This is a genomic window from Culturomica massiliensis (assembly GCF_900091655.1).
Taxonomy (GTDB): domain Bacteria; phylum Bacteroidota; class Bacteroidia; order Bacteroidales; family Marinifilaceae; genus Culturomica; species Culturomica massiliensis.
In genome coordinates this window covers 2,615,874-3,077,246 of the sequence record NZ_LT594621.1, presented here as the reverse complement: position 1 = coordinate 3,077,246, position 461,373 = coordinate 2,615,874, and the positions used below count along the sequence as shown (strand labels likewise).

The following is a 461,373-nucleotide window of genomic DNA, read 5'->3' as shown; positions in this document are numbered from 1 at the left end:
AGTTTGGCTGCTGCTGAAACTTCGGCTTTCAGAACTCCGGCACTTCCGCTTAAGTCTACTTTGGAGGCTCCGGCAAGCTCGAGTTTCAGTGAAGTCACGTCGATTCGGAGGGTTAATTTGGAAGCAGCAGAGATATCCAGTTCCATCTCCTGGCTTTTCCATAACGACTCGCTGCTGATGGAAGAAGCTCCGCTGGCTTCGATTTCACGAAGAGCCGGGATTGTGATGTCGATTTTCATCGGACATTTTGAATCGAATCCCCGGTTACCGGACATTTTGATGTATAATTTTTTGTCTTTTACTTCCGTTACGATATAGGGGAGTATGTTGTCATCGGCTTCGATACTCACGCGCTGTGATTTGCCTTGTGTCAAAGTTACCTGGAAAGCAAGCCCGACATCAATGCTTTCGAAGGAGGCTATTTTACGGATTTCCGATTTGGGATTTCCGGAACCGACAATGTCTTGCCCCGATGCTGAAAAGGCGAATAATGCGCAAATCAGGAGTGTGAAAAAAGATAAAGTTTTCATGATATCTATTACTATTTATTAATTAAGACGTTGATAGGTAGTAAAATGTTACAGTAAAATTTGATTTTATTTAAATAAGGTATGTTTTATATCTTTTGTTCCGCTTTCCCGGATATCAATTTTCCGGGTAGTTTTTATTTTAATATCAGTCGTTCGTTGTCTCCGTACATTTCATAACCCGATGTAATTACTTTTTCTCCCGCTTCTACACCTTCAATTACCTGATAATACTGCGGGTTTTGTTTGCCGATCTTGATTGTGCGGCGGTAAGCTTCGCTGCCATCCGGCGAGAGTACGAATATCCATTGACCGCCGGTGCTTTGATAGAAGGCACCTCTCGGGATGAGTACCGATTCGTCGGCTTGTCCCAATTGCAGGTTGATGTGATAGGTTTGTCCGGTACGAACATTTTCAGGCATTTCTCCGACGAAACAAAGGTCTGTCTTGAATTGTCCGCCTTTTACATCCGGATATACTTTCAGCACTTTCATGTTGAAGTTTGTGCCCTGGCGTTCCAGAGAAGCTTCCAGGTCTTTACGTACACGGTCGATATAGTGCTCGTCGATTTGCGCTACGACTTTGTAGTTGTCGAGAACATTGATTTTCCCGATCTCCATGCCGCTGGATACACTTTGTCCGATTTCAACCGATAAGGTTCCCAATTGTCCGCTGATCGGTGCTTTTACATTCAGGTTATCGTTTCTTTCCCGTACCAGTTTCAGGTTTCTCCGCATGTTGTTCAAACTCTCCTGCATATTTTCGACCTGGATTTCGCGGTAGATGGAGTCCTGCTTTTGACGTTCAATCAGCATTTTGTTGTTTTCAACGGATGTTTCATAATCTTCTTTGGCTGTCAGGTAATCTTCTTTGGCGATCAGGTCCTCTTCATACAGTTTTTTATTCTGATCGTATTTACGTTTGTTACGGGTGACCGTCAATTCGCTTTGCAGACGTTCCTGACGAATACTCAGTTTTTCTTTTTCCATGGAGAGCAATGTATTTCTCAATTCGTTTTCCTGATAGGCCAGGTCGGCTTCACTTTTCAGGATTTCCATCGACAGGTTGGGGTTTTCCAATTTAACGATAATGTCTCCCTTTTTTACCATAGCTCCTTCTTCCACGATTTTTTCAACAACCCGTCCTCCTTCCAGAGCACTCAACTGGAAAAACATGATCGGTTCCACATTTCCCATGATCCGGATATAATCATTAAATGTACCTTTCCGTACCTCTTCGATGGTGATTTTATCTTTTTCTACCCGTAAGGTCGAACTGTGATTTCCGAATATCAGCCAGCCGATGAAGAGTAGTGCCAATGCACCTCCGATAAGATAAGGGATATGTTTTTTCTTTAATCCTCTCTTTTGTTCGATAACCTTGTCCATGATATATAGTATTTTAATTATTATTCAAATGTTTGTATTTTTAATGTTGAATCTTTGTTTGCAAAGGACTGCCCTGGTAAAAGTCGATCATTCTTTTCTTGATCCCATAGGTTAATTTGGCTTTCAGCACGTCGTGTTTTGCCTGACGCAAATTATTGTCACTGGTATTGAGATCGATGATTGTTACCAGACCTTGTTCGTATTTCTTTTTGTTCGCTTCGTAAGATAATTCACTGAAATTTTCCTTTTTGATGGCCATGTCGAATTCCTGGGAAGCAGCTTTCAGGTCCAATACGGCCAGTTCGATTTCTTTGTAAACGTCCTGGAGTGTTTCCCGGTAAGCGAACTCAGCGTCTTTCATTTGATATTTGGCACGGGCAACATTCGAATGCCTGTATAATCCGCCGAATATCGGAATGTTCACCTGGAAACCGAAACTCTTACCCATGTTGTTTCTAAACTGATAGGTATAAGAAGCGTCTTGGGTGTGGTAATAATAAGTCGAAATATCGCCGTATGCACTGAAGGACGGGAAAAGGTTACCTTTGCTAATGTACCAGTTGAGCTGGGCGGCCCGGAAAGCACGTTCCGCAGAGTTGGCTTGTGGAAGGTCAGTCTGGGCTTTTTCGTAAAGTGCTTTTATATCGAGTTCCTGATTTTGGGGAAGCGCACTGCTCAGTGAACTGACATTAATGTCCAGTAAGCCTTCTTTTTCTTCCTCGTAATTCATGGCTTGTTTTAAGGTCACCAAGGCCGTGGCTTTGCGGTTTTGGTTGGCAATCAGGTTGTATTCGCTTTCTGCAACCTGTGCCTGTATATCGAATAAATCGCTTTTCGGTTTCATCCCGAGCTCGTGCTGCCGTTCCATCCGTTTTAGTTGCAGACGGGCATTTTCCAGTTGTTCGGTTGAAATTTCGATTAATCCTTCTGCATAGGCCAGATCGTAAAATGCCTGCATGATACTGATAGCAATGTCGTTGGCCTTTTTTTCAGAGTCTTCCAAGCCTTTCATTTGGGAAACCTTCCGGTAACGAAGAGTATTGATGGCTCTGAAACCGGAAAATAGGTTAAGAGAAGCCCCCACTCTGTAATAATTCGTAATATTACGTGTGTTGATGTAGGTATTGTCGGCACCGATGGAACGTCCGAAGTTATAGTTCCAACTGGAAGAACCGTCGACGCTGGGAAGCAGATCCAAACGGGCATCCCTTAAATTTTTATTATCCGTTTTGTTGTTTAGTAACTGACGTTCCATGCTCAGATTGCGATCTACTCCATAGTCGATACATTCCTGCAATGTCCATTTTTTGTCCTGCCCCTGACTTTGAAATAGAAAAGAGAGCAAAATCATTAAAGTAAAACTGAATTTTATCATTTTATCTATTTTTTTCGTGATATTACTTTTGCACTTTGCCTTAGCATTTGCCAAAAGCGTGCCAAAATTATTAATATATTGATTTACAAATTTTTATAATTGACACTTCAAATGTGTACTGTCTAAAAAATAGACAATGTTGTGTGATATTTTTACAAGTGTTTCTCGGCATGAAGCAGGGATAGAAAAAAAACTTCAAAAATGTCTATTTTTTAGACACATGTATAGGGAGATAACAGAACGATTTGTAGTTTTGGAATATTAAATCGAATGTTATGGCTAAAAAAGGAGTAATACTGGTTGTAGATGACAATAAATCCGTATTGACGGCGGTAGAGTTGTTGTTGGGAACATATTTTGAGAAAGTGATTACCTTGACGCTTCCGGACCGGATTCCTACGGTGTTGTCCGCAGAGCGGGTAGATGTTGTTTTGCTGGACATGAATTTTTCGGCTGCGATTAATACGGGAAATGAGGGAATTTATTGGCTGTCGCGGATAAAAGAATTGGCTCCGGAAATCCCGGTGGTGTTGTTTACAGCCTATGCCGATATTGAGTTAGCGGTAAAAGCGGTGAAAGAAGGGGCTGCTGATTTTGTTGTGAAGCCCTGGGATAATGCCAAACTGGTGGCAACTTTATTGTCGGCTTACCGTTTGCGGGAATCCCAAAGTGAAGTAAAGCAACTCAAAGAAGAGAAAAATGTATTGAAGAATCAACTCAATAGCGAACCTTCCATGTTATGGGGAACGTCTCCTGCTATTATGCAGGTTTATAATCTGGTATGCAAAGTGGCTAAAACGGATGCCAATATATTGCTTACGGGAGAAAACGGGACGGGTAAAGAGATGATTGCCAGAGAAATTCATCGTTTGTCAAACCGTTCCAATGAAGTGATGATTTCTGTCGATATGGGAGCTGTGACGGAGACGCTTTTCGAGAGCGAATTGTTCGGGCATGTGAAAGGGGCTTTTACAGATGCGCGTGAAGATCGTGCCGGTAAGTTCGAAGCTGCCAATAAAGGTACTTTGTTTTTGGATGAGATCGGAAACCTGTCGTATGCTTTACAGGCAAAATTGCTGGTTACCCTGCAAAGCCGGAAGATTGTGCGGGTGGGTTCGAATAAACAGATCGATACGGATATACGTTTGATTTGTGCTACCAACCGTAATATACAGGAGATGGTGGAGAAAAATCATTTCCGGGAAGATTTGCTCTATCGCATCAATACCATTCATATCGAGATACCGCCTTTACGTGAAAGGCAGGAAGATATCATTCCGTTGGCTGAATATTTCTTAAAAAAATATGTTTCAAAATACGGTAAAGAGATGATCCGGCTCCAGCCGGCGACGAAAGACAAGCTGCTGGAATACAAATGGCCGGGGAATATCCGGGAGTTGCAGCATGCTATAGAAAAGGCTGTGATTATGTGTGAAGGGAATACGATCAAACCTTCGGACTTTTTCTTTAAAACGGTGACCACGACCTTTATCGACCGGAATGAGACGCTGGAAGATATGGAGAAACAAATGATCAAGCTGGCTCTGGATCGTAGTAACGGAAATTTGTCGGCTGTTGCAACTCAGTTGGGGATAACCCGGCAGACCTTGTATAATAAAATGAAGAAATACGGTTTGTAATACCGGCTGTCCGGAACTTAATCAGATAACTATGTTTAGAAGAATATCCTTGCATCTGTTGTTTTTCCTGCTGATTATTATTTCCTGTTCCGTAGCGACATGTATTCTTTTTATCGGAGGATACAACGCTTGGGGAGTTATAGCGGCATTGGTCGTGGTATATTATGTTTCTAAAACACTGACGTTTTATAATGCAGTGAACCGTAAACTGGCATATTTTTTCGAGTCGATGGAAAATGACGACTATTCTGTGAATTTTCGGGAGAAGAAAGGAACCAGTGCGGAAATGTTTCTGAATTATATTCTGAACAAGATGAAGCATATCATTCAGAAAACCCGGATAGAGGCTCAACAGAAAGAAAAATTTTATGAGGTGATTCTGAGCAGTATACATTCGGGTATTGTAATTCTGAATCCGAAGGGGTTTGTTCTGCAAACCAATGTTGCGGCATTGAAATTGCTGGGATTGAATGTGTTTACCCACACGCGTCAGTTGGACCGGGTTGACCCGGCAATGACCTCGCTTTTCGATTCCTTGAAACCGGGGGATAACAAGACTTTTTCTCTGACGATGGAGAGAGGAACGGTACAATTGAGTATTAAGGTAACTGGAATTACGATCGATAATGAGGCACAGAGATTGGTCGTCGTACACGATATTAATAATGAAATGGATGAAAAAGAAATCGAGTCCTGGATCAAGTTGATTCGTGTGCTTTCCCATGAAATTATGAACTCCATAGCACCGATTACTTCTTTGAGCGATACCTTGTTGAATTTGTACGAAGATCAGAGCGTAGATGCCAACGCTATCCGTCCGACAGCGATGAACGGGTTGCATGTCATCAGCGAAACCAGTAAAGGTTTGGTTTCTTTTGTCGAGTCGTACCGGAAATTTACGCGAATACCGACACCCAGCCGGGAGTTGTTCAATGTCAGTGAATTCGTACAGCGGATTGTGATTCTGTGTAGTGCCGAAGATAATTTCAATTCGGTGAAGATCGATATGTCCGGAGTTCCGGAAGATTTGAAGTTGTATGCCGATGCCAATCTGCTGGGACAGGTGTTGATCAATATTGTAAAAAATGCAATTCAGGCTTTGCGGGGAAGGAAAGATGCAGCGATTGAAGTCAAGGTATGGAAAACAGAAGATAACAGGACAATATTTACAATAAAGGATAATGGCCCCGGTATTCCGGAAGAACTGATGAAGCAGATTTTCGTACCTTTCTTTACGACGAAAGAGCAAGGATCCGGTATCGGTTTGAGTATTGCCCGTCAGATTATGCGGGCTCACGGCGGTAGCATACGGGTTCATTCCGTTCCGGATAAGGAAACCCGTTTTACGATAGAGCTGTAATTCGATTTACGTTTTTTGTTATGCCGGCAGATTTAGTTTGAATTTGAAGACAAGTCGGCGTAAAAATTACACACTGGGACGGACTCATTGTGTAATTTGGGGATTACGATTTACGATTTTTGCCGCATTATATAAGTAAAGTTCTGAAAAGAATTCAGGTTGTAAATTCAGATTTTAAATTGGACATACAGATTTCCCCATCGTAAATTTGAGCGATAAACAAGGGATATGCACCAGGAAGAGACGGAGTTTGTAGTCCTGAATCTGCAATTGCTCATCTGATCACTGATTTGATGTTTTCGATTAACAGAGAGATGGCAACGGAGTTGAAGCCGCCTTCCGGGATGATGACATCTGCATATTTTTTAGACGGTTCGACAAATTCCTCGTGCATGGGTTTTACAGTGCCGATGTATTGGTTGATAACCGATTCCATGGTGCGTCCTCTTTCGGCCACGTCTCTCAAAATCCGGCGGGCCAGACGTAAGTCGGCATCGGTATCGACAAAAACCTTGATGTCCATCAGGTCGCGTAGAGCTTTACTGTCGAAAATCAGAATACCTTCTACGATGAGCACTTTGGCCGGGACAACAGGGATCGTCTGTTGCAAACGGGTATGATCGACGAATGAATAGACCGGACGTTCTACCGGTATGCCGTTTTTCAGCATTTCGACATGCATTACCATCATGTCGGTATCGAAGGACTGGGGATGGTCGTAATTCAGCTTACGCCGTTCTTCCAGAAGGATATCGTTGTGAGGTTTGTAATAAAAATCGTGACTGAGTGTAACTACATCTTTTTCTGCAAATGCTTCCTGTAGTTTACGGACTAGAGTACTTTTCCCGGATCCTGTACCGCCGGCAACACCGATAACTGTCGTATTCATGTTAATGGATTTGTTTCTGCAAATATATTTTAAAAAGTCAAAAGTCGAAAATCAGGAAAGACTTTCGACTTTTGGTTTATAAGAGATCGTTGAAATAGCAAAAGCTTTCGGCAACCGATCTTATTCTGCGTTCATATACATCTTTACCAATTCAGTAAGGCGGGCTTTGTCGTCTCCGATATCCTGGCGTAATGTACGGTCGTTGAAAGCTTTCAGTTGTTTGATGATACCATCGACCATATTTTTGCTGAAAACACCGTGAGCTTCGTAAATACTCCGTTGTTTTTCGAGACATTCTGCCGACTCTGCGCAGGATGCCGGTAAGTGGCTCAGGCGGTCGGCTGTTGCTTTGTGAGCATCGTCGAAGATGTTTACGCTGACATAGCGGTCTTTAGCATACTGAATACCGTCTTGCATTTCGAAGCCATGGCGGGCGGCAACAGCCAGGCCGGCCAATAGCAGGTACAGGTCTGCGGAACCATCCGGACAACGGAATTCTACGGTTTGCTTGATACCGGCATCGAATGAAGCATCGGCTTTTTCTAACGGATTGGCATCGGAAACCATTTTTTCAGCTCCTTCGGTCCAGCCGAGCGGAACTCTTACCAATACGGAACGGTTGCGATCACCCCAGCAAATGTTGGTGGGTGCTTCCTGATGCGGAACCAACCGGAAATAAGAAGTTGGATTGGTATTACCGAAGGCCGTCAGCGAGCCGGCGATGTCCAATATTCCGGCAATGGCTTTCAGGGCATTGTCTGTCAGTTTGCCGTCGGCGATGTACATGTTCTTGCCGTCTTTCACCAGACGGGTATGGATGTGTAAGCCGCTGCCTGCTTTCCCGGCTGTGATTTTCGGTGCGAAAGTGAGATCAATGCCGTATTGGGAAGCCAGTGTCCGCATGATCCATTTGGCAATAACCAATTGATCGGCAGCTTCTTCAATGTTTACCGGTAAAAATTCAATTTCGTTTTGTTCATATTGGGTGTTACCAATGGTGAAATTGCCCACTTCGGAATGTCCGTATTTGATTTTGCCTCCTGCCTGAGCGATGGCCCGCATACATTCGCAACGGAAATCACCCCATTTGCAGAACGGAGAAGATTCGTGGTATCCCCGTTGATCGGCGGTTTCGAATAATTCTTCTTTTTCACTGATTACATAGTATTCCAATTCACCCATGGCCTGGAACTCCATGCCCGTTACTTTTTTGAATTCTTCGTGTGCTTTGCGTAAGGTGTATTCCGGGGCACTTTCCAGCGGTTTACCTTCTTTTGTATAATAACTGCATAAGATATCGATGGCCGGGATTTGGCTGAACGGATTCAGAAAGGCTGTGCGATAACGTGGAATAACGTATAAATCACTCGATCCGGCTTCAATATACGGAAAAAGACTCGAACCGTCCACTCTTTCCCCATAAGTCAATATACTGTCGAGATGTTCGAGGCTGCTGATAATGAAATTCAATGTCTTCAAACGACCGTCACCGCCTACATAGCGGAAATTGATCATTTCGATTTCATTTTCTGTTACATAACGAATGATGTCGGCTTTGGTAAAGTCTTTTTGCTCTTTTTGTAAAAACTGTACTAAAGGATTAGGATTCAAAATATAATTGTTTTCCATGTCTTTGGTGTTAACGTTTGCGGAGACAAAACTAGGAAAAATATCCTGAATTAAAAATGAATTGTAATGAATTATTAATAAATGTCGGCTTTCAATATAAAATTATAAGGAAAAGAATGGGAATGATTAGAATTTTTAATTGATTTTCCTGTATTTGAGTTATGAATTTCATACTGATGAATATTTATGCATACGTTTGAGATGGTGGTTTTCCTGTGTTTACAGAGAAAAAGCAAAATGTATTCTAAAAAATAATGCATAAATATTTGTTTTAAATAGATATTTATGCATATATTTGCCCCACAAAATTGAAAAGAAAAAATTCTATCTGAAAAATTGAAAAGTTTTTAAACGAAGAAAGAGATGAAAATAGATGTCGTGGTTGCTTCAGAGAAGCATTTGCAGTATGTGTCTGTTATTAATAATACGATTGATGAAGCGGCTAAAGCGAGAGGTACGGGTATTGCCCGGAGAACCGACGAGTACATCGCCGATAAAATCAAGCAGGGAAAAGCGATTATTGCTTTTAACCGGGAAGAGTTTGTGGGTTTTTGTTACATCGAATCCTGGGGGCATGAAAAATTTGTCGCTAATTCAGGATTGATTGTAAAACCGGCTTATCGGGGAATGGGGGTTGCCAAGAAAATCAAGCGGGCGGCATTCGATTTGTCCCGCAAAAAGTTTCCGCATGCCAAATTGTTCGGTTTGACGACGGGAGAGCAGGTGATGCGTATCAATACGGAGCTGGGATATGTTCCTGTAACTTTTGCCAAACTGACAGATGACGAACAATTTTGGGCCGGTTGTAAATCCTGTGTTAATTATGATATTTTGCAACGTACCAATATGACGAAATGTTTGTGTACGGGTATGGTGTACGATCCGGAAGCTGTGGCCCGGAAGGAAGCTGAGATGAGGAATCTCGGACGCAATCGTTCCGGTATTGTACGTTTATTGAAAAAATTAGCTTGATTTATTGCAAGGGTCTTGAAATACCCGGAAGTGATAATAATGGGTGTGTATTAAAATTGAAGAGATGAAAGAAAAAGTAGTATTGGCATATAGCGGAGGTTTGGACACGTCTTATTGTGTCAGGTATTTAAGTGAAGAGATGGGTTTGGAGGTGTATACGGCTTTGGCAAATACAGGTGGTTTTAGCGAAGAGGAATTGAAGGAGGTAGAAGAGAAAGCCTATGCATTGGGAGCTAAGAAACATGTAAATTTGGATGTGACAGAAGCCTATTACGAAAAATGTATTAAATATATGGTATTCGGAAATGTGTTGCGTAACCGGACCTATCCGATTTCTGTCAGTTCAGAGCGTACTTTTCAAGCTTTGGCGATTGTGGAATATGCCAATGAAATCGGGGCTCATTACATTGCACATGGTAGTACGGGGGCAGGTAACGACCAGGTTCGTTTCGATCTTTGCTTTACGGTTTTTGCTCCGGACAAGAAAATTATTACCCCAACCCGGGATCTGAAACTTTCACGGGAAACAGAAATTGAATATCTGAAGGAGCACGGAGTAAGCTATGACTGGAAGAAAATGGAGTATTCCGTAAATAAAGGGATTTGGGGAACATCGGTCGGAGGGAAAGAGACGTTGCATGCCGATACGAACCTGCCGGAAGAGGCTTATCCGTCACAGTTGCAAAAAGAGGGTAAAGAGGAGGTAGAGATCGAATTTTACAAAGGAGAAGTGGTCGCTGTGAATGGGGAAAAAATAGCCGGAATAAAAGCGATCCGGGCATTGGAAGGAATTGCAGCACCTTGGGCTATCGGGCGGGATACTCATGTCGGTGATACAATCGTGGGGATCAAGGGCCGTGTCGGATTTGAGGCTGCAGCTCCCCTTTTAATGATCAAAGCGCATGAATTGCTGGAAAAACACACCTTGACGAAATGGCAGCAATATTGGAAAGAGCAGTTGGGAAACTGGTACGGTATGTTTGTGCATGAGGCGATGTATTCCGAACCTGTAATGCGTGATATTGAAAAATTTCTGGAAAACAGTCAGCGTCATGTCAGCGGCAAGGTGAAAATCCAACTTCGTCCTTATCATTTTGACCTGATCGGTATAGAATCGGAGCACGATCTGATGAATTCCGGCTTTGCCGAATACGGGGAAATGAATAATGCCTGGACAGCGGAAGATGTAAAAGGCTTTACGAAGATGATGGCAATGCCTTTAAAAGTTTACAATTTTGTAAACAAGGACCTGTAAGTCGGTCGGATTTACAGGTTTACGTTTCGCTTTATACGTCGCTTACTTAAAAATAATCAATGAAGTAGGCGCTCATAATTAATTATACATTTCAAAAATGTAATCATCTGTAATCAGGATGATTACGTAAATATCAAATAAGTCTATGGACTTACGAATTAAAATGAGAATTGCCATTGCAGGAGGTGCGGGATATACGGCAGGAGAGTTGATCCGGATACTGGTAAATCATCCTCAGGTTGAAATCAAATATGTTCAGAGTGAATCACATGCGGGAGAAGCGGTATATGCCGTCCACCGGGATTTGCTTTATTTGCCTCTGACTTTCGGAGATATCGATTTTTCGGATATTGATGTTCTTTTCCTGTGTATGGGACATGGGGTATCAGAGAAATTCCTGTCAGCACATCAGATTCCTGCTACGGTAAAGATTATCGATCTGGGGAATGATTTTCGTTTGGCTGAGAATGCTCACGGGTTTGTATACGGTTTACCTGAATTATCCCGGGAAACCATTGCGAAGAGCAGTTATATTGCAAATCCGGGATGCTTCGCTACGGCGATTGAGTTGGGATTATTGCCTTTGGCGGCCTTGAATGGGCTTCCCGATGAGATTTCTGTGTTCGGCGTAACCGGTTCGACGGGAGCGGGTCAGAAACCCGTAGCCGATACACATTTTAGTAACCGATGCAATAATCTTTCAAATTATAAAGTATTTATCCACCAGCATTTGAGTGAGATTAACGAGACATTGAAAAGAGCCGGAGCTGAAAATAGTTACGATCTGGCTTTTGTTCCGGTAAGGGGATGCCATACGCGGGGTATTATTATCGATACCGTATTTCGTACTTCGGCAAGTGTACGGGAATTGACGGATTTATACAAGGCTTATTATGCCGTTCATCCATTTGTGTGTGTAAGCGACGAACCTCTTTATTTGAAGCAAGTCGTGAATACGAATTATTGTTTTATACATATTACCCAGCAAGGAAAGCAGACGTTGGTGACGTCGGTGATCGATAATTTGCTGAAAGGGGCTTCGGGGCAGGCCGTGCAGAATATGAATCTGATGTCGGGACTGGAAGAGACAATGGGATTGAATCTGAAGGCCAATTATTTTTAAGTGTCTGATGATGTTTTGCGGTATTCTTTACTGTATGGAAGATCGCGGAAATTATAAATAAGTTGAGGGATTTTATTTGTTGTTATTATGGGATTATTTGAAGTATATAGTTTATCCGATCTTGTGCCCGTAGAGGCGAAAGGGTCTTATATCTGGGATGACAAAGGGGTGAAATACCTTGACTTTTACGGAGGACACGCTGTTATTTCTATCGGTCACAGCCATCCGGTGTACGTGGATAAAATCGCCGGGCAGCTTCATAAAATCGGTTTTTATTCCAATGCGGTAAAAAATCCGTTACAGGAAAAATTGGCGGAAGAGTTGTGCCGTACTTCCGGATATGAGCATTACAATCTTTTTTTATGCAATAGCGGAGCCGAAGCGAATGAGAATGCTTTAAAACTGGCTTCTTTTATGACCGGACGGGATAAAATTCTGGCTTTTAAAGCTGCTTTTCACGGACGTACCAGTGCTGCCGTTGCGATTACGGACAATCCGAATATACAGGCGCCTGTCAATCGGTGTCATAAGGTGGATTTTATTCCGCTGAATGATGTTTCAGCTTTGGAAAAAGCGTTGGCCGGAGGGGAATATGCTGCTGTTATTGTAGAAGGTATTCAGGGTGTCGGGGGAATTCGTCCTGTGGATGACGCTTTTCTGTTACGGATGCGGGAATGTTGCGATGCTGCGGGAACGGTGATGATTGTGGACGAAATTCAGAGTGGGTATGGGCGTTCCGGAAAGTTTTTTGCCCATCAGTATGCCGGGGTATATCCGGACATTGTGACAATGGCGAAAGGTATGGGGAATGGTTTTCCGATAGCCGGTTTATTGATTACCGAACGTATTGAAGCCCGGAACGGCATGTTGGGAACTACTTTCGGCGGAAGTCATCTGGCTTGTAGTGCGGCATTGGCTGTACTGGAAGTGTTGAACTCGGAATATCTGGTCAATAATGCGGCAGCTTTGGGACATTATCTGGTACAGGAACTGAAAAAAATCAAAGGAGTGACGGAAGTTCGCGGAAAAGGACTGATGATCGGCGTAGATACCGAATGTCCCCAGGCAGAAGTGCGGGGACGTTTGTTAAAGGATTTTCATACGTTGACCGGATATAGCGGTAAGAATACGTTGCGTTTGTTGCCGGCCCTGACGATAACCCGGAAAGAAGCCGATGAGTTTTTGGATGCTTTCCGGAAAGTGATGATGTTTTGATTAGGCAGGGACGACCTGTTTCTGCCGTATTATTTAAGTCGATATAGTTTTATAAAAATGATAAAAGTAATCAAGATCGGTGGTAAGCTGATTGAAGATGATAAAGTTTTAGGCTGTTTGTGTGATAAGTTGTCTGCGTATTATCCCCATTGTGTTTTGGTACACGGAGGGGGTAGTATGGCAGGTCAACTTTCATCGCGTCTCGGTATGGAGACAAAGATGCATGAAGGAAGGCGGATCACCGATGAGGCGACATTGGAAATAACGGTGATGACTTATGCCGGTTTGGCGAATAAGAAAATCGTGTCTTGCCTGCAATCGAAAAAAATGGTAGCCTGCGGTTTATCGGGATGTGATATGGGGGTCGTCGTTTCGCACAAACGTAGTAATTCCGGTATGGATTGGGGCTTTGTCGGGGATATCGATACGGTGAATGAAAAAATGCTGGCCTTATTGCTTGAAAATGGGATCATGCCGGTGATTTCTCCGATAACCTGTTCGCCGGCCGGACAATTGTTGAATACCAATGCGGACAGTGTTGCTTCAGCGGTAGCGATAGCTTTGAGCCGGCGTTATGAAACCGAATTGGTGTATTGCTTCGATAAACCCGGAGTTTTGAAGGATGCAGAAGATAATTCTTCCGTGATACCGCAAATGGACAGAGAGACATACGATGTATTGAGAAAAGAAGGATACATTCATTCCGGAATGTTGCCTAAATTAGAAAATGCCTTTAAGACATTGGAATCCGGAGTAAAAAAAGTGAGGTTGACGAGTCCGGAAAATCCGGACGGGGGAACGGTGATCGGATTTTAGATTGACGATTTTAGAGGATATCCACAATTCTTCTTTACGAGAGGGAAGAATCGTAAATTTATTAAGACGACCGGTTTTATGGAATTCCGGTTGTAAACCAAAAATCGTAAATTGTAATGAATGTAACGGAAGCGATAGAATTGTTGGAAAAAATAATTGCTCTGCCTTCTTTCAGTAAGGAGGAACGGCAAGTGGCGGATTTGATGGTGTCTGTTTTATCCGGTTATGGATACCGGGTGGAACGCAAAGGCAATAATATCTGGGTACGTTCACTTCATTTTGATGCCCGGAAGCCTACTTTGGTGTTGGAGGCACATATCGATACGGTACGGCCGAACGGGAATTGGAAAACCGATCCTTTTACGCCCGTTATAGAAGGCGGAAAGTTATTCGGTTTGGGAAGCAATGATACGGGGGGAAGCATTGTTTCAATGCTGGCAGCTTTTCTCCGGCTGGATAAAGAGGAGCAGCCTTATAATTTGATTTACCTCAACTCGGCGGAGGAAGAGAATACCGGAGAGGGTGGCGTACGTAGCGTTGTGGAAGAGATCGGCAAGGTCGATTTGGCTTTGATCGGGGAGCCTACCGGGATGCAGGCTGCGATTGCAGAAAAAGGACTGCTGGTGTTGGATGTTACGGCTCGGGGAAAGGCAGGGCATGCGGCACGTAACGAAGGGCAGAATGCCATTTATGAGGCTTTGTCCGATATCGAATGGTTTCGTACCTATCGTTTTGAGAGAGTATCGGATTTGTTGGGAGAAGTGAAAATGACGGTTACGGGTATTCAGGCCGGGACATTACACAACGTTGTGCCTGCTGAGTGTACGTTTATGGTGGATGTCCGTGTTAACGAGCATTATTCGAATGCCGAAATTTTTGAAACGATAAAAGCCCATGTGAAAAGCGAGGTAAAGCCGCGTTCTTTTTCACTTAATTCGTCGTCGATATCACCGGAGCATCCGATTGTAAAGCGTTGCCGCGAATTAGGGTTGTCTGCTTACGGTTCTCCGACAACTTCCGATCAGGCGGTACTTCCCTGGACTTCTCTGAAAATCGGACCGGGAGACAGTGCCCGTAGCCATACGGCGAATGAGTATATCAGATTGGATGAAATCGAACAGGGTATCGGGCTTTTTGAGAAATTGTTGAAAGGGTTCAGGATTTATGATCGTTGATTGAGGAGGAATTTTGGGACAGGTGGTGTGGTTGCCAGAATAAACAAGAGACACTGTAAATATTTAAAATATAGCGAATGAAACTTTGGGACAAAGGATATGATACAGATCGGTTTACCGAAGAGTTTACGATCGGGAAAGATAAGGAATTGGATGTTATGCTTGCGAAGGCTGATGTATTGGGAAATATGGCTCACCTGAAGATGTTGCATAAGATCGGATTGATGGACGAAACCGATTTACGGAAACTGGAGCAAGCCTTGCGGGAGATTTATGCGGATGTAGAGAAAGGAAATTTTAAGATTGAAGATGGCATTGAGGATGTACATTCCCAAATAGAATATTTGTTGACGGAAAAATGTGGCGAGGCCGGGAAAAAAATTCATACAGGTCGTTCCCGCAATGATCAGGTTTTAACGGATATCAAATTGTTTACCCGGGCAGAGATGCTGAAAGTATTGGATTATACCGGGACATTGTTCCGCGTTTTATTAAAGAAAGCGGAAGAGAATAAGGCAGTGTTGTTGCCCGGGTATACGCATTTGCAAATTGCCATGCCTTCTTCTTTCGGTTTGTGGTTTAGTGCGTATGCAGAATCTTTGGCCGACGATTTACTGATGTTGAAGGCAGCTTACGATATGGTAAATACCAATCCGCTCGGTTCGGGAGCCGGTTACGGTTCTTCGGTGGCGCTCGACCGGCAGATGACAACTGATCTGCTGGGCTTTGACGATTTGGCTTATAATTCGGTATATGCCCAGATGCAACGGGGAAAGATGGAGAAAAACGTTTTGTTTGCTTTGGCGGCGATTGCGACGACATTGGGGAAAATGGCTGCTGATGTTTGTCTTTTTTCCTGCGGTAATTTCGGGTTTATAAAATTACCGGATCAATATACGACCGGATCGAGTATTATGCCTCATAAGAAGAATCCGGATATTTTCGAATTGGTCCGGGCTAAATGCAACCGCTTACAGACACTGCCCGGACAGATGGCAATGCTTTGTGCCAATCTGACTTCCGGTTATTTCCGGGACATGCAACTGACCAAGGAAATTTTCTTTCCGGCATTTAAAGAGTTGACGGATTGTTTGCTTATCAGTACGGCCGTATTGCAGGAGATGGAACTGAATACCGGAGTATTGAAAGATGAACGCTATAAGTATCTGTTTACGGTTGAAGATGTAAACGATTTGGTAACAGCAGGAGTGCCTTTTCGGGAAGCTTACCGGGAAATCGGAATGAAAGTACAAAAGGGGGCGTATGCGGCAGATACGCAACGCACTCTGAACCATACCCACGAAGGGAGTATCGGGAATCTTTGCCTCGACCGGATTGAAGTTAAATTCAAACGACATACCTGGAATTATACCAAGGTGCTGGATGCTGAAAAAGCACTGATGGATTGAAAAAGCGGGGAATATTTCCCCGCTTTTTCAGTTGAAATTACACACATTCCCCATTCTTTTCTCAAATAGTATTTTTCGTAAATCACTGATTTTATTGTATTTAAAACGAGAATTATCTCTTTTTTTTGATTTGGCATGATTTTTATACATATTAAATAGAATGCCTTGATTTTTGATCTATGGTGGGGATTGTCCGTTGCGGATTTGAAAGGTGAAAATTCAGGGATGGATACAGGGTCGTAAAAACAGAGAATCTATTGTTGCTAAAATGATCTGATTCCATAGATTTATTTGATGTTTTCGCAGACTCTTTGTATACAAACACTTAAAGTATAGAGATGTATAATTAATTTTGAACAATTACTTATATGAGAAGTGGAATAATAGTATGGATGATCGCTGCCGTTTTCGGTTTGTTTGTTTTTTTAGGTTCGGTAACGGCAACATGTGATAGCCGGTTGGGAAATATTGTGAAAAAAAATATCGAAGTACCTGTACTTTTGGCCGGTAATGCGGTAAATTATGTTAAAATTGAAGTATCCGAAGTTCCGAATGTAGTACGTACGGCTATAGCAGCAAAATATTCTGCCTATGTTATCGATGAGGCTTTTAAGGGAGATGATGATTGTTACAAGCTGATATTGAAGAGAAATGATAAAAAAATAACTGTTTATTATAATAAAACCGGTGAATTTCAAAAAGAAGAGACAGATGTGTCCGCACAGCTTGTTTAGTGATTATTATTATTTCATGCCGAAGGAGCCTCAAGGGGCTCCTTTTTGCTTTTAGCGGATTTTTTGGTACTTTTGTTTTCAACGGGAGAACGGAAATGGGAGGATAAAAGAATACCGGTTTTATAAAGGAAAGAACGACGTATGGTAAGAATTTTATTGGTAGACGACGATACTACGTTTTGTTTGATGTTAAAAACCTGGTTGGTAAAACGAGGTTTTGACGTAACGGAAGCTTTTTCCGTTGATGCTGCTTTGAAAGCTTTGTCTGCCGGGCAATATGATGTGGCACTTACCGATCTGAGATTACCTGATAAGGACGGTATTTTCCTTTTGGAAAAGATTAAAGCGACTTATCCCAAAACACAGGTGATTCTGATGACGGGTTATGCCGATATACAGACGGCAGTGCATGCGATGAAATCGGGAGCATTCGATTATGTCGCCAAACCGATTATTCCGGATGAAATATTGAAGAAGATACAGGAGGCTCTGGAGCAAAAGAGTATGCCGGAGGGGAAGAAGAGGAGGCCTGAAAGTCAGGATGTGCCCTATATCAAAGGTAATAGTCCGGAATCTCAGAAATTATTTGAATATATACGTTTGGTGGCTCCGACGATGATGACGGTGCTGATTACCGGTGAGAGCGGTTCGGGAAAAGAGTATATTGCCCGTCTGATCCATGCCCAAAGTAGCCGGAAAAATGCTCCTTTTGTAGCTGTCGATTGCGGAGCTATCCCCAAAGATTTGGCTGCCAGTGAGTTTTTCGGACATGTCAAAGGCGCTTTTACAGGGGCGGTAAACGACAAGACAGGTTATTTTGTCGCCGCTTCCGGCGGTACGATATTTCTGGATGAGATCGGAAATCTGAGTTACGATGTACAGGTGCAGTTGTTGCGGGCTTTGGAGGAGCGGAAAGTGAAACCGGTGGGTAGTGATAAGGAAGTCTCTTTTGACGTACGGATTATTTCCGCTACGAATGAAAATTTGAAAAAAGCGGTAGCAGAAGGAAGTTTTCGGGAAGATCTTTATCACCGGTTGAACGAGTTTTCTCTGACAGCCTTGAGTTTGCGTGACCGTCCGGAGGATATCCCAATTTTTGCCAATCATTTTTTAACGACATCCAATGAGGAACTGGGGAAAGCGGTAGTCGGCTTTGATGATGCCGTGATGAATATATTTAAGAATTACAGTTGGCCCGGCAATTTGCGGGAAATGCGGAATGTCGTGAAACGGGCTACTTTGTTGTGTCAGCATGAATTTATTTCTCCGGAGGATATACCGGCAGAGTTGGCGGCGGCTCCTGTTGTACAAACGATTCAGGATCTGGCGTTGAGACGGGAAAAAAATGAGGTAGATTTGATACGGGAAGCTTTGGCTAAATGTAATAATAATAAAAGTGAGGCTGCCCGAATGTTGAAAATCGACCGAAAAACCCTTTACAATAAGATGAAACTTTACTCGATAGATTGAGTCGTTGTATCAGTCCGTGGCAATTTTTAAATCCATTTCTAAAGTCTGTAGTAGAAGTTGTGTTTTTTCGATAATCTGCCGGGTTAATTTTTCAGATTCCTCCGAGGTAAGAGAGTCGCGTTCCAGTGTTTGTAAGGTACGGATGATTTCTGCCGTTTCTAGTTGCCTGAACATCGGAAGCATTTTGTGGGCGAGCCCGGCAATTTTTTTCATTTGTTTTTCATCTGCATATTCTTTTAATTTCTGAAGGTGTTTCCGGGTTTCGGAAACAAAAGAATGTAGAATCTTTCGGGTGGCCTCCGGGTCGTTGTCCGTAAATTGTTGTATTTGTCTCAGGCTATAGCCGTTTTGATCCGCCGGTAATACCGGAGAAGCAGCCAGTTGCTGCTGGAGGTTGCCGGAAAAGGAGCCGGGATAGATCTGGCAAATAACGTCTAAAAGTTGTGCCGACGTAAAAGGTTTTCCCAGATACGCCGTAAATCCTGCATTCAGATAATCTGTTTTTGTTTTTCCCGAATCGGCAGATAAAGCGACGACCGGAACGGTAAAATGTTGTTCCCGTATTTGCTTTACCAGTTCAAAGCCTGTCATTCCCGGCATTTGTATATCGGAAAAGACAATGTCATAATTCTCTTTTTCCAGTTTCCCGGTCACTTTTTGAGGATTGTCCGTACATTCGGTCTGTATGCCGTAATTTTGCAATAGCCCGCTTGTCATTTCCAGTTGTAATGGATCGTCGTCGACTAACAGTACTTTTATTTGTTTATCATTCGGGCTGTGGACGGACGTAATCTGTACATCTGTTTTTGCTTTCGGGATTTCCGTGCCGGTTGCCGTGCAATCGAGGGGGAGTGATACGGTAAAGCAGCTTCCTTTTCCCGGTTCGCTTTCCAGCGTCATTTCTCCCTTTAAGAGATGGATTAATTTAAGTGTGATGGTCAGGCCTAATCCTGTTCCTTCTATTGAAGCATGGGATTTTAACCGGGTAAATTCCTGGAAAATCAGTTTTTGTTCTCCGGGAGTCATACCCGGACCCGTATCTTTGATCCGGAAAATCATCCGCTTATCTTCCGACGTTGTTGCCGTAAAGGTAATTGTTCCCGATTCAGTGTATTTAACAGCATTCGATAAGATATTCGTAATGATCTGGCGTATGCGAAGAGCATCTCCTTTGCATGTCGTATTCAGATCTTCGTGAATAGTGCAGTTTAATGTTAAATTTTTAGCGGTAGCCAGCGGCAGAAAAGTGTCTACAATTTCATGAAAAAGTTGTGCCGGATTAAAAATAATTTCCTCAACCATCAACCGGTTGTTTTCCAGTTTCGATAAGTCGAGCAGGTTTGTAATCAGCTTTTGGATATGATCGGCGGAGCTTTTCATATTTTTCAGGAAATAACGCTGTCTGTTATCGATTGGGCCGGAATTGAGCAGTTCGATATATCCCATAACGGAACTTAAGGGAGATTTGATGTCGTGGGTCACTGTCAGCATCAGTTGTTCCCGGCTTTTAAGTAACCGGGCTGTGTATGCGTTGGCTTCTTCCAACTGTTTCCGGTAACGCTGACTGCGGGAGATATCTTTTAAAATGAGTGTACAGAAGAATGCAATAAACAATACGGCAACAATTGCGATAATGGCGATCAGCCGGGCAGCCGAATCCATAACCTGCTCGCGTTCCTCTATTCGTTTCAGGGAATAGGCGATTTCTTCTTTTTCGTAGGCATAAAGTACCTTTTTCAATTGTTCTGTAATCTGGACGCTTTGGTTGACGATGTTATATTCCCGTCGGCTGATTTGGCGATTGAGGTTTGCCGCTTCTGCCTGAAAACTTTCCCAGGCATATTTTAAGATATGTACGATACTGTCGGGATTGTTTTGGGCAGAAACAGGCGGAAGGGTATCCCAGATGATATGTTCGGATTCCCGGATTTGCAAAGTCGTGTCCGGTTCCTTTGTAGAAAATAGGCCCAGGAACCATTTTTTCTTTTTTACGGTGGCGATATACGAGCTGTCCCGGGTGGTAATTACTCTCTTCCGGATGTTCGGGGCAGGCGGTACAGAGTCTTTGGCCGATTCGATCAAAGCAATGGCTTTGTTATAATAGTCAGTTGATTCTTTTGATTTTTTTACCTTGAGCAGTTCTTTCAGGTTTTTGATTTTGTCGTTTAACAGGAGATGGATTGTATCGATACGGGCTTCCTGTCCCGGTTCGGCCGTCATTTTTTTCAGGGAATCGATGTTCGACTCAACTTGCCGGATAATGTCGATGTATTTATGAAAAGCACGCTCCGAGCCGGTTTGCAGAAATGAATTGCTCAGTGTTTCGGCTTCATACAGACTGGCGATGGTATTGCCGATGAGGTATAGTTTTTGGTTGGTGGCACTGACGAAATTTTCTTTGTCTGTGAACCGGGATATTTGTTTGTATATGAATGTAATGGTCGCTATCGTCAAAATGAAAAGCAATACATAACCGCTGATGACTTTAAATTTTGTATAACGTGACGGTGAATTCATATGTCCCGGAGTTTTGATTTTGCTGTTGTAGCAAAATTAGCATAAAAAAGTGATTTCTTTTTCTTTTCCGATAGGAGACTTTTAAAATTATACTGATTGAAAGTTGCTGAAAACAAAGAATACAGGCGGAGTTATCTTAATTAAAAGTTAATAAATATTGCTTAAAGAAAAAAATGTTTACTTTTGTTGCCTATTGTAAATCAGACCTAATTTGATCAGGTCTGTTCAGGTGCATGTAGTATTAAGATTTGAAGGTTTATTTATAGTGCAGAAAAAGCATTGTAAAAGAGTAGTGTGATGCGAAATTGTCTGCGGACATATAGTTTGGGAATATGCATATGCTTGTTCTGTATCTCTTCCTTGAGAGCCCAGATAAACCCGGAAACGGCTTTTTATTGGGAAAATCCGTATTCGGTCAACCCTGCATCCGTAAATTTGGATTACAGTGCATTCTTTTCTTTGGCAGCCCGTAAGCAATGGGCTTCTTTTCCCGGAAGTCCGGTTACTTTTGGAGCTACCGGGGCCTTTTATCTGGAAGATTACCGGACACAGGTGGGGATGAAGGTTTTGAAAGATAAAATCGGATATCTCAATACTTTTGATGTTTCTCTTTCCTATGCTTACACCCTTCGGTTGAGCTGGAACAGCTTTTTGAACATGGGAGTTGCAGGTTCCTGGCAATCGCAGGACATAGACCGGAAGGAGGTGGAACTTGAAAATCCGGACGATCCTGTTTTAGGAAGCGAGCGTATGCGTGGATTGAAGGAATGGAATGCGAATATCGGCGCGGAATATGTTTTCGATAAGAAATTGGTAGTCGGGATGGCCAGCCAGAATCTTTTCTCTTTTTTTAAGCGAGAACCTCATATCTGGGGTGGGACGAATTATGCCTATGTCCGTTATCGCACCCGTTCGGTGGAACGTAGTATCGACATGGAGTATGGACTTTGTGCCAAGCAGTACGAGGAGGATTTTCAGGTGGACGGCATGGTGTCCTTGTATTTGAACCGGGATCGGCGGGAAGAAATGATGCAATTTTCGATTTACGGCCGGTCGGTTGGGGAAGTCGGTTTTTTAGTGGGGATGAAGTTGATTTCCGAATTGAAATTTCTTTGTGCCTATGATTATAATTTCAAGGCTGTAAGCGGGGAAACGAGTGGGAGTTTCGAGGTGATGATTACTTATCCGATTCATCGCAATTCGATGTGCAGGAGTGAATGGGACCGTTGAGGAATTTTAGATTATAAATTGTAAACTTTAAATTAACGATACGAACCAATCCCGAATCAATTGTAGATTGATGATTTCAGATTTATGATTGGGCGCACGAACGGGCCGTAAGGGATTGTTGATTTTGAATGGTAATCAGGCCGGAGGCCATTAATCGATAAAAGATAAAATGTTTGAAACTAGCAGGTGGTATTTATGGACAGTTGTAACAGTACTTCTGTTTTTGGGGAGGGCAGGGTATGCCCAGGGGTATGTCGTTTCTCCGACAGTACCTGACTTTACAGATATTACTGCTGCTTGTGTGGAGGCTACTTATGGAACAACCGGAAATCCTTTTACAACAAAGGGAATTGTATCAAACCGGCACAGCCTGATAACCCGTCAGGGTACGGACCCCAATACGGGGAATCAACTGAAATTTTTACCTTCAGGTGAAACGAAAGTGGTTCGTTTAGGGAATGATTCGATAGGCGGACAAGCCGAGAGTATTACTTATCATTTTAAAGTTGATCCGGAAAAATCGGTATTGTTTTTAAAATTTGCCGTTGTGTTTCAGGACCCCGGACATCCCGGTAAAGATCAGCCCCGTTTTGTGGTGAGGATAATGAGCCGTGAGGGTGCATTGATAGAGTCTTGTGCAGAGTATGATGTGTCGGCAAGAGCTGAAATTGAAGGATTCAAATCTTTTGAGATGTTCGGTGTTCCGGTGCGTTGGCGTGATTGGACAAATGTCGGTCTGGATATGTCTTCGTATGCGGGACAGGAAGTGCAGGTGCAATTTGTTACCTACGATTGTGCCTTGATGGGACATTTCGGATATGCTTATTTTACAGCCAGTTGTATTTCCAGTCAGTTGATGCTATCTGCCTGTGCGGGTGACGGTTTTACTCTTTCGGCTCCGGAAGGTTTTTCTTCTTATTTATGGCAGGACGGGCGGACGACGTCGTCTACCCAATGGACACGGACAGAGGGAACGATGCATGTTTCCTGTGAAATAACCTCTGCCACCGGTTGTCGCTTTACGTTGAGTGCTTTGGTGGCCGATGATCCGCATTTGCCCCCGACTCCGGTGTTTTACGATACGATATGCCAGGGCGATCCTTATACGAAGCATAATTACGATTTGCCGCCCCAGCAGGATACAGGGACTTCTCCTTATTACAATACGTATTTTGATTTGTCGGATTGCAGAAAGAGTGGGGAGACGACTCTCTTTTTGACGGTTTTGCAGCGTTATTATCCCGTCGGGGCCCGGATATGTGAGGGTGATGACTATACCGGCAACGGTTTTTCTTATTTGAATGCCCGGGCGGGGAAGTATTACGACACCCTGACTTATTCGCGGACGGACAGGTGCGATAGTATTGTCGTATTGCAACTCGACGTTTATCCTTTGGTCGTGATGACTGAAGACATTGTGGGAGAGCAACATCCTTGTGTGGGGTCGGTACAACATTACAATATGCGGGAAAACTGGCCGGAGGGCAGTTACACCTGGGAGTTTCCGGAGGGGTATACCATTTTGAGCGGACAGGGGCAACCGGAAGTTGTCGTACAGGTAACGGATATTGCTGTGACGGGACAAGTGATTTTGCTGTACGGTACGGGAGGCTGCGCTTTGGGGACGAATCCCCTGATTATCGAGCCGGGCCGTACCTATTGGCAAACTGTGCCGGATACCGTATGTACCGGTGTGGAATACCATAAACAAGGATTTCATGTACCCGCACAGGATAGTGCAGGCGTGTATTCCTATGTTCAGCACAATACGACTGCCGGAGGTTGTGATAGTATTATTACATTGAGCCTGCATGTATATCCTACGCCCGAAGTGAGTATTGTCGCTTCCGATTATTTGGTTTGTGCCGGAGATTCTGTGCGATTGGAGGCTTTGGCCGGTCAGGCGCAATTGACACCCCCGGATCCGCCTGCAATTGCTATCGGCGATGTACTTTGTGAAGACGGTAGTATCCTGAAAATCGGCGAATATAATCCGGGAATACACAGGGCAGCCGGTATCGTTTATTGGCTGAATAAAACCGGGAAACACGGTTGGGCGGTCAGTTTGGAAGATGCGGTGAGTGGTGGCAATGATTTGTTTTTTTGGTTGCGTTCGGGATATATGATAGATATTGCCGGTATTCAAAATTATTATCTGTCGATAGAGGCTTCTGCCGATACTTCCGGATATAATAATACACGTGCGATGCGTAATGTAACTGACAGCAGGTATTATATTCCGGCTGCATGGGCAGTGGATTTCGAACACGGTTGGTATATTCCGGCAGCCGGACAGTTGACTATGCTTTTTTCGGCAATTGAAGATATAAATGAATCTTTCCGGAAGGTGACCGGTGCACCGTTTTTGACAGCTTTGTCGGGTTATAAACGTTACTGGAGCAGTTCGGAGGCCAGTGCCAGACAAGCGTGGAATCTGGCTTTGTGGTTAGGCTATATAAGTGTCAATGACAGAGATTCGTATTACAATATACGGGCTGTAAAAAGTTTCTGATACGAAAGAAATGAGGTATATAGGTTTGATAATAGGCTGGTTGTGTCTGGGATTGTCCGTATATGCACAGACATATAAGGTGGGAGACGTCATTGTTAATAAGGACGGTTCCCAGGGGGTTGTGTTTTGGGTAAATGCAGAAGGGAGTGAAGGGTGGATGGTGGCTTTACACGATTTACCCCGGCCGTTGAAATGGGGAAGATTGAGGGATGATGTGCCGGAATTGGAAAATGTCGGTTCGGGATCCGGAGTGAATGAATTATCAAAGATATTCAAAGGCTTGGCCGATACTTCGGGTTATCAGAATACATTGAAGTTACGTAAATATCAGGGGAGCGGTACTCAATATCCGGCTCAACTGGTGGATTTCGGAAACGGTTGGTATGTACCTGCCGCCGGACAAATGCGTAAGCTTTTCACGTCGATGAACAGCATCCGGACCGTTATACAAAACCGGGGAGGTGATGCTCTGAAAGTGGGCAGATATTGGTCGAGTACGGAATACGATGCCCGGGCTGCCTGGTTTGTGTATTGTCATCCCGGGGAACTGAATTTCGATACGAAAGACAGTGTTTTGTATGTCCGTCCGGTCCGGTCTTTTTCTGTTCGGGATGTAAAATACGACAGGACTTTGGCTTATAAGTGGAATTCGGGGCAAAGAGATCCCGGTATTACGGTTTATCCCGGCAGGAATACGGAGTATGAGGTTGAAGTTACGACGGCTGCCGGTTGTTCGAATAAGGCTTCCCGGCAGATTCTGGTCGCTTCCGGAAACGATACGACGATTGTCGGCTATGTCTGTCCGGGACAGGCTTATACGGAAAACGGCTTTAACCTTACAAAGGCCGATACGACATATATTTTCGGGTTACAAAATGCAGGCGGGTGCCGGAAAACCGTCACTTTACATTTGTATCAGAAAGATACTGTGATGACGGTAATCAATGAGGATATTTGTCAGGGAGAGATGTATCATCAGAATAATTTCACAGCCTGGGAGTCGGGCAAGTATGTACAAACCTGGACGGGGAGCAACGGTTGTGATTCTACGGTTGTATTGAATCTTAAGGTGCATCCGCTCGGCAGAGATACGATAGAAGCGGCCGTTTGTGAAGGTAAGTCGTATACAGAGAACGGTTTTAATGTTTCCAGCCCCGGTTTTTATAGTCAGAATTTTCAGAATATCTTCGGTTGTGACAGTTTGGTGACTTTGCATCTGACACTGAATCCTGTATATCAGGATACTGTTTTTGCTGTGATTTGTCAGGGAGAAAATTATACACAACACGGTTTTAATGCTACATCGCCAGGCTGTTATGATCTTCGTTTGCAGACTTTTCAAGGGTGTGACAGCCTGGTTACGTTACACCTGGATGTGCTGCCGGTTTACCGGGATACGTTAGAGGTGTCGGTTTGTGCCGGAGATGTATATACGGGACACGGCCTGCATGCCGGTGCCGCTGGTTTTTATGAAGATTCATTGAAGAGCATTACGGGCTGTGACAGCCTGATTATCGTACATTTGGTTTTAGATCCGGTGTACCGGGACACAATCCCCGCTGTGATTTGTCAGGGGGAGACTTATGCGGAGAATGGTTTTATCGTTTCATCTGCGGGATATTATCGACAATATTTGCAGAGTGTTGCCGGTTGTGACAGTCTGGTCACATTGGACTTGAAGGTACTTCCGGTGTATCAGGATACGGTAACGGTGATGATTTGTGATGGAGAAACGTATACAGAACACGGATTGAATACAGGTATTCCCGGGTATTATGACGTTCCGTTGAGGACTGTAGCCGGTTGCGATAGTTTGGTAACGGTACATCTGATATTGAATTCGGTTTACCGGGATACGATTCCGGCTGTAATCTGCCAGGGAGAAATTTATTCCGGTTTCGGTTTTTCGGTTTCCGATCCGGGTTTTCATGACCGCTTACTGCAAAGTGAGTTTGGTTGTGATAGTTTAGTAACTTTGTTTCTGACGGTAAATCCGGTGTACCGGGATACGATTCAGGCAGAAATTTGTACCGGGGAAATATATACGGGTTATGGGTTTACGGTTCATACGCCCGGATACCATGACCGGTTATTGCAGAGTGTGACCGGTTGTGATAGCCTGGTGACCTTGTTCCTGACGGTTCATCCGGTTTATCAGGATACGATAGCCGCATCTGTTTGTGAAGGACATACTTATTCGGGCAATGGTTTTGTTGAATCTGTTGCCGGATATTATGATAGGGAATTACACAGTATATTGGGTTGCGATAGTTTGGTGACCTTGCATCTGACGGTTCATCCGGTATATCGGGATACTATTCCGGCTGCTATATGTGAAGAGGAAGTTTATACAGGCAATGGCTTCCGGGTTTCTGATGCCGGTTTTCACAATCGGTTGTTGCAAAGTGAGTATGGCTGTGATAGTTTGGTGACTTTGTTTTTGACTGTTCATCCGGTTTACCGGGACACGATCCGGGAGGCTATTTGTGAAGGGGACACTTATCGGAAACATGGTTTTGACGTATCGGAGGCGGGGATATACAATCGTCGGTTGCAAACGGGAAATATCTGTGATTCTGTCGTCACTTTGGACCTCAGGGTGAACCGGACTTATCTTTTTGCTTCTTCTACTTCGATTTGTGAAGGAGAAAGGTATTATTTCCGGGGGCATGAATTGACGGAATCCGGTCGCTATGAGGATGTTTTTGTGACGGAAAAAGGTTGTGATAGCCTTTATCGGATGGATCTGGTGGTAACTCCGCTTTATCATCACGTGATAGAAGCCTCTATCTGTAAAGGTGAGCGTTATGCTCAAAATGGATTTTATACCGGAGAGGCTGGAGAATATACGCGGCATTATTATTCGGTATACGCTTGCGATAGTATCGTTACGTTACGTCTTCAGGTGATCGATTATTTTAAGGGGAAAATCGCTTCCGCATTAATGGATTGTCATACACACGAGTATTTGTTTTCCATAGAGGGGGGAGAGCAGCCCGAAGCGGTAACGGAGACTTATGTATGGGATTTCGGGGATGGAGTAACGGCAACGGACCGGGAAGTATCGCATGTGTATCCGGATTCCGGAAGGTATCAGATCGGTTTGGCCGTAGATCGTGGTGGAAGGTGTGAAAAATCGGTCCAATATCAATTGGAGGTTCCTTATTACAGAGATCATTTTCCGATAGAATCTTATCCGGATGCACTGGATGAGGACTGGGCGAAAGTACTTTTGCAAACGGAGTGTTATGCCGATATGGATTATACGTGGACATTGGGGGACGGATATACGGCAAAAAATTGTGAGGTAACACATAAATATGAGATCGATGACCGGGATTATTATGAAATAACCCTGACCGTTCGGAATGCCGACGATTGCCTGACAGAAAGCAGGTTACGCTTACCGGTTTATCATCGGATTACGCCTCCCAATACCTTTTCTCCGAATGGAGACGGAATAAACGATTATTTTATGCCCGGCTATCAGGTTCGGATCGTCAACCGTAACGGAGTTGAGATATATAAGGGGAGTGACGGTTGGGACGGTACTTATAATGGGAAGCAGGTGGCTGAAGACACTTATTTTTACGAAATATTTTATCAGGCTGCACGAGGGATTATAACTAAAAAAGGCTTTATTACTGTAGCCCGGTAAGGTTGTTTATAACGGCTTGTTTTCTGATATCTTTCTTTCAATATTGTATGAAGATCACTTGATGAGTTGCAACATTTGATTATTTTTGTGCAACCTCATTCTTTGGGTTATTCTCAAAATATTGGAGCGTGGACAGTCTTTTCCGGGAATTTTATCCGATAGTCGGTATATCATTCACCCGCCAGCCGGACGAGAATTGATCCGCGCTTCTTTTTTCAGGTCCGGTAACCGGGAATCTCCCGGTTATTCAGTTTATCGTGTAATTTTTCCCGGGTAAAGCTAAGATATAGCCTTCGAATTCCAGTTTCAGGAGGATTACATTTAGTTCGCTCGTCGGGATGGACAGAAATTTACTGATTTCTTCTATGTTCAGACATCCTTTGGTTTGCAGCAGTTTTTTGACGAACGCTTCCCGGTCGTTTACTCCGAAAATATCCAGACTTGTCTGAACAGGACCGGGAGGAATGCATTTCAGACCGAGGGCATTCGCTATGTCTTCCCCGTTTTCGGTCAATGCGGCCATGTTTTCTTTGATCAGTAGGTTACATCCCCGGGAAAACGGATCTGTGGGTTTTCCCGGAATGGCCAGAACGTCCCGGTTGTATGAAACAGCCATGCGGGCAGTTGCCATGGCTCCTCCTTTCAATGCCGATTCTGCGACTAATGTCGCATGGCATAAACCGGCAATGATCCGGTTTCTTTGTAAAAAATTGGCCGGAACGAAAGGGGTTGTCGTCGGGAATTCACTGATCAGTGCTCCTTGGGCTGCGATGATTTTTTCCGACGTTTTTCTGTGAGCAGCCGGATAGATGGTATGTAGTCCATGTCCCAATACGGCATAGGTGCGAAATTGTTGTTGTAAACTTGCTGAATGGGCGGTTATGTCGATGCCATAGGCCAAACCGCTTACAATGACCAACCGGTGTTTCATATCAGCCAATTCCCGGAGTATATCTTGTACCCTGTTTTTGTAATATTCCGAGGCATTCCGGGTGCCGACAATTGCCAAATGCGGGATATGCTCAGTTTCTAAAGTTCCTTTATAATATAGTATTAAAGGAGTGTCCTCGCATTGTTTTAAAAGGCAGGGATAGTTGTAGTCTTCGACGGAACAAATGCGGATATCGTGTTTGTCGATGGCGTTTATTTCTGTTTTTGCCTTATTTAGGGCCGATTGACGGTCGAACATTTCAGGCAGGCAATTGAATTCCCGGCAAATGGCGGTTATTCCTTTTTTACTTTCCCGGAAAAAACCTTCAATTCCGCCACAGCGCCCGAGCAAAGGCAGGCGGGCCATTGTGTTTAGTTTGGGCAGGAAACTCACTGCTACCTTTGTATATAAAGAACTGTCTGTTGCCATCATTACCGGGAATAGGAAGTTATGAACAAGGATCGTATGGGCCGGATGTCAAACCGCGTTTGTACAGGCATGCTCAAGGTATAGTTTACTTTTTGTAAAGATACGAAATAAAGAAAAATGAGAAAAGAGAAAAGCCAGGCAATACTAGCAGGAAGTTTTAAATCTAAAACCAATTTTTTATTTTTAATAACAGATTATACTTACATTTTAGCTTATTGTAATAAATTGTAATAGAAAACGTTTTCTAAATTCTAAAAAATAAGAGAAAAAAGTTTTGGAATAATAAATAAATAGATAATTTTGACTCTTGAAAACGTTTGAATTTTTTCAGGCGATCAAATATTGTTTTATAACCTTAAATTAAAATCGGTAACGATTTTAAAGACCTAAAAATTATACACATGAAAGCAGAAATTAAAGAATTCATGGAAGCCTTAAAGGCTAAAACAGTAGGTGAATCAGAATTCCACCAGGCTGTAGAAGAAGTTATTGAAACCGTATGGGATACCTATCAGGCAAATCCGAAATACAAAGCCAATAAGATTCTTGAAAAAATGGTGGAGCCTGAAAGAGTAATTATGTTCCGGGTGCCCTGGGTTGACGATAAAGGTGAAGTACAAATCAACCGCGGTTATCGTGTACAGTTTAACAGTGCGATCGGACCGTACAAAGGAGGTTTGCGTTTCCATCCGTCGGTTACCTTAGGTGGATTGAAATTCTTGGGTTTCGAACAGACTTTCAAAAACTCGTTGACAACTCTTCCGATGGGTGGTGGTAAAGGTGGTTCAGACTTCAACCCGAAAGGAAAATCCGATAACGAAGTAATGCGTTTTTGCCAGAGTTTCATGACGGAGCTTTGCAAATATATCGGAGCAGATACTGACGTTCCTGCCGGAGATATCGGTGTAGGCGGTCGTGAAATCGGTTATTTGTTCGGCCAATATAAGAGAATCCGTAATGAGTTTGTAGGCGTATTGACCGGTAAACCGAGAGAATTCGGTGGTTCACGTGTACGTCCGGAAGCTACCGGTTACGGTACGGTTTATTTCGCACAACACATGTTGAAAGAAAAGGGCGAAGATATCAAGGGTAAAGTTGTTTGCCTGTCAGGTTTCGGTAATGTTGCCTGGGGTGCTGCACAGAAATTGGTTCAGTTGGGAGCAAAGGTAGTAACGATCTCCGGACCGGACGGATATATTTACGATGAAAAAGGTTTGACACAGGAAGGTGTTGACTACATGTTGGAATTACGTGCCAGCAACAACGATGTTGTTGAACCGTATGCAGCTAAATTCGGCGCTAAATTCTTTGCCAAGAGAAAACCGTGGGAAGTAAAATGTGATATTGCATTCCCGTGTGCAATCCAGAACGAATTGAATGAGGAAGATGCTAAACAATTGGTGGCTAACGGCTGTAAAATGATTGTTGAAACATCCAATATGGGTTGTACTGCCGGTGCTGTTAAGTATGCCAACGAGCACATCACTTTCGCTCCCGGTAAAGCTGCAAATGCCGGTGGTGTTGCCGTTTCCGGTTTGGAAATGAGTCAGAATTCATTGAGATATAGCTGGACTGCCGAAGAGGTAGATCAGAAATTGTCTCAAATTATGAAAGACATTCATGACACTTGCGTTAAATTCGGTAAGAACGGTGATAAGATCGACTATGTGAAGGGGGCTAATATCGGTGGCTTTATCAAAGTGGCCGAGGCAATGTGCGCTCAGGGTCATGTATAATTGTTGTAGATTTTGTCTATAAACAATAAATAAATTTAAAACGTGCACGGATCAACCGTGCACGTTTTATATTATACCGGTTTTTTATTATTTTCGCCTCATCGGTGGATTAATATGTATATAGATACTCATTCTCATATTTACGAAAGCGAATTTCAGGACGACCGCCAGGAAGTTGTACAACGGGCTGTTGAGGCCGGAGTCGGCCGTATTGTCCTTCCGGATATCGATAGCGGGACCAGGCCACGGATGCTGGGGCTTGCTGAAATGTATCCCGGAATCATGTTGCCGGCTATCGGATTGCATCCGACGTCTGTAAATGAAAATTACAAGCAGGAACTGGCAGAGGTAGTGCATGATTTGGGTACCCGTTCCTTTTGCGGTATCGGAGAGTGCGGTATAGACCTTTATTGGGATAAAACCTGGTACCGGGAACAGGTGAAAGTGTTCGAATACCAGTTGGGAATAGCCGAAGATGCTTCACTTCCGGTGATCATTCATTCCCGGGATGCTCAGGAAGAGATTTTCCGGATTTTGAAGAAACATCCTTATGTCCGGGGAATATTGCATTGTTTTGCAGGAACGGTTGAAGAGGCCCGCTGTGCTATAGATATGGGTTTTTTGCTCGGTATAGGTGGAGTGGTGACGTTTAAGAATTCCGGATTGGCAGCTATTGTGCAGGAAATCGGGGCAGATCATTTGGTGCTGGAAACGGATTCGCCTTATTTGGCTCCGGTTCCTTTCCGGGGGAAAAGAAATGAAAGCGGGTATATACCGCTTATTGCACAAAAAATTGCGGATACCTTGAAGACGGATGTTAAAAAAATAGAAGAAATTACGACTCGAAATGCAATGAATTTATTTACTTTGTAGTTCGAAAACGTATGAAATAAATATGTCATGATGACCAGATCGATCTTAATCATATATACGGGTGGTACTATCGGGATGATCAATGATCCTGAAACCGGCGCTTTGTGTCCGTTTGATTTTGAACAAATCATGAATGCCGTACCCGAAATTAAGGAATTCGGGTTTAAGATTGATAGTTATACGTTGCCTAAGCTGATTGATTCTTCAGATGTAAAGCCTCAATTATGGAAAGAGTTATGTGATATCATTCTGGAGAATTACGAAAAATATTCCGGTTTTGTCATTTTGCACGGTACGGATACAATGGCTTATTCTGCTTCGGCGTTGAGCTTTATGCTCAATAATCTGACGAAACCGGTGGTCTTTACCGGTTCACAATTGCCTATCGGGAAAATCCGGACAGACGGACGGGAGAATCTGATCGCTGCTTTGGAAATTGCAGCGGCAGAAATTGAAGGCAAGGCCGTTGTTCCGGAAGTTTGTATTTTGTTCGGGGCCAAATTGTTCAGGGGTAACCGGACGACAAAAATCAATGCTGAAAGTTTTGATGCTTTTCAGTCGTTTAATTATCCGCCGCTGGCGGAAATAGGTATCCACATTCATTACAATTACGGAGCGATTGATTATGCGCCTCGGATCGGGGAGGTATCTGCTTATACGGATATGGATACCCATATCGCTATTCTGAAGATATTTCCGGGTATCCGGCCTGAATTTATCGATGCCGTTATTGAAATGCCGGGTTTGAAGGGGTTGATTCTGGAGACTTATGGGTCAGGGAATGCGCCGACGGATGAGGTTTTTTTGGGTAAAGTCCGGAAAGCCTGCGAAAAAGGGATATTGATTTACAATGTCACCCAATGCCAGGGAGGAACCGTGGAAATGGGGCGTTATGAAACCAGTCGGGAACTTTTAAGGAGCGGAGTGACAAGCGGATACGATATTACAACGGAAGCTGCCGTGTGTAAAATGATGCATTTATTGGCCCGGGAGAAAGACGCTAATGAAATAAAAAAAAGTTTAAATTCGGCTCTAAAAGGAGAAATAACCGTAAATCATATTGGATTTTAACATTTTTTTTGTACCTTGCCCCGTCTTTCGGAGTGTAGTAGGGAGACTCAAAGGTTTGCGAATTAAAATAGAAATATATAGAGTTAAATTTTAATTATTTATAAACTAAAAATCAGTTAAAGAGATCATGAGAAAATTATTTGCACTAATAGCAGTTTTAGGAATGCTTACTATTGGAGCATCGTCTATGCTAATGGCTCAGGAATCAACAGAACCTGCTGCACAAACGGAAACACAGACAACTACGACCCAGACGCTGGATGAAGATGTTGTTGAAAGTACATCAATGCATGCTGCCATCAAACAGAAATTTATCGAAGGTGGTGCCGGATTTATGGCTGCCGTTGTATTGTGTTTGATTTTCGGTTTGGCTGTAGCTATCGAGAGAGTAATTTATTTGAATCTTTCTGATACCAATACCAAGAAATTGGTTAACGGTGTTGAAGATGCATTGAACAACGGCGGTATCGAAGCTGCAAAAGAATATTGCCGTAACGCACGCGGTCCGGTGGCCAGCATCTTTTATCAGGGACTTTCCCGTTACGATCAGGGTGTTGATATGGTTGAGAAATCAGTTGTATCTTACGGTTCAGTACAGATGGGTCTTTTGGAAAAAGGTCTGACCTGGATTTCATTGTTTATCGCTATCGCTCCGATGTTGGGATTCTTGGGAACGGTAATCGGTATGATCGAAGCTTTCGATAACATTCAGGCTGCTGGTGATATGAGTCCGGCTTTGGTTGCAGGAGGTATCAAGGTGGCTTTGATTACGACCGTTGGTGGTTTGATCGTAGCTATGATTCTGCAGATATTCTTCAACTACTGTAATTCAAAAATCGAAGGCATTGTTAACAATATGGAAGATGCTTCAGTAAGTTTGTTGGATATCTTAGTAAAATACAACCAAAAAAATAAATAATCAACCATGACTGAAAAGATATTGAAAATCGTTACCATAGTAATGTTTGCTGTTACGGCGGTGATCTTGGGTATGTTTATCTGGGGAGGTGATGTGCCCGACCAGCAATATACAACACCGGTTTACACAGCTTCATTATTGAATTGGGCATACGTATTATTTGTTATTGCAGTTATTGCAGCAGTAATATTCCCCATTGTGCGGTTGTTTACGAGACCGAAACAGGCTATGAAGAGTTTTATCGGATTGGCTGCTTTGGCTGTCGTTGTTCTGATCGCGTATGCAATGGCTGACGGTACTCCTATGAATATTATCGGTTACAGCGGAACGGACAATGTTCCTTCACGGCTGATTTTCTCGGATACCATTATTTATACGATGTACATTCTGTTTGGAGCAGCTATTATTGCAATTTTTGCAACAGAACTGCTTAGAAAAGTAAGATAATCATTCCCCGGGAGGGAATAGATAAAAACGAAAAATATGGCAAAAAAGACACCAGAAATTAATGCTACTTCGACAGCCGATATCGCTTTCTTGTTGCTTGTATTCTTCTTGGCGACAACGACAATGAACGTAGATTCCGGTATGTTCCGAAAATTGCCGCCATATCAGCAGGATGATACTGAAGTCCCGAAAGTTGCAAAACGTAATATTTTGCAGGTATTGGTGAATAGAAATAACCAGCTTGCTGTAAACGGTGAATTGATGGATGTATCTAAGCTTAAAGAGAGAACCATCGAATTTCTTCTCAATCCGATGAATGACGAAAATTTACCTGAAAAAAAGGTGGAAAACATCGATTTGTTAGGAAATGTAGAAGTGTCGAAAGGTATTGTTTCTTTGCAGAGCGACAAGGGTACTTCCTATGAAATGTATATCGCCGTACAAGATCAGCTCGCAGCTGCTTATAATGAAGTGAGGGATCGGAAAGCGGTAACCAAATGGGGCAAGAAATTTTCGGCCCTGACCTCGGATCAACAGGAAGCGCTCAGAAAGCAGGTTCCCATGTCGATATCTGAAGCAGAACCTAAAAATATAGGAGGGAAAAAATAATGGCAAAATTTAAAAAAGGAGGGAAAAAAGAAACTCCCGCTATTTCTACAGCGTCATTACCTGATATAGTGTTCATGTTGTTGTTCTTCTTCATGGTTAGTACGACGATGCGCGAAGTGACCCTGATGATTCAGAATAATTTACCTGAAGCGACACAGATTGCCAAATTGGAAAAGAAATCGTTGGTAAGTAATATTTACATAGGAAAGCCGACCATGCAATTCCAAAAGGCATACGGAACCGAACCCCGTATTCAGTTGAACGATAAGTTTGCAACTTTACAGGATTTGGGAGCGTTTGTGGCTGCAGAACGTGAAGCCCGGAAAGAAGAAGAAAGAAATAGTATTACCAATAACCTGAAAATACAATCGGAAACAACGATGGGTATCGTTACGGATGTAAAGCAGGAATTGCGTAAGGCTAATTCTTTGAGAATCAACTACGGAGCCCGTCAGAAAGTGACGAGAAATTAATAAAGAAAAAAAGGGGATTTCAAATCCCCTTTTTCTTTCAAATTTTATTATCTTTGCAATCGCAATTGGTCCCGTAGTTTAATGGATAAAATGAAGGATTCCGGTTCCTTTGATATGGGTTCGATTCCCGTCGGGATCACTGACCAAAAGCCAATCGGCAACAAGTTTAGTAAAAGTCTGCAATATCTTGATATTGCAGGCTTTTTCTTTTCCTGTAATTTATAAAAAATGCAGGATAAAAGCGGGGACGTACCAATTTCCGTTTGTTTTTTATGAGTTCATTTGCGATGGAAGCAACAGCAGGATATAGAACGGTATCATATCCAGTTTGATCAAATGATTGCGGATTTCGTTCAGTGCTTTGGATATATGTTTTTCCACGGCCTTTTCGCTGATATGGAGTTTTTCGGCTATTTCTTTATTTCTTAGATGCTCTTCGCGGCTCAATAGGAACACTTTTCTGCATTGTGGTGGAAGGGTATCGACAAAAGAGTCGATTTCTCCTTTTATTTCTTTAAGCAGCAATGTATCGTACTGGTTGTAATCCAGAATTTCACGGTTCAACAGGATATCTGTGGTTTCCGGTACATCGGTCCGGCGTTGTATCAGTACGGAATTGAGATGATTGATCGATTTGTTGTAAATGGCTTTGTATAAATAGGGCTTAATGGGTTTCTCGAAATCGATACTTTCTTTTTTTATCCAAAGAGCCATAAAAACATTTTGTGCGATATCTTCAGCGGTTTGCCAGTCATTGACATAGCGATAAGCATAAGTGACCATTGATTGGAAATATTCGTCAAATAGCTCTTTGAACAGAGTTATCTCATTGTTTTTATGGTTTGTTTTTAATTTTCTCATCCAGGTGGCCGTACTTGTTATTTTACAAACTTAAACTATTTTTCAATAAAAACAATTTTTTTAGTTATCAGGTAGGGTAATCTCTTTTTAACTTGTGATAGATATAAAGAGGTTTAAGTTTCGGAATTTTAATATATGGATAGGAGATGAACGGTATAATTGTAAAATATCTGCAGGGAGAAGCTACTGATGAAGAAAAACGGCTGTTTTTGGATTGGTTGAGAGAAAGTTCTGAAAATAGAAAACTTTTCTCGCAAATGCGTGATATTTGGCTGGTGTCGGGAAAATCACCTTTGGCCGATTCGGATTATGCCAGGAGAGCATTCCGGCGTTTTGAGGCGGAAGTGAGGGCTATGGATACGAGACGAAAGCGTATCCGTTTGCATGCTTGTATCCGAAAGGCCGCAGCGGTTATTTTCTGTATTCTCTGTCTGGCAGGCGGTTATTTTACCGGGAGCCGGAACTACTTGGGACAGCACGGACAAGCGGAAGCGAGTGTGATGAACCGGGTGATTATAGGCAAAGACAGTAAGGGTGTTGTTACTTTGCCCGACGGAACGCGGGTTTGGCTGAATGCAGACAGTAAATTGATCTATCCGGAGGTATTTGACTCTGATTGCCGGAGGGTGTCTCTGGAAGGTGAAGGTTATTTCGAAGTAATAAAAAACGAAAAAATGCCTTTCTATGTAGAGACAAACGGTATGTCGGTTCATGTGCTCGGTACCCGTTTCGATGTGAAAAACTACGAATCGAAAGCGACGAGCGAAACTACTTTACTAACCGGCAGGGTTGAGGTATTTTTTCCCGGTACGCAAAAAAAAGCCATTCTTGAACCGAATCAGAAAATCACCTGTGACAAACAAACCGGCACTTATCGGTTGACGAAGGTCAATGCGGCTGATTATATTCTTTGGATTAATGAAAGACTGGTTTGTACGAATGAGACATTGGCAGTTGTCCTGTATCGGATGAAACGGTGGTATGGAATAGAAATCGTGTGCGATCAAGGGGTTCCGTTGGAACAGCGTTTATCACTGGTGATCCGGAAAGAATCGCCGGATGAAATATTTGAACTTCTGGAAATGATTGTTCCGGTAAAATATAGAATCGATGGTGACAGAGTCGTGGTAAGCCCGGCAGGCAGATAGAACAGATTATCAATTTAATAAATTTATGGCTTATGGTTTGATAAAAACAAATATTTAAAAACAGGCAGACGCTGTTAGCACCTGCCCGGAATCAAATTAAACAAACTGCTCACAAAGGTAAGAGCGTGTGAGCAATATGTAAAACTTAAACATTGCAAATGTATGAAAAAAAAATCCATGTATGGGTGTATTATGCCCATTCTTAACATTAATTCATTCGGGAAAATGAAACCGGTATTTCTATTCGTTGTCATTTCCCTGTTCCAGGTATTCGTACAGGAAAGTTATGCCCAAAGTACAAAAATCAACTTGAAATTGTCAGACGTTACACTCGGTGAAGCGATTAAAACCATTGAAGCAGAAACACAATTTGTATTCTTTTTTAATAATTCTGTTGTTGATTTGAATAAGAAAGTGAATATAAATATACGCAACGGCAGTATTCGCGAGGTATTGAGCCGGATTCTTGCTTCTTACAAGTATCGAATTGAAAACAATAAGATCGTATTACTCGGTAACGAAAAACAGGAAGATGGTAAAATAACCGGTACGATTGTCGATGCGTCCGGTTTGCCGATTATCGGAGCCAATGTGGTCGTAAAAGGGACTAGTAGCGGAACGAGTACCGATGTAAACGGTCATTTTTCGCTGGAGGTATCCCAGGGTGTTAAATTACAGATTTCCTATATCGGCTATGTTACAAAAGAAATTACGGTAGGTAACAGGACGGACTATTTTATCGAATTGGCTGAGGATTTGCAGACATTGGACGAAATCGTGGTGGTCGGTTATGGAACGGAAAAGAAAGTAAACGTAATCGGTTCTATCGCCTTGATAGGTAGCAATAAGCTGGAAAGTCGTTCGACACCGCAGCTTTCTAACGCATTGACCGGGCAAATGGCCGGTGTTACCGTTATTCAGCGAACGGGAAGGCCGGGAGCCGGAGGTGGAGAAATCCGTGTTCGTGGTGTTGGTTCTTTCGGAGGAGAAAGTGATAAATCGGATGCATTGGTTTTGATCGACGGTATACCGGGTTCATTAAATGACATCAATGTAGAAGATGTGGAGTCTATTTCCGTATTGAAAGATGCTTCGACAGCGGCGATATATGGTTCCCGTGCAGCGAACGGGGTTATTTTGGTGACAACTAAAACAGGACGTGAGGGGAGAATAACGGTAAACTACAGCGGTTATGTCGGATTTAACAAACCGACAGAATTACCGGAGTTTGTCGATACTTGGGAATATGCTACGATTTACAATGAGGCTGTAGGCAGGCAGGCTTATACGCCTGAAGAAATTCAGAAGTTTAAAGATGGAAGTGATCCCGATCGCTATGCCAATGCCCGTTATCTGGACGAACTTTTTTCCCGAAACGGTTTTCAAACCGGTCACAACCTTACCGTTAACGGTGGAAACACACAAAATAAGTATATGATATCGTTCGGTTACCTGCGACAGAACGGAATCATAGAACGTAATGACTACCAGCGTTATAATGCTCGTGTGAACATGATTAATGGTATATTTCCTAATCTGACATTATCCACACGTTTGTCCGGTGTTTATTCCATACGTAACGAACCGTTGGCTCCGGGAGGGGACGATGCTGCAGAAATGATCAATATGATCAGTAAAGCGGTGCGTTTTCCGGGGTTGACGCCTTCTGTACTTTCCGACGGGTCGTTCGGTTTGGGACGTGAGGGCCATGGTACACCTCCGGCATGGATCAAGAGCGGTTCGTTTTTTGAAAATCCCTGGTTTTCCGTAAATGCCAATCTACGTCTGGATTACAAGCCTGTCAAGGACCTCACGTTGTCGGCTATCGGCGCTTATACTTATTCAAATGGTGAAAGACGTACTTACCGAGCTACGATGAAACTGACAGGTGGTCAGCTTTTGGGACCTTCGAGCCTGACTCATTTTATGGGTAAAACTATTTATAAAACCTTTCAGGCGACAGCCGATTACAATAAGCGGATCGGCGGACATCATCTGAATGCCTTATTGGGATATTCCTGGGAGCAGGAGGATAACAGGGGTGTGCAGGGTTCGCGTGATAAATTTCCGGGCAATGATTTGCCTTATCTGAATGCCGGTTCGCCCGATAATCAGAAAGCCTCGGGAGGAGGATATGGTTGGGCGCTTCAATCCTATTTCGGTCGGTTGAAATATAATTTTAACGAGCGTTATTTATTGGAGTCTACCGTGCGTTACGACGGTTCATCCCGCTTTCCTAAAAACAAGAAGTTCGGTTTGTTTCCTTCGGTAGCTGCCGGTTGGAGAATTTCGGAAGAAAGCTTTTTTAAAGAGAGCGAGCTCTTATCGTGGGTATCGGCTTTGAAGCTAAAAGTGTCGTGGGGACGCTTGGGAAACCAGAATATAGGTAATTATCCTTATCAATCCGTATATGTATTGGGGCAAAATTATCCCTTCGGTGAAAATTTTGCACAGGGAGCTGCTGTGACGACTGCCATCGATCCCACTATAAAATGGGAAGAAACAGAGACGATCGACGGCGGGATCGAAGCAACGCTTTGGAATGGGCTTTTGAGTTTCGGTGTTTCTTATTTTACCCGTAAAACATACGATATTTTGTATCGGCCAAGCGGAAGCATATCTTCTGTGTTGGGACAGGGTATTTCCGTTATGAACACCGGAAAACTGAAAAATTACGGGTGGGAATTTGAAATCGGGCATCGTCACCGTGTCGGAGAGTTTGTGTATCACCTGAATGCCAATTTGAGTATTATCAGGAATGAATTACAAACATTAGGAGTTGGTAATGTGGAGCAATTGAACGGTATGGTGGGGAATGGAAGCGATTTATTTGTCGGTTATCCTATACAGATGTATTACGGTTATCTTTCAGACGGGGTTTTCCTGAATGATGCTGATATTCAGGCCTGGCATGATCAAAAAAAGGTAACACCGAATGCAAAACCCGGAGATATCCGTTATAAAGACATCAGTGGACCAGACGGCAAACCGGATGGAATAATCGATCCTAATTACGATCGGGTGTACTTGGGAACACGTATTCCGAAATTTACTTTCGGTTTTAATCTGGAAGCGGAATATAAAGGATTCGATCTGGCTATTTTGATTCAAGGCGTGGCCGGAGTCAAAGGCTCTTTGGGAGATTTTGCCGGTTATGCTTTCAGGGGAGACGGAAATATCCAAAGGTGGCAGGCTGACGGACGTTTCAGGCCGGAAAAACCGGTACGTTATCCTAAATATCCACGGGTAGAGGACTTGAGCAATTCCGTCAGTCCCAATATTGTGACTTCTGATTTTTGGATTTTGAATGCTTCTTATGTCCGTTTAAGAAATATTCGACTGGGCTACTCGTTTCCTAAGAAATGGATGCATTCAGCCAAGTTGGGCGGATTACGCCTCTATGTTCAGGCTGAGAATCCGCTGTCGTGGAATAAATACAGAAAAGGATGGGATCCGGAGCAGAATACCAATGGCAACTATTATCCCATTCTGGCGACTTATACCTTCGGTGTCAACTTAAATTTTTAATGGTTATGGTAAAGATAAAATATACAATTGTTTGTTTGCTGATATATGTGCTTGCATGTATATCTTGTGATCTGGAACGTTTCCCGTTGGATCAGTTTTCGGAAGAGAGTTTCTGGACCAGTGAAGATAACGCGACACTCGCTCTGACTGGTATTTATAAAGCAAATATTCTGTTTAATTCCCCGGAATACGGGCCTACGGACTGGTGGTCGTATGGAGGGTTGTTGTTTATGGAATTTCCTACGGACAATGCCTATGATCGCCGGGGAACCAATTCTAATTTTTATAAAATGACCAATGGGGCTTTGTTGCCTAATAACGGTTATGTTAGCGCATATTGGAGCAATTCATACGCTAAAATTACACGTTGTAACCGTTTCCTCGAAGGGGTTTCGAAATTGACAGATGAGGCCGTCAGAACCCGTTTGACGGCCGAAGCCCGTTTTATAAGGGCTGCTCAGTATTTTTACCTGTCTTCTTTTTTTCATGACGTGCCTTTGGTAATGAAAGTGCTGACGAAAGATGAAGCCAATATGGTGGAAAAGGCGTCCAAAGCCCGAATCACGGATTTTATTATCCAGGAATTTACCGAAGCGGCAGCCGATTTACCCCGTTTTAAAGATTTGCAGACAAATGAAACGGGACGGGCTACTAAACAAGCGGCTCTTGCCTTTTTGGGACGTACCTGTTTAGGGGCTAAAATGTATCCTGAGGCGGCGGCAGCTTACAAACAAATCATTGATTTCGGGGATAATGATATCGATCCGAATTATCAGTCGATTTTTTTACCCAGTAATGAAAACAGCAGCGAGAATATTTTTTCAATGCAATATTTAGAGAATCTGGCCGGAATGGCATTGATGCAGCATGCATTACCCGTAAAAGACGGCGGATGGTGTCTGATCAATGTAGCAGGAGGGTTGTTCGAGGCATACGAATTTACGGACGGAACGCCTTTCAGTTATAACAGCCCACTTTATGATCCTGCAGATCTGGGTAAAAACCGCGATCCTCGTTTGAATTATACGATTTATTATAACGGAGCTGTTTTTAAAGGAAAGGTCTATGATTGCCACCCTGATTCCAATAGTCCGGATAAAGTGGCGGGCGGTCAAACGACCCAAACGGGGCTGATGATGCGTAAATATTTTGATGAGGCATATTCGGGGGATAAGAATAGTTATGGAGGGAATGTTCCCGTTATCCGTTATGCCGAAGTTTTGCTGAGTTATTTGGAGGCTAAGCTGGAAGCCGGAGAGGTGATTACACCGTCTTTGTTGAACGAAACGATCAATAAAGTAAGAGGGCGTGCCAGTGTAATGATGCCGTCCGTAACACAGACAAACCCCGATTTGCTCCGGCCTCTTTTGAGGAATGAACGCCGGGTGGAACTGGCAATGGAGGGTACTCGTTACTGGGATCTGCTTCGCTGGGAAATTGCTCATGAGGTGCTTAACGGATATATTTTTGGTGCGCCTTTTCCCGGATCGGTGCGGACAAGCCCTACTCCGGACGGAACGGTTGATCAATACGGCAGATGGTACGTAAATCAACGCGCTTTCCGTAGAGATATGGATTATAAATGGCCGATCCCCCAAGGGGAACAGGACATTAATCCGAATTTACGTAATTGATTCAGAGAATGGGAATGAAGAAAAAACAAATATGGACTGTGATCTTTTCATTGTTATGGGGTGGATTGACGGCACAGGAAGCCATATCGGTCGTTTTACCGGAAAATCCGTCGAAGGAAGAAGTGATACGATTGGCAACGGAAGTCCGTCCGTCGTATCGGCAACTGGATTATCAGCAGCGGGAAATGTTGGGTTTTATACATATCGGGATGAATACGTTTACCGGTATGGAATGGGGTACAGGGAAGGAAAGTCCTTCCCTGTTCAATCCTTCGCAATTAAATGCCGGCGAGTGGGTGAGAATATTCAAAGAGGCAGGAATTACAGGCATTATTCTGGTCGCGAAACACCACGACGGCTTTTGTGTATGGCCGAGTAAGTACACTTCGCATACCGTAGCGCATTCTCCATGGCGGGAAGGTAAAGGAGATTTGGTCAGAGAGGTTGCTGAGGCTTGCCGGGAGTATGACGTGAAATTATGTTTGTATCTGTCTCCTTGGGATATGCATGAAAAAACATACGGAACAGAAGCATATAATGATTATTATATCCGTCAGTTGGAGGAATTGCTGACGGAGTACGGACCGGTTTATTTACTTTGGTTTGACGGGGCCGGGACCACAAGCGACGTGAGTGGTCGAGAGATGCCTTTCGATTGGGAGCGGATATTCGGCAGAGCCCGGGAATTGCAGCCCGGTGTTATACTTTCAGGCAATGCGCCCGATATACGTTGGGTGGGTAATGAAAAAGGGAAAGGACGTGAAACGGAATGGTGTGTGCAGGGTATAGACAATAACGAAAGGTTGTTCGGATCGCTGCCGGGATATGATCCGACATTATCCGATTTGGGCAGTATAGATGATTTAATGAAGAGAAAGCGTTTGGTTTGGTATCCTTCCCGGGGAGGACTTCCTTTACGTAAAGGATGGTTTTACAATGAGCGGGATGACAATACGATTAAGTCTTTGTCTTATTTGGTGAATAGTTATTTTGAGACGGTCGGACAAAATTCGAATTTGTTGCCCAACTTGTCTCCTGGTCCTACAGGACAAATTCCGGAAAAAGACGGCCGACGTTTGATTCAGTTTGGGGAGATCATTTCCCGTATGAAGCGGACGGATTATGCCAAGGGTGCTGTTGTGACGGCTATTGCGGGGTGGGAAGGAGAAACCCCTTCGGACGTGATTACCGATAATACGCCTTTTACTTCCTGGCATACGGCGGATGGGACGACACTTGCCGTGGCGGAGGTACAGTTGAGAAAGCCTGCTCTGATCAATGTGATAAAATTACAAGAAAATGTCTGTGATTTCGGTCAGCGTGTCGAACGCTTTGCTATCGATGTATGGAACGGTAAAGACTGGAAAGAAGTAATACAAAGTACGACCATCGGATTCAGAAAGATGCTCCGTTTGCCGGAACCTGTTTTGGCTGACCGGTTTCGGATACGTTTTATGGATGCCCGGGTGTCTGTTTCTTGGGGTAATTTATCCATGTACTATTTGGAGCAACTACCCGGTGAAGAAGAAGAGCGGCAAAAACGGAATGCGGTGCCTTCTGCTTGTATTCGAATAAAATTGGACGGAATAACTTCCCTTTCGGGTAATGAAAAAACGTTATCCGACGGAGATGTACATTCCCGTTGGGACGGTGAAATAGAAAAAGGGCTTGCTGCATTTATTTTAAAATTGGACAGTCCGCGTGATTTGTCCGGATTTTCTTATTATCCGGTAGAAAATGGTCTGGGCCATATTGAAAATTATTCTGTCAGAGTGAGTACGGACGGGAAACATTGGGGGAGACCGGTTGTTTCGGGACGGTTCGGAAATATAACCAATAACCCGGTAGAGCAAATTGTTTTGTTCGACGCCGATCATGTACTGTATGTGAAATTTGAAATTCTGAGTACGACTTCGGGGACGAAAAAATTCTCTATAGCCGAATGTGGTTTGCTTGAAAAATGATATATTTAATTTGTAAATAATCAATCGGTAATTTTATGAAACGATATTTATTTCTCACTTGTTTTTCTTCACTGGCCTGTGTAACCGGGAGTGCCACTCAGAAAAGCGAAAAGCTCAACCCTGATTCGGCAGACCGCCGATGCCCCAATGTTTTGATTATCTATGCCGATGATTTGGGGTACGGTGATTTGGAATGTTATGGAGCGAAAAATGTGCAGACTCCCCATATAAATCGATTGGCAGCGGAAGGTATACGTTTCCGTAATGCACATGCCACGGCAGCGACGAGTACGCCTTCGCGCTATTCGATGCTTACGGGGGAATATGCCTGGCGACGTCCCGGAACGGATGTTGCGGCCGGGAATGCCGGAATGATCGTCCGTCCGGAGCAATATACCCTGGCGGATATGTTTAAGAATGCCGGATATGTTACTGCCGCAATCGGGAAATGGCATTTGGGATTGGGGGATAAGGACGGGCAACAGGATTGGAATGCTCCGCTTTCGGCTGCATTGGGCGACCTGGGTTTTGACTATTCATATATAATGGCTGCGACAGCCGATCGTGTCCCCTGTGTTTTCATAGAAAACGGCAAAGTTGCCGACTACGATCCGGAAGCTCCGATAGAAGTGAGCTACCGGAAACCGTTCGAAGGGGAACCGCTGGGGAAAGATCATCCGGAGTTGCTTTATAATCTGAAATCAAGTCACGGACACGATATGGCAATTGTGAACGGTATCGGGCGTATCGGTTATATGAAGGGAGGGGGAAAGGCACTCTGGAAGGATGAGAATATTGCCGATTCCATCACTACCCATGCCATCGGTTTTATCCGGGAGCATAAGGACAGGCCTTTTTTTATGTATTTCGCCACAAACGATATACATGTTCCCCGTTTTCCGCATGAGCGTTTTCGTGGAAAGAGTCCGATGGGGTTGCGGGGAGACGCTATCGTGCAATTCGACTGGAGTGTGGGGCAAATCATCGATGCCTTGGATAAATTGGGGCTGGCAGAAAATACGCTTATCATTCTTTCCAGTGATAACGGGCCTGTCGTAGATGACGGATATCAGGACCGTGCGGAAGAACTTTTGAACGGACATAGTCCCGCAGGACCGCTTCGCGGTAACAAATACAGTGCATTTGAAGGAGGAACCCGTATTCCTGTCATTGTCAGATGGCCCGGTCAGGTTCTTCCTGACCGGATATCCGATGCTCTGGTGTCGCAAATCGACTGGTTCGCTTCACTGGCTTCGCTGGTAGGGGCTGAATTGCCTAAGGGGGCAGCTCCCGACAGTTTCGATTACCTTGGTACGTGGTTGGGTAAGAATCAGACAGATCGCCCCTGGGTGATAGAACAGGCTGCCAACCATACTTTGTCCGTACGTACTAAAGACTGGAAATACATCGAACCGAACGACGGTCCTGCCCTGATTACCTGGGGGCCGAAAATAGAAACGGGTAATCTGAGTACTCCGCAATTGTACCGTATCGCCGACGATGTTGCTGAACGGGACAATACGGCATTACTTTATCCTGATGTCGTTTTCGAATTGCAGAATATACTGAGGCGTGTCAGGATGAAGAATCTCAAGCCCTGACGGGATAAAATGCGATGTATTCCGATTATACAGCTCTGATATCCGTTCGGTATCAGAGCTTTTTACATACCTATGGCAATCAACTGAATGAAAATAATCAGGAATACCATAGCGATGGGATAAACGGTTGCATAAGCGACGCTGGGAGCATCGCTGTCGGTCATGGATCCGGCTGCTGCTAAGCCCGGCGTACTGGTCATACCGCCGGTAATGGTTCCCAGTAAATCGAAAATATTGATTTTAAAAATGAAATAGCCGATAACGGAAGCAATGAGCATGGGTATTAAAGTGATGGCCATACCTACGCCGAAAAGGGTCCAGCCGCTTTCCCGGAAGGTGGCGACCAGGTTTGCGCCGGCAGAGGTACCTACTTCGGCTAAAAAAAGCAAGAGTCCCAATTGACGCAGCAATAGGTTGGCGGCTCCGGACATCGACCAGATAATAGGACCGGTTTTACCGAGCGAGCTCAATACTAAAGCCGTCAGCAATATTCCTCCGGTCAAGCCGGGAGAAAAAGAGAAACTATCGGAGAAAGAGATGTTTATTTTCCCGACCAGTACCCCCAATACGATTCCCATGGCAATGGGGAAAAAGTCCGTATCGGAAAGCCGTTTTTCATCGTTACCGAGGAGCTTGGACAGTTCTTTCAGGCTATCCTGGTGGCCGACGGATAATAGCTTGTCTCCGAATTTCAGTATTAATCCGGGCTCCGGCGAAAGGTCGATGCCGCTTCGTCTTATCCGGGTTATGGTACAACCGAATGTTTCCTGTAAATTGAGGCTACCCAATGTTTTTCCGATGACTTCTTTGCGGGTGAGCAATAGGGATTGAATTTCGTAAGAAGTGGCCAGCGGCAAATCCTCCTGGACGGCTTCTCCGACCAACATCCCCAGTTGTTGCAGGGCAGATGCGCTACCGACGGCTTTAATCAGATCGTTTTGGAATAAAACGGTTTTCGAAGTCGGGATGGAAGTCGAATCTTCGTGTTTTATCCGGGAAATGACGGCACCTGTCATGGTACGTACCTGAAGCTGTATCAGGCTTTTTCCGAAAATATTCTCGTTTGTAACCCGGAAGGTGCCTGTCTGTAATGCCGGGAATTTGTCACGTTGTTGAAGTTCCAGCCGTTTTTCCTCCTGTTTTAAATTTATTTTCAGGATACCGGGCAACAGCTTTACGAATAAAATAACCCCGATAACCCCGAAAGGGTAGGCGATACCGTATCCGATGGATGCGGCTGAAGATTGTGTGCTGTCGATGGCTGCGGCCAAACCGGGCGTACTGGTCAGCGCCCCGGCGATCAGGCCGACGACTTCCGGCGTATTCAAGCCGAAGATATATTTGCAGATAACACCGGTAATACAGGCTGATCCAATAATTAATAAGGTAAGTAGTATCAGCATTTTTCCTTTGGATTTAAAGGAATGAAAAAAGCCGGGACCGGCTTGTATGCCGATGGTAAAAATGAACAATACCAAGCCGAAGTTTCCCAGTTCTTTGGGAATAATCACGCCGAAATGTCCGAAAAGTAAAGCGATGAAGATCACGGCAGAAACGTCCAGTGATATGCCCCGGAAATTTACACGTCCCAATACAAATCCCAATGCTACGATCAGGAATAAGGCAAAATAAGAAGATTGCAATAAGCTTTCTAACATAGGATCAATAAAAAGGTTTATATACTAAATAGTGAATATGCGGTTTCCAATGGCGTGATCCCGTATGGGAACCTTGGGTCTGCCGTTTTATTATTTAAGTGAATTCGAGCCCTAAGGCCGAAAGCTGTTCCCAATAGGTGGGAAAGGATTTCGATACAACCTCCTGATCGACGATTGTTAGGCCGGGATGTTTCAGGGCTGCCGGGGCAAATGCCATGGCCATGCGGTGATCGTTGTATGTCATGATCCGGGGATGTGTTTGCGCTTGCCTGCGCTCCCCGTTCCATATCAGTTGGCTGCCATCCCCGGTTGTCAGGATGTATCCTAGCTTTTTTAATTCGGTAATTAACGCGCTGATCCGGTCGGTTTCTTTAATCCGTAACGTTTCTACACCCGAAAATTCGAAAGGAATATTTCGTATACAGCAGGCTACGGCAAAAGATTGTACCAGATCGGGCATTTCTGTGAAATCGTATTTTAAACCGGTTGGGTCTGAATTTTTTCTCTCAATGACGACTCCCTGTGAGGTGAAACGGGTATGCACTCCCAGTTGTTTCCAAACCTCCGTTTGGTGCGAGTCTCCTTGCAGGCTTTCGGGTAGAAGGCCGGGTAAAATGATTTGTCCGCTTTCAGTCATAGCCAATAGCTCATAGAAATAAGAAGCTCCGCTCCAGTCGGACTCTACCCGGTAGTGTACCGGACGATAATTTCCCGGTTTTACGTGTATACAATGTCCTTTTACGGATATTTCAGCTCCGAATACCCGTTGCAAGGCGATGGTCATATCTATGTATGTACGGGAAACGATTTTACCGGTTAATGTCAGTTGCAATCCGTCTGCCATATAAGGAGCGATCATCAGAATCGCTGAAATATACTGGCTGCTGACAGAGGCCGGTATTTCGATGGCGCCCCCTTTCAGGTATGAACCGTAGATGCGTAAAGGGGGATAACCGTTTTGGCCTGCATATTCGATATGTGCTCCCAGCTTGTTGAGGGCATCTACCAGTACTCCGACAGGACGTTGCTGCATACGTTCAGAGCCTGTGATTTCCCAGCGTCCGACAATACGTGAAAGAAAAGCTGTCAGAAAGCGCATGGCTGTACCCGCATGACCGATATTGAAATGGCAGTCGTCAGAATTCAGCACTTCCAGCATGTGGTTGGTGTCGTCGCAATCCGACAGATTTTCAACCGGCATATCGCTGTCCGATAAAGCGTTCAGTATCAATACCCGGTTGGAAATACTTTTTGAAGCCGGTAGCTTCACTTCTCCGTTTATTGTTTGAGGTATAGAATTCAGGCTTATTTCCATACGTTTTATCTTACTTCTGTTTTAATGCTTGCAATGCTTGCTCTATCTCTTCCCGGGAACAATAATTGTCAATAGAAAATGCTCCCGGTTCTTGTAATAAGGTAAAGTTTACACCTTCCCGGTCGTTCTTTTTATCGTGTAACATGAGTTCGTATAGGGTAGAATCGTCTTCGGATACCATGTATTCCGGATAGATATTCCGGATAAAACGGACGATTTTTTCGTATAAAGCAGAGTTAAACCCCATTTTCCGGACGGATAGGTAAAGTTCTGCAATCATACCGTATGCTACTGCTGCACCGTGTGATAATTCCCGGCCGGAGCTGATAGCTGCGCTTTCTAAAGCATGTCCTGCGGTATGTCCGAAATTTAAAGCTTTCCGGATACCTGCTTCTTTGGGGTCACTTTGTACTACAGCATATTTGATTTCCACGGACTCTTGTATCAGGGAAGAAAAGTTTACCCAATCGATATGAGTCAGGTCCAGTTGCAGGATTTTTTTAAAATGTTTCCCGCCTGCCAGTAAAGCGTGTTTCAGCATTTCCCCGCAACCGGATAAAAGCTGAGTGTACGGCAGGGTTTTCAGGAAGCAGCTATCGATAATGACTTTGGAAGGAAGTGCGAATGTGCCGATTTCATTTTTCAGACCGTTGAAATTGATGCCTGTTTTTCCTCCGACGGAGGCATCTACCTGTGCTAAAAGCGTTGTCGGGATATTGACGCATTTTATGCCCCGCTTGAAGCAGGAAGCTGCAAAACCTCCGATGTCCGTTACGAGGCCTCCTCCGATATTTACCAATACCGAATTTCTCCGGGCTCCCTGATCCGATAATACTTTCCAGATATAAGCGGCACTTTCCAATGACTTATGGGCTTCACCTTCTTGTATCGATATCCGGTGGGTCTCTTTTATCCGGGTCAGATTGAGAAAAGGAAGACAGTACTGAGCCGTATTGTGATCGGTCAGTATAAAAATATCTTCCGGTTTGAAACCCTGCAGACAATCGTTGAGAACAGTCCGTATATCCGAAGTGAAAATTATATTCTCCATATCAATAAGTTTGAGACAAAGATAGGGCGAAAAACAAAAACTAAAAATTAATTCGGTTTGTAATGTTTTCAGACTGGTGATTTAAATCCTGCGAATACCGGACGGAATGATCATTTTTTTGATTTTGATAAAAAGCATTATATTTTGCCGGATAGGAACTTAGCGGCGTTTTTGAAAAAAGCGTTTTACAGGCTCACTGCATTCGGGCTCGAGAATACCGGAAGTAATTTTGGTGCGGGGGTGAAGCACTGCCGGGCTTAACCGGCTGAATCCCCGCTGGGAGTCGGAAGCTCCGTATACCAATTCCCCGAGTTGGGCCCAGGCCATTGCTCCGGCACACATGGTACAGGGTTCCAGGGTGACATAAAGGGTGCATTCGTTCAGGTATTTTCCGCCAAGAGCGGCTGCCGCCATAGTGATGGCGACCATTTCAGCGTGAGCTGTCACATCATTGAGCCGTTCGGTCTGGTTGTGGGCCCGGGCGATGATTTTGCCTTTGCAAACGACGATTGCCCCTACCGGAATTTCGCCTTCCTCTTCCGCCAGAGATGCTTCTTCTAATGCCTTGCGCATGTATAACTCGTGTGTCATATATCTGATTTTGAGCAGGGTTGAAGAGCCCCTTTTATTTGTGTATTTGAGTGCAAAAATAAGGGAAAAATTACAATCGTTTGAGTTTTTTGTCGGTTTTATAAATTGAAAATATTTGGGAGGCATTCGTTTTATTGCTATTTTTAACGGCGGAAAATAGAGGAGAGAGACTTATAAAGTATATTCTAAATCAAATAATTATTTAAAATTTTAACTATGCAGTCAATTGATACTTATGATTTCAGAGGTAAAAAAGCTTTGATACGTGTAGATTTTAATGTGCCTTTGAATGACAAATTTGAGATCACGGATGACACGCGTATGCGGGCAGCCATTCCGACGATTAAAAAAGTATTGGCCGGAGGAGGTGCTGTGATTTTAATGTCACACCTGGGACGTCCGAAGAATGGTCCGGAAGATAAATTTTCACTGAAACATATTCAAAAACATCTGGAAGAATTAACCGGAGTGAAGGTAAAATTTGCAGATGATTGTATCGGAGAAAGTGCAAGAAAAGAAGCAGCTTCATTGAAACCGGGAGAAATCCTGTTGTTGGAAAATCTGCGTTTCTATAAAGAAGAAGAAAAAGGAGACGAAGAGTTTGCCCGTAAATTGGCTGATTTAGGTGATGTTTGGATCAATGATGCTTTTGGAACGGCTCACCGTGCTCACGCTTCTACAGCTGTTATCGCTAAATTCTTCCCGAATGATAAATTGTTCGGCTATGTGATGAAAGGTGAACTGGATGCTGTAGATAACGTGATGAAAAATCCGCAACGTCCGTTTACCGCAATCATGGGAGGATCGAAAGTATCTTCTAAGATCGATATTATTATGAACCTGATGGGTAAGGTGGATAACCTGATCCTGGGTGGAGGTATGACTTATACCTTTAAAAAAGCTTTGGGCGGTCATGTCGGTTCTTCTATTTGTGAGGAAGATAAGTTGGAGTTGGCCCGTGAGATTATGCAAAAAGCAAAAGACGCAGGTGTTAATCTGGTGCTTTCAGATCAGGCTGTCGTTGCCGATGCTTTTAGTAATGATGCTAACACGCAGGTATGTGATCCGATGAATATTCCCGACGGTTGGGAAGGTTTGGATATCGGTCCGGCTACCCGTGAAAAGTTTGCCAGGGTAATTGAAAATTCCAAGACGATTCTTTGGAATGGTCCGGTAGGGGTTTTTGAAATGCCGAAATTTGCAGAAGGTACGAAGGCTGTGGCAGATGCTATTGTAAAAGCGACGGAGAAAGGTGCTTTTTCATTGATCGGCGGCGGCGATTCGGTGGCTGCAATCAATCAGTTTGGATTGGCGGATAAAGTTAGCTATGTATCTACCGGAGGTGGTGCATTGCTTGAATATATCGAAGGCAAGAAATTGCCGGGGATTGAGGCTATTCGAGGGGAGTAATAGTCTTTAACTGATTTAGGTGACAGCCGAAGTTTTTAACTTCGGCTGTTTTATTTCAGTTCAGTAATGTCTGGAAATTTTTAGGTTTTCCGGCTAAAATAAATACGTCGTCCTGACCGACGATAAAACTGTTTTCCGGTTTATCGATTAATTCAAGCCGGTTTTTCCCGTGTTCTTCTCCGTTTACCGGATGCTTGATGGCAATGAGTTTCAGGCCTAAATTTTTTTCGAATTCCACATCTCCCAATTGGCGGCCGATAAAAGGAGCGGGTAATTTCATTTCGTATATAAAGTAGTTTGGGGTTACCATATACGAATAAATGGAAGTTGTCAATTCTATTTTCAAAGCGAAGAAATCCGCATATTCTTTTTCCGGACGCACAATTTCTGTAATTCCCATAGCTTTCAGAATTGTTGAATGCAGGTCGGAAATCGAACAGGCAACAATTCGTTTGGCTCCGTTTTCCTTCAATGTGGCAACAGCCATAACGGAAGCTCCGATGTCTTTCCGAATGGCTACGAAAATAATATCCGCATCTTTTAATGGCAGGGTTCTTATAGCTTCCCGGCTGTTGATGTTCAGACTGATTGTGTTTTTGATGCTGTTCTGGTACTCGTTTATTTTGTCGATATCTTTGTCAATTCCCAAAACTTCGTGTCCCAGGTCGGTGAGCCGTTGTGCCAGTGCTATTCCGAAATTGCTGAGTCCGATGATGATGCAGTTCATATGTATTGGTTTTAGTTATAAGTTAAAGAATGACTCTTTCTTCGGGATAACGGTAGGGCTGTGAAAGTTGTTGCCTTGCGATACCCGTGAGTAAGGTAATGAGTCCGACTCTGCCGACAAACATCGTGAGGCTGATAATAATTTTACCTGCAATGCTTAATTCGGGCGTCAGTCCCAGTGTCAATCCGACCGTACTGATGGCAGAAATGACTTCGAATGTAGCTTCTGTAACGGACACGTGATTTTCTGTGAGTAACAGAAGCAAGGTTGCGATTCCGATCCAAAGTACAGACAATAGGATGATGGCATGTGCCCGTCTTACATTTTCAGACGGAATCTGACGGCGGGCTATTTCAACGTTGTTTTTATTCCGGATAACGCTGAAAATATTTTTAATGGCAATGGTGAATGTTGTTGTTTTAATACCGCCACCGGTTGACATCGGAGAGGCTCCGATCCACATCAGAAGCATAGTGACGAAGATTGTCGGAGGTAAAAGGCTGGCCATGTCTATGCTGCTGAATCCCGCCGTACGGGGCGTTACCGCACTCATAAAAGAAATGGCCAGTTTACCGGAAAAAGGCAGGTCTTTCAGCGTATTGTTGTATTCCAGACCCAGGAAAAGACAGGTGCCCCCAATCACCAGAATCAGGGTCATCGGGATGACAATACGTGTTGTCAGACTGATGATATGTAATTGGCGGTTATAGGTGGAGGGATTTCTTTTTATTCGGTTGACGGCATTCCGGAAATGGTAATTGAAAAGTCTCCCGAAATTGAATAGGATCGGAAAGCCGATACCGCCGAGAATGACCAGGAGAGCTATCCAGCATTGCAATCCATATAGGTGTCGTACGGTCGGATCGTAGAGGTTTCCCGGTAGCGTCGAAAATCCGGCATTGCAAAATCCCGATACCGAATGAAAGACAGCAAAGAACAGCTTATCCGGAATTTCTGTAGCGGGAACGGACCGGATCTGATCGTAAATAAGATAGGCTCCTATGGTTTCAATGATGAAGGTGGTCAGTAAAATGTAGAATAAGGTACGGAAAATGTCACTTAAAGAGTTTTCATTCAGGATGTTTTTCAGGCTAAGCTGATCCCGGAAGGATACCTGACAAAAAAATGACATGGCGAAAAAACTGGTAAATGTCATGACACCGATACCTCCTATTTGAATAAGGGTTGCCAGGATAATCAGTCCGGTGAATGTGAACGTGGAGGACGTTTCCACAACGGTAAGTCCGGTAACGCATACCGCACTGGTAGAGGTGAAAAGAGCATCTATAAATTGCAGATGTCCATGGTGGGCATTGGGTAATAGCAGTAGGAACGTACCTGTCAATATAATAAAAAGGAAACTGTAAGCAAACATCATTTCCGGTTTCAGGTTGCGTTGCAGAGTGGTCACTATTTGTTTCGATAGCTGGATAAGGCTGACGACGGATAAGAGTATGTAAGTCATGATCGTAATCGCATGATGCATGAAAGCACTTAAATGGGCTGCCGGCCTTGAATCCAGAATGACAGTTAATAAAATGAAGGCGAGGATAATAGAATCCAGCCAAAACGCTTTTTCCCGTCTGAAGCCTTTTATGTCGGACAGGATTCTTCCCAATGCTGTATAAAAAAATATCCGTAGAAGTATTTTATAGGTTTCCAGAATGTAATATTTTGTTTCAGGGTCTTCCTGAAAACCGATTTCGTAAATCAGCAGGCACAAGGTACAGAAAGAGGCTATGAATGAAATGACTGTAGCGGATATTCTGACAATTGCTCGGCCGGTACGTAGAAATAATCTCGTTTTGTATTTTAGTTCTGCAAGTCGCATGATGCATTCCCTTTAAGGATCGGAAATTTTGTTTAAAATTCCGTTTATCACAAAGGTAAAAATTTTTGTGTGATTCGGTATTTTTCCGGTATTCTCTTTTGATAAGGAAAAGTTTATGGCACAATGATATAATTTAAGTCTGTCGATTTTATTTTTGAGATTCTTCCTATCTTTGCAGAAGTTTTGAAAAAGTAGGTCATGAGAAAATGTGTAGGCCTGATTATCCTAATCGGATGGTTGGCAGGAGGTTCTGTTTCTGCTACGGATCAAAAGAATCAGGTCATTGTATTTAATTCCATAACGTTTAATGAGAATTGGAGTGATTTGTTTTTGAAAATGATTTATCGTCAAATTTCAGACCGGGATAGTATCGTTTTTGAAACTTATGAATTGGTATTGCCTCGTTTGAAAAAAGAGGCCGATGTGGAGCTGTTGCGGCGGGATATTTTAAAGAAATATCCGGAAAAGCCCGATGCTGTTGTATTTATCGGTGACCCTGCCTGGATGATATGTGCTCCTTTATTCGATTCGGAATGGAAAGATGTGCCGGTGATCCTGTGTTTTGTCAGGGAACGGATGCCTGCATCCATATCGGTTTTACTGGCACAGGAGACCTTAACACCGGAAAATACGATATTGTTGGAGGATTTTAACCGGGACTATAATATTACGGTTTTGTGGCAGCCTTTTTACATCCGGGAAACGATAGAGGTGATGCGTCGTATCATCCCGAATATGAGCAAGGTGGCTTTGATTTCCGATAACCGTTATGTCAGTACCTTGACCCGGTCGGATTTTGAACGGATTATGCGGGAGAATTACCCTGATTTGAAAGTCGAACAGTTGTGTACACAAGATTTGAGTACAGATCGTTTATTGAGTATATTGACTGAATACGATAAAAATGTAGGGGTCATTTATTATAGTTGGTTTTTACGGTCGGTAGAGGAAACTTCGGCTTACCTCGAAAACAATGTCTGGAAATCGATATTCGGATTTACGAATACTCCTGTGTTTACTTTGACGGATATGGATCTGCAAAAGGGGTATTTTGCAGGGGGGCATTTTATTTCGGTACATGATTTCACAACGACCTTTCTCCGGGAGCTTAAAGCGATTTTAGCCGGCAAAAAGGCTTCCGACATACCCTGTCAGGCCGGCGGAGAGGCACAGACATACTTGAATTATCTGGCCTTACAATGGTATGGGATAGATCCGGATTTATATCCGGACGGGGCTGTTTATTACAATGTTCCTCCCTCTTTTTATCACAGGTATTGGTATGTTGTTTGGGCTGTCGTTTTGTTGTTATTGGGAATTGTAGGTGTAAAATTGTATTTTGATAAAAAGAGTAAAAAAGACCGTTTTTTTCTGAATTCTATTTTAAATAATCTGCCGATTCCGGTTAGTATTAAAGATTTGGACAACGGCCGGAAATACGTTTTGTGGAATAAGAGTCTGGAAGATATGTTCGGCGTGTCTGCGGATATTTTGATCGGAAAGAATGAAAATGCGGCTTTGGGCGGTGAAGTTATGAAGCTTTTCAGAGAATTAGACGATATCGTTATTCGTGAAGGTACTTATTCTGCCGTACATCATGCCCAATTTGCGGACGGGAGGGAACATTTCTTCCTGATGAATAAAGTGGTCGTTTCCTATAAGAACAGACGCCGTTGGATTACGAGTTCTACTATTGATTTGACCGAAGTGGAACAGAAGCGTAAGCAATTGGAGCGATTGAACAAGAAATATGAGTTTGTATTGAGAGCGACACACCTGATCCCTTGGGAATGGGATATACAAACTCAGAAAATTTATGTGAATATGGGATATGCGGAGCGGGAAGATTTACAGCAATACAAAGATAGGGTCATCGACGGAAACATTTGTTACAATATGGTTCATCCGGAGGACCGGGAACGGATAAAAAGGATTACCGAACAGTTGCTTGATGGGAAGACGGAGGCTATCCTGTCAGAGTACCGGATTGTATTACCTTGTGCACATGAACCGATATGGGTCGAAACATATGCTATCGTAATGGAATGGGATGAAAGAGGGCTTCCGAAAATCGTAACCGGAGCGATGCATGAGATCGAAGGAAGAAAGCGTATGGAACAGGAGCTTCGGGATGCTAAGGAGAAAGCCGAAGAATCGAACCGGTTGAAATCGGCATTTTTAGCGAATATGAGTCATGAAATCCGTACCCCCTTGAATGCGATTGTCGGTTTTTCCGAAATATTATTACAGTCCTGCAATACACCTGAAAACCGGGAGTATACTCATATCATAGAAACGAACAATAAACTGCTGCTGCAATTGATCGATGATATTCTCGATCTTTCGAAAATAGAAGCCGGTACATTGGATTTTTTTGAACGTAGTGTAGAGGTAAATACCGTTTTGTCCGATTTGCTGGAAGTGGTCCGTTTGCGTTTGAAATCGGATAAGGTTTCCCTCTTGTTTGAGGAATCTATTCCCGGTTGTGTGATCCGGACGGATGAAAAACGGTTGTCACAGGTTTTGATTAATTTTCTGACGAATGCCATCAAGTTTACAGAATCAGGAAGTATCCGCCTGGGATATCGCCTGGATGCAGACCCGCAATACCTTTATTTTTATGTTAAAGATACGGGGATCGGTATAGATCAGGCAAAGCAGCAGGAAATTTTCGGGCGTTTCGTTAAATTGAATTCCTTTGCTCAGGGGACGGGATTAGGACTTTCCATTTGTGAAACGATAATATGTAAGCTGGGAGGAAAAATCGGTGTTATTTCTTCTCCTGGAGCCGGTTCCGAGTTTTGGTTTACGTTGCCTTACTCCAAGGTATGTTGACGCTTAATTCCCCGCACCGCTTATTTTGTCGGTTTATTTCATGAATACGAAATAAACGGCCAGAATCAGACATACGCAGGCGGCAGCATGATTCCATTGGAAGCTGACTCCTTTGAAACAGATCAAGGAGAACAGAATGAATATCACCAGGGTAATGACTTCCTGGATGATTTTTAATTGCATCAGGTTGAAAGGGCCGCCGTTACCTTCGAATCCTAAACGATTGGCAGGAACCTGGGCGCAGTATTCAAAAAAAGCAATCCCCCATGAAAAGAGGATGACGCCGATAAGTGGCCAGTGGGTACTTATTTTAGCTTCTTGTAGTTTCAGATGGCCATACCAGGCAAAGGTCATAAATATGTTGGATAAAATCAGCAGGCCGATTGTTGCAAGTCCTCTCATAATGAAAATTCAAAATAGTAAAACAGTGCAAAATTATATTTTTTGTCATTCATTATTCCTGTTTAGTTTTATATCTTTGTAGAAAGTGTAGATTATGGAAACGAACCTTATTCATGGGATAGAGATTTTTAATCTTTGGAAGAAGATTGATTTCTGCTGGAAGGATCTGAATCCCGACGTAAATATACTTATCGGTATAAATGGTAGTGGTAAAACAACTTTGTTCAATATTATCGACGCCATATTTACAGCGGACGTAAAGCGTCTGAAGGCGTATGATGTTAGTGTGAATGCCTGGATAAACGATTTTACGATTGAATATACTCCCAAAACTCCGTCCGGAGAATTGAAGAAAGCTTTGGAGGGTGTCCGGTATTTGAAAATCAGTACATTCGATGTACCGATGAAGGATAAGCCGAAAGCCGGTAAAGAATACAGCCAGCTTTATAACGAATTGCACGATATTGTTTATAATATCGGGGGAGATTCTCCTTCTTTTTCCGATTATCGGCTGAAAGCGACGAATTTTCCGGAACAGGCCACTTGTATAAACGAGCGGATACGGATGTTTTATGATACGGTGAATCGTTTATTTGCCAAAACGGAAAAAACCATAGAAATAGATCCGCATACCAATCATTTGATATTTATCGATCATGGAGAGACGATTCCTCTTTATAAGCTGTCTTCGGGAGAAAAACAGCTTCTGATTATCTTGTTGCGGGTGTTTTTGATGGAGGAGCAACCTTACATTTTATTGATGGACGAACCGGAAATATCTTTGCATATCGAATGGCAATACCGTTTGTTTGAAGAAATCCGGGGGTTGAATCCCAATTGTCAGATTATAACTTCGACTCATTCGCCCAGTTTATTCGGGGACGGCTGGGGAGATAAGTTGTTTTTTGTCGAAGATTTAGTAAAGAAATAGAAGTTGAGAAATTATTTGTAGGTATAAGTTTGGGGGAATAGATTGTGTATGTGCCTGGATGAATTTTAGCCTAAAAGTTTGTACCTCTGATTTTAATGTTTATATAAATTGTAAATTTTAGATTGTCTGGCAACCTGATTCGTTATCAGATTTTTTTAATCTAAGATCTAAAATCGTCAATCTACAATTTAAACGTTCGAGTATGTTCGGTGTGCGTGCGGATAATGATAGAGATTTGTACTTTGCGAGTGCAGCCAGACGTTTTGCCTTGGATGCCAAAATGTTTCGTTGCAGGGCTGCCGTACATGTCGAAAATAAGGACGATATTGTTTTCTGGAGTACGGTGTTGAAGCATTTCCGGCCCAACGATCGTTTCCATTTTATTGCGGGGTCCAGGAATGAATTTGGGCATGAAACAAGCGGTGTGACACAATGCCTGAAATATTTCAATTATTTGAGTCCGGATTTTTTCATTTGCATCGATAGTGATTATCGTTATTTGATGCAGGAGAAGGAGATGGACGTTGCTCATTTTGTTTTGCAGACTTATACTTATTCTTTCGAGAATCACCATTGTTTTGCGGAGGGACTGGACGAAGTTTGCGGACGGGTTACGCATATCCCGAATTATATCTTTGATTTTCGTAAATTTTTGAAAGACTATTCGCGGATTCTTTATCCTCTTTTTATCTGGCATCTTTATTTTATGGGTGCCGATCCGGCCCGTTTTTCCAAATACGAGTTTAACCGCTATCTCAATCCGAATATATGCAAGCCTGCACAATCTTTGCGTGATAATGCCAGACGGGTATTGGAGGAATTACAGCGAAAGGTGCAAAAACGGGTCAATTATTTTCAGCATACCTACCCGAATGCCGATTTGGAGTTTATCCGGCAGAAATTAGAAAGGTTGGGTTTGCATCCCGATACGGCGTATTTGTTTTTGCGGGGACATAATATGTACGACATGATCAGTTGTTTGTGCAAGGAGGTGTGTAAAGCTTTATTGAAACGGGCGAAGGACGGTCATCGTACCCGGGAGGCGATAGCGGCCTTGTATCGTGACCGGAATCATGTCGACATTGAATTGAAGCGGAATCTGAAATATGGAGCCTATTTGCCGATCCGGAAACTGGAGGCGGATATAGAAGCTTTTTTTAAAATCTAACTTCAAATGTTAATCTTCTTTATAATTTACTACTCTTTTAACACTTTTCGATTTTAACACTTTGAGTTGAGCTATTGTTTTTATATTTTTGATGTCAGATGTAAAGGGTTATGGGTGAATTTAATATAAGAGACAATACTGTAAAAGAGACGGATAGGGAATTTGAGCGTGCGCTGCGTCCGTTGAATTTCGGAGATTTTCAAGGACAACAAAAGATCGTAGAAAACCTGCGGATATTTGTAAGTGCAGCCAAAATGCGGGAAGAGGCTTTGGATCATGTTATCCTGCATGGTCCTCCGGGGTTGGGGAAGACTACCTTATCCGCTATTATTGCCAATGAGTTGGGAGTTGGAATAAAGATTACTTCCGGGCCGGTATTGGATAAACCCGGAGATTTAGCCGGCCTATTGACGAATCTGGAAGAAAATGATGTTCTTTTTATAGATGAAATTCATCGGTTGAGTCCGATTGTGGAGGAGTATCTGTATTCGGCTATGGAAGATTACCGTATTGATATTATGATCGATAAAGGACCGGCTGCCCGTTCCGTGCAGATACAGATCAATCCTTTTACCTTGGTCGGGGCAACGACCAGGAGTGGGTTGCTGACGGCACCTTTGAGGGCCCGTTTCGGTATAAATTTTCATTTGGAGTATTACGATACGGAGGTATTGGCAGGGATCATTACCCGGTCCGCCGCCATTCTCAATATCGGGATTACCAGCCAGGCTGCCATGGAGATCGCTTCCCGGAGCAGAGGTACGCCACGTATTGCCAATGCGTTGTTAAGGCGGGTAAGGGATTTTGCTATGGTAAAAGGTAGCGGGGCGATTGACAGGGATATTACCCGTTACGCATTGGAGGCTTTGAATATCGATAAATACGGTCTCGATGAAATGGACAATAAGATACTATTGACAATTATTGAAAAATTTAAAGGCGGTCCTGTCGGTTTGACGACCATTGCGACAGCCGTGGGAGAGGATCCGGGAACACTGGAGGAAGTCTATGAACCGTTCCTGATCAAAGAGGGTTTTCTGAAACGTACTCCCCGGGGAAGAGAAGTGACCGAGCTGGCCTTTAAACATTTGGGGAAAGACATGCGAAGAACGGATTGGCAACCGACTTTGTTTTGATGGAAAGGGTATGAAAATGACATGTGGATTTGTTCAACAGGTGTGGATTGAAATTAAAAAATTAAGGTGGGTATGAAAAAAAAGCAGATTATTGTTTTAGGGGTGGTGCTCGGATTGGCATTGGTAGGGTTGATTATTATGCAGGCCCGGTATTTTCAAACGGCTTTTAAGTTAAAGAAAGCGCAGTTCGATTATGCCGTGAACCGTTCTTTGGATGAGGTGGTTGCTTGTATTGAAGAAAGAGACAATTTGAATGAGATTAAAAAGGGGACGGAAAAGTTGCAGGAAACAGAGGTTGGGAATAAATCCGTTTATGTGGACGGAGAACACGAAGAGCCATTGAAAGACCAGGTGGATATGGTGGTCAGTCCTGCTTTGAATCTGCTGGACAATGAGAATGAAAACGACAACGAAAATGAATTCCTGAAACAGAAGAATTCAGGATTAATTACTTCTTTGCAAAAATACAGGCAGGTTGTAAAAGATCGTTTGGGTACGGATTACGTATTGGTATTGAAGAAAAAGTGGACGGAGCCCGAGCGTTCGGTAGAAGAGCGGATAAAAGGGCTTAACCTGCAAAGTATGCTTCGGGAACGCTTGAAGAATAACGGCATAAAATCGCAGTTTGAGTTTGCCGTGAAAGAAGGCGATCATTTTATCGTTATGTCGCAGCATTTTTTCAACCGGCATTCGGATTACGTATTTAACAAGCAGATGTTTTTCGGCGGTAATAAGAGCCAGGCAAGTTTATATCTTATTTTTCCGGAACATTTACAGGATGTGATGTCTTCTGTTTTTCTGCTGTTACCGAGTTTGATCATTACCTTGTTGCTGGTGTTGTGTTTTATTTTTTGTATTGCCGTTATCATCCGGCAGAAAAAGTTGTCGGCCATAAAGAATGATTTTATCAATAACATGACTCATGAGTTTAAAACTCCCATCGCAACGATATCTTTAGCTGCGCAAATGATGAAGGACGGGGCGGTGCAACAAACACCGGAGTCTATCGATCATATTGCCGGTATCATCCGGGATGAGAGTAAGCGTCTGACGTATCAGGTTGAAAAAGTGTTACAAACGGCCTTGTTTACGGAAACGCGGATGAAACTGAAGTTGAAAAACGTAAATTTGAATGAAGTTATTGAAAATTTATTAATGAAATTCAGTTTGCGTGTGGAGGATAAGGGAGGACAGTTATTCGGACATCTGGATGCCGATAGGGATGAGGTGGTGGCTGACGATGTGCATATTACCAATGTGTTTTCGAATTTGCTGGACAATGCAATCAAGTATTGTGCCAAGACGCCGGAGATCAGTGTATATACCCGGAATAAGGGCGATGAAATTATTATCAGCGTGATAGATAATGGCATAGGAATTGCAGCGAAGGAACAGAAGCTTATTTTCGAGCGGTTTTATCGGGTATCTACCGGTAATTTGCATGATGTAAAAGGTTTCGGATTAGGATTGTCTTATGTGAAAAAGATTGTGGACGCACACGGAGGACGGATTGAAGTCGAGAGTGCATTGGATAAAGGAAGTCGCTTTGACATTATTTTGCCCTTGACGTCGAAAAAACAAAAAGTAAAGAGAACTTTATTTTTTTAAAAGCGTATATTTTTCAAGAAATTATTTAAAACTACATAGCTATGGATGAGAAAATTAAAATTTTATTAGCCGAAGATGATACAAACCTGGGAATGCTGTTGAAAGAATATTTGAGAGCAAAGGGGTTTGACACAATTTTGTGTGAGGACGGCGATGCCGCTTACGATGCTTTTTTGAATCAGCCTTTTGATTTATGCATATTCGATGTGATGATGCCGAAACGTGACGGTTTCACATTGGCAAAAGATGTCAGACAAATTAACAGCGAAATTCCGATTATTTTCCTGACGGCTAAGAATATGAAGGAAGATGTATTGGAAGGTTTCAAAATCGGTGCCGATGATTATATGAGTAAACCGTTCAGCATGGAAGAATTGCTGCTGAGGATCGAGGCTGTATTGCGTCGTTCTACAGGTTTGAAACCGGAAGATGAGCAAGAAATATTCAAGATCGGTAAATTGACATTCAATTCTAAAAAACAGACTTTGTTTGATGGGGAAGAAGAACAAAAACTGACGACGAAAGAGTCGGAATTGCTGAAACTTTTGTGTCAGAATGTCAATAAAGTACTGGAAAGAAATTATGCATTGAAAAACATCTGGGCTGACGACAACTATTTCAACGCCAGAAGTATGGATGTGTATATCACTAAACTGCGTAAGCATTTGAAAAAAGATCCTTCTGTGGAAATTATCAATGTACACGGTAAGGGGTATAAGTTGATACTTTGATGCAATAAATTTTTTGGACGGGTATTTGTAAGAATACCCGTTTTTTTTGCATTCGTAAAAGATAATCCTTTAACTTTGCAATACCGGGCATGATAAAATGTGAAATTGTCCGGGGATATTAAATATTATAATATTTTATCAGTATGAAAATTGCGATAGCTTCTGATCACGCGGGTTTTGAATATAAAGAGAGACTCGTGGAATATCTTCGGGGAAATGGTTATGAGGTGAAGGATTTCGGTACATATTCTCCGGAAAGTATGGATTATCCGGATACTGTTCATCCTTTGTCCGTAGCTATAGAAAAAGGAGAGTACGATAAAGGCATTGTACTTTGTGGAAGTGGTAACGGAGTTTCGATGACAGCCAATAAGCACCAGGGAATCCGTTGTGCTTTATGCTGGAATGTTGAGATTGCCTGGTTGGCGCGGTTACACAATGATGCAAATGTATGCGGTTTGCCGGCTCGTTTTATCGCTTATGAAGAAGCCCGGGAAGTTGTGGACCGTTTTCTGACGACGGAATTCGAAGGAGGGCGGCATCAACGGAGGGTAGAGAAAATACCTTTGAAAGGTTGTGAATGTAAGTAAATCCAAGGGGAACGCCTTTGAATGATTCATATTCTGAAAACAGAAAAGAGAGGATACGCCTGTTTCCTCTCTTTCTTGTTTGTCTGTAAAATAAAGACCGATCGGATGAACAGAAGGTTTTGTTATATTGTTAAGTGGTGTTGTATTTCTTTATTCGGAGGAATACTGATGGGAGCGTGTGGAGAGACGAGGAATACGGTAATAAATTTTCAATTGGACGGAATTACCGAAGGAATGCATCCTGTTTTGACGGTGGGAGGGGAGTCATTTGAACTGATACCCGATTCGTTGGGTTTTGTTTCTTTTTATCCGGAAGGTCTGGATAAGCCGCAGGACGGAATGCTGGAATGCGGAAAATACCGTTTGTTGTTGTATGTTCAACCGAAAAAAAGTTTTGATGTTTATGTTAATTTGACTCCTTCTGCTTTAGGTGCAGAATTTACAGGAGACGGTGCTTTGGAAAACGAGGTACTGAACGGAGATATTTTTTCTACGGCTATTAAAACCGATTACCGGCAGGATGAAAAAGTTTTTATTGCGGAGCGGGAAGCGGAGTTGAAAGAAGGAATACGTATTCTTGATTCGCTGGCATTGCCTCCGGACTTTGTATCTTTTGCAAAGGAAAAGCTGAAGTATACCGTTTTTGCTTCTCTGGGAACTTATCCCGGGCAACATGCAGAAGGGTATGAGCCTTCCGGTTTTTACAAAGATTATGTGAGAAATCTGATAACGGAAGATGAAAAGTGGTTGGATTTTACGATCTACCGGGAAGCATTGTCGGGGTGGATAGAGGTACAGGGAATTTCAGCCGGAGCGGATACATTTGAGCGTTTGAAGCGGGCATTGCAATTTGTAGATACGGCGTTGCATCATCCGGCCGTTACAGAGTTTGTTGTCGATCGTATGATTACGGGCTACGTTGAAAAAGCCGGTATCGATAGTTTAAACCGGCTTATGCCGTTTTATAATAAGCGTGTAAAAGATGAGGCTTTGCGGTCAGGTTTCAGGCATTTGTGTGCGATGTGGGAAAGAATACAGCCGGGAAAAGCAGCGCCCGCGATGTATGCGGGCAGTCGGGATTCTGTGAGAATACAGCCGGATGCTCTGACGGGGAAATATACTTATCTTTTGTTTTGGGAAACGGATTGTGATTTTTCTGCAAGGGAACTGGCTTACTTGAAAGAATTAAGTGTCCGTTTTAAAACTAAAAATATACAATTTGTCGCTGTATCTTGTGATACAGACCGGGGACAGTGGGAATCCTGGCTGGCGGAAGAACAGCCGGCAGGGATACAATGGTATCTTGAGAATTCTCCTTTTATATTGGATTACTACCGGGCTCAAAGACTGCCGTATGCCGTTCTTCTGGACCCACAGGGTAAAATTGTGCGGGTGGGAATGCCTTTGCCTTCCGGAAGCCGGTTGATGGGAATTTTGCCGCAATTAACAGCGGAATAGATATACGAATTTTGACTGACGACATTTAATTATTCTATATTCAACAGGTAGGGCGGACATTCATCCGTGGGGTGTGAAACTTCGGCCGGATAATGTATTTTCTGACTGTTGTAAAATAACGATAAACAGTTATAATGAACTTATGAAAAAAAGAAATATTATACTTTTTTGGTGTCGCAATGCACGTTGGAATTCTTTGCCGCAGAGTATGCTGCCGGCAATATTGGCGGTATGTATGGCATTGGGCCAGGAGGGATTTGCCTGGACATACGCTATTCTGGCTGTATTCGGGTGTGCTGTCGGGCATTTGGGAATGAATTTGTTCGACGATTATTTCGATTACCGGAAGAAGGGAAGTGAGTTCCGGGATAAACTGGCCGGAGAGGGGATCCGCTCCAGGATTGCCAAATGCTCTTATATCACTTCCGGGGCTGTAACCATGCGGCAGTTGCTGTATGCCTGCCTGGTTTTCGGAGGAGTTGCATTTGTCATCGGAGGGATCATTTTTTTTAAAAGAGGGGAAACGATATTATATATCGCCTTGATTACAGCTTTGTTGGGAGTTTCTTATTCCGGTGATCCTGTCCGGTTGAGTTACCGGGGATTCGGCGAATTGCAAGTCGGTTTTATGTTCGGGCCTTTGTTGATGACCGGGGTTTATTATGCCGCTTGCGGACACCTGGATGCTTCTGTATGGTTTATTTCAATTCCTGTGGGTATGTTGGTCGCTAATATCCTGTATACGCATTCTATTATGGATTTCGAGCCGGATAAAAAGGTGGGAAAGATGACACTGGCGGTATTACTCAATAATAGACAGGCGATGCTTGTGGTTTTGGGACTCATGTTGTTTGTTCCTTTCGGGATCGTTGTATATGGTGTGTGGGCCGGTTATCTTGTTCCGCTGTATTATATCGTATTGTTGACTTTACCGATGGCAGGAGGTTTGTTTTATCTGATGGTTGAGTATATCCGTTATCCGAAAAAGACATTTCAACCGGCATTTTGGATGGGACCGATGACGGGTTGGCAACGTATCGAAGGTGCAGGTATCGGGTGGTTTATGATTCGTTGGTACCTGGCACGTAATTTGCTTTCTTTCTTTTGTTTGATTATTATTGTGATTGGTTTGATTCGGTTGTGATTAAAATTTAGCGGTATGGGGCGATTATTATATCTTTTTTCCTGGTTTTTTAAGGCAAAGTTTTTCGGGAGAAAGCAGCCTTTACAAACGGTTCTTTTTATTTCTGAAAAGTGTAATCTGGCGTGTCGGCATTGTAATATATACCGCAAAGAAAACCCGAAGATCAAAACCTATGAGCAGATTCGTGAAGAATTGGAATATGCCTATGGTTTGGGTTCCCGCTTTGTCGATTTTGAAGGTGGAGAGCCTATGCTTTGGGAAGATGGAGAAAAGAATATCAATGACCTGATACGTCTGGCGAAGCAAATCGGCTTTTTTTCAACGACTGTAACGACGAATGCGCAATTGCCTTTCAAGGGATGTGAAGCGGATTCGATCTGGGTGAGTCTGGACGGGTTGGGGAAGTATCATGATGAAATACGGGGAAAAGGCACGTTTGAGCGTCTGGTAAAAAATATTGCGGAATGCGGACATTCTGCCGTAAGCGTGAATATGGTCGTCAACCGGCTGAATCATCCTTCCGTTGTGGAAACGATCGAATTTGTCAGGGATAATCCGCATATAAAATCGATTTCTTTTAATTTTCATACTCCTTTTCCGGGAACGGAGGAACTTTTTGTCAATTGGGGAGTCCGTGGGGAAGTGGTTAATGAGCTTATCCGGATGAAAAAAGCCGGTTATCCGATTATGAATTCTGTTTCCGGATTGCGCTTGATGGCGCACAATAAATTCAGGAAACAATGTTGGGTGACTAATTTTATTTTGCCCGACGGTACCCGTCTTGCGGAGTGTACCGGAAAAACAGCCGGCGTTTGTGACCGGTGCGGATTCTGTATGGCCGGAGAAATGCGGAGTGTTTTCGATTTTAAAATCGATACGATCAGAGCAGGAATGAATTTACGTGTGAAGTGAGTTGTTTTTTCCGGTTAATTCTTTGAAGACATCTTCCAGGTTGGATTCTTCTCTTAGTTCGATGATCGGACAATGGTGGCCGGCGGCGGCTTCAAATAAAGCAATGCGGGGATCGTGCCCGGGGAGTGAAAGCAAACGAAATGAATCATTTCCGTCCCGTTTTATTTGGGAAATCCCTTTTATTTCTGATAGCCAGTCAGTCGGGTTACCGGGTGCGAAGCTGACTTTTAACACCATACCCCCGGAGCCGGTATGATGAAATACACTTTTCGGCTTATCGGCGATAAGGTTGCCTTTATCGATGACCAGAATGCGGTCGCAAATGGCTTCTACCTCCTGCATAATGTGAGTGGAAAGCAAAACGGTTTTGTTTTTTCCGATCCGGATGATCAAATCCCGTATTTCTTCCAGTTGATTGGGGTCGAGTCCTGTCATCGGCTCGTCGAGAATCAATAAATCCGGCTCGTGGATAAGTGCCTGGGCCAAACCGGTCCGTTGCCGGTAGCCTTTCGAGAGTTGCCCTATTTTTTTGTTTTTCTCCGGAAGCAGTCCTGTCATTTCCATAATTTCGTTTACCCGTTGCATGGCGTTGGGGGTATGATACAGGCGGGTAACGTGCAATAGGTATTCGGTGATATACATATCCGGGTAGAGCGGATTGTGCTCCGGTAAATAACCGGTGGCCGCTTTCACTTCCAGCGGATATTGCCGGAGGTTTTTTCCATTGACGATAATGTCTCCCTCGTACTCGTCCAGATAACCGGTAATGATTTTCATCAGGGTTGATTTCCCGGCTCCGTTAGGTCCCAGAAAGCCGCATATTTCACCGCTATTGAGCGTGAAGCTGATGTTGTTGAGGGCTTTTTGCCTGCCGTAATATTTAGAGACATTGTTTATCGAGACTGCCATGTTGTGTGTTTTGAGTTCTGACGCCTTTTCGTTGCTCTATTTGAACCAGGTATTTACGTCTTCGGAATTGAGGATGTATATGATCGTCTTTCCATCGGGGGTATAATTGTGATGCTGACAGGCGAACAGGTTGTCCAGCATATCGCTCATCTCTTCCCGGCTTAGTGTTGTATTGTATGGGATGGCTGCCGCTTTCGCTAAAGACAGGGCAACGTGCTCTTTCATTTTTTGCTTGATGTCCCCTTCGGTATTTTTATAATGTTCGATCAGTTGCATAAGGATATCCCGGGCATGTGAACAGGATAAATCGGAAGGAGTGGCATATATGGCATAACAGTTTTTCCCGAATTCTCCTAATTCGAAGCCCAAATACTCCAGATCTTCCTTGATGTCCCGGATAAGTTCGAAATCGTCGGCGCAGAGTTCGAGTGTTTCCGGAAAGAGGTTTTTCTGTCCCGCTGTTTTCTGGGATGCCAGAGTATGGGTATATTGTTCGAAAAGGATACGTTCGTGTGCTCTTTTCTGATCGATAAACATCAGGCCGGAATGTACCGGAGTGACAATATAACGTCCTTTCATCTGTACGAATGAGGAAGGAACGGAAGATTTTTTTTCGGGTTCGGACAGGCCGGCAATGGTTGTCTGTTGAGCTTCTTCTTTATGTTGTAGACCTTCGAATAAGGATTCCCAATTCGCCGGAACTTTATCCTTGGGAAATGCAGGTGTGTTGCCGGCACTCTTCTTTTCGAAATCCGATTCCTCGATGCTGATTCCGGATTTGTAATTGAAAGGATTGTATCCCGATTTGTAATTTACCTTGGGTACGTAAGGAGTTGTTGAAGAAACAGGTGCTTGCGGAGTGTAATCAATGGCTCCTTCCGTGTCGAAATCCAAAGGAGGAGTGATGTTGAATTTTCCCAATGCTTCTTTGACTCCGGCCATCAGTATCTGGAAGAAGTCCGTTTCATTCTGAAACTTGATTTCTGTTTTGGTCGGATGTATATTGACATCGATAGATGCCGGGTCGACTGTGAAATAGAGGAAATAGGACGGTATCGTTTCTGCACCGATCAGACCCGAATAAGCTTCCATAACCGCTTTGTGGAAGAAGTTGTGCTTCATAAAACGGTTGTTTACGAAAAAATACTGTTCTCCGTAAGTTTTTTTGGAGTGTTCCGGGCTGCAAATGAACCCCTGAATGGAAACCAGACTGGTTTTACATTCGATGCTCAGTAATTTGCTATTGATGTTTTTCCCGAACACATTGACTATCCGCTGGCGCATACCGGACACCGGCAGGTTGTAGATTTCGTTGCCGTTGTTTTCGAGGGTAAAACTGATACCGGGATTGGTGAGTGCTACCCGTAGGAATTCATTGATGATATTCCGTAGCTCCGTCGTATCCGATTTCAGAAATTTTCTGCGGGCAGGAATGTTGAAAAAGAGATTTTTAACACAAATATTGGTCCCTTTCGGGGTGTTGATGGCTTCCTGTTGTTTCAATTCAGAACCGGATATAGACAGGAAGGTGCCGAGTTCATCTTCTGCCCGTCGGGTTTTTACTTCAACGTCGGCGACGGAAGCAATGGACGGTAATGCTTCTCCCCGAAATCCCAGGGTATGAATGTTGAATAAATCCTGAGCACAGGATATCTTAGAGGTGGCATGTCTTTCAAAAGCCATCCGGGCATCTGTCGGAGACATGCCCTTACCGTTATCGATGATCTGTATGAGAGCCTTACCTACATTTTTCAATACGATCCGGACCTGATCGGCACCGGCATCAATGGCGTTCTCCATCAGTTCCTTTACGACGGAGGCCGGACGTTGTACAACTTCTCCGGCTGCAATCTGGTTGGCAACCGAATCCGGTAAAAGTTGAATAATATCAGGCATATAATAATTTGATACTAACTGTTATAAATTGAATAGCGATGGTTTACATGCCGAGAAATTTCAACACACCTTCGGAGTAACGCATCATAATAAAAAGTGCTGCTAAAAAGATAATGATGAGCACCATAAAGAGGCGGACAGCATATTGGCCGTTGTGACCTTTTCGCTGGGCTTTCCGTTGTTTATACAATTCGGTAAAATGTCCCTTTATGTTCGGGATATAAGCATCTTTGTCGTCTTCCCGGATGCCCAGTTCGGCTTTGATTCGCTTTTCCCGTTCTTCCCGTTCTTCTTTTTCCGGATCCCAATAGCGGGGCTTCAGATCAAATTTCCGGGTATCTTTTCTTTCAAACATGCGTGCCATGGTGTTCTGATTTTAAAGTTTTGGATTTCCCTTGTCCGAAATGTTTTGCAATCCATCGGGGAACAATAAAAGCGCCGATGAACAGATAGGGGTAGTAACTGATCAGCCGCCATAATATGGCCATTGCTACAGCTACTCCGGCACTGGGCAGGAATTCGCCCAGGTATTTGGAAAATACATATTCTGCAAATCCGCTGCCACCGGGAGTAGGGCTTATCAGCATCATAATCCACATGACCAGTTGACGGGCAAAGATCAGAAAATGTTGGGCCCAGTCGTAACGTCCTGCCCAGAAAGCCATCAGGATCGCGTTTACTACCCAATACCGGGCTGTCCACGAGAAAAACGTTGCTCCGAATGTTTTCAGCCAGAACGAGAAGGGCATTTGTTTTAATTCTTTGGAGTTCCGGATAATGTCGTAGCCGGCTTCGTTGGCATTTTGCCTCCATTTTCGCAATATCCGCCATTTGAAACATTTCATGATGAGATATTTCAATCCCCGGGGATTTTTAAATAGTCCGTAGCTGAGAATAATCAGGTAAGCCAGCTTGATGGAATAACCTCCGATGGCGAACCAGAATAAACTGTCGGCAACGGCTTTGCTGGCGTCCGGTATATTCCACAAAAGGGTGTGGTTGACAAACAATAAAATCAGCGGGAACATGATGATGAAATACAATTCGTCGAGAAAGGAAGTGGCCATGACAATGGCAGAACTCCGTCCCACTTTTATCCCTTCTTTATTGACAAACAATATAGCGATGCTGGTGCCTCCGATGGCGGAAGGCGTGACCGCTGAAGTAAATTCCCATAAAAAGACAATCCGTAACGATTGTACCCAGGAAAGCCGTTTGCCGGCGAGAACATGCAGCCGGATGACATAGCCGATGTCCCGGACGGCCATACACAGTATCGCTACCAATAGCCAGGCTGCCGATGTCCACGTAAAATGAATCTGGTCGAACGCTTTAGGATCGAATTCCTTGTAAAGCATGTATGACACCACAGCCAGACCGATGAGTATCGGATAAATAATCTTATACGGACTGATTTTTTTGGTCAGTATCTGCTGTTCCCCTTCCATAGGCTTTAATTTCCGTTGAGATGGCTAAGTTAGCAAAAAAAAGAAAACGGACAAAGCTGAAACCTTGTCCGTTTGGTGGAGAATATCGGAATCGAACCGACGACCTCTTGCATGCCATGCAAGCGCTCTAGCCAACTGAGCTAATTCCCCGATATGAAAACCATATTGCCTTCTTGCGTTTGCAAATGTATATATTTTTCAGGAAAAACCAAAACGAAAAGAGTCGTTCCGATTATTTTTTGGGTGTATGTTTTTTCAGCTTGCAACTGATGGGATAGTGATCGGATAGGGTTACGGCCTCCCGGCTGTAGCTGAGGGCCTGATAATCGGGAGAGTGTAATATATAATCAATCCGGAAGGACGGAAATTCTCCGATGTATGTGTTGCCTAGGCCGCGTCCTTTTTCAAGGAAGCTGTCGGATAGTCCTTTGGAAATCGTCCTGTAGCTGTAGGAGAGCGGGGTGTCATTAAAGTCTCCGCAGACGATGAGTGGGTAGGGGGATTTTTGAATTTCCGATTTGATGAGTAAAGCTTGTGTAGCCCGGTTTTTGTTGGCTTTTGTAATGCGCGATACCAGATTTTTAACACCTCCTGAAATATCGTGTCCCTCTCCCTGTGTGATGTCTTTGACGAATTTTCTTTCTTTTGTGCCCAGTTTATAGGATTCCAGATGAATGTTGTAAATCCGTACGGTATCTTGTTCCTTTATAATATCGCAATATATACAGGAACTGGTATATTCCTGACTGAAAGGTATTTCCCGGCAGTTAATAATGGGGTAACGGGAGAATACGGCCATGTTTTTTTGTATATACCGATAGGGGTAGGAAGATAATTGCCGGACCGGTCCCGAAACTTTGGAGGAACGATTCTGAAACGGAAATTCTTGCAGGCATACGACATCTCCCTTGTAGCCGTTTAGGTATTTGATCAGCTTTTCTTTTGTTTTATCGTCTTTGTTCCAGCCGTAACGGTCGAAATAACGTATGTTGTAGGATAAAACCGCTATGTCGTGAGCCGTTTCGTCCGTGTGATTGTTGTTGGTACCGTAATAGCTGGTGAAAAACGGAATGCCGAGTGCCAATACACAGACGTGGATAAGAGCGGTTTTTTTCCAACGGGCAATCCAATATAGCAACAATAACAGGTTAGACAGTAACAGGTAGGGATAAGCTAGTCCTAACAGGGACGGAATGACAAAAGTGTTGGGATCGATATAGCGGGCCGTATAGGACCCGAGTAGTCCTACGATGGCAATAAGGCTGCCGATAAAAACGATTTTGTCCAAAAGCTTACTCATCCCGATATTTAAAATCTTTTATTTTCCCGAACGGAACAGTATTTCTTTTTCTTCCCGGGTCAGACTTTCATAACCGGACCGGGATATTTTATCTAAAATGTGGTCGATGCGGGCATCTCTGTTTTTTTTGTACTCATTGTATTCCCGGTCGTTCATTTCGGATACGTTTTTTTTGTATTTGAGGTGTACCTTTTTTCTGCGGGTGAATAATTGTATTACTTTTTCCGGTAAAGAACTCAATGCTTTAACCGGGTTGCAATGGTGTTTTACGCCGATGATAAAAAGATAGCCGAAGAGGGCACCTCCGAGGTGGGCGATATGTCCTCCCGGGTTGGAAGAAGGAATGCTTAAGATGTCGATCGCTGCGGTAAAAAGTGCCAGATAAATCAGCTTTACCGGTCCTATCAGAAAGATGTATATCCGGTGTTGCGGCAGATAAAAACAGACTGCAAATACAATAGCCATGACAGAAGCCGAGGCTCCTATTGCCCAGGAATGAGCGCTGTCGAATCCCGGGAAGATGTTATAAGCCAGCATATATAACAGGGCTCCCGATATACCTCCGAACAGGTATACCCCTGTCAGTTCTTTCTGCGAAAAATGATTCAGGAAGAAACTGCCGAACCAATATAGCCATAACATATTGAATAACAGATGCAGAAAGCCGAAATGGGTGAACATGTAAGTAAATAAAGTCCACGGCCGGAAAAGCAGATATTCCGGATCGGCAGAAATCCCTAAGTTTTCCAACAGGAAGTTATCCAGTATATTCCCCTTGCCGCCCAGGATGCTTACCACACCCAATATCTTTATGATTAAAAAGATGCCGATATTGATGTATATCAACCGGGTCAACGAAGAACCCCGTTTGAAAGAAGTCCGTATCCCCTTTCCTAACCCTTCTGAAAAATTTCCGCCGTAAGCTCTGTAAAACATGTAATTTTTATCTTGGATTTGGATTTAAGATTGTAATAGCGATGACCTGCTGATACATCCTGAATCTGAAACCGTCTGCTAATAGAATTTTTTCCGGTTTTTCCCCCAATATTTAATCAGGATAAAGCCGAATAGCATACCGCCCAAATGGGCAAAGTGGGCTACGTTGTCTCCGGCACTGTTTTGTATGCCGAGGAAAAATTCCAATAGACCGTAACCGATCACAAAGTATTTGGCCTTGATCGGAATCGGAATGAACATCAGGAAAAGCTCGGTATTCGGGAAAAGCATGCCGAAAGCCAGTAATATTCCGAATATGGCACCGGAGGCCCCGATGGTCGGGATGTTGACGGTTTCCGTAATTACTCTGCGAAAAAGGTCTTCTCCGGCCTGAATGTATTGAGGAACATTGGGATTGTTCGACCAATTGTCGATAAGCTCCCATACCCAGCCTGCCGGATGGGAGATGTGTGCCCGTATGAATTCGGCCAGTATTTCCGGTTGAGGTGTATTTTGAAAAGCTTGAAATTGCTCATACATTTTATCGTATTCCCACCAGCCGACAGCGCTGTTTAAGGCGGCAGCCCCCAATCCGGTAACAAAATAATACACCAGAAAACGTTGGGTACCCCATATACTTTCCAGTACCCGTCCGAACATGAATAAGGCAAACATATTGAAGAACAGGTGACTGATACTCCCGTGCATAAACATGTGGGTGATGTATTGGTAGGGTGCCCAATATTCGGATTGCGGTAAATGCAAACCGAGTGTGTTGGAAAGATTTGAACCGGTCTTTTTGTCGATTATCTCTGTCATGAAATACATGATGACATTGATGATAATGATGATTTTGACGGCCGGTGTAATGGACGGATATGGACGGTAGTTATTCATAACTCATCTGCTTTATTCGTTTTTCTGTCTTTGATTGGTTTGGTTCGTCGGTTTTTCGCCTCTGTCTTCCGGTCTGCGGTTTCTTCTGGGGTTATTACGCGGATTTTCTCCGGAAGGGTTTGTTTTGTTTTCCGGCCGGCTATTATTTTCCGGCCGATTGTTATTTTGCGGCCGGTTGTTTCCCGGGTTGGCATTGTTGTTCTTGTTCGGATTATTGTTTCTGTTTTTCGGACGACGTCTTTTTTGTTTTTTGTCGTCGAAACGGTTCAGGCTCTCTTCTCCGACACCGTCTGTATATTTGATTGCGGCTTCTTCTTCCTCGGTGGCATCGTTTGCCTTCGGAGGTACGATTCCTTTGCGGTTTAAGGCTATAATTTCTTTGATACGTTTAACCGGCAATTTAATCAAAGCTCCTCTTCCTTCTTTGTCGAAACTGTAATACATAACTTGTCCGAAGATGTCGGTTTTCTGGTGATAAAGAAGGCCCTCTCCGGTATTCAGGGTAATATTGGCCGATGGAAAATCTTTTTGAGCATCGACATAGGCGTCTACTTCGTAGTTGAGGCAGCATTTCAGTTTACCGCACTGTCCTGCCAGTTTTTGAGGATTCAGGGAAATGTCCTGATAGCGTGCTGCCGAAGTAGACACGGATACAAAATTCGTAATGTAAGTTGAACAGCACAGTTGTAAGCCACACGGTCCGATACCTCCGATGCGCCCTGCTTCCTGCCGGGCTCCGATCTGCTTCATTTCAATCCGGATGTGGAAGGTTTCGGCCAGTATTTTGATCAATGTCCGGAAATCGACACGGTCGTCTGCAATGTAATAGAAAATAGCTTTGGTTTTGTCGCCCTGGTATTCGACGTCCCCGATTTTCATATTCAGTTTCAGGTCGGCAGCGATCTTTCTGGAACGAATCATGGTTTCATGCTCCAAAGCAATGGCTTGCTGCCATTTCTCTATGTCGTGAGGTTTAGCTTTACGGTATATTTTTTTCAACGGATTTCTGACCAAATCCACTTTTTTCATGCGGAGTTGTTCTTTGACCAGTTCTCCGGTCAGTGATATGATACCGATATCGTGACCAAGGGCAGCTTCAACGGCGACAATGTCTCCTTCCTGGAGGTTCAATCTGGACGGATTACTGTAAAATCCCTTCCGGGTATTTTTAAATCGTACTTCTACAATTTCTGAAGGGCAACTGTTGTCCGGGACATCGCTGAGCCAGTTGTACACGGATAATTTTCCGGCCAACAGACGGTGGTCGATAACCGGCCGGACTTCCTTGCGTTCCCGGCGTAAAAGTAGTTCGGGCTCCACGGTTGATTCGGCTTCTTCCTGCTTTTCCCATTTTACCTGGGGCATTTCCGTATCTTCCTCGGCAGACAGAGGAGTGGTGTCTGAATTTTCAGTACTATTTACCGTTTCCGGCTGGATTTCTTCAACAGCTATAATCTCTTCTGCTTCCTGTATAATGATTTCCTCCTTTTCCGTGTCGTTTGAAGGTGAGGCATTTTCCGGGAGTTCCAGTTGATCGTCGTATAATATATTGTCTTTGTTCATAAATGTCAATCTTTTAACTTTATTGGTTGTTCCTTAATTAAGGTCTTATATTTTGCATCACCTTAATACATAAATCGGTGAAGATAATTTTGGCATTGCCGTTCCGGCTGATGTCATGATATGCTTTTTCGAATTCCTCCGATAAAGGGATGATATTCCCTTCGTGAACGTAAGGAGAAAATTTTATGGAAAATTGTTTTTCTCTTTCGGTCATGTAATTCAAGACATGTAAACCAAAATTTTTCATAAAATTTTCGCGCAGCATTCGCAAAGAGTGAGTGAGAAAATTTTTTTGGCGTTCCCGTCCGATTCCGGCTATTTCGCTTACCCATTCGTTTACCGGTAACATTTTCCTTTCCCAACAAAGCCGCATCAGGCTGATAAATTTTTCCTGGTTGTAGATTTGCTCTTCCGATTCGTTTAATAGCCGCAAAGCTTTATACCAGTTTCCGGCAGCCACATGAGCATATTCTTCCGCTTTCTCTTCATTTATACCTTTTTCAGTCATTAAGTGTTGCTTTATCACACTTTTTTCTAACGGCGGAATGGTAATTCGTTGGGTACGGGATTGAATTGTAGTGATAATTTGTTCCGGGTGTTCGGATACCATCAGGAACAATGTTTTATCATACGGTTCTTCTATAATTTTTAATAATTTATTGGAACATTCCGGATTCATTTTCTCCGGCAGCCAGATAATCATGATTTTATAATCGGACTCAAAGGCTTTGAGGTTTAATTTACGCAGAATGTTCGCACTTTCCTCGGTATAGATGGCAGATTGGGCATTGTCTTCCACGTGCATGGCAGCCTGCCAATCTTCGAGGTTGAAATACGGACTTTGCAGGAGCAGGCTTCTCCATTCATTGATATATTCGTCGCTTACGGGCAGCTTGGTTTTCCGTACGACCGGAAAAACGAAATGTAAGTCCGGATGGATCAGTTTTTGCATCTGCTTGCATGAGGGACAAACTCCGCAGGCATCTTCTTTTTTATCGCCTGTACAGAACACATATTGGGCGAAGGCGAGTGCCAAAGCAAGCGAGCCGTAGCCGGTTGAACCGGCAAATAATTGGGCATGGCTGATACGTCCCGTTTGCAGGGAGGTAATCAGCCTTTGCTTGATGTCTTCGTGTCCGATAATGTCCTTGAACAAGTTAATTCAATTTTAAATATTTATAACCGGGCGGAGCTTTGTCTGAAAGTTTGTGTCTTTATCAAAGCTTGAGTTCAATACCCAATTCTTTAAATTGCTCGTCACTGATTTCTGACGGAGAATCGATCATGACATCCCGGCCTGAATTGTTTTTCGGGAATGCGATGGTATCCCGGATACTGTCCAAACCGGCAAAAATCGATACCAGCCGGTCGAAGCCGAAAGCGATACCTCCGTGGGGCGGTGCACCGTATTTGAATGCGTTGAGCAAAAATCCGAATTGTTTTTGAGCTTGTTCCGGCGTGAATCCCAGACATTTGAACATGCGGGATTGTAATTCTGTATTGTGGATACGGATGGAGCCGCCTCCAACTTCCACACCGTTGATAACCATGTCATAAGCATTTGCCCGTACCGCTCCGGGGTTGCTTTCCATCATATCCACATCTTCCGGATGGGGAGAAGTGAAAGGATGATGCATGGCATAGAAACGCTGCGTTTCCTCGTCCCATTCCAGCAAGGGGAAATCTACGACCCACAATGGTTTGAATACGTTTTTGTCCCGAAGGCCAAGCCGCTCTCCCATTTCCAGACGTAATTCGGACAGTTGCGGTAACGTTTTATTTTTCGGACCGCAAAGGAGCAGGAGCAAGTCGCCGGGTTTTGCCTGGCAGATTTCCGCCCAGTTTTTCAAATCTTCCGGCGTGTAGAATTTGTCGACGGAGGATTTTAAGCTGCCGTCTTCATTGTAGCGGACATACACCAATCCTTTGGCTCCGATTTGCGGACGTTTTACAAATTCCGTCAGTTCGTCTAATTGTTTCCGGGTATATACAGCGCAACCCGGTACGCAGATTGCTCCTACATATTCAGCATCGTTGAATACCGCGAAATCCCGGTTGCGGGCGTTATCGGTCAGATTGACGAACTTCATGCCGAAACGGATGTCCGGTTTGTCACATCCATAGTATTCCATGGCATCGTGCCAGGTCATACGCGGTAGCTCCGGAATATCGACACCTTTCAATTCTTTGAATAGGTGTCGCATCATACCTTCAAAAATATTCAATACATCGTCTCTTTCTACAAATGACATTTCACAGTCGATTTGAGTAAATTCAGGTTGACGGTCGGCCCGTAAGTCTTCATCCCGGAAACATTTTACAATCTGATAGTAACGGTCGAAACCCGCTACCATAAGTAATTGCTTGAATGTTTGGGGACTTTGCGGCAGGGCGTAGAACTGTCCCTGATTCATGCGGGAAGGAACGACAAAGTCCCGGGCTCCTTCCGGAGTACTCTTGATCAATACCGGAGTTTCCACTTCCATAAAATGTTCGTTGTCCAGGTAATTACGTACCAAATGAGCCATCTGGTGGCGTAACTCCAGATTCTTCCGAACAATCGACCGGCGTAAATCCAGGTAGCGGTATTTCATTCGTAATTCGTCGCCGCCGTCGCTATTGTCCTCGATGGTGAAAGGCGGGATTTCCGAATGGCTCAATATATCGAGTGTATCGATCCATATTTCAATGTCTCCGGTCGGGATCTTGGCATTTTTGCTGGCACGTTCAACGACCTTTCCATTTACCTGAATAACGAATTCACGTCCCAGGCGGGCTGCCTTGTCTTTTATTTCTGCCGTAGCTGATTCTTCCACAACTAATTGCGTAATTCCGTATCTGTCGCGCAGATCGATGAAACTCATTGCACCGAGATTACGGATTTTTTGTACCCAGCCGCTCAGGCATACTTTCTCATTGACATTTTCAAGCCGAAGCTGACCGCAGGTATGTGTTCTATACATGATGATTGCTTAATTTTGTAAATTATTTTTCGGGTAGAGCCTGATCTACCTATTTTAACAACTTGCGAAAATACGAACAATAATGCAAAATAGAAAATCAGGGGTTGAAAATGTTCGGTTGGTAAAGTAAATTGATTCTATTTTTTGAATTTCCGGAAAGAATAAGGAGTCAAAAAGTCAAGGTGTTTGTTTTTTGACTTTTTGACTCCGGAATTTTTTGTCATTTTATGACAAAGGCCTGATTAATAAGTGAATTTCACTTCTGCCTGCTTCCCTTTTTCAAGCGGGAAAATGAGATACCCGTTATCGTCCGTTGTGATTGTTTTGTTTTCGAGGTTGATATGACGGACGCCCGGTGGGGGTAGTAACCGGCAGGTTGTATTCTGCCGGGCGGTAAATGTTGCCGTTTGAGGGGTATGATTATTCCACGTCAGGTCCACAGTGATGCCGCCCCGGGTACATAAACCTTTGAAATAGCCTTCTTTCCAACTGTCGGGCAGGGCCGGTAAGAGATGAATAAAACCGGCGTGGCTTTGCAATAGCATTTCCATGATACCGGCAGCTCCTCCGAAGTTGCCGTCGATCTGGAAAGGAGGATGTGAGCAAAATAAATTGGGGAAGGTGCCTCCCTGATGACGTCCGTCCGGGCGTATTGCCGGTACCAGTAAGCTATGGAATAGTTTATAGGCCCGGTTGCCGTCATGTAAGCGTGCCCAAAAATTGATTTTCCAGGCCCGGCTCCAGCCGGTTCCGGCATCCCCTCTCCGGTTTAAGGTCGCTTTGCAGGCTTCGGCTAATTCGGGGGTTGCAGAGGGGGTAATCAGATTTCCAGGATATAAGCCGTATAAATGGGAAACATGGCGGTGATGGATTTCTGCTTCCCGGTAATCTTCCAGCCACTCCATCAGGTAGCCCTCCGGGCTGATTTGATGGGGAGGTAGTTGTCTGTAGGCTTCAGCCAGTTTTGCACACCAATCTTTATCTGTGTTAAGCTGACGGGCTGCTTCCATTGTGTTCCCCCACAATTCTTTTACCAGCTGGATGTCCATGGTCGGTCCCATGCAAATACTGATAGGCGTCGGATCATTACCGATATAGAACGCATTTTCCGGGGAGGAGGTCGGAGCCGTTACAAGCCAACCGTGAACAGGCTCTTTTACCATTGTCGATAAGAAAAAGTCCGCAGCGCCTTTTATTACGGGATAAATTTCCCGTAAGTAAGCCGTGTCACCGGAATACAGGTAATGTTCCCACAAATGAGCGCATAACCATGCTCCACCGGTGTTGGTTGCACCCCAGGAGGGATGTTCGCCCGGAACGGTGTATTTCCAGGGGTTGGTCATCATGTGAGCAACCCATCCGCGGGCATTGGGGCCGTAAAAAATACGCGCTGTTTTTTCGCCCGAAGCGACAAGACCTTTCGTTAAGGATATCAGCGGTTCGTACAATTCTGTCAGATTTCCCGGTTCTAACGGCCAGTGGTTCATTTGTACGTTGATATTCGTATGATAATCACCGTTCCACGGGGTTTGTAGCGTATTTGCCCACACCCCCTGTAAATTGGGGGGGAGACAACCGGGACGCGCGCTGCTGATCAGCAGATAGCGTCCGAATTGTAAATAAAGGGCGGCTAAAGCGGGATCGTCTTCTTGAGTGAAGCGTGCGATACGTTCCGGGGTTGTAAGTTGTAGTACGGAGTCTTGGGGGGTACCGATAAATACCTCTACCCGGTCGTATAATTCCTTGTGTGCGTCGATATGTCTTTGTTTCAGTTCTTCGTAAGGCGTATGGATGGCATTGGAAAGTAACATTGCAGCCTGTTCTCTGTAGGCGGGATTGTTATAATCGGTCGTTGCGGAGATGAATATAGTCGTATTCCGGACGGCTTGGAAGCGAATACATGAGTCCGTGACTTGTATGCCGGCTCCGGGGGTGTTGTCTTCCAGGCGTCCGCTCATACGGACAATATAGCTGACTCCCTTGATGCCGGTCTGCCCGCTATCCATCGTTCCTTCCATGATTAACGTATCCTTGTCCCGGTAAACCCGGGCGTTTTGCGGACGACTTAAAAACAGCTCGAAATCCGAAGCTTTTTGCTGGTTAAAATGAATGACCGATACATTGTCCGGACGGGAGACGAAATATTCACGTCGGTGTATGTTTTGCCCGAACGATGTCGTTGCCAAGGCTTCGTCCAGTTGCAGAATCCGTTTGTAGCCGCTTGTATCCATCGTTCCTTCATTGTGATACCGGATATCCAGGTTGCCGAGTATTTGGTAAGTGCCGTAGGTATTGCCTTTCGGCATCCGGGGAACAAAGGTACGATACATCAGCTCCTGGGCTTCTTTGTTTTTGCCTTCAAATAGCAATTGTTGTATACGGGATAAGCTGCCGGCAGCTTCCGGGTTGCTGTAATCTGCTTCCGAACCGCTCCAAAGAGATATTTCGTTAAGTACGATGCGTTCTTTTTCGACTCCGCCGTCAGGCATCATTCCGAGGCGTCCGTTGCCCAGGGGTAATGTCTCCTCCCAGATGCGGGCAGGCGCTTTAAAACGGAGTTGTTCGTTTTGGCGTTCGACACTCCGGGAAAAACTGCATCCCAGAATTGCCAATGATAAAATTGAAAGTAAAATAGTGTTGCGCATAATTAAAGAATGTGAGTGGACAAAGATAGTAAAACTCTTTAAAATTCTGAATGTACTTTCATTTCTGCTGCTGTCCTGGCGGGTGAAAAGGATGGATTTTCTGAACTTTTCCTTATCTTTGGCAACAGATAAATTTAAATATTGTGAATTACCTCGATATTTTATTGCTTTTGCCTTTGCTTTATGGCGCTTATAAAGGATTTTCCCGGGGATTTGTCATTGAGGTTGCGACCTTGTTGGGGCTGATTCTGGGTGTATATGTTGCGATTAAATTTTCGGATTATACGGAAAATATTTTGCGGGATTTTCTGGATATATCCTCCAAATATTTATCGTATATCGCTTTGAGTGTGACCTTCCTGCTGGTTGTCGTGGCCATTTATCTTTTGGGGAAAATGCTGACGAAATTAGTGGATATCGTATCGCTGGGATTGGTTAATAAGCTATTGGGGACTGTTTTGGGCATAGCTAAATCCTTTGTTATCCTGTGTATTATTCTTTTGATTGCAGACGCTTTGGACGATAAATTCCAGTTTATGAATAAAGAGGTGAAGGAGAACAGCTTGTTTTATAATCCTTTTCTTAACTTTGCACAACAAATGTACAATATGATCCGGTTTTGACGGGGGGATGGTTGGGAAGGCCGGTATGTATGAATGTTGAAATAATATAATATAATCATGAATTTTGTAGATGAGTTAAAGTGGAGAGGCATGATACACGATATTATGCCGGGTACAGAAGAACAGTTGGCAAAAGGGCAAACGACGGCTTATGTCGGGATAGACCCTACGGCGGATTCTTTGCATGTAGGACATTTGGTATCCGTTATGATGATGAAACATTTTCAGATGGCCGGTCATAAACCGATTTTTATTATCGGTGGTGCCACCGGTATGATCGGGGATCCAAGCGGCAAGTCTCTGGAAAGAAATTTGCTCGATGAAAAAACGATACAGCAAAATATGGCCGGAATTAAGGCTCAGCTTTCCCATTTTATCGATTTTAATTCTTCTGCTTCCAATGCGGCTATTATGCTGAATAATTACGATTGGATGAAGCAGTTTTCGTTTCTGGATTTTATACGGGAAATCGGTAAGCATATTACGGTGAACTATATGATGTCCAAAGATTCGGTAAAACGCCGTTTGAATGGTGAATATGCCGATGGGATGTCGTTTACGGAGTTTACTTACCAATTGGTACAGGGCTACGATTTTCTTTATCTTCGGAAAAATTATGATTGTATGTTGCAAATGGGGGGATCCGATCAGTGGGGCAATATAACGACAGGCGGGGAATTGATCCGTCGTAAGGAGGGACTGGAAGCCTATGGCTTGACGTGGCCTTTGATGACAAAGAGCGACGGTAAGAAATTCGGCAAGACGGAATCCGGAAATATTTGGCTGGATCCGGAACGTACTTCTCCTTACCAGTTTTATCAGTTTTGGTTGAATTCTACGGATGATGACGCTGCCCGTTATATAAAAATTTTCACGCTTTTGCCTCCCGCAGAGATCGATGCTTTGATTGTCGAGCACGGAGAAGCTCCGCATCTTAGAAAATTGCAGAAGACTTTGGCTAAGGAAATTACATGTCTGATTCACGGTGAAGAAGCCTATCATTCGGCTTTGGAGGCTTCCCAGATTTTATTCGGGAATGCAACATCCGAAACCTTGCGAAAAATAGACGAAAAGACGTTTTTGTCTGTTTTTGAAGGTGTACCCCAGTTTGAAATAGCCCTTACAGATTTAAAAAATGGTATTTCTATTATTGATTTTTTGGCAGAAAAGACGCAGATCATGTCGTCGAAAGGTGAAGCGAGAAGAGCTGTAAAGGCAAATTCGATAAGTATTAATAAAGAGAAGGTCGGAGAAGAAACCATCGTTTCAGATAGCTATCTGATCGATGGAAAATATATTTTGGCTCAAAGCGGTAAAAAGAATTATTATTTGGTGATAGTAAAATAATTTCATTGAAAGTATAAAAAATTTCTTTACATTTGCACAAGATTGTGTAGAATGTTATATATTTACGTTCGCATAGACCCTACTCAAAAAACCTGGTTAGTTTAGAATGGGAATCGGGGATGTGTGCAACGCCTGCGCTATAGTCATGTTAGCGTGGGCTTGCTCTTTGTTCCCAAGGCCTGCCAGGTGCCGTTGAGTAGAAGATGCAAGTTCCGCGCTAACTTTTCTTTTGGTCATATGCGAATGTTACCTAAAACCAGAGCTATGACTATTGAAGAAATTCTCCGAATGAGCTTTAGCTTTATTGATGAACATCCGGATGCCCTTTGGGATGAAGTGCCTGAAGATTTGCTTAAATGTTGGCATATTCTTATTCCTTTGGATAAATACCTGGAAGGGAATTATCAAAGCAGATACGAGTATATGATTTTTGAATATGCTTTGAAGAAGTATGCCGAACGGGCCGACGTTAAAATTCCGGAAGAGAAGAAAAATGAGCTTTTTTGTGCTTTTCAGATGCTGTTAATGTTACCTTATATTTGTCGTTATACCACAGAAAAACGCCCTTTGTTTCCTATTTTTGATTTTGGATTTTTATTGGCTCAATAGTGGATGTATATGGTTGGTATGGATAATTTCTTTTGCCACAATTGTGGCAAAAGAAATTACATTGACGGATTTTCCTTGCCCGTAGTTGTTTCGTCCGTATATTCCGTATACAGGAATTCGTTGTATGGAAAACGGGCCGAATGGATATCTTTGACAATTGAATACAATTTGTCTTTTAATTCTTCGATATTTTCTTTTTGGGCAGCAGATATATAGACGGTTTCACGGCCTTGTTTGGACATCCACATCTGTTTTAAATCTTCCAGGCTGTAGTTTGCCCGTTCTACCGGTGTCAGATCGTCCTCGTCTTTTTTAATGTAAGTGAAGGCATCGATTTTATTGAAAACGATGATTGTCGGTTTGGGGTCCGGTATCAATTCCGCCAATGTTTCATTAACGACTTTCAGTTGATCTTCAAATTGCGGGTGGGAAATATCTACGACGTGCAGGATGACGTCGGCTTCACGGACTTCGTCCAGTGTCGATTTGAAGGATTCAATAAGATGAGTAGGCAGTTTCCGGATAAAGCCTACGGTGTCAGCAAGTAATAAAGGCACGTTACGGATTGTAATTTTCCGGACGGTGGTATCCAGGGTGGCAAAAAGCTTGTTTTCAGCAAACACTTCCGATTTGCTGAGTAGGTTCATTAATGTCGACTTTCCGACATTGGTGTAGCCGACCAAAGCCACCCTTACCAGTTTTCCCCGATTCTTGCGCTGAGTGGACATTTGCTTATCGATCCGGCACAGTTGTTCTTTCAGGCGGGTAATCTTATCCCGGATGACCCGGCGGTCGGTCTCAATTTCTGTTTCTCCCGGACCTCTCAGACCGATACCTCCTTTTTGCCTTTCGAGGTGGGTCCACATGCCGGTCAGACGGGGTAATAAGTATTGATATTGTGCCAGTTCTACCTGTGTTTTAGCATGTGCTGTACGGGCCCGATTGGCGAATATATCCAGAATTAAGTTGGTGCGGTCGAGTATTTTGACGCCTTTCAATTCGTTTTCGATGTTCCGGAGTTGGGTCGGAGAGAGTTCGTCATCGAAGATAACCAGCTCGGCTCCGTGTTCTTCTATATATTGACGAATTTCATCCAATTTACCTTTTCCGATAAACGTACTGTTGACCGGTTTATCCAGATTTTGTGTAAATATTTTTACGGTTTGGGCTCCGGCTGTTTCTGCCAAAAACGCCAGTTCATCCAAATATTCGTTCATCCTTTCATAGCTGATCCCTGCATCCTGGAGGGAAACTCCGACTAAAATCGCTCTTTCTGCTTCTTTCTCTGTATAAAAATATTCACTCATATATGTAATGTCTTGCTAAGTGGAATGTTTAATTGTAGGTTTTAGATTAAAAATCTGATAACGCGTCAGGTCACCAAGTAATTTACAAGTTACAACCTGAAATTACAATTTATATGAACGTATATCCTGTCCTAAAGTTTCTGTGCGAAGACAAAAGCATTTCAGACAAGAAGGGGCTGACATTACTGACAGCCCCTTACATATTATGTGAAACTTGTATTAGTTGTTGGTTAACTGGAAATTGATAGGCAACGTGTAAGCCACACGCACAGGTTTACCTCTCTGTTTTCCCGGAGTCCATTTGGGCATACTCTTTACCACACGAACAGCTTCTTTGTCCAATGATGAGTCTACACCTCTCGCTACCTTTACGTCAGTAATACTACCGTCTTTCTCGATAACGAACTGAATGTATACTTTACCGGAAATACCGTTTTCCATGGCCAATACCGGATATTTGATATTTTTGTTCACCCATGCGGTAGGACTTCCCCCCGGGAATGCCGGCATCGTTTCTACCACCTGGAAGATTTCCTGTTCTCCCGTATCTTCAGTCTTAAAGTCATCGAAACTGGTAACATCAACGACCGTATTTTCTGTTTCGTCTTCAGCATCGGTAATTTCCAGATCATCATCCACATCCTGATCGTTTTCTACGATGTTGATCAAGTCCGCCAGTTTGGGCGCTGCAGGAGGAGGAGGAGGAGGAGGAGTATTCTGCTGGGTAATGGGAATAACTTCATCTTCTATTTGCATCTGGGCAGTTGTGTCTAAATCTTTCATTTTGGACGTTTCACTTTTCCATTCGAAAGCATATAACAAAATACCCAAAGCAATTACAAGACCAATCTCAAAGAAAAGTGTTTTTTTCCCTTCAAGATCTGCTTTCGGTGCCTTTTTTACTTCCATGATATAAATTTAATTTGTATTTTTATTACATCTCACTTACAGCGGGTAAAAATATAGAAATTCGGACAACTTTCCAATATTTCAAACGTTTTTTTTAAATGAAACGTTAAAAAACAAACGAAGCTGTTGATAAATGTTAATTATTTGAATAATACCACTTAATTCCTATTTTTATCCTTCCTCTTTTGCAAAGATATGATTTTACTTTTTTATTTTGTATTCGCATTATTATAAATTTTGTGAAATTTTCAAGGCATGTTGAGCATATTTTATCTGGAAATAGATTCTGCCTTAGGGGAGAAACCGGGCTTGTCCTTTTTCGAATCCCGGGTAAAGCGGGCAACTTTTGATGAAGCAATGTCATTTCGGAATGACAAAGTGCGGCTTACCCGTTTGTTGGGAGAGGCGATGGTATGGTCCGGTTTAAGAAAATTGTTCGGAATGGAAAAAGAAGATTGTCGAATACAGAGAAGCGAGCACGGAAAGCCTTATCTGGAAGGAGAGAGACTGGTATATTTTAATATTTCCCATTCAGGGACTTATATTGTTTGTGCTTTTTCAGATGCGGAAGTCGGCATCGATATCGAGAAGATTGCCTCTCCCCGATATGAGGTCGCCCGTCGTTTTTTTCATCCGGAAGAAGTCCGGTTATTGGAAAACGGGAAGTTTAAAAATGAGAGTTTGTTTTATGATATCTGGGTGGTTAAAGAAAGTTTTCTAAAATATAAAGGTACCGGTTTGACTTGTCCATTGTCTTCTTTTCAGGTAAATATCTTTCCGGGTAAAGCATTGATTTACGAAGGAGGACATTTACTGACGTTAAATATCCGGGAATGTCCGGTAGCGGAAGGTTATAAATGCTATGTTTGCAGTCCTTTGAAAGATGTTGCGGCGCCGGTTCGCTGGTGCTTGCAAGATTTGTAGGGTTATTTACAATGCTTTACTTTAACGGAAGTAAAGCATTGTAAAATAAGATTTATTTGTGGAATTGCCCGGGTTGTGTCAATAGGTATTCCGCAATCTGAACGGCATTCAAAGCGGCTCCTTTTTTGATTTGGTCACTGACCACCCAAAAAGCCAAACCGTTTTCATTCGTCAGGTCTTTGCGGATACGCCCTACATATACGGGGTCCTTGCCGGAGATAAAGAGAGGCATCGGATATTCTTTTGTCGCCGGATCATCCTGAAGGATGATGCCGTCCGTGTTTTCAAAAGCCCGGCGTGCTTCAGAGACGGTAACCGGTTGCTCGGTTTCCAGCCAGATGCTTTCGGAATGCGCTCTTAAAGAAGGGACACGAACGCAGGTAGCGCTGACTTGTATATCAGAATGCATAATTTTGCGTGTTTCGTGATACATTTTCATTTCTTCCTTTGTATAACCGTTGTCGGTGAACACGTCAACCTGAGGTATCAGATTGAAGGCAAGCTGGTAAGCAAATTTTTCCACCGTCGGTTTTTCTCCGTTTAATATTTGTCTGCATTGCGTATAAAGTTCCTCCATGGCTGCTGCGCCTGCACCGCTTGCGGCCTGGTAAGTGGATACATGTACCCGCCGGATATGGCTTAATTTTTCAATGGCGTTCAGGGCGACAACCATTTGAATCGTGGTACAATTCGGGTTCGCAATAATTCCTTTCGGCCGGTTTAAAGCATCCTGGGGATTGACTTCCGGTACAACCAGAGGAATGTTTTCTTCCATCCGGAATGCGCTGGAGTTGTCGATCATAATAGCGCCGTAACGTGTGATTGTTTCTGCAAATTCTTTAGAGGTACCTGCTCCTGCGGAGGTAAAAGCAATGTCTGTTCCTTTGAAATCATCATTGTGTTGCAAAAGTTTTACTTCAATGTCTTTCCCCCGAAAATTATATTTTGTACCGGCGCTTCTTGCCGAACCGAATAGTACGAGCTCATCTATCGGAAAATTACGTTCATCCAGCACTCGCAGAAACTCTTGTCCTACAGCTCCGCTGGCCCCAACAATTGCTATTTTCATCTTTTTAAATTGGAATAAAATGTCTTAAAATTTCAGTTATTCATATTTGCAAAAGTAGTAAATAGAGTAAGTATCAGAAATTTAATTGATGTATTTTTCAGAAGATACCGGATATGTTTAAAATGAAACATTTTGTATGGAATAAGGAATACTATTGAATGCGACCGGATTTTTTCGTAAATTTAAAAAATCAGGGATTGTAGATTTTAGATTTTAAATTGAAGATTGAGGATAAGGTAGGGGGAAACGGAAGGTGGTTGCCGGTTTACGATTGAAGATGATGTTTGATTTACAGGTGTGTAGGGAGAGCGTGTTTCTCCGGTTAAAATTTATGCAGAATGTTGGATATTTTAATGGTTGATTCCGGATTTACGGTATTAGGTGAAACAGATCCGGTAATAAATCAGCTTACCAGGTAATTTACAATTTACAATTTGAATAAGGAGGTGGAATTGTAAATGGGTGGAAATTTTGTTCAATTTGCGATACATAGACCGGGAGTTTGAATTAAAAGCCGAAGTAATGATACTGTTTTTTTATCTTTTTATTTTTTCTGTTTCTGGCTATATTCCAGGAGGACAGAAAGTAGGTCTTTGTTTTTGCTTGTTGTTGTCTGTAGTTGTTGTGTTTTCACAGGAAGCCGGAAAAATACCGGGTAAAGGCGATTTGTTGATTAATGAAATTCTCTATGAGGCTGTACCTGCCGATGCGGAGTATCTTGAACTGTATAATTCCGGCAATAAAGATATTGCGTTATGTGAAATTTATATCGGTAAAAGGGATAGAACCGGAAGTCTGATTGCTGTAAAACCGATTGTGAAATCGGAAGAGGTTTTGAAACCCGGAGCATTGGTGTGGATATGTTCTAATCCAGCGGCTATTGCAATGGCTTATTCTTATCATCATATGGAAAACTGTGTTGTGTTGCCTGCAAAACTGGCTTATGCCGATGATGGAGGTGTTGTGGTTGTGCTAAATCGGAACCGGGAGGTCATCGATGAGGTTACATACGGTAAGTTTTTGCATCATCCGATGGTTACCCAAACAAAAGGGATAGCTTTGGAAAAAGGGTGGAGTAATACCGGTATGCCAGGAAAAGGGAAATGGACTTCGGCCGGAGGGGATGCCGGAAACGGATTCGGAAGTCCGGGTATGCCTAACCGGGCCGGAAAGATTTTGTCAGAAAGAAATGACGGGGAATTTATGAAATGTGTTCCGGAAGTATTTACTCCGGATGGGGATGGATTGGAAGATGAATTAGAGATAAAAATCACGGTTCCGGACCGGGAGTTTGTATTGCAGTTGTCGGTGTATGATGTCCGGGGCAGGTGTGTCCGTAAAATAGCCGACCGTGTCCCGGTTTATTCAGGCATCGGATTTTCTTGGGATGGTACATCCGGGGACGGGTGTTTGTTGCCTGCCGGAATCTATGTGATTTACGGATGCATTGTATATTCGGATGGGGGACGGCGGGAAGTGCGTAAAGTATGCGTGCTTTCCAGATAAGTGGGTATAATTGTTCCGGTAAATAAACGGATTTGTGTTTATCCGGAGAGTCAAAATAAAAAGTTTTCCTTTATCTTTACAAGACTAAATCTTTAAAACACGATAGTATGAAGGATTCTGTTTTATTATTAACGGTATGTTGTTTGTTTTCTCTTACCGGGAAAGCTCAGGAAATGAAAGAGATAAAATTGAATGCGCCGGACAAGGACAGGGGGATACCGGTTATGAAAGCATTCGAGCAACGTAAATCGGACCGGGAATTTGCAAATAAAGAGTTGAGCTTACAGGATTTATCCGATTTGTTATGGGCAACAAACGGTATAAACCGACCGGAATCGGGAAAGCGTACGGCGCCGTCTGCCATGAATCGCCAGGATATTGATGTGTATGTTTGCCGGGCCGATGGAGCTTACCTCTACGATGCCGTGAACCGTGTTTTGAAGCCGGTGTCTCCGGATGATTTAAGATCTTTTGTGGCAGGTGGGCAGGAATGGGTAAAAACGGCTCCGGTATGTCTGGTTTTGGTATCTGATCTTTCGAAGTTCGGAGGAAAAGGAGAGCACCAAATGATGACAGGAGCTATAGATGCCGGGATTGTCTCTCAAAATATTGCGATTTTTTGTGCGGGAACCGGTTTGGTAACCGTTCCTCGTATGTCAATGGATCAGGATAAGTTGCGGGCCTCTCTTAAATTGAAAGACAGCCAGCAGCTCTTTTTGAATAATCCGGTAGGATACCCTAAATAGATTTTTGATTTACGATTTTAGATTGTTGTGAGAAAACCGGTTCTTGGGTAAGATCGGAAAATTTTAATTAGCAATGATTTTGTCATAACCAGATTCATTATTATTTACCCAATCTCCAGGTTTGTGATGAGGAAAGGTGTCTGGAATCGTAAATCAAAAATTTTAAAATTTCTTTCCGTGGTATATGTTTCTTCTTTCGATCATGCTTTTGTCCTGGGGTTTTAATCCGGCATTGTAAAAGAATATCGGTTTGTCGTGGTCGGTCAGGTACATTCGGTCTGTGATTTTAAATGCCGTATTGGCAAGTGATAAATCCGGTTGTAGATAGGGTGTCCGGATTGCAGCCATATCCAGTACGGTATGAAATGCTGCGTCCGTTGCGACCGGTTTCGTCAGGTTTTGGCTGATGGCTTCGGCTTTTTCCGGGTAAGCTGTCTGATAGGTTCCCGACATCCAAATAAATATCGGAATGTGTAATTGGTAATAAGTCGGATTCGGAGATGCGTGTAAAAACCGCTTCCGGTTGTCATCCAATAAGTCTTCCCCGTGATCGGCCGTGTAAAATAGGGCTGTGCAGTCTTCGGTTTGCTGGAGCGATTCGATCAATTGGTGTAAGAAATAATCCGTGTATAAAATACTGTTATCGTAGGCATTGATCAGTTCCTGTTTGTTGCTTACGGCCACTTTGGTCGCATTGTCGGGAAGGAATCTGGAGAATGACTGGGGATAACGTTCTTTGTAATTGAAATGAGAACCGTAGGTATGGAGTACGAAAAACAGGTTTCCCGGTAAAGAATCGAGGTAATGCCGGACGATAGGGAGCAGGTCGCCGTCAAAATGATTGTGAGTGATGAGGTTTTCTCCTCCGTCGGTGCGGATATTGTGGCGGTAGTCAGCCTGTGTTGCAAAGAAGTCTGTAAAAGAGCGGTTCGGGATTTGATTGGACAGGAATAGGGTTGTAAATCCGGCTTCTTTGAATGCTTCCAAAATGCTCTTTTGGGTATATATGACATCATAATTTTCTGCAGAGGCTGCGGATAAAATCAAAGGGACACTTTTATGTGTCGTGTTCGATTGGGTAATGGCATCCGGGAAGAAAACAAGACCGGGGGTTTTACTCAAATAGGGATTCGTTTCCCGTTCGTATCCGCAAAGATTCCAATTTCCCGCCCGGCTGGCTTCTCCCACAACCAAAACGTATATTTCCCTTTTTTGCGGATGTATGTCTTTCCGGGCCTGGAATGTAAAATTCCGGGAACTTTCGGGATATTTTTCGCTGCGGGACCATTTTTGAGCAGCAAATCCTAAGTTATATATGACATTGGCGGGATATACATCTTCATGTAGCGTGAAACGTGCTGTATTTTTGTTTATCGCTGTAAATGTCAGGCCATAGGAAATCAATATAAGGAAGGCTCCGCTTATGATCATTTTTTTCCGAAACGGTGACGGAAGGTATACTTTGCGTTTGCAGGCTACGGCGGCAATGGCTGTCGTCGGAAGGTATAACAAACATACGATCACGACCGCCGGCCAGATGTTGTCTAGTAATTCGGAAGCTTCGCTGACATTTGTTGTTACCAGATTGAGAAACATATCTACTGCTATGACGGCCTCTCCGAATAGATAGAACAGTACAAGCTGAAAAGCATGTAAAAACAACAGCGGGAATAGAAAAAGCTGCACTTTTCCCGTATTTTTGGATAAAGAAAGCAGAAAAATGTAAAGTCCGAACGGGAAAGTAATGAGTACGACCTTCCCCATAAAGGAAAACGGTTCGGTAAATATAAGGCATACGCTCGGTATGAGGCTCATACCGACATAAAACCAGAATAACCGATAGGGATTAGAAAAAAATAATTTGAAAAAGCGATACATATTGTTGTTAAAATCTAGAATGCTTCGTTAATACTGAAGTAAAAAGCGGTCTGACCTTTTCCGATACCGTAATCGAGTCGGACATTGACTCTGTTTTTGAATTCCCAGCGATAGCCGAGTCCGTATGTTGGCAAGGTATGACTCCATTTGAATTTTTTCACTTCGGGAAAAATATTTCCGGCTCCGCCCCAAACGGCGATACCGTGACGGTTGTATATTTTTTGGCGTAATTCTACCTGTGCCTGAATCAAATCGTTGTCCCGGTACTGACCTTCGTAATAACCTCTCATCTGATAGGGACCACCCATCAGGGCAACCATGCTCCAGGGGGTATCGCCATAGTTGAATATCCCCTGAAGGTCGGAGGCTAAGATTGCTCCTTTCCACAATTTAGCGTAATGACGGGCAACAATTTCCGTACGTTTGAAAGAGTATTTGTTTCCCAGAAAAGAAGGGAAGAACAATTGCTCCAGTTTGACGAAAGAACCGGAATAGGGATTGGGAATGAAATCCCGGGAATCGTAAGAGATGAGCAGTCCTCCGCCGAAAGTGCTGATGTCGCTTCGTTCTCCGTTTAGGAAACTGATATTATTGAAATCTTTTCCATTGACGTGTCGGTACATACCTGTAATTCCGACGTAGGTGTTGGTTGCGATCTTTCTTAAGAAATCCAATTTGACCTGTACTTCTTTTCTTTTGTATTCTGTGTAGTGGTGCTCCTGCCTGCCGTTTTCATATCCGATTCCCCAATATTTACTGGGAAATGAAAAGAAATATATATTTGCATCCAGCCGATAGTTTGCATGGGGAAAAATTGTATTGCCCCGTACTCCCAACAGGTAAAATCCGGTAGTGGTAATGTCACCGTACAACGATACATTGGAAGGTGATATCGACAGATCGGTTGGGTCTATGCGGTACAATCCCGATGCAACAAGTCCTAAGCCCAATTTTACGTCACTGGCAAAGTGCGGACCTCCGATGATGGAAAAATCGAATTTTTTTTCTTTTGTCGTTTCGTTTGATTCCTGAAAATATTTATATATGCGGTGAAAGATATTTTGTTTTTTTAAGGTATCCTGGTATTGAATGATCAGGCTATCCTGAGTTTGTTCATTGCCCTGACAAATTCCCTGAAAGGAGAACAGATTAAAAATGAATGCAATATAAATGCTACGTGTTGACATTTTTTGTTGACGATTTACTGTGTCTAGCACACATTTTGCTGTAAAAAAAATATTATTGTGTATTCACTCATACGCAATAATGATGCCAATGTTTAATTTTTTGTAATCAATTTTAAAGATGGGGCGTTTTTTCCTTCTTCTATCTTTTATTTGCTGTGTTTGTATCGGAAGAGCACAGGTAGGCCAGAAGGTATGCCCGATTACGATTTATGATGCTTATAATAAACCGCTTCAATTGCCGTTTCTGGGAGAGAAGCATTTGCTGTTGTTTTACGTAGACCCCGATCATCCGAGTCAGAACAGGGTATTGCGGAATTATTTCAGAAAACATCCTTTTACCGATGAAAATATTGAATCGTATGGTATTATTAATTTGAAAGATGCTCCTTTGCTGGCTAATTCTTTGTTGCGTTTTATGATCCGAAAGGAGATCGCAGGAACACAGGCCTATGTATACAATGATCCGGATCACACCGTGAGCCGGGCCTGGAAATTGGGAGATGTCAATAATAAATTTGTCGTGTTGTGGATCAATAAAGAGTGTACGATTGAATTTTTTAAGGCCGGAGAACTAACGGAAGATGAAATTGTACAGTTGAAAGGCCTGATATGTAAATACCGGAAAAAGAACCCTGTTCCTGTAAAGCCGGCCCGGGAAGAGAGCAGGGATACTGCGGCAAATTGAAATAAAACCCGGGAAAGAATTTCAGCTACAGTTATTCTTCTTTCTCCGGGCTTCTTTTTTTCGGGGGAAAAATAGGAAATAACAAGTGCAGGCTTGATATGACCTTGTGCTTTTGTCCCGAAAGCTACAAATCCGTATTTGGCAGGTCTTCTGACTTACTTCCGGAATAAGACGCCTTCCCGTTTGATAACAGTGGCAGAGAATGTCTTTCCTTGAGGAAGCTTACAGCAGCGGGTACTGTCCGGGAATTTCACCCGGTTCCCTTTTCATTCATCTCTAAAGACTTGGAGACAAACACCAAATACTATAGGCAAAGATATGAAGTTAAAATTAAAAAGGAAATATTTTGAAATATTTCCTTTTTAAATTTTATGATCCGGAAGAATAATTACTGTTAGTACGGTAAGATTTCATCCAGTTCCTGAGCTAATTTCTCTGACTTTTGATATAATTCATCGCGATACACCTTTTTAGCTGCTTTAAGAGCGTCGGCTGCATTGGTTTTTACCATTACTTGCACTTCCACGACGCCGTTTCCTTTTTCACGGTATATTTCCAATACAGGAAATACTCCCTTTAAAGAGGCGGATACCAGGTTTTTATTGGTAGAAACAAACTCGTCGATCGTTTCGATATCGTCTTCACCGTAGTTGGTGGTAGAAAGTTTACTTTTTACAAGACCCGAAAGTGTGGTATTGATGTGTTCTGCAATTTCCATCCGGGCGCGGTCGTCAGCGATTTTTTTAGCGGCAGAATAATTACCGCCCGTTGCTTTATGTGTACCGGTAAAGTATAATTTTTCACCTTTGTTATCCTTGTCGAGTTCGGCATAACGGCTGTCCTGGATTTGTCTTTCCATCGGAAGCTTACCGGGCATAACTTTCCAGCCTTCTTTTTCTAATTTCTTAGCTGTTTTACGACAGTCTTTTTCTACTTTACTTTTCAGGTCTTTTTTCAGTTTTTTATTACTGGTTTGTGCTTCAACTGCTGAACAGGCAAATACCAATGCCAATGAGCATACTAATACTTTTACAATAGTTTTCATAGTCGATAATTTGAGTTATTTGTTACCAATTTGCTTTAAAAGGAAGGGAAAAATCAATACGTTTGGAAATTCCTTCCGTATTTTTGATTTCCAGATGGCCTTTTAATAGATTCATCCTGTTGTTTTGTTTCTCTAATAATTCTACCTCACCGTTATAATCGATATTAACCGTTTGTGTACCTTTGGAAACAGTCTGATTTAAATTGTCAATAAATAACGGCATGCTTAATCCCGGAACATTTAAGGTAATGTTGTCGATGGTATAAGCTGCTTTGGATTCGAGGTTTATGCGAATACTAATGTTGGTTAAGGTAGAGTCGGTCTTCGTTTCCGCTGTCAGGTAGACGTCTTTGCTTAAAATTACTTTTACTTTATCCTGTTCGGGATCGATATAAAATGTTTGGGATAAGTTTTTGTTTCCCAATTTGAAAGTTATTGTAGCAAAGTTTTCTTCTGTCGGATCACAGGTTTCGGAATTATAATGGATATTCCAGTGGTCTTCTTCTGCTTCCGGTCTTATTTGTGTCAATGTTGCTGATTTTACGACAGGCCGTTGTGAAACTTTTATGGCTTTTCCTCTCAATTGCAGGTCAAGACAATAACACCCCAGTTTGTTGGAAATTTCGTGAATAGAGATTTCATTGTATAGTTGTCTGTAATTGCGTTGTAAGTTTCTGGCAGCCTCTTTTCTGACATCGTCGAAAAAATACCGGATGAGGCTGTTGAGGTCTGTGACGGCTTTATCGATCTGCGCGACAGAGGTGATGTTCTCATATTGTTCTTCCAGTGTATTGTATTTTTCATTCATTTCGTTGTCTTTGCGCTGGAATTCATGAACGAGTTTTTTCAGTTCGAGACTCGGGAACGGATATTTTACACAATACAGGTAGGATATTTCTTTTGTTTTTTTATCCTCTCTTTTTTCCCAATAAGCTTCTTCTATTTTAGATTCGGAAATTCCTGTCAGATAAGGCAGGTTGGCAGATTGGGTCTGAGCTGTGTAGGTGTATGAGTCCAGGAAATTGACGATGCCGCTGTTGACAGACTCCTGGTTGATCGTACTTTCACTGGAGGATTTTACATTTTGAGCTACAGCATCGATGACGTATTTACGGATGTTATCCATACATTCGTTTTTCGCCCTTTCTATATTGTCTGCAATGGCAGAGGTGACGATGTAGTCTTTTTGGGTTGTATTTACCCATACCGGTGTTTTTTTGGCACTTTTCTGAACAACTTTCAATTGTGCTGTACAAGGAAGTATTCCGATAAAAAGAAGCAGTGATAAAACGCGTATATGTTTCATAGTAGTTCGGTTTTTGAGTTGTTGTTTGTCAACAATCGGGTATTATTTGAATCTTTCCAGAAACCATTTGCTGACCTGTTTTTCCATGTCTGAGGAAGAAGTTCTCGTGTAATTTTCTCCTGCTTTTTTAGCTGCTTCTATACGTAGTTTCTCTAGCATGACCTGGTTCTCCTGCGCTTTTTGCTGAGCTTCTTTTTCAGCTTCCAGTTGTTGCATTTCCCGTTCTAATTCCGCTTTCTCTTTTTCGTCAGCCTTTTGTTTTATTGCATCGATCATCTCGGTTGCTTTTGCAAAACAGTTGCTGGATGGATCTATACGGATGAGTTCGTTCAATGCGCCTTCAAGGTCGTGCTGTGCTAATTTGGCTTTTGCATTTTGAAGAAACGCCGTTCCGTCTTTGTCGATTTTCTTCATGTAAATGGCAACCATCTGATCGGCAATAGCCGGATATTCGTCCACGCTTTCAGGAACGGAGGCCAGTACGGCCAGGGCCTGATCGTATTCTGTACGGTCTGCCAGTGATTTGGCTTTGGCTGTCAAAGCCGGTATCCGGGTCGTATAGTAATCGATGATTTTTTTCCGGCATTGGTTCATAAAATTCCGAATGGCCGGACTACGAGGGTTCAGATTGTTGAAAGCCATTGTGATAGCCCGGTTTTCTGCTTTGTCGATCCCTTTCAGAGGTACGGCAATTTCGTTGATGATTGTCCCTTCCAAAACATTAACCACGATCAGGGATACTTCCAGGCTTACTACATATTGAGCCGGGATAGTGCCTGTCACTTGTTTGTCGGTTGTTATGACATTGGCTGTCAGAGCAATCTCACCGGAGATCGAACCGAAACCGTTTTGTGTGGTGATTTGGATTAATTTATGCTCCAGGGCCTTTTTGGCATAATCCGGCAAATCCAGTCCGTCAGGAACTACAGGAGTTACGGCTACCATTTCTTTGGCACTCAGAACTTCTTGTCCCTGACTGTAGAATGAGCAAAGAAGCAGGATGGCTATACCGTATAAAAATTTCCTCATGACTTTGTAATTTTATTGTTGACTACCTTCGATAATGATGTAAGCCTGACCTAAACCTTTGGTCGATAATTTGGCTTTAATGTTGTACTTGGTCCGCAGTGCTTTCCGAAGCTCGTTGGCCCAATTGCGGGTATCCAGGGCACGTCCGTTGGCATTGACCATCGGTATGCGTACCTGTTCGAATTTCATTCTGTTTTCGGTAACGTCGGAAGTCGAAAAACGGCCGCTTACCGTGTTCTGTGCCATCCAGTCTTCGATCAGGAAACTAAGCTCATCTCCGTCAAATTCCGATTCGAAATTGACGTCCGAATCATTGGTTCGTTTACACTCCAGAGACACTTCCCGTCCGTTTTCGAATAAATCGTCGAAATGTGCCTGTAACTGGCTGTTGAATTGATCGATGTGACCGATGATTGCTTCTTCCAGTAAAACCGGTAGTTCGACACTGAAAGAGGGTTCTCCTGTACCGGAAGCTGCAGCAATTTGTTTGTTTGTATAGGCATCGATACCTTGTAAATTAAATGTCAATGTATGTTGGGGGCCTTTCTTGTTGACAGTCCACATCAGTTGCATCCAGATATCGGCTTTTGCGACTTTGCGTAATTTGTCGATCGGCGATTCGGCTATACCTCCCTGGTCTGTCATGGAAACGCTTTCTTCAGCGGCCTCTGTATCCAATGCTTTTAAACAATCGGCAAGAACTTTCAGGTTGAAACCCCGCTCGCTCATCATTTCACCTATTTTACTGATAGCCAGAGTTAAATCCGGATTTTTCAACAATGCGGCTTTGTAGTCTGAAATGGTGCTTTTGCTGCCCATATCGTCGTATTCTTTTACAAATCCGTTCTGATAGCACCAAACGTCGCTCGGAACAACCATGATTGTCGGTTTCTTTGCCTGACAAAAGCCCGTTAAGGTGAATACACACAAAAAGATGATATTGATAAATGTCTTTTTCATAGTTCTAAGTTTAAAATCCCGCATCTAATCTTTTTACAATTCCTTTTTCTTCCAGATATTTTCTTAAATCGTTGTATTGTACCGTTACGACAACACCGACTTTATATTCTTTTTTCCCGACTTTCATGATATCTCCTGCGGCGATGGCCCCGTTATTCGTCAATGTTACGAAACGCATATAGTCGCCGCCATTGGTTTGGAAAAAGGATTTGAAGAAATCAGCATTTTGTTTTTCGATTTCTGCGTTTTGCACCAACGGCTTTTTGCCCGGAATCCGTTCTTTAGCCGGAACCCCTTTAAAAATAACTCCATGAACGGCATTTTTACGGGCCTGGTTTGTGGCAATCGTCGGATTTTTAGAAAAACTCCACACTTTTACCAAGCAAGTTCCTTGTATCCCTACATTTACAGCTTCTAATTCGTAACGCCAGTTTTCCGTATCCTGGTCTGCTAACCTTTGTTTCTTTTTTTGAGAAAAAGCAATAATGGGTAAAATCGTTAGAATAAGTATGAGTACGCCTTTCATAGTTTTTAAATTTTATTTGTCTGTTGAATATTTTTCGCAAATTAAATTACCGTTGTCCTCTTTTTTTCCTGAAAACAACACTGTTGAATCGATTTCTGTTTTTATAATAAAACAATTATCTAGCTTACACTTTCTACAAATATAGGTATATATTTTCAAAAAAAACAAAAAAAATGAGAATTATATGATGGATAGGCTTGAACGACAGAGGGACAGGATTGTCCTGGAAAAGAAGTCAAACCGATGGTTAAACCGGACCTGTTGAGATTTTTGATGGGTTTTGCAACTTCCTTCGCGGAGCGGTCTGAAATTTACATTTCTCTTTTTGATTTTTATCGTTTAGGTATAAAAAGAAGAGACTGTAGTAAAAACTACAGCCTCTTTGTATCGGAATAACAATGAATTATTCGTTGGTACTGCTTTTCGATTTTTCCTGGCGTTTACGTTCGTTCTCGTCCAGATAAATCTTTCTCAACCGCATGGCATGTGGCGTGACTTCTACGTATTCATCTTCCTGAATGTATTCGAGGGCTTCCTCCAGGCTGAATTTGATAGGGGGAGCGATATTTGTTTTTTCGTCAGAACCGCTTGCACGCATGTTTGTCAGTTTCTTGGATTTACATACATTGATGACAATGTCGTCGGGACGGGTGCTTTCCCCGATTACCTGCCCGGCATAAACTGTTTCTCCCGGTTCGATAAAGAATTTTCCCCGGTCCTGTAATTTATTGATGGCATAGGCGAATGAATCACCGGTTTCCATGGCTATCAGAGAACCGTTTATGCGCATTTCGATGTCTCCCTTGTAAGGCTCGAATCCTTTTAAGCGGTGTGCAATAACGGCTTCTCCTGCGGAAGCAGTCAATAAGTTACTGCGTAAACCGATAATACCCCGGGAAGGGATATCGAAGTCCAGATGTACCCGGTCTTCACGGGTTTGCATATTGTTCAGCGTGCCTTTTCGTTTTGTCACCATTTCGATGGATTTCCCGGAATATTCTTCCGGAATATCGATTGTCAGTTCTTCAACTGGCTCGCATTTTTTGCCGTCAATTTCTTTAATGATTACTTTCGGCTGGCCGACTTGCAGCTCATAGCCTTCCCGGCGCATGGTTTCGATCAATACGCTTAAATGAAGTACGCCCCGTCCGAAAACGACGAAAGAATCGGCACTGGTGCCCGGCTGTACGCGGAGGGCCAGATTTTTTTCCAGTTCTTTATCCAGTCGCTCTTTGAGGTGGCGGGAAGTGACATATTTACCGTCTTTACCGAAGAACGGCGAGTTGTTGATTGTAAACAACATACTCATCGTCGGTTCGTCTATTGCAATCGGAGGGAGTGCTTCCGGGTTTTCATAATCAGCAATCGTATCTCCGATCTCGAAACCTTCAATCCCGACGATAGCGCAAATTTCTCCGGCTTTTACTTCCTCTGCTTTTTGTTTTTCCAAGCCTTCGAACAGCATCAGGTCTTTGATACGGCTTTTTTCCTGAGAGCCGTCACGCTTACAAAGAGTGATAGCTTGTCCGGCTTTTAAAGTTCCCCGCGTTAATTTGCCGACGGCGATCCGGCCGATGTAAGAGGAATACTCCAAAGAAGTGATCAACATCTGAGCTGTTCCTTCTGCAGCCTGAGGGGCGGGTATATTTTCGATAATGGCGTCCAGTAACGGGGTGATATCTGTCGTTTGATGTTTCCAGTCCGTCGACATCCAGCCTTGCTTGGCACTTCCGTATATGGTCACAAAATCCAATTGTTCTTCTGTAGCTCCCAGGGAGAACATGAGGTCGAATACTTCTTCCTGGACTTCCTCCGGGCGGCAATTGGGTTTATCTACTTTATTAACGACGACAATTGCTTTTTTACCCAGGTTCAGGGCTTTTTGCAATACGAAGCGGGTTTGCGGCATGGTGCCTTCAAAAGCATCTACCAATAAAATTACTCCGTCGGCCATGTTCAATACCCGTTCAACTTCTCCGCCAAAATCCGAGTGCCCCGGGGTATCAATAATATTTATTTTATAGTCTTTGTATCGGACTGATACGTTTTTAGAAAGAATTGTGATACCTCTTTCGCGTTCGAGGTCGTTATTGTCGAGGATCAGGTCACCTCCTTGTTTTTCGTTTTCTCTGAATAGTTTGCCTTGCAGGATCATTTTATCCACCAAGGTCGTTTTACCATGGTCGACGTGCGCGATAATGGCAATGTTCCTTAAATTCTGCATTTTGTATTTATAAAATTAGGGTCGCAAAGTTACAATAAAAAGAGAAGAAAACGAAACCCTGAAAGTGAAAAATCGCTTTCAATCAATATTTTCGCGTCATTTACGGATATCCAACGTTTTCGGTTTTTAATTGGGAAAAATTTAGTATACTTGTAGATAATTTGTAATATTTTTGAGAATGAATAGTAAAATTATCGTACCGGTGTGTCTTTTCGGGACAGCTAATTTGGTGTCATTTACAACTATGGCAGCCGAAAAGGAAAAGCCAATTCCGAATATCGTGTTTATCATAGCTGACGATCTGGGTTACGGGGATGTCAGTTGTTACGGGCAGCAAAAATTCGAGACACCCAATATCGATCGTTTGGCACAGGAAGGGATGCGGTTTACTCAGTGTTATTCAGGAACTACGGTCAGTGCTCCTTCCCGGGCTTGTTTGGTTTCCGGTTTGCATTCCGGACATGCTCCGATCCGGGGAAATAAAGAGGTGGAGCCGGAAGGACAGGCTGCTTTACCTGCAAATATGGAATCTATTTTCAGAATATTTAAGAATGCAGGATATGCTACCGGGGCTTTCGGAAAATGGGGATTGGGTTCTCCCGGTTCTGTGGGCGATCCGAACCGCCAGGGTATAGATGAGTTTTTCGGATTTAATTGTCAGTTGCTGGCGCATAATTATTATGCCGATCATTTGTGGCATAACCAGGAAAGGGTGGAGTTGCCGGGAAATAATGACGGTGGGTTCGGAGTGTATACCCAGGATACGATTCATCAGATGGCTTTGAGGTTTATCGATGAGAATCAGGATAAACCGTTTTTTTTATTTCTGCCTTATGTCATACCTCATGCGGAATTGATTGTTCCGGAAGACAGTATTATACAGAAATTCAGAGGCTTGTATCCGGAAACTCCATACAAGGGATGTGATGAGGGATGCGCTGCTTTTCGCAAGGGAGGATATTGTTCTCAGACAGAACCTCATGCAACGTTTGCAGCCATGATATACCGATTGGATGTATATGTAGGACAAGTGGTTGACAAGTTGAAAGAGCTCGGATTGTATGAGCATACGATTATCGTGTTTACCAGCGATAACGGACCCCATAAAGAGGGAGGGGCCGACCCTGATTTTTTCAATAGTAACGGTGGATTCCGCGGATATAAACGGGATGTGTACGAAGGAGGTATCCGGGTGCCGTTTATTACGGTTTGGCCGGGTGTCGTGGAGCAGGGGGAAACGGATTTTATGTGCTCTTTTTGGGATATGATGCCCACTTTTGCCGAGTTGACCGGAGGTAAGGTGAAAGCGACGGACGGGATTAGTCTGATGCCTTTGCTTACCGGAAAAGGGAAACAACAGGAACACGATTATTTTTATTTTGAATTTCAGGAACTGGGAGGACGTCAGGCTGTCCGCCAGGGGGATTGGAAGTTGATACGGCTGAATGCTTCTAAGGGAGAGGCCTCAAAGTATGAATTGTATAATTTGGCTGCAGATCCTTCGGAGAAAACGGATTTATTGACGAAGTATCCCCGGAAGGTAAAGGAATTGAAAAAACGGATGGAAGAGGCTCATGTGTATGACCCGGAATGGCCTTTATTGGAAAATGAAAGAACCACTGACTGAATTTTAAATTTACGATTTACAGTTTTTCTCTTTTTCTTCTTCATCCCCGTGTATCGGAGTAAAGATCAGACGGATGGCCTGATCGTATGTAAAATAGTTCCACATCCAGTTGAGCAGAATTTCGAGACGGTTCCGGACGCCTAAAATGGAGCGTAAATGTACGGCCATCCATAAGAACCAGGCGATGAAGCCTTGTGTTTTCAGATACGGAAGGTCGGCAACGGCTTTATTTCGCCCTACGGTGGCCAGGCTGCCTTTGTCCCGGTAATGGAAAGGTGTAAGAGGTTTGTTTTGTCTTGTTTTTATTATATTGGAAGCGAGTAATTTACCTTGCTGGATAGCAACTTGGGCAACTTGCGGATGTCCGTTGGGATAGTTATCTTCGGTTTGAAGACAGATGTCGCCTATGGCATATATGTCTGTCAGGTCTTTTACCTGATTGAATTCATTACACAGAATACGTCCTCCGCGACCGACAGAGGTTAACGGAATACCTCCGAACCGGTTGGCGGTTACGCCACTGACCCAAATGACAGTTTCGGTTGGGAGTTTTTCGTTGCTTTCGAACAAGATACAGTCGTTTTCATAACCGGTAACCTTTGTGTTCAATCGTATATTTACCCCCATTTTCTGTAAGAAATGACAGGCTTTTTGCGATGCCTGTTCCGACATATTGCCGAGCAGACGGGGAGAGCCTTCTATCAGATAGATATTGAAAACCCCACCTCCCAGATCGGGGTAGTCTTTTTGGAAGATATAGCGTTTCATTTCCGTCAAGGCACCTGCAATTTCAACACCCGAGGCTCCGCCGCCGACTACAACAATGTTCAGGAGTTGTTGTCGTTTGGCCGGATCGTCCGTGATCAACGCTTTTTCCAGATTGCTCAATAGTTTTGTACGCAGGGCCATCGCTTCGACGACACTTTTCATGGGCATGACATGGGCTTTCAGGTTTTGCATCCCGAAATAATTGGTATCTGTGCCGGCGGCGATGATCAGGTAATCGTAGGAGATGACACCGATTGTTGTTTCTACCTGTTTTTTTTCCGGGAGGATTCGCTTTACTTCTGTCATCCGAAAATGAAAATCAGGAATCTGCCGGAAATCTTTGCGGAAAGGGAAAGCAATGGAACCCGGGTTTAATCCGGCCGTCGCTACCTGATATAAAAGGGGTTGAAACTGATGGTAGTTGTTACGGTCGAGTAGAACGAGCTGAAAGCGATGACGGCGTAGTTTTGCTATCAGTTTGAGGCCGCCGAAACCGCCGCCTATAATGACGATTCTGGGATGGGTGTTATCGGGGATATTGGGATTCATTGCATCTTCATTTTGAAAATAAGTATACGTTAAAAGATGCGTTCAGTTACCTAAAAAAATAACACCGGAGAAAACCGGTGTTATCTGGGTGATTTATCCGACTGTATTAGCACTTCCTAATACATTGATCAGTTTGTGCTTGTAGAGTTCTCTTAAAGAGTCGCGGGCCGGTCCGAGGTATTTTCTCGGGTCGAATTCTGCCGGTTTGGTGGCGAAGATTTCGCGGATAGCGGCAGTCATTGCCAAACGACCGTCAGAGTCGATGTTGATTTTACATACGGATGATTTGGCTGCTTCGCGCAGTTGTTCTTCCGGAATACCGATTGCATCTTTCAATGCACCGCCGTATTTGTTGATAATGGCCACTTTGTCCTGCGGAACAGAAGAAGAACCGTGGAGAACGATCGGGAAGCCCGGAATACGTTTTTCAATTTCTTGTAAAATGTCGAAGCGTAATGGAGGAGGAACCAGAATACCGTCAGCATTGCGGGTACATTGTTCCGGTTTGAATTTGTTCGCTCCGTGAGAGGTTCCGATTGAAATAGCCAATGAATCAACACCGGTTTTACTTACGAAATCTTCTACTTCTTCCGGACGGGTATAGGTATGATGTTCTGCCGATACTTCATCTTCAACACCGGCTAACACACCTAACTCACCTTCAACGGTTACATCGTGCTGGTGTGCATAGTCTACTACTTTTCTCGTTAAAGCTACGTTTTCGTCATAGGGGAAATGTGAACCGTCGATCATGACAGATGAAAATCCCATGTCGATACAGCTTTTGCAAAGTTCGAAGCTGTCACCGTGATCCAGGTGAAGAGTGATCGGAATATGCAAGCCTAATTCTTTTGCATATTCTACTGCTCCCTGGGCCATATAACGAAGAAGAGTCTGATTAGCATATTTGCGCGCACCACTGGATACCTGTAAGATCACCGGTGATTTACATTCAACGGCAGCCTGTATAATTGCCTGCATTTGCTCCATATTATTGAAGTTGAAAGCAGCAATTGCATATTTGCCTGCCATTGCTTTTTTAAACATTTCTCTGGTATTAACCAGCCCTAATTCTTTGTAGTTAACCATAGCTTGTGTATTAAATAATTGAATTTTGCATCAAAAATAGGAAATTCCTGATAAAGAATCGTATAAAATAAAGTAAAAAACTACTCACTCGTTTTCGGACAAAGCAGGGGCAAAAGGGTCCGGAATATCTCTTTTACCACTTGATTTCTTCCAGACCGTGTTCCCGGAGATATTGGTTTGTCCGGCTGAATTGATGGTTGCCGAACCAACCCCCACGGTTGGCGGAAAGGGGAGAGGGATGAACACATTTCAGAACCAGGTTGTTTTGGGTGTTGATAAAGGCACCTTTGCGTTGAGCGTATGACCCCCATAACAGGAAAACCAGATTGCTTTTGGTTGCAGCGAGCCGTTGAATAACAGCATCTGTGAATGTTTCCCAGCCTTTATTCTGATGAGAACCGGCGCAATGAGCCCTTACGGTTAAGGTTGCGTTGAGCAGTAAGACCCCCTGGTCAGCCCAGCGTTCCAGGTTGCCGGAAACGGGAACGGTCGTCCCGAGATCGTCCCGGATCTCTTTAAAAATGTTCTGTAAAGAAGGCGGCTGCTCGATGCCTTCCGGAACGGAGAAACAAAGTCCGTGAGCTTGTCCCGGGCCGTGATAAGGGTCCTGTCCCAGAATAACGACTTTGGTTTTATCTACCGGACAATGGTTGAACGCATTGAATATCAGCTTTCCGGGCGGATAGATACGTTGCGTTTTATATTCTTCTTTGACAAAAGCGATCAATTCTGCGAAATACGGTTTTTCAAACTCGTCTTTTAACAATTCTTTCCAGGATTCTTCAATCTTGACGTCCATGATTCGAAATTTACGATGTTGGATTTACGACTTAAATTGAACCTGCAAACCGGTTTTAGGATAAAGAGATGAGTCGTAAATCATAAATGATTGCACACTATTATTTTGCCTGACCTCTGATTTTCAATTCAAACATCTTCGGCCAGCGTTTGCCTGTGACATATACTGTTTTTTTTCCGGGATTCCAGGCGATACCGTTCAATACATTATCACTGTCGCCCAAATTATTCCTTTCATTCGGAGATAATATCCGGCTTAAATCGATCTCCCCCTTTATCTCACCACTTTCCGGGTCTATCAGTACGATGCGGTCCTGCATCCACACGTTTGCCCAGATCAGCCCGTCGATATATTCCAATTCGTTGAGCCGGTCTACCGGTCCGTTGTTGTCATATACTTCTGTTTCTTTTATTACATTGAAAGAAGAAGGGGCGATGTGAAATAATTTGTTACTTCCGTCGCTCATGATCAGTTTTTCTCCCATAGTTGTAATACCCCAGCCTTGTGTGTTATAGTTGAAGGTGGATTCCAGGGAAAAGCTTTTGACGTCGTAGATGAATCCTTTCCGGGAGGTCCAGGTCAATTGATATATCTTGTCTTTGTAGATGGTTATGCCTTCTCCGAAAAACTTACTGTCTATGTTTAATGTGGAAAGGATTTTTCCGGTATTCATGTCTGTCTTCCGGATACCGGATTCGCCGTATTGCCCGGTGCTTTCATATAGAAATCCGTCCTGATAGACTAAGCCTTGGGTATAAGCTTTCGGATCGTGAGTGTATGTTTTTACGACATCATAGGTATATTTACGGGGGGCTTTGTCCGGTTTTACAACAATGGTTTGCGTGCTTATGCTTCTTTTGTTATCCGGATGAAAGACCGTCACTTTAAGGGTAGAAGGACCGACTTTACTTGTCGGAACCGTAAAACTGAACGTTTGTATACCTTTTCCTGTCGTTCCGATCTGTTTCCCGTTCAGAAAGATGTGTGCCGAATCGACTTCAAACCGTTCTTTAGCTGTAAACGAGAGATTTACAGGATCGTGAAACCGGAAATTTTCTTGTTTGGCCGGAGTCTCGATTTTTATGCCGTTGACATATTTGATATTTTCTTTAGGAGTACCGGCTGGCACCGGAGGGGCAGCCGTTTTCTTTTCCGATGGATTGTTACCGCAAGAAAACAGAAGAAGTACAATACAGATAAACAGGTACGGCATACTCATTTATATTAAGTCGTGCATATTGTAATTTCAGATTTACGATTTCAGATTATATTCCCTCCGGCCCGAATTTCTGAAAAAATCCTAAATCGTAAATCTAAAATTAATATTGAATAATTTCAACTGTAAAATTATTCGATGTTCCATTCATAACCGTCTTTCGTGTCTTTTATGTTGACGCCGGCATTTTTCAGATCATCCCGGATTTTGTCGGACGTAGCCCAGTCTTTTTTTTGCTTTGCCTCTGTACGGATAGACATAACCATATCCAGAACTTTACCGAGCGCTTCATGGTCTTTGCCTATTGACTCGGTTTCTGCTTTCAGTCCGAGGATATCGAATACAAAGTCGTGGTACAGTTTTTTCAGGCGATCCAGGTTGGCCCGATTGATCTGCTCTTTTCCGGCTGCAATCGAATTGATGATGCGTACGCCTTCGAACAATTGAGAGATCAATATGGGGGTATTCAGGTCATCGCTCATCGCTTCTGTGCATTTGGTCCACAATTCTTCCACATCGACCGTATTTTGAGTAGACGGAGTCAGTTTGTTCAAAACCTCAACGGCTGCCATCAAACGTTCGTAACCTTTTTCCGCTGCTTTCAATGCTTCGTTGGAGAAATCGAGCGGGCTGCGGTAATGTGCCTGTAAGATAAAAAAGCGAACGGTCATCGGAGAATAAGCCTGCTCCAAAACGTCATTTTCGCCATTGAACAATTGGTCCAGAGTGATGAAATTCCCTAACGATTTTCCCATTTTCTGCCCGTTGATGGTTACCATATTGTTGTGCATCCAGTAACGGACAGCCTCGTGTCCGTAGGCAGCGGTACTCTGGGCGATTTCGCATTCGTGGTGAGGAAATTGCAAATCGAGTCCGCCACCGTGAATGTCGAACGTATCTCCCAGGTATTTTTGGCTCATACACGAACATTCCAGGTGCCATCCAGGGAAACCTTCACTCCATGGAGAAGGCCAGCGCATGATGTGTTCCGGAGTCGCTTTTTTCCACAATGCAAAATCGTAAGGATTGCGCTTTTCGTTTTGTCCGTCGAGTTGACGGGTGTTGGCGAACAACTCTTCTACTTTTCGTCCGGAGAGTTTTCCGTATTGGTATTTTTTATTATAAGCTTCGACATCGAAGTATATGCTGCCTTCGCTCTCGTAGGCAAAGCCATTTTCCAGAATTTTTTTTACCAACGCCTGTTGCTCGATGATATGTCCGGATGCATGTGGTTCGATGCTCGGCGGCAAGGTGTTCAACTGTTCCATATTTTTGTGGTAACGGTTGGTATAGAATTGGACAATCTCCATGGGTTCCAGCCGGTCGAGCCTGGCTTTTTTCTCGATTTTGTCTTCCCCGTCATCGCTGTCATTCGTCAGATGACCGACGTCCGTAATGTTCCGGATGTATCGCACCTTATATCCCAAATATTGCAAATACCGGAATAAGATATCGAAGGTAATGGCTGGCCGGGCATGTCCCAGATGTGCATCACCGTACACTGTCGGACCGCAGACATACAAGCCTACGAAAGGCGGATTTAACGGTTGAAACTCCTCTTTCCGGCGCGACATGGTGTTATATATCGTCAATTTCTGCTCCATGATCTTCTTTTATTTTACGATATTGAATGAGGTATGAAAAATGCATACCTTTATGTTTTTAATCAATTTGTAAAAGTAAAGAAAAAAACAGAAAGTAAAAAATCTTTTGTAATAACGGGGTTATGGAGAAATGAACACTCGTAAATTTTAGATTTACGATTTACGATTTACGATTTTTGATTGATTCATTCTGAAGAGTTGATTTCATAATTCAGCGGGTTGGCTTGTGTGTCTGATCTAAAATTCATTCAGACTTGGTGTTCGTTGATTTTTTTTTGGTATTCGGAAGGGGTTGATCCGATGAGTTTTTTAAATTGACGGATGAAGTTGGATAAATTACTGAATCCGGATTGGTAAGCAATTTCCGTAATGTTCATTTTGCCTTCGACCAAGTGTTTACATGCCATTCCGATTCTCACTTCCGTGAGAAACTGCACAAAGGTTTTTGTTGTCCGCTGTTTGAAAAATTTACAAAAGCTGTAATGAGACATGTTTACCAAAGCAGAAATCTCATTGAGGTGTATCGGGTTGTGATAATTTTTTAATACGTATTCGTAAACGGTGTTGATTTTAGAGCATTCGTCTTTTTGCTTTAGAGTGGGTGTTTGTAATAAGGAAATCATCTCCAGCTCTTTGGAAAGTGATAATTCATTCAATACCTTTAATAAATCCAATATCCGGTCGAAACCTTTCTTTTGTCCGATGTCGTTTAAGATAAGGCGGAGTTCCCCGTGATGACTGCAAGACAATTTGATCCCGTATATCGATTTATGGAGCAGTTCTTTTATACGACCGGCTTCGGGAATTGAGAACAGACCTTCTCCGAACGATTTTTCCGTAAAAAAGATGGATACGGCATCTACTTTGGGAACAGAGTTATCGTGATAGGTATCGTCGTTTTGAAATACATGTGGAATATTGGGGCCGATGATAAATATGTCTCCCGGAGAAAATCTGTACATTTTATCAGCTACAAATAGAAAACCATTGCTTTTCCGGATAATTGTCAATTGATATTCCGGATGAAAATGCAATAAAGAATAAAAATGTGGAAGTTCCCATTCTTCAATCTTCAAAGATTCTTGTTGATGTAATGTAACTTTGAAGTATAGTGAATCCATATAGTGAAATAAATGTTCAAAAACAATATTCGGCTAAATATTGCCGGTATATGTATGGTGTATACGTATACCGGCGTTTGGTGTTACACTGTTTATTGTTCTAAAGTTGTACGATATTTCATGCAATTATAAAAAATATTTTTTCAACATTGCCTTTGCAGCAGGGTTTATTTTCTTGAAGAAGTATTAAAATATTCAATGGCTTTCAGGGCATCCTGCATAAGAAATTCTGTTGAAACAGGGGCACTTACGGCCTTTTCCATCCACAGATCGGTTAGTGTACATCCTTCCCGGCAGGCTTTTTTCAGTTCTTCGGTTAAATCTGACGAAACCGAAGTTTTGTGAAGTTGGTACATGATAACATTTCCTAAAAAGTAATTGTACAGGTATAAATCCCCCGTAATATAGTGATTATAGATCGACAGGATATGCTGATCCCGGATGTGGAATATTTTTGAAAAATACGTGTTCCAAATCGTACTGCTGATATGAAGTACGGCTTCTTTCAGTTCCTGCGCAGTTGCTTCCGGATGGGCGTATAACCATTTCCAGGTTTCTATCTCGGTCAGGGTCTGTCCTCCCATTTCCAGCAGATACCAAATGGTAGCCAGATTGAGCAGGTGTTGTTTTTCATCCGGAGAGGAGGGATGCAAATCCAGTGCTTCTGCATTTTTATAGGCAAATAATTCGGCGAATGCTTCCGTGATAGCATCACAAGGTACGCCTGCCAAACGGAAATAGTCGATATTGTTTGTACAAAACACACCGCATATGCAATGACCTAATTCGTGCATGCTGACACGAAAAGCTTTATAATCCAATCCCTGCTTGCCGAACATTGTGGTCAGGAGAGCAGTATCTCCCGGCAGAGAGGGCTGAGAGGAGTAGCCTCCGGATACGACGGGGCGTACTGAGATATGCGAGCCGATAAAGTGAGCGTCTTGGGGATGGATTCCCATTTTTATAAGCAGATTCGGTAAATCTTTTCGGAAAGTTTGAGGATCCGGATAACGGGAATGCGTCAGAGAATCCAGATAGACGGCAGAAAATGCGGATTGTTCTTGAAAACCGCTGTACCAGATATCGTAAGGCCGGAGTTTTCGTCCCAATCGTTTTTCAATGATTCTACCGATTTCGGACAGAAGAGGATCTGCCAGAAAATTGCGGATCAGTGTTTCTGTTTTTTCAAGAGAGACGGAGCTTTTGTCGAAAGTGCGTTGAATTGTTGTCGTTTGGGGGGTATAACTCTGGTCCGTGAACATTTTTTCCTTCATACAAGCCAGAAGGCCGGCATAACGGTGAAGGTTTTCTGTTTCATAGTTTTTGATTTCCTTTTGTTTCCCGTTTTCCATTTTGTATAGCTTGCCTGCCGAAGGGTTCCAGCGGGTTGTTGTATCTTTAAGGAAAAGTACGGGAATGTTTCCTGTCGTTGCATTTTCAGCGATCGCGTATAACAGTTCCTGGCGGGAGGTTCCGCCGGGAGCAGTATATTCTTGTTTGATCTGATCTCTGAGACCCCGGTGGCAATGTAAAGCTATTTCGTCGGTATACAGGTATTTCCCTTTTTTATCGGTAATGCGATCTATGCTGAAAAAATAATGCTCCATATAGCGCTTGAAATGGTTGGCTTTTTCCGTAAACGGATTTGAAGAAAATCGGTCGTGCCGAAAAGCATAAGAGTCACCGAGGCAAACCATGGCCCATTTTTCCCGGGTCCATTCCCGGCAATGCCGTTGTTTCTCTGCAAAGGTGTAATAGGGAAAATTGAGTTGTACATAATGGGCGAATTTTGCAGAGTAATGGTCAGAACCGGGGAGGATACGTTGCAGGTAGTCGTCGGCCTCGAGTTTAGGGGTATCCGTATAATAATCCGATTCGTGAAAAAGGGTCGAGATTTTATACAACATGCCTTCCATGTAAGTCAGGTTGTCGATGATTCGTCTGAAATTGGAATGCAGGGTATTGCCGCTCATGAAGTACCGGAGGCAAAAATCAGCAAACTCTTGTTCCGTACCGTCGCCGGACCGCCAATTCCGGGCCAGTTGCGATACTCCTTTACGGATACGTTCTGTTTCGCTTTGTCCGTGTTGTTTTTCCAACTCTGTTTGTACTTTTTCGATGATATCGTTATTTATCGGCGATTGTGCCGGAGAAATACAGGGTAACGTCCATAGAAAAGTACATAGGCAGAAGAGATAGAAGAATGTTTTCATAGGTCTTGGCATAGTTAGTCGTTATTCGTCCAAATTTTTTAATTGTTTTTCGATCGCCAGGGAGGTCGGGGTGACGGATAATCCACCCAGTGCTGTACAACGAAGTTTTGCCGGAAGTGAACGTCCGACTTCGTCCATTGCAGCAATGACTTCATCCAGAGGAAGAACGGCATTTACGCCGGCAGTGATGAGATTTGCTGCGGTGAATCCGTTTGTTGCAGCCAGGATATTCTTACCCAGGCAAGGTACTTCTACCCGGTTTGCGACAGGATCGCAAACCATTCCGAAGATATTTTGTAGGGCGAAAGAACTGGCTTGCAGGGCTGTCCGGGCAGAGCCTCCCATTAACTGTACTATCGCGGCGGCGGCCATGCCGGAAGCTGATCCGCATTCTGCCTGACAGCCTGCGACTTCTGCGGAGAAGGTGGATCGTTGAGCGATGAGCACACCTACAATACCTGCGGCAAGTAAGGCTTTGATGCAATCTTCTTCCGTAAAGCCACAGCAGTCGGCGCTTCCTAAAATGGCTCCGGGGATTGCGGCACAGGAGCCGGCGGTTGGGGCAGCAACGATAGTACCGAAAGCGCTTTTTGTCTCCATCACGGCCATCGTATATTGGGAAATTTTATTGATCAGAGGAGCTTGTAATAGGCGGGCAGCAGCATTCTCCATTAGATGGGATTGTTGCTGAAGAATCCGGTTTTTATAAAAAGTGCCTTGTAGTCCGTTTTGGACTGCCTGACGCATTATTTTCAGAATGCCGGCCGCCATTTTCCACACTTCATCTTCTGAAATGTTACCTCTTTGGGACTCGTATTTCAAAGCCATTTCCCACAATTGAGTGTCCGGCTTCGGAAACGCATTTTCCAGTTCGGCCGCCGTATGGAAAAGGATCCGGTTTCGGCATCCGGATGTGACGGGTAATACAGGTGAGGTGTACCTGTATTTGTTGCAGTTGAATTGGCGTGTAATACAGGCAATGGTTTTTTCTTCCAATGCCTGTGAAAATTTCAGGTGGATGAGATGATCCTGATTTCGGCAATGTATGGTATGGTTTTCGAGGGAAATGTCCTGAAATATCCTGCTGTTTTTCACTTGTTCGCTGATATCGCCGGGAGTATCGGGCAGGTAAAGTAACAGTTCCCAATAGTCGCCGTAAATTTCTGCCGGAAAACCGTCAATCTCTGTGATTTGTATCATCCCTCCTCCGGTAGATAGGGCCGTCAGGCTGAAAGACGAGCTATCGCTTGTCGTTAATGAAAGCTTGTAAGTGTTGGGATGTGTCGCTTCATATTTCCGGATGTGAAATTGGATATCCAGGCCGTTTTGTGCAGCCAGGGATAATGACTTCAACAGCTCGGGCGAAGAGAGGGACAACCCCAACAATCCACCTGCCAGGCCGATATCTGAACCTTGGGTATGGTAAGTTGTGGCAAGCGAGCCGTCCGGGGTAAATTCGACCACTGCTTTTTGGATTTTTCCGCCGGCCAATTGCCTTGCCAGCTGTCCGATTCTGGCAGCGGCTGCCGTATGTGAACTCGAAGGCCCCCGCATTACCGGGCCTAAAACGTCATTAAAAATACTTACCGGTAGGTCCATCATGTCTGTGTATTTGATTTTAAACGAAACGCAGAGTTTAACAAGTCAATGGATTTAGACGTTGTTTTATAATTGAATATTGATTCCCATGCCTTGCTGACAAGCTTGGCGGTAGGCATAATTGGCAGCCGCTAAATCTTGTATCGCAATTCCGACGCTCTTGAAAACAGTAATTTCCTCCGGAGAAGTACGTCCCGGAATCCGGGACAGCAAAACTTCTCCGATTTCCCCCTTATAATGTTCCGGAGGCAACAAACCTTCGGATAAAGGTATAATAATGTCGCCGCTTTCCGAAAAACAGGAGTCTTTGTGATCGACAAAGAGTGAAGCCGACGTGAAAATATTTGTCGGTAATTCGTGCATACTCGGATTGTAGGAACCGATGGCATTGATATGTACTCCTTTTTTCAGCAATTCAAGCGGAAATAACGGTTGTTTCGAATTCGTTACGGTGCTGATAATATCGGCTTCCGGAAGGACGGACAAGTCTTCTCCCGGATATAAGCTGACCTGTCCGAGATTTTGGTAATGCCGGATAAATCTGTCGATGGCCTCTTTGTTAATATCGAAGATATAGGCTTTTTTTATATTACGGGCACAACAAACGGCTTCGAACTGGGTATATCCTTGGGCTCCGGCTCCGAAAAGCACGAATGTTTCCGAGTCTTCCCGGGAAAGGGCACGGGTGGCGACACCGCTGGCAGCTCCTGTCCGCAGGGCTGTCAGATAGGTGCCGTCTAGGATGGCTTGGGTCGTGTTGTTCTCGGGATCGATGAGAACGACAATTCCTTGTATAGTCGGATGCCCGTTTTTACCTCCCGTTTTATATTGGCTCAAAAGTTTGATGCCGACAGAGTGCAGGGAAGGCATGAGTGAAGGCTTGTAAAAAAGCGTAAGCTCGTTTTCCCCGAAATCCGTTATTGTCCGTAAAGGCATATTTACATTTTTAGCCGATAAATCGCAGAATGCCGTTGCAATGGTATTTATCGCTTCTTTCATAGATACCAGGTTTTTAATATCTTCGGAAGAAAGAATTTTTATCGTATTCATGAGTTTTATGTAACCTAAAATAATTATTGATACATTTTAAAGTTTCAATCGCCGTTGTTTTATGTGACGGTCAAAATAATGGAATAGATGAATGACTTGCTATTCCGGAAATCATTTTATTCTTTAAAATGGATCGGATTCCATATATATTCCATCAGTTGATAGCCGACAGGGTCGAATGTTTTCAATTGTTCTTTGCGGAACGGATAATAATCATTTTCCCCGAAGTAAGCTTCTGTAATTTCGGAGAAATATTCTTTCTCGTTATCCATAGCGTAAGCTTTTTGCTTGACGATTTCGTTTCCGGTATTGTAATCGACCAGGTCGTAAATGTGAGAATTTTGGGCCTGTTCAAAGGCCGATGTTATCAATATACCGTCTTTATAAGCATTCAATTGATACATGTGGGCCAATTCGTGTAAAATCATCATGGGTTGGTTGGCTTTACACCATTTGATAAAATTTTCCATGTTGGAAATTTCTATACAGTTGTATTTTTCAGGTAATCTGCCGTTATCGATGAGCCAGCCTCTGTCGGGGTGGTATTCGGCAGCCCCTCCGATTGTTGATCCGGAACCGATTTCCATCCATATCTTGCGGCGTTTAAAGAAATCGGTAAATTCCCTGGGGACAAGCCGGTTGATTTCTTCCAATTTTGATTGCAGGAAAGGAAGGGCTTCGGCAGTTAAAGGGTTGTTTTCATGTGTCTTCAAAACCATAACATCATATCCGTTTATTTGATAACGATTGTATTGTTTTATGGCTCTTTCTCCCCAGAAATATTCCATTAAGGCGAATCCCTTGGGATCGAATTGCTGCAAATCATGATAATCGCAGGGGTATCCGTTGTTTTTTCCCCAGTAGGTTTCGGATAACTCGGCAAAATAACCGATAGGGTCGGAGAATGTCAAACCGTTTTCTGGTATATTTGTATAAATACCCGATTCGACGGCTTCCCGATAGGCTTCTTCGATTTTATCCGTATACGCGGACAGGTAACGATGCTGGTATTGCCGCGCCAGGAAATGAAGGAGAAGGGAAGGTTGTTTTTGCAACGATGTCTGATAGTATTGAAGCAAATCGTTGAAAATAATCGTATCTGCTTTTTCCGTATCGTCTGATAAATATTCTATCAGGGGCTTGTCCTTTGCATCCCGGATGACGAAGGTGATTTTTTTCATTTTGAGAAGGGCAGGCTCGGGGATAATGCTGCCCAGTTCATCCAGATTTTTGGATAAATAGCGATATGCATTGTCTGTTTCGCTGTTCCAGGTAAAATCCGTTGCGATTTTCAGTGTAAATCCGAATACTTGGGCGACGGTATTTCCGGAAGGGGGAGTCGAGGGCTCCGGGCCGGATTCAGAATCTTTGTCGCATCCCATCAAATTCCAGCAAACCAGGAAGTTTAAAAGTAGAAATATAGCTCTCATAATTTTTCAAATTTGGTTCGGTTGTTTTATAATTTATTTCCTGAATATCAATAAGTTTAATAGGTGTATACCCCCGTATTGGGATTTTGATCTTCGGGCAGAATACCTTTGTTGACATCCAGTTCGCTTCGTGGAATCTGAAAAATAAATTTCCAGGAATTAGCCGGAAAATTTTTCAGACTTTGATGATCTCCTTCTCTGACAAGAGATTTTTGGTTTCTGAGCAAATCGAACAGACTGAATCCTTCCGCCCACAATTCTTTTCTTCTTTCCAGTAATATCAATTCGATGAGTTCGTTACCTTTTCGGTCGGTTTTTCGGGCATTGGGGTCCCGTTTGGCCTGTAATTCATATAGCAGGTCCTGGGCATGGGTTTCGTCCCCGTCTTTGGCGGAAGCTTCTGCTTCTATCAACAGCATTTCTGAGGAGCGCATCAGGACCATGTGTCCGATATTCAGTGTAGCCGGCTCTCTGAATTTCCGGTTGCCGAGCAGGCTTCCTACCGGTGTAATCAATGTTCCGCGCACATCCGTATCGGAGTATTTTTCCACCAGCTTATCGTTTATCCTGAAACTTTTTTGATCGCCTCTTTCAAAATCCAATATGGAAAAGGTGCTCCCCCATCCGACATTCTCGGTAGACGTTTGATGTATACCCCAAATCCATTCGGGATTGCTCATGTTGTTGAAACCCTCCGTCCATTGTTCGGCGCTCATCAGCGGATAACCTGCCCGGGCCTGTTGGGCCATTGCGGCTGCTTCATGCCACCTTCCCATGGTTAAGTATACCCGGGCCAGTATACCGGCGGCTACATTCGCATTGATATAGTATTTACTTTCTCTTTGAGTCGGTAAGGACAGTACGGCTTTTTCCAGATCGGTCGTGATGACTTTATAGATTTTTTCGACAGAGGCTCTGGGGTTGTTTTCCGCATTCCCTTTGGCCGGAGTGGTATAGAGAGGAACACCAGGCATCTGTTTGGCAATTGTATAAGTCTGCTGGTATAATTGTATCAGGTGAAAGTAAGCAAATGCTCGGAGTGCCCGGGCTTCTCCGGCAATGGCTTCTTTTTCACTGACCGGTCCTTCTGCATCATCGATGTAAAATAAAATGTTGTTGCAGTTATTGATAATAATGTAATAAAAGCGCCAGAAGTGATCGGTTTTGAATTCGGTTTCACTACCGGTATGCCAGTAGTCGTAGTCATACCAGTACCAGGTGCCCGGTTGCATCGTAATGTCAGTGCCCATGACGTCGAATGTGAGGAGGTTGGTATGGAGTCCGCAGCAATCCATCCGGACATGAGGAGTACATCCCCAGGAACGCATGTATTTGTATATACCGTAAAGAACTCCTCTTGTGGAAGCCGTTGTTTTGTAAATCAGCTTGTCGCCCAGATCTGTGCTCGATTTGGTCTCCAGAAAGTCCTGCGAACAGGAAAAGAGACTCATACAGAGAAACAGATACGCTGTAATTCGGATGTTATTCTTTGTTTTCATGATCTTTCATTAAATAAATACGCTACAATAAATTAATGATACATTTCGGATGGGTTTTCTTTATCCGTTTCCGTTGAAAATCCGGATACCGGTTTGTTAAAAAGTCAGATCCAGTCCGAAAGAAATTTTTCTCATGGTCGTCAGCCGGTTGCTGGCGACACCGGAAATATCCGTTTCCGGGTCCATGCCTTTGTGTTTGCTCCAGGTAAACAGGTTGTCTCCTTTGAAATATATGCGTAAAGATTTCAGGTTAAATCTTTCCATCAATTTTGCCGGCAAACGATAACCGAAAGTGATATTTTTTACCCGTACATAGGAAGCATCATACAGGAAGCGGGTGGACGTGCTGTTCCAATTGTTGGAATAGGTTGTAGCCCGTGGTACGTTGGTATGACGGTTGTCGGGGGTCCAGCGGTTCAGCAGGTCTTTGCTCCAGTTGTAACCGATATTGCTTCCCGTATGCATGATGGAGGCGTAGTCGCTGTCATAGACTTGTCCGCCTATGCTGTAATACAGGAAAACGGAAAGGTCGAAATTCCGGTAGTAGAAATTATTGGTAAATCCACCGAAAACTTTCGGAAGGGCTGATTTTTGATAATGGCGGGTAGCATCGCTGTAATTGGTTACTTTTACCTTTCCTGCCACTACTTTTTCACCGTTTGCATTCGTGATGTATTGGTTGTTGGCATCCCGGTCGTATACATCCTGCCAGAAGTAACCGTCTCCGGTGTCCGGGTCTACGCCGGCCCATTCGGGCATAAAGAAATCGTATACAGATTTACCTACCTTCCATTTGTGTAATCCGTTTACCTTTTCTTCCATCGGTAGTTTGAGAATTTTATTCCGGTAATGGGAAAGATTGAAATCGGTTTCCCAACGGAAGTCTTTTGTAAGGATGTTTACAGAGTTGATTTGTAATTCTATACCCCGGTTTCTCACGTCTCCGATATTGTCTTTGATACTTCCGACACCGGTAGAAGGGGGCAGGTCTCTCCAAAAGAGCAGATTTTTGGTTGTTCTGTCATACCACTCGAATGAGAAATCAATGCGATTCCAGAGGCGGGCGTCCAGACCGATGTTAATTTGGTAGTTGCTTTCCCATCGTAGATTGGGAGTAGGTAGTGAACCGACCAGGTAGCCGGGATGGTCGTAATCGTTCCAGCCGGAAGTGTACGTGCCCTGATAACCGTACAGGGAGCCGATATTGTCATTTCCCTGTGAACCGTAACTGGCTTTTAATTTGAGGTTGTTGATCCAGGAAACATTTTTCAGGAATTCTTCGTTCGAGATTCGCCAGGAGGCGCCTACAGACCAGAAGTTACCCCATCTTTGGTCTTTGCTGAAGCGGGAAGAACCGTCGGTGCGGAAACTACCGGAGAGATAGTATTTGTTCATAAAGTCGTACTCGATTTTACTCAGCCAGCTTTCCAGTCTCAGGTTGTCTTCGGAAGAAGAAGCGTTCAATAGCGTAGCTGCTGCATTCAGTTCATAAATGCCGCCCATGGGGAAGCGTTCTTTTTCTCCTGAAAGGAAATTCGAACGGCTGGAATAGGCTTCGTGGCCGGCCAGTATGTTGATGTGATGCTGGTTGAATTGTTTGTCCCAAGTCAAAAGCGTGTTGAATGTGTAGACGAAAAACCGGTTTCTGCTTCTGGAAGATTTGCCTTCTGTCTGGGCGGACCAGCCGTACAGGTTATTGTAGTAATCATAACCGCTGCCGATGGAATAATCGACACCTAAGGTTGTTTTGAATTGTATGTTGTACGGAAGGTTTATACCAGCCTGAAGACGTGCGGTGACGTTGTCGAGTTCGGAATACCTTTGGTCGTATTGGGCTTCTCCCAAAGGGTTGGTATTGGGCCAGGCTGTTGTCGGTCGGTAGGAACCGAAATCGAGTATCCTGTTGCCGTTTTCATCTGTTCTGTATGTTTGTTTTTCCTTGTCCCATTCATAAATCGGATAGATATCCGGTACTTCGCGGACGAATCGGATGACCCGGCTTTGATCCGGAGAGTTATATAAGGAATGTGCAAGGGAGGTGTTTAAACCCACTTCAAACCATTCCCTGATTTTTGTATTGACATTTACACGTCCTGAATAACGCTTGAATTCGGATACTGTCAGAGAGCCTTTATCGTCTAAATATCCCAGAGAGATAAAATAATCGGTTGTCTTGGTAGAGCCGCTGACATCTGCGTTCATCTCCATGCGGAGGCGGTTTTTAAACAGGGCGTCTTTCCAACTGTTACCTTTCCACAGGTATTGACTTCCCGGAACAAGTTTACCGTCAATACCGACAGGTGTGTTGTTGTCATAGGCATTTATACGTAAATAGTTGGTCAGATTTTCTGTGGCGTATGAAGCCGCAGCGTAGGAACTGACACCGTTGCCGTTGTCCAGATATCCGTTGCGGATGGCTTCCCAGGCCATTTCGTGGTATTGCCGCGGAGAAAGAACCTCCGGCAAGTCTACTGCCAATTGAGAAAAACCGAAGCTGGAACGGAAATTGAATTGCGGTTTTTCCGTTTTTCCTTTTTTGGTTGTAATCAGTACCACGCCGCTGGCAGCACGTGAACCGTATAAGGCAGTGGCAGACGCATCCTTTAAAATGGTGATGGTTTCGATGTCGTTGGGGTTGATGGCGTTGACGTATCCTCCGTAGGGAGTTCCGTCGACAACATATAAAGGTGAGCTGACTCCGTTGATTGAACTGATACCCCGTATCCTTATGGTTGCGTCGCTTCCCGGCTGTCCGTCGCTGTCGATAACCTGTACGCCTGATCCTGCTCCTTGCAGGAGTTGGGAAATGTTGGATACCTGTAACTTTTCGATTTTTTTGTTATCAATAACAGAGGCCGATCCGGTAAAGGAAGCCTTTTTCGATGTTCCGTAGGCCGTTACCATGACTTCTTCCAGTTGCAATACGTCTTCTTTCAAACGGATTTTCATATCCGTTTTTGCCGGATGCTCTTGTGTAATCATACCGACAAAACTGAAGACGAGGATAGGAGACGTTCCTTGTGTTTTGATATTGAAATTTCCGTTTACGTCTGTGATGACGGCATTATAGGTCCCTTTCTCCAGAACGGTTACCCCGACTAAGGGTTGATTGTCCTGATCGGATACAACTTCTCCATTGAATATTTTCCCTTGTCCGAAGAGAAAGAATGGATAAAGACATCCTAGAAGTATGATTAATTTTTTCATGAAATTTGGTTTGTAGTTGATAAATGTGATCTTCTATTTATAGGGTGTTCGGATCGGATACCGGGGGCAGCCGTTTAAGGACAGTTGGAAAATCCGAATCCGGCTTTTTGATTACAAAATCCGCTGTCTCGCCAAGCTCCCCAATTCGGATTGTTCAGTATTTCATCCGGAATAATTCCCGAGAATTGGTTGTTGTCGATGTAGAAATTGACCAGATTTGATAATCCGCCGATTTCTGCCGGGATGCTTCCGCTAAAGAGATTGTTTTGTATAGCCAGCATTTCCAGTTTTTGCATTTTCCCCAGGCTGCCCGGAAGTTCTCCGGATATTTGGTTTCCGCCGACATGTATCATGCGGCATTCGGAAAGATCACCGAGTTCTGAAGGAAATTCCCCGCTCAGGTTGTTTTCCCATAACCTTAGTTCGGTTACCCGCAAATGCCCGTCGATTGTTTCTGTCGTGACACCGTACCATTCGGAAACCGGGGCATCGAGATCCCATTTTTGATTCCAGGAATTCCCGTTCGTAGATTCATAAAAAGCGATTAGAATATTCTTCTCTACCGTTTCTATGGAAACACCCTGATCACAATTTGTGAATCCGTACCCCTCCTGTTGTTGACAGAAGTTGCTGGTTTTCCAGTCGCTCCAATGGCTGTTGCCGAGAATATCTTCCGGTATTTCTCCCGTCAAACGGTTGTTGTCCAGATACAGGGCGCTCAATACGGGCAGATTACCTAAACCTGCGGGAAGGTCTCCTTCGAGGTTATTTCCTTGAAGGGCGAGCAATTCCAAACGTTTTAGCTGGGTGAAGCAGAGTGGAACAGGACCGTCGAGGTGGTTATCTCCGACATGGAAGGACGTCAATTCGGAAAGATAACTCAATTCTTCCGGTAGATTGCCTGTCAGGTTATTTTCCCACAGTCCGATAGCGGTTACGCGGATTTGACCGTCGATGACAGCGGTCGTTATTCCATACCAGGTGTTGAAAGGTTGATTTATATCCCAGGAATGTATCCATTGATTTCCTCCGGTCGAAGTGTAGAGTGCTGTCAATGCCAGACTGTCCGTAGCAGAAGAATTGATACAGAAAGTTTGCTGCAATTTTATAGAATCTTTTAGAATCCCGTCTGTTTCTGAAGCGACAACAAATTCTTGCCTGTCAGAAAGAGTGTAGTTGGGAAAAACACGAAGCCGGATCAATGTGTCGGGAATATCCGCTGAAACCATTCTTTCTATCCAGGAAACTTTAGTATCGAGGGTAAAAGCGACATTACTTTCGAAAGGGATGTCGATGATTTCTCCTTCGGCTTTTACGGTTGTTGTCGTTGTTTTAAAATGAAGCACAGAATTTGCCGAAGCCTGGGTTACTTTGATCGTTTCTGTTTTATCTTCGGCAAAAATTTTGATTTCGGTCGAGCGCGGGACTGTCAGTTGATTCTTCTCGCATGTGGCGGCAACGATACCTTTACCTGTACCTCTTTTGGCTGACAAATGAAGCCAGTCTGCGTCGCATTCCAGTTTCCAGTGAAGATTGCAATCGAATTGAAAATAGATTTCTTCTCCTTCAGCTTTAAAATCCAATTGACTGACTTTGGGTTCCAACAGGGGGAGTGTTTCATCGTCCTGGCAGCTGATACAAATTGCCGATACGATGAACAATAGTCCTGTAAATAATCGAATTGTTTTCATACTCGAAAGTTTAGGTTAGTAATCAGAAGTAGGTGACTATAACAAAAATAGAGGACGAGAATGAAAAACAATTTGTATAAATTGGCAGATTTTTATACTTTTTTGCCAACAGGAATAAAAAAATGGAAAAAATGTAAAATCTGTAATGGAATCTTAGTTTTAAATTTTAGATCGACGATTTTAAATTAATCTGACAACAAATCACTTCACGGATCAATTTACAATCTAAAATCTGCAATTTCTTTTTTTGCAGAGATGGGTGTAATCTAAAATCGTCAATCTAAAATCTACAATTTTAGAGGAACAATGATTAATATGTAGGTATCGAGAGTTCAGTTACTTTTGCCTGAATAAATCCGATTAGATTTCGGGGATTGATTTTGATTTGAAGTCCCCGGATGCCGGCACTGATATATATAAAGGAGAAATCATTACAGGTAGGGTGGATAAATGTCGGAAAAAGTTTCTTCATGCCGATCGGCGAGCAACCGCCCCGGATATAGCCGGTAACGGGAAGTAAATCTTTCATGGGGATAAGGTCGGCTTTTTTATTACCGGAAGCTTTGGCGGCCAGTTTCAGGTCGACTTCAAGGTCTCCGGGAATGACACAGACGAAATAACCGGTTTTGTCTCCGTGCAATACCAGTGTTTTGAATACACAATGAATATTCTCACTTAATTGTGTCGCTACATGCGTTGCTGCCAGATCATTTTCATCGACTTCGTAAGGAATCAGTTCATAGGTAATTCCGGCTTTATCGAGTAACCGTGCTGCATTGGTTTTGCTGATTTTCATCTTTATCGTTTTATAGCATGCAAAATTAACTGAAAAAAGACAAACGGGCTCTTTCTTCAGTTGTAAAATTATGCTTTACCCCCAGGATTATTATTCAAATCCGATTGGCAGGGGGTGTTTACGAATTGACAAAACCTGTTGAGGAATTACTTTCTATATTGGGTTTGCGCCATGTGGTCTGAACGGCTTTTTGTACAACGATTCATAATATAATTCGAGGGGAGGTGGCATCGGGATCGGATTATTACTTATGGCTGCCGGAGTCGGATGTGTCTCTGCCGGATCGTCGCGCCTGTAAAATTCATCCATATCGAATGTTTCTCCGATCCATTGGAAAACATGCCGTACGATAGCCTCTCTGGATATGGCGTTAAACCCTTGATCGGTATCCAGTATGTTCATGATACTGTAACGTGACGGGCGCCATACGCCGTCGGAAAAATAGTATCCTCCTTCATAGACATTTTCCGAGGAATACCCCGGGCGTCCGATGAAGTGTTTCCATTTTACTTTTGTCGGATCACCTGTGATATCCAGGTTGGAATAAAGTGCTGCTTCCTTGCGGTCTTTTCCGATAGCTACTAGCCGGTCTTCATACTCGTCTCCCAGGCCGAATCGATGTCCCATTTCGTGTAGAGCGGTTAAATGCGACCAATCGTTAACAGAAGCCGTGATTATATTTCCTCCGGATCCGCCGTGCATCGGATCGTTTACCAAAACGAAAATCATGTGATAGTTGGGAAGCGCTTTGTTGGCGTACGTGATTGCGGTCCACTCATCCCTTATTACCAGTAGACGGTTGATTCCGTTCCAGCCGAAAGTAGCGTCGAATTTAGTGTCGATGATATTTTCCCTTGCGTTTTTATCGGCTCCGCGCTCGTTCGAGTGGGCATAAACCTGATATACTTTAAAATAATCTTTGTATGTTTTAAGAGGCTGTTTGGAAAATATAAAATCCAGGGATTTTTCCACCTCTTTGTCAAAGGCTCCGCCTACAACGTTGTCTTCTTCGATAAAGCCGTCGCCCAGAAATACGATATTGTATGTTTTTTCGCGTTCGCTGTCTAAAACGATACGCCAAGTTCCGTCTTCTCTGACGACGATTTCATTTTCGTCTGCCTCGGCATCGCCTGAAGTGGTGCCGCCGTCAGCCCAGTCTTCGATGCTGGAAGTCACTTCCAGTCCGGGCAGGTTGACGGTGATGTTGAAAATGTATTTTTTACCGCTTTCGAATGTTTTGTTATTTATTTTATAATACAACTCCCTGCCGGATGCAAGGTTTACTTTGATGAACGGGATTTCCCCGGCGTCTCCGATCGTTTGCGGAACGATAACGGCTTCGGCATAATCGGCACCGGAGAAATCATCTCCCGGAATGACCTTTGCGGGGATTAAAATGGGTTCGGGGGTGTTTTCTGTGGCTGCCGGTCTTACCATTGCTGCGCGTGCTGTCCCGTCGCTTATTTCGTTATCTTGTTCCGGTCTGAAGTCGGCTTTCAATTTTGTATTCATGAGGGTAACGGTAGCACCGTTCAGGTCATTTCTCGTCAGGCCTGTACCGGCTTTCAACGCTATTTCTACTTTGGAAAGAAGGTGATAGAAATTTAAGACCAGTCTTTTGGTACCACCGGAAGCTCCTGTCCGGGCGACACTTTTTTCGGCGGCATACAACAGGTCGGACTTGGCATATTCGACCGTTGTCGTTTGGTCGGCTGAAACCGTATGTATCAGGCCCGATGCAGGAAAGTCCGTGATGTCTTCCCTCATGTCTGTTCCGAAATGACCGTGGAGTGCATAGATATTTAAAGCTTCACCGCTTTGCGGAAAGTACCGGGCACTTCCGGTAAAGGTATTGTCTCCTTTGGCTCTCAGGGTCCAGGCTTTGATGTGCGGATCGCCTGTCGTTTTATCTGCCCAGGCATATACGGTCTGTCCTTCGGTAATCGATGTCGATTGGGTATTGCTGCGCGTAGAAGCTTTGATACGACTGCTCAGTTGCAGCGCTACGGGGGCATTAATCTCCTCTTGTATCTCTTTTTCAAGGGTACAAGCTGTTGTTATAAATAAGGAGGTGACAACTGCTGTAAGTACTTGTTTTCTTTTCATGTTATTCTTGTTTTAATCCTTGCAGGTACTGAAAGTCCGGTAAGGATGGCATTATTATGATGAGTTGAATTTGTTTGTATTGATTTCGATTCGCCCCGACGGTTCGTCAAACAGCCAAAATGTAGCGTATATTTCTGCCGGGAGGCATATATTTTGCAATAACTCCTTTGCTGCCGTTGGTGAAATCTATTATGTATGCATAGAGGAATCCGTCTTCCGTGATCGACCAATGCTGACCCTCCAGTGTTTGGAGACCGGTTATTTTAGAGAGTTGTACATTGAGTAAATCTTTTTCTGCATATATAAATTCCAGCTCTTTGTAGGAAGGAACATACCAACCGCTGCTGCCGGCAGGGGACGGATGTAGCGTTTCGTACTCCCGGACTCTCAGACAGGGTCTTACTTTGAGCCTCCAGTCGTCGCCGGTTGCTGTAGAACCGTATAGCCCTTCGTTGTAATCGTGTAAAGCGAGAGTGTTGGAATAGCCGCACATTTTTTTATCCTCTGCTAAATTGACTTCCCCTTTATAGGGATTTCCTTCGGCATTGATCCAGGTTGTATTAATGTCTACAGGGAGGCTGCTGTAAAGCCAATCATCGAAATCCATACCCAAAGAAACGACCAGGCCGTGTGTACAAGTGGGATGTGCTTTTTTTAACAATAGATCATCGACAGAAGCCTGTTCCCCGACGTAAAATACGATACCGACAACGGTAGCTGAAGCCGGGAATGAAAGGGATTCTGCCGGAAGCAGGAATGTCTTGTTTTCGGCATCGGTACAATAGAAATCACCTGCCTTTGCTTTATCCCAGCCGTAATCGGGTATGTCGACGGCCGATCTCAGTGTATACCGGGTATTGGCAACCGGAGTAATAGCAGGTAAGGTTCCTTGATAGACAACATTTCTGTAAGTGTATAACCAACGGGGGACGATTTTTGTGCCCGCTTGAACGATATAGCGCCAACTGCCGTCTGTTACCGGCCGGGCGTACCGGGTTTCTCCTGCAATGGTGAGGCTGACGTTACCGACTGATATGGCATTTTTCGTTACCGTTCCGTCCGGCATACGGAGTTGTACCGAAGGGGAGAGTGATATGAGTGAATAGGCATGTTCCAACCGGATGTTCAGGGATTTTTGTGGAATGCCGGAGCCCGACTCCCACAACATCAGATCGGAATTGCGGTAAGCTGCTTCGTCACGCTGATCCGGTAACGGCGGAAATTGCAATTTGAGGGCAGTGGCCGTAGACAAACCGTTTGCTTCCGGACGATAAGGGAAATAGACCAGATAGGAAACACTCCCTACCGTATTGTCATAATAATAAGGGCTTTTGCCTTCGTTTTCTCCCAGTATGCGGTCGAAAGTCCAGGCGCTACCGTCATATCGATAAGGAAGGTTATCGGCCAGGATATTTCCGGTTTGGCTGATGACGATAATTCCGATACGGTCGTCTTTGTCGAAAGTCGTTTGATTGCCGTTGTCTGTGCTGCGGGTGACGGCTCCGGAGGGAGAAACGAAATTAGCCGGACTGACGGATATGGAAAGAGGAATATTTTCCTCCCCGGTATAATGATTTTTATCGGTGTCGCAGGCTGTAATCAAAATGACGATACCGATAGCCGTTGAGAATTGTCTGAATAGATACTTTATCATTTTCCTTTTGGGTTTAGAATGTTAATATCGCGCGGACATAACAGAGACGACGAAAATTCGGTTGTTCCGGATTTATTGCTTTTGCGTAAAAAGCAGGTGTTCCATTCGTTAGGCGTATGTACCAGGCAGACCATCCGGAATACTCCGTGCTCGACCAATAGCCGCCGGGTTCGGTCTCCCACCCGAAAACAGGCGGATCTCTGAAAAGGTTTGCCGGGGAGATGGCGTTCAATTTGTCATAAAGTATATTGCCTGTTTCGTTTTGACACAGATTGTAAATGTCGGATAATTGCTTGAGAGAGGGCAGATACCAGTCACTGGTGTTTGCCGGGGCTGTTGTTTTTGAGCGGTAATCGAAGATGGTTTTGAAAGCCGCATATTTATTCCAATCTTTTCCTCCCCTGTATGTACCGATAATGTGTTCCGTATTCCGGTAACCGTTATAGGCTGTGTTATACCGGGACTCTGCATTTTCGAGTTCCGTATCTGTATCTAGTTTTCCCCAGGTACAGGCATTGGTGGCAGCATCGGCCAGTGCTACGACGTAACCGAGAATCCGGTTGCCGGACAGTTTACCGTCGTAATTTCGGGGATGATCCGTACTGTCCGCACCTGTTTTGAATACGATGCCGATACACTTTTCTGCATTGTAAGCGATAGACCAGGTTCCGTCCCTGTTGTAATAATTGCCTGTTTCGACGTAGGCGTCGTAGGTCAATTGTAAATCCGAACGGATGTCGGTGAAGGTAAATGTGTAGCTGCTACCGTCCCGGGCAATTGTCCGTTCCGTTTTGCAGATGCCGCGGCTGATAAATCCTTTCATTTCTCCTCCTGCCGGTGCATCATAGGTGATGGAAAACGAATTGCCGGCGATTTCATAGTGATTCCCCTCTTTTAGGGTCGCATTATCTATGTGTAATTCCAGGCCGCTGACAGAAGGGATGGAGACTTGAAACACCGCGTCCGTTGCCGGTTGGTCCCAACCCGGGTTTTCTGTCCATTGAGAACCGTTGTTTTCTACGGTGACCGTTAGGCCGGACTTCTTTACGGTAATAAAATAGGTATATAGGTTTCCGGATACGAAATCGGCTTCGGTTTCGTTTTTCGGCGTATAAAAGTAATTCTTGCCCTCTACCGTTATTCGGATAAACTGCTTATCCTGTATTCGTCCCGGGACAAGCAATGCCCGGACAGATTTCTGATATCCTTCTGTGGCCGCGACCGTTTGCGGCAGAACAACCGCATTCCCGTTTGTTGTCTGAGCGACGGAACCGTCCGGAGCTATGGCCCCGGAGGTCAGTGCTACATTGACGAAACTGACGGTAGCATTCCGGATTTGTTCTGCCGTAATGCCGTCTCCGCTTTTCAGGTTCGTTACGACTTTGACAGGCAGATGGCGGAAGCCGAGGTGAGGCGGGGTCGATTTGTCGAATGTCAGTGTCTTTGAAGCATAGAGGAAATCGCTGTTTTGGTAACCGCTGTTTGAGGTCTGGTTGCTTTGTATGGTAAAACTTCCGGGAAGATCAGGAGAATACGGATACCAGGCCGTGATGTCCATTGTCGGACTGTTCCAATATAAGGGATCATTGCTGTTCAGTTTGCCTTCCGGTGATGTGACGATATATTGTTTTACCGTTTCTTCGGATTGTACCGCAAAGTGACCGTTAATATTTTCCCAGTTATTGTCTGTCGTACCCCGCGTTACAGTCAAACTCTCCACCGAAGCGGTGAACGTTATAGGGTGTTTGCCGTCCGGCAAACGACCGATATCTTCCGGGCCGGTACGACATGCCGTGATGAGTGATGCCGTATAACAGGCGAAAATCGGCCAAAATCCCCGTAATTGTTGTTTCATATTTTTGCGTTTACCGTTATTGCTTTTCAAATCCTCCCGTTAGAGGAGGCTTTGGCTGGATCGAGTAAGGCTCTTGATTTACAGCAATTGCATTTTCCCGGGGATAAAAATAATACCTGTTTTATAAACGCTTATTTACAAAACGTTCGAATCTTTTGTCATTTCGTTTAGTTCGTTGTTTTTTTGTCGGGGAGTAGGAGATTGTCGGAATACAAGCCGTAACATGGGATGTTGAAACGATGCCGGACGATGGTCTGATTCCGGTAAACAGCCTCTCCGGATTCTTAGATAAACCGGAAAGAGGCTGTTACGTCGATGTATAAAATAGTATCTGAGGATACGGATGGCGGAAAGGCGTGCTTTACACTAAAAATTCGAATAAATTGGGATTGTCGTTGAGGTATATGTATTTGATGCCTTGTTCCTCCATACGGGTAAGAAGACCTTTGAAATCTTCCGGATGCTGAAGCTCAATGCCGATGACTGCCGGTCCTTTTTCCCGTTGTGTTTTTTTACGGTATTCGAAATAGGTAATGTCGTCGTGCGGACCGAGGACATTGCTGACGAAATTTTGCAGGGCTCCCGCACGTTGTGGAAAACGGACGATGAAGTAATGTTTTAGTCCTTCGTATAGCAAAGACCTTTCTTTGATCTCTTCCATACGGGTGATGTCGTTGTTACTGCCGCTGACGATACATACGACATTCTTCCCTTTGATTTTGTCTTTATAATCATCGAGAGCACTCATACTCAAGGCTCCTGCCGGTTCGACTACAATAGCGTCGAAATTGTAAAGCTGAAGTATAGTCGAGCATATTTTTCCTTCGGGAACAGTGATGACATCGTCTGCCACCCGGCGGCAAATATCGAAGGTTAGTTCCCCTACCTGTTGAACGGCTGCCCCGTCTACAAAATTGTCAATTTCTAAAAGCTCCGTGACTTTCCCGTTTTCGAGGGATTTTTTCATACCGGCAGCTCCGGCAGGTTCTACGCCGATAATTTTGGTCTTCGGGCTCAATTGTTTGAAGAAGCTGCCGACGCCGGCGAGCAAGCCTCCTCCTCCTACCGGGATAAAGAGGTAGTCGATAAGGTCTTTTACCTCCTGCAAGATTTCCAGTCCGACAGTTGCCTGCCCCTCGATGATGCGTAAATCATTGAAAGGATGGATGAATACCGATTGGTTTTTTTCACATTCTTCCATAGCTGCCGAATGGGCATGATCGAATGTATCGCCTGTCAATATGATTTCAACGAATTTTCCCCCGAACATTTTAACTTGATTGACCTTTTGCTTCGGGGTAGTAACCGGCATAAAGATTTTTCCTGCAATTTTCAATTTGTTGCAGGAGTAAGCAACGCCCTGGGCGTGATTACCGGCACTGGCACACACGATTCCGTGTGTTCTTTCGTCGGAGGTCAAAGATTTGATCTTGTTATAGGCACCCCGGATTTTGTAGGATCGAACCATCTGCAAATCTTCTCTTTTCAACAGGACATTTGCTCCGTAGCGTTCCGAAAGATTGCGGTTTTTCATCAAGGGAGTCGGCACGAGGATTTCGTTCAGCGTGTGTGCAGCCGTCATAATGTCTTTTAAATCCGGGAAATAAGTTTCGCTCATGATATATTGTTGTTAATCGGATATGAAATTGTTGTTTTTAATTGTCGGTTAAAATGAGCCGGGCGATGGCATCGCCGACTTCTTCTGTTCCGTATGCTTTACCGTTTCCGGATATATCTTCGGTTACGATTTCCTGCTGTAATGTGTTTGCAACGGCCTGCCGTATTTTATTTCCTTCTTCCGGGAGCCGTAAAGCATATTCGAACATCATCGCCGCCGATAATATTGTGGCAACGGGATTCGCAATATTTTTTCCGGCAGCCTGCGGATAAGAACCGTGAATGGGTTCGAACAGCGAAGTGTGCAGCCCGACAGATGCCGAAGGGAGCAGTCCGAGGGAGCCGCTTATGACACTGGCTTCGTCGGTCAGAATATCTCCGAACATGTTTTCGGTGACAATGACATCGAAGTGTTTGGGCTGCTGAATTAGTTTCATGGCAGCGTTGTCCACAAACATATATTCGACTTCGATATCCGGCCAGGCCGGTGCTATTTCCTGTACGGTTTCCCGCCAAAGGCGGGATGTGGCCAGGACATTGGCCTTGTCTACCACCGTCAGTTTTTTCCGGCGGTTACGGGCGTAGTTGAAACCGAGATCACAAATACGCCTGATTTCGGCCTTTGTATATACGCAACTGTCGAAAGCGGTCTGTCCGTCTTCGGACCTTCCTTGCGGACGTCCGAAATAAATACCGCCGGTCAGTTCCCGGATACAAACGAAATCTACGCCGTCGATCAATTCCTGTCGTAACGGAGAACGGTGGCGTAATGTCGGAAATATAGAAACAGGCCGGATATTGGCATACAAGCCCAAAGCTTGTCTCATTTTTAAAAGCCCTTGTTCCGGTCTTATCCTGGCTTGGGGATTATTGTCGAAACGGGGATCGCCGATGGCTCCGAACAGTACGGCATCCGCGTCCATACAGATGCGGTGGGTAGCTTCGGGATAGGGGTCGTTACAGGCATCGATGGCCGCTGCTCCGACAATACCGTAAGTGTAATTTACGGTGTGTCCGTATTTATGGCAAACGGCATCGATCGCTTTTACTGCCTGCCCGATAATCTCCGGGCCGATACCGTCTCCGGGAAGAATTGCTATTTTAAAATTCATGGATTTTTAATATTATACATGCTATTTTAAATACTCCGGGAAATGATGAATGATTCGAATGATTTTGCAATCTTTGGTAATGAAGATTACAAAAGCATGAAATAAATCAACGGACCTGGAGCAGCCTGTAATTTACAATTAATTTTTAAATCGTTGTTCTTCAAAAGCGTTGATTTTTTCTTTCAGACTCAACAGATAATCGATATCGTCAAAACCTTTGATCAGACATTCTTTTTTGTAAGGATCGATGTCGAATTTTTCCTCTTCTGCAGCAAACCGGATGGTCTGCCCGGGAAGGTCGATCGTGATATATAGCCGGGGCTCGTGAATTAAGGCAGAGAATAATGTTTTCAGAAATTTTTCGGATACCTGCACCGGTAATAAGGCGTTGTTCAGTGCGTTGTTACGAAAGATGTCCGCAAAATAGCTGGAGACGACGGCTCTGAAGCCGGCTCCCCGAATGGCCCAGGCGGCATGTTCCCGGCTCGAACCGCAACCGAAGTTTTTTCCGGCGATCAGTATTTCTCCTTTGTAGCTGTTTTGGTTCAGTACGAAATCTTTTTTTAGCTGTCCGTTCGGTTCCGATCTCCAGTCGTAAAAAAGTCTGGAGCCAAACCCTGTTTTATCCGTTGCTTTTAAAAAACGGGCCGGAATAATTTGGTCGGTATCGATATTTTCAATGTTTATAGGTACCGCTGTGGCTGTTAATGTCGTGAATTTATCTTGCATATCTTTATTCTGACTTGTTTGTATTTTCCGGATTCCGGCAAATGGTTACCGTTCCGGATCGTATAAGGGATGCGTTAATTTACCGTGGATGGCCGCTGCTGCTGCAACCAGGGGGCCTGCCAGCAGAGTACGCGCTCCCGGTCCTTGTCTGCCTTCGAAGTTACGATTGGATGTGGCTACGCAATATTTGCCTTCCGGGATTTTATCGTCATTCATGGCCAGGCAGGCAGAACATCCGGGTTGGCGTAATTCGAAGCCGGCTTTTTCGAGAATGTCCCGTAATCCTTCTTCGATAGCTTGTTTCTCGACTTGCTTGCTACCCGGGACAATCCACACGGTCACCTGAGGCGCTTTCTTTTTTCCTTTTACATATCCGGCAAAAGCCCTCAGGTCTTCGATACGTCCGTTTGTACAGCTACCGACAAATACATAGTCGATTTTTTTCCCCATCAGGGCTTCACCTGGACGAAACCCCATGTATCCGAGTGATTTCAGGAAAGAAGGCCGGGAGTCTGTGGGGATTTCTTCTAGCCGGGGAATGCTCTCCGAGATAGCTGTTCCCATGCCGGGATTTGTTCCGTAAGTAATCATCGGGCGGATGTCCGTTGCCCGGAAAGTTACTTCTTTGTCAAAAACAGCATCGGGCTCGCTGTATAATTGTCTCCATCTTTCCAATGCTATATTCCATTCAGCTCCTTGCGGTGCATATTGCCGGCCTTTCAGATAGGCGAAAGTGGTTTCGTCCGGAGCGATCATTCCGCCACGGGCACCCATTTCGATGCTCATATTGCAGATCGTCATACGGGCTTCCATCGAAAGAGAACGGATCGTTGATCCGGCAAATTCGATAAAATGTCCGGTACCGCCTCCTGTACCGAGTTTTGAAATAATATACAGGATGATGTCTTTCGAACATACACCCGGAGGTAATTTGCCTTCTATATTGATGCGCATGGTTTTGGGCTTGGATTGCAGTACGCATTGGGAAGCCAGCACCATTTCGACTTCGCTTGTGCCGATTCCGAAAGCAACACATCCCAGGGCACCGTGTGTGGAGGTATGGCTGTCTCCGCATACAATGGTCATTCCCGGTTGGGTTAAGCCGGTTTCCGGTCCTACGACGTGGACGATGCCATTGTGCGGACTACCTACTTTGAAGATGGAAATACCGTATTCTGCACAATTTCTTTCCAGGGTAGCCAATTGTTCCCTGGAGAGCAGGTCGCTTGCCGGTAAATGCTGGTTTTTTGTTGGAATATTGTGGTCCGGACTTGCTGTGATCCGGGCCGGACGGAAAACTCCGATGCCCCTTTGCCGCAGGCCGTCGAAGGCTTGAGGACTGGTGACTTCGTGAATGTATTGCCGGTCGATATACAGAGCGCAGGAACCGCCGGGAAGAACACTGACTGTGTGTGCATCCCAGATTTTGTCGAATAATGTTTTCATGATATTTTTGCTATGGCATCTAAAAATGATTCTACTGAAGCCGAAACAATATCTGTATTGGCAGCGAACCCATGATACATTTTCCCTTTGTGGGAGATTTGTACATGTACTTTTCCCAAGTCGTCGCTACCGCGTGTGATTGCTTGTACCAGATATTCTTCTACATGGACACGGCGTTTGGTTATATTTTTCACGGCATTGAAGGCAGCGTCTACCGGACCGTTGCCACTGGCTGTTTCTGTGAAAACATCGCCGCCGAAACTGACTTGTACTGTGGCGGTCGGAATGGTTGTCGAGCCGCAGACCACTTGTAAGGCTTCCAATTTTAATGCCCGGTTCCGGCGGGATTTTTCGCTGCCGACCAATATTTCCAGGTCACGGGTGGTGATGTCTTTTTTCTTGTCTGCCAATTCCAGAAATTTTTGGTAGAGGGCATCCAGTTCTTCTCCTTCCGGGGTGTAACCGATTTCTTTCAGATGATGTTTGAGGGCTGCACGGCCGCTGCGAGCTGTCAGAATGATACTGGATTGATCGACGCCCACATCTTCAGGAGCGATAATTTCATAAGTTTCCCGGCTTTTCAGTACGCCGTCCTGATGTATACCCGATGAATGGGCGAATGCATTCCGGCCGACGATGGCTTTGTTGGGTTGTACCGGAACGCGCATCAGGCTCGAGACGAGCTGGCTGGTGGCGATGATTTCGCGGGTATGGATTCCCAGTTCGTAATCCAGGTTTTTGTGGCAGGCGATAGCCATAACGATTTCTTCCAGGGCGGTGTTACCTGCTCGTTCCCCTAAACCGTTGATCGTTACTTCGGCTTGCCGGGCGCCGTTTTGGATCGCTGCGATCGTGTTGGCTGTTGCCATTCCCAGGTCGTTGTGGCAATGTGTGGAAATGATGGCTTTGTCAATGTTGGGAACATGGTTCATCAGATAATTGATTTTTGCTCCGTATTCATTGGGAAGACAATAACCGGTCGTATCCGGGATATTGACCACCGTAGCGCCGGCTTGGATCACAGCTTCGACAACACGGGCCAGATATTCCGCTTCCGTTCGCCCTGCATCTTCTGCGTAAAATTCCACATCGTCTACGAATTGCCGGGCGTATTTAACGGCATCGACGGCACGGCGGATGATTTCTTCCGGTGTGGAGTTCAGTTTTTCATGGATGTGGTATATAGAAGTGCCAATGCCGGTATGGATACGTCCTTTTTTGGCATATTGCAATGCTTCGGCTGCCACTTCGATATCTTTTTTTATAGCACGGGTGAGAGCACAGATGGTCGGGTTTGTGACCGCCTTGGAGATTTCCACGACAGAGTTAAAATCACCGGGACTCGAAACAGGAAAGCCGGCTTCGATGATATCGACCCCGAGTTTTTCCAATTGACGTGCCACTTCGATTTTCTCAATGGTGTTTAATTGGCAACCGGGTACTTGTTCGGCATCCCGTAAAGTCGTGTCGAATATATATACTTTTTCACTCATAATGAATTCAATTAGAGGTTAAAGGGCAGGTGATCTGCTTATGTCAGGTTGTATCTTTCAGGTTACAGATTGAGTATCCACGTCCCTTTAATCAATTTAGGGGCGTGGAAAAAGAAAATCAAGTTGTAACAGAATCGTAAATCTACAGTCTGCAATCCATTGTCAGTTATTTTCCGGTCTTAATTTGCGGACAACAGCTCCGGTTTGCCACATTTCGGAATTGCGCATTGTTTTTAGTTCGGTTTCGAGTTTTTCCCGGTAGTCGGGTTGGCTATTCGAGTCGATAGAACGCTGGGCTTCATTTCCACAGGCTACCTGACCATAGAGTTCTTCGAATACGGGTTTGGCCGCATCCCGGAATTTTTTCCACCAATCGAGAGCGCCCCGCTGGGCTGTTGTCGAACAGTTGGCATACATCCAGTCCATCCCGTTCTCCGCTACCAGCGGCATCAGGCTTTGGGTCAGTTCCTCCACGGTTTCATTGAAGGCTTCGGACGGAGTATGTCCGTGTGCGCGGAGTGTATCGTATTGAGCGGCGAATATACCCTGTATCGCACCCATCAATGTACCCCGTTCTCCGGTCAGGTCGGAATAAACTTCTTTCTGGAAAGTCGTTTCGAACAGATAGCCCGATCCGACGCCGATACCCAAAGCGATGACCCGTTCTTTGGCTTTTCCCGTTGCGTCCTGAAAAATGGCATAGCTGGAATTGAGTCCCCGGCCTTGCAGAAACATCCTTCTTAGACTGGTTCCCGATCCTTTCGGTGCAATCAGGATAACATCCACATCTTTAGGAGGTATGATACCGGTGCGTTCCTGATAAGTAATACCGAAGCCGTGGGAAAAATAGAGTGCTTTCCCTTTTGTCAAATGTTTTTTGATGGCCGGCCAGGCACAGATCTGACCGGCATCTGAAAGCAGATATTGAATGATGGTGCCTTTTTCAGCCGCTTCTTCTATTTCAAATAATGTTTCTCCCGCTACCCAGCCGTCGGCAACGGCTTTGTCCCAGGATTTGCTGTTTTTACGTTGACCTACGATAACATTGAATCCGTTGTCTTTCAGATTGAGAGATTGTCCCGGACCTTGTACGCCGTATCCGATAACGGCGATCGTTTCGTTCTTTAATGTTTCCAATGCTTTAGAAAGCGGGAATTCTTCCCGTGTAACTACGTTTTCTTCAACTCCTCCGAAATTAATTTTTGCCATGATAGTAAATTTAATGGTTTAGATATGTTTTAATATTTAGTGTGTTGATTTTTAAAGTATGCCGTCATAATTAACCGATGTATTCAAGTTTAGGTGATAACCTTTATTTTTGATTTATGCTTCCTCTTTTTGCAGGGGAAGATTGTGGGTTTAATTTAAAATTCAGGTTTTAATTGTAGATTTACAATTTAGATTAAATGAATCCGGCGACGGCCCCCTTTGTTAAACAATTTCAATTTCAATCTAAAATCTAAAATTTACAATTTACAAATCCTCTTCCTGTTTCTGTTGCAGGAATTCAGTCATTAATTCTTTCCTGGACTTAATGACGGCAACCAGACCCGAACGTACGAATTGGTATACCCCGTAAGGTTTTAGTAATTCGAAAAGGGTTTGTGTTTCCTCTTTATGACCCGTTTTTTCCAGAATGATATAAGTTTCGTCGATTTCCAGTATTCTTACATGATGCTCCCGGACCAGATTTTCGATGTTTTTGTTCCGGGCAACTTTATACAAGGCGATTTCCTGCTGGACAACTTCATCCGGAGTGAAAACGAAGACTTTCAGCACATCGATTTTTTTCTCGATTTGTTTTGCCAGTTTTTCAACCTTTTCGGGATCGGTATTTACGACGAGGGTATACTTATGAATGCCCGTGATCGAAGATTCCGAAGTGGTCAGGCTTTCGATATTGATGTCCCGGTAAGTAAATACCGTTGTAATCTGGTTGAGTAAGCCGACTTTATTTTCTGAAAATATGGTGATGATGTATTCTTTAGTCATAACTTCAGTGTTTGGGGTTTATTCGAGCCTGATTTCGGATACGGATGCTCCGGCAGGTACCATCGGGAATACATTTTCTTCTTTTTCGACCTTTACTTCCAGCAAAAAAGCATCTTTGCATTGCAACATCCGGTCGATAGCATGGTCCAGTTGTGTGCGCTCTTCGACACAGGTATAGGCGATGCCGTTGGCTTGCGCAATCAGTCCGAAGTCCGGATTGGTCATTTCAGTGAATGAATACCTTTTATCGAAAAACAGTTCTTGCCATTGCCGGACCATACCTAAAAAGCGGTTGTTCATCAGAATAATCTTAACCGGAATCCGGGATTGGAAAATCGTTGCCAGTTCCTGTAAATTCATTTGAAAACCGCCGTCTCCGACAAAAAGACATACATCGCGTTCCGGAGCTCCGATTTTGGCTCCTATGGCTGCCGGTAAACCGAAGCCCATCGTTCCCAATCCTCCGGAAGTGATGATGCTGCGGCTGCGTTTGAAACGGAAGTAGCGCGAAGCCACCATTTGTTGTTGTCCCACATCGGTTACCAGAATAGCATTACCTCCGGTTGCATGCGAAATTTTATGGACCACTTCCCCCATACGAAGATGAGGTGTTTCTGGGAATAGTTCTTTTTCAATTATCTCCTGATACTCGATGTTATAGCAGGCTCGAAATTCTTCCAGCCAGGCTGAATGATCCTTGGGAGCTATCCTGTCTGTCAGTAAAGGCAGGGTTTCTTTAACATTCCCGAGGACGGGTACGTCGGCATAAATGATTTTATTGATTTCGGCCGGATCGATTTCCAGGTGTATGATTTTAGCATTGATACCAAATCGGTTGGGATCTCCGGTAACCCGGTCGTCGAAACGCATTCCGATGGCAATCAGTAAGTCACATTCTTTATTTTTGATATTGGGGGCGTAGTTGCCGTGCATACCGAGCATGCCGACATATTGCGGATGTTCGTTGGGCAAGGCTGACAACCCCAGTAAGGTCGATGCAGCCGGTATACCGCTTTTTTCCAGGAAAGCCTGTAATTCCCGTTCTGCGTGTCCCAGGATTATTCCTTGTCCGAGGAGTGCCATCGGTTTTCGGGCTAAATTGATCAGACGTGCAGCTTCGGCTATCCGGTTTTTATCCGGAGCAGGACAGGGCATATAGCTTCGGATATGCTCTGTCGGATGATACCGGTAGGTCGTAATCTCCTGTTGTGCATCTTTCGTGATGTCGACGACAACCGGGCCGGGTCTTCCGCTACGGGCGATGTAAAAAGCCCTGGATATGGCAGCAGGGATGTCGGCGGCCCGTTTGACCTGACAATTCCATTTGGTGACGGCCTGTGTGATTCCGATAAAGTTGGTTTCCTGGAATGCATCGGTACCGAGTAAGGATGAGCCTACCTGTCCGCTGATGATTACGACCGGAGTGGAATCCATCAGCGCATCGGCAAGACCGGTGACGGTATTGGTCGCTCCCGGTCCGGAGGTTACAATGCAAACGCCTGTCTTACCGCTACTTCGGGCATATCCCTGGGCTGCGTGAACGGCTCCTTGCTCGTGGCGGACCAAAATGTGGTTGATGCGGTTGCGGTAATCATACAGAGCATCGTAAACGGGCATAATCGTCCCTCCCGGATAACCGAAAATGGTTTCGACTCCTTCCCGTAAAAGAGTTTCGATAACAGCTTTAGATCCCGAAAATTGCTCGGTTCCGGCCGTTTGCTTTTCCATTGCTTGGTGTCGTGTTTTCGTTTTCATGGGAGATGGATTTAATCTATGATCCGGACGGCGCCTTTGTCCGCCGAACTGACGAATCTGGCATAGGCCTGTAAAGATTTGGAAACACAACGATCGCGTGCAACCGGTTTAAAAGCTTTTATAGCTTGAAGCCGGTTACTGATTTCATCTATACTCAACAACAGGTTGATGCTGCGTTCGGGAATGTTGATCTCGATAGGATCTCCGTCCTGGATGATGGCTATTTCTCCTCCTGCGGCGGCTTCGGGAGAAATGTGACCGACAGACAATCCGGAAGTGCCTCCGGAAAAGCGTCCGTCCGTAATCAAAGCGCATACTTTATCCAGATTTCTGGATTTCAGATAGGAAGTTGGATATAACATTTCCTGCATACCCGGTCCGCCTTTGGGACCTTCGTAACGGATGACGACAACTTCTCCGGCTTTTACTTCCCCGTTAAGAATACCGTTTATTGCCTGTCCCTGTGACTCGAAAACTTTGGCGATGCCCCGGAACACCAGCAGCGATTCGTCGACTCCGGCTGTTTTTACAATGCAACCGTTGCGGGCGATATTACCGGTTAGTACTGCTAATCCTCCGTCTTTCGAATAGGCATGGGCCGTATCCCGGATACATCCGCGTGTACGGTCGGCGTCGAAGGTTTCGAAATAATGACTCTGGCCTCCCAGTTCCTGACTGAATTTTCCACCCAGTGCGCTTAAATAGAATTTCCGGGCTTTCTGGCTGAGGCGTTCACTCTTTATGTCGTATTTGGTCAGACAGGAAGCTAAACTGTTATAGCCGATCCTTTTTACCGAAGTGTCGATAAGACCGGCTCTGTCCAGTTCTCCGAGAATGCCCATGACACCTCCGGCACGATTGACATCCTGAATGTGGTAGCGTGAATTGGGCGAAACTTTACAAAGTACCGGAATTTTTCGCGACAAACGGTCGATATCCTCCAAGGTAAAGTCTACTTCGGCTTCATGGGCGACAGCCAACAGGTGGAGAACCGTATTGGTAGAGCCTCCCATGGCGATGTCCAGGGCCATGGCATTTTCAAATGCCGCTTTTGTCGCAATAGAACGCGGTAATACGGAGTTATCACCTTCGAAATAATACATGCCGGCTTTTTGTACGATAAGAGAAGCCGCTTTCTCGAATATGCGTTTCCGGTTGCTGTGAGTGGCCGGTATAGTGCCGTTTCCCGGAATGGCTAATCCCAGGGCTTCTACAAGACAGTTCATGGAGTTGGCGGTAAACATACCGGAACAACAGCCGCATCCGGGACAGGCACTTTTTTCTATTTCTTCTATTTCTTCATCGCTGTACTTTTCGTCGGCACCCATGACCATGGCGTCGACCAGGTCGACAGGCTTGCCTTTATAAGTGCCGGCCTCCATCGGTCCTCCCGATACAAATACAGTAGGTATATTCAGGCGCATGGCAGCCATGAGCATGCCGGGCGTGATTTTATCGCAATTGCTGATGCAGACCAAAGCGTCTATTTTATGGGCGTTTGCCATGTATTCGATGCTGTCGGCAATGATGTCACGGGAAGGAAGCGAATATAACATTCCGTCGTGTCCCATGGCAATACCATCGTCAATGGCAATGGTATTGAACTCTGCTGCAAAACAACCGCGTTTTTCTATCCCTTCTTTTACGTATTGGCCAATCTTGTGCAGATGACCGTGGCCGGGAACGAATTGAGTAAACGAATTGGCAATTCCGATTACCGGCATACCGAATTCCATGTCCTTCATTCCATTCGCTCGCCAAAGGCTTCTGGCCCCCGCCATTCTGCGGCCTGTCATTGTCGTTAGACTTCTTAGTTTGTTTCTCATTTTTGTTTGTGTTGTGCAGTAAATTACTAAAAACAAGAAGGCCTTTCCCGTTGTGTGAGAAAGGCCTTTTATATGAATATGTTGTGTGTTGTCATTCCAATAGATATACCTTTCTCACGTCGTAGCAGAGGACCACGATAATCAAAAGGTTCATAATCAGATGTAGGAATAAATTTGCCATACTTTTACATTTTTATGCAGGCAAATATAATAATGAAACTTTGTGAATACCAAATATTTCTTGTAATATTTACACGAAACGATGCTTTTGTATAGAATTATACAAATACAAACGTATGCATAAAAATGAAAAACGTATGGTTTTAAATTTAGAATTGAAATTTCCGGTTTGAATGAAAAAAATGGAAACGGATTTGTAATGGTAAACCGGAGATTGCGTGTCCGGATTCAGTCGTCATAGGGAATTCGTATAGCCTCCTTGAGAAAGGAACAAGGTTGAAGTGCTTCCGGCAACTCATAGAAAAGAGGCTCTGTCATTTGAACGGAGAAATGACAGAATGACTCAGAGGTCGTTTGAGGTGTCTCAATTTTATTTTTTAATACAGACACCATGATAAAAATAATTAGCGTTAATATGCCTGTAATGGTTAATCTCATAGCTTCAATTATTAAACGGTGGAAAGGAGTATACGAGAAAACCGGGGCAAAAGTTGCAGTAAAAAGAAAAAATAGTGTTTTATCGGATTATCCGGTTTTCAGAGATTCATAAATTGATATTTGATACTGAATTGCGGAATTGTTATTAACTTTGTCCTTATTATGGGAAGAAGAAGATGGATACGATTATAGACTTATTCGAGCGGAGTTGTTTAAAATTTCCGGATAACCCTTATTTGTGGGAGAAGAAGGACGGAAAATATGAGGCATTGACCTACAGCCGGGCGAAGAGCCGGGTGATGGAGATTGCTGCAGGATTGCTGGCCGTCGGATTGAAAAAAGGACAGCGGGTTGCGTTGTTAAGTGAAGGGTGTAGTGATTGGGTATGCAGTGAACTGGGAATTTTATACGCCGGAGGTGTCAATGTACCGTTGAGCATTCGCTTGACGGCCAGGGAACTCGTGTTCCGTATCAATCATTCGGGGGCCCGTTTTGTGTTCGTTTCTCCTTTTTATCTCCATATTTTAAACAGTATATTGGGGGAGTTGGAGTCTGTTGAAAAAATAGTTGTGTTCCGTTCTTCGGGAGAAATGACCGGTCTCTGTAGTTCATTTGCCCGTTTGGTACAGGAGGGCAGACGTTGGCTGGGAGTTCATCCCGGGCATTTGGAAGAGATCGCGTGTTCGGTAAAAAGTACCGATATGGCCAATATATCCTATACCTCAGGGACGACGGCAGAACCTAAAGGGATTATACTGACTCATGGGAATTATGTCTGCAATGTGTTGCAAGCCGATTCTTTGATTCGTATCCCTGAATTTTATAAAGTATTATTGTTTCTTCCCTGGGATCATAGTTTTGCACATACGGTCGGTATTTATTCTTTTATGTATAACGGAGCTTCTTTAGCGGCCGTCGATTTTGGAAATTCTCCGATGGATTTTTTGCGTAATATACCGCTCAATATGCGGGAGATCAAACCTCATGTTTTGTTGAGCGTACCGGCAATAGCCAAGAATTTCCGGAAAAATATCGAAGCGGAAATCCAGCGCAAGGGGAGATTTGTCACTTTTTTGTATATGCGGGGGCTGAAATTTGCCTATTGGTATTACGGGGACGGTAATTATAGAAAAAAAGGCTTGAAAGTATTGGTGGCACCGGTAAAGCATTTTTTCGATAGCTTGGTTTTTTCGAGGATCCGGAAATCTTTCGGAGGAAATTTGCGTTTTTTTATCGGAGGCGGTGCTTTGTTGGATGTCGAATTGCAAAAATATTACCGGGCCTTGGGAATTCCCATGTATCAAGGATACGGTTTGTCCGAGGCTTCTCCGGTAATCAGTTCGAATACGCCGGAGTGTCATAAGTTCGGATCTTCAGGGCGACCTGTGACTCCGATGGAACTTCGGATCTGCGATGCCGACGGTGGGATAATGCCGCTGGGAGAACAGGGAGAGATCGTTATCCGGGGAGGGAATGTCATGCGGGGATATTGGTGTAACGAAATTTCTACGGCAGAGACAATACGCGAAGGCTGGCTGTATACGGGTGATTTGGGATTTCTCGACGAACATGGATTTTTAACGGTATTGGGGCGTTTTAAATCGTTGCTGATAGCCAATGACGGGGAGAAATACAGTCCGGAAGGGATTGAGGAGGCGATTGTGGAAAAATCCCGGTTTATCGATTACTGTATGTTGTATAATAACCAGTCGTCGTATACGGTTGGCTTGATTGTGCCGAACAAAAACGCATTGAGAGAGTATATTCAGGGTAAACATATAGAGGCCGGTACAATTGAGGGGTATAAGATGATGTTGGATAAGATTCGCCGGGAATTGATGGAATATCGTTACGGAGGGAAATATGCCGGTCTTTTTCCCGAGCGTTGGCTGCCGGCAGTTGTCGTCGTTTTACCTGCTGCGTTGAATGAAAAAGACGGGACAATTAATTCTACCTCTAAAATGGTCAGGAGACGTATTACGGAGTTGTATAAGTCGGAATTAGCCTTTGCTTATACCCCGGAAGGAAAAGATATATTGAACTGTACAAATACCCGGAATATACGGAAATTGTTTGATAATTAGGAGGTTTTGTGATTGTACGGCAGTCAGAATCAGTTTTTAGGAAAGAATATGCGCAGAAAAACTACAATTGTAAAAATCGGTAACTTGTCTTTGTCTTCGGAAGAGCCGGTAATGATACAATCCATGCTGAATACTTCAACGATGGATACGGAAGCCTGTGTGGAGCAGGCGATACGGATTATCGATGCCGGCGGCCGGTTGGTAAGGATTACGGCTCAGGGAGTGAAAGAAGCGGAAAATCTGAAAAATATACGTGCAGCCCTGTGTGAGCGGGGCTATACGACTCCTTTGTCGGCCGATATTCATTTTAATCCTGCCGCAGCCATTGTGGCAGCACGGTATGTTGAAAAAGTGCGTATTAATCCCGGTAATTTTGCGGATAAACGGGCTACTTTTGAGCAATTGGAGTATACGGATGATCAGTATGCCGCAGAATTGGAGGTATTGAGGCAAAAATTTACGGAATTTCTGGAAGTTTGCCGGGAACACCATACGGCTGTCCGTATCGGTACGAATCACGGTTCTTTGTCGGACCGGATTATGAGCCGGTATGGAAATACGCCGGCCGGTATGGTAGAAGCGACGATGGAATATCTGAGAATCTGCCGGGAGTTTGATTTTCCGGATGTAGTTATTTCGCTCAAATCGAGTGATTGCCGGGTGATGGTGGAGGCGGTCCGTTTGTTGGTGAAACAAATGGAAGAGGAAGGTATGGCTTATCCTTTGCATTTGGGGGTAACGGAGGCTGGCGAAGGAGAGGACGGACGGATTCGTTCGGCGGTAGGGATCGGTTGTTTACTGAATGAAGGCATCGGAGATACGGTACGGGTATCGCTGACAGAGGCTCCTGAATATGAGATACCGGTGGCCAGGTCGCTGGTCGGGTTATGTGATCCGCAGTATCACCGGGAAAGTAAATCCGTTACGGCAGGTGTTGCGCTAAAACCGATAGTGGTTGCCGATCTTTCTGTGGCTGGGAGTATTGAAGCACAACTGATCCGCGATCTGGATTTTCACCCGATAAATACAGGGTGGAAAGCCGGGAATAAGGCTCCGGAAATGATCTATACTGAAACGGTAGGCCCTGAATTGGCTGAATTACCGGAAAATGTGAAGGTCGTTGTGCCTGTTGCCGCATTTGACCGGGCGAAGGTGTTTCGGCGGAATGTATCTCCACTGGTCGGAGCAGAAGAGTTTATCTGGGAGAAACAAAATGCTGAAGACTCCTTTGTGGAAGTAATAAAGGAAATGCAGGTAGACCGGCACCTGGCAGAGAAATTATCTTCTTCTTCGGCAGTTGTCGTGTTGAATCCTGAAAATCCCGGTTACCATGCATTTCGTAGCTTGTTGAAAACGATACGTGAAAACGGTATTTCCAATAAAGTTATTGTCCGGGTGATGACAAATTGCAATGACAAAGAGTGGGTGAAACTTTGGGTGGCGGCACATACCGGTGGTCTGTTTATCGATCGCTTGGCAGATGGGATCTGGATTTCATCTCCGGCAATTTCCGATCCGCTTTTGGGGTTGAATCTGGGAAGGAATATTCTCCAATCGGTAGGCTTACGGCGTTATAAAGCAGAATTCGTCAGTTGTCCCGGATGCGGACGTACATTGTATAATTTGGAAGAAGCCGTTGCAAAAGTAAAGCAGGCATTCGGCCATCTTGATAAATTAAAAATTGCCGTCATGGGATGTGTGGTTAACGGACCGGGAGAAATGGGAGATGCTGATTATGGATATGTCGGAGCCGGGAACGGTAAGGTAAATCTTTATAAAGGCCGTCGTATGATGAGGGTGGCTGTACCGGAACAGGAGGCGATAGCTGCTCTCGGACAATTGATCCGGGAGAATGGGGATTGGTGTGATAAAACGGCTTAATGGGAAATGATACCGACGATGACGATAGACGTTATCAAAAACAGGACGAGTAAACCGACTAAAATGAATAAGGTTTCTTGCCAACTCTTTCTTCGGTAGGTGATGTAGAGCAGATTTATGCTGGGATAGACCCACAATAAAAGCAGGACGGCTTTGAAAACATATCCCGTTCCCGAGCAACTTTGCCCGTATAACCACTTCATAAAAACGGCCGATTCGTATGTCAGTAATGTCGTCATGACAGTTACGAAAGAAGCAATCAGTAAAAGTATTACCGATGTTTTAATTCCGAATATACAGCTTATTTTTTTCATAAAGTAATCTGGTGGATTTACTATCATTTGTCGTCAAATAATGAAACCGGAGAAAGAAACGTTGAAATTTGATGGCAAAAATTTACCTTCAATAGTCCTTTCAGACCCGCAAAGTATAACTTCCCGGGTTTATTATTTCCGACATTTGATAAATCAGAACTTGTGAAAAAAAAGCGTGGAATCTGTTAGCCTATTTATTCTGAAGGATCTGGACTTCCCTTATACAAATAAAACAACAGTCCACGCTTAGCCTTATATACGGTAAGCCCGAACGTAAGTTTTATCCCTGTATAAATGAAATTGTCCAGATTCCAGAATAGAGATAACACGCTCTTTTTTATTCTCAAAATGTTTGTTTCAGTAAATACCACGAAACGATACAAAGTTAAGAATATTTAAAAGCATTCCAACGCTCTGTGGACTGTTGTCTTACAAAAGTAGTATTTATTAACGTTTTATAAAAGAGAAGATAACAAGGATTAGCCTTGAAATAGGTAAAATACAAGTTACAATTGTTAAAATAGGTATATAAATACGAAAAAACATATTTCAAGATCGGGCTTTAAATTTAAAATTTACGATTTTAGATTATGCTCACAATCCTCTCCTGCAAAAAAATGAATCGTAAATCGTAAATCATAAATGAATCTATAGTTTAAAACTTACGATTCTTTTAATCCTTCCACCGGGTTTGTCGTCGCAGCCCGCCAACTTTGCCAGCTTATCGTCAGCAAAGAAATTGAAAATACAATGGCTCCCGATAATACAAATAGCCACCAGTATACCGGAGCTTTGTAGGCAAATCTCGATAACCACGACGAGATAATATAATAAGCCAGTGGACAGGCTATCAGGAAAGAACTCCCCAACAGCAGGAAAAATCCCCGGTTCAGCAGGACCAGAATTTCTTTTTCTGTCGCTCCGTTTACTTTCCGTAATGCAATTTCTTTCCGTTTATATTGTGCATTGTATACAATCATGCCGTATACGCCGATCAGAGAGATGATAATGGCAATCAGTCCGAATAGGGAAATAGCTTGTGTCAGGCGACTTTCTTTTTCGTAACGTTGCTGCATTGTATCATCCAGAAAACGTACATTCAGATTATTGTATTTTGAAAAACGATTGAATACCTGACTTATGTATTTCATGGCATCTCCCGTATTGGGTGATATTTTCAACAATATATAGTCGAAATGATATTGGGGGTCGTTTATACATACAAATTCTAAAGGTGTAATCCCTTGACGTAGCGAAAGATGCTGGACATCCTTTGCGATACCTACAAAGCGGGCTCCACCCGAGATTCCTGCTGTTTCGACCGGTTGACCCATGTACTTTTCCAGGAAGGGCATTTGTTTTAAAGCCGTTTCTGTAAATATGACTTCCGTTTCTTCCCGATTTTGGGAAAATTCATGACCACTGATGAGAGGAATACCCATTAATTGCATAAAACGTCTGTCGACAAACCAGCGGTCGAATTGGAAATTATTTTCATTCCAACTTCCACTAATCGTGGCGGCATTATCACTTTCCGGTATCCAATCGGTATACGCATAATCCGTTATGTCCGGTGATTGCATCAATTCGTTTGTAAAAGCATGTCGCTGATCGAATAACTGTTGGTTAAATTGAAAATAAACGATTTGGTCTTTATGAAATCCTAAAGTATAATTCTGCATGTACCGTTGCTGGTTATTCATAAGTAACATACAAGTAATCAATGCGACGGAGATTACGAATTGAAATGTCATTAGTCCGTTTCTTATCCGTTGTCCCTGGGGAGACAATACAAAATTTCCTTTCAGTACCAATGCCGGTGCAAAAGAGGTAATATAGCGTGCCGGAAAGAAACCGGCTGATAATCCGACTATCAGGATCATCCCTCCGCATCCCAATGTTGTCAGGGGATGTGCTTGGGGAGAAATGGAGGTGGCAAATAGATGTCCGATAAACGAATGGTCTGCTAACTGGAGTAAAAACAGAGATAAAGTGAAGGCTATAGTTGCATAAATCATTGCTTCGCACATCAATTGCAAACGTAATTTTCCGATACCAGCCCCTAAAACTTTATGGGTATTTACACCTTTTATCCGGGCGGGTGCTAAAGACATAGAGAAATTGATAAAATTGATCGTGGCAATCAGTATAATTAAGATAGATACGCCGAAAAGAATTCGTGATGTGGTCAGATTTCCGGTAGGCTTGGTTTCATAAGAGGCCTTCGAATGAAAATAGATATCTGTTAAAGGTGTAACTCTTTTTTCTAATTTTCCGTTTTCGGATACGTCATCGGCGATTTTTAAGTCGTTTAATTGTTTTGTCAGTGCTATTGGGTCTTTCAGGTTACTTTTGATAAAAAACTGGACATTCCAGTTTCCCCAATTCATTTCCTGCTCATTTAATTTAGCATAACAGTTGTTGGAGAAAATCGAATTTCCGGGAAAGTCTTTGTATATTCCTGCGACAGTATAATCTCCCTCAATAGTATTCCATGAACCTCCACTTATTTTCATTCGTCGATTCAGGGCTTCTTCCGCAGAGCCGAACAAACGCGTCGCCTGACTTTCCGGAAGTAGTATCATTCCCGGTTCTGCCAAGGCTTTGCGGGCTTCCCCGTACAATATCTGAAAATCGATAACGTCACACATGGATAGATTGGCGGTAGAAATGGGAATGTTGAATTTATTGATGGCCCCTTGTTCATCTTCGATAGCGACATCCTGGTTTGAGCCGTCCCTTTGAACGAAAGATTGTTCGATAGACGGACATCCTTCTGCCAAAAGTTCACAAACAGGATACGGTACATTCGAACTGAAGCCGTCATTTCCGATTTTCATTTCTACCCGGAATATTCGGTCAGCATTTCGGCGGAATTTATCGTATCCGTTTTCAAAACAGATATGGAATAAGATGGCCATAAATACAGCAGAAGCAACTGTCAATCCCAAAATATTTAATAATCCGGCTGTCCGGAATCGCTTGAAATCTCTTATAAATTCTTTTAAAATTCTCATAATGACGACAATGTGATTAAAACAGTTTTCGTTTTTTTAAAGTTATGGATATTGTTTTTTGGGTTTTATCGGTAATCAATGGGATGCCTGTTAAATCGAATCTGGTTTTTCGGGAATGTGAATTTCCATTGTTTTAAATTATACAATTATCGTGCCTGTTTGTATAAGGTATTGAAATACAATTGTTTATTGGTATTGTTTTAAATGGATTTTGTCAAATAAATAGACATTATCGTATGAAAATTATACAAAATAAAAAGGGAAGATGATTTCTTCCCTTTTTATCCGATTTTAGACCGGTAAATAAACTAATGGCATTCAGAGTATTTAATCAAAAATCATTAATTCTTTCAAGCCGGCTTATCTGATAATTTAAGACTTTGTGTATTCGGCTTATGTACCTGATCAAAATTAACAATCAGCATACGTTACTATTTTAAAGAAAAAGTAGCTAATACGGCTTTGTGGTCGGTTGGCCATGTTGCGAGCGGTTCGATAATCGGGTCGGCCGTATTTTCGTTAATCCGTTCTCCGCGGAGGATATCTCCTTTAGGACCTACCAGGGTTACGTCGGTTAAGGCAAGTCCGTTAAAGGGTGCATATATGATGAAATCAATGCGGTCCCGGTCGTCGGCTTCAGGCGACCAAACCAATTTTTCGAGTGCGATATTCCGGCAATCGGCAGGACAGGTCATGCCCGGATGGGTTACCGGATCGGGATAAAGTTCCCGGTAAGTATCTTTATAGCCTGCTTTCTGCAATAAAGTCGAGACATCCCAGGGTACGACCAATCCCTGATGGTCCCGCATATCTTTTGTCGCCTCTGTCCAATCCAGGTGGGACGGCTCGTTAAAGTCGCCGCCTAAGATAACAATACGTCCGGCTGCTTTGTCTTTTTGGGCTTCCTGAATAAAACAGGCAATGGCATCATCACGTACTGACCGGCGATTCAGAAACAATACGGAATCCAGGTCGGTTACGGGAGTTTGTTTTTCCCAGGTATTGCCGTTGTAGCCGCGTACATCGTAATAGGCACAGTTCCGGTAGTCCAGATGAGCCGTATAAACGGCAAATTCCTGATTGCCGATTTTAGTGATCATTTTATAGATACTGCCCCGGTCGTTTTTTTCCGGATAAACGGTAACACTGTCGGTGATGGGATAACGGCTTAATAAACCGCTGTCGTAAGAATAAAACGAGTAGTAGGTTTGTCCGCGTTTTTTCAGCGCTTCTACAATCCGGTCGCAGAAACGGGTGCTGTGGTAATTACGGACTTCGCTTAATGTGACGAAGTCGGCATCGCTTCGGATAATTTCGTCGGCAATGGCATCGAAACCGCCCGGAACGACCGTCCCTTCCTGCCAGATATTGAATTGCAGAACTTTAAATGTTTTTGTCTGCCTGCAAGAAAAAAGGCAGGTTGCCAATAGTAAGACGAAGCAGAATTGAATGGCATTTTTCATTTCTTTTATTTTATAAAATAATAACTGGGGTTGATTTTTTTCGGATGGTAAAGCTAAAGCCAATAAGTTAAATGTGAAAATATTTTCCTGTATAAAATCATCAGAAAAATAGAAATATGAGGGTATCGTCGATTGAAAATGATGATTTTTCCAAACTATTTTGTGCAGGATAAGTTTAAAGAAATAGTAAGTATAATTTAAAAACAAGGAGTTATGATGTTTATTTGGTATATTATCATTGGGCTTATTGCCGGTTGGGCTGCCGGTAAAATTATGCGGGGCGGTGGATTCGGCTTCTTTATCAATCTGATTGTCGGGATTATCGGAGGTGTATTGGGCGGCTGGTTGTTTAGCTTGGTCGGTCTTCGGTCTACCGGAGGAATTATCGGAAGTTTGATTGTTTCTACATTCGGTGCAATTGTCCTGCTTTGGTTTGTAGCCTTGATGAATCCGCCTTCACGCCGTAAGTAAAAGAAAATGTGTTTTGTCGTTTTTCGAACAAAAACTGAAGATGTAAAAAATCCTGCCGATACAAACCGACAGGATTTTTATATAGACAATCGGCTTCCCGATTATTTTTTCAAAGCTTCTGCAATCGATACGGCAACAGCCACGGTAGCACCTACCATCGGGTTGTTACCCATACCGAGGAAGCCCATCATTTCCACGTGAGCGGGAACGGAAGACGAACCGGCGAACTGGGCGTCGCTGTGCATACGTCCGAGGGTGTCGGTCATACCGTAAGATGCAGGACCGGCAGCCATGTTGTCCGGGTGCAGGGTGCGTCCCGTACCACCGCCGGATGCTACAGAGAAATACGGTTTACCGGCCAATACACGTTCTTTTTTATAAGTACCTGCAACCGGGTGTTGGAAACGGGTAGGATTGGTAGAGTTACCGGTAATGGAAACATCTACGCCTTCTTTCCACATGATAGCAACACCTTCCCGAACGTCGTCGGCACCGTAACAATTTACTTTTGCACGGGGACCGTCGGAGTAAGCTTTGGTTTTTACCACTTTCAAATCTCCGGTATAATAATCGAATTCAGTTTGCACATAGGTAAAGCCGTTGATACGGGAAATGATCATAGCAGCGTCTTTTCCCAAACCGTTCAAAATGACACGTAACGGATTTTTGCGTACTTTGTTGGCCATTTCAGCAATTTTGATGGCACCTTCGGCAGCTGCGAAAGATTCGTGACCCGCCAGGAAAGCGAAACACTGGGTTTCTTCACGCAACAAACGGGCAGCCAGGTTTCCATGACCTAAACCTACTTTACGGTCGTCGGCAACAGAACCGGCAATACAGAAAGCTTGCAGGCCTTCGCCGATAGCTTCGGCAGCATCTGCGGCATTTACACATCCTTTTTTAATAGCGATAGCAGCGCCTACAACGTAAGCCCATTTTGCATTTTCGAAACAGATATTCTGTGTTTGTTCACACTCTAAATAAGGATCGATTCCTTTTGCTTCGCAAATGGCTTCTGCCTCTTCGATAGAAGCGATACCATAGGAGTTCAATACTTTATTGATCTGGTTGATCCGACGATCCTGACTTTCAAATTTTACTTCTCTTTTTGCCATTGTATGTTCCTCCTATTTTATTCGTGACGTGGGTCAATATATTTAGCTGCATTGGCGAAACGTCCGTAGTTTGCAGTGGCTTTCTTCAATGCTTCGTTGGCATCGGTACCTTTTTTGATCAGGTCCATCATAACACCGAGGCGTACGAATTCATATCCGCATACTTCCCCGTCTTCGTCAAGTGCCAGGCGGGAGATATAACCTTCAGCCATTTCCAGATAACGAACACCTTTAGCTTTCGTTGAAAACATCGTACCAACCTGGCTGCGCAGACCTTTACCTAAGTCTTCCAGGCCGGCGCCGATAGGCAGACCGCCTTCAGAAAATGCACTCTGGGTACGTCCGTATACAATCTGCAGGAATAATTCGCGCATAGCGGTATTGATAGCATCACATACCAAGTCGGTATTCAATGCTTCCAATAAAGTTTTACCTGTCAGAATTTCAGCAGCCATAGCAGCCGAGTGCGTCATACCGGAGCAACCGATCGTTTCTATCAATGCTTCTTCAATAATCCCGTCTTTGATATTCAATGTCAGTTTACAAGCCCCTTGTTGAGGTGCACACCAACCGATACCATGGGTTAAACCTGAAATATCTTTGATTTCTTTCGCTTTTACCCATTTCCCTTCTTCGGGGATTGGGGCAGGACCGTGGTTCGGGCCTTTTTTTACAACACACATGTGTTGTACTTCGTGTGAATAAATCATTATTTTAGCTTTTATTGATTAATATATTGTTACACATTGCTTTCACGCGCACAATTAGGACAAAGATACGGGTTTGTTTGGAATAAAAAATAAGTTTATACAGATATTATTGTGCATACGTTTGCAGTGAAATATCTGAAAATCAGGTTGTGTATAAGATTATAGCAAAAACAGGGTATAATGTTAAAATCTATATATTATAGTAAGAAAAACAGGAATAATGTTTGATATTCCAAAAGGTTTATTCTATTTTTGCTTACATCATGAAGTCGAATTGTAACTGCCATAATGCAAGTAGCATGCTTTCTTTACAGCATGAATGCGGAATTCCGTCCGTAGGCACTGTGATTACAATTACGACGGTTACTACCACAACAACGACAACCCCTTTGGGGGTATAGTTTGTCATATTGCCAATTTGTATTATTTCTATTCCGGTCCAGGACCGGGAGTTGGCCTTTCATCGTTTTCGATTTACGATTGAATGGAATCACGGGAAAGTGGGTCTGTTTTTTAATCGGAATTATTTATTTACAATTTGAAAATTTACAATTTAAATATAGAATTATGTTGATATATAAGTTTAAAGGAGCTGTCATGCAGAATCCTGAAATGATTGCCGGAATAAGAAATGAGATACAAAAACAAAGTGAAAATTGTATTGTGGTTGTTTCTGCATTGAAAGGCGTAATGCCTCGTTTGCGTGCATTATATGCACTGAGTTTGAAAAAAGGAAGTGGTTTTGAGGAAGAATTTAAAGAATTTCGTCATGTTCATGCCGATTTGGCGGAACATTTATTGGCTGGGAATAAATTATCCGAATACCTGGAAGACATGCAAAAGCATTTGGATGAGTTATATGAAATATTGCATCAGGTGGCTCCCGTGAAGGAAGCTTCACAGGCAATGAAAGATTATATTCTGGCCAAGGGGGATATCCTTTCGTCTTTGCTTTTCAGCAAATTATTTGAAAATGCTTCCTGGAAGGATTCCCGGGATTTTATAATTACCGATAGTAATTTTGGGGCTCCGGAGATTTTGTGGGAAGAAAGTTGCGAGGCGGTTTCCCGGGAGTTTAGGGATACCGGGGGAATAACTGTCGTTCCGGGATATTGTGGAAAGACAAAAAGCGGATATAGTATTTCTTTAGGGAGGGTCGGCCTGTCACTGACGGCCGCATTACTGGAATCGGCTTTTCAGAAAGTAAAAGTTGCTTAAAACGCTATTGAAATGAGTGCATTACAAAATCTTTGGATGCTTTGTTATCCAAGGATTTTGTGTTGTTATTCTTTTTATTTTAAATTTGACCGGAGAAACGTTCATATAAATTGTAAATTTTAGATTGACGATTTTAGATTATACCTGCAATCTTTTTCTGTAAAAGGAGGAATTGTAGGGTAAAAACGTAAATCTGCAATTAAAACGACCATTAAAATTTGTTGTATAAGATCGGTTGGGACAATAAAACTCCCCGTTTCTTTACTTTTCTTTTTTAAACAATATTCTATTTATTATCAAATGATTAGAATGCGGTATCCCGCATTATATCTGTGTATTTTTTTCCTGCAAAGGACTGTAATTTTTACACTTCAAGCCCCAGATTTAACGGTCGTTTAATCTGGTTAACCAATATGTTTTAGATGGCGGATGCAATAAAAGTGGATATTACTGACGTGAAAGTTTTTCGGCGGTTGTTCGATGACTTTTATGAACCGTTGTGTATTTTCGGTGAGCGTTATGTTGGAGATGCCGAATGCGTGGCGGATTTGGTTCAGGAATGTTTTATCCGTTTGTGGCAAAGGAGGGAGGATTTCGAATATCTGCATCAATTGAAGGGATTTCTGTATACTTCTGTAAAGAACAGGGCACTCAATGAACTGGAGCACCGGAAAATAAAACTGGGCTATGCAGGAAAAATACTGGAGCAGGGAGAAGAGTCCTTTTTCCGGGATCACGTAATAGAGGAAGAAGCTTATCGTATTCTCCGGCAAGCCATTGAGCAGTTGCCTGAGCAAACCCGTAAGGTCATGTTATTGGCGTTGGAGGGAAAAGACAATAGGGAAATTGCAGAAACGTTGTCGATGGCTGTAGGGACCGTACATACACATAAAAAAATCGCTTATAAGCGTCTGCGGGAATTTTTGAAAGGATATTACTATTTGTTTACTTTCCTGTTGTATCTGATTCGTTAAATTATTGCCGTTTTTTTAATCGTAAGCGATTATTTCCAAAAAAAAATTAAAAAAAGTTTGATTTGGTTTACCCCTGATCGGGGTTTAAACTGTTATATGGATAAAAAAGAGGCTATGTTGGAAAAAGAATTTGAGATTGCGTCCTTGATTGCCGGATACCGGACGGGAATATTGACGGAGGAAGAAAAAGCCTGTTTACAGGAATGGATCGATTCTTCTCTGTCGGCAAAGCTGTTATTTGAAAAGTTAGACAATCCGGAAAATTTCCGGGAACTTTGCTCGATGGCGCAGAAATATGATCGTAGCCGTGCCTGGAGTAAAATAGAGAAAAGTATCCGGCGGGAACGTAATCTCAAAATTCAAAAATACATCGGCTATGCGGCTTCGGTTGTTTTGCCTTTGGCCGTATGTTATTTTTTATTGAGAAATTCAGCGGAGGAGTGCTGTTCGTTAAGTAGTCATCAGACGGTTTGTAACGATCGGATTCAACCCGGAACAACAAAGGCAATTTTAACTTTAGGGGATGGGACTGTTGTGGATATTGAAAAAGAAAACTCATTTGAGGTATTGGAAGAAGGCGGTGCGAAAATCCGCAAAGATTCCGCCTGTCTGAATTATCAGAATGAGACGAAAATCATTCCGGAGCAGAAGGTTATATACAACCGGATTGATATACCGAGAGGAGGTGAATATACGCTGAAACTGAGTGATGGAAGCCGGGTACATTTGAATGCCATGAGTTCCTTACGGTATCCGGTAAATTTTACAGAAGATAAAAGGATGGTGGAATTGCAGGGAGAAGCTTATTTCGAGGTAGTAAAGGCCGGAAAACCTTTTATTGTAAAGGCCGGAGATGTGGAGGTGAAAGTTTTGGGAACGGAGTTCAATGTATGCTGCTATGCCGATGAGGATATTATCGGAACGACATTGGTAAAAGGATGTGTCAATATCACAACTCCTCGAGTCGGTCCGCTTGTGCTGACACCTTCACAACAGGCCAATTTCAGCCGGGAGACAAAGGACGTACAGGTGAAAACCGTCGATGTTTCGGAATATACAGCCTGGAAAGAAGGATATTTCCGTTTTAAAGACTGGCGTTTGGAGGACATTATGAATTACCTGTCCCGTTGGTATGATATGCATGTATTTTATGCTAACCCGAAAGTGAAAGATTTGCGCTTCGGTTGTAGCATCAGCCGGTATGGAAGTGTAGAGCCGATATTGCAGTTGTTGGAAGATACCAGAAAGGTAAGAGTGGAAATAAAAGGAAATACAATTGTTTTCCGGTAAAATGAAATCAAAATGATGAGATAAAAATAAAAGCAGGAAATGCGCTAACATTTCCTGCCGGTAGCGATTTCTGCGCAAACAGAAATCATAAGTTTAACTAAACATCCAAAGTTATGAACAAAAATCGAATTTCCTTCTGTGAGGGGGGATTAAAAAAAGTCTTTTTTATGATGAGGCTATCGTTTTATCTGGTATTATTGGGATGTCTGCATGTGAGTGCTGCGATAGACGCTCAGACACGTGTGGCTCTTAATGTCAAGAATGTAACTCTCCATGATGTCATTTGGGAGTTGCAGAAACAGACCGGTTTCGTATTCCTGTACAGTACACAGGATATAGAATCAGTCCGTTTGTCGGAGGTTTCGGCAGCCGATAAAAGCGTAAAGGAAGTATTGGACGACTGCCTGAAAAATACCGGGTTGACATATAATATTCAGGATGATGTGATTGTCATTCGCAAAGCGGAAGCACTTCCGGCACTTCCACAGCAAACGATTGCGGTCAGGGGAATTGTCCGGGATGATTCCGGGGAAACCTTACCGGGTGTGTCTGTCCGGATAAAGGGAACATCTACCGGTACTGCAACCGATGTTCAGGGACGTTTTGAAATTAAAGTTCCTTCTTTAAAAAATACGATTCTGGTGTTTTCTTTTGTCGGGATGATTCCTCAGGAAGTGTCTGCTTCCGATAAAGAAATGCAGATTGTCATGCAACGGGAAGATACCCAATTGGATGAAGTTGTCGTAACCGGTTACAGTACCGTTAGCCGTGAAGCTTATACAGGATCGGCAACGGTCGTAGGGGCTGATAAGATTGCCGAACGCCCGGTAGCTTCTTTTCAGGATGTGCTTCGGGGGAATTCCCCGGGTACGTTGGTTACCTCCACCGGGCAACCGGGTGTCGGAGCAACTATCCGTTTGAGAGGTATCAGTTCGATGAATGCCTCGAATGCGCCGCTTTATGTCGTGGACGGTGTCGTTTGGGATGCTGCTAATATGTCAGGGGATGCCGAATATCCGACCAACCCGTTGAATACACTTAACCCTTCGGATATTGCCAGTATGACGATATTGAAAGATGCCGCTTCTTCTTCTCTTTACGGTTCGAGGGGTGCGAACGGGGTGATTGTAATTACGACCAAACAGGGAAAACAAGGGCAAAAGGTCAATTATACGGTAGATGTACAGTTCGGTGTATCCAGGATATTCAAGGCATCGAAGCCTGACTTGGTAAACCGGGAGGAATTTATCGACCTGTGGCTGGAAGGAGAGATGCATTATCAGATTCAGAGGAAAGCAGGTAAAAAATTTTTCGACGAAGTGAAGAAGATATATGCGGATAAAGAAGGATATAAATTCTCGGGTAAGAATTATAATGAGTGGATGAATCTGGCTAAAAGTGAATTCAATAAACAATTTAAGATTTACAATCCCGTCAAGGATGATTATTACAATGCATTTTTTGATAAAGACGGTGCAAAAGGGGAAGATTACAGCCGTTTGCCTGATGTCGACTGGTATGATGAAGTTACCCGTGTGGCTCCGTTCCAAAAAATCAATGCGTCGGCCAGAGGAGGAAACGATGTCGTAAAATTCTATACCTCACTGGAATATTTCAATCAGCAGGGGATACTCCGGAGCAGCGAGTTGAAACGGTATTCGTTCCGGGCAAATTTGTCGTCGGACAACGCCAACCGCTTTCTTAACTGGGGAATCAGCAATATGATGAGTTATTCCGACCAAAGCGGGCCACGCCGTGATGCTTTAGGGTATGCTATGCCTCAGTATACGGCATTGTCCCTGGCTCCTATTGTTCCTGTAAAATTGGAAGACGGATCGTATAATTTTAAATTTCCGAGTAATGTCAACAGTAATATGAATCCGGTGGCTATCGGAAAATATTACACTTATGCCCGGCCTCAATTGAAAGCCCTGCTTTCCGGCTGGTTGAAATTTAATTTTACGAAATGGCTGAATTTTAAAAGTGTGGCTGCCGTCGATTATCTCCATACAAGGAAACGGCATTACTACGACAAGGATTTCGGCGATGGTAAAAAGGATAACGGTTATTTGTCAGAGAGAGATGCCCGCCGGACCATGATTACCAATTCGAACCTGTTGTATTTTAATAAGACGTTCGGGGGTGTACACGATGTGTCAGCTTACGGAGGTATAGAGCTTGAAACGATGACCAGTGCTTATATCGCGGCCAGTGGTAAAAACTTTCTATCCGATGATTATCCGTACTTATCGGCTTCTTCCGTCCCGGGCGGTGTAAGCGGCAGCGGCGATGAATATGCGATGTTTTCCTGGCTGATGAAACTGGATTACGCTTACGACAATAAATATTATATCGGCGGTTCCTTCCGTAGCGACCGTTCTTCCCGTTTTCATCCGGATCACCGGGTCGGTAATTTCTGGTCGGTTTCAGGAGCCTGGCGGATTTCTCAGGAAAAATTCCTGCAGGATAATCCTGTGATCAATAACCTGAAACTGAAAGTCAGTTACGGTATAAACGGAACTTTACCCAGTAGTTATTATTCCTGGCGTTCCAGATACGGATTCGGGTATGATTATGCCGGAGATTTGGGAATCGCTCCGGTAAGTATTTCGAATAAAAAGCTGACCTGGGAAGAAAATAAAGTATTCAATGTCGGATTGGATATCCGTATGTGGGACCGCCTGAATATCGGTTTGGAATATTACAGTCGTAAATCGAGCAATCTGTTACTGGATGAGCCTATTTCTATGGTTACCGGTCACGAAGACCGTTTGGTGAATTCCAGTGCAGGCTTGAAAAATCAGGGAATAGAGTTGGAAATGTCCGTTGATATTATCAGAGACAGAAGAGTAAACTGGGAATTCAGTATGAACCTGGCTACATTGAAAAATAAGTTTTTCGGCTTGAAGAGTGACGATATCGGTACTCAGATTAAGCGCAACGGGGAAAGCTATTATTCCTGGTATTTGAGGAAATGGGCCGGTACCGATCCGGAAACGGGAGAACAACGTTGGTATTATACGGATACGGACGGTAAAAAAGCCATCACTAAAAATTACGATGAAGCGGAACGGAAAATCGTCGGTTGTGCACTGCCGAAAGTGAACGGAGGTTTTTCAACGGTGATCAGTTTCGAAGGCCTGGAGTTGAGCTGTCTGTTTACCTACGGGTTGAGACATAAGGTGTTGGATTATACGGGGCGGGTAGCGACGAAGAACGACGGAAAGAGAGATTACCGGACCATGGAACGGGATCAGCTCGACCGTTGGACACCGGATAATCCCGGAGGAAAAAATCCTTTGCGGATCAATACGAAATGGGATCGATGGTTATCAACCCGTTATCTTTATAAAGGCGATTATCTGAAATTCAAAAATCTGAAATTGCAGTATACTTTCCCTACACACGTAGTGAGTAAAATTCGTCTGGGAGGTGTAAAAATTTTTGCACAGGCAGAAAATCTGATCGCTTTTACTGCATTGAAAGGATACGATCCGGAAATGACATTGAACGGGTACCGGAATCCCGACGATTATCCGTCGGCTACGACTTACACGGCAGGATTACAGATTAACTTTTAAATTCAGGAATCATGAAAAAATATTATATATTCTTTGTATTGTTCCTTCTGGTAAACGCAGGTTGTGACGATTTTCTGGACAGGATGAATTATACCCAGATCGATGAAGGTGAGGTATTTAAAACGGTAGAGAATGCTCAGGGTGCTCTGACCGGAGTGTACGATAAATTGTCCGATGCAGACTTTTACGGCCGGCATATACAGGCTTATGAAGCTGCCAAAGGACCCGATTTCTTTGTGCTGTCTTCCAGCGGTAACCGGTATGAAAAAGAGAATGCTTACGATGAAACTTCTTCTTCTGCCGGTTATGCCAAGGATACCTGGAAGAAATTATATAGCACGGTTAAAGCGTCGGTTCTGATTATTAACGGGATCGATCAGGCAGAAGGAACGGATGCCGAAAAAGGACGGATTAAAGGAGAAGCATTGGCACTGAGAGGGCTGACCTACTTTGAATTGATGCGTAACTTTGCTTATCCGCCGATTTTCTCTTTCCCGGGGAAACCCGGATATGCCGATCAATACAAATTCGGTGTACCTGTAGCATTGACAGTTGAAGATCTGAAACGGATGGAAGAAAAACCGGAAGGACGGAAAGATGCGAAATATTGCTACGAAGAAGTGATTGTCAAAGATTTGTCGGCTGCCCGGGATTTATTGAAGCAATACGGGGGTGGGGAAGGAAAGAGCATTTCTTATCCGGCAGTATGTGCTTTGTTGTCCCGCGTATATCTTTATATGGGAGAATGGGAAGCTGCGAGAGATGCGGCCTTGGACGGACTTTCGGCGACGAAGACAAAAATGATCGATCCTAAAGATTATGCAGGCACATACTGGAAACCCTTTAACAGTGAAAGTGTCTGGGAATTACAATATACGGAAACGGATAATCTCAGTACGAATTCCCTGAATTATTTATTGAGATATCAAACTATAGATAAACCGGGAGATCCGAAAGACGGGCAGGTTGAGAGTGAGATCGGATACGGAGCTTACGGATTACAGGATGCCTGGGTAGATTTGGTAAAAGAAGTGGAAGGAGATGTCAGGACCTATCTGGTTTGTAAAACCCGGAACAAATACAACGCTTGTCGTAAATATATAGGCAATCCCCATTATCTGCACAATATTTGCCTGGTGCGCTTGCCCGAACTTTATCTGAATCTGGCTGAGGCTTATGCCGAATTGGGCTCACCAGATGCCGTAGAGACGCTGAACAATGTATATGAAAAAAGAACGAATAAAAAGTTCGATGCTACGGGTTTGGATAAAGCAGAATTAATCGGAGCGATTCTGAAAGAAAGGAGAAAAGAACTGGCGCTCGAAGGACATACATTTTGGGATTATTTCCGCAGGGCCATTCCTTTTGACCGGGAACCGGAGGAGTGTATCGACAATTCGACGAGTCATATCGATTATACACGGCCTCAGGTGGTTTATCCTATTCCGGAACAGGAAATGGATGCCAATCCCGCTATCCGGAAAGAACAGAACCCCGGTTATTCGGAATATTTGACAAATTAACGGATGTTTGGTAAAATAAAAAATATCTTTGAAATGCAGAACAGAAGCAGAGAGTTTATTTTGTCAGATATAACGGAATATTTTTTGACCGAAAATCCGGTTCATAAATAAATCCGTGGTAATAAAAAGTCAGGTTTATGACAGGTAAAAATCTTATCAGATATTTTTTGATCGTTTGCTTTATGGCAGCCTGTTTTCAGGCTGCTGTAGCAAAAGATCATCAGGAAAAGCAAAGTTCGTTGTCGGCCGATGGGCCTTATATCTTGTATGATAGTACCGGTGGTTTCCGCATGGTATGGGTCGGAGAGGATGCCGTGATCCGGGATACGTCGTATGCTGCTGTACCTGCCGGTTTTTCTTTTCCGGTGGTTTCCGGTAACGGAAAACATCGTTTCCGGGTAAAGTTGCATACTTTCGAACGTCAACCCTGGAAGATGCCGCAACCGGAAAAAATGCTCGTTATCTCGGACCCTCACGGTAATTTGGATTGTTTTGTATCCGTACTGAAAAATAACGGGGTAATCGATGAAAATTACAACTGGAATTTCGGAGACAATCGCTTGGTGATAATAGGAGATGTGTTCGACCGCGGGAAAGACGTATTGCCGGTTTTCTGGCTGATCTATAAATTAGAACAGGAAGCTGCGGAAGCCGGAGGCGGAGTCTCTTTTACGTTAGGTAACCATGAAGAAATGGTATTGCGGGGAGATTGCCGTTATACAAAACGTAAATACAAAGAACTGGCTGATAGCTTGCGGATTGCTTATCAGGATTTGTGGCAGGAAAACAGCGAATTGGGAAGGTGGTTGAGAACCCGGAATCTGGTACAAATTATCGGAAATAATCTGATTGTACACGCCGGATTAAGTGCCGAATTTCTGAAACGTAAAGAGACGGTTTTACAGATGAATGAAACGGTCGGCAAAGGTCTTTCCCTTAATAAAGAAGGCCGAAAGGCTGTATCGGCTACTTCTGCTTTTGTCTTTGATACGAAAGCAGGCCCTTTCTGGTATAGAGGAATGGTAAAATCAGCCGATAAATATCAGCCGGTTTATCTTCCGGACGTCATTCGTTTATTGAAAAAATATAAAGTTGACCGTATTTTGGTCGGTCATACGATTTTTGACGATATGACTACATTTTATCAGGGCAGAGTGATTGCTGTCAATGTCGACAACGAAGAAAATTATGAGAAAGGAAGAGGACGGGGAATTCTGATCGAGGGAAATAAGATTTCAGTGATATATGATAAGAAATCTCCGGAACCGATGTTTTAATTTTAGATTTACGATTTTAGATTGAACCCGCAAAGCAACTCTCAGAAAAAGATTAGATTTATGATTTTAGATTAAATAAATCCGACAACGAATCAACAATTTTTTGCTTGTATTCCAATCTAAAATCGTAAATCTAAACCTTATTTTGGTCGGTGGACTTTTTAATTATTTTGTTACTTTTTCATTAAATTGAAGGAGAAGACGACTGTATTTGAATTTTTGTTTTTATTTTTGAACTTAAATAACGGACAGTATGTTTTTGAATTAATTTAAAAATAAAATGAGAAGAGCGATTTATTTATTATCTGTTTTGGCAGTTGTGCTGTTTTTGTTGCCGCAATGCCAATGTGGGCCTAAAGAAAAGAAGGCAAAGTACGTATTCTATTTTATCGGTGACGGGATGGGGGTAAATCAGGTAAACGGTACAGAAATGTATTTGGCGGAAAAAGAAGGCCGGATTGGTATTAAGCCTTTACATTTCACACAATTTCCTGTTGTGAATTTTGCAACCACTTATTCTAAATACAATTCTGTTACCTGTTCTGCTGCTGCCGGAACGGCATTGGCTTCGGGAATGAAGACGAAAAACGGAACGATAGGTATGGACAGTTTGCATCAGGCTCCGTTATACAGTGTTGCTACAAAAGCGAAAGAAGCGGGTAAAAAAGTCGGAATAACGACATCTGTGAGTGTCGATCATGCTACTCCGGCAGTGTTTTATGCTCATCGTCCGGATCGTGGGATGAGTTACGAAATCGGTACGGATTTGCCGAAAGCCGGTTTTGATTTCTATGCCGGAGCCGGTTTTGTACAACCCAATAATAAAAAAGATTCGACGGCTATCAATTTGTATGAACTGTTTGACAAGGAAGGTTACACTGTAATCCGGGGAATGGAAGAGTATAAAGCCAAAGCCGGGGATGCCGGGAAACTAATTTTTATACAGCAGGAAGGAAGCGATAATTTTTCTCTGCCTTATGCGATAGATCGCTCCGGGAATGATCTGACATTGGCACAGATTACAGAGAATGCGATTGAATTTTTGACCCGGAATAACGATAACGGTTTTTTTCTGATGGTTGAAGGAGGTAAGATCGACTGGGCTTGTCATGGAAATGATGCGGCGACGGCTTTCCGGGAAGTGGTTGATATGGATGAGGCTGTACAGAAAGCGTTGGATTTTTACAATCAGCATCCGGACGAGACGTTGATTGTCATTACAGCCGATCATGAAACCGGAGGTATTGTTTTGGGAACCGGAAAATATGCTTTGAATTTACAGGCTTTGCAATATCAGAAAGTATCGAAGGATAAACTGACGGCAAAACTTCATCAGTTACGGGAAGAAAAAGGAAACAAAGTCAGTTGGGAAGATGTGAAAAGCGTGTTGACAGAAAATCTCGGATTCTGGAATCAGGTGCCGTTGAGTGAAGCTCAGGAGGCTAGATTAAAGGAGGTATACAAAAATACTTTTGGTTCGAAAAACGCGAAACCGGAGAAGAATCTTTATTCTGAAAACGAACAACTGGCTGGAGAGGCCATCCGGATACTCGATGGCATTGCAATGGTCGGTTGGACGAGCGGCAGTCATTCAGCCGGGGTTGTTCCGGTATATGCCATAGGTGCCGGAGCTCAATTGTTCAGTGGTAAACTGGACAATACCGATATTCCGAAGAGAATAGCGCAAGCTGCAGGATATTGACCGGGAAAATGATCACGAAATAGCGCCGGGCCGGAATTCGGTCCGGCGTTTTTTGTTCCCTGAAAAGCTTATTCTGCCTGTTCCGTAATAACAGAGGTAGGCATTTCTTCGTCTTCTTCGATTAATGTAGCTGCAAACAGCCACCACAATAGCAGAATGCAAAGAATAATAGCTCCGATAAGTGTCAGGATTTTTTGATGTTTCTTTTTCATATATTTTTTATTTAAGTATGCTGTGGATAATTCATTGTACGTATTGATCGTTGATTTTTTATCAAGAAATGGAATTTGTTTATATAATCTACAATTTAAAATCCACAATTAAACGGTCGTAAGGTCATTGTATTTCGTGTCCGGTCAGGGCTTTTACAAAGTCGGACTTCGGAGATCGGCGGATTTCATCGGGAGAACCTTCCTGCTCGATACATCCGTTGTTCATGACCAGAACCCGGCTGCCTAATAAAAGGGATTCCCGGATGTCGTGGGTAATGAATACGATCGTCACATGCAATTCCTGATGAATCCGGATAATTTCGGACTGAAGCATTTTCCGGGTAATTTCGTCCACGGCTCCGAAGGGCTCGTCCATCAGAAGAATATCCGGATCGGCGGCAAGTGCCCGGGCTATGCCGACACGCTGCCGTTGTCCTCCGGAAAGTTCGGAAGGATAACGTTCCAACATATCCGGGTCGAGTCCGACCGTTTGAATCAACCGCCCGACGGCTGCCGTTGTCCGTTTTTTGTCTTTTTTGTTGAGCAAACCGGGTACATAGGCTATGTTTTTTCGTATGGTCATGTGCGGAAATAATCCGATGCCTTGAATTACATATCCGATATTACGCCTTAAAAGGGTTTGATTTTCCAGAGAAATGTCTTTCCCGTTGATATATATTTTTCCGGATGTCGGTTGTATTAAGCCGTTAATTAGCTTTAACAAGGTCGTTTTTCCGCTGCCGGAGCTGCCGATGACAGTCAGAAACTCACCTTTCCGGATATCCAGACTGATATCTTTTAAAATGGTATGTTCGTCATAATCTTTCGAGACGTGATCGAATCGTATAGCGGGAAAATCATTCATAAGTCCAGGTTAATTTTGAGTCAGGATTCCCTTGCGTTTCAGAAAATTTAAAGCGACATCGTGTTCCGGTTGGCCTGCTACTTCTACAAGATAGTTGAGTTCGGACATTTCGCTATCCGTTAAAATATGATTCATTTTAGCCAGCACCTGTTTCAGTTCCGGATGTTTTTGCAACGTTTCTTCGCGGACAACGGTTGCACAGTAATAAGTCGGAAAAAAGTGTTTGTCGTCTTCCAGGACGGTCAGGCGGGCACCGTTAAGCTGCCCGTCCGTAGTAAAAATGTTCATAACATCGATTTTATCCGATTTAATGGCTTCGTATTTCAAACCGATATCCATATCCATTGTCTTTTTAAATTTGAGGTTGTAAAATTTACACAGGGCATCGTACCCTTCGTGTATTTCAAAAAAATCATACTCGGCCCCGAATCTGAATTGGTCCGGATAACGGGCCAGATCTGAAAATTTCTGTAGCCCGAATTTACGGGCATTTTCTTCTTTTACGGCGAGGCTATAGGTATTGTTAAAGCCGTAAGGACCGATCCAGACCAGATGGAACTGTTGGCGATAGGCTTCTGCCAGTTGGTCGTAAAGTTGCTGTGGTGGTAGTAAATTATTTTTTTTCAAAACGACCAGCCAGCCGGTTCCCGTATATTCGGGGTATAAGTCGAAATCGCCTTTTACAATTGCCGGGTGGATATTGCTTGTTCCGCCTCCTATTCCTTTGGTGATAACGGGATGGAGCGAGGTGTTGTTTGCAATCAGTATGGCCAGCATTTCTCCCAGGATGAATTGTTCGGTCATCGGTTTGGTGGCAATCCGGATCGTGGTATCCGAATCTTGGCAGCCCACGAATAAAAACAGGCTCGTAAGCAGATAGAGTAGTGTTGTTTTCATACCCGGCTCATTTTGCGTTTCTTTTTGATGTAACTTTCATAGCGACCGACACAACCGTCAGTGAACAAAGCCAATACGGCAATCAGTAAACTGCCGGCGACAGTCATGGCCGGATTGTTAGTGGTAATTCCCCGGTAGATGGCAACGCCTAATCCTCCGGCACCGATGAAGGCGGCGATACCTGCCAAAGCAATCGTCATGACGACCATGTTGCGTAAGCCGGTTAAAATCACCGGGAATGCCAATGGCAATTCGATCCGGTAAAGGAGTTGGAAGGGAGTGCTTCCCATACCGCGGGCGGCTTCTGTGATTTCCGGGTCGATGTTCCGGATGCCGGTATATGTATTCCTTACCATCGGAAGCAAAGCATAGATCGTGAGGGCAATAATAGCGGTGGTATTGCCGATACCTGAAAAAGGTATCAAAAAGCCGAATAAAGCGATCGAAGGAATGGTATAAATGAAATTCGTCAATCCCAGAATCGTACTCCTGCTTCTCCGGTAGCGGCTGATAAAAATACCGAGACATAGTCCGACGACTCCTGCACAGACGATGGCTATAAGGGATATCGTGATGTGTTGTAACATCAGTTGCAGGAAAAAATCCCAACGGTCCCGGTAGAGTGTAAAAATTTCTGTCAGCATAAATTTGATTTTAGAAATAATAACCGATGTTAATGTTAAAGCGGGCATGCCAGGAATCACTGCCTCCTCCCGGTCCGAAACCGTTCCAGTCCGGCCCCAGCCAGGCCTGATTTTTTCCCAGGGCGTAATCGATGTAGGTTTGTACCGGGCCTGCGGTCAACAGGCAGCCGGACACATTTTGAAAACTGTTTTTGTAATTGTCATTCCATTTTTGCAGCCACCCGAAGTCGTTGTATATTTGAAGGCTTTTGAACGGTCCCCAATGAATCGGGAATTTATATCCCAGACTCAATGAATAGATATTGGCTTTGGCGGCAACGAGATAAGGAGCTCCGTAAGCCGTCATTGTGATGAGGGTCCGGTCTTCTCCGGGAGCATTTTTAGGATACAGGGCGTAAGTCGTTGCCTGTGCTTTTAAACTGAGACCTTTCCAGTAGAGTTCGTGGTGAAGGGCAAAAGCAAAATGAGTACCGTTATTCCGGGTATCCAGGTTATATAACAGCCCGAATTCGGCCGATACACCGCTTTTTTGTATGACGTTTTCTCCCCATTTGTAAAATACCTGTCCGTTTAATTGGTTGATTTCCTTGTTTCGTCCGGCAACGTCATATCCGTAGCGATCATCAGATACTTCGGCATCGGCACTGAACAACAGTTCTTCTGCATTTTTGAAAAAAGCCAGTGCATATTCCCAATGCTCTCCCGTATGTACGAATTTGACTCCCATATCCGAATCGTCTTCCAATCCCACATAGTAGGCAATTTGAAAGAAGAAGTTGTGGGCTCCTGAAGGCTGGATGCCGAAAGGCACCCGGGTGAGTCCGACTTCGATACGGTTTTGCGGATTGAATTGGTAGCCGATCCAGCCGTATTTCAGCATAAATCCTCCGAAAGCTGTGCTGTAAAAACGAAAATCGGCATCCAACAGTAATTTTTTGTAAGAAGCTGTCGGGTGAAGGAGAAATACATCGTATCCGAAGTCCCCGCCTCTGTCCCTGTGTCCCCGGTTCCAGTCCGAAAAATTGTAATTGAAACGTAAGGCTCCGCCGAAATGGAATTGCGGAAGTGTTTTCCGTTCGTTACCGGAAACCGGAAAAACAAATAGTAGATAGAAAATGAAAATCAGAGTATAGCTCTTCATAAATCATATTTGTAAAAATTACCCCGCTTTTCCGATATCCTCCGGAAAGATATAACGGAGAGGGGAACAATTTTGTTTGAAAAAAATAGGCTCTAAATAAAGTTAAAAGGAAGAACTATTTTAAGGGAAGGTAAGTTTAAGAAGTAGATTGTCGAACAGTTATACAATAAAAGGATGGAAGATATATATTTGGATTATCCTGAATGGCAGGATACGGCCGATACGGTACATCTGTTTTTGCAGATGGCGGGGAAAGTGAAAGTGGAGCGTAGCCCGAAGCGGTCCCAATGGGCACATGTAAGGCTCTATCTTGTCCCGGACGGATTGACAACCGGACTGATACCCGGAGATTCGTCCCCTTTTTCCATTTTATTCAACTTCAGAGAACATCAGGTAGAGTTTATGAACGGTGACGGGAAAAAAGTAAATATACCTTTGGAAGATGGCGTGAGTGTTGCCGCTTTTTACGGACAGTTTGTCTCGGCTTTGGAACAAATCGGTTCACCGACCCTGATCAATGTTCATCCGCAGGAATTTTATGATCCCCTGGAATTCGATAAGGACGACAAGCATCACAGCTACGATAAGGTTGCTATCCGCAAATGGTTAGAGAATATGTTGTTTGCTTATGGTGCTATGGCCCGTTATCTGACGGCATTTCGCTGTAAAGTGCATTATCCGGCTTATTATTTTGGTACGATGGATCTGACTTGTATCGTGTTTAGCGGAGAGCCGGCACCTTTCGGTAAAAAGGACCCCGTTATGGAGAAGGCTTTTGACGAACGGTTATACGAATGTGGGTTTTGGCCGGGTGATATCAGTTTCCCGCAGGCTGCCTTTTTTGCCATGCCCTATCCTTTTATCGAAACGATAAGGGGAAATGAATCCTTGCTGCAACCGGATAAAGCTTTGTTTAAACCGGAAAAGAAGGAGTTCTTTCTGACGTTGAAAGATGCCCTTTCCTATCCTGATCCGGAACAAAAAGTCGCAGAATTTTTCAAATCCGGATTCGATATTTTTCAAAAGATAAAACGTTGGGAAAATATAGATAATATCTTGTAATTAATTGGTATACGATATGTTATATGTATTGATGAAATTAAATTTCTGATTTTATTTGTAAATGTCATTCTGAAAAAATACTTTTGCTGCGCAATGGTTTCCGATTCGTTTTCGCGAATGGAATTAAAAGGGAATGCCGTGCAAATCGGCAACAGTTCCCGCTGCTGTAAGTTCCAAAGATGTTTTGACATACTTTGCCACTGACCTAAAGGTTGGGAAGGCGTCAAAACGGAATAAGTCAGAAGACCTGCCTTGCGTATTTAGATTTTGCTCCTGCGGCGAATGGGAGAAAGTGTAACGGTATTCTGACTTTATTAAAACACTCTCAGTGTAACGTTTTTACTTGTTCGGTTATTCCCCGTGTGATGTGAAATCTGTATGAATTTTGTGGTTTTACAGATTTTATTACATGAAAAAGTGTGTGTGCATATTTTGCCTGTTGGCAATGATAGCTGTTTTACAGGCACAAAGCAGGTTGGATAGTGTGCAGCTTCTGGATGAGGCCGTTGTCGTGGCCCGGCAGTACAAAGAGATTATCCCGGCCCAGCGTTTGGAAGGTGAGCAGTTGCAGCGTCTCAATTCTCATTCTCTGGCGGATGCTCTTCGTTATTTTGCCGGTGTTCAAATTAAGGATTACGGTGGCATGGGCGGTTTGAAGACCATCAACGTGCGTAACATGGGTTCTCATCATGTAGGCGTTTTTTACGATGGCTTGCAAATCGGGAATGCCCAGAATGGAGTTGTCGATCTCAGTCGTTTTTCTTTGGACGACTTGGAAGAGGTGGCTTTGTACAACGGGCAAAAAAGTGAAATATGTCAGGCTGCCAAGGATTTTGCATCGGCTTCGGCTGTTTATTTAAAAACAAAACGTCCGGTTTTTGAAAAGGGAAAGCATACGCATGCTCTTTTGCGTTATAAGGCAGGTTCCATACAACTGTGTAATCCCTCTTTTCGTTTCGAGCATCAATTTTCCGATCGTCTGTCGATAACTGCCGGAGGTGAATACCTGCATTCCAACGGGCGGTATAAATTCCGTTACAGAAGGTTGACACCCGGAGGGGCGGTCGCTTATGACACAACTGCTATACGGAGAAACAGCGATATAGATGCATTCCGGATAGAAAGCGGTTTATATGGAACATTGTCTGACGGGGTGTGGCAGGCGAAGATTTACTACTACCAGTCCGACAGGGGACTGCCGGGAGCGATCGTACGGAATGTGTTTTCGGGCGGAGAACGGCAGGGAGATAAAAATTTTATGTTTCAGGCTTTTTTGAAAAAAGAATTGTCTCCCCGCTACAAAATGCAATTCAGTGCAAAATTTGCCTGGGATTATACTCATTATCTGTCCCGTGATACGGTGCTTTTTATGGAAGACTATGTTACCAAAAAAATGCAATACGATAACCGGTATTATCAGCAGGACTGGTATTTTTCTACGGCTCATTCCTATGCCATCCGGCCGAACTGGGAGGTATCGCTTGCCGTCGATTGGCAATACAATAAACTGAATGCGGATATGCGGGGGGTAGGTACTCTTTTTACTTTCCCCGAACGTTATTCGGCCTGGGGAGCTTTGGCGACGGCTGTGGATTTCGGACGATTGAAAATGCAAGCCAGTTTGTTGGGGACATTGGTTTTTGAAAAAGTAAGATACAATACAAAATCCCCTGATAAACACGAGTTGGCGCCGGCCCTATTTGTCGGATATACACCTTTCAGACAAACGGATCTGACCTTACGTTTCTTCTATAAACGGATTTTTCGTATGCCTACCTTTAATGATTTGTATTATACCCAGATCGGTTATAGTAAATTAAAACCGGAGTATGCCAGTCAGTATAACTTCGGTGTCAGTTATAAAAAGGAGTTTAAGGCCTCTTTTATCACGCTTTTGACGGCTCAGGCAGATGCTTATTATGCCGCGATTACCGATAAAATTATTGCAACGCCTACCGGAAGCAGTTTCCGGTGGATGATGACGAACATGGGAAGGGTGGAGAGCAAAGGGATAGATGCGACGGTTGCTGTTCAGGCGGCGATCGGGAAAGTAAAACTGAATACAAACCTGACTTATTCCTGGTCGAAAGCCCGGGATTTTACCAAAATCAACGGTTTCAAGCTTAGTTCGTATGGGGATCAGATTCCTTATACTCCCTGGCATAGCGGATCGGTTATCGGTGGGTTGACCTATAAAACGTGGGCAGTGAATTACAGTTTTATCTATGTCGGGGAACGTTATAACGGAGCGGTGAATAATATTGAACGCAACCGTATCGAACCGTGGTATACACACGATGCTTCATTGCAAAAAACTTTCCGTTACCGGGACTATACTCTGAAATTATCAGCTGAAGCCAATAATTTACTGAATCAATATTATGATGTCGTACTGAACTATCCGATGCCCGGACGAAATTTCCGTTTTATTTTAACTCTTAGCTTCTGATGAAAAAGATTATATACTTGTCCCTGCTGTTAGTGTCTTTTTGGGCTTGCCGGAAAGATGAGATTATTTTTCTTTCGGACTCCGAAACGGTTTCTTACCCCTTGGCAAATACCCGGATTAAGGGTTTTTATTTACTCAATGAAGGGAATATGGGGATGAACCGGGCTTCTCTGGATTATTTCGATTATACGACCGGCATATATACCCGTGATTTGTATTCGGAACGCAATCCGCAGATCGTTAAAGAATTAGGGGATGTCGGCAACGATATTAAAATATACGGGTCGAAAGCTTATGCCGTTATCAACTGTTCTAATTTTATCGAGGTGTTCGATGTGGAAACGACCCGGCATATCGATACCATACAGGTGCCTAATTGCCGGTATATGGCTTTTCATGAGGGGAAGGCTTATGTCAGTTCGTATGCGGGGAAGGTAGCAATCGATCCCAATGCAGAAATCGGTTTTGTGGCAGAAATAGATACGGCGACATTAAAACTGACGCGTAAAGTGACGGTTGGCTATCAGCCGGAAGAAATAGTTATTCATAACGGGAAATTGTATGTGGCGAATTCCGGGGGATATCGGGTTCCCGATTATGACCGCCGGGTGTCGGTGGTGGATTTAAAAACCTTCCGGAAAATCAAGGATATAGATGTAGCGATAAACCTGCACCGGATGCAATTGGATAAACGGGGGTATATTTATGTATCCTCCCGGGGGGATTATTACGATGTCGCTCCGGATTTATTTGTCATCAATACGATTACGGATCAGGTGGTGGCCGATTTGAATATACCGGTTAGCGAGATGTGTATGGTCGGTGATTCTCTCTATTTCTACAGTGTCGCATACAGTCATCATACGGGACAGAATACGGTGACGTATGGCATACTGGATACCCGGACGCAACAAGTCGTATCCGACAAAATAATTACCGACGGTACGGATAAGAAAATATTGATTCCTTACGGAATTGCTGTCAATCCGGAAACAAAGGAAATTTTTATTACAGATGCCCAGAATTATGTTGTAACGGGATATATCTATTGTTTTACGCCGGAAGGTAAATTGAAATGGAAGACGACAGCCGGGAATATTCCGGGGCATTTTGCTTTTGTGTATAAATGAGCTTATGTGTAATTGCATTATATCCCGTTTTTTGTGGGTTTTGAAATATGTGGTTAATAACAAAGTAACTTAAATAAACAGATTATGAAAAAAAAGACAATTGAATTTTTAATGTTGATTTCGTTGTGTTGTGCATTGTTTTTGGCATGCAGCGACGATAATAACGGTCCGGGCACTCCGGGAGGCGGTGATGATGATGAACAATTGGGAGAAATTAAAGATACGGTCTTTACCTCCTTTTCCAATGTTTTGACACGTCTTGTTTTAACGAATGCTCCGGAAGGAGAAGATGTTGTTTGGCAATGGAGTATGGAAAGTGCGCCTTCGGAGATTTATTCACTGACGGCGGCGACATCCAGAGAGGCCGTTTTTTTAGCAGGACTGCCGGGCACTTATAAATTGAAAGTTACGGCGACAAAAGGAGAGGAAAGTCAGACGGGAAACATTTCGGTGACGGTAAAGAAAAGTATTGCCGAGGCATCGCCGTATATTGCTAAAATCTATGATTTCCTCCCGGCAGTAGGACAGTTTACCAATGATTTACCTGCTTATACCGAAGGAGATACCCGGGAAGATATAATTACCAAGGTTGAAGGGTATTTGGTTGGAAAAGAGAACGGAGGGATGGTCAGTTTGGGCGGATTCGGGGGGTATATTGTTTTCGGTTTTGACCATACGGTTGTGAACGTAAAGGGAAAACGGGATATCCGGATTTTAGGAAATGCCTTCGGTTCTAATGCCAATCCCCGTCCCGATGCTCCGTTCGGCGGAAGTTGTGAACCGGGAATTATCGTCGTTTCCTACGATAAAAACGGTAACGGACTCCCGGATGACGAATGGTATGAAATTGCCGGAAGTGCATATCAGACAGCAGAGAACGAAGCTTGGTATCCTTTTTTCCTTGAGGCGGGTAAAGATGTCCGGACAATTCGTAATTATGAAATCACCTACCACCGCCCTGTGTCGGAAGAGGTTGCCGACGAATATATTTATTGGGAAGACAATCAGGGGAATTCAGGATATAAGGCTAAGAATATGTTTCACCGGCAATCTTATTTCCCTGCTTGGGTGAACGAAGACAGATTAACTTTCAGCGGAACCCGTTTACCTGAAAACGGATTGGATGAAAGTGGAGCGGGTAATTATTTTGTCCTGTATGCTTTTCGTTATGGCTATGCTGATAATTATCCCAATACAGATGACGAATCGGCTATCGATCTGGCTTGGGCTGTGGATGCCGACGGAAATCCGGTGGAATTACCGGGAATCGACTTTGTAAAAGTGTATTGCGGTGTCAATCAGGAAAACGGCTGGCTGGGAGAATGTTCTACAGAAGTAGCCGGAGCCGTTGATTTACATGTCAAAGGAATCAGTATCGATACACGGAAATAATTCATGTTTAATTATAAAATCAGAGACTATGGAAAAAATTGAAAATTATCAATCCCCGGTGATCGAAATTATTGAAATCGAAGTGGAAAAAGGATTTGCTTCTTCATCCTATCCCTGGGATAACGGAGGCAACTGGTAACGGTAAATAGAAGATAAAAACAGAAATAATGAAAAAATGGTTGTTATTATCGGTGTTATTCTCCTGTCTGCTTTGGGGGTGTCAGGAGGAGGAACACGCCCTTTCATTCAGGCCGGATGAGGGTTTGAAAGTGACAGGGAGTAATGCTTCTCCGGTTCGGACTTCGATAGGAGATCACTATAGCATTTTATGGAGTGCCGGCGATGCTATCGCTCTTTTTTCCGATAAGGCTCAGGCAGAATGGGGAATATCGGCCGACGGTCCGTTTTTTAAAAACCAAAGTGTAACCAACATTAAATATGTGTTGACGGAGGGGGCGGACAGAACTTCCGGAACCTTCGGAGTTGCCTCGGACAATCGTCTGACCTTTACCGGAAAATACGTCTGGGGAGATCCCGGGACACACTATTTTTATGCCTGTTACCCGTATCGGGATGCTGCAGGTGCTAATACCAAACTTCAGTATATACCGGTTAATTTACCCAATGCCCAGATTCAGGCAGGCGCAAATAATTCGGATCATATCGGCAAGTTGGATTTTATGTATGCCTCTTTAGCGTTGGAATCCGGAACGAAAGGAGAATACATCGGGAAAACTCTGAATTTTGTTTTCAGACATGTTTTCTCATTATTGGAATTCCACATTACCAATTCTACTACCGGAACGTTGGTACTGGAAGGGTTGACTTTGGACGGAGGAACCGTAGCGGTTGCCGGAGATTATACTTTCGACCTGAAAACCTCGGTCCTTACTTCGGGGAAAACGGCGGATGCATCCGGAACTCAGATCGAAGGAGGTAAGAGCCATGTCGTCGGACTTACTGTTGCGGGGGGAGTCGAGCTGGCAGCCGGAGCTTCCACCAAAGTCTACCTGTTGATTGCCCCTGTTGATTTTTCATCCGCGGCAGCCCGTATCACGGTAAAAACTTCTGCCGGAGACCAGGAATTTACCGGAAATGCGAATTTTCAGGCTGGGAAACGTTATACGAAGAATTTGGACGTTAATGCGTTGACTCCTGCAATGACGTATGATGTAATTGATTTCGAGGATATTGTATTGGAAGACAATGGCGTTTCTTACGGAACATCCACCGGAACGACGGATGCTTACGGTATTTGTGATATTTATACCCATACCCGTTACGGTGCGACGTTTACAGCTTATCCTTATACGGCAGCGATGGGAGGTCCTTCTGCTTTCTGGTGCGGAGTGGCTTATTCCGGAAATTGTGATATGACGGTTGCCGGAGTGTCGAATCAGTACAGTGTTTATTATAAGGACCCTTTGACATCACTGGGCGGACGGAACGGATCAGAAAGGTTTGCCATTGTCTATTGTGCTGAAAATATTATGGGACCCGATTATACTTCGGCAATTACTTTTCCGACAGCGACGGAAAAGACCGTTGACCATTTGTATGTAACCAACTCTACCTATGCCGTGCTTTCCATGCTGAACGGAGATAGCTTTGCGAAAAAATTTGCAGATGGAGATTGGTTTAAGCTGACCGTAACCGGATATAACAAAGACGGAGGACAAATCGGTACAGTCGATTTTTATTTGGCAGATTACCGGAACGGGAAGTCCGATATTATACAGCAATGGACGAAACTCGATTTAACATCGCTCGGAGCTGTAAATAAATTGACATTTACTTTATCGAGCTCCGATACCGGGACCTATGGAATGAATACTCCGGCATATTTCTGTATGGACGACATTGCAATCCGGAAATAAACAATTTAATAATTTGAAATGAAAAACGTCTGTAAAGTCGAATAGAAAGATGGAACACAAACTTTTAAATACATAATGATGGAAAAACAAAAAATTAGAAGTTATCAGCCGCCTGTGGTTGAAATCATTGAAATTGAAGTGGAAAAAGGATTCGCTTCTTCATCCTATCCCTGGGATAACGGAGGCAACTGGTAATAAACGAAGTTGATTATTAATAAAAATACAAGATAAAAAATGAAAAAAGGAATGTTATTATTCGTGTTCTTTGCCTGCTTGTTCGGAGCTTGTCAGGAGGATGAACACGGAATTTCGGTGCAGCCGAATGAAGGACTTAAAGTAACGGGAAAGAGCGGAGAGTCTACCCGCACATCGATCGGCGACGATTACAGTATTTTATGGAACAGCAGCGATGCGATCGCACTTTTTTCCGATAAGGCTCTGGCTGAGACGAACGATGCCGACCGTAATGTAACGAATATCAAATATACACTGGCATCGGGTGAAAATAATGTTTCTGCAACTTTTACCGTAGCCGATAACGTTACTTATACGGGAAAATACAAATGGGGAGCTTCGGGTGTACATCGTTTTTATGCTTACTATCCCTATCGAGAAGGTGCCGATGCAACGGCAGTCCTGACCCGTCTCCCGGCAACCCTTTCCAATAATCAGGTACAGGAGGCTGCCAATAGCTCGGCTCATATCGGGGTGACCGATTTTATGTATGCTTCTTTGAGCTTGGACGGAGGAACTGTCGGTACCTATATCGATCAGACACTGGATTTTTCTTTTCGCCATGCTTTTGTATTATTGGAATTTACAGTCACCAATTCGACGGCAGCTCCGATAGCGTTGGAAACGGTAAAATTGGACGGAAACGGACAGACGATTGCCGGTGACTATACATTTGACATTATCACTTCCACCCTGACGGCAGGGAAGACGATAGATGCTTCCGGTAATATGATCGACGGGGTGAAGCGGACTGTCGTACAACTGTCGGTGAAAGAACCTGTAACGTTGGCTGTCGGAGCTTCAACAACCGTATATATGATGATCGCTCCAACGAATTTCACGGCTTCGCCGGCGACGATTACTGTCGGAACGACAGGAGGTGTGCAGACGTTTAGCGGTAACGCCGATTTACTTGCCGGAAAACGTTATACGAAAACGCTTGACCTGACGACCTTGACTCCGGCTGTAGTCGATTATACCAAAGGTGCTTTAGTGTTGATGGAAGGCAATATGTCGAATGAAACCGGAACCCTTTGTCATATTTCTCCGGATGGAGTAATGACCCCTGATATTTATTACCGGGCTAACGGTGAACATATGGGAAATGTAGCACAGGACCTGTTTATCAATGACGGCAAAATTTATATCATTACGCAAAACGGCAGCAGAAACGGTGGAGTCGGAATGTTTGTCGTTGCCGATGCGAAAACGATGGAAAAAGTGGTGGCTTACGAAGCAGACGAGTTTACTCCGGCTTTAAGTTGGCCGACCCATATCGCAGTGACGGGAGGATATGCTTTTATCCGGGATAATAATGGGGTGTACTCTTTTAATCTTGCCACAAAAACGATTCAGTTTATCGAAGGTACAAAAGGAGTTATTAAAAACCGGATGGCCGTTGCCGGAAATAAGGTATTTGCCGCTGCCGGTAAATCCTTGCATGTATTGGAACCGGGACGGACGGATATCGTACATACCCTTACTATGGATGCCAATATATCGGGTCTCCGGAAATCGGCGGACGGGAAATTATGGGTCTCTGTAGTATCCAATCCGGCCGTTATGATGAAGATTGATCCGGCCGATTATTCTATTCTGAAAAGCAATGAATTGGGAAGTTATAAAATCGGAGCAGGCTGGGGTGCCGTGCCGGCTTTTGCTGCTTTTGGAGATAACGTGTATTTTACAAACGGGTCGACAACGATATACAGGCATGATTTTACTTCCGGAACAACAGAGCAGTTATTGAATATAACGGGTAAAATTGCAGATGCTGCAATGAATTACAACAGCTTGGGCGTTGATCCGGAAACCGGAGAAGTGTATATGGCGACAATCAAGGGATATGGTCAGGACTACAAGATCAATCACGTCAGCGTGTGGAATTTCAATGCTGCAGAACCTCTGAAAGCGACCTATGCCGGTTACTTCCGTTTCCCGGCAGGGGTTTATTTCCCGGCGGAATTTAAATAATGTAATAAAGGTTTGAAAGTAACGGACTGTGACTTTCAAACCTTTTATTAAATCAATATTAGTATGAAAATTAATCCAGATTACCGGTTGCGGGTGATTGCCGGTGAAAATATCGTAATTATGCACGGCACGCAGGGTGCCGATATGACCAAAGTAATTTCTCTGAACGATACAGCCAAAGAATTATGGGTAAAATTCAGGCATAAGGAATTTACGGAGGAAAATGTGGTGGAACTATTGATGAAAACCTATTCGATCCCCGAAGAAATAGCGAAGCGCGATGCTTTGGTATGGATAGATTCTCTGAAGCAATGTAAAGCTATACTTTGATATGGAGCATGAAAAAATAGTGGTCGGACTTTTACGTACTGCTATAGGTAGATGCCCTGCGGAGATAAAAGAACTTGAAATGCTTTCCGGGCAGGATTGGAAAGAAGTATATAAAATCGCTTCCGGGCAGGGAGTTCTGGCTTTGATATGGGACGGATTGAAAAAATTATCTGCGGAGTATTTACTACCGAGGGAGTTACGCTTGCAATGGGTGTTGAATGTGGAAAAAATAGAAAACCGTTTTGCCCGGTATACCCGTACAGCCGGAGAACTGGCCGGAGAATTAGCCCGACAGGAAATTCGTATAATGATACTGAAAGGATTGGGACTGGCTTCTTTATATCCGGTACCCGCTCACCGCGAAGGAGGTGACATTGACGTGTGGTTGTTCGGTAAATACGAAGAAGGGAATAAATGGGCAGAAGATAACGGAATAGATGTGAATGTGGATTATTATAAGCATTCTAAATTTTATTACCGTGCCATTCCGGTTGAAAATCATCAATATTTCCTGAATGTAAAAATGGATACCGTTGACAAATGCCTGGAGAAAAAGTTATACGATATACTGGCTGACTGTCCTTGTGCGGAATTGCCGGTGCAGGCAAATAAATTATGGACACCTCCGGCAGATTTCAATGCATTATTCCTATTGCGGCACGCAGCGGTTCATTTCGCTTCCGAAGGCATCGTTCTGCGGCATTTTTGCGATTGGGCTCTTTTTTGGCAAAAATGTGGACAGAAAGTAGATGTTGGTGCATTTATGAACACCTTGGAAGGAACGGGTTTGTTGGAATTTGCCCGGGTATTTACGGCTTTGGCTTTCGATGTAACCGGAATAGATCCTTGTTGTTGTCCTGTCCCTCCGGGTGAGAACAAGCAGTTGTACCGTCGTATGCAGAATGAGGTACTGAGTGTTGTTGTGCAGAATAAACCTATCGGAAAATCGGCGTTTACCGTCTTTCTATTCAAGGCCCGGCGGTTCTTTTCGTCTCGCTGGAAACACAAACTTGTTTACCGTAGTGCATTTGTAAGCCGTATTGGTTATTCTGTTGCCGAGCACCTGAAACATCCTCATTTGTTATTGAAGTTACGGTAAAGAAACGATTTATGGAAGGAAACAGGAAAAAAGTTTATCGTATCGCCGGACATATGTTGGTGATCGGTGGCTCCGGGACATCGGAATTATTGGAACGGATGGGATGTTTTGTCCCGTTTTTAAGTGAAGAGTCGTCTGCTTGTCCTGATTTAACAATCGAGACGGACCGGATTTTACCTTCGGTGCCGGGTATCTTATTTTATGAAAGCTTTTTGGAGATCGGACATTTGCGGATATATAAGGGAGAGGCTTGTTTTCTATGCAGTCTTCAGTCGTCCGACGGATATAGTTCGTTTCATTTGCTTTGTTTCCCCGGGCGGCGTAAAGTGCTGACAGATTCGACATCCCACCCGGATTTGTTGCGTTTCGGATTCTGGGTGGCTTACAATATATCTTTTGCCATGCAGCGGACGATAGCAATCCATGCTTCTGTCATTACGTGCAATGGGAAAGCCGTTCTTTTTTTAGGGGAATCCGGGACCGGTAAAAGTACGCACACCCGTATATGGTGCGAACATATTTCCGGTGCCGTTTTATTAAATGATGACAGTCCGGTTGTACGTATTACCGAAGGATATCCGCTTGTCTCCGGTTCTCCCTGGAGTGGCAAAACTCCATGTTACAAGAACGAAGCTTATCCTTTAATTGCTTTGGTACGCCTGAAACAAGCTCCGTATAATCGAATTTCGGAGTTATCCGTATTGAGGGCATTAGGGGCTGTGTATCCTTCCTGTCCTCCGGAGTTAATGGGAGACGTAGAACTCTCTGATGCAATTTGCATGACGATTTCCGATGTTTTACAGCGGGTCCCTGTGTATATCCTGGAATGTTTGCCTGATCCGGATGCTGCCGGATTGGTTTACCAAACCATTTTCCGTTCATGAAAACCGTTTCGAATTTATTGTTGGAAGAAGCGATAGCTGTATTACAGGAAGGTAAAAACGTCAGTCTTTACATACGGGGAAACAGCATGTTTCCTTTTCTCCGCGACGGCAAGGATATTTTGGAACTTTGTCCTCCCGGAGACAGGGCATTGGGGCGGGGAGATGTGGTTTTATTCCGCTATGGAGGAAAACTATTGTTGCATCGTATTATCGCCCTTCGGGGAGAGTATTTTATTATGCAGGGAGACGGTTGTTGGCAAAATAAGGAAAAAGCCGTTCGGTCCGATATTTTTGCGATCCTTTTTGCCGTTCGCTATCCGGATGGCAGAATACGTCATTGTCAGTCTTTTACCTGGCGCTTTTATTCTGCTCTTTGGTTTCATCTCCGGTTTATCCGGCGTTATGTATTGGCCGTCTTGCGGCGTATATGATTGACGGTTAAAAGCCTGCTTGAAATCATGAATTTCAGATTGCACTCACAATCTACCTTGGAAATCTATGATTTTGGATAAGAACCGTCTTTGGAGTTTGATTAATGCTTGTCTTGTGTCTTCGCAGATCAACGAATCTACGGTTCTGATCCGTTTAAATCGTAGATTAAAAATAAATCAATACCTGTCGGAGGGGGGATTGATTTTGTTTTCTTTCCAGTGTTTATAAAATGTACTGCGGGAAAAACCATATCGTAAACAAATGGTTTTAACAGGCACCCCTTGTTTTAATAAATCTGCGATACGTTCCCGCTTTTCGTTTAACAATTGGTGTTTGGGCCTGTAATTTGCGGGTCTGCCCAGTCGGATACCTGCCTGACGGCGGGTGGCCAATGCTTCCCGGGTACGTAACGAAATCAGATTCCGTTCGATTTCGGCTACCAGCCCGAAAGCAAAAGCCAGTACTTTGCTATTGATACTGTCGTCGAAAGCATAACCGTCTTTTGTACTGTAGACCGTTATTTTACGTTCCAGGCAATTGTTCAATACACTCATAATATCATAAAGCGTCCGGCTCAAACGGGAAAGTTCCGTGACGATCAGGCTATCTCCGGATTTTAATGATTTTAACAGATGTCCCAAATTGCGGTCTTCTTTACGGCAACGTCCGCTGACTACCTCTTTTTCCCAACGATCGATCGTCATTCCTCTTGCCTGTGCGAATTTTGTAATTTCATTCCGTTGGTTGATCAGATGTTGTCGTTCCGTACTGACTCTTAAATAAGCTACAATCATAGTATTACAGATTTAATGAATCTGTGTAAGTAACGAAAAGAAAAAAGAAAGGCTACGGTTTTTATGGTAAGAATGTCTAAAAAAGCGTAATTAAACGTTCGATAAAATAGACAACAACCCAATGACCGGATTGTTAAAAAAAGAAATTGAAAACAGACACCGTAAAAAATTATTAATCAACAAGTGATATGAATTTTGGATATCAACAAAAAATATCATACATTTGTATTTACATTTGTTCATTTAAATGAACGTTAAAACGGACACATTTATTGTGTTGTTATCATTCAGAGTCAGACGTTGTTTTGACAGTTTTGGACGTAAAAGAGTCTCCCGGTGGCGTCGCCGTGGGTTGCTACACGCGTAGGGTAACAGACCGGGCGTGAATCGGATTTGGTTCCGGTGGGGAAACCCCCGAAGGCAACGCCGTCGCTGTGGTCAGGGAGCGGGAGTTCGATTCTCCCGGCGACGACCAAATAAAAACAGACTATTTATATTTTGTGAATTATGAACCTATCTCTTCAGAATCTTTCTCTTTTGGCTCGAAGCTATTTGTTGGAGTCCCTTTGTGAAACCGGCAGAAGACATCAGATTCAATCCGGAGATAAATTATGGAGTGAAGAACAGCAAACGATAAAACGTATGATAACCGAGTTGTCTGCCGATATACTGGAATATTATTCTGAAGAGCAGGATATTACAATAAAGGCAGAAGCCCTTATCGCCCTTATGGATGCCCGGGAAATCGGTAATACGGAGAAGGAATTGCAACAGGCATTGGCGTTTGCAGAGCGCTTGTTGCCGCAAATGGCAGGGTCGCCTTTAAAATGTAAGCTTTTATCTTATTGTTATTATTATATAGAAGAACCGGAATGTGCAAAAGAAGCTTCCCGCATTATCGAAAGTTGGGATAAAACCCAATATACGCCGGAAATGAGGGAGGCTATTGAATGCTACAATATGTTGATTTGACATTGCTTTGTTTGCATTCAACGGGAGAGGTCTTTATGGGATGAGGAAAACTGATTTATCTATTGATAGATAGTGTTTTAAGTATTAACTAAAAATCCAAAGCCATGAAAGTAAATGAAATTTTTACTGTTGAACGGGAAGTAAGCCCGAGTATCGGTACCAATTATTTTTTGGTCCGTTTAGAAGGAGGATTAGCTCTCCTGGAAGAAGGTACACGTTCGGAACCCGGAGAATATCGCATAGGTGCTCCGTTGAAAAAATACTTTGTATTTAAATGTCTCGAGCCGGGGGAAGCGGCCATTCAATTTGCATTTTTCAGGGCCTCTTCTCCCGATGATCTGCTTTATGAAGAAGTGCTTCCGATTCAAATCGAAAAAAATGCCGATTTCGATTCTACGCTTCCCGGAGGCTGGAGTCCCAGGCGTCCTTTGACAGAAGAAGATCGGAAACTGTTCGAAACAGTAATGAAGGGGTGGTGCGGAGCTACATACGATCCGATTTGCGTTTCGAGTCAAATCGTAGCAGGCACAAATTACCGTTTTACCTGCAAAGTGACTACTGCAACGGAAATTTCTAAAACATACCATGCTATCGTTGCTGTATTTGAGCCCCTCCCGAATGAAGGGAAACCTTATATCACAGATATTATCCGTTTGTTAGGTGTATAATGTTTAAATTTTATTATTATGGAAGAAAAGGGTTTTGATATTATTTTTTCACAGCTTCAGAAGCATGTGGAAAATCAATTGGCAGGAAATGATGAGTTTCCCCAAGCAACCACACAGTCTTGTAATGGAGGCGGTACGATTCCATTTGAAATCGACCTGGACCGTAATGGTAATGCACATTATCAGATTTCTAAAAAAGGCTGGGGCGTTACGATTTCTGCTACAGCTACCATACAGGAGCCTGGCGGTGCTGTTTTTAGTATAAATGTACGTTCCAGTGACGGAGGTGGAGGGGACTGGAGTAATATACCGACCGGTGGCTCTGTTTCCTGTAAGTTGAAGACCAGTTTTTGGCACAGTACGACAATTACGATCGATATACACAGTTCCAAGCCGAATTGCAGGCTGAAGGCTGAATTGAGATATAGTTATTGATCGCTTTACCTTATCCCAAGTGCCCTGTAAAAAGGGCACTTTTAAGTTTTACTTTTCGGTCGGCCTCTTTCCGTATTTATTTCCCGGTTATTTTCCAATTGATGTGTTGACGAAACATTGAAATCCGATCCTCCTTCAAATCATATAGTATTGTCCGGAAAAGCAGACAGCCTTTCCGTATGTTTTTTATTGTGTCATTTCATCTGTCCTATGACTCAGAAAATACTCGCTACATTGTTTTGTTATAGTGTAAATAAATACTTCATCTTTATTCACTGATTATGGCTGTAAACCAATTGAAAGCCGGAGCTTTCCTTTCCTATGTGTCCATAGGATTGAATAATCTGGTCGGATTACTCTATATCCCTTTTATGTTGCGGATGATGGGGCAGAATGAGTACGGTTTGTATGCATTGGTGGCTTCCGTTATTGCCTATCTGACGGTGTTGGATCTGGGGTTCGGGAATGCCATCGTGCGTTATACCGCTAAATTCAGAGCAGAGGGAAAAATGACCGAGCAGTATGATATGTTCGGTATGTTTCTGTTGTTGTATAGTCTGATCGGTTTGATAGCGTTTCTGATCGGTTTGGGTTTGTATTTCAATGTCAATGCCTTGTTTGACCGTTCAATGACAGCGGAGGATTTGGACAAAATACGGATTATGATGCTCCTGATGACGCTGAATCTGGCTTTTACCTTTCCCCTGAGCATCTTTGGTTCTATAATAACCGCCTATGAAGATTTTGTTTTTCAGAAACTGGTAAATATTGTACGCATTATATTGAACCCTCTGGTTATGATCATACTGCTGCTGATGGGATACCGGGCCATAGGTATGGTTGTCGTAACGACCTTGTTCAATATAGCAACACTCCTCGTCAATTGCTGGTATTGTTTTCATAGAATTCATATCCGGATTTGTCTGGGACGTTTTCAATGGGGATTCCTAAAGGAAGTGAGTATCTATTCTTTCTGGATTTTTCTGAATGCCATCATGGACCGGATTTATTGGAGTACCGGTCAGTTTATACTGGGTATTTACAAGGGGGCTGCAACCGTGGCTGTTTATGCTGTGGCGATTCAGTTGCAGGGAATATATATGAGTTTTTCAACTGCCATTTCAGGCGTTTTTTTACCCAGGGTGACAGCCATGGTAACGAAAGAGAACAATGAGAAAGCCATATCGGATTTGTTTATCCGTACGGGGCGGATTCAATATATCGTAATGGCTTTTATGCTGACGGGGTTTATTTTATTCGGACGTCCTTTTATTCATTTATGGGCCGGGACAGATTACGATGAGGCTTATTACATAGCCCTGCTTTTTTTTGTTCCGTTGACGGTTCCGTTGATTCAGAATCTGGGAATTACCATTCTTCAGGCCCGGAATCAGATGCGTTTCCGTTCTTTGCTTTATGTGGTGATCGCTTTGGTCAGTTTAGGTATTTCTATTCCTATGGCAAGGCTTTATGGAGGGATTGGTTGTGCTTTGGGAATAGCTTTTGCTCTTGTATGTGGCCAGATTATAGCTATGAATATCTATTATCACAAAAGGATTCATATTGAAATTATCCGGTTTTGGATAGAGATTGCGAAGATGTCTCCTATACCTTTGGGATTAGGGATTATATTTTATTTTTTTTTAAGATGCATACCTCTGGATACTGTCTGGCAGCTGGGGTTAGGTATAGTTGTATTTACCGTAATTTATATACCTCTTTTTTGGTTTATGGGTATGAATCAATATGAGCGTGATTTGTTTTCAGCTCCTGTAAAAAAAATACTGGGAAAATGCTTCAGATAAAAGAAAAAAAGGATTGTTGCGGCTGTGAAGCTTGTATTCAGCGTTGCCCGCAGCAGTGTATTGCTGTGCGTGAGGATTCAGAAGGATTTCTTTATCCGGTGGTGGACGAAGGAAGGTGTACGGATTGCGGCTTATGTGAGAGGGTGTGTCCCGGGCTTCAGCCGGGAGAGCCCCGTGAGCCGTTGAAAGTATATGCTGCCAAAAATCCGGATGAGAAGGTGCGTATACAGAGCTCTTCCGGAGGAATTTTTAGTTTGCTGGCGGAGCAGGTGATCCGTGCCGGAGGAGTGGTGTTCGGAGCCCGTTTTGACGGGCGGTGGGAAGTGGTTCTCGATTATACGGAGGCGATGGAAGGGTTGGAGGCTTTCCGTGGTTCGAAATATGTGCAGAGCAGGACAGGTGAAACGTACAGGCAGGCTGAGACGTTTTTGAGGGCGGGCAGGAAGGTTTTGTTTTGCGGAACACCCTGTCAGATTGCCGGATTGAAGCTTTTTTTGCGAAAGGAATATGAGAATTTACTGACAGTTGATTTTATTTGCCACGGTGTGCCTTCTCCGGGAGTTTGGCGGAAGTATCTCCAGGAAATAGCCGCCCGCAGGGCCGCTGGAAAAAATACAGTTTTGTCTGCATCTTTAAATACAAGTGATGATATATCACAGAATATTTCTTCCATTTCATTCAGGGATAAGGCATTAGGCTGGAAAAAATTCAGTTTTGTTGTCCGTCTCTCCGCGACGGACGGAGCGGAGAAAAATTCAGTTTTGTTGTCCGAATGTTTCTCTAAAAATCTTTTTATGCGGGGATTTTTGACAAATCTCTATCTGCGGCCTTCGTGTTATGCCTGCCCTGCAAAATCGTTCCGGTCGGGTAGTGATATGACTATCGGCGATTTTTGGGGTGTAGAGTGTGTTTTGCCGGATTTCGATGACGACAAAGGAATCAGCGGGGTTATGCTCAATACCCGGAAAGCGGAAGTATTGTGGAAAAGTATTCCGGTGGATTGTAAAAGCGTTTTATACCCGCAATTATACCGGGCCAATCCTGCCTTGGAAATGTCTGCGAAAGAATCCGGGAACCGGAAATTGTTTGTGTGGAAAGAAGGGCAGCTGCTCCTTCCTTTGATAGAACGTTTGACTCGTGAAAGTCGGTGGAAAAAGCTGAAGGCTGGCAGCCGGTTTTGTTTGCGTGTTTTTTTGCAAAAAACGGGCTTGTTTCATACGGTTATCTCAATTATAAGAAAGTGTAAAATATGAAAATAGGTATCCTTACTTTTCATTTTGGTAATAATTATGGCGGATTGTTGCAGTGTTATGCTTTGCAGGAAGTTTTGAAACGGGCAGGGTATGAGGTGGAAATTATCAATTATCGTCCGGGTTCTTTTTCATTTTGCCGGAGAGTATGTAATAAAATAAAGAGCATAAACTCATGGAAAGTATTAGCCGGATTATTCCGGGAGTATTTCCTGTCATGTTTACGGTCCGGTCATAGTCAAAAAAATAAGGACGTGGAGGATATCCTGACGGAGTTCGATCTTTTCAGGGAAAAATATCTCCATTTATCTTCGCCTGTTACTGAACAAAACATAGGAGAGTGGTGTGCTCAAAGATATGACGCTATTGTCGTCGGAAGTGATCAGGTCTGGACTTCTTTGTATGAAAAAAAATATATTTATTTTTTGGACTGGAAACCTGAATTTCCGGGAAAACGCATTAGCTATGCGGCTTGTTCGGCCCATGAATATGTCCGTAAAAAACAAGCGGACCTATTGTCTGTTTTGTTGGGTAAATTTGATTATTTGTCTGTCCGGGATATGACCACGGCCCGGTTGATAAAACAGATTACCGGCAAAGAGCCTGATATTGTTCCTGATCCTACCCTGATATATGATTTTAAAGAGTTTGTAACGGATATACCGGTACAGCCCTATATACTGACCTATATATTGGGAAGTGAGATTACCGGAGGTCATGAGGAAGCTCTGAAAAGGATAAAAGGAAAATACGGTTGTTTAAAGGTGATCTCCGTTCATCTTCCTCAGGGAAAAAATGATATCCGTTTTTATGCGGATGAAAATCATTATACAATCAGTCCTGAAAAATGGGTGGATCTCTTTGCCCATGCTTCATTTGTTTATACGGATTCTTTTCATGGTATCATGTTTGCGGTCAAATTTCATATTCCTTTTGTTGCTTATTATGCAAATCTTATCCGGGCTTCACGTTTGCTTGATTTGAAGGAGCGTTGTTCTGTTTCCAATATTATAAACCGTACGGCCGATATAACGGAGGCGAATATGAAAGCAGTTGAATTTGATGATCTGAAAGTGGATTTTGATAAGCTGTTAAAAGTTGACTGAACGTTTTTTTAGGCACAATACAAAATTTACTTAGTCGATGATTCCCTATATTTTGATTTTGTTGCTGTTGTGTTTGGGGCTTTTTTATGAATTATATCTGCCTTCTGCCCGGCAAGGTATGGTCAGCTTCCAGCATAGAGCGGTTTATTTCTTTCTGGTTTCGGCTGTGGCTCTGATGACCGGGTTCAGGGACATGATAGGCGGGTATGACGTTTATATCTATGCCTGGTTTTTTGACGAAATTCCGGCGATAGATAACTTGTTCCCCTGGTCGGCAGGAGATCCCTCTGTTTATTTTCGTTTTGAACCCGGATATTTGCTTTTAAATTCGGTGATTAAGTTTTTTTGTGCGGATGCGTATTTTTATTTTTTTACGGTTGCCTTGCTGACTTACTTTTTGATAGGGAAAGCTTTCCGGAGGTATCCTTTTTTTGTGTTCGCTTTTTTCCTGTTTTTTGCCAAATTCTTTATTGTGGGTTTTGTTTATACCCGGCAGTTTATAGCCATGGGGATCGTATGGTGGAGTCTTCGTTTTCTGGAAGAAAACCGGAAAAATGTGTTTTTGGTTTTTCTGTTACTGGCAACGACTATTCATTACAGTGCTTTCGTCGTGTTTCCGATGTATTTTCTGGCAAACCGGCGATTTTCCGGCAAATTCCTGGGCATTGTATTTGTTGTTGCATTGGTCTTGGGTGTTTCGCCCTTTATCAAATGGGCGATGGCTTCGGTGAATCATTTTTTGATGCTGGATAAGCTTGACGGATATGCAGAAGCAGCCCAGGATCCGTTTCATATCCCCTATTTTATAGAAACGTCTTTGGTGGTGGCCGGGGTGCTTTACTATCGTAAAAGGATATATGCCGATAAAAAATATATCGTGTTACTGAATATGTTGGTATTGTATTCGGTATTCTCTTATCTGACGTTGCGGGATGCAGGCGTGATACGCTTTATCTGGTATTACTTTATCGGTTATGCGGTTTTGGTGCCTGTTATGTTGTTCCGTTTTGTCCGCTATAAAGAATTGATTTTGCTGTTTGTACTGATCTATTTTTCTTTTGTGTATTTCAGGAATGTCATCGTCCGGGATGACGGAAATTTTATTCCCTATAAGGCGGTATTTATGGATACTCACCGGGAAGATAAATTCAGATGATAAGTCCATTGGCTTATTCAATGTTTTTTAATTGCCTTATTTTCAGATTGTTAAATTTCTGGGAATGTATGGCTGATTTTGAACAGGTACTTATATGGTTACAATTTTTACCCCCACTTATAACCGGGCATATATTATCGGTAAGCTGTACGGGAGTTTGCTGGAGCAAACCGACCGGAATTTTGAATGGCTGATCGTCGATGACGGGAGTACGGATAATACCCGGGAGCTGGTCGGTTCTTTTATCCGGGAAGACAGGATTTCTATCCGTTATTTCCGGCAGGAAAACGGAGGCAAACACCGGGCGATAAATCGCGGCGTACGGGAAGCCGCCGGGGAGTTGTTTTTTATTGTGGACAGTGACGACCAGTTGACGCCGGAAACTGTGGCACGGATTGTTTACCATTACGAAACGGTCCGGGAGGATAAAACCTTTGCCGGAGTATGCGGTTTGAGGGCCTACTTTTCCGGTGAAAAGATTGGAGGAGAGTCGGATTTTGGCATTCTGGACTGTAATGCATTGGATTATCGGTTTAAGTATGCGATCAAAGGGGATATGGCAGAAGTTTTCCGGACGGGAATATTACGGGAATATCCTTTTCCGGAAATGGAAGGAGAGAAATTTTGTCCGGAAGGCTTGATATGGAACCGAATCGCCCGGAAATACAGACTCAGGTATTTTTATGAAAAGATTTATTTGTGTGATTATCTGCCCGATGGTCTGACGGCCGGTATTGTAAAATTACGGATGAAAAGTCCGTTGACATCGATGACTTATTATAGTGAGTTATATCATAGTCCTATCCCTTTTCTGCAAAGGATGAAAGCAGCTGCGAATTATTGGAGGTTTGCATTTTGCTCGGATCGTTATTTTTCTGCTAAGATCAGACAAATCGGTTTTTGTTCTTTGCCCTTCTTTCCCATTGGTTTTTTGTTACACTTGAAAGATAAGCGTTCATGAAAATATTGCAGGTCATCACTTCTCTCCGGATGGGTGGGGCAGAGAAACTGATTGCGGATATGGTGCCTTTGTACCGGGAGCATGGTTATGAAGCGGATATTTTGCTTTTTGACGGAAGCGACACTCCTTTAAAAAAGGAGTTGGAGGAAAAAGGAATCCGGGTGTTCCAGGTGGGACGCAGTACAAAAGTTTATAATCCGTTGTTTATATTGAAATTAGTTCCTTATTTGAGGCAATATGATATCGTTCATACCCATAATACGGCGTGCCAATATTTTGTAGCACTTGCGAAGCTGATTTCCGGCAGTCGTGTACGATTGGTCACGACAGAGCATAGTACGACTAACAGGAGACGGGAAACCCGGTGGTTTCGTCTGGTGGATAGATGGATGTACGGTTGTTATAATGCTATAATTACTATTTCCGGTAAAGCGACAGACATGCTGTCGTCTTATCTGGCGAAGGCCGGGAAAATATATACCGTATATAATGGCATTCACCTGCCTGTGTTTTTTAATGCCGGACCGTTCGCTAAAAATGAAATAATGGCGGGAGAGTTTTTTTTAGTGTCTATGGTTGCCGGTTTTCGGGAAGAAAAGGATCAGGATACGCTTATCCGGGCAATGGCTTTACTTCCTGACAATTATTCCCTGTGCCTGGTCGGAGATGGAGTCCGTCGTCCTGTTTGTGAAAAATTGGTGAAAAAACTGGGGCTGGAGAGGCGGGTTGTTTTCCTGGGAGTAAGGAATGATGTGCCCCGTTTATTGAAAACTTCCGATGTCGTAGTTATGTCCTCGCATTGGGAAGGATTCGGGTTGGCAGCGGTAGAAGGTATGGCTGCCGGTAAGCCGGTTGTTGCTTCGGATGTTCCGGGGCTGGCTCAGGTCGTCGACGGAGCCGGAATTTTATTCCCTGTTGAGGATGCCCGGGCACTGGCCTTTCATATTGAGCATTTGATGAATGATCAGTCCTGGTATCAGCAGATTGCCGGGTTGTGCCTGCAACGGGCTTCTGAATATGATATCCGGAAAACCGTGGATGCTTATGAAAAGATTTACGAGGATTTATATAAAGGCCGGATTTAAAAAAAGAGGGGATAGGGTTGGTTGTATGGTAAATTTGCTTTGGATTTTCGGGACATTACTTCTGTTTTCGGCTTGGATTTTCGGGATTTAATTCGGTTTGGCGTGCGATAAATGATTTTGAATCAGATATTTTAATAATTAATTGATTCTAAAGTTCCCGATAAAAGTTTATATTTGTCCTATAAAATCTGATGGTTATGGAAACGGTGAATTTAGATGGTATACGAATGAATATTTTCCGGGAGATTATGAAACTGGATGAGGTGAGTTTACTGGAAGTTTATAAATATATGGTTTCCAGACACATGTGTGATAAGGCAGCAGAGAAAGAAGTTGTAAAGGAAGTGTTGTCTTCTTCTGTTAATGAAGCCTTGAAAGCGCAAAAGGAGGGAAGATTGTGTTCTACTGAAATTGCAATGGGCAAACTTGATCAGGAAATGCAATGGAAATAAACTGGACTCCGCAGGCTATTGACAGTTTGATAGAAACGATACATTTTATTCACGATCATTTGGGAAATAACGTTGCCCGTAAAATTCGTTTGATGATAGAAAAAAAGGTGGGGTTACTTGCAGAAAATTCATTGTTAGGGAAAGTGGCAGAGGAATATGCATTCAATCAAACGGAATTCCGTTTTCTGATAATTAATAAAAAATGTAAGGTGTTTTATTTTATAAATGATGGTTGTGTACATATTGTTTTGGTATGGGATAATCGTCAGGATATTATCGGTTTAAAGAAGTTGTTGAATGAAAAAGATTAAATATTCTGATAATTATAAATAAAATGATTGCGGATATCATGGAATAAGTCAACTGACTTGTTATCCTGTTGAGAAATCAGCAGGATATTTTTTTGTAAAATATTTATAGTTCTGCTTCCCTTGTCTGAAAAGACAGGGGATTTTTATTTCTAACCTGTTAAAAAAATATAATCTTATGTGTGCAATTGCCGGAATATTCAGTAAAAGTGAGGGAGTGGATAAGCAGGAACTGGAACGGATGTGCGAGCGGATGAAGTTGCGGGGGCCGGACCGGGGAGGGCTTTACGCGGGAAAGCAGGTCGGGCTGGGGCATCGCCGTTTATCGATTATTGATTTAAGCACGGGCGATCAGCCTATGTTTTCGCCCGACCGGAGCGTGGTGATCGTTTTTAACGGGGAGATTTATAACTTCCGGGAGTTGCGGCAAAAATTGGAAGCGCAAGGGCAGGTGTTTGTGACACAGAGTGATACGGAAGTAATTCTGAACGGTTACAGGCTTTATGGCATGGAGGGGATTCTCCGGCAACTGGAAGGTATGTTTGCTTTTGCTTTGTATGATACGGTTAGCGGAGATTTCTATCTGGCCCGGGATAAATTCGGGGAAAAGCCTTTGTTTGTGCGGGAGGAAGAAGGGAAGGTGAGTTTTGCTTCGGAACTGAAAGCCTTTGCTCCCGGTTTGGAGCGTTTTCATCTGGATACGGAAGCTTTGAATTATTTTCTGACACTGAGTTATATTCCTGCTCCTTATACGATTTACCGGGAAATCCGGAAACTGATGCCGGGCGTGTACTGGAAGATTACGCACGACGGAGACCGGAAGATTTATCGCTATTATCATCTTGCGGAGCAGTTTTCCGGGGAAAAAGAGCAGCTTTCTTTCGAAGAAGCGAAACAGGAGCTGAGGGAACGGCTGACAGAATCGGTCAGGCGGAGAATGATTGCTGATGTACCGATGGGGGCTTTTCTGAGCGGGGGAATAGATTCGAGCATTGTTTGTGCGATTATGAGCCGGATTTCGGAGGAACCCGTCCGCACTTTTTCCATCGGATTTCAGGAAAAGGATTATGATGAGAGTGACAGGGCCAGATTGGTGGCGGAACACATCAAATCCTGTCACCGGCAGTATACCCTGGATTACAGGGATGTGGTAAAGGAACTGGACGACCTGATTCTGTATTATGATGAGCCGTTCGGGGATTCGTCGGCCATCCCTTCTTTTTACGTGGCCCGTCTGGCCCGGAAAGAGGTAAAAGTGGTATTGACGGGGGATTGTGCGGATGAGGTGTTTGCCGGATATGAAAAGTATCTGGGACATTACTATGCGGAACGTTTCCGCCGCTTGCCCCGCTGGATTCAGGCTGTGATCCGCCGGGCCGTAGAATGGTTGCCTTACAACCGGTTTACGAACAATATATTGCGCAAGGCTGGTAAGGTCATAGAGAATGCGGGTCTGGAAGATTTTGATTTGTATTACAACCTGATGTCTCTGGGTTTCCGGGACGATGAACGTACAAGGCTGCTTTGTCCGGGCGTTTTCCACGACATTAAGCCGGAAATCAGGGCAAGATATGATGTTTTGCAGGGAGGTCCCGTATTGACCCGTGAGCAATTGACCGATGTGCAGGTCGTGCTGGAAGGGGATATGTTTGTGAAAGTCGACCGCGCCTGTATGAAGAGTTCCCTTGAAAACCGGGCTCCGTTTATCGATTCCGGAATTGTGGAACTGGCTTTCCGTCTGCCGCCGGATTACAAACTGAAAGGAAGGAATAAAAAATACATTCTGAAGGAAGCCTTTAAAGATCTGCTTCCCCGGAAGACTTTTTCTTTTTCAAAACGGGGATTCGGTGTGCCGGTCGATTACTGGTTCAGAAATGAGTTAAAGGATGAACTGAAAGCTTTACTGGACAAAGAACTTATTGAACGGCAGGGCATATTCCGGTATGGGGAAGTGCAGCGGTTGTTGACCGAGCACCTTTGCGGCCGGAAAAACCATAAAATAAAACTCTGGAATCTTTATGTGTTCCAGAAATGGTATTTAAATCAGAGTAAAGCATAAAAGAAGGTTTCAGTTGAAAATTAATAATTGATAATATGCGAAAGGTATTGGTTACTGGTGGGGCCGGTTTTATCGGTTCCAATCTTTGTGAGGCTTTGCTCGGGCAAGGCGATGAGGTTTGTTGTCTGGATAATTTTGCTACCGGGAAGATCGGGAATTTACTTCCGTTATTGCAGCGGTATCCGGAACGTTTCCGGCTGATTGTCGGAGATATCCGGAAACCGGAAGATTGCCGGAAAGCGGTGGAGGGAATGGAATATGTACTGCACGAGGCAGCTTTGGGTTCCGTCCCCCGGAGTATCGACGATCCGGTGACGACCAATGAAGTGAACGTCACTGGTTTTCTGAATATGCTGGTGGCGTCGCGTGATGCAGGCATAAAAAGGTTTGTTTTTGCGGCAAGTTCGTCCACTTACGGCGATTCGAAGGAATTGCCTAAAACGGAGGACGTGATAGGCCGTCCTTTGTCTCCTTATGCCGTGACCAAGTATGTAAACGAACTGTATGCCGGTGTATTTGCGGGAACCTATGGGTTGGAATATGTCGGTTTGCGTTATTTCAATGTGTTCGGCCGCCGTCAGGACCCTTTCGGAGCCTATGCAGCCGTAATTCCTTTGTTCGTAAAAAAATTGATGGCACATGAAAGCCCGGTTATCAACGGGAACGGAGAGTATAGCCGTGATTTCACCTATATCGACAATGTTGTCCAAATGAATATACTGGCCATGACGGCTGAAAATCCGGAGGCTGTGAATCAAATCTATAATACAGCTTTCGGAGAACGTACAACATTGAATCAATTGACCGGTTATTTAAAAGAATTTCTGAGCGAATTCGATCCTGAGATCGCAAATATAGAAATTCAACATGGCCCCAACCGGGTCGGGGATATTCCGCATTCGCTTGCTTGTATTGATAAGGCCAAAGATCTGCTTGGCTATAATCCGCAATATTCAATGCGGGATGGTTTGAAAGAGGCCGTGAAATGGTACTGGGAGAATATTTGATAATTGTAGATTTTAGATTTACGATTTTAGATTGCTTTATCCTGAAAAATGAATAGCGTGATTCAGTGAAAAAGTTCCGTTAAAAATCGGAAGCAATCTTCTCTTAATTAATCAGAATGAATTTATGAAAAATGTAAAAATTGCCGTAATCGGTCTCGGTTACGTAGGGCTGCCTTTGGCCCGTCTGTTTTCGACCAAATATACGACAATCGGTTTTGACATGAACCGTTCGCGGGTGCAGGCATTGATGGACGGACACGATTCGACCCTGGAAGTTCCGGACGAATTGTTGCAGGCCGCTTTGAAAAACGGATTCAGATGTACTTCCGATCCGGAGGAAATCCGCGGTTGTAATTTTTATGTGGTGGCTGTTCCGACTCCGGTAGACAAAAACCATAATCCCGACCTGACACCCCTTTATAGGGCGAGTGAAACGGTGGGGAAAGTGATTTCTGAAGGAGATATCGTAGTGTACGAGTCGACGGTGTATCCCGGAGTAACCGAGGATGAATGTATTCCGGTGGTGGAAAGGGTGTCGGGATTGAAGTTCAATGCCGGTTTTTTTGCCGGTTACTCTCCGGAACGCATCAATCCGGGAGACAAATTGCACACGGTGGAAAAAATCAGAAAGGTAACTTCCGGGTCGACTCCGGAAATAGGGAAAAAAATCGATGCGGTCTATGCTTCGGTAATTACTGCCGGGACCCATCTGGCTCCTTCGATCAAAGTGGCCGAGGCTGCCAAGGTGATCGAGAATTCGCAGCGGGATATCAATATCGCTTTTGTTAACGAATTGTCCAAAATTTTTGCCTGCATGGGCATCGATACCCAGGAAGTGCTGGAAGCGGCTTCTACTAAATGGAATTTCCTGCCTTTTAAACCGGGACTTGTCGGGGGACATTGTATCGGTGTCGATCCTTACTATCTGGCACAATGTGCTCAGGGATATGGCTACAACCCGGAAATTATACTGGCCGGACGGAGGATGAACGATGGCATGGGGGAATATGTGGCCAATCAGGTCGTAAAGCTGATGTTGAAAAAGGGAATACAGGTGCTGGAGGCCAAAGTTCTGATACTGGGCTTTACGTTTAAAGAAAACTGTCCGGATGTAAGGAATACCAAAGTCGTGGATATTGTCAGGGCTTTACAGAGCTATAATGTGTGTGTGACGATTTACGATCCCTGGGTGAATCCCGGGATTGCCCGGAAAGAATACGGGCTTCAGGTGGAAAATGTATTGCCGGAGGAACAATTTGACGCTGTTGTGCTGGCCGTTGCCCACCGGCAGTTTACCGGATTGGATACTGGAAAACTCACCTGTGAAAAGCGTGTCGTATTTGATGTCAAAGGTTTTCTGGCCAAAGAAAATGTAGACGGCAGATTGTAAATTGTCCCGGGAGATTCCATCGGCTTATTTGAGGCTTGGGGATTTACTTTGAACTCGGGCAATCATTGTATAAGGTTTTCATTTATATTGGAAACTACTTTCCAATGTAAATGGAAACTATTATCTTTGTTGTATTAAAGCTTTGTTTTATATGATACAACAGGATTTTTTAGAAATAATCATACAACATCAACAAAATTCACTTGCATTGAAGGATGTTGGAATGAGGCGGGAACGATTGGCGGCTTTGCCTGATGTGGAAAATTATGTTTTAATTGTATCAGGAATTCGCAGGTGTGGGAAAAGTACATTATTAAATCAGTTATTGAGGGAAAAGCATTCCAATGCTTTTTATGTTAATTTTGATGATCCCCGGCTTTATGATTTTGAGATTTCTGATTTTCAGAAACTGGATGTTGTGATCGCTGAAGCGGGATGTAGGGTACTGGTTTTTGATGAAATTCAGGTTATAAAAGGGTGGGAAAGATACGTGCGTCAGAAATTGGATGAAAATTTCCGGGTTTTTGTAACGGGTTCCAATGCATCATTATTGAGCAGAGAGTTGGGAACCAGTTTGACAGGGCGGCATCTTACAACGGAATTGTTCCCATTTTCTTTTTCTGAATTTTGCTGCTTTAAAGATTATAAAGCGGATGAGGAAGCAGTGAAAGAATACATGAGAATGGGAGGATTCCCCGAATTCCTGAAAACCGGATTAGAGGAAATTCTGGTGGCTCTTCTGGAAGATATTCTGGTGAGAGACATTGCGATCAGGTTTGGAATAAAAGATGTCAGAAGCTTGAAACGTTTGACATTGTATTTATTAGCTAATATAGGGAATCTTACTTCTGCCAATAAATTACGAGAGCCCTCAGGCATAGGTTCTGTAACTACCGTATTAGAATATTTGTCTCATTTGGAACAAAGTTATTTGTTCAGTTTTGTGCCTATGTTTGATTATTCTTTGAAGAGGCAGGCTGTGAATCCCAAAAAAATATATGCAGCGGATTTAGGACTTGTGATGGCTAACGTACGTAAGATTAAAGGAGACGAAGGACACAAGTTGGAGAATATGGTATATAATTTTTTACGCATGAAGTATAAAGATATATATTACCATAGAGGGATAGGAGAATGCGATTTTATCGTACTGGATAGAGGGGAGGTTATAAAAGCTGTTCAGGTGTGTTTGAACTTGAATACCGATAACCGGGAACGTGAATTTGCAGGTTTGACGGATGCTTTGAGAACTTACCGGCTTTCGGAAGGAATGGTTGTTACTTTGTCGCAGGAAGATTGGTTTGAGATAGATAACTTTAAAATCGAGGTTGTTCCGGCTTTTCGTTTTTTGATGTAACGATTGTTATATTATAGGTTAAGAGTTGCCCTGTCGGTTTCCCGGCAGGGATTTTTATTTTCTGAATTTCGAATTTATGAAACTTTTTTTTGTGGTCAATGTAGACTGGTTTTTTATATCCCACAGGCTTCCGTTGGCTTTACAGGCCTTAAAGGATGGGTATGAGGTGTATTTGCTTACGGCGGATACCGGAAGGAGGAAAGAACTGGAAGCTGCCGGAATCCGTTTTATCGCTATTCCTTTTGAAAGATCCGGCCGGAATCCTTTTCACGAACTGAAATGCCTGTGGCTGCTTTGTAAATATTACCGGATTTACCGTCCGGACGTTATACACCATATCACTTTGAAGGCCGCATTGCTGGGTTCTTTGGCCGCAAAACTGACTTTTTCCCGGAAGGTGGTGAATGCCATCAGCGGTTTGGGCTATAATTTTACGGACGGACGTAACGGTGTTGTGCAGAAAATGATTCGTTTTTTAATCCGTATAGCGTTTAAAAGCCGTCATTTTTCTTTTATCCTGCAAAATCCCGACGATGTGAAAATGATCTCCGGGCTTCACCTTGTGCCTGCTTCCCATATACATCTGATCAAAGGTTCGGGTGTCGATTTGGACCTGTTCAGGGAGACGCCGCCGGAGGAGAAAAAGAAATTGCATATTTTATTTCCGGCCCGGATATTACGGGACAAAGGGGTCATGGAATTTATCGGCGCGGCCCGGATGATACGGGAGGAGAGCGCCGGGAAAGCCGTGTTCCTTTTGGCTGGGGACTGCGATAAGGGGAATCTGGCTGTTTTGAAAGAGGCAGATTTACTCCCTTTGCTGGACCCCGGATATGTGGAATGGATCGGATTCCGGAAGGATATGTATGCGGTTTACCGGGAAAGTGACATCGTTGTTTTGCCTTCTTACCGGGAAGGATTGCCCAAGTCATTGATAGAAGCTTGTGCAGTGGGGCGGCCCGTTATCACGACGGATGTACCCGGCTGTAGGGAATGTGTCCGGGAGGGATGGAACGGCTTTTTAGTGCCGGCCAAAGACTTCCGGATGCTGGCAAAGGCCATATTGGAACTGGTGAGGAACGGCGGGTTGAGAAAAGAGTTCGGGCGGCATTCCCGTTTGTTGGCCGAACAGCAGTTTTCCCTGAAAATAGTGGTGGAAAAACACATGAAAATCTATTCGGGACTTGTCGCTTCAAATGAATAAGTCCGTTGACTTATTTCATATTTCCCTATGCATCTTGTTTACACACTGTTAAAACATTGAAATGCATGGTTAATTTAAAACGGTTACTTAATTGATAGGCTTTATGAATGTTTTACTTACCGGAGTCCACGGTTTTGTGGGCTCTAATCTTGTCGCGTCCTTAGGTCGGGAACATCGGTTATTCGGGTTGGATATCGTCAGCCCTGAAAAAGAGGGGATTGTAAAGACTTATTCCTGGAACGACCTGGAAACCGGACAATTGCCGTCCGTCGATGCAATTATCCATTTGGCAGGAAAGGCGCACGATACAAAAAAACGGACCAGGGCGCAGGAGTATTTCGATATCAATACGGGCTTGACTCAAAAAGTCTTCGATTATTTTTTAGCTTCTGAGGCCCGGAAATTTATCTTTTTCAGTTCCGTAAAAGCGGCGGCCGACTTTGTGGTGGGAGAGGTACTGACGGAAGATATTATTCCGGTTCCTAAAGGTCCCTACGGGGAAAGTAAGATCGCTGCCGAAAAGTATATTCAGGAAAAACTGGCGGTATCTTCCCCGGCACACTGCGGAAAAAAAGTATATATCCTGCGTCCCTGTATGATACACGGCCCGGGCAATAAAGGGAACCTGAATCTTTTGTATCAGGTGGTGAAAAAAGGACTGCCCTGGCCTTTGGGAGATTTTGATAACAGACGGTCGTTTACTTCCATCGACAACCTCAGTTACGTGATTGAAGAATTGCTCGCCCGTAACGTGGTTTCCGGCATTTATCACATGGCGGACGACGAAGCCGTTTCAACGAATGAATTGATTGAACTGATGTGTGAAGAACTCACAAAATTGCCTCATATCTGGAAAATCAATAAAAATCTGATGAAAGGCTGTGCCCGGGTGGGTGGATTCCTGCATCTTCCCCTGAACATGGAGAGGCTGGCCAAGCTGACGGAAAATTATGTCGTTTCCAATACAAAGTTAAAGCAGGTACTAAATATCCGGTATATGCCCGTCAGTGCCAAAGAGGGATTAAGAAAAACCATTCGTAGTTTCCGGTAAATCCAATGATATGTACTACTTTATTTTACTTATTACTTTATTATCGGCAGAACTTTTATATTTTCGTCTAGCCGACAATTTTAATATCATCGATAAGCCGAACGAAAGAAGTTCTCATACCCGGATCACTTTACGGGGAGGCGGCATTGTATTCTCTGTGGGAATTTTAATCTATTTTTTCAGTAACGGATTTGAATATCTCTGGTTTGTTTCCGGGCTTCTGCTGATTGCCGGAGTGAGCTTCGTCGACGATATCCGGGGAGTATCTCAAAAAAAACGGTTGTTATTTCACATGACCGCCATGCTCTTATTATTTTACCAATGGGAACTGTTTTCCTTATCCTGGTATTATTTATTCCTTGTTTTAATCTTTTGCATCGGGATTATCAATGCTTATAATTTTATGGACGGGATCAACGGCATAACAGGTGGTTACAGCCTTGCCGTTATCGGAATGTTTTGGTATATCGACCGGTACGTCGTATCATTTATCGATCCCGGTTTACTTTACGTGACAGGTTTGTCGTTGCTGGTCTTTAATTTTTTCAATTTCAGAAAAAAAGCGAAATGCTTTGCCGGTGATGTCGGTTCCGTAAGTATGGCCTTTGTGATCTTGTTTATATTGGGGAAACTGATTCTCCGGACCCAGGATTTGAGCTATATGATTCTGTTAGTTGTATATGGAATAGACAGTTTGCTGACGATCGTTCACCGCATTATTCTGCGTGAAAACATATTCGAGGCACACCGGAAACATGCCTATCAGTTGCTGGCAAACGAATTGAAATGGCCTCACACATATGTCGCAACGATCTATATGGTATTGCAAATATTGATATTTGTGGGTTACGAGTGGCTTCACGAATGGAGATTTTATTATCTTATGGGCGTTGTCCTGACTTTAAGTTTTATTTACTGCGGCCTGATTGGTAAATACGGTAAATTGCACTGTAATCATTGAGTGTATTTTCTCCGGATATCTGCTTCGTTTTAATTCGGCGCTGCACTTACAGGCAGAACGGAGTCTCATGGCCTGAAAATGATGTGATGTACATTCGGTAATTATTTCCGGCTTAAAAATTGCCTGATACCGACTCGTTTGCTTTTTTGATCCGGCAAGGTAATGTTACTTTAAATGTACTGCCGGCTCCGACTTTTGAGTCAACAGTGATATTCCCTTTCATCATATCGACGATGGATTTGATGATAGGTAGCCCTAACCCGACACCTTGTGCGAAGGGATCCAGTTTCTCAAATCTTTCGAAAATGATTTTTAATTTGTCTTTCGGAATACCGTGTCCTGTGTCCGTAACATTTATTTGGACATTTTGCTTATTCGTTTTATATGAGATTTCTATATGGCCTTGAATTGTATTCTTTTGGGCATTAGAGATGAGCTTATTCAGGATTTGTTTGGTTTGAAGCCTGTCAAGTTCGACGATATAGTCCTGCTTTGGAATTTTAGACAAAAGTTTTACATTGGGAGGAGTATGGGGCGTGTTTTCAACGATCGTTTCAGCAATCAAATCCGATAAATTGAACCAATCCGGGTGAAGTTCCGTGTGACCGGCTTCTATTTTAGAAAAATCCAGAATATCATTGAGTAATTTGAGTAATAAATTATTATTCTGGTCTATCAATGTATAATAGAGTTCGAGTTCTTCCGTATCGGTCAGGTTCGGGAGCAGACTTGAAAAACCGACGATGGCATTCAACGGGGTACGGATTTCGTGACTGATATTAGCGAGAAAGGCAGATTTCAACCTGTCGGATTGTTCTGCTTTATTTTTGGCCTTGATAAGTTGTTCTTCTGTTTTCTTTAACTCGGTAATATCATAATTGATAGAGATAATTTCGATGATATGATCTTGTGGAGCATATTTGTTCAGTAGCAGATTGACGTGTGTCCATGTATAACTTCCGTCTTCTCTGATAACTCTTACCTCACGACTCAGCTTGTTGCCTTGCCCTTTTTTTACATCGCTGATGAATTGATTGATCACAGCCCGGTCTTCGGAATGAAAATGCTCGTAAATGCCGATGATTTCCGATAGCGGGCGTCCTTCTTGTTCCCCGATATTTTTATACCAGCTCTTTAAAGCATAGCCTTCATTCGTCAAAATATTGCAATTGGCGTATCCCACCTTGGCATAATCCCCTACGAGTTCAAAATAACTTTCGAATTCCTGTATTTTATTGTAGGCAATGGTTGTTTCCGTTTTATCTGCATTAATCAGTAAATAGTTGATCGGATTTCCTTTATTGTCATACAGAACCGTCACTTTCGTAACAAGATCGATTGTACCTGTCTTTTTCCTCGTTTTATAATATCCGTTGATTTTTGAGAAATCGTAACGGAAAGTAAAATCTGCATCCTCTTTCTTCTTCAGCTTCTCTTTCATTTCTTCCGGAAAAATCGGGTTGTCAAAAATATTGATTCCCAATAAATCTTCTTTCCGCTCCAGATAAAACAAATCCAGTTCTTTATTGTTTAAGTCGACCAGAATTCCGTCCTTGTCATATAATTCGATCCCGACAGGTAAATTCTTGTATATGTTGTATAAAATTTGCTCACTGCGTTGCAAAGCTTGATATGCCGATGCCATATCAGGACCGTCCTGGGCTTCTGCTATACCGTAAATTTTATTTTTCCCGTTTTCATCGGTTCTTTGAAAACAGATTTTACTGCGTATCCAAATTGCCCCCTTACAGGTATCCAGCAAATAAACAACTTCAGGTATTTGTTGGTTGTTGTCAAAAGAATGTACCGTTGTATGGTGTTGTTCTTCCTTGATTATGCGTTTATTAAAGTCGTCGAAACTGATAACCCCGTCTTCTTTTAATCCCAGCAATGTCGAGATATATCCGGAGCAAATATAGTTTTGGCTTTCTAAATCAGCTTCCCACCACCCCATATTGGCCTTTGTCATCAGTTCTGATAAAAAGTTGTTATCTGCTTTTTTCATATAAGGAAGATTTGTGATATGGAATATTTCACTAATAAAATGACATATTTCAGCTAGAGTCTTTCTTTAATATTGATACTCGCACTCAAAAGTTTTGACAAATATACGTAAATCTGAGTTATTTCGTTGAAATTTCGGGAATTGAAGTTCCGGCAAACAGCAATCTTCGAAACATATGTCAAATGTGTGATAACTGACCATTCTTTATCCCATTCCCTTGTTTTATATCGAGATTCAATAACTTTTGCAAGTTTAGTTTGATTTTTAATTCGCATATTTTTCAATCCTTTTGTAAATAAAAATCTATGGATAATCGTTGGAAATAAAATTCAGGGAGTGTATACAATATAGATTATCATATTATCTGGTGTTCTAAATATAGAAGGAAAGTACTTACTGGTGAAATTGAGTGTAGACTGAAAGAATTATTAATGCAGAAAGCAGATGAAAATGGATGGAATATAGAAAATTTAGAAATCCTGTCAAACCACCTGCATCTGTTTATCAAAGCCACTCCTTCCGATTCAGTTTCTCATATAGTATCACAACTTAATGGTTTTTCTTCTTTTGTGTTGGGAAATGAGTTTGCAACGCTTCGTTCGCGAATATCTACACTCTGGACACGTTCATTCTACGTAGAAACCATTGGCCATATTTCTGAAAACATTATCAAAAAAAATATTGATGAACAAAAAATGAAATAAAAATCGCTCTCATCCCATTCTTAAAAGAATAGGCTTTCCCGCTTTATTGCGTAAGTAAATTTTTAGATAGTGGGATAATGACTGAACAATGGGAAAAGAGATTTGAAGAAGAAAAAACCTTGTTTTAAAAAAATATGGATATAGTTCGGTGGCATATAGTATAAAAGAAAAACCAAAAGATAAGGATTTAGAAGAACAAAAAGTCGGGAAACGGAAACAAAAAGCTGACATATTTGTGCCTGCACAAATAGTTACAAAAGGGGAAAAGGTTGGCAAAAAAGCCGGAAGAAAAATATAAAACAGATATAATACTTTAATTATAAATTATTATATATATAAAATATGCATATTATTTTATATTTAAAGTATTATTTTTATCTTTGAAGAAAAGATTATATAATGGAATGGACTTTTCTTAGTGAACAGGAAATATTAGAAAAGATGGGAGGGAGGGTACAGGCAATCCGTCTTGAACGTAACATAACTCAGAAAGATATTGCAGAGTGGAGTGGAGCAAGCCTGACGACTGTACAGCGTTTGGAAAAAGGGAAGCCTGTAAGTACAGAACATTTTGTCAGGATATTACGGGCTTTGGATATGTTGGAAAAACTGGAATTAATGTTTCCGGAAGCATTGCCAAGTCCAGTGCTTTTAAAAAAAATGAGGGGGAAAAAAAAATACCGGGCACGGAAAAAAATGAACAAAAATGACTAATAATATTGTTGATGTAAAAATTTGGGACAGTAATGTGGGTGTTCTTGTATGGGATAAGGACAAAGATATTGCAATATTTGAGTACGAACCATCATTTATAAAAAGTTCTCTCGAAATTGCACCTTTGGTTATGCCTTTAAGGACTGCAGAAGGGCAGAGGTATATATTTCCGGAAAATAGAAACAAATGCTTTAAAGGTTTACCTGGTTTAATTGCAGATTCACTACCCGATGCGTATGGTAACCAAATCATAGAGGATTGGTTTATTAGCAAAGGTATTCCGGGACTAGAAATTACTCCTTTAGACAGGCTTTGTTACGTAGGTAAGAGAGCCATGGGTGCTTTGGAATATTCCCCGGCAGCGTTTGATGCTGAATTGGAGGCTTCTTCAGTTATTGAAATCAATATATTGACAGAACTTGCGAAGAAGATCTTAAATGAGAGGGAAGCATTTCAGGTTTCTTTAAAGAATGCTGATAAAAAGATTATCGATATATTGAAAGTGGGGACTTCGGCTGGTGGGGCAAAGCCCAAGGCTATCATAGCCTATAATCCGAAAACTAAAGAGGTACGATCCGGGCAGGTAAAAGCGCCAGAAGGTTTCGGCTATTATTTACTTAAATTTGATGGCGTAGAAAACACGAAATTGAGTGATAATCCTATGGGCATAGGCAATGTTGAATATGCTTATTATAAAATGGCATTAGACTGTGGCATAAATATGTCGGAAAGTTCTCTTTTGTCAGAAGGCGATTATTCCCATTTTATGACAAAGAGATTTGACAGAACCGATGGCGGGGATAAAATACATATGCAAACACTAAGTGCTATTGCACATATGGACCGGGATATACCTCAATCTTATGAACGGGCTTTTCAGATTTTACGAATGCTTCGGTTACCTGCTGCAGACATTTCCGAATTATTCAGAAGGATGGTATTTAATGTCGTTGCCCGTAACCATGATGACCATGCTAAGAACCATTCGTTTCTCATGGATAAGAATGGGAAATGGTCTCTTGCCCCTGCGTATGATTTGTCTTTTGCCTATTCAGAGGGGGGGAGATGGATTGGACAACATCAGATGTCTGTTAATGGGAAACGCGATAAATTTGATTATAACGATCTGTTAATAGTTGGGAAACGTCAAAACATTCCACATCCTGAAACGATTATTGATAAAACGATCGAGGTTGTTTCACAGTGGAGGAAATATGCGAAAAATGCCGGAGTACGTCCGGAACATATGAATTCGATAGAAAAAACGCATTTATTACTTTCTAAACCAATTGTTTCACAATCTAAAAGGGAAGGTTTGAAAATGTAGTTTTTAATAATTTAAATATAATGTATTATATATATAATTTATATTTTATACTTTATATTTAAAGTATAATTATAAGTTTAATTGATAGCAAAAATTAAAACCGGCAAATTTATCAGTGCAGGCTGGTAAGGCCAGATCAACAAGGCTGAAACCGGAATCATCCTCGTTTTTGGTTTTTTTCTGCGTGATTTTGCTGTCAGAACAAATACATATGGGGTTGATCGGTTGTTTGGCCTCTGCCGTCCATTCGTTTAGTGTCTGTCCTGATAAGGATATGGAAGGAACCAGGAATAGGATTAGTCCTTTGCCTTCGGTTTCGTGTTCTGCAATCTTTAATGAGGTAAATGTTTTACCCGTTCCGCAGGCCATGATAAGTTTGCCTCTGTCATGTCCCGAACTTTTGAAGTGTTCATGTGCTTTATTAAGGGCTTCTTCTTGATGCGGACGTAATGTTTTACGCTGGGAACGGGAGGCTTCCCCGTGGATGCTTGCTCCAGCTTTTCCCAATCGACAGGAACTTCTGCCAAATCGATGAAATTTGGTTATGGGATTGAAATATCAACTTGATTAAAAGTATTCTTTCATCATACTGAAAGATTTCCTGTCTTTGTAGTGAAAGATAAATGATTTTGAATTTACGGATATGATAAGACAGGACGAAATTGCTTTGGTTATAGATTCGCAAAGAGCTACTTTTTTGAAACAGGATTCTGGTTTCCATCACGATGGAAAAGGATGTTTTGAAAGAAGCCGTACAGGTGTGTCTGACGATAAATGATGAAAATTTCGACAGGGAGTATAACGGCCTGTTGAAAGCTATGCAGAATCTTGGACTACAAAAAGGGTTGATCATCACGCTTAATCAAAGTGATACTTTTGAAAAAAATGGTATGACAATTAAAATGATTCCGGCAAGCGAGTTTCTTATGGATGGTATTTGATAATATTCAAATGACACTCTTTTGATGTACGATTGATCTTTTTAAGGTCGATTTATATCGTTGTTTACAGACTGCATAATCTGAAAAAACTATCTTTTTCCTGTCATTTTCTGCAGATGGTGGTATGAATTTTAGTCAGAAATGAGTAGGGATACGGCTTTTTTTATTGAATTATTCTTTGGTGGTGCAAATGTCGTGCAAAAATGACAAATCACAGTAAAACAAAAACAGCAATTACTTGATTACCAAATAATTGCTGTTTGTTTATCGAGGTCGGTAGCAGAATCGAACTGCTTTAGACGGTTTTGCAGACCGTTGCCTAACCTTTCGGCCAACCGACCTTGTTGCGATTTGCGTTGCAAAGATATGACGTTTTTATTAATTACCAAAAAAAGGTACGGGAAAATTATTTTTCCAGTGTTACGCTGGTACTGCCGATTTTACCGCCTAACGGTGGGTTCATCTTCGAAATTTTGATTTTGGCATACGTCAATTGAGGAAATGTTTCGTACAGGGCATTTAACATACGCTGCCCCACATGTTCCAGTAAATGGGAGCGTTTCATCATCTCCCGGGCAATGATTTCATAAGCCGTTTGATAGCTCAGGGCATCGGTGATCTGGTCGCTTTCGGCCGGCCGGCTGCAATCATAGTGTAAACATGCATATACCGTGAATTTGTTGCCGACAATTTGTTCTGCCTCAAAACAACCGTGATATGCAAAAAATTCCATGCCTTCTATTTCGATGATTCCGTTCATATGTGCTGAATTTAACAAATGATAAATGTACCGAAATCCGGTGTATTTTTGATTTCTGTTTGAATCCGGTGCAAAAATAGGGTATTAAACGATAGATTCCAATTTGTTTTTACGGGAGAAATAAGCTTGTATATAAAAAAATGATAAGGGCCGGAAAACCGACCCTTAAACATTTACTAACTACTAACCTAAACCATACAAACTTATGAAAAACAATCTTTTTCTAAAGACGGTGCAAAGGTAGAGGTTATTCTCAAATATAAAAGGGTTGAATTGTTAAATAAAATTAATATTTACCTGTGGCAATGTTAAAAATTTATCTTTTCATTTCCGGGAAATGTGTTTTTTTATTTTTCAAATGACAAACCGGGAGTAAATGCTACTTCTTTTCCGGATCGACTAACTCAAATATGACAGGTATTTCATAAGTAACTGCAATGGGTTTACCCTGATATATGACCGGTTTCCATTGAGGCATTTCTTTGAAAAGGCGTAATGCTTCCGCATCGAGAAGAGGATGGACCGGTTGGGTGATCCGGAGACTGTCGACTATCCCGCTGGGCATAATCGTAAATTTAAGCACGACCGTACCTTGAATTGTCGAGTCGATGGCGGCTTGCGGATAGCTGAGTTGATTGAAAATATAGTCGCGTACATTTTTATAACTGAATGTAATGGGAGCAGGAATGGTTTTGGCAATTGTATCGGAAAACGTCAGCGTCGTATCCGAAGAAATAGTTATTCCGGGAGAGTAGGGTGTTTCTCCGGAGCCAGAGAGGCTGAGTAAGTATAATAAAAAGAAACAGACGGATCTCCCACAGATATTCATACGCTTATGTTTTAAAGGCAGTAAAGGTATAAAAGAATTCGAAAAGATATAAATGTAATATTTTTGGTAAACTTTTTACCGGATGTTTTGGAGAAAAAGAAAAAAGCACTACATTTGTCCCGCAATAAAATGAATTGCACGGGTTCTTAGCTCAGTTGGTTCAGAGCATCTGGTTTACACCCAGAGGGTCGGGGGTTCGAATCCCTCAGGACCCACCTCAGAGAGAAGCTTTAAGGCTTCTCTTTTTTTATTGCCCAAAGAAGGGGGATTCCGGGCGAAAGACCGGGAGGATTGTAAGCATAGGAATAGTATCAATTTAAGATGGGCAAAAGGAACGGTTCCGCTGACCCGTTTTGTCTGACAACACAAGGACGGGCGGAAGTATTGATTCTCCCAATGGGAGTACGGAACCGTTGTACATAAAGCGTGAAATATTTCAGATGCTCCGATCGACAGATGCTCGCAACACCTTCCACCCGCGGAACAGAATCCACATTCCACACCCTGTAATTTTTGTAAATATACTGAATTTCAGTTAAATTTGTCATATACAATCTGAATATACCTGAAAATTATGGATCAGTTACAGACGATACAAAGCAAAATATATGAGATCAGAGGACAAAGGGTGATGCTGGACCGCGATCTGGCAGAAATGTATCAGGTTACAACAGGTAATCTGAATAAGGCAGTCCAAAGAAATATCAAGCGTTTCCCGCTTGACTTTATGTTTCAGTTAACTAAGGAAGAATTTGAAGAATTGAAGGCAAACTTGATATTCCAAAATGGAAGATCAAACTGGGGAGGAACCCGTAAGTTTCCCTATGCTTTTACCGAGCAAGGGTTGGCAATGCTTTCAGGAATATTGAATTCTGATATAGCTATACAGGTAAATATAAATATCATGCGTGCTTTCGTTGCGATGAGGCAACTTATTTCCAATCCTCCGACGGATAAAAGCTCGCTGCTTCAAAGGGAAGTAAAGGAGTTGAAAGAATATATTGAAGAAATGTTTGCTGATCAGAACGATATTAACGAGGATACCCGGACGCAACTTGAATTGATTAACCGGACACTTGCAGAATTGCAGGTGCAAAAGAAACTGTCCTCAACTCCCCGCAGGCCCATTGGGTTTATCAGGCCAGAAGAAAATGATTGATCTGCTTTGGTTTTAATACACAGAAAAAATTAGCTATAAATAATTCAGAATATCATGCAGTCAGGGAAAGGCAGGAACCGGCGAAGCCAGGGAAGCAGAACTTGAAAAAGTAATCTGATATAACGCCATTCATAAACTGATTTATTCTATTGGGAAAATATGAAGTCTGAATTTTGAAATATTTTTTGCTTGTACATAAGAAATGTTCCAGGATCATGTATACCCCTGAAATAAATCATGTAGAATCTGAAGACAGGATTATTTCTGTTTGCCCTCGAAAATTAACAAGCGTTCAGCATTTCTTTATTACCGGTAATCGGCCGACTTTTTGGACTGTTCACGGATCATGCAGTGGGAGGGGGATGAGGAAAAGAAAAAGTTTTGAGGGGAAAAATAATTCATGAAATAGAAGCGATTGAAAAATTGAAATGTTTGACGCATGATGAGACAGTTTTGCATACATTAGATCCGGTGATTAAAAGAGCGGTGTAATTTGTTGCGGATGAAAGTCATTCCGTGGTAATTTATCAATTTTTTGTAACAGATTTAATGTATAATTAAATAAACAAATATACACATGCTTATTGATGTGTATTGTTTAATCTTATACGAGTAAAAAGCGGGTGTCTGTATGATATTTTGTCGATATATTATTTGAAGTCAAATATTTATGCTTTGAATTGATTTGGCAAATGTATTTGTATTTAATGCTGTTGCGTTTTATGTAAGATATAACTGTGAATATGAAAAAGCCCGTTAAAAATACGGGAAAGAAAAACCTTATAATGTTCAAAGAACCTGAATTATTTTGATACTGTTTCCTAAGTGTGTATGAACCTTTTTTTCTATTTCTTGTGAAAGTCCGGCTCTAACTTTTTCCATTTCTCTGCGTACTATTTTTACGATAATGCTTTGTTTTAATGATGAATACTATGAGCACGAAGAAAAAAACACAAAAGGTAAAGCCGGAGATGACAGATGCCGAGAGAATCCGGGAAGACGAGAGGTTGCGCGAAGCGTATGAAGATACTTTGGGGGAGATATTGGAAAACGACGACGAAGATGCTAGGGATAACCTGGCCGATTATATGGATGAACTGAAAGAGGAATCGGAAAATGTCGGACGCCCTCCACAAACAGATTGATGTTACGATAAAAAACAGTAAACAAACGGTTTCGTTGGGCTATTTTCTTACAGGAAAATAGCCTGTTTTTACTTTCAGCTATCCTGTCGCCTGGAATTGGAACTTATTAAAAGAAAATTTAATTTTGAACGCTTGATGCGGAGGGTACAATATTATATAGTGGTGTGACAAATTTATGGGAAATCAGATAACGATATATACGGATGGTGCTGCCAGCGGAAATCCGGGGCCGGGAGGATTCGGCGTGGTATTGATGGCCGGACCTTACCGGAAAGAATTGATGGGTGGGTTTCGGCTGACGACAAACAACCGGATGGAATTGCTGGCTGTCATCGTCGGGTTGGAGGCTTTGAAAAACGAGGGTGAGGAGGTAACGATTTATTCCGATTCCCGTTATGTGGTAGATGCCGTTGAAAAAGGATGGGTATTCGGTTGGGAAAAAAAAGCATTCAACGGAAAGAAAAATCCCGATTTGTGGAAACGCTTCCTGTTAATTTACCGGAAACATAAGGTTCGTTTTGTTTGGGTGAAAGGACATGCCGATAATCCGGAGAACGAACGCTGCGACCAATTGGCTGTTTCTGCGTATAAACGTACTGATTTACAGATAGATTATTTTTATGAAGCTGAGAATAAGAATACCTGATAAATTTTTACTTAAATGCTAAAAAATATTTCATTTTTTAGCTTTGTAAAAAATTTTAATTATTACATTTGTAACGATTTCGACGGAGGTAGGTGCTGTTGAATTAAGAACAATTTAAAATTAAATTCTGCAATGAAAAAGATATTAATAGTCGGTGCAGGAGGACAGATCGGATCCGAACTGGTTCCTCATTTGAGATCTCTTTATGGGAATAATAATGTCGTGGCTGCTGATATCAGCGCTGAAAAATGTAAGGCACTGGCTGAGGCCGGACCGTTTGAGGAATTGAATGCCCTCGACGGAGAAAAATATACCGCTATTGTAAAGAAATACGGTATTGATACGATTTTTAACATGGTTGCTTTATTGTCGGCTACCGGAGAAAAAAATCCGAAATTGGCATGGGACATTAATATCGGAGCATTGACCAATTCATTGTACATTGCAAAGGATAATAATTGTGCCGTATTTACACCGAGCTCTATCGGCGCTTTCGGTAAGGATACGCCGAAAGATAAAACACCGCAGGACACGTTGCAGCGCTCCAATACGACGATTTACGGGGTATGTAAAGTGACCGGAGAATTGTTGAGCGATTACTATTACAACCGTTTCGGTGTGGATGCCCGGAGCGTACGTTTCCCGGGATTGATTTCCTATGTGACGCTGCCCGGTGGCGGTACAACCGATTATGCAGTAGAGATATATTATGATGCAATCCGTAAGGGTTCGTTTACCTGCAATGTAAAGGCTGGCACATATATGGACATGATGTATATGCCGGATGCTTTGCGGGCTGTCGTTGAGTTGATGGAAGCTGACCCGGCCAAATTGAAGCACCGGAACAGCTTTAACATTGCTGCGATGAGTTTCGAGCCGGAACAGATCGCTGCGGAAATTCGCAAACATATTCCGGATTTCAAAATGGATTATCAGGTAGATCCCGTAAAACAGGCAATTGCCGACAGTTGGCCGAACAGCATGGACGATTCATGTGCTCATGAAGAATGGGGATGGAAAGCTGAATACAACTTGCAGAATATGACGACGGATATGCTTGTTAAGGTAAAAGAAAAATTCGATGCAGGATTGATAAAATAAGACAAGTTACTTTTATAAGTAATTGTTCAAAATCAAGTATATAGTTCAGTACTTTAAGTGTCTGTACACAAAGAGACTGCAAAACTATTGAATAAGTCAACAGACTTATATGAAAACCGTTTGGAAATTTTCCGGACGGTTTTTTTATGGCTTTAGGAATACTTCGGTGAAAAAAGGAAGATGTTCCGGGAGAGAATGGATTTTTTTCTTTTTTTGAGTACACTCTGTTTTTTAATCATTAAATTTAGGGCATCGAAATCCGAGAGTACGATCGGTTGTTGAGTCTGGCCCTTTAGGAAATGCCGTATGTGCCATAGCCTGCTGACTTCCAGCCTTTGTCTTTCGGCAAAATTTATGAATATGTCGAAAAATAAGAAAAAGGGAGAAGCGATCATTGCTAAGCCCGAATTGAGGAAGAGATTGGGAGAATTGTTTGAACAACATCCCGGCTCATGCTATAATTACAAGCAGGTGGCAAAACACTTGGAAGTGAAGAATATGGAAACGAAGCGGTTGATCGTAGAAGTGTTGGAGGAGATGCGCGATGCCGGAGAGTTGTTGGAGGAAACACCGGGGAAATACAGGAGTAAAGCGATAGGTTCCTATGTCACCGGGATTGTTGATCTCACGGCGAAGGGTGCCGCCTATATCCTTTCGGAAGAGAGCAAAGACGACATATTTGTCGCATTTCCGAATTTACGCCATGCGCTGAATGGAGATAAGGTAAAAGTATGGGTATATGCCCGCAGGCGTAACAGCCGTCCGGAGGGAGAAGTGGTGGAGATTCTGGAGCGGAAACGGACGACGTTTGTCGGTATTATTCAGCGTTCGAAAAACTATGCTTTTCTGATGCCCAGCGGTAAGCAATTGCCTTACGATGTCTTTGTACCGTTGGCTCAGTTGCATGGAGCCAAAGACGGGGATAAAGTGGTGGTAGAAATTACCGAATGGCCGGAAGCCCAGAAGAATCCTGTCGGAACGGTTATACAAGTATTGGGAAAACCGGGGGATAACGATACGGAAATGAATGCTATTATGGCGGAATATGAGTTACCGGTGGCCTTCCCGACAAAAGTGCTCAAAGCTTCCGAACGTATTCCGATGGAACTGCCGGCTGATGAAGTTGCCCGGCGTAAGGATTTCCGGAAAGCAGTGACCTTTACGATCGACCCGAAGGATGCAAAGGACTTCGACGACGCTTTGTCGGTCAGAAAAATCAAGAACGGGCTTTATGAAATCGGGGTGCATATTGCTGATGTCAGTTATTATGTAGCTCCGGATACGGCTTTGGACAAGGAAGCTTATAACCGTGCGACCTCTGTGTATCTCGTCGACCGTACGGTTCCGATGTTGCCGGAGAAATTGTCGAATGGCGTATGTTCGTTGCGTCCGGATGAAGAAAAACTCTGTTTTTCCGCCGTTTTCAAGATGAATGATAATGCCGAAGTGTTGGAGCAATGGTTCGGACGTACGGTAATCAAATCGAATCGCCGCTATACCTATGAAGAGGCGCAGGCAATCATCGAAGGGAATGCAGGCGACTATAAGGAAGAAATACTGCTGTTGAATGATCTGGCACAGAAATTACGGGCAGAACGGTTTAAAAACGGAGCTCTCGATTTTGATCATGTTGAAGTGAAATTCGATCTGGACGAAAAAGGAAAACCTTTAGGGGTGTATTTTAAAGAGTCCAAAGAAGCCAATAAGCTGATCGAGGAATTTATGCTGCTGGCCAATAAAAAGGTTGCGGAGAAGGTCGGAAAAATAAAAGGGAATCAGAAGGAAAAGACATTTGTATATCGTATTCACGATAAGCCTTTCGATGAGAAGCTGGAAGAATTTAATAAATTTATCGGCCGTTTCGGTTATGGATTGAAACTGGGAAGCCGGAAAGCGTTGACCTCTTCAATCAATGGCCTGATGCAGAAAGTGAAGGGACGTCCCGAACAGAATATGATTGAAACTCTGGCTGTACGTACCATGGCAAAAGCGGTTTACTCGACCATGAATATCGGACATTACGGTCTGGCTTTTGAGTATTACACCCATTTTACGTCGCCTATCCGCCGCTATCCGGATGTAATGGTGCATCGTTTGCTGCAACGTTATCTGGACGGAGGACGTTCGGCCAACCGGGACCGTTACGAAGAATGGTGCAAACATTCGTCGGAAATGGAGCAGTTGGCGGCAAATGCCGAACGGGCTTCCATAAAGTATAAGCAGGTTGAATACATGTCGGATAAAATCGGTCAGGATTTTATCGGGACGATTTCAGGAGTTACCCAATGGGGATTTTATGTGGAATTGGACGATTCGAAGTGTGAAGGTCTGGTGTCCATAACCGAACTGGAAGACGATTATTATGAATTCGACGAGAAAAATTATTGCATTGTCGGAAGGCATCACGGGAAGCGTTATCAGTTAGGAGATAAAGTGAAGGTAAGGGTAGCAAAGGCGAATCTGGTTGCCCGGCAGTTGGATTTTGTTTTGGCTGAGGTGGTGAAAAAACAGGAACGTCAGATGCGGGAAGAAAAGTGGGAAAAGAGAGAAAAAAGAGGGAAAAAGAAAAATAAAGGAAGAAAATAGTTAAATTGAAAATAGATTAAGTTGTGGTTTCTTTTAGTGTCTGTTTGCTGATATTGATTGTCGGCTATTTTGTGTATGGAAAATACGTAGAGCGGATATTCGGACCTGATGCAAAGCGGCAGACTCCGGCTGTGACCAAAGCTGACGGAGTGGATTATATCCCGTTGCCGACCTGGAAGATTTTTATGATTCAGTTCTTGAATATTGCTGGTTTGGGACCTATTTTCGGTGCGATTATGGGAGCGAAATTCGGGACGGCGTCCTATTTGTGGATCGTTCTGGGCAGTGTTTTAGCTGGAGCCGTGCATGATTATTTTTCAGGGATGTTGTCTATGCGTCACGGAGGAGAGAGTTTGCCCGAGATAATCGGACGTTACCTGGGAATGACGACAAAGCAGGTGATGCGGGTGTTTACGGTGGTGTTGATGATACTGGTAGGAGCTGTTTTTGTGGCCGGGCCGGCCGGACTTTTGGCGAAACTGACACCCGATTCTTTGGACACGACATTCTGGATCATTGTTGTATTCCTTTATTATATTTTGGCTACACTTCTGCCGATAGATAAGATTATCGGTAAGATTTATCCGGTTTTTGCCATAGCTTTGTTGTTTATGGCCGTCGGTATTTTGGTCATGTTGTATGTCTATCATCCGGCTTTGCCCGAATTGTGGGACGGCGTCCAGAATACACATCCCAACGCTGCGGCTTTGCCGGTATTTCCGATTATGTTCGTGAGTATAGCCTGTGGTGCGATTTCGGGCTTTCATGCTACCCAATCGCCGATGATGGCCCGTTGTCTGAAAAATGAGACGTATGGCCGGCCGGTGTTTTACGGTGCGATGATTACAGAAGGTATTGTGGCTTTGATCTGGGCGGCAGCAGCAACCTATTTTTATCATGAAAACGGTATGGGGGAAAATAATGCCTCCGTCATTGTTGATGCGATTACGAAAAACTGGCTGGGGACCATAGGCGGCGTTCTGGCGATTTTAGGCGTGATTGCAGCACCGATAACCTCGGGAGATACGGCTTTTCGTTCCGCCCGTTTGATTGTGGCGGATTTTATGCATATGGAACAGAAAAGTATCCGCCGGCGTTTGTATATTTGTATTCCCATGTTTTTGGCAGCGATTGCCCTGTTATTGTATAGCATGGAGGATGCCGCGGGCTTCGATATGATCTGGCGGTATTTTGCTTGGTCCAATCAGACACTTTCCGTGTTTACATTATGGGCCATAACGGTTTTTTTGGTCGTATCCGGAAAAAATTACTGGATTACACTCATTCCGGCATTGTTTATGACATGCGTATGTTCTACCTACCTTTGCATTGCGCCTGAAGGTTTCGGACTTCCGCATGCGCTGTCTTATTATGCGGGGCTGGGATGTGTTGTTGTTGCCATCATTTGGTTTGTAGCCTGGAAAACCAAGGGGAACAGAGGCAAGCGATGGTCGGAAAATCGTTTTTTGGATAACAAAACAGATAGCTGAATAGATAAATTTAATCGTAATATGACGAAAAAAAAGCAGATTATTTTTTCTTCTCTTTTGGGGATTATTTTATTGTTGGTGATTTTTATGCCGAAACGCTGGACACCTGTCGAATCGTTGGATGAGGTCGATATTGTCGATTCGTTGGAGGTGCAGAAGATCGTCTATAAATATGGTATTCCGTTGAATGATTATGAGGTGGATTACGGCGTTGTAAAACGCAATCAGAGTTTATCGGTTATTTTGGAGACACATGGATTGACGGGCCGTCAGGTGCATCAGCTTGCTCAAAACTCGAAGGGCGTGTTCGATGTCAGAAAAATCCGTGGCGGTCAGTCGTATGCTTTCTTTTCGACAAAAGACAGTATTCCCGAACCGGTTTATTTTGTGTATGAGGCCGATCCCCGTTCCTATGTCGTTTTCGATTTACGGGAAAATGGTAAAGTTACCATCGGGAAATATCCCGTAGAATGGGTTCCCAAATCTGTTAAAGGAAAAGTCGAATCGTCTTTGTGGAATGCCATGGTGAGTTGTAATGCAGACCCCTTATTGGCCGTCGAGCTATCCCGGATATTCGGCTGGACAATCGATTTTTTCGGCCTGCAAAAAGAAGATGAATTCCGGGTGCTTTACAAGCAGGAGAGTGTGGAAGGACAAGAGTTGTCTAATTTCAGTATTGTGGGTGCGGTATTCGTTCATGCCGACAGTGCGTATTATGCGATCCCTTTTTTGCAGGATGGGGAAGTGCTCTTTTTCAATGAGCACGGTAAAAGTCTGGAAGGGGCATTCCTCAAGGCTCCGCTTGATTTTTTCCGGATATCTTCCCGTTTCTCCAATAGCCGCTATCATCCGGTGTTGAAAATCTACCGGGCTCATCATGGGGTCGATTATGCCGCTCCGGTGGGCACTCCGGTGTATGCAATCGGTGCGGGAACGGTGATAGCCAAAGGCTATCAGGCTAAAGGAGGAGGAAACTATTTGAAAATCAAACACAATGGAACGTATGTGACATGTTATATGCATTTGTCCCGTTTTGAAAAAGGAATCAAAGTCGGTTCGAAAGTGGCTCAAAAAGAAGTTATCGGTTATGTCGGTAGTACAGGATTGGCAACCGGACCGCATCTGGATTTCCGGGTGTATGAGAATGGGAAACCGATCAATCCGTTGACCATTAAATCACAGCCCAAGAGTCCGGTAAAACCGGAAAATCTCGCCCGTTTTACTATTTTGAAGGATACGATTATCGGACAGTTGAGACAACTTTAATCAGAATTTGACTTTTTTGTCGTTTTCTCCGGTCACTTTATAGTAGTGCCAGGTGCCGCTGCGGAGTCCTTTCTTATATTTGCCTTCACAAAGGAGGTGGCCCGTTGTATAATAGAAATGGGCTGTCCCATGACGTTTGCCCCGCCGGTACTCCAGTTCCGTGCGTAAAATGCCGTCCGGAAAATATTCCCGGTAGATTTTGATATTCCCGCGGTCGTATTCGATCTCGGCTTTAAGTTTGTCGTTGTCGTAAAACAAGCGGGCTAACCCGTTGGCTTTCCCGTTGTCAAACGGAACCTGGCCTGCAAGTCGGTTGTTGCGGTTGTAAATGTTCCAGAAACCTTCCGGAGCACCGTCTTTCAGGCGTCCTTTCATAATGAATTTTTCCGACTCCCAGGTGTAATCCGTAAGGGTGCTGATGAGAATACTGTCGGGAATGGCCGGAAGGTAACGACCGGACTCAATTTCATCTGCCAATTGCTCGAAATTTTCATTGATCTCTTTGATTTCGTAATCTTCGGGAGCGTTGAGATTATAACGGGCAACGATACGGGTTTTAAACAATCCTTCGCCTTGAGTCAGTTCCATACCGAATTGTTCAAAGCTTAAAGCTGCGTTTCGGTTGGAATTTAGTTCTTTGCGCGATTTTTCGGGTATGGATAAATAGAGATAGCGATAGAGATTCGGCATATTGACGTACAACTGGATATTGGAATCGTTATCCAATTGTGTATTTAAGACATTGTATTTCTCACTGTTAGCTAAAGTTTGTCCGAGAATGTATTTTTTTATTGTCGTCGTCAGGGCTGCGGGGGAATTACTGAATAAAACATAATCTCCGATTATGGTATAATAAGGTTTTTCCAGCCTGTCGAACAGTCCTCCGGCGAATAAGCGGAAGAATCCTTTCAGGCTAAGGTAATTGATGGTGTATCCGTTATAATTGATGTTTCTGAATTTAACCGGAGTGCGGAGCCGGATCTGTTCGGAAAGGTAATTCAGCTGGTCTTGGGCGTAGTCGATGTCTTTACTGTGAATGGCCAGAATAACGGTTTGCATCGGTTGTTCGCCGGCACACTCCGGTTTGATTAAGGCAATTTCATTGCCGATCCAGGAGGTGAAAATATCGAGTACGTCGATTTTTAAAAATTTGTTGAGTTTTTGCAGGGAAGCATCATACGTGTTCCATTGACCGGGATTTTGGGTACGATAATTGTCGGTCAGTGCTTTTTTTAAATCGGCAAAAGAACTGTAGCAAAAGGAAAGATAAGAGGCTGTATTGTCCCCGGCGATTTCCTTGATATGAGAGGTACCTCTTCCGATGCTCTTTATCGCGTTTAAAATAGGAGAATATGCGGTGTCCGGTAAACTGCATCCTGTAAAAACGATCTCTTCGTTTTTCAGATTTACAGATAAAAAAGTGCTGTCGAGAAAAGCTGTTTCGTTTTTATCCGTCAGTGCGGAAATATCGCTTCCCAGCCAATGTCCTAATTCCCGGTGGTTAAGATAAAGGGTGATGTCGTTTTTATAGTTTTCTGTTTTCTGCTTTTTGCGGTCTTCACAGGTTTTCACCGATTCTTTTACCAATTCCTCGGAAAGTGATCCGATAAGCAAATTATCCTGAAAAGTATAATAAAATATGTAGTTCTCATATAGTAAACGGTTGATACGATTGGGTTGTTTACTGATTCTTAAACCGTAGTCCTTTATCAGCGCCGGAAGAAAGTCTTCGAACGTTTTGATAACATTCAGCTTTTGCAGATCGCATACGTAGAGAAAATCGTATTTTCCGCTTGGGAGACGGTGGCAGGAAAGGGCGAACGGACGATCCGTGACCAGCGAGCGTAAAGTGGGGTATACGCCGGCCAGGGAGTCGGCAAGCTCGATGTTGCGGTGGTATTCCTGAAAATAGGGATAGTCTTTCAGGGATTGCCAGATGGTATTGGGTTTTAATTTATTATAAACATTATTGAAAGACGGAGTCCGGACAATAAACAATGCATTGGCAGGAATAGCCATATTGATGGAATAGCGGCGTGCATCGCGGAAAATGGCAAACCATACGAGAACTGCGATTAGTACCACACTGGCGGATAAGATGATCAGACGCTTTTTCATAATTTAGAAATTTGGCCGCAAGACACATTTAATTGCAGATCGTAAATTTACGATTTTAGATTGAACCCACAATCCGGTTGTTAAAGTATTATAGATTATATTCATAATCTCTCTCTGCAAAAAAGAGGAATCGAAAATCATAAATCATTGTACATATAAATTGTAAATTTTAAATTGCTTGACAAAGGGATTCGTTGCCGGATTTATTTAATCTAAAATTTAAAATCGTAAATCTACAATTAAAATATACCTTTGTGTCGGATTCGGATGAATCATCGCCGGCCTCGGTAACGTACAATAAGGGGCAGGTTTTATTTGTCAATTCGTAATTGAACGATTATGAATTTGTATTTCCGTTTATTTTGGGCTTTTTTCAAGATCGGGGCATTCACTTTCGGTGGAGGGTATGCCATGATTCCGCTGATCCAGCGGGAAGTGGTCGACCGGAAAAAATGGCTGGAAGAAGATGAATTTATCGATATGCTGGCGATAGCCCAATCGGTACCCGGACCTATTTCTCTGAATACGGCTGTTTTTGTCGGTAATAAAATGCGGGGAATAAAGGGAAGTCTGATTTCAGGCTTGGGGATTATTCTCCCTTCTTTTATTGTTATTTTGCTCATCGCTCTGGTATTTACCGAATTCAAGGACAACCCCGGAGTGGAGCGGGTATTCAAGGGAATCCGCCCGGCTGTTGTGGCATTGATTGCTGCCCCGTTGTGGAATATGGGTAAAAAAGCGGGTATTACCTGGAGAACCTTGTGGATTCCGGTTGCCGCGGCTTTGCTGATCTGGCTGGCCGGAATATCCCCGGTATATATCGTTATGGTGGCGATAGCCGGCGGTATCGGCTGGTATATGTTGCAATTGAAAAAGAGAAAGTAATGGATGAATGGAGTTTGTATCTGAGCTTGTTCTGGGCCTTTTTCAAAATCGGGCTTTTCGGTTTCGGAGGTGGTTATGCCATGATTTCTTTGATCCAGCACGAGGTCGTTGAAGTTCACCACTGGATCAGTGTTTCCGACTTTACGGATATAGTGGCTATTTCGCAGACAACACCGGGACCTATCGCTTTTAATACGGCCACTTATATCGGTTATACGGCTACGGGAAGTGTATGGGGGTCTGCCGTATGTACCCTTGCGGTAAGCCTGCCTTCGATCATATTGATGACACTGGTATGCCGTTTCTTCTTTATGTTCCGGGATAATGCTTATGTAGCAGCTATATTGGGAGCATTAAAACCGACAGTGATCGGCCTGATTGCTGCGGCAGCCCTGTTGCTGATGAACGGGCGTAATTTTGAGGATTATAAAAGCTGGTTGATTTTTGGCATAGTTTTTCTGGCTTCCCTGAAAAAAGTCGATCCCATACTATTGATTATATTGGCGGGAGTAGCAGGCTATTTCCTATATTAGAACCTGTGTCCGGAATCAGTTTTCTTCTTCCGGAAGGTCCTCTTGTCCGATGGGTATCAGCAATTCGCTTTCGCTTTGCGGAAGTGCTTCTACATTGCGCAAATGCCGTTGTATAGCCCGTGTCCGTTTGCCCATCACTTCTTCGATCTGGTTATTGGCCGTTTGTATATTTTTCTGGGCTTTTTCGAGCATGCCTCCGAACTTTTCGAATTCGGTTTTAACGGCACCCAACACCTTCCAGACTTCACTGCTCCGTTTTTGGATGGCCAACGTACGGAATCCCATTTGCAGACTGTTGAGAATGGCAGCCAGGGTGGTCGGACCGGTCACAATCACTTTATAATCGCGTTGAAGCTGCTCTAACAGGCTGGCCCGGCGGACCACTTCGCCGTAAATAGACTCGAACGGTAAAAACATGATTCCGAAATCTGTTGTATAAGGCGGGTCCAGGTATTTGTCATGGATGTCCTTCGCCATCGCTTTTATGGTTTGCTCGATGTTTCGGGAAGCCGCGTCCAGTTCTGACGTATCTCCTGAATCGTAAGCATTTTGAAGCTGCTCGTATGCATCTTTGGGAAATTTGGCGTCGATGGGAAGGTACACACAATTACCGCTATCGTCTTTACCCGGCAACTTAATGGCAAATTCGACAAGCGTATCCGATCCCTTTCTGGTTTTTACATTGGCTTCGTATTGTTCCGGTGCCAGAATCTGCTCCAGCAACATTTCCAACTGGACTTCCCCGATACAACCGCGCATTTTGACATTTCCCAGTACTTTTTTCAGCCCCCCGACATCCTGGGCCAGCGATTGCATCTCGCCCAAGCCTTTCTGTACATGTTCGAGTTGCTTGCTTACCATTTCAAACGATTGGCCGATACGTTCGTTCAGTGTTTTCTGAAGTTTTTCGTCTACAGTCGACCGCATTTCATCCAGGCGTTTTTCCGTGGATTGCAGCAGTTCGCTTTGTTTTTTACTCAACTCTCCAAATTTTTCCCGTTGGAGCTCATTGAAACTTTGTATGTTTTCAGTAAATATTTTCCGGAATTCCTGGAAAGATGAATCAAGAGTCCGCCGGACAGTTTCCAGTGATTGAAAATTTTGTTCGGCAATATGCTTTAAGCTTTCAGCATTTTCCGTTCGGAAAGCTCCTAACGATTTCGCAAGCTCTTCGCGGTTCTCGCGGGCTGTTTTGGAATGGTTTTCCAATAAATAGCGGCACTCTTCCCGTATGATTTTTTCCAGCCGGCCGATGTCTTCCCGCAAAGAAGACAATTCGGCTGTCGCATGATCGTTCTTTTTACGCAAGAGTAATGCGATGATAAAAACATTCAGCAACAGGAGTATTGCGGATAAGATATACATAATCATTTCTTTTTATTGGCTTTATTGGCTAACTGTCCGCAGGCGGCATCGATGTCTTTTCCTTTGCTGCGTCGGATATTGACGATCATATTACAGGATTCGAGAAAACGGATAAAAATGTCCCGTTGTTTCTCAGGGCTGTGGCGAAACGGGGAGTTTTCTACGGCATTGTATTCGATAATGTTGATTTTTACGGGAAATTGACGGCAATAAGCTGCTAAAACCTTTGCATCCTCCAATGAATCGTTTATTCCTGCCAGTAACAGATATTCGAATGTGGGGCGGATGCCTGTTTTGCCTGTAAAATATTTCAGGCTTTCTGCCAGTTCTGCCAGGGAGTGAGCCCGGTTTACCGGCATAAGCTTACTCCGGATCTCTTCACGGGCGGAATGTAAGGAAACGGCCAGATTAAAACGTACGTCATCGTCTGCCAGTTGCCGGATTTTGTCCGGAATACCGGCTGTGGAAACGGTAATGCGGGAAGGCGACATGGCCAGGCCGTCTTCCGCTGTAATCCGGTCGATAGCCCGGAGTACATTGTCGTAATTCATCAAAGGTTCGCCCATGCCCATAAAGACGATATTCGATAACTGCGATTCCCGTTTCTCTGCTTCTTCCCGGGCAGCAACGACCTGATCGAATATTTCTCCCGGAGTAAGATTCCGCTTGAAGCCTAAAGTACCTGTCGCACAAAAACTGCATCCTAATTGGCAGCCTGCCTGAGAGGATACACAAACCGTATAGCGGTCGTTGCCGGGAATCAGTACGCTTTCCACATAATTCCCGTCATGCAGGCGCCAGGCTGTTTTGGTCGTACCGTCTGTTGCCGATTGAATGCGGTCGGCCGTAAGAGAATCGAATATATATTGCCCGGCAAGCAACTCCCGTGTGCTTTTAGGCAAATTGGTCATTTCATCGAAACTATGTACTCCTTTCTGCCAGATCCATTGCCGGATTTGTTTGGCGCGGAAGGCTTTTTCTCCTTTTGAAGTCAGGAATTGAGCAATCTCCTCCGTCGTGATTTCCCTGATGTTTTGTTTTTCTGCTGTCATTTTGTTTTCTGAATGCAAAGTCAGGCTTATTTGAGCTACGCCGGAATGCATTTATCGGATACAAAAATAAGATAATTTTCAGTTTCCGGAATTTAAATAAGTAAAGTTCTCCGATTGATTTTATAGATTTGTAACTTTATGCTACTGTAATTATTCTTCGTTTATTATCTCTTGAAAAACGTTAGGAATAATTCTTTTTCAAACGATTTAATTATATATTTGCAGTTATATAAGTGCTAAAGTTACAAATTAATATTAAAAAACAGGAAAAAAGAGAAATATGAAAAGATTACTGATTGTTATTTTGACGTTGCTTACGGTTTCAATGGTTCGGGCTGATGAGGGGATGTGGTTGTTGTCGTTGTTAAAACAGCAGAACATTGAAAAAATGCAGCAAATGGGCTTTAAATTAAGCGCCGAAGATATTTATTCTGTAAACAAGCCTGGGATTAAAGATGCAATCGTCGGATTGGGAAATATCGGCCGGCCGTTCCGTCATTTTTGTTCCGGAGAAATCGTATCGGACCAGGGTCTGATGATTACCAACCATCATTGCGGTTTTGGTGCGATTCAGGCACATTCATCGGTAGAACACGACTATTTATCCGATGGTTTCTGGGCTTATAAAATGGAAGACGAATTGACCAATCCAGGTATAACCGCTTCTATCCTGGAAAGAATGGAAGACGTAACCGACCGGGTAAATGCCGTATTAAACGACAATATGAGCGCAATGGAAAGAGACGTTGCCCTCGATAGCATCTACAAAGTGATCGTGAAAGAAGCTACCGACAGTACCGATTTGAGCGGTCAGGTAATTTCTATGTTTGAAGGAAATCAGTTTTTCCTCTTTTTGTATACCATTTACAAAGACGTTCGTTTAGTGGGTGCTCCTCCCCAGAGCATGGGTAAATTCGGCGGAGATACCGATAACTGGATGTGGCCGCGCCACACCTGTGATTTTTCCATGTTCCGTATCTATACCGGTCCGGACGGTCGTCCCGCGGAATATTCGAAAGATAATGTTCCTTTGAAACCGAAACACCATTTGCCGATATCCCTGAAAGGCGTTCAGGATGGTGATTTTGCAATGATTATGGGTTTCCCGGGATCGACAGACCGCTTTGCTACCAGCTATAGCTTGCAAAATACGATAGATGCCACCAATGCCATTCGTTATAAAGTGCGTACGGAAGCTTTACGCATCATGAAAGAAGAGATGGATAAGAGTCCGAAAACGCGTATCCAGTATGCTTCAAAACATGCCAGCAGTGCCAATTACTGGAAATATTCTTACGAACAGAACAAAGCGCTGGAGCAATTGAATACGATGGGAAATAAAAAGGAGATAGAGGCGGAATTTACTGCTTGGGTAAATGCCGATCCTGCCCGTAAGGCTCAATACGGTAATGTATTGCCCGAGTTGGAGAAAAACTTTAAGGATATCCGGAGTTATGCCGAGGCTCAGACTTATTTATTTGAAGCACTGGGAGGACCGGAAGCCCATAAGACAGCTTATGCTTTTGCCGGACAACTTGAGAAATTGTGTGATAAGGAAACTACTGCGGAAGAAAAAGCAGAAATCCGGAAATCCCTGAAAGAAAGTGCACAGGAGTTTTTTAAGGATTATAATGCCGAACTGGATGCCCGCTTATTTGCTGCATTGTTTAAAATGTACGATGAAAATGTGGACCCCGATCTGAAACCGGAGATTATCGAAATGATCAATAAGAAATACAAAGGAAATTATGAAGAATTTGCCCGGGACATGCTTCACACCTCCGTATTTATGAATGAGAAAGCTTTGGATGCATTTATCGATAAGCCGAATTGTAAAAAATTGAAAAAAGATTTGGCTTATCAGGCCGGCACCTCTTACATCGGAATGTGGATCAAACTTTCGGCCTACATGAACGATATGAAGGAAAGCATCGCTAAAAACAACCGTTTGTTTGTGAGGGGGCTGATGCAGATGGAACCGGACAAAGTTATGGCTCCGAATGCAAATTCAACGCTTCGTCTGACTTATGGAAAGGTAAAAAGTTACAAACCGCGGGATGCCGTGTTCTATGACTATTATACGACCCTGACCGGCGTGATGGAAAAGGAAGGCCCGAAAGGAGGCGAATTCGAAGTACCGGACAGATTGAAGGAACTTTATAAGGCAAAAGATTTCGGTCAGTACGGTGAAGGCAATGTCGTGACCTGTTTTATTACAGACAATGATATTACCGGAGGTAATTCGGGTTCACCCGTAATCAATGCGAACGGCGAACTGATCGGAGCGGCTTTCGACGGTAACTCGGAAGCGATGTCCGGAGATATCGATTTTGAGGAAAACCTGCAACGGTGTATCAATGTAGATATGCGCTATGTGCTTTTCGTAATCGATAAATATGCCGGTGCGAAAAACCTGATCGATGAAATGACATTGGTAAAATAAAAAGGCAAGCCGATTATTTTAATAATACATAGATAAATTGTAAATTTTAGATTGACGATTTGGGATTCATAAATCCGACGACGAACCCCTTTGTTCAGACAATTTAAAATTTACAATCTAAAATTTACAATTTACAATTAATATTGGTTTTACTGGTTAGAATTTAAATATTACAACAATGAAAAACATGAATTGGAAAGATTTGTCTTTCGGTTATTCTAAGACAGATTATAATGTACGCTGTTATTATAAAGACGGCAAATGGAGCGCTCCGGAAATAAGCGATTCGGAGATGTTGAGTATACACATGGCTTCAACTTGTCTCCACTATGGACAGGAAGCTTTTGAAGGTATGAAAGCTTTCCGAGGCAAAGACGGTAAAATCCGTTTGTTCCGTTGTGAAGAGAATGCAAAACGGATGCAGAATTCTGCAGATTATGTGATGATGCAGGCTCCTTCTGTCGAATTGTTTACAGAAGCAGTAGTCAAAGCAATCAAGGCAAATGAAGAGTTTGTTCCGCCTTATGAATCAGGTGCCAGCCTGTACATTCGTCCGCTTTTGATCGGTGTAGGCCCGCAAATGGGGGTTGCTCCGGCTAAAGAATATATGTTTGTGGTGTTTGTTGCTCCGGTAGGACCCTATTTTAAAGAAGGTTTCAAACCGACGAAAGTGATGTTGGAACGGAAATACGACCGTGCAGCTCCCAACGGAACGGGGCATATCAAAGTAGGAGGAAATTACGCAGCCGGAATGCGCTCAGGTGTTGTGGCCCATGAAAAAGGCTATTCAACGGCTATATTCCTCGATTCGAAAGAAAAGAAATACATCGACGAATGTGGTCCGGCTAACTTCTTCGGTATAAAGAACGGTTTGTATATTACTCCGTATTCCCATACGATTTTACCTTCCATTACCAATGCCAGCCTGATGGTGTTGGCCGAAGATATGGGATTGAAAGTAGAACGCCGTCATATTCCGGTAGAAGAGTTGGAAACTTTTGAAGAAGCAGGAGCATGTGGAACCGCTGCTGTCATCAGTCCGATCAGCCAGATCGATGATCTGGAAAACAATAAGAGCATCCGTTTCGGAAAACCGGATGTAGCCGGAGAATGGAGTACAAAATTGTACCACCGTTTGCGTGCCATCCAATACGGAGACGAACCGGATAAATTCGGTTGGATTACTGTCGTTGAATAATTTTCACTGATCTTAATATCGGTATTGCCTGGGAATTCCTGAACCGGAATTTTCAGGCAATTTTTTTCAGGGTATTTTTTGAGAAAAATAAAAATTTTCCGCTTAACAGTTGTTTTATTACGAAATATTCGTAGATTTGCGATATAATCGTAAATAAAAATCAGGATGATGGAAAAATTGACATTTCAGGAAGAAGAACTTATGCTGATTATCTGGCAAGTAAAAGAAGGAGTAATTAAGGATTTCCTGATGCAGATGGAAGAACCGCGTCCGCCCTATACGACAGTGGCTTCCATCGTGAAGAATTTGGAAAAGAAAGGATATGTGGAAAGTAAGCGTTACGGCAATACTTATGCCTATCGGCCTTTGATCGAAGAAAATGAATATAAGACGAAATTTATGTCGGGAGTCGTGCGCAACTATTTTGCCAATTCATATAAGGAGCTGGTTGCATTTTTTGCGAAGAAACAAAAGATTTCAACTGAAGAGCTGAAAGAGATTATAGATTTAATAGAGAAGGAATAGGATATCCCGGACCGGGACAGGAGTGTAAAAAGATCGGTTTGGAACGATCTGAAATGACATTCATAGAAATTGTAAATTTTAGATTGCTTGGCAAAAGGATCCGATGGCGGATTTATTTAATCTGAAATCTACAATCGGGAATGTTGGTTAAGGTCCGGAATTTAAAATGAAGAAGGCATTATGGATAATTTGTATGTCTATATTTTGAAAGTGAATATCGCATTGTTGGTATTTTGGTTATTTTGCCGTTTGGTCTTCGGGAAAGACACTTTTCTTGGGATAAAACGGGCTTGTTTGTTAACGGTCCTGGGATTATCCTTTGTTTACCCTCTTATCGATATTGCAAGTTGGATAAAAGAAGAACAGCAGGTTGTGCTGGTTCGTTATGCAATGGATATTCAGCACATCGCTTTTTCCGTATTACCGCAGGAGCAGGCTGTTGTACTGACGTGGGAACGGATATTGTGGGGAATATATCTGGCAGGGGCCTTGTTTTTATGCGTACGGATGTTGGTGCAATTATGGTATATCTGGCGTTTTATCCGATTGGGGAAACGTTTGGATTGTCTGGGAACAACCGTTGTTTCTCCCGGTAGCGGAATTGCTCCTTTTTCTTTTTGCCATTGGATTTTTATGCATCCGGACGATTATACGCTTCGGGAAATGCAGGAAATTCTGGCTCATGAAAAAGCACATGTCGCCCAAAAACATTCCCTGGATATGCTGTTGAGTGAGTTTGTATGCATTGTTTTTTGGTTTAATCCGGCGGTGTGGTTGTTAAGGCATGAGATTCGCCAGAATCTGGAATTTCTGGCGGATCAGGATGTCATGGAGGCGGGATATAACCGGAAAAATTATCAATATCATTTACTGCGTTTATCGCATCAATCGGCTGCAGCACAAATCGTAAATAATTTCAATGTTTCACAGTTAAAAAAACGGATTATCATGATGAATAAAAGAAAAACATCGCGGGCGGGACTTTTAAAATATGCTCTGTTGGTGCCTGTCACCGGACTGTTGGTTATGTCCAGTAATGTACAGGCTTTAGCACGTTTGCTTCCGGAAAAGGCAGTTGCCCGGGAAGTGATCGCCCGGCAACCGCAAACAGATAAGAAAATTCAGGTGAAAGGCACAGTTTTAAATGAAAGTAAGACTCCGGTAACAGGTGCTATTGTTTTGGTAAAGGGAACCAGCTACGGAACGACTACTGACAAGAAAGGTAATTTTACTTTGGAATTGAATAAGGGAGAGACAATCGTTGTGAGTTATGTCGGGAGAAGAACTATAGAAGTCAAGGCCGACAATTTTGTGGATGACGGTAAAGAGGCCGATCTGGTCATTGAATTGCAACCGGAAGCTAAAGTCCTGGACCGGGTGGAAGTTGTTGCTTATACTGCAAAGAAAAAGACAAAGATAAAAGATGAAGTGATGGAGGTTGTGGAAAGTACACCTCAATTTCCGGGCGGAGATGTAGCCCTTAAAGCTTTTCTGCTCGAAAATGTAAAATACCCGCAGGAGGCCCAGCAAAAAGGTATCACCGGAGAAGTGATGGTCGGTTTCAGAGTGAATGAGCAAGGGAAAATTATTGACCCCCAGGTAGTGACAGGCGTTGATCCGTTATTGGACAAGGAAGCATTACGGGTAGTGAAAATGATGCCCGCTTGGACTCCTGCCCGGCAAAGAGGGAAAGCCGTTCCTTATGATTTTATGATTCCGGTTAATTTCTCTTTAAGCGGAAAAGTCGATGAGATCATCGTGACGGGTAGTTTTACAGTTAGGTCTGATAGGGGAGAGCCAATCCTGAAAATGATGTCTGCCGGAAGCCAGCCGCTTTATGTGATAGATGATGTTATTCAGCCGGAATCCGTAAAAGATATATCCAAAATAGCCGATCCGAATAATATTCAGACAATCACAGTACTGAAGGATGAATCGGCTATAAAAATATATGGAGAGAAAGGAAAAAACGGTGTAATTATTATTACTACAAAAAAGAAGGATGAACAAAAAAAATAATTTTGGAAAAGAATATTTAGGCTGAATATTTATAGAGTCCTGAAGGGGCTTGGATTTTGCCCGGGTTTACTTTGTATACCCGGGCAAATTTGTATGTTTATCCGGTTCTGTTTGTGTCTGGAAACTGTTTGCCGGGAATCGTAAAAGAAAATCCGGCGATTAAAACCGGATTTGTATGCATGTACTTATAAGCCTGTCTTTTTTTTCTGGATTTCGTCGATTGTCAGTTCTTTGTCCCAGATGACATGCATGCCTCGTTGCTTGAACACTTCCAGGTACTGTTCGATCGGGGGTAGGTTTATCGCCTTCCGTAACGAGTCTAGCCGGGAAGGATTTTCTACCGGCCACAGATAGAACACCTGATCTCCGGTCTGTTTATCTGTGTAACTGACCGTTTGAGTGCCGTAAATTTGTTTTTTTCCTGTGTGCATTAAGATGCGGTCGTATAATGTCATACACGAACTTTTGTCCAGATTGCCTTTCTTTACCTGTTGCTCGATCAGGGGAAAATACTTTTGTTGATCTGTAATATTTCCATGATCGACAACTAAAAAGATAGCTTGATTGGCTAATGGTGACAGGTTGTCGGGCCATCCTTGTTCATCCAGAAGTTTATAGATCACGGCTTGATTTTCTTGATCGGTATTGTGCATTGTCTGTACGAATTTAAGTACACTGTCCTGTGGAAGCTTGCCTGTGAATACGGTTTCGAAATTGGCTCTGACACGCTGGTCTTTCCGGTATATCTCACACAATAGGGAATCCACAGAACGATAATCTTGTGCTGTAGCGGCAAATACCGTGCAGATAATTATGGCTGTTGAGAGGAGTTTTTTCATTTTTAGGACTTTTGAGTAAGTGAATCTGGCAGATTTAAAATTGCTTAATAATGGAATTCATCGTCGGATTTATTTAATCTGAAATCGTAAATCTACAATTTTAAACCTGCTGTTTTATACGATGTCGAAGGTGTTGTCCGAAACGGGGTAAACTCGTTTCCCTTTTTTTATTTTGTCGTAATAAACACTTCGGCACTTTTATAGTATCCGGTTTCTTTTTCTGCTTGGGTAATGGGGCGGATTTGGCGGATATTGGCGATATCGACACCGGAAAAATCCGCTGCTGCCGCTCCGTTGAGCCATAGCAAAGGCTTGTCGGATTTGGCAAGATTGTATTTGAAATCCTGATTATCGTATTTGAAACGTAGTGTATTGTCTTTTAGTGAAATGAAATCACCTAATCTGCTGTCGGATGTGACGATAAGGTAAGATTTGCGGCTGTCTTTTTTATCGTTGACCAGATTCACGTATTTGATTTGTTCGGGCATGGTGATCTCTTCTCCTTCAAATTTGATGCCGTCGACAATATAAATGATATCCAGATTTTTCGTGTTGATTTTGATTTTGGTTTTACCGTTATCTTCTGTAATCTGTATGGAACTGCCCATTGTACTGATCGTATTTCCGAAATCTCCGATATTACTGCCCAATTGGTCGAAAAAGCTGCCCATTGTGCTGAATCCCGAACCTATGGTATTGAAAATAGAATCCATAGTTCCAAGCCTGAAATTGTTAAAAAAAGTCGAATCATCCCCCGAAAAGCTGAAGTTGAAATTTGTTCCCATATTGAAATTCCGTCGCATTTCTTCTGCCTTTTTTCTCATGATTTCTGCTTGCTTTCTCATTTCTTCCGCCTGCTTTTTAACCTCTTCAGAGGACATCGTGTTGTAATTGAACGATTGCAGATAAGATGTGTATTTTTCATTGTTCGGATTCAGGGCCGACAAGGAGTTAAGCCCTTTGATATTTAAAGCCCGGGAAAGCAAAGCGATATTTTCTGCCTGGATATTACCCCGTAGTTCAATGATTTCCAGATTGTTTTTCGTTTCCTGATTGATGACAACCAGATCCGATAATTTATCTTCCGCATTCTTGGAATAAATAAATTGTTTGCTGTCGTTGGTGGTGGCACTTTTTACCAGAGTATACCCCTTCTTTTTCAGTTCGTCGGTAAATTTGCCGGTAATACCGTCGGCTGTCCATGTTGTATTGCGTACCAGATCAAACGAAAGAATGTTGACTTCGTTCAAATCTTTTAATAACTTTTCTGCTGCCGGCGAGAGATTTTTCTTTTTATACAGGCCGTACAAATTTTTATCCAGGTGAGTAATGGTTACACCGTCTTTTCCTTCATAAGCCGACATGAGCTTATGAACCTGGGCATGGCTGAAAAAGGGAAGAAGCATGCCTGCAACGAGAATAAATAATACTTTTTTCATGGCAATCCTTATTTAATTGTTTGTTATTCGATGGCAATGATCAGTTTATGATCTTCATACAATACTTTTTCATTTGGGCGATCCTCTTCCAATATATTACCGATGGTGCGTAAAGCATTTTCGAAACGCTCACGCTTTATATTGTCCGTAACTTGCAGATCGGATGGAAGTGCCGGCCTAAACGAACCTTTGACAAAAATAATCAGTACCAGCATAGCGGCGATGCTTCCGGCTGTCAGATATAATTGCCGGAAGTGTTTTTGCCGTCGCTTCCGTATGCCTTGCCGTATGCCGGCATATAAGCCTTTGGGCAGGCTCTCCTGAACCGGACCGGTGGATAAGGCCGGTTCTTCCGTCAGATGGCCCCGGCGAAACTCTTCTTTGAGGTATCTTTCTTCTGCGAGGGTCGTCTCTCCCCGGTAATATCGTTTTAATATATCCTGTATATTATCCATAATCATTCGTATTTCGAAATACTGTATTGTTTTACCAGAATCTCTTTGATTTTGGTGCGGGCCCTGGATAACAGCACCCGTATATTGTTCAGGCCGAGGCCGGTGATTTCTGCAATCTCATTGTATTCCATCTCTTCGATCTCCCGGAGAATGACAACCTCCCGCTGGTTGTCCGGAAGGGTATCGATAATCTGCTTTACCAATGCCGCCGTTTCTTTATCTTCCAGTGACCGGAGCAGGTCGTGATCGTAACCGCTGTTTTTGTACATCTGTTCTTCATCATATAACGGTTTTTGTTTTTTAAGAATGTCGAGGCATAAATTGCGTGTGATTTTCAAAGCCCATGCTTTGGGATTTCGCACCTTGCATAACTCCCGGCGCATCTCCCACAGTTTATACATCACATCCTGGGTAATATCCGCAGCTCCGGACCGGTCGCCCGTCAGATGTACCGCAAAAGTAAAAATGTCGTGTGTCAGCGGTAAAATCGATGTATTGAACTCTTTCTCCGTCATCGTATACAAGACGATTATACAACAAATATATTACACGAAAAGGGACGGAAATTTACACAAATAGGAACAAAAAACTTCTTTTCCGGATATATATATGAAAACAGGAGGATAATGCATTGATATTCATGCTTTTTTTCTGACGGTTTTTATTTACACATGAAATAATGACAATGCGGATAGCTGAGATATGAATCCAAAATCCGGACAGATTCTTACCGGATGCGGATATTTCTGTGAGTAAGGAAATCAGGTGACAGAGTCATGCAGAAAAATCGTGATGTTTTTATTTGGCCGACTTATTGATTAAAAAAGTTGAAAAATACGTGAAAATATTTATATTTGTTGTAAATCTGATAGATCGGTCGGCAATACAAGGCTAAAGGAAAAGAACCGGTCGTACAGCTTTGAAAATTTGCCGGGTATGGACGGAAAGTTTTACGGATTACCGCGGATATCCCGGAAGCAAGGATAATAAAATGTGTATTTTATAATAAGTAATCGTTCGTAATTAGTTATACATTTTAAGAATGTCGATCATCTGAAATCGGGCAGATTACGAAAATATTAAATAAGTCGAGGGACTTAATTTGAATTATGCAGATGAAATATTATGGTTTTTTGTTTATTGTAAGTTTATTATGGACCGGACATCTTACCGTGTTGGCTCAAGCCGGTGAGGTAGATGTGGCGGAGCAGTTGCGGACATTGAATGCCGATCATACCGGATTTTCACGTTCTTTTGAAGAAGTAATGAAGAAAGTGGATGATGTGCTGTGGTATAACAAGGTGGGGGACGTGGCCTATGTCGATAAAGTATATCTGTGTGGTCCGCCTAAGGCCAATCCGTCCAATCCCACAGCTATGGGTGTGAATAACCCGTTGAAGTTCTGGGCGTATGTATTTGTTCCGAAAAGTATTGATCCGGACAAAAAATATCCTTTGATCGTTTTTGCCCATAGCGGAGTACATGCGGATTTTTCGACCTATTATGCCCATATTGTCCGGGAATTAGTGGCCCAGGAGTATATTGTAGTGGCGGCCGAATACCGGGGAAGTACCGGGTATGGTGCCGGGACGTATAAAAACATCGATTACGGTGGTCTGGAAAATCAGGATGTTTACGAGAGCGGACAATATATGGTTGAAAATTATAGTTTCGTGGATAAAAACCGGATTGGGATTATAGGCTGGAGTCACGGAGGAATGATTACGCTGATGAATCTGATGACCTATCCCGGTGTGTATAAATGTGGGTTTGCGGGAGTACCTGTTTGTGATGTTATCATGCGGATGGGATATGCCGAAGATGGTTACCGGGAAATGTTCAGGCGGGACATCGGGAAAAGCGCCAGGGGTGATATTGCAGAATACAAAAGGCGTTCTCCGGTGTGGCATGCCGACAAGCTGAAAGACCCGGTATTGATCTATACGAATACGAATGACGACGATGTGAATGTTATCGAAGTGGAACATATGATCAGGGCCCTGAAAGCGGAAGGAAAGCAATTTGATTACAAGATATTTCAGGATATGCCCGGCGGGCATTCTTTTGACCGGATCGACATCAGAACCGCGACCGAAATCCGCTACGATATATACAAATATCTGGCAAAACACCTGAAACCCTCCAAACCGTTTAAATCCCATAAGGAATTGAGAATAGCCGCCTATCGTTTCAATTGAACGGAGATTGGATATAGCTGGGTAAAAGCATTTGTTTTTATAAGAATTACTATCCTTCTGCTGCGAACTTATACGATAGCCTGGGTGAACTGTACGAACGCCGGCAACAACTGAAAGCGGCTCGCCGCTGCTACCGTCAGGCATTGAAAATCGCCCGGCAAGACAAAGATATGATACTCATGCTCCCGGCATACGAAGCACATTTGAAGGGTGTAAAATAAACGCAAAGAATTATTTGATTTTTTCCTGTTGATTCATAAAAAGTATACTTGTATAATTGATCATTGCTGATAAAACATGTCCGAATAAATGAATCTCCGCTAGCCTTACAATATTTCAAATACCAATAGCATAAATAAAGCAAAAGCGTTGAGAGTAGAATGAGCCAAGGTCATAGACCAATACGGTTTATTGTTATATTCCGACCTTAAAATATATGTGTACATCAGAATGCTTCCTATAAAAAAGGTGCTGATTATATAAAGCAGGCTGAAATTATGTACCAGACTGAAACATACAGATGAAATTAAGACGATAGTTATATTGTTAAAATGCAACCATTTTTTTAATTGATAAATAAGTGTCTGAAATAATGCCGTTTCAACAATAGGTGCTAAAATCAAAGCCGATATTAATATCGTAACGGTTAAGGTCGGTTGTTCGGGATTTATTAGTTCTTCTCTAAACTGAATATCCTCTAATTGAAACATTTTGAAGGGCAAGTAAACAATGGCTTTTGTTAGATTAACCGCAACCAACACGATAAGGCAAAATTGAATCATGTTCGCTTTGCCTATGATTTTTTTTAAACGATGAATGTTATACATTATGCAATAGATTTACTTTTAAAACGTGTCGAATGCAAAAGGAACAAAACCGGCATATCGAAATGCTCACTGCTGTTAAAAAATCAAAGTACGATCGGATAAGAAAACGTCATGTCGTATTGCTTTATCCCGATGACCATTATTTACAATATTTCAAATACCAATAGCATAAGTAAAGCAAGAACGTTGATAGTAGAATGAGCTAAGGTTATAGACCAATACGGTTTATTGCGATATTTTGCCCTTAAAATATAGGTGTACATTAGAATACTTCCCGTAAAAAAGGTGCTGATCATATAAAACAGGCTGTAGTCATGCATCAGACCGAAACATACAGCTGAAATCAGTACAATAGTGATATCGTTAAAATTCAACCATTTCGTAAATTTAAAAATAAGTGTCTGATACAATGCCGTTTCGATAATAGGTGCAAATACTAAAATGTCTAACAACAGATCGACGGTTAAAACGGGTTTTTCCAGATTTATTAATGGTTCATTAAACTGTATATCATTTATTCGGAGTATTTTAAAAGGTAAATGAACAATGGCTTTTGTCAGATTAACCGCAATCAACACGATAAGGCAAAATTGAATCATGTTCGCTTTGCCTATGATTTCCTTTAAACGATGAATATTATACATTGGATTATAAAGTGGAAGGTTGTTTGAGCTTTTTAACGATAAATACATATATCCCCGTATTTAGAACAAGAGTCCCCATAATGACAGCTAAATGTAAATAATTACCTCCGGTGGCAAAATCTACAACTTCAATTAACGTTGCGATCGACGTACAGATATACAGCAAGCTGATTTTATGGCCTATGCGACTTAATGCGAGTAACATATAACAAAATCCGTACATCGGTATCCGGTATACCGTTTCGCAGGTATGCTGATTTAGGATTATTCTTAATAGAAGTGCGATTAGCAATAGGAGAATTAAAAAAGTGATGTACTTATATTTTTTCATTGTATTAATTATTATCGGGGGGCATTCAGTTGCTGGATTTATCGTATGACAATTGAAATCGTGCCCTATGAGTACTTGATCCTTCATATTTCGTTTTAATTGCATCACCGGACTACCCGGTGGTAATTTTTCCAATTCGTCCGATAATACCTGTAAAGGCGAATGAACAACACAGGGAAAAATTCAAATCGGTTATCGGTAATTTTGCGGCGCTACCTTTAACAAAAGCAGGGGTAACACTTGCTGAACGTTAAATTTTGGGTTACTCTGCCAGGCCTTAAACCTTACTGCCAAAGGTGTGTTTACCTGAATCTGTCTGTCAAAAATTTATCCGACAATCTTACGATCGTTTATTGCCACGCAAATACTTCGATGTTAGCTTCAACAGGTTTAAAATCGGTTTGTATGATTGCTTCCCGGTGAGCTGCTTTGATTTAACAAAAAGGTTTATCGGTTGGGCGTTTCCGGTTTATCGTTATCCTTAAACATAAAAATCGAATCCTATTTTAAGACGTACCACAAAGGCTGTCCAACCGACCTGACATACAGACGGAGGCAAGATATATAAAAAAATGTAAAGAGACAAATACAATAAACAAAAATATTCGTTACATATATTGAATATCGGCAAAATATTCTATTTATTAGTAATAAAATGGAATACTATTTTCTCAATTTTATATATTTGTAAACAAATATCAAAGGATATGAGATAAGTAATTCGTTGATAAACGACAATAAATCGTTTTAATACGTATTCTTAAACTCTCTGATTTTATAAATATTGTGGTGAAAAACAGAGCTTTATTCATATTTAGACTGTAACGATATAAAGCAATACTCTATGTATAATTTAGATGAAACGACACTTTTTTGATATTGATCATGAATAATTGATATTACAAAACCGGATTTAATTTTTATTTGAAATATGTTAAAATCAATAGGGTTATCGTGTATTTTATTGGGGATATTTTATTGGGGATATTGTCAGAATTCTCGGGGATATGATCTTGTTGAGGCTTATCCGGAGGTGTTGGTGAATCCTTATTCCCGGCCGTTTTCCCCGGATTCTGTAATAACAGCTTTTCCAAAAGATGTAATACATCCTCATCTTTTTGAGAGTTTGCCGATATCGGAAAGGGATTCTATCCGAAGGATAGTGATTTCCAGAATGAAGAAAGACACGCTTAATTTAACGGAATCATTATATGCTTTTAAACCTTATTTTGATCGGTTGAAATTTGAAGATCCTCATTTCCGTCCGTTAATCCCTTGGTTTATCACGAAAAACAATAGAGCGAATTCTGATAAAATACCGATATTGCCTTGGGATATTATTAATATAAACGATACCATTATCATTGATCATTCATATGATGAAAAATTCCATAAAGGAGATCGTATTTTAGAGATTAATAATACGCCTGTTGAGGAATTTATAAAGTACACGTATACGAACCGTTATTCTCCGTTTATTGTTTATCAGGCTTATTATCACTATGCTTATAGTCCCGGCTATACGGTTAAAACTCAACGTCAGAATCAAATACTGAATATTCATACGGAAGGAATAACTTACGATCATTATTTAAAAAATAAAATCTCTGAAAATCAAAAGAAAATATGGGCAGACTATAAAACCGGATATTTCAGTATTCCGGCTTTCAGGTATAATAAAAGTATCATTAAAGACCTGTATTCTTTTATTAAGCGTTTGAAAAAAATAGGCTATCCGAACCTGATCATTGATATACGAAAAAATGGGGGAGGCAGTGGAAGCGATTTCGATGAGTTAATGTCGTTGCTCGTTAATAAGGACACGGTCGTTTATTTAAAAAATGTCAGATTACGGGTGTCTCCAAATACCATTAAAGATTACGATTTTCTTACGGAAGACAGGATGGGGCAATTGATTAATTTGCCTGAACGGTATTTTGTTAAATCATTTCCTTTGAATAAAGAGAAATACCAGAATATGAATATTTACGTATTAATAAGTGAAGATACGGGATCACAGGCCGCAACTTTTGCCAATATTTTGCAATATAACGGTTCTGCAAAATTGGCCGGTGTTCCGCTTTTGCACAATGCTTTGAAATACGGGGAAATAACTCATCTGCCGTGGAGCAGTAATCCTTACGCCACAGTAAGTATCTCAACAATAGAACTCGATGAATACACCCGCAATCCGGACGGTCAGGTATATCCGGATATAGAGATTCCTTTCGTTGCCTCGGAATATATGAAAGGCGGCGATCCTGTCCTGGAAAAACTATTGGAACATATCGAAAGTACACGGTGAAATAAAAACCGTATATTTTATCGTATAAATCGATGTTTATAATTAGTTATACATCTCAAAGATTTAATAAGTTGTAATCCGAATGATTATAAAAATATTAAATAAGTCGGTGGATTTATAATATAAGTCAGAACCGAACAGCCCCCCGGAAGTTTGAAAAACCGGAGGGGCTGTTTATTAGGTGTGATCGTGGGGCTGATCTTGCGAACGGCTGCCTGGGGTCAGATCACAGAATTGGTGTCCGGCGGCGTTTTTTTGTTGCGGGTGAATTTTTCCTGTAGTTCCTGCATAAGTTTGTAGAAATTGGGGATAAACAGGGTACCGACGAGGGCGGTCATAAGCATACCGGCGAAAACGGCGATACCGAGGGAAATGCGGCTGGCGGCTCCGGCTCCGGAGGAGATAACCAACGGGAAGGTACCGAGGATAAAGGCAAAGGAGGTCATCAGTATCGGTCGCAGGCGGACACGGCCCCCTTCCAGTGCGGCTTCGTTGATGGATTTGCCGGCGGCGTGGTAATCGCGGGCAAATTCGACGATGAGGATGGCGTTCTTGGCCGTCAGGGCGATAAGGAGGACGATACCGATCTGTGTGTATACACTGATAGGCAGGTTCATCACCATCACCCCGATAACGACGCCTAGCAGGGCGATAGGGAGTCCCATGATGACAGCGGCCGGATTCGTCCAGCTTTCATATTGGGCAGCCAGAATAAGATAGGCGACGAGAATCGCGAGAATAAATATCAGACTCGTGCTCGAACTGGAATTTTCTTCCTGATAGGCCATGGACGTCCATTCGTAACCGAATGAGGAGCCGGCCTTCTCTTTGATCAGATTACCCATAATTTCCAGTGCCTCTCCCGAACTGTAACCGGAAGCGGCAGAGCCCGAGATAAGAGCCGAAGTATAGGTGTTGTAACGGGTCAGGTTTTCTGCCCCGACGCGGCTTTCTACCGTAGTAAAGGCCGAAAGGGGAATCATATCGCCCTGGGCATTTCTGACATTCAGCCGGCGGATATCCCCGATCAGGGCCCGGCTGTCGGGAGCGCCTTCAACCTTCACTTGGTAAGTGCGGCCGAATTTTACGAAATTATTGACATAAGAAGAGCCGAGGAACACCGTCAGCGTGTTGAAAACATTGCTGATCGGGATTTGCATCATCTCTATTTTGTTCCGGTCGATATTGAGGTAATACAAGGGAACATCGGCACTGAACATCGATTCCACAGAAGCCAGGCCGGGGGTTTGTGCGGCGGCTACCATGAGCTCATCCGTCATTTTTTGGAGTTCCTGCGGACCGTAATTATTGATATCCTGGAGCATCACTTCAAACCCGCTGCTTTCCCCTAATCCGGGGATGGAAGGCGGCAGCACGGCGAAAGTCAGGGCCTCCGGTATCTCGAAATGGGCGAGCATATTGAATTTGTCGACAATAGCCTGGGCACTCATGCCGGGGGCTTTACGTTCGTCCCAGTTTTTCAGCATGACGAAAACGGTGGCTGCATTGGAGGCATTGGCACCGCTCATGACTGAAAAGCCGTTGATCGTGATATAGGTTTCTACACCGTCGATGCGGTTGATGATGGCGGCGGCTTTTTCAAGGGCTGTCTGGGTCTGTGAAGAAGAAGCGGCATCCGTAAGCTGCATAAAAGCCAGGAAATAACCCTGGTCTTCTTCCGGCAGGAAAGTACGCGGCCATTTCAGGAATCCCCAGAAAGCAAAGAAAGAAATAACGAAAAATATGATGAGGGTAAGTATGGATTTACGCATAAAGCCCCGGATGACCCAGGTGTAACCGTTGGTTGTTTTCTCAAAAAAACGGTTGAAAGCTTTGAACAGGAAAAACCGGGTCGGTTGTTTCGGCTTGAGAAAAAGAGCGCACAGTGCAGGACTCAGGGTAAGGGCGTTAAAGCCGCTGATAACCGTCGATATGGCAATCGTCAGGGCAAATTGCTTGTAAAGTTGCCCCGTGATGCCTCCGATAAAAGCTGTGGGTATAAATACGGCCAGCAATACAAGCACGATGCCGATAACAGCGCCCGACACTTCTTTCATGGCCTGGTTGACGGCTTCCTTGACGGTATTGTATTTCCCGGTTTCGATCAGGCGGTAGCTGTTTTCAACGATGATAATGGCGTCGTCTACCACCAGTCCGATAGCCAGTACCAATCCGAATAGGGTCAGCGTATTGATGGAAAACCCGAATAGTTTCATAAATGTGAAAGTACCGACCAGAGATACAGGGATCGCAATGAGTGGAATCAGCATCGCCCGCCAGTTTTGCAGGAAAAGCAGGATCACCAGCAGTACGAGTATGAAAGCCGTGATAAGCGTACTGTAAATACCGGCGATGGAAGCCCGGATAAACTCGGTTGTATCGAGGGTGACGTTGTAATCGATACCCTGCGGGAAATAAGTAGCCAGATGGTTCATTTCCGTTTTTACCCGCTCGGAAACATCGAGGGCGTTTGCTCCGGGAAGCTGATAGATGGCCAGTGCAGCTACAGAACCGCCTTTTAATTGGGCGGTAGTACTGTATGTTTCCCGGCCGATCTCAATATCGGCAATGTCCCGCATACGAAGGTATTTCCCGTCGGGAAAGGCTTTGATGATGATATTACCGAACTCTTCTTCATTGACGAGCAAACCTTGGGTTTCCAGTGTATATTGGTAGGCTTCTTTGTGTTGCAGCGGTTCGGCGCCGACACTTCCGGCCGCTACCTGTATATTCTGGCTCTGTATGGCCGCAAGGACATCGTCGGCTGTGATTCCGCGGATGGCCAGCAGATCGGGATCGAGCCAGATGCGCATACTGTAATTCCCCATACCGAAAAGACTGACATTACCCACACCTTTAACCCGTTCCAACTGGTTGACGATATTCAGATCGGCATAATTCGACAGGTAAAGGGCGTCGTAATCGGGAGAGCTGGTGGTCAGGGAGATAAACATGACGACATTGGTCGATTCTTTGGTCGTCGTCACCCCGATCTTGGTAACTTCCTGTGGTAAGGTCGGTAAAGCGATATTAACGCGGTTTTCAACCAGGACGGTGGCCATATCGAGGTCCGTACCGACTTCGAAAGTAATGGTCAGTTGATAAGAGCCAGTGCTGGAAGATGAGGACGACATGTAAAGCATTCCTTCGACGCCGTTGACTTGTTGTTCAATGGGAGTGCCGATCATATTGGCAATTGTCGTTGCATTGGCTCCCGGATAAGAAGCGCGTACGACAACGGTCGGCGGGGTAATGGAAGGATATTGCTCGACAGGCAGGCTGTTCAGGGAAACAAGGCCTGCAATGACGATCAGTATCGACAATACGGTGGCAAATATCGGACGGTTGATAAAGAAAGTGCTTATCATGATCTGGTTATTGAATTTGAATCGTGTAAATTGAAAAATCGTAAGTTAATCCGTAATCGGGGGCAACGTGCATATAGATTTTAAATTGGCGGTTTTAGATTAAATGATCCTGATAATAAACCGGTTGGACAAACAATTTAAAATCTGTAATTAAAACATCATTTATTTTTAGGTTTGATCTGCATGCCGGGGCGTACGCTCATAAGGGCATCCACAATATAACGGTCGCCGGGACGTATACCGCTGACAATTTCGCGCATCCCGTCCGGTTCGAGCACACCGACGGTGACGGGGTTAAGCTCGACCCGGTTGTCCGTTCCCAGGATATAAACAAACCTTCCTGTTTGGTTTGTGCCGATGGAGGTTTCCGGGATAAGCAAAGCATTGCTTACGTAGCGGTAGGGGACATGTATCTTGACGTACATGCCGCTCAGCAGTTGTTGTTCCGGATTATCTATAATGGCCCGGACGCCGACTGTCCCTGTTTGCAGGTCGACATTCGGCGAAGTATAGTCGAGCTGGCCTTTCCATTGGTGTTGCGGATTGGCGGCGTCACTGACGGTCAGAAACCGGAGCGAATCGTTCGTCGCTTGCTTTGTGCCGGTTGCCGGCAGATTGAGGTATTCCGGGTAGGCCATATTGAAATAAGCGTACATTTGCCGGTCCTTATACATCGTGGCGAGGGTTGTGGGACTGACCGAACCGGCAACAAAATTGGCACGGTCTACCAGATTCCGGGTTACCTTCCCGTCGAAAGGAGCCTTGATATAGCAGTAATTGAGATTGATACGGGCTGTATTGAGCTGAGCTTTGGCATTTTGCAAATCGGCGAGGGCCGAGTTATAAGAAGATTCCGATTGCAGGTAATCGATCTCGCTGACCGCTTTGGTACGTACGGCCTCCTTCATCTTTTCAAACGAGGCCTTGGCATATGCCAGTTGGGACTCGGCGGTATTCACCCCTGCTAAGGCTGCATTCACCTGATCCTCGTAGGGTTTGGGTTCAATGATGAAAAGGGTTTGCCCCGCTTTGACTTCCTGGCCGGGAGTATAACCGACTCTTTCGAGAAAACCGGAGACCCGGGCTACAAGGTTTACAGTTTGCTCCGCTTCGAGATAGGCCGGATATTCGTAGCTGTACACAACATTACGGGTTTGGGGAGTATTTACCGGGATTTCCGGTAACGGCATTTGTTCCCGTCCTTCTTTTTTAGTGTGACATCCTGCCGCCAGACAGAAAAAAATTGCGATTAAGATATAGGCTTTCATCATATAAGTTTTTGCCCTCATATACGTCATCCGGCTTTAGAATGTTCAGTTATGAATCATACCCCGGGACTGAAATGATCCGGATGTGGCGGGTGCTTTTCTGTGATTATTTTATAAAATCTGTCTTTTTTTTCGACTTATCGCCGATTCGGACGTTACATTTGTGAATCATTGATAATAAAACATGAATCAGGAGCGTGAACAACAGTTAATCAGGCAAAGCGTGGAGAACGACACAGCGGCTTTCGGCCGGTTGGTTACCGAATATCAATATTATGTCTTCAGGCTTGCTTTCCGCCTGCTCTGTAATACTGAAGAAGCCCGGGATGCAACACAGGAAGTGTTTATCCGGGCCTGGACGCATCTGGCGCAATTTAAGCCGCAGGTGAAGTTTACGACCTGGTTGTATAAGATAACGGTAAATTTGTGTTACGATCAAATGCGGCAGCAGCGACGGCAATCCGGTTTGATAGCTGCGGGACAGCAGGAAAAGGCGATGGAAGTTCCGGTAGAAGAAGATACCGGACAAAATTTGGAAAATCAGGAACTGATAGCTCGTATCACCCGGCTGACCGGGGAACTGACACCCAAGCAAAAACTGGTGTTTACACTTTGGGATCTGGAGGGAATAGATCCGGAAGAAATTAAATTAATCACCGGGATGAGCAGTGCAAAAATTAAAAGTAATTTATATCTGGCCAGAAAATATATTCGTCAACGAATCAGTAAAATCTTATAAAAAGCAAATGGAAAATACAGATAAACAATACGATCGGACGATCGGAAAAATCAGGGAGATGCAACCTGTCCTGGAACACCCGGAAAAACTCTCCCGGCAGATTATGGAGCATATCGCTACCCGTTTGCCGGAGCATGCGGCAGCCGGCAGCCGGTTGAGCATCATCCGTATGCTGTCCGGAGTGGCGGCAGCCATGGTGATCGGTTTATTCGTTTATGAATTAACGAAACCCTTTCCGGTTCTTCGTGAGGCTGCGTATGCCGGTATAACCGGACAGTTGGACCGCTTTATCGATCCTGCTTCCCCGATACCGGAAAAGATAAAGCAATATGCCGCTTTCCGGCAGGCGCAGGAAGCCAGAAAACAACAGCGGGAAGAATTTTATCTCAGTTCCCGGATGTCAAACTTAAAAAAACAAAGCCATGAAAAATAGTATCTTTATAATCAATCTGTTTTTAGTTCTTTTATTATGCTCTTGTGACAAACATTACGAAATGCTGACCCGGATAAACCCGGACGGTTCCTGTTTCCGGCAGTTCCGGTTAACGACGAAAGACTCTGCCTTCTTAGCGGGAGACACGGCCCGCAATCCCTTCCCCGTCCGCCTGGATGACGGTTGGCAGGTCTCGGTGTATGATTCGGTAAGCGGCGGATTACAGCCTTGGCCATTGCAGCATTTAAAGAGTCCTGCAGGTGCTTCGGCAGTTGTGGCCACCTGTCACTATGCTTCGGTTGAAGAAATGAACCGTAACTTCCGGTTTGACCACAGTTCATGGAAAAACATAAAACCGGAAATCACATGGAATAAATCTTTCAGGTGGTTTTATACCTACTATACTTTTTCAGAGAAATATACCCGTTATCCGTCGCAGGATCTGCCTGTCCTCTTAGGAGAATACCTGACACCCGAAGAGCAGATACTCTGGTTTCAGGGGGATCCTGCTGCCTGTCAGGGGATGAATGGTTATGAAATGTATGAATACCTGGAACAGATACAGGAAAAAGCTGAAACCTGGGGAAAGAAATCTTTGTTTGTCATGCAGTATTCGGTGATTCAGGATTTCCTGGCCTCCAGGCCTGACAATCTCTGGAGCGGCCGTTTGTCCCAGGCCCGGGATTCTATTTTTATCCTCAATAAGGATAAATCTGATTTTTGGTCGGATAATTTGGCTCCTTTCCTGGATCAATATTTCCGGACCGGTTATTTTTCGGAAGAATACCGGAAAAATCAGCGGGTACTCGATTCCCTTTCTGATGCTGAATCGGCCGTACTCGAATTGTTCGAACCCCATATCAAATACGAATTGGTCATGCCGGGTAAAGTTGTTTCAACCAATGCGCCGCATTGTGAAAACGACAAATTGACCTGGCAACTGAATGCCTATCGCTTTCTGCCGGCCGATTATATCCTGACAGCCGAATCCCGCCGGTTAAATCTCTGGGCAGTAATATTGACCCTGCTCTTGTTAGGCGGTATAACTTATATATTTCGCCGTTAAACGCTGACATCATAAGGAGGAGCGTCGGTACACGCTCCTCCTTCATAATCCCAAATAGGTTGTTCTTATACAATTGGGAGGTGTGAAATAACAACTTGGTTATCTGAAACGACAACTCTGCAATTATTATTTGTCCGTGTGTTCTTCATACTTTTATTTTACTTCAGAAATCCGTCCGACTGCAGGTCGGATTGGTAAATTGAGGTATAACATTAAAAATGAAAGACATGAAAAAAGTAACGGCTTTGCAGATGAATTTTATTTGGAAGGTATGTGCGGCACATTTTATCGCTTATTTTACAGCAGGCATATTGGCACTGTTTTTCCTGGATTATAAAACACATTTTTCCTCGGAATATTTATCATCAATGATGAAGCCGGTGGAGTCTCCTTGGGTTATGCTAGGGCCTTCATTTCAATTATTCAGAGGCATAATAATTGCGTTGGTGTTATTGCCGGTGCGCGGCTTTATCTTTGAAAAAAAGGGTTTTATAAAATTAGCCTGGTTGGTTTTAGGATTTTCTTTTATTTCTACAATCGGACCTGCCCCCGGCTCTTTTGACGGATATATTTATACGCTACTGCCGGTATCTTACCATTTGGGTGCTATTCCCGAAGCCTTGTTATACACTGTTCTTTTCTCGGGAATTATATCGCTTTGGTATAAATTTGAACGGAAATATATTACGATTATTTCCGCTATATTTATATCGCTGATTTTATTTATGAGTATTGGGGGCTTTTTGGCATCAGGTAAGGCTATAGGAGTGTAATATAAAACGTGTCTATGTCCGGAAAATACAGAAAAATAAAGATGATTATAGCAGTACTACTGTTTAGTATCATTTATACATGGTTTATAAAACGAGGCGAAGGAACTGATATTTTCGATATATCTGTCATCGTAATGACGGTATCCAATATATTTACCGTTTTATTCATCGTAAGCCTGTTTTTTAAAATACAGGCCGATAATATAAAGAAGCCGGTCAGCGAATTAAAAAAGAAACTGATTCCTTCATTTGTATTTTTTGTGTTGTCGGCAGTTGTTGTTTCTTTGTTTATTTTCAGTTTAAGTGATTATGTATTGTTTCTGCTTAAGGGATGGGATACCCGTAATTTTGTGGAAAATTTACTCTATAAGGATATTCCGGGGACATTCTCGTCTCTTTTTATCGGAATCTTTGTGGCATCGGTTATATTTTTCTACGAGATATGGCGTCAGTCCATTAACCGGGAACAGAAATTGAGGGAGGAGAATTTAAGATTCAGATATGGAAATTTAAAAGCTCAGGTCAATCCCCATTTCTTGTTTAACAGTTTGAATACACTTTCTGAAATGGTGTATGAAGATGCCCGGAAAACAGATATTTGTATTCAGAAATTAGCTTCTGTTTATCGTTATATGCTTGAAAATGAAAATGTAGATTGGGTACCTCTGGATGTGGAAATTGAGTTCGTAAAAAATTATTTTGGTTTACGAAAAGAGCGTGACGGGGAGAAGATAACGTTGGAGATCAGGATAGAAAATCCGGGAAAATTTAAAATAATCCCCATATCCTTGCAGATATTGGTTGAAAATGCGTTAAAGCACAACATCGCTTCGCAAGCCCGGCCTTTGGAAATAAGTATTTATCGTGAAGGGAGGTATATTGTAGTTGCCAATACAATGAATAGCAAAACTGTATTGTGTCGTCCTTCGGGTATAGGATTAGCAAATCTTCGGGAAAGGATAAAATTGGTCATGGGTAAAGAAATCGTCATTAATCAGGAAAATAGTCGTTTCATTGTCAAACTGCCTCTTGAAAATAATTGAATTATGAAAGTATTGATTGTAGAAGATGAGCAGCCCGCTGTGCGGAAACTGGTCCGCTTATTGGAAGAAGTCGATCCGGCAATTGTGATTATCGGTGTCCTCTCGTCTGTTGAGCAGGTTGTAAATTGGTTTTCGGTTAATACGCCTCCCGATTTGGTATTTATGGATATACAACTGGAAGATGGTATTTCTTTTGAGGTATTTGACCTGCTTGAAATAAAAATTCCGGTAATATTTACAACGGCCTATGACGAATATGCCTTGAAAGCATTTAAGGTCAACAGTGTGGATTATCTCCTTAAGCCGGTAGGATTGGAAGAATTAAAAAAAGCGGTTGACAAATTTAATACGATCCATCGGTTAAATATGGGATATACGCGGCTTGAAGCAATAATTAAAGAATTGTATCCGGTACGTAAAGAACGTTTTATGGTAAAAATAGGGGAACATTACAGGTCAGTTCCTGTATCTGCAATCAGATGTTTTTATATAGCGGAGCGTTCCACTTTTATTTTTGATGACACCGGTAAAAATCATCCTGTAGATTATTCACTGGACAAAATCGGGCAGCTTGTCGATCCCGGTTTGTTTTTCAGGGTAAACAGAAACTTTATTATTGCTTATAATTCAATCGGGGATATCATAAATTATTCTTCCAACCGTTTAAAAATAATACTTTACGGATGGGATAAAAAAGAGAATATATTGGTTAGCCGGGAGCGGGTCGCTTTATTTAAAGCGTGGATAGACAGATGATATTCCGGAAGCATTCCCCTTATGCGGCTTTGTCCTGTCGTTTTCCGGGTTTTGCATGATTCATTGATAACGTGAGGCTGCTGTGTCGAATTTTAGATTTTAGATTGTTGATTATGTCCACAATTCTCCCCTGCCCGAAAGAGAATCGTAAATCGTCAATTGCTTTAGTTTTCCCAACCGCCTCCCAGGGCCTTATACAGTTGGATCAGATAAAGCAAGGTAGTGGCTTGGGCACCGACCAGGGTATTCTGGTAATTCAGTACATCCTTTTGTGAATCGAGCACGTTTTGGTAGTCGGATAGGCCTTGCTTATAGAGAGTGAGGGCCAGGTTCAGGGTTTCCTGTGCCTGTTCATAGGCCTGGCGGTCGGCCGACAATTGCTCCTGGGCTTTGGCATAGGAATAAAGGGCGTCGTCCACTTCCTGCAAAGCGGTGAGCAGGGTGTTGTTATAATCATTGATGCCCTGTTCTAGCTGCAATTGGGCAATGCGGGTCGTTTCGTTCAGTTGCCGTCCGCTGAAAAAAGTCCATTTCATACTGGGACTGATTTGCCAGTCCATATTCTCTCTGCGGAAAAATTGCTTGAACTTATCCGAACCGTATCCGAAACTTCCGGTGACATAAAATTTGGGGAACCAATCGGCCCGGCTGGCACCGACGGCTGCTGAAAGTGCGTCCATCGTATTCTCGGCGGCTTTTACGTCCGGACGGCGGCGGATAAGATTGGCCGGAATGCCCGTGATCAGGATGTTTTGGTTATCCGGAAGGGGGGCTATGGTCCGGAGTGCCTGTCGTAAACTGTCATTATATTCTCCGGTAAGGATACAAATGGTGTTGATCTGATTCGTAATCGTCGATTCGATTGCCGGGATCAGGGAGGCTGTTTGCAAATAAAGGCTTTTGGCCTGGGAAAAATCGAGTTGTGAGGTCAGTCCGGTTTTAAAGCGGGTTTCGGTCAGATCGAGAATCTCTTTTTGGGATTCTAGGTTCTGGCGGGCCACCTGCCATTTGGCCTGATAATTGCGTAAATTGATATACGACGAGGCAAGCTGGGCTGTAAGAGATACCAGGGCGGCACGGTAATTTTCTTTCGAGGCATAGTAGTATTCTTTTTGCGACTTTACATTTTTGCGTATACTCCCGAAAACATCGATTTCCCAGTTCATTTCAAGCTGGGCCTGGCCGGTGTAATTCCGTTCATTGATGTGCTCTATGCCGAGGCTGTTTTTTTCGGGGCTATAGGATGCTGTGGCGCTTAATTCCGGCAACCAGGCGCTCTGTTGTACCCGGGTTCGTTTTTTGGCAATATCGATATTGCGCAGCGTATTTTGCAGATTGTAATTGTTGCGGGTGGCTTTCCGGATCAGGCTGTCGAGGGTCGGGTCGCTGAAAAGACGCCACCAGCCGTCTTCTGTCGGCAGTTGCTGTTCTAAATTCAGCGTCGTGTAGTGCTGTGCTTTTGCGGGGATCAGCAAACCCATATAAATCAGGCAGAAGAAAAATGTGTTTCTCATGATATAAGTGCTTCATTAGTATTTGTTCGCTACATCGCTACATCGTAACTATAATTATTTGAGCAGATTACAGAGCCCGAACGTAAAGCTGAATAAGTCAGCGTACTTGTTTTGTTCTTTTCTGTAAATCCGGACAAGGTCCTTGTGTGAAAACTATACGGAAACCGGGCTGAAAAGTTTATGGATAAACCGGTTTATAACAAGCGGCCGGGATCGTATTTCCACTATCGGAATACAGTCCCGGCCGTTATAAATAAAATCGTGAAGAGGTTCTGGTTTGTCGGATAAAGGAACCGGTTTCACGGATATTCTTTTCAGAAATCTGTTGCTTGCTTTCGGAAAAAGTAATTGAAAATCAAAAATATACAGCTACCGCTGAAATAAATAATTTTATAACCTATTTGGATTGCCGTTCGATCTCCCGTAGATTTTCCATTTTTTTCTTCCGGAGGAAGCCGTTGATATCTTCCAGGTGTTCGGTTACTTTCCGGTTGCCGAATTCATATACCTTTGTCACCAGGCCGTTGAGAAAATCGCGGTCGTGTGAGACGACAATCACCGTGCCGTCGAAGTCCAGCAAGGCATTTTTCAGTATGTCCTTGGTTTTCAGATCGAGGTGGTTGGTAGGCTCGTCGAGGATCAGCAAATTCACCGGCTGCAACAGCAATTTGATCATAGCCAGCCGGGTACGCTCTCCTCCCGACAACACTTTTACTTTTTTGTCGATATCGTCCCCGCTGAACATAAAAGCCCCCAGTAAATTTTTGGTATTGCTTTTCAATTCCAGAGGGGTCACGTCGTCAACCGTTTGAAAAACAGTAAGGTCTTCATCCATCAGCGAAGCTGCATTTTGGGCAAAATATCCGATCTGGGCATTGTGGCCGAGTGTCAGTTTGCCTGTGTAATCGGTGATTTCTCCCATAATACATTTCACCAAAGTGGATTTTCCTTCTCCGTTACGTCCCACAAAAGCTACTTTTTCCCCCCGTTGTATCGTAAAGCCGGCGTGATTGAACACCTCATAATCGCCGTAATGCTTCGACAAATCTTCTGCAATCACCGGATAGCTGCCCGAACGGGGGGAAGGAGGAAATTTCAGGCGTAAAGCCGACGTATCCTCTTCGTCTACTTCCAGGATTTCCAGTTTTTCGAGCATCTTCACCCGCGATTGTACTTGCAGGGTTTTGGAATACGTGCCTTTAAACCGTTCGATAAATTCTTTGGTTTCGGCAATCATTTTCTGTTGTTCGTCGTAGGCTTTTTGCTGTTGTGCCCGGCGGTCTTTACGCAGTTCCAGGTATTTGGAGTAATTTACTTTATAATCGTAAATCCTTCCCATCGTCACCTCTATTGTGCGGGTCGTGATATTATCAATAAATGTCTTGTCGTGAGAGATCACAACAACAGCTTTCCCGTTGTTTATCAGGAAATCTTCCAGCCATTGGATCGAATCGATATCCAGGTGATTAGTGGGCTCGTCAAGCAGCAGGACATCCGGATTTTTCAGCAACATTTTGGCCAGTTCGATACGCATGCGCCAACCGCCGCTGAAATCACGGGTTTGCTTATGCAGGTCTTCGCGTTTAAAGCCCAGGCCCAGCAATGTCTTTTCTACGTCCGCTTCAAAATGGGTGAGGTCGATACTGTAGAATTTTTCACTGAGGGCCGAAACCTCTTCGATCAGTTTGTAGTATTCCGGCGAATCGTAATCTGTCCTTTCCGTCAATTGGCGGTTTAGGTCCTCGATTCTTTTTTCCATTTCAAACAGGTGGGAAAAAGCCTGGGAGGCTTCTTCATACACGGTCCGTCCGTCTTCCGTCATCAGGTGTTGCGGCAGGTAGGCGATTACAGTGTCTTTGGGGGCAGTCACATTCCCGCGGGTAGGCTTCCGGGCCCCTGCCAGAATTTTCAGTAAGGTCGATTTCCCTGCTCCGTTCTTGCCCATAAGGGCGATACGGTCTTTCTCGTTAATCTGAAATGAAATATCTTTAAAAAGGGCTCTGTCCCCGAATTCTACTGTAAGTCCGTCTACTGAAATCATAATGTAAAATCTAAAATCAAAAGTCCGGCAAAGATAGGAAAAAAGAAACAGGCTGCAATACGAACATGGACAGACCCCTGTTTTGTACTCATTCCCATTGGGATAGGAACGCCGGAGAATTGTTTTTCAGTGTCGTCCTGGCTGGTTAAAACGTTCGTTTTTATCAGACACACACCCCTAAGTCAATTTCACAAAAATAAACAAAAGCTAAAGAAATCAAAATATTTGTAATCAGTATTTTTCATTCGTTTTACTTATTTCGATGTATCGCGTATTATTTTCACAATAAAAACGAACGTTTTAATTGCAGATTTTAAATTGACGATTTGGGACTGAAAGAATTGATAACGAATCAGGTTGTCAGGTAATTTAAAATTTACAATCTAAAATTTACAATTTATATGACCTTTAAAGTTGTTTAGCATTATATGCAGTAGGTTCCGGATATGTGCAAATGGTATTTCCGGGGTATGAAATGAAGTACCGGCATTTGAGAATAAATACGTGCTGAAATAGAAACGTAATATAGTTATGGGAAAAACCATAAAAGGTATGGGGTTGGGTTGGATTCTGGGGGGCATTAGCGTAATCGAATTTGTTTTATGGGATCTGGTGCGCTTGCGCACAGATGTCAATGAAACAACCGAATGGCTTACGCGTGCCGTATCCTTAACTCCGATTGTGGCTGTAATCGGTTTGTTTACGCTTTTGATATATGGGTGGCGGGTTTGGATGTTAGCGAGGGGGCGGCGGATAAGTCCCGAAGAGAAAGCGGTACATATTTACATCGGGATATTGCTGCATATACTTGTATATATCTGGTGGGGTATCGGGGTATTTATTCCTGTGGAATACATATACATAAACACCGAATATTGGTATATACCCCAGGGGCTTATCGTGATAGGATGGGTGTTGCAGAGAATCAGCTTAAAACAGGCCATCCTGTCCGCCAAATCCCAAAGGATGCTCCGGACTGGAGGCGGTAAATTGCAGGGACTCACTTATCTTATAGCCTATCTTTTTGTCATATCATTGGCTTTGTCTTCCGTAATATTTTATATGTTTTCTTCTATTTTTGAGGAAGAGGCAGATGTCCAGATTTCAGCTATGATCCGGTCAGCCTGGTTATTGACATTCTTTATAGCTAATATCGTATCTTTCAATTTGGTCATACACAACTGGAAAAATATTTTATCGGTAAGTCGGAGTCCGGCAAAACAGACTTGTCCGTATTGATTTCCGGTAGATATAATTTTGATATTCCCTTAGATAAATTGTAAATTTACGATTCCTTTTTTGCAGGGAAGGATTGTGAGTATAATCTGAAATCGTCAATCTGCAATTATACAGGTTCTTTTTTTAAGAAAAAATCCACATCTGTGGGGAATTTTTCTACAGTTGCCATTATAACATGAAATAGCTAAATATATTTAATCTGCTTGAAATAAGTATATTATCTTCGCAGCTCCATTTTGGCATATTATTTTCAAAAGATAAGGAATTAAACAATAAAAGGTATATGAACAGAAAGTATATGATTGTGGCAGTGGGGATGACTGCCCTTTTGTTAGGAGGATGTAAAAAAGAAAAAGAACCGGAAAAGGTCGTGGTGAAAATGGAGAAAGTGGGGACGGACAATATGGAAATTTATGGGGAATATGTGGGACGTATCCGCGCCAAGCGGTTTGTGGAAGTGCGTGCCCGGGTCGAAGGCTATTTGGAGAATATGCTTTTCGAGGAAGGGAAACGGGTACACCGCGACCAGCCCTTATTTATTATTAACCGTGCCCAGTATAAGGCCCGGGCCGACAAGGCCGATGCCCAACTGAAAAAAGATTTGGCACAGGAGGCGAAAACCGCCAGGGATGTAGAGCGCCTGCGCCCCCTTTATGAGCAGAAGGCAGCCAGCCAGTTGGATTTGGACAATGCCGTTGCCGCTTATGAAAGTGCAAAGGCAAGTGTTGCCATGAGCCGGGCCGATTTGGCTCAGGCAAATCTGGAATTGGGTTATACAACGGTTAAGTCGCCGATTACAGGCTACATCAGCGAGCGTTACGTCGATGTCGGTACCTTGGTCGGACCGGGAGCCAAATCATTGTTGGCAACGGTGGTCGACAGCGATACCGTATTGGTGGATTTCAGCCTTACCGCCCAGGACTATCTCCGTAGCCTGCAACGGAATGTGAAATTGGGCGAGCGGGACACTTCCCGCTCCTGGCAACCGAATATTACGGTAACCCTGGCCGACAATTCCATCTACCCGATCCGGGGATGGGTTGATTTTGCCGAGCCCCAGGTCGACCCGAAAACAGGTACGTTCAGCGTACGTGCCGAACTGGGAAATCCCGAGCGGAAATTATTGCCGGGGCAGTTCACAAAAGTGAAATTGTTGCTCGACGTAAGGGAAAATGCGGTTGTGGTGCCTGCCAAAGCCGTTGTGATTGAAAAAGGGGGGGCCTACGTATATGTCGTTCGCCGCGATAGCACAACCGAAAAACGTTTTATCGAAACGGGGCCGGAAGTGGGCAACCGTATCGTTGTAGAACGAGGATTGGGATTGGGCGAGACGATTATCACCGAAGGCTACCATAAGCTGGCTCCGGGTGTATTGGTTATTCAGGAGGAAGCGACGGTACCCGGTGAGAAAAAAGATTCGGTCGCTGTGGCGGCAGTTGTGAGAAAAGAAGAAGGAGGTAGCCGATGAAGCCTACATTCTTTATCGACCGTCCGATTTTTTCGGCGGTATTATCCATATTGATCGTCATTGTCGGGTTTATCGGTTTGTTTCTGTTGCCGATAGACCAATATCCTCAGATCACCCCTCCGGTGGTGAAAGTATCGGCTTCCTATCCCGGGGCCAGTGCGCTGACGGTTTCACAGGCCGTTGCCACGCCTATCGAACAGGAACTCAACGGTACGCCGGGGATGTTGTATATGGAATCGAGCAGTAATAATTCCGGCGGTCTGACAATAGATATTACGTTCGATATTTCAGCCAACCCCGAATTATCGGCCGTAGAAGTGCAAAACCGGGTGAAACTGGCCGAATCGCGCCTGCCGGCCGAGGTGATCCAAAACGGTATCAAAGTCGAAAAACAATCGGCCAGCCAGTTGATGACCATCGCCCTGAAATCGTCCGACGAACGTTTCGATGAAATCTACCTGAGTAATTTTGCGACAATCAACGTGCTCGACATACTCCGGCGTATTCCGGGAGTGGGACGGGTGTCCAACATAGGCAGCCGCTACTACGGGATGTGTATTTGGGTGATGCCCGACCGTCTGGCGAATTTCGGACTGACGGTGAAAGATTTGCAGAATGCCTTGAAAGACCAAAACCGCGAGTCGGCTGCCGGGGTGCTGGGGCAACAGCCCATCACCGGTTCCGATATCACCATCCCCATTACAACCCAGGGCCGTTTGTCGACGGTGCAGGAGTTCGAGGAAATTGTCGTGCGGGCCAATCCGGACGGTTCGGTGATACGTATGCGCGATGTGGCGCGCGTGTCTCTGGAGGCTTCTTCCTATGCTACGGAAAGCGGTGTGAACGGGGAAAATGCGGCCGTGCTCGGAATTTATATGTTGCCCGGGGCAAATGCCATGCAGGTGGCCGATGATGTCAAAGAGGCCATGAAAGGCATCAGCAAGGATTTTCCGGAAGGATTGAGCTACGATATCCCTTTCGACATCACCACCTATATCGCAGAATCCATACACGAGGTATATAAAACTTTATTCGAAGCCCTTGTGCTCGTTATCCTGGTGGTGTTCCTGTCGTTACAAAACTGGCGTGCATCATTGGTGCCCCTGGTAGCGGTTCCGATTTCGCTGATCGGTACGTTCGGGGTGATGCTGGTGCTGGGCTTTTCTCTGAACATGTTGACTTTGCTGGGATTGGTCCTGGCCATCGGTATTGTGGTCGACGATGCGATTGTGGTTGTGGAAGCTGTCGAAAGCTATATGGAAAAAGAGGGACTATCCCCCTATGAAGCCACCAAAAAAGCCATGCACGGACTGACGGGGGCACTGGTAGCCACCTCCCTCGTACTGGCGGCTGTGTTTGTACCGGTAAGTTTTCTCGGGGGCATCACAGGTATGCTCTATCGCCAGTTTGCCGTGACGATCGTAGTGTCGGTACTGATTTCGCTGGTCGTGGCTTTGACATTGAGTCCTGCTATGTGTGCCATCCTGCTGCGGCCTGCCAGAGGTGATAAAAACCGGTTTTTCCGCAAAATCAACGAATGGCTGGCCAAAGGCAATCACAAATACACGGGATTGGTGGAAAAGGCTGCCCGTAATTCGCGCCGTGTACTGGCAGGTTTCGGGATGGTGTTGGTGCTGATCTTTGTCCTGAACCGTGTCGTTCCCGGAAGTTTTATCCCGGAAGAAGACCAGGGTTATTTCAAGGTAGAGCTCGAATTGCCCGAAGGGGCTACCCTCGAGCGCACACGTGCGGTCACCGACCGGGCGATAACCTACCTGCAGGGGCATCCGGCTGTCGACTATGTGTTGAATGTAACCGGTTCCAGTCCGCGTGTCGGGACAAACCAGGCCCGCTCCGAATTGACCGTGATACTCAAGCCCTGGGAAAAACGCAAGGGGGGACGTATGGGGGTAGAAGATGTAATGACCGACGTACGCGAAGAATTCTACCACTATCCCGAGGCAAAGGTATATTTGTCCAAGCCGCCTGTAATTCCGGGACTGGGAACGGCAGGAGGATTCGAGTTGCAATTGGAAGCCCGTGGCGGCGCTTCGTTCGAACAATTGGTGACGGCTGTCGATACCTTTATGATGTATGCCGGCAAAGAAAAGGCGTTGACGGGGCTTTCTTCCTCCTTACAGGCTGAAATACCCCAACTCTATTTCGATGTCGACCGCGACAAGGCCAAATTCCTGGGCATCCCGATGGCCGATATATTCTCGACCATGAAGGCTTATACGGGATCGGTATATGTCAACGACTTCAATATGTTCAACCGTATCTACCGCGTATATATACAGGCAGAAGCCCCCTACCGGATGCATGCTGACGACATCAACCTCTTTTTCGTGCGTGCGGCTTCGGGCGAAATGGTGCCGCTTACGGCTTTGGGAACGGCCGAATACACCACCGGACCGGGAAGCATGAGGCGTTTCAATATGTTCTCTACGGCTGTCATCCGCGGCAACACGGCCCCCGGATATAGTTCGGGCGAAGCAATGCGTATCCTCGAAGATGTGGCTAAAAAATACCTGCCCGAAGAGATTGGGGTGGAGTGGAGCGGACTCTCTTACCAGGAGAAAAAAGCCGAGGGCCAGATGGGACTCATTATGCTGCTGGTGTTCGTATTCGTATTCCTGTTTCTGGCTGCATTGTATGAAAGCTGGCTGGTGCCGGTGGCCGTATTGTTGTCACTGCCTGTGGCTGCATTGGGAGCCTATCTGGGAATTTGGGTGTTCGGTTTGGAAAACGATGTTTATTTCCAGATCGGACTCGTAACCCTGATCGGACTGGCGGCTAAAAATGCGATATTGATTGTCGAATTCGCCCAGGTTGAAGTGCAGCGTGGCGTCGATGCCTTGCAGGCTGCCCTGACGGCTGCCAGCTTGCGGTTTCGCCCGATCCTGATGACTTCACTGGCCTTTGTATTGGGGATGTTGCCGTTGGTATTGGCTTCCGGGCCGGGTTCTGCCAGCCGCCATTCCATAGGCACGGGCGTATTCTTCGGGATGTTGGCCGCAATTACGGTCGGGATTGTCATGGTGCCGTTTTTCTTTTACCTCATCAACCGGGCAAAGGAAAAAATGGGGCGTAAAATCCGTCGTCTCGGCCTGAAAGAAAGATGTGAGAACAAAGTAAAAAGTTGGCTTAAAAAATAGCACGGGGAAAGATTCTTGCTCTGTGCCGGGAATGCAATGTTTATCTGATAAAACCGCAGGATATGCGGGAAATAAAGGGGAATTATGATGTATAAATTTATAATGATCGTTTTGTTGTCGGGAGTCGCGCTGACTTCCTGCAAAATCGGGAAAGAATATACCCGTCCGGAACTGGGATTGCCGGACCGGATCGAAGCCGGGGTGAAAACCGATTCGGCTTCGGTAAGTGATTTAAAATGGTGGGACTTATACACCGATACAGTCTTACAGGGATTGATCCGGCAGGCGTTGGCTTACAACAAAGACATGCAGATCGCGGTTGCCCGTGTCAGGGAAACCGAAGCCTCCAGGCGGATAGCCAAAGCGGATATTTTTCCGCGGGTCGACGCAAAGGCCGGCGGACAGCGGGATTACGACTATACGCCCGAGAATATTTTTGAAATCAAAGGAATGTTATCCTGGGAAGCCGACTTATGGGGACGTTTACGTTGGGGAAACCAGGCAGCGATAGCGCAATACCTGCAAACCGTTGAAGGCCGTCGTGCCCTGCAGATGACCATTATCGCCCAGGTGGCCCAGGCTTATTTCGAATTGAGCGCCTTGGACGAAGAACTCAAAATCGTACGCCGTACTCTGGCAGCCCGTGAGGAAGGGGTACACCTGGCCAAACTGCGCTATGAGGGAGGATTGACCTCCGAAACCTCCTTGCGCCAGGCTCAGGTGGAATTGGCGCGTGCGGCCACCCTGGTGCCCGATTTGGAACGGAAAATCAAACTGAAAGAAAACGATATCTGCCTGCTTACGGGGCAATACCCCGGCACGGTCAGCCGGGGAGAGGGCATCCGTCAGCAGGGATTGCCCCGGTTGCTGCCTGTAGGGGTTCCTTCTGCTTTGCTCGAGCGCCGTCCGGATATCCGTCAGGCCGAATACCGGCTCAAAGCGGCTGTTGCCAAAAGAGGGATGGCTTACACCAATATGTTTCCCAAACTGACCCTGTCGGCCCAGTATGGCTTGGAAAATAACCACTGGGAGAACTTCTTCCAGACGCCTTTCTTTTTCCTGGGCGGACAATTAGCGGCTCCCCTGCTCAATATGGGTAAAAACCGGGCCCAGTACAAAGCGGCTCAGGCGGTGGCCGAGCAGGAAGGCTATGCCTATCAGCAGGTCGTACTCACGGCTTTTAAAGAAGTAAACAATGCGCTGGTATCCAGCCGTAAGATCGAGGAAATCCGGCAGTCGCGTGCCAATCTGGAAGAGGCTGCCCGTTCCTATCTGCAACTGGCCAACCTGCAATACATCAACGGTGTCATCGGCTACATCGACGTGCTCGACGCCCAGCGTGGTTATTTCGATGCCCAGATCGGCCTCAACAATGCTGTCCGCGACGAACTGATCGCCGTTGTCAACCTTTACAAAGCCCTCGGCGGCGGTTGGGAAAACTAAAGCAATTTACGATTGTTGATTGACGATTTACGATTCTCTTTTGGGCAGGGGAAAATTGTAGGTATAACCAACAATCATAAATCGTAAATCTACAATCATAAATCGTAAATCTACAATTCCCCCCCTGCTGCCAACCGCCCTTGCGCCTGGTTTTTTCCGGCGGGAAAGCTCTTTGTGAGAAATTTAATTTTTTTTATATTGTGATAACTCGGAATACTCCCGTCGGCTGTCTATTTTTGTATCGTTAAATGATTGAACGAAAATGGGGGAACATATATCTTTCCGGAAAAACGAAGGACTGCTTACTGTAAAGCCATATTGGCGGGGAAATCCGGTTGTAAGGGGGCGTTTTGTCAATCGCCAGCACCGGGCTGCAACCGGCATCGGGAACGTCCTCAAATGGCGTTTGTCACTCAATCCCCAGCGCAAGGAGAAGCGCCGCGAAAAATGGGATCCCCGGATGAACTACCTCCACTCCCTCGAAAATATAAAAGGCGATTCGCTGGTGTGGTTGGGGCACAATTCTTTTTTTATGCAGTTCGGCGGCAAGCGGCTCATGTTCGATCCCGTGTTCGGCAACATTCCTTTTGTGCGTCGCCGCAGCAAGTTGCCTGTCGACCCTTCGGTGTTTAAAAATATCGACTACCTGCTTATCAGCCACGATCATTTCGATCATATGGATAAAAAAAGCATTACTCTTCTGTACCGGAACAATCCGGAGATGAAATTGTTCTGCGGATTGGGCACCGGCAGCCTGGTAAAAAGCTGGTTCCCGGAAATGGAGGTCATCGAGGCCGGATGGTACCAGCAGATCGAGGACAACGGCTTGAAAATAACCTTCCTGCCATCCCAGCATTGGAGCAAACGCTCTGTACACGACGGCGGGCAGCGCCTTTGGGGGGCTTTTATGTTGCAGGCCAACGGTTTGTCGGTGTATTACAGCGGAGACACTGGCTATTCCAGGCATTTTACGGAGATACCCGAGCTTTTCGGTGCGCCCGATTATGCGCTTTTGGGTATCGGGGCCTACAAACCGCGCTGGTTTATGCAGCCCAACCACATCTCTCCCTACGATTCGCTGACGGCATCGGCCGAAATGAATGCCCGGGTAACGATCCCCATGCACTACGGCACTTTCGACCTGTCGGACGAACCGTTGAGCGATCCGCCCAAAGTGTTTGCCGAAGAAGCCCGCAAACGCAATATCCCCGTTGCTATTCCTGCATTGGGAGAAATTGTTCCGTTGAAAAAAGGATAGAGGTTTGGATATACGGTTTACGGTTGCTGATTTTTGATTGGCGGAGAGAAAAGTATAACGTCAGAAAAGCAGAGGGGCGCCGGAGTTAAAAATCCGGTAAACCTTTTCAGGAGTAATTATTCTCTGAACGGCTTCCCCGCTGAAACCGTAAACCAATAACCGCACGCCCTTTTTTTACCAGTACAAAATCACGCCGGCCACTCCGGCCATACAGATCATCAGGATGGGGTGTACCTTGTATCTCCACGTCAGGTAAAAGGCGGCCGCAAAAATCAGGACACTTTTGTAATCGATAAAATTCTCGCCGTTCATCATAATCAGGGCAGCGGCGGCAATCAGCCCTACCGTCATCGGCCGCAGGCCCGTAAAAGCGGCAGCTACGTATTTGTTCTTTTTAAACCTGGCAAAAAAGAATGAAATCAGCAACACCAGCAGGAAAGAGGGGAGGCATACTGCAATCGTGGCGATAACCGATCCCCATACATTGCCTGTCACCATATAGCCGATGTAAGTGGCGCTGTTGATACCGATGGGGCCGGGTGTCATCTGCGAGATCGCGACCACGTCGGTAAATTCCTGCAACGACAGCCAGTGGTGCTTATCCACCACCTCATACTGGATAAGCGACAGCATGGCATATCCGCCACCGAAGCCGAAAAGGCCGATTTTCAGGTACACACACCACAAATGCCAGTAAATCATCCTTTGTCCTTTCTGATTTTATCCTTGATCCAAAACGTATAGGCCAGTCCTCCGGCAATCCCTGCCAGCACGATATAGGCGGGCGACACCCCGGCCTTCCAGATCAGCACGGCCCCTGCCAGCGGGAAGATGAGTTCCGCCCGTTTCAGTTTTACAGCCTGGGCTGCCGTAATACAGGGCACCAGGATCAGGGCCACCACTGCCGGGCGTATGCCGTTGAAAACCTTCATCACCCATACATTGTCCTGAAAGCGGTTAAAAAACAGGGCAATTGCCAGTATGATAAAAAAAGAGGGCAGTATGGTGCCCAGGGCGCAAACAATGCTCCCTTTCACCCGTTTCAGCTTAAAGCCCACGAATATCGAAATATTCACCGCGAAAATTCCCGGCAGCGACTGGGTTACGGCAAACAGGTCTATAAAATCCTGTTTGTTCAGCCATCCCCGGTTCACCACCTCCCGTTCGATCAGCGGGATCATGGCATATCCTCCGCCGATGGTAAACATCCCGATCTTGACAAATGTTATGAAAAGCCTCCAGTACATGCTGTTTTCTTAAATCCGCCGGTGTATCTGCGGCCGCACCCGATAATGGCGCAAAGATAGGGAAAATGAAGCAAAAGCCCTTGTAAACGGGCGGCTAATTCCTGCCGGACAAAAAAAGATGTTTTCGGTTGTAAAAAAATAAAAATACATTTATCTTATCCCAGGAGTATGATATGAAAAATATGACGCAGATATTAATGTTTATCATATCCATGTTATTGTCAGCATTCATTTTGAAAGGCAAAGCCGCCAAAAAACTCCTCCCGAAAAGAAAAGCCCCGCATTTGCAGGGCAATTTCTTTGATAAATTACTTTTCAGTTAAAAAAATACTCGGTAATTTAAAAAAATATTTTTCATCAATTTGTATTTTTAAATACTGTTCAACTTCTTTCTTCTTTATAAGAACAATTCTTCCTTGATAAAGATTTGATTTTATGTCTGTTTTGGCAATGAAATAGGAAAACGTTTTACCTGCTGTAATATTTTTAATAAATGAGTATCCTATATTAATTGGTCCCTCGTCTAATAAGTTTTCATACATCATTTCAATCAGGCTGAAATCGCCTTTCCTCTTTTTAAAAAAATCCTGTATCAATTCGATGTTTGATTTGTTATTTGTCGGAACTAATGACACCCAAGTTAAATAATCTTCGTTTGAGTTATTTGTTATTTGGTAATTATCTATTATTTGGGTTTGTTCAGTAATCCCATTGAAATAGCAAAACGAGATGGTGTCGATATGTATTTGACATTGAGCATTTAAATCCATAGCGCAAAACAGAAAAGTCGAAAAAAATATGTAAATTATTGTTTTCATCTCTCTCGCATATTTTTAATAGTTTCTTTTTTAGAATTCAGAAGAAAAAAATCCCTTTCCCGGTATTCCTCCGGAAGCCGTAACATGTATTCCCGGTTCGAAAAATCCGCAGCTGCACTATAGCAATATCGGCATTACCACCTCCCGTTCGGTAAGCGGGATCATGGCATATCCTCCGCCGATGGTAAACATCCCGGTCTTGACAAATGTTATAAAAAGCCTCCGGTACACGCTGTTTTCTTTAGTCCGCCGGCCTATCTGCGGCCGCACCCGATAATGGCGCAAAGATAGGGAAAATGAAGCAAAAGCCCTTGTAAACGGGCGGCTAATTCCTGCCGGACAAAAAAAGATGCTTTCGGTTGTTAAAAAATAAAAATACATTTATCTTATCCCAGGAGTCTCAGTAGTATGATATGAAAAATATGACGCAGATATTAATGTTTATCATATCCATGTTATTGTCAGCATTCATTTGGGTGAAGCCGGAGTAGATATTTCACTGATGAGTCATTTTGATTTAATCCGATTTTGGTGGATAATTTTAAAATCGGTTTTTTCAAATTTAATAATCATGGACTGTTTATTGGGGCCTTTGATATCTACTTCACAAAACAAGTCATGTTTTTTTTCATACAGTCTAAATCTGTATTTATGCTTGTTTCTGCGATTAGTTTTAAAATGCCTGAATTTACAACTCAATGAATCACGATAAGTAATAGTCCAATCATTCTCGCCATACTCATTGGGTATTGAATGATAAACGCCATCGCTATAGATAGGTTGTTTGAGGATGTTAGGGGGCATTGTGACCTTAATATTAAAATTTTTCGGATTTAAATCCCCAAAATCTATATTTATTTTATTTTGGTATCTGCACGAACTGAAACACCCGATGATGGTTACTATATTTATTAGTTTTTTCATGTCTATCTATTTTGAAAAGCACTCCTGATCTTGCGTCCATTTTGATATACATTCATTGGATTGGCGGGTGGATATGAGCCGGGTAAAAACCAATGAGATTGTACTCCTTGTCCTGGATTTCCCCCAACCATATATGTATTTCCGATACCATAGCCATACCCTAATGTTCTGGCCATATTTGTGCTTCTATAGAAAGGATTGTTGGATGGATAAGACGATGTCTGTTGTCCCCAGACGTTCACGCCATTAAAATTATCTAAATTAGATATATTCCGTGCGAAAGAACCAATATATTTCCCTCCATAAGTATCATTACCTGTATTACAACCATAAAAGCCCATATTTGCATCGCTATTTTTCCAGTTAAAGTTAATGTTGCTCCATCCTTCAAGTGACATCTGACCTCCCATACCATATTCGCCGGAACTAGTCACATCTCCGATAGGACCATCCCAGCCTGCATGTGACCAAATTCCTGCTTCTGCCGTTTTACCGTATTGATCACTATAACTGCTTACAGCCCAATTGACCATATCTCCAATCAGACCGATGTCACTGACCCCTATCATTATAACCTTGTCTGTTTTTGTATTAAAATTTTTGTTGGATTGTATCTCTTGCATTCTGGTTTCTGCAGCAGCTCTGAACATTTTATCATCAGTAGTATAAAATAACATATATACATCTTCTCCATAAGGGTCAATAAACCTTAATGGATTATTCAGACAATAGGCATACGGCGAGAACGGGTAATACTTTTCTGCTTTAGGATCTGGAGTCAACCATGCTCTTTCGGCATCGGTAAGCTGTTTTTCACCAATCACTTTGCCTGCCCTATCAAAGAACATAACAATACCTGTTCGGGTATTGTGCTCCAATCTTGCTATAGGCGAGTCCGCGGCCGTATTCTCAATCACAAACACAGCATCGGTAACTTTACTCGTAGCGGATTTGCCATTTTCCCCCTTTTCTCCAAGTACATATGTCTTACCAAAGATAGCATAAGGATTCTTATGCTCAAAATTTTGAGCGAAAGAAATAGTGCTGACGCATATTGTTACAACAATTAGTACTGAAAGTGTAATCATTTTCATAACTTTTAAGGTTTTAGGTTTGTCTTTTTATCTGCTTCAAGAAGTTTGTTTGTTGTTTTCTCAATTTTCTGTTCACTCATTCCCTGCTGTTTCATTGCCTGTATGCTACCATTTAATAGTTCGCGATAGGTAGAGTCACTCATATCCTTATAGCCAAGCTTCTGGAGTCGGTCGTTGTACTCATACCACTGATTGTCTATTGATTTAGCATAGGCGTCCATAACCTTGCCGTTCGACTTGAGATAATTTATCAGCTTTATATTGATGGCATTACACATATTGATAAGCGCACTGATATTCTGAGGGAAATATTCCAGAGCCTTTTCAATAGTCAGAGAAACAAAGCTGTCGTAGTCATTATATTTTCGCTGATAGCTCAATGTTAAATCGGTCAGTAGAAGAGCAACAGTCTCCTTATCCGACAGTGGATTCATATAGACTTTATTGCGAATCATCTCGTCGGTAATTCCGAAATGTTCAATATAAAACACCTCGCGGGATAAGGATTGGGTTGTTAGCTCGACGTTTCGCCACTGATTAGGATCAGTTTCGTGTTGGTGTCGTACAAACAAGTGTTGCGGAGCAAGAGTGAGATATGCCTCTGCGCCGATGGCTTCTGCAAGGATTTTGTAATAAGTTGGCAATGAACGGCACTGTCCGGAGTGAGTGCGCATAACTTTAGTTACAAAGTAGTTATTTAAATCCTCTGTTGCACTGATATCGTTAAAATCGTATGTAAATGGTTTGTTCCTGTTCATCGGATATGGTCGGGCAAAATATTCGAACAATGCGACGTTTTTACCTGTTGGAATTTGGTCGAGGTGGTTTGCAGAGATGAATTGATTAATTGCTTCGGCTGCTGAATCTATTTGCCTGCAGTAGGTTTCATAATCTGGTTTACCGTCAAGGTAAGCCCATTCTGTTAAGAATACGGCTCGTTTGATTGACAAAGGCTTTTTACCTTCAAGCATATCGGCAAATTCGTGATAAGCATTGTTGAAGTTTAAGTCTGTACTGACTTTTTCACGTTGAACTTGTGCTGATACGCCCACCCCGAATGAACAGAGTACAATAGACAGTATAATTTTCTTGACAACATTCATTGTATTAGTGTTTTGTGTTTTATACAAAGTTAATAGCGATAAAGTGAAAATCAAAGAAAATAAATCTTACAAAGATATGTGTTATGTATTGTGAATCAGTAATATAAAAATAATAAATCTTACAATTAAAATACAGAGCAAAATATCGAGCGAGAAATGAGCCGTAGAATATATTTTTAGGAAAAATAGTTATACCTTTGATATACAAGAACAATTGTTATGCATAAAAATCAACCCATCAAAAAAGAGTTTCTGGATATTATTCGGAGATTAGTAGGTTTGTCTTATAGATATTCAGGCAATAAGGAACTTTTCTACAAGAAGTTCACGGATCTTGTTCATATTGATGAACTGAAACGGCTTCGTATTATTGATCCTGATACATTGGAACCGGACAATAAAAATATCGACAAACTTAACCCTGAAGAGCTGGAGGTTTACTGCTTGATGTGTTATGGATTTAAGGCTCACGAAATTAATGTTATTTGCAGGCACAAAAGTATCAATTCGACTTATGTCAAGCAGTATAGAGTTCGTAAAAAACTCGGAGGAGCGGCTTCGCCTGAAATAGTGCTTGTCATGTCGGTAACATGTATTTTAATATATTTGCTGGTAACTGTATTAAATTCAATCCAGCCTGGTTTTGTAAGTGATTTTTATCACAATATATCTGATTGCGTTTGCGTTGTGTTAAATTGGGTGCATAATATTTTCTGGGCATAGTACGGGTTGTGTAAAACATTATATAAATCATAATATGAAAAATTGCATTATACTGTTTATCTTCGCTTGCCTGGCAGGTTGCACAGGGAGGCAGCAGGCGGATACGGATGTCATCCGTCTGACGCTTACAAAATCGCAGGACACGGTTTCGCGTCCGCGTTCGGCCAGCGGATTCCTTTCAGAAGAAAAAAATCCCTTTCCCAGTATTCATCCTGAAACCGTAACACGTATTCCCGGTTGGAAAAATTCGCAATTGTATTATAACGATATCGACTTTCCGCAGCTCCTGTTCCAGGCGTATAAGGCCGGGCGGGTCAGCCAGGAACTCTGTATGGAATATTTCAGGGGATGGGGAAGGGATACCAATTCTTGTTCCCCTGTCGAACGCAAAGGCTATTTCGCCCTGTTGACGGGAGAAGGTGAGGACGGTTTGGAATATGTTGTGGCCGACGGTAATGGGAACTTCGACTTTACCGACGACCGGGTGCAACCCCTCTCCGCTGCCACTTCCCCGGTAAAAGTTGTCTTCGAGCGATTCGACGGCAACCGCCCTGTAACCGATTCGTCCTGGATCCTTCCCAAGCGGCTGTCCGGTGATGAAGCTTTTTTGTACGTACAATACCGGGAAAAAACAGAAACAACCTTCTCTCTGGAGGGGAAAAACTATATTTGCCGGATGATCCCTTCCGGCCTGCAATACGGGGAACAACGCACATCGATCGAATGTGAGTCGTCCGACACCCTGCTTAAATGTGCGCCCAATGAATATCTGAAACTGGGCGATGCCTATTACAAAGCCGACAGCGTCGGCGACGACGGCCGCTACCTTCGTTTGTCCCGCGTAAAGGATACGGCGTCGATGGCCGGCACTCAGGTCGGTTTCCCGCCTATTCCTTTCACCGTTACGGCCACTGATGGGCGCATCCTTCGTTTCCCCGGGGATTTCAAGGGTAAATATGTCTTGCTTGATTTCTGGGCAACCACCTGCGGCCCTTGCCGCGATGAAATCCGGAATGTCTATCCCGCTCTTTACGAGCGCTACAAAGCACAGGGATTTGAAATTCTGGGCATAGCCGCCGACAATGCTGCCGATATTGCCGCTTTCAGCCGCACCGTTCCCCTGCCGTGGCCTGTCGTCGCCGAACGCGACCAGCAGACGAAACCCGGCCGGCTGTACAACATCAACGGCTATCCTTCCCTTTTCCTGATCTCTCCCGGGGGGCGTATTCTCTATAAGGGCGATATCCTCCGGGGCGAAATCCTCAAAATGATTCTGGACAGGATATTTAAACCGGAACAGCCGAAAACCGAACGGCTGTGATAATTTACGATTGCTGATTTACGCTTCCTCTTTTTTGCAGGGAGGGATGGCGGGTATAATCAACAATCGTAAATCATAAATCTAAAATCTTCTGAATGCCGGCAAACTACACCTCTTCATATTTCAGCCCTTTCAGTGCATCGTCCGAATAGATATGCAGGCTGTGGGCGGTTTTGCTCAGGCAGGTAATACGGTGGATGTGGTTGGTAAATTTCCCGGCTTCGCCGATGGCGTAGAGCCCCGATTGTCCGGTGATATGGAGTTGTTGTACGGGGTGGGCGCCTGTTCCGCGAGGTTCGAATATTTCCACCAAAAACTCGCCGTCGGCAAACGTGTATCCGGCAAACTGCGGGTGGCTGTGAATGGCTGTCCGGTTGCCCTTTTTCCAGCACATCACAATGGCTTCCCATCCTGTTCCGGCATCCCTGCCGATATAGTCCCTCACATACGTTTCGTCCGAAAACCGGTTAAACCCGCCCAGGTCGTGTTCCTCCACAAATCCCAGGGCATATGCTTTAATCTGTTCTCCCAGGGGGGCGCCTATCTCTTTGCCCTCCACCAGTTGCAACAGCCCTTCCATAAACCCTCCGTATCCGTTGCTCACCACCCGTTCACCCCCGAAATCTTCCGCCAATGTTTTGTTTGTTTCCATAGATTCTGTTTTTTGTAAAATTACTCCGATTCCACTTTCCTTACAGGTGTATTAATACCTATTTCCCGGGGAGACAAATGCGGATTTTCAAATGCGGAGAGATTTTGTTTGTTGGTGCAAAAACGGTAAAAAGGGATTTTATGTTATATAAAGTTTAAATTTCTTTTGGGGTGGTAATTTTAGATTGAAAAGGTTGCTTCTTATTGTACATTAAAAACTATTGGGAGACATATCTCACAAGACTATTTTCACTTTTAGAAAACATATATCGGTATTTGGGCATTTAATATTACTGAAATGTTTTTTAAAGTTTATTTTTCCGTATCAATAGTAAGTTATTTAATGGAATATATACCTGCAAATTTGGAAAATGGACCAATAATCCGAAATAGAAAAACAGATAAAAAAATAAAAAATACTGTCCGATTGAATGATAATCGTTCGGTAGCAATAAGCCAAAGAAAAATAATTCAATTACTTACGGCTAAACGCTATTTTAAGGCACAAAAAGGAAATCTTGCAGATATAAGTAAAAAAAGCAACCTTATGTTTTCAAACCGAAAGTAATTACTGATGGCATACCGGATAATGCCATAGGAGATGACGGATTTTCAACATTTGAACCTGGATTTTCTGCTTCCCGAACATCATGGCACTATGATGTAAAATTTGAAATAGATAATAGTTCTGACGTTGCACATGGTCCCGTCACGGATTTGGCAGGTTATTATGGGCATGACACAGGAATCTCAATTGCACCCGGACATTGGTCAATTAATAAAACTCCTGATAAGCCTGAAAACACCGGAGATGTAAGTGATTTAAGGACATATTCGTCCGGTAAAATAGAAATAAATGATGAATATAACGGTCATACGAAGCGAGAAGATCCTAAAAATCTAGGTATTTATAAATAACACTTTACCTCGTCCCCGTGTGTTTCAAATATGAAAGGGTTGAGTTGTATTAAAATTTGTTGTAACTTGTGAATGTTAACCCAAATAATCTGGAAATGAAAAGGCCGGAGATTTAGAAGAGTGTCTCCTGCCTCGGATGGAAAGTGGAGGTGATACCCCGTTGTGTGAGCCATCTGTCTGAGTAGGCAGTTAGTGGGTGGGGAATGAACCGTATTCACATCTGCTGTGCCGTGGGCAATTAGGTGAGTAATGTTATTCCTCAGCGCCTGGTTTTTACTCTGAAAGATACCGAACGCGAAGGCGAGTTGTTGGCAGATGGTAAGTATGCGGATATCAATATATATAGTATTCTGAAAAGAGAGGTGGAAAGCTGGAAATTTAATATATAGCTCCCGAAACACTAGGAAACTTCCCTTTGCCTTCAGGTTATCCATGAGATTTGTTTGGCTATGGTGGTGGTTTTGATTATTGTGTTTTTATGTGAAGATTTTGGATAATCTTAGATCAGTATCTTTTGTACTTTATCTATATTTTGTTAAAAATAATCTTTCCGCAATCGTTTTAAATATTCGCAATAGAGAATATCGGGAAATATTACCTTTACCAATTGTAGTCTTTCCAGATTTGAGACAAAAAGGAATGAACTTACTTTTAGCTTAAAATGAATAAAAGTTTATTATTTTTTTCTTAGTAGCTAAAAGAAGATTGAAAAAAATGTCTGTTTGTAGGGAATGATGATAGGAATATATAAATGTAAGTTATTTGTTTTTAATGTGTTCGTTTTTAACATGAAAAACAAATAATGAAGTTTTACAAACAAATCTTGCAAAAAAAGAAAATTGTCTATATTTTTAAAGTGACTTAATATTCAAAACATATTTGAGAGATTTTCGTTTATAAATAAAAAACTTTATGTTCTGTTTGTTTTAGATTTATTTATTACTTTTGCAGTTCTTTAAATCATTTAGTTTATGTCTGATATTCAAGAAAAATATAGTTTAGATACTTATAATAATTATCTGAAAAAATTGAGAAAAGCTATTGCAGATAATAGCTCTGACCCTATTTTGAATGATAGTCCTATTCATGCCGCTATGGTTATGGGGGTTATTTTGGATCATTCAAAAGAAGTTAGCATGTATTGTGGTAGATTTGCTATATTTAGAGATGATTTTAAGAAAATTATTGACGATTGTATAAAGGAGAAGGTTAATGTAGGTGAAGCTAAATTTGACCCTTTACAAGATTTGCGGGAGAGTTTGAAGACTTTTTTAGAAAAAGGGGGATATTTTGAAGTTGTTTTGGAGAAGAATGAACCTGATTTGAAAAATGAGCCTATCTGGGATATATTGAAAGCGTATCTTGGTAAGCAAGTTAAAATCCGTTTAGCAAATCCAGATGCCATTTATAAAGATGCTTATCATTTTTTTGTAGGAGATAAGAAAATGTATAGGCGAGAAAGTGATCCTACTGAAAGGACTGCAATTTGTTGTTTTAATAATGTGGAGAAAGCAAATGTTTTATTAGAACGTTTTGACCAATTAGTAACCGGGTCGCGTATTTTATATTCCTGATTTTGTAATGTGTGCTACTTTTTTAGGTGATAGCCAAACTTTTTTTGGAGTTTTGGTAACATTGACTGTTGTTTGTCTTTTTTTAGATCAAAATAATTTTATTGTTGAATTTCTGAAGAATATTCAAGATGTATTTGTAAAAAAAATAGCGGATATGCATCAGGATATTGTTTCAAAAACAAAAGTTTCTTGGGGTAAAAATACTGATAAGCAAAATAAAACTTTTGAATTTTATTATAAAAATGCAGAAGGAAATGATGAACTTTTGATGAAAGGTCTTACAATAGTTGATAACATTGAATTTGCACGACAACAATCTGAAAATAATATAACATCTATTGATGCAGATACAATATGGGAACTCTTCAATATAAGGTAATTCTTCGTCTATTTTATAATTAAATTGTTTCTTTTTTGGAGTTATCGTGAAAATATTATTGGGATTACAACCATAAACAAAGAAATAGTAATTATTTAAAACAAAATACCCCATTGCATTTTCATCAATATATGGTTTCTCATCAGCTTCCATGCCTATTTCATAAATACATTCGTCATTCTTTTTTTCAATTTTCATTATGAAATAACTATATGTCATATCTTTAATTTTGGGGCATTTTTTCTCAAATACTAAAGAGTCGAATGTTGATAAAAAAGAACTATCTTTAATTATCAACTCATTAATAGTATATGAAAAATGTTGTTTCGGTACAATTAAGCTCTGTGATTGAGCTATAAAAATAAAATTTATGAAAAAAAAGGCCAGATATAAATTTAAATGTTTCATAAATGTTTGTATTAAAAAGGTATTTTCTTTTTTGTAGGTACGTGATATATATTGTAAGAGGGGATTGCCATGCCTTTTGATTTCAAATAGTTGTTTATACTCTCTTTAAAGCCTAAATCTCCTTTTGGTTTTGGCTTATAATTACCACTTGGAGTTTTTCCCCGTGGATGACTATGATTTAATTCCCGGATTGTATATTCATGTAAAAGTTGTTTTTTTAGTAATTCTGTCATTCCGGGTTCTTTTGCCCTAATATGTCCGGTTGTAACAAAATTCAATCCTTTATTTCCTGCAATACCGGTCATTGCTTGGCTGACTTCCACATTAGTCGTACTGCCTGTGACATTATCAGTAGCATTTTACCCCCGTCCCTGTGTGCTTATTAAAAAGATTCCCGATACCAATTGGTATCTATTTTTTTATATGTTTTGGTTTTTTCCTTGAACATCTTAATGTCTGCGGGATTGTCAGTATACGTAAAAGCAGAATAATGATCCAAAAAACCTCGGTCGATGTAAAACCTGATTGTGAATTTTCCGTCTTCGGTTTTATAAATGACAATCTCATTTCCTCCGTTTGAAATAGGAGGAATATTCCATCGTTTTAGCTTACAGATATTTTTGTTATATGATGAATTTGGCTGTAGCTGATTTGTTTTTACTAATGCAACGATTTTATTTCTTGTACTTTTTCGCAAATTCCAATCTATTTTTTCGATGAGGATGTGCCCGAAAAATAACGATAAACTTCCGATTACAATTGTCGATATAAGTCCGGCTTTTTGTATGCCGGTTATAAGCTTTTTTTTCATTAAAACAAAGGTTAGCCCAAAGGTTAATGCTGCACCTATAAGTATATAAGGAATGAAGAAAAGGCTGGTTAAGCCGGAGGTATAGTAATAAATTAACGGAGCCTGAAAGATTGCCATTAATAATACGATACCAATTAATATATTGTATCTGTATTTTCTCATAGATTTAAAGATAGTAGTGGTGCGATAAAAATCTAACCACTGTTGTTAAAATATTAATTTATAAACAAATACGATCGTTCTTTGATTTTTTGATTTGAAAGTGATTTATTAGTCTTGTAGTTTCAATACATCAAGATTATGAATCAGGGTAAATATGTATTCTCCCAAATCATCGAGTTTATATCACGTTACCAATTTGACAAGTTTGTAAAACAATATAAAGGGGATTGGCATGTCAAGAATCTAAATAGTTATAATCACCTTCTTTATCTGCTTTTCGGGCAGCTGACAGGATGTGATTCGCTCAGAGATATCTGCCTTTGTTTGGTAGTACTTTATCCCCGTCCCCGTGTGCTTTTGGAATAACATTTCATTTGCATAGCTATTTTGTATAGTTGATAGAAATAACTATCCATCCCTTTTGACGTTTCTCTAATCCATAAGTTATCATTTTAATATTCGCTTTTTTATCTTTTGCTTTGAAATAAACTTGTGCATTGTTGCCTTTGATCGTTTCTTCTATATCATAATTTCCATATCCAAAAGCGTTTGAATTTTTTTTCCCCTTACCGAGGTTATAATGAAATTTAATCATTTTTATCCAATCCTCTTTGGGATTTTTTGAGCCTAATTTTGAATATACCTGTTCTACATCTATATATTGCATCGCGTCATCTAAATGCATAGATTGTTCTGCATCTATCAGTTTTACAACAGTAACAAAAGGCGTTTCCAATTTTATCGTTTTACTGACAGAGCATGAACTCATAGATAATATTAAGAAACAAAACAGGGATGAGGTAATTTTATTTTCCATAATATTGTAAATAAGGTTTGGCGACAACAGATTTTGGACCTTTTATATTCTTAGCACCAGGTAATGTCATTACTGCATTATAAAGATTATTCGGTGCTGTAATTCTTGTATTATGATACATCACATTTAGTGGAAAAGGAACTTTTACATATTGGCTTGCATCCAAAGTTGAAAAAACAGTTTTTAGAGAACTTTCCGCAAATGTTGAGCAATTGAAATTACTTGCATTATATGCTTTATCTGAATTAGCTGTTCTGGACGTATAACCTTGAATTTTTAAATCTTGATCATAGGTTGTATTAATTTGAACAATCCCATCGGCTGCCCGTCCTTCTGCACTGACATTCCCATTCCTCGATCCTGTAGGATCTTTCGTTTTTAAGTCTTCTAAATTGTCGATTATTATTCCTTTTGAATAATCAGGTTTTACATTACTTTGTAGTTCTGTTTTCCCTATTGGACTATTGGGCCATAAATCATAATACGTCATAGTTCCGTCTTTAACCATTTCATAAGTAGTGTTTCCTTTACTATCTAAAATAATATTTCCTTTTCTATCTCTGGCTTCTTGTCGTTTATAATTATCTATTGCAATACCTGCGTGGCCTGTTTCGTTATTTTTCGAAAACCAAATTAACAAATAACTATCTCTGCCATCGGGGTCAATAACATTTGTCGGGTTGTTCCAGCAATAGTTGTACGGACTCAAATCATAATATTTTTCACTTAGGGGATCAACGGACAGCCATCTTGCCTTTTCTTTGGTGTCGAGTTGTTTTTGGGTGAGGATTTTGCCGTTTTTATCGAATAAGGTTGCAATCCCCGTTTGTGTATCCAGTTCCAGTTTTGTTAAAGAACTTGTTTTATCTTTGTTTGTGATATCGAGTTTGTACTCTCTTTTCCTTTCGTATTCGGTCGTTAAGAGTATGCCGTCACTTCCAAAGATAGAATAAGGATTTTGATTTTGCAAAGTTGTATTATACAATTTGTTTTCGGTGAATGTAATTTCGGAAGATTTATTTTTCCGAATGATTGTAAACAGACAACAACAAATGCCGATTGTTATAAGTCCCATGTAGATTTTTGTTTTCATTGCATTACGGTTTTAATTTATAGTTTACTGTCAGTATTGTTTTGTGTGCGTTGCTTGTTTTTTTCAGCTTCCATATCGTTCAGCCATTTTGAGTATTGTTGTTCGGTCATTTCGCGATATCCGAGGGCTTCTATCTTTTTCTGTGTCACTTTAAATTCTTTGTGGTTTGCCCTTAAAAATTCATCTGTTTTTTCCCCGTTTTTTTTGATATACTCCAAACCGATCGTACGGAGTGCATTGTGTTTTTCCATAAGGGCGGGCAGGTTGTGGGGGTAGTATTGGAGTGATTTGTTATAGCATTGTAGTACAAACGGAGTGTATCCGTATAAATTTTCATATCCGTTGCCCAGTTCATACAAAAGGAATGCTATGTTTTGTTTTTCACTCATGGCATCCATATAGATTTTATTTCGTATGGCTTCTGCGGAAATGTTCATGGAGGAGATGATGTAGGGATCGGATGCGAAATGGCCATTTGTCAGCTCAATGTTTACCCATCTGTTGTCTTCTCCCGGATGTTTTATGTAAAGGTGGTTTGGAGCTTGTGCCAGATAGGCCTCGGAGCCGATTTCATCGGCAAGAATTTTATAGAATATGGGCAAAGACCGGCATTGTCCCGTATGGGTTTGCATGAGTTTTGTAATGAATATTTTAGTATAGTCTTCCCGGCCGGTAAAATCTTCAAAATCGTAGGTGTAGGGTTTGTTCCCGTTCATCCAATTTGGTTTTGTGAAAAACTCAAACAGGGCATAGTTTCCGGCTGTCCGGTATTGGCCGATACCTTTTTGACGGATAAATCTTTTTAAGTTATCTGCATGTTTTGTTATTTCGGTACAAAATTTTTGGTAATCCGGTTTTCCGTTTAAATAGGCCCATTCCAGGAGAAATACGGCTCTTTTGAAACTGACAGGTGATTTTTCTTCAATCATTCCCAATATCTCATTGTAACTGATTTTATATAATGAATCCTGTGAAACAGGAATCGTATCGGCCTTTGGCATTTTTCCGTAACCGATTGTGTTTTGTTTTTTGCTGTTTTTGCAGGATATCATAAAACAGGAGAGGTTTATGATCAGAATCAGAAACAGGTATCGATGTAAAGATTTCATAGGTATTGTTTTTAAGGTTTTGTTGTTTTCTTTTAAAGGTAGCGGCGATTTTTTTATTATACAAAATAAAAACCTTATCACTGCTATTGTAATACGTTGATAATCAATCGCTGTTTTTATAAAAACCTTATCATCGTAAAATCACTCTGTTTTTGCCCTGAATAAGAAACGGAAAGACGGGGATAAACGGAAAGATTGTAAATACGGACGGTAAGAACAAGCGTTGTTTTTTCGGTGTATATTCGTGGGCGGGAGCAGAAAGGCGAGTAATTGGTTTATTTCAGTAAATTACGGGATGTCCGGGGAATGTGAACGCCGGAATTGTGAGGTAAACCGAAAGGCAGAAAGCCGTTATCAGGTAAGTAAGGTGGTTCTTTGGGTTATTGATGCCGAATCCGGAAAATGGATGTATCAATTGGAGTTCTATATAAAGCGGGAATGTTTACCGGAAATCTAGGTAAGTGCTGTTTTTGGAAAATAGCACTTTAGCCCCGTCCCCGTGATTAAAGAATCGGGAGGGGGTCGGGGATTGACGGGGAGCTTGATGCTATTCTATGTGTAGGTATTCAATGGGTTGTTGTCGGGTTTTGTCCAGAGGAAACGATTGGTAGCGAACTGTGTTGAAATCGATATTTTTCAGGTCGATGCAGCGGATGGTTGAGTTGTAGGCTGTTTTGTAATATATTTTACGGTTGGTGAGATCGATGGCGGAGGTCCATTGGGTGGCACTTGGGAGGTCGGGGGATTCGCCAACGGGATGTTCTATACCGATAGGGATGTCGAAATTATTGAGGATGTGGAAGCATTGGAGGACAGTTTCAAAGTCGGTAGGCTGCTGGGGGGCTGTTGCTTTATAAAAACTGATCCGGACGAAACGGGAAGGCGGGGTCACATCTCCGGGCAATCCTAAAAATCCTGATCCAGCCCCTAAAGCAGTCAGAGTGAGGTTGCTTAAAGTGTGTGGGGCAACACCTCCCGGAAAAAGGTTTATGTAATTGTTCAGGTTGGTGAGGTGCCATTCGAATCCGGGGGAGTTTGTTAATACTCCTACAGGGTTATCGTAAAAATGAGGAATGCCGTCTACAATTTCCAGTACCGCCTGTTTGCCGGTTGAATCGCCTATGCGCCAGTGGACGGTGGAAGTGGAGCCGGGCTCGTCTATGCCGATAATCCGGATGGAGTGAAGGGCTGTTTTAACTTCGTCGACAGAAGAGAATTGTGCAAGCATCCAGGTTACCAGTTGCAGGTCGTTTACAGTACGGAGGTTCTCTGTCGGGTCGTAGGCTGAGTAGCTTCCGTAGCGGGGAAAATAGAAAAGGCCCGCAGAAAGCCCTGCTTCATTGAGCCCTTCTGCAATGAATTCTTTTTGTATGATGGCCAGGCCGGCTACGCCGTATTTCGTTTGGAAGGTTGCTCCGTTGAGTCCTGTCGGGGTATAGGTTTTTATTTGTCTGCCTCTGGGGATAATGACGTATTCGCTGGGTAGGTAGCTTTCTCCCCACTCGATGGTGCGGGCCTGGATATAAGCCCCGTCTTTGGCTCGCAGGGAAAGCCCGGTGCAGGCCTGTAGTGAAAAATGAATGCTCAGTAAGAAAGTGAGCAGGCTGAGGGTTAGGTATCTCATAAATGATCGGTTTAAAGTTAGGTGAAATCTGCGACGGTTGGGTTGTGGATGGTCAGGCCGCCGTCTGCTATGAGGGTTTGACCTGTGAGGTATTTTGCATCTTCTGAGGCTAAAAAGGCCACAACAGAGGCGATGTCTTGTGGTTGGCCAAGGTAAGGAAGGGCGTTGTGTCGGGCAAATATTTTCCGGGTTTCTTCCGGGAGATTGCTTAGTGCTGCGGGGGTCAGTACCAGACCGGGGGCAACGGCATTACAGCGGATGTTGTGTTTTCCCATTTGGGTGGCCGTGTAGCGGGTTAAGTTGATGATCCCTGCTTTGGCAGCTCCGTAGTAAGTGCCTCTGAAATCTCCGGTGATCCCTCCGATAGAGGCTATATTCACGATATTTCCTCCTTTTTGCCGGATCATTGCCGGGATGACGAGCTGGCTTAAATAGATTGCACAACGTAGATTGATATGGAAAGCCTGATCAAAATAACTGATGTCCAGGTTTTCGATATTTTTATCTTTTTGCAGATCAGTGCCTCCGACATTGTTGACCAGAACGTCTATCCTTTGGTATTTTTCAAGTGTCAGTTCGGTCAGTGTCCGGCAGCTTTCGAGATTTTCGGCAGAGAAATAAACCGGGTAAACTTCGTTTTTTTCTGTTTTTAAGTCCTGTGCCAGAAGTGCTGTTTTTTCTTTTGCAAAATCTGCCATTACAACTGTTCCGCCTTCAGACACGATGCGCCGTGTGGTAGCTTCTCCTATTCCGGAAGCTGCCCCGGTGACGATCACAACTTTATCTTTAAATCTGTTCATTTCAATCTCTTGTTTTCTTTTATAACGATTGTGAGGGAAAATGGTTGGCAGGGTGTGTTGTGATTATTTTTAAAGCCCTCTGGAACTGCTTTCCGTGCTATAAAAGCCTGTTGTATTGTGTTATTTAGTTCTATGTATGTGGAAAATTGAAACCAGAACGCCGAAGGATAAATGAATCAAAATCTCATTCATAAACTGAATAGCACTTTACCCCCGTCCCCGGGTGCTTATTGAATCCTGGATTATGGATGTATTTAATTCAAGTCCTTTCTTCCAGTCTGATTCTGTGCTATCAAAAAAAATGGGGGTAATTTTTAATGATTTTAGTTCTTTTGTGTTAGTTGGAGATATTTTGATAATATTAAAACTTCTTTGACGGTCGTTTGTTGGCGCATATCCGCCGGTTGTATTGGTACAAATAGAAGTTATATGACGTATTTCTGAGTATCCTTGATAATTTAAACAAGAAAAAGATAAATTGAAAAAATTGGAAAAATGTGAATGTCCGGTAAGTATCAAATTGCATTTGTATTTTGTAAGTAAGTTAATAATCAATCCTGCATTAATTAATCCTTCATTGGTATCTAAATTGTTGAGGGAAAAATTAGGAAAAATATTATGATGAAAAATAGCTATTCTTAATTCATTAGGCAGTGGTTCTGCTTTTGCCCAATTGCTATTCTCAATATATTGTATGACATCATGGCTTATCATCCCAATACCTTTGTTGTGAGGATCTAAAAATACTGAATTTAGTCCCAATATTTTTATTTTACCTTGATTGAATTCTTGAGTAAAACAAAATGAATCCAAAGTAGACTGGTTAAAATTTAATTTAGTGTAGCCCACTAATTGATGAATAAAGTTTAAAGAATTATCAAATACTTTTTTATAAAATTCCTCAAGATATTTACCTGGAATCTGAGAGGTTTCTCCTTTTGAAAAATTGTTCCAATATGCATCATGATTGCCAGGTACTATTAAAAGTTTATCAAAATCATTTGTAGTATTCTTGACTATTTCCCTAAGAATTTCAGCGCAACCTGATAAATCTTTTTCTGGCATTTTACTCGCATAATCACCTGAAAATACGATAAAATCTATTGGGGATGAATTATTTTCTTTTTTTAGGAAATTTATAAGAGTGGAAAATAATTTTTTTTGTTGATTAGCTTGTATCTCGTTTAAGGTAGAATCATAATGAAAATCGCTTAAATGCAAAATTGTCAGAGGTTTGAATTGTGATATTGTGACAATATCTTTGATAAAATCCTCATCTCCTTTACTTGCTTTATCGTAAATGCCTATTAAATTGTTTTTGTATTGTTTTTTGATGGTTCTAAGATCATTTTCATATGGTTTTCTTTGGCTGGTATATATAACAAATGGAACACCTTTAAGAGAAAGACTTTCAATTAAATCTGTGTATCTCTGTTCGTCTGGATCAGTAATGTTTTTAAATTGTAGATCAATTATTATCAAGTCATAATGTTTGTTGTTATCTGTATTATTATTGCTTTTATCATTACTCCTGATAATGGCAGATAAACCTATTCCAATATTAGATATTGTTTTTATTTTTATATCTGGGTTTCCTCTTTCCAGTTCATTTTTAATTATGTTTAGAGATTTATATGATGCAGATGTTGAAACCCAATCGTCATCAATCCATAAAATATTGAATTCATTCATATCTCCAGTCGATTATAGTATTAATATTTAGTTTTTCGATAATTTTATTATGAATTGCATAAAGATCATTCTCTGTTTTTGTTTGGTTACAGATATCCACAAAGAACCATTTTGCATTTAAAGAGTTTACGATTTCGATTATAAAATCTGCAAATGCCAAAGCATTAATTTTTGTATTTCCTATCTTATTTTGAAAGACATACCAAGTCCAGATCCCATCAAGTAAAATTGCACAATTGGGACAAAATTCGTATATCTGTTTTTTTATATTATGAATATCTTCTTCCAAGTTGAAAGATAACTCTATTGTGGTCCACTTTTGGCTTCTCCTTTTTCTGTGTGATATAATTGTATTGGTATAAATTTTAAATTGTGGTAGAGTTGCAATATAAAATAGTTTATTAAAGTTTTCCATCTTTTGCTCTACGAAAACTGATTTTCCACAATTTCGTGGTCCAATGTGAAATTCAATATTCATTATTATTATATAGAGTTTGTTAAAGGAATTGTTAACGTTTTCTTTTCATCATCACCTTCGAGTAGCCATGGAGCTTTTTGGGTGTAAATATCTAAGAATTGTTTTAGATTTTTTAAACCGTTTCCACCATTAGTTGGATCCTTAAGACTTTTCACTTTTTTATTTGTATTAAGAGAGTTGATTACTTCTTTAAAATTGTAAAACTCTCTTGTATTGTCACTATATATTAAATATGTTTTATTATGGTTTTGAGTACAACTTATTTTAATATCAATAGGGGCAATTTGATTTCGTTTACCAACTTCTTTCGAATTTTCGATTAAATTCCTTATTAATTGAACTGTTAAAGTGGAATGAAACTTTGCTATAATTGTTTTTCCCCGAGTGAAGGTAACATTAATATGTTTAGGAATGGTCCCTCTGATTAAAGTAATATAATTATTAATTATCTCATTGAGATCCGTGATTTCGGCTGGTTGATTTAATTTTTCAAAATTGATATTTAAACTTTCATCAATGATGAGATTAATGTTTTTAATTTCTGATTTAGCATCATTTAAATTTTCAATTAAATCGGCTGTAGGTATAAAATTATGGATATTCCCGTTTTTAGAAAAATTTTTAACAAATAGTTCAATGTTGTTAATTGATCTTTCAATATTGTTTGTTGCATTGCTGAGATCATGCATTATAATTTGTTTTTGTTCCAATACAATTTCATTAAAAAAAGACATTCGTAATGATTGTATTCTACTGATACTATCCATATAATTGTTCAAGACATTAATTAGTTTGGCGTAATCTAGTAATAACGAGGATTTTATGTTCTTTATTTCTTGAGTGGTTAAAGCGACAAATTCTTTCGCAAAAGGAGATTTTTTCCCCTTTTGAATATAAGAATCAATATGTTCTTTATCTGTATTTAATGCTTCTGTGAGAAAGGAAATATATTCATAAAGTTTTTGATAATATTTTAATGCTTCATCCCAATTACTTAATTTAACATGGGATTCTGCTAGTTCCTGTAGTATATTTGAATATATTTTATTGATGATGGTTTTTTTATTTTCGGAAAATAATGATAAACCTTTTTGCAAAGAATTTATTGCATTTAATGTTTTAGTTTCTTCTGTTTCACCTTTACTCCAATAAGACTTTTCAAGATAGGCTAAAGCCATATGTTTTTTATCTTTATAAATTTGCGCTTCTTCAATACAATTATTAAGTATGAATTCAGCATCATCGTCTTTTAATCTATTTATTTTATATTTTAACCACTTATTTTTAGAGTAATCTATATTTTTATCAACTTTACGTAATAAAGATATAAAAATGATTTTTCGAATATATTCTGCTTTAGGGTTTTGATTTAGTCCGCTAAGGAGTTCCTCATAATTTTCTAAATTTTTTTTTAATTTTCTAATTTTTTTATTATTGATAGAATCAATAATGTCCAATTCTAATGATCTGAATGAAATTCTTTGATAACTTAGAGGATGGATTGATTTCTTTGAATTTAATAAATTATTGTATATTTCTATACTTTGTTTTGGATTAATTTTTCTAATTTCCTTAGCATAGGTGTCTAAACATATTTGGACCCAACGCTGCTTGAGGTCTGGAGGATCCGACAGTCGTGAGAAACTGATTTGACTATATTCAATGCATAGTCCATCACGTTGTAAATAATCAGAATCTAATTTAGATTGCAGTGCAAATGTATATGAAGTTTTTGCTAATTTTTGAGAGATTCTTAAAACTTCTCGAAAACATTTATTAGCTTCTTCAAATTTGCTTTGTCCTTTTAGATATTTTACTAAGCCTTTGTAGTAATTGAACCTGTCTTCGTTATTTTTTATTTTTTGTATTTTTACGTCAAATAATTCAAAAAGTCCATAGAAACCATAATAATTAATGGCATTAAGGGCCTGAGTAATTTGGTTTATGTTTAGTTTATGACCAATAAGATAACTACCAATAATTATTACAAGCCAATCTAAAGGAATCACTTCGGTATTTTCTGACATACCATAGGTGGATAAATTTAATCTTTCTTTTAATATATTAGGTTTAGGAATTTCTATTTTTGACCAATCAATATCTTTTCTCAGAGAAGTTTGAAATTCATTAATTTCTATTGTCAATTTGTTACTGTGCTGAAAATCGATAAGTTTCTCTTTGATTACAGCAAGTAAATGATTAAATTCATTCATAATACGAAATATTGTGATTATGATAAATTAAAATCCTTTTGGCTAATTTGTTTGCTATGATGTAACATCCATATTTCTCTTGTTTTGTACAGAAGTAATGCATATAATTTATCTTCATTTAATTGTTCTTCAGGTATTGGAAGATGATGATTTTCATATAATTTATATGTTTCTAAAGATTTTATGGGATTTTGCTTATCAGAAAATATTATACAATTATTATCTATAGTGTAAATGTTAGATAAATGATTAAATCTGCAATTAATTAAATTTGGAGAAAACATGGGTTTACTAATATGAGTTTTTCCATTGCCTATAAGTAATTGAGGGGTACAATTGTTATTGTGATAGTTAATAATCCATAATTTAGAGTGATTATATAAAAGTAATAGATTGAGTCTGAAACTAGATATGTGAGGTGTAATATTTTGAGAATCAATATAAAATGATTTTATGCCAACTATTTTTTCGGGTAACTTTATTTTTTGAATTTCAGTGTATTTCTTTTTTATTTCTTTATATTCTAATATATGTAATGTGTTGGTTTGGCTATCATAAAGTGCTAATGTTGGTATGTCTAAGTTTTTGATGACACAAAATGAATCTGGTGAGTATTTTTGTTTTGTCAAATCATTTAATTTATTACTAATGACAAAATTCTTTTTAGAGCTTCTATAATTGCCAATATATATATCTTTTGATTCCTTTAAAAAAAAGTATATAATAGATTCATATTCATTTATAGTAAATATACCTAATTCTGCATTTTCAATGTTTAAACTTTTATGAGGTAACTTGATCTCTTGGACATCTATTTTCTCTCCAAAGCCATTGATTGTTAGGTAAATGTTAAGAAAATAGTATTCGTTTTTTGCTTTAGCTAAAGCAAATAAGTGTCTTTTCGTACTTACTATTTGCAAAATAGAATATTCTAATTTATATTCTTCGTATGTATCATTTCGAAATTTTTCTTTAGCAATCTCTACAAATGATTTTACAGAATTGGCTTTATTTTTAGATGCGTCAGGGAAATATTGTGAATAGATTGTGTTTGATATATTATTTTTTAAAAAATATACACGTTCGTTATAAAGTACATAAGATAGTGTTGATATTTTCTCTGTAATTGCTAATTCTGAAATAGGAACCCAATAATTATTAATTGAATCCTCTTCAGATTTTTGAATTTGAAAACTATTTGATGAATATGCCAAAGGCCAATATCGATAATTTCCAATGAAATCTTTGTTATTCATGAAAAATATATTTAAAAATGAATTTTTATGTACAATTATATAAAATAATTTGTATAAATAAAAAAATGTAGTAATAAAATTTATTGATTACATTTTATTTATTTAATAGATAAAATCATATTTGAATTTAGATAAGAATTGCATATAGTTACTTAAAGGATGTTGATTCAGAAATTATAGATTGTTGAAAACACATGTAACATAAGGAGGGAGTATATTTGTGTTATTAGATGAAAATGTATGTGGATACGGAATTATTGAAAGTTCCGGTTTTCTTGTGCCTGTTATTTCTGTATTGTCAGATCAGGTAACAATTGTTTATTCCAAATCCCATTCGATACCGTAGCTTGTATTTTCTTCGAATTTGTTATCCATTTCTGATATTAGTGTATTTTTATTATGATGTTTTATTAACCTCGGAAGCAAAATGATGTTTTTAATAATGTGTTTTGTTTTTTATCCATTGGGTGTAGGGCGGCTTTTATTTGTTGTTAAATCCGGTTTCTTTGTTTTAAGCTTAAAGTTTGGTTTGTTGTAATTTATGATATTCAGTAGGGGAGCGGGGGGTAGTTTTTGTGGCTTATTTATTATTTTTGTGAATCGGAATGTTTCTATTTGAGAAGATTATGGACGGATTTGTTGATTTTTTATCGGAAAATGCGGTTTGGCTTGTACCTGTTACGGTTGCCGTTATCAGTGGTATATTCGGGGTTGTAAAATTCCGGATGGGCAAAAGGAGGACGGTCAGCCAGAAAGCAAAGACGGGAGACCGGAGTCATATTATTCAAATCGGAGGCGATTATCATGCAGACAAAACAAGAAGCTAAGGCCGGAGAAAACGCTACAATTATTCAGGTAAACGGGGATTTTAACCAGGGGCTGACCGGCGAGGATGTCCGTCGGATTTCATCGGAGGTAATAAGGCGGGAACTGGATATACTGGCCAGCGAGGCCCGTCAATTGTTTGAGGAGAGGGTGGAGCAGTTGGCCGGGCGGCTTATTGAGTCCGTGTCGAAAAAGGATCGTTTATTGTTCAGGAGGTTTAACGAGCCTGCTATACAGTTGGCGTTGCACGCTATTTATTGTGAGTATGGGAAAAGTGGCGATGAAACATTGGGAGAGGGGCTTATAGAACTCATGCTTGAAAGGTTGGGAACGACGGAAGGAAACCGGCGGCAATTGAGTCTGGATGAGGCGTTGGTGTTATTGCCGAAATTAACGAAGCCGCAGGTTGATTTTCTGGCTTTTTTTTGTTTTGCAAAAGCTCATAAAAATCTGCCTGCCGATCTGATGGTTAAAGTGATCGATGCGATGGCCGGTGTTATTCCGTCTGTCTCGGGTTTGGATTATAGGGACATGTCCTATCTCCTTTCGGTTGGATGCCTCCACCCCGTTCCCCGTTTCAGGCGGACGATCCCGATAGGAGAAGAGTTGACATATAGCTATAACAGGCTGTATCCGAATGGGATCAGTGCCGGGGTTTTGGATCAATATACGGGAGGTTTTCCCCGTGATCAGGTAAATTTGATGTTCCGGTTTGATGAAACCGTCGGTTTATATTATTTTGTTAAGGGTAGCTATCAGGAGTTGGTGGATGCGGCCCTTGTTCCGGAACGTATTGCAGGGTCAAAGCAAATTCAGGATTTGTACCATCGCTTTACGAAACAGCGGGAAGATGTCGAACGGTATTACATTCAGAGGAATCCCTTGTGGGGAGATATTTTTGAAATGTGGAAAAGATGTTGCCTGTCCCAATATGATCTTTCTTTACCGGCAGATGATATCGCCGGCCCTGCTTTAATGCGGATGCTGAAAGCTGCTCTCTGACTCCGGGAAAATCGCAATGATGGATTTTATGGGTGTGAACGGCAGTGATGGCCCGGTAATATCCGGGCAAAGAAAGGATAAGGGGATGCTGGATGAAGGGGACGGGAGACACGGCGGGATGTTCCCGTCCGCCGTGTTAGTCTGCAGTTAGTTTCCGGTAGCGTACCCGCTTGGGTTCGACATTTCCGGATAATTTGCGTTTGTGTTCTTCGTATTCGGAGTACGAGCCTTCGTAAAAGACGACATCCGAGTCTCCCTCGAATGAAAGGATATGGGTGCATATACGGTCCAGAAACCAACGGTCGTGTGAGACGACGACGGCACATCCGGCGAAGTTTTCCAATCCTTCTTCCAGTGCCCGGAGGGTGTTTACGTCGATATCGTTTGTGGGTTCGTCGAGCAGCAATACATTCGCTTCTGCTTTCAGGGTGAGTGCCAGGTGGAGGCGGTTTCTTTCTCCGCCGGATAGTACGCCACACGGCTTTTCCTGATCGGCTCCGGCGAAATTGAATTTAGAAAGGTAAGCACGCGCATTGATTTCCTTGCCTCCGACACGGATAAGTTCCTGTCCGCCGGAAATAACCTGGTAAACGGTTTTTTTCGGATCAATGTCTTTGTGGGTCTGGTCGGCATAGCCGATTCTGACTGTTTCACCTACTTCAAACGTGCCCTTGTCGATGGTTTCCATGCCCATGATCATTTTGAACAGGGTGGTTTTTCCGGCTCCGTTCGGACCGATCACACCTACGATGCCGTTGGGCGGAAGTATGAAATTCAGGTCGTCGAACAACAGTTTGGTGCCGAATGCTTTTGCAACGTGTTGCGCTTCGATCACCTTGTTTCCTAACCGGGGGCCGTTGGGAATAAAAATTTCCAGTTTGGCTTCACGCTCTTTCTGGTCTTCGTTCAGCAACGTTTCGTACGAGTTTAACCGGGCCTTACCCTTGGCTTGCCGGGCTTTGGGTGCCATGTTTATCCATTCCAGTTCGCGTTCCAGTGTTTTACGGCGTTTGCTGGCTTGCTTTTCTTCCTGGGCCATCCGTTTGGTTTTTTGATCCAGCCAGGAGGAGTAATTGCCTTTCCAGGGAATTCCTTCGCCCCGGTCGAGTTCCAGTATCCACCCGGCAACATGATCCAGGAAATACCGGTCGTGCGTGATGCAGATCACCGTGCCTGCGTATTGTTGCAAATGTTGTTCCAGCCAGTCGATGGATTCCGCATCCAGATGGTTGGTCGGTTCGTCGAGCAGCAATACATCCGGTTGCCGGAGTAACAGGCGGCATAGGGCTACCCGGCGCCGCTCTCCTCCGGAAAGGGTATCTACAAGCTGATCTTCGGGCGGACAGCGCAGTGCATCCATGGCACGTTCCAGCCGGCTGTCCAGGTTCCATCCGTCGGCAGCATCGATCTTGTCCTGCAATTCTGCCTGCCGGCTGATGAGGGCATCCATTTTTTCCGGATTATCGAGTACATCCGGGTCGCCGAATTTCTCATTTACTTCTTCAAATTCTTTCAGTGTGTCGACGATGTCTTGTACGCCTTCCTGTACGATTTCCTTGACCGTTTTGCCGGAAGCCAGTTGCGGATCCTGTTCCAGATATCCAACAGAATAACCCGGAGAGAAAACGACTTCTCCCAGGTAATCTTTTTCGATGCCGGCAATGATTTTCAACAGGGTTGATTTACCGGAACCGTTCAATCCGATAATACCGATTTTAGCTCCGTAGAAAAAAGAAAGGTATATGTTCTTTAATACTTGTTTTTGAGGAGGGAATGTTTTGCTGACTCCCACCATGGAAAAGATGATTTTTTTATCGTCTGCCATAATTGATGTATTTTTTATGATTGGTTGACTGCCTTGTCCGGAAGTGCAGGTATGCAAAGATATAATATTTCCGGTGATATTGAGCATTCGCCGGGTTCTGCGTGAAGATACCGGTCGGTTTCCCGGGGCTGGAATTTCTTTTTTTTGTTTTGGTTCCGGTTTTTTTGAAGAATTGCCGGGTGATTGTAACCCTATTGTTTTTTTGCCCGTTTTATTTGAATAAATACAAAGAATATGAAGAATGGAGTGATGATGCAATATTTCGAATGGAATATGCCGAATAACGGGAATTTATGGAAGGAACTGAAGGCGGATGCTGCCCATTTGCATGAAATCGGTGTGACTTCTGTTTGGATACCGCCAGCCTATAAGGGATTGAAGCAGGAAGACGAGGGGTATGGAACGTATGATTTGTACGATTTGGGCGAATTCGACCAGAAGGGAACGGTACGTACGAAGTACGGTACGGTGCAGGAATTGAAAGAGATGATAGCGGAACTTCACCGGTATCAGGTCAGTGTGTATCTGGACGCAGTCATGAACCACAAAGCCGGGGCGGATTATACGGAGAAGTTTCTGGCCCGGGAAGTCAATCCGGAACAGCGGGAGGATGCGGAAAGCGATCCTTACGAGATTGAAGGGTGGACGGGTTTTAATTTCCCGGGACGCGGGGATAAGTATTCGGCTTTCAAATGGCACTGGTATCATTTTTCCGGGGTGGATTGCGACGCATCAACCGGTAAAGAAGGGATATTTCAGGTTGTCGGGGAAGGCAAGGCATGGAACGGAGGAGTGGACGGTGAAAACGGGAATTACGATTTTCTGATGTTCGCCGATCTTGATTTCGATCATCCGGAAGTGGTCGGGGAAATGAAAAACTGGGGTGTTTGGGTATCCCGGGAACTGAATCTGGACGGGATGCGTCTGGATGCCATCAAACATATCAACGACCAGTTTATCAAACATTTTCTGGAAGCGGTAAGGGCAGAACGGGGGGATCGTTTTTATGCCGTGGGTGAATATTGGAAGAATGATAAGGAGTCGCTGGATGAATATCTGGCTCAGGTGGAATACCAGGTCGATTTATTCGATGTACCTCTGCATTACCATATGTTTCAGGCCTCACAAAAGGGACGTGATTTTGATCTGAGTACACTGATCGAAGGTACATTGGTGGCCGATCATCCGGATCTGGCCGTTACTTTTGTGGATAATCATGACTCACAGAAAAACAGTTCACTGGAATCTCAGGTGAAGGATTGGTTTAAGCCGATGGCTTATGGTTTGATATTACTGATGAAAGAGGGGTACCCCTGTATTTTTTACGGGGATTATTACGGGGTGAAAGGCAAGAAATCCCCGCATCGGCTGATTCTTGATATTTTGTTGGATGCCCGCCGTAGATACGCTTTCGGAGAACAACATAATTATTTTGATCATCCGAATACGGTCGGTTTTACACGGACTGGAGACACCGAGCATCCGGGATCCGGTTTGGCTTTGCTCATTTCCAACGGAGAAGACGGGCATAAAACGATGGCTGTCGGCCAACATCATCGGGGCGAGTACTGGTATGAGATCACCGGCAACCGGAAGGAAGAGGTCATGATTGATGAAAAGGGGGAAGGGACATTTCCGGTGTCGGGCGGAAAGCTGGCGGTATGGGTAAAACGGTAATGAATATACAGATAAAAAACAGGGAGTTATGAAGCAGGCAAAAAAGCGGACGGATTGGTGGAAAGAGGTCGTCGTATATCAGATTTATCCCCGGAGTTTTATGGATAGCAACGGGGACGGGATCGGCGATCTCCGGGGAATTATTTCCCGGTTGGGTTATATACGCAGTCTTGGGGTGGATGTTATCTGGCTGAGTCCCATTTATGCTTCTCCGAACGACGATAACGGATATGATATCAGTGATTATCGTGCAATTATGAAGGAGTGCGGGACAATGGAGGATTTTGACGAATTGCTGAGGGAAGTACATAACTGCGGGATGAAGCTGGTGCTTGATCTGGTGGTCAATCATACGAGTGACGAACATCCGTGGTTTGTGGAAGCCCGGAAGTCCCGCGAAAATCCCCATTATGAATATTACCATTGGTGGCCTTTGGAAAAAGGGCGTCCGGCTTATCGTCCCAGTTATTTTGAAGAGAATGCCTGGCGTTATAATCCCCGTACACGTTCCTGGTATTTGCATTATTTTTCCCGGAAGCAGCCTGACCTGAACTGGGAGAATCCCGGGGTTAGGCATGCTATTTACGATATGATGCGTTTCTGGCTGGATAAAGGTATCGACGGTTTCCGGATGGATTCAATTCCGCTGATTGCAAAAGATACGGCATTCCCGCCCATTGATAGGCGGAAGTATCCCGATGTGTTTTCTTATTATGCCCACGGACCGCATTTACACGATTACCTGCATGAAATGTATACGGAAGTGTTGAGCAAATACGATATCATGACTGTCGGGGAAGGTTCGGCATTGGGGTATAGGGATGTTGCCGGCTTTGTCGAACCGGAACGGCAGGAGTTGGATATGCTGTATGGGTTCGGGCCGTCAGAGGTCCGAAATAATACCGTCCCGGATACTCCGGATTCCGGTATACCCTATAGTTTGCTGGCTTTAAAAAAGATGTTCGGGGATTGGGATAAGGCCGTGGGGAACGGTTGGCCTGCGATATATATGGGAAATCACGATCAGCCGCGTATGATTTCCCGTTTCGGGAGCGATTTACCCGAATTCCGGGAGGTGTCGGCCCGGATGCTGATCACTTTTTTACTGACAATGCGGGGAACTCCCTATTGGTATGCCGGGGATGAGATCGGGATGGTGAATGCCGGATTTAATCATATCGGGGACTACAGGGATGTTGCCGTACTGAACCAGTATAAGTCGTTCAGGAAACACCGTAAGGATATGACGGAATTTATGGAACAGCAAAAGCAAATTTCCCGGGATAATGCCCGTACCCCTATGCAATGGGACGATACGCCGAATGCCGGTTTCTCATCTGTAACACCATGGCTGAAGGTCAATGCCGGCTACAGGAAGGTGAATGTTGCGGTGGAGGAAAAAAATCCGGATTCGGTGTTAAATTATTTCCGGAAGATGATTGCTTTCCGGAAAGCAAATCCCGAACTGATTTTTGGTACCTGGAAGCTGGTCGACCGGAAGAACCCCAAGGTGTTCGCCTATATCCGGGACGGAGGAGAACGTAAATTCCTGGTTATATTGAATTTTTCCTGCCGGGAGGCAAGTTGTCGCCCGGGTATCTGTCTGACCGGGGCAGAAGCCCTGCTGGATAATTACAATGACTGTCCTCCCTTGGGCAAAGAGATCCGGCTCCGTCCTTTCGAAGCCTTGGTGCTGATCCTGTAAGTTGCGGTGTCTGTTTATTCGATGTCAGAACGATGTGTTGAATTTATTTGTTTGTAACATAGGGATACAGATATAATGACATTTTATCCGAAAACTGTAAAATGATGTTGAAGATGTTGATTGTTATTATGGGATCATGACAAGCGGATCGGTTTAGTTGTGATTTTGGAAATGAAAAGTTTACTTGTTTTAAATTCAAAAGTTTTGTACTTATATGCTAAACACAACATAAATTTTGTTATTTTCGTTACAGCTTTATGGGTTTTATGAAGATAAGCGGGAATTATGTATAGGTATTGGCATATACTGCGCAAGTACAGGGGCAGCCTGGCGGTTTGTCCTTTGCTGGTGTTGGTTACGGTGTGGTGTGAGACCGTGCAGCCGATGTATATGGCCGAGATTATCGATCAGGGGGTGATGAAACGCGATCTTTCGCTGATTGCGGAGAAGGGTACTTATATGGTGTTGATTTCGTTACTCGGATTGGCTTTCAGTGTGGCGAATGTATGGGTGGCTTCCCGGACCTCGATCGGCTTCGGTACTGATTTGCGGACAGCTTTGTTCGGGAAAATCCAGCAGTTGTCTTTCTTTGATCTGGACCGTTTCGGTACGTCTTCTTTAATTACGCGGCTCACCAATGATATTGCACGGATTCAGCAGGTGGTGCTGATGTCTATGCGGATGATGCTTCGCTCGCCGTTTATGCTGGTGATGGCGGTGTTTTTTGTCATCCGGATCAATGCACAATTGGCGCTTATTCTGGTGGCAGCTATTCCGGTGCTTGGAATCGCCGTTTTTGTGATTCTGAAAAAGGGATTTCCTTATTTCCTGAAGGTACAGCAGAAAATCGATCAACTGAACGGTGTGGTCCGTGAAAATCTGATCAATATCCGGGTGGTAAAATCGTTTGTGCGGGAGGATTTCGAAACCCGGAAGTTTACCCGGAGCAGCGAAGAATTGAAGGATACGGTTGTCCGGGCTTCGGATATTATTGTAACCGTTTTTCCCGTGATGCAATTGGTGATGAATCTGTCAGTGATCGCTATATTGTGGGTTGGGGGATATAAGGTGATGGAGGGAGAGTTGCAGATCGGGGAACTGATTTCATTTGTGAATTATCTGGCGCAGGTGCTGATGTCGCTGATGTTGTTATCGATGTTTATTATGACGACGGCCCGGGCTTCGGCATCGTCCCGGCGGATCAGGGAGGTATTGGATACCACGCCTTCTCTTGCCGATACGCCTGAAGGACTGACAAGCCGGTATAAAATAGAGCAAGGGGATATCAGGTTCGAGCATGTCGGTTTCCGATATGGGGACGGAGAAAATGATGTGTTGAGAGACATCAGTTTTCATATCAGACCTGCGGAGACCATTGCTCTTGTCGGTGCTACCGGATCGGCCAAAAGTTCTATGGTGCAGCTGATCCCCCGTTTGTACGACGTGACTGCCGGGGAGATCCGGATTGACGGGATTCCGGTGAAGGCGTATAACCTGCGTGAGCTACACGCCTGTATCGGGATGGTGTTGCAAAAGAACGAGCTATTTACCGGGACGATATTGGAAAATCTGAGGTGGGGCAAGCCGGATGCTTCCCTGGAAGAAGCGGAAGAGGCCTGCCGTGTGGCACAGGTACATGATTTTATTATGGGGTTGGGTGAAAGATACGATACGCTGTTGGGGCGCGGAGGTATTAATTTGTCCGGCGGACAGAAGCAACGGATTTGTATTGCCCGGGCTTTGTTGCGGAAACCGAAGATATTGATTCTGGACGATAGTACGAGTGCCGTGGATTCGGAGACGGAACTCCGGATACGTGAAAATCTGAACCGGATGTTGAAGGATACGACAGTTTTGATTATTACCCAGCGAATCAATACGATGCAGTCGGCCGACCGGGTGATCGTGCTTGAAGACGGTGAGGTAGAGACGATCGGTACGCCTGAGGAATTGCTGGCCACGTCCAGAGTGTATCAGGAGATTTACAGTTCACAACAAATTCCGGATTAGTTATGGCACACGGAGATCATTTGAAATATCAGGCGAGGCCCAAGGCCGGGAAACGGACTCTGATCCGGTTGGCGGCTTATCTGGTGTGCGACCGGATGTTGCTTGTCGTAATCGGTGTCCTGATTGTAGTTAGCATAGCCGCTAATCTGGGAGGATCTTATTTGCTGCGGCCGATCATCAACGAATATATTCTGCCCGGAGATTTTGCCGGTTTGGTAAGGATGTTGGGGATACTTGTGGTTATATACCTGGTGGGGATTGTTGCGGTGTATGTGGAGTATCGGTTGCTGAATAAGATCGGACAGCAGACGGTGGCCCGGATGCGGGCGGATTTGTTCCGGAAGATGGAGCATTTGCCGGTAGGTTATTTCGATATGCATCAGCATGGCGACCTGATGAGTCGCTTTACGAATGATATGGACCGTATCAGTGATGCCCTGACCGACAGTTTGTCGGATATGCTGTCGAGTGCTTTGACGGTAGTGGGTATTTTTTGTCTGATGTTGGTGATCAGTCCGATACTGACATTGGTTACATTGGTGACTGTACCTTTGATGTTTTTGGGTGCCCGGGGTATTGTCCGGAAGAGCCGGAAATATTTTAAAGCACAGCAGGAGTCGTTGGGGAATGTCAACGGTTATATTGAGGAGATGATCAGCGGGCAGAAGGTAGTTAAGGTATTCGGGCATGAACAGAAGGCGGAGGAAGATTTTGGCGGCCTGAATCAGGATTTGAATACCAAGTCGTTGAAGGCGCAGTTTTATTCGGGGTTGATGATGCCTGTGATGCAGAATCTCGGTACCCTGAATTATGTATTGGTTACCATTGCCGGGGCTTTGCTGGCCATATTCCGGGGTTTTGATGTGGGAGGATTAGCGGCATTCCTCCAATATTCGCGGCAGTTCGGCCGGCCTGTCAATGAGTTGGCAAGTCTTTATAATAGTATTCAAGCAGCATTGGCGGGAGCAGAACGGATTTTTGAGGTAATCGATGAAAAACCGGAAACTCCGGATTTGCCGGAAGCGGTGGAGTTGGAAGGGGTGAAAGGCGAAGTGATGATGAAAGGGGTATGGTTTGGTTACCGTCCGGAAAAGATGATCCTGAAAGGCATTTCTTTCGAGGTTCCGGCTGGGCGGAAGATTGCTCTGGTGGGAGCAACCGGCGCCGGGAAGACGACGATTCTCAATATGTTGCCTCGTTTCTTTGATATCCGGTCGGGAGAAATCCGGATAGATGGGGAGGAAATCCGTACGGTACGGAGAAGGAGTTTACGTAAAGCGATGGCTATTGTTTTGCAGGATACTCATTTGTTTACTGATACGGTGCGTGAGAATATCCGTTTCGGCCGGTTGGAGGCTACGGATGAAGAAGTCGTAGCAGCGGCTAAGTTGACGGCGGCCCATTCGTTTATCAAGCGTTTGCCCCACGGATATGATACTTTACTTGAGAATGACGGTGCCAATTTAAGTCAGGGACAGCGGCAATTGCTGAATATCGCCCGGGCGGCTGTTGCCGATCCTGCTATTTTACTGCTGGATGAAGCAACCAGCAATATCGATACCCGGAGTGAAATATTGATCCAAAAGGGTTTGGACCAGTTGATGCAGGGCCGCACCAGTCTGATTATCGCTCACCGTCTTTCTACTATTCGTAATGCCGATATCATCCTGGTACTTGAACATGGGCAGATTGTCGAACGGGGCACGCACGAGGAACTGCTCCGGATAAAAGGGAAATACTTTACCCTGAATCAAGAACAATTCCGGTGAAAGACTGTGTTTTATGATTTAACGTGTGGTTGTTTAAGTGAGGTGTTTTTTTCGATAAAATGAAAGATTATTATTAAAACGATAGTTTGTCTTTTGTTATTTATGTATATATTTGTATATATTGATTAATAAAAATCAATATTTTTTTTATGAGAACTTATCCTTTTAGGGATAATTACAGCTAATGAAATAATTTTGGGAAAAATAGAACAGATTGGTTAGAGTACCAGAAAAAACGAATAAACGATAACTTAATATTATGGATAATAAAAATAGAAAAGAATTACAGCAATTAATTCTTGAAGGTACCACTCTTTTAAAAGGGAAAAAACTATATGTTGTATGTAATACTAAATCACATGAATTAAAATACGAAAATTTTAATACATTTGATATTAGAACAGAATATTTATCTGATTGTGAATTTGAACAAGTTGATAACATGTTAAATAAATGTATTCCTGTTGAGAAATACTTTTTTGATGAAACTGATTTTATAAGTTTTATATGCAACAATTCTATTGATCTTAAAAATATGATAGTTTATAATAGTGCTCAAAGTGGTACAGGTATAGGGCGTAAATCATTAATACCTGCATTTTGTGCACTTAAAGGGATTACCATAACAGGTTCAAATTCTTATTCTGTAGCATTATGCAGACATAAATATCACGTTATTAAATTATTAGAAATTCATGGACTATGTGTACCCAAAACTTATTTATATGACCATGGGTGGGTTTTAGATAAACCTCAATTAGGTGATATATATATATTAAAACCAATTTATGAATCATCAAGCATTGGGATAGATACTAATAGCGTTATTTGTTTTGATAAAACGACAGTAAAATTAGTTGAGGCAAAACAAAAAGAGATGAAACAACCAATAATTGTACAACAATTTATTAACGGTTATGAAGCGGAAATACCATGTATAATTTCTAAAAATCACAAATTAATTTTAGATCCTGTAGGTATAGCGTTAAATTTATCTGATAAATTAATGGGAGGAAACATTTTGGATTATCATAAGGTGTATTACGATGAATACAAATTCTTTAACATGAGGGACACCCTTGTTGATATAAAAAAAATGGTATCTGATGCAGAGCTTGTTGTTAAAATTTTAGGCTTATCAGGGTTATGTAGAGTCGACTTTCGTATAGACAAATCTGGGTGCTGTTATGTTACAGATGTTTCCACAAATCCTCATTTTGTACATCATAGTTCTGTAAACTATGCTTTTGAACAATTGTCATTATCTCCTGAAGCAATAATGAAAACAATTCTTAGTACAGCTTTAATATAATATTCTTTAGAGTATAATAAGTGACATTCCTTATAAACTGCACATGTTAATTATCTTGTTTAATATTAAGAATGATTAAAGGATTAACAGTTTGTATCAAATGCTATTTTTTATATTTTTATTATGTAAATTTCATATATAAACATCATAAAAAAGCTTGTAAATATATTTAAGCCATGTATATAGAATCGTCTTTTCGATATAAACAGATACAGGATATTATAAATATCACTTTGCAAGACTATTATAGTTTTGTATACAATCCTACAAATAATCCGCTCATAGAAAACTTATCCAAGCGAGATCTTTTATTTAAGATAGAAAGACATGGAGTTGCCAATGGTAAATATCCTATAATAAATGCGTTTTCAATATATAAGGCGACTAAGGATGTAATTATTATTACTGAGAAATTAGTAGAAATGATAGAGAGCATAATATTCAATTCTGAACCAGACAATAATCGTGCAGCATGTATGATAGATACAGCTATTTCATATTGTGCTTTTCATGAAATGGGCCATCTATTACTAGGTCATTGCCAAATACAAAAAGATATGAGAATGTGTGCAATAGAAAATACTAATGAAAATACTGACATTGCAATATATCAAATGCTGGAAGCCGATGCTGATACTTTTGCAGCAAAAAGACTTGGAGAAAAAATGGTAACACTAATATTTGATGATAGATATAAAAGTATATTAGGCTATAAGTCTATCGATATTTTTTATGAAGATATATTAAAAGGCATAAATGCCTTCTTTTACATTTTAATGTATTTAGAACTTTTGGAAGCAAAAGAATCATACATGCTTACTTCTAATGGCGAAATACCTAAAGGACGTAGGCATAATGAGGCGACACATGACCATCCTCCTGCAATAGCTCGTTGCTATTATACAGGAAAAACATTGATAGAACATTTATATTATCAATTTCAAATACCGCCTAAAGAGAAATATTTTATGGAAATATTATATTCTAGTGATTATCTTTTTGGTGGAATTGAATTAACCTCCATGCAAAAAGAAAAAAAGTTTAACCATATAACAGATGGGAGTTTTGATGAGACTTTTAATGCTATGAGACAAGAATGGCTTTTGAATACATGTAAAATATTATCTCAATATTCAAGAATTCCTGTTTTTTAATAATAAAAATTATTATGAGTATACCTTTAATGATTGAATTATTGGGTTCTAAAGATAAAGTTATCTTTACTCTATGTAAAATTGGAATTAAAGATAGTCAAGATGCGCAAGCAATTCTCGATTATTTATGTAAAAATCCCAACCTTCTAGATGAATTTGAAAGTATTGAAATAGAAGAATATGATAATGATGGACAACAGATGGCCCTAACCATGTTTAATTCTTCATTATATATTAATGTTAAAACTATGACAATCGTTATGATAGCATTCTTGCTTGATATAAATTTAACATCTGGTATTGCAGCATTAAGTTTGTCCTTATTAGGAGTTAATAATCAAGCATTAGCTACAATTAGTGATGATGGAGAAAAATGTGTATTAAGAGAAACACTTTTGCGTAAGCCTCGAATTGGAGATGCAAATATATTAAAGAGTTACAAAGGGAAGTGTCAACGGATAAATTCCCAATGTAAATTTAGAAATGGAGAATTATGTAATTGCTCTCAAAATGCAATAATAAATATATATGAGAATCTTACAGAAAAAAGTATATTTAAAAGATCTGAAGACCGTAAACGTTATATTTATCAATGGTAGTAATATTAGTTTGCCATTAAAAATAAATTAATAAGGCTTAAACACATCTTATATCCACGTTATGAGACTGATCTATAAGACTTCAGCCTCATAAGGATTACCTGACTAAAAGTCTTCGCTTCTAATCAACTTTATATGTTTTTAAAGTTTCTATTCTGACCAAAATTGTATATCTGAAAACAGGAAATAGTTCATAATAAGTTTGTAGCGACAATTCGTTTTTCCAAGTTCATTTTCAATAGTAGTTTTGTTTTTTCCAATTCTCATACTTGCCAAAATAATTTGCGCTCTTTCTACCAAACATTTACGGATAGAATCTCTATATAATTCTGGAGAACTATCTTTTAGATCCTCCATTATAGAGATAGCCTTTTGTCTACTTTTTGAGTCTAAATATAATAATGCAGCTTCATTAATCAAAATGTAATACTTATAATATGAATCTGCAATTAGATTATTGAGTTTTTTAGTCTTTTTTAATAAGTTAATAGAGTATAATATATCTTCAAATTGTTCATAATAAATAATAGCAATAGTAAGGTAAGGTATTATTTTTGTAGGATTTTCAGGGATCGTATCTAATATATCTATATATTGCATTAACAACTCCTTGGGGATTAGCATACTAGCACGAAAAAATGCAATTAGGATATTATTCAAGGAATATATTATCATCTTTTTATTATTTGAATAATGAAATACGTCTAAGTGACAGTATAATAATTTCGCAAAAGAATATGCCACATCGTATTCTCCTAAATGTAATAAATTGCCAATATGATTTACAACTGCCATATAATATTCATTAGTTAATGGAGTCTTTTCAAAATAATTTAGGCTCTTTTCGGTTTTTTGAACAGCTAATTCAATAGGATGAAGTGCTGCGTATTTACGATAGATTCTATGCAAATTGTCTTTCGCACTATAGTCGTACTCTATTCTATAAGAGATATTATATATCACTTCCCGTTCAATTTTTTGAGCCGCACTACAATTTCCTGTAATATTAATTATAAATGAAATTAATGTCAATGAGCTTGTTTCATATAATGCTATTGATATTTCCTTGCTTCGATGCTGTACATCTTTCATATATAATAATGCATTATCAAGGTCTTCTTTATTTCTGGAAAGTTTGTAATATGCAAGTCCCGTAAAATAATCTTTTTCAAGCATTAATAAAGGAGAATCTATTTCTGAATAAGCATCTAAAATTGAAACTGCATTCTCAAAATTCTGATTATTGAAAGACAAAAAGAAAGATTCCATTACCTTTATATATTCAGTACGGTGAAACCTATATGCGTATTTGTCTAGTTTGAGTTTCAAATCAGGAGGACATTCAATCCCATTTTTTTTATAATTTAACCAGATAAGAATAAGAAGATCGCAAGATTCGCTTAGCATTTCAGAACTTGATTTTTCTAAAAAAAACAGTCTAACTTCATAATTGGAAGGATAAAGTTCAGAATAAGCATCTGATATTTTTTTATTTATCACACGTTTGTATTTTATTAATTTCTCAAAATATCGTTTGACAAATATATTGGCGAATTTTACTGTATCTCTATCTTTTATAGTGAAATTGTATCTCTCTGATATTTCTAGTGTATCTTCAACAAACGATCTGTCATGGTCTATTACCTTTATTAAAGGTAATAGATCAATTATTTCACCCAATTCTGAAGCAGTAGTCAGAACTCTCAATACGTCCCTTGAATTATCTCCTATTGAACGCAGTTTATTTGTAAGCATCATATTAACCGCATTCTCGAATTTTTGTTGGGTGAATGCTATTATTTCAGAAGACAGATTATTTATAAAATATTCCATTTTATTTAAATTCCCATCACATAATTGAAATATAGCCAACTGAAAATCTTTCTCTATATCGTTCCTTCCAAACATGTGAAATATTTCGGGTATATCACGTTCTTGGGGCTCAATAATTTCAATAATTCTATTAATATCATTATAAAAAACATCATCAAAGTTATCAGACAGAAATATTAATGTTAAATATCTCAACTTTGGGTATTCTTCTATAAATCTAGAATTTTGCAGAAATTTCAACAATTGTTTTGAGTAATCATCAAATAAATGTGGATATTTACATACAAGATATATATTCCCATTTAAAGAGACTAATTTGACTAAAGTATTTATGATTCCTTGACTTTTTTCATCTAACATGAAATCTCTATTTTCTATACTGTCAATAATATATTTAAGAGTTTCTGATTGCGTTAAATCTACAACAAGATTACTTAATAGCGATTTAAAAGAAAAATGTTCAAAATCAGATTTGTAATATTCATTAAGACTTTCATAAAATGGAAAGAAAGGCAAATTAAAAGCATTCTTTTCCATTTGAATAACTGTAGATAACTCAGAGAAAATATCATACAAAAACAATTGTTCAAAATTTAAGTTAATACTTTTTATTGCTAGTAACTTATTTGTTTGAATTTTCTCTTTTATAATGTTTTTATCTTGTCTTTGCCAACTAAATAATATTCCATTTTCACGTGAATTATCCATAATATTAAGTTATCACATATTAAAAGGGGTGTGATTGTTTGATGTTTCGGAGGGACTTTATGTAAATCGTGTATATTTGTGTATAAATTAATATGCCGTGTGTTCTGAAGAGCAAAGGTTTTCATCGGTTGTTCAGGAGGGGGATTGGATGGAGTTGTTTTAAAATCGTTTGCCGGGATGTTGGGGGGATAGGTTTAATTGATAAGCATAGGAAAGATGTGTTTGCGAATTTGTTGTCCGATAAGACGTTTGGTATATAAAGCAGTATGTACCGCAATGGTTATGGCCTTTGGAACGATTGCATTGGCTCAAACGGAAGTCCCGTTTTTTATGGAGATAGATACGGCGTATAATGGTGTATATGTGGGACAGGAGTATAATTTGAAGTACAGATGTACGGTGCGCTTTGACTCTGTGAGTCCGCCTGATTTCGCTAATCTGATTGAAGTTATCAAAGGTCCTGTACCTAACCGGCATTTGTCGACTATTATTGTAAACGGAAAGAAGAAGCAGAGGATGGAGGAGGTTTTTTCTTATCAAGTCCGTTTTTTGAGAGAGGGTGTTATCAGTTTACCTATAGCTTCGGTAAAGGCGGAGGGCAGGGTGTATATTACACCACCATTTCATGTCCGGGTAAAGCCTGCCGAGCAGGATATACAAGGGGTAGTGTGTAGTGTAACTACCCAAAGATCCTATATTGAGGAAGGCGAAACGTTTTTTGTGACACTTACCTGTAACCGGCGTCCGGATAATCTGGCTCCCCTTCTTGAGTTGGGGGACAGCATTTATAAACCCAGCGGGTCCAGTTCGCGTTTTTCCTATACGAAGGGTTCGGGAAAGGATACCTCAGCTTTTGTCAATGCGAAAGAATCTTATGAATTTCATTATAATATCCGATCGGACGGAAGTGGAGTATATACTTTCTCTGCGAAAAACCTGACTTTTGGCGGGATTCCGTATTCTTTGGACAATCAGGTGATAAAGATAGCCGAGACACGCCATTCTTCTCCGGGAGGAAATAATGAGGTGGTCATTGTGCTTGTCATCGGTTGTATGTTGATATTCGGCTTTATGTGGTTGCGTTTCCACCGGGAAGCCGACGAGGAACTGGCTTCATTTGTTCTCCGGGAGGGACGTTTGAATCTGAGTACGGACTGGGCTTTGACACATTACGGATTTCCATTGTTTCTTGTAAGTATTCCGTTCTTTTTTCTACTTAGCAATTTATACAAATATTTTACGGAAGGGCGTCAGGATTTATTTTTTCCTTGGTTTTGGTGCGGATTGTTACCTGCGTTTCTTGCTTTTGCGGTCTATCGTAACCAGCGTTCAAAACTCAATTTCCGGTCTGTGAAAATATCGTTTTCCGATGAAGTGATGTTGGAAGTTGTGGAAGAAACTGCCCGGGAGAACAACTGGACGATTGATCATGCCGGGAGGGATTGTGTTGTGGCCCATACTCATTCGCATTGGCTTAGTGCAACGTGGGGGGAGCAAATTTTCGTCGTATTCGACCGGGGGCAGGTTTGGATTAATAGTGTCAATGACCTGAACAAGCGGAGTACGGCTTTTTCTTTCGGTTATACGAAGAGGAACATGAATAAATTGCAGGAGGCGATAGAACGGAGGGAGAAGCAGGTTGGGAAATGATATAACGATACGGAGGTTAAAAAGTTGTGCGGTCTGTGTTTGCGGAGTTTCCGGTATTTTTTACAAGGATACCTGGCCAATTACATTGGGTGTGTCCGGTGTTATCGGTCTACTCGGGCTTACTCCTGCTTGTATGCTCAGGTAGGTGGATGATTTTGTCTCAGGACTGTTTATAAATGTGATATGGCCTGCTTCGGAAGAGGCATTGTTTTAATAGCGGACGGTTTTGCGGGGAGATCCGCTCCAGGAGCAGCCGAGGCAATAGATAACCGTGGTGTCGAAACCCTCGATGGTTTCGCCGGGGCGGGAAGGAACGATCCGGAAGTCGTCGGTGACGAAAACGAGGCGGCGTTCGCCTTTTTCGTTGAGAAGATAGAAATTCGGTATTTTACATTGCGGGCATAAACGGCGTTTCATAAGTTGTTTGTTTTGATTATCAGTACGGAATGAGTATGGAAAAGTTATGGATAACACAGCGGAGCCTTTATCGCTCCGCTGTGTTTTTTTTAATTATTTGTCTCTTCGGTTTCATCCGGAGTGTCCAATGTCATTCCCGACATGTCGTCGTCGAGGGTGAGTTGGAAGGTGTAGCGGTTTTTACCCTGGTAGTTGTTTAATGAATCGGCGGGAACGGTATCGATTCGGATGTTTTTTTCTGTCAGTCCTTGGTGGAGCAGATAATTTTTAAGTTTGCTATCCCGCATTCCGGCCAAAAATGCTATTTGTTTCTGTAATTTTTCAGCGGGAGTAAGGGAAAGAATTTTCCGGTTGAGTTCCGCCGTTTTCACTTCTTCGGGTACGAAGGAGGTGATATATGCCAGGAATGCCGGGTCTTTGACATCAATTTCAATGATACGGGCATAGTCGATGGCCTGGAGGGTAGTGTCGCTGACTTCCGGATGGGAATGCAGGTAATAAGCTTTCCGGGCCTGAAAAGCGGCCAGGGTTTGCCGGCCTTGTTCCGGATTATAGTATTGGCGGAGTTGCAGTGTCATGTCGGGTTTGGCTTTGATAACGGTAGCCAGTTGGTTGATGCGGTCGAATTGTTCCGGTGTAAAATCAGCCTGATAGACTTCGAAGGGTATGTCTTTGAATCCGTCACCGCTTAATCCTAAAGAATTGGCGATAAAGCTGAACGGAGAAACCGCTACTTTTACCAACAGGTTGGTGAGGGTACGGATGATAATTTTTTTATAGGAAAATGAAGGAGATTTAATGTTTCCTTTAACGGGAAGGTCCATTTTTATTTTGTCGTTAACATCTTTGATGATGTAGAGGGCTGTGCGTAAAGGGATATTAAATTCGGCCTTGATGTCTTTGCGTTTTTTATCGACTTCGCAGCGATAGATGTCGAGGTTGTTCCGGGCATCGAGGTAGTTGTTCCGGATATCGTTGATGCTTGAAAATGCCAGTACGCCTTTGTTTAGCGGGTAACCGAAATATTGCAGGCTGTATGGTGTAAATTGTTTGAGGTCGAGGTTTTTAATCTGAAGGTTGATGTCCTGGTTGGAAGGATCGTTGAGTTGTCCGTCCCAAGTGAGATTGACGGTACCGCCATTGTCGAGGGTACTTTTTACATCTATCCGGTTCTTGTCTGTCAAAGTCAGGTTCGAGGCATGTATGCCGATATTAGCGAGCGTAAACCGGAAGGGTTGGTGCAGGGTGTGATCGTTGAATGTAAAGGTTGCGTTATCAATAGCAAACCGGCTGACAAAAAAGTCAGGTGATTGTGTTTCCGGAGCGGGGGACGTTTTTTCTGTATTTTCTACGGAAGGCAGTGTGTCCTTGCCGGTCTCTGTTTTCAGCAATTGGGAGAGGGTGTTGGTTTGCGGGTAAAGGTCGAAGCAGGAGTTGAAATCTTTGAGGGAAACGGTGTTAAACCTGAATTGCTGTTTTTCGGGGTTAAGGGCGGCGATATCGATAAAAAGTTCTCCGGCAGAGAGCAGATTTTTTTTATCATTGTCGGCCAGCCTGAATTGTCTCAGGGCGGTGTTACCGGTTATCGTGATGTCTGAAGCGTGTGCCGTATTGCCTTCTATGGTGAAGTCGGCGGATAGTAGGCCGTCTACTTCTCCGACGTTCATGGATTGTTGCAGGTAGGGCAGTACGTTTCCGATGGCAAAGTCGTTCAGTTGCAGGTGAAGGTTGTAGTTACCGGCTTCCAGGTTGTATTGCATGCTTGTGGTGAGTGAGCCGCCTTCGTTGAAGTTGAGGTTCAGTCCGATGTCCGTGTTTTGTCCGCTGAAGTAAATACCCGGAATATGCAGTTGCAGATCATTCATGTCCCATTCCGAGCCGACAATCAGGTCGCGGTAAGCCAATTGTCCGCCTACGATGGCGATATTGTTGATGGCGATGGCCATCGGATCGTCGTCAGCTGTGGTGTCGGTGGTTGCAGGCACGACGGTATCCAGCGGTAAGGTTGCGGTATCGGCAGGAGTTTGTAACAGGTCGCTGAAGTTAAAGTCGTTGCCTTTTTGCCATATTTGTATGTCCGGGTTTACCAGGCGGATACGATTGATGCGCAGCTCATTGGCCAATAGCCGGAAGAGGGATACTTTTACCGCCAGGGTATCGAATTTGACGAAACGCTCTCTGTCGTTGGTATCGAGGAGTTCGAATCCCGTGATGCGGCTGTATCCTGTGAAAATATTGGCATATAGGCCGTCTATATTAATTTGGCGGCCTATCATTTCTTTGCTGTGTTTTATGATGTAATTTTTGGCTACCGGAGGGGCGATAATGGTAGCAAGGATAAGGAGTACCAGGATTGCCGACAATGTAACAACAATGGGTTTCAATATTTTCATGTCTGATGTTTTTATGGCTTGTCTTTATAGATATTTTATGCAAAATTAGGTTTTCTTTTGGGTATTCCCAAGATGCACGGGGGAAAAGTAGAGTTGTCGTGCATATCCTTGTTTCGGGATATCGGAATAATATAGCCGCGTCGGTTCAGTTGTGCGTATAGCTATTTTTCTTTGTCCCGGCGATCAGGAATTGGCTGATTTGTCGTTATATTTGTAGAAATAACGAAATACGGAAATCTTTCCGATCCTGGAATATAAATGATTATGCAAATATCCTTGTATTTTTTATTCGGTTTATTGTTTTCTTTACCGGTGATCGCCCAATCTACGGACCGGGAGGTCCGTTTGAAAGAGTTGGACCGGATTGTTGCTTTTCCGGAGAAGTATGAACAGCAAAAGGAAGAGCGGATTGCGGTGTTGAAGGCGGAACGGGCCCGTACTGTGACGGAGGCAGATCGGTTTGAAGCCGATGCGAAGTTGGTGGAGGAATATAAGGTGTATATTGCAGATTCGGCTTTGCATTATGTACAGGAGCAGTTGTATCTTGCACAGAAGCTGGGAGACCGCAGGTTGGCGGATAAAGCCCGGATGATGCTGGCAGAGGTACGGATTATTACCGGTATGTACCGGGAAGCGCAGGATTTGCTGTCTGTTGCCGGCAGCCCCGGATTGTCTGAGGATTTGAAGGGATATTACTACCATTTGTACAATACTTTGTACGGCGCAATGCGGGATTATGCTATCGGTAAAGATTTACAGCAGGAGTACGAACGGTTGGCAAATCTGTACCGGGATTCTTTGTTGATGCTTTATCCGGCAGGAAGCGATACCCAGGTGCTGGTGGAGGCGGAACAGCTTATCAGCCGGGGAAGGGCGCAGGAGGCTTTGGCTATTTTGATGCCTTATTATGCTACGCTCGATCCGGATGGACGGGAAATGGGGTATACGGCTTATTCGGTGGCAGATGCGTATCGCAGTTTGGGAGATGAAGGGAAGGAGAAAGAATATCTGACGATATCGGCTTTATCGGATTTGAAGTGTGGGGTGAAGGAGTACATTTCGTTGCGGGAATTGGCAGTGCTGTTATATAAGGAAGGGGATGTTGCGAGAGCTTATGCTTATATGAAGAAGGCTATGGAGGATGCTGCTTTTTGTAATGCGCGGCTGCGCACGATAGAAGTGTCGCAGGTGTTACCGATTGTCAATGAGGCTTACCGTTTGCAGACGGAGAGGCAGAGACGGCAGATGACGGTGTCTTTGTTGAGTATCAGTGTGCTGGCTTTTTTCTTAGTGCTTTTGGCTTTGTATTTGAGGCGGCAGATGAGGCGGTTGGCACAAGCGAAGCGGGAACTGGGAAAGGTGAACGAGCAGTTGAGGTGGCTGAATGAAGAGTTACAGGATGTGAACCGGCAGTTGTCTGATTCGAACAGGCGTTTGCAGGAGACGAACGATAGTCTGGCGGAAGTGAATTATATCAAGGAAGCCTATATCGGCCGTTTTCTGGATCTTTGTTCGATGTATATCGGTAAGCTGGATACTTACCGTCGTTCGCTGAATAAGAAAGCTATGAACGGTCAGACGGAGGAGCTGTTTAAAGAGTTGAGGTCAACACAGTTTGTGGACGATGAGCTGGAGGAGTTTTACGCCAATTTCGATACGGCTTTTCTGCGTCTGTTTCCGGATTTTGTAACGGATTTTAATGCCTTGCTGGCAGATGGGGAAGAAATTGTACTGAAACCGGGTGAGTTACTGAATACGGAGTTGCGGATTTTTGCCCTGATCCGCCTGGGGATAACGGACAGTAATAAGATTGCGCAGTTTCTGCGTTATTCTTTGAAGACGATATATAATTACCGGACGAAGATGCGCAATAAGGCCCGGGGAGTACGGGATGATTTCGAACAGGAGGTGATGCGGATCGGGACGTTTTAAAGGGGGAAAGGAATAGTGGCCTGCAGATCACGTTGATTCCGCAGATTTTTATTGTGGAAATAAGTCGGGTTAAATCCAGGGCTTTTCCGTATTCGATGGGATGTGGTCTTATTTTTTAATGTCTGATTGAATTGTATCGGGGAAAAGTCCGTGTGATTTTTAGAAATATTTACTCCCTTTTTTAATACTTGCATGAAGTTTAATATATTGTTTATCAGTTTGTTGTTTGGGACGTGGATCTCTTTTTCACTCCTTTTTCTAGTGTGCCTATAGTTCGGTAAGGGCGGATGATATATTTTTGTCCGATGGAAAGGGAAGAGGGATAGAAGGGGGGCTGCAAACGTTATAAAGTATAAATAAACCAATTACAATAGATGATGAAAAGATTACAGATTTTGTTTGTATGTCTGCTGGCAACTTTCGGAATGAAGGCGGCAGAGTTGAAATCCCCGAATGGGAATTTAGTTTTGCATGCCGGGGTGAAGGACGGACGTCCGGTATATAGCCTCGATTATAAGCAGCGTCCGGTGGTGAAGGAAAGTTTTTTGGGATTGGAGCTGAAAAATGATAAGGATTTGATGAGCGGTTTTACCATTGCCGATACGGAAGTTTCGACTTTCGATGAAACCTGGCAACCGGTTTGGGGTGAGGTGAAGGATATCCGTAATCATTATAATGAATTGGCATTGACGTTGAAACAAGCCGGGACTGACCGGATGATGGTGATCCGTTTTCGTTTGTACGATGATGGGTTGGGATTTCGTTATGAATTTCCGCAACAGCCGGATTTGAATTATTTTGTAATTAAGGAGGAGCATACTCAGTTTGCTATGGCAGGAGACCATAAGGCATTCTGGATACCCGGCGATTATGATACGCAGGAATATAGTACGGTGACGTCCAGGTTGTCGGAGATCCGGGGTAAGATGAAGGAGGCTATTACTCCCAATGCTTCGCAAACACCGTTTTCCCCGACGGGAGTGCAGACGTCGTTGATGATGAAGAGTGACGACGGATTGTATATCAATATACATGAGGCGGCTTTGGTGGATTATTCTTGTATGCATCTGAATTTAGATGATAAGAATATGGTGTTCGAATCGTGGCTGACACCGGATGCTATCGGGGATAAAGGATATATGCAGGCTCCTTGTCAAACTCCCTGGCGTACGGTGATGGTCAGCGATGATGCGCGTGAGATTCTGGCTTCGAAGCTGATTCTGAATCTGAATGAGCCTTGTGCTTACGAGGATGTATCCTGGATTAAACCGGTGAAATATATCGGAGTGTGGTGGGAGATGATTACCGGTAAAAGTAGCTGGGCTTATGCCGATCTGCCTTCTGTAAAACTGGGAGAAACGGATTATTCTAAGGTACAGCCTAACGGAAAGCACGCGGCTAATACGGCACATGTGAAGAAGTATATCGATTTTGCTGCGGAACACGGATTCGATCAGGTACTGGTGGAAGGCTGGAATGTCGGTTGGGAAGACTGGTTCGGTAAAACGAAGGATTATGTGTTTGATTTTGTTACCCCTTATCCTGATTTTAATGTTAAGGAATTGAATGAGTATGCGGCCTCTAAAGGGGTGAAGCTAATGATGCACCACGAGACATCGGCTTCGGTGCGTAATTATGAGCGCCATATGGATACGGCTTATCAATTTATGGCGGACAACGGTTATAATGCCGTGAAGAGCGGTTATGTGGGAGATATTATCCCCCGAGGTGAATATCATTACGGACAATGGCTGGTAAATCATTATCTGTATGCTGTGAAGAAGGCTGCCGATTATAAGATTATGGTAAATGCCCACGAGGCTGTGCGTCCTACAGGTTTGAGCCGTACTTATCCGAATCTGATCGGTAACGAGTCGGCTCGCGGTACGGAATACGAGGCATTCGGCGGTAGTAATCCCGATCATACGACTATTTTGCCTTTTACCCGCTTGATGGGAGGTCCGATGGATTATACTCCCGGTATTTTTGAAATGCAGGTGAGCAAGGCAAATCCGGATAATCATTCTTTCGTACATTCGACTTTGGCCCGTCAGTTGGCTTTGTATGTGACGATGTACAGTCCGTTACAGATGGCTGCCGATATGATTGAGAATTACGAGCCTTTTATGGATGCATTCCAGTTTATCAAGGATGTAGCTGTCGATTGGGACGACAGTCGTTATCTGGAGGCGGAACCGGGTGATTATATTACAGTGGCCCGTAAGGCAAAGGGGACGAACAATTGGTTTGTGGGTTGTACGGCAGATGAGAACGGGCATGTTTCTAATCTGGATTTCAGTTACCTTGATCCGGATAAGAAGTATATTGCTACGGTTTATGCCGATGCCAAAGATGCACATTACGAGCATAATCCGCAAGCTTATACCATCCGGAAGGGGGTTGTGACGAATAGGTCGAAGCTGACCTTGAAAGCCGCTCCCGGCGGCGGATATGCCATCAGTATTATGGAGGTGACCGATCCGCAGGAGTTGAAAGGGCTGAAGAAGTTATAAAATCCGGTTTTAGAAAAATAATTAAAACAGGCTGTTTTCGGAAGGGAAACAGCCTGTTTTCGTATGGTGAAGAATTTTTCCGGGAATTTATTTTCCGATATCTTCAAGCCATTTTTTCAGTAAGGACGTCCAAGCCGGATAATATTCAAAATCGCTTCGCAATCCCCAACCGTGGCCACCGGTCGGAAAAATATACATAACGGCCGGAATATTATGTTTTTTCAAAGCTTGATAGTAAACAATACTGTTTTGTACGGATACTCCTTTGTCGTCGTCACTGTGTACCAGAAATGTTTTTGGTGTTTCTGCAGTGATTTGCAATTCGTTGGAATAATCCGTTATTTTTTCCGGAGCAGGCGTTTTTCCCAGAAGTGCTTTTTGTGAACCTTTGTGAGTCAGGCTTTCTTGCATGGAAATTACCGGATAAAACAGTATGGTAAAGTCGGGACGGCAACTGAAATGTTCCAGGCTGTCGGTGGCTTTGGTTTTGCCTTGATCGAAGTGAGTAGCTAACGTGGATGCTAAATGTCCTCCTGCAGAAAATCCGGCAATTCCCACTTTATCCGGATTTATTCCCCAGTTTTCAGCCCGGTTTCTTACCCAACGCATTGCTCTTTGTGCATCTGCCAGTGGAATACGGTCGTGCTGTGCCGGCATGCGGTATTGCAATATGATTGCCGTTATTCCTTGTTTGATCAGCCATTGGGCAAACATCCGGCCTTCATATTCCATTGAAAGGAATGAGTAACCTCCTCCGGGACAGATGATAACAGCGATTCCGTTTTGGATCTCTTTTTCCGGATGGTAAACATGCAATTTTGCGGTACTGTTGAATGTGATGTTACCGTTTGATTCTGTAATTTCTTGGTCGGCTAACCCGTTGTTTTCTTCCGGTCCGTCAGGCCAGAGTAGATATACTTCCGGCATTTCCTGTGCTTTAACGGCCAGAAAACATAAGTTCAGCAGGATCATGCAGATAAATAGTTTTATAGATTTCATGGTTGAAGGATGTTTGAGATTTTGTCAAATGTAATTATTTTTTGACAAAACGATCAAAGTTGGAAGTTATAATATTATGGGGCGTGAGGTTGCGGTGAGTGCTTTCAGTTTGTTTTCCGGATTATTTTTTTTCGATTCGTTTGATACCTAGTGTGACGATGGTGTAATTGAGGAGAACGATCCCGATCAGTCCGGCAAGGAAGTAGCGCCAGCCGAAAATGTCCAGGAGGATACCGGTTGCCCAACCGAGCAGGCTCGATCCGAGGTAGTAGGTAAGCAGGTAAATGGAGATGGTGACGGAGCGTTTCGACAGGTCGTAGTCGCTGACGATACGGTTGCAAAGGACGTGGACGACGAAGAAGTTGAAGGTGAATATGGCCAGGCCGATAGCTATTAAGAGGAAGTGAGCGACATAGAGTAAGAGTATGCTTCCGGCAGATATCAGCAGCATGGTTTTTAAGATGCAGAAAGGGGTACGCCGGCGTGTGAGGCGGACGGTGGCTATCGAACCGAACATTCCGAAGATGTACATCAGATAGATGTAGTGGATGCTGTATTCCGGAAGGTTGAACGGCTCTTTAATCAGGTAGAATCCCATGTAATTATAAAGGCTGACGAATACCCCCAGGATCAGTCCTCCGGTGAGGTAGAAGGGTACCAGGGATTTGGAGGTTATCAGTTGCAGGTTGGAGACGACTAAGGTGTGAAGGCTTTCTTTTTTAGGTGTGAAATGTGTGGATTTCGGACTGAAAATTAAAAAGAGCAGCGCAAAAACAGCACATAGCAGTCCGATACTAACGGAGGCTATTCTCCAATCGGATACGGCTCCGATCCAGGAGGAAATGAAGCGGCCTCCCATGCCTCCGAGGGCATTTCCGGCAATGTAGAGTGCCATAATTCTGGCTTTGTTCCGGTCGGATACTTCTTCTCCGATGTAAGCCATGGAAACAGAGGTTGCCCCTGCCAGCAGGAAGCCTTTGGCAGCGCTTAACAGGATCAGCAACCAGAAGACGGGTGAGAAGGAAGCGGCTACGGAAAAAACGGATGAAGCTAGTAATCCGATGCTAATCAGTGTTTTTCGGGGAATACGGTCGGCGATAAACATCGTCGCTATCAGTCCGAATACCATTCCAAGGGTGGAAAAAGAGACTGCCAGGCTACTTTGACTGGCACTTAGTGCGAATTCGCGTGCCAGGTCCGGTAGAAGGGGCTGGAAATAGTATAGCTGTGCAAAGCAAGAGAATCCGGAAAGAAAGACACAGGCTGAAATGATCGTGTCTTTACGATTTTCCTTATTTTCGAAAATAACTGCTTTATTCATTTCAAGTCCGTTGACTTATTTAATGCGTCGTAAACTATTTGTATACAATCACTTAGAATGTTAAGATGTAGGATTGATTTCGAACAATTACTGATAACAGAAAAAGTCATACGAAGGTAGGCAGAAAGGGTGAAAATCGGAAGTAAAACGGTAAATATTCTACCGACGGTTGTGTGTGCTCATACCTATAAATGGTTAGTAATTTATATGGGAACAGGGCTGTTTTTTACCTATTTTGAGTGATTGTTATGTTTTTCGTTTATAAAGATATTTGTGCCGGATTAATAATGGCATAAATTTTAGAATACGTTGAGAGCATTTTTTTTGAAATTTTCCCTCTGTTTTGTTTTTTTATTATCAGCGGTATCGGCATTTTCGCAAGATCAAGCTTTGATTTCGGGTAAGATATTATCTGCGGAAGGGGGTACCGTGGATTTTTCAACTGTTTATCTGAAAGGTAGCAGTTATGGAGGTGTTGCTAACGGAGAGGGAATTTATCACCTGAAAGCTCCTGCAGGTCGCTATACGCTTGTGGTATCTGCTGTCGGTTATAAGACGGAGGAAATACAGGTGTTGTTGGTTGCGGGCGAACGGCATAAGCAAAATGTAACGCTTATCCCGCAGGTGGAAGAACTGGAAGAAGCCGTGGTCGTTTCTAATGGGATAAGTCGTTTGAAGCGTTCGGCATTTAACGCGATAGCACTCGATACGAAGGCTTTGCAAAATTCGACACAGAATTTGAGTGAGGCCCTGGCACAAGCTCCGGGTATGAAAATCCGTGAATCGGGGGGTGTAGGTTCGGATATGCAGTTGATGATGGACGGATTCAGCGGTAAACATGTCAAGGTGTTTATTGACGGTGTCCCGCAGGAAGGCGTCGGGAGCTCGTTCGGTCTGAATAATATTCCGGTCAATTTTGCCGAGCGTATCGAGGTGTATAAGGGTGTCGTTCCCGTCGGTTTCGGAACAGATGCTATCGGCGGAGTGATCAATATTGTTACTAAAAGGAATCAGAAAAGCTGGTTTCTGGATGCCTCTTATTCTTACGGATCGTTTAATACGCATAAGTCATACGTCAATTTCGGACAGACATTCCGGAGCGGCTTTATATATGAAATCAATGCGTTCCAGAATTATTCCGATAACGATTATTATGTGGATACTCCGGTGAAGAATTTCGAGACCGGCGCAATCAATAAGAAAAAGATAGAGCATGTAAAACGCTTCCATGATAATTATCATAACGAGGCTGTTGCCGGAAAGATCGGTGTTGCGGGTAAGATCTGGGCAGATCGTTTGGTGTTCGGATTTACCTGGTCGAATATGTATAAGGATATACAAACGGGGGTACGGCAGGAAATTGTATTCGGCGGGAAATACCGTAAAGGTTATTCTCTGATGCCATCGCTGGAATACCGTAAGCGGGATTTGTTTACTAAAGGGCTGGATGTGGTTTTGACGGCCAATTACAATAAGAATGTAACTCATAATGTCGATACTTCTTCCTATGAGTTTAACTGGCGGGGAGAAATGCGTCCTCTCCGGATGCCCGGGGAACAGTCTTACCAGAATATCCGTTCGGATAATAATAACTGGAACGGGACTTTTACGGTCAATTACCGTCTCGGCAGGTCCCATGTATTTACTTTTAACCATGTGATTAATGATTTCCGGCGGTCGAACCGCTCTTTGCTGGACAATAGTTCGGAGGCAAATGTCATCCCGAAGGAAACCCGTAAGAATATCAGTGGATTTTCTTATCGGCTGATGCCAAAGGAACATTGGAATATTTCTGTTTTCGGTAAATATTACGATCAATTTATTGCGGGTCCGATTGCTACTTCGTCCGCACAGGACAAGTATATACGGACAACAAATTCGATCGGAGCAATGGGTTACGGAGCAGCCGGTACGTACTTTATATTGAAGAGTCTGCAGGGGAAGTTATCTTATGAAAAGGCTTACCGTTTACCTACCAATGAGGAGATGTTCGGGGATGAGGACCTCGAGACCGGAGATATTGCACTGAAACCTGAAAATAGTGATAATGTAAATTTGAATCTGAGTTATAATGAGTTGTTCGGTAAGCATTCTGTGTATGCCGAGGGCGGTTTGATTTATCGCAATACAAAGGATTACATCCAAAGGAATATATCCGGTTTGAGTGGCGGGAAGTACGGAGCTACTTATGTAAATCACGGCAAAGTGCTGACGAAAGGGTATACTGTTTCTTTTCGTTACGGTTTTGCGAACCGGATAAGTGCCGGAGGAAATTTCACGCAGATGGATGTTCGCGACAATGTGAAGACTGTCACCAGCGGGTCGAATCAGGCCAGCCTGACATATAAAGCCCGGATGCCTAATCTGCCTTACCGGTTTGCCAATTCGGACATCACTTTTTATTGGCCTGACCTGTTACGAAAAGGGAATAAGCTGACGGTTACTTACGATAATTTATATATGCATCGTTTTCCGCTTTATTCGGAAGCTGTCGGCAGTGAGTCTAAATTTATCGTACCGACACAATTTTCTCACAATCTGACAATTTCTTACGGTGTACAGGAGGGACGCTACAATTTTTCTTTCGAGTGCCGGAATTTTACGAATGAAAAGTTGTATGACAATTTTAGTTTGCAGAAGGCCGGCAGGGCATTTTACGGCAAGGTGAGGGTGTATCTTTCAGGGGGACGGTGAAAAAGGAAGGGACGAGGAAAGGAAGGTCGGCTTGGTAAGTTGTGGAATGTCCTGTGCTGTTATTTTGAATATGATGTTATAGTTTTAAAAACGATGTTTATATGAAAAAGAATTATTTTAACCGGAGTTTAGCCGTTATTTTGTGTTTGAGTTTAACAATATCCTGCGACGATCATGTATCGGGCGGGGGTGACGGAGGTGATGGCGCATTGTCTGATTTTGTCATTGCTGCTTCTGTCGGGGATGCCAATTATTTGCTGATCAGCGATAAACTCGATGAGGGAAGTGTGTCGGCTAAAAATAACGGTTTGACCACAGAGAGCGGAACTCAATGGATTTTTTATCAGGACAAATATCTGTATCGTCTGGTATATAATCAGGGGAATGCAGGCGTAACTTCTTCGTATGTTCTGAATGAAAAAGGGAAAGCGGAAGAGCGTGACAATACGTATGAGATCAAACGGTTTACATCTTACGGTATTTATAAGAATTATATTATCACTTCTTCCACCGGTAATCTGGGTGAGAATATGTCCGATGGAAACGGTTTTCTGCCGAAGGGTTTTCTGTTGTCTTACCTGGATGTGGTCAATGAAACGTTTGCAACGAATCAAAGTGTCCTCATGGCAGAGAATTATTTGGGAAACGGTGAGTTTGTCACTTTGGCCGGTATTCTGCAAGCCGGTAATAAGATTTATTCTGCGGCGATTCCGATGGGATTGAGTAAGTACGGTGTAAAGGCGAATAACGGCGAGTATGTTAAGTATCCGGAGTTGGTGAAGACCGAATCGGGGGGAAGTGGCAGCGGTGCTTATGAGAAAGGTGAATTACAGTGGACACAGTATCCGGATGAAGCCTGGATTGCCATATATGCCGATGAGAGGTTCGAGAGTCCGAAATTAATCCGGACGGATAAGATCAGTTATGCCTGCGGACGTTACAAATCGCAATATTACCAAACGATTTGGGCAGCCGACAATGGTGATGTATATGTATTTTCACCGTCTTATGCCAAGACGATGACCGCCCAGGTACAAAAAACGGCTTTACCTGCCGGAGTGGTGCGTATTAAAGCCGGAACAGAGGAATTCGATCCGAATTACTACTGTAATCTCGAAGAACAAACCGAGGGTAGGTCGTTTTTACGTTGCTGGCATATTACCGAAGATTATTTTCTGTTGCTGATGTATGACAGGCCTTTGACGGAGAGTGGGTTTACAGCCAATGAACTGGCTATTTACAAAGGAGAGTCCGGAAGGCTTACTTATGTAACAGGTATGCCTGCCAAGGATGTCATTTCCGGGTTCGGTAATACACCGTTTTCTGAAAACGGTATTGCCTATATGCCTGTAACGACAACTGACGGAAATCAGCCGGCCATTTACCGGATTGATCCGAAAACGGCTGTTGCAACAAAAGGACTTACCGTAGAATCGGAGAAGATCAGCGGGGTAGGCAAACTGACTTATTTCCGGAATTGACAATCAAATATGACCGGGGATGAGAAAGTTTTTTGCGAAAATGCATTTATGGTTATCGATACCTTTCGGTATTATCATAACGATTGTCTGCCTGACAGGTGCAATATTGGTATTTGAAACAGAAATCCTGGAGTTATGTTATCCTTCCCGTTATTTTGTCAGAGAAATCAAAGGTGAGCCGCTTTCGCCTGCCTTCCTGATTTATTCGGCACAGCAACAATTACCCGATTCTGTTAAAATAAACGGTATCCGGATTTCTTCTGATCCGAGACGGACCTATCAGTTGGTTTTGCCGGGAAAGAAAGCAGTCTGTTTTATCGATCCTTATACGGCAGAGGTAACCGGGATAGACGACGGACAGGGATTTTTCATGCAAACAATGCGCCTTCACCGCTGGTTGCTCGATTCTTATAAACGGGACGGCAGCTTTTCGCTGGGGAAAGCCGTGGTGGGATATGCAACATTGGTGTTTGTCGTTATTTTGGTGAGCGGACTTGCGGTTTGGTTTCCATGTAACAGGAAGATGCTGAAAAACCGGTTGAAAATAAAAACCAGGGCCGGTTGGCATCGTTTTTTTTATGATTTGCATGTGTCCGGGGGTTTTTATGCGGCATTGTTTTTGCTTGCCCTTGCTTTAACCGGGTTAACCTGGTCGTTCGGCTGGTATCGTGATGCTTTTTATGCAGTGTTCGGAGGCACTACCGGACGGACAGAGGTACATGTCCCGATTTCAGCCGGAGGACGAAGTATGGGACAAGAAGGGAAGATCGGAAGGGGGGTGGAAAAGAAGGACGGGGATAGAAGTTTTTCCGGCCGGGAAAGCCGTGTTGCTGTAAAAGAAACCGGATTATCCGCAGGAAAAAGAAAAGAGTCGCAAAAACCGGATTATATCCGGTGGGCGGAGGTGTTATCCGTTTTGCAAGAGCGGTATTCCTCTTTCAATTCCATTACAATTCAGGACGGTTCGGCAACTGTTGCTACCGCTGATTATGGAAATACGAGAGGAAGCGATCGTTATCTTTTTGATCCGGCAAGCGGACAAATCACAGATGTACAGTTGTATAAGGACCAGCCGAAATCCGGAAAGATAAGGGGATGGATTTATTCCGTACATACCGGTACCTGGGGTGGAATGACAACACGGATTTTGTCTTGTCTGGCTTCATTACTCGGAGCTGTTTTTGCAGTAACCGGTTATTATTTCCGGATAAAAAGGAAGATCAGAAAGATGAAATGAGCCGGTCCGGATTTTACCGGATGTTCCGAAGCGGATAGAGCGGAATGGCAAGGGTGGCCGGCAAGTTGCGGCTGCCCTTGTTTTATACGTTGAATTCCGGGAAGATTGTGTCGTTTCCGGTCCGGAGTTTATTAAGGAATCCATTTGACAATGCCCGTAACCGGATGCTGTTTACGCCAGATTGTGAAGTCTGTATAATTGCGGATGCCGTCACGGATAACGGCCTGGTAATATTCGACACCTATGATTTTTTCCGTGTCCGGGGTTTCGTATTTTAACCGGAGTATGGCTTCCCTGGTTTCGGGAGTGAGGACGGCCGTGATACGTTCTGCCATTTTCTCAAAGTAGCCGTCGTATGCGGAGCCTTTCAGGATGTGGATCATGTCGATCTGCCATAGCTGTTTGTCGGAGTCCCGGTAGTAGGCGTGCCATTCGATGCATTTTTCTTCGGTGTCGAGCAGGTTGCCGTATTGAATTTGGACGATTCCGGGATTTTCAGCCAGGCGTGTCATGGCAGCGAAGCTATCGGATACGGTTAGCGGAGCGGAATAAATGTGAAAGTCTATGTCCCGGTGTTTCATGAGTAAGCCTGTTTTCAACGAACCGACGAGCCGGGGTTCGGCCCCGATCGATTGCCAGATTTCAATGAGTCTGGTATCCCGGATGATGTTGCGGGCTTTTTGTTGGTTTTGTTCGGCAATTTGAAGAATGTTTTCCATGGCAGTGTTTTTAATGGGGGGACAAAGATAGAAAATTTCCGATAGATTGACGATTGGAAGGTGGAGGTGTCTGAAGTGTAGGGATTTTTGATTTACGATTTTAGATTTACGATTTTAGATTGGGGGGGGGATGGAGGATTGATATGTATAGGGAGGTGAAAAGCGCGGTTTGGGGATTTTAAGCTTTAGACCGGCTGTAGGTTTAATTTTAGATTTTAAATTAGCAATATAAGTTGGTGTTTACAATTTTAGATTTACGGCTTTTGGTTGAATATATGGGTAGCCCGGAAAAGAGGCAAGGATGTGAATTGAATGCGGCGTTTGTTAAAGCTGTCAAATTTTCATGAAAAATAGTCAGGAAAGCTGTCACTATGTTACCGGTGGGATATGGCATGTGATTTGTGTAGAATGTTTCCGGGCAGTCCAGCTATTCTGGGGAATAACCGATTTTAGTTTATTGTTTTGCCTCCGGTAAATTTATTCAAAGCAGGAGTGTTGGCTTGAAAAGACTTATTGTTTATAAACCGGCCTAATTCAGTTGGTTTTTAACTAAATTATAATAGGCTCCGCGTAATTTAATCAAATCATCGTGAGTTCCTTGTTCCACAATAGTTCCTTTATCCAAGAAAATAATATTATCGGCATTTTTTACCGTACTTAGCCTATGAGCAATAATAACTACTGTTCTCTTAGATAAAAAGGCAGTTAAATTACCAATGATTGTTTTTTCATTATTCGCATCTAACAAGGAAGTAGCTTCATCAAATAATACGATAGCAGGATTTTTGTAAACAGCACGCGCTATCCAGAGACGTTGTTTTTCTCCTCCGCTGAGATTGAGGCCTATTTCACCAATTTTGGTGTTGAATTTCATCGGTAAATTTTCAATGAAATCGTATAGATTAGCTATTTTTGCCGCATATATAAGCCGCTTGATATCAGGTTCCTCTTCATGTAAAGCTATGTTTTCGGCAATTGAGGCGCTGAAGATATAACCGTCTTGCATTACAATACCACATTGTTCTCTCCATGATTCCCGCCGGATGTCATTTAAATTGTACCGATCGATCCTGATGGCTCCTTGCAACGGTTGGTAAAAACCCAGGATCAATTTTAACATGGTTGTTTTGCCTCCTCCACTGGGACCGACAATAGCGGTAGTTTTTCCCGCCGGGATATCAATACTTACATCTTTGAGTATATATGGATTCGATGTTCCTGGATATTTAAAATATACGTTTTCAAATCGGATACCATCGCTTATCTGATGATTTAGATGTATCATTTTCTCATCATCTTCATCTTTTTTACTATATATATCAAATACCCGTTCATAAGACAATTTAATGTCCTGAATAATTTTAGTGTAGGACATCATATCGCTTATAGGGGCAGAAAGCTGTCCTAAAACAAAACTTATCATCATCATTGTACCCATTGTCATTTGATCCTGGATCACATAATATGCTGATAAGGCTGTCAGTACGATATCCCTTAGACGTCCGATAATTGAAACGCCCTCAGATGAGTAAAAGCTCCAGTATAATATTTTTAGCTTCAGTTTATTCAGTTTGGATTCAATGATATTCCACGCCTTGATCCGGGAATGGTAAGCATTGTTGATCTTGATCTCGGACATTCCCATAATCAACTCATATACAGAATTCCGTCTTTGTGAATCTATTGAGAAGAAAGAATAGTCCAAACTTTTTCTTTTTTTCAGGAACAGCAATGAGTAAACGATAGAAAGGGTACTAAAAAGAATGAATAATAAAAATATCTTACTGTTGTAGATCATCAGGATGACTGAAAAAACGATGAGGTTTGCAAATGAAAAGACAATATCGACAATATTGTCTGTTATAAATCCGTTAATCCTTCCGAGGTCGGACAATCGTTGTATCAAATCCGACCGGAACGTTGTATCAAAAAAATTGATCGGAAGCCTGACAACTTTGTTGAAGTATTTTTGGACAAAGTCAATGTTGATTTTAAAATTTATTTTTGCCGAAAGAAGATTGGTTATTGTGTTTGATAACATAAACCCGATGAAGAAGACGAATTGAGCCAATAACATCAGCCAAACGAAATTTATATCCTTTGCCATAATACCGTCATCTATCGTTTTCTGTAACAGAATCGGCATGGCCCAATTGGTTCCAAGCACGATAAAAGTCAGTAAGATCACCCATATGAATTTTTTCTTATGAATGCTGGCCACCGATTTTATATCAGTAAAAATCTCTTTATTACGGTTCCGGAGATTAATTTCAGGATTGATAGTAAGAAAATCGTCTTTAGGTACCAGGAGTACCCCGAATCCTCTGTTATTATCCATCCATTTTTCAATAAAAGCCTTTTCAGACAATTCCACCCGGCCGTAATCCGGATCTATTATTTTGTAGAAATAATGACCTCGTTTATATTTTATTTTTTCAAGGATAACAAAATGACCTTCTTTAAGATAAAGGATGGCTTGAAGGGGGATTCTTCGGGCTTCTGCCGGGTTTACGCTAAAAGATGAAGCATAGCATCCCAAGCTTTCTCCCATATTGACGATATCCCTGATGGATACGCCGGCCTTCGTTAATTCACAATGCTGTATGATCGTATCTATATTGTACAATTTGCCATAATAAGCACACAGCATTTGTATACAGGTCGGTCCGCATATATTGGATGAGCGTTGGCGGAAAAATGGTATTTTTCTCATTTATTCCTATTTCTTCTTCGCCCAACGGGGTTTCTGTTCTTTACACCTTCCGGAATTGTAGGCTTGGTTGCAGTAATTTTTTTCGTTAAAGCATTTTTTTTCATTCTGACTGCTGTTGCAAGTCGCATTCCCATTATAACATCGGCTGTTGATAGAAGTTCCGGCAGAATAGTTCTCCTGTGGTTTTGACAATAACAGAATATCTTGTCCGTCTTGCATTTGTTCGCTTTCTAAGGAATTTAGAAAGTCTTTTACGATTTTTATTTTATTCATTGTATGTATTGTTTAAATATCTATTGTAAAAATGATTAAATATGATTCGGTCTTTGTCGGATTCAGTGAAAGCTAATCCGCAAAAATTATCGGGATTTTCGACCGAATTTTGTGCACATCCTCCTCCACATAGTGGTAATATACGGCATGATTTACATATCTCTTTGTTCATTTTAGCATGTTTCCGTTTTTCAAGTTTTTGCTGATCCCAGGCTATTGTCCCATCGGATAGTAATATGCCATATCGATTTTCTGCCGAGAAATTCCGTGCGGTACATTTATAGACATCCCCATTGTAATTCACAACTACTGTCCCTTGTTTATCTCCGTAGCATGGGTAATGCATGTCATTCATATGATATGAATCGTTAGTTTGATCGAATTCGCTTTTAAATGACTCTATGATATCTGCGATCAATGTTTTATTTCCCTCATCATGGTCTATATCCTGCCATACCCGGTGAAAACTGATCCTGAGGTATTTTCTGTCTGTTTCCGGAATATCATTTATATCTGCTAATATATTTTTGACGGATAATATATTATGCAATGTATAGTTTATTCTTAGCAGGACGTGTATTTTATGTTTCAATAGTATTTTACTATTGAATATGATTGTATCATATGAGTCACTGTTATTTTTTTCATGCCTGATTTTATTATGCTTTTCCCGGTCTCCGTCGAGAGTGATCTGAAAGCTTTTGGAGTCTTCGATACTGCTCAGATGATTGATTATTTCCTCATTCAGTAAGTATCCATTTGAAGTAAATCCAAGGTGGTAATTCTTTTTTTGATAACAGCATTGTTCCCTGGTATAGTCGATCAGTTCTTTGATGGCAGGATATTGGAGAAGAGGTTCTCCTCCGAAGAATGCCAGATCTATAAATTCGATTTGCTCATTTTCTGTTTGTCGCCTGATCAATCGTTTGATCCGTTCCAGAATATCGGAATTGATTTTTGAATTGACGACATGATTTTCATAACAATACCAGCATTTAAAATTGCAATCCATCGTCGGATTAACAATTATTTTGCATTCATGCTGTGCGTTGTCTATCTTTTCACTCAGGCTTTTCAGTTCTGCGAATTCGTCTCGGTCGGTTGCTATAATTGCATCAGCTTCTACTAATGTACGATAAAATTCTTCCGATGTATTTTTCAATTCTTCGATATCTTTATCCAACAGTGCCCGGAGTTTTTTTCTGAACACTATGAATCGGTCGCTCAACCCATTGTACAATACGTTTAATTTAGCATCGGTTTTTAATATCGAATTATACTTACTGAATTTGTAATCGGTCATTTTTTATCGGTAGAATGTGAGTAATGGCTTAATAGATAGAAATGAAATTCCTGATAAATCTTTCTTTTAATAAAGGGTTTATGCAAAAATATCTACATAAACCCTGAGAATCTCAACTAAATTGAGCCTCCCGTTGCAGGGGTTGGTGTCGGTGTCGGTGCCGGTGTCGGGACATTAACTGTCGTACATTTTTTACCATTAATCGTATAATCACAAACACCATTGGAACACCGCCTGTCATTAATAGAACCAATACAAGCGGTTGTTCCATTAACACATCTGCTTGCGTTAGTTCCTATTGCTCCTGATTGATTTTCATAGGAACCGCTTATGAGCATTGTATCCTGATTTGCTTTCAGTTGCTCGCTTTCCAATGAATTCAGAAAGTCTTCCACAATTTTCAATTTATGGTTCATAATATAAAATATAATATTTTCCCTACTCTTTATGCTTTTCGGGTTCCGCTTTTTCATTTTATCCGATCTAAAATATTACTATCTTTTCGTTCATATATATTTCTTACTTTTTTATTTCCGAATGTATAGGTATAATTTATCGAAACAGACGGATAAAATTGTTTGGTCAGCTTATAGCTATACCCTGATTCCGCATAATTGCTGCTGAGTTGCATTTTATTATTAAACATCGTCTCTGCATTAATTGAAAGCGAACTATTTTTAAATGTCTTTTGTATGCTGGCTTCTATCGAATGATGGGCAGGTATGGTTACTGTATTTCTGGATTTACTCGAAAATTTATATACAACTACTGCTAGCCAACTCTGATCCTTTGACAAGAAAATATTGTTGCTCAGCCGGAAGTTGTAACTCCAATTTTTATTATCTATTCTGATTCCTTTATAACTTCCTTTATCATAAGTATAATTTGCACCGAGGTCACTACTAAGCATCCAACGATTGTTGAAAAAATATTTTTGAATGATAAATGCGAAGTCTATATCATCACAATTGCCGTAATTCGCTTGTGTATGTACGATATTGCCGTCTTTGTCCGGGATGACAAAATCGCTCCAGCAGTCGGTATCGTGCATATAGTCGACAACGAAACTGTAATCATCGAAGAAATTATAGGAAAACATGAAATCAAAATTACGCGAAGCGAGTAAATCCGGATTCCCCTGAGAGTATTCATTGGCTGACAAAAAATATTTGAAAGAGGTCAGGTTGTTAAGTGAGGGGTAAGATACCGACGAGCTTAGATCTAATGAGAACTCATGCTCATCGTTTGGTGTAAATAACAGAGAAACAGACGGAAGAATATGGAAATAGTCTTTAATTATGCGGTTACTCCACCTTGTGTCGATACCGTTTACCCATCGGTATTGTGTTCTTATTCCTAATGAGGTTTCGAACATATCTGACCATACCCGCTCGTAAGTGATATAAAAAGCTCCGGTAAACTCTTTGTGAAGAAACGAATAGCTACCCACAGGCTCAGGTCCGTATTTTGTACCGCTTGTCTGTTCATAAGCTAGTTTGTTGTTCATGTGGTAATAATATAAATTGGCTCCGCTTTTCAATGTGTTGTCGTCATTGAACTTTTTGTGGAGATCGGTTGTCAACCCGCTGTAGTCTACTTTTACGGAAGTATATTGTGTCGCATTGATTTCTTTGCCGGATGGGTCGTTTTGGCGATATTCTCCGGTTATTTCACGGGTATTGGTTTTGTTGTTGTAATGCCCGTAATATAGATTGGTGTTCCATTTACTTCCGTTGTTATCCATTTTCAGGTTATAACTCACGTTTGCGCTTAGGTGCGGTCTGAATGGATTGTCGTTCTTGATCTTTGTCTTAAAAATAGAATCCGGTGTAATGGTTTCTGTCCTGTAATAAACTGTCTTGCTATGGAAGGTATTTTCGTCTTCAGAACCGAAAGCGGATACCTGGAATCCCCATGTCTGCCGGTCGGTAGGCAAGTATTCCAGATTAAAGCTTGCACTTAAGGTCTTTTTGGTAATTTTAATTGGAGAAACGATATCCCAAACTTTATTTTCGGCAGCCAGAATATGTTTATAGTCGTTTTTTAACCGCATTTTGAAATTATTTCCGGAAACACTACCCATAATACGTATTTTTTTTCCTGAATAGTAGATAAATGTTCCGATATTCTGTGTATTATAATAGCTTTGTTTATCGCTCAGACTGACTACTGCTTTCAATCCTTCGTCCATTTCTTTTTTTAACACGACATTGATTATTCCGCCTTTGCTGCCGCCGTATTCTGCTCCTGGAACAGCGATTATTTCGATACGATCGATATTGCGGGCTGGTATAAGGTTAAGCGGCATGGTTGCCGGCCGGCCGTTAATTTGAATGGTTGCCGGCTCATTTCTGTGTAATATCTTGACGGTGCCGTTAGTGGCAGTGTTCAAAATAGGAATAAAACGAAGAAAACCCTGTGCATTGGTTCCTTTGGCAAAGGGCGATACAGATACGTTGTCCATTACGAACTTACCCAGCTCTTTTTTGATTTTCGGCGGTTGCGCGGTCACAATAACGTCGTCCAATTCCATATTCGACGGTTCGAGTTTTACTGTTAACAAGCTGTCCTTCAGTTGACTTATGACTATATCTTTCTGCCAGGTAGCGAATCCCACATACGAAATCCGGATTGTTATGCTGTCGGGACAGTCCAAGGCACGAAACCCTCCTTTCATGTCTGTGATAAGGATGTTGTAATACATGCTGTCTGTAATCACAATCGTAGCTTCCGACAAAGGTTTGTCCGAGAGATCGGTAACACGTCCTATTAAAATCTGCGATTTTACGGATTGCAGCGATAGAGTCAATATAAAAATCAAATATAAATATTTCATTGTTGATTTGTTTTTAATATAACGAATGCGGCCCCTGCGATTCCATATAGAAAACTCTTTTCAGTTTCGCTTAAAACGGAGGTGTGAAGCAGTATGCTTGCTGTTTTCAATGCCGTTTCTTGCTTCCAATAGGCCAGGGCATCTCTAAATACCGTTTCTTGCGTTTTTCTATACATAGCATGGAATATATACATCAGTAATGGATATCCTTTATAAATACCTATTTCCGATACTTTAGCCAAAACAGCTTCCCGGCAAGCCGCCGACTTTCTCAGTGTATTGTAATGGAAATCTTTTGAGGAATTTTCTGTTTTTTCATTTATAGCTATCATAAGGTAGGCCGAGATACATTCGGAAAGATAATCTGTTTTATCACTGTCTGACAGAACTTGAGATACGAGATGCAGAGAATCTGAAATACAAAAATTTTTGTCACGGGCTAAAATCAGAAAATAGGTAATCTCGAATAATGTGAACCGGGGAATCCGATCTTTGTACCGAAAGATATAAGCATTTATATATCTTAACAATATGTCGATAGTATCATTTAAAGTTTTATTGTTTTTTCTTTCCATAAAAGGGAAAGAAATTCCCAACGCACCGCCCGGGATGGCAAAATCCTGTTTTTGGATTTTATCATACAAAACATTACATAACAGCTTATCTGATTCTTTGAATTGTTCATCGATATCAAAAGCATGGAAATGACGGTTCAGATAATTCAGTCCCCAGGCTAAGCCAGATAGCCCCGTTTCGAAATCGAATTGCTCAAGTTTACTATTTTCCAGCAATTCGTCGAGTAATTTTTTTACCTTAGGTAATTCGTCTTTAGCGTATATACTAGCATATTCAGCCATATACATTATTTCTCCTAAGCCACCTACTCCAAAACCAATCGTTGAGGAATTATTTTTAATCAAATAATCATAAACCGATTTCAAAACTTTTCGGATACCGTCTTCCTCGTTTATTTTTATAGAGGGGATATCGGTATTTTCAGAATCGATGTATTTTTGATTGATTTGCTTGAAAAAATCAAAGTTTTTTGTAAAAATAGCTTGATAATAGGACCGTAAATTGACGATATCGTCTTTTACTTTTATAAGTTCTGCATATGCCGTCATGTAGGCTTCGGGATTCAAAGCCATTAATTTTGCGTGAACATATCGTTTATAATCTTCCGGCAATACTGTTTCAGAAATAATCAGTTTATTAAAAAATAAATGCGGCCAATACATGGCATAAGGCGTTTGAGTGCCTGTTCTGAAGATATGCCCGGTAATCGTATTTTTAATCAATATACATCGTCCGCCTTCTAACCAGACTTTCAGACTAAGATAAGCTTCGTCTGCCCCGTAATATTTGAGCATCGATAAGCCTTTCAGGTAATTCCAATAGCGACTGGACATGGCATAAGCCGCTCCTAAAATGCAAGGGATTTCTTCTATATCCTTTTCTTGATATGGAATTTCTTCGGTTATCCATTCCGGCTGTAATATTTTTGAAAAATCGTTCCCATATAAAAATAGTTTAGCACCACATCCGATAAGATTATTTATAGGTTCACCTGATTTATCAATTGCCTTACAAGCAAGACAGTATAATGCTCGATCCTCCTTCTCTAAATAGGAGACAAGGATATCACACCAATTCTCTTTATAAAATCTCATGTGAGCATCGAGAAGAATAAAAAACGGCGTTTTGATTAAAGATACCCCTATTTCTCTGCTTTTGGCAACACCCATTCTCTGTGGGTTAACGATATATTGTGTATTATATATAGTAGCTACTCTTTCGTAATCATACCCATCACTGGAACAATCGTTTATCAATATTATTTCGATATACTCCCTATTTGTTTCCCTTATGCTTTTTACAGTATTTTCAACTTCATCACCTTCATTTAAAAATGGAATTATAACTGTTAGTGGGGAGTACATAGTTAGTGGGGAGTGCATAGGGTTATCATAATTTGTATCGTGATGATATTTAAAAATGAAAATATTTTTCTAAAATTCACATTTTGTATATTAATAATACAAATATATAATTTATATCTTAATATACAAATATCAGATTTTAAATTTAAAATAATAATTAAAATGAAACGAAATCGGATTTATAAGGACAGGCGAAATCAAGGAAATTTAAAGAAGAACGCCATTTGTTATATTAAGCGCATAAGGGATATTCCAGAAAGAGGAGGGATTATTTTTCTTTTTGAAAGCTTTTACAAAGCACGAGATTTGGGAAAAGAAAACATGCGAAAAAAAGAAAATCGCAATAAAAACTCAGTTTATCACGATTTTCTTGCTCAAAAATTTGCAAGAGACTTAGAATTCAGCCTCTTTTCGGTATTTATTTGGTTTCCTCGGCGGGAACTTCTTCGGCAACCGGTATTTGTTGATTTTTTTCCTGTTCTTTTCCTTTCAGATAGGTCGGGAGATCCAGGCCTGCCATGTTAAACAGGTCGTTCAACGGTGGAACGGATTTCATCATGCCGGAAATAAAGTTGGCTGTGGATGTGTTACCATTTCCAGTGTTGTTACCATCCCATACCGTAATTTTATCGATTTTAATGTTTTTAACAGCTTCAACCTGGGTTTTAACCAGTTCGGGCAGTTTGTCGGTGATCAGCAAGAGGATCGCTTTGTCGGGATCGCCGTTTGCCGCCTGTACGATACGGTCGTAACCCGATGCTTGCTTGGTCAGGATTTCAAGTAAACCTCTTGCCTGAGCATCCATCTTAGCATAGATTGCATCGGCTTCACCTTTGGCCAGTCGGCGGATACGTTCTGCTTCTGCTTCTGCATCGATGATGGCTTTTTCTTTTTCAATCTGTGCCGGAACGACGATGTTGGCCGTTTGGGTCGCTTTTTCACGTTCGGCACGGGCTGTTTCGGCTTCTTTTTCTGCAAGGTAGGCTTCTTCCAGGGCTTTTGCCGATTGTACTTTTTCGGCGGCGATGGCTTTACGTGCGGCTTCGGCTTCTCTTTCGCGACGGGTGGCATCGGAATCGGCGATGAGGATTTTGGCATTGTTTTCCCCCTCTACGGCTGAAGCATTGGCTTCTGAAGTACGGACACGGGTGTCGCGTACGGTTTCGGCGATGCGGATGTCTTTGTCCCGGTCGGCTTCGGCTTTACCGATTTCCCCGAATCGGTTTTGTTCGGCTACGCTTTTTTTGGCGTCGTTGATGGCTTTGGCTGCAGCTTCTTTTCCTAAAGCTTCAATGTATCCGGACTCATCGCGGAGGTCGGTGACGTTCACATTGATCAGTTTCAAACCGATTTTACGGAGTTCGGCTTCTACGTTCGCACTGACATTGGCCAGAAATTTGTCCCGGTCGGAATTGATTTCTTCGATGTCCATTGTTGCAATGACCAGACGTAATTGTCCGAATAAGATGTCTTTAGCTAAATCCTGAATATTTTCAAGTCGTTGTCCGAGTAAGCGTTCGGCGGCATTGGTCATGCTTTCGGATTCGGTGGATATACCTACGGTAAAACGACAGGGGACGTCGACACGGATATTTTGTTTACTCAAAGCGTTGGTCAGGTTGCATTCGATGGAAATCGGAGTAAGGTCCAGGAAAGCGTAGCTTTGGAATACAGGCCAGATAAAAGCAGCACCACCGTGTATACAACGGGCAGAGCTGGTTGCTCCGGCTTTGTTTTTTCCTGTTCTTCCGTAAACGACAAGGATTTTATCGGAAGGACACCGTTTGTAACGGGACAGAATAGCGGCGAAGGTGACGAATAGTACGGCGACGATCGCAATGATGGGATAAAGGGTTGTTTCCATTTACTGTAATTTAATGATTGTTTGGATTTAAATTTTTTCGACGAGCAGGGTTTCTGCGTTTAATACTTCTATTACCCGGATCGGGCTTCCCGTAGGGAGTTCTTCTCCATCGGTGAGCGCATCGTATTCCCGGATAGCCCCTTGTATGGATATTTGTATTTTCCCTTCACCGGAACGTTTTGCCGGGATTTTAAGATATACATTGCCCCGGCATCCGAGGGCGTTGTCGATATTGATGTTTCCGGATTGTTCCATGCGGCTCATCAGGTAGAAAATATACATAACGGCTGCAACAAGTAAAAGTCCGACGAGGATAGCTATAAACAACAGGAACCAGGTCGGGGTGATAACTTCGTAAAAGGCAATGGCCGTCCAACTGAATCCGAGGAAGAAGTTGATAAAGTTACGGAATGTAAAGAGCTGGAAAGGGAAATCCCCGTCCGTACCGGTACTGCCGTCAAAGTCGGCACCTGATCCGGCATCCGAATCCATACCTATAAAGGTAAGGACGGTTTGGATGATAAAGATCAGACTCGTTGTGATGCTGATACACCACAGGCTTTTTAAAAATAAGTCAAGAGACATCCACCATTCTTGCATGATATTTAGTATTTAAGGTTAGTTGTATTCAGACGTTTTACAAAGGTGTCATTTTTCCTGAATAATTTACGCTTGTTACAGTTTTTTTTTATTCGTCGAGCCAGTTATCGATGATTTGCCGGCCGTGGCGGGTAATGATGGATTCGGGATGAAATTGCAGTCCGTGAATCGGAAGGCTTGCATGGTAGAAGGACATGATGTGTCCTTCTTCGTCCAGAGAACTGATTTTAAGGCAGGCCGGTAATCCGGCGGGGTCGATGACCCAGGAATGATAGCGACCGATTGGCGTACCGGGGGGTATCTGTCGGAATAAAGGATCACCGGGGTCTGTGATGTTGAGCGGACTGCTATGGCCGTGCCGGGGAGACGTGAGCTGTTGTAAGCGGGCTCCGAAATTTTCGGCAATAGCCTGATGACCAAGGCATATTCCCAATATCGGGTGGGTGTGTTTGCACTGGTCGATGAGTGCCGGCATATCTCCGGCTTCTTCCGGTATGCCCGGTCCGGGAGACAAAAGGATTTTATCGAAACGACGGGGGTGGCAATGGGCAATCCGGTCGTTGGAAATGATTTCGAACCGGCAACGACCGTTTTGCCGGAGGAGTTGGACCAGGTTATATACGAAGGAGTCGTGGTTGTCGATGACTAAAATGTGCTGCATATCGATCGGGATTGCCGGGACAAAAATAGTTTAAAATTGCCGGAAGGAAAATATCTGAAGAAGATAAAAGGCGTTGTTGTTGGAAAATCGGTGCTGATGGCTTTATTTTGTCTTTATGATTCCAGCGATTGAAGTAAAACAGTTGATGAATGAGGCCGGCAAAGCCGGATGTCCTTTTTTGTTCGGAGTAGATTATGAACAAGAAGAAGGCTTTTTCTATCGTATGCCTATTGCACAACAGGAAGTGTTGTGGCAAATCGGAGGGGTGACGAATGCTGCTTATCCGGTTGTTCTTCCGGACCGGGATTTTTCTTTTTCCCGGAAGCCGTTGACTTATGAAGCGTATGAACAAAAGTTCGGGATTATCCGTCAGGGCTTGTTACGGGGGGATTCATTTCTTGCTAATTTGACCGTGAGAACGGAGGTGACGACGGATTTAAGTTTAGCGGATATTTTTCGGTATAGCCGGGCTCGTTACCGGTTGTGGGTGCCGGGGCGGTTTGTGTGTTTTTCTCCGGAAACTTTCGTGCGGATACAGGAAGGGCGGATTGCTTCTTATCCGATGAAGGGAACGATCGATGCATCGATACCGGATGCAGAGCGGGTGATACTGGAAGATTATAAGGAGACGTCGGAGCATTATACGATTGTCGACCTGATACGTAATGATTTGAGTATGGTTGCCACGGATGTACAAGTGGAGCGTTTTCGTTATATAGACCGGCTTGAAACGACGAACGGGGCTATTCTACAGGTGAGTTCGGAGATTGCCGGAAGGTTGCCGGAAGATTATCCGGCGTATTTGGGAGATATTTTGTTCCGTATGCTTCCGGCAGGTTCGATTTCCGGTGCCCCTAAAGAGGCTACGGTAAAAATGATCGGGAAGGCGGAGAAGGAAAAACGCGGATTTTATACGGGTGTGTTCGGTTATTTTGATGGTCGTGATCTGGATTCGGCCGTGTTGATCCGGTTTATCGAAGAGCGGGAGGGGAGGCGTTATTTCCATAGTGGAGGCGGAATCACTGTAAACAGCCGTTGTGAGGATGAATACCGGGAGGTTTTACAAAAGGTATATCTACCGTTTTAGCCGGTTTGAGGATATTATGAGAGAGTCTATGCAATTTATAGAAACAATTAAAATTTCGGAAGGGTATCCTTGTCATTTGGAGTTTCATATCCGGCGGATGCAGGAAACACTGCAATCTATGGGTATGCCTATGCCGGAATTGCAGGCAGGATTGTTTTTACCGCCTGCCGGTTTACGGAATGGAGTGGTGAAGTGTCGGGTTGTGTATGATCCGGCAGGCATATGTGGAGTGGAATTTGCGGCTTATCGTCCCCGGGTTATCCGTGCGCTGAAGGTGGTAGATGATGATGACATCGTGTATCCTTACAAGTCTGCCGATCGTTCGATGCTTATGAAGCTGTACGAGAAACGGGGCGATTGCGATGATGTGCTGATTGTAAAGGACGGATTTCTGACGGATACGAGTTATAGTAATGTGGTGTTGAGCCGTAGAGGTGAATTTTATACGCCGGACACTTATCTGCTGAACGGGACGAAACGCCGTTTCTTATTGCAACAGGGTTTAATCCGGGCATGTCCGGTCCGTGTTGCCGATCTTTATACTTATGACCGTGTTTATCTGATCAACGCTATGCTGGATCTGGAGGATGAGGTGGCTATCCCGGTGGACCGGATTGTCAAATAGGTTTCAATTAATTATCTGAAGGATGCCGGCTTTTATGCCGGAGCTTTTGTTTTTACGCAGGAGGGCGGATTTGTTGCGTTGTGATTCAGGTTGTAGTTTTCTTTTTTGCCGGATGTTATAAAGTTTGTTTTAACTGTTGCCGCAGTTGGAATGATTTTGACAGTCTGTTTTCAGGTTGTTATGAAATGTAATAAAATAGAAATAAAAACGAGACGGTAATGTAATGTTTATGGGTAATCTTTGCGACGAATAAAAAACGTAACGATGTATAAAAAGCAAGATTACTTAAAATTGACTGTTTTACTTTTCTTTTGGGCCGCTCTTTCTTTTCAGGCAGCGGCAGGTGTTCTCCGGGGAACGATTATCGATAAACAAACGAAGGAACCTTTGATTGGGGCTACGGTACAGGTAGTTGGGACTACATTCGGAACTGCCGCCGATCTGGATGGAAAATATGTATTGAATCTGGAAAGCGGGACTTATCGGTTACAGGTGCGGTATATGGGCTATCGGGATGTGGTACGGGAGCAGGTAAGGGTTGGTGCAGATACGGAATTGAATTTTGAAATGGAGGCAGTAGCAGAGGCTTTGGAGGAAGTATCGGTGAAAGCACGTAAAAATATGGAGAACGAACGGATGTTACAGATGGAACGTCGGCAATCGATGGTGGCTATCGAAAATATCGGAGCGAAGGAAATGAGTCTGAAAGGGGCATCGAATGTGGAAGAAGGGGTGAAGAAGATAACCGGGATTTCGATTGCAAGTGCCGGACAATTGATTGTGCGGGGATTGGGGGACCGGTATAGTACGACGACGTTGAATGGATTGCCGATTGCTTCACCGAATCCGGATAATAAGTTGATACCGCTGGATTTGTTCCCGGCAGCAACGGTAAAAAATATCACTGTAAGTAAGGTGTATGAAGCCGGTTCTTTTGCCGATTATTCAGGAGCACATATCGATATCGGAACAAAGGAGAATACGGGTGGGGATTTTTTTACGCTCGGCTTTAATACCGGAGGGAAGTTCAATACGTTGGGCAAAACTTTTTATTACAGCGATAAAAAGGGTACGCTTTTTACAACTCCTAATCTGGAGGATAAGAGTGTGCTTTCTATGGGGAAGACAGAATTCAGGGAATATGCCCGTAAGAAGGATCTTTTCGGGACGACGTTTGCTGTCCGTGATAAAAAAGCATTGCCGGATTTCGGAGGTTCTGCCGGATTGGGAAAAAGCTGGGATGTCGGAAACCAGCGGCTTAGTTTACTGGCTTCATTCGGGATCAGCAACAGCCGGCAGATGTTGGATAACGGGTATGTGCGGACGTTGAACGCCGAGGGATATAATCTGGATGAGTTCAGTTACGATAGTTATACTTCAGACCTGAAGATTGCCGGGCTGGCAAATCTGGGTTATACTTTCCGTCAGACGGACCGGATCAGTTATACGTTTTTTTATGCCCGTAATGCGATCGATACGTATATGCAACGGGAAGGTACGGATGCCGAGGGTGATCATATCGCGACCAGCAACAGTATTTTCCGGGCATATAGTTTGTTGAATAATCAGTTGGCAGGACATCATGAGTTCGGTAAGCGGTGGACCTTGAATTGGAGTGGGTCGTATGGGATTACGAATAGTGATGAGCCGGACCGGAGACAGGTGGTGTTTTTTAAGGATAGGAATACGGGAAAGCTGACATTATATAAGCAAAATCAAACGACGTCCCGTTATTTCAGTGAATTGGACGAGAATGAGGGTGTAGGTGATGTGCGGGCGGCTTATCGTTTCGGGGAAAGTAATTTTATCCGTTTCGGAGGGGTATATAAGAGCAAGAAACGGGATTTCCAGTGTATGAATTTTTATTACGATGTGTATAATCTTTCTCCTGCAGTGGAAAATATGTACGATACTGACGGCTATCTGAACCAGGAGAATATAGCTAACGGATTGATTACGGTTAATCTGGATGCACAGCCCCGTTATACTTACTATGCTAAAAATGATATCGGAGCGGCTTTTGCAGAGGTGGAGTATTTACCGCTTTCGGTTTTGATGATTAGTTTCGGGCTCCGTTATGAGCAATCGCAACAATGGGTACGTTATTGGAATGACGGAGGCAGGGAGTTTAAAGCCAGATTGAACAAAGGGGATTTTTTCCCGGCATTGAATATAAAATACGATATTAACAAGAGCAGTAGCCTGCGTTTTTCCGTGTCGCGTACCGTTACTCGTCCTTCGTTTATCGAGATGTCGCCTTTCCTCTATCAGGAATCGTACGGAAGTGCTTATGTGCGTGGTAATGAAAATCTGAAAAATGCGTACAATTATAATGTGGATTTACGTTATGATTTGTTCCCGCAGGGGCGGGGGGATATGTTTTCCGTGACCGGTTATTTTAAAAGGCTGGATTCGCCTATCGAGCGTACACAGGAGGCTGCCGGAGGATCGGTTTATCATTCTTTCCGCAATGCGGAGGATGGGATTGCTGCCGGGATAGAGGTCGAATTCCGGAAAGAACTTATCAAAGATGTCCGTTTGGGTGCTAATGCTTCTTTTATGTATACGAATGTCAAGTTACCGGATGAAGGAGTTTATACAGAGAGCGAGCGGGCTTTACAAGGAGCTTCCCCTTTTCTGATCAATGCGGATTTAAGTTATACCCCCCGTTTTAATGAGGAGAGCGATATGACGTTGGCATTGGTTTATAATGTTCAGGGGCCCCGGATTCATTCGGTAGGGATTTATAAAACCGGGGATATCAAGCAGGAAACTCTTCATACACTCGATTTTGTAGCGAGTTATGCTATCAATAAGCATTTTAGCCTGAAGGCACAGGTGAAGGATTTGCTGAATAGTGAGATCCGCTTTATGCAAAAGATACCCGCAACCGGCAGCCGTGAGTTGGTAGAATCTTTCCGCCCGGGAAGCAGTGCAGAAATCGGTTTTTCATATAAGTTTTAAATACGAATGAAGTTGTTTAACCACAATCTATAGAATGTGTAATATTAATTGAATCAGACATTAACAATTTAATTTTGAATAGTATGAAAATGAATTATTGGAAATTTGCAGTATTGGCCATGGCAGTTGTGGCTCTTTCATTTACTTCCTGTAGTGACGATGGTAACGGTGGCGGTGGAGACGGAGATGAGGTTACACTGAAAGGAGACGTTACGTCTACGGTTACGTTGACGGCTAATAATACGTATTATCTGGATGGAGAATATATCGTTAAAGACGGCGGTGTATTACGGATCGAGCCCGGGACGAAAATCATCGCCAAGAGTGAAGATCAGACGATCGATTTTATTCTGGTGGAACAGGGCGGTAAGATCATGGCCGAAGGAACAGCTGAAAAACCGATTATCATGACATCGGAAACCGAAGAGCCGGGAGCATGGGGAGGTTTGCACATTTGCGGTAGAGCTCCGATCAATGCCGGAAATCAGAAGTCTGAGGTCGGCGATGCACCTTACGGAGGAAATATCGTTAACGATAATTCCGGTATTCTCCGCTATGTACGTATTGAATATGCCGGGTATAAGTTTACCGCAGAAAAAGAGTGTAACGGTTTCACTTTTTATGGTGTTGGTAACGGTACTACTTTGGAATATTTACAGGCATATAAAGGTACGGATGACGGTTTCGAGTGGTTCGGCGGTACTGTGAATGCCAAATATCTGGTGTCGTACAGCAATAGTGACGATGCTTTCGACTGGACACAGGGATGGGTAGGAAAAGGACAATTTTTTGTTGCTTATCAGGCTCCGCAATCCGAATTCCCGTTGGGTTGTGACTGTTTGATCGAGGCCGATAACTGGGATAAGGGTTTCGGTGCAACTCCGATTGCTTGTCCGGTATTGGCCAATATGACTTTGATCGGTGCCGATAGTGAGATTTCAGAAGGTAGCGATATTGCCACCCAAAACCGGGGTATCCGTTTGCGTGCCGGTACACAGGCTAAGCTTTACAATACGATTGTAACCGGAAAGACCCGTAATCTGACAACGGAGACGACGGAGACGGAAGGTTTTCTGGCAGACGGGACATCGGTGTTGAAATACATTACAATGGCCGGAGATATCAATTGTAAGGAGGGAATTTATTCTTCAGCCTTGTTTACGGCAGCTGCAAATCATAATACGATCAATGCAACCCCGGCTTTTACCAATAAGTATATCGGTGTAATTGACGGAGGCGAGGATATGTCGGCTATCGATCCGTTTTTTACAAAGGCCCAGTATCAGGGGGCAGTGAAAGCAGGTAACGATTGGACGACAGGTTGGACGAAAAAATAATGACGGCTATGTCGGCCCATAGGGCGAAATAGTATATTTATCCTGAGTTGTGGAGGGCCTGTCTGGTTTCCAGGCAGGCCCTATTCCTTTTAGTTTTGTTTTATGGACGTTTTTTATTTGAAGGCATCGAGGGCTTCGGTAGGTTTGCCCGATTCGTCGAAGGCTCCCAATTGATAACCGTTCCAGCTATTGTGAGCTTCCGGTTCCCAATATAAAACACCGAGAGCGTTGTCAAAGCCCTGAACACGGGTGATCAGATCGGTGAGGAAAAGTTTGGCGGTAGCGGCCTGTTCCCAAGGCATACCTGTTTCGCAAATCATGACTTCACTGCCATAACGTTCGGTCATGTCTTTGATGTTGTCGACGCAAGCGTCAACGAACGTTTGCCATTTGTCGGCGGAGGGATATAAGGACATGCCGATGACGTCCCATTTCCCGCCGTTGGTTTTCAGGCCGTCGAAGAGCCAGCGATAGAGGTTGTTGTTGTCGCCGCCTTGCAAGTGTACGATGACTTTGGCATTCGGAAATATTGCTTTTGTTGCATCATACCCGGCATTGTTGAGGGCGGCATATTGTGCCATGTTTTTATCGGCTTGTCCGTCGGGCCATAACATGCCGTTGCCCGTTTCGTTCCCGACCTGTACCCACTCCGGAGTGATACCCTGATTTTTCAGGGCCGTAAGAATTTCAGTCGTATGATCGGCGACCGCTGTTTTCAGTTCATCGAAAGAGAGATTTTCCCAGGCTGCCGGTTTGGTTTGACTTCCCGGATCTGCCCATACGTCGCTGTAATGGAAGTCGATCATGAGGCGCATCCCCAGATTATGTGCCCGATAGGCTTTCACCAGTAAGTCGGCTTTGTTACACCAGCCGTCGGCCGGATCGACCCATACCCGCAGACGGACGGTGTTCATGCCGAGGTCGCGTAATAAACGCATACATTCCATTTCCCGGCCTTGGGTGTTGTAGAATTTGACGTTTGCTTTTTCCATCTGGGTGATCCAACTTACATCGGCTCCTTTGGCGAATCCGCTCATGTCGGGAGGTACGGGAGGCGTACCGGGTTTGTTGTCGTCGTCACTGCACGCAGTCAGTGAGTTGAAGAGGAGCAGGGATATAAATAAATAATGCAGTTTCATGTTTTGATTATTTTAAGTGTTTTTGCAGATTACACGGATTCCGCTGATAATTTTATCCGTGTAATCCGCGTTTTTATTGTTTTATCATTTCGTAGGTGGCGTTGATTAAATTTACGGTCAATGTATAAATCCCGACTCCGGCAGCGTCGTCGGTGATACCTTCGCCTTTGTAATATAACAGGCCTTCGCCTCCGCCGAAGTAATCATTCCAGTTTTCGGGTTCGATATAAATTTTGAATCCCCATGGAGATACGGTGGTTACTTCGATTGTACCTGAATATACGCCGTCAGCGGTTTTGTCCAAAGTTACGGTGAAATCCCATACATCGTTCAAGCCGGAGATGTAAATCCGGTTTTCCAGTTTTTTCATGGTATAGGTCAGATTTGCCAGGTCGACTGTGATCAGGTAAACTCCTTCTTCGGGGGCAGTGATATTACCTTCGCCGTTTTTTATCAACGTACCTTCTGTTTCGCCCATGGTGTAATAGTTATTCCAGTCGTCGGCTGTGGTGTACATTTTGAATCCCCAGAGGGAGTTGACATATACTATTCCGCTGTATATGCCGTCGTTGCCGCGTGCAATTTTAACATTGAAGTTCCAATCCGGGCCTGTCGTTCCGTCGTCGATTCCTGCCAGATAGAGGAACGGGAATATTTCCTCTTCGGGGTCGTCGCCTTCTCCTGCTGTCAGAGTATATGTTCCTGTTTTAGGATCGCTGAAATCAAGGGTCAATGTCCATGTACCGGCGGTCGGGATGGTGATGTCGCCTGCCGTTGCGGTCAGGGCAACCTGATTGCCGTTTACGGTAAAGGCGATAGGGGTGTCGATGGTGGCTGCGTCGTCCGTTTGGGTGGAAACATTGTATTTTTTTCCGGTACCTGAAATCTGTATGACAGAATTGTCGGTTGTTGTCGTAACGGTTGCCTTCCATTGATTTTTGGAGGTGACATAGCTCATTTCAGCATCGACAGCGCCGGAAATGTCGAGGACCGGAATATGGGTGGCTGTCCATTCTTTACCGGATGTGCTGACTGTCGTGTAGAAACAGCCGCTTTGGCCGGGATACCAGCAGTTCCACATGGATTCGTCGTTTGTCAGTTTGAAAGCCATCCCATCAACGCCTACATTACCCCAAAGGGTACCGTCACCTTCCTGCAGAAAAAAGTTCAGCCAGGAGGTGGCACTTACAAATCCGGCATATTCTCCGTCGGATTCGGGTGAGTAGAGTGTGCCCAGCACTTTTTCTTTTTTGGCGTCCAGCATTTTGATCAGCGACATATCGATTTTATAAGGAGTGATGTTTACGCTGACAATATTGCTGTATACGGGATCTGTGTTGGTCCCCAGAGTTACTTTGAGACGAAAGTAGAGCGGGGATGATTCATCAGCTTCCAAACCGGCATTTTTAGCCAGGGTATTGAGTTCTATTCCCGTAAAACTGTGAGATTCTTTGTCTGCGACTGTTTCTGTCGGCGTCGTAAATGCTGCGTCAGCCGCAGACTGTAAACTTATATGCGGGAAGGAAGAGGGTACATTCATGCCCGGGGTGTTGGTGTACAGTTCACTGTTATTCCAGGCAAAAGAGAGGGCAATTGCTTCGGCGTTTTCCTGTGTTAGCCTGACATCGGTCGCCGTAGCGATCAGTTTAGAAGGTTCCAGTCCCGACAAGATGATCTTGTCACCGTCTTTTTCACAGGAAACGGCAGTGCAGCATATAGCGAGCAGGGCTATCAGTCCTTTTATCGTTTTCATATCTGTTCAGATTAATCGATTAATATTTTTCGTTATAAAGATTCGGGTTAGCGGATAGTTCACTGGCCGGAATCGGATAGGTGTTGTATTTGTCGTTTACTCCTTTACCGTCTTTTACTCCGCCTTTCCATTGCCATAGGTATGAGTTATCCGTGAAACGTCCGTAACGGATCAGGTCGGTGCGGCGTACACATTCCCAATAGAGTTCGCGTGCCCGTTCGTCGAGTATGAAGTTGAGGGTAAGATCGCCGGTTCCGATATTTCCGGATGTGTTTCCATAGGCCCGCTCCCGTAATAAGTTAATATATCCGACCGCTTCACCGGCAGAACCGCCGGCTCCGCCGCGTAGTACGGCTTCTGCAAACATCAGGTAAACATCAGCCAGGCGGAACACGGGGAAGTCAGTAGATACCCCCAATGCTCCCGTGTTGGAAGCCGCTTCTCCGGCATCAGTCAGGTTGGTCCATTTTTCTGCAAAATATCCTTTGCTTTGGTCGTCGATGATGTCGACACTCATGGATTGGCCTTCGGTGAAGAACATACCGCGCTTGTCACCTTCGGGGAATAAGAGGGGGAGTTCCTGGCGAACCCGGAATGAACCCCAGCCACTTGTGACACCGTAGTCGGCGGGATTCTGGAATTCGGAGGTGCTGCTTACGGCTCCGCAGATAATGTAGGTTGTAGCTCCCCAGGAGGTGGTACGGTTGGCGTCTACTGCGAATGAAAAAATGATTTCATGGGTACGCAGGTTGTTGTCGGCATTAAACAGTTTGGCATATTCCGGTTCGAGGTGATATCCGTTTTGCATGACACGCCGGCAGTAGGTAATGCAATCGGTGTAACGGGCCGTTCAGCTGTATACTTCGGCATTCAGGTAGAGACGTGCCAGCAGGGCCTGGGCAGCCGCCTGAGAAGCCCGGGCGTATTCGCATTCGTTTACCGGAAGCAGTTCGTTTTCGATGGTTGTCAATTCGGTTTCGATGAAATCGAATATCTGTGCAGAGGTATACCGGGGAGGAATGTAAGAGCCTACCGGGTTCGCTTCTGTTACGAAAGGGATGTTGCGGTATAAATCCATGGCATGGTAGTATGACAGTGCCCGCAGAAAACGGGCTTCTGCACGGTAATGACGGATGTCTGCCTGTTCGCTTTCGCTGAATCCGGCAATCTGGCTGTCGCCGGCATTCCGCAGAAATTCGTTACAGAGGGCGATGGTGTAATAAATGCGGTAGTAGGTGTCGGATACCCAGGGGTCGTTTACGTCCCAGGACAGATAAGTCAGTCCTTTTACGTTATCCCCTTCGAGCCAGGTGGATGCGATTTCTTCCGTGCCGCATTCCTGCATGTTGAAGTAGCAACGCATGTAGTCGTACCCGCTATTGCTCGACAGATCCGGGTTACCGCCGCCTTGTTCCTGGCCGGCAATGACATAGGATGCATACAATTTTGCAAGTACCGATTTGTAGTTTGCGGCAGTGGTGTAGATGTTGCCGGAAGTGGTTTCCTTGTGTGGGAGTTGGTCGAGGTCGCCGACACAGGAAGTTGACAGGAGGGATATTCCTGTTATGATAAATATGTAGAATATTTTTTTCATTACTTCGATATTTTAAAGTTAGAAATCCAGACCGAGGCCAAGTGAGAATATGCGGGGACGGGGATAGAATGAGGAGTCCATCCCATTGGGAACTTCTGGGTCTACACCCGAGTAATTCGTGACGGTAAATACATTTTGTACCATTGCGGATGCATTCAGGTTGAAGCAATTCCATATTTTACCGAAGTTGTAGGTCAACGTGATGTTGTCCATTTTCAGGAATGAAGCGTTTTCTACGTAATAGTCCGAGAGGAATTGACGTTCCCGGAATCCGGTTTTCAGATAGCTGGACGACAGGTTGTTTAGCTGGTAGTCGTTATAGGACATGGTGTTCCATGCTCCGGTGTTCATTGCCATTCCGTTGTAAACGTAGTTACCGATATTGGCCCGGAAGCTCATTCCGAGGTTCCATTTTTTATATCGCAAGGAGGTGCTGAAACCGAGAATCCAATCAGGCGACGGTGATTTGTAACGATACAGGTCGTCGGAATTGATTTCGCCGTCATCGTTGAGGTCGGCATACGCACCTTCAATCGGTTTGCCTTTTTCGTCGTATAATTGATGGTATAGGTAAAACATATAGGGTTCGTAGCCTTCGCTCAATACCTGAAAATAATAACTGTCGATGGTCGGTCCCACGGAAGTATTCGTGATGGCTGTGCCTTTTACGAGCGACAGGTTTTGGATTTTCATTCTTTGCCAGGTTGCATTGAAAGACATATCCCAGGTTATGTTTTTGGTATCGATAGGGGTTACATTCAGTCCGAATTCGAGTCCGTGACTGTCGACATTCCCGACGTTTGTCAGGATTGTTTTATCGAAATTGGTTCCTGCGGGAGAAGGGACCGTCGCCAGCAAATCTTTTGTTTTCCGGGTGTAAAAATCCACACTTCCGGAAAGACGGTTGTTGAAGAAACCGAAATCGATGCCGGCATTCCAGGCGGTTGTCGTTTCCCATTTCAGGTCTGATGCATAGGCTTCCGGACGATAGGTAGGATAGAATGCATTTCCGAACTGGTATTCGGCCCCGCTCTGACTACCGGTATATACGGGGAGGTAGTTGTAGTTGCCGATGCCGTCCTGTTGTCCGGTGACACCATAGCTACCCCGTAGTTTCAGGTTACTCAATGTTTCCCAGTTTTCGAGAAAAGATTCTTCGGAGATACGCCATGCCAGGGCGAGGGATGGGAAGGTTCCCCAGCGGTTGTCTTTGTTGAAACGGGAGGTCCCGTCGCGGCGTATGGTTGCCGTCAACATGTAACGGGTGTCGTAAGTCAGGTTCAGACGGCCGTAATAGGATAATAGTACGTGTCGTTGATCGCTGGCTGCAATGCTTTTTTGTTCGATTCCGGCGACATTTAATTCCGAATATTTTTCGCTGGAGCTTTTCCATGCCTGGTAGTCGTATCCGGCGGTCGCATCGACAGTGAATTCACCGAATGTTTTGTTGTAGTTCAGGTAAGTGGTCAACAGGCGGTTGGTGTTTATTTGCGGACCGTAGGTGAAATCCCGTCCTCCGGTGGTGGCATATTCGGCAGCCTCTTCCGGAACATAGATTTTTCCTTTGCCTTCGGCGTAGTCATAGCCGACGGTAGCGTGGAATTTCAGTTCCGGCAGAAAATGGAGTTTGTAATCGACATCGGCATTTCCGATGACCCGTTTTATGTCACTGGTTGATTTGTATTGTCTGAGCAGCCCCAGCGGGTTGCGTACACCTCGGGTTACCGGGGTTCCGGTGTTGTCGATCGCTTCGGTATATCCGCCGAAAGCATCGTTACCGGAATGTACGGGGAGGGTCGGGTTATAAGTTGACGCGGCCCATATTGCTCCGTCGTTTGCAAAACGGTTTTTATTGAGGGAACCTTTTATGTTGACGTTGAATTTTAAATAGTTGTTGAAAAAGCCCGGGGAGACAGAAATGTTTCCGGTGATGCGTTCTGCGTTGTCCGTACGTAAGATTCCGTCCTGGTTGTAATATCCCAAAGAAACACGGTAAGGTATGTTTTTCAATTTACCCGAAAAGCTCAAATTATTATCGGTCCCGAAGGCGACGTTGTAAATTTCGTCGTTCCAATCGGTGTTTGCCGTACCGAGCAGGGCTTTTTGGGCATCGCTCCCGTTCGAATTGACGATATTGATGAATTCCCCACGGGAGAGCATATCGGCTGTTTGGGTGCGTACTTGTAACGAATTGGTTGTATTGAAACTGATTTTCAGTTTGCTGTCGGCTCCTTTTTTGGTCGTAATGATGATAACACCGTTAGAGGCCCGGGAGCCATAGATCGCTGTTGAAGAAGCATCTTTCAATACGGTCATGCTTTCGATGTCATTGGGGTTGATAAGGCTCAAAAAGTTACTGTTGTTACCGCTGATACCGCCGATTTCCAGGGGTACTCCGTCAAGGACGATCAACGGATCGTTGCTTGCGTTTAAGGAAGCTCCGCCCCGGATACGAATGGTGCTTCCGGCAGTCGGAGAACCGCTGTTGGACATGATCTGTACTCCTGCGATTTTGCCGTTGATGAGTTGCTCCGGGGAACTGATCATTCCTTCGTTGAAGTCTTTGCTGCTGACGTTGGCTACCGCTCCTGTCAGGTCGCCTTTCCGGGAGGTTCCGTATCCGATGACTACTACGTCGTCGAGTGTCATCGTTTGCGGTTTCATTTGCAACCGGATGTTGTTGTTTGCCGGAATGGGCATTTTTACCGTTTCATATCCGATGAAAGAGAATTGCAGCTCGTTGTTTCCGGCAGGAACGCTGAGGGTAAAATTCCCGTCGAAATCCGTAGTACCCCCTGAGGTGGTTCCTACGATAAGGATGGCTACTCCAGGCATCGGTTGCTTGTTTTCGTCAAGTACCTTACCTGTGACAGTCCTGCTTGCCTGTTGGGCAAAGACAGGATATGTGCTGCAAAGATTATACAGACACAGTATCAGGCATATTGCCGCTGTACGTAGTGATAAAGTTTTGCTATGCATGTTTTTGTGTATTAGGTTGTGTATTTAGATTATTGGATTGAAATTGTCGTTTGAGCCGGTTCTAATCCCGGGGCTTCTGCACTGATACTGATCGATGCCGGTGCATCAGCCGTGCGTATCAGTGCGGTAGCAATTCCGGCTTCCGCCCGGATATTCGTCGGGCTGCAAAGTTGTGCTCCTTTTATGTGAAAAGTAATTTTGTCTGCGGAATGGTGTACGGGATTCCCATCGGCATCACATACGGTGGCATAGATGAACAGGACATCGTTGCGTGCCGGAGCTATACCGCTTTCATCGACTTTTAATGTTAATTTAGCAGCTTTTGCAGGTGTCGTTACGCTGTATTCGGCAACGGCTTGTCCGTTTTTGTAACCTATGGCTTTCACTGTGCCCGGTTTCTGGCAGGCAATGTTGAAGGTGAAAGGAGGATGGGACAGCCGGGTCGAAAAATTGTCGTTGTCCGGACGACGACGTTCCGTCAGTTTGCCGTCGGCATAGAGTTCTACTTCTTCGCAATTGCTGAATACCTTTACCTGTCGGCTTATACCGGGTTGCCAGTAGGAGGCGATAAATACCATTTCGGGTGTATCACGCTGGCTACGGAAAAAGTAGTAGGAAAATTTAGGCAGGCGGGTAATATCCATGATACCGGAATATTCCAGGTCGTCGGCATACCCGCGGTTGTAATCGAACATGGCCCAGTAGCCGTCGGCAAAGGCGTGGGTTGTCAGGTTGTCGTTGTGTGCTTCCTGTATATTGAGGGCTTGTTGCAATAGTCTTTTTTCTCCGGATTGCCGGGGTTGGCGGGAGTTGCGTTCCTCTTCCAGCAGATCGTTCCAGGTATTCTGATGAAATCCTGCATTTTGTGCGTAATATTCCCAGTCACCGTATTCGGAAACGATAAGCGGTTGTGACAGATGGGCACTGTGGCGGTGTTGTCTGGCTTCGATGTAAATGTCGTAAGCCTTTTTCATCCATCCGGCTGTGTAGCAATCGTCATGTGGGAATTCTTCTCTGGCGATACGGTTGGCTGCTTCGGTGAAGTTTTGCGGCATCTGAGTTTCATTAATGGAGAGTTCCCAGCCCAGTATGCAAGGGTGGTTACGGTCGCGGCGGATTAATTCCCGGGAAGATTGCAAAGCATGTGCGGTGAAAAGAGAGTCGCCGAAGTATTGCCATCCGAGGATGGCGTCGAGTACCATAATGCCCAGTTCGTCACAGGCGTCCAGAAAGGCGGGAGACTGTGGATAATGGCTTGAGCGTACGTAATCGAATCCGGCATCTTTGATTTTCTGTGCATCCCGGCGCTGTGCTTCGTCTGAAAGGGCGTAGCCTATATAAGGGTATTCCTGGTGACGGTTGACACCCCGCAAGAATCTTTTTTTGCCGTTCAGCCACAAGCCTTCCGGCGTAATTTTCAAATCACGGATACCGAAACGTACTTCTTCCCGGTCGGTTGTCCGGCCGTTGTTACTGACAGAGGTAATCAGGGTATAAAGGTTCGGGCTTTCAGGGCTCCATAGTTCCGGATTTTCTATTGAGCAATGTGTCGTAAGTGTCGTATCTGTTCCGGGAGCTATTATTGTCCGGTTTTGTTCGCGGAGAATTGTTTTACCTGTAGCATTGCGGATTTCATAATCGATGACGGCATTTGCTTTTTCGGTAGCGCAATTGTCCACATTGACCCGGATGTTTATACCGGCTTTTCGTGAAGAGATGTTCGATGCATGTACAAAAATGCCGCCTTCCTGCCGAGCTATGGGATCGGTGATATGCAACGAATCTTTAACGATCAGCCATACGTTGCGATAGATTCCGCCATAAGTGCAAAAGTCGAGCAGATGTAACGGTTTGGGGCCTGTTACGGCATTATCGCGGTTGTCAAGGCGTACGACGAGTAAGTTTTCTCCGGATTTGTTCAAAGCGTTATCGAGGGACACCGTGAAGGGAAGGTAGCCGCCGGTATGTGTTCCCAGGTGTTTGCCGTTGAGCCATATATCGGCAATGTTCATGGCGGCCTCGAAACGAAGTGAGAGCAATTTTTCTTTTACTTTTTCCGGTGTCTCGAATTTTTTGGCATAGTAGCAGATACCTTGCCATTGATCGTTTACGGTCATCGGTTCGATGCGGGGAGTGTGCGGTAAGGTGACACTCTTCATACTATCGGGCGGGAGTGATTCCGGGGTTACTGCCGAACGGGTGAATAACCAATTGTCGTTAAATGGAACGGCATTCGGTGTTTCCATTCTTTCTCCCGGGCTGCAAGCTCCCAGACATACACAAAATGCGATGAGTGCGAATAATTTCATATTTCGGATTTTAAGTTGATATCCTTTTGTTTTTATTTAGATTTCCTTTGTCGTTTTGCACACAGGGACTGTATTTTTATTTTCCCAACGAGATTTTTTGAATGACGACATCCCCTTTTTTCAAAACAAATCGCACGGAAGTGATTTCTTCTGCCCGAATGTCCGGCCTGTCGGACCGGATGCCTCCCCGGAAAGAAATACCGGGATAGAGTTCCCTTACCGGACGAATTTCTGTCGCTTTGAAGTCAGATAATGCAATTGTTGTTTTTCCGTTTTGCAGGGGTGTCTCTGCACACCAGAGGAAACCGTCCCGGTCGAGTAGTTCTAAACGTGCTTCTGCCGGTTTTTCTGTGATGATTGCTTCTATTGTCATTTGATTCAACGGACGGGGAGCAAAGAGGGCGTCTGTAACTAAGGCTGCTTCGCCCCGGTAATCGGTTGTTTCTGTTTTCATGCCGATACCTTCCGGCAGGTAGGTGAACCGGATTCCGGGTTGCCATACCAATTCCACGGATTCCGGTTTGTTTTGTGCATCCAGCAGTATGGCTGGCGTGCTGGAAGTTATAATATTGCTGTGATAATCGTTTTTACAATAGTCGTTCCAGGCTCCCGGTTTTACGTCGCAATTGCCCGGAAAAATCCGGTTTCCTTTGCCGGTGTATACGCCGATGCGATAGCGGAAAATACCATGACGAAGGAAGGATGACGGAAGTTCGGCCGTATAGGTAAAACCGGATTGTTGTTGCATGACGGTTTTAAATGATTCGCCGTACCACATTGTGCCGTAGAGTACGACACTGTCTATTTTTGCAGGGGAAACAATATCGGCCGTGACGGTTGCCGGGGTGCTTGCGTTCCATTCGGCCGCCGGAGTATGAAATACGGCTGTTTCTTTTACATCATCCTCGATTACCGGGTATGGCGTATCGTTTGTGATGTTTTGCAGTTTGCCCTCCTTTTGTAATAAATAGATACCCGGACGTATGTCGAATTGTGTGTGTATATCCGGCAGGCAAATCTGCATTTGGCGGGTATTCGATTGAGCTAATGCAATTTTGCGGTTCAGAGAGTTGTGCCGGCTATAGGGATCGGTTGTTTCGGTGATGTCCGGGTAAATTTCGATTCGCCAGTTGCCGTCTGTTTGTTTATCTAAAAAATAGGCTCCGCTGCCGTTATATTTTACGATGGGTGAACTGCCGTGACCGGCGATATGGCGTAATCGTTCGGGAGCAACCGGGAGGTCTTCGGTTGTATTTGAATAACAAAACAGAGTGTCGCGGTTCAATACAGAAAGGTCGTCGATATAGCTGACGTTGAAGTCGGCAAAGCGGTTGTTTTCCGGGTAATCGCCGAAATTTTTTCCCCGGGGTAAGCTGCGGAAGACTTCTGCGGCAATACGCAGGGAGATCGCTTTTGCCGGTGTATATACCAGGTTTATCCAATGGGTTTGGTAATCCGTGTTGTAAGCGGCCATTGCCAGCGGATCATAAGCGAATTGGGTTGCCCATTGGAAACCGGCTTCCCGGAAGGAACGTGCCATTGCCGGATAGATGTAGGAGCCGTCGATGTCCGCGGCATCAAATTCGTAGATGAAACGGGCCTTTCCACGAGTGTCATAAGGCAGGTTGTAATGGGAGACTGTCGGCAGAAAGTTTTCGTGACGTTTTTTTCCGCCTACCAGTCCGGAAGGATACCATTGTCCGGAGACACCGTCGATCCGGGCGGTAGTTACAGCTTTCGACCGTTCCGGATTTTGTGTGATATTGTATACGATGGGTTTGCGGCAACCGGCGGTGCGTACGGCTTTTGCCAGTCTGTCGATATAGGCTGTTACTGTTTTATCCGGTACGTTGGCTGTATGATCCGGTTCGTTATTCAATTCTACGGCTACTATTGCCGGATCGTTTTTATAGGAATAACCTGTATAAGGGTTCTGATGGTTCATCAGAGCTTTCAGGTAACGTTCCTGGGCTGCGATACTTTTTTCGTCTACGGTAGCCTGTTGCTTGGTTACTTGATTGGAAAAGCCGGGCAAGGTTTTATCGTCTTCTTCCGGCCATCCGTTTCCCCAGAATGCGATAGCCGTCACTAATGTTTGCACTCCGTACTGAGCAAATCGGGCGATGGTGTAATCCAGCAGGTCGAGGTGATCGTTTTCCAGCAGATTACCTTCTCCGTCACTGATTTCCACATCCCATACATGTATCCGGAAAGCGTTGATTCCCAGTCGGGTCATGTGATATATATCCCGGTCGATAGCTGTTTTACGGTCTGTATCCAATATACCGTGACTCCGGTAGCCGTGGGCAAAAGGCATGCAATAGTTGAAGCCGAAAAAGGCGGCTTCTTTTCCTTGCGGGTCACGCAAGATTCCTTGCGTATCTATTTTGTAATTTTGTCCGGCTACAGCCAGTTGTAATACGCATAAAATGGGTATGATCAGTTTTTTTAACATGATATGATATTATTTAGCCGTTTATCCAATGACATCACCAAGAATGTCCGATAACGTTTGCAATTTTAGATAATCCTTTTTAGTCTTTCTGTCACATATTGAACAAAGACTAACACAAATTAGACACCGTTCGCAAACGTTTGATTATTAAATATTTTCAAACGGGCAAAAATATAAAAACAGAAGGTAATGAAAAGGTTTTTGCGTTATTTTGAAGTCCGTTGATTTTTCTTTCAGCCCAAGGTTTGTGTGGATATATATTTTGTGGGATACTTGTGTTTTGCCTGGTATTCCGGATAAAATGAAGGAAGTCACGGCTTGTTTTTGAAAGTAGTTTATTGATGTAATATATGTTTCAGGGAATCTGTAGAAAAATTGTATTTCAGGATATTTTTTATAAATTTGAGATTGTATGAGAAAATACGGTAGGCCGATCGACTTATTAAATTTTACGTTTAATTTTTAATCTGCTTAATTGGAGTTTCTCACGACGTTTAAATATTTCGGCTAATTATGAGGGAGTACTTATTTGTATTTCAAATTAATTTAAAATTATGTTATTAACTACGACACCTGTTATCGAAGGGAAACGAATAATTAATTATTATGGTATTGTGACCGGTGAAACCATTATCGGCGCGAATGTATTCCGGGATCTGTTTGCCAGTATCCGGGATATTGTCGGCGGACGGTCGAAGGCTTATGAAGAAGTGTTGCAACAGGCAAAAGATATAGCTTTGAAGGAGATGGGAGAGCAGGCTGCCCGTTTGGGGGCGAATGCCGTGATCGGTGTAGATCTGGATTATGAAACCATCAATGGAAGCATGCTGATGGTGACCGCCAGCGGAACAGCTGTTTCCTGTCAGGATCTATAATCTTATATTTATCGGTTTGTCCGGAGGTATAAGATGTTTCTCTACGTTATCTGTAAAGTTTGAAAAATGATTTCGACCGGATAAGGTGAAGCCGGTCGAAATTTTGTGTTGCAGTCTATTTACAACTTGCCTTACAGGTGTGTACCTGCTTTTCCGTTATTTGACTTTCCTGTGGATGAAGCTGCCGTCAATCCAGAATGTAACTTCCCGGGATTTGAATTTTAATAGGATGTAATTGGGATCGGTCGGGCCTCCCGGGAAATGACTGATAAACCAGTCTTGCCAAAGTTCTTTTTTTATGGCTTCGTCTGTGATGATTTCAATTTCTCCTGTCAGGGCTACGCTGTTTCCGTTTTCGTAAAAGCATAATCCCGCTTTGGGATTTAAAGAGAAATCTTTGGTTTTCGCTGAATTTTTCCCTGTCGCCACCCAGACAACCGAAATGCCTTCGGCTTTGATTTTACTCATGGGAACCGGTCTGGGGTATCCTTCCTGGTTTACTGATGTAAGTACTACTATTTCACTGTTTTGTAATATAACCGAAGCTTTTTCGTTTAATGTCTCCATTGAATATGTGTTTATAGATTTATGGGAACAAATATATGATCGAAAAATTGAATCGTATTGTATAAAAACGACTTTATTGTTCTATATAAAGTAAAGCCGTTTCGCTTTCCGGGGGTAATGATAAGAACGAGAGCGGGGTATTGCCGGACATCTTTTTTATCTCTCTCGAAAGGTGGGGAACATCGTAGTAGCCGGTTTCAATTGCGATGGATAATAAATTGTCGAAAGTCGTTTTACGTAAAATGTCGACGGCATTCCTGAATTTTACGATTCTGCTGTATGCTTTAGGGGTATATCCGGTATATGTTTTGAATTTTCGTTCAAAATGACGTTGAGATAAACAGATGTTATCAACCAAGGTGTGGATTGAAAGTTTTCCTTTAAATGTATTTATTTGGTTGATTGCGTATGAAATCGGTTTATCGGGAACCGGCTTATATTCGTATAGCGCTTGTATAAGTCTGGTTTCGATTAAGCTTATTTGTTTTATGGTGATTTGTTGTTCGGATAATTGCTGTGTCCATGAATCGTTGAAGAAAGTGTTGATATCTCCGGCATAAAGCCTTTGATCGGTGAGTTCGTGTAGAGGCAGTTCCAAAAAGCGGAATATTCCGTAAGGCCGGAAGCGGATTCCGAGCATATGAACGGTTTTTGTATAAGTAATCAATTCCGAATACCCTGTCATCGGTCCTATGAAGTAGGTATGAAAAGGCCGCATTGTCAGGTTGCCGTTTAGGGTCTGTGGAGAATCTCCCAAAGTGAAGATAAAATCCGTACATCCGTCCGGAAGTATGTTGATACGTGTCCCTTGTTCTGGATTACCTTTGAATTCCCAGTATTTGTCGATGTAGGGAGAGAGTAAAGTGCAAGGCCGGTGTTCAGTGTACATGTCTTTATTTTTCTGTAAAATTGTATTTATGCGAATTTTGCTGAAATAGAAGAATATTGATTTTTTCAGTTTTCAGTAGGTTTGTCGTGCTTACTTGTGTTATTTTGTCTGGTAAATTCTTTGGGGCTGACACCGTATTCTTCTTTGAAGCAGCGGGTAAAATAGGAGGCGTTGGAGAATCCGACCAGGTACATGATTTCGGAAACGCTTAGTTTGTCCTGGCGTAAGAACATGGCGGCTTTTTTGAGGCGGATGCTCCGGATGTACTCGACGACACTCATCCCTGTCAATTGTTTGATTTTCCGGTATACCTGCTTGTCGTTTATGCCGCTTTTCTGACAGAGGGTGGTTACGTTCAGATCCGGATCGGAAAGGGATTCCTCGATAATATGGGTGATTTGTTTTAAAAATTGCTCGTCAGGGGAAATGAGTTCTGTGACTTGAGGGGTAATGATCTCTTTTTGGCGTGTTTTTTCGGCGATTTTCCGGGATTTGGTGATTAATTTTTCACTTAAGCGGTAAAGGTAGTTCAGGTCGAACGGTTTTGTGATAAAAGCGTCGGCGTATTCGTACGACTGTAATTCTGTCTGACTGTCGTTGCGGGCTGTGAGGATGATGACCGGGATAAATGCCGTGTTGACATTGTTTCTTAAGCTACGGCAGAGGTATTCGCCGTCGGCTTCCGGCATCATCAGATCGGTAATGATCAGTTGGGGCATGGATTTCCGGGCGATGTCCACACCCTCCTTCCCGTTGCTTGCCGTCAGGAAGCAGAAATGCTCCGATAGATTTGATGTGATGAATTCCCGGATTTCGGTATTGTCTTCTACAACCAGGACAATCGGTTTCTCTGCCGGTGTACCAATCCGATTGCCGGGGAGTCCGTCTTTGGTAAAAGCGATTGTTTTAGAGGTTGTCAAAGTGATGGTTACACAGGTTCCTTTATTTTCTTCCGATCGGATACCAATCGTTCCTCCGTGTTGTTCTACAATTTTCCGGGCGATATCCAGGCCGATACCGCTACCTTCTTTGTTCAGGTGCTGCGAAGACTGTGATATAAAATAGCGGTCAAATACTTTCGGTAAATCGTTTGCGGGGATTCCGCAACCGTCGTCTTCTATTGAAATTGAAGCGGTATAAAATTGTTCGTCTTCTTGAACCGTAGTTACGGATAGCCGGATATGGCCCTGTGGAGAAACGAATTTGGAAGCATTCGATAATAAATTGGTCAATACCGATTCCATTTTTACCCGGTCGATGGAGAAGGTGTGCGGGATATTATCGGCGGTAAATTCGGCATTGATTCCTTTCTCCCGGAATGTGGTTTCAAATTGTGTGAATATTTCCCGGATAAATTCAGGCAGGGTTGTTTCCGATAATATCAATTCCTCGTCTTTGTTTTCGCCTTCTTTGTAATCAAGCATTTGATTGATGAGTGTATGTATCTTATCTGCGTTTTTGCGGACAATCTGCATTTGTCGCTTTTGTTCGTTGTCGGTTTCGTGCACGATTAACTGACTGATGTAACCGATAATCAGACTCAAAGGTGTCTTGAATTCATGGGATACATTGGCAAAGAAATCAAGTTTCATGCGTGTTAATTTCATCGTTTTTTCCCGTTTCACCCGTTCGATTTCCTGTCGGTGGCGTTTGTGGGTGCGGTAGATGATCCCGATGACAATGCCTGCCAGCAGCAGAATGTAAACGAGTAAAGCAATCGTTGTACGATACCAGGGCGGAAGTATTGTGATTTCGACGGATGCAGTATTGTCCATGAATGTTCCGTCGCTGTCAACATTACCTACCTCGAACGTATATTGTCCGGGAGGTACGTTGATATAGGTGGCCCGGTTGGAGATTCCCGGTATTTCCCGCCATATATTGTCGTATCCTTTCAGACGGTAGGCATATCGTAGAAAAGCTTTGCGGTAAAGGAATGCCGAAAATTCTACGGAAAAGGAGTTTTGCCGGTAAGGTAAACGAAGTGTTTTCCTTTCAAATAATTCTTTTTGAGTTTGATCGTTGTCCGTGGAATATCCGGTAATTTGTAAACTCGGTACGGTTTCTGCTTTTAAAAGGGAGTCGGGATAAAATTCGATTACTCCGTTGGGCGCTCCCAGGTACATTCGGTTTTCGGGGGCGTAATAGGTGGCACAGGAAAAGTAGGATTGTCCCAGGTATACTGCATTGAGATTTCGGCGGGTGCGATTATAACAAGCAATTCCAATGTTGGTACCGAACCAGAGGTTATCGTTTTGAATTGTGATAAAACGTACCGGATCGGTAATTTTTTCCGGTTCTATTGTCCGGATTTGTTCATAAGGCTTTTTCAGGTAATTGAGTCCATTGTCCGCACCGATCCATATTTCTCCTTTATCGTCTATGGCAAGGGATTTGATAAAATTGCTGCTCAAACCGTCGGCCGGATGCGTATAGATATTGACCTTTTGTTCAATTGTCGAAATCCGGTTGATGCCTGAGTTGTCTGTACCGGCCCATACTGCCCCGTCCGGATGCAAGGCAAGTGAATTGATAATATTTCCCGATATGGACCGGGTAGCGGTATAGCTACCGAAATGATTTTCCGCATATATGATGTCTGCGGTTGTTGACAACTGTTTTTTATCAACAACAAAGATTCCGCCTTCATAAGTTCCCAGCCATAGTTTTCCGGCTTTATCTTCGACGATGCAATACATCCAGTTTGAGTTATAGGCTTCGTTTTTGTCCCGGATGATATAGCGGTGGATTTGTCCGCCGGCATAATTGTAGCAGTTGAGTCCGCCGTCTGTAGCTATCCAGAGCGATTGCGGGTCTTCATACAAATAGCGTACTTTGTTGTGAGACAATCCGTTTTTACCGGCTTTAAACCATTCGTATTTTCCGGTGGCCCGGTGCCAGCGGATAAGTCCGTTTGATCCTCCCAGCCATAGATTGCCGTGATTGTCCCGGTGGATGGTAAAGAGCAGGTTTTCTTCGTTACTGCCTGTAATTTCCCGGATGGAATAACTATTGTAGCTGTTGCGGGCTTGTTTTATGGATATGCCGTTGTCTGTTCCGAACCAAAGGTTGGATTCACGGTCCTTGAAAATGGTCCATACAACATCGTTTTGCAATGAATATGGGTTATCGGTACTTTTTCTTTTATAGGTAAAATCAGTCGTCCCCGGAGATTTAATATACAGTCCGTTGTCCGTCCCGATCCAAAGCGATCCGTTTTCGTCGTATAGCAGAGATTTGATCGGTGTATTGGGGAGAAACAAGGTTGATTTGCCCGTTGTCATATCCGTCCGGATTAAACCTTGTTCTGTACCCAGCCATAGCTGCCCCGGATATTCCTTGTCTCCGATCAGTGAAAGCAGCAAGTTATCTTTTAAATTTTCAGAAAAAGGCAAGGGTATCGGATTGAATTTCCCGTCTTCCCGGTAACGGCAGATGTAATTATGAGTGCCGGCATAGAGGACGGAGTCATCGGCAAGGTATCCGCAGGGGACATATTCGCCGGGGAAATAGTGAAGACTGTCTTGCCGGGAATAACGGACGATGCCTTTTTCAGTGAAGTTCAGTAAGCCTTGATTTGTACCTATCCATAAACGTTTGTTTGCATCATGAAGAATAAATTTTACGGAATAATTTTGCGTATTGAGGAGTTGCCGGATTTTGCCGGTACGGATATCGTATAGGTTGAGCCCTCTGTCTGTTCCGATGTATATCGTATCTCCGTCAGCCATCAGACAATTGATCCGGGAATGAGAAAGAGAGGTGGTATCGCCTGCCGTGTGGGTATAAGTAGTAAATCTGTAACCGTCATAGCGGGTTAGGCCTCCTTTTGTTCCGATCCAGATATAGCCTTGCGGATCCTGGGCAAAACAATATATGACCGGATCGGCCAGGCCTTGATCCGGAGTTACGGATTCGAAGTCGTCGGCATAAGGATTACCTACGCAAATATATGTCGAACAGACTGATAATAGTAGAAATAATAATTTTCTCAACATAAGTCGTTCCGCAAAAATAAAGGTTATTTTTTAAAACATAGTTCTTTGTTTTGTTTTTCACATTTATTGTCTATATTTCGCTATCATTTTCTGATGGAATTCGATAAATAAGATGGATTTATTTACTAATAACTGAAGTTATGAAATATAAGGTGGGTCATAGTCAAAAGAAAAGCCGGTTTGAGGTTGAAATACAGGGAAGTACAGCTTATCTGGAGTATGTTATTGCCGACGGCGTGATGGATATTCTGCATACGGTTGTGCCGATGGAACTGGAAGGTAAGGGAGTCGGCTCGGCATTGGTAAAACAAGCATTGGAATATGCACGGGAAAGTCATCTGAATGTAGTGCCTTCTTGTCCTTTTGCAGAAACATTCATGATTCGGCATAAAGAATATGAAGATTTATTACTTTCTTAAGTTTCCGCTTTATTCTTCAATAAGTGTAGCCCGGCATTTTTTTAATAGAAGCGCCGGGGAATATGATAGTTTGGCCTTTCTTAAACCGGGTATACCTAAATCTTCTTCCCGGTTTATATAAGTAAACTGTTCCGGGATTCTGGAAGCAAATTCCTGATTCATTACGGTGTAAGCCCCGTCAAAATTTGTATCAGCCTTTTCTATGTGTACACAGAATGTATCGTAATTGACCGGGGCTCCGTAAGTAAAAGCTACGATTTCATTATCTACCCATAAGGCTCCCCCTAGAAGGGCCAGTGTCTCAAAGTGTTCCATGGCAAATTTCATGGCTTGTTGTTCGTATTGCAAATTGGGATCGTCCTGGCAATCGTGTTCTTCACACCATTTTGCAGCCAGGTCCAGGCAATGAGGAACAATGGCCGGAGTCAGCGGTAAATATTGATAATCGTATTTTTTACGGAAACGGTTTGCATGATTGCGTTTCGGTTGGTAGTCTTTTCCTCTGAGTGTGACTAAGTTTTCGCGGATGTAAAGATAGTCGGCATGATCCCGCGGGTAATGGTATTTGAATTTTTGTTCAAAATATTTTTCAAGCTCATTTTGAAGATAAGGAGAGGAACCGAAAAACATCAGAGGCTGTTTGTTGTTTTGGGCTTCTGTATGTAGTATTTCTAACGTTTCAGCCGTATTTCCTTCTCCGAAAGGTAATGTATAAATCGAATTGCCGTCGTGGTAGCGGAAGCGTATAACCAGTTGTTTACCGATCAATGTATAACTGCTTTCGTTGAGAAAATGCCAACAGCACAGGTTGCAAATGGATAAGTTGTTGTCACGGTATTCGCCGGGTAGGGTGTAGGTGGTGATTAGCTCTCTGATTTCCGGTGTGATGGGTTGAAACGTAAGCATAGCCGTATATTTATTTTTAATTTACGATTTATATTTTTCTCTTCCAGAGAAGGAATTGTAAATGTAATCTAAAATCGTCAATCTACAATTTAAAACCTGGGTATATGGTTTTGTTGCTTAAACGTTTATACTTGCACTAAGGTTTTGATGGAAAGGATGGATTTTAGTTTACCGATGCAGCGGTCGTAAAAGGGGACTTTTTTCCGGGAGTTGCTTTTGTATTTTAGGAGTGTTGCATAAATCCGTATCCCGGCCGATTGTGTCCAGGAGCGGAAAACGGGATTCGGACGATAGGAAGGCAGATAGGAAAGCAGGGTTTCCGGATCGAAACGATCAGACCGGATTCCTGCTCCGGCACGTGTTGCATCGAACGCATTGCATTCCTGCTCGATGTGTACAGGAACCATGAGTACCGGTTTTTGTAAATAAAGGGCCTCGCAGACTGATTCGAATCCGGCTGTGGTGGCAAATGCTTTACATCCGGCCATATAGTCGATAAACAGATTGTCGTCGATTCGGTGAAGGGTAAGGCCGGGTGCGATCTCCTGGGTTTCGGGAGCATTTTTCCGGTCCCAGAAAAAATGGAGAGGATAATGCGGATAGCGCCGGTGCCATTCGGCAATTTCTTCCACGTAGCCGTTATTGAGCAGATAGCCGTGAATGTAATTACCTCGTGTCGGTTTTCGGGATAGAACTTCTTCCCGTAGTAATGGCGGTACGATAATGATTCGTTTTTTAGGGTCTTCGGGGAAATTATAGAATGAGAGTGCGAGTTTGAGTGAAGAGCCGATGGCAGTTAAGCGGGTGAAAAAGCGGAGAGAGGCGAGTTGAATCCATGGTTTGCGGGGAAATACAAAGTCTTTATGAAGAAAAAGGTATTGATGACCAATGCAAACCATTGGAGTTTCAGGATGTCTGAACAGGTATGTCAGTCCTGTCATTAATTCATAAAAATTAATGACCATATCCGGTTGCAGCTCCTTGATTTTTCGGTCTATGAAACCGATACTTTGCCTGAAAGCAGGTAGTTTTTTCAGATTGAAAGCCACACTTTTCAACAGTGGTGAACGTTTATTCAGTGGTGTCGGTAAAAAATTCGGACTTTCGAAACTGTATACAGGCGCTTTTACTTTGGTTGTGAAGAAGGAAGGTATTTCACGGCGGCTGCTTTTGCCGACAAGTATCGCAACGACCTCGTCACCTTGCTGTCTTAAGATTTGTTCTAATGTTATCGCTTGGGTAAAGTGTCCCCGGCCTTCTCCCTGAATTGTGAAAATAAAACGCATGGATCGGATATTGAATGTTGGCTCTATACGGCTATTTTTAATGTTTTTTCCTGCATTTTTTCATCTTTATTGTAATCGTATACTTCCCAACGGCCGTCCGGATACTCGACGAGTGCACTGAGTGATTCTACCCAGTCACCCGAATTCAGGTAATGTACTTTTTCGTACCAGGTATCGGCCGGTTGATGGATGTGCCCGCAGATGATACCGTCAAAGTGGCGGTTTGCTGCAATCTGTACCAGTTCTTTTTCAAAATCTGAAATGTAGGATACGGCTGATTTTACTTTGTGTTTGATACGTTGGGAGAAGGAGTAGTAAGGCTTACCATGCCGGCGGCGATAGTTATTCAGTATTTTATTCAACCACAGCAGGAATGAGTAACCGTAATCACCGAGTTTCGCCAGCCAGATCATATGGGATGTGATGGTATCGAAGATATCACCGTGTGTAACATAATAGCGTTTCCCCTTAGATACATGGACATAGTCGCTGACAATAGAGATGTTGGGGAGTATTAACGGTACTAATTTGTCAAGGAAGTCATCGTGGTTTCCCCTTACATAAATAACCTGTGTCCGATGGTTTTCCATCATTTTCATGATGACTTTGATCAGATCGGTATAACTTTTTTTCCAACGGCCGAAAGGATTCTTTTGTAGTTTCCAACCGTCGATAATATCTCCGTTCAGGATAAGTTTATCGCAATCAACACTTTTCAAAAAACGAGTAAGTTCGTCTACTTTTGAATGTTCAGAACCCAAATGTACATCCGAGATAACTACTGTTGAAACTTTTAATCTGTCGTTCATAGTTCTTTTTTTACTTATACAAAATAAATCCGTTTTTATGAAGAATGCGTTAAAAATGAGTGACATATATGTTACGATTGACTGAGGCTTTATTTTGATTTACGGTTTTGCTGGCCTGCAGATTTTGTTGATTCCGCGGATTTGATTTTAGATTTTAATAGACCATATACGCTGGTCTTTAGAAGATTTTGATTTACGATTGGATGCCGGAACCGATGATTTGTTTTTTTATTTTTGAAATAAAAAATAAACAAGCTTAATTTACATACGTATATTTTAAAAAGTGGTTTTCGCCTTGCGTCTGCTTTTATGAACGTTGTTTTCTATTTAAAAAAGTTGAAATTATGGAAGATTTGACATTAACAACTCCTTCGATATTGTTCTCGGCCATATCCTTGATTATGCTGGCCTATACAAACCGCTTTCTGGCCTATGCCTCGGTGATCCGTAATTTGAAAAATGAGCATGAAAATAATCCGACACCTATCACTCAAAGACAGATCGATAATTTGAGAAAAAGGCTCTATATTACCCGTTCTATGCAAATTTTCGGAGTGATGAGTTTATTACTTTGTGTCGTGTGTACGCTTTTTATTTACGTTGGCTGGCAAATGGCTGCCGTCTATATTTTCGGAGTGGCATTATTGCTTTTGGTTATTTCACTCGGATTATCGGTGAAAGAATTGCTTATCTCTGTCAAAGCACTGGAGTTTCATTTGGACCGGGTAGATCCGGAGAAAAAAGAAAAATAATACAATGGACAGAGTCGGAAATTGAAATATTGAATCTACAGTTGAGGCTTGGATGGATATCTCTGATTGGAATATCTGTTTTGTGCATTTGTCTAATAATGAGACAATAAGTGTCTATTTCTTTTACAAGTTTAAAGGATTATGTGTATGTAATATTCTTATATACAGCAGTTTATTAAAATGGCATATGTTTTGTTAATTTATGTATACAAATGATTCGGATGTATGAGATTGTTCACGATTATTACCCGGCAATTGTCGCGAAACAGGTTGTATATTTTTATAAACCTGATGGGATTAAGCGTTGCGATAGCAATTAGTCTCCTTGTCTATAGCTTTGTTGTAAAAGAAGTACAGACGGATGAATTCCATCGGAATGGTGAGAATATTTATCGTATATTGGGCAAGGAAAAATCTGACGATACCTATAGCAGCGAGCATTGTGGGTTGCTGGCTCCCTCGGTTTTGAGACAAATCAGCGGGATTGAGGATTTTGTTCGTATTTGGCCGCAATCAATGGAAATAAAGACGGAAGGGATGGCCGATTTTAATGCAGTAGAAACATGTTTTCATGCTGATTCTGCTTTTTTCAGTGTTTTTACTTTTCCGTTGGTGCATGGGGTATTTTCTCAAAATCTGCCTTTTCGATGGGCTGTGATTTCGGAAAGAGCGGCCCAAAAATACTTTAAGGATACGGATCCTGTCGGACAAAATGTTTATGTCCGTTCGGATATGTGGTTTCCCAAGCCTATTCCTTACCAGGTGGTCGCTGTTATGCGGAATATTCCTGCCTGGTCGACATTACAAACGGATATTGTATTGGATTATCGTTATACGGAACAATTTACGGACTGGAACAATAATTTTTTGTCTCTTACTTATGTACAGTTAAGTCCGAAAAATTCCATTCAGACGATAGAAGAGGATATTAAAAAATTTTATGCAGTCGTCCAGCCGGAAACAGAATACCAATTCAGGCTTCAATCCCTCGGTAGTGTTTATTACCACGGAGAGAATGTTGAATACAGCAGTGATTATAAAGCACCTCAGGGTTCACTGTTTCTTACCCGTTTGCTTGTCGGGATTACCTTGCTCATATTTTTTCTTTCGTCTTGTAATTACGTCATGATCAAAGTCGTACAGAGCCAACATAATTTGAGAATGTTTGCCATTCAACGTTGTTATGGTGCTGATAATAAGAGTGTATGGATTCATTTTCTGGTAGAGACAACGGTGTATTTCGTGCTTTCGGGAATTATCGGAATTTGTTTAGCCAGGTGGCTTTTTCCGGCTTTTCAGGAAGTAATTACACCGGGATTTCACTATTCTTTCCCGTTCAGTGTCGCAAGTGTTTTTTGCTTTATTGGCATATTATGTGTATTTATTGTTTTTATTAGCGTTTCTTTGAGTTATTATTTTCTGAATAGGTTAAATACCGGTGGAATAAAAGAATCTGTTGATAAGAAAGTTTCCGTATTTGATTTGCGGAAGGTTTTGGCTTTTGTTTCCGTGGCCATATTTTCTTTATTGTTTGTTACGGCTACGATTGTTAATCGACAAATCGGTTTTCTTAAAAACAAAGATTTAGGCTACAGTGTCGAAAATGTATTGAGTGTCTCCGGTAGTAATGAAGTTATCAAAGCTACGTTATCGGGTAATCCGGATATTTTGTCCGTAACCTCGGGGAGCACTCCCTTGCCTATGGAAGAGCCTTCTTTTTTAAAATTGACCTGTCAGTTTGATAACGGACTTATGCCGGAAAAAGCCGAAATTATCAGTGGAGATGCTGATTATTTAAGTACCTACCGGATACAGTTGCTGGAAGGTAAAAACTTCGATCCGGCAACAGATCCGCAAAATACAGGGGTTATTCCTTTGCTTGTCAATCAGCAATTTGTTCGAAAATCCGGACTGAAACAGGCTGTTGGTACCCTATTCAGGGGCAGGACTTTTGACGATGAGCCGTTTTCAAATTTTAAAATTATCGGTATTGTTAAAGATTTTTATGCTCATCCCTTGTATAAAGAGATTGATCCTTTAGTGATCAGTTATAGTAAAGGCTCTTATAGCCATGGATTTATGAACAATGATATAACGACAATTTGTTATATGCCGTTGAAAAAAACGGAAGTGCTCCAATTTTTGCATGAAAATAATCTTACCTGCTATTATGTGTACGATTATGCACGACTTTATGGGAAAGAAGAAGCTTTTATGCGTTTGATCAATATCGTAGCCGTGATCGCTATATTTATCGGGGGGCTCGGTATATTTGCCTTTTCCGTGTTTTTTGTCGCCAGCCGCAAGAAGGAGGTGGCTCTGCGGAAGATCAACGGTGGTTCGGAATGGGCTATTCAAAGACAACTTAACCGGGATTTTGTGGTGTTGACATTGTGGGCTTGCCTTTTTAGTATTCCGTTAGGGTATTATCTCATCAGCTCCTGGTTGGAAAAATTCGCTTGCCGGATTGAACTGAATTGGTATTTTTTCATCCTGGTAGCACTCTGCTGTCTGACCTTTGTCTGTCTTGTCGTTACCTGGCAAATCCGAAAAATAGTAACCCTAAATCCCGTAGAGTGTTTGAAGGAGTTGTAAAATTGCTTTATAAAGGCCGGTTGGCGTACATGTCATTGAAGTTAACAGGTTGTTTTTCAATTTCATCGTTTCCCTCGGACAGTTCGGCACCGGTTTGGAGGTCTTCCTGTGCTCCTTCCATGTCGCCTTTCAGTTCTTTTGCCCGGCCTCTGGCGGTGTAGGCTCGTCCGAAATCAGGTTTGTTTTCAATCGCTTCGTCAAAATGCCGGATTGTTTCGTCGATCAGATGCCGGTCCAGCAAAATACGTCCGGTTTCCAGATAGGCCTGTTCGTGGAAAGGATTTAATTCCACGACAGTGGCATAATCTTGTAAAGCAGCTTCTGTATTTCCAAGTGCTTCATAGATCGCAGCTCTTTGCAGGTAGGTACTTTCTTCTTCGGATGAAATGGAAATGGCTGTATTTGTGTCGTTTAAGGCGTTTTCATATTCTTTGAGTTCCATCCAAATGGAAGAACGTAATAGAAATAATTCCATGAAGTCACTTTTGATACCGGCTGCTTTATTCAGATCATCAATTGCTTCTTGCTGTTGTTGCATCATTTGCCGGGCTTTTGCCATGAAAAAATAAGCTCTGAATTCTGCCGGGTTTTTGCTAAGTACATATTCGCAGTCAGCGATAACGGCTTCCGGTTGTTGTTCCCGGAGATATAGCTGGGCCCGGTTTAAGAATGTATCTGTGTGTTCCGGATCAATTTTTACCATCCGGGTGTATATATCGATGGCTTCTGTCGTATCGTTTTCCTGAATATAAACCAGTGCCAGGTAATTCAAGGTTTCAAATTCTTCCCGGATGGCAAGGGCTTCGGTAAAACAACGGATGGCATAGCCTGTTTTACCGATTTTCATCGCTTTTAATCCGTCATATTTGAGAATATCGAAATTCCGTTCTTGGTTTTTGTCCTGAGCCTCTTCCGGTTGTTCTGCCTCACGACCGAAAAGTGATTTGAAAATACCCATTATTGTTCACTATTTTGTTTATTTTCAGAGTCGAAAAAAGGAATCGGATTATCGGAATGAATTGCATGAAAACCGCTAAACCTTTTGTACACTCATTTATATAAACGGCAAAATAACAAAAAGCTGATTAAAAAAGCAAGTGTATATGAAGGAAGTCGTTGCCCGATTTGTTATCTTTATCCCCGGTGAATTTTAAATTAAACGTTGATATATGAAAAGAATGTTAATTATGGCGGGACTTGTTATGGTATTAGGAGCCTGTAACAGCCCCGGAAAAGATGCTAAGTCATCGGAAAATCCTTTTTTTGCGGAGTATACGACTCCGTTCGGAGTCCCTCCTTTTGATAAGATTAAAATAGAGCATTATAAACCGGCTTTTCTGAAAGGAATGGAAGAACAGAAGCAGGAAATTGATGCTTTATTGAATCAGCGTTCAATGCCTGATTTTGAAAATACCATTGTAGCTTTGGATCAGAGTGGACGTTTGTTAAGTAAAGTCAGTTCTGTATTTTATGGTTTAAATAGTGCCAATACTTCGGAAGAAATGCAGGCATTGAGTAAAGAGTTGGCTCCGCTGTTGTCGAAGCACCGGGACGATATTAAACTGAATCCGCGCTTGTTTGCCCGGGTAAAAGAGGTGTATGAACGTCAGAAAGATTTCAATTTGGATAAAGAACAGACGGCTTTATTGGAAGATACGTATAAAAGTTTTGTGCGTGGCGGGGCTAATCTTTCTCCGGAAAAACAAGAGAGGCTGAGAGCATTGAACAGTGAAATTTCATTGTTGCAACTGACGTTCGGGCAGAATATGCTGAAAGAGACGAATGCCTTTCAATTGGTTATCGACAATCAGGAAGATTTGGCCGGTTTACCGGCTTCTCTGATTGCAACTGCTGCTGATGCAGCGAAGGTGGCAGGCTTGGAAGGAAAGTGGGTGTTTACTTTGCACAATCCCAGCATTATGCCTTTTTTGCAATTTTCAGAACGGAGACCGTTGAGGGAGAAAATTTTCAAGGCTTATATAAATCGGGGAAATAACAACAATGAATCTGATAATAAAGAAGTTGTAAAGAAATTAGTAAGTCTTCGTCTGGAAAAAGCGAAATTGATGGGGTATGACGATTACGCTGCTTTTGTATTGGAGGACCGGATGGCTAAAAACGAGGCGAATGTTTACCGTTTGCTGAATCAGGTTTGGGAACCGGCTTTGCGTAAAGCGAAGGAAGAGGCCGGCGATTTGAAAATTGCAATGAAAAAAGAGGGGGTAAAAGACGAGCTGCAAGGTTGGGACTGGCGTTATTACAATGAGAAGGTCATGAAGGAAAAGTTTGATATCGATGAAAATCAGCTTCGGCCTTATCTTAAATTGGAAAATGTACGGGAAGGGATGTTTTATGTTGCCAATAAACTGTACGGTATTACTTTTACGGAATTGAAAGATATGCCTAAACCGCATGAGGAAGCTATTGCTTTCGAATGTAAAGATACCGACGGTACGCACCTGGGCGTTTTGTATATGGATTACTTTCCGCGTGCCAGTAAGCGGGGCGGAGCCTGGTGTGGTACATATCGTTCCCAGACTTATAAAGATTCCGTGCGTGTTGCACCGGTTGTGACGATTGTTTGTAATTTCACAAAACCTTCGGGAGGCCAACCGGCTTTGTTAAGTCCTGATGAAGCTTCGACGATGTTTCATGAGTTCGGTCATGCCTTACATAACCTGTTTAAAGATGTTCATTATTACGGAGTTTCGGGCGTACCGCGTGATTTCGTGGAATTACCTTCTCAGATAATGGAACATTGGGCATTTGAGCCGGAGGTGTTGAATGTATATGCTAAACATTATCAGACCGGAGAAATGATGCCGAAGGAATTGATCGGGAAACTTGAAAAGAGTGGGAAATACGGACAAGGGTTTGCAACGGCAGAATATGTTCAGGCTTCTGTTCTGGATATGGATTATCATGTATTGAAGGAGATTCCGGCAGATTTTGATGTAGAAAAATTTGAAGCCGCCAGCATGAAACGCTTAGGTGCATTGAGGCAGATTCCGCCCCGTTACCGGACCACTTATTTCAATCATACGATGGGAGGTGGCTATACGGCCGGCTATTATAGCTATATGTGGGCAGAAGTTCTGGATGCAGATGCTTATCAGGCTTTTGTCGAGACTGGCAATATCTTTGATCCGGAGACAGCCGCTAAGTTCAGAAAATATGTCCTTACACCTGGTGGTATTGACGATGCGATGGTTATGTATACCAATTTCCGTGGAGCAGAACCGGGTGTAGAGCCTTTGCTGAAGAACAGAGGATTGAAGTAAAGGAGAAGAACAATCGATTTGCGGTTTTGATTGAATTCTGTAGCACCCGGGTAGCACCCGGGGACGGGGATAAAGTGCTATTTAACTTTTATAGCACTTTATCCCCGTCCCCGAGTGCTACTAAATCGTGACCTTGAAATATTGAAAGTTGATAACTTGCTTGTTTTCAATGCAATATAGATGTTGTGTGTTATTCCGGCCGAGTTTACTTAAAGCAAACAAACCGCTGCAGATCAATTCTACTGCGGTTTTTCGTTTCTCTAAATCCAGATTGACGAAATAAAACCAATCGTGAAATCTCCTGCTTAGAATCATTTTGGAAATGAAAAAGCCTTCCCTATTTCCCAATACCGTCCCTATAGTTCTTGGAATTCAATCAGCCCTGACAGGTTCAATATCCATATTTTACAATGGCTTTCATCGGTCTGCGCATAATCCTTTCAGGCACGCACACTCCTATACAAAACTCTTCGAATACCGGACCAATAATTACATCGTAGCCCAATCACTATTCAGTCCTAATTGGTGTATTTAAAAATCTAATGACTGACAGAAATGCTTTCGAGCAGTTCAAACAATTCTTTCTTTTTCAGGGGCTTGGTCAGAAAAGCATTACAGCCTGCCTGCAAAGCGTTTTCTTTATCCGTATCAAATGCATTGGCCGTGACTGCAATAATAGCAATGTCTTTATTAAATTTCCGGATTTTCTGTGTAGCTTCCAATCCGCCCATAACCGGCATTCTCATATCCATAAATATAACATCAAAGGGTTCTCTACTGACTTTTTCAACAGCTTCCTGACCATTATAGACCCGTTTTAGATGATGCGAGCACAGGATACGTTCCATAAGTAAATAATTGCTATTATTATCTTCAGCAACCATAATTTTTAAACACCGTGTATTTACAGGCGGCGTTTCAGGTTTAAAAACAGCTTTATCCGAAAGTCGTTCCCGAATCTTTTCGCCTGTTTCAAGTTTAGCTTCACAAGGCATCCAGGCCCAAAAAGTTGACCCAACTCCAGGCTCAGACTCAAACCCGATTTTCCCCTTTTTCCGTTCAACGATAGCACGGCAAATCGCCAGTCCCAATCCGGTTCCCTGTGCAAAGTCATTTAATTTCTGGAAACGCTGAAACACGCGGTAATGATTTTCTTTAGCTATACCGACTCCGGTATCTTCAACATATAAACGTATTCCGCCATCAACATACTCGTAGCCCATTTTGATATGCCCGGATTTAGTACATTTAATAGCATTCGTGACAAAATTTATACATATTTGCTTCAGGCGGTTTTTATCCAGGGTTACCCAGCATTCAGCATACGGATTATCCAGTATAAATTCAATCCCCGGATCCGTCACTTTCAATCGCAGTGTTGAATATAAACTATCATATAATTCGGAAACGTCAAAATATTCCGGATGCAATTCGATCATGTTAGCCTCTATTTTCGATAAATCCAATATATCCCCGATCAAACGCAGCAAAAGTTCATTATTCTCAGAAATTATATTTACATATTCCTGTTTATCTTGCTCATTATCGCTCAAAGCCAATAAATCGGAAAAACCGACTATAGCATTCAAAGGTGTACGGATTTCATGACTCATATTAGCGAGGAATGCCGACTTCAACCGATCTGCCTCTTCCGCTTTTTTCTTGGCTTGAAGTAACTTTTCCTGATATTCTAATTCTTGGGTAATATCCCGCTGAATAAAAGTAATGTCGGCGATTTGCCCCATTTTATCCTTGATTCCTAAAAATTTACAATCAAAATAAAGATATCTGTCATGCAAAAAACGAAGAACAACATTACCGGACGATTGTCCTTTATGAAGAATAGACTCCAGGGTAACTATAAACTTTTCCCTATCTTCCGGATGAATCCTTTCCAAAGCATTTTCCAACGAAATCTTTTCAGTGCTCAATTCATTTCTGACCGGATAAAACATTTCCTCTGCAACATTGTAATTCCAGGCAATCAAATTACCCGCCTCTAAAGCCAGAGCTAAGTTCCGGTGAATGGTTTCTATCTTCTTATGGCTTTCGATCAAGGCAATTTCCTGATATTTTTTTTCAGACACATCTTCACATGTCAGGAGATAACCCAATATATTCTGCTGATTATCACGCATAATGACAATCTTGGTGATAAAATATTTTCGTTGTCCACGAATTGTCGAACCTAAAAAATCATGCCCCAGCTCAAAATCATAATCCGTTTCAAAAGCAACATCTTTTCCTTGCTTTAATGCTTCTTTATCTTTATCCTCCACATTCGGATCTTTGAAAATATTAATCCCGAGCACATCCGTTATTCCCACTCCAAACATTTTCAAAGCTGTCTGATTAGCATATATCAAACCACCATCCTGACCATAAATAACAACTCCTTGTGAGGAATAAGAAGGAATAAGCTTTAAAAGATCTTTTTGTTCCTCACTATATTGGTCAGCATTTATATTTTCCATAGCGTTGTAAAGAATTATCGGTGCAAAGTTAGATAAAATTGTTCTGATAATTGGATGAAAACAGTAATGTTTTAATTTTCAGCACAGGGGGACTGGGGTGGTCCTGTTCGGCAGAAAAGTCCCTCCAATTTGAGAGATCAAAAAACCATATCAGTTACTAACAATTATGTTTTTTTGTTGATAACTAATTGTTTTATAATGCATTGACTTGTGTTTAAATATCTGTATTTGTTTTCATAAACAATAGATATATGTCAACCATCTTTAATCAGAAAATTGATTTGATTCAGCTATTGCGTCAGATTCCTGATGAACATATCCTCAAAATAGCCACCAAAAGTAAGGTCGATCATTATGCCAAAGTCTTGAATGGCCGTCTGATGTTTTATTTATTTTTATCTGGCATCCTGCGTACGGATAAATTAAGCCAGCGTGGTCTTGCCGATTCTTTTTCTTCGCCTTTTTTCCGGACTTTATTTAATTTTAAAGGTAAACCAACGATATCCCACAGTTCAATATCTGACCGTTTGTCCACGATGAATACTGTTTTTTCCGTGAATGTTACGAAACAATCTATCATATATTCAGTTCTTTATACAGTACCCGTGAAATCGAAAACCTGTGTCTTCAGCGTGTGGACAGTACTCTTGTAAGTGAAGCGTGTAACTGCCTGCAACAGGGCATATCCTGCGGTAATCTCTATGGGAAAAAGAAAATGATGAAGTACACCATCAACTTTGACAGCATGTTCGCTTTTTTTGCCACGATTCATTCGGATGATCGTGAAAGCAATGAGTCCGTGGTTCTTCCTCAGAATGTAATGGGTCATTTTCAAAAGGTCAAAGATCATTCTTCTGTTTATATTCTTGACCGGGGGCAAAATTCAGCAGAAGCATTTAAGGCGATGAAAAGTCATGAGGGCCTCCTTTTTGTTAGCACTTTATCCCCGTCCCCGGGTGCTATTAGATGAAAGAAATTTTTATAGAGTAATTTCCAGGTGTTATACGGGCGATCCGAAAAGCACCTTTTTCATCTGTTATGGTTCCTTTAATCAAGGAATCTCTTTCGGTAAACACGAGAATATTGGCATAAGCAATCGGCTCATAAGTAGCTTTATCCAAACCCCGCCCTCTAACCTCTGCTTTTTGAGCATAACTATTTATGCCCAAACCCAAAAAACAAGCGATACATAATAGAAAAAATGTTTAAATATCATAACAATAGAATTTTAGTTAAAAAGAAGATTATTTCGCAGAGGAACAACCTTCTTCAAGATCGCCACTTCTCCCAGTAATCAGAATAAGCCACGGCCTTCCTTAACCACATCATCACCAGCAGAACCATTACAGCATCTTTCATTATGCTTGTTCTTGTCGCTTACACCGAAATCACTTTCGGTACCTGCGGCACATCCGCCGCTAAATAGCTCAAAATCAAGTAGAGTAATAATTTGAACGTTTCATTTTTTACGACCAAGGAGTAGCGATATACCCTACTTTATTGCTCATTCAGTTTATAAAGATAAAAAAATATTTAATTGACGATAAAATTTTAATAAAGTACATAAAATATCTGGCAAATACATATAAAATAATGAGCGGCCGGAATTAATTCATTACTAAGGACTAGAGAGAATAAGTGGAATGGAAACTGATTATCGAATAGAAATATTATCTTACCTATCGGTAGTACTCAGTGTATCAGTACGCTATACAAAATAAATGCAATACCGAACCGACAAAGGCTATCAATCTGATTTTCAGAATGAAAACCTGATCTCTGAAAAAAAAGGACTGCCTGACAACTAAAGCCAGACAGTCCCTTTTATTGTTATAGATTTAGGTTTAACGTAGACCCGAATCTTGTGTTGTTGACTGGCAAGCAGAGCCATCATTACAACAGTGTTTGTTGTGTTTGTTCTTGTCCGCTGCAGCGAATGCATCTGTCACAACTTGTCCTCCACTGTAAAGTTGGAAACCTTTACTTTTCATTACTTGTTCGTTCTCTAATGATTGAACAAATTTTTCGATTTTACTAACTTTTTTTTCCATAGCACAAATGATTTGATTTGTATTAGACACTAGCAATTTATGTAATTAATTATTCCCTATTCAAAAAGGGATAATATTTTCTGCGTAAGAACGATAAATGGAAATAAACGTTTGGATTTAATTACTAAATGTTCAAATTATTACAAAACAACATTTGATAAATCCACACCCTATTTATTTACCGGTGGGTCTATTATTGCCAGATGTGTCATGGTGTTCATTTATATTATCCGCAAATGATATTCAATGCTAAATTTCCCTTAGAGAATAAATTTTGGTTTCCCTCTTCTTTGTTTAGGTTCTAGAATATTTACGGAATTTCTTGTTATATTAACCTTTTTTTCTAATTAAATAAATTAAGGAGCTTTATTACAGATTACTAACAAACATTTTTATTATAGTAGAAGAGTGCTACTGGCATTACAACAATGTTCATTATGTTTATTTTTACCCGAGCCATCATTACAACAATGTTCATTATGTTTATTTTTATCCACTGCCATAACGCTATCCATTATTAATGATCCTCCACAGAATAACATAAAACCTTTATCTCCTATTAGTTGTTCGGATTCTAAAGAATCAACATAACTTTTTATTCTACTAATTTTTTTCATGATTCATAACTTTTTAATTATATACTATTTTTAAAGATTAAATATATTGGTCACAGTAATACATCTCATTATTCTTCGATGCTCATGAACTTAAAATTACGCCACAGTACAGTTGAAATGCTGAGTCGTTAATTATCTATTATTTTCCGATAATTTTCTAGAAGGAGAATCTTTGTTAAATTTCTTCTAGACTTTTTTAACCGTAAGCAATTTACGGTAAAAAGAAGTTATAATATAAATAGGAATTTTCTATTCTGTGAGTGGATAGGTTCTACCTTTAAACGTAATTATTCTACTTATGAATGAATAGCTTATTGATTATAACAATTTAATCTTTCTGGAGAGAAATTAGTGAATATTTTATATATTTCAATTTTCTTACTGATATTTTAACATTATTTCCGTTTTGCAAAGATGCTATTCTATTCTTTATATTGATTTTTACTATCTTATTTGTATTAATAATACAATTACGATGAACTCGAATAAAATAAGAAGGTAATAAACGCTCTATATTATTTAATGATTTAGAACAGGAAAATTTACTACCATCATCAAAATGGAATGTACAGCAATCTGAATCAATTTCTATATGTGAAATATCCTTTGTATTTATTGGAGTGATTTCCTTTGAAGTCTTAATTATTATTGTTTTATCCATAATCTTTATCTTAATGACTCTACATTAGAAATACTTACAAAATATTGATAAACAAAAATATATAATTTAATAATAAATACGGCACTTAACACAAGTTATCTAAGTTGATTTTTTATTAAATTATAATAAATATTTTTCCTGTCTATTAAAATCTCATGATTCCCAACTTCCGCAACTTTCCCATGATTTAAGACTATAATGGTATCGGCATTTCTAATGGTACTCAAACGATGAGCGATGATTACTACTGTTTTATCTTTATAGAATTTATTTAAATTCTCACTTATTTTTAATTCATTAATTGAATCTAACGAGTTTGTAGCCTCATCTAACAGCAAAAATTCTGGATTTTTATATACTGCCCTTGCAATCAAAATTCGCTGTTTTTCTCCACCACTTAACATTATTCCATTTTTCCCAATTAGAGTATTATATTGCATAGGAAGAGATTCAATAAAATCATTAATACATGCTATTTTGGCTGCATATATAACTCTGGCTACATCAGGTTTCATATCGGCCAATGCGATATTTTCCATAAAAGTCCCACTAAAAATATACCCATCTTGTAAAACAGCACCACACATAGATCGCCATTTTTCAATATTGACCTCATTAAGATTTTTATCATCTAAAAGGATTTCTCCAGTTTGTACAGGATAAAATCCTAATAATAATTTTAATATAGTAGTTTTTCCACTACCACTTTCTCCAACAAATGCGGTAACCTTTCCTTTGGGAATAGCAAATGAAATATCTTTGATTACATAGTGAGCTTGATTGCTCGAATATTTAAAAGATACATTTTTAAAATAAACTCCCTGACTTAATGTTACATTCGTATAAATATCACTAGCCCTAATCTCGGAATGTGTATTATTAATTTCATTAAGCCTTGTGACAGAGATTTGAGCATCTTGAAAATCTCTAACAAAGTTTGAATAGAAATTAATAGAACCACTAAGCTGACCGATTATATAATTTATACTTATCATTTCCCCTAGAGATAATCTTCCTTCAACAACCCAATATGCGCATAGACCAAGAATAAAATAATTCTTAATATTATCAAGAATATTTACTCCTACGATCTGATAATTCTCCACATATAATGTCTGAAGAAGTAAATTATTTGTTTTCTGAAGTAGAGATTTAGACTTTTGAACTTTTGTATTACTTGCATTATTAATTTTTATATCGGACATTCCTGATATAAGTTCAAAATAATTATTCCGATAATCTGACAATACTTCAAATCTTGAAAAATCTAAGATTGCCCTTTTTTTAAAAAAAATACTTATCCACCCTAGGATAGCTAAACTTGAAAAAAGAAATATAGATACAATAATTAAACTATATGTTCCTAAAAGAGAGAGGAACAGGATAAAGTTAGCAGTTGTAATTAGAAACCTAATAACATGCCGTGTTAAAAAGCGTTGTAATAATTCTAAATCTTGAATTCGTTGAAGCAAATCAGAACTAACTCTGCGTAAGAAAAAAAACAATGGAAGTTTAATTACTTTCCCTAGAAAATCCTCTAGAAATGTAGTTGAAACTTTAAAATTAATTTTCAGTAATAAAAGATCGTACAACGTTGAAAAGAAGATATAACCAATAGCACACGCAAGTTGCCCTAAAATAAATAACTGAACTAATGATATATTTTTAGCACCTATTCCACTATCTATTGTCTTCTGAAACAAAATAGGAATAGCCCAATTCATCAGCAAGGACACCAATACTAATATTATTGAAATGATATACCATTTTGAAAACTTTTGAGAGATTGTCTTTATATGAGTAACTATCTGTTTAACTGCTTGTTTATACTCGCTCTTTTGCTTATAATTACGATTAGAAACATTTATTTCTGCATCTAATAGAATCGCGACCCCTCTTGTATTTTTATCTACGTCAGCACCAATCCAACTTTCAAAAAAATCATTTTTATTCAATTTTAATTTACCAAAGGCTGGATTAGCAATGTAGTAAATCTGCCTTTTCGTATCAATTTTATATAAAACAACAAAATGATTTTGGTTCCAATAAAGAATAGCTGGCAAGGGCATTCTCTGTATGTCCTCAATGCTAATTAAAACAGCTTCGGTTTCAAATCCAGTTTTTCCTGCAGCTTCTGCTAAGTCTTTCACTGTAACCCCATGCATGTCGGGATCACATAGTTTTCTTAGTTCATGTAGTGAAACATTTTTACCATAATACGAACAAATCATTTTAAGGCATGTTGCACCACAATCATTAGAATCTAACTGGTGAAAAAATGGAAATTTCATGTATTATAGTAATATTTCTCGTTAATGAAAGATAGAAAACGTGTCATAATTAATTCGTTTTTTCTATCTTCATTATATACACATTTTAATTTATTCCCTTCCTCTACCGCTTTTTGTGAGCATATTTCTGTACAAATGGGAGCAATCCTACAAGAATAACACATTTTATTTTTAAATCTTGAGTTCAACTTATAAATGCAACTTTTTGGGTGCGGATAATAAGCAATAAAAACATTTATTTTTCAGAGAGGAAAGAGAGACAATGTCCCCCTTTCTCTCACTCTGAATGGATAAAGTTTGCTATCTTTGCTTTAATTGTCCGTCCAAAGAAAAAAAAGTTGCAGATGAGCAAACATATAACCGAGGAACAAAGGTATGCAATTTCTATGATGTTGCAAATACCGATGAGCAAAAAAGCAATAGCGGAAGCTATCGGAGTAGATAAAAGCACTGTTTACAGGGAGATAAAGCGCAATTGCGACGCCCGAAGTGGTAGCTATAGCATGGAGCTTGCCCAGCGAAAAGCAGACAGGCGCAAGCAGCAAAAACATCGCAAGGAAGTGCTTACACCGGCAATGAGAAAACGGATAATAAAGCTGTTGAAGAAAGGATTCAGCCCGGAGCAGATTGTCGGCAGGAGCCGCTTGGAGGGAATTGCGATGGTATCTCACGAAACGATATATCGCTGGATTTGGGAGGATAAGCGGCGGGGTGGCAAACTGCACAAATATCTTCGCAGACAAGGTCGCAGGTATGCCAAACGTGGTTCTAAAAATGCAGGGCGAGGATTTATCCCAGGCAGGGTGGATATTGATGAGCGTCCCGAGATAGTGGAACTGAAGGAGAGATTTGGTGATTTAGAGATAGATACAATTATTGGTAAGAACCACAAAGGTGCCATTCTTACCATTAACGACAGAGCAACAAGCAGGGTCTGGATACGCAAGTTGTCGGGAAAAGAAGCCATCCCGGTAGCTAAGATTGCAGTATGGGCACTGCGGAAAGTGAAAAACTTAATACACACAATTACGGCTGACAATGGAAAGGAGTTTGCAAAGCACGAGGAAATTGCGCAAAAATTGGAAATAAAATTCTATTTTTGCAAACCATACCACTCATGGGAACGTGGTGCCAATGAAAACACCAACGGGCTTATCAGGCAGTATATCCCAAAGGGTAAGGACTTTAGTGAAGTAACCAACAAACAGATTAAGTGGATTGAAAATAAACTCAATAATCGACCTCGTAAAAGACTTGGATACCTCACGCCAAACGAAAAATTTAAACAAATTATTAATCAGAATTCTGTTGCATTTGCAAGTTGAATTCAGCAATAATGCTCTATATCTATTCTCTACTCTTTCTTCATCCCAAATAATAGAACCATCTTCATTTATATAACCTTCCCTATTTTCTCTTTTAAAGTCTCGTGCTGTACACTTAAAAATATCCCCATTATAATTGAGTACAGCCGTATTTTTTCTATTACCGTAGCACCACTTTGGGGAAGTAGAATACTTTAATTCGCCAATATCAAAGCCAACTGATTTAAATTTTTCTTTTACAGTCTCTACTTCTTCTTCAATATTTCCTTCTCTATAATCTTGCCACACCCTTTCAAAAGCAATGGAAACATTTTTATATTCACTTAATTCCTTCAAATCATCTACTATCTTAATCATACCCACAATATTTTTATGAGTATAATTAAGTCTAACAGTAACATCAAAATCGTTTTTCACCAAAGACTTTATACTTTCTATTACTTTTCTATAAGTTCCTTTCCCATTTTTTAAAAACCGAGTACTATTGTGTTCTTCCTCACACCCATCAAGAGTAATTTGAAAATTGATTGGCTGATATTCTTTCATTATTTCAATCATACGATCATTTATTAGATAAGAGTTAGTCGTATAATCAAAACGATAGATAATGCCTCTATTTTGACATATTTCTTTTGTAATTTGCATTATTGGTAATGCAACATCATTAAAATTTATCAATGGCTCACCTCCAAAAAAAGATATATCAAATATCTCTATTGGCGTTCCTTCTTTTAAAGTATTAGAAATAAATTTCTTTATACTCTCAACCATAGTAGGTGACATCCTAGATGGTGTTTTAGTTTCATAACAATACCAACAACTAAGATTACAATTTAATGTGGGATTAAGTATTAAATTATAGTGGCTATCTGTTTCGTATTTTTTTATTCTATCAAATAGTAAAAGAGAAGATTCATCTACTTCCTTAGGTAAAACAAATCGTTTGTTTTTTAACTCTTTTAATAACCTATCTGGTAACTCAGAAAAAATTTGCTGTTCTATCTTTTTTGCATTATTAACATCTACTAATAAATAATCATTTCCAAATGAATTATAAACTAATGTAGTAGCTTCGGTAATCGGAATATAAGAATTATAAATACTCGCTTTCATAGGGCTCTTATTTTTGATTATTAAAAGAATAAATGATGCGGAGAGAAACAAAGGGTTTTTCTTTGTAATAATTATTAATGTAAAAATCAGTATCATTTTTTGATATGGTATGATAGTTCAGCGTAGAGAAAACATTATTATACGCTATAATCGCAGCCCAACGATTATTCAAAAAACCTTTTCTTAAAGACATATTGGACACAAAGTAACCGTCTCTTTTTCTTTGTGCATCGTGTATCGGACTCCGATAAGACAAATCCCATCGGAAAGTAAAAGATTGCGGGAGTTTTATCGTATTATTGATTCTACCGCTATATCTTAAACTTTTTACGGTATTATGCTGATTTTCAAAATCCACTTTTAGCCTATACGAGAATAGGGATGACGAGAAATTTACATTCCACCACGTAAAAACATCCACACCCGCCATGAGTTCGACTCCTATATTTGTTGACTTGCCGACATTTTCAGGAGAATACATCAATACATTGGAAGAATCAACCCGGGCATAGTCTTGTGTAACATCACTGGTGTTACGCCAAAAAACTTCCGCAGCAATAAAGTCTCTATTCCACGATTTTTTATAGCCCACCTCATAGGCATTGCTATGCGCTGGTTTTAAATCTCCATTTCCCTTATAATAGGAATACAGGGATTGATACTGTTCCATGGGTAATAAACTCCAATAATCCGGGCGATGAATCCGTTTGGAATAACTGCCGTATAGCTGGGCGGATTCGGATTCGTCAAGACTATAGGATAAATGAAAGGTTGGGAAAAAATCTGTAAAATTATTCTTCGACGGTATGGTTATTCTTTGACCGTTCAAGTCATAACTATAATCTGATTGCCGGTGCGTACTTTCCAGTCTGGCCCCGACTAAAAGTGCAAATCTTTTCCATTCGGTTTCTAAAGTCAAAAATGCAGAATAAATCTTTTGATTAAAATAAACCGATTGATTCAAAGGCTCGTTTGCAAATTTGGTGATTACTCCCTTGTCATCAAATGTTCCGCTTGTGGAGGTGGCCTTCGGTATGTCATCTATGTTGATGTTTAAACCGGACTCTAATGTAATATTTTTATGAATAGGAAGCTTATAACTTAATTTGCCGACAAAAATGGTTTCATTCTTTTCACTTGCCATATAACCTACACGCTCAGTATGTGTAGTATATATCTTAGAATCAATTTGTCGTTCTTCCAAATCCCTTAAATATCCGGCATAATCCAGGTAGAGGGATAAAAGATGCGTTCTTTCCTTATTGAATTTATGATCGTAAGACAGTGTCGCACCAACATACTGATAATTATAATTCAATTCACTTAAATAATCATATCCGTTGTCTGTTACATTACTGAGTTCCGCGATGGATTCATGAACTACCCCCTTACTTTTATTGTGCTTTTTGGTTTTAGAAGGGTAGATATAACCTGAAAAATTTATATAGTCTCTCTCCGTAAAATCATGATTAAAGCCTAATTCTATGTACGATTTGTTTTCCCGATTTTTATGGTCTGTATTCAGTGTCGTTTCATATACTTTATTTTCGCTCTCTACTTTTTGATATTCATTTTCCGAATATTTCTCCCATATATACCTGCTTAACTGTCCTTGTATATACCAACCGCTTTTTTCCCCTTTCTTATCCACTGAAAACAATCCGTAATATTCTCCCCTACTATCCAATTTTAACGTAGAAGTAATGTTGTAGCCCTCTAACCTGTTTTTCTTCAGAATAACCTGGATAATCCCTGCTGTACCTTCCGAATCATATTTTGCAGATGGATTTGTTATTATCTCCATTCGGTCAATTTGATTGGCGGGTATTTGCCTGAGTTTCTCTTCCCCATTGGGAGTAGGATTTCCATTTATATATACTTTAAAAGTTCCATCACCCCGATAAGTCAGCTTACCGTCAAAACTTAACTGAACAGAAGGTACGTTTTCGAGTAAATCCATAGCTACATCCGCACCGGGAAAACTTCGGGCATCAATAACCTTGCGGTCCACCTTATAAGTTAATGGAGGCCTCGAACTTTTTACAACCACCTCTTTTAAATTTTCGGCTAAAACCTCTAATACGATATCGCCTAAATCATTTTTTTCCGTATTCAAAAACTTGTCCTTTAGAATAACGGAGTTATAACCGATGAAAGAAATTTTTATAGAATAATTTCCGGGTGTTATACGGGCGATCCGAAAAACACCTTTTTCATCTGTTATGGTTCCTTTAACCAAGGAATCTCTTTCTGTAAACAGGAAAATATTGGCATAAGCAATCGGCTCATAAGTAGCTTTATCCAAAACCCGCCCTCTAATATCTGCTTTTTGAGCATAACTATTTATGCCCAAACCTAAAAAACAAGTAATACATAATAGAAAAAAATGTTTAAACACCATAATAATAGAATTTTAGTTAAGAAGAAGGTTATTCCAAATCGAACAACCTTCTTCAAGATTGCCACTTCTCCCAGTAATCAGAATAAGCCACGGCCTTCCTTAACCACATCATCACCAGCAGAACCATTACAGCATCTTTCATTATGCTTGTTCTTGTCACTTACACCGAAATCACTTTCGGTACCTGCAGCACATCCGCCGCTAAATAGCTCAAAATCAAGTGGAGTAATAACTTGATTTAACTCTAAAGACTTTACAAAGTCTTTAATTTTGCTAATTTTCTTTTCCATAGTAAAAATTTATTAAATTAACGTCGTTTAGCAATTTATACAAAAAAGCAATATTTTCATGAATAAGACATTGTTACTCTGTATATGTCGCATTTTTACTTTTGAACGTTTAATTTTTTACTACCAACGAGTAGCGATATACCCTACTTTATCGCTCATTCTGTTTACAAAAATAAAAAAATATTTAACTGACGATGAAATTTTGATAAAGTACGTAAAATATCTGGCAAATACATATAAAATAATGAGCGGCCGGAATTAATTCATTACTAAAGACTAGAGAGAATAAGTGGAATGGAAACTGATTATCGAATAGAAATATTATCTTACCTATCGGTAGTACTCAGTGTATCAGTACGCTATACAAAATAAATGCAATACCGAACCGACAAAGGCTATCAATCTGATTTTCAGAATGAAAACCTGATCTCTGAAAAAAAGGACTGCCTAAAATTAGACAGTCCTTCGCTACTTTCGGAAACCGGAAGGAAAAAGGCTTTCCACTTATTTCAGCAAAGTTTTACCGTTATAGGTTACGGATTTCAAAATCTTTTTCGCATTCTCCACGGAGATTGGGGAAGAGGAGAATAATGTACCCGCCCGGTGAGGCTTTGGGCTTCCGGGCTGAGCATCCAGTCCAACAGCTTCAGCGTTTCTTTCGCCTGAGCTTCCGTCCGTTATAAGCCTGTTCTTTATAAAGAATAATCCAGGTAAAACAACTGATCGGATAAGCATCGGATACTGGGGCATTGGTGATCATGGTACGGGTATCTGCGGGCATTTCTCCGCTGGCCGCAGCCGAGATACTTTCTGCGTTCGGACTGATAAAGCGACCCGCCTTATTTTTTAGCTGAGCTATCGGGATATTTAAAGCGAAAGCATATTCAGAACCGACATAGCCGATCGTTCCGGGAGTCTGGCTGATGATTCCGGCCACGCCGGGATTCCCTTTCGCAGCTAAACCGGCAGGCCATTTCAACGATTTTCCCGTACCGACCCGGTCTGCCCACTCCCCGCTTATTTTGGTCAGATAATCGCTGAATACGAAGGTCGTACCGCTACCGTCGGAGCGATACACCGGGTTCAATACCCGATCGGGTAAATTCAGCCCCGGATTGACAGTCTGAATCCGGTTGTCATTCCATCGGGTGATCTTACCCAGATAAATATCGGCTATAATCTCCCCGGTTAATTTCAAATCTTTCACTCCCGGAAGATTGTAAGCCATAACAACAGCTCCCATGTAGGTAGGTACATGCACGGTGGCGGAAGGCATTTCGCTCATTTCCTTATCGGAAAGATAAGCATCGGAACCTCCGAAATCCACGACACGGTCTTTCTGATTGCGTATACCGCCTCCGCTACCGATGCCTCCGTAGGTAACCGAAACTCCCGTTTTATCCTGATAACTTTTAAAAGCCAGATTATAAAAAGGAAGGGGGAAAGTCGCGCTGGCACCCGCAATCGTCCCTTTTTTCCCGTCCGGAACTCCGGCTTCGCAAGTATAGCCGCAGGTAACCAGACGCAGTATTAAAATTCCGATGAATAATAAATTCTTCATTTTTTTAGGTTTAAATTGATTTTAAATTTTTATTCGGATTAGCCGATCGATAAAACCGGAACCATTACCGGTCGTCCCGCTCAGATTTTAAATTCGAGACTCAAATAAGCAAAAGAAGAAGCTTTTCCGCTAGCCGGATTCCATGACGTAAAATTCGGTGCGATTTTCAATTGCTTGATCGGATTATACTGAAGCCCGAACAACAACAGCTGTCCCTCCCTACTGCTCCAATCGTCTTTAGAAGTCAAATAATCGTATCTGCCGAAGACATCGAATTTCGAGGCAAACTTAACGGTAGAATAAACCGAGAAACCGGATTGATTCGCATCTTTCTTGAATTTGGTATGATACATGGCATTATATTCGGCTCCCAGAGAAAAACGCCGGGTCTTATATCCGGCGAAAAGAGCCAGATTCTGCTGATCTTTCGTATCCTCGCCTTCGATATTTTTACTGGAGCTATCGAATAACCCCTAACGGTCAAATTTTGAACCGGATAAAAGGTCAGGCCGATGCCGTAACGATATTTATTGTCCTTGTTCAGTTTCTTATAACCTTCCCTATTGATAAAAGTCAGGTCTGCAGAAAACCAGGAGGCGAATTTGTACTTTCCGACCACCCCCATATCGGCACTGGAACCGAATTTATATTTGTCCTGAAAGGATTTCAGAATATACCGGTATCCCCAAAATTTTTCCTGAATATTGAACTGTTCCAACCCGATCAAACCGAAATTCAAAGTAAAATCTCCGGTCTTCCAACTCAACAGGGCATTGATGAGATAGACTCGCTCATAAAAAGAAAGATCTCCCGCCGGAATCCGGCACTCCCGAATTTTGTTTTCCCGAAGCAATAATTGCCTTTTGGTTCCGTTCAATAAAAAAGTATCGGGAGTGTAAAATTTTCCATGGCGACTCAAAACGATATTCGAAAAACCGGTATCGGTCAGCATACCTTTTCGTACGATAAGAATATCGTCACAACTTCCGCGTGCGCTCCAAAGAGTATTCAGAGACATACGCTCGGCAAACTTATAGGAATAATCGATCGTATCGTCCTCCACCAGGCGTAGCGTACGAATAACCCGACGGGTATACGGAATAAATTCGATTTGCCGAACCGCCCAATCATAAAGGATACGACATTTTACAATCCCTCCCGACAGTTCCGCCGGGGGTGATAATTCCTCCGGACCCACCTCCGGCACCCGTTTGAAAAAAACATTCGCCGTTTCCTGCGTCCGGCGGAGATGTGCCTCCCGATTACAAACCACCCCGTCCCTGATTTTAATAGTTTCCAAAAAGGTCATATCTGAAATTGTTTTAACCGTCCTTATCATCGCTTTTCTGGACCCGACATTCAGAAAGGCAAATACACTTTTTCCAGTACTTCCCGGTATTCGTCTTCACACCGGCTATTGATCGTAATACCGCCACCGCTCCGAAAATACATTTTCTCCTCTTGTTTTTCTACCTAACGGATCATCACTGCCGAATCCAGATCCTTTCCATCAAAATAACCGAATATGCCCGTATAAAATCCTCTCTTTATTTTCTCGGCTCCGGCAATAATACGTACCGTCGCTTCTTTCGGAGCGCCTGATATGGAACCTGCTGGAAGCATATGAAACACGATATCTCCGATACGGGAGGGATAATCGGAAGACAATTTCCCGCTAATCTCCGAACTCACTTGTAAGATTTCCCCGTTAGTCGTCTCTAAACGATCGATATATTGGAACCTTTCTACCCGGGTATCATCGGCAACACATCCTAAATCGTTGCGGATCAGATCTACAATCGTATAATGTTCCGCCTTTTCCTTATAATCTTCCAATATCGTTTTCTCCGCATGCGGCACCGTCGCATTTATCGTTCCTTTCATCGGATACGAAGCTATTTTTCCTTCTTGGATACGCACAAAAGTTTCAGGAGAAAAACAGACCAGCCGTTCCGGAATCAACAGACGATAAGGAGCCCGGCTGAACCTAAAAATATCAGCTAAGCTCAGAGTCGTCCGGATCTCCGTGGCAACTGTAAGATTCAACAGAAAAGAATCGCCCCGCATCAGTCCCTGGCGCACCCGTTGAAATTTTCGTTCGTAATCTTCATAAGCCGGCGGATAACGGACAAAAGAGAAAGAGTGCACGGGAGCTTCCGGAGCTCTGGCATTCGAACTCTTTCCCACCTGCCATAAAACATCCTGCACCTGAAAGGGATTTTCGTAAAAAAAACCCTTTGTGCACTCATAATCCACTCCGAATAAAAAAGGGCGGCCGGCTGCTCCCGCCGCATTCATCAACCGTTTTACCTCAACTGCCTGTAATATGCTGCAAAAATAAATGAAAATCCGGTTTCTCTTACGGTCCCGGCGATTTTCGCTCCCTCTTTCGGAAAGGAGCGGAAACCGGAATCACCGTTTTTTTGCATTTCCGATTTTATTAACCCGCAATTTTTCCGTTAATTTGCCTACCCAATCTCCATTTTATATGCAACGTATTCTGGTATCCCCGTCCCCGGGTGCTACCCAGGTGCTACTTTTAAATTTTTAGGACAAGGGTGGCTGTTCGGAAGAAATATATTATTTTCGTGGAAACTAAAGATAAATAATGAGCTACACTGATGAAAACAAATAAGGGTGAAGCATATAAAAATGCGTTCCGCCCGTTCTTACAGGACAATTACGAGAAGGTGAAGGCGGTAAAATTCTAGAAAGTTATCGGATTGTCGTGCCGGGGTATCTTTGTCACGGTCAGATCAGAAAACAAAATGTATAAACTATGAAAATACTTCTTATCATTATGGGAATGTTGAATTCGCCTTTTTTCTGCACCGATAGAAGGGTGAAGCTGACAGAGGAAAAGAAGTCAGTTCAGACTGGGTATGAGATAGGGAAAAGTGGATTTCACCTTGATAGTGATACATTATCTGCTAATCCAAGCTGTTCTTACAAAGGCAATAACCCTATTGGTATGTATAAAAGATTTGATGTTGATGTTTTCCAGGGGTATTATAATGATTTTAATGTGAACAACTTGAGAGGGTTTGTTTCGGAGTGAAAACAGATACGGTAAGAGTTTAGTCGTTACGAATATTGATGTATCCTTTGAATTATTTCTGCAAGAACGAGGTGTGTTGCCTTTATTCGAGTTGCAGGGATTTAGGTTCTATCTTCTGGCATATATGCTGTTCACAGTAGAGGATTACGAAGAGGCGGACACGATACCCGAAGGCATTGTTCACTCGCTGAAGTTGCGGGATGCCGGAAGGGAACCTTGCGAGTTTATACCGGAACGGCTGGTGCGGTTTAGTGAGGAACAGAGAATGGCAATATTGAACTTCTGGGAATATCCGGAATAATGTATGGAGGACTGATGTACAGCTACGCCACGCCGGACGATTGAAAGAATACCAAAAAAGTTCGGAGGTGGAGCATCAAACTAAGATGTAAAAATTATAAATATTAAAATACCTCTGATTATTTAAGAAGAGGAAAAATAAGAAATAGGATTATGCAAACAAGCATCTTAAAGATAATGTGCTTTTTCACTGCTACGGCTGGATATCTATTGGCTGTATATGTTATTATGCCCTGGATTATGTCGTTTCATCATGTAAAACCGGGATTCAAGGTGACCGATGTAGCCGCTGCATTCACATTTGAATATATTATCGGATGCATCATAGCTTGTGTTATTTGGCTGGTACTTTCGGGCGTACTGGCTCATATCGTCATTAAGGCATGGTGGCTGGGGGGATGTGCGTTGGTAGCAGCCGGTCTTATAATCATTGCGGTAGCAGGGTGGCAGGAACTGACTAAAGAGAGCAAACTAATATCATACGAGGAGTTTTATGATAATGGGGTGATTCGGGAGAGTGGGATGAAAACCAACAATTCTTCGGGTAGAATACATGGCAAAGTAACCAAATACTATCCAAGCGGAGAAATGTGGGCTACCGAAACGTATGTAATGGACGAGCTGCGTGGAGAGTGTGAAATATTCCATAAAAATGGGCAACTCATGGCAAAAGGAACAGGACAGGGCAAAGAGTGGTTGGATGAGGAGCGTGTGCCAATCCCCGATGGTGAGTGGACTTTTTATAGGGAAGACGGGGGCGTAGACGATGTACGGGTTTATAATAGGGGTGAGTTGGTTAGCTCCCAAAATTATCTTTATTTTTATGATTCTGATTGGAGTATTTGTACTATTTCTGATAAAAAACGGTTCACCGGAACCCTTGAAATGTCGGGGATTGTGACCAGATATTATTTTCCTAATCTGTTTAATGGCAAGGTGATTGACGGAAAGTTCGACGGTGAAATCTCCTCCTATTATAATATAGGAGAGAAACCCTCTATTGCAGTGGTTGCCAGGTACAACAAAGGAAAGCTCACGGGAGAATACAGGGCGTATTATACCAATGGGCAACTCTCTTCTGAACGTAATTATCTGGATGGTAAATACGACGGAGAGTATAAGAGCTATTATGAGGATTCTCTTGCCACCCGGCCTCATGGACAATTGAAATATAAAGCTTACTATAATCATTCAGGACGTCATGGTTTAGCTTGTTGGTATTATAAAAATGGTAAAATAGAAGCGGAATCCAATTATGTAAATGGCAAAAAGAATGGTATTTCCCGTCAGTGGAAGGAAGATGGTACATTCATCTCAGTATATCATTATGTGGATGATATAAAAGATGGGGCTTATGAACGCCATGAGGAAGATATCCATACCAAAGGGTTTTATAAAGAAGGGAAAGAAATAAGTTCTGTAAGCTGCCGTTACTATCCGGATGGTAAATTAAAATCTTTACTTGAAACGAGGGGTCGTGATAAAATAGTCCGCAGGGAAGAGTATGATGAAAATGGTGATGTAATATAACTGGTTATGAGCAAAATAGAATTGATTATACTTGCAATTGCCCTGTCTCTGCTCATTTGGAGCGGTTTAATATGGGCTACATCAAAAACACTTTCTATCGGAGGAACTCCAAGTGGTGGTAGTGTCCTCTTGTTTCTGGTCCTGGCGGCGGTGATTCTTTGCGCATTTCCGACTGTTCTGATATGGGCTGTTAATAAATGCAGCGAACCCACTACGCGCAATATAATCTGGGGAGGAGTGATTACTCTCTATTCTGTTTTTCCGGTAAGTGTGGCAATAGGTGAATTGATGAATCTGTATCGTTCGCAAGTGGTAGCGGAAGCAGAAGAGAAACTTCGGGATGAGAAGATTTCTTACGAGGATATGGTTGAAGCAATACTGCGTGCCGGATACCCGGAGGATTACCTGCTGACTTATATGCTTTGTTTGAATAGAATTGATTTTGCAGAGCGCTACATCCGTGAAAACCCCAAAGCAAGGTATCAGAATCTGCCGGATATGATGTACCGCTACTATTCCGCAAACAAGATGGATGATTGGAGCAATTATAACGATTCGCTATCCGGACAAGCTGCTGTTATCGCAACATTTCTACTGGATAACGGATGGGATATAAATGCTACAGGGGAAATAGATATGAATGGAAGTAGCAGTAAAGACCGCACTGCACTTTATATGGCCATTTCAAGCCGGGACCTTCGCACGGCTAATTTACTTCTTGAGCGTGGGGCTGACGTCAACAGGGGTGGTTATTCCTGTCTATGGATAGCTATTTTGATGGATGATGCCAAGCGTGTACAGATGCTCATAGAGCGGGGAGCGCATCTTAACGAAGAGTATGGCGAATCACTGCTATATACGGCAGTGAAAGGGAATAACACAGGGATTGTAAAAATGCTGCTCGATGCCGGGGCAAAGCCCCATAGCAACGAATCACTATTCCCCCTTGTTGACAAACAGACTAATCCTGAATTATGGAGCCTGCTTGCTCCAAAAAACAAATAAACACATTTGCCCCGTCCCCATGATTAGTGATAAAAGGCAGATAGCTGTTTGCTTTAGTAGTTCTAAATCTATATATTCGCACATAATGAAAATTGTTTCATCAGCTCAGGTAAGCAGACTGATAATCGGATGTTTAACAAAAAAATACGAAGTTTATAGGAGAATGAGCGAATATACAAATCAAATATGCTAAAACGGATCGTACAGATAGGAAATATCCGGTTCCCCCTTTACTCCTGAATGGAAATGAAAAGGAAATAGTGTCATTCTGAATTATGAAGAAAATAATGCTGGTATCAGTTTGTATAACGGTTGTGTGCATCCTTATGTATTGGGGATTCTGCAGGGTGTCTGTGAAATTCTACCTCATGCTGATAAATGCCTGGGAACGTAAAATCTGGATGGGGCCAAGTCCCACGCAGAAAGAGGAAAATTATGTCGTTTATCATCACTTTTGCAAAAGTGAACGCACCCTCATAGACAGTATCATTGCCTTCAATGACCGGACGATCCGGCCGGACTCAATAAGAAAATATCCCGACGGTTACCGCCGCAGCTTTTTTAAAAGAAGTGCCGTCCTGAATAAAGACTACAGGGAAGAAACAGACGGATCGGATATGATATACGACCATTTTGATAAACGTATTCTGTTATTTGAATGGCGCATCGTAAATGACACCGTTTGTGTCAGTCTCTTTGGTAAACAGGGGAAAGTTCCGCTTGCTGATATGGATAAGGATGCCCTGTCTATATCCAGACTTTCCCGGGTCATTGGAATAAAACCCGGCTTATGAAAACGCTCACCGATTTTATAGCTATCCGGAACACTTCCCGGATTACAAAACATATTGCGAAGCTAAACGGGTAATAAGCCTCCTGTTCCCCGGAGACCCGATACCCCTCTTAAAATATCAGAAATTAAAAAAATGACCATGAAAAGACGAACGCTTATTGAATTACTACTTGTAGTCATTCTAATGATGGGTTGTGGAAATGCCAAAAAAACAAAAGCAGATGCCAACGCTTCGAAGCAAGAAACACAATCGGAAGAAGGCACAGGCGATGAAACGCCGAAGCTCACGGCAATAAAACTGACAGACAAGGAATGGCTGGAAGTAAAGGCGAGTTATGATAAACTGGCGAAGGCTCTGGATGAGATCATGAGTGGAGACGAATGTGAAAGCATACATATAGACCTGTCCGGAATAGCAACGTCCGGCGATGTTTCTTTGGGAGGAATGATCCTGTATTATAAATTGAAACAGCAGGGCTATCCGTTTTTGCCGGACCATGAATATGCAGAACGCATTAAATATGTTTTCGGGATTGATTTCAATCATACTGATACTTTGAACAGGAATAAATTCAAATATTATCAGGACTACGTGGTAGCCTTAAATCCAATACCTGGTACTGACAATGAAGACGATATGCCGGGCAAAGAGTTCTATCCTTACAGAGATTATCAGTATTTTTTCAGCGGGTTCAATATCTGTGCAGTACGGATGCCATCTGTGCTGTCCATAGAAATGGATAAAAATACGAACAGAGATCATGTAAATGTTTCTGATGATTTGTTTGATTATCACTGGAACAATTATATACTGAATGATAATAAGGCCAGTTTGGATTGGTTATTGGACAATGGAAACGAAAAGGAACTGAAAGATTTGTTGTTTTATTTCGGATATGATAAGGAGGATAAAATTAATGAACGGGTACTCCATGATGACTATTGGCCCCTGATCGATAAATTCATGGGGCGTGACGTTTATGGAAAACTGCAAATTCACGAAGGGATATTGCGCTTCGTCGGGCGCTTTTCAACAGAAAATTGCAGTGACTATTTTGTAGCAGCAAGTACATTCGTGGAACAGATGGCATATATCCCTGAACTTGAAAGCGGAAAGCAAAAAGAGTTTCCTCAGTTGGTAGGCATGACGCTTCAGGAACGCCATAAAATGATTGCCTATGCTGTCAATACGCTTCAGCCTCTTTATGAAAAATATAACGGACAGGACGGTTATGGTTTTTTGGATAAATATAATATCGGAATTGTAGATTGTTTTTGGAGTGCTTTTTTTAACGACCATGAACTACTCGCAGACATCGAAGCTAACAATTGTTATGACTTACCGGATCTGACCAAACTTATCCGCAAGATGAAAGAGGATGAACGCTTCGTTAATAAAGAAACCGGTCTCCTGGAGCCGTGGAATTGGTCACCTGAAAACGTTGACTAACCACTGACCACGGGGACGGGGCTAAAGTGCTATCTGATTTTTATAGCACTTTAGCCCCGTCCCCGGGTGCTATGAAGGCACTGTAAATGATGGATTTGATAAAATATGTGTTTATCAGGTTATAACGTTTTAAGGTTATGGAAATAAATATATAAAATTCTTCCTTCAAAAGCCCCCAAAGGACGGGGTATTGGGATCATTTTGCATTTTATGCGGAATGGAATTAACTTGGAAGGATGGAGGGAAAGCATTATTTTTGTGCCATGAGAGGAATAGAAGAGGAGATTATACGGATATTGACGGAAGAGGGAGCCGCTTTCATCCGTTTCACAGACATCACAGAATTGCCGCCGGAGCAAAACAGAAACTTGCCTCGTGCTGTATCTTTCGGTATAACATTAACCCCCTCGTATGTACAGAAGGTAAAAGAGACTCCGGATTATGTACAAATGATCATCGCTCAAAATCAGATTGAGGAGGATGAATTTCATTTAAAGGAACTTAGGGCCGGAGAATTGGCGGACCGGATAGCCGAACTGCTGGTGTTGGAAGGGTACCAGGCTTATTCATTGTCGGATAATAATGTAATAGCAACGCATGCCTGGGATGCGGAAAACCTGCGGACGCTTTTGCCGCAGAAAACGGTTGCCGTCCTGGCTGGGGCGGGCTGGGTCGGGAAAAACAACCTGTTGATCACTCCGGTATACGGTCCGGCACTTACCCTGGGTACAGTGCTGACGGATGCTCCGTTGCATATTGCCGGTACTCAGCCAATGGAAAGCAAATGCGGGGCATGCCGTATATGTACGGATATTTGCCCGGCGGGAGCGATTTATGGAAAAGCTTGGGAAAGACATATCCCGCGGGAAGAAAGGATAGATATACATCGGTGCACTACTTGTCTGAAATGTCTGGTCCACTGCCCTTATACCCGAAAATACCTGAAGTGCCGGGAATAACAAATGGATAGAGGGTGAATATTGGAGTGTACCTTTCAATTTGTTTAGGGGGCCGTTATGCAGCTTTTCCAAATTTATCCGCATAAACAAAAAGAGCTGCAAAAATGCAGCTCTTTTATTTATGAAAAGTGGTCCCACTTGGGCTTGAACCAAGGACCCCCTGATTATGAGTCAGGTGCTCTAACCAGCTGAGCTATAGGACCTACACTCTCGTGTGTTATCGGTTTCACTCGTTAACGGGTGCAAATATAGGGATAAAATCTGGTTTTTTGCAAAGGATGTGCAAAAAAAATGTTACTTTCGTTTTGAAAGAGAAGTTAAGTGGGTAGGGGTATGTGTAGATAGAGATAGGTGTAACGCTAATATTGGTCCGGAAAAATGAAAATATGCTTGTTAGTGATCGGAAAAACGGATGCGGCTTATATCAGAACGGGGATTGAGGAGTATGAGAAGCGGTTGACACGTTATGTTCCTTATGAGATGAGGGTTTTGCCGGATGTGAAAAACAGTAAGAATATGCCGGAGAGCCTTCAAAAGGGTAAAGAAGGGGAATTGATATTGGGGCAATTGCAGGCGGGAGATGTTGTTGTATTGTTGGACGAAAAGGGAAATCAGTTTACTTCTACCGGGTTTTCAGGGTATTTGGCACAGAAGATGCAGAGTGGAATAAAGCGCTTGGTATTTGTTATCGGAGGGCCTTACGGTTTTGCCGAAGATGTTTATAAACGGGCTAACGATAAGTTGTCATTGTCTAAGATGACATTTTCTCACCAGATGGTCCGGATGATTTTTGTGGAACAGGTTTACCGGGCAATGACGATCATGAATGGGGAACCATACCATCATGAGTGATGGTTTTTCGGATTAGTAAAGAAAAACACATGAAAAAAGCTTTAGTTGTATTCATTGCAGGACTGACCATTTTGCTGGGGGCATTATGTTGGGAATATATTTTAGATCGTCATGCCGGTGAAGATTGGGTCCGGGATTTTGAGAAGCGGCTACATGATAAGGAGGCTGAGGCGGAAAGTTTGTTGAAGCAATTCCGGGACAGTGTGAATATAGACGAGTACGTTTGGGAAGAGGATATTGTTTTTGTTGGGTTTAGGAATAAGAAGGTCTTTTTCTGGACAAATGAAATTATCGGTATGGACGGTTTATATGACGGACTGAATACCGGAGATAATTTTATAAAGATCAATAATGCTTTTTATGAGGTCCGGAAGAAGGTATATGGAGATAATGAATATTTTGCCTTACTGCATATTAAGGATAATTATCCTTACGATAATGAATATGTCAAAAACCGTTTCGGTAAATTTTTAGGTGTCGATATTGAAAATGCGGACAATATTATAGTGAGGCGCTTTGCTCAGGGCGGAGAATGGGAAATCAAGACCAAAGAAGGGAAGCCGCTTTTCTATGTACAGCATAGTGAGAATTTTAAAGATCGCTCGGTAAATTATCTGATTATCACGTTTTATCTTTTGTTTTTTATCAGTTTATTTTATGTATATAATCTGCTACTGACTTCCGCTTCTTCTTTCCGGATGCAATTGTTATACATTACCGGTTTTATCCTGTTTTTGCTTTTGTTGCGTTATACAATGATTGAAAATCAGTTTCCGGGTTCTGTTTACCGATTGCCTTTGTTTGACGGGACATTGATGGCAGGGCGTACGGTGACATCTATCGGGGATCTTATGTTATCGGCTTTTTCGATTGTTCAGGTCCTTTATATTTCTTTCAGTGCTTTGAAGGTAAATTATCAGAGTCCTAAGGTCAGGCGTATCCGCTATGTTATTATGGTCGGTTTGATTGTATTGGCTGCCGTATATATGTTTACATGGACTTATGCGATCAGTTCTTTGATCGGGCATACGGATGTCCATTTGAATATTGCCCGGGTGGTGAATGTCGGATTGCCTTCTATTGTGGCTTTTGTTGCGATTATTATGGGCGGGGTGGGACTTATCATCATCATCGATGGGGCGGTATATATATTGAAAAATCTGCTTCCTTTAAAAATTGTTCTGGAGACGGTTGTCGTGGTCATGGGCTTTTTGGCTTTTCTCTGTGTGTTGTGGGATATGGACAGTTTTTTCTGGGGCAGTCTTTTTGTGCTGGTTAATTTCATTTTATTTGCTGTAAATCGTTATGCGGTGAACCGGGATATGCAGCGTAGTATTTTTATATTGACGATGTCTTTGTTGTCTGTGTATATTGTTTTAACGGCAAAAAAATACGAACAATACCGGGAGTTGACCCAGAGAGCTGCCTATGCGACAGAGCTTATCGAGGAGCGGGATCGTAATTTTGAGAAGAAGCTGGTGGAAATAGATGAGCAGATTAATGATTCCGAGGTGATAGCCGATTTGGTGGCAAATTACAATGAAGAGTTTTTGAGGTTATGTCTGACGAATGATTTGTTGGATTTAAACGGGTATAATTATATTTCTGATATTACGTTGTGTCGTCAGGATGATAGTCTCCGAGTGGGGGTTGCTGCACAATTGCATTGTTGTAACGATTATTTCGGAGATATAATCAATTGGCACGGAGAACGGTTGGGGAAGACTAATTTTTATTTTATTAATGATTTCGACGGTTATGTTTCTTATATCGGCCGGTTTGAATTCGGGGAGGTTATTCTTTATTTGAGTTTTGATTCGGCGAAAGACAGTGAGGGAAGTGGTTATCCACAGATATTATCCAGGGAATCGATAGAAGGGATTGATATTATTTATCCGTATTCATACGCCAAGTATCGGGACGGGCAATTGATATTTTCATCCGGAGAGTTTAATTATTACCGTTCGTTTAATTCTTTTGGTGAATACCATGGGAATATAGCGATTGTGGAGAAAGATCATTATTCACATATGGTTATCCCGGTCAATGAAAGCGGAGGTTTGGTCATGAGTTTGTCGGATTCAATCTTTTCTTTGTACTATGTAAATATATTGTATGTTTTTTTCGTTTGCATATTGCTTTCTTCTTACGGGCTTTTTTTTAGCCGTGATCACAAAATAAATTATAGGCGCGGGACTTTAAAATCCAGGATTAAAAACAGTATTGTTTCTTTGATTTTCGTATTGTTTTTTATTCTTACTGCTTTATCTATTTATCTGAATACGAAAAGTTTTGAAGATCGTCACCGTTCAAAAGCGACGGAGTTGCTGAAGTACGTCAATAAAGAGTTGGAGGCGTTGGAATGTGTGGAGTATACAGAGTGCCAGGATATCCTGAATGTATTGACGAATATGTCTGAAATCCTGATGATCGATATCAATATCTATTCTCAGAAAGGTATGTTGGTGGCTACTTCCCGTCCGGAAATCTTTACGGCCGGTTTTGCCGGTTATCTGGTGGATGCGGAGGCTTTAAAGAGTATTGTCGATGACGGTTCGATGAGTTTTGTCAAGGAAAAGCATATCGGGGAATTGAATTATATGTCGGTGTATATGCCGTTGGTTTTGGAAAATAATAAGTCGTATATACTCAATGTTCCTTATTTTACACAGAATGACGAGTTGAATCTCGATATTGTGATTATGGTGATTATTGCGGTTAATATTGCTATTGTCGTCATGGTACTGGCTTTTATCTTATCCGGCGTGGTGGCAGAAAGGGTAACGAAACCGTTACAATTGGTCAATGATAAATTGAAGCAGATGCGGATCGGAGGGAAAAATGAGAAGATTGTTTATAACCGCCGTGATGAAGTGGGGAGTTTGGTGAAAGAGTATAACAATATGGTGGAGAAATTGGAGGAGAGTGTCAGCCAGTTGGCTAAATCGGAACGTGAGAGTGCCTGGCGGGAGATGGCGAGACAAATTGCTCACGAAATAAAGAATCCGCTCACACCGATGAAGCTGAATATACAGTTTATGTTGCGTTCGTTGCAGATTGAAGATCCCGATGAATTTAAAAAGCGTTTTAAGGATGTGTCTACGGTGTTGATTGAGCAGATTGATAATATGGCTTCGATCGCATCGGCATTTTCCGATTTTGCAAAGATCCCGGTTTCCCAAAAGGAAGTTTTCGATATTAGTGAAATGGTACAGAATTGTGCGACATTGTTTGAAATGAATGTAGATTATCTGGAATGTAATATTATTCCCGGTGTTCGGGTGCTGGCAGATAAGGAACAGGTACACCGTGTAATTGTAAATGTCTTGCAAAATGCTGTACAGAGTATTCCGGAGGACCGCAAGGGCGAGTTGCGTATAAGAACGGACAAGGTCGGACAGAATGTTGTCATTCGCATCCGGGATAACGGAGTCGGCATACCGGCAGAAATACGGGAAAAAATTTTCGAACCTAATTTTACGACCAAGACGAGCGGTATGGGGTTAGGATTGGCTATTTCAAGGCGGATCATGGAAAGTATGGGAGGGATCATCGATTTTATGAGTCTGGATGTCGGAACTGAATTTTTTATCGTTTTAAGGTATACGGATGGTATTGAAAGGGTAGAATGAATAAGTTGATTTAATTTTCAATTATGGAGAGTAGTTATCTGATGTTTTTTATGGTTTTGTTCTGTGTGCTGATGATAGCCGCAGTTGTAATTTGGTATTTGTATCATAAGGTGAAGGCAATGCCCGATGGGGATGCGAAGGTAGCGATGGAGGATTTTGAGCCTTTTTTTAAAGTGGCAGCCGGGGATATTGTAAAGTTGACGAATGCTAATTTTATCGAGCAATTGGAACTTTTGATCCGGGAGTCGAATGTCGAGAGTAAACTGCCGGCTTTTTATGAAAAATACCTGGAATTGAACAAAACCAATAAAGAGGGGTATTTTCAAAATTTGTTGGAGATGCTGGGGAAAAATAGAGGAAATTATATAAATACGCTGTTGGGTAATCATCCGGAAATTTCGACACAGGAGATATTGCTGTTAATTTTGATGCAGGAAAAATTCGATAATAAGTCGATAGCCCGTATATTGTTTATAACTCCGGAAACATTGAAGAAACGTAAATCCCGTTTAAAAGCTAAGTTAGGCAGGAAAGAAGATGTATAAATTTGCCGTTGATTTTGAGAAATATGTGTAAAAAGCTGTATTTTCGTAGGTCCGAAGTGTGATGAATTAAAAAATGTGTAATATTATGAATATAAAATTTTTGTCTTTTGTGATTTTGTTGTTTGCTTTTTCAGGTAGTTATGCCCAGCCTGTTATTCATTTTGAACAGCGCTTGCATGATTTCGGAACAATAAAGGAAGTGAATGGGGCTGTGTCTTATAATTTTGTATTTGTAAATCAGGGCACGAGTCCGATTTTGGTGAAAAATGTCGAATCTTCCTGCGGTTGTACTTCTCCGGAATGGACCAAACAGCCTGTTTTGCCCGGACAAACGGGATTTGTCAAGGCTACTTTCGATCCGAAGGACCGGCCGGGCTATTTTGATAAGACGATTACTGTTTTTTCCAATGCCAAGACTCCTATTGTGGAATTGAAGATTAAAGGAACGGTAGAGGGACGTACACGTACTGTTTTAGATGAATATCCGTATGAATTGGCTTCCGGTTTGCGTTTGCCTCTGGATCACATTTCTTTGATGAAGGTAAGGAAAGGAGATGCTAAAGGAATGAATTACGGTGTATATAATAATTCGGGGAAGAAAGTTGCCGTTTCTTTTACCGACGTCCCGTCCTGGCTGAAGATCAGTATTGAACCGCAACAGATGGAAACCGGGAAAATCGCCATGATAAAAGCTTCTTGTAATACGGCTTTGTTAAATAATTATGGTTTGAATGAACAGGAAATCGGTTTGCTTGTGAATGGTAAAAAATATCCTTTGAGGGTGTCCGTGTATGTGGAGGAGGATTTTAGCGGAAAGGATATGTCGACGGCTCCTGCTATTACTGTGGAAAAAAAATACTATAATTTCGGAACGATTGCTTCACCGGCACAAGCTGGTTATACCTATAAGATTACGAATACCGGTAAGTCTTTGTTGAAGATTCACCGGGTTTATGCAAACGACAGCCGGATAAAGGTGACGTTAGCAGTTCAGGAGCTTAAACCCGGTGAGTCGACAGAGATAAAAGCGGAAATCGTGGAAAAGGCTATGGCCGGAAAACTTTCGGGTGTTATAAACGTAATCACGAATAGTCCTTTAAACCCGGATCTGCCCCTCCGGTTTTATGGGGAGATCAAGTAAAGGGCTTAGAAAAATTACACTTAAATAATATAAAATGAAAAAGCATATTCCTAACTTCCTTACCGGCATGAATGTGGTGTCGGGTATGATGGCTGTATTTATGGGTATGTATGGAAACCTGGAAATGGCTGCGATTTTCATACTTATCGGTATGGTTTTTGATTTTTTTGATGGAATGGTTGCCCGTTTATTACATGTGAAATCTGAATTAGGCAAAGAGTTGGATTCTCTGGCTGATGTGGTCAGCTTTGGAGTTGCGCCTGCGATATTGGCTCATTTGCTGATGAAGGATGTGCTTTTCGGTGGACATGCAGGATGTATCCGGGATTTGTCTCTTGTGGGACAGATTCTGGTCTTTGTGCCTTTATTGATACCCTTCTTTTCTGCTTTCAGGCTGGCTAAATTTAATTTGGATAAACGGCAGACGATGTCGTTTATCGGTATGCCTGTACCTGCACATGCCCTTTTTTGGGTGGGATTGGTTTTTGCTTCGCTTTATATTCCGGAGGTCTATGCCGTTTTATTCGGGAATATCTGGGTTTTGGCTGCCTGTGTTGTTATTCTGTCTTTGTTACTGGTGAGTGAATTGCCGATGTTTTCCTTAAAGATAACGGATTTCTCCTGGAAAGCCAATTACATTAGATATATTTATTTTTTGTGTTTGCTTCTCATTGCCGTTTTTTTCGGCTTGTCGGTTATTCTATGCGTTATTCCTTTGTATATTCTGTTTTGTGCTGTGGATGCATTGCTGCATGTGTCTGCAGGGAAATGATTTGATTCCCGGACAGGGATGTATTTGCCAAGGTCGAGGGGATTTTACCTGAATTATTTTGCAAATCGCGACTCATTGGAGATTGAGAAAATGCAAAAATCCGGGGAATGGAGAGGATTATATATAGAACCGGTTTAAGTCAGGTAATGCGGGAATGGCTCTTCAAAAAGTTTTCAGAAGAGTGCCAGGTGTGATTTTACAATGTATTTATTCAAGGGTTTCCAGCGGATCGTACTCAACATAGTCGTAATCCGGAGAAATTTTGACGATAGGCGTGATATTACCGGAGACGGGAGTTGGAATTATCGGCTGGGGTTGAATCAGAGTTGAACTGATATTTTTGTTGTTGTCCCCGAAGTGTACTATTCCGACCTGGGTAATGACGACTAAACCGGCAATGACAGCTGCTGCGAGGCCGTATTTTAGCGAACGATGTACCCAGTTTGTGGATTCCATATTGATATACGGAGACATTTCCGGGGTGAAAGTCGGTATTTCTATTTGTTGAGGTTTAAGTCTCTTGTCTTCTGTTGTAAGCTTAGGAGCTTCGATTTCCTCCATGCCATAGGTATCGGACAGGAAATTGTTTTCTCCCGATTCGAATATAATATTGAAGCGACGGTCTGTATAAAATACGCCTATATCGCCGAATGCGATACGTTGCCGTTGATTCAGACGGATTTTTAAATCTTCACAGAAAAGTTCGACTTGTTTTACGGCTTTATCATAAGGAATATTTTCTTTGCATACAATCCAATTGGCAAGTAAGCCGTCGTTGTGTGTCAGGTTCCGGTTAAATAGAATATCTTTTGACGGAGGGGTGATTATTCCGCTCGTTTCGTCAATACATGCACTTTTATAATTGCATATAAAACCGCCGAAATCCGGTATTATAACGCAATCATGGAGAAACAATAAATTGGATATGTATTCTATAAACCTATGCATAGTACAAAAGTAAAAAAAAGAAAGAGAATTCCAATACATATTGGGGAACTTTTTATAAAAATTCATATTTTATTGCTTACTTTGCAAAGAATAAGGTGAGAACTTAATATTATAATTTTTTTACGATGAAAGTATTTGTAACAGGAGGTACCGGTTATATCGGTTCCCATACGGTTGTAGAGCTTCAACAGAGCGGCTTTGAAGTGATCATTGTGGATAATTTGTGCAATTCAAATATTCATGTATTGGACGGTATTGAAAAGATTACCGGTATCCGGCCGGAATTCGAGCAATTCGATTTGACCGATGCTGTGGCTACGCGGGATTTTTTCTCCCGTCATCGGGACATTAAGGCTGTTATCCATTTTGCGGCATTAAAAGCTGTGGGAGAATCGGTATCAAAGCCTTTGGAGTATTACAAAAACAATTTGAATTCCTTGATGAACGTATTATCGTCTATGCGGGAGTTCGGCGTAAAGAATCTGGTATTCTCTTCTTCCTGTACGGTATACGGACAAGCCGATGTATTGCCGGTTACGGAACAGACACCGCGTAAGCAGGCGGAATCTCCTTACGGAAATACCAAAGCGATGTGTGAGGATATTATGCGGGATCTGGCTAAGGTAGAGAAAGAAATGAACCTGATAGCTTTGCGTTATTTCAACCCCATCGGTGCGCATCCTTCTGCTCTTATCGGGGAATTGCCGAACGGAGTACCTAATAATTTAATACCTTATTTGACACAGACGGTGGCTGGTATCCGGGAGCAATTGAGTGTGTTCGGAGATGACTATGATACGTCCGACGGTTCTGCTGTGCGGGATTATATCGATGTTGTGGATTTGGCAAAAGCGCATGTCGTTGCTATACGGCGGTTGGTTGAGGGGAAAAATAAGACGAATTACGAATATTTCAATATCGGAACGGGAAACGGAGTGTCGGTATTGGAGTTGATTCATGCTTTTGAGCGGGCTACCGGTAAGAAAGTGAATTATAAAATCACGGGACGCCGTGCAGGTGATATCGAAAAGGTGTGGGCCGATACGACTCTTGCCAATACAGAATTGGGCTGGAAGGCTCAGGTCAGTTTGGAAGAAACGTTGGCGAATACCTGGAGATGGCAGGAAAAGTTAGCGAATTAAGTATATATTCTGATTGTGAAAAACGGTATCCGGCTGACCGGATACCGTTTTTTTATTCAACGGTAACTGATTTCGCCAGATTGCGCGGCATATCTACGTTGCAGCCTCTCAATACGGCAATATGATAAGATATCAGTTGCAGGGGAATGACGGATAATAAAGGGGATAGCAATTCGAGGGTATCCGGGATTTCAATGGTGTATTGTGCAATTTTGCTTACCACTTCATCGTCGGGATTGACAAGGGCAATTACGTTGCCTTTCCGGGATTCCACTTCTTTGATATTGGAGATGATTTTTTCATAATACGCATCCCGGGTTGCAATGACGAATACCGGCATTTTTTCGTCGATAAGTGCTATCGGACCGTGTTTCATTTCTGCGGCGGGATAGCCTTCTGCGTGTATATAAGAGATTTCTTTCAGTTTTAAGGCACCTTCCAGGGCTACCGGGTATTGGCATCCCCGGCCCAGGTATATGGCGTTGGGACAATCTTTCAGTTCTGCTGCCAATTTTTTTATTTCTTCTTCTTTTTGCAGTATTTCATTGATTTTGTCCGGTAGTAAGCTTAATTCCCGGATATAATTGTGGTATTTATCGGCTTCCAATGTTCCTTTTTTGCAGCCGGTTAGCAGGGCCATCATTGTCAATACTGCGATCTGAGCCGTGAAGGCTTTTGTTGAGGCTACTCCGATTTCCGGACCGGCATGGGTATAGACTCCGGCATGGGTTTCTCTGGCAATACTGGAGCCGACGACATTGCAAATGCCGAGTACCGTTGCTCCTTTTTCTTTGGCCAATCGGATTGCCGCTAAGGTATCGGCTGTTTCTCCGCTTTGGGAGATGGCGATGACAATGTCTTTGGGATTGATGATGGGATTCCGGTACCGGAATTCTGATGCATATTCGACTTCTACCGGAATCCGGGCTAATTCTTCAATGAGGTATTCCCCCACCAGGCCGGCATGCCAGGAAGTGCCGCAACCGATGATAAGGATTCGTTCGGCCGAAGCCAAGGCCGGTATGACTTCTGTTATGCCGCCTAAAAAAATATCAGAAGCTTCGTAGTTGATCCGTCCCCGGATTGTATCTTTTATCGAATATACCTGCTCGAATATTTCTTTTAGCATAAAGTGGGGAAAGCCTCCTTTTTCTATTTTTTCAATATCCAGATCGATCTGTCTGATGTCGGGCGACAGCATATCGTTGTCGCGGCTTTTTAAGGTAAGACCGTCTTTCCGGAGGATTGCGATGTCGTCGTCATTCAGATAAATGACATTTTTTGTGTATTCGATGATGGGGGTGGCGTCAGAAGCGGCAAAATATTCACGGTCGCCAACTCCTATGACCAGGGGACTGCCTTTTCTTGTTGTGATCAATTTGTCTTGTTCGTCTGTACACATGATGACCAGACCGTAGGCTCCGACAACTTTCCCTAAAGCTAATCGCACAGCAGTTTCTGCATCGATTCCCCCTTTCATATAAATGTATTCGATCAGGTTGACGAGCACTTCCGAGTCGGTTTCACTTTTGAAGGAGTATCCTCTTCGGGCTAATTTTTCTTTCAGGTGGGCATAATTTTCAATGATTCCATTGTGAACCAAGGAGAATTTACCGTGCATAGAGGTGTGGGGATGGGCATTTTTATCGCTGGGTTCTCCATGGGTCGCCCAACGTGTATGTCCCATGCCGATAGAAGCATGGGTGTCGGAGTCCCGGAGTTTTTCTTCCAGGTCGTGGACTCTTCCCTTGGTTTTGTAAACCTGGATTTGATGGTTGTTGATTAAGGCGATGCCGGCGGAATCGTATCCCCGGTATTCTAATCTTTTCAGTCCTGTAATTAAAATAGGATAAGCTTCTTTATAGCCGATATAGGCAACTATTCCGCACATATGGTTCGTTTGTGTGTTGGTAAATTAAAAAATTATTGAAGTGGGTACTGTTATAAAAAAAAGCTGTATAAGTTTGCGACTCATACAGCTTTGTGCTTATTTTTTCGTTTCGATTATCTTATCGAAGAAATCGGAGTAATTGTCAATGTACTCCTCCTGGTTGGAATACTCCAAGATGGGTTTGCCCGATTTTTGAGCGTATTCCTGTAGGTTGGGGTCTATTTCTTTGTTGTTGAAAATGATACCATCGGCAAAATTGAAAGCCAGTTTACTCACATTGACGTGAGAAGGTTCTTTTACGATCTCGACGTCTTTGCTTTTGATGTTTTCCGTGAGGATTTTCTTGTGAAAATCTTCGTGCAGGTTGCCTTTGAATTTGTCATCTGAAGTCGAGAAAACTACTTTTGCATGTGCAAAAATCGGGTCTTCTGCATATTCTTTTTTCAGAAATATAGGCACAAGTGCTGTAAACCAGCCTTGACAATAAATCAGATCGGGTGCCCATCTTAATTTTTTGACCGTTTCGAAGACTCCCCGGGCAAAAAAGATAGCCCTTTCATCATTGTCTTCGAAGAAACTTCCCTTTTCATCAGTAATTACATGCTTTCTTTGAAAATAGTCTTCATTATCGATAAAATAGACTTGCATGCGTGCGGCTTGAATGGAAGCTACCTTTATAATAAGGGGATGGTCAGTGTCGTTGATAATCAGATTCATGCCGGATAAGCGAATAACTTCGTGCAGTTGATTGCGTCGTTCGTTGATACAACCAAACCGGGGCATGAATGTTCTAATTTCTTTTCCTTTTTCTTGTATCCCTTGAGGTAAGTACCGGCCTATATGTGACATTTCAGATTCAGGCAGATAAGGCATTATCTCTGAGGATATAAATAAAACTCTTTTCTTCGCCATAGTTACATTCTCCCAAAAAACCATACAAAGATATACAATAAAGTTTAGAAATCAAAGGTATAACATTCGGAATTCAAAGAGCAACTGTTTTATTTCTCGTTTTTTTACTCTATTTTTGATTAAAACTTCTGCTATGTCACAACGAAATGATTCTGGCAAAAACGGGGAAGAACGGGCTGTTTTATACCTTATCCATAGGGGGTATACGATCCTGGAACGGAACTGGCGGATCGGTCATAAAGAAATAGATATTATTTGTACGGACGGGAAGATGATTATTGTCGTAGAAGTAAAAACCCGGGAAGCAGGTTGTGAGTTGCCGGGGGAATTGATCGATTTCCGGAAAAAGCGGAATTTACTTCGGGCAGGAGAAGCATATATTCGGGCAAAAGGCCTGGAACGGGAACTGCGCTTTGATTTGATCCTTGTGTCGGGAGTAGGAATGGATGTTCTTCATATTCGGGAAGCGATACAGGTTTTTGACTGAAGGAGGATTTAATTATAATCTAAAAACTGAAAAAATATGACAACTGTTAGAGCAAAGTATTTAGGTGGTTTACGGGTAGAATGTGAACACTTACAGAGTGGAGCGAAAATTGTAACGGATGCTCCGGTGGATAATCATGGTAAAGGAGAGGCTTTTTCTCCGACGGATTTATGTGCGACATCATTGGCTGCTTGCATGATGACTACGATGGGTATTTATGCGGAAACAATCGGTATCGATTTAACAGGGACGGAGATTGAGATAACCAAGAAGATGGCATTGGAGCCTCACAGGCGCATCGGTGAAGTGGAGATTGTTTTCCATATGCCGGATCGGGAGTATTCAGATAAACATAAAATTGCTCTGGAAAGGACAAAAAATGCCTGTGCCGTACATTTCAGCTTGAATGAGAATTTGATTCAAAACGTAAAATTCATTTGGAAGAGGTAGGGGTGATTTTAGATTGCAAATTTTAGATTTTAAATTGCCTGACAGGGGATCCGTTGCCGGATTTATTATCTGAAACCGTAAATCTACAATCGGAACCTGAATTTTAAATTTACGATTTTTGATTGTACGTACTATCCTTCCCTGCAAAAAAGAGGGATCGTAATTATAAAGCGTGAATCAAAAATCAATAAACATCAGAGAAGTATAGTATGGTATTTGTTACTGGTGCTACCGGCTTACTGGGGAGTCATTTGTTGTATTATCTGGCCAGGTCGGGCAAGGAGGTGTGTGCTTTGAAACGAAAAGACAGCCGTATAGAGGCAGTGAGGGAGGTTTGGCAGTTATATACCTCGGATGATACGTTGTGGGATGGGATCAGATGGGTTGAAGGAGATGTGATGGACCCGGAGGTATTGGAAACGATGGTAAGTCGTGCTGATTGTGTTTACCATTGTGCTGCCGTCGTATCTTTTGCAGGGGGAGACAAATCTTATTTGTCGGATGTAAATACAAGGGGAACGGAACATATAGCTGCGTTGTGTCAGAAGTATCGGGTCAGACTGTGTTATGTGAGTTCGATTGCGGCTTTGGGGGATGCCCGTTATGAGGGGGAGGTGATCGATGAAGATACACCGGTGATTACGGGAAGTGTTCATTCGGTTTATTCTCGGAGTAAAGCGGCAGCGGAACGTATTGTCCGGGATTATATGCAGAAAGGTCTGGAGGCTGTCATTGTAAATCCTTCTATTATTTTGGGGGCCGGCCATTGGAACCGAAGCAGTTCGAGGTTGTTTGTGACGGCAGCAAAGGGGATTATGGTTTACACGGAAGGCGTATGTGGATATGTAGATGTCAGGGATGTATGTCAGATTATACTGCTTTTGTCTGAAAATGGAATCCGGGGAGAGCGGTTTGTCATAAACGGTGGGAATTACAGCTACCGGGAATTATTTACGGAGATTGCCCGGGCTACGGGGCACCGTCCTCCGGGTATACGGCTTCGTCCCTGGATGACGAATATCGCCTGGCGGTTGTTGTCGGTTGTGGGAAAGATAACAGGTAAACGTCCGGATTTTACCCGGGAAACGGCCCGGTCATCCCAGCATAAATCTTATTATTCGTCGGCTAAATTTTTGTCTTATTACCCGGATTACCGGTTTTATTCTTTGTCCGATACGATCTGTGAAATCTATGCTGCGTATAAACAGAGACGGGTTTGAATGGATGTGCTGTCTTTGTTCCGGTAGAGACATTTTTATGTGAAACTCATTTTCCTCGGTTTAAAAATATTATTTTTGTAGCTGAATATAGAAAAGGATACATACATGGAGACCCCGCTGATAGAGAAATTAGAAACTTATTACATTCGTTTTAAAGAGATCGGCCAGTTGATTACGGATCCGGAGGTGATCGGTGATATGGAGCGGTATGTCAAGCTGACTAAGGAGTATAAAGATTTGGAAGCTATAACGGCGGCGGCGGATGAATACAAAAAGGCATTGGATACAATAGAGGAATCCCGTATGATTTTGGATTCAGAGGAAGATGCGGAGCTCAAAGAGATGGCACAGCTCGAATTGGATGACCTGACGGAGAAGTTGCCTGTGATGGAGCAACATATTAAATTATTGCTGGTGCCGGCAGATCCGGAGGATTCAAAAAATGCAATCCTGGAAATCCGGGGAGGAACAGGAGGTGATGAAGCTTGCCTGTTTGCCGGTGATTTGTTCCGGATGTATACGAAATTTTGTGAGCGGAGAGGCTGGAAGGTAGAGGTGACCAATAGTAATGAGGGTACAGCCGGGGGGTATAAAGAAATTGTGCTCAATGTTTCCGGTAACGGTGTTTACGGGATTTTGAAATACGAATCGGGTGTACACCGGGTGCAGCGTGTGCCCGCAACGGAAACGCAGGGACGGATACATACTTCTGCGGCGACGGTTGCCGTGTTGCCGGAAGCGGAGGAGGTGGATGTGCAATTGAACCCGAACGATATACGGAAAGATACTTATTGTTCTTCCGGTCCGGGAGGACAGTCGGTGAATACGACTTATTCAGCCATTCGTCTGACTCATATTCCGACCGGTGTTGTTGTGACCTGTCAGGATGAGAAGTCTCAGTTGAAGAATCTGGCTAAAGCGATGAACGAGTTGCGTTCCCGGATTTATGCTCTCGAATATCAGAAACATATGGACGATATTGCGGCTAAGCGTCGTACGATGGTGTCTACCGGCGACCGTTCAGCCAAGATCCGTACTTATAATTTCCCACAGGGACGGGTTACCGATCACCGGATTAATTTTACTTTGTATAATCTGGCGGCGGTTATGGACGGGGAGATTGATGAGATCATCGAGAAGTTACAGATAGAAGAAAATACGGAAAGACTGAAAGAAAGCGGTTTGTAAATTGAAATACCGGGTTTGGTTTACCCGTTGCTTTTGAATAATCATAATACGAATCATCATGAATTATACACAACTTTTTGAGCAGATAAAGAAAAAGAAGTCGTTCCTTTGTGTCGGCCTTGACTCAGATATAGCTAAGATCCCTGCACATTTGCAAGGGGCAGAAGATCCTGTTTTTGAATTTAATAAAGCGATTGTAGAGGCTACGGCATCTGTGACCGTGGCTTACAAGCCGAATATTGCCTTTTATGAAAGCCGGGGTGTGGAAGGTTGGAAAACATTGGAAAAAACGATGAATTATATCCGGGAGCATTATCCGGAGGTTTTTACGATTGCAGATGCGAAGCGGGGAGATATCGGAAATACATCTCAGATGTATGCGAAGGCATTTTTGCAGGCATTGGATTTCGATTCTATCACGGTTGCCCCTTATATGGGAGAAGATTCTGTAACTCCGTTTCTGCAATATGAAGGGAAATGGGTTATACTTTTGGCTTTGACTTCAAATAAAGGTGCTTTTGATTTTCAGTTTTTCGAACATGAAGGGCAGAAGTTGTATGAAAAAGTGTTGAAGAAGTCACAGGAGTGGGGAAATGAGAAAAATATGATGTATGTGGTGGGTGCGACTAAGGCAGAAATGCTGGAAGGCATCCGTAAAATTGTACCCGATCATTTTCTGCTGGTACCGGGAGTCGGAGCGCAGGGGGGGAGCCTGGAAGAAGTGGCCCGGTTCGGTATGAACAGCCATTGTGGTTTACTGGTGAATTCTTCCCGGGGTATTATTTTTGCCGATAAAACCGAGAATTTTGCTTTACGTGCCGGAGAAGAAGCCCGGAAATTGCAACAGGATATGGAGCGCTTGTTGAAGGAAGGGGGAGTTTTGTAGTTGTTATAAAAATTACAGTTTACCGATAAATTCTGCAAATCCGTTGTTTCTGTCAGAAGCAACGGATTTATAATGAGGCTTCAGGTCTATCGGAGCATTATTGACTAAAAAGGCCTGTCCGCAAAGGTCCAGGAAATCTACATCATTATAATCATTGCCCAAGCCGGCACATTCCCCGCAACTGATCCCCAGTTCATTTAATAGGTGGCGGCAGCTTGTTCCCTTGTTGATACCTGCCGGAAAGATTTCGAGCCAAATAGCTTGATGGTCAACAGGAGAAGTGGATCGTACTACCGAATAGGCTGCAAGGTCGGTTTTTACTTTTTCCAGTAACCGGATTTGTATGGCATCCAGAATTATGATTAACTGTGTTGCTTTATCGAGGATGTCTTCAGGTGCATGAATGAGAGTTCCAAAAGGTGCATAAGTTTTCAGGCGGTGTTTATAGTCCGTGTGTAAGGGATAGATATCCGTATAGTAAAAATGGTGATTGTCGGGAATTTCTTTCTGTATGGTAAAATTGATATTGTAATTCCACAGATAACGAGCGATGTCCTGAGTTTCTTTTAGTTCCAGATGCCTGGAAAATAAGAGCTTTTGGTCTGACCAGCGGAGAATTCCTGCTCCTGAAGAAAATACCAGGTAATCGATTGGAAAATCAGGAGGGAGTATATTGAGAGTGGAATAAAGGTTTCTACCGGTAGCAATGATGCGGAAGTAGCCTTTTTGTTGTGCATATTCGAAGGCTTTTTTATTTATTCCGCTGATTTCACCGTTTTTGGGTAATAGGGTTCCGTCGAGGTCGGTAATGATTGCCCGTATTTTGTTTGTCATGTTTACCTGAAGGTCTTGGTTCGGCTAAGAGATTAATTCATATGTAAAATAGGGCAGAGATTCGTTCAGGTAGTGTAATACTTTTTCCTGATTCATTCCGTCCAGGGGGGTATGGTCATATCCGAAAGTAGCTTTTATTCCCATATTGATAAAATGTACTGCCCGTTCGAGTGCTTCGGGTAAGCTGTCGTCGTTTAACAGACAGCCGGTGATTACGCTGGCAAAGGCATCTCCGGTGCCAGGATAAGTGGCGGCAACATAATCGCTGCTGACCCGCCAGGTCCTTCCGTCCTTTCTGTTGTAAGCGATAGTGGCCACTTTCTTTGCTGTTCCTGAAGGTGCAGAGGTAATAATAACATAATCGGGGCCCAGATCACTGAGAGATCGGCACCAGTTCACGGTCTCTTTGCAAGTGGTGGCACTGCCCGGTTGTTTATCCAATAATAATGCGGCTTCGGTTAAATTGGGGGTAATGACTTTGGCTTTGCTGCAAAGTTGCCGCATACCTTTTACCATGTTGGGAGTCATTCCTGTGTATAGCTCACCGTGATCGCCCAGAACAGGGTCTACGAGAATAAAATTCCGGTCATTTCCAAAATGGTCAAAGAAATCAGAAACAATATTCATTTGACGTTCAGAAGCCAGATAGCCGGAATACAGAGCATCGAATTGTAAGTCTAATTCTTTCCAATGATCAATGATTCCTCGCATTTGATCGGACAGATCAAAACTTCTGAAATTCCTGTATTCGCTGTGGGCGGAAAGAATAGCCGTAGGAAGTGGACATACCTGATAACCCATGTAAGATAAAATAGGTATAGCCACTGTCAGAGAGGCCCTTCCGTATCCAGACAAATCGTGTATTGCTGCGATTTTTTTCATAGGTCTGTTGTTAAAGTAGTTACAAAGATAATATAAAAACATGGATTGTTTCCAAAATTGATGAGGGCGACTGAAAAGTAAAATTTTCGGTCGTCTTTTTCTTTGCTATTATACACTTTCTATGGAAGTCGTTGATTGTGCGAAAATCAGGATTGTAGCCTTCTGAAAGTTACATATAATGGATGTTCTCATGGGGCCATGCTTCCGGATGAATGGATATTGTTGAGGGAAGCATAAACAAGTATTTTCAATATGATAGGGGGACTGACTAAACTTGTTAGGCAGCCCCCTGCCGGCTCATTTATTCGGCATAAGCCACGTTATTCCACTGGATTGAATCCCAGAAGGATTTATTATCAGTTCTGTTAGTAACCCGGATGATAAATTGATTGCTGTTGCTGTTCGGGTCCATCAGGATAATGGAGCCCAGATCCGAATCGTTGTATTTTTCCTTTTTATACAACACGATATATCCGTCCTCCTGATGAAGTAGATCGCTTAGGGGGCTGATGTCCGGATAAGTGTCCGGTCGGCTAACACCCCCGGAGGTATATCTTACGGTATATTCATTCAAGATGCTGAAGGTTTCATAAAACCAGGAGTATTCGTTAGTAGCGGGACCGTTGATATACCATCCGTTGTAACCAAAATAATCGACAAAAATCGTGAATGAGCCATAAGTAGCAGATTCGTTGAACTGTCTATAGACAGGACCGAGAGCTTCACCTTTACACGTGAATAATGGACACCAGCTTGCTGTCGTTGTATAGTGCTTTGCTATGTCCGGATAGGGAACAACTCCCGGGGATTTGGCATGGAGCAGTTGTCCGGAGATTCCTTTTCCGGCAGCCGTGATCTCGATATCGTGGCTACCCTCCTTTTTTTTCAATTTAAATTCGGAGACCTCTTTTCCAAGAAAAGACATTGGGTTTTCCAAGGTAATACCCTCTTCGGTAATCTCGTAGTTTTCGGATAGGGTGATCAGCTGTTTTGTTGCATCCCTGTAAATAACCTGAAGTAGATTATTATCCGTGTCGAAACTGACCGCTCCCTGCATTTGGATTTCTCCTGTCAGGAGGATATTGCTAAAGTAACAGGAATCTTCCGTTGAGGTGAAATGAATGAGTATATTACTCATTTGACGTATTTTATCTTTAGCCTTTACGATCTCTTTTTGTTTGGTTATATTGGCTTCCAATTCAGCCATTGCCCCGGGAGTAGCTTTTACCAATTCGTAATTTTGGGGCACGGTCTGATCTTTCGGTTGCAGCAGGTAGTTGCCGTTTGCCTGCCGGGTGATGATGAATTTATACGGGCCTCCGAAATCGTCGTACATTTTATGCCATACGCAGTAAGTATCCAAGGTCAGTTCCGTGTTTAGAAACCCGGTCAGGCTGTAGTTGACATGAGTTTGTTCTTTCAGGTACTCCATCGCCGGATAGTCCGACAATATGCTCATGGTATTGTCTGTATTGAATTTCATGTATACCGTGTAGACTTCGCTCTCTTCTTTCAGTTGGTACTTTACGATCCAACCTTCACTAACGCTACTTAAGTTCTGGTTGTATTCCTGTGCCAGGACCCAGGTGTCAATCTCCGGATCGGGAGGAATAATTTCTGCTGTCTCTTTTGCGCAGGAGTAAACCATTACAAGTAACGAGAACAGAAGGAATGTATAATTTGTTTTCATGTGTTTTTTTTTTAAGATTTAACAATAGTTGCATCTAGTTTGATCCAATAGCGGCTATCGCTCCGGCTGACGAGTGTGCACGTTTTTTTATCGGCAGACAGGATAACGGTATACCCCGCGGGGTCACATATTTTGTCGAGGAAAGGTTTAACAATACCCATCTGGTCTGCTGCGGCTCCGGTTGGCGGAACATACCCATGGTATACGACATCTTCGCCCTTCGTATCGAGGTTGATATAGTAATATAACCAGCTTCCGTTATGCATAAAACAGAAGGCATTAGGGGTGGGGTGACGTGGACCGAAATAATTTATATAAAGAGGTAAATCTTTATAATCGGAAATAGCATAAATCGGACGGATCAGTTTCTGCATCGCTTCACTCGCTTCATTTGTTTCGCTCGCTGTTAATCTGAGGTTGTTTGTGGTCGTGTAAAATGCTGCAGTTCCTTTATAGGGGAATGCCGGAATATGGGTGGCAGACCATTCCCCGGATAATCCTAATCCTGCATCGGGAATAAGCATATTTCCCTGCTCGTCCGTTTCTCCCAGTTGCAGATACTGTACTTCGATGTTGCCGATAATGGCCGAAGGGATAAACCGAATCCGGTCGCCTTCTATTTTAAATTGCCGTTCCAGGGTGGCGACTTCCTGCTGTTCGTTCTGGTAAGTCAGGGTGATATGGCCTTGGGTTATATTGAATTCGGTGAAAACCTTTATTGTTCCCTGCGGCCCCGTTAATTCGAGGTTTTTGAAATAAGCAACGGCATTTTTTATAAAGCCGTCCAGTTTTTGCAGGGTACTGATGCTTTTATAAAAAACGTCCTTGTTACCGGCATTTGCCCGGGTAACCACACAGGTAGGACGTTCGTAAGGGGGACGAACCGGTTTCAGAAGCAGGGTATCGTTACCTTTTGATTCAATTGAAAACAGGTAATCTCCGCCGGCTTCCTGGTACAATTTGGCCCAGATGCATTCTGTTTCGAAAGTTAACTCCGGTTTTACGATACCGGATACCCGGTACCGGATCTCTTTTTGTACATCGGTATTGCCGGGGTAGTTGGACTGAATGTCTACTGTACCGTTGTCGTGGAATTTCATATAGATGGAGACGCCACCACTGCCGGCTGTGGGTTGATATTCCGCAATCCAGCCGTCCTCCGCCTCCGCCAGCAGTTTTTCATATTGAGCACATAGTTCCGGTAGCCGGGGTAAATCGGCGGGGATTTCTACATCTTCATACTCTTTGCACGAAAAGCAAAGTAGAAAGAGAGCTAAAGTAAGTATATTGATTTTCATGATTTTTCACTTTATCGGTTTCGTGTAAATTTTGTTTTAATTCCATCTTCGAGCCAGGTAATCATGCAGATCATGCAGGTCGATGCCAAGAGTTTTGTAGTGATTGTATACCAGTCTGTATTTGTTTTCCAATCTTGTGTTTTCCGCGATGATAGTCATGACTTCTTCTTTGGGTAGCAGGATGATGCCTTCCGTGAAGGTGGCAAAATCCTCCGCTTCATTTGACATACCGTAATTTCTCCAGAATCCCCGTTTTCTGGCTTCTTCATTCGTGAAGGCCGTGTATTTGGCATTTCCTGCATATAGTCCTTTGGAGATATTGTCAAATCCGAACGGACGCCCGTATTTTTTGTCTAAGATATGGGCGAATTCGTGGTGCATGGTTGCGCTCGTGTTTTTTTTCCAGGTGTTATTTGTCAGGTTTATACTATTAACACTACCCAGTATAATCCGGGAGAAAGACATGGTCAGTCCGGCAGCATCGAAACTGTCGTCGTTACTCGAACCGTTACCATAGCTGACGACACTTCCCACCAGAACGATTTCAATAGGTGTGTTGTCTTTAGAAAATCCCGGACATAAAGAGTCGTAAGCGTCGAACCAGTATTCCTGTATAAATCCGATATAGGGTAGTACTTTTTCGAATAAAGCGGGCGAAGCCTTGGCACTGGAACTGACATAACGCCGATCCCATTTATAGATGATTTTGGATTGGTATTTGTTTTTAATGTCCAGAATCATGCTATCGGTAGCATTGGTTGGAACGGGGTCTTTTTCAGGAGCAACGTAAGGAATGGCCTCTTCCTTGTTACAACCGTTCATCCCTATTAATAAGCCCAGCAGGCAAATAAGTATCGGAAAATATTCTTTTTTCATGGTATATTCTTTTATCGCGTGAGACATGGTTATCTGGGATTCGGTACCATAGCCGGATTGGCACTTAATTCCGCATCGGGAATTTGCAATACATAACGCAAATCATTCCCTTTCAGGACGTAGGTTCCGGTTTCTGTGGTATGTTTGATTTCTATCTGGAAGCGCTTGCAATCGAACCAACGATAACCTTCATAACAAAGTTCTACCCGTCGCTCGTGCAGTACTTTGGCGAGGAGAACTTTTCCCAGTTCACCTTCCAGGGAGAGAGCGGCTGAGGTGAGCGGTGTATAAGGGACAAAGCGTTTTTCGCGGATCTTGTTCAGCAGGGATATGGCTTTTTCATGGTCCGGTTCTGTTTTTCGGGTGTAGGCTTCGGCAAGATTCAGCATCACTTCTTCTGTGGTGAACAGAGCTACATCCGAATATCGGTAACCACCATTACTGACATTACGGAATTTCCGACATTTGTAAATCGGAGTTGTAGGATAATAGCGGTTGTGTATTTTATTCCGGTAATCATTTGTTTCATACGCTGTTGCCCAGAATTCGTTGGAATAATATCCGTTGGTCGTGTAAGAGTTAAATTCCAGAACTTTGTTCATCAATAAGATGTTAGGTTTATTGATTGAACAATAGGAGTTGGCAAATTCATCGTAGTCTCCTTTGGCAAAAGTTGCGTTGTAATCGTTGACGAATTCTCTGACGGTTGAATTGAGGGTTTGTGACATCTCTCCGTATTTGATAGAGTTATCCCAATCTTCTTTGAATTGGTAGAAGCGGCAGAGAAAAGCGTAAGCAGAAGCTTTGGTAAAATGGTACTTGGGTACGTTTACTTTTTTGTCGACCAAAAGTGCAACTCCTTCGAGAGCATCCCGTTCTATCCAGTCGTAAACATCTTTGATGTTATCCCGGGGGTATTCGGCAACGTTGTCTTCCTGTGGCTTGGTGGTATAAGGAACTCCAAGATCCGTTGCCGCGGTAGAAGCATTGTATTGTTTCCCAAAAAGGTTTACCAGCATAAAATGGCAATACGCCCGGAGCAATAAAGCTTCGCCTTTTACCTGGTTTCGCAGTTCTTCGTCTTTGCCCTCGGCATTGTCGATCCCTTTCAGTACTTCATTCGTTTTGTAGATTTCACCATAATAGTATTCCCAGGCTCTGGCCGGACCTACGGCCAGAATTTGCATGTATTTATCCGACCAGATGTACATGGGTTTAAACCATTCGACTATTGTGATGTTATTGGTACCCGGATAGTCGTAATATTTGTAGTTATCCGTCATGATCTCGGTAAAAAGATGGTAGGCTCCAGGGTAGGCATTGGTTACCAGTGCTTTATAGTCTTCGATTTCGGTTAGTTGTATGCGATTGTCCGGACTTTCTCCCAGGTAATCAGAGCATCCAATAGCTAAGAAGGCAAATGCCAGAATTTTCCAATGGTGTGTGATGATATGGATAAATGTTTTCATAATTTTCATGGTTTAAAGATTAAAAATCAACGGATAATCCCAGGGATACCGTTTTGGGAGACGGTATACCTATACCGGTAATCAAAGCTTCCGGGTCTTGCCCCTTGAGCTTTTTGTCGGCCCACAAAGCTACGTTTTGTGCCTGTGCTTTCAGTTGTGCCGATGCTATGCCTAAGGTTTTCATCCATTGGTCAGGTAGATAGTAACTTAGCGTGATGCTCTTCAGGCGAATAAACGAGCCGTCGGCAGTACGTAAATTACTCCGGTTATAAAACAGGACCGGGTCGGCATTGGATGCGGTTAACCGGTCTCGGGTTTCTTGTTCGAATATACGCGGTATGTTGGTGTGGTATTCGTCTCCTGGGGTGGTCCAGCGGTTGACCAGGTCGCCACTTAAAGCAGAGACATCGTTGTAATAGTTCGAGATCAGTGGGTTTAAACGGATTTTATTTCCGAACGAGTAAGTAAACAAGACGGAGAGGTTCAATCCCTTGTAGCGGATGGTATTGGTAAATCCCCCGGAACCTAAGGGTTCCCGACTGCCCTCGTATTGCAGCATGCTGATATTTTGATCGTAAGTGCTGATTACATTTGTCTTTTCATTTTTTTCGTTGTAAAACAAGGGAATACCATCATTCGTAAGGCCGGCATACCGGAAGGCATAGAGTCCGCTAATGGGTTTGCCTTTCTGTGCGCCTCCTCTGTCTGCACTGAGGATAGCCACGTTGGTCGAATAAACTAAGTCCAGTACTGTATTTTTATTATACCCGAAAGTAAAAACGGTATTCCAGTCAAAATCCTTCAGTTTAATGTTATGAGTGTTCAATGTGATTTCAAATCCCTGGTTACGCATACTGGCACAGTTGATGGTGCGGTGAGTAAAACCACTGACCTGAGAGGCGGCTACATAACCGATCAGGTCGTAATTTCTACGGTTATAATACTCCAGGGTCAGGTTAATACGCTCGAATAGACCGAATTCCAGGGCGATGTTGTACATTTTCTCTTTTTCCCATTGTAATTTAGGGTTGTCGGGGGACGAAATGTAGATATACGTTTCATTGGCCTCCGGTTCGAAGCGGGCGGTGGTATAGTAATAGGCTTTCATTTCCGGACTACCCAGATTGCTGATGTTTCCTCTTAATCCGTAAGAGCCTCTCAATTTCAGGTAATCCAGCCACTCTGTTTTCTGCAGGAAGTTCTCACGGTCGATGTTCCAGCTACCTCCGATAACCCAGATCGGAAGAAACCTGAATTTTTCGGATTTGCCCAGACGGTTGGAGCCGTCCGAACGAATGGAAAAGGTAAAATTGTATTTCGAATTCAGCGAATATGCCAGATTGGCAAAGAAAGAGACTTCACGGCTAACCGTTTTGCCTTTGTAGTAATAGGGTGAGGAACTGGTGAGCTGATCGCGCTTGATAGCGGTATACATGGGGGAAGCAGTCATTCCTTTTAAATATTCAAATCCCCAGCCTTTATAATAGTCGGTTCGATAAGTTTTTGCCCGTATTTCTGTTCCTCCCATTATATCGAAACTATGAAGAGGGTATACTTTTTTCCAGTTTAACGAATTTCGGACCGTGTAGAATTCTCCCATAACCATGTCTGTTTCGGCAATACCTCCCCGGGGTAAAACCGTTACGGGATATTGATTGTCATCGTCAGGGTCATTATAGAGAAGGTCGTTGTAGTCGCGAATACGCTGGTCGGCTGCCCGGTAGGCTTTTGCGATGTTCGATTCTTCGGTAGCGATATGTTCGCTATAGCTGTTGGTCATACGACCGGAAGCTAAGCCCCAGTATGTCAATGTCGGGGTGATTTTCAGATTGAGGTCTACCTGGAATTTGATTTCCCTGGCTTTGAGGTCGATAAAATTATTGTCCAGTTCCTCCAGGATGTTAAAGGGTGCGTAACGGGAGAGATAGTATTCGTATTCCCCGTTGTCGTTGTATGGCCGCATAGCCCGGCTGGTATTCATCGCGTAATTGTAAGGATTGATATCAAAGGCCCGGCTGACAATTCCGTTACTCTCGGTGGCGGATTGGGTACCAAAGATTCTTTGGTCACGGATAGAGCCGTATAAGCTGGCGGTGACCGAGAATATTCTGTTAATATTGAATGTGCCTTTCATACTGGCGGTGAAACGGTCGGTATGCTGGTTTTTGACTTGTCCGTCGTCATGGTAGTAACTGGCAGACATATAATACTGTTGTTTCTCGGTTCCTGAGCTTACGCTGATGCTATGTTCCTGTACCAGGGAATTCCGGAACAAGACATCAAACCAATCGGTATTGTAAGTTTTGGCTCTTTGTATCGATTCTTCGTATTGATCCCAGGTGATCTCTTTATTTGATAACCGGGATAGTAACAGGCCGAAGGCTCCGTAACTACGGTTAAGATCGGTAAAGTTCATCAGATTCTTCTGGAACATCTCTTCCGAGAATTCCATCCGCTCTTTGGAGTTCATGACGTTGAAATCACTAATAGACGGTTTCAGATTTATCGTGAAATTATTCCGGTAATTGATGCTTGTCCGGCCTACTTTCCCTTTTTTAGTTGTAACGACAATCACTCCGTTTACGGCTTGTGTTCCGTACATGGCGGTTGCTGAGGCATCTTTCAGGATTTGAATGTCCTCGATATCATCAGGATTGACTCCACTAATGGCGGAACTAAGCAGGGTGTTGGCGTCTCCCGAATAGAGTTGATTGGGATTGACATTGATCGGGTCGTCCAGTACCACCCCGTCGATAACCCATAACGGTTCCTGATTACCGCTGATAGAGGAATTTCCCCGGATGCGGATTTTGGATTTGGTTCCGAAAGTTCCGCTGGTATTTTCAACAGTCACACCCGCTACGGCTCCCAGTAGCATTTTACCGACATCTCCGGAGCCACCCTGTGAAATCAGATCGACATTGATTTTGGATACCGAACCTGTAAAAGTACGTTTGTCCACGGTTTGATAGCCGGTGACCACTACTTCGTCCAGACTTTTTACATCGGGCTGGAGCTCAATGGTAATATCAGTCTGATTTCCGATTTCGATTTCCTGGGTTTTGTAGCTGATCATCGAGACGACAATGACTTTTCCGCCGGCTGGACGTTTGATCGAGAAGTTACCTTCTACGTCGGTAATGGTACCACGTTGGGTTCCTTTGAAGATGATATTTACTCCCGGTAAAGGTAGTTTCGTTTCGTCCAATACTTTTCCTTTTAAAATAGCCGGAGTTTTTTGTTTCGTTGTATCGTTATACTGTTTTGTCGAATCGGTTTTATGCATGGAAAGAAAGTCTGCACTTTTGTTGGAATCTCTGTCTTCTTTTTTAAAAAGTATGATTTGCCGATCGACAATGGAATAGTGAACGTCCGTGTTTTTAAACAGTTTGTTTAAAATGTTTTCAATGCTTTCTTCTTTTATTTTTAGACTTGCGATTCGGGAAACATCTACCCGTTGATGATTGTATACAAAATAATATTGACTTTGTTTTTCAATTTTTTCCAGTATTTTTTGTACTTGGATTTTTTCGAAATTGAAGGTGAATTTCTGACTGTAACCTGCCAGTGCTTGAAAACTTAGAAAGGATGTAAAGAATAAGAGCAGATAAAATCGAAACATTCGGAATAGATGAGGTCGGGAGTGTGATGTATCCCTGTACCACGCTTTTGTTTTTCTTTTCATAAATGTTAGTTTTTAGGTTTGTAGTATGGTTATCGAACCGTCTTTTTCCTTTTGAAAGGAGATAGGGGCAGAAGTAGCTATAATTTCAAGGATAGCTTGTAATCCTTTTCCTTTTTCAAAAGTTGCCGTATAGGTATATTCTCCGACTTGTCGGTCCCTAATGCGGATTGTTACATTAAATTTGCGCTCCAATTTCCTGACGATTTCCCGAAGCGGGATTTCTTTGAAACTTAGAATACCGTCTTTCCAGGATGTTTCCTGTTGACCGTTGACGATCTCTTTACCGATTTTTCGGTTTATTTTGTGGTAAGTTACTTTGTCATTGGGATTTAGACGAAGGTCTTGTTGTTCGGATTGAGAGTCTTTAAAACGCATGGTTATGATTCCCTGGCATAATGTGGCTTCAATGGTGTTATCATCGGCATAGGAAGAGAGGTTAAAGCGGGTTCCCGTAACGATCACGCTCACCAGAGAAGTTTCTACTTTGAAAGGATGTGCTTTATCCGATTTTACTTCAAAATAAGCTTCTCCGTCTAAAAAAATATTCCGATTGGTATCGCAGTAATTTTCGGGATAAATAATACGGCTTCCGGAGTTTAGCCATACTTTGGTTCCGTCTGCAAGTGTTATATTGCCTTCCAAGCCGTTAGGAATAAATATTTCCGTGGAGCTTGCTTGCTGTTTGTTTTGGAGCGATGGACTTTTTATTAAATCCCCGAATAAGGATGACAGAATGATTATAACAGAAACGGCGGCTACTGATGTGTAACTTATCCACCGGATTTTCTCCCACCGGTTTTTCCGCCTGTATAGTTTGTTCTTCAGTTCTTGTAAGTCATGAAGAGTGTCTGTTTTTTGATAAAGGTTTTTTATGGATGAGATATGCCAGATGAATTTTAAACGGTTGAACTCTTTTTTATGTTCCGGAGCGCTTGTCAACCATTCGTAAATACATTTGTTTTCTTGTTCAGTGGATTTTTTTAAAAAGTATTTTATTAGTAAAAGTTCATTGAATTCGATGTTCATAACGATTCGTTTATAGTTATTTATTTTTGTTATTTTAATATAACATATAACGAATCAACAGGTATTTTACCCTAGGTCGGATTTTGAAAAAATGGATATCTTTTAGGAATCCAGGAAATTTTTTAGCTCGGATTTTAGAAATAAAAGAGCTTTACTGATCTGGGCTTCAACGGCTTTTACAGAAATTTGTAATTCTTCTGCAATTTCTTTGTATTTTTTATTTTCGAATCGGTTCATTTCGAAAATTTTGCGGCATTGGGGAGGTAATTTTTGAATCGTATCCTTAATTTTTTCTTCCAGTTCATTGATGATGATTTCATCGAATATGAGATATTTATCATTGCAGTAAGCCAGAATTTTTTGCTCGTATTCTGAGTGTGTTTTACTGTGCCGGAGATGATCGATGGCTGCGTTGCGGACTGAAGTGTAAAGGAAAGATTTAAAGGAAGAATGGTTTTCTTCAGAAAGTACTTTTTCCCACAATTTCATGAATACGTCCTGCACTAATTCTTTGGCGGTTTCAATGTCATGTATGTAATTGTAGGCGTATATACATAATTGTTTATAATAAGTAATAAACAGAAAGTTAAATATCTGATTGTCTAGATGTTTATTTTTTTTGGCTTTCATGCTTTGTTTGTATTCAAAAACTTATAAAAGTTTCAAATATGTGAAAAATAATTTATATGCACTTAAATTATGTTTATAAATTGAAGAAAGAAAAAGAAAGATAAAATTGTATATATATAAAATTCAATTATTTAAATGATTTTGGCTATGTATTTGCAATGCTCGTAATTTTGGCATTTTCTTGCGAGTATTCGGAACAGAGTCTTATGCTGAGATTGAAAAGTACTTTTTAGAATCTTTAGCCTGATATTTATAGGGGTGTTTGCCGTAAAATGATGTTTTTATAAACTATGCTTAAAAATATAGGGGGGGTAAACGTGAAAAATATATGTTTTTATTATATTTGCATCATAAATGAAGGTGGGGAATTCTAATTTTTAATATTTCAATCATTTAATTTATGGCAAAAATCAGATTTTCGGCATTAAAGGAGATGGCCGGCCGTGGACCGGTTGAAAAGATAAAGAAGCAACGGGTAACGGAGGTGTACGGGATGGATGTGTTTACGATGGAAAAGATGAGGCATTATCTGTCAGTGGAGGCGTTCCGGAAGCTGGAGAAGATTATGTTTGAGGGAGGAAGTATCGACCGGATGCTGGCTGATCAGGTGGCAGCGGCTATGAAAGCCTGGGCTGTGGAGAAGGGTGCGACACATTATACGCATTGGTTTCATCCCTTGAACGGGGCTACGGCAGAGAAACACGATAGTTTTATCGATATTCTGAAGGACGGAGATGTGATCGAGGCATTTGACGGGAAGTTGTTGGTGCAGCAGGAACCGGATGCATCGAGTTTCCCGAACGGGGGGATTCGCAATACATTCGAGGCGCGTGGATATACGGCTTGGGATCCGGGTTCTCCGGCATTTATCAATAACAGCACCCTTTGTATTCCTACGGTGTTTGTGGCCTATACAGGGGAAGCGCTGGATTATAAAACGCCGATGCTGAAAGCATTGGCATGGATAGATAAAGCTGCTGTCGATGTATGCCAGTATTTTGATAAAGACGTGCAAAAAGTTATTGCCACTTTGGGGTGGGAGCAGGAATATTTTTTGGTGGATGAGGCGTTGTATAATGCACGTCCTGATTTGAAGTTGTGCGGATGTACGTTAATGGGACATTCGGCAGCTAAGGATCAGCAGTTGGAAGATCATTATTTCGGTGCGATTCCCGAACGAGTGAATGCTTTTATGGATGAATTGGAGTATGAGTGTTACCGTTTGGGAATTCCGGCAAAGACCCGTCACAATGAATGTGCCCCTAATCAGTTTGAACTGGCTCCGGTTTTTGAGGAGGTAAATCTGGCTGTGGATCACAATCAGTTGTTGATGTCGACAATGAAACGGGTGGCCCGTCATTATAAATTCCGGGTGTTGTTGCATGAGAAACCCTTTAAGGGGATCAATGGTTCCGGAAAACATAATAATTGGTCTCTATTGACGGATACCGGCGTGAATTTATTGTCTCCGGGAAAGAATCCGAAATCGAATATGCAATTTCTGGTATTTTTGGTAACGACGGTTAAGGCTGTTTTAGAACACGAAGCTTTGTTTAAAGCTTGCATCGTATCGTTGGGGAATGAACGCCGACTGGGTGGAGACGAAGCTCCTCCCGTAATTATGTCGGTATTTCTCGGACAGCAGCTCGATTCTATTCTGGATGAAATCGAGACGAAGGTGAGCAGTAAGAAAATGAGTCCGGATGAGAAAACCGAACTGAAATTGAATGTGGGAAAGATTCCTGAAATTATGCGGGATAATACGGATCGTAACCGTACGTCTCCTTTTGCTTTTACGGGTAACCGTTTTGAATTCCGGGCTGTCGGGGCTTCGGCGAATTGCGGAGCTTCAATGATCGTTTTGAATGCTGCAGTTGCCGAGCAGTTGGTGGCTTTTAAGCAGGAAACGGATGCGTTGATCGATAAAGGAGTAAAGAAAGACGAGGCTATTTTTCAGACTTTGCGGAGATATATCATTGCCTGTAAAAAAATCCGGTTTGAAGGTAACGGATACAGTAAGGAATGGAAAGAAGAAGCTCAAAAGCGGGGCTTATCTGTCGAGAGCGGTTGTGTGCGTTCGTTGAGGGCTTATCTGTCGACAAAGGCGAAGAAATTATTCATAGATAACGGTATTTTTACAGAACGGGAACTGGAAGCCCGTTTTGAGATTAAAAACGAGACGTATCTGAAAAAATTACAGATCGAATCCCGGGTATTGGGTGATTTGGCTTTGAATCATATTATACCTACAGCTATTGCTTATCAAAATACATTGATCGATAACGTAAAAGGTTTGAAAGATATTTTACCCAACGTGTATGCGGAAGTCGGGCATGTTCAGTTGGAGTCGATCAAGGAGATTTCCATGCATATTAAGGAAATCAAAACGATGGTCAATGATATGACAGAAGCCCGTAAGCTTGCTAATAATACGTATGAGAATGAAGTGGAGCGTGCGGAGTCTTATTCGGAAACCGTGAAACCCTATCTGGATAAGATACGCTATCATATTGATAAATTGGAATTATTGGTGGACGATGAGATTTGGCCTTTACCGAAATACCGGGAGCTTTTATTTTCTAAATAGAACAAAAAACAGGGAGGTTACTTCCCTGTTTTTTTCAAAGTTTTGTTTTTATTTGTCTTTCCGGACATTTTTATTTATCTCCAAAAACGGTAATATACTCCTAACGGTAAAGATTTGTCGAAATGATCCGTAAAATAGAGTTCTCCGAATTGTTCTCCGGTGCATGTTCCTATCAGTTGGCGCACGGCAGTACGGGCGAGTAATGCGGACAATCCCATGGAATAGAGATTCAGTACCAGAAAGCTGTTGTGGGAGGCCAGCAATTGACCGCACAGGCTTAACAGTTCGTTAATGTTTTCTTCCAATATCCATTTTTCACCATCCGGGCCTCGTCCGTAAGCGGGAGGGTCCAGGATGATGCCCTGATATTTTTTCCCGCGTTTTACTTCTCTGCGGACAAATTTCAGGGCATCGTCTACTATCCACCGGATGCCGTCTATACCGGATGCTTCCATATTTTCCCGCGACCAACTGATAACCGGTTTTACCGAGTCTACGTGAGTGACGTCGGCGCCTGCACTGCGGGCTGCCAAAGAAGCTCCTCCCGTATAGGCAAAGAGGTTTAATACCCGGGCATTGTTACCGATTTTGTGGATTTGTTCATATATAAAGTCCCAGTTTGCAGCTTGTTCCGGGAATATACCGACGTGTTTGAAGGAGGTCAGGCCAAGCCGCATACGGAGTTTCATTTTTCCCTGGCTGTAGTTGACAAACCATTGTTGAGGCATTTTCGGCTTGCAGATCCATTCGCCGCGTTCTTCATTGCGTTTGTCTTTGCGGAAATAGGCATGTGCCCGTTGTGTCCATTCCGAATCGGATAAGGATTTGTTCCAAATGGCCTGTGGTTCCGGGCGTGCTATGATGTATTGCCCGAAGCGTTCTAATTTTTCAAAATTGCCGCTGTCGAGCAATTCGTAATCTTCCCAATTGCCGGGCGTCTGTAATTTTATATCCATACATTCAGGAATAAGAGTTCATTTCAAGTAATTGGTCGATGTGTTTACGGTCGTTCCACAATCGGGGAACCTTATTCTGGCCGCCTAGTTTCCCCTGGCCTTTTAACCAGTCGTTAAATAAATTGGGGCGGGCCATATGAATTTTCAGTCGTTCCAGAGACAATAGCCGTTTGGCTTCATAGTCGGAATTCAATTTTTGAAGCTCTGTATCGAGTATGGATGCGAATTGTTCGATGTCGGCCGGTGGGGTTTCAAATTCGATCAGCCATTCGTGTGCACCTTTTTTACCTCCATTCATAAAAATAGGGGCTGCTGTGAATTCCAGTATATGGCAGTCCGTTTTTTCGCAGGTAATCCGTAAGGCTTCCGTCGCATTGTCGATGATCAGTTCTTCGCCGAAAGCGTTAATGAACAGTTTTGTCCGTCCCGTGATTTTGAATTTATAGGGATCGGTAGAAGTAAACATGATCGTATCTCCGATCATGTATCGCCAGAGTCCTCCGTTTGTCGTAATAACCAGTGCGTAGTTGACGTCTTTTTCAATTTCTTCCAGCAGCAGAGCCTGAGGTTGTGATTTACCCAATTCACTGGTTGGTATGAATTCGTAGTATACACCGTAGTCCAGCATGAGCAAAAGAGAGGTATCGTTCGGATCGTCCTGAATGCCGAAGAAACCTTCGGAAGCGTTATAGGTTTCCAGGTATTTCATTTTCGGATTGGGAAGTAGCTTCTTATATTGTTCCCGGTAAGGGATAAAACTGATTCCGCCGTGTATAAAAAGCTCGAGGTTCGGCCACACTTCATGCAGGTTGCTTTTTCCTGTTTTTTCCAGGATTTTATTGATCAGGGTCAAAAACCAGGAAGGTACTCCCGCCAGACAGCGAACGTCCTCTTTGATTGTCGTTTCGCATATCCTTTCGAGCTTTTCCTCCCAGTTGCTCATCAGCATGATGGAGACATCCGGTGTTTTCATGAAGTTGGCCCAAAAGGGGGTGTTGGAGATCAGAATAGCAGAGAGGTCTCCGTATTGGCAGTTGCTGTTCGTCGAGCTGATCTCGCTGCTTCCGCCTAAAGCCAGTGTTTTACCCCCGAAGACCTGAGCGTCCGGATACAAGCGATTGACAATACCTATGATGTCTTTCCCTCCCCGGAAATGACAGTTTTCCAGAGAAGAAGGAGAAACGGGGATGAATTTGCTTTTAGCGTCTGTCGTACCGGAGGATTTGGCAAACCATTTGATATCTTCCGGCCACAATATATTCTGTGTGCCTTCCATGGTTTGGGCAATCAGGTCTTTGATATCCTCATAATGGACAATCGGCAGCCTTTCCCGGTATTGTTCTGCCGTCAGAATGGATTTGAAATCGTATTTCTGTCCGTATGCCGTATTGGCTGCCGTCAAAAGTAATTCCCTTAATGTATTGCGTTGCGTTTCGGTCGGATTGGCTTTGAAATTGTCAATCTGATTTAAGCGCTTTTGCATGAACAGTGAGATGAGTGAATTGATAAACGCCATAAATAAATAGGTTGAGGGTTAAAAATGGTTTTTGCCCTTTCGGTTTTATTCAATCTTCAAAATTCAATTTTAATTGTGGGTCTGCTAAATTAAAACTTTTTCGGTGAAGATCAGTGATCCCGAATTGTTTTATTTTTTCCCGATGTTCCAGGGTCGGATAGCCTTTATTTTGTTTCCAGTTATACATTGGAAATTCTCTGTCCATTTTTTCCATATATTCATCCCTGTGGGTTTTGGCTAAAACCGAAGCGGCGGCAATGGACATGTATTTACCGTCTCCTTTGACGATACATAAATGAGGAATGTCCCGGTATTTTTTGAACCGGTTTCCGTCAATGATGATATGTTCCGGGCGTATGTGCAATTGATCCAGGGCTTTATGCATCGCCATGATCGATGCATTCAGGATGTTTATTTCATCGATTTCGTGATTGTTGATGGCTGCTACAGCCCAGGCTACCGCTTCTTTTTCGATGATGGGCCGGAGTTGGTTGCGCTGTTTTTCTGATAATTGTTTGGAATCATTTAACAGTTCATTATAGAAATTGTCGGGTAGAATGACTGCCGCTGCAAATACCGGCCCGGCCAGACATCCTCTTCCGGCTTCGTCACAACCGGCTTCGATGGCTTCGCCTTTGTATTTCAATTGTAACATAACTTGAGGTTTACATGATTATTTTGTCGCAGAGCGATAAAATAATTCATATTTTTGCAAAAATAATATTTTCAAATTTTAATCTCAGGTTTTCTGTCGAATTATGTTGAGTAAGGAAGAAGTAAAAGAATTGCGGATAAATTTCTGGAATGGTTTCAAACGGTATTGTGCTAAGCGCCGGGTTAACCGGCATTGGGTTTTGACGGGTGTGAAAATAAAATGTACTCAGTTGAAATTTTATGCCGACCGGGAAAAAGCTTTGGTGTTGTTTCAGATTGACCATAAAAATCCATTGAGACGCTATGAGGTGTATGAATGTTTTCTTTCTTACCGTAAGTTGATGGGAGAAAGTTGCGGGGAGGATTTGAAATGGGAGGAAGATTATGCCGGAATAGATGACCGGACTGTCAGTGCTGTTTATTTTGAGTTGGCAGGAGTGGATGTCTTGCGTGCGGAAGATTGGGAGGGTATTTATGCGTTTTTTGTGGAGAAGATGATATTGCTGGAGGAAGCCTATTGGGAATACCGGGATTTGATAAATGAACGGCTTAAGGGGAATGCGGGGAATAATTGAGGATTTATGATTTTAGATTGACGATTCCTTTTTTCCAGGGGAGGGGTGTGGGTATAATCTAAAATCGTCAATCTAAAATCTACAATTAATAGGTTTCGTTTCGTATTTAGAGTGGTTTGGTTTATAAATTAAATTGAAGTCCGACACCCAGAATTTCTTTGAATTGTACGCGGGGACCTGCACTGCCGTTTTTTTGAGTGATTTTTACGTCGTTGTCATAAATGAGGTTGGTGGTCAGGTTTGTCGAGAACCAATTGTTGATTTTCATGTTTAGAAGTACATCCCATCGGACGTCGATATTTTGCGGTTGATCCAGGTAGTTGCAATAAAGATCTACCCGGCTGTAGATCGTCATATTTTTCAGAAATTCGTATTGAACTTCGGCTTTTAGATTGGCTCCGAATTCGGAAAGAAGGTGTTTTCCTTTTTTGACACCGAATGCCCCTGCATCCGATAGCCGGTTGTTGGCGACAAAGGTGCCCCGCCAGGAAGCCGGCGAAAAAGTAGCTGTAAAATAGGGTTTGGGAGTCCAGGTGACACCGGCTCCGATCATCAGATAGGCCGGAGCCATGAATTTTGAAATGAAGGAATCTCTGGAAACCTCATAGTTGTAACCTTTGGCGAATTGGGTCTGGAAGGTAAGCAATCCGCTGAGGTAAAAATTTTTGGCCATTTGGTAGCCGTAGGTGGAAGAGAGGTATATTTTATCATTCGTTTTGCGTGTGCCGTTGCTTTCAGTCCTGTTTAATCCGTAAGCCAGTTCGAGGCGATTATTTAACAGATGCCGTTCTTTTTTGAAATCAGCGGAATAATTCAGCAGGGCATCGAGTCCCAGGGCGGATTCACCCCCGGCAGACCAACTGCTTAGGCTTGCCTGCGAAAGATTGAAGGCTGTTATTCCTTTCCGTTCCCAGTAAGGGTTTTGTCCGGGCTGGGCCAAAAGTGTACAGTAATTCCCGATGAGGAAAAAAATAATATAGATACTTTTTTTCATAATTGTAATTTTTATAAGTCAGAGTTTTTTACTCCTACGAATCGGGAGGTGGGAAGGTTAGGAATAAATGCAGGACTTGTGTATGGAGGTATAAAAAAACAGAGGAGCAACTGAACGGCCCCTCTGTTTTTTTAGTCTTTGTCGATTTCTTCGGCTGGAATGGGAAGCTGATACCTGGTTTCTATGATTTCTTTATCGGAAAAGAAAAAAGAGGCTTCCCAGGCTGCGTTTTCGTCGCTGTCTGAAGCGTGAATGGCATTACGGGTTTTGCTTTCTGCAAAATATTTACGGATGGTATGTTCTGCGGCTTTTACCGGGTCGGTAGCACCGATTAGGGCTCTGAAGTCTGCAACGGCATTTTCTTTTTCGAGTACGGCTACTACAATAGGGCCGGCAGTCATAAAGAGACTCAACGTACGGAAAAACGGACGCTCTTTATGTATGTGATAAAATTTCTCGACGTCGGAACGGCTGAGGCAAACCATTTTAAGGGCCAGAATACGAAATCCCGCTTTTTCAATGATTGTCAGTATTTCTCCGGTATGTTGCTGGCCGACGGCATTGGGTTTGATAATGGTGAAAGTTCTGTTCGTCATAATTTTCAGTTTTAATTGTGTAGCTAAGATAAGTAAAATAAAGAAACCGGGTTTAATTTATGTGGATGTTATCCAGAGAATCTGGTATATAAGGAAATAATTAGAACAAATCTAAATTAGAAAAAAATGTTTTAAATAATTCATTTTTTCTGGTAATGTTTGTAAATTTGACAAAAATCGATATAGGTGTATAATATTTAACAACAAACTTATATAATAATAGGCCATGAACAAATTTATATCAATTGAAAAGGCTGTAGCACAGGTGAAAGATGGGATGACGGTTATGGTAGGCGGTTTTCTGGCTAACGGAACCCCTAACGCAATCGTTGACGCTCTGGCGAAAAGCGGAGTAAAAAATCTGACCTTGATTTGTAATGATACGGCTTTCCCGGATAAAGGGGTGGGACAATGGATTGCCAATAAGCAAGTGAAGAAATTGATCGTTTCTCATATCGGTACGAATCCGTGTACCAGTGAGCAGATGAATAGCGGTGAATTGGAAATTGAATTTGTTCCGCAGGGGACACTTGCAGAGCGAGTGCGTTGCGGAGGGGCCGGTTTAGGCGGTTTTTTGACGACGACAGGTATGGGAACGATTGTTGCGGAAGGAAAGCCGGTTGTTCAGGTCGATGGGAAAGAATATTTGTTGGAGAAACCTTTACGGGCAGATATAGCCTTGGTTGGTGCCAGTTTGGGAGATAAGAGCGGGAACCTGGTATATAAAGGTACTTCTCAGAATTTTAATCCTTTAATGGCGAGTGCTGCGGATTTGGTTATAGCGGAGATAGAGGATTTGGTAGAAGTCGGGGAATTGTTTCCGGAATTAGTGAAGACACCGGGAATTTTTGTCGACTATATTATTGAGAAGTAAAAACGCATGTACAATTTTAAGCAATAGAGAATATGGAAAAATCATTGATAAGATTGAGAATGAGTGCACACGATGCCCATTACGGCGGTAATTTGGTCGATGGTGCACGTATGTTGCAATTGTTCGGAGATGTAGCTACCGAATTGTTGATAAAGCATGACGGGGATGAGGGATTGTTTGCCGGTTATGACAATATCGAGTTTTTAGCGCCGGTGTATGCCGGAGATTATATCGAAGCTACAGGGGAAATTGTACATGTCGGAAATTCTTCCCGTAAGATGGTATTTGAAGCCCGTAAGGTAGTAATTACCCGGACGGATATATCAGAATCTGCTGCGGATTTCCTGGAAGAACCTGTCGTTGTATGTCGGGCGAGCGGTACTTGTGTCGTTCCGAAAAAATGTCAACGGAAAGGATAAATAGTTCGCTTTGTAGAGATTAAGGAAGAAATAAATTAAAGGATAAGTTATGGAAAAATTGATTATAACTGCTGCCATTTGCGGAGCTGAAGTATTGAAAGAACATAACCCGGCTGTTCCCTACACTGTGGAGGAATGTGTCCGGGAGGCCCGTTCGGCTTATGATGCCGGAGCAAGTATCATTCATTTGCATGTCAGATATGACGATGGAACACCGACACAGGATAAGGCTCGTTTCAAAGTGATTATAGATGCTATTCGGGAGGCATGTCCGGATGTGATTATTCAGCCTTCAACGGGGGGGGCTGTGGGAATGACTGACGACGAACGTTTGCAACCGACGGAGTTACATCCTGAAATGGCTACTCTGGATTGCGGGACGTTGAATTTCGGCGGGGATGAAGTGTTTATGAATACCGAGAATACGATTCGTTATTTCGGACAACGCATGATTGAGTTGGGGATTAAGCCGGAATTGGAAGTTTTTGATAAGAGTATGATAGAAATGGCTTTACGGATGCATAAGAAAGGGTTTATCAAGGCTCCGATGCATTTTGATTTTGTGATGGGCGTGAATGGGGGAATCGGCGGTGACATCCGAGATTTCGTTTTTTTACGCCATAGTATTCCTTCTGATGCGACTTATACCGTTGCCGGGATCGGCCGGTACGAATTTCCTTTGGCGGTTTGTGCAATCGTTGACGGCGGGCATGTCAGAGTCGGTTTTGAAGACAATGTATATTTGTCGAAAGGTGTATTGGCTAAATCGAACGGGGAACTTGTCGGGAAGGTGGTGCGTTTGGCAAAAGAGTTCGGACGTGAGATTGCGACACCTGATGAAGCCCGGCAGATATTGGGCTTGAAAGCAAGAGTGTAATCATTTTTCAATTGAATTTTAACTATTAAACTTATATATTGTTATGAAAAAAGGAAATAAATACGGAACCCACAGAGTGATTGAACCGAAAGGTGTGTTGCCTCAACCGGCTAATAAGTTGGACAACAATATGGATGAAATATACGATAACGAAATATTGATTGATGTTCAGACGTTGAATATTGATTCGGCCAGTTTTACTCAGATTCACGAGCAGGCAAAGGGCGATAAAGCGAAGATTGCGGAGATTATGCTGGATATCGTAGCCAAGCAGGGAAAACACCGGAATCCGGTAACCGGTTCGGGAGGTATGTTGTTGGGAACCGTGGAAAAGATCGGAGATGCTTTGATCGGAAAAACGGATTTGAAGGTCGGAGATAAAATTGCCACTTTGGTGTCTCTGTCATTAACTCCTTTGAGAATTGATAAGATCAAAGAAATTCGCGCGGATGTGGATCAGGTGGACATCGACGGAAAAGCTATTTTGTTCGAGAGCGGCATTTATGCTAAAATTCCGGCTGATTTACCTGAGAAACTGGCTCTTTCTGCATTGGATGTGGCCGGGGCTCCTGCCCAGACGGCTAAATTGGTAAAGCCGGGAGACACCGTGTTGATTATCGGTGCCGGCGGTAAATCGGGTATGTTGTGCTGTTATGAAGCTAAAAAGAGAGCCGGAGTGACCGGTAAAGTGATCGGTTTGTGTCATAGTCAAAAGAGTACGGAGCGTTTGCAAAAGCTCGGTTTCTGTGATTATGTATTCTCTGCCGATGCGACACAACCGGTTTCGGTGATGGAGAAAATCTCAGAGTTGACCAATGGAGAAATGTGTGATATTACTATTAATAATGTGAATATTACGGATACGGAAATGACCAGTATTCTTTGTACGAAAGATACCGGATTGGTTTATTTCTTCTCTATGGCGACAAGTTTCACGAAAGCAGCTTTGGGAGCAGAAGGGGTTGGTAGTGATGTAACGATGTTGATTGGTAACGGATACACCAGAGGACATGCTGAAATCACTTTACAGGAACTGCGTGAGAGTGAGGAATTGCGTAAAATTTTTACGGAATTGTATGCTTAAGAATTTAAAAGTCTGGGGTTAGAGATTGTGGCCGATAGCTTCGTGCTATCCGGATTGTTTATAATGGTTGAGCCGGAGCGGATCAGAACAAGGTAAACGGATAGTATGGTTGCTATCGGGCAATTTATTTCGGACCGGATTGGATTGAATGGAACATTATTATTAAAACAAAGTGCTATGACAAGCCGACGAAAAGAGTTTTTTCCGGAAGTAACCGATGAACAGTGGAACGACTGGCATTGGCAGGTAAAAAACAGAATAGAAACTTTGGAGCAGCTAAAGAAGTATATCCGTTTGACAAGAGAGGAAGAGGAAGGGGTACGCGAGTCGTTGAAAACGTTACGTATGGCGATTACTCCTTATTATTTGAGCTTGATTGATCCGGACAATCCGCATTGTCCGATCCGTAAGCAGTCTATTCCGACCATAGAAGAGCTACATAAATCACCGGCAGATTTGCTGGACCCCTTGCATGAGGATGGGGATTCTCCAGTACCGGGGTTGACACATCGCTATCCGGATCGGGTATTGTTTTTAATTACGGATCAATGTGCGATGTATTGCCGGCATTGTACCCGGCGGCGTTTTGCCGGGCATCATGACTGTGCTGCCCCTTCGGAGCGTATTGATAAGGGAATTGAATATATCGCGGCTCACCCGGAAGTAAGGGATGTGTTGTTGTCGGGAGGAGATGCTTTATTGGTGAGCGACGGGCGTTTGGAAGATATTATCAAGCGCTTGCGGGCAATTCCGCATGTTGAAATCATCCGTATCGGGAGCCGTACTCCGGTGGTTTTACCTCAACGTATTACAGAAGGATTGGTAAATATGTTGAAAAAGTATCATCCGATTTGGTTGAATACGCATTTCAATCATCCGAACGAAATCACGGAGGAATCTTCAGCAGCGTGTGCCCGTTTGGCAGATGCCGGGATACCTTTGGGAAATCAATCGGTATTATTGCGGGGAATCAATGATTGCACTCATGTCATGAAAAGATTGGTGCAACAACTGGTACGTATTCGGGTACGACCTTATTATATTTATATATGTGATTTGTCGATGGGGATCGGACATTTCCGCACCCCGGTATCGAAAGGTATTGAAATTATCGAAAATTTGCGCGGTCATACTTCCGGTTATGCCGTACCGACATTCGTTGTGGATGCACCGGGTGGAGGCGGTAAGATTCCGGTTATGCCGACGTATATGATTTCTCAAAGTCCGAATCGGGTCGTTTTACGGAATTTTGAAGGAGTTGTGACGACTTATACGGAACCTTCCGATTACAAAGACGAATGTTATTGCGAGGAATGTGAAAAAGTCCGGAAAACGGAGGGGGTTGCGGAGTTATTGAAAGGAACAAGGTTGTCGATAGAGCCGAACGATCTGGATCGGAAGAACCGGAATTTGTTGGCGAAAGGATGATTTTTTCATTGTTGCAGTGATTCCTGACGGAGGAGAGCAGATGATGTCTTGGATAGAAGATATATTGAGATGTAAGAGTTTGTCGATTATCGGTTTGGAGAAGAATACCGGTAAGACGGAAAGCCTGAATTATATATTACAGGAATTGAAGGATTCGGGCAGGACGATTGCATTGACTTCTATCGGTATAGATGGAGAGAAGAGGGATCAGGTCTGTCAGATAGCGAAGCCGGAAATCGAACTTTACGAAGGCATGGTTTTCGTAACGACCGAGCAACATTATCGAACAAGACGGTTGGTTGCCGAGGTGCTGGATATCAGTGACCGGCGCACTTCACTGGGACGTTTGGTGACAGCCAGGGCTAAAACGGGAGGTAAAGTTTTACTTTCGGGGCCGCCCGATACTGCCGGTTTGAAAGAATTGATTTCGGGAATGGGGAGATGGGAGGTCGGTCTGACAATTGTTGACGGGGCATTGTCCCGTTTCAGCCACGGTTCGCCTGCTGTTTGTGAGGGGCTTGTTTTAGCTACAGGTGCAGCCGTTTCCGGAACGATACCCCAGTTGGTCAACAAGACCAAATATGTGTATGATCTGATTTCTTTAGAAGAGGTTGAGCCGCAAATCGGCCGGCAATTGGAAGAAAAGGAAAGCGGTATTTGGGCGGTTGACGGGCAGGGCGTTGTCAGGGATCTGGGAATTCCCTCGGCATTGATGTTGGAGCGGTATAAGGCAGACGTCTTCCGATATGGGAGGTGTCTGTATGTCGCCGGGGTTGTAAGTGATAATTTGTTGAATTTTTTACGGACGCAAGCCTTGCCGGTAGAATTGATTATTCAGGATTTTACCCGCATGTTTGCTTTACCGGAAACTTATAATTTTTTTGTGCATAAAGGGAATCGTGTAAAGGTTCTTCGGCGTTCCAGGCTTCTGGGAGTGACGGTAAATCCAATGTCGCCTTCAGGTTTTTGCCTGAATTCCGTTCGTCTCCGGGAAGCTTTGGAAGCCGCTTTGAAAATACCGGTATACGATGTGAGAACTATGAAAAGTAAGTGATAGAGATGCAAGTAAGGGAAGCGATAAAACAAATCAGCGGATTCCGTTATCTGATTGACAGGCTGGAGCTCCGTTCCGGTGTCGGCAGGGAGAGGATATTGCATCAGCCATGGATGGAATGTTCTGAAACAATCGAAAAAGAATTGGAGAAAACGGAGCAAATTATCCGGGTAGCCGCTACAAATCCGCCTTTGACTTGTAAGTTCCGGAAGGCACTGGAGCGTGTTAAAAATATCAGAGGTACGATTAAACGTTTATCGGAAAATACGGTATTGGATGACCTGGAGCTTTTCGAAATCAAAAATTTTGCTTCGGCAGTTGTTGAGATCAGGGCATTTACAGAATATTGTCCGGTGGTAGAATTACCGGATTTGACGGCTGTTTTTGTTTTGCTCGATCCGGAAAATACCGGAATATCCCATTTCTATATTTATGATGTTTATTCTCCGGATTTAGCGGCTTTAAGGAAGGAGATCCGGCTGAAAAAATCAGCAGGGGAAGAAGAGGTGACAGAAGCTTTATATTTTAAAAGTGTGGAGATTGAAGATCGGGTCCGGGGTGAATTGACTGTAAAACTTCAGGGATATAAAGAGTCGCTGTCCAAAGCTTTGGAGGGAGTTGCTCATTTGGATGTTTTGCAGGCAAAAGCTTTGTTGGCGGTGCAATTGGACCTGTGTCGTCCGGAAGTTTGTGTTGAGGGGGGTGAAGTTTATACAGCTTATGAAGGTTTGTTTCATCCGGAAATTAAAGATAATCTGCAACGAAACGGTAAGGATTATCAGGCTGTGGACATAGTTATCCGTCCGGAGGTCACTTTAATTACCGGAGCCAATATGGCCGGTAAAACGGTTTTGTTGAAAAGTGTAGCTTTGTCCCAATGTCTGTGTCAGTTCGGATTTTATGTTCCGGCAAAATGTGCCCGGGTGGCTTCCGTGGCGGAAGTTGCCATCAGTAGCGGGGACGGGCAGGATGAGTTGAGCGGTTTATCTTCGTTTGCTGCGGAAATGTTATGTGTGGACAGGATTATCCGGGAAGTTAAAGCAGGAAGAAAAATATTGGTGTTGATAGATGAATTGGCAAGGACGACGAATCCTGCGGAAGGACGTGCTCTTGTTTGTGGGGTGGTAGAACTATTGGCGGGAGCCGGTGTTCCGGTGTTGATTACGACTCATTACAGCGGTATTGAAGGGAGATGCAGAAGATTGCGTGTCAGAGGTTTTCGGGAAGAAAAGATAGAAGGTGCTTTGACATTAGCGAATGTTACTTCGTTTATTGATTATTCATTGGTGGAAGAAGAGCGGGAAGAAGTTCCCCGGGAGGCGATTCGGATCGCCGAGATATTGGGGGTCGACGGAGAGTTGCTTGAAAAAGCAAGACGGGTTATGGAAAAAGAAAATAGAATTAAAAAATAAGATATTCGGACTATGGAGAGTAAATTAGGACTGGATTTTAAGAAGGTCGGCCATGCCAAGGAACTGGCCAGAAAGATTGCCGACGGTGTACAAGGGTTCGTAGAGCAATATACGACTGTCGCTGTCGAAAGAACTTTATGCCGTTTGCTTGGGATAGACGGTGTGGATGCGAATACCGTACCGTTGCCGAATGTATTGGTGAGTGAATTGAAGGAAAAAGGTGTATTGGGGCAGGGCGTGTTGTTTTTTCTGGGGAATGCAATTATTTCTACGGGTAAAGATCCGCAGGAGATAGCTGAAGCTGTGGGTGAAGGAGAGTTGGATATTACCCGTTTGCCGTTTCATTCGGCAGAGGAGATTCAAAAGGCTTTGGAACCTTATGTTGCTTCGACGATTGAAAGAATCATTAAACGGAAGCAAAAGCGGGCAGCTTATCTGGAAAATTTAGGAGAAGGCCCTAAGCCTTACTTATATGTGATTGTAGCTACCGGTAATATTTATGAAGATGTTGTTCAGGCGCAGGCAGCAGCCCGTCAGGGTGCTGATATTATAGCCGTGATCCGGACGACGGGACAAAGCTTGTTGGATTATGTTCCTTATGGAGCAACGACAGAAGGGTTCGGAGGAACGTTTGCTACGCAGGAAAATTTCCGGATTATGCGTAAAGCGCTGGATGAAGTCGGAGAAGAGGTCGGACGTTATATACGTCTTTGTAATTATTGTTCGGGTTTATGTATGCCGGAAATTGCGGCAATGGGAGCTTTGGAAGGGTTGGATGTAATGCTGAATGACGCTTTATACGGAATATTATTCCGGGATATCAATATGCAACGGACACTGGTGGATCAGTATATGTCCCGGGTTATCAACGGTTTTGCCGGCGTGATTATCAATACCGGCGAAGACAATTATCTGACGACGGCGGATGCCGTGGAACAGGCTCATACCGTATTGGCTTCGGATTTGATTAATGAGCAATTGGCTTTATTGGCCGGTTTACCGGAAGAACAGATGGGGTTGGGACATGCCTTTGAAATGGACCCGGAGTTAGAGAACGGCTTTTTGCTGGAGTTGGCACAAGCTCAGATGATCCGGGAGATTTTTCCCCGTGCTACGTTGAAATATATGCCTCCGACCAAATTTATGACGGGAAATATTTTCCGGGGACATATACAGGATGCTTTGTTCAATATGGTCGGTATATGGACTTCTCAGGGTATTCAGTTGCTGGGAATGCCGACGGAAGCCATTCATACGCCTTTTATGTCGGATCGTTATCTTTCCATAGAGAATGCCCGCTATATATTTAATAATATGCGGAATATCGGGGATGAGATCGAATATAAGAAAGACGGTATTATCCGGAAACGGGCGGCGGAGGTGCTGGATAAAGCCATTGCTCTGTTGAAGGAAATGGAGACGGAAGGATTGTTTACGGCGCTCGAGAAAGGAATTTTTGCCGATGTCAAGCGTCCGAGAAACGGCGGAAAAGGATTGGACGGCGTAACGGAAAAAGGAGGTAATTATTATAATCCGTTTGTAAAGATCATGAAACAGTGATATTTACAATTTGAGGAAGACGGATGAAGTTGTAAATCTGATACGTCTACTGGCATATTAAACTTTACGCTTCAATACTGTAATTTACTAAAATAAAGATTATTACGATATTTGAATATATCGGTTAATTATGAATGGGGTATTTATTATTAAAATATAAAATATGAGCGGAGGATTATATTCAACAGAGGTGAATGATTTCGATCAAACCCTGGACCTGAAAAAGATAAAACCCTATGGGGATACGATGAATGACGGTAAAACGCAGATTAGTTTTACCTTGCCGGTTCCGGATGGGGAGGAAGGCATTGAAGCCGCCAAGCAATTGATGAAGAAGATGGGATTCGAAAATCCGTTGGTTGTATTTCATAAAGAGTTGACGAAAGGATTTACTTTTTTCAATTGTTACGGTAGTTGTACCCATACGGTGGATTATACGAATATTCATGTTCCGAAGGTGGAATCGACACGTTGGAGTATGTCCGAAACCGACGATTTTATCCGGACCCGTATCGGTCGTAAAATTGTGGTTGTCGGTGCAAGCACCGGAACGGATGCCCATACGGTGGGAATTGATGCAATTATGAACATGAAGGGGTTTGCCGGACATTACGGATTGGAGCGTTACGATATGTTCGAGACGTTGAATATGGGAAGTCAGGTACCCAATGAAGAGTTTATAGCCAAAGCCATTGAGCTGGGAGCCGATGCTTTGTTGGTGTCGCAGACGGTGACGCAGAAGGACGTGCACGTTAAAAATCTCACGGAATTAGTTGAGATGCTGGAAGCCGAGGGCTTACGAAGCAAACTGCTGTTGCTTTGCGGAGGGCCTCGTATTTCTCATGAGTTGGCTAAGGAGCTGGGATATGATGCCGGTTTCGGCATGAACACTTATGCTGACGATGTAGCTTCGTTTATTGCACAGGAATTATGGAACAGATTGCAAAATAAAGAGTAATTTAAAACATACAAATTATGGAAAAAGATCAGATAAAGCAGGTCATAGCCAAGCGGGTTGCTATGGAACTGAAAGACGGAGATGTCGTTAATCTGGGAATCGGAATCCCGACACTGGTACCGAATTATTTGCCGAAGGAGGTAAATGTAATTTTGCAGACGGAAAACGGTATGCTGGGAATGGGACCGGCTCCGGCAGAAGGTGAAGAAGACCCGGAATTGACCAATGCAGGAGGAGGATATATTACGGCTTTACCCGGGGCTTCCAGTTTTGACAGTGCCACTTCTTTCGGTATTATCCGGGGAGGTCATGTGGATGTCAGTATATTGGGAGCTTTACAGGTTGATGAAAAAGGTGATTTGGCGAACTGGATGATTCCGGGTAAGAAGACGCCGGGTATGGGAGGGGCGATGGATTTACTGGTCGGAGCAAAAAAAGTGATTCTGGCTATGGAGCATACGGCGAAAGGAAATCCGAAAATCATGAAAAAATGTACGTTGCCTTTAACGGCAGCCGGACAGGTCGATTTGATTGTGACGGAGATGGGGGTGATTGAGGTAACTCCTCACGGCCTTGTATTGCGTGAAATACATCCGGAATTTACCGTAGAGCAGGTGCAGGCAGCAACGGAGGCAGAATTGATCGTTACGCCTGATTTGAAGCTGATGGCAAATTAATATGTGAGAAAGTTTGGGTGTTTTATCTTGCAAATTTTCAAATCTTCAAAATATAAACTATGGATTTTTCATTATCAAAAACAGAGATATTATTTCGGCAGATGATTCGGGAGTTTGCCGAGAAAGAGGTGAAGCCTTTGGCAGCAGAAATCGATGAGGAGGAGCGTTTTCCTTTGGAAACCGTAGAGAAAATGGCCAGGTTAGGTATTATGGGTATTCCTTTCCCCGCGGAATATGGGGGTGCCGGCGGAAATAATATATTATATACAATGGCTGTGGAAGAGTTATCCCGGGTATGTGCCACAACGGGAGTTATCGTTTCTGCTCATACTTCTTTGTGCGCGGCTCCTATTTACGAGTTCGGAACGGAAGAGCAACGGAAGAAGTATTTACCGAAGTTGTGTTCCGGAGAATGGATCGGTGCTTTCGGGCTGACAGAACCGAATGCGGGAACGGATGCCTCGGCCCAGCAGACGATGGCGGTTTTGGAAGGAGACCATTATGTGTTGAACGGGACGAAAATTTTTATTACGAATGCAGCTTATGCAAATGTATATATTGTGATGGCAATGACGGATAAGTCGTTGGGGACCAAAGGTATTTCTGCCTTTATCGTCGAACGGGATTTTCCGGGATTCTCGATCGGGAAGAAAGAGAAGAAAATGGGTATCCGGGGATCGGCTACCTGTGAGTTGATTTTCGAAAATTGCATTGTACCGAAAGAAAATCTGTTGGGAAAACCCGGCGGGGGATTCGGAATAGCCATGAAGACGCTGGACGGCGGACGTATCGGAATCGCTTCGCAAGCTTTGGGAATTGCACAAGGAGCTATGGATGAAACCGTGAAATATGTAAAAGAGCGGAAGCAGTTCGGAAAATCCATCGGAAAATTCCAGAATACCCAGTTCCAACTGGCTGATTTGGAAACGAAAATACAGGCTGCCCGTCTGTTGGTACGGATGGCTGCTTATAAGAAAGATCAGAAACAATCTTATTCTGTGGATGCTGCCCAGGCAAAACTTTTTGCTGCGGAGACGGCTATGGAAATGACCACAAAAGCCGTACAATTTCACGGCGGTTACGGATATACGCGTGAATATCCGGTGGAACGCATGATGCGGGATGCCAAGATCACAGAAATCTACGAAGGCACTTCGGAGGTTCAGCGGATGGTTATTGCAGGTGCATTGCTGAAATAGCAGGTGTTGCATGCGGTTGTTTTGAGAAATAAATAGAATAACATTAAAGAACGAAATATGAAAATAGTAGTTTGTATCAAGCAGGTTCCCGATACGACGGAGATAAAGCTGGACCCGGTAACGGGAACATTGATTCGGGATGGGGTTCCGAGCATAATGAATCCGGACGATAAGGGTGGTTTGGAGATGGCTTTACAATTGAAAGATAAATATAATGCTCATGTAACGGTGATAACTATGGGACCGCCCCAGGCCGACGATATTCTGCGGGAAGCTTTGGCTATGGGAGCAGACCGGGCGATTCATTTGAGTGACCGGAAGTTTGCCGGTGCGGATACATTGGCGACCTCCAATGCTATTGCAGGGGCTTTGCGGGTACTCGAATACGATCTGGTGATTACCGGACGTCAGGCTATAGACGGAGATACAGCACAGGTAGGGCCGCAGATTGCCGAGCACCTCGACTTACCGCAGGTGACTTATGTGGAAGCATTGAAGTATAACAACGAAGCAGTGACATTTACTATCCGTAAGTCGACGGAAGAAGGTTATGAAATGCTCGAAGTACCTGCTCCTTGTGTTATAACGGTACTGGCAACGGCAAATAAGGCCCGTTACATGTCGGTTCGTGGTATTGTAGAGTCCTATAACAGGGAGGTCGAGGTTTGGAATTATGGCAATATAAGTGTCGACGAGCAGAAGTTAGGGTTAAATGGTTCTCCGACACGTGTATTCAAGTCTTTCACGAAAGGTGCTAAAGCTGCGGGCAAGGTATTCGAAATTGAACCGGCGGAAGCGGCAGACTTGATTGTAGAGAAACTGAAAGAAAAGTTTATTATTTAATTTACGGTTTTGATTTCAGATTGAGGGTTAAAACTCACTTATTCGGCTTTGTGAATAATCTAAAATCTAAAATCTAAAATCTAAAATCTAAAATCTAGAAAGAATGGATAAGACTCAATATAAAGATGTATATGTTTTTGCCGAACAACGGGAAGGTGTTATTCAGAATGTAGCTTTCGAGTTGTTGGGGAAAGCCCGGGAATTGGCTGATCGGTTAAATCAGAAGGTTGTTGCTATTTTGGCCGGTAGCGGAATAAAAGAAAAAGCGAAGGAGTTGATTGCTTACGGGGCAGACTCCGTTTTGTGTGTGGATGCTCCGGAATTGAAGCAATATATTACAGAACCTTACGCACAGGCGGTTACTCAGATTATCAGAGAAAGAAAACCGTCGATTTTACTGATCGGGGCAACGACCATCGGACGGGATTTGGGACCTCGTTTGTCTGCCCGTCTGGAGACAGGATTGACGGCAGATTGTACGGGTTTGGATATATCGGAAGAAGGAGATTTGTTGATGACCCGTCCGGCATTCGGGGGTAACCTGATGGCCACGATTATTTGTAAGGAGCATCGTCCGCAAATGTCGACAGTACGTCCTGGGGTGATGCGTATGGGGACAGCCAATGAAAAAAGAGAAGGGACGGTTGAAGATATTACCGTACATTTTGATACTTCTAAATTTAAAGTGCGTATATTAGAGGTAGTGAAAGAGCAACGTAATCTGATTGATATTACGGAGGCTAAAGTATTGGTATCCGGTGGTCGTGGAGTTGGTAACACAGAAGGTTTTAGAATGCTTGAGGATATGGCTGGGGCAATCGGTGCTGAGGTGTCTTCTTCCAGGGCGATGGTTGACGCAGGAATTATGACACATGACAGACAGGTGGGGCAGACGGGGAAGACTGTGCGTCCGAATCTTTATTTTGCCATGGGGATATCCGGGGCTATACAGCATTTGGCCGGTATGGAAGAATCCGATTATATCATTGCTATTAATAAAGATAAGTATGCTCCGATATTTCAGGTAGCGGATTTGGGTATTGTGGGGGATGTCAGAAAGATTGTTCCGCTGTTGACTGAAAAGTTAAAGAATGAGAGAAATAAAGTTAAATAAATATGATGGAGTTTAAAACACTTCTTTTCGGGAAACAAGGTCCGGTCGGCATTTTGACGATTAATCAGCCGGAGACATTGAATGCTTTGAATACCTCTGTTTTGAAAGAATTGGGACAGGCTTTCGATAAGTTTGCGGAGGATGCGGAGCTTCGTGTAATCGTACTGACAGGAGCGGGACGTTCGTTCGTTGCCGGAGCGGATATTGCTGAAATGAGCGGATTGGATGCAGAAGCGGGGAAAATTTTCGGGCAGTTGGGTGCTTCGGTGTTCCGGAAGATCGAATTGTCGGAAAAAATTGTTATCGCCGCAGTAAACGGGTATGCTTTGGGGGGAGGATGTGAGTTGGCATTAGCCTGTGATATTCGCATGGCTTCCGAAAAGGCGAAGTTTGCCCAGCCGGAGACAGGATTGGGAATTGTGCCCGGTTTTTCCGGCACGCAGCGTTTGCCTCGTATCATCGGAGTGGGTAAGGCGAAGGAGTTGATATATACGGGGCGTGTTATCGATGCAGCGGAGGCTTCCCGGATCGGATTGGTCAATTCGGTGACGGAACCCGGAATGTTGCTGTCCGAAGCTGTAAAGATGGCGGAGCAAATTGCTTCCCGTTCGCCTTTGGCGGTACAGTATGCCAAGGAAGCCATAAACCGAGGGATAGAAACCGATATCGATACCGGTATAGCTATCGAAAACGGTTTGTTTGGGCTTTGTTTCGCTACGGAAGAACAGAAGCAGAAAATGAGAGCTTTTTTGAATAAGTAGATATTTACAATGGCGTATTTGTTTTAATTGTAGAGATTAAATGAATCGCGATAGTGAATTCCTTTGTCAGGTAATTTACAATTTAAAATTTGTATATAGCTTTAAGCCGATGGATTTAAGAAAAAAGAATCGGTGGAAGAATTAACTAATGGAGGTAGCCGAAAGTTATCGGATATCATTAAAACCAATAATTTATGAAAATATGTGTAATTGGAACGGGTACAATGGGGAACGGAGTTGCCCAGGTATTTGCCCAGGCAGGATTTGACGTTTTGTTGAAGGGGCGTTCTGATGCTTCTTTGGCTAAGGCTCACAAAGCGATGGAAAAAAATCTTTTCCGTATGGTAGAGAAAGGAAAGCTGGAAGCAGCAGAGAAGGATGCCGTACTTTCCCGGATCCGGGATACGCAGGTGTACGACGATTGCCGGGATGCTGACCTGGTGGTTGAAGCTGTAGCAGAAGATATGGAGGTGAAATGTGAGATTTTCCGTTTGTTGGACGGGATTTGCAAGCCGGATGCTATCTTGGCGACAAATACGTCTTCTCTGTCGGTGACAGAGGTGGCTGCTGTGACTTCTCGTCCGGAACAGGTTATCGGAATGCATTTTTTCAACCCGGTTCCGGCTATGAAACTGGTTGAAGTTATAAAGGGGCAGATGACTTCTCCGGAAGTACATGACCGGGTGTTTGAGATTGCCCGGCAACTTGGGAAAGTGCCGGTGAGTGTGAATGAGGCTCCGGGTTTTGTTGTAAACCGGATTCTGATACCGATGATTAATGAGGGAATTGGTATTCTGGCCGACGGAGTCGCTTCAAAGGAGGAAATAGATGAAGCTATGCAGTTGGGGGCTAATCATCCGATGGGGCCTTTAGCGCTTGCTGATTTAATAGGTTTGGATGTATGTCTGGCAATTATGGAAGTATTGCATGATGAATTCGGAGATTCCAAGTACCGGCCGCATCCACTACTCCGTAAAATGGTCCGGGCAAATTTGCTGGGACGTAAAACCGGAGTGGGCTTCTACGATTACCGAAAATAGGTTTCGATAAAGTTACTCTGTTGTCATCCTGAGTGGGCAATGCGGGTTTATTTTTAGGCTGTTTGGGACTCGCTTGTTACTTCCAGGGTGACAACAGATTTTTTTTTGTGGAATTTTTCCTCATTTTTTTAATCTTTTCCCCATATTCCCCAATCGGGGTGCATGCTGTTTCTTTTATAATAAGCTGGTTGTTAGTTGATTGTGGTTTATATGCTTTTTGGTATGTAGATTGCTTCATTTTATAAATAAATGAGAAAAGATATAATTAATCACTAAAATCAGATCGTTATGAAAAAGTTTGTCATTGGAACAGTCAGCGTATGTGTCTTGTTTTTCCTTGGTGGCTGTGTAGAAAGTTCGCAAAAATATAAAGATTTACAAGGTCGTTTGGATTCTTTGAGTGTCGCTTATAATAATCAGAATGCCGAGATGGAAGGTTTATTTGCCGATTTGAACGATATTTCTGCCGGTATGCAGTCTATCCGGGAAGCCGAAAAATTGTTGACATTGGAGGCAGAAGAAAATGCCGGAGCCAGTAAGTCTAAAAAACAAATTGCTCTTTTAAAAGCCGATATTAAAGCGATTACCGAGGCTATTGCAGGTTACAAAGATCAAATTAATAAATTGGATGGCCGGAATAAACGTCAGTCTGCAGAATTTAAAAAATTGATCGCAAGTCTGAATGAAGAATTGGAAGTCCGGACGCAGAAGATTGCTGAGATTACGGCACAGCTTGCTGAAAGAGATAAGCAGTTGCTGGCAAAAACACAGGAGGTTGAAAATCTGAATAAGGATGTAGCTGATTTGAATCAGCAATCGGCTGCTCAGAAAATGACAATTACCGAACAGGATCAGACTATCCATACGGCTCATTATTTGGTCGGCAGTCGGAAAGAGTTGAAAGATGCGAATGTGATAACCCGTCAGGGAATATTCTGTCCGCCGATCGTATCATCTCAGGTACAAAAGGCTTCTTTTAAGGATGTTGATATCCGGGAAGCAAAATCAATAGCGTTGAATGGCAAGAAAGCAAAGGTGTTGTCGGTGCATCCTGAAGATTCTTACAGCCTGGAAGCCGGAGAGGACGGTATGTTGAATCTGGTAGTAAAAGACGAGAATGCATTTTGGGGACAAACGAAATATTTAGTAGTTATGGTTAATTAGACACATATACCTGGTTCCCGGTAGTTTCAAATTCTTTCTCCCCTTCATGGATTTGGAATTCCGGGAACATTCAGAAGGCTACCTGATTTTTCAGGTAGCTTTTTTTACGTAAAAAAAACCGGGAACATATTTCCCGGTTTTTTCAGAGTAAGGTGAGAAAAAAGGTTTGTATTTGTTTAAAAATTTGTATCCCCTTTTTTATCCGGCTTTACGGAAGTGTTTTATTTTACGCTTTCGATATTGTCCATTCCCGTACGGATGGCTTCGATATTCATAGGTATCATAGAATGGTGTCTGGCCGGTAAGGATTTTTGAAGTCCTTTTTCTACGTTTTCCAATTTAACAATCGGTTTTACTTTCAGAAAGCCTCCTAGAATAATCATGTTGAAGATTTTGGGATTTCCGCTTTCTGCAGCCAGACGGGCACCTTCTATGCGATAGATATCGATGTCTTTCCGGGTCGGGTGGTGTGTGATACCGTTCGGATCGTAAATTAATGTGCCTCCGGGTTTAACCTGGGATTCGAATTTATCCATGGATTGTTGGTTCAGGATAATAGCGGTGTCGAAACGTGTCAATACAGGAGAGCTGATGCGTTCATCGCTGATGATAACGGTGACATTGGCTGTACCTCCACGCATTTCAGGGCCGTAAGAAGGCATCCAGGATACTTCCTGATCCTGCATAATTCCGGAATAGGCCAGGATCTTTCCCATAGAAAGTACTCCTTGTCCTCCGAAGCCTGCTATAATTATTTCTTCTGTCATAAAGATAATATTTACGATTTATGATTTATGATTTACGATTCAGACCGGAAAAGTCTGAAATCGTAAATCTGAAATCTACAATGTTATTAAATGTCTTTGATGTCTCCCAACGGATATTTTTTGAACATGTGTTCGCGCATCCAGTTGTTGGCTTCTACCGGGCTTACTTTCCAGCCTGAATTACAGGTAGCTACCACTTCTACAAAAGAGGTTCCTTTGCCGAGACGTGTATTTTGAAATGCTTTTTTAATTGCATTTTTGGCTTTGCGAACGGCACCCGGAGTGTCAGCACTTTGTCTGGTGACGTAGCAGGTTCCGTCTAATTGAGCGATCAATTCCGTCAGTTTCATCGGGAATCCGTTCAATTTGACATCCCGGCCGTAAGGTGTCGTAGCCGTTACCTGTCCGATCAGGGTGGTCGGAGCCATTTGTCCACCTGTCATACCATAGATGGCATTGTTGATGAAGATGACAACGATATTATCGCCCCGGTTACAGGCATGCATGATTTCGGCACATCCGATAGAAGCCAGGTCGCCGTCTCCCTGATAAGTGAAAACATATTTTTCGGGATGCAGACGGCTGATAGCCGTAGCAACGGCCGGAGCCCGTCCGTGAGCAGCTTCTGCCCAGTCGATATCAATGTAATTGTATGCGAAAACACTGCATCCTACCGGTGAAACACCAATGGTTTTATCCTGTATTTCCAATTCTTCGATAACTTCTGCAACCAGCTTATGGACTACTCCATGAGTACATCCCGGACAGTAATGCATGACGTTGTCGGTAAGCAGAGAGGTCTTCTTATAAACAAGATTCTCCGGTTTTACTATATCCTTTATATCAATCATTGCGTTTTAATTTTAAATTTTAAATTGTAGATTTTAAATTGACAACTGTGAGAGATTACAATTTAAAATTGTCTTTCAGTGCATCGATAATTTCTTCCGGGGTCGGAACAACTCCACCCATACGTCCGTAATGTTCAACCTGTATTTTGCCGTTAACAGCCAGACGAACATCTTCTACCATTTGACCGGCACTCATCTCGACAGTCAGCATGCCCTTTACCTTTTCGCTCATTTCGGCAATGGCCTTTGTCGGGAACGGGTATAAGGTAATAGGACGTAATAATCCGACTTTAATGCCTTGTTGACGAGCCAGTTCTATTGATTTCTGACAGATACGTGCGGATGAGCCGTAAGCGATAATGAGATAATCGGCATCGTCACATAAGATTTTTTCGAATCTTACTTCATTTGCTTCGATTTTCCGGTATTTGGCCTGTAGTTTTTCGTTAAAGGTTTCTTGCCGGTGTGCATCCAATTCCAAAGAGGTGATGATATGTCCGTTCCGGTTTTTCTTTTTACCGGTCAATGCCCAGCTACCCGAAATTTTTTCGATTTCTTCGTCCGTCCATCTCGGTTTATACGGGGAAAGCTCTACTTTTTCCATCATCTGTCCGATTACACCGTCAGACAGGATCATCGCCGGATTCCGGTATTTAAAAGCCAGTTCGAATCCCAGATCGACAAAGTCATTCATTTCCTGAACAGAAGCCGGGGCTAATACAATCAGGTGATAATCACCGTGTCCACCGCCTTTGGTCGCCTGGAAATAATCGCTCTGTGCCGGTTGTATCGTTCCTAAGCCTGGGCCTCCTCTGACAACGTCTACGACCAGACAAGGCAATTCGGCTCCTGCAATATAGGTCATACCTTCCTGCATTAAGCTGACACCGGGACTGGAAGAAGAGGTCATTACTTTTTTACCGCAGGCGGCACCGCCATATACCATATTGATAGAAGCAATTTCACTTTCTGCCTGCAAAACGACCATCCCGGTTTCTTCCCATGGCTTACGTACCATGAGGGTTTCCATAACTTCCGATTGGGGGGTAATAGGATAACCAAAGTAACCGTCACAGCCACATCTGATAGCAGCTTCGGCAATTACTTCATTACCCTTCATTAATTTTACTTCAGACATTTTCAAGTAGTTTTATTTATTCTACATTCATTTTATAAACACTGATTACAGAATCGGGGCATACCAAGCCGCAGCTGGCACAACCGATACATGCTTCGGGATTTTTCATATAGGCATAATGATAGCCTTTACCGTTTACATCAGGATTGAGATCGATTACTTTCGTCGGGCAGGCTACGACGCATAGGCCGCATCCTTTACATTTTTCGTTGTCCACAACGATTGCTCCTCTGAATTTTGCCATATCTTAAAAAGTTATAAATTATATAATATTATCGTCTTTTTATTAATTATTGTAACTATTATCGGGGTATAAAATTACATTTTAAAATCAAAAGTACCAAAAAAGGTTTCTTTATTTTGTTCTCAAATTCAATATTTGCACATATTTTTTTTCTGTGTGTAAGGTTCATAACCCGATTTTTCACAATTCCTTATTTCATGTGCAATTTTAACCGCTCTAACGGTTAATGGCCGTGATCTTTTTTAAAAGCTTCCAATCTTTCTTTTAAGGTACCCATTTTGTCCAGGCCGATTTGTGAAACACAGGCTCTCAAGCCCGGCCGGTTGCTGCCACACCCTTTCAGCGGAAGAGAGGATATGCCGTAAAACAGGAGTTCTTTGGCAAGGTCACCCCCGCTAAATCCGGGATAACCTATGGTAAAATAAAATCCGTCACTTATATCTTCATTGCCGTCTTTATCATATACAATCCTGAAACCGGCTTCCTGAAAAAGTTGCTTCATTTCTTTTGCCCGGGTTTCGTATTCCCTGACTCCGGACAGAATGTTCAGTTTTCCTTCGTTGGCTGCTTTTAAGATTGCTGCAACGGCATATTGGGGAGAATGGGCCGTTCCTGAAGTTTGGGTATAAATCAATTTATACACCAAGGTGTAACCTAATTCTTCCGAACCGTATCTTTTTTTCAGGTTTTCGTATTTTTTCCGGTATAAACTATCCGATATGCAGAGTAATCCCAAACGTTGTCCGGCGTAACTGAACAGTTTCGAACTGGAGATCATGAAGATGTAATTGTCCGTGTATTTGGCAACCGTCGGCTGGAAAGGAGCCTGTCCCGGATGTGAAAGATCCTTCCGGAAATCCATGGCGAAATAAGCGAGATCTTCCAGGATGATGGTATCGTATTGTTTGGATAATTCTCCGATGACCTGTAATTCTTCTTCCGTGAGACAAATCCAGGCCGGGTTATTGGGGTTGCTGTAAACGATTGCACAGATGTTCCCTTTTTTTAAATATTCTTCCAGCTTAGCACGTAGTTTTTTCCCTCTGTGTTCGTAAATGTCGAATGTAATATAAGGTTTGCCGATAACGTCCAGTTGGGTTTTTTGAACGGGAAATCCGGGATCGATAAACAGCACCGTATCTTTACCGCTTTTACATTCGGTAAGGGCCATGAATGCCGTATAAGAGGCTTGCATCGCGCCGACAGTCGGAATGATGTGTGCCGGATTGATGTCGATATCCATGAAATTTTTTACGAAACGGGCTGCTTCTTCCGAAAGTTCCGGATAACCTTCCAGCATGGGATAATATTGTGCAACCCCTATTTTCAGAGCGTTGATCTCTGCCTCGGTACCGATTTGGGCAGGCGGGAGTCCGGGTACACCCATTTCCATTCGGATAAATTGAATACTGCTCGCCTTTTCTAACAGATTGGCGACTTTTACAACATCCCGGATCGAAGCATGCTCGAGGTCCGATATACCGGCCTCAGCAAGTTTGTTTTCTACAACTTGAATGTCAATAATATTGTTTTGCATGATTAGTGAGTAGTTGCTTACATTTTGAAACAATATTAGACAATTTTCTTGAAAAAACATAACTTTTCTTCCATTTTAATTTATAAATATTATTTCTTCCTGTATTTTCTGATTTCCGGGAATTGTTCCCGTTTATTTTTTACTTTTTACTTTTTACTTTACTTTTGTACGGGTATTTTGCCTTAAGCGCAGTAAAGTATCGCGCAACTGAATTTGAGATTACGGATAAACGGGAGAAATTGCTGTTGAAGTGAGACGAAAGGTGTTTTTCTCGTTTAAAGTTTGTAAGGTGTAATTCTGATTTCGTATCGGTTGTGTAGGGTGCTTTAATTTTAATAGGGAGAAAGAAACGTGAATTTAGAATTATACATAGCCCGGAGATTGCTGAAAGGCAAGGAGAATAGTACGGTGTCCGTTCCTATTGTCCGGATTGCTTTGGTCGGGATTGCTTTGGGGGTATGTGTGATGTTGCTTTCCATATTTATTATTACCGGTTTCAAAAAAGAGATTACGGATAAGTTGACCGGTTTTTCCGCTCATTTGAATGTCGTTGCTTACGGGAATTATAATTCTTACGACGCAGCGGAGAAGGTCCGGGTATCGGATACGCTTTTGTTTGAAATCGCAGAACTGCCGGAAGTAGCGACGGTTTATCCGTATGTGGCTAAGCCGGCGATATTGAAAAGCAAAAAGCAAATCCATGGGGTTGTGTTGTACGGTGTCGATTCTCTTTATCCGGGAGATTTTATCCGGAAACATGTGGTGTCCGGGGACTATCCGGATTTCAGTACGGCTAAAGCTTCCGACGAGATTTTGATATCAAAGGCCGTGGCTTCGCTATTGGAAGTGGGGGCCGGAGAGAAGATAAATGCTCATTTTGTGCAGGATCCGCCCCGGGTAAGAGTATTTACCGTGAAAGGTATTTATGACACCGGATTCGGAGAGTACGATAACATATATGTTTTTTGTGATCTCCGGCATTTGCAGCGGTTGAACGGCTGGCAGTCCGATGAAGTGTCCGGAATTGCCGTAGATTTGAAAGATATCGGTTTGTTGCCTGTGGCGGAGGAAAAAGTTTATGATTTGCTGCCTTGGGAGGATTCCGGAAATATGTGTAAGGTTACGACATTGTATGATATGGCTCCCAGTTTGTTCGATTGGCTGGGGATGCTGAATACGAATGTATGGATTATTTTAGTGCTGATTCTTGTGGTTGCCGGATTCAATATGGTATCCGGCTTACTGATACTGATATTGGATAAAACTTTTTTGATCGGAATCTTGAAAGCTTTGGGTTATACGAATGTTAATTTACGCAAGTTGTTTTTGTATATAGCGGCAGGTTTGATCGGCAGAGGAATGATCTGGGGGAATATCCTGGCTTTCGTATTGGCCGGGATACAATATTTTTTTCGGGTAATACCTCTGGATCCGGTGGCCTATTATATGGATACGGTACCTATTCATTTTAATTTTGTGTTTGTGATTCTACTTGATATAGGGGTGTTGGTGATATCTACATTGATGCTGGTTGTTCCGACGATGTTGATATCCAGGATCAGTCCTATTCGTGCAATCCGTTTTGAGTAGTCGGAAAATGGGGATAAGGATGAATTTTAAAGAATATATTATACAGCAGTTTTATGCTCATCAAACGGGAATTTTGGGGACAATAATTTTTCATTTATTGCTTGCTATTTTTCTGTTGAGTATGGGGATTGCCCGGCTGGAGGTGCCTTTGGGTACAGAAATCGAGTTGGCGGCATCGTCTCCGCAGGAGTTGGAAAAAATACGGGAAGAGAAGCAGCAACGGGAAGAAATCCGTAAAAAAGCATCAACGGAAGAGGTACAGGCGATGTTACGCTCTATTGCGGTTAACGAGAATGTCCGCGAGAAATCGAATAAAACACCGAATGTACAGTCTTATATTGATGAAGTGATGGAGGAGTTGGAGGCGGATGAATATAGCGGTCGTTATAAGGCCCGGAAAGATGAAAATTACAAGAAAGACAGTTTGCAATATGACCGGGATAAAAAGGAACAGTTGCTGGATTCTTTAAAATCGACATTTTATTCAGGGAAAAGCAGTGTTTCTTATAATCTGCCGGAGCGTTATGCGCGTTTTTTGCCGATACCTGTGTTTAAATGCGAATTTGGAGGACGGGTTGTGGTAAAGATAGTGGTCGACCGAAAGGGGAGGGTGCAACGGGCAGAGGTGGTTGCAACAGAATCACAGCAGGACGATTGTTTGCATGATGTTGCCGTGGATGCTGCTTTGCGTTCTCGCTTTAATGAGAAACCGGGAGCTCCGGCTTTGCAAACGGGAACAATAACTTACAATTTCGTTAAGCAATAATGGAATTTTGAATGTAAGGTTTTAAATTTAAAATTATTGCATTAACTTTGCTTTATTTAAGATATGTGTTTGACTAAACCAGGGGTGGTGGTATTGATTTGCTGGAAGTCCCGGATGATTAGCATATAGGGTGTAAGATTACTAAATTCAAGTGGATTATGGGATTGTTTTCGAGAAGTAAAAAGGTTCGTACGACAGCTGATGCAGAGACATTAAGGAAGGTTTTTGACGAAGATTACGCCTTGTACCGAAAGGTGGGAGAGAGTGATGACTTGAAGCGTTTTTATGAGTTGGATGAATATGTAAACAGTCCTGTATTTAAGAATAAGCGGAAACAAATCGAACATTTAAGGTATAAGGAGAGTGAATATTACAACCGGGAAAAAGACTATAAAAAGTTGCTCAAAGCCGAGAAGCTAAAGAATTATTATCTGATTAAGGAATCTCAGGAGTTACAAGGATATTTAAAAGTAAAAGAAACCGATGAATATGCGCAATATGCCCGCTTGCGGGTGATTGTGACTACTCCGGGGTTCGATAAAAAGCTGCGGCCCGAAGAGTATATGGCTTATCGGAATATAGTTGCTCATCCGAAGATCAAAGCCTTGATATTATTTGAGAAAAATAAGAGGTTCAGGCATTATGCAGAAGTAAAGGCTACGACTTTACCTCAGGAGTTCGAGAAGCTTACAGCTTATATTAAATCGGATGAGTTCCGTAAAAACCGGGAGTATCTGTTGAATAAACGACGGTATGAGACAACGGATGATTATAAATTGCTGTGTGAGTATGAAGCTTTGAAGAAACGCCCGGATATTGTAAAGTATTTTTCATTGCAGTCTGATGTGCATTTTAAAAATATGTGTCGTTGGGAACCGGTGTTTGAAGATACATTCAGAGGCGGAAGTCTGAATGAGCAAAAATGGATTACCCGTTATTATGCCGGAGAACGTTTTTTAAACGATACTTATGGTGTCGGAAATGATGTTCAGTTGTTTTTACCTGAGAATATTTCATTTACTGAAAAGTCGGTGCAGCTGAATTTTAAGAAAGAGCAGATTATCGGTAAATATTGGGATGCTTCTTTGGGTATCCGGGAAAAGAAATATGAATATACTTCTGCTGCATTGAGTACGGCTTGTGCGTTCCGGCAGTGTTTCGGCCGTTTTGAAGCCAAAATAAAGCTCAATCATTCGTCGGTAGTGCAATGCTTCGGGATGCGCGGAGACCGGGATATGCCGCATATCGAGATCATGAGATCCGGGGCAAACGGCTTGCAAATGGGAAAGATTTATACTTCCAAGGGTAAGGTTGTAAATGAAATTATGCCGTTAAAAGATATACATCTGTCCAATGACTTTTATATTTTTACATTGGAGTGGACCCGTGAAAAAATGGTATGGATGGTCAATGATACGGTTGTTAAAGAAGTGCACGAAAATATCCCGGATATCCCGATGTATGTATTTTTCAGATTGGGATGTAATCAGGAACCGGGAGGAAAATGTGTGCCGTCCCGTATGGAGATTGAATGGGTACGTTTTTATAAAATGAAAGAAGAGAAAGGGGCGGATGTGAAATTAAAATGAAAAATGAGGGCAACCGCATTTTTCAGTCTATAGTCCGTTTATTTTATCCCCCGCTTTGCGTGGTGTGTAAGGAGGCTTTGGTAAGGGGAGAAAAGTATTTATGTTCGCCTTGTCTGGCTGATTTCCCTTTGGCCGATCCCGCTTATCAATCTGTAGATATCCGGTTATTGATGGAGGATGAGGTTGTTGATGTCGGGTCATTGTATGCGCTTTTCTATTATAATAAATACAATGATTATAAAAATCTGGTGTATGCGGTGAAGTATCGTTCCGGTAAGGAGCTTTGCGTATACCTGGGACGGATGCTGGGCGGGAAGATCGGTGACCGGTCCGGCGTCCATGCTATTGTTCCCATCCCTTTGCATCCGAAAAGAGAAAAACGAAGGGGATATAATCAGGCCCGGCAGATTGCAATGGGGATGGCGGAAGCGATGAAGGTTCCTTTGTGGGATGATATCGTTTGCCGGGTTCAGGACAATGCTTCTCAAACCGGGAAGAGTGCCGGTGAACGTCAGAAAAATGTCGAGAATATTTTCCGGTTGAAGAAAACGGACGTGCTTTACGGTAAGCATCTTCTTGTCGTAGACGATGTTATTACGACCGGGGCAACAATAAAATCCTGTATACGTACATTGGCAGAGGCAGGTCATGTAAGATTCAGTTTGGCATGTTTGGCGAGGACGGAAGTCTGAGTTGTTACAAAATGAGATTTTTATACGATTAAGGCTGAATTCTTGTGTGTCTGCTTGTAAAACATAGTTACAGAATCCTTATGTAGGATAATTTTTATAACTTTGTTGATTCAATGCCAATGAAGAGTCAGAGATGGGGAAGATTGCCCGTTTTTTGAAGCATAAATTTTAATATTTGTTTTATGAATAGATCTCGTTGCTTTACGGCCTGTTTGTGGGGATTGGGAATATTGTTCATCATTATTGTGATGCATTCCTGTGCGAATAAGGGATATCCCGAGGGAGGACCTAAAGATGAGACTCCTCCTCGTGTGATAGCAGAACAGCCGGCTTCGTTCAGTACAAACTTCAATAAGAAAAGTATTAATATTTATTTCGATGAATTTGTCGCTTTAAAGAGTGTCAATGAGAAATTTATTATTTCTCCGCCTCAGGCCAAGAAACCCCGGGTGCGTTTGAGAGCGAAATACATTATGGTTGAATTTCAGGATACATTGCGGCCGGAGACGACTTATAGCCTTGATTTTGCCGATGCGATAGTAGACAATAATGAAGGTAATCCGTTAGGGTATTACCGGTATGTGTTTTCTACGGGTGCAGTGATTGATACCCTGGAATTGAGCGGAAATGTCGTGAATGCGGAGACGAATGAGCCGGTTGTAAACAGTTATGTTTTTCTGTATGAGAATACCGCAGACTCTGTGCCTTTGAAGGAGATTCCCAGTTATATGGGACGTACGGACAGTTCCGGATTTTTCCGGATAACGAATTTGCGGGAAGCGGATTATAAGGTTGTGGCGGTTATGGACGAAAACCGGGATTATAAATATGCGCCGGAAGGAGAACAGGTTGCTTTTTTGGATACATTGGTACGTCCGGTTGTATTTTCTGTCAGCCGAACGGATACGCTCGGAGGGGATTCTATCGTAGAACGTTCTTATTTGGCTTACGGGCCGAATAATTTGTATATGAGGATGTTTTTAGAAACTCCGACACAGCTGTATATGGTTGATGAGGCAAGGAAACAGCGGGAGTTATTGAGTTTTGTATTCAGTGTCCCGGGGAAGAATGATTTTGCTATTCAGCTATTGGATACGGTGACTGAAGGGAAATGGTATTTTCCAGAGGTGTCCCCCGGTGGAGATACCATTAATTTATGGATAAAGGATTCGACCGTGTATAAGCGCGATACGCTGCATTTTCAACTGTCTTATTTGCGAACGGACAGTACGGGTATGCAATCGCCTTATCTGGATACTGTAAAGATGGTGTTTACGGATAAAAAGGTAAACGAGAAGGCGAAGCGAAGGAAGAAAGACGCGGAGAAACCTGTCATCGACTTTTTAAAAATGACGGCCAGTGTCGATCGGGAACAGGATGTAAATACCGGTATCTTTCTGGAATTTGATCGTCCGGTGACTCAGGATATAACAGAGCATGTTCAGTTATTGGAAAAAGTCGATACACTATATGTCCCTACCGATTTTAAAATTGTGCCGGACAGTGTCCATATACGGCGTTTCCGCCTGGAAAAGGAATGGAAACCCGAGGCGGAGTATGAACTGTTGGTCGATTCCGCTGTGATTTCCGATATTTATGGGCGGCATAACGATAAATTGGATAAGAAGTTCAAAGTCCGCCCGCTTGAATTTTACGGTAAATTGCAGCTGCATCTGGAAGGGGTAGAAGGGCAGGTTATCGTACAGCTTTATAAGCCGGATAATAAAAAGACAGAAAAAGGACAGAGAATTTTTAACGTTGTTGCTGAAAAAATCGTAGATAAATCCGGAGATCTGGTTTTTGACTTTTTGCATGAAGGGAAGTACCGGCTTCGGGCAATATTGGATGAAAACCGGAATGGGATCTGGGATCCCGGTTTGTATTTGAAGGGGAAGCAGGCGGAAGTTGTCCGCTATTTACCGACAGAAATCAGTATCAAACAAAATTTTGATATAGAACAAACCTTTGATTTGAAAAGTTCATATATCGGAGGAGAGCTGAAGGAAGAAAAAGATACGAAGAAGAAAAAATAAACAGGCATGTAAGTGGGAATAATATACTGAGTCGGGACGACCGGGAAGCAGGAAAGCGATATATGCCGGAAAAAAAGAGTGTATGAAAAGAGTGATAGCCATAATAATTGTGTTATATACATTTTTCCCTTTATCGGCACAGCAGAAATTGCCGCCGATAGAAAAACTGGTATATACCGGTTATTATAATTGGGGAATTATATGGATCAGGGCCGGATTGGTCGAGTTTACAATGGGCAAATCTGAAAAATATCCGGAAGCTGTTTTATTGAATGCTGTCGGGTATTCATTACCTTCCTGGGATTGGGTTTTTAAGTTGCGGGATACGCTGACATCTGAGTTTCATCCCGATACGTTTCTGCCTTATGAATTTTCCCGAAAAGCACATGAAGGAAATTATCATAAGACGTTTGATTACAGTTTCGATTACACGAATCAAAAAGCGTATGGTGTAATAAATAAGATCGGTAAATATATCCGTCAGGATACGATAGAGTTACTGCCGGAGACTTACGATATGCTCTCTGTGGCCTGGATGGCGCGAGGGCTTGATTTCGATAAGCTGAAGCCCAAGGATACCTTGCCGATAAAGATTTTAATCGACAGTAAGATTTACAATTTGTATATTCGTTATCTGGGAGTAGAGAAAATAAAAGTGGGAAAGAAGAAATGGGATTCTTATGTGTTTTCTCCCTTATTGGTGGAAGGAGATGTCTTTAAAGGCGGGGAAAATATGAAGATATGGGTGAGCAAGGATGAAAACCGGGTGCCTTTGATGGTTGAAGCCAAAATCCTGGTCGGTTCGGTGAAAGGAATTCTGGATTTGTCGGAGAGTAAATTCGGAGATTGAAAAATGTTTATTTTATTATTATATTAGAACTGAAAAATAATATAAATCCGCGCTTATGAAAACAACACCTTTATTGAAAATTGCCGTTATGGTAATCTTGCTGGTTACTGTCGTATCTTGTAAAGACAAAACGACCACCGGATTATCGAATCTTGCCGGAAGTATGAATGAGGTTTTAGTCGTGATGGACAAAGATCTATGGAACGGTCCGGCCGGAGATACCGTAAAAGCTTGGTTCTCGCAGGAGCAATTGGGTTTGCCGCAACCGGAACCTGTTATGGATATATTGAATTTGCCTTTGGCTTCTTTCGATAAGAATGTAAAAGGGTATAGAAATGTTTTGTTGGTTCGTATTTCTCCTAAAATAGATTCGACGGCAATTCGTTTTAAAGACAGTCCCTGGGCAAAAGGGCAAAAGTATTTTGAGATACAGGCTCCGAATGAGACTGATTTTGTGAATGTATTTGATGCGAATAAACAATCGATACTGGATGTTTTTATGAAAGCGGAGCAGGAACGTCTGATCAGTGTCTATAAAAAACAGCCGAATTCGGCCGTATACAATCTTTTTAAAGACAAATACCACATGTATGTGGCTTGTCCGGGAGATTATGTTGTCAATAAAGATATCGACGGTTTTGTTTGGATTTCCCGGGAAACCCGGACCGATGGCCGGGGAATTATCTTTTTTGAAAAAGAATATAAGGATGCTTCACAATTCCATGTTCAGGCTATTGTAGATACGGTAAATGCAGAGTTAAAACGCAATATACCGGGACCGTTGGCCAATACCTATATGGCCTTGGATACAATTGCGCCGACAGAAACGAAGATATTTAATTATAACGGGGATCATTATGCCGTAATGATGAGAGGTTTGTGGACGGTTGTAAATGATTATATGGGAGGTCCTTATGTTATGAATGTTATATTGGATGCTAAAAATAACCGGATTGATTATATGATGGGATATGTTTATGCTCCCGATGATAAAAAGCGGAATCGGCTTCAGCGGGTAGAGGCTATATTGAATACGGTTAAGTTGGATTATCAGGAATCGGGAAAATGAATTAATTCCGGAAGAGGTCGTTGTTGAGATATGAGTATAAAATTTGGAATTCTTTTTATCGCATTTTGCGGGCTTCTGTGTGTAGGGATGGGACAGGAAAAAGTATTTCCCGGAATTATGGATTTCGGGAAATATGAAACGCTGTTGCAAGGTAAAAGAGTGGCTTTGGCTGCGAACCAGACTTCTGTTGTAACGACTTATGATTGGGTTGGTGAACGTAAAAACGAACCAGCCGTGTCGTCTCATACTTTGGATTTTTTGCGGGCAAAGGGCGTACATGTCGTAAAAGTGTTTTGTCCTGAACATGGTTTTCGGGGGGATGCCGATGCCGGAGAGAATATCGGAGATTATACCGATCAACGTACAGGGCTTCCGGTGGTGTCTTTGTATGGAAAGAAAAAGAAACCGGCTCCGGAAGATTTGGCCGGTGTGGATGTTGTCATTTTTGATATGCAGGATGTCGGTGTCCGTTTTTATACGTATATTTCAACGTTGCATTACCTGATGGAAGCTTGTGCAGAGAATGATTGCCGGCTTTTACTGATGGACAGGCCTAATCCGAATGCTTTTTATGTGGATGGGCCGGTGTTGGATTTGAAGTACCGTTCTTTTGTCGGGATGCATCCGGTTCCGGTGGTGTACGGAATGACGATCGGGGAGTATGCGATGATGATCAATGGAGAAGGATGGTTGAACGATGGAAAACGGTGTGATTTAACGGTGATCCGATGCAGGAATTGGAAACGGGAGATGGTAGTTGCTTTACCTTGCCGGCCTTCGCCCAATCTTCCGGATGAGGTGTCGGTACTGCTTTATCCGTCGGTATGTTTTTTTGAAGGGACGGTGGTTAGTGAGGGCAGAGGTACTGCGACGCCTTTTCAGGTATTCGGACACCCGGATTTGACGGATATGCCTTATCGTTTTATACCGGAAAGTATTCCGGGTATGAGTAAAAATCCGAAATGCCTCGGAAAAGTATGTTATGGAATGGATCTTCGGGAGGAGTTCAATGAAGTAAAGGAAGGTAAAAAATTGCGTTTGGATTGGTTGATGACGGCCTATCGGAATTATACGGGTAAGGATGCTTTTTTTACTCCGTTTTTTGAAAAACTGGCAGGAACTTCCGGGTTGCGGGAGGCTATTGTTGCCGGAAAGAGTGAAACGGAGATTCGGAAAATGTGGCAGACCGGATTGGAACATTTTAAAATCGTCCGGGCAAAATATTTGTTGTATTGAATTGTGAATCGGGAAAATATCGGAGGTGTTGTGTGTTGTAGAAGCATCGGTTGATTATGCGGGCAATGGATTTCGGATTGGCATTTACAGCACATGATATATGATCTGAAATTTACCATGTAATGATTTGATTATGTCTGAGAAAAAGAAAAAATCCAGGTGGAAAAAGGGGTTAAAATGGTTTTTATGGACTGTTTTTACGCTTGTTGTGCTTTTATCGGTAGCTATAGGTATCGTACTCAATTTTGTATTTACGCCTTCGAAGTTGACGCCTAAGGTAGAGCAATTGGCCCGGGAATATTTGAATGCGGATGTGCGTGTCGGTGAAATAGAGCTGACTTTTTTCTCAACTTTTCCGGATTTCGGGCTAAAAGTATCGGATGCTTCGGTTATTTCCTGTAAATTCCGGGATACGACCCGGTTGGCAGCGACCGAGGATTCTTTAATGGTCGTAAAGAAGTGTTTGATAACGGTGAATCCGATGGCTTTTTTGAAGAAGAACCGGATTATTGTAAAAGATTTGGTCCTGGAGCAGCCCCGGATTTATGCCTATATAGACACTGCCGGACAAGCGAATTGGGATATATTGCAGTTACCGGCAGATACGACTGATGTTGCCGAAACTGTAACGGATACTGTAAATGAGGGTTTTAATTCTGCTATCCGGCTGAAAAATATCCGCATTCAGAACGGTAGGATGGTTTTTGACGACCGGAGTACTCAGATTTATACCCGTATGAGTAATTTGGAACTGGCTTTGGACGGTTTTCTGGGGAAACACCGTTCCAGACTGAATATGGATTTTTCAGCTAAAAACATACTTTTCTGGCAAGAAGGAAAGTTGCTGGTGAGTCGTTTGAATTTCGGGGTAGAAACCGGTATGAAAATAAACAGGGATTCTTTGCTTTATACCTTGGAGAAAGCTGTTTTCGATGTCAACGGTATTCGTTTCGGTGCAGGAGGGACATTGCGGGGGGATACCGTTAACCGGACGATGGCCGTTAATTTGAAATACGGTATTCACATTCCTTCTTTGGCGACGTTGATAGAAATGATTCCGGATGCTGTGTTACAGAAGGACCGGAAAGCCGATATCCGGGGAGATGTTTTGTGTACGGGAACGGTAACCGGCGTTTATGGAAAAAAGAATGTTCCTTTATTGACTTCACAATTTAAAATTACGGACGGCTATATCGCTTATGAAGGGATGCCTTCCCGGATTGAGGAATTGAATACTGATTTTTTTGCGAGGATTGATTTACAGAGGGAGGAACCGTCCTATATAAAACTGAATAATTTTTGTATAAAGGGGGGAAAGACCGATATCGATCTGGCCGGAGACGTGGAGAATGTACTGAGGGATCCGGTGATAAAAGCGAAGTTGGATGCCAATATCGACTTTGATGATTTAACCCGGATATTTCCATTGACGGATGGAGTGACTTGTACCGGAAAAATCGGAGCTTCTTTGAAAACAAAAGTACTTTTGTCGGATGTGATGAACGGAGATTACGGCCGGATAAAAGTAGGAGGATGGTGTAAAATGAATGATGTTGCCTTATTTATACCCAAAGACAGTATTGTGATGAATGTCCGTTCGGCGGGAGTCGGTTTTGCGACAAACCGGAAGAATACGGAGGTTGTACAGGGAGTCGATTTCCTGAACGGTGTTGTCGGATATTCGGGGTTAGATATTCATGTGAAGGATAAATTGCGGGTATTAATGGATACGACTTATCTGACATTGAAGACAACTCCTTTGAAGGATACGTCGGCAATCGCTACCGTGAATTCCGGGATACACATCGGTAAAACGATTGTCATCGTACGGGATACGTTGTTATTGGGTGTGAAGCGGATGGATGCCAAAGGGAGCCTGAAGCCGACAAAACGTGACAAGTCGGTTCCGCGTATAGAAGCCGATTTCCAGGTCGATAGTTTGCGTTTGAGGGCATTGAATAATCGGTTGAATATAGCGAAAGCTGATATACATGTGGAAGCTTCGCGTAGCCGGCGGGACGACCGTATCTGGTTTCCGACCGGATATGTTGATTTTAAAGGATTACGGGCTTATACACCGTTTTTTCCGTTGCGGCTCAGGATGCCGGGGACACGTATTCACTTCAACCGAAAAGAGATCATGCTTGATTCGGCTGTGTTGAAGCTGGGAAAATCAGATGTACGGTTGACCGGGAGTATAACGAATCTGACCCGGGCATTTTTTAAAAAGGAAGACTTGTTTGCAGAATTGACGGTACAATCGAAGATGATCAATTGCAATCAGATCATGCGGGCATTGGATATGGGTACGGCTTATATGGATAAGGTAGCCGCCGGTTATAAAGAAGAGATTACAACAGAGGATGACGATATGGATAACGTAGCTGTTGTGAGTGATTCGGCTTCGTATGAAGGTGTTTCTTCTGTGTTTGTTGTACCTGCCGGGATCAATTTTGTTTTCCGGACAAATATAGAGAAAATGTTGTTCGGCAATTTATTGATGGAGAACATACACGGAGAAATGGTTATGAAGAATCAGTGTATTCAGGTTTCCGATTTGGATATGCGTTCTTCGGCGGCTAATATGGAGGCTTCTCTGATTTATAAAGCATCCGATACCTTGCGGGCTTATACGGGCTTTGCATTGAAAATGCATGAAATCCGGATTGATAGTCTGGTAGAAGTAATACCGGCTCTTGATACTTTGTTTCCTATGCTGCGTTCCTTTGAAGGAGTCGTGGATTTCAATATTGCAGCTGAGACCTGGCTTGATTCGACGATGATGGTCGAACTCCCGACTTTGCGGGCTGCGGCTTATCTGGACGGACATAATCTGGTGCTGATGGATGGTGAGACTTTTGCTGAAATATCCAAAATGCTGATGTTTAAAAATAAGAAGCGGAATTTGATCGATAGTATATCGGTTGATGTAGCGATAAAGGACGGTATTGTGGAAATATTCCCTTTCCTTTTGGAAATAGACCGTTATAAAGTGGCTGTCGGCGGGGAACATAATATCGATATGAGTTTTAAATATCATATATCACTTTTGAAATCGATTTTGCCTTTCCGGGCCGGAGTCGATATTTCCGGTACACTGGATAAGATGAAGTTCCGGATCACGAAGGCGAAGTACAAGGATATTTTTATGCCTTCCCGCAAAACGAAAGTCGATAGTACACAACTGAACCTGCGGAAGCGAATGCGTGAAATGTTGCGTGAAGGTGGCCGTAGGGAGCAGGTAGATACAATATAGAAGCAAATTCGTCTCTATAGTTGGGTGCCCGGAGTTTATTCTCCGGGCACTAAATTTTTATTTTCGGTGAAGGAATGGAAAATAAATACTATCTTTGCGACGTTTTGTTCCGAGCCGTAATTCTACGGTTAGGATTAAATGGGAATCGGGTGAGAATCCCGGACAGTCCCGCTGCTGTAAGCCTATAAAGGGTCAGGCACTACTTTAGCCACTGTTTCTTTGAAATGGGAAGGCGCCTGAACCGGGGTAAGTCAGAAGACCTGCAAAACATTTTTTCAATAGCTTTCGAGGATTTGGCTGTAGGAAACATCATGTTGTGCTGCTGCACGTTTGGCATCTTGTATTTTACGGATAAAGAGACAGGGAAAAGACGGACGGTTTCCGGGTTTTCGGAAGCGTGGTTTAATCATTATAATGAATCACGATTTGGGACGTTGGGTATGTTATAGGCTTTGGTTAACAGGGATACTGGCAACGGTATGCTATAGCAGTGTATATGCTCAGCTAGATACGACCCGGATATATGAACTGCAACAAGCTGAGGTTTCGGCAGGGAAACGACCGGTAGTGGTGAAGGCGGCAACTCCTTTGCAAGTGGTGAGCGGTCAGGATATTGTGCGTTTGGGGTATCAGAATCTGGCTGATGTTGTCAAGCGGTTTAATGGGGTGACGGTCCGGGATTACGGTGGGATCGGCGGTTTGAAAACGGTTTCAGTACGTAGTTTGGGGGCTCATCACACGGGAGTGATATATGACGGCGTAGCGGTAAGCAATTGTCAGGCCGGGCAAATCGATATCGGTCGTTTTTCACTTGATAATGTGGCCCGGGTTTCGTTAGCCGTAGGACAGGAGGATGGTATTTTCCAACCGGCTAAAATGTTTGCTTCTGCCGGTGTACTGAGTATTCAAACCGAACGGCCCGTATTTGTTCATAATCGGAAATATAGCCTGCAAGCCCGGGTAAAAGGCGGTTCTTTCGGAATGGTGAATCCTTACCTTCGGTATGCCGCTAAGGTGACAGACCGGACAACTTTGTCCGTCGACGGTAATTTTCTGCGGGCAGACGGTGCATATCCTTTTACTTTG

The 461,373-nt window shown here is 42.7% G+C and carries 367 protein-coding genes, 5 tRNA genes, 4 pseudogenes and 3 riboswitches (2 of these 379 running past the window's edge); of the genes and pseudogenes, 196 read left to right on the top strand and 180 right to left on the bottom strand.

The window, feature by feature from the left end; all coding sequences use genetic code 11:
- The 3 genes from BN8908_RS14000 to BN8908_RS13990 form a co-directional block, all read right to left on the bottom strand.
- Positions 1 to 530: the 5' portion of a head GIN domain-containing protein gene (locus BN8908_RS14000; RefSeq protein WP_068691243.1), read on the bottom strand. Its footprint begins 187 nt before the window's first position; only the first 530 of its 717 coding nucleotides appear in the window; it begins with the start codon at positions 528 to 530; the stop codon falls past the left edge of the window.
- 134 nt (positions 531 to 664) lie between these two features.
- On the bottom strand, positions 665 to 1,915 hold the full coding sequence (locus BN8908_RS13995) for an efflux RND transporter periplasmic adaptor subunit (protein WP_068691241.1): 1,251 nt from the start codon (positions 1,913 to 1,915) through the stop codon (positions 665 to 667).
- Between the two features lie 40 nt (positions 1,916 to 1,955).
- Positions 1,956 to 3,290: a TolC family protein gene (locus tag BN8908_RS13990; RefSeq protein ID WP_068691240.1), complete on the bottom strand. Its 1,335-nt coding sequence runs from the start codon at positions 3,288 to 3,290 to the stop codon at positions 1,956 to 1,958.
- A 275-nt stretch (positions 3,291 to 3,565) separates the two neighbouring features.
- Here BN8908_RS13990 and BN8908_RS13985 point away from each other — a divergent pair, with 275 nt between their 5' ends.
- Together BN8908_RS13985 and BN8908_RS13980 are read left to right on the top strand one after the other, a co-directional pair.
- Entirely contained in the window at positions 3,566 to 4,930 is a 1,365-nt protein-coding gene (locus tag BN8908_RS13985; RefSeq protein WP_021989455.1) for a sigma-54-dependent transcriptional regulator, read from the top strand.
- Between the two features lie 31 nt (positions 4,931 to 4,961).
- Positions 4,962 to 6,290: a sensor histidine kinase gene (locus BN8908_RS13980; RefSeq protein WP_068691238.1), complete on the top strand. Its 1,329-nt coding sequence runs from the start codon at positions 4,962 to 4,964 to the stop codon at positions 6,288 to 6,290.
- 274 nt (positions 6,291 to 6,564) lie between these two features.
- Here the strand turns inward: BN8908_RS13980 and udk are convergent, their stop codons facing one another.
- Positions 6,565 to 7,179, bottom strand: coding sequence for a uridine kinase (udk, locus tag BN8908_RS13975; protein ID WP_021989453.1), 615 nt, complete (start codon positions 7,177 to 7,179; stop codon positions 6,565 to 6,567).
- A 120-nt stretch (positions 7,180 to 7,299) separates the two neighbouring features.
- The gene (locus BN8908_RS13970; protein WP_021989452.1) at positions 7,300 to 8,808 is read right to left on the bottom strand and encodes a glutamine synthetase family protein; all 1,509 of its coding nucleotides are present in this window, start codon (positions 8,806 to 8,808) and stop codon (positions 7,300 to 7,302) included.
- Between the two features lie 363 nt (positions 8,809 to 9,171).
- On the opposite strand from BN8908_RS13970, the gene BN8908_RS13965 reads away from it, so the two are divergent.
- The 9 genes from BN8908_RS13965 (at position 9,172) to BN8908_RS13925 (ending at position 18,977) form a co-directional block, all read left to right on the top strand.
- Complete coding sequence (locus BN8908_RS13965) at positions 9,172 to 9,780, top strand: GNAT family N-acetyltransferase (RefSeq protein ID WP_068691235.1); 609 nt, start codon at positions 9,172 to 9,174, stop codon at positions 9,778 to 9,780.
- A gap of 64 nt (positions 9,781 to 9,844) precedes the next feature.
- The gene (locus tag BN8908_RS13960) at positions 9,845 to 11,035 is read left to right on the top strand and encodes an argininosuccinate synthase (protein WP_068691233.1); all 1,191 of its coding nucleotides are present in this window, start codon (positions 9,845 to 9,847) and stop codon (positions 11,033 to 11,035) included.
- 145 nt (positions 11,036 to 11,180) lie between these two features.
- Positions 11,181 to 12,158 (top strand): N-acetyl-gamma-glutamyl-phosphate reductase, encoded by a 978-nt coding sequence (argC, locus tag BN8908_RS13955; RefSeq protein WP_074042470.1) that lies wholly within the window; start codon positions 11,181 to 11,183, stop codon positions 12,156 to 12,158.
- Positions 12,159 to 12,245: 87 nt separating this feature from the next.
- On the top strand, positions 12,246 to 13,373 hold the full coding sequence (locus tag BN8908_RS13950) for an aspartate aminotransferase family protein (RefSeq protein ID WP_068691229.1): 1,128 nt from the start codon (positions 12,246 to 12,248) through the stop codon (positions 13,371 to 13,373).
- 57 nt (positions 13,374 to 13,430) lie between these two features.
- Entirely contained in the window at positions 13,431 to 14,189 is a 759-nt protein-coding gene (gene argB, locus BN8908_RS13945; protein WP_068691227.1) for an acetylglutamate kinase, read from the top strand.
- A gap of 116 nt (positions 14,190 to 14,305) precedes the next feature.
- A complete protein-coding gene (locus BN8908_RS13940; protein WP_068691225.1) occupies positions 14,306 to 15,364 on the top strand; it encodes a M20 family metallo-hydrolase in 1,059 nt (352 codons plus the stop codon).
- Between the two features lie 77 nt (positions 15,365 to 15,441).
- The gene (argH, locus tag BN8908_RS13935) at positions 15,442 to 16,773 is read left to right on the top strand and encodes an argininosuccinate lyase (RefSeq protein WP_068691223.1); all 1,332 of its coding nucleotides are present in this window, start codon (positions 15,442 to 15,444) and stop codon (positions 16,771 to 16,773) included.
- A gap of 368 nt (positions 16,774 to 17,141) precedes the next feature.
- Positions 17,142 to 17,507 (top strand): hypothetical protein, encoded by a 366-nt coding sequence (locus BN8908_RS13930; protein ID WP_148453339.1) that lies wholly within the window; start codon positions 17,142 to 17,144, stop codon positions 17,505 to 17,507.
- A 141-nt stretch (positions 17,508 to 17,648) separates the two neighbouring features.
- Complete coding sequence (locus BN8908_RS13925; RefSeq protein WP_068691219.1) at positions 17,649 to 18,977, top strand: sigma-54-dependent transcriptional regulator; 1,329 nt, start codon at positions 17,649 to 17,651, stop codon at positions 18,975 to 18,977.
- 9 nt (positions 18,978 to 18,986) lie between these two features.
- On the opposite strand, the gene BN8908_RS13920 is transcribed toward BN8908_RS13925, so the two are convergent.
- Positions 18,987 to 21,494: a hybrid sensor histidine kinase/response regulator gene (locus BN8908_RS13920; RefSeq protein ID WP_068691217.1), complete on the bottom strand. Its 2,508-nt coding sequence runs from the start codon at positions 21,492 to 21,494 to the stop codon at positions 18,987 to 18,989.
- A 297-nt stretch (positions 21,495 to 21,791) separates the two neighbouring features.
- On the opposite strand from BN8908_RS13920, the gene BN8908_RS13915 reads away from it, so the two are divergent.
- From BN8908_RS13915 to BN8908_RS13905, 3 genes are all read left to right on the top strand, one after another.
- Positions 21,792 to 22,724: a PorP/SprF family type IX secretion system membrane protein gene (locus BN8908_RS13915; RefSeq protein WP_021989440.1), complete on the top strand. Its 933-nt coding sequence runs from the start codon at positions 21,792 to 21,794 to the stop codon at positions 22,722 to 22,724.
- A 169-nt stretch (positions 22,725 to 22,893) separates the two neighbouring features.
- A complete protein-coding gene (locus BN8908_RS13910) occupies positions 22,894 to 25,236 on the top strand; it encodes a hypothetical protein (protein WP_068691215.1) in 2,343 nt (780 codons plus the stop codon).
- A 10-nt stretch (positions 25,237 to 25,246) separates the two neighbouring features.
- A complete protein-coding gene (locus BN8908_RS13905; protein WP_068691214.1) occupies positions 25,247 to 28,894 on the top strand; it encodes a PKD domain-containing protein in 3,648 nt (1,215 codons plus the stop codon).
- Between the two features lie 247 nt (positions 28,895 to 29,141).
- Here BN8908_RS13905 and dprA read toward each other — a convergent pair whose 3' ends face one another.
- Complete coding sequence (gene dprA, locus BN8908_RS13900; protein ID WP_068691212.1) at positions 29,142 to 30,254, bottom strand: DNA-processing protein DprA; 1,113 nt, start codon at positions 30,252 to 30,254, stop codon at positions 29,142 to 29,144.
- A gap of 401 nt (positions 30,255 to 30,655) precedes the next feature.
- On the opposite strand from dprA, the gene gdhA reads away from it, so the two are divergent.
- From gdhA to BN8908_RS13860, 8 genes are all read left to right on the top strand, one after another.
- Positions 30,656 to 31,990: an NADP-specific glutamate dehydrogenase gene (gene gdhA, locus BN8908_RS13895; protein WP_021989435.1), complete on the top strand. Its 1,335-nt coding sequence runs from the start codon at positions 30,656 to 30,658 to the stop codon at positions 31,988 to 31,990.
- Between the two features lie 114 nt (positions 31,991 to 32,104).
- Entirely contained in the window at positions 32,105 to 32,863 is a 759-nt protein-coding gene (locus BN8908_RS13890; RefSeq protein WP_068692323.1) for a TatD family hydrolase, read from the top strand.
- Positions 32,864 to 32,893: 30 nt separating this feature from the next.
- The gene (locus tag BN8908_RS13885; protein ID WP_082989339.1) at positions 32,894 to 33,934 is read left to right on the top strand and encodes an asparaginase; all 1,041 of its coding nucleotides are present in this window, start codon (positions 32,894 to 32,896) and stop codon (positions 33,932 to 33,934) included.
- Positions 33,935 to 34,061: 127 nt separating this feature from the next.
- Positions 34,062 to 34,853 carry a MotA/TolQ/ExbB proton channel family protein gene (locus tag BN8908_RS13880; protein WP_021989432.1) on the top strand — a complete coding sequence of 264 codons (792 nt, stop codon included), beginning with the start codon at positions 34,062 to 34,064 and terminating at the stop codon, positions 34,851 to 34,853.
- Between the two features lie 6 nt (positions 34,854 to 34,859).
- Positions 34,860 to 35,300, top strand: coding sequence for a hypothetical protein (locus BN8908_RS13875; RefSeq protein ID WP_021989431.1), 441 nt, complete (start codon positions 34,860 to 34,862; stop codon positions 35,298 to 35,300).
- 36 nt (positions 35,301 to 35,336) lie between these two features.
- On the top strand, positions 35,337 to 35,909 hold the full coding sequence (locus tag BN8908_RS13870; RefSeq protein WP_021989430.1) for an ExbD/TolR family protein: 573 nt from the start codon (positions 35,337 to 35,339) through the stop codon (positions 35,907 to 35,909).
- Positions 35,909 to 36,382: an ExbD/TolR family protein gene (locus BN8908_RS13865; protein ID WP_021989429.1), complete on the top strand. Its 474-nt coding sequence runs from the start codon at positions 35,909 to 35,911 to the stop codon at positions 36,380 to 36,382. The genes BN8908_RS13870 and BN8908_RS13865 overlap by 1 nt, the downstream gene beginning before the upstream one ends.
- Positions 36,383 to 36,449: 67 nt before the next feature.
- Positions 36,450 to 36,521 (top strand) — tRNA-Arg (locus BN8908_RS13860).
- 131 nt (positions 36,522 to 36,652) lie between these two features.
- On the opposite strand, the gene BN8908_RS13855 is transcribed toward BN8908_RS13860, so the two are convergent.
- Positions 36,653 to 37,243, bottom strand: a complete 591-nt coding sequence (locus BN8908_RS13855; RefSeq protein ID WP_068691208.1) for an RNA polymerase sigma-70 factor — start codon at positions 37,241 to 37,243, stop codon at positions 36,653 to 36,655.
- Positions 37,244 to 37,389: 146 nt separating this feature from the next.
- Here BN8908_RS13855 and BN8908_RS13850 point away from each other — a divergent pair, with 146 nt between their 5' ends.
- From BN8908_RS13850 to BN8908_RS13830, 5 genes are all read left to right on the top strand, one after another.
- Complete coding sequence (locus BN8908_RS13850; RefSeq protein WP_068691207.1) at positions 37,390 to 38,391, top strand: FecR family protein; 1,002 nt, start codon at positions 37,390 to 37,392, stop codon at positions 38,389 to 38,391.
- A gap of 162 nt (positions 38,392 to 38,553) precedes the next feature.
- Complete coding sequence (locus BN8908_RS13845; protein ID WP_082989269.1) at positions 38,554 to 41,919, top strand: TonB-dependent receptor; 3,366 nt, start codon at positions 38,554 to 38,556, stop codon at positions 41,917 to 41,919.
- A gap of 5 nt (positions 41,920 to 41,924) precedes the next feature.
- On the top strand, positions 41,925 to 43,553 hold the full coding sequence (locus tag BN8908_RS13840; RefSeq protein WP_068692321.1) for a RagB/SusD family nutrient uptake outer membrane protein: 1,629 nt from the start codon (positions 41,925 to 41,927) through the stop codon (positions 43,551 to 43,553).
- Between the two features lie 8 nt (positions 43,554 to 43,561).
- Positions 43,562 to 45,517 carry an alpha-L-fucosidase gene (locus tag BN8908_RS13835; RefSeq protein WP_068691205.1) on the top strand — a complete coding sequence of 652 codons (1,956 nt, stop codon included), beginning with the start codon at positions 43,562 to 43,564 and terminating at the stop codon, positions 45,515 to 45,517.
- 35 nt (positions 45,518 to 45,552) lie between these two features.
- Positions 45,553 to 47,118 carry a sulfatase family protein gene (locus tag BN8908_RS13830; RefSeq protein WP_068691203.1) on the top strand — a complete coding sequence of 522 codons (1,566 nt, stop codon included), beginning with the start codon at positions 45,553 to 45,555 and terminating at the stop codon, positions 47,116 to 47,118.
- A 62-nt stretch (positions 47,119 to 47,180) separates the two neighbouring features.
- Here the strand turns inward: BN8908_RS13830 and BN8908_RS13825 are convergent, their stop codons facing one another.
- The 4 genes from BN8908_RS13825 to BN8908_RS13810 all read right to left on the bottom strand — a co-directional run bounded on the left by BN8908_RS13825 (position 47,181) and on the right by BN8908_RS13810 (position 51,733).
- Positions 47,181 to 48,776: an aspartate:alanine exchanger family transporter gene (locus BN8908_RS13825; protein WP_068691202.1), complete on the bottom strand. Its 1,596-nt coding sequence runs from the start codon at positions 48,774 to 48,776 to the stop codon at positions 47,181 to 47,183.
- A 94-nt stretch (positions 48,777 to 48,870) separates the two neighbouring features.
- Positions 48,871 to 50,091, bottom strand: coding sequence for a 3-phosphoshikimate 1-carboxyvinyltransferase (locus BN8908_RS13820; RefSeq protein WP_068691200.1), 1,221 nt, complete (start codon positions 50,089 to 50,091; stop codon positions 48,871 to 48,873).
- A 10-nt stretch (positions 50,092 to 50,101) separates the two neighbouring features.
- Positions 50,102 to 51,142, bottom strand: coding sequence for a 3-dehydroquinate synthase (aroB, locus tag BN8908_RS13815; protein WP_068691198.1), 1,041 nt, complete (start codon positions 51,140 to 51,142; stop codon positions 50,102 to 50,104).
- Between the two features lie 159 nt (positions 51,143 to 51,301).
- A complete protein-coding gene (locus BN8908_RS13810; protein WP_068692314.1) occupies positions 51,302 to 51,733 on the bottom strand; it encodes a nucleoside deaminase in 432 nt (143 codons plus the stop codon).
- 216 nt (positions 51,734 to 51,949) lie between these two features.
- On the opposite strand from BN8908_RS13810, the gene BN8908_RS13805 reads away from it, so the two are divergent.
- Positions 51,950 to 53,143: a phosphoglycerate kinase gene (locus BN8908_RS13805; RefSeq protein WP_021989423.1), complete on the top strand. Its 1,194-nt coding sequence runs from the start codon at positions 51,950 to 51,952 to the stop codon at positions 53,141 to 53,143.
- 55 nt (positions 53,144 to 53,198) lie between these two features.
- Here BN8908_RS13805 and BN8908_RS13800 read toward each other — a convergent pair whose 3' ends face one another.
- Both BN8908_RS13800 and BN8908_RS13795 read right to left on the bottom strand, forming a co-directional pair.
- On the bottom strand, positions 53,199 to 53,870 hold the full coding sequence (locus BN8908_RS13800) for a potassium channel family protein (protein ID WP_021989422.1): 672 nt from the start codon (positions 53,868 to 53,870) through the stop codon (positions 53,199 to 53,201).
- Positions 53,871 to 53,892: 22 nt separating this feature from the next.
- Positions 53,893 to 55,701, bottom strand: a complete 1,809-nt coding sequence (locus BN8908_RS13795; protein ID WP_021989421.1) for a TrkH family potassium uptake protein — start codon at positions 55,699 to 55,701, stop codon at positions 53,893 to 53,895.
- 198 nt (positions 55,702 to 55,899) lie between these two features.
- Between BN8908_RS13795 and BN8908_RS13790 the strand changes: the two genes are divergently transcribed.
- Positions 55,900 to 58,536 carry a PAS domain-containing protein gene (locus BN8908_RS13790; RefSeq protein ID WP_068691196.1) on the top strand — a complete coding sequence of 879 codons (2,637 nt, stop codon included), beginning with the start codon at positions 55,900 to 55,902 and terminating at the stop codon, positions 58,534 to 58,536.
- 33 nt (positions 58,537 to 58,569) lie between these two features.
- Here BN8908_RS13790 and BN8908_RS13785 read toward each other — a convergent pair whose 3' ends face one another.
- Positions 58,570 to 58,938 (bottom strand): DMT family protein, encoded by a 369-nt coding sequence (locus BN8908_RS13785; protein WP_021989419.1) that lies wholly within the window; start codon positions 58,936 to 58,938, stop codon positions 58,570 to 58,572.
- 94 nt (positions 58,939 to 59,032) lie between these two features.
- Here BN8908_RS13785 and BN8908_RS13780 point away from each other — a divergent pair, with 94 nt between their 5' ends.
- The 9 genes from BN8908_RS13780 to BN8908_RS13740 all read left to right on the top strand — a co-directional run bounded on the left by BN8908_RS13780 (position 59,033) and on the right by BN8908_RS13740 (position 68,616).
- Positions 59,033 to 59,869, top strand: a complete 837-nt coding sequence (locus BN8908_RS13780) for an AAA family ATPase (RefSeq protein ID WP_021989418.1) — start codon at positions 59,033 to 59,035, stop codon at positions 59,867 to 59,869.
- A 202-nt stretch (positions 59,870 to 60,071) separates the two neighbouring features.
- Entirely contained in the window at positions 60,072 to 61,037 is a 966-nt protein-coding gene (locus BN8908_RS13775) for a DUF4435 domain-containing protein (RefSeq protein ID WP_068691194.1), read from the top strand.
- Positions 61,038 to 61,147: 110 nt separating this feature from the next.
- Entirely contained in the window at positions 61,148 to 62,173 is a 1,026-nt protein-coding gene (ruvB, locus tag BN8908_RS13770) for a Holliday junction branch migration DNA helicase RuvB (protein ID WP_021989416.1), read from the top strand.
- A 72-nt stretch (positions 62,174 to 62,245) separates the two neighbouring features.
- Positions 62,246 to 63,781 (top strand): sensor histidine kinase, encoded by a 1,536-nt coding sequence (locus BN8908_RS13765; protein WP_021989415.1) that lies wholly within the window; start codon positions 62,246 to 62,248, stop codon positions 63,779 to 63,781.
- A 41-nt stretch (positions 63,782 to 63,822) separates the two neighbouring features.
- Complete coding sequence (gene rprY, locus BN8908_RS13760) at positions 63,823 to 64,512, top strand: response regulator transcription factor RprY (protein ID WP_021989414.1); 690 nt, start codon at positions 63,823 to 63,825, stop codon at positions 64,510 to 64,512.
- A 143-nt stretch (positions 64,513 to 64,655) separates the two neighbouring features.
- A complete protein-coding gene (gene rpiB, locus BN8908_RS13755; RefSeq protein ID WP_021989413.1) occupies positions 64,656 to 65,102 on the top strand; it encodes a ribose 5-phosphate isomerase B in 447 nt (148 codons plus the stop codon).
- A gap of 105 nt (positions 65,103 to 65,207) precedes the next feature.
- Positions 65,208 to 66,560: a TlpA family protein disulfide reductase gene (locus tag BN8908_RS13750; protein WP_161945879.1), complete on the top strand. Its 1,353-nt coding sequence runs from the start codon at positions 65,208 to 65,210 to the stop codon at positions 66,558 to 66,560.
- Between the two features lie 142 nt (positions 66,561 to 66,702).
- Positions 66,703 to 67,704 carry a prenyltransferase gene (locus tag BN8908_RS13745; protein WP_068691191.1) on the top strand — a complete coding sequence of 334 codons (1,002 nt, stop codon included), beginning with the start codon at positions 66,703 to 66,705 and terminating at the stop codon, positions 67,702 to 67,704.
- 15 nt (positions 67,705 to 67,719) lie between these two features.
- Positions 67,720 to 68,616, top strand: a complete 897-nt coding sequence (locus tag BN8908_RS13740; RefSeq protein ID WP_021989410.1) for a radical SAM protein — start codon at positions 67,720 to 67,722, stop codon at positions 68,614 to 68,616.
- Here the strand turns inward: BN8908_RS13740 and BN8908_RS13735 are convergent.
- The 12 genes from BN8908_RS13735 to BN8908_RS13680 all read right to left on the bottom strand — a co-directional run bounded on the left by BN8908_RS13735 (position 68,602) and on the right by BN8908_RS13680 (position 83,173).
- Positions 68,602 to 69,525 (bottom strand): ATP-binding cassette domain-containing protein, encoded by a 924-nt coding sequence (locus BN8908_RS13735; protein WP_068691189.1) that lies wholly within the window; start codon positions 69,523 to 69,525, stop codon positions 68,602 to 68,604. The genes BN8908_RS13740 and BN8908_RS13735 overlap by 15 nt on opposite strands.
- A 36-nt stretch (positions 69,526 to 69,561) precedes the next feature.
- Positions 69,562 to 71,421 (bottom strand): DNA mismatch repair endonuclease MutL, encoded by a 1,860-nt coding sequence (gene mutL, locus BN8908_RS13730; RefSeq protein ID WP_068691187.1) that lies wholly within the window; start codon positions 71,419 to 71,421, stop codon positions 69,562 to 69,564.
- 43 nt (positions 71,422 to 71,464) lie between these two features.
- Positions 71,465 to 71,785 (bottom strand): hypothetical protein, encoded by a 321-nt coding sequence (locus BN8908_RS13725; protein ID WP_021989407.1) that lies wholly within the window; start codon positions 71,783 to 71,785, stop codon positions 71,465 to 71,467.
- Positions 71,769 to 72,869 (bottom strand): lysylphosphatidylglycerol synthase transmembrane domain-containing protein, encoded by a 1,101-nt coding sequence (locus BN8908_RS13720; protein ID WP_021989406.1) that lies wholly within the window; start codon positions 72,867 to 72,869, stop codon positions 71,769 to 71,771. The genes BN8908_RS13725 and BN8908_RS13720 overlap by 17 nt, the downstream gene beginning before the upstream one ends.
- Positions 72,870 to 72,942: 73 nt before the next feature.
- Positions 72,943 to 73,019, bottom strand: a tRNA-Ala gene (locus BN8908_RS13715).
- A gap of 82 nt (positions 73,020 to 73,101) precedes the next feature.
- Positions 73,102 to 74,169 carry an endonuclease/exonuclease/phosphatase family protein gene (locus BN8908_RS13710; protein ID WP_068691186.1) on the bottom strand — a complete coding sequence of 356 codons (1,068 nt, stop codon included), beginning with the start codon at positions 74,167 to 74,169 and terminating at the stop codon, positions 73,102 to 73,104.
- An 18-nt stretch (positions 74,170 to 74,187) separates the two neighbouring features.
- Positions 74,188 to 75,105, bottom strand: coding sequence for a rhomboid family protein (locus tag BN8908_RS13705; RefSeq protein ID WP_068691184.1), 918 nt, complete (start codon positions 75,103 to 75,105; stop codon positions 74,188 to 74,190).
- A 78-nt stretch (positions 75,106 to 75,183) separates the two neighbouring features.
- Positions 75,184 to 76,002, bottom strand: a complete 819-nt coding sequence (locus BN8908_RS13700) for a rhomboid family intramembrane serine protease (RefSeq protein ID WP_021989403.1) — start codon at positions 76,000 to 76,002, stop codon at positions 75,184 to 75,186.
- Between the two features lie 12 nt (positions 76,003 to 76,014).
- Positions 76,015 to 77,565 carry a PSP1 domain-containing protein gene (locus BN8908_RS13695; RefSeq protein ID WP_082989268.1) on the bottom strand — a complete coding sequence of 517 codons (1,551 nt, stop codon included), beginning with the start codon at positions 77,563 to 77,565 and terminating at the stop codon, positions 76,015 to 76,017.
- Positions 77,566 to 77,602: 37 nt separating this feature from the next.
- Positions 77,603 to 78,721, bottom strand: a complete 1,119-nt coding sequence (locus BN8908_RS13690) for a DNA polymerase III subunit (RefSeq protein ID WP_068691182.1) — start codon at positions 78,719 to 78,721, stop codon at positions 77,603 to 77,605.
- A 61-nt stretch (positions 78,722 to 78,782) separates the two neighbouring features.
- Positions 78,783 to 80,528, bottom strand: a complete 1,746-nt coding sequence (gene aspS, locus BN8908_RS13685) for an aspartate--tRNA ligase (protein WP_021989400.1) — start codon at positions 80,526 to 80,528, stop codon at positions 78,783 to 78,785.
- Between the two features lie 242 nt (positions 80,529 to 80,770).
- Positions 80,771 to 83,173: a glycoside hydrolase family 95 protein gene (locus BN8908_RS13680; RefSeq protein WP_068691181.1), complete on the bottom strand. Its 2,403-nt coding sequence runs from the start codon at positions 83,171 to 83,173 to the stop codon at positions 80,771 to 80,773.
- A gap of 143 nt (positions 83,174 to 83,316) precedes the next feature.
- Between BN8908_RS13680 and BN8908_RS13675 the strand changes: the two genes are divergently transcribed.
- The 3 genes from BN8908_RS13675 to BN8908_RS13665 all read left to right on the top strand — a co-directional run bounded on the left by BN8908_RS13675 (position 83,317) and on the right by BN8908_RS13665 (position 85,752).
- The gene (locus tag BN8908_RS13675; RefSeq protein WP_021989398.1) at positions 83,317 to 83,796 is read left to right on the top strand and encodes a CvpA family protein; all 480 of its coding nucleotides are present in this window, start codon (positions 83,317 to 83,319) and stop codon (positions 83,794 to 83,796) included.
- Positions 83,797 to 83,853: 57 nt separating this feature from the next.
- Complete coding sequence (gene tyrS, locus BN8908_RS13670; RefSeq protein WP_021989397.1) at positions 83,854 to 85,143, top strand: tyrosine--tRNA ligase; 1,290 nt, start codon at positions 83,854 to 83,856, stop codon at positions 85,141 to 85,143.
- Between the two features lie 123 nt (positions 85,144 to 85,266).
- Positions 85,267 to 85,752: a hypothetical protein gene (locus BN8908_RS13665; RefSeq protein ID WP_147379494.1), complete on the top strand. Its 486-nt coding sequence runs from the start codon at positions 85,267 to 85,269 to the stop codon at positions 85,750 to 85,752.
- Positions 85,753 to 85,808: 56 nt separating this feature from the next.
- On the opposite strand, the gene hflX is transcribed toward BN8908_RS13665, so the two are convergent.
- Together hflX and BN8908_RS13655 are read right to left on the bottom strand one after the other, a co-directional pair.
- Positions 85,809 to 87,059: a GTPase HflX gene (gene hflX, locus BN8908_RS13660; RefSeq protein ID WP_021989394.1), complete on the bottom strand. Its 1,251-nt coding sequence runs from the start codon at positions 87,057 to 87,059 to the stop codon at positions 85,809 to 85,811.
- 219 nt (positions 87,060 to 87,278) lie between these two features.
- Positions 87,279 to 87,968, bottom strand: a complete 690-nt coding sequence (locus BN8908_RS13655; RefSeq protein WP_021989393.1) for an energy transducer TonB — start codon at positions 87,966 to 87,968, stop codon at positions 87,279 to 87,281.
- A gap of 255 nt (positions 87,969 to 88,223) precedes the next feature.
- On the opposite strand from BN8908_RS13655, the gene BN8908_RS13650 reads away from it, so the two are divergent.
- Complete coding sequence (locus BN8908_RS13650; RefSeq protein WP_068691177.1) at positions 88,224 to 88,892, top strand: 4'-phosphopantetheinyl transferase family protein; 669 nt, start codon at positions 88,224 to 88,226, stop codon at positions 88,890 to 88,892.
- Positions 88,893 to 88,944: 52 nt separating this feature from the next.
- On the opposite strand, the gene BN8908_RS13645 is transcribed toward BN8908_RS13650, so the two are convergent.
- Positions 88,945 to 89,961, bottom strand: coding sequence for an aspartate-semialdehyde dehydrogenase (locus tag BN8908_RS13645; RefSeq protein WP_068691175.1), 1,017 nt, complete (start codon positions 89,959 to 89,961; stop codon positions 88,945 to 88,947).
- A 522-nt stretch (positions 89,962 to 90,483) separates the two neighbouring features.
- Between BN8908_RS13645 and BN8908_RS13640 the strand changes: the two genes are divergently transcribed.
- Both BN8908_RS13640 and BN8908_RS13635 read left to right on the top strand, forming a co-directional pair.
- Positions 90,484 to 91,467, top strand: coding sequence for a lamin tail domain-containing protein (locus BN8908_RS13640; RefSeq protein WP_148453336.1), 984 nt, complete (start codon positions 90,484 to 90,486; stop codon positions 91,465 to 91,467).
- A 107-nt stretch (positions 91,468 to 91,574) separates the two neighbouring features.
- Complete coding sequence (locus BN8908_RS13635) at positions 91,575 to 92,213, top strand: SagB/ThcOx family dehydrogenase (protein ID WP_021989389.1); 639 nt, start codon at positions 91,575 to 91,577, stop codon at positions 92,211 to 92,213.
- Positions 92,214 to 92,375: 162 nt separating this feature from the next.
- On the opposite strand, the gene BN8908_RS13630 is transcribed toward BN8908_RS13635, so the two are convergent.
- Together BN8908_RS13630 and BN8908_RS13625 are read right to left on the bottom strand one after the other, a co-directional pair.
- The gene (locus BN8908_RS13630) at positions 92,376 to 93,977 is read right to left on the bottom strand and encodes a phosphoethanolamine transferase family protein (protein WP_235837440.1); all 1,602 of its coding nucleotides are present in this window, start codon (positions 93,975 to 93,977) and stop codon (positions 92,376 to 92,378) included.
- Positions 93,978 to 94,105: 128 nt separating this feature from the next.
- Positions 94,106 to 95,278, bottom strand: coding sequence for a BamA/TamA family outer membrane protein (locus BN8908_RS13625; protein ID WP_021989387.1), 1,173 nt, complete (start codon positions 95,276 to 95,278; stop codon positions 94,106 to 94,108).
- Between the two features lie 118 nt (positions 95,279 to 95,396).
- On the opposite strand from BN8908_RS13625, the gene BN8908_RS13620 reads away from it, so the two are divergent.
- A complete protein-coding gene (locus BN8908_RS13620) occupies positions 95,397 to 95,963 on the top strand; it encodes a YtfJ family protein (RefSeq protein WP_068691169.1) in 567 nt (188 codons plus the stop codon).
- Between the two features lie 123 nt (positions 95,964 to 96,086).
- A riboswitch (cobalamin riboswitch) is annotated at positions 96,087 to 96,280 on the bottom strand.
- 77 nt (positions 96,281 to 96,357) lie between these two features.
- On the opposite strand, the gene BN8908_RS13615 is transcribed toward BN8908_RS13620, so the two are convergent.
- From BN8908_RS13615 to typA, 6 genes are all read right to left on the bottom strand, one after another.
- Positions 96,358 to 97,008, bottom strand: a complete 651-nt coding sequence (locus BN8908_RS13615; RefSeq protein ID WP_021989385.1) for a hypothetical protein — start codon at positions 97,006 to 97,008, stop codon at positions 96,358 to 96,360.
- 22 nt (positions 97,009 to 97,030) lie between these two features.
- Positions 97,031 to 98,314, bottom strand: a complete 1,284-nt coding sequence (locus BN8908_RS13610; RefSeq protein WP_068691167.1) for a hypothetical protein — start codon at positions 98,312 to 98,314, stop codon at positions 97,031 to 97,033.
- A 42-nt stretch (positions 98,315 to 98,356) separates the two neighbouring features.
- A complete protein-coding gene (locus BN8908_RS13605) occupies positions 98,357 to 99,343 on the bottom strand; it encodes a hypothetical protein (protein WP_068691165.1) in 987 nt (328 codons plus the stop codon).
- 12 nt (positions 99,344 to 99,355) lie between these two features.
- On the bottom strand, positions 99,356 to 100,303 hold the full coding sequence (locus BN8908_RS13600) for a DUF6175 family protein (protein WP_068691164.1): 948 nt from the start codon (positions 100,301 to 100,303) through the stop codon (positions 99,356 to 99,358).
- Positions 100,304 to 100,313: 10 nt separating this feature from the next.
- A complete protein-coding gene (locus BN8908_RS13595; protein WP_021989381.1) occupies positions 100,314 to 100,829 on the bottom strand; it encodes a hypothetical protein in 516 nt (171 codons plus the stop codon).
- 403 nt (positions 100,830 to 101,232) lie between these two features.
- Entirely contained in the window at positions 101,233 to 103,053 is a 1,821-nt protein-coding gene (gene typA / locus BN8908_RS13590) for a translational GTPase TypA (protein WP_068691162.1), read from the bottom strand.
- Between the two features lie 178 nt (positions 103,054 to 103,231).
- On the opposite strand from typA, the gene BN8908_RS13585 reads away from it, so the two are divergent.
- A complete protein-coding gene (locus tag BN8908_RS13585) occupies positions 103,232 to 104,680 on the top strand; it encodes an arylsulfatase (protein WP_068691160.1) in 1,449 nt (482 codons plus the stop codon).
- A 9-nt stretch (positions 104,681 to 104,689) separates the two neighbouring features.
- On the opposite strand, the gene BN8908_RS13580 is transcribed toward BN8908_RS13585, so the two are convergent.
- From BN8908_RS13580 to BN8908_RS19005, 27 genes are all read right to left on the bottom strand, one after another.
- On the bottom strand, positions 104,690 to 105,997 hold the full coding sequence (locus tag BN8908_RS13580; protein ID WP_068691158.1) for an NAD(P)/FAD-dependent oxidoreductase: 1,308 nt from the start codon (positions 105,995 to 105,997) through the stop codon (positions 104,690 to 104,692).
- A gap of 93 nt (positions 105,998 to 106,090) precedes the next feature.
- Complete coding sequence (locus BN8908_RS13575) at positions 106,091 to 107,086, bottom strand: class II fructose-bisphosphate aldolase (RefSeq protein WP_021989377.1); 996 nt, start codon at positions 107,084 to 107,086, stop codon at positions 106,091 to 106,093.
- 133 nt (positions 107,087 to 107,219) lie between these two features.
- A complete protein-coding gene (locus BN8908_RS13570) occupies positions 107,220 to 107,885 on the bottom strand; it encodes a uracil-DNA glycosylase (RefSeq protein WP_021989376.1) in 666 nt (221 codons plus the stop codon).
- Positions 107,886 to 107,985: 100 nt separating this feature from the next.
- Positions 107,986 to 109,098 (bottom strand): glutaminyl-peptide cyclotransferase, encoded by a 1,113-nt coding sequence (locus BN8908_RS13565; protein ID WP_068691156.1) that lies wholly within the window; start codon positions 109,096 to 109,098, stop codon positions 107,986 to 107,988.
- A 134-nt stretch (positions 109,099 to 109,232) separates the two neighbouring features.
- Positions 109,233 to 110,705, bottom strand: coding sequence for a cysteine--tRNA ligase (cysS, locus tag BN8908_RS13560; RefSeq protein WP_021989374.1), 1,473 nt, complete (start codon positions 110,703 to 110,705; stop codon positions 109,233 to 109,235).
- Positions 110,706 to 110,953: 248 nt separating this feature from the next.
- Positions 110,954 to 111,826, bottom strand: coding sequence for an AraC family transcriptional regulator (locus tag BN8908_RS13555; RefSeq protein ID WP_021989373.1), 873 nt, complete (start codon positions 111,824 to 111,826; stop codon positions 110,954 to 110,956).
- Positions 111,827 to 111,993: 167 nt separating this feature from the next.
- Entirely contained in the window at positions 111,994 to 114,039 is a 2,046-nt protein-coding gene (locus tag BN8908_RS13550; protein ID WP_068691154.1) for a hypothetical protein, read from the bottom strand.
- 21 nt (positions 114,040 to 114,060) lie between these two features.
- Positions 114,061 to 115,641, bottom strand: a complete 1,581-nt coding sequence (locus BN8908_RS13545; protein WP_021989371.1) for an L-serine ammonia-lyase, iron-sulfur-dependent, subunit alpha — start codon at positions 115,639 to 115,641, stop codon at positions 114,061 to 114,063.
- Between the two features lie 63 nt (positions 115,642 to 115,704).
- Positions 115,705 to 116,688: an ornithine cyclodeaminase family protein gene (locus tag BN8908_RS13540; protein WP_021989370.1), complete on the bottom strand. Its 984-nt coding sequence runs from the start codon at positions 116,686 to 116,688 to the stop codon at positions 115,705 to 115,707.
- A 116-nt stretch (positions 116,689 to 116,804) separates the two neighbouring features.
- Complete coding sequence (locus BN8908_RS13535) at positions 116,805 to 118,118, bottom strand: hypothetical protein (protein WP_148453333.1); 1,314 nt, start codon at positions 118,116 to 118,118, stop codon at positions 116,805 to 116,807.
- 56 nt (positions 118,119 to 118,174) lie between these two features.
- On the bottom strand, positions 118,175 to 119,617 hold the full coding sequence (locus BN8908_RS13530) for a RagB/SusD family nutrient uptake outer membrane protein (RefSeq protein ID WP_021989368.1): 1,443 nt from the start codon (positions 119,615 to 119,617) through the stop codon (positions 118,175 to 118,177).
- Between the two features lie 96 nt (positions 119,618 to 119,713).
- Complete coding sequence (locus tag BN8908_RS13525) at positions 119,714 to 122,824, bottom strand: SusC/RagA family TonB-linked outer membrane protein (RefSeq protein ID WP_021989367.1); 3,111 nt, start codon at positions 122,822 to 122,824, stop codon at positions 119,714 to 119,716.
- Positions 122,825 to 122,898: 74 nt separating this feature from the next.
- On the bottom strand, positions 122,899 to 124,515 hold the full coding sequence (locus tag BN8908_RS13520; RefSeq protein WP_068691150.1) for a BACON domain-containing protein: 1,617 nt from the start codon (positions 124,513 to 124,515) through the stop codon (positions 122,899 to 122,901).
- A 310-nt stretch (positions 124,516 to 124,825) separates the two neighbouring features.
- On the bottom strand, positions 124,826 to 125,311 hold the full coding sequence (gene ybaK / locus BN8908_RS13515; RefSeq protein ID WP_068691148.1) for a Cys-tRNA(Pro) deacylase: 486 nt from the start codon (positions 125,309 to 125,311) through the stop codon (positions 124,826 to 124,828).
- Positions 125,312 to 125,464: 153 nt separating this feature from the next.
- A complete protein-coding gene (locus BN8908_RS13510) occupies positions 125,465 to 127,417 on the bottom strand; it encodes a fimbrillin family protein (protein WP_068691146.1) in 1,953 nt (650 codons plus the stop codon).
- 106 nt (positions 127,418 to 127,523) lie between these two features.
- Positions 127,524 to 129,071, bottom strand: coding sequence for a fimbrillin family protein (locus BN8908_RS13505; protein WP_068691145.1), 1,548 nt, complete (start codon positions 129,069 to 129,071; stop codon positions 127,524 to 127,526).
- 13 nt (positions 129,072 to 129,084) lie between these two features.
- Positions 129,085 to 130,926, bottom strand: coding sequence for a fimbrillin family protein (locus tag BN8908_RS13500; protein ID WP_068691143.1), 1,842 nt, complete (start codon positions 130,924 to 130,926; stop codon positions 129,085 to 129,087).
- Between the two features lie 361 nt (positions 130,927 to 131,287).
- Complete coding sequence (ilvA, locus tag BN8908_RS13495; protein ID WP_021989360.1) at positions 131,288 to 132,544, bottom strand: threonine ammonia-lyase; 1,257 nt, start codon at positions 132,542 to 132,544, stop codon at positions 131,288 to 131,290.
- A 37-nt stretch (positions 132,545 to 132,581) separates the two neighbouring features.
- Positions 132,582 to 133,655 carry a 3-isopropylmalate dehydrogenase gene (leuB, locus tag BN8908_RS13490; protein WP_021989359.1) on the bottom strand — a complete coding sequence of 358 codons (1,074 nt, stop codon included), beginning with the start codon at positions 133,653 to 133,655 and terminating at the stop codon, positions 132,582 to 132,584.
- A gap of 138 nt (positions 133,656 to 133,793) precedes the next feature.
- Complete coding sequence (gene leuD / locus BN8908_RS13485) at positions 133,794 to 134,384, bottom strand: 3-isopropylmalate dehydratase small subunit (RefSeq protein ID WP_021989358.1); 591 nt, start codon at positions 134,382 to 134,384, stop codon at positions 133,794 to 133,796.
- A gap of 45 nt (positions 134,385 to 134,429) precedes the next feature.
- Positions 134,430 to 135,830 carry a 3-isopropylmalate dehydratase large subunit gene (gene leuC, locus BN8908_RS13480; protein ID WP_021989357.1) on the bottom strand — a complete coding sequence of 467 codons (1,401 nt, stop codon included), beginning with the start codon at positions 135,828 to 135,830 and terminating at the stop codon, positions 134,430 to 134,432.
- Positions 135,827 to 137,323, bottom strand: coding sequence for a 2-isopropylmalate synthase (locus BN8908_RS13475; protein WP_068691141.1), 1,497 nt, complete (start codon positions 137,321 to 137,323; stop codon positions 135,827 to 135,829). The genes leuC and BN8908_RS13475 overlap by 4 nt, the downstream gene beginning before the upstream one ends.
- A 162-nt stretch (positions 137,324 to 137,485) precedes the next feature.
- A complete protein-coding gene (gene ilvC, locus BN8908_RS13470; protein ID WP_068691139.1) occupies positions 137,486 to 138,532 on the bottom strand; it encodes a ketol-acid reductoisomerase in 1,047 nt (348 codons plus the stop codon).
- A 264-nt stretch (positions 138,533 to 138,796) separates the two neighbouring features.
- Positions 138,797 to 139,315, bottom strand: coding sequence for an acetolactate synthase small subunit (gene ilvN, locus BN8908_RS13465; RefSeq protein WP_021989355.1), 519 nt, complete (start codon positions 139,313 to 139,315; stop codon positions 138,797 to 138,799).
- Between the two features lie 18 nt (positions 139,316 to 139,333).
- Positions 139,334 to 141,070 (bottom strand): biosynthetic-type acetolactate synthase large subunit, encoded by a 1,737-nt coding sequence (gene ilvB, locus BN8908_RS13460; RefSeq protein ID WP_082989267.1) that lies wholly within the window; start codon positions 141,068 to 141,070, stop codon positions 139,334 to 139,336.
- Between the two features lie 11 nt (positions 141,071 to 141,081).
- Positions 141,082 to 142,896 (bottom strand): dihydroxy-acid dehydratase, encoded by a 1,815-nt coding sequence (ilvD, locus tag BN8908_RS13455; protein ID WP_068691134.1) that lies wholly within the window; start codon positions 142,894 to 142,896, stop codon positions 141,082 to 141,084.
- A gap of 408 nt (positions 142,897 to 143,304) precedes the next feature.
- The gene (locus BN8908_RS19005) at positions 143,305 to 143,469 is read right to left on the bottom strand and encodes a hypothetical protein (protein ID WP_222860029.1); all 165 of its coding nucleotides are present in this window, start codon (positions 143,467 to 143,469) and stop codon (positions 143,305 to 143,307) included.
- Positions 143,470 to 143,690: 221 nt separating this feature from the next.
- On the opposite strand from BN8908_RS19005, the gene BN8908_RS13450 reads away from it, so the two are divergent.
- A complete protein-coding gene (locus BN8908_RS13450) occupies positions 143,691 to 145,598 on the top strand; it encodes an AMP-dependent synthetase/ligase (protein ID WP_068691133.1) in 1,908 nt (635 codons plus the stop codon).
- A gap of 48 nt (positions 145,599 to 145,646) precedes the next feature.
- A complete protein-coding gene (ispG, locus tag BN8908_RS13445) occupies positions 145,647 to 147,479 on the top strand; it encodes a (E)-4-hydroxy-3-methylbut-2-enyl-diphosphate synthase (protein ID WP_068691131.1) in 1,833 nt (610 codons plus the stop codon).
- Here the strand turns inward: ispG and BN8908_RS13440 are convergent.
- From BN8908_RS13440 to BN8908_RS13430, 3 genes are all read right to left on the bottom strand, one after another.
- Positions 147,476 to 147,793, bottom strand: coding sequence for a hypothetical protein (locus tag BN8908_RS13440; protein ID WP_068691129.1), 318 nt, complete (start codon positions 147,791 to 147,793; stop codon positions 147,476 to 147,478). The genes ispG and BN8908_RS13440 overlap by 4 nt on opposite strands.
- A gap of 662 nt (positions 147,794 to 148,455) precedes the next feature.
- Positions 148,456 to 150,810: an ABC transporter permease gene (locus BN8908_RS13435; RefSeq protein ID WP_068691126.1), complete on the bottom strand. Its 2,355-nt coding sequence runs from the start codon at positions 150,808 to 150,810 to the stop codon at positions 148,456 to 148,458.
- 431 nt (positions 150,811 to 151,241) lie between these two features.
- Positions 151,242 to 152,273 carry an endonuclease/exonuclease/phosphatase family protein gene (locus tag BN8908_RS13430; RefSeq protein ID WP_068692308.1) on the bottom strand — a complete coding sequence of 344 codons (1,032 nt, stop codon included), beginning with the start codon at positions 152,271 to 152,273 and terminating at the stop codon, positions 151,242 to 151,244.
- A gap of 213 nt (positions 152,274 to 152,486) precedes the next feature.
- Here BN8908_RS13430 and BN8908_RS13425 point away from each other — a divergent pair, with 213 nt between their 5' ends.
- Complete coding sequence (locus BN8908_RS13425; RefSeq protein ID WP_068691125.1) at positions 152,487 to 152,744, top strand: GlsB/YeaQ/YmgE family stress response membrane protein; 258 nt, start codon at positions 152,487 to 152,489, stop codon at positions 152,742 to 152,744.
- A gap of 101 nt (positions 152,745 to 152,845) precedes the next feature.
- Here BN8908_RS13425 and BN8908_RS13420 read toward each other — a convergent pair whose 3' ends face one another.
- The 3 genes from BN8908_RS13420 to BN8908_RS18615 all read right to left on the bottom strand — a co-directional run bounded on the left by BN8908_RS13420 (position 152,846) and on the right by BN8908_RS18615 (position 154,978).
- Positions 152,846 to 153,859 carry a GGGtGRT protein gene (locus BN8908_RS13420; RefSeq protein ID WP_068691123.1) on the bottom strand — a complete coding sequence of 338 codons (1,014 nt, stop codon included), beginning with the start codon at positions 153,857 to 153,859 and terminating at the stop codon, positions 152,846 to 152,848.
- 17 nt (positions 153,860 to 153,876) lie between these two features.
- Entirely contained in the window at positions 153,877 to 154,569 is a 693-nt protein-coding gene (locus tag BN8908_RS13415) for an iron-sulfur cluster assembly scaffold protein (RefSeq protein WP_021989336.1), read from the bottom strand.
- Positions 154,570 to 154,825: 256 nt separating this feature from the next.
- Positions 154,826 to 154,978, bottom strand: coding sequence for a hypothetical protein (locus BN8908_RS18615; RefSeq protein ID WP_021989335.1), 153 nt, complete (start codon positions 154,976 to 154,978; stop codon positions 154,826 to 154,828).
- A gap of 158 nt (positions 154,979 to 155,136) precedes the next feature.
- On the opposite strand from BN8908_RS18615, the gene BN8908_RS13410 reads away from it, so the two are divergent.
- From BN8908_RS13410 to BN8908_RS13380, 7 genes are all read left to right on the top strand, one after another.
- Positions 155,137 to 155,787, top strand: a complete 651-nt coding sequence (locus BN8908_RS13410; protein ID WP_021989334.1) for an amino acid kinase family protein — start codon at positions 155,137 to 155,139, stop codon at positions 155,785 to 155,787.
- A gap of 422 nt (positions 155,788 to 156,209) precedes the next feature.
- The gene (locus tag BN8908_RS13405; protein ID WP_021989333.1) at positions 156,210 to 156,761 is read left to right on the top strand and encodes an RNA polymerase sigma-70 factor; all 552 of its coding nucleotides are present in this window, start codon (positions 156,210 to 156,212) and stop codon (positions 156,759 to 156,761) included.
- Between the two features lie 96 nt (positions 156,762 to 156,857).
- Complete coding sequence (locus tag BN8908_RS13400) at positions 156,858 to 158,051, top strand: FecR family protein (protein ID WP_082989266.1); 1,194 nt, start codon at positions 156,858 to 156,860, stop codon at positions 158,049 to 158,051.
- Positions 158,052 to 158,218: 167 nt separating this feature from the next.
- Positions 158,219 to 161,632 carry a SusC/RagA family TonB-linked outer membrane protein gene (locus BN8908_RS13395; protein WP_161945877.1) on the top strand — a complete coding sequence of 1,138 codons (3,414 nt, stop codon included), beginning with the start codon at positions 158,219 to 158,221 and terminating at the stop codon, positions 161,630 to 161,632.
- Between the two features lie 11 nt (positions 161,633 to 161,643).
- Positions 161,644 to 163,155, top strand: coding sequence for a RagB/SusD family nutrient uptake outer membrane protein (locus BN8908_RS13390; protein WP_068691119.1), 1,512 nt, complete (start codon positions 161,644 to 161,646; stop codon positions 163,153 to 163,155).
- Between the two features lie 137 nt (positions 163,156 to 163,292).
- Complete coding sequence (locus BN8908_RS13385; RefSeq protein ID WP_068691117.1) at positions 163,293 to 164,432, top strand: metallophosphoesterase; 1,140 nt, start codon at positions 163,293 to 163,295, stop codon at positions 164,430 to 164,432.
- A 280-nt stretch (positions 164,433 to 164,712) separates the two neighbouring features.
- The gene (locus BN8908_RS13380; protein ID WP_082989265.1) at positions 164,713 to 166,134 is read left to right on the top strand and encodes an alkaline phosphatase; all 1,422 of its coding nucleotides are present in this window, start codon (positions 164,713 to 164,715) and stop codon (positions 166,132 to 166,134) included.
- Positions 166,135 to 166,202: 68 nt separating this feature from the next.
- Here BN8908_RS13380 and BN8908_RS18850 read toward each other — a convergent pair whose 3' ends face one another.
- The 5 genes from BN8908_RS18850 to BN8908_RS13360 all read right to left on the bottom strand — a co-directional run bounded on the left by BN8908_RS18850 (position 166,203) and on the right by BN8908_RS13360 (position 169,893).
- Positions 166,203 to 166,346 (bottom strand): hypothetical protein, encoded by a 144-nt coding sequence (locus BN8908_RS18850; protein WP_021989328.1) that lies wholly within the window; start codon positions 166,344 to 166,346, stop codon positions 166,203 to 166,205.
- Between the two features lie 124 nt (positions 166,347 to 166,470).
- Positions 166,471 to 167,211, bottom strand: coding sequence for an ATP-binding cassette domain-containing protein (locus tag BN8908_RS13375; protein WP_068691115.1), 741 nt, complete (start codon positions 167,209 to 167,211; stop codon positions 166,471 to 166,473).
- Between the two features lie 9 nt (positions 167,212 to 167,220).
- Positions 167,221 to 168,108, bottom strand: coding sequence for a glycine betaine ABC transporter substrate-binding protein (locus tag BN8908_RS18845; RefSeq protein ID WP_068691113.1), 888 nt, complete (start codon positions 168,106 to 168,108; stop codon positions 167,221 to 167,223).
- Complete coding sequence (locus BN8908_RS18840; RefSeq protein WP_021989325.1) at positions 168,105 to 168,752, bottom strand: ABC transporter permease; 648 nt, start codon at positions 168,750 to 168,752, stop codon at positions 168,105 to 168,107. Before BN8908_RS18840 ends, BN8908_RS18845 begins: the two co-directional genes overlap by 4 nt.
- A 10-nt stretch (positions 168,753 to 168,762) precedes the next feature.
- On the bottom strand, positions 168,763 to 169,893 hold the full coding sequence (locus BN8908_RS13360) for a hypothetical protein (protein ID WP_068691111.1): 1,131 nt from the start codon (positions 169,891 to 169,893) through the stop codon (positions 168,763 to 168,765).
- Between the two features lie 174 nt (positions 169,894 to 170,067).
- Here BN8908_RS13360 and BN8908_RS13355 point away from each other — a divergent pair, with 174 nt between their 5' ends.
- From BN8908_RS13355 to BN8908_RS13310, 10 genes are all read left to right on the top strand, one after another.
- A complete protein-coding gene (locus BN8908_RS13355; RefSeq protein ID WP_068691109.1) occupies positions 170,068 to 170,955 on the top strand; it encodes a DUF5996 family protein in 888 nt (295 codons plus the stop codon).
- A gap of 76 nt (positions 170,956 to 171,031) precedes the next feature.
- Positions 171,032 to 171,224: riboswitch (cobalamin riboswitch) on the top strand.
- A 140-nt stretch (positions 171,225 to 171,364) separates the two neighbouring features.
- The gene (locus tag BN8908_RS13350) at positions 171,365 to 173,404 is read left to right on the top strand and encodes a TonB-dependent receptor (protein WP_068691107.1); all 2,040 of its coding nucleotides are present in this window, start codon (positions 171,365 to 171,367) and stop codon (positions 173,402 to 173,404) included.
- Positions 173,404 to 174,534 (top strand): YncE family protein, encoded by a 1,131-nt coding sequence (locus BN8908_RS13345; RefSeq protein WP_068691105.1) that lies wholly within the window; start codon positions 173,404 to 173,406, stop codon positions 174,532 to 174,534. The genes BN8908_RS13350 and BN8908_RS13345 overlap by 1 nt, the downstream gene beginning before the upstream one ends.
- 84 nt (positions 174,535 to 174,618) lie before the next feature.
- Positions 174,619 to 175,926 carry a hypothetical protein gene (locus BN8908_RS13340; RefSeq protein ID WP_068691104.1) on the top strand — a complete coding sequence of 436 codons (1,308 nt, stop codon included), beginning with the start codon at positions 174,619 to 174,621 and terminating at the stop codon, positions 175,924 to 175,926.
- 167 nt (positions 175,927 to 176,093) lie between these two features.
- Positions 176,094 to 177,803, top strand: a complete 1,710-nt coding sequence (locus tag BN8908_RS18835) for a DUF4465 domain-containing protein (protein ID WP_068691102.1) — start codon at positions 176,094 to 176,096, stop codon at positions 177,801 to 177,803.
- 234 nt (positions 177,804 to 178,037) lie between these two features.
- On the top strand, positions 178,038 to 180,011 hold the full coding sequence (locus BN8908_RS13330; protein ID WP_068691100.1) for a DUF5074 domain-containing protein: 1,974 nt from the start codon (positions 178,038 to 178,040) through the stop codon (positions 180,009 to 180,011).
- 63 nt (positions 180,012 to 180,074) lie between these two features.
- On the top strand, positions 180,075 to 180,341 hold the full coding sequence (locus BN8908_RS13325; RefSeq protein WP_021989315.1) for a PqqD family protein: 267 nt from the start codon (positions 180,075 to 180,077) through the stop codon (positions 180,339 to 180,341).
- Position 180,342: 1 nt separating this feature from the next.
- Positions 180,343 to 181,440, top strand: a complete 1,098-nt coding sequence (locus BN8908_RS13320) for a nucleotidyltransferase domain-containing protein (protein ID WP_068691098.1) — start codon at positions 180,343 to 180,345, stop codon at positions 181,438 to 181,440.
- An 11-nt stretch (positions 181,441 to 181,451) separates the two neighbouring features.
- Positions 181,452 to 182,324, top strand: coding sequence for a hypothetical protein (locus BN8908_RS13315; protein ID WP_068691096.1), 873 nt, complete (start codon positions 181,452 to 181,454; stop codon positions 182,322 to 182,324).
- On the top strand, positions 182,321 to 182,755 hold the full coding sequence (locus BN8908_RS13310) for a S24/S26 family peptidase (protein WP_021989312.1): 435 nt from the start codon (positions 182,321 to 182,323) through the stop codon (positions 182,753 to 182,755). The genes BN8908_RS13315 and BN8908_RS13310 overlap by 4 nt, the downstream gene beginning before the upstream one ends.
- A gap of 177 nt (positions 182,756 to 182,932) precedes the next feature.
- Here the strand turns inward: BN8908_RS13310 and BN8908_RS13305 are convergent, their stop codons facing one another.
- Positions 182,933 to 183,550, bottom strand: a complete 618-nt coding sequence (locus tag BN8908_RS13305) for a recombinase family protein (RefSeq protein ID WP_021989311.1) — start codon at positions 183,548 to 183,550, stop codon at positions 182,933 to 182,935.
- A 507-nt stretch (positions 183,551 to 184,057) separates the two neighbouring features.
- On the opposite strand from BN8908_RS13305, the gene BN8908_RS13300 reads away from it, so the two are divergent.
- From BN8908_RS13300 to BN8908_RS13215, 18 genes are all read left to right on the top strand, one after another.
- On the top strand, positions 184,058 to 184,522 hold the full coding sequence (locus BN8908_RS13300) for a hypothetical protein (RefSeq protein WP_021989309.1): 465 nt from the start codon (positions 184,058 to 184,060) through the stop codon (positions 184,520 to 184,522).
- A 104-nt stretch (positions 184,523 to 184,626) separates the two neighbouring features.
- Complete coding sequence (locus BN8908_RS18355; RefSeq protein ID WP_082989264.1) at positions 184,627 to 185,190, top strand: protease inhibitor I42 family protein; 564 nt, start codon at positions 184,627 to 184,629, stop codon at positions 185,188 to 185,190.
- An 18-nt stretch (positions 185,191 to 185,208) separates the two neighbouring features.
- The gene (locus BN8908_RS13290; RefSeq protein ID WP_068691094.1) at positions 185,209 to 185,625 is read left to right on the top strand and encodes a hypothetical protein; all 417 of its coding nucleotides are present in this window, start codon (positions 185,209 to 185,211) and stop codon (positions 185,623 to 185,625) included.
- A 281-nt stretch (positions 185,626 to 185,906) separates the two neighbouring features.
- On the top strand, positions 185,907 to 187,430 hold the full coding sequence (locus BN8908_RS13285; RefSeq protein WP_068691092.1) for an oligosaccharide flippase family protein: 1,524 nt from the start codon (positions 185,907 to 185,909) through the stop codon (positions 187,428 to 187,430).
- Positions 187,418 to 188,683 carry a Coenzyme F420 hydrogenase/dehydrogenase, beta subunit C-terminal domain gene (locus BN8908_RS13280; RefSeq protein WP_068691090.1) on the top strand — a complete coding sequence of 422 codons (1,266 nt, stop codon included), beginning with the start codon at positions 187,418 to 187,420 and terminating at the stop codon, positions 188,681 to 188,683. The genes BN8908_RS13285 and BN8908_RS13280 overlap by 13 nt, the downstream gene beginning before the upstream one ends.
- Entirely contained in the window at positions 188,680 to 189,786 is a 1,107-nt protein-coding gene (locus BN8908_RS13275) for a polysaccharide pyruvyl transferase family protein (RefSeq protein ID WP_068691088.1), read from the top strand. Before BN8908_RS13280 ends, BN8908_RS13275 begins: the two co-directional genes overlap by 4 nt.
- 37 nt (positions 189,787 to 189,823) lie before the next feature.
- Positions 189,824 to 190,942, top strand: a complete 1,119-nt coding sequence (locus BN8908_RS13270) for an EpsG family protein (RefSeq protein ID WP_068691086.1) — start codon at positions 189,824 to 189,826, stop codon at positions 190,940 to 190,942.
- 94 nt (positions 190,943 to 191,036) lie between these two features.
- Positions 191,037 to 191,903 carry a glycosyltransferase family 2 protein gene (locus BN8908_RS13265; RefSeq protein WP_068691084.1) on the top strand — a complete coding sequence of 289 codons (867 nt, stop codon included), beginning with the start codon at positions 191,037 to 191,039 and terminating at the stop codon, positions 191,901 to 191,903.
- Positions 191,900 to 192,988 (top strand): glycosyltransferase, encoded by a 1,089-nt coding sequence (locus BN8908_RS13260; RefSeq protein ID WP_068691082.1) that lies wholly within the window; start codon positions 191,900 to 191,902, stop codon positions 192,986 to 192,988. Before BN8908_RS13265 ends, BN8908_RS13260 begins: the two co-directional genes overlap by 4 nt.
- A gap of 197 nt (positions 192,989 to 193,185) precedes the next feature.
- Entirely contained in the window at positions 193,186 to 193,440 is a 255-nt protein-coding gene (locus BN8908_RS13255; protein ID WP_068691081.1) for a hypothetical protein, read from the top strand.
- Positions 193,431 to 193,751 carry a type II toxin-antitoxin system RelE/ParE family toxin gene (locus BN8908_RS13250; protein WP_068691079.1) on the top strand — a complete coding sequence of 107 codons (321 nt, stop codon included), beginning with the start codon at positions 193,431 to 193,433 and terminating at the stop codon, positions 193,749 to 193,751. The genes BN8908_RS13255 and BN8908_RS13250 overlap by 10 nt, the downstream gene beginning before the upstream one ends.
- Before the next feature lie 175 nt (positions 193,752 to 193,926).
- Positions 193,927 to 195,807 carry an asparagine synthase (glutamine-hydrolyzing) gene (gene asnB, locus BN8908_RS13245; protein WP_068691077.1) on the top strand — a complete coding sequence of 627 codons (1,881 nt, stop codon included), beginning with the start codon at positions 193,927 to 193,929 and terminating at the stop codon, positions 195,805 to 195,807.
- Positions 195,808 to 195,842: 35 nt separating this feature from the next.
- A complete protein-coding gene (locus tag BN8908_RS13240; RefSeq protein ID WP_068691075.1) occupies positions 195,843 to 196,814 on the top strand; it encodes an SDR family oxidoreductase in 972 nt (323 codons plus the stop codon).
- 124 nt (positions 196,815 to 196,938) lie between these two features.
- Positions 196,939 to 198,204 carry a nucleotide sugar dehydrogenase gene (locus BN8908_RS13235; protein ID WP_068691073.1) on the top strand — a complete coding sequence of 422 codons (1,266 nt, stop codon included), beginning with the start codon at positions 196,939 to 196,941 and terminating at the stop codon, positions 198,202 to 198,204.
- Between the two features lie 151 nt (positions 198,205 to 198,355).
- Positions 198,356 to 199,561: an ATP-binding protein gene (locus BN8908_RS13230; RefSeq protein ID WP_068691072.1), complete on the top strand. Its 1,206-nt coding sequence runs from the start codon at positions 198,356 to 198,358 to the stop codon at positions 199,559 to 199,561.
- Positions 199,562 to 199,637: 76 nt separating this feature from the next.
- Positions 199,638 to 200,765, top strand: coding sequence for a glycosyltransferase family 4 protein (locus BN8908_RS13225; protein WP_068691071.1), 1,128 nt, complete (start codon positions 199,638 to 199,640; stop codon positions 200,763 to 200,765).
- A 103-nt stretch (positions 200,766 to 200,868) separates the two neighbouring features.
- A complete protein-coding gene (locus BN8908_RS13220) occupies positions 200,869 to 201,816 on the top strand; it encodes an NAD-dependent epimerase/dehydratase family protein (RefSeq protein ID WP_068691069.1) in 948 nt (315 codons plus the stop codon).
- 10 nt (positions 201,817 to 201,826) lie between these two features.
- Positions 201,827 to 202,777 carry an MraY family glycosyltransferase gene (locus tag BN8908_RS13215; RefSeq protein ID WP_068691067.1) on the top strand — a complete coding sequence of 317 codons (951 nt, stop codon included), beginning with the start codon at positions 201,827 to 201,829 and terminating at the stop codon, positions 202,775 to 202,777.
- Between the two features lie 112 nt (positions 202,778 to 202,889).
- Here BN8908_RS13215 and BN8908_RS13210 read toward each other — a convergent pair whose 3' ends face one another.
- Positions 202,890 to 204,782 carry a PAS domain-containing sensor histidine kinase gene (locus BN8908_RS13210; protein WP_068691066.1) on the bottom strand — a complete coding sequence of 631 codons (1,893 nt, stop codon included), beginning with the start codon at positions 204,780 to 204,782 and terminating at the stop codon, positions 202,890 to 202,892.
- 341 nt (positions 204,783 to 205,123) lie between these two features.
- Between BN8908_RS13210 and tnpA the strand changes: the two are divergent.
- From tnpA to BN8908_RS13190, 4 genes and pseudogenes are all read left to right on the top strand, one after another.
- Positions 205,124 to 205,486 (top strand): annotated as a pseudogene (gene tnpA / locus BN8908_RS13200) (IS200/IS605 family transposase); the annotation flags it as partial.
- 148 nt (positions 205,487 to 205,634) lie between these two features.
- Positions 205,635 to 205,784 carry a hypothetical protein gene (locus BN8908_RS18600; protein WP_154670140.1) on the top strand — a complete coding sequence of 50 codons (150 nt, stop codon included), beginning with the start codon at positions 205,635 to 205,637 and terminating at the stop codon, positions 205,782 to 205,784.
- A 101-nt stretch (positions 205,785 to 205,885) separates the two neighbouring features.
- Positions 205,886 to 206,200 (top strand): helix-turn-helix domain-containing protein, encoded by a 315-nt coding sequence (locus tag BN8908_RS13195; RefSeq protein WP_068691062.1) that lies wholly within the window; start codon positions 205,886 to 205,888, stop codon positions 206,198 to 206,200.
- On the top strand, positions 206,193 to 207,527 hold the full coding sequence (locus BN8908_RS13190) for a type II toxin-antitoxin system HipA family toxin (protein ID WP_068691060.1): 1,335 nt from the start codon (positions 206,193 to 206,195) through the stop codon (positions 207,525 to 207,527). Before BN8908_RS13195 ends, BN8908_RS13190 begins: the two co-directional genes overlap by 8 nt.
- 69 nt (positions 207,528 to 207,596) lie before the next feature.
- Here the strand turns inward: BN8908_RS13190 and BN8908_RS13185 are convergent, their stop codons facing one another.
- On the bottom strand, positions 207,597 to 208,034 hold the full coding sequence (locus tag BN8908_RS13185) for a DEAD/DEAH box helicase family protein (RefSeq protein ID WP_068691058.1): 438 nt from the start codon (positions 208,032 to 208,034) through the stop codon (positions 207,597 to 207,599).
- 218 nt (positions 208,035 to 208,252) lie between these two features.
- On the opposite strand from BN8908_RS13185, the gene BN8908_RS13180 reads away from it, so the two are divergent.
- The gene (locus tag BN8908_RS13180; RefSeq protein ID WP_068691057.1) at positions 208,253 to 208,468 is read left to right on the top strand and encodes a hypothetical protein; all 216 of its coding nucleotides are present in this window, start codon (positions 208,253 to 208,255) and stop codon (positions 208,466 to 208,468) included.
- A gap of 270 nt (positions 208,469 to 208,738) precedes the next feature.
- Here the strand turns inward: BN8908_RS13180 and BN8908_RS13175 are convergent.
- The 3 genes from BN8908_RS13175 to BN8908_RS13165 all read right to left on the bottom strand — a co-directional run bounded on the left by BN8908_RS13175 (position 208,739) and on the right by BN8908_RS13165 (position 210,057).
- Positions 208,739 to 208,809 (bottom strand) — tRNA-Cys (locus BN8908_RS13175).
- 65 nt (positions 208,810 to 208,874) lie between these two features.
- The gene (gene folB, locus BN8908_RS13170; protein WP_021989289.1) at positions 208,875 to 209,228 is read right to left on the bottom strand and encodes a dihydroneopterin aldolase; all 354 of its coding nucleotides are present in this window, start codon (positions 209,226 to 209,228) and stop codon (positions 208,875 to 208,877) included.
- 379 nt (positions 209,229 to 209,607) lie between these two features.
- On the bottom strand, positions 209,608 to 210,057 hold the full coding sequence (locus BN8908_RS13165; RefSeq protein WP_068691055.1) for an energy transducer TonB: 450 nt from the start codon (positions 210,055 to 210,057) through the stop codon (positions 209,608 to 209,610).
- Positions 210,058 to 210,197: 140 nt separating this feature from the next.
- On the opposite strand from BN8908_RS13165, the gene BN8908_RS13160 reads away from it, so the two are divergent.
- From BN8908_RS13160 to BN8908_RS13120, 8 genes are all read left to right on the top strand, one after another.
- Positions 210,198 to 210,272, top strand: a tRNA-Val gene (locus tag BN8908_RS13160).
- Positions 210,273 to 210,631: 359 nt separating this feature from the next.
- Positions 210,632 to 211,216: an ORF6N domain-containing protein gene (locus tag BN8908_RS13150; RefSeq protein ID WP_068691051.1), complete on the top strand. Its 585-nt coding sequence runs from the start codon at positions 210,632 to 210,634 to the stop codon at positions 211,214 to 211,216.
- 932 nt (positions 211,217 to 212,148) lie between these two features.
- Positions 212,149 to 212,361, top strand: a complete 213-nt coding sequence (locus BN8908_RS13145) for a hypothetical protein (RefSeq protein WP_068691050.1) — start codon at positions 212,149 to 212,151, stop codon at positions 212,359 to 212,361.
- Between the two features lie 175 nt (positions 212,362 to 212,536).
- Positions 212,537 to 213,007, top strand: a complete 471-nt coding sequence (gene rnhA, locus BN8908_RS13140) for a ribonuclease HI (RefSeq protein ID WP_021989284.1) — start codon at positions 212,537 to 212,539, stop codon at positions 213,005 to 213,007.
- Positions 213,008 to 213,139: 132 nt separating this feature from the next.
- A complete protein-coding gene (locus tag BN8908_RS13135) occupies positions 213,140 to 214,108 on the top strand; it encodes an NAD-dependent epimerase/dehydratase family protein (protein ID WP_021989283.1) in 969 nt (322 codons plus the stop codon).
- A 360-nt stretch (positions 214,109 to 214,468) separates the two neighbouring features.
- Positions 214,469 to 216,694: a ribonuclease R gene (gene rnr, locus BN8908_RS13130; protein WP_068692300.1), complete on the top strand. Its 2,226-nt coding sequence runs from the start codon at positions 214,469 to 214,471 to the stop codon at positions 216,692 to 216,694.
- A gap of 23 nt (positions 216,695 to 216,717) precedes the next feature.
- The gene (locus BN8908_RS13125; protein WP_068691048.1) at positions 216,718 to 218,184 is read left to right on the top strand and encodes a carbon starvation CstA family protein; all 1,467 of its coding nucleotides are present in this window, start codon (positions 216,718 to 216,720) and stop codon (positions 218,182 to 218,184) included.
- Between the two features lie 21 nt (positions 218,185 to 218,205).
- Positions 218,206 to 219,450: a M23 family metallopeptidase gene (locus tag BN8908_RS13120; RefSeq protein ID WP_021989280.1), complete on the top strand. Its 1,245-nt coding sequence runs from the start codon at positions 218,206 to 218,208 to the stop codon at positions 219,448 to 219,450.
- Here the strand turns inward: BN8908_RS13120 and BN8908_RS13115 are convergent, their stop codons facing one another.
- Positions 219,451 to 221,568, bottom strand: a complete 2,118-nt coding sequence (locus BN8908_RS13115) for a DUF3352 domain-containing protein (protein ID WP_068691046.1) — start codon at positions 221,566 to 221,568, stop codon at positions 219,451 to 219,453.
- A gap of 339 nt (positions 221,569 to 221,907) precedes the next feature.
- Between BN8908_RS13115 and BN8908_RS13110 the strand changes: the two genes are divergently transcribed.
- Positions 221,908 to 222,453, top strand: a complete 546-nt coding sequence (locus BN8908_RS13110; RefSeq protein WP_021989278.1) for a chromate transporter — start codon at positions 221,908 to 221,910, stop codon at positions 222,451 to 222,453.
- The gene (locus tag BN8908_RS13105) at positions 222,453 to 222,986 is read left to right on the top strand and encodes a chromate transporter (RefSeq protein WP_021989277.1); all 534 of its coding nucleotides are present in this window, start codon (positions 222,453 to 222,455) and stop codon (positions 222,984 to 222,986) included. The genes BN8908_RS13110 and BN8908_RS13105 overlap by 1 nt, the downstream gene beginning before the upstream one ends.
- A 15-nt stretch (positions 222,987 to 223,001) precedes the next feature.
- Here BN8908_RS13105 and BN8908_RS13100 read toward each other — a convergent pair whose 3' ends face one another.
- Positions 223,002 to 224,357: a DNA recombination protein RmuC gene (locus tag BN8908_RS13100; protein WP_227461815.1), complete on the bottom strand. Its 1,356-nt coding sequence runs from the start codon at positions 224,355 to 224,357 to the stop codon at positions 223,002 to 223,004.
- Entirely contained in the window at positions 224,354 to 225,403 is a 1,050-nt protein-coding gene (gene rlmN, locus BN8908_RS13095; protein ID WP_068692298.1) for a dual-specificity RNA methyltransferase RlmN, read from the bottom strand. Before rlmN ends, BN8908_RS13100 begins: the two co-directional genes overlap by 4 nt.
- Positions 225,404 to 225,683: 280 nt before the next feature.
- On the opposite strand from rlmN, the gene BN8908_RS13090 reads away from it, so the two are divergent.
- The 4 genes from BN8908_RS13090 to BN8908_RS13075 all read left to right on the top strand — a co-directional run bounded on the left by BN8908_RS13090 (position 225,684) and on the right by BN8908_RS13075 (position 231,588).
- Positions 225,684 to 227,846, top strand: a complete 2,163-nt coding sequence (locus BN8908_RS13090) for a S46 family peptidase (protein WP_021989274.1) — start codon at positions 225,684 to 225,686, stop codon at positions 227,844 to 227,846.
- 178 nt (positions 227,847 to 228,024) lie between these two features.
- Positions 228,025 to 229,044, top strand: coding sequence for a branched-chain amino acid aminotransferase (locus BN8908_RS13085; RefSeq protein ID WP_021989273.1), 1,020 nt, complete (start codon positions 228,025 to 228,027; stop codon positions 229,042 to 229,044).
- Between the two features lie 168 nt (positions 229,045 to 229,212).
- The gene (locus BN8908_RS13080) at positions 229,213 to 229,569 is read left to right on the top strand and encodes a BlaI/MecI/CopY family transcriptional regulator (RefSeq protein ID WP_021989272.1); all 357 of its coding nucleotides are present in this window, start codon (positions 229,213 to 229,215) and stop codon (positions 229,567 to 229,569) included.
- Positions 229,570 to 229,749: 180 nt separating this feature from the next.
- Positions 229,750 to 231,588 carry a M56 family metallopeptidase gene (locus BN8908_RS13075; RefSeq protein WP_068691043.1) on the top strand — a complete coding sequence of 613 codons (1,839 nt, stop codon included), beginning with the start codon at positions 229,750 to 229,752 and terminating at the stop codon, positions 231,586 to 231,588.
- Positions 231,589 to 231,773: 185 nt separating this feature from the next.
- Here BN8908_RS13075 and BN8908_RS13070 read toward each other — a convergent pair whose 3' ends face one another.
- From BN8908_RS13070 to BN8908_RS13055, 4 genes are all read right to left on the bottom strand, one after another.
- Entirely contained in the window at positions 231,774 to 232,427 is a 654-nt protein-coding gene (locus BN8908_RS13070; RefSeq protein ID WP_068691041.1) for a DUF6624 domain-containing protein, read from the bottom strand.
- Between the two features lie 167 nt (positions 232,428 to 232,594).
- Positions 232,595 to 233,866 (bottom strand): DUF4252 domain-containing protein, encoded by a 1,272-nt coding sequence (locus BN8908_RS13065; RefSeq protein ID WP_068691039.1) that lies wholly within the window; start codon positions 233,864 to 233,866, stop codon positions 232,595 to 232,597.
- 23 nt (positions 233,867 to 233,889) lie between these two features.
- Complete coding sequence (locus BN8908_RS13060) at positions 233,890 to 234,321, bottom strand: hypothetical protein (protein WP_068691038.1); 432 nt, start codon at positions 234,319 to 234,321, stop codon at positions 233,890 to 233,892.
- Positions 234,322 to 234,323: 2 nt separating this feature from the next.
- Positions 234,324 to 234,836 carry an RNA polymerase sigma factor gene (locus tag BN8908_RS13055; protein WP_068691036.1) on the bottom strand — a complete coding sequence of 171 codons (513 nt, stop codon included), beginning with the start codon at positions 234,834 to 234,836 and terminating at the stop codon, positions 234,324 to 234,326.
- Positions 234,837 to 235,586: 750 nt separating this feature from the next.
- On the opposite strand from BN8908_RS13055, the gene BN8908_RS13050 reads away from it, so the two are divergent.
- Complete coding sequence (locus BN8908_RS13050; RefSeq protein ID WP_227461818.1) at positions 235,587 to 236,519, top strand: alpha/beta hydrolase family protein; 933 nt, start codon at positions 235,587 to 235,589, stop codon at positions 236,517 to 236,519.
- A 17-nt stretch (positions 236,520 to 236,536) separates the two neighbouring features.
- Positions 236,537 to 236,740 (top strand): tetratricopeptide repeat protein, encoded by a 204-nt coding sequence (locus BN8908_RS19200; protein WP_472924968.1) that lies wholly within the window; start codon positions 236,537 to 236,539, stop codon positions 236,738 to 236,740.
- A gap of 105 nt (positions 236,741 to 236,845) precedes the next feature.
- Here BN8908_RS19200 and BN8908_RS13045 read toward each other — a convergent pair whose 3' ends face one another.
- Entirely contained in the window at positions 236,846 to 237,346 is a 501-nt protein-coding gene (locus tag BN8908_RS13045; RefSeq protein WP_021989265.1) for a CPBP family intramembrane glutamic endopeptidase, read from the bottom strand.
- Positions 237,347 to 237,489: 143 nt separating this feature from the next.
- On the bottom strand, positions 237,490 to 238,038 hold the full coding sequence (locus tag BN8908_RS13040; RefSeq protein WP_082989263.1) for a CPBP family intramembrane glutamic endopeptidase: 549 nt from the start codon (positions 238,036 to 238,038) through the stop codon (positions 237,490 to 237,492).
- Positions 238,039 to 239,252: 1,214 nt separating this feature from the next.
- Here BN8908_RS13040 and BN8908_RS13030 point away from each other — a divergent pair.
- Positions 239,253 to 240,626, top strand: a complete 1,374-nt coding sequence (locus BN8908_RS13030; protein WP_068691030.1) for a S41 family peptidase — start codon at positions 239,253 to 239,255, stop codon at positions 240,624 to 240,626.
- 221 nt (positions 240,627 to 240,847) lie between these two features.
- Here the strand turns inward: BN8908_RS13030 and BN8908_RS13025 are convergent, their stop codons facing one another.
- Positions 240,848 to 243,994, bottom strand: a complete 3,147-nt coding sequence (locus BN8908_RS13025) for an efflux RND transporter permease subunit (protein ID WP_068691028.1) — start codon at positions 243,992 to 243,994, stop codon at positions 240,848 to 240,850.
- A gap of 158 nt (positions 243,995 to 244,152) precedes the next feature.
- On the bottom strand, positions 244,153 to 245,262 hold the full coding sequence (locus BN8908_RS13020) for an efflux RND transporter periplasmic adaptor subunit (RefSeq protein ID WP_068692294.1): 1,110 nt from the start codon (positions 245,260 to 245,262) through the stop codon (positions 244,153 to 244,155).
- A 184-nt stretch (positions 245,263 to 245,446) separates the two neighbouring features.
- On the opposite strand from BN8908_RS13020, the gene BN8908_RS13015 reads away from it, so the two are divergent.
- The 6 genes from BN8908_RS13015 (at position 245,447) to BN8908_RS12990 (ending at position 250,072) form a co-directional block, all read left to right on the top strand.
- Entirely contained in the window at positions 245,447 to 246,001 is a 555-nt protein-coding gene (locus BN8908_RS13015) for an RNA polymerase sigma factor (RefSeq protein ID WP_068691027.1), read from the top strand.
- 7 nt (positions 246,002 to 246,008) lie between these two features.
- Complete coding sequence (locus tag BN8908_RS13010; RefSeq protein WP_068691025.1) at positions 246,009 to 246,434, top strand: hypothetical protein; 426 nt, start codon at positions 246,009 to 246,011, stop codon at positions 246,432 to 246,434.
- On the top strand, positions 246,424 to 247,500 hold the full coding sequence (locus BN8908_RS13005) for a hypothetical protein (RefSeq protein WP_068691023.1): 1,077 nt from the start codon (positions 246,424 to 246,426) through the stop codon (positions 247,498 to 247,500). Before BN8908_RS13010 ends, BN8908_RS13005 begins: the two co-directional genes overlap by 11 nt.
- Before the next feature lie 227 nt (positions 247,501 to 247,727).
- Positions 247,728 to 248,273: a hypothetical protein gene (locus BN8908_RS13000; protein ID WP_021989255.1), complete on the top strand. Its 546-nt coding sequence runs from the start codon at positions 247,728 to 247,730 to the stop codon at positions 248,271 to 248,273.
- A 41-nt stretch (positions 248,274 to 248,314) separates the two neighbouring features.
- Positions 248,315 to 249,316, top strand: a complete 1,002-nt coding sequence (locus tag BN8908_RS12995) for a sensor histidine kinase (RefSeq protein ID WP_161945876.1) — start codon at positions 248,315 to 248,317, stop codon at positions 249,314 to 249,316.
- Positions 249,317 to 249,319: 3 nt separating this feature from the next.
- Positions 249,320 to 250,072 carry a LytR/AlgR family response regulator transcription factor gene (locus BN8908_RS12990; protein WP_068691019.1) on the top strand — a complete coding sequence of 251 codons (753 nt, stop codon included), beginning with the start codon at positions 249,320 to 249,322 and terminating at the stop codon, positions 250,070 to 250,072.
- A gap of 164 nt (positions 250,073 to 250,236) precedes the next feature.
- Here BN8908_RS12990 and BN8908_RS12985 read toward each other — a convergent pair whose 3' ends face one another.
- On the bottom strand, positions 250,237 to 251,586 hold the full coding sequence (locus BN8908_RS12985) for an efflux transporter outer membrane subunit (RefSeq protein ID WP_068691017.1): 1,350 nt from the start codon (positions 251,584 to 251,586) through the stop codon (positions 250,237 to 250,239).
- 397 nt (positions 251,587 to 251,983) lie between these two features.
- On the bottom strand, positions 251,984 to 253,627 hold the full coding sequence (locus BN8908_RS12980) for an ABC-F family ATP-binding cassette domain-containing protein (RefSeq protein ID WP_021989251.1): 1,644 nt from the start codon (positions 253,625 to 253,627) through the stop codon (positions 251,984 to 251,986).
- Between the two features lie 531 nt (positions 253,628 to 254,158).
- Between BN8908_RS12980 and BN8908_RS12975 the strand changes: the two genes are divergently transcribed.
- The 5 genes from BN8908_RS12975 to BN8908_RS12955 all read left to right on the top strand — a co-directional run bounded on the left by BN8908_RS12975 (position 254,159) and on the right by BN8908_RS12955 (position 262,193).
- Positions 254,159 to 254,866: a hypothetical protein gene (locus tag BN8908_RS12975; protein ID WP_068691016.1), complete on the top strand. Its 708-nt coding sequence runs from the start codon at positions 254,159 to 254,161 to the stop codon at positions 254,864 to 254,866.
- 283 nt (positions 254,867 to 255,149) lie between these two features.
- The gene (locus tag BN8908_RS12970) at positions 255,150 to 256,334 is read left to right on the top strand and encodes an efflux RND transporter periplasmic adaptor subunit (protein WP_021989249.1); all 1,185 of its coding nucleotides are present in this window, start codon (positions 255,150 to 255,152) and stop codon (positions 256,332 to 256,334) included.
- Entirely contained in the window at positions 256,331 to 259,492 is a 3,162-nt protein-coding gene (locus BN8908_RS12965; RefSeq protein WP_068691014.1) for an efflux RND transporter permease subunit, read from the top strand. Before BN8908_RS12970 ends, BN8908_RS12965 begins: the two co-directional genes overlap by 4 nt.
- Before the next feature lie 84 nt (positions 259,493 to 259,576).
- A complete protein-coding gene (locus BN8908_RS12960) occupies positions 259,577 to 260,935 on the top strand; it encodes an efflux transporter outer membrane subunit (RefSeq protein ID WP_068691012.1) in 1,359 nt (452 codons plus the stop codon).
- 262 nt (positions 260,936 to 261,197) lie between these two features.
- Positions 261,198 to 262,193, top strand: a complete 996-nt coding sequence (locus tag BN8908_RS12955; protein WP_021989247.1) for an MBL fold metallo-hydrolase — start codon at positions 261,198 to 261,200, stop codon at positions 262,191 to 262,193.
- Between the two features lie 174 nt (positions 262,194 to 262,367).
- Here BN8908_RS12955 and BN8908_RS12950 read toward each other — a convergent pair whose 3' ends face one another.
- From BN8908_RS12950 to BN8908_RS12920, 7 genes and pseudogenes are all read right to left on the bottom strand, one after another.
- A complete protein-coding gene (locus tag BN8908_RS12950; protein WP_068691010.1) occupies positions 262,368 to 262,895 on the bottom strand; it encodes a chromate transporter in 528 nt (175 codons plus the stop codon).
- Entirely contained in the window at positions 262,892 to 263,440 is a 549-nt protein-coding gene (locus BN8908_RS12945; protein ID WP_021989245.1) for a chromate transporter, read from the bottom strand. The genes BN8908_RS12950 and BN8908_RS12945 overlap by 4 nt, the downstream gene beginning before the upstream one ends.
- Before the next feature lie 308 nt (positions 263,441 to 263,748).
- Positions 263,749 to 264,258: a hypothetical protein gene (locus BN8908_RS12940; RefSeq protein ID WP_068691007.1), complete on the bottom strand. Its 510-nt coding sequence runs from the start codon at positions 264,256 to 264,258 to the stop codon at positions 263,749 to 263,751.
- Between the two features lie 135 nt (positions 264,259 to 264,393).
- Positions 264,394 to 264,489, bottom strand: a pseudogene (locus BN8908_RS19175) (chromate transporter); the annotation flags it as partial.
- 276 nt (positions 264,490 to 264,765) lie between these two features.
- The gene (locus BN8908_RS12930; RefSeq protein ID WP_068691003.1) at positions 264,766 to 265,182 is read right to left on the bottom strand and encodes a hypothetical protein; all 417 of its coding nucleotides are present in this window, start codon (positions 265,180 to 265,182) and stop codon (positions 264,766 to 264,768) included.
- Between the two features lie 2 nt (positions 265,183 to 265,184).
- Positions 265,185 to 266,276 (bottom strand): RHS repeat-associated core domain-containing protein, encoded by a 1,092-nt coding sequence (locus BN8908_RS18825; protein WP_148453329.1) that lies wholly within the window; start codon positions 266,274 to 266,276, stop codon positions 265,185 to 265,187.
- A gap of 5 nt (positions 266,277 to 266,281) precedes the next feature.
- Positions 266,282 to 267,379: a hypothetical protein gene (locus BN8908_RS12920; protein ID WP_068691000.1), complete on the bottom strand. Its 1,098-nt coding sequence runs from the start codon at positions 267,377 to 267,379 to the stop codon at positions 266,282 to 266,284.
- A 219-nt stretch (positions 267,380 to 267,598) separates the two neighbouring features.
- On the opposite strand from BN8908_RS12920, the gene BN8908_RS12915 reads away from it, so the two are divergent.
- Positions 267,599 to 268,102 (top strand): hypothetical protein, encoded by a 504-nt coding sequence (locus BN8908_RS12915; RefSeq protein ID WP_068690998.1) that lies wholly within the window; start codon positions 267,599 to 267,601, stop codon positions 268,100 to 268,102.
- Between the two features lie 34 nt (positions 268,103 to 268,136).
- Complete coding sequence (locus BN8908_RS12910; RefSeq protein WP_068690996.1) at positions 268,137 to 269,423, top strand: peroxiredoxin family protein; 1,287 nt, start codon at positions 268,137 to 268,139, stop codon at positions 269,421 to 269,423.
- 106 nt (positions 269,424 to 269,529) lie between these two features.
- On the opposite strand, the gene BN8908_RS12905 is transcribed toward BN8908_RS12910, so the two are convergent.
- Positions 269,530 to 270,075 (bottom strand): cupin domain-containing protein, encoded by a 546-nt coding sequence (locus BN8908_RS12905; protein WP_068690994.1) that lies wholly within the window; start codon positions 270,073 to 270,075, stop codon positions 269,530 to 269,532.
- Between the two features lie 297 nt (positions 270,076 to 270,372).
- On the opposite strand from BN8908_RS12905, the gene BN8908_RS12900 reads away from it, so the two are divergent.
- The 4 genes from BN8908_RS12900 to BN8908_RS12885 all read left to right on the top strand — a co-directional run bounded on the left by BN8908_RS12900 (position 270,373) and on the right by BN8908_RS12885 (position 272,945).
- A complete protein-coding gene (locus tag BN8908_RS12900) occupies positions 270,373 to 270,642 on the top strand; it encodes a hypothetical protein (protein WP_148453327.1) in 270 nt (89 codons plus the stop codon).
- Positions 270,643 to 271,234: 592 nt separating this feature from the next.
- A complete protein-coding gene (locus BN8908_RS18585; RefSeq protein WP_154670138.1) occupies positions 271,235 to 271,381 on the top strand; it encodes a hypothetical protein in 147 nt (48 codons plus the stop codon).
- A 582-nt stretch (positions 271,382 to 271,963) separates the two neighbouring features.
- The gene (locus tag BN8908_RS12890; protein WP_068690988.1) at positions 271,964 to 272,566 is read left to right on the top strand and encodes a hypothetical protein; all 603 of its coding nucleotides are present in this window, start codon (positions 271,964 to 271,966) and stop codon (positions 272,564 to 272,566) included.
- Between the two features lie 7 nt (positions 272,567 to 272,573).
- Entirely contained in the window at positions 272,574 to 272,945 is a 372-nt protein-coding gene (locus tag BN8908_RS12885) for a hypothetical protein (RefSeq protein WP_068690986.1), read from the top strand.
- 419 nt (positions 272,946 to 273,364) lie between these two features.
- Here BN8908_RS12885 and BN8908_RS12880 read toward each other — a convergent pair whose 3' ends face one another.
- The gene (locus BN8908_RS12880; RefSeq protein WP_074042469.1) at positions 273,365 to 273,676 is read right to left on the bottom strand and encodes a JAB-like toxin 1 domain-containing protein; all 312 of its coding nucleotides are present in this window, start codon (positions 273,674 to 273,676) and stop codon (positions 273,365 to 273,367) included.
- 59 nt (positions 273,677 to 273,735) lie between these two features.
- A complete protein-coding gene (locus tag BN8908_RS12875; RefSeq protein ID WP_068690983.1) occupies positions 273,736 to 274,326 on the bottom strand; it encodes a hypothetical protein in 591 nt (196 codons plus the stop codon).
- 138 nt (positions 274,327 to 274,464) lie between these two features.
- Between BN8908_RS12875 and BN8908_RS12870 the strand changes: the two genes are divergently transcribed.
- Positions 274,465 to 274,692 (top strand): DUF4372 domain-containing protein, encoded by a 228-nt coding sequence (locus BN8908_RS12870; protein WP_068690981.1) that lies wholly within the window; start codon positions 274,465 to 274,467, stop codon positions 274,690 to 274,692.
- Between the two features lie 16 nt (positions 274,693 to 274,708).
- Here BN8908_RS12870 and BN8908_RS12865 read toward each other — a convergent pair whose 3' ends face one another.
- From BN8908_RS12865 to BN8908_RS12855, 3 genes are read right to left on the bottom strand one after another with little or no spacing between them, the layout of a single operon-like run.
- Complete coding sequence (locus tag BN8908_RS12865) at positions 274,709 to 275,143, bottom strand: hypothetical protein (RefSeq protein WP_235837439.1); 435 nt, start codon at positions 275,141 to 275,143, stop codon at positions 274,709 to 274,711.
- On the bottom strand, positions 275,133 to 276,236 hold the full coding sequence (locus BN8908_RS12860) for an RHS repeat-associated core domain-containing protein (protein WP_235837438.1): 1,104 nt from the start codon (positions 276,234 to 276,236) through the stop codon (positions 275,133 to 275,135). Before BN8908_RS12860 ends, BN8908_RS12865 begins: the two co-directional genes overlap by 11 nt.
- Before the next feature lie 17 nt (positions 276,237 to 276,253).
- Positions 276,254 to 277,345 (bottom strand): hypothetical protein, encoded by a 1,092-nt coding sequence (locus tag BN8908_RS12855; protein ID WP_068690980.1) that lies wholly within the window; start codon positions 277,343 to 277,345, stop codon positions 276,254 to 276,256.
- Between the two features lie 295 nt (positions 277,346 to 277,640).
- Here BN8908_RS12855 and BN8908_RS18580 point away from each other — a divergent pair, with 295 nt between their 5' ends.
- Entirely contained in the window at positions 277,641 to 277,802 is a 162-nt protein-coding gene (locus BN8908_RS18580; protein ID WP_021989222.1) for a hypothetical protein, read from the top strand.
- Between the two features lie 90 nt (positions 277,803 to 277,892).
- Here BN8908_RS18580 and BN8908_RS12850 read toward each other — a convergent pair whose 3' ends face one another.
- The 6 genes from BN8908_RS12850 to BN8908_RS12825 all read right to left on the bottom strand — a co-directional run bounded on the left by BN8908_RS12850 (position 277,893) and on the right by BN8908_RS12825 (position 285,408).
- A complete protein-coding gene (locus tag BN8908_RS12850; RefSeq protein ID WP_068690978.1) occupies positions 277,893 to 278,969 on the bottom strand; it encodes a linear amide C-N hydrolase in 1,077 nt (358 codons plus the stop codon).
- 17 nt (positions 278,970 to 278,986) lie between these two features.
- Positions 278,987 to 279,769, bottom strand: a complete 783-nt coding sequence (hdhA, locus tag BN8908_RS12845) for a 7alpha-hydroxysteroid dehydrogenase (RefSeq protein WP_068690976.1) — start codon at positions 279,767 to 279,769, stop codon at positions 278,987 to 278,989.
- Positions 279,770 to 279,976: 207 nt separating this feature from the next.
- Positions 279,977 to 281,461 carry a metallophosphoesterase family protein gene (locus tag BN8908_RS12840; protein ID WP_068690974.1) on the bottom strand — a complete coding sequence of 495 codons (1,485 nt, stop codon included), beginning with the start codon at positions 281,459 to 281,461 and terminating at the stop codon, positions 279,977 to 279,979.
- Positions 281,454 to 281,939, bottom strand: a complete 486-nt coding sequence (locus BN8908_RS12835; RefSeq protein ID WP_068690972.1) for a bifunctional adenosylcobinamide kinase/adenosylcobinamide-phosphate guanylyltransferase — start codon at positions 281,937 to 281,939, stop codon at positions 281,454 to 281,456. Before BN8908_RS12835 ends, BN8908_RS12840 begins: the two co-directional genes overlap by 8 nt.
- Before the next feature lie 5 nt (positions 281,940 to 281,944).
- The gene (locus tag BN8908_RS12830) at positions 281,945 to 284,152 is read right to left on the bottom strand and encodes a HAMP domain-containing histidine kinase (protein WP_068690971.1); all 2,208 of its coding nucleotides are present in this window, start codon (positions 284,150 to 284,152) and stop codon (positions 281,945 to 281,947) included.
- Between the two features lie 17 nt (positions 284,153 to 284,169).
- On the bottom strand, positions 284,170 to 285,408 hold the full coding sequence (locus tag BN8908_RS12825) for a hypothetical protein (RefSeq protein ID WP_068690969.1): 1,239 nt from the start codon (positions 285,406 to 285,408) through the stop codon (positions 284,170 to 284,172).
- Positions 285,409 to 286,034: 626 nt separating this feature from the next.
- Between BN8908_RS12825 and BN8908_RS12820 the strand changes: the two genes are divergently transcribed.
- Positions 286,035 to 286,235, top strand: a complete 201-nt coding sequence (locus BN8908_RS12820) for a hypothetical protein (RefSeq protein ID WP_148453324.1) — start codon at positions 286,035 to 286,037, stop codon at positions 286,233 to 286,235.
- Complete coding sequence (locus BN8908_RS12815) at positions 286,213 to 287,235, top strand: LPO_1073/Vpar_1526 family protein (RefSeq protein WP_021989214.1); 1,023 nt, start codon at positions 286,213 to 286,215, stop codon at positions 287,233 to 287,235. Before BN8908_RS12820 ends, BN8908_RS12815 begins: the two co-directional genes overlap by 23 nt.
- Before the next feature lie 136 nt (positions 287,236 to 287,371).
- On the opposite strand, the gene ettA is transcribed toward BN8908_RS12815, so the two are convergent.
- Positions 287,372 to 289,060: an energy-dependent translational throttle protein EttA gene (gene ettA, locus BN8908_RS12810; RefSeq protein ID WP_068692285.1), complete on the bottom strand. Its 1,689-nt coding sequence runs from the start codon at positions 289,058 to 289,060 to the stop codon at positions 287,372 to 287,374.
- 234 nt (positions 289,061 to 289,294) lie between these two features.
- Here ettA and BN8908_RS12805 point away from each other — a divergent pair, with 234 nt between their 5' ends.
- From BN8908_RS12805 to BN8908_RS12775, 7 genes are all read left to right on the top strand, one after another.
- The gene (locus tag BN8908_RS12805; protein WP_021989212.1) at positions 289,295 to 290,737 is read left to right on the top strand and encodes an alpha-amylase; all 1,443 of its coding nucleotides are present in this window, start codon (positions 289,295 to 289,297) and stop codon (positions 290,735 to 290,737) included.
- Positions 290,738 to 290,765: 28 nt separating this feature from the next.
- Entirely contained in the window at positions 290,766 to 292,442 is a 1,677-nt protein-coding gene (locus BN8908_RS12800) for a glycoside hydrolase family 13 protein (RefSeq protein WP_068690968.1), read from the top strand.
- 285 nt (positions 292,443 to 292,727) lie between these two features.
- Complete coding sequence (locus tag BN8908_RS12795) at positions 292,728 to 294,452, top strand: ABC transporter ATP-binding protein (RefSeq protein ID WP_068690966.1); 1,725 nt, start codon at positions 292,728 to 292,730, stop codon at positions 294,450 to 294,452.
- Between the two features lie 2 nt (positions 294,453 to 294,454).
- The gene (locus tag BN8908_RS12790) at positions 294,455 to 296,221 is read left to right on the top strand and encodes an ABC transporter ATP-binding protein (RefSeq protein WP_068690964.1); all 1,767 of its coding nucleotides are present in this window, start codon (positions 294,455 to 294,457) and stop codon (positions 296,219 to 296,221) included.
- A 259-nt stretch (positions 296,222 to 296,480) separates the two neighbouring features.
- Positions 296,481 to 297,533 (top strand): D-alanine--D-alanine ligase family protein, encoded by a 1,053-nt coding sequence (locus BN8908_RS12785; RefSeq protein WP_021989208.1) that lies wholly within the window; start codon positions 296,481 to 296,483, stop codon positions 297,531 to 297,533.
- Between the two features lie 176 nt (positions 297,534 to 297,709).
- Positions 297,710 to 298,687, top strand: coding sequence for a hypothetical protein (locus BN8908_RS12780; RefSeq protein ID WP_021989207.1), 978 nt, complete (start codon positions 297,710 to 297,712; stop codon positions 298,685 to 298,687).
- Between the two features lie 14 nt (positions 298,688 to 298,701).
- Positions 298,702 to 299,286: a hypothetical protein gene (locus BN8908_RS12775; protein ID WP_021989206.1), complete on the top strand. Its 585-nt coding sequence runs from the start codon at positions 298,702 to 298,704 to the stop codon at positions 299,284 to 299,286.
- A gap of 150 nt (positions 299,287 to 299,436) precedes the next feature.
- On the opposite strand, the gene BN8908_RS12770 is transcribed toward BN8908_RS12775, so the two are convergent.
- Positions 299,437 to 301,827 (bottom strand): hypothetical protein, encoded by a 2,391-nt coding sequence (locus BN8908_RS12770; RefSeq protein WP_068690961.1) that lies wholly within the window; start codon positions 301,825 to 301,827, stop codon positions 299,437 to 299,439.
- A gap of 216 nt (positions 301,828 to 302,043) precedes the next feature.
- Here BN8908_RS12770 and BN8908_RS12765 point away from each other — a divergent pair, with 216 nt between their 5' ends.
- Positions 302,044 to 303,477: a BatD family protein gene (locus BN8908_RS12765; protein WP_148453320.1), complete on the top strand. Its 1,434-nt coding sequence runs from the start codon at positions 302,044 to 302,046 to the stop codon at positions 303,475 to 303,477.
- Between the two features lie 210 nt (positions 303,478 to 303,687).
- On the opposite strand, the gene BN8908_RS18265 is transcribed toward BN8908_RS12765, so the two are convergent.
- Both BN8908_RS18265 and BN8908_RS12755 read right to left on the bottom strand, forming a co-directional pair.
- On the bottom strand, positions 303,688 to 303,894 hold the full coding sequence (locus BN8908_RS18265) for a hypothetical protein (RefSeq protein WP_074042468.1): 207 nt from the start codon (positions 303,892 to 303,894) through the stop codon (positions 303,688 to 303,690).
- Positions 303,895 to 303,983: 89 nt separating this feature from the next.
- Complete coding sequence (locus tag BN8908_RS12755) at positions 303,984 to 306,287, bottom strand: DUF748 domain-containing protein (RefSeq protein WP_068690956.1); 2,304 nt, start codon at positions 306,285 to 306,287, stop codon at positions 303,984 to 303,986.
- 264 nt (positions 306,288 to 306,551) lie between these two features.
- Between BN8908_RS12755 and BN8908_RS12750 the strand changes: the two genes are divergently transcribed.
- Both BN8908_RS12750 and BN8908_RS12740 read left to right on the top strand, forming a co-directional pair.
- Positions 306,552 to 308,219 carry a DUF6377 domain-containing protein gene (locus BN8908_RS12750; protein ID WP_021989201.1) on the top strand — a complete coding sequence of 556 codons (1,668 nt, stop codon included), beginning with the start codon at positions 306,552 to 306,554 and terminating at the stop codon, positions 308,217 to 308,219.
- A gap of 425 nt (positions 308,220 to 308,644) precedes the next feature.
- Entirely contained in the window at positions 308,645 to 310,732 is a 2,088-nt protein-coding gene (locus tag BN8908_RS12740) for a glycoside hydrolase family 97 protein (protein ID WP_392389386.1), read from the top strand.
- An 87-nt stretch (positions 310,733 to 310,819) separates the two neighbouring features.
- Here BN8908_RS12740 and BN8908_RS12735 read toward each other — a convergent pair whose 3' ends face one another.
- Both BN8908_RS12735 and BN8908_RS12730 read right to left on the bottom strand, forming a co-directional pair.
- Complete coding sequence (locus BN8908_RS12735; RefSeq protein ID WP_068690952.1) at positions 310,820 to 311,731, bottom strand: alpha/beta hydrolase; 912 nt, start codon at positions 311,729 to 311,731, stop codon at positions 310,820 to 310,822.
- Between the two features lie 121 nt (positions 311,732 to 311,852).
- Positions 311,853 to 313,052, bottom strand: coding sequence for an MFS transporter (locus tag BN8908_RS12730; RefSeq protein ID WP_068690951.1), 1,200 nt, complete (start codon positions 313,050 to 313,052; stop codon positions 311,853 to 311,855).
- 309 nt (positions 313,053 to 313,361) lie between these two features.
- Between BN8908_RS12730 and BN8908_RS12725 the strand changes: the two genes are divergently transcribed.
- The 3 genes from BN8908_RS12725 (at position 313,362) to BN8908_RS12715 (ending at position 318,464) form a co-directional block, all read left to right on the top strand.
- Entirely contained in the window at positions 313,362 to 315,746 is a 2,385-nt protein-coding gene (locus BN8908_RS12725) for a TonB-dependent receptor (protein ID WP_068690949.1), read from the top strand.
- 101 nt (positions 315,747 to 315,847) lie between these two features.
- Entirely contained in the window at positions 315,848 to 317,227 is a 1,380-nt protein-coding gene (locus tag BN8908_RS12720) for a DUF4374 domain-containing protein (RefSeq protein WP_068690948.1), read from the top strand.
- Positions 317,228 to 317,246: 19 nt separating this feature from the next.
- Positions 317,247 to 318,464, top strand: coding sequence for a PepSY-associated TM helix domain-containing protein (locus BN8908_RS12715; protein WP_068690946.1), 1,218 nt, complete (start codon positions 317,247 to 317,249; stop codon positions 318,462 to 318,464).
- A 131-nt stretch (positions 318,465 to 318,595) separates the two neighbouring features.
- On the opposite strand, the gene BN8908_RS12710 is transcribed toward BN8908_RS12715, so the two are convergent.
- The 10 genes from BN8908_RS12710 to BN8908_RS12665 form a co-directional block, all read right to left on the bottom strand.
- Positions 318,596 to 319,183, bottom strand: a complete 588-nt coding sequence (locus BN8908_RS12710; RefSeq protein ID WP_021989194.1) for a hypothetical protein — start codon at positions 319,181 to 319,183, stop codon at positions 318,596 to 318,598.
- A gap of 529 nt (positions 319,184 to 319,712) precedes the next feature.
- Entirely contained in the window at positions 319,713 to 321,896 is a 2,184-nt protein-coding gene (locus tag BN8908_RS12705; protein ID WP_068690945.1) for a peptidase domain-containing ABC transporter, read from the bottom strand.
- A 6-nt stretch (positions 321,897 to 321,902) separates the two neighbouring features.
- Positions 321,903 to 322,169, bottom strand: a complete 267-nt coding sequence (locus tag BN8908_RS12700; RefSeq protein WP_068690943.1) for a hypothetical protein — start codon at positions 322,167 to 322,169, stop codon at positions 321,903 to 321,905.
- Positions 322,162 to 323,472: a radical SAM/SPASM domain-containing protein gene (locus BN8908_RS12695; protein ID WP_068690941.1), complete on the bottom strand. Its 1,311-nt coding sequence runs from the start codon at positions 323,470 to 323,472 to the stop codon at positions 322,162 to 322,164. Before BN8908_RS12695 ends, BN8908_RS12700 begins: the two co-directional genes overlap by 8 nt.
- 116 nt (positions 323,473 to 323,588) lie before the next feature.
- On the bottom strand, positions 323,589 to 323,888 hold the full coding sequence (locus tag BN8908_RS12690) for a hypothetical protein (protein ID WP_148453317.1): 300 nt from the start codon (positions 323,886 to 323,888) through the stop codon (positions 323,589 to 323,591).
- A gap of 53 nt (positions 323,889 to 323,941) precedes the next feature.
- Positions 323,942 to 326,308 (bottom strand): outer membrane beta-barrel family protein, encoded by a 2,367-nt coding sequence (locus BN8908_RS12685; RefSeq protein ID WP_068690938.1) that lies wholly within the window; start codon positions 326,306 to 326,308, stop codon positions 323,942 to 323,944.
- Positions 326,305 to 328,266, bottom strand: a complete 1,962-nt coding sequence (locus BN8908_RS12680; RefSeq protein ID WP_082989261.1) for a glycosyltransferase — start codon at positions 328,264 to 328,266, stop codon at positions 326,305 to 326,307. Before BN8908_RS12680 ends, BN8908_RS12685 begins: the two co-directional genes overlap by 4 nt.
- Before the next feature lie 400 nt (positions 328,267 to 328,666).
- Positions 328,667 to 330,112: a flotillin family protein gene (locus BN8908_RS12675; RefSeq protein WP_021989192.1), complete on the bottom strand. Its 1,446-nt coding sequence runs from the start codon at positions 330,110 to 330,112 to the stop codon at positions 328,667 to 328,669.
- Between the two features lie 27 nt (positions 330,113 to 330,139).
- The gene (locus tag BN8908_RS12670; protein ID WP_021989191.1) at positions 330,140 to 330,712 is read right to left on the bottom strand and encodes an NfeD family protein; all 573 of its coding nucleotides are present in this window, start codon (positions 330,710 to 330,712) and stop codon (positions 330,140 to 330,142) included.
- Between the two features lie 88 nt (positions 330,713 to 330,800).
- A complete protein-coding gene (locus tag BN8908_RS12665; protein WP_068690934.1) occupies positions 330,801 to 331,373 on the bottom strand; it encodes an anthranilate synthase component II in 573 nt (190 codons plus the stop codon).
- 115 nt (positions 331,374 to 331,488) lie between these two features.
- Here BN8908_RS12665 and BN8908_RS12660 point away from each other — a divergent pair, with 115 nt between their 5' ends.
- The 4 genes from BN8908_RS12660 to BN8908_RS12645 all read left to right on the top strand — a co-directional run bounded on the left by BN8908_RS12660 (position 331,489) and on the right by BN8908_RS12645 (position 337,386).
- Positions 331,489 to 332,460, top strand: a complete 972-nt coding sequence (locus tag BN8908_RS12660; protein ID WP_068690933.1) for an aminodeoxychorismate synthase component I — start codon at positions 331,489 to 331,491, stop codon at positions 332,458 to 332,460.
- A 28-nt stretch (positions 332,461 to 332,488) separates the two neighbouring features.
- The gene (locus BN8908_RS12655) at positions 332,489 to 333,085 is read left to right on the top strand and encodes an aminotransferase class IV (protein WP_161945875.1); all 597 of its coding nucleotides are present in this window, start codon (positions 332,489 to 332,491) and stop codon (positions 333,083 to 333,085) included.
- Between the two features lie 264 nt (positions 333,086 to 333,349).
- Positions 333,350 to 336,049 carry a TonB-dependent receptor gene (locus tag BN8908_RS12650; protein ID WP_068690931.1) on the top strand — a complete coding sequence of 900 codons (2,700 nt, stop codon included), beginning with the start codon at positions 333,350 to 333,352 and terminating at the stop codon, positions 336,047 to 336,049.
- Between the two features lie 83 nt (positions 336,050 to 336,132).
- The gene (locus BN8908_RS12645; protein WP_068690929.1) at positions 336,133 to 337,386 is read left to right on the top strand and encodes a hypothetical protein; all 1,254 of its coding nucleotides are present in this window, start codon (positions 336,133 to 336,135) and stop codon (positions 337,384 to 337,386) included.
- Positions 337,387 to 337,499: 113 nt separating this feature from the next.
- Here BN8908_RS12645 and BN8908_RS12640 read toward each other — a convergent pair whose 3' ends face one another.
- The 6 genes and pseudogenes from BN8908_RS12640 to BN8908_RS12615 form a co-directional block, all read right to left on the bottom strand.
- Positions 337,500 to 338,525: a glycoside hydrolase family 53 protein gene (locus tag BN8908_RS12640; protein ID WP_068690927.1), complete on the bottom strand. Its 1,026-nt coding sequence runs from the start codon at positions 338,523 to 338,525 to the stop codon at positions 337,500 to 337,502.
- 73 nt (positions 338,526 to 338,598) lie between these two features.
- Positions 338,599 to 340,278, bottom strand: coding sequence for a DUF5114 domain-containing protein (locus BN8908_RS12635; protein WP_068690925.1), 1,680 nt, complete (start codon positions 340,276 to 340,278; stop codon positions 338,599 to 338,601).
- A gap of 19 nt (positions 340,279 to 340,297) precedes the next feature.
- Positions 340,298 to 341,872: pseudogene (locus BN8908_RS12630) on the bottom strand (RagB/SusD family nutrient uptake outer membrane protein).
- Positions 341,873 to 341,890: 18 nt separating this feature from the next.
- Positions 341,891 to 344,851 (bottom strand): SusC/RagA family TonB-linked outer membrane protein, encoded by a 2,961-nt coding sequence (locus tag BN8908_RS12625; protein WP_068690924.1) that lies wholly within the window; start codon positions 344,849 to 344,851, stop codon positions 341,891 to 341,893.
- A 29-nt stretch (positions 344,852 to 344,880) separates the two neighbouring features.
- Entirely contained in the window at positions 344,881 to 347,160 is a 2,280-nt protein-coding gene (locus tag BN8908_RS12620; protein WP_068690922.1) for a glycoside hydrolase family 2 protein, read from the bottom strand.
- Positions 347,161 to 347,236: 76 nt separating this feature from the next.
- Positions 347,237 to 349,615, bottom strand: a complete 2,379-nt coding sequence (locus BN8908_RS12615; RefSeq protein ID WP_068690920.1) for a glycoside hydrolase 5 family protein — start codon at positions 349,613 to 349,615, stop codon at positions 347,237 to 347,239.
- A gap of 554 nt (positions 349,616 to 350,169) precedes the next feature.
- Here BN8908_RS12615 and BN8908_RS12610 point away from each other — a divergent pair.
- Positions 350,170 to 350,490 carry a YbjQ family protein gene (locus BN8908_RS12610; RefSeq protein WP_021989179.1) on the top strand — a complete coding sequence of 107 codons (321 nt, stop codon included), beginning with the start codon at positions 350,170 to 350,172 and terminating at the stop codon, positions 350,488 to 350,490.
- Between the two features lie 156 nt (positions 350,491 to 350,646).
- On the opposite strand, the gene BN8908_RS12605 is transcribed toward BN8908_RS12610, so the two are convergent.
- From BN8908_RS12605 to BN8908_RS12595, 3 genes are all read right to left on the bottom strand, one after another.
- Positions 350,647 to 351,057, bottom strand: a complete 411-nt coding sequence (locus BN8908_RS12605) for a pyridoxamine 5'-phosphate oxidase family protein (RefSeq protein ID WP_021989178.1) — start codon at positions 351,055 to 351,057, stop codon at positions 350,647 to 350,649.
- 73 nt (positions 351,058 to 351,130) lie between these two features.
- On the bottom strand, positions 351,131 to 351,946 hold the full coding sequence (locus BN8908_RS12600; RefSeq protein ID WP_068690918.1) for a helix-turn-helix transcriptional regulator: 816 nt from the start codon (positions 351,944 to 351,946) through the stop codon (positions 351,131 to 351,133).
- A 65-nt stretch (positions 351,947 to 352,011) separates the two neighbouring features.
- Positions 352,012 to 355,944, bottom strand: coding sequence for a hybrid sensor histidine kinase/response regulator transcription factor (locus BN8908_RS12595; RefSeq protein ID WP_068690916.1), 3,933 nt, complete (start codon positions 355,942 to 355,944; stop codon positions 352,012 to 352,014).
- A 140-nt stretch (positions 355,945 to 356,084) separates the two neighbouring features.
- Here BN8908_RS12595 and BN8908_RS12590 point away from each other — a divergent pair, with 140 nt between their 5' ends.
- Positions 356,085 to 356,363 carry a GNAT family N-acetyltransferase gene (locus BN8908_RS12590; protein ID WP_021989174.1) on the top strand — a complete coding sequence of 93 codons (279 nt, stop codon included), beginning with the start codon at positions 356,085 to 356,087 and terminating at the stop codon, positions 356,361 to 356,363.
- 9 nt (positions 356,364 to 356,372) lie between these two features.
- On the opposite strand, the gene BN8908_RS12585 is transcribed toward BN8908_RS12590, so the two are convergent.
- The 3 genes from BN8908_RS12585 to BN8908_RS12575 all read right to left on the bottom strand — a co-directional run bounded on the left by BN8908_RS12585 (position 356,373) and on the right by BN8908_RS12575 (position 359,364).
- The gene (locus BN8908_RS12585) at positions 356,373 to 357,269 is read right to left on the bottom strand and encodes a DUF2156 domain-containing protein (protein ID WP_068690914.1); all 897 of its coding nucleotides are present in this window, start codon (positions 357,267 to 357,269) and stop codon (positions 356,373 to 356,375) included.
- A gap of 125 nt (positions 357,270 to 357,394) precedes the next feature.
- Positions 357,395 to 358,555 (bottom strand): glycosyltransferase family protein, encoded by a 1,161-nt coding sequence (locus BN8908_RS12580; RefSeq protein WP_021989172.1) that lies wholly within the window; start codon positions 358,553 to 358,555, stop codon positions 357,395 to 357,397.
- A 23-nt stretch (positions 358,556 to 358,578) separates the two neighbouring features.
- Entirely contained in the window at positions 358,579 to 359,364 is a 786-nt protein-coding gene (locus tag BN8908_RS12575; RefSeq protein WP_068690912.1) for a UDP-2,3-diacylglucosamine diphosphatase, read from the bottom strand.
- 344 nt (positions 359,365 to 359,708) lie between these two features.
- On the opposite strand from BN8908_RS12575, the gene BN8908_RS12570 reads away from it, so the two are divergent.
- The gene (locus BN8908_RS12570) at positions 359,709 to 360,116 is read left to right on the top strand and encodes a DUF2721 domain-containing protein (protein ID WP_021989170.1); all 408 of its coding nucleotides are present in this window, start codon (positions 359,709 to 359,711) and stop codon (positions 360,114 to 360,116) included.
- Between the two features lie 225 nt (positions 360,117 to 360,341).
- Positions 360,342 to 362,711, top strand: a complete 2,370-nt coding sequence (locus BN8908_RS12565; protein ID WP_082989259.1) for an ABC transporter permease — start codon at positions 360,342 to 360,344, stop codon at positions 362,709 to 362,711.
- A 7-nt stretch (positions 362,712 to 362,718) separates the two neighbouring features.
- Here BN8908_RS12565 and BN8908_RS12560 read toward each other — a convergent pair whose 3' ends face one another.
- Entirely contained in the window at positions 362,719 to 363,669 is a 951-nt protein-coding gene (locus BN8908_RS12560; RefSeq protein ID WP_068690909.1) for a tetratricopeptide repeat protein, read from the bottom strand.
- A gap of 211 nt (positions 363,670 to 363,880) precedes the next feature.
- On the opposite strand from BN8908_RS12560, the gene BN8908_RS12555 reads away from it, so the two are divergent.
- A complete protein-coding gene (locus BN8908_RS12555) occupies positions 363,881 to 365,992 on the top strand; it encodes a M3 family metallopeptidase (RefSeq protein ID WP_068690907.1) in 2,112 nt (703 codons plus the stop codon).
- 539 nt (positions 365,993 to 366,531) lie between these two features.
- Here the strand turns inward: BN8908_RS12555 and BN8908_RS12550 are convergent.
- From BN8908_RS12550 to BN8908_RS12520, 8 genes are all read right to left on the bottom strand, one after another.
- Positions 366,532 to 368,466, bottom strand: coding sequence for an ATP-binding protein (locus BN8908_RS12550; RefSeq protein WP_068690905.1), 1,935 nt, complete (start codon positions 368,464 to 368,466; stop codon positions 366,532 to 366,534).
- A gap of 385 nt (positions 368,467 to 368,851) precedes the next feature.
- Entirely contained in the window at positions 368,852 to 369,046 is a 195-nt protein-coding gene (locus tag BN8908_RS18575; RefSeq protein ID WP_148453316.1) for a hypothetical protein, read from the bottom strand.
- A 12-nt stretch (positions 369,047 to 369,058) separates the two neighbouring features.
- Complete coding sequence (locus BN8908_RS18570) at positions 369,059 to 369,295, bottom strand: hypothetical protein (protein ID WP_148453312.1); 237 nt, start codon at positions 369,293 to 369,295, stop codon at positions 369,059 to 369,061.
- Between the two features lie 133 nt (positions 369,296 to 369,428).
- Positions 369,429 to 369,635 (bottom strand): carboxypeptidase regulatory-like domain-containing protein, encoded by a 207-nt coding sequence (locus BN8908_RS19170; protein WP_392389385.1) that lies wholly within the window; start codon positions 369,633 to 369,635, stop codon positions 369,429 to 369,431.
- A gap of 675 nt (positions 369,636 to 370,310) precedes the next feature.
- Positions 370,311 to 370,517 carry a hypothetical protein gene (locus tag BN8908_RS12530; RefSeq protein ID WP_068690899.1) on the bottom strand — a complete coding sequence of 69 codons (207 nt, stop codon included), beginning with the start codon at positions 370,515 to 370,517 and terminating at the stop codon, positions 370,311 to 370,313.
- 395 nt (positions 370,518 to 370,912) lie between these two features.
- A complete protein-coding gene (locus tag BN8908_RS12525) occupies positions 370,913 to 371,134 on the bottom strand; it encodes a hypothetical protein (protein ID WP_068690897.1) in 222 nt (73 codons plus the stop codon).
- A 328-nt stretch (positions 371,135 to 371,462) separates the two neighbouring features.
- Positions 371,463 to 371,795, bottom strand: coding sequence for a LytR/AlgR family response regulator transcription factor (locus BN8908_RS18260; protein WP_074042466.1), 333 nt, complete (start codon positions 371,793 to 371,795; stop codon positions 371,463 to 371,465).
- Between the two features lie 95 nt (positions 371,796 to 371,890).
- Positions 371,891 to 374,086 (bottom strand): peptidase domain-containing ABC transporter, encoded by a 2,196-nt coding sequence (locus tag BN8908_RS12520; protein WP_068690896.1) that lies wholly within the window; start codon positions 374,084 to 374,086, stop codon positions 371,891 to 371,893.
- 344 nt (positions 374,087 to 374,430) lie between these two features.
- Between BN8908_RS12520 and BN8908_RS12515 the strand changes: the two genes are divergently transcribed.
- Positions 374,431 to 375,411, top strand: a complete 981-nt coding sequence (locus BN8908_RS12515; RefSeq protein ID WP_005794072.1) for an IS30-like element IS4351 family transposase — start codon at positions 374,431 to 374,433, stop codon at positions 375,409 to 375,411.
- 351 nt (positions 375,412 to 375,762) lie between these two features.
- Here BN8908_RS12515 and BN8908_RS18995 read toward each other — a convergent pair.
- The 6 genes and pseudogenes from BN8908_RS18995 to BN8908_RS12490 form a co-directional block, all read right to left on the bottom strand.
- Positions 375,763 to 376,524, bottom strand: a pseudogene (locus BN8908_RS18995) (radical SAM protein); the annotation flags it as partial.
- A 7-nt stretch (positions 376,525 to 376,531) separates the two neighbouring features.
- Positions 376,532 to 378,925, bottom strand: coding sequence for a TonB-dependent receptor (locus BN8908_RS12510; RefSeq protein WP_068690894.1), 2,394 nt, complete (start codon positions 378,923 to 378,925; stop codon positions 376,532 to 376,534).
- 77 nt (positions 378,926 to 379,002) lie between these two features.
- On the bottom strand, positions 379,003 to 379,215 hold the full coding sequence (locus tag BN8908_RS12505) for a hypothetical protein (protein WP_068690892.1): 213 nt from the start codon (positions 379,213 to 379,215) through the stop codon (positions 379,003 to 379,005).
- Between the two features lie 646 nt (positions 379,216 to 379,861).
- Positions 379,862 to 380,776, bottom strand: a complete 915-nt coding sequence (gene pstS / locus BN8908_RS12500; RefSeq protein WP_316245213.1) for a phosphate ABC transporter substrate-binding protein PstS — start codon at positions 380,774 to 380,776, stop codon at positions 379,862 to 379,864.
- A gap of 244 nt (positions 380,777 to 381,020) precedes the next feature.
- Positions 381,021 to 382,085: an aminotransferase class IV gene (locus BN8908_RS12495; RefSeq protein ID WP_161945873.1), complete on the bottom strand. Its 1,065-nt coding sequence runs from the start codon at positions 382,083 to 382,085 to the stop codon at positions 381,021 to 381,023.
- Positions 382,086 to 382,249: 164 nt separating this feature from the next.
- On the bottom strand, positions 382,250 to 383,077 hold the full coding sequence (locus BN8908_RS12490) for an aminodeoxychorismate synthase component I (protein WP_316245212.1): 828 nt from the start codon (positions 383,075 to 383,077) through the stop codon (positions 382,250 to 382,252).
- Between the two features lie 478 nt (positions 383,078 to 383,555).
- Between BN8908_RS12490 and BN8908_RS12485 the strand changes: the two genes are divergently transcribed.
- The 7 genes from BN8908_RS12485 (at position 383,556) to BN8908_RS12455 (ending at position 389,871) form a co-directional block, all read left to right on the top strand.
- Entirely contained in the window at positions 383,556 to 383,834 is a 279-nt protein-coding gene (locus BN8908_RS12485; RefSeq protein ID WP_068690888.1) for a hypothetical protein, read from the top strand.
- Positions 383,821 to 384,135 (top strand): DUF6714 family protein, encoded by a 315-nt coding sequence (locus tag BN8908_RS12480; protein ID WP_068690886.1) that lies wholly within the window; start codon positions 383,821 to 383,823, stop codon positions 384,133 to 384,135. Before BN8908_RS12485 ends, BN8908_RS12480 begins: the two co-directional genes overlap by 14 nt.
- Before the next feature lie 152 nt (positions 384,136 to 384,287).
- Entirely contained in the window at positions 384,288 to 385,664 is a 1,377-nt protein-coding gene (locus tag BN8908_RS12475) for a hypothetical protein (protein WP_082989257.1), read from the top strand.
- A gap of 6 nt (positions 385,665 to 385,670) precedes the next feature.
- Positions 385,671 to 386,669, top strand: coding sequence for an ankyrin repeat domain-containing protein (locus BN8908_RS12470; RefSeq protein WP_068690883.1), 999 nt, complete (start codon positions 385,671 to 385,673; stop codon positions 386,667 to 386,669).
- Between the two features lie 275 nt (positions 386,670 to 386,944).
- Positions 386,945 to 387,463 (top strand): hypothetical protein, encoded by a 519-nt coding sequence (locus tag BN8908_RS12465; RefSeq protein ID WP_068690881.1) that lies wholly within the window; start codon positions 386,945 to 386,947, stop codon positions 387,461 to 387,463.
- 138 nt (positions 387,464 to 387,601) lie between these two features.
- Entirely contained in the window at positions 387,602 to 388,912 is a 1,311-nt protein-coding gene (locus BN8908_RS12460; RefSeq protein WP_148453309.1) for a hypothetical protein, read from the top strand.
- A gap of 263 nt (positions 388,913 to 389,175) precedes the next feature.
- The gene (locus tag BN8908_RS12455) at positions 389,176 to 389,871 is read left to right on the top strand and encodes a 4Fe-4S dicluster domain-containing protein (RefSeq protein WP_068692280.1); all 696 of its coding nucleotides are present in this window, start codon (positions 389,176 to 389,178) and stop codon (positions 389,869 to 389,871) included.
- Positions 389,872 to 390,000: 129 nt separating this feature from the next.
- Here BN8908_RS12455 and BN8908_RS12450 read toward each other — a convergent pair.
- Positions 390,001 to 390,074, bottom strand: a tRNA-Ile gene (locus tag BN8908_RS12450).
- A 175-nt stretch (positions 390,075 to 390,249) separates the two neighbouring features.
- Here BN8908_RS12450 and rlmH point away from each other — a divergent pair.
- The 5 genes from rlmH to pssA all read left to right on the top strand — a co-directional run bounded on the left by rlmH (position 390,250) and on the right by pssA (position 396,813).
- Entirely contained in the window at positions 390,250 to 390,723 is a 474-nt protein-coding gene (rlmH, locus tag BN8908_RS12445) for a 23S rRNA (pseudouridine(1915)-N(3))-methyltransferase RlmH (RefSeq protein WP_021987043.1), read from the top strand.
- Positions 390,724 to 390,752: 29 nt separating this feature from the next.
- Positions 390,753 to 394,355, top strand: a complete 3,603-nt coding sequence (locus tag BN8908_RS12440) for a sensor histidine kinase (RefSeq protein WP_068692278.1) — start codon at positions 390,753 to 390,755, stop codon at positions 394,353 to 394,355.
- A gap of 23 nt (positions 394,356 to 394,378) precedes the next feature.
- A complete protein-coding gene (locus tag BN8908_RS12435) occupies positions 394,379 to 394,900 on the top strand; it encodes a helix-turn-helix transcriptional regulator (protein WP_021987045.1) in 522 nt (173 codons plus the stop codon).
- Positions 394,901 to 394,985: 85 nt separating this feature from the next.
- Positions 394,986 to 396,041, top strand: a complete 1,056-nt coding sequence (locus BN8908_RS12430; RefSeq protein ID WP_161945872.1) for a DUF1573 domain-containing protein — start codon at positions 394,986 to 394,988, stop codon at positions 396,039 to 396,041.
- Between the two features lie 34 nt (positions 396,042 to 396,075).
- Positions 396,076 to 396,813, top strand: coding sequence for a CDP-diacylglycerol--serine O-phosphatidyltransferase (gene pssA / locus BN8908_RS12425; protein ID WP_068690876.1), 738 nt, complete (start codon positions 396,076 to 396,078; stop codon positions 396,811 to 396,813).
- Positions 396,814 to 397,020: 207 nt separating this feature from the next.
- Here the strand turns inward: pssA and BN8908_RS12420 are convergent, their stop codons facing one another.
- Positions 397,021 to 397,761: an HU domain-containing protein gene (locus tag BN8908_RS12420; protein ID WP_068692276.1), complete on the bottom strand. Its 741-nt coding sequence runs from the start codon at positions 397,759 to 397,761 to the stop codon at positions 397,021 to 397,023.
- A gap of 125 nt (positions 397,762 to 397,886) precedes the next feature.
- On the opposite strand from BN8908_RS12420, the gene galE reads away from it, so the two are divergent.
- The gene (gene galE, locus BN8908_RS12415; RefSeq protein ID WP_068690873.1) at positions 397,887 to 398,903 is read left to right on the top strand and encodes a UDP-glucose 4-epimerase GalE; all 1,017 of its coding nucleotides are present in this window, start codon (positions 397,887 to 397,889) and stop codon (positions 398,901 to 398,903) included.
- 52 nt (positions 398,904 to 398,955) lie between these two features.
- On the opposite strand, the gene glmS is transcribed toward galE, so the two are convergent.
- Positions 398,956 to 400,794, bottom strand: a complete 1,839-nt coding sequence (gene glmS / locus BN8908_RS12410) for a glutamine--fructose-6-phosphate transaminase (isomerizing) (protein WP_021987050.1) — start codon at positions 400,792 to 400,794, stop codon at positions 398,956 to 398,958.
- A gap of 96 nt (positions 400,795 to 400,890) precedes the next feature.
- Positions 400,891 to 401,706 carry a glycogen/starch synthase gene (locus BN8908_RS12405; RefSeq protein ID WP_068692274.1) on the bottom strand — a complete coding sequence of 272 codons (816 nt, stop codon included), beginning with the start codon at positions 401,704 to 401,706 and terminating at the stop codon, positions 400,891 to 400,893.
- 133 nt (positions 401,707 to 401,839) lie between these two features.
- Here BN8908_RS12405 and BN8908_RS12400 point away from each other — a divergent pair, with 133 nt between their 5' ends.
- The 5 genes from BN8908_RS12400 (at position 401,840) to pyrF (ending at position 405,937) form a co-directional block, all read left to right on the top strand.
- Complete coding sequence (locus BN8908_RS12400) at positions 401,840 to 402,193, top strand: YraN family protein (protein ID WP_068690871.1); 354 nt, start codon at positions 401,840 to 401,842, stop codon at positions 402,191 to 402,193.
- A gap of 36 nt (positions 402,194 to 402,229) precedes the next feature.
- Positions 402,230 to 402,643 carry an OsmC family protein gene (locus tag BN8908_RS12395; RefSeq protein WP_021987053.1) on the top strand — a complete coding sequence of 138 codons (414 nt, stop codon included), beginning with the start codon at positions 402,230 to 402,232 and terminating at the stop codon, positions 402,641 to 402,643.
- Between the two features lie 209 nt (positions 402,644 to 402,852).
- Entirely contained in the window at positions 402,853 to 403,863 is a 1,011-nt protein-coding gene (locus BN8908_RS12390; protein ID WP_068690869.1) for an NAD-dependent epimerase/dehydratase family protein, read from the top strand.
- Positions 403,864 to 403,968: 105 nt separating this feature from the next.
- Positions 403,969 to 405,051 (top strand): peptide chain release factor 1, encoded by a 1,083-nt coding sequence (prfA, locus tag BN8908_RS12385; protein ID WP_021987055.1) that lies wholly within the window; start codon positions 403,969 to 403,971, stop codon positions 405,049 to 405,051.
- Positions 405,052 to 405,109: 58 nt separating this feature from the next.
- Positions 405,110 to 405,937, top strand: coding sequence for an orotidine-5'-phosphate decarboxylase (gene pyrF, locus BN8908_RS12380; RefSeq protein ID WP_068690867.1), 828 nt, complete (start codon positions 405,110 to 405,112; stop codon positions 405,935 to 405,937).
- Positions 405,938 to 405,949: 12 nt separating this feature from the next.
- Here the strand turns inward: pyrF and BN8908_RS12375 are convergent, their stop codons facing one another.
- From BN8908_RS12375 to BN8908_RS12335, 9 genes are all read right to left on the bottom strand, one after another.
- Positions 405,950 to 406,771, bottom strand: a complete 822-nt coding sequence (locus BN8908_RS12375; protein ID WP_068690865.1) for an HAD family hydrolase — start codon at positions 406,769 to 406,771, stop codon at positions 405,950 to 405,952.
- A 24-nt stretch (positions 406,772 to 406,795) separates the two neighbouring features.
- On the bottom strand, positions 406,796 to 407,653 hold the full coding sequence (locus BN8908_RS12370) for a pyridoxamine kinase (protein ID WP_021987058.1): 858 nt from the start codon (positions 407,651 to 407,653) through the stop codon (positions 406,796 to 406,798).
- 301 nt (positions 407,654 to 407,954) lie between these two features.
- Complete coding sequence (locus tag BN8908_RS12365) at positions 407,955 to 409,343, bottom strand: DUF4302 domain-containing protein (protein WP_068690861.1); 1,389 nt, start codon at positions 409,341 to 409,343, stop codon at positions 407,955 to 407,957.
- 11 nt (positions 409,344 to 409,354) lie between these two features.
- Positions 409,355 to 410,641: a DUF4302 domain-containing protein gene (locus BN8908_RS12360; RefSeq protein ID WP_068690859.1), complete on the bottom strand. Its 1,287-nt coding sequence runs from the start codon at positions 410,639 to 410,641 to the stop codon at positions 409,355 to 409,357.
- 36 nt (positions 410,642 to 410,677) lie between these two features.
- Complete coding sequence (locus BN8908_RS12355) at positions 410,678 to 411,517, bottom strand: substrate import-associated zinc metallohydrolase lipoprotein (RefSeq protein WP_021987061.1); 840 nt, start codon at positions 411,515 to 411,517, stop codon at positions 410,678 to 410,680.
- A 29-nt stretch (positions 411,518 to 411,546) separates the two neighbouring features.
- Positions 411,547 to 412,986: a RagB/SusD family nutrient uptake outer membrane protein gene (locus tag BN8908_RS12350; protein ID WP_161945871.1), complete on the bottom strand. Its 1,440-nt coding sequence runs from the start codon at positions 412,984 to 412,986 to the stop codon at positions 411,547 to 411,549.
- A 19-nt stretch (positions 412,987 to 413,005) separates the two neighbouring features.
- A complete protein-coding gene (locus tag BN8908_RS12345) occupies positions 413,006 to 416,671 on the bottom strand; it encodes a SusC/RagA family TonB-linked outer membrane protein (RefSeq protein ID WP_082989255.1) in 3,666 nt (1,221 codons plus the stop codon).
- A 12-nt stretch (positions 416,672 to 416,683) separates the two neighbouring features.
- On the bottom strand, positions 416,684 to 417,697 hold the full coding sequence (locus BN8908_RS12340) for a FecR family protein (RefSeq protein ID WP_021987064.1): 1,014 nt from the start codon (positions 417,695 to 417,697) through the stop codon (positions 416,684 to 416,686).
- A 102-nt stretch (positions 417,698 to 417,799) separates the two neighbouring features.
- Positions 417,800 to 418,327 (bottom strand): RNA polymerase sigma-70 factor, encoded by a 528-nt coding sequence (locus BN8908_RS12335; RefSeq protein ID WP_068690851.1) that lies wholly within the window; start codon positions 418,325 to 418,327, stop codon positions 417,800 to 417,802.
- 400 nt (positions 418,328 to 418,727) lie between these two features.
- Here BN8908_RS12335 and BN8908_RS12330 point away from each other — a divergent pair, with 400 nt between their 5' ends.
- Positions 418,728 to 420,914 (top strand): glutamine synthetase III family protein, encoded by a 2,187-nt coding sequence (locus BN8908_RS12330; protein WP_068690850.1) that lies wholly within the window; start codon positions 418,728 to 418,730, stop codon positions 420,912 to 420,914.
- Between the two features lie 74 nt (positions 420,915 to 420,988).
- On the opposite strand, the gene BN8908_RS12325 is transcribed toward BN8908_RS12330, so the two are convergent.
- Genes BN8908_RS12325 through BN8908_RS12315 form a run of 3 tightly spaced genes read right to left on the bottom strand, consistent with a single transcriptional unit; the run spans position 420,989 to position 424,041 of the window.
- Positions 420,989 to 421,870: a class I SAM-dependent methyltransferase gene (locus BN8908_RS12325; RefSeq protein WP_187373431.1), complete on the bottom strand. Its 882-nt coding sequence runs from the start codon at positions 421,868 to 421,870 to the stop codon at positions 420,989 to 420,991.
- Positions 421,871 to 421,874: 4 nt separating this feature from the next.
- A complete protein-coding gene (locus BN8908_RS12320) occupies positions 421,875 to 423,386 on the bottom strand; it encodes a GH3 auxin-responsive promoter family protein (protein WP_021987068.1) in 1,512 nt (503 codons plus the stop codon).
- A gap of 49 nt (positions 423,387 to 423,435) precedes the next feature.
- A complete protein-coding gene (locus tag BN8908_RS12315) occupies positions 423,436 to 424,041 on the bottom strand; it encodes a ribonuclease HII (protein ID WP_021987069.1) in 606 nt (201 codons plus the stop codon).
- Positions 424,042 to 424,144: 103 nt separating this feature from the next.
- Between BN8908_RS12315 and BN8908_RS12310 the strand changes: the two genes are divergently transcribed.
- Positions 424,145 to 424,615, top strand: a complete 471-nt coding sequence (locus BN8908_RS12310; protein ID WP_021987070.1) for a DUF4268 domain-containing protein — start codon at positions 424,145 to 424,147, stop codon at positions 424,613 to 424,615.
- 121 nt (positions 424,616 to 424,736) lie between these two features.
- On the opposite strand, the gene BN8908_RS12305 is transcribed toward BN8908_RS12310, so the two are convergent.
- A complete protein-coding gene (locus BN8908_RS12305; protein WP_068690849.1) occupies positions 424,737 to 425,609 on the bottom strand; it encodes a DUF3078 domain-containing protein in 873 nt (290 codons plus the stop codon).
- A 131-nt stretch (positions 425,610 to 425,740) separates the two neighbouring features.
- Positions 425,741 to 426,205 carry a nucleoside-diphosphate kinase gene (gene ndk, locus BN8908_RS12300; protein WP_021987072.1) on the bottom strand — a complete coding sequence of 155 codons (465 nt, stop codon included), beginning with the start codon at positions 426,203 to 426,205 and terminating at the stop codon, positions 425,741 to 425,743.
- Positions 426,206 to 426,431: 226 nt separating this feature from the next.
- On the opposite strand from ndk, the gene BN8908_RS12295 reads away from it, so the two are divergent.
- From BN8908_RS12295 to BN8908_RS12220, 16 genes are all read left to right on the top strand, one after another.
- Positions 426,432 to 427,079 carry a CoA transferase subunit A gene (locus tag BN8908_RS12295; protein WP_021987073.1) on the top strand — a complete coding sequence of 216 codons (648 nt, stop codon included), beginning with the start codon at positions 426,432 to 426,434 and terminating at the stop codon, positions 427,077 to 427,079.
- 32 nt (positions 427,080 to 427,111) lie between these two features.
- Positions 427,112 to 427,498, top strand: coding sequence for a 3-aminobutyryl-CoA ammonia lyase (gene kal, locus BN8908_RS12290; protein WP_021987074.1), 387 nt, complete (start codon positions 427,112 to 427,114; stop codon positions 427,496 to 427,498).
- 49 nt (positions 427,499 to 427,547) lie between these two features.
- A complete protein-coding gene (kce, locus tag BN8908_RS12285; protein WP_021987075.1) occupies positions 427,548 to 428,375 on the top strand; it encodes a 3-keto-5-aminohexanoate cleavage enzyme in 828 nt (275 codons plus the stop codon).
- A gap of 43 nt (positions 428,376 to 428,418) precedes the next feature.
- A complete protein-coding gene (kdd, locus tag BN8908_RS12280) occupies positions 428,419 to 429,459 on the top strand; it encodes an L-erythro-3,5-diaminohexanoate dehydrogenase (RefSeq protein ID WP_068690843.1) in 1,041 nt (346 codons plus the stop codon).
- Positions 429,460 to 429,636: 177 nt separating this feature from the next.
- Positions 429,637 to 430,887, top strand: coding sequence for a lysine 2,3-aminomutase (kamA, locus tag BN8908_RS12275; RefSeq protein ID WP_068692270.1), 1,251 nt, complete (start codon positions 429,637 to 429,639; stop codon positions 430,885 to 430,887).
- Positions 430,888 to 430,927: 40 nt separating this feature from the next.
- Positions 430,928 to 431,941, top strand: coding sequence for a lysine 5,6-aminomutase reactivase subunit KamB (gene kamB, locus BN8908_RS12270; protein ID WP_316245211.1), 1,014 nt, complete (start codon positions 430,928 to 430,930; stop codon positions 431,939 to 431,941).
- 5 nt (positions 431,942 to 431,946) lie between these two features.
- Positions 431,947 to 433,353, top strand: a complete 1,407-nt coding sequence (gene kamC / locus BN8908_RS12265) for a lysine 5,6-aminomutase reactivase ATPase KamC (RefSeq protein WP_068690841.1) — start codon at positions 431,947 to 431,949, stop codon at positions 433,351 to 433,353.
- Between the two features lie 12 nt (positions 433,354 to 433,365).
- Complete coding sequence (kamD, locus tag BN8908_RS12260; protein WP_068690839.1) at positions 433,366 to 434,913, top strand: lysine 5,6-aminomutase subunit alpha; 1,548 nt, start codon at positions 433,366 to 433,368, stop codon at positions 434,911 to 434,913.
- Between the two features lie 163 nt (positions 434,914 to 435,076).
- Positions 435,077 to 435,871 (top strand): lysine 5,6-aminomutase subunit beta, encoded by a 795-nt coding sequence (gene kamE / locus BN8908_RS12255; RefSeq protein WP_021987081.1) that lies wholly within the window; start codon positions 435,077 to 435,079, stop codon positions 435,869 to 435,871.
- Positions 435,872 to 435,888: 17 nt separating this feature from the next.
- The gene (locus BN8908_RS12250) at positions 435,889 to 436,548 is read left to right on the top strand and encodes a 3-oxoacid CoA-transferase subunit B (RefSeq protein WP_021987082.1); all 660 of its coding nucleotides are present in this window, start codon (positions 435,889 to 435,891) and stop codon (positions 436,546 to 436,548) included.
- Between the two features lie 59 nt (positions 436,549 to 436,607).
- Positions 436,608 to 437,747, top strand: coding sequence for an acyl-CoA dehydrogenase (locus BN8908_RS12245; protein WP_068690837.1), 1,140 nt, complete (start codon positions 436,608 to 436,610; stop codon positions 437,745 to 437,747).
- A gap of 57 nt (positions 437,748 to 437,804) precedes the next feature.
- Complete coding sequence (locus BN8908_RS12240) at positions 437,805 to 438,590, top strand: electron transfer flavoprotein subunit beta/FixA family protein (RefSeq protein WP_021987084.1); 786 nt, start codon at positions 437,805 to 437,807, stop codon at positions 438,588 to 438,590.
- A gap of 103 nt (positions 438,591 to 438,693) precedes the next feature.
- On the top strand, positions 438,694 to 439,704 hold the full coding sequence (locus BN8908_RS12235; protein WP_068690835.1) for an electron transfer flavoprotein subunit alpha/FixB family protein: 1,011 nt from the start codon (positions 438,694 to 438,696) through the stop codon (positions 439,702 to 439,704).
- A gap of 5 nt (positions 439,705 to 439,709) precedes the next feature.
- Positions 439,710 to 440,465: an enoyl-CoA hydratase-related protein gene (locus tag BN8908_RS12230; protein ID WP_068692268.1), complete on the top strand. Its 756-nt coding sequence runs from the start codon at positions 439,710 to 439,712 to the stop codon at positions 440,463 to 440,465.
- Between the two features lie 194 nt (positions 440,466 to 440,659).
- A complete protein-coding gene (locus tag BN8908_RS12225) occupies positions 440,660 to 441,505 on the top strand; it encodes a 3-hydroxybutyryl-CoA dehydrogenase (RefSeq protein WP_068690833.1) in 846 nt (281 codons plus the stop codon).
- A gap of 288 nt (positions 441,506 to 441,793) precedes the next feature.
- Positions 441,794 to 442,669 (top strand): Cbp1 family collagen-binding glycoprotein adhesin, encoded by an 876-nt coding sequence (locus BN8908_RS12220; RefSeq protein ID WP_021987088.1) that lies wholly within the window; start codon positions 441,794 to 441,796, stop codon positions 442,667 to 442,669.
- 221 nt (positions 442,670 to 442,890) lie between these two features.
- Here BN8908_RS12220 and BN8908_RS12215 read toward each other — a convergent pair whose 3' ends face one another.
- From BN8908_RS12215 to BN8908_RS12195, 5 genes are all read right to left on the bottom strand, one after another.
- Entirely contained in the window at positions 442,891 to 443,436 is a 546-nt protein-coding gene (locus BN8908_RS12215; protein WP_021987089.1) for a 2-oxoacid:acceptor oxidoreductase family protein, read from the bottom strand.
- An 86-nt stretch (positions 443,437 to 443,522) separates the two neighbouring features.
- Positions 443,523 to 444,287 (bottom strand): thiamine pyrophosphate-dependent enzyme, encoded by a 765-nt coding sequence (locus BN8908_RS12210; RefSeq protein WP_068690831.1) that lies wholly within the window; start codon positions 444,285 to 444,287, stop codon positions 443,523 to 443,525.
- Between the two features lie 55 nt (positions 444,288 to 444,342).
- Positions 444,343 to 445,425, bottom strand: a complete 1,083-nt coding sequence (locus tag BN8908_RS12205) for a 3-methyl-2-oxobutanoate dehydrogenase subunit VorB (RefSeq protein WP_021987091.1) — start codon at positions 445,423 to 445,425, stop codon at positions 444,343 to 444,345.
- Between the two features lie 16 nt (positions 445,426 to 445,441).
- On the bottom strand, positions 445,442 to 445,669 hold the full coding sequence (locus tag BN8908_RS12200; RefSeq protein WP_009137182.1) for a 4Fe-4S dicluster domain-containing protein: 228 nt from the start codon (positions 445,667 to 445,669) through the stop codon (positions 445,442 to 445,444).
- A 223-nt stretch (positions 445,670 to 445,892) separates the two neighbouring features.
- Positions 445,893 to 447,206 carry an aminotransferase class I/II-fold pyridoxal phosphate-dependent enzyme gene (locus BN8908_RS12195; protein ID WP_068690829.1) on the bottom strand — a complete coding sequence of 438 codons (1,314 nt, stop codon included), beginning with the start codon at positions 447,204 to 447,206 and terminating at the stop codon, positions 445,893 to 445,895.
- A gap of 351 nt (positions 447,207 to 447,557) precedes the next feature.
- Here BN8908_RS12195 and BN8908_RS12190 point away from each other — a divergent pair, with 351 nt between their 5' ends.
- The 10 genes from BN8908_RS12190 to BN8908_RS12145 all read left to right on the top strand — a co-directional run.
- A complete protein-coding gene (locus BN8908_RS12190; RefSeq protein ID WP_021987093.1) occupies positions 447,558 to 448,796 on the top strand; it encodes an ABC transporter permease in 1,239 nt (412 codons plus the stop codon).
- Between the two features lie 19 nt (positions 448,797 to 448,815).
- Positions 448,816 to 449,562, top strand: a complete 747-nt coding sequence (locus BN8908_RS12185) for an energy transducer TonB (RefSeq protein WP_068690827.1) — start codon at positions 448,816 to 448,818, stop codon at positions 449,560 to 449,562.
- A 158-nt stretch (positions 449,563 to 449,720) separates the two neighbouring features.
- On the top strand, positions 449,721 to 451,151 hold the full coding sequence (locus BN8908_RS12180) for a glycoside hydrolase family 16 protein (protein ID WP_021987095.1): 1,431 nt from the start codon (positions 449,721 to 449,723) through the stop codon (positions 451,149 to 451,151).
- Positions 451,148 to 451,843, top strand: a complete 696-nt coding sequence (locus BN8908_RS12175; RefSeq protein WP_021987096.1) for a ComF family protein — start codon at positions 451,148 to 451,150, stop codon at positions 451,841 to 451,843. The genes BN8908_RS12180 and BN8908_RS12175 overlap by 4 nt, the downstream gene beginning before the upstream one ends.
- A gap of 182 nt (positions 451,844 to 452,025) precedes the next feature.
- Complete coding sequence (locus BN8908_RS12170) at positions 452,026 to 453,876, top strand: Ig-like domain-containing protein (RefSeq protein ID WP_021987097.1); 1,851 nt, start codon at positions 452,026 to 452,028, stop codon at positions 453,874 to 453,876.
- 82 nt (positions 453,877 to 453,958) lie between these two features.
- On the top strand, positions 453,959 to 454,726 hold the full coding sequence (locus tag BN8908_RS12165) for a DUF3108 domain-containing protein (RefSeq protein ID WP_021987098.1): 768 nt from the start codon (positions 453,959 to 453,961) through the stop codon (positions 454,724 to 454,726).
- 55 nt (positions 454,727 to 454,781) lie between these two features.
- Positions 454,782 to 455,795, top strand: coding sequence for a DUF4837 family protein (locus BN8908_RS12160; RefSeq protein ID WP_021987099.1), 1,014 nt, complete (start codon positions 454,782 to 454,784; stop codon positions 455,793 to 455,795).
- A gap of 30 nt (positions 455,796 to 455,825) precedes the next feature.
- Positions 455,826 to 457,031, top strand: coding sequence for an exo-beta-N-acetylmuramidase NamZ family protein (locus BN8908_RS12155; RefSeq protein ID WP_021987100.1), 1,206 nt, complete (start codon positions 455,826 to 455,828; stop codon positions 457,029 to 457,031).
- A gap of 133 nt (positions 457,032 to 457,164) precedes the next feature.
- Entirely contained in the window at positions 457,165 to 460,287 is a 3,123-nt protein-coding gene (locus BN8908_RS12150) for an AsmA family protein (RefSeq protein ID WP_021987101.1), read from the top strand.
- Positions 460,288 to 460,374: 87 nt separating this feature from the next.
- A riboswitch (cobalamin riboswitch) is annotated at positions 460,375 to 460,569 on the top strand.
- A 132-nt stretch (positions 460,570 to 460,701) separates the two neighbouring features.
- Positions 460,702 to 461,373, top strand: partial view of a TonB-dependent receptor plug domain-containing protein gene (locus tag BN8908_RS12145; RefSeq protein ID WP_021987102.1) — the 5' portion only. 1,344 nt of this gene lie beyond the right edge of the window; 672 of the gene's 2,016 nt are visible here — the first part of the coding sequence; the start codon lies at positions 460,702 to 460,704; its stop codon lies off the right edge, out of view.

Excerpts from the sequence above, each read along its gene's own strand:
- pssA (WP_068690876.1), top strand. The coding sequence starts at position 396,076 with ATGAAAAAGCATATTCCTAACTTCCTTACCGGCATGAATGTGGTGTCG.
- BN8908_RS13475 (WP_068691141.1), bottom strand. The coding sequence starts at position 137,323 with ATGAGTGAAAAAGTATATATATTCGACACGACTTTACGGGATGCCGAA.
- BN8908_RS13965 (WP_068691235.1), top strand. The coding sequence starts at position 9,172 with ATGAAAATAGATGTCGTGGTTGCTTCAGAGAAGCATTTGCAGTATGTG.
- BN8908_RS12525 (WP_068690897.1), bottom strand. The coding sequence starts at position 371,134 with ATGAAAAAAATTAGTAGAATAAAAAGTTATGTTGATTCTTTAGAATCC.
- BN8908_RS13775 (WP_068691194.1), top strand. The coding sequence starts at position 60,072 with ATGTTCGGTGTGCGTGCGGATAATGATAGAGATTTGTACTTTGCGAGT.
- BN8908_RS13865 (WP_021989429.1), top strand. The coding sequence starts at position 35,909 with ATGGCAAAATTTAAAAAAGGAGGGAAAAAAGAAACTCCCGCTATTTCT.
- BN8908_RS13830 (WP_068691203.1), top strand. The coding sequence starts at position 45,553 with ATGAAACGATATTTATTTCTCACTTGTTTTTCTTCACTGGCCTGTGTA.
- BN8908_RS12795 (WP_068690966.1), top strand. The coding sequence starts at position 292,728 with ATGTATAGGTATTGGCATATACTGCGCAAGTACAGGGGCAGCCTGGCG.
- BN8908_RS12160 (WP_021987099.1), top strand. The coding sequence starts at position 454,782 with ATGAAAACAACACCTTTATTGAAAATTGCCGTTATGGTAATCTTGCTG.
- BN8908_RS13530 (WP_021989368.1), bottom strand. The coding sequence starts at position 119,617 with ATGAAAACAAAGAATAACATCCGAATTACAGCGTATCTGTTTCTCTGT.
- BN8908_RS12565 (WP_082989259.1), top strand. The coding sequence starts at position 360,342 with ATGAGATTGTTCACGATTATTACCCGGCAATTGTCGCGAAACAGGTTG.
- BN8908_RS13450 (WP_068691133.1), top strand. The coding sequence starts at position 143,691 with ATGGATACGATTATAGACTTATTCGAGCGGAGTTGTTTAAAATTTCCG.
- BN8908_RS12940 (WP_068691007.1), bottom strand. The coding sequence starts at position 264,258 with ATGAAAACAATAATTTACATATTTTTTTCGACTTTTCTGTTTTGCGCT.
- BN8908_RS12345 (WP_082989255.1), bottom strand. The coding sequence starts at position 416,671 with ATGAAAAGAAAAACAAAAGCGTGGTACAGGGATACATCACACTCCCGA.
- BN8908_RS13525 (WP_021989367.1), bottom strand. The coding sequence starts at position 122,824 with ATGAAAAAATTAATCATACTTCTAGGATGTCTTTATCCATTCTTTCTC.
- BN8908_RS12830 (WP_068690971.1), bottom strand. The coding sequence starts at position 284,152 with ATGAATGAATTTAATCATTTACTTGCTGTAATCAAAGAGAAACTTATC.
- BN8908_RS13350 (WP_068691107.1), top strand. The coding sequence starts at position 171,365 with ATGAAAAAGTGTGTGTGCATATTTTGCCTGTTGGCAATGATAGCTGTT.
- BN8908_RS12295 (WP_021987073.1), top strand. The coding sequence starts at position 426,432 with ATGAACAAATTTATATCAATTGAAAAGGCTGTAGCACAGGTGAAAGAT.
- BN8908_RS12320 (WP_021987068.1), bottom strand. The coding sequence starts at position 423,386 with ATGGCGTTTATCAATTCACTCATCTCACTGTTCATGCAAAAGCGCTTA.
- BN8908_RS13310 (WP_021989312.1), top strand. The coding sequence starts at position 182,321 with ATGAAAACCGTTTCGAATTTATTGTTGGAAGAAGCGATAGCTGTATTA.
- BN8908_RS13325 (WP_021989315.1), top strand. The coding sequence starts at position 180,075 with ATGAAAATTAATCCAGATTACCGGTTGCGGGTGATTGCCGGTGAAAAT.
- kamA (WP_068692270.1), top strand. The coding sequence starts at position 429,637 with ATGACAAGCCGACGAAAAGAGTTTTTTCCGGAAGTAACCGATGAACAG.
- BN8908_RS12620 (WP_068690922.1), bottom strand. The coding sequence starts at position 347,160 with ATGAAATTATTCGCACTCATCGCATTTTGTGTATGTCTGGGAGCTTGC.
- BN8908_RS13440 (WP_068691129.1), bottom strand. The coding sequence starts at position 147,793 with ATGAAAAAAATAAGCTGTATATTCGGAATTAAAACATCGGTAATACTT.
- ilvN (WP_021989355.1), bottom strand. The coding sequence starts at position 139,315 with ATGACTAAAGAATACATCATCACCATATTTTCAGAAAATAAAGTCGGC.
- BN8908_RS13070 (WP_068691041.1), bottom strand. The coding sequence starts at position 232,427 with ATGAAAAAACTCCTCTCAACAGCCATAATTATCTGCACGGTATTTGCC.
- BN8908_RS12520 (WP_068690896.1), bottom strand. The coding sequence starts at position 374,086 with ATGAAATTTCCATTTTTTCACCAGTTAGATTCTAATGATTGTGGTGCA.
- BN8908_RS12510 (WP_068690894.1), bottom strand. The coding sequence starts at position 378,925 with ATGGTGTTTAAACATTTTTTTCTATTATGTATTACTTGTTTTTTAGGT.
- BN8908_RS13015 (WP_068691027.1), top strand. The coding sequence starts at position 245,447 with ATGAATCAGGAGCGTGAACAACAGTTAATCAGGCAAAGCGTGGAGAAC.
- BN8908_RS13415 (WP_021989336.1), bottom strand. The coding sequence starts at position 154,569 with ATGATTTATTCACACGAAGTACAACACATGTGTGTTGTAAAAAAAGGC.
- galE (WP_068690873.1), top strand. The coding sequence starts at position 397,887 with ATGAAAGTATTTGTAACAGGAGGTACCGGTTATATCGGTTCCCATACG.
- BN8908_RS13930 (WP_148453339.1), top strand. The coding sequence starts at position 17,142 with ATGAGAAGTGGAATAATAGTATGGATGATCGCTGCCGTTTTCGGTTTG.
- BN8908_RS12505 (WP_068690892.1), bottom strand. The coding sequence starts at position 379,215 with ATGGAAAAGAAAATTAGCAAAATTAAAGACTTTGTAAAGTCTTTAGAG.
- BN8908_RS12460 (WP_148453309.1), top strand. The coding sequence starts at position 387,602 with ATGAAAAGACGAACGCTTATTGAATTACTACTTGTAGTCATTCTAATG.
- BN8908_RS13920 (WP_068691217.1), bottom strand. The coding sequence starts at position 21,494 with ATGAATTCACCGTCACGTTATACAAAATTTAAAGTCATCAGCGGTTAT.
- BN8908_RS13360 (WP_068691111.1), bottom strand. The coding sequence starts at position 169,893 with ATGAAGAGCTATACTCTGATTTTCATTTTCTATCTACTATTTGTTTTT.
- BN8908_RS12915 (WP_068690998.1), top strand. The coding sequence starts at position 267,599 with ATGCATAAAAATCAACCCATCAAAAAAGAGTTTCTGGATATTATTCGG.
- typA (WP_068691162.1), bottom strand. The coding sequence starts at position 103,053 with ATGCAGAATTTAAGGAACATTGCCATTATCGCGCACGTCGACCATGGT.
- BN8908_RS12675 (WP_021989192.1), bottom strand. The coding sequence starts at position 330,112 with ATGGAAACAACCCTTTATCCCATCATTGCGATCGTCGCCGTACTATTC.
- BN8908_RS12770 (WP_068690961.1), bottom strand. The coding sequence starts at position 301,827 with ATGGATAATTCACGTGAAAATGGAATATTATTTAGTTGGCAAAGACAA.
- BN8908_RS13535 (WP_148453333.1), bottom strand. The coding sequence starts at position 118,118 with ATGAGAGCTATATTTCTACTTTTAAACTTCCTGGTTTGCTGGAATTTG.
- ispG (WP_068691131.1), top strand. The coding sequence starts at position 145,647 with ATGCGCAGAAAAACTACAATTGTAAAAATCGGTAACTTGTCTTTGTCT.
- BN8908_RS12400 (WP_068690871.1), top strand. The coding sequence starts at position 401,840 with ATGTCACAACGAAATGATTCTGGCAAAAACGGGGAAGAACGGGCTGTT.
- BN8908_RS13585 (WP_068691160.1), top strand. The coding sequence starts at position 103,232 with ATGAATAGTAAAATTATCGTACCGGTGTGTCTTTTCGGGACAGCTAAT.
- BN8908_RS13210 (WP_068691066.1), bottom strand. The coding sequence starts at position 204,782 with ATGAAAAAAGCAGATAACAACTTTTTATCAGAACTGATGACAAAGGCC.
- BN8908_RS13735 (WP_068691189.1), bottom strand. The coding sequence starts at position 69,525 with ATGGCAGTCTCGATAAACAATGTCTCTAAATATTACGGCAGGCAAAAA.
- BN8908_RS12860 (WP_235837438.1), bottom strand. The coding sequence starts at position 276,236 with ATGAAAACAAAAATCTACATGGGACTTATAACAATCGGCATTTGTTGT.
- BN8908_RS13250 (WP_068691079.1), top strand. The coding sequence starts at position 193,431 with ATGGAAATAAACTGGACTCCGCAGGCTATTGACAGTTTGATAGAAACG.
- ilvB (WP_082989267.1), bottom strand. The coding sequence starts at position 141,070 with ATGAAAACGAAAACACGACACCAAGCAATGGAAAAGCAAACGGCCGGA.
- argB (WP_068691227.1), top strand. The coding sequence starts at position 13,431 with ATGATAAAAGTAATCAAGATCGGTGGTAAGCTGATTGAAGATGATAAA.
- BN8908_RS12440 (WP_068692278.1), top strand. The coding sequence starts at position 390,753 with ATGAAAAAAGCTTTAGTTGTATTCATTGCAGGACTGACCATTTTGCTG.
- BN8908_RS18840 (WP_021989325.1), bottom strand. The coding sequence starts at position 168,752 with ATGCTGACAGAAATTTTTACACTCTACCGGGACCGTTGGGATTTTTTC.
- mutL (WP_068691187.1), bottom strand. The coding sequence starts at position 71,421 with ATGCCTGATATTATTCAACTTTTACCGGATTCGGTTGCCAACCAGATT.
- BN8908_RS12315 (WP_021987069.1), bottom strand. The coding sequence starts at position 424,041 with ATGTTACAATTGAAATACAAAGGCGAAGCCATCGAAGCCGGTTGTGAC.
- BN8908_RS12180 (WP_021987095.1), top strand. The coding sequence starts at position 449,721 with ATGGGATTGTTTTCGAGAAGTAAAAAGGTTCGTACGACAGCTGATGCA.
- BN8908_RS12170 (WP_021987097.1), top strand. The coding sequence starts at position 452,026 with ATGAATAGATCTCGTTGCTTTACGGCCTGTTTGTGGGGATTGGGAATA.
- BN8908_RS13615 (WP_021989385.1), bottom strand. The coding sequence starts at position 97,008 with ATGAAAACTATTGTAAAAGTATTAGTATGCTCATTGGCATTGGTATTT.
- BN8908_RS13710 (WP_068691186.1), bottom strand. The coding sequence starts at position 74,169 with ATGAGTAAGCTTTTGGACAAAATCGTTTTTATCGGCAGCCTTATTGCC.
- BN8908_RS18355 (WP_082989264.1), top strand. The coding sequence starts at position 184,627 with ATGAAAGTAAATGAAATTTTTACTGTTGAACGGGAAGTAAGCCCGAGT.
- BN8908_RS13190 (WP_068691060.1), top strand. The coding sequence starts at position 206,193 with ATGACTAATAATATTGTTGATGTAAAAATTTGGGACAGTAATGTGGGT.
- BN8908_RS12685 (WP_068690938.1), bottom strand. The coding sequence starts at position 326,308 with ATGAAATATTTATATTTGATTTTTATATTGACTCTATCGCTGCAATCC.
- BN8908_RS13800 (WP_021989422.1), bottom strand. The coding sequence starts at position 53,870 with ATGAACTGCATCATCATCGGACTCAGCAATTTCGGAATAGCACTGGCA.
- BN8908_RS12735 (WP_068690952.1), bottom strand. The coding sequence starts at position 311,731 with ATGAAATCTATAAAACTATTTATCTGCATGATCCTGCTGAACTTATGT.
- ettA (WP_068692285.1), bottom strand. The coding sequence starts at position 289,060 with ATGGCAGACGATAAAAAAATCATCTTTTCCATGGTGGGAGTCAGCAAA.
- prfA (WP_021987055.1), top strand. The coding sequence starts at position 403,969 with ATGGAGACCCCGCTGATAGAGAAATTAGAAACTTATTACATTCGTTTT.
- BN8908_RS13040 (WP_082989263.1), bottom strand. The coding sequence starts at position 238,038 with ATGTATTTATCGTTAAAAAGCTCAAACAACCTTCCACTTTATAATCCA.
- BN8908_RS13925 (WP_068691219.1), top strand. The coding sequence starts at position 17,649 with ATGGTAAGAATTTTATTGGTAGACGACGATACTACGTTTTGTTTGATG.
- BN8908_RS12195 (WP_068690829.1), bottom strand. The coding sequence starts at position 447,206 with ATGCAAAACAATATTATTGACATTCAAGTTGTAGAAAACAAACTTGCT.
- udk (WP_021989453.1), bottom strand. The coding sequence starts at position 7,179 with ATGAATACGACAGTTATCGGTGTTGCCGGCGGTACAGGATCCGGGAAA.
- BN8908_RS12225 (WP_068690833.1), top strand. The coding sequence starts at position 440,660 with ATGAAAATATGTGTAATTGGAACGGGTACAATGGGGAACGGAGTTGCC.
- BN8908_RS12790 (WP_068690964.1), top strand. The coding sequence starts at position 294,455 with ATGGCACACGGAGATCATTTGAAATATCAGGCGAGGCCCAAGGCCGGG.
- BN8908_RS12945 (WP_021989245.1), bottom strand. The coding sequence starts at position 263,440 with ATGTACTGGAGGCTTTTCATAACATTTGTCAAGATCGGGATGTTTACC.
- BN8908_RS13405 (WP_021989333.1), top strand. The coding sequence starts at position 156,210 with ATGGCGGATGCAATAAAAGTGGATATTACTGACGTGAAAGTTTTTCGG.
- BN8908_RS13510 (WP_068691146.1), bottom strand. The coding sequence starts at position 127,417 with ATGAAAAGAAAACAAGTACTTACAGCAGTTGTCACCTCCTTATTTATA.
- BN8908_RS12645 (WP_068690929.1), top strand. The coding sequence starts at position 336,133 with ATGAAAATGAATTATTGGAAATTTGCAGTATTGGCCATGGCAGTTGTG.
- BN8908_RS13545 (WP_021989371.1), bottom strand. The coding sequence starts at position 115,641 with ATGATGGACCTACCGGTAAGTATTTTTAATGACGTTTTAGGCCCGGTA.
- BN8908_RS13220 (WP_068691069.1), top strand. The coding sequence starts at position 200,869 with ATGAATGTTTTACTTACCGGAGTCCACGGTTTTGTGGGCTCTAATCTT.
- BN8908_RS13020 (WP_068692294.1), bottom strand. The coding sequence starts at position 245,262 with ATGAAAGCCTATATCTTAATCGCAATTTTTTTCTGTCTGGCGGCAGGA.
- BN8908_RS13120 (WP_021989280.1), top strand. The coding sequence starts at position 218,206 with ATGACGAAAAAAAAGCAGATTATTTTTTCTTCTCTTTTGGGGATTATT.
- BN8908_RS13910 (WP_068691215.1), top strand. The coding sequence starts at position 22,894 with ATGTTTGAAACTAGCAGGTGGTATTTATGGACAGTTGTAACAGTACTT.
- BN8908_RS12820 (WP_148453324.1), top strand. The coding sequence starts at position 286,035 with ATGGACGGATTTGTTGATTTTTTATCGGAAAATGCGGTTTGGCTTGTA.
- kamB (WP_316245211.1), top strand. The coding sequence starts at position 430,928 with ATGATGTCTTGGATAGAAGATATATTGAGATGTAAGAGTTTGTCGATT.
- glmS (WP_021987050.1), bottom strand. The coding sequence starts at position 400,794 with ATGTGCGGAATAGTTGCCTATATCGGCTATAAAGAAGCTTATCCTATT.
- BN8908_RS13705 (WP_068691184.1), bottom strand. The coding sequence starts at position 75,105 with ATGTTTTACAGAGCTTACGGCGGAAATTTTTCAGAAGGGTTAGGAAAG.
- BN8908_RS12690 (WP_148453317.1), bottom strand. The coding sequence starts at position 323,888 with ATGAACCATAAATTGAAAATTGTGGAAGACTTTCTGAATTCATTGGAA.
- BN8908_RS12885 (WP_068690986.1), top strand. The coding sequence starts at position 272,574 with ATGTGTGCTACTTTTTTAGGTGATAGCCAAACTTTTTTTGGAGTTTTG.
- BN8908_RS12825 (WP_068690969.1), bottom strand. The coding sequence starts at position 285,408 with ATGAATAACAAAGATTTCATTGGAAATTATCGATATTGGCCTTTGGCA.
- BN8908_RS12970 (WP_021989249.1), top strand. The coding sequence starts at position 255,150 with ATGAACAGAAAGTATATGATTGTGGCAGTGGGGATGACTGCCCTTTTG.
- rprY (WP_021989414.1), top strand. The coding sequence starts at position 63,823 with ATGGATGAGAAAATTAAAATTTTATTAGCCGAAGATGATACAAACCTG.
- BN8908_RS13395 (WP_161945877.1), top strand. The coding sequence starts at position 158,219 with ATGATGAGGCTATCGTTTTATCTGGTATTATTGGGATGTCTGCATGTG.
- BN8908_RS12240 (WP_021987084.1), top strand. The coding sequence starts at position 437,805 with ATGAAAATAGTAGTTTGTATCAAGCAGGTTCCCGATACGACGGAGATA.
- BN8908_RS12800 (WP_068690968.1), top strand. The coding sequence starts at position 290,766 with ATGAAGCAGGCAAAAAAGCGGACGGATTGGTGGAAAGAGGTCGTCGTA.
- BN8908_RS12670 (WP_021989191.1), bottom strand. The coding sequence starts at position 330,712 with ATGCAAGAATGGTGGATGTCTCTTGACTTATTTTTAAAAAGCCTGTGG.
- kdd (WP_068690843.1), top strand. The coding sequence starts at position 428,419 with ATGAAAAAAGGAAATAAATACGGAACCCACAGAGTGATTGAACCGAAA.
- BN8908_RS13825 (WP_068691202.1), bottom strand. The coding sequence starts at position 48,776 with ATGTTAGAAAGCTTATTGCAATCTTCTTATTTTGCCTTATTCCTGATC.
- BN8908_RS12815 (WP_021989214.1), top strand. The coding sequence starts at position 286,213 with ATGCAGACAAAACAAGAAGCTAAGGCCGGAGAAAACGCTACAATTATT.
- BN8908_RS12305 (WP_068690849.1), bottom strand. The coding sequence starts at position 425,609 with ATGAAAAAAAGTATCTATATTATTTTTTTCCTCATCGGGAATTACTGT.
- BN8908_RS13725 (WP_021989407.1), bottom strand. The coding sequence starts at position 71,785 with ATGGCACGCATGTTTGAAAGAAAAGATACCCGGAAATTTGATCTGAAG.
- BN8908_RS13145 (WP_068691050.1), top strand. The coding sequence starts at position 212,149 with ATGAGCACGAAGAAAAAAACACAAAAGGTAAAGCCGGAGATGACAGAT.
- pstS (WP_316245213.1), bottom strand. The coding sequence starts at position 380,776 with ATGAAGAATTTATTATTCATCGGAATTTTAATACTGCGTCTGGTTACC.
- BN8908_RS12560 (WP_068690909.1), bottom strand. The coding sequence starts at position 363,669 with ATGGGTATTTTCAAATCACTTTTCGGTCGTGAGGCAGAACAACCGGAA.
- BN8908_RS12430 (WP_161945872.1), top strand. The coding sequence starts at position 394,986 with ATGAATATAAAATTTTTGTCTTTTGTGATTTTGTTGTTTGCTTTTTCA.
- BN8908_RS13435 (WP_068691126.1), bottom strand. The coding sequence starts at position 150,810 with ATGAGAATTTTAAAAGAATTTATAAGAGATTTCAAGCGATTCCGGACA.
- BN8908_RS13340 (WP_068691104.1), top strand. The coding sequence starts at position 174,619 with ATGAAAAAAAAGACAATTGAATTTTTAATGTTGATTTCGTTGTGTTGT.
- BN8908_RS12595 (WP_068690916.1), bottom strand. The coding sequence starts at position 355,944 with ATGTTGAGAAAATTATTATTTCTACTATTATCAGTCTGTTCGACATAT.
- BN8908_RS12765 (WP_148453320.1), top strand. The coding sequence starts at position 302,044 with ATGTGTTTGCGAATTTGTTGTCCGATAAGACGTTTGGTATATAAAGCA.
- BN8908_RS12330 (WP_068690850.1), top strand. The coding sequence starts at position 418,728 with ATGGCAAAAATCAGATTTTCGGCATTAAAGGAGATGGCCGGCCGTGGA.
- BN8908_RS12185 (WP_068690827.1), top strand. The coding sequence starts at position 448,816 with ATGAATTTTAAAGAATATATTATACAGCAGTTTTATGCTCATCAAACG.
- BN8908_RS12395 (WP_021987053.1), top strand. The coding sequence starts at position 402,230 with ATGACAACTGTTAGAGCAAAGTATTTAGGTGGTTTACGGGTAGAATGT.
- BN8908_RS18615 (WP_021989335.1), bottom strand. The coding sequence starts at position 154,978 with ATGACAAACTATACCCCCAAAGGGGTTGTCGTTGTTGTGGTAGTAACC.
- BN8908_RS13305 (WP_021989311.1), bottom strand. The coding sequence starts at position 183,550 with ATGATTGTAGCTTATTTAAGAGTCAGTACGGAACGACAACATCTGATC.
- BN8908_RS13720 (WP_021989406.1), bottom strand. The coding sequence starts at position 72,869 with ATGGAAGGGGAACAGCAGATACTGACCAAAAAAATCAGTCCGTATAAG.
- BN8908_RS12700 (WP_068690943.1), bottom strand. The coding sequence starts at position 322,169 with ATGAATAAAATAAAAATCGTAAAAGACTTTCTAAATTCCTTAGAAAGC.
- BN8908_RS13500 (WP_068691143.1), bottom strand. The coding sequence starts at position 130,926 with ATGAAACAACAATTACGGGGATTTTGGCCGATTTTCGCCTGTTATACG.
- BN8908_RS12245 (WP_068690837.1), top strand. The coding sequence starts at position 436,608 with ATGGATTTTTCATTATCAAAAACAGAGATATTATTTCGGCAGATGATT.
- BN8908_RS13645 (WP_068691175.1), bottom strand. The coding sequence starts at position 89,961 with ATGAAAATAGCAATTGTTGGGGCCAGCGGAGCTGTAGGACAAGAGTTT.
- BN8908_RS13565 (WP_068691156.1), bottom strand. The coding sequence starts at position 109,098 with ATGCCGTACCTGTTTATCTGTATTGTACTTCTTCTGTTTTCTTGCGGT.
- BN8908_RS12650 (WP_068690931.1), top strand. The coding sequence starts at position 333,350 with ATGTATAAAAAGCAAGATTACTTAAAATTGACTGTTTTACTTTTCTTT.
- BN8908_RS12585 (WP_068690914.1), bottom strand. The coding sequence starts at position 357,269 with ATGCTTACGTTTCAACCCATCACACCGGAAATCAGAGAGCTAATCACC.
- ilvD (WP_068691134.1), bottom strand. The coding sequence starts at position 142,896 with ATGAGAAACAAACTAAGAAGTCTAACGACAATGACAGGCCGCAGAATG.
- BN8908_RS13650 (WP_068691177.1), top strand. The coding sequence starts at position 88,224 with ATGTTGAGCATATTTTATCTGGAAATAGATTCTGCCTTAGGGGAGAAA.
- BN8908_RS12365 (WP_068690861.1), bottom strand. The coding sequence starts at position 409,343 with ATGAAAACAAATTATACATTCCTTCTGTTCTCGTTACTTGTAATGGTT.
- BN8908_RS18260 (WP_074042466.1), bottom strand. The coding sequence starts at position 371,795 with ATGGATAAAACAATAATAATTAAGACTTCAAAGGAAATCACTCCAATA.
- BN8908_RS13300 (WP_021989309.1), top strand. The coding sequence starts at position 184,058 with ATGAACCTATCTCTTCAGAATCTTTCTCTTTTGGCTCGAAGCTATTTG.
- rlmH (WP_021987043.1), top strand. The coding sequence starts at position 390,250 with ATGAAAATATGCTTGTTAGTGATCGGAAAAACGGATGCGGCTTATATC.
- BN8908_RS13375 (WP_068691115.1), bottom strand. The coding sequence starts at position 167,211 with ATGAATGATTTTCCCGCTATACGATTCGATCACGTCTCGAAAGATTAT.
- BN8908_RS12920 (WP_068691000.1), bottom strand. The coding sequence starts at position 267,379 with ATGAATGTTGTCAAGAAAATTATACTGTCTATTGTACTCTGTTCATTC.
- BN8908_RS12975 (WP_068691016.1), top strand. The coding sequence starts at position 254,159 with ATGGGAAAAACCATAAAAGGTATGGGGTTGGGTTGGATTCTGGGGGGC.
- BN8908_RS13990 (WP_068691240.1), bottom strand. The coding sequence starts at position 3,290 with ATGATAAAATTCAGTTTTACTTTAATGATTTTGCTCTCTTTTCTATTT.
- asnB (WP_068691077.1), top strand. The coding sequence starts at position 193,927 with ATGTGTGCAATTGCCGGAATATTCAGTAAAAGTGAGGGAGTGGATAAG.
- BN8908_RS12205 (WP_021987091.1), bottom strand. The coding sequence starts at position 445,425 with ATGTCTGAAGTAAAATTAATGAAGGGTAATGAAGTAATTGCCGAAGCT.
- BN8908_RS19005 (WP_222860029.1), bottom strand. The coding sequence starts at position 143,469 with ATGGTGTCTGTATTAAAAAATAAAATTGAGACACCTCAAACGACCTCT.
- rnhA (WP_021989284.1), top strand. The coding sequence starts at position 212,537 with ATGGGAAATCAGATAACGATATATACGGATGGTGCTGCCAGCGGAAAT.
- BN8908_RS12235 (WP_068690835.1), top strand. The coding sequence starts at position 438,694 with ATGGATAAGACTCAATATAAAGATGTATATGTTTTTGCCGAACAACGG.
- BN8908_RS13575 (WP_021989377.1), bottom strand. The coding sequence starts at position 107,086 with ATGGTTAACTACAAAGAATTAGGGCTGGTTAATACCAGAGAAATGTTT.
- BN8908_RS13855 (WP_068691208.1), bottom strand. The coding sequence starts at position 37,243 with ATGAGAAAATTAAAAACAAACCATAAAAACAATGAGATAACTCTGTTC.
- BN8908_RS12660 (WP_068690933.1), top strand. The coding sequence starts at position 331,489 with ATGATTCCAGCGATTGAAGTAAAACAGTTGATGAATGAGGCCGGCAAA.
- BN8908_RS13055 (WP_068691036.1), bottom strand. The coding sequence starts at position 234,836 with ATGACGGAGAAAGAGTTCAATACATCGATTTTACCGCTGACACACGAC.
- BN8908_RS12485 (WP_068690888.1), top strand. The coding sequence starts at position 383,556 with ATGAAAATACTTCTTATCATTATGGGAATGTTGAATTCGCCTTTTTTC.
- BN8908_RS12865 (WP_235837439.1), bottom strand. The coding sequence starts at position 275,143 with ATGGAAAATAAAATTACCTCATCCCTGTTTTGTTTCTTAATATTATCT.
- BN8908_RS13000 (WP_021989255.1), top strand. The coding sequence starts at position 247,728 with ATGAAAAAAGTAACGGCTTTGCAGATGAATTTTATTTGGAAGGTATGT.
- BN8908_RS13610 (WP_068691167.1), bottom strand. The coding sequence starts at position 98,314 with ATGAAACATATACGCGTTTTATCACTGCTTCTTTTTATCGGAATACTT.
- BN8908_RS12475 (WP_082989257.1), top strand. The coding sequence starts at position 384,288 with ATGCAAACAAGCATCTTAAAGATAATGTGCTTTTTCACTGCTACGGCT.
- BN8908_RS13630 (WP_235837440.1), bottom strand. The coding sequence starts at position 93,977 with ATGGGGAAGGTCGTACTCATTACTTTCCCGTTCGGACTTTACATTTTT.
- BN8908_RS13275 (WP_068691088.1), top strand. The coding sequence starts at position 188,680 with ATGAAAATAGGTATCCTTACTTTTCATTTTGGTAATAATTATGGCGGA.
- BN8908_RS13135 (WP_021989283.1), top strand. The coding sequence starts at position 213,140 with ATGAAAAAGATATTAATAGTCGGTGCAGGAGGACAGATCGGATCCGAA.
- BN8908_RS18845 (WP_068691113.1), bottom strand. The coding sequence starts at position 168,108 with ATGAAAACAACACTACTCTATCTGCTTACGAGCCTGTTTTTATTCGTG.
- BN8908_RS12715 (WP_068690946.1), top strand. The coding sequence starts at position 317,247 with ATGAGAAAGTTTTTTGCGAAAATGCATTTATGGTTATCGATACCTTTC.
- BN8908_RS12750 (WP_021989201.1), top strand. The coding sequence starts at position 306,552 with ATGCAAATATCCTTGTATTTTTTATTCGGTTTATTGTTTTCTTTACCG.
- BN8908_RS12210 (WP_068690831.1), bottom strand. The coding sequence starts at position 444,287 with ATGATTGATATAAAGGATATAGTAAAACCGGAGAATCTTGTTTATAAG.
- BN8908_RS13655 (WP_021989393.1), bottom strand. The coding sequence starts at position 87,968 with ATGGAAGTAAAAAAGGCACCGAAAGCAGATCTTGAAGGGAAAAAAACA.
- BN8908_RS13505 (WP_068691145.1), bottom strand. The coding sequence starts at position 129,071 with ATGATAAAGTATCTATTCAGACAATTCTCAACGGCTATCGGTATCGTC.
- kamD (WP_068690839.1), top strand. The coding sequence starts at position 433,366 with ATGGAGAGTAAATTAGGACTGGATTTTAAGAAGGTCGGCCATGCCAAG.
- BN8908_RS13150 (WP_068691051.1), top strand. The coding sequence starts at position 210,632 with ATGGATCAGTTACAGACGATACAAAGCAAAATATATGAGATCAGAGGA.
- BN8908_RS13785 (WP_021989419.1), bottom strand. The coding sequence starts at position 58,938 with ATGAGAGGACTTGCAACAATCGGCCTGCTGATTTTATCCAACATATTT.
- BN8908_RS18835 (WP_068691102.1), top strand. The coding sequence starts at position 176,094 with ATGAAAAAATGGTTGTTATTATCGGTGTTATTCTCCTGTCTGCTTTGG.
- BN8908_RS13850 (WP_068691207.1), top strand. The coding sequence starts at position 37,390 with ATGAACGGTATAATTGTAAAATATCTGCAGGGAGAAGCTACTGATGAA.
- BN8908_RS12350 (WP_161945871.1), bottom strand. The coding sequence starts at position 412,986 with ATGAAAACATTTATCCATATCATCACACACCATTGGAAAATTCTGGCA.
- BN8908_RS13695 (WP_082989268.1), bottom strand. The coding sequence starts at position 77,565 with ATGAACAAAGACAATATATTATACGACGATCAACTGGAACTCCCGGAA.
- argC (WP_074042470.1), top strand. The coding sequence starts at position 11,181 with ATGGACTTACGAATTAAAATGAGAATTGCCATTGCAGGAGGTGCGGGA.
- BN8908_RS13105 (WP_021989277.1), top strand. The coding sequence starts at position 222,453 with ATGGATGAATGGAGTTTGTATCTGAGCTTGTTCTGGGCCTTTTTCAAA.
- BN8908_RS12215 (WP_021987089.1), bottom strand. The coding sequence starts at position 443,436 with ATGACAGAAGAAATAATTATAGCAGGCTTCGGAGGACAAGGAGTACTT.
- BN8908_RS12710 (WP_021989194.1), bottom strand. The coding sequence starts at position 319,183 with ATGGAAAACATTCTTCAAATTGCCGAACAAAACCAACAAAAAGCCCGC.
- BN8908_RS18825 (WP_148453329.1), bottom strand. The coding sequence starts at position 266,276 with ATGAAAATGATTACACTTTCAGTACTAATTGTTGTAACAATATGCGTC.
- BN8908_RS18575 (WP_148453316.1), bottom strand. The coding sequence starts at position 369,046 with ATGATAGATTGTTTCGTAACATTCACGGAAAAAACAGTATTCATCGTG.
- BN8908_RS12665 (WP_068690934.1), bottom strand. The coding sequence starts at position 331,373 with ATGCAGCACATTTTAGTCATCGACAACCACGACTCCTTCGTATATAAC.
- BN8908_RS13790 (WP_068691196.1), top strand. The coding sequence starts at position 55,900 with ATGAGAAAATGTGTAGGCCTGATTATCCTAATCGGATGGTTGGCAGGA.
- BN8908_RS13315 (WP_068691096.1), top strand. The coding sequence starts at position 181,452 with ATGGAAGGAAACAGGAAAAAAGTTTATCGTATCGCCGGACATATGTTG.
- BN8908_RS13320 (WP_068691098.1), top strand. The coding sequence starts at position 180,343 with ATGGAGCATGAAAAAATAGTGGTCGGACTTTTACGTACTGCTATAGGT.
- BN8908_RS13605 (WP_068691165.1), bottom strand. The coding sequence starts at position 99,343 with ATGAGGAAATTTTTATACGGTATAGCCATCCTGCTTCTTTGCTCATTC.
- BN8908_RS13550 (WP_068691154.1), bottom strand. The coding sequence starts at position 114,039 with ATGAAAACATTCTTCTATCTCTTCTGCCTATGTACTTTTCTATGGACG.
- BN8908_RS12555 (WP_068690907.1), top strand. The coding sequence starts at position 363,881 with ATGAAAAGAATGTTAATTATGGCGGGACTTGTTATGGTATTAGGAGCC.
- rnr (WP_068692300.1), top strand. The coding sequence starts at position 214,469 with ATGTCGAAAAATAAGAAAAAGGGAGAAGCGATCATTGCTAAGCCCGAA.
- BN8908_RS13410 (WP_021989334.1), top strand. The coding sequence starts at position 155,137 with ATGTTGATATATAAGTTTAAAGGAGCTGTCATGCAGAATCCTGAAATG.
- BN8908_RS13595 (WP_021989381.1), bottom strand. The coding sequence starts at position 100,829 with ATGAAAGGCGTACTCATACTTATTCTAACGATTTTACCCATTATTGCT.
- BN8908_RS13080 (WP_021989272.1), top strand. The coding sequence starts at position 229,213 with ATGGAAAAATTGACATTTCAGGAAGAAGAACTTATGCTGATTATCTGG.
- ilvC (WP_068691139.1), bottom strand. The coding sequence starts at position 138,532 with ATGGCAAAAATTAATTTCGGAGGAGTTGAAGAAAACGTAGTTACACGG.
- BN8908_RS13090 (WP_021989274.1), top strand. The coding sequence starts at position 225,684 with ATGAAAAGATTACTGATTGTTATTTTGACGTTGCTTACGGTTTCAATG.
- kamC (WP_068690841.1), top strand. The coding sequence starts at position 431,947 with ATGCAAGTAAGGGAAGCGATAAAACAAATCAGCGGATTCCGTTATCTG.
- pyrF (WP_068690867.1), top strand. The coding sequence starts at position 405,110 with ATGAATTATACACAACTTTTTGAGCAGATAAAGAAAAAGAAGTCGTTC.
- BN8908_RS13750 (WP_161945879.1), top strand. The coding sequence starts at position 65,208 with ATGAACAGAAGGTTTTGTTATATTGTTAAGTGGTGTTGTATTTCTTTA.
- BN8908_RS12530 (WP_068690899.1), bottom strand. The coding sequence starts at position 370,517 with ATGGAAAAAAAAGTTAGTAAAATCGAAAAATTTGTTCAATCATTAGAG.
- BN8908_RS13065 (WP_068691039.1), bottom strand. The coding sequence starts at position 233,866 with ATGAAAAAAGTATTATTTATTCTCGTTGCAGGCATGCTTCTTCCCTTT.
- BN8908_RS12150 (WP_021987101.1), top strand. The coding sequence starts at position 457,165 with ATGTCTGAGAAAAAGAAAAAATCCAGGTGGAAAAAGGGGTTAAAATGG.
- BN8908_RS12200 (WP_009137182.1), bottom strand. The coding sequence starts at position 445,669 with ATGGCAAAATTCAGAGGAGCAATCGTTGTGGACAACGAAAAATGTAAA.
- BN8908_RS12840 (WP_068690974.1), bottom strand. The coding sequence starts at position 281,461 with ATGAATGAATTCAATATTTTATGGATTGATGACGATTGGGTTTCAACA.
- BN8908_RS12155 (WP_021987100.1), top strand. The coding sequence starts at position 455,826 with ATGAGTATAAAATTTGGAATTCTTTTTATCGCATTTTGCGGGCTTCTG.
- cysS (WP_021989374.1), bottom strand. The coding sequence starts at position 110,705 with ATGGAGCAGAAATTGACGATATATAACACCATGTCGCGCCGGAAAGAG.
- BN8908_RS12985 (WP_068691017.1), bottom strand. The coding sequence starts at position 251,586 with ATGAGAAACACATTTTTCTTCTGCCTGATTTATATGGGTTTGCTGATC.
- BN8908_RS13225 (WP_068691071.1), top strand. The coding sequence starts at position 199,638 with ATGAAACTTTTTTTTGTGGTCAATGTAGACTGGTTTTTTATATCCCAC.
- BN8908_RS13240 (WP_068691075.1), top strand. The coding sequence starts at position 195,843 with ATGCGAAAGGTATTGGTTACTGGTGGGGCCGGTTTTATCGGTTCCAAT.
- BN8908_RS13635 (WP_021989389.1), top strand. The coding sequence starts at position 91,575 with ATGAAGGATTCTGTTTTATTATTAACGGTATGTTGTTTGTTTTCTCTT.
- leuC (WP_021989357.1), bottom strand. The coding sequence starts at position 135,830 with ATGAAAACATTATTCGACAAAATCTGGGATGCACACACAGTCAGTGTT.
- BN8908_RS13100 (WP_227461815.1), bottom strand. The coding sequence starts at position 224,357 with ATGATTATGTATATCTTATCCGCAATACTCCTGTTGCTGAATGTTTTT.
- BN8908_RS13265 (WP_068691084.1), top strand. The coding sequence starts at position 191,037 with ATGGTTACAATTTTTACCCCCACTTATAACCGGGCATATATTATCGGT.
- BN8908_RS13880 (WP_021989432.1), top strand. The coding sequence starts at position 34,062 with ATGAGAAAATTATTTGCACTAATAGCAGTTTTAGGAATGCTTACTATT.
- BN8908_RS13180 (WP_068691057.1), top strand. The coding sequence starts at position 208,253 with ATGGAAAAGGATGTTTTGAAAGAAGCCGTACAGGTGTGTCTGACGATA.
- BN8908_RS12755 (WP_068690956.1), bottom strand. The coding sequence starts at position 306,287 with ATGAAAATATTGAAACCCATTGTTGTTACATTGTCGGCAATCCTGGTA.
- BN8908_RS13075 (WP_068691043.1), top strand. The coding sequence starts at position 229,750 with ATGGATAATTTGTATGTCTATATTTTGAAAGTGAATATCGCATTGTTG.
- kal (WP_021987074.1), top strand. The coding sequence starts at position 427,112 with ATGGAAAAATCATTGATAAGATTGAGAATGAGTGCACACGATGCCCAT.
- BN8908_RS13795 (WP_021989421.1), bottom strand. The coding sequence starts at position 55,701 with ATGCGACTTGCAGAACTAAAATACAAAACGAGATTATTTCTACGTACC.
- BN8908_RS13580 (WP_068691158.1), bottom strand. The coding sequence starts at position 105,997 with ATGAATCCCAATATCCCCGATAACACCCATCCCAGAATCGTCATTATA.
- BN8908_RS13680 (WP_068691181.1), bottom strand. The coding sequence starts at position 83,173 with ATGCGCAACACTATTTTACTTTCAATTTTATCATTGGCAATTCTGGGA.
- BN8908_RS13980 (WP_068691238.1), top strand. The coding sequence starts at position 4,962 with ATGTTTAGAAGAATATCCTTGCATCTGTTGTTTTTCCTGCTGATTATT.
- BN8908_RS12580 (WP_021989172.1), bottom strand. The coding sequence starts at position 358,555 with ATGCGTTTTATTTTCACAATTCAGGGAGAAGGCCGGGGACACTTTACC.
- BN8908_RS13230 (WP_068691072.1), top strand. The coding sequence starts at position 198,356 with ATGATACAACAGGATTTTTTAGAAATAATCATACAACATCAACAAAAT.
- ybaK (WP_068691148.1), bottom strand. The coding sequence starts at position 125,311 with ATGAAAATCAGCAAAACCAATGCAGCACGGTTACTCGATAAAGCCGGA.
- BN8908_RS13085 (WP_021989273.1), top strand. The coding sequence starts at position 228,025 with ATGAAAAACATGAATTGGAAAGATTTGTCTTTCGGTTATTCTAAGACA.
- BN8908_RS12910 (WP_068690996.1), top strand. The coding sequence starts at position 268,137 with ATGAAAAATTGCATTATACTGTTTATCTTCGCTTGCCTGGCAGGTTGC.
- BN8908_RS13845 (WP_082989269.1), top strand. The coding sequence starts at position 38,554 with ATGAAAAAAAAATCCATGTATGGGTGTATTATGCCCATTCTTAACATT.
- BN8908_RS12965 (WP_068691014.1), top strand. The coding sequence starts at position 256,331 with ATGAAGCCTACATTCTTTATCGACCGTCCGATTTTTTCGGCGGTATTA.
- BN8908_RS12900 (WP_148453327.1), top strand. The coding sequence starts at position 270,373 with ATGTTTTTTAAAGTTTATTTTTCCGTATCAATAGTAAGTTATTTAATG.
- BN8908_RS13805 (WP_021989423.1), top strand. The coding sequence starts at position 51,950 with ATGCAGTCAATTGATACTTATGATTTCAGAGGTAAAAAAGCTTTGATA.
- BN8908_RS13255 (WP_068691081.1), top strand. The coding sequence starts at position 193,186 with ATGGAAACGGTGAATTTAGATGGTATACGAATGAATATTTTCCGGGAG.
- BN8908_RS12835 (WP_068690972.1), bottom strand. The coding sequence starts at position 281,939 with ATGAATATTGAATTTCACATTGGACCACGAAATTGTGGAAAATCAGTT.
- BN8908_RS12610 (WP_021989179.1), top strand. The coding sequence starts at position 350,170 with ATGTTATTAACTACGACACCTGTTATCGAAGGGAAACGAATAATTAAT.
- aroB (WP_068691198.1), bottom strand. The coding sequence starts at position 51,142 with ATGGAGAATATAATTTTCACTTCGGATATACGGACTGTTCTCAACGAT.
- BN8908_RS13620 (WP_068691169.1), top strand. The coding sequence starts at position 95,397 with ATGGGGCGTTTTTTCCTTCTTCTATCTTTTATTTGCTGTGTTTGTATC.
- BN8908_RS13400 (WP_082989266.1), top strand. The coding sequence starts at position 156,858 with ATGGATAAAAAAGAGGCTATGTTGGAAAAAGAATTTGAGATTGCGTCC.
- BN8908_RS12175 (WP_021987096.1), top strand. The coding sequence starts at position 451,148 with ATGAAAAATGAGGGCAACCGCATTTTTCAGTCTATAGTCCGTTTATTT.
- BN8908_RS13520 (WP_068691150.1), bottom strand. The coding sequence starts at position 124,515 with ATGAAAACAATTCGATTATTTACAGGACTATTGTTCATCGTATCGGCA.
- BN8908_RS12720 (WP_068690948.1), top strand. The coding sequence starts at position 315,848 with ATGAAAAAGAATTATTTTAACCGGAGTTTAGCCGTTATTTTGTGTTTG.
- BN8908_RS13285 (WP_068691092.1), top strand. The coding sequence starts at position 185,907 with ATGGCTGTAAACCAATTGAAAGCCGGAGCTTTCCTTTCCTATGTGTCC.
- BN8908_RS12705 (WP_068690945.1), bottom strand. The coding sequence starts at position 321,896 with ATGAGAAAAATACCATTTTTCCGCCAACGCTCATCCAATATATGCGGA.
- BN8908_RS12220 (WP_021987088.1), top strand. The coding sequence starts at position 441,794 with ATGAAAAAGTTTGTCATTGGAACAGTCAGCGTATGTGTCTTGTTTTTC.
- BN8908_RS13915 (WP_021989440.1), top strand. The coding sequence starts at position 21,792 with ATGCGAAATTGTCTGCGGACATATAGTTTGGGAATATGCATATGCTTG.
- BN8908_RS13875 (WP_021989431.1), top strand. The coding sequence starts at position 34,860 with ATGACTGAAAAGATATTGAAAATCGTTACCATAGTAATGTTTGCTGTT.
- BN8908_RS13640 (WP_148453336.1), top strand. The coding sequence starts at position 90,484 with ATGATACTGTTTTTTTATCTTTTTATTTTTTCTGTTTCTGGCTATATT.
- BN8908_RS13025 (WP_068691028.1), bottom strand. The coding sequence starts at position 243,994 with ATGATAAGCACTTTCTTTATCAACCGTCCGATATTTGCCACCGTATTG.
- BN8908_RS13390 (WP_068691119.1), top strand. The coding sequence starts at position 161,644 with ATGAAAAAATATTATATATTCTTTGTATTGTTCCTTCTGGTAAACGCA.
- BN8908_RS13060 (WP_068691038.1), bottom strand. The coding sequence starts at position 234,321 with ATGGATAATATACAGGATATATTAAAACGATATTACCGGGGAGAGACG.
- BN8908_RS13005 (WP_068691023.1), top strand. The coding sequence starts at position 246,424 with ATGAAAAATAGTATCTTTATAATCAATCTGTTTTTAGTTCTTTTATTA.
- BN8908_RS12515 (WP_005794072.1), top strand. The coding sequence starts at position 374,431 with ATGAGCAAACATATAACCGAGGAACAAAGGTATGCAATTTCTATGATG.
- kce (WP_021987075.1), top strand. The coding sequence starts at position 427,548 with ATGGAAAAATTGATTATAACTGCTGCCATTTGCGGAGCTGAAGTATTG.
- BN8908_RS13235 (WP_068691073.1), top strand. The coding sequence starts at position 196,939 with ATGAAAAATGTAAAAATTGCCGTAATCGGTCTCGGTTACGTAGGGCTG.
- BN8908_RS12375 (WP_068690865.1), bottom strand. The coding sequence starts at position 406,771 with ATGACAAACAAAATACGGGCAATCATTACCGACCTCGACGGAACCCTA.
- BN8908_RS12850 (WP_068690978.1), bottom strand. The coding sequence starts at position 278,969 with ATGAGATACCTAACCCTCAGCCTGCTCACTTTCTTACTGAGCATTCAT.
- BN8908_RS13385 (WP_068691117.1), top strand. The coding sequence starts at position 163,293 with ATGACAGGTAAAAATCTTATCAGATATTTTTTGATCGTTTGCTTTATG.
- BN8908_RS13995 (WP_068691241.1), bottom strand. The coding sequence starts at position 1,915 with ATGGACAAGGTTATCGAACAAAAGAGAGGATTAAAGAAAAAACATATC.
- BN8908_RS13835 (WP_068691205.1), top strand. The coding sequence starts at position 43,562 with ATGGGAATGAAGAAAAAACAAATATGGACTGTGATCTTTTCATTGTTA.
- BN8908_RS12310 (WP_021987070.1), top strand. The coding sequence starts at position 424,145 with ATGTTGAGTAAGGAAGAAGTAAAAGAATTGCGGATAAATTTCTGGAAT.
- BN8908_RS12655 (WP_161945875.1), top strand. The coding sequence starts at position 332,489 with ATGCAATTTATAGAAACAATTAAAATTTCGGAAGGGTATCCTTGTCAT.
- BN8908_RS12550 (WP_068690905.1), bottom strand. The coding sequence starts at position 368,466 with ATGGAAAATATAAATGCTGACCAATATAGTGAGGAACAAAAAGATCTT.
- BN8908_RS12805 (WP_021989212.1), top strand. The coding sequence starts at position 289,295 with ATGAAGAATGGAGTGATGATGCAATATTTCGAATGGAATATGCCGAAT.
- BN8908_RS13380 (WP_082989265.1), top strand. The coding sequence starts at position 164,713 with ATGAGAAGAGCGATTTATTTATTATCTGTTTTGGCAGTTGTGCTGTTT.
- BN8908_RS12930 (WP_068691003.1), bottom strand. The coding sequence starts at position 265,182 with ATGAAAAAACTAATAAATATAGTAACCATCATCGGGTGTTTCAGTTCG.
- BN8908_RS12605 (WP_021989178.1), bottom strand. The coding sequence starts at position 351,057 with ATGGAGACATTAAACGAAAAAGCTTCGGTTATATTACAAAACAGTGAA.
- BN8908_RS12465 (WP_068690881.1), top strand. The coding sequence starts at position 386,945 with ATGAAGAAAATAATGCTGGTATCAGTTTGTATAACGGTTGTGTGCATC.
- BN8908_RS13115 (WP_068691046.1), bottom strand. The coding sequence starts at position 221,568 with ATGAAAAAGCGTCTGATCATCTTATCCGCCAGTGTGGTACTAATCGCA.
- rpiB (WP_021989413.1), top strand. The coding sequence starts at position 64,656 with ATGAAAATTGCGATAGCTTCTGATCACGCGGGTTTTGAATATAAAGAG.
- BN8908_RS13820 (WP_068691200.1), bottom strand. The coding sequence starts at position 50,091 with ATGGAAATAAGCCTGAATTCTATACCTCAAACAATAAACGGAGAAGTG.
- BN8908_RS12405 (WP_068692274.1), bottom strand. The coding sequence starts at position 401,706 with ATGGCGAAGAAAAGAGTTTTATTTATATCCTCAGAGATAATGCCTTAT.
- tyrS (WP_021989397.1), top strand. The coding sequence starts at position 83,854 with ATGAATTTTGTAGATGAGTTAAAGTGGAGAGGCATGATACACGATATT.
- BN8908_RS12250 (WP_021987082.1), top strand. The coding sequence starts at position 435,889 with ATGGAAAAAGATCAGATAAAGCAGGTCATAGCCAAGCGGGTTGCTATG.
- BN8908_RS13625 (WP_021989387.1), bottom strand. The coding sequence starts at position 95,278 with ATGTCAACACGTAGCATTTATATTGCATTCATTTTTAATCTGTTCTCC.
- BN8908_RS12740 (WP_392389386.1), top strand. The coding sequence starts at position 308,645 with ATGAAGGCGGCAGAGTTGAAATCCCCGAATGGGAATTTAGTTTTGCAT.
- BN8908_RS18580 (WP_021989222.1), top strand. The coding sequence starts at position 277,641 with ATGTCCGGGGAATGTGAACGCCGGAATTGTGAGGTAAACCGAAAGGCA.
- BN8908_RS13420 (WP_068691123.1), bottom strand. The coding sequence starts at position 153,859 with ATGGCAAAAAGAGAAGTAAAATTTGAAAGTCAGGATCGTCGGATCAAC.
- BN8908_RS13215 (WP_068691067.1), top strand. The coding sequence starts at position 201,827 with ATGTACTACTTTATTTTACTTATTACTTTATTATCGGCAGAACTTTTA.
- BN8908_RS13430 (WP_068692308.1), bottom strand. The coding sequence starts at position 152,273 with ATGAAAAATGCCATTCAATTCTGCTTCGTCTTACTATTGGCAACCTGC.
- BN8908_RS18265 (WP_074042468.1), bottom strand. The coding sequence starts at position 303,894 with ATGAAACGCCGTTTATGCCCGCAATGTAAAATACCGAATTTCTATCTT.
- BN8908_RS12730 (WP_068690951.1), bottom strand. The coding sequence starts at position 313,052 with ATGAATAAAGCAGTTATTTTCGAAAATAAGGAAAATCGTAAAGACACG.
- BN8908_RS12230 (WP_068692268.1), top strand. The coding sequence starts at position 439,710 with ATGGAGTTTAAAACACTTCTTTTCGGGAAACAAGGTCCGGTCGGCATT.
- BN8908_RS12785 (WP_021989208.1), top strand. The coding sequence starts at position 296,481 with ATGGATAATAAAAATAGAAAAGAATTACAGCAATTAATTCTTGAAGGT.
- BN8908_RS13330 (WP_068691100.1), top strand. The coding sequence starts at position 178,038 with ATGAAAAAAGGAATGTTATTATTCGTGTTCTTTGCCTGCTTGTTCGGA.
- BN8908_RS12590 (WP_021989174.1), top strand. The coding sequence starts at position 356,085 with ATGAAATATAAGGTGGGTCATAGTCAAAAGAAAAGCCGGTTTGAGGTT.
- BN8908_RS12855 (WP_068690980.1), bottom strand. The coding sequence starts at position 277,345 with ATGAAATCTTTACATCGATACCTGTTTCTGATTCTGATCATAAACCTC.
- BN8908_RS13870 (WP_021989430.1), top strand. The coding sequence starts at position 35,337 with ATGGCAAAAAAGACACCAGAAATTAATGCTACTTCGACAGCCGATATC.
- BN8908_RS12625 (WP_068690924.1), bottom strand. The coding sequence starts at position 344,851 with ATGCATAGCAAAACTTTATCACTACGTACAGCGGCAATATGCCTGATA.
- BN8908_RS13045 (WP_021989265.1), bottom strand. The coding sequence starts at position 237,346 with ATGTATAACATTCATCGTTTAAAAAAAATCATAGGCAAAGCGAACATG.
- BN8908_RS12335 (WP_068690851.1), bottom strand. The coding sequence starts at position 418,327 with ATGAAAGCCAAAAAAAATAAACATCTAGACAATCAGATATTTAACTTT.
- BN8908_RS12360 (WP_068690859.1), bottom strand. The coding sequence starts at position 410,641 with ATGAAAATCAATATACTTACTTTAGCTCTCTTTCTACTTTGCTTTTCG.
- BN8908_RS13195 (WP_068691062.1), top strand. The coding sequence starts at position 205,886 with ATGGAATGGACTTTTCTTAGTGAACAGGAAATATTAGAAAAGATGGGA.
- ndk (WP_021987072.1), bottom strand. The coding sequence starts at position 426,205 with ATGACGAACAGAACTTTCACCATTATCAAACCCAATGCCGTCGGCCAG.
- BN8908_RS13905 (WP_068691214.1), top strand. The coding sequence starts at position 25,247 with ATGAGGTATATAGGTTTGATAATAGGCTGGTTGTGTCTGGGATTGTCC.
- BN8908_RS12950 (WP_068691010.1), bottom strand. The coding sequence starts at position 262,895 with ATGATTTACTGGCATTTGTGGTGTGTGTACCTGAAAATCGGCCTTTTC.
- argH (WP_068691223.1), top strand. The coding sequence starts at position 15,442 with ATGAAACTTTGGGACAAAGGATATGATACAGATCGGTTTACCGAAGAG.
- rlmN (WP_068692298.1), bottom strand. The coding sequence starts at position 225,403 with ATGACAGCAGAAAAACAAAACATCAGGGAAATCACGACGGAGGAGATT.
- BN8908_RS13950 (WP_068691229.1), top strand. The coding sequence starts at position 12,246 with ATGGGATTATTTGAAGTATATAGTTTATCCGATCTTGTGCCCGTAGAG.
- BN8908_RS12470 (WP_068690883.1), top strand. The coding sequence starts at position 385,671 with ATGAGCAAAATAGAATTGATTATACTTGCAATTGCCCTGTCTCTGCTC.
- aspS (WP_021989400.1), bottom strand. The coding sequence starts at position 80,528 with ATGTATAGAACACATACCTGCGGTCAGCTTCGGCTTGAAAATGTCAAT.
- BN8908_RS12640 (WP_068690927.1), bottom strand. The coding sequence starts at position 338,525 with ATGAAACTGCATTATTTATTTATATCCCTGCTCCTCTTCAACTCACTG.
- BN8908_RS12575 (WP_068690912.1), bottom strand. The coding sequence starts at position 359,364 with ATGAACGACAGATTAAAAGTTTCAACAGTAGTTATCTCGGATGTACAT.
- BN8908_RS13960 (WP_068691233.1), top strand. The coding sequence starts at position 9,845 with ATGAAAGAAAAAGTAGTATTGGCATATAGCGGAGGTTTGGACACGTCT.
- BN8908_RS13260 (WP_068691082.1), top strand. The coding sequence starts at position 191,900 with ATGAAAATATTGCAGGTCATCACTTCTCTCCGGATGGGTGGGGCAGAG.
- BN8908_RS12600 (WP_068690918.1), bottom strand. The coding sequence starts at position 351,946 with ATGTACACTGAACACCGGCCTTGCACTTTACTCTCTCCCTACATCGAC.
- BN8908_RS13555 (WP_021989373.1), bottom strand. The coding sequence starts at position 111,826 with ATGGATTCACTATACTTCAAAGTTACATTACATCAACAAGAATCTTTG.
- BN8908_RS13540 (WP_021989370.1), bottom strand. The coding sequence starts at position 116,688 with ATGAATACGATAAAAATTCTTTCTTCCGAAGATATTAAAAACCTGGTA.
- BN8908_RS12995 (WP_161945876.1), top strand. The coding sequence starts at position 248,315 with ATGATTATAGCAGTACTACTGTTTAGTATCATTTATACATGGTTTATA.
- BN8908_RS13765 (WP_021989415.1), top strand. The coding sequence starts at position 62,246 with ATGAAAAAAAAGCAGATTATTGTTTTAGGGGTGGTGCTCGGATTGGCA.
- BN8908_RS13345 (WP_068691105.1), top strand. The coding sequence starts at position 173,404 with ATGAAAAAGATTATATACTTGTCCCTGCTGTTAGTGTCTTTTTGGGCT.
- BN8908_RS13740 (WP_021989410.1), top strand. The coding sequence starts at position 67,720 with ATGGGGCGATTATTATATCTTTTTTCCTGGTTTTTTAAGGCAAAGTTT.
- BN8908_RS12420 (WP_068692276.1), bottom strand. The coding sequence starts at position 397,761 with ATGCATAGGTTTATAGAATACATATCCAATTTATTGTTTCTCCATGAT.
- BN8908_RS13810 (WP_068692314.1), bottom strand. The coding sequence starts at position 51,733 with ATGACACACGAGTTATACATGCGCAAGGCATTAGAAGAAGCATCTCTG.
- BN8908_RS12390 (WP_068690869.1), top strand. The coding sequence starts at position 402,853 with ATGGTATTTGTTACTGGTGCTACCGGCTTACTGGGGAGTCATTTGTTG.
- BN8908_RS12980 (WP_021989251.1), bottom strand. The coding sequence starts at position 253,627 with ATGATTTCAGTAGACGGACTTACAGTAGAATTCGGGGACAGAGCCCTT.
- BN8908_RS12775 (WP_021989206.1), top strand. The coding sequence starts at position 298,702 with ATGAGTATACCTTTAATGATTGAATTATTGGGTTCTAAAGATAAAGTT.
- BN8908_RS13940 (WP_068691225.1), top strand. The coding sequence starts at position 14,306 with ATGAATGTAACGGAAGCGATAGAATTGTTGGAAAAAATAATTGCTCTG.
- BN8908_RS18570 (WP_148453312.1), bottom strand. The coding sequence starts at position 369,295 with ATGACCCATTACATTCTGAGGAAGAACCACGGACTCATTGCTTTCACG.
- BN8908_RS12875 (WP_068690983.1), bottom strand. The coding sequence starts at position 274,326 with ATGAGAAAATACAGATACAATATATTAATTGGTATCGTATTATTAATG.
- BN8908_RS12905 (WP_068690994.1), bottom strand. The coding sequence starts at position 270,075 with ATGGAAACAAACAAAACATTGGCGGAAGATTTCGGGGGTGAACGGGTG.
- dprA (WP_068691212.1), bottom strand. The coding sequence starts at position 30,254 with ATGGCAACAGACAGTTCTTTATATACAAAGGTAGCAGTGAGTTTCCTG.
- BN8908_RS12870 (WP_068690981.1), top strand. The coding sequence starts at position 274,465 with ATGAATCAGGGTAAATATGTATTCTCCCAAATCATCGAGTTTATATCA.
- BN8908_RS12615 (WP_068690920.1), bottom strand. The coding sequence starts at position 349,615 with ATGTTAAAAAAACTGATCATACCCATTTTATGCGTATTACAACTGGCT.
- BN8908_RS12570 (WP_021989170.1), top strand. The coding sequence starts at position 359,709 with ATGGAAGATTTGACATTAACAACTCCTTCGATATTGTTCTCGGCCATA.
- BN8908_RS13570 (WP_021989376.1), bottom strand. The coding sequence starts at position 107,885 with ATGGACGTCAAGATTGAAGAATCCTGGAAAGAATTGTTAAAAGACGAG.
- BN8908_RS13885 (WP_082989339.1), top strand. The coding sequence starts at position 32,894 with ATGACCAGATCGATCTTAATCATATATACGGGTGGTACTATCGGGATG.
- BN8908_RS12165 (WP_021987098.1), top strand. The coding sequence starts at position 453,959 with ATGAAAAGAGTGATAGCCATAATAATTGTGTTATATACATTTTTCCCT.
- BN8908_RS13890 (WP_068692323.1), top strand. The coding sequence starts at position 32,105 with ATGTATATAGATACTCATTCTCATATTTACGAAAGCGAATTTCAGGAC.
- ilvA (WP_021989360.1), bottom strand. The coding sequence starts at position 132,544 with ATGAGCGAAACTTATTTCCCGGATTTAAAAGACATTATGACGGCTGCA.
- BN8908_RS13010 (WP_068691025.1), top strand. The coding sequence starts at position 246,009 with ATGGAAAATACAGATAAACAATACGATCGGACGATCGGAAAAATCAGG.
- BN8908_RS12695 (WP_068690941.1), bottom strand. The coding sequence starts at position 323,472 with ATGACCGATTACAAATTCAGTAAGTATAATTCGATATTAAAAACCGAT.
- BN8908_RS13280 (WP_068691090.1), top strand. The coding sequence starts at position 187,418 with ATGCTTCAGATAAAAGAAAAAAAGGATTGTTGCGGCTGTGAAGCTTGT.
- BN8908_RS12325 (WP_187373431.1), bottom strand. The coding sequence starts at position 421,870 with ATGGATATAAAATTACAGACGCCCGGCAATTGGGAAGATTACGAATTG.
- BN8908_RS13700 (WP_021989403.1), bottom strand. The coding sequence starts at position 76,002 with ATGAATAACTACCGTCCATATCCGTCCATTACACCGGCCGTCAAAATC.
- BN8908_RS13985 (WP_021989455.1), top strand. The coding sequence starts at position 3,566 with ATGGCTAAAAAAGGAGTAATACTGGTTGTAGATGACAATAAATCCGTA.
- BN8908_RS13290 (WP_068691094.1), top strand. The coding sequence starts at position 185,209 with ATGGAAGAAAAGGGTTTTGATATTATTTTTTCACAGCTTCAGAAGCAT.
- BN8908_RS13840 (WP_068692321.1), top strand. The coding sequence starts at position 41,925 with ATGGTAAAGATAAAATATACAATTGTTTGTTTGCTGATATATGTGCTT.
- BN8908_RS12495 (WP_161945873.1), bottom strand. The coding sequence starts at position 382,085 with ATGACCTTTTTGGAAACTATTAAAATCAGGGACGGGGTGGTTTGTAAT.
- BN8908_RS12780 (WP_021989207.1), top strand. The coding sequence starts at position 297,710 with ATGTATATAGAATCGTCTTTTCGATATAAACAGATACAGGATATTATA.
- BN8908_RS13030 (WP_068691030.1), top strand. The coding sequence starts at position 239,253 with ATGTTAAAATCAATAGGGTTATCGTGTATTTTATTGGGGATATTTTAT.
- ruvB (WP_021989416.1), top strand. The coding sequence starts at position 61,148 with ATGGGTGAATTTAATATAAGAGACAATACTGTAAAAGAGACGGATAGG.
- BN8908_RS12435 (WP_021987045.1), top strand. The coding sequence starts at position 394,379 with ATGGAGAGTAGTTATCTGATGTTTTTTATGGTTTTGTTCTGTGTGCTG.
- BN8908_RS13110 (WP_021989278.1), top strand. The coding sequence starts at position 221,908 with ATGAATTTGTATTTCCGTTTATTTTGGGCTTTTTTCAAGATCGGGGCA.
- BN8908_RS12890 (WP_068690988.1), top strand. The coding sequence starts at position 271,964 with ATGTCTGATATTCAAGAAAAATATAGTTTAGATACTTATAATAATTAT.
- BN8908_RS13780 (WP_021989418.1), top strand. The coding sequence starts at position 59,033 with ATGGAAACGAACCTTATTCATGGGATAGAGATTTTTAATCTTTGGAAG.
- hdhA (WP_068690976.1), bottom strand. The coding sequence starts at position 279,769 with ATGAACAGATTTAAAGATAAAGTTGTGATCGTCACCGGGGCAGCTTCC.
- BN8908_RS13425 (WP_068691125.1), top strand. The coding sequence starts at position 152,487 with ATGATGTTTATTTGGTATATTATCATTGGGCTTATTGCCGGTTGGGCT.
- BN8908_RS12955 (WP_021989247.1), top strand. The coding sequence starts at position 261,198 with ATGGGGGAACATATATCTTTCCGGAAAAACGAAGGACTGCTTACTGTA.
- BN8908_RS12680 (WP_082989261.1), bottom strand. The coding sequence starts at position 328,266 with ATGCACTCCCCACTAACTATGTACTCCCCACTAACAGTTATAATTCCA.
- hflX (WP_021989394.1), bottom strand. The coding sequence starts at position 87,059 with ATGAGTGAATATTTTTATACAGAGAAAGAAGCAGAAAGAGCGATTTTA.
- BN8908_RS12340 (WP_021987064.1), bottom strand. The coding sequence starts at position 417,697 with ATGAACATCGAATTCAATGAACTTTTACTAATAAAATACTTTTTAAAA.
- BN8908_RS13600 (WP_068691164.1), bottom strand. The coding sequence starts at position 100,303 with ATGAAAAAGACATTTATCAATATCATCTTTTTGTGTGTATTCACCTTA.
- gdhA (WP_021989435.1), top strand. The coding sequence starts at position 30,656 with ATGAAAGCAGAAATTAAAGAATTCATGGAAGCCTTAAAGGCTAAAACA.
- BN8908_RS13165 (WP_068691055.1), bottom strand. The coding sequence starts at position 210,057 with ATGAATATCTGTGGGAGATCCGTCTGTTTCTTTTTATTATACTTACTC.
- BN8908_RS12990 (WP_068691019.1), top strand. The coding sequence starts at position 249,320 with ATGAAAGTATTGATTGTAGAAGATGAGCAGCCCGCTGTGCGGAAACTG.
- leuD (WP_021989358.1), bottom strand. The coding sequence starts at position 134,384 with ATGCAAGATAAATTCACGACATTAACAGCCACAGCGGTACCTATAAAC.
- BN8908_RS13270 (WP_068691086.1), top strand. The coding sequence starts at position 189,824 with ATGATTCCCTATATTTTGATTTTGTTGCTGTTGTGTTTGGGGCTTTTT.
- BN8908_RS13970 (WP_021989452.1), bottom strand. The coding sequence starts at position 8,808 with ATGGAAAACAATTATATTTTGAATCCTAATCCTTTAGTACAGTTTTTA.
- leuB (WP_021989359.1), bottom strand. The coding sequence starts at position 133,655 with ATGAATTTTAAAATAGCAATTCTTCCCGGAGACGGTATCGGCCCGGAG.
- kamE (WP_021987081.1), top strand. The coding sequence starts at position 435,077 with ATGAGCGGAGGATTATATTCAACAGAGGTGAATGATTTCGATCAAACC.
- BN8908_RS13050 (WP_227461818.1), top strand. The coding sequence starts at position 235,587 with ATGAAGAAAGTGGATGATGTGCTGTGGTATAACAAGGTGGGGGACGTG.
- BN8908_RS12355 (WP_021987061.1), bottom strand. The coding sequence starts at position 411,517 with ATGAAAAAAGAATATTTTCCGATACTTATTTGCCTGCTGGGCTTATTA.
- BN8908_RS12370 (WP_021987058.1), bottom strand. The coding sequence starts at position 407,653 with ATGAAAAAAATCGCAGCAATACACGATTTGTCTGGATACGGAAGGGCC.
- BN8908_RS12635 (WP_068690925.1), bottom strand. The coding sequence starts at position 340,278 with ATGAAAACGATAAAAGGACTGATAGCCCTGCTCGCTATATGCTGCACT.
- folB (WP_021989289.1), bottom strand. The coding sequence starts at position 209,228 with ATGAACGGAATCATCGAAATAGAAGGCATGGAATTTTTTGCATATCAC.
- BN8908_RS12455 (WP_068692280.1), top strand. The coding sequence starts at position 389,176 with ATGAGAGGAATAGAAGAGGAGATTATACGGATATTGACGGAAGAGGGA.
- BN8908_RS13355 (WP_068691109.1), top strand. The coding sequence starts at position 170,068 with ATGGAAGATATATATTTGGATTATCCTGAATGGCAGGATACGGCCGAT.
- BN8908_RS12960 (WP_068691012.1), top strand. The coding sequence starts at position 259,577 with ATGATGTATAAATTTATAATGATCGTTTTGTTGTCGGGAGTCGCGCTG.
- BN8908_RS18850 (WP_021989328.1), bottom strand. The coding sequence starts at position 166,346 with ATGAAAAAGAAACATCAAAAAATCCTGACACTTATCGGAGCTATTATT.
- BN8908_RS13745 (WP_068691191.1), top strand. The coding sequence starts at position 66,703 with ATGAAAAAAAGAAATATTATACTTTTTTGGTGTCGCAATGCACGTTGG.